Raw genomic sequence first — 455257 nt, 5'->3', positions numbered from 1 at the left:
GCGCGGCATGGCGCAAATCTCGCAGGAAATCGCCGCCGGCCAGTTCGAATGGCTGCTGGACCTGGAAGATGTCCATCTGAATATCGAAAAACGCCTGACCGAACTGGTAGGCGACGCGGGCAAGCGCCTGCACACGGGCCGTTCGCGCAACGACCAGGTGGCGACCGACATCCGCCTGTACGTGCGCTCCGCCATCGACGACATCACCACCCTGCTGGCGACGTTCCGCAGCGCGCTGACGGACCTGGCCGAGCAGCATGCCGACACCATCATGCCGGGCTTTACCCACATGCAGGTGGCCCAGCCGATCACCTTTGGCCACCACATGCTGGCGTATGTTGAAATGTTCGGCCGCGACGCCGAGCGCATGGCCGACTGCCGCAAGCGCGTCAACCGCCTGCCGCTGGGCGCCGCCGCGCTGGCCGGCACCACCTTCCCCATCGACCGCTTGCGCGTGGCAAAAACGCTGGGCTTTGACGATGTGTGCCACAACTCGCTCGACGCCGTCTCGGACCGCGATTTCGCCATCGAATTTTGCGCCGCCTCCGCCGTGCTGATGATGCACGTGTCGCGCATGGCCGAAGAACTGGTGATCTGGATGAGCCCACGCATCGGTTTCATCGACATCGCCGACCGCTTCTGCACCGGCTCGTCGATCATGCCGCAAAAGAAAAACCCGGACGTGCCGGAACTGGCGCGTGGCAAGACGGGCCGCGTGTATGGCCACCTGACCGGCCTGCTGACCCTGATGAAAGGCCAGCCGCTGGCGTACAACAAGGACAACCAGGAAGACAAGGAACCGCTGTTCGACACCGTCGATACCGTCATCGACACCCTGCGCATCTTCGCCGACATGGCCGGCGGCATCACGGTGAAGCCGGAAGCGATGCGCGCGGCAGCCCTGCAGGGCTATGCCACGGCGACCGACCTGGCCGATTACCTGGTCAAGAAAGGCTTGCCGTTCCGCGACGCCCATGAAGCGGTGGCCCTGGCCGTGCGCGCCTGCGTCGATGCGGGCTGCGACCTGGCCGACCTGTCGCTGGAGCAGCTGCGCGCCTTCTCGCCACTGACGGGCGAAGACGTGTTTGAAGTGCTGACCCTGGAAGGCTCCGTGGCCGCGCGCGACCACGTGGGCGGCACCGCGCCAAACCAGGTGCGCGCCGCGATTGCCCGCGTGCGCACGCAGCTGGAAAAATAAGCGGCTTCCATCCCGCAAACGCCCCGCTGCAGCGCTGCAGCGGGGCGTTTTTCATTGCGCGACGATCTTCGACAGCACGGAAAAGGCGGCCCCCGTCTGTGATGCTTCCAGCAGCAAGGTCAGTTCCGTGTAGGTGCAGATGATATTGATCAGATTAATGCGCTCCCAGGCCAGGCGCTTGAGGATGGCGTGATACACGCCTGGCGTATAGCAGGTCTCGGGCGCCAGGTGCAGGGTCACGGCCGTCACGCGCTCCAGGCGCGCCAGTTCCTGCTCGCCGCCGAAGACCTCTTCCACCAGCGCGTGCAGGCTGCGGCTGCAGATCACCATCACCTCGTTGACGCCGCGCGTGACCGTGATGAAGGTGCCGCGCTGGGGTGCGGCCAGCGCCAGCAACTGGCGCTGGCAGTCATAGGTCTGGTCGGAATAGCGGTAGGTAAAAATCATCAATTCACTGCGCGTGGAAAGTTCTCCCGCGCGGTGCGCCAGCACGATTTCGCCGCTTTTCTGCTGCGGCATCCGTTCGGCCAGGCGGCGCAGCGCCATCACCACGGCGGCCTGCCCCACCGGTTTCCATAAGTCGCTCTGCAATTGCGGCTGCAGCTGGCGCGCCAGTTCCGACAGGTTCAGCAAGCCGCGGCCCAATCCCTCGCTGAGAAAGGCCGATTCCATCACGATCTGTTCCACTTTGGTCGCTATCGAAAGCATAGTTCGTCGGGCCGGTGATTCCGGTGCACGCACCAGGAGCCGGCAACCCTTCCTGAAAAAAGGATGCACTGCGCCAGCGGCCGCGCCGGGCGGCGCGGTCGGACTCGCGGAAAAGAACCCCCTCGCGGGGGAAGAACCGGCTGGCGGCGGCTAGGAAGGCGGATGCAGCATGAATGCCGCTCCAGAGGGGAAATGGCTGAAACCAACAGCAGAAAACAGAACTGACGTCATGTGAAACTCCCGAATTTTTTTCCCGATGCGCTGTATCTGGACGCGGTCATTGCCGCGTGCGCTTTTTTTGTCTTCGCCTGGTCCGTTGGGGCCACGCGAATACCTAGTGTAGATCGCAACATTTAGAAAATGCAACAGTGTTTTTCCAACAGAACGCGCCATTAGGGGAAGTAGTCCAAAACAAAAGTTACAGCTTGTGGTAGATCAAACTTTGCGCTGATGTAGCACCGACAAATGTTCAATTCTTAACAAAAATTCGCGTAGTGACCCATTTCTTGAATTTTTTGACATGGCGATATCGACAAGTTTAGTGTCCCCCTACCCGGCGTCATGCCACCACAAAACGGCAGGCTATCCGCCTGTCAGGCACGCCGGGGTGGCCATCAGGCATCGCGGCCAGCTCATTCACCATTTCCTTAACCGATACCATGGAGCAGAAATGAATTTACGTTTGACGATAGTTGCCGCATCCATCGCCGCCCTGCCGCTGATGGCTACCACGGCAGACGCCGCCACGCCGCTGCCACAGACCCTGATGGCCGCCCCGGTCGCCCTGGCTTCTCCACAAGAGACCGCCAGCCTGGTCAACAAGCTGGCTGCGCAGGCGCGAAGCCGCGGCCTGAATACCGAACATGGCTTTGCCGTCGGCGCCCAGCATCCTGGCGTCAGCGGCACACGCGTGAGCCGCGTGCAGCACACCTACAAGGGTTTGCCCGTCTTCGGTTCCGAAACGGTCGTGGTCAGCAACAGCGCCGGCGACATCGTCAGCGAATCCGTGTCGGACCGCGCTTCCGGCCTCGGTAGCGGCGGTGTCAATTCCGTCACCCGCAGCGCCACCACCGATATCGACACCACGCCCGCCATCAGCGCGGCGGCAGCCATCGCCGCCGCCGTGGACAGCATCGGCGTGCGCGCCGTCGACCACGTGCCGCCGCATGCGCAACTGCTGATCTACCCCGTCATGAAAACCGTGCGCGTGGCCGGCGCCGAGAACAAATCGGAAGCCGCGTTGAACGCCCTCGACGTGCAGGACGTGGTCGACCACTACGAGCTGGCCTATCTGGTGCAGACGCGCATGATCAGCGGTAACAAGCCCGTCTACTACGACACCGTCGTCAGCGCCAAGGATGGCCGCATCCTGCGTCAATGGAAAGCCCTGAAAACCGTGGCCGGCATCGGCAACAGCCAGTACAACGGCCAGGTACCGCTCAACACGACGCTCACGGGCAGCACCTACACCATGAAGGACCCCAGCCGCGGCACGGGCGGCAGCTTCGGCGGCATGGCCATCACGAATGCCAATCACGGCACCAGCTCGGGCAGCGTGTACAGCAGCACCAGCAATACCTGGGGCGACGGCCAGCAATACATCAACGGCGGCAGCACCACCAACGCCAACGGCCAGACGGCGGCCGTGAACGCGATGTGGGGCCTGATGAACACCTACGACACGCACAAGAATGTGCTGGGCTGGTCCAGCCTGGACGGCAACAACACGGCTACCCACATCGCCGCCCACGTCAACACGGCCTATGACAACGCCTACTACGACAGCAGCTGCAAGTGCATGTACATCGGCGACGGCGGCAGCTCGTTCAACAACCTCGGTTCCATCGACGTGATCGGCCACGAAATGGGCCACGGCATCACGGACGCCACCTCGGGCCTGATCTACTCGCAAGAGTCGGGCGGCTTGAACGAATCGAGCTCGGACATCGCCGGTGAAATGGTGGAAGCGTATGCGCGCGCCGGCGGCACGGGCACCACGATCCCCAACACGGGCAACGATTGGATGACGGGCAAGGAAATCGCCAAGAATGGCCAGCCGCTGCGTTGGCTGTACAAGCCAAGCAAGGATGGCAGCAGCCCGAATGCGTGGAGCAGCACCATCAAGAACCTCGACGTCCACTACAGCAGCGGCCCGAACAACCGCATGTTCTACTTCCTGTCGCAAGGTTCGAACTCCACGTCCAGCAGCGACTACTACAGCTCCTACCTGAACAAAAGCCCGCTGGCCATGACCGGTATCGGCAGCGACAAGGCTTACCGCATCTGGTTCAAGGCCGCCACCACCAAGTTCACTTCGTCGACCAACTACGCCGACGCGCGCAACAAGGTGCTGCTGGCAGCCGAGGAACTGTATGGCGTGGGCAGCGCCGAGGCGATCGCCGTCAAGCGCGCGTATGCGGCCATCAACGTGGGCGCCGACGTCGATGAATCGACGACGGGCGGCGCGGTGACCATCACCAGCCAGCCGGCCAGCATCACCGTCGCACCGGGCGCCACCGCCTCGTTCGCAGTGGGCGCGGGCGGCGGCACTGCACCGTACACCTACAAGTGGTACCGCAACGGCGCCGTGATCAGCGGCGCCACATCGCCCGCCTACAGTTTCACGACCGTAGCGGCCGACAGCGGCGCCGTCTTCAAGGCCACGGTGACGGATTCGTCCTCGCCTGCCGTGACGGCCACGTCGAACAACGCCACGCTGACGGTGGGCACGAGCAGCGCCACCGAACGCGTGACGAACGGCGGCTTCGAGTCCGGCGCCACGGGTTGGAGCGGCACCACGGGCGCCATCGGCACCTTCACGGGCCAAACCGCGTACGAAGGCACGAAGTACGCCTGGCTGGGCGGCAACGGCGCCACGGCCAGCGAATCGCTGACGCAAAGCGTGGCCATCCCGGCTGCCGCCACCTCGGCCAGCCTGACCTTCGCGCTGCATATCGACACGGCTGAAACGGGCAATACCGTGTACGACAAGCTGGTCGTCACCGTGAAGAACAGCGCCGGCACGGTGCTGGGCACCCTGGCCTCGTACTCGAACGTGAACAAGGCTGCCGGCTACCAGATCCGCACGTTTGACCTGATCGCCTACAAGGGCCAGACCGTGCAGATCTCGTTTGCCGCGACCGAGGACGCATCGCTGCAAACCTCGTTCGTGATCGACAAGGTCAGCCTGGTCACCCAGTAAGCGGCTGAACATGCGGGCAAGCCATCAATACAAGGCTTGCCCGCACAACACGATTGATTTCCTGGCAATTCCAGTCTACCCTGAGGCAGTGATTGCAGCTTGCCTGCTGCCGGTACCCGCGACGAATTGAACTTTTTTTGGATTGTTCCTGACCGATGCCTACTTCGACCTTGTCCGCACGCGCATTCCCCTTTTCACATCACCCCATTTTGACGCCCCAGGCCCTCGCCATGCTCGCCTGAGCCGACGATGCAGTTCCACCTCCAGGTGCAGGGCCCGGCGGGCAGCCAGGCGCTGGCCATCGACGCCGCCAGCGAGGCCGAAGCGATCCGCGCGGCCGTGCGCGGCGGCTGGCGCGTGCTGGCCGTCGACGCTGGCGCTGCGCAGGAGACGGGCGTCGCGCTGCGTCCCGGCAAACAGGGCCTGCCTCTGCTGCAATTCAGCCAGGAGCTGCTGGCCCTGCTCGAAGCGGGCCTGAACCTGGGCGAAGCCATGGCCACCCTGCATAACAAGGAAACGCGGCCAAGCGCAAAGGCCACGCTGGCCGCCATCGTGCTCACCTTGCAACAGGGCCTAAGCTTTTCCGACACCCTGGCCGGTTTCCCCGACATCTTCCCCGACATTTACATCGCCACCGTGCATGCGGCCGAACGCTCGGGCAACCTGCCCGAGGCGCTGGCGCGCTTCGTCGGCTACCAGCTGCAGTTCGACGCCATCCGCAAGAAACTCATTTCCGCCGCCATCTACCCGTGCATGCTGCTCGTCGTCGGCGGCCTGGTGACCCTGTTCCTGCTCGGCTACGTGGTGCCCAAATTCAGCGTCGTCTACGAAAGCTCGGGCCGCGAGATTCCCTGGATGTCGCAAATGCTGCTCGGCTTTGGCCAGACCCTGGCCGCGCATCCGCTGCTGTGCGCCAGCGCGCTGGCCGCCGTGGTGGCCGCCGTGGTCTTCGGCATCGCCAATGCCGGCGCGCGCCAGGCCCTGGTCTTGCGCCTGCTGCGCCTGCCCGTGCTGGCGGAGAAGGCTGCCGAATTCCGCCTGGCCCGCTTCTACCGGGCTCTCAGCCTGCTGCTGCATGCCGGCATCCCCCTGCACAAGGCGCTGGCCATGGTCGCGCCCATGCTGCTGCCGGCGCAGCAGGAGCAGCTGGCGCAGGCGCGCCGCGCGGTGCAGGAAGGCATGCCGTTTTCCACCGCGCTGGAACACGCCGGCATGGCCACGCCGGTGGCGCAATCGCTGCTGAAAGTGGGCGAGAACACGGGCCGCCTGGGTGACATGCTGGAACGCTCGGCCAAATTCCACGACGAGGAATTCGCCCGCTGGGTGGACTGGGCCTCGCGCCTGCTCGAACCGCTCTTGATGACCATCATCGGCGTCGTCATCGGCGGCGTCGTGGTGCTGATGTACATGCCGATCTTTGAACTGGCCGGGAGCTTATCGTGACGGTTTTTACCATGTGGTGCCTGCCATGAACGCGCGCGACGAAGAACGGGCCGTGCTTGATGCTGCCATGCTGCGCCGGGCCCACGCCAGCGCGCTGGAACAGGGCCGCCCGCGGATGGCCGTGCTGCAGGAAATGGCGGCCCTGCCGCCCGAAGTCTTTTTGCGCCAGCTGGCCGCCCTGTTCCGCTACCCGGCCTGGACGATGGCCGAGCTGCAAGCCGCCTTGCCCGCCTTTGCCCTGCTGCCCTACACGGATTGCGCCCAGCGCGACTGCGTGCTGCTGCAGCCGGGCGTACCCGGCGCGCCGCCCGTGCTCGTCGTCGGCAACCCGTTTGCGGAAGACCTGCTGCAGTGGGCCGACTTCGCCCTGTCCACGCCCTTCACGGTGGCGCTGGCGCACCCGGACGACCTGGCCGCCTATCTGCTGCAGCAGGAAAGCGTGCAGCAGGCGATGCAGGAAATGCAGCACGGAGATGACGTGCCGGGACTCGACCAGAGTATCGAGGATATCTCGCTGATCCGCATCAGCGAAGACAGCAGCCCCGTAGTGAAACTGGTGAACTCCACCATCTACGATGCCCTGAAATTCCAGGCCAGCGACATCCACCTCGAATGCGACGTGGCCAGCCTGGTCATCAAATACCGCGTCGACGGCGTGCTGGTGCAGGCGGGCCAGGTGCAGGGACTGGCGATGGCCGAGCAGATCATCTCGCGCATCAAGGTCATGGCCGATCTCGACATCGCCGAGCGCCGCATCCCGCAGGACGGCCGCTTCAAGGTGCGCGTGAAAGGGGCGGAGATCGACTTTCGCGTCTCCATCATGCCGAATATCTTTGGCGAGGACGCCGTGCTGCGCCTGCTGGACCGGCGCGCGCTGACGGAAGCGGCGCAAGCGCTGCGCCTGGAAAGCCTGGGCCTGAACGAGGACGCCATCGAGCAGATACGCCGCCTGGCCGCCAAGCCGCACGGCATGCTGCTGGTGACCGGGCCCACGGGTTCCGGCAAGACCACCACCCTGTATGCGGCCATCACGGAAATCAATACGGGCCGCGACAAGATCGTCACCATCGAAGACCCCGTCGAATACCGCTTGCCGCGCGTGCTGCAGATACCCGTCAATGAAAAGAAGGGACTGACGTTCGCGCGCGGCCTGCGCTCCATCCTGCGCCACGATCCCGACAAGATCATGATCGGCGAAATCCGCGACGACGAGACGGCGCAGATCGCCGTGCAGGCCGCGCTCACGGGCCACCTGGTGTTTACCACCGTGCACGCGAATAACGTCTTTGATGTGGTCGGGCGCTTCCTGCACATGGGCGTGGACGCCTACAGCTTTGCGGCGGCCCTGAACGGCATCGTGGCGCAGCGCCTGCTGCGCCTCAATTGCGCCCATTGCGCCGTCGATGCCAGCGCCGAGGTGCTGGCCGATGCGCAGCAGCTGCGCGACAGCGGCCTGGCCCTGCACCAGGTGCAGGACTGGCAATTCATGGCCGGCAAGGGCTGCGGCCACTGCCGCGGCACCGGCTACAAGGGCCGCAAGGCCGTCGCCGAAGTGCTGATGCTCAGCGACGCCATGCGCGAAATGATCTGCACGCGGGCGCCCTTGAGCCAGATGAAGGAAGAAGCGGCGCGCAACGGCTTTCGCCTGGCGCGCGAAGCGGGCCTGGACCTGGTGCGGCGCGGCGAAACCACTTTAGCGGAGCTCAATCGTGTCACTTATTGAACGCCTTACCCGCGCCACCCTGTGCCTGCACCTGGCGCCGCACGGGCTGCACGGCGTGCTGCGCCGCGCCGGCCGTCCCGTGCCCGACAGCGCCTTCCACCTGCCCATTGCGAACCCCGACGCCAGCTGGGAAGTGGCGCTGGCCGCCCTGCGCGGCTGGCTCGAACAGCACAGTGAAAAAAAACTGCCGTTGGCCGTCAGCCTGGCCAGCCGCTGGTGCGCCATGCTGATGGTGCCGTGGAGCGGCGCCCTGCTCGACCGGAGCAGCGCACAGCGCTTCCTGCATAGCCAGTTCGCTGCCGTCTACGGCGATGGCGCGCGCGCCTGGCGCCTGGCTGCCGACGATGCGCCCTATGGCAAGCCACGCCTGGCCTGCGGCATCGATGCGGCCCTGCTGCACGGCGTGCAGGATGCGGCGGCCGCGAATGGACGGCGCTGCCTGTCCCTTGAACCCATCGTCGGGCCGGCCTGGCGTAGCATCGCCGGCGGCAGACCTGCCGCCTTCGCCCTGGTGGAAGCGGGACGGCTGCTGCTGGCAACGACGGGCGGCGGGCGCATCACGGGCCTGCATAGCCAGTCCTGCGGCGCCGCCTGGGGCGACGAACTGGATCGGGCGTGGCGGCGCTGGAACTTGCGCGCACCACAGCTGGACGCGATCGAACACGTGGCGCTGCTCGACTTGAGCGGCATGCCGCAGGACGAGCTGCCGGCGCGCTTCCAGTCCCTTCCCGTGGCCGGCGCCGCCCACCTGATGCGGGAGGCAGCATGGGCCTGAGCCGCCTGGAATTGCTGGCGCCCGGCGCAGTGCAGACATTCAAGGGCTGGCGCCTGGCCCTGTGCCTGGCGGGCGGCTTGCTGCTGCTGCCGGCCGCCGGGTACTGGCTGGTGCAGGCGCAGGAAACGCGGCGCCTGGAAGCGCAGCTGGCGCAGCTGCAGCCCGCGCGTCCCGTGCGCGCGCCCTTGTCCGCCAGCCAGCAGCGCGAACGCGACATCGAACTGAAACAGGTGGCTGCCGCCGTGCGCCAGCTTAACCTGCCCGTCACGCGCCTGGTCAAGACCGTGCAGGCGCCGCGCGACGTGCGCGTGGCCTTGCTGGGGCTGGACCTGAACGCGCAGCAGGGACAGGATGGCGCCAGCGTCCTGAAGATCGCCGCCGAGGCGGAAACGCCGCAGGACATGCTCAACTACCTGGCTTTCCTGAACCAGCAGCCCATGTTCAGCTCCGTGTATCTGCTCAAGCATGAAATGAACGCGAACGCCCCCGAACATCCTTATCGTTTTCAGCTGGAGGCGCAATGGCGGCAATAAAACCCGTATTCAAAGCCAGCACGCCCGTGGCCCGCGCGCGCCTGCAGCTGCGCATGCCGCCGCGCCTGGCGTGGGAAGCGCAACGGTTGGGGCGCACCCTCGGCTGGCCCAGCGCCCTCGGCGCGGCCTGCCTGGCGCTGGCCGCTTTCGCCATGCAGCAGGGCGATGCGCTGGCCGCACGCCAGCAGCAACTGGCGGCGCAACTGGCCGCTGCGGCGAAACAGTCGGCGCAGCCGCCGGTCGCCGTCGCGCTCGATGCCGATGCGGACAGCCTGGCCGCCTTTCACGCCTACCTGCCCGCGCATGACAGCATTCCCGACCAATTGAAGGCCTTGCTGGAAGTGGCGCAAAAGAGCGGCGTCACCCTGGCCAAGGCCGACTACAAGCCGCAGGAAGACGGCAACACGGCCTTCCTGCGCTACCAGATCACCCTGCCCGTCAAAGCCGAATACGCGCAGCTGCAGACCTTTATCGTCGATGCCCTGCAGGCGCTGCCCACCCTGACGCTCGACTCCGTGCTCTTCAAACGCGAGCAGATCGAGGCGGGCGAGATCGACGCGCGCATCCAGTTCATCCTGCTGGTGAAAAAGGCGGAGGTGCGCCGATGAAAAAAGCCGTACTGGGAGGCGCCGCCGTGGCGACCTTGCTGGCCGCCCTCTTCGCGCCCGAGGATGAAGGCAGCATCGTGGGACCGGCCACGGCCACCACGCGCCAGGTGGAGCGGGTGGCGCCAGCCCCCCTCGCCGCAGCCGCCGTTCCGCAAACCAATCGTGCGCTGGCCATCGAACCGCGCCGGGGACTCGATGACGACGAGGCAGCGACCCTGTTCGCCAAGCAGAGCTGGCAGCCGGAGACGCCGAAGAAGATCATGCTCGACCAGCAGGCAGCCCAGGCGGCACTACCCGCAGCCCGCGTGGATGCAAACGCGCCGCCACCGCTGCCATTTCAATTCCTGGGCCGCTTTGTCGACGAAGGCAAGGCCGCCTACTTCCTGCAGGCGGGCGAACGCAATGTGGTGGCGCGCCCCGGCGACACGCTCGAAGAGCGCTACCGCTTCGACGGCGTGGTGCAGGGTTCTCTGCAATTTACCTATCTGCCGCTCAACCTGAAACAGACACTCGCCGTAGGGGACCTCAATTGAAACGACGCGCCGCACGTATGTCTCGTACTATCCTCACCCTGCTGCCGGTGCTGTCCCTGCTGGCCGCCTGCGCCGGCAACCAGGCCTATAACGATGGCCAGGCCATGCTGGGCGCGGGCCGCACGGAACAGGGGCTGGCCCTGCTGGAACAGGCGGCGCAGGCCGAGCCGACCAACGCCAAGTACCGTATCGCCGTCACGAATGGCAGGATGCGCGCGCTGAACAAGCTGAATGGCGCTGCGGAGGCGCTGCGCCAGCAGGGCAAGCTGCCCGAAGCGCAGGCGTTGTACCAGCAGGCGCTCGCGCTGGATGCCAGCAACGACGTGGCGCATCGGGGTCTGGCCGGCGTGGCGCAGGATGAACGGCACCGCAAGCTGGTGCAGGAAGCGCAGGCCGGCTACCAGCGCGGCGGCGAAGCGAATATCGCGCAGGCGCAGGAATCCCTGCGCCAGGTGCTGCAGGAGCGCCCCGCACAGCGCGAGGCGCTGGCCCTGAAAAGCCGCATCGGCGAGGCGCAATCCAAAAGCCTGCCGGCCGGCGGCAAGCTGGCGGCCGCCTACAGGAAACCAGTCACCCTGGAATTTCGCGACGCGCCGCTGCGCTCCGTGTTCGATTTCATCAGCAAGGTGTCGGGCCTGAACTTCGTCTTCGACAAGGAAGTCGATCCCGCCCTGCGCGCCACCATTTCCGTGCGCGACACCAGCATCGAAGAGGCGATTGCCATGCTGCTGGGCGCCAACCAGCTGGAACAAAGCGTCACCAGCGACAAGTCGATCACGATCTACCCGAACACGCCGCAAAAGGTGAAGGATTACCAGCAGCTCGTGGTACGCACCTTCTTCCTCGCCAATGCCGACGTCAAGACGGTGGCGTTCTCCATCAAGACCCTGCTCAAGGCCAAGGACGTCGTCACCGACGAGCGACTGGGCATCATCATGCTGCGCGATACGCCGGAAATGGTGCGCATGGCCGAACGCATCATCAACGTGCAAGACCTGGCCGACCCGGAAGTGATGCTGGAAGTCGAGGTGCTGGAAATCAAGCGCACGCGCCTGATGGAACTGGGCGTGCGCTGGCCGGACCAGGCCAGCCTGACACTGGCCGGCGTCGCAGGCAGCACGGGAGGACTCGGCGGCCTGAAGGTGGCGGACCTGCACCGCATCAATGGCGACAATATCAACCTGGGCATCGGCGGCGTGACCCTGAACGCCAACAAGACAGACAGCGACAGCAATATCCTGGCCAACCCGCGCATCCGCGTGCGCAACAAGGAAAAGGCGAAGATCCTCATCGGCGACCGCGTGCCCGTCATTACCGTCACGACGAATAACGGCGTCAGTTCCGACAGCGTCAACTACATCGACGTGGGTTTGAAGCTCGACGTCGAACCGAACGTCTACCTGGACGACGAAGTGGCCATCAAGATCAACCTGGAAGTGTCGAACGTCGTCAAGGAAGTGATCAGCAAGACGGGCACGCAGGCTTACCAGATCGGCACGCGCAGCGCTTCCACGGTGCTGCGCCTGAAGGATGGCGAGACGCAGGTGCTGGCAGGCCTGATCAGCGATGAAGACCGGGGCACGGCCAACAAGGTGCCGGGCGTGGGCGAGCTGCCCGTGCTGAACCGCCTGTTCGGCAGCCAGAAGGACGACGCCATGCGCAGCGAGATCGTGCTGTCGATCACGCCGCGCCTGCTGCGCAGCATCCGCCGCCCGGACCTGACGACGGCCGAATTCAATTCCGGCACCGAGACATCCGTGGGCGGCCGCGCCAGCGTGGGCGGCTCCCCCGAGGCTATCGCCGCGCCAGAACAGGCCGCGCCGCGCACCGGCTCGCCCATGACGGGTGGCGACGAAGCGCCTGCCGCCGGCGACAAGGCCACGGTCAAGGGTGGCCAGTGAAACAGCGGGGCTTTACCTTCATCGAGCTGATGATCACCCTGGCCATCATGGCGACCCTGGCCACGGTGGCCGTGCCGATGGCGCAGGTGGCCTTGCAACGGGCGAAGGAACAGCAATTGCGCAGCGCTCTGATCGAGATGCGCGAAGCCATCGATGCCTACAAGCGCGCTTCGGACAATGGCCGCATCAAGCTGTCGCTGGGCGCTTCCGGCTATCCGAAAAAACTCGAGGAACTGGTCGAGGGGGTGCCCGATCAGCGCAGCGTCTCGAAGCAGAACATCTATTTTTTGCGCCGCCTGCCACGCGACCCGTTCCAGCCCAGGGAAGAAGGCAGCGCCGCCGACAGCTGGAGCAAGCGCGCCTATGCCTCGCCACCTGACAATCCCAGCGAAGGCGAGGACGTGTTCGACGTCGCCTCGCGCTCGACCAAGGTGGGCCTGAACGGCGTGCCGCTCAATCAATGGTGAACTTGATGCCCGCTTCTATCTCACGCCGCGGCTTTACTTTGGTCGAACTGCTGGTGGTGCTGGCGATCATCTCGCTGCTGCTGACGATCGCCATTCCCCGCTATTTCGGTTCGGTGGAAAAGTCGAAGGAAGTCGCCCTGAAGGAAAACCTGCAAGTGCTCAGGAGCGGCCTGGATAAATACTATGCCGACAAGGGCGAGTATCCGGCCGCCCTGGACGACCTCGTGACCCACCATTACTTCCGCAGCGTGCCGCTGGACCCCGTCACGGAGTCGGCCGCCACCTGGCAATTGATCCCTTCGCCCAATGGCGAGATCGGCGGCGTGGCCGACGTGCGCAGCGGCGCCAAGGGCAAGACGCGCGAGGGCATCCCCTTTGAGCAGCTCTGATTTTCGACGCCGCGCACGGGGCTTCGCCTACATCTGGACCCTGATGCTGGTGGCCTTCATGGGCGTGGGCCTGGTGCTGGCCAGCGAACTGTTTGCCACGGCTGCGCGGCGCGACAAGGAGCGCGAGCTGCTGTTCATCGGCCATGAATTCCGCAACGCGCTGGGCCGCTACTACGACAGCACGCCGGGCGACGGGCGGCCCCGCTATCCCTTGACCTTGCAGGAACTGCTGCGCGATCCGCGCTTTGCCAACGCCCGGCGGCACTTGCGCCGCCTGTATGCGGACCCTGTCACGGGCAAGGCGGAATGGGGTGTGCTGCGGCAGGAGGGACGCATCGTCGGCATCCATTCGCTGTCGCCACAGCTCCCCATCAAGCAGGACAATTTTCTCGACGAAGACGCCAGCCTGCGCCGCAAGCAGCGCTACGCGGATTGGCACTTCACGTATCCGCACGACCTGGTGCTGGCCCCGCCCGATGCCGCCGGCGGCGCGCCCGGACTCAAGCCGAAAGGCGCAAACTGATATCATGCCCGCATTCCATATTCAGCATCGAGCAAAGGAGCAGGCATGAGCATAGGTGGCACTTCCATCGAACAGGCATTGGCATCGCTGTCGGACATGACGGGCGGCATGGTCGCCATCGGCATGGACGAACATGCGCAACGCATCGCCAGGGCGCAGGCCTTCATGCGCAAACAGGGCATCGCCGCGGTCTACCTGAACGCGGGCGCCAATCTCACCTATTTCACTGGCACCAAATGGTATGCCAGCGAACGCATGGTGGGCGCCATCCTGCCGGCCAGCGGAGAGATCGAATACATCGCCCCCGCCTTCGAGGAAAGCACCTTGCAAGGCTTCATGCTCATCGAAGGCAAGGTCAATTGCTGGGAAGAGCATGAAAGCCCGTACCAGCTGTTCGTCGACGTACTGGCGCGCATGGGGATAGCTCAGGATGAAGCTGCGCCGCCACGCGTGGGCATCTGCGAAAGCGCCGCCTTCTTCATCTACGACGGCATCAAGCCGCTGGCTCCCGGCTACGCGCTGGAAAACGCGCGCGCCGTCACCGCGTACTGCCGCAGCCGCAAGTCACCGGCGGAAATCGCCCTGATGCAGCGCGTAATGGACATGACCCTGGCCGTGCACGTGGCCACGGCCAGCATGCTGTACGAAGGCATCACGACGGTGGAAGTGGAAGAATTCATCCAGCGCGCGCACCGCAAGGTGGGCGCGCCCCGCTCGTATTTCTGCATCGTGCTGTTCGGCGAAGCGACTGCCTACCCGCATGGCGTCAACTACGTGCAAACCTTGAAAACGGGCGACACGGTGCTGATCGATACGGGCTGCCAGGTGATGAACTACATCTCCGACATCACACGCACCTATGTGTTTGGCGCCATCAGCGAGCGCCAGCGCAGCGTATGGAACAGCGAAAAGGCAGCGCAGGCAGCTGCATTCGCGGCCGCCCGGCTGGACGTGCCCTGCGGCGACGTGGATCGCGCCGCGCGCGTCTCGCTGGAGGCAGATGGCTTCGGCCCCGGCTACAAGCTGCCCGGCCTGCCGCACCGCACGGGCCACGGCATCGGCCTCGATATCCACGAGTGGCCTTACCTGGTGGGCAATGACACGACGCCGCTGGACGTGGGCATGTGCTTCTCGAACGAGCCGATGATCTGCATCCCCGGCGAATTCGGCATCCGCCATGAAGACCATTTCTACATGACGGAAAATGGTCCGCGCTGGTTCACGCAGCCGGCGCACAGCATCGATGATCCGTTCGGCTTGCACGCGTAAGCAGATGCCCTTGGGTTGGATTACGCTGCGCTAATCCAACCTGCGCCATGCCAGGCAGGTCAAGCTGGTATCACCGCAATGCCAGGCAGGTCGGATTAGCGCCCTGCGCGTAATCCGACACAGCGCTTCCCTGCGCCAGCTTGAACACGGCCAGCGCCGTACCCAGTTGCACGGCCTGTTCCTGCAGCGATTCGGCGGCCGCCGACGCCTCTTCCACCAGCGCGGAGTTTTGCTGCGTCATCTGGTCCATGCTGCCGATGGCCACGCCGATATCGCCGATGCCGGCGCTTTGCGCCTGGCTGGCGGTACTGATTTCGGCCATGATGTCGGCCACCTTTTTCACGGAATCGACGATCTGGCCCATGGTCAGCCCCGCCTCGTCGACCAGCTTCGAACCGACATTCACCTTGGCCACCGAATCGCCGATCAATTGCTTGATTTCGCGCGCCGCTGCCGCGCTGCGCTGCGCCAGGTTGCGCACTTCGGATGCCACCACGGCAAAGCCGCGCCCCTGCTCGCCCGCGCGCGCCGCTTCCACGGCCGCATTCAAGGCCAGGATATTCGTCTGGAAGGCGATGCCGTCGATGACGCCGATGATGTCGACGATGCGTCTGGATGAATCATTGATCTCGCCCATGGTGGTGACTACCTGGCTGACCACCTGCCCGCCCTTCACGGCAACCGAAGATGCCGACACCACCAGTTCATGCGCCTGGCCCGCGTTGGCGGCATTGTCGCGCACGGTGGAGGTCAGGCTGTCCATGCTGCGCGCCGTCTGATCCAGGCTGCCCGCCTGCGATTCCGTGCGCGCGGCCAGGTCCGCATTGCCCTGGGCGATTTCGGCGCTGGCCACCTGGATGGTTTCGGCCGACGCCTTGATACCGGACACCATGCCGGCCAGCCGGCCGCGCATCTCCTTCAATGCCGCCAGCAGACTGGCCTGGTCGCCCGCCTCGGTGGCGATCTCCATCGACAGGTCGCCATCGGCCACGGCGCGCGCGATCTGGCGCGCATATTCGGGTGCGCCGCCCAGCTGCTGCCAGATGGCGCGCACGACGAAATGCGACACGGCCACCAGGCAGACGATGACGGCCAGCGCCACGGCGATGCTGGTATTGAGCGCATTGCGCACATTCGCCGCACTGCGTTCGATGCCCTGCTTGAACTGCAATTGCGCCTGTTCGTTGGTCTTTGCCAGGTCCGTGTTGAGCACCGCCAGCGCGCCCTGCATGCGCGCCACGGTCGCTTGCGGGTCGCCCTCTTCCATTTCCAGCATGATGCGCGCCGCACTCAGGGCCGGCGCATAGTAGGCATCGAATTCTTTTGCCAGGCGCAGGCCCTGCTCGCGCTGGCCAGGGATCGCCGCGAAGTCGCCCAGCCTGGCGCGCAGCTTGACTGCCTGGCCGCCGACTTGCCCGATACGTTCCTTGTCGCCTTCACTGACGGCATCGCGCAGGGCGTCGCCGACGGCGGCCACGTCCAGGGTCAGCGACTTGGCCATGTCGAGCACGGGATAGTCGGCACTTTCCGTGGCGTGGATGGAATTGAGCGTGGCCGTGGACAGGTAGGCGCTGACGGCCAGCCCCAGCCCGAAAATCACGGCCGAGACGACAGGCAGCGCCCATATCTTGCGTTTGATGCTCATTGCTGTCTCCTGATGTTATCTCGTGCAAAAGACGGCATGCGTCGCCGCATGCCGTCATGGCGGCCTTATGGCGTCGTCAGCACCACTTTGACGGTGCCGTCGACGGCACTCTTCTCGATATAGCCGATGGCTTTCGGATCGGCGGCCACGGCCTTCTTCACGTCGGCGCTATTGGCCACTTCCTTCGGCAAGGTCGCCTTGCCCGTGAAGACCAGCTTGGACCACAGGGCCTTCGCCTGCGACGGCTCCTTGTCCGTCACCTTCTTGTAGAACTCCGCGCGCACGGGGGCGCTTTCCGGCTGGTCGACCGGCGTCATGGCCGTCGATTTACCGAGGAAGAATTGCGCCACCTGTTCGTTCGTCATGGCGCCGGCGGCGCTCTTCGGATTGACCACCACGACCACTTCGGCCATGACGGGAACAGCGGTCGACAGCGCCAGCAAGGCAGCCACATTCAAGATCAATGGTTTCATGCGGCGCTCCTTAGAAAACGAAATCGATGGCGGCGGCAGCCACCGTGACGGGGCCATGGAAACCCGGCTTGGCTTGCACGAACAGGCCCGGGCCATTCTTCGGCTTGATGCGGTCGATCTGCACTTTCAGCGCGGCCGAACGGTGGAAGTCCCAGCGCACGCCGATGCTGTCCGTCGATTGCTCCAGCTGATTGCGCATGTACGCGAGGGTGTCGACGCCGGCCGACAGGGCGCGCAAGGTCGGCGTGCAGGCGGCTGGATAACCGGCAGGACAGGATGCGGGCACGGTGTTGTTCACGCGGCCATCGGCCTTCAGGCTGGCGTGGCTGTAGTACGGCAGGAAGGCGCCGATGCGGTAGCCGCCCATCACGTACCACGAGGTGCTGTCGCTGACATAGCTGTCCGTCTTGCGCTTCGCATATTCGGACTGCACCAGCACATTGTTCCAGTCCAGGCCCAGGCCCACGGACGTAAACGATGCCTTCTTGTCCTTGACTTCCAGCGCATCGGCCAGGGCGCCCAACTGGGCGATCCTGTAGCCGCTGCCGGCCGCGCGCAAGCTGCCCATCAAGGTATTCAGGCTGGGCGAATCGTTGATCGTCAGTTTGGTCTCGGCCCGGCCGAAACGCACGGTGACGGGACCATGTTCGGCCACCACGTTAAGGGCGACGATGGACTTGCCTTCCACCTGCACGGTCGAATCAGGCCCCGTGGCCAGGGTGGCCTTGGTGCGGCCCAGCGCCAGCTGCGTGGTGATGCTGGTGTCGCCCGCGCTGAACTGGTAGGTGCCATCGATGCCGTCGATGCTGTTCAGGGGAACCTGCGAATACATTTCGCCGGGCGGACGCAGCATGGTGTTGGCATAGCCGACGTTACGGTAATCGGAAATCATGAAGACAGGCAGGCCCATGCGGCCGACGCGCACGCTGAAGCTGTCCGATACCTTGGCCTTGGCAAAGGCCCACGCCAGTTCGGCGCCAAAATCGTCTTCGCCATCCTTGCGCGCCAGCCCTTGCACGGTGGCCGACAGCCAGGGATTGACGGTGACATTGGCCTGCAAGCCCAGGTTGGAATCGACGCCCGTGCGGGCGGTGCGGCCTGCGCCGGCAGCCTGGTTCGGGCGCGCGAACTGCGCGCTGTCGGTATCGGCCATGGTCATGGCGGCGGTGCCGTAACCGCTGATCTTGACCGCAGGACCAGGGGCCTCTTCGGCATAGGCATGGCTGATGGCCAGGGGCATGGCCAGCAGGAAAATCAGGACGTGTTTATTCATAGTAATTAAATACCCGTAGCGGTGAACGTTAATCGTGGAATGGGACTCGCGGTCGATGGCTCACCGGCCGTAAAAGGCCGGGTCCGTTTTTTTCGCGCCGCCATCGCCTTGGGCGTCCATGGCGGCGTGACCAGTGAGTAAAACCATGCTACAGAGAAAAGGTTTTACGTTGGAAAGTTTTCTTGAGGCAATGAGCGAATTCGCCCATTTCCATGAAAAAAGCACGCGTTCTAGAGGGGTTTATCTAAATAGCACGCCGTGCAAAACCACACTTAGAGCCTATCCCAGTAGATGAATACATCCCCCGCTGGCGCGCCTCAGAAGCGGGGACTGCGTTGATCGTCGTCGCGTGGCTCGCCACGCGTCCTCCTCACGCCTTGTCCGCGCTCCTGATCCGCTGCCAGCAGAAGACGCTCCCTACTGGGATAGGCTCTTAGCCTATATTTTTCATACACTTATGGATAATTCAAGACGAAAAGAATCCGCATAAAAAAAGCGCCGCCCGCGCGAAGATCGCGGGCGGCGCCGTTCAAACCAATCCTGCCAGAGACGCTTACTCTCGGACTTACTCGCGCTTCGACACCAGGGTCAGAATATCGTAGCTGGCCACCAGTTCCTCGTTCTGGTTCGTCACCTGCACGTCCCACGCGACCACGCCCTGGCCCACGCCAAACACGTCCTTGCGGTTGCGGTCGACCTTGCGCTTGCACGTCAGGCGGGCGCGGATGGTGTCGCCAATCGCCACCGGCGCGACGAAGCGCAGGTTGTCCAGGCCATAGTTGGCCAGCACAGGACCGACGCCTGGCGAGACGAACAGGCCGGCGGCGGCCGACAGCACAAAGTAGCCGTGGGCGATGCGCTTGCCGAACTGCGATTCCTTGGCCGCGATTTCATCGAAGTGCATGTAGAAGAAGTCGCCCGAAATGCCGCCGAAGGCGACGATGTCCGCTTCGCTGACGGTGCGGCGGTGCGTGAGCAGCGAGTCGCCCGTCTTCAAGTCCTCGAAGTGCTTGCGGAACGGGTGGATCGGGCTTTCATTGACGTCCGCGCCGCGCACGTATTCGCCGGTGATGGCCGCCAGCATGGTCGGCGAGCCTTGCACGGCCGCCCGTTGCAGGTAGTGGCGCACGGCGCGCACGCCGCCCAGCTCTTCGCCGCCGCCCGCGCGGCCAGGGCCGCCGTGCTTCAGTTGCGGCAGCGGCGAGCCATGGCCCGTCGAATCGACGGACGCCACGCGCTCGAGCACATGCACGCGGCCATGCGTGGCCGCCACTTGCGGCACCACGCGCGCGGCGATCTTCGGATCGCGCGTCACCAGGGTGCTCACCAGGCTGCCCTTGCCGCGCGCTGCCAGGGCCAGCGCTTCATCAATGTCCTTATAGCCCATCATGGTGCTGACCGGGCCGAACGCCTCCACGTCATGCACGGCATCGTTGCCGAAGGCGTCGCGGCACAGCAGCAGGGTCGGCGAGAAGAAGCTGCCGTCAAGGACACCATCGCCCAAAGGACTAAAACCGTCAGCCGCGCCGAACACCACTTCATTACCTTGCGACAGGGTGGCGACCCGTTCGGCCACGTCGTTCTGCTGTTCCTTCGACGCCAGCGCGCCCATGCGCACGCCCTCGATGGACGGATCGCCCACCACCACCTTGGCCAGGCGTTCGCGCAGGCGCGTGCCGACGGCGTCCATCAGGTGCTCGGGCACGATGATGCGGCGGATGGCCGTGCACTTCTGGCCCGATTTCCCCGTCATCTCGCGCACGACTTCCTTGACGAACAGGTCGAATTCCACGTCGTCTGGCGTGACGTCCGGCGCCAGGATGGCGCAATTGAGCGAATCGGCTTCGCCGTTGAAGGGCACGGATTGGGCGATCAGGTTCGGATTCGTGCGCAGCTTGGCGGCCGTGGCGGCCGATCCCGTGAATGTCACGAAATCCTGGCCATTCAGGCGGTCCAGCAAGTCGCCCGTGGAACCGATCACCAGCTGCAAACTGCCGGCCGGCAGCAAGCCCGATTCATGCATCATGCGCACGACGGCCTGCGTCAGGTAACTGGTCGCCGTGGCCGGCTTGGCGATGCAGGGCATGGCCGCCAGGAAGCTGGGCGCGAATTTTTCCAGCAAACCCCAGATGGGGAAATTGAAGGCGTTGATGTGCACGGCCAGGCCGCCGCGCGGCACCAGGATGTGCGTGCCGGCGAAACCGCCTTTCTTGCCCAGCGCGATGGCCGGGCCTTCGTGCAGCACGTTCGACGACGGCAACTCGTGGCTGCCCATGCTGGCGTAGGCGAACAGGGTACCCGTGCCGCCTTCAATATCGACCCAGCTGTCGGCACGCGTGGCGCCCGACAGGTGCGAAATCGCATACAGTTCTTCCTTGCGCTCGACCAGGTACAGGGCCAGCGCCTTCAGGCGCGCGGCGCGCTGCTGGAAGTCCAGCGCCATCAGGCCCGGCACGCCCGTCTTGCGGGCATACGTGACGGCTTCGTCGAAGTCGATCTTTTCCGCATGCGTGTGATAGATGACGCGGTTGTTCAAGGCGCTGTGCAAGGGCACGGCAGCGCTTTCGCCCAGCCAGCGGCCGGCGATCAGGCTTTGCAGGGTGGATATATGAGCCATGTGGTTTACTCCTATGTTGGTTTACTGCGTGCTTACTGCGCTGCTGCGTTCTTGTGCAAATGCAGCGGCAAGGCGGATTCGAAATTCAGGCGCTGGCGGCCGGCCTCGACTTCCGTCAGGGCCTCCACCTCGCGCATCGTCTGCATGGAACGCACGGCCAGTTCGTGATATTGGCCCGTGCCCGAGCTTTTCCATTTGATTTCATCGTCGGTCAGCGCGCGGATGATCTTGGCCGGCGTGCCCACCACCATGCTGCGCGGCGCGACGATCATGCCCGCCTTCACAAAACTCATGGCCGCGACGATGGATTCCTCGCCGATGACGGCGTTATCCATCACCACGGCGTTCATGCCGACGAGCGCATTGCGGCCGATGCGGCAGCCATGCAGCACGGCACCATGGCCGACATGGCCGTCGACTTCGACCACCGTGTCGCAGCCGGGGAAGCCGTGCATGACGCAGGTGTCCTGCAGGTTCGCGCCCTCCTCCAGGATCAGGCGGCCGAAGTCGCCGCGGATCGAGGCCAGCGGACCGATATAGCAGCGCGGACCGATGATCACGTCACCGATCAGCACGGCCGACGGGTGCACATAGGCGCTGGGGTGGACGACGGGGGTGACGCCGTTGATTTCGTAGACTTTGACCATACTCACTTTCCAATACACATGTTGCGCAAGCTATTTCTAAACGCAACGTAGAGCTGGGGTCAGACGGGGACGCCGGGTCCCGACGGGTCTGACCCCGGATTTTCACATGCCCAGATAGGCACTTTGCACCTGCTCGTTATGCAGCAATTCAGGCCCCGGACCGGACAGCGTGATGGCGCCCGTCTCGATCACGTAGCCCACGTCGGCGATCGACAGGGCGGCGTGCGCGTTCTGCTCGACGAGGAAGATGGTGATGCCCTGGTCGCGCAGCTCGGCCACGATGCGGAATATCTCCGCGATCAAGAGCGGCGCCAGGCCCATGCTCGGTTCATCGAGCAGCAGCAGTTGCGGACGGCCCATCAGCGCGCGCGCCATGGCCAGCATCTGCTGCTGTCCGCCCGATAACGTCCCGGCCAGCAGCAAGCGCTTTTCCTTCAGTATCGGGAACAGGCCGTACATGCGCTCCATGTCACCGGCCACGTCCTGCGGTGGGCGTGTAAAAGCCCCCAGGCGCAGGTTGTCTTCCACCGTCATGGGGCCGAACACTTGCCGCCCTTCCGGCACCTGGCAGATGCCGGCGCGCACGCGCCTGTCGGCGCTCATGCGGCTGACGTCCTGGCCGGCGAAGGCGATGCTGCCGGCGCTGATCGGCTGCACGCCGGAGATCGCCCGCAGCAGGGTTGTCTTGCCGGCGCCATTCGCGCCCACCAGCGCCACCAGCTGGCCCTGACGCACTTGCAGGTCGATGCCGTGCAAAGCCTGGATGCGGCCATAATGACTGGTCAGGCCGGCGATATCGAGCACCAGCGGAGTCTGAGGTTTTTCCATTGTCATCATGCTGCCACCCCCAGATATGCCGCCACCACGTCGGGATTGGCGCGCACTTCGGCGGCGGTCCCTTCGGCCAGCTTCTTGCCATAGTCGAGCACCAGGATATGGTCCGACAGATTCATCACCAGTTTCATGTCATGCTCGACCAGCACCACCGTCACGCCCGATTGCGCCACCTTGCGGATCAAGGTTTCGATCTCGCCCGTTTCCGTGTGATTCAGGCCAGCGGCCGGTTCATCGAGCAGCAGCACTTTCGGCTTGGCCGCCAGCGCGCGGGCAATTTCCAGGCGCTTCAAGGCGCCATACGACATCTGTCCCGCCTCGTCATCGATATGCCGGCCCACGCCGACGAATTCCATCAGGCCCGCCGCCTCGTCGCGGCAAGCCGCATCCGCGCGGCGCACGGACGGCAAACGCAGCATGGAAGCGAACAGGTTCTGGTTCAGGCGCAGATGCGCGCCCACCATCACATTGTCGATAGCCGTCATGTTCATGCACACTTGCAGGTTCTGGAAGGTGCGGCTCATGCCGCGCCGCGCCAGCGCATCGGGCGGCATGGCGGCCACGTTCTCGCCATTGAGCAGGATTTCTCCCTTGCTCGGCGTGTAGACGCCCGTGATCAGGTTGAACAGGGTCGTCTTGCCGGCGCCGTTCGGTCCGATGACGGAGTGGATATTACCCTCCTTGACGGTAAAGCTCACATCCTGCACCGCGTGCACGCCGCCGAAGCTCTTGCTCAGATTGTTAATCGTCAACATCTCATACCTCCTGCGCCGGTGGTTTTGCCGCGCCTTCGGGGGCCTTGGGCGCCTGCGGCACCCCTGCCCGTTTGCGTGATCGGCTGGCCAGGCTGGGCACGAGGCCTTTCGGCATGAAGATCATGGTGGCCATCAGGATCACGCCAAACACCACCGTTTCCCAGCCTTCAAAACTGGACAGCAGCTGCGGCAGGATCGTCAGCAGGGCCGCGCCGATGATGGAACCGAAGATCGACGCCATGCCGCCCACCACCACCATCGTCACCAGCTCGATCGAGTGGAAGAAGCCCGCCAGGTTGGGCGTGATGAAACCGATGTAATGGGCACTGATGCTGCCCGCGATGCTGGCAATGACGGCCGACAGCACGAACACGCGTACCTTGAAGCGGGTCGTATCGACGCCGACCACGCGGGCCGCCACTTCCGAACCATGGATGGCCTGCAGCGCGCGGCCGACAGGCGAATCGATCAGGTTCAGGGCCAGCCACGTCACCAGCAACAGCAGCACGGCGCACAGGATGTACCACGATTTTTCGCCGGCGATTTCCAGCCCGGCGACCGAGAAGGCGGACACGCCGATGCCGTCCGGGCCGCCCGTCCACTGCGTCTCGTTGTTGATGACGATGGAAATGATGATGCCCAGGCCCAGGGTCGCCATGGCCAGGGTGTGGCCCTTGAGTTTCAGCACGGGACGCGCCAGCAGCAGGGCCAGCAAGCCCGTGGCAACCGCTCCTGCGGCCAGCGCGGCCAGCGGCGGCCAGTTGTAGTGCGTGGTCAGCACGGCAGACGCATACGCGCCCAGGCCGTAGAAACCGGCGTGGCCCAGGCTGATCTGGCCCGTATAGCCCATCAGCAGGTTCAGGCCGATGACGACGATGGCGTTCAGGGCAATGCGAATCGCCACGTCATAATAGAACGCATTGGTGAGGAACAGGGGCAGGATGGCCAGCACCAGGGCCAGCAACAACAGGCCACCGTGGCGTGAGCGGGTAAAGAAACTCTTCATACACGCTCCGAATTTTTAGCGCCAAACAAGCCTTGCGGCAGGAAGAACAGGATCAATAAAATCAGCACGAAGGGCACCGCATCCTTGTAGGCCGAGGAGATGTAGCCGGCCGTCATGGCTTCGGCGATGCCGAGGATCAGGCCACCGGCAATCGCGCCCGCGCCGCCACCCAGGCCGCCGAGGACGGCGGCGACAAAGCCTTTCAGGCCCAGCATGATGCCCGCGTCATACGAGGTGTACGTGATAGGGGCAACGAGGATGCCGCCGGCAGCGCCCAGCAGGGCCGACAGGCCGAACGAGAACAGCAGCACCTTGCGCGTGTTGATGCCCACCAGTTGCGCGGCCAGCTTGTTGTGCGAGGTGGCCAGCATGGCCTTGCCCATCAGCGTGCGGCCGAAGAACCAGCCCAGTACCAGCACGATGACGACGGTGACGCCCAGCACCCACAGGCTTTGCGGCAGCAGGCTGGCACCCAGGAATTCGATCGGCGCGTCGCCGGAAAACGCGGGCAGCGAATGCGTGTCCTTGCCCAGCCAGATTTGCACCAGGCCGCGCAGCACGAGCGAGGCGCCAATGGTGATGATCAGGAGCGTGATGACCTGTGCATTTTGCGCCGGTTCGATCACGGTTTTTTCCATCAGCAGGCCAACGATACCGGTGGCGATGACGGCCAGGATGATGGCCAGCGGCAGCGGTACGCCGGCGGCCGACATCACGGCAGCCAGCATCCCACCCAGCATGATGAATTCGCCCTGGGCGAAATTAATCACGCCGCTGGTGTTGTAGATGATGGTGAAGCCCAGCGCCGCCAGCGCGTAGGCGGAACCGACCGTCATCCCGGAATACAGAAATTGTAGAAATTGTGCGACTTCCATGGTGTCTCCATTATGTTCGGCTATGCGCGGACCGCCTTCGAGGGCGGCCCGCGCAGGTACTTCTCGCTTACATCATTTCGACAATTGCCATTCGCCGTTCTTCACTTCGACCATGCGGAAAGCCGACAGATCCAGGCCCATGTGGTCTTTGGCCGACATATTGAACACTCCCGTGGTGCCGACAAAACCCTTGGTCGACTCCAGCGCCGCCCGCACTTTGTCGCGGTCCGTGCCGCCGGCGCGCTTGATGGCGTCGACCGACAGGTTCAGGGCGTCGAGCGCATAGCCGCCAAAGGTCGATGGGTCGATCTTGTAGCGGTCCTTATACGTCTTGTCGTAGCCGACGACGATCGCCTTTTGCGCATCGCTGTCCGGCAGCATGGCGCCGATCAGGAGGGCTGGCGTCGGCAGACGCACGCCTTCGGCGGCCTTGCCCGACAGTTTCAGGTATTCGTCAGACGCCACGCCATGCGACTGGTACAGCGGCAGCGCGGCCATGCCCAGCTGGCCATAGTTCTTGGTCACGACCGCCGGGCCCTGGCCCAGGCCGAAGACGAAGACGGCTTGCACGCCAGCAGTATTCTTGATGCGCGTGAGCTGCGCAGTGATGTCCGTGTCTTTCGGGCCGTAGGTTTCATCGGCCACCAGCGTGATGCCGTATTTCGAGGCGACGATTTGCGATTCCTTGCGGCCCGAAGCGCCAAATCCGCTCGTTTCCGACAGCAGGCCTACCTTGCTGATGCCGCGCTTCTTCATGTCCTCGAACACCTTCTCGGCCGCCATGCGATCCGTATGCGGCGTCTTGAACACCCATTTCTTGACCGGATCGATGATGACCACGGCGCCCGCCAGCGAGATGAACGGCATGCTGGCGCGCTCCACCAGCGGCGCCATCGCCATCGTCGCGCCGGTGGTGGTGCCGCCGATCAGTACATCGACCTTGTCGGACTCGATCAGGCGCTTGGTAAAACCGTTGGCCTTGGCGGCATCGCTGCCGTCATCGTAATGCACGAGTTCCAGCTTGCGTCCCAGGACGCCGCCGGCCGCGTTGATCTTCTCGATATACAGCTGCAGGGTTTTCAGTTCCGGGTCGCCCAGGAAGGCGGCAGGCCCCGTGACGGACAGCACGGAACCGATCTTGATGTTATCGGCCGCATACGCGCCCACGGCGGACATGGCCAGCACGCCGGCGATCAGGGGTTTCTTGAAGATATTGGCAATCATTGTGGTCTCCACCAGGTTGGCACTACGGTCAAATTGGGTGGTGCTATCTTGCACCTTGTTTTATATACTGCTTTTATACGCGTTCAATAACGACGGCAATACCCTGCCCCACGCCGATGCACATGGTGCACAGCGCATAGCGCCCGCCCGTTCGTTCCAGCTGGTTCAGCGCGGCCATCACCAGGCGCGCGCCCGATGCGCCCAGCGGGTGGCCGATGGCGATCGCACCGCCATTCGGATTTACGTGGGCCGCATCGTCCGCCAGCCCCAGGTCGCGCGTCACCGCCAGTGCCTGCGCCGCAAACGCTTCATTGAGTTCGATCACGTCCATCTGCTCGATGCTCAATCCCGTTTGCGCCAGCACCTTGCGCGACGCGGGCGATGGACCAAAACCCATGATGCGCGGCGCCAGGCCGGCCGTGGCCATGCCCAGTACCTTTGCGCGCGGCGTCAGTTTGTATTTGTCGACGGCGGCGGCGGACGCCAGCAGGATGGCGCAGGCGCCATCGTTCAAGCCCGAGGCATTGCCGGCCGTGACCGTGCCGTCCGGCTTGACCACGCCCTTGAGCTTTGCCAGCATGTCCAGCGAGGTGTCGGGACGCGGATGTTCATCCATCGTCACCATTTTCGGTTCGCCTTTTTTTTGCGGCACGGCGACGGGCACGATTTCGCGCTCGAACACGCCTGCCGCGTGGGCGGCCGCCCAGCGCTGCTGGCTGCGCAGGGCCAGCGCATCCTGGTCGGCACGGCTGATGCCAAATTCCACGGCCACGTTTTCCGCCGTTTCCGGCATGGTGTCGATGCCGTACTGCGCCTTCATCTTGCCGTTCACAAAACGCCAGCCCAGGGTCGTGTCTTCGATTTTCGCCGCACGCGAAAACGCGCTGTCGGCCTTGCCCATCACGAAAGGCGCGCGCGTCATGCTTTCCACGCCACCGGCGATGATCAGTTCCGCCTCGCCCGCCTTGATGGAACGGGCAGCCATGCCGACGGCATCCAGGCTGGAGCCGCACAGGCGGTTGATGGTATTGGCGGGCACTGCCGCCGGCAAGCCGGCCAGCAGCGCAGCCATGCGGCCCACGTTGCGGTTGTCCTCGCCCGCCTGATTGGCGCAGCCGTAGAACACGTCGTCGATGGCGGCCCAGTCGACGGACGGGTTGCGGGCGATCAGCGCGGCAATCGGCAACGCACCCAGGTCGTCCGCGCGCACGCTGGACAGCGCGCCGCCATAGCGGCCAAACGGGGTGCGTACGGCGTCACAGATAAAAGCGTCATTCATGTCTGGTTCCTTGTTCGGGCGGGCTATCAGGAAAAAATCTTCGGGCGCTGGTCAACCACGCGGCGGGCCTTGCCCGTCAGGGTGCGTTCGATGCCGGCGGCGGCCACGAGGCGCACGCGCGTGCTCACGCCCACGTGTGTCTTGATGCGGTGTTCCAGCTCGCGCGCCAGCGCGTCCGTTTCACTGGCCGAGATGGTGGCAGTGAGGTCGATACGCAGCTCGGCCACCACTTCCAGCTTGTCGAGGTGGCCGTCGCGCGTGACCACCAATTGATACTGTGGCGCCAGCTTCGGCATTTTGAGGATCAGCTCTTCGATCTGCGTGGGGAAGACGTTCACGCCGCGGATGATCAGCATGTCGTCCGAGCGGCCCGTGATCTTGCCGATGCGGCGCATCGAGCGCGATGTCGGCGGCAGCAAGCGGGTCAGGTCGCGCGTGCGGTAGCGGATGATGGGCAGCGCTTCCTTCGACAGCGAGGTAAACACCAGCTCGCCCTCTTCGCCGTCCGGCAGCACTTCGCCCGTTTCCGGATCGATGATTTCCGGGTAAAAATGGTCTTCCCAGATGACGGGACCGTCCTTGCTTTCGATGCATTCGGATGCCACGCCAGGGCCCATCACTTCGGACAGGCCGTAGATGTCGACGGCGTCGATGCCGGCACGCGCCTCGATTTCCGAACGCATGGCGTCCGTCCACGGCTCGGCGCCGAAGATGCCCACCTTCAGCGACGATTCGGCCGGGTCCAGACCCTGGCGCGTGAATTCCTCGATGATGTTGAGCATGTACGATGGCGTAACCATGATGATCGACGGCTTGAAATCCTGGATCAGTTGCACCTGCTTTTCCGTCTGCCCGCCGGACATCGGAATGACCGTGCAGCCCAGGCGCTCGGCGCCATAATGCGCGCCCAGGCCGCCCGTGAACAGGCCATAGCCGTAGGAGATATGCACCATGTCGCCCGCGCGGCCGCCGCCGGCGCGGATCGAGCGCGCCACCACGTTGGCCCAGGTATCGATGTCGTTCTGCGTGTAGCCGACCACCGTGGCCTTGCCCGTGGTCCCGCTGGACGCGTGGATGCGCACCACCTGCTCGCGCGGCACGGCGAACAGGCCGAACGGATAATTGTCGCGCAAGACCTTTTTATCGGTGAACGGGAATTTGGCCAGGTCGGACAGCGATTTCAGGTCGTCCGGATGCACGCCCGCTTCGTCAAAAGCGGCGCGGTAATGGGGCACGTTGTCATACGCGTGCTTGAGCGTCCATTTCATGCGTTCGAGCTGCAGCGCCTGCAGTTCATCCTTGCTGGCGCGCTCGATCGGCTCGAGGTCATTCGGTGCTGGGGTTCTCTGGACCATCTCTGTCTCCTGATTCGGTTCTATAACTATGTAATTCGTTCCGGCAGTTCAAGCCTGCTCTCGTACCTTCAATTGCTGATGACTTCACCCGCCACGCGAATCGACTTGCCACGGAAGAGCGCAATGGCGCGCCCTTCCTGGTTGCTGACCTTGACGTCGTAGACGCCGCTCTTGCCGGCCAGCGCCTGCTCGACGGCGTGCGCCGTCAGCACGTCGCCTTCGCGGCCCGGCGCCAGGTAATCGATGGTGCAGCCGGCTCCCACGGTGTTCATGTTGTAGCTGTTGCAGGCAAAGGCGAAGGCGCTGTCGGCCAGGGCAAAGATAAAACCGCCATGGCAGGTCTGGTGGCCATTGAGCATGTCTGGACGCACCGTCATCGTCATGCGCGCATGGCCGGGTCCCACTTCGGCCAGGGCGATGCCCATGGCGGCGGTGGCGTTATCGCGCGACAGCATGGAGGCAGCGGCCGCTTCGGCCAGGGCTTGTGCGGTCATGTTGTGGTCTTCATTCGGCATGGAAGCGATCTCCATTGGCAAGTTTGCGGCGCAGCAGCGGCGAGACCCGGTAGCGGTCTTCGCCATAGCCTTGCGCCAGGTGGTGCAGCACCGACACGATGTGCTGGACGCCGACGGCATCGGCCCAGGCCAGCGGTCCACGCGGATAATTGACGCCCTTCTGCATGGCGATATCGACGGCGGCCACCGTGCACACGCCCTGGTTGACGGCGTCGGCCGCCTCGTTGGCCAGCATGGCGACAGTGCGCATGACGGCCAGGCCAGGCACGTCGTCCAGGCGCGTGACGATGAAACCGGCCGCCTGGAACAGGCCGACGACGGCCGCATAGGCGGCGTCGCTGCACTGGTCGGCGCGGGCCACGGCAATGCGCCTGGCACCGGCGTAATCGAGCGCCAGGTCGAACAGCACCGTGTCCGGATGCTGGTTGTCGTGCGCGCGCTGGGTGGCGCTACGGCCATCGGTCAGGTAAATCGCGGCGCCATGGCAATGCAGGGCCGGCGCCTCGTCGTGCGCCTGGCCTTCCTGCGTCACGCGGCGGCTGACGGTGATGCCCGCCTGCTCCAGGCGCTGCACCAGGCTGTGGATGATGCCGCTGTGGCCACGGCCATCGCCACCGATGGCGGCCGACAGGGCGACGAATTCTGGCTTGGCCTGCGCGCCTTCCGCCTGCGCCACGGGGGCAACGGCACCTTCGCCATACAGGTAAAAACCACGGCCCGATTTGCGGCCGAGGAAACCGGCGTTGACCATTTCCTGCTGCAGCACGGACGGCGTGAAGCGCGGATCGTTGAAATAGGCGCCGAACACGGATTGCGTGACGGAGAAATTCACGTCGTGGCCGATCAGGTCCATCAGCTCGAATGGCCCCATGCGGAAACCGCCCGCTTCGCGCAGCACGGCATCGATGGTGGCGGCGTCACCCGCCTGTTCGTTCAGCAGGCGCCAGCCTTCCGCGTAAAACGGACGGGCGACACGGTTGACGATGAAGCCGGGCGTCGATTTTGCATGCACGGGGTTCTTGCCCCAGGCAATCGACGTGTCATACACGGTGGCGGCCACTTGCTCGCTGGTGGCCAGGCCACTGATCACTTCGACCAGCGCCATCAGGGGTACAGGATTAAAGAAATGCATGCCGACCAGGCGTTCCGGGCGGCGCAGCTTGGCGGCGATGGCCGTGACGGAAATCGACGACGTATTCGTCGCCAGGATGCAGTCGTCGCCGACCAGCGCTTCCAGTTCCGCGAACAGACCGCGCTTGACGTCGAGGTTTTCCACGATGGCTTCCACCACCAGGGATGCATCGCTCACATCGGCCAGGCTGCCGGCCGCCTGCAGGCGCGCCGTGGCGGCTGCCGCATCGTCGGCCGTCATGCGGCCCTTCTCGGCCAGCTTCGCATACATCTTGCCGATATCGGCCAGCGCCTTGCTGACGGCTTCTGCGCGCGTGTCGTACAGTTTTACGCGGTAACCGGCGGCGGCGGCCACCTGCGCGATGCCGGCGCCCATGGCGCCGCTGCCGATGACGGCGACGATACTGTTGTTGTCCAAAGCTGCCATATCAATGTCCCTTGAATTGCGGTGCGCGCTTTTCCATGAAGGCGGCAACGCCTTCGCGGTAATCGTCGCTGTTACCGAGATCGCTCATCATGCGCGCTTCCAGCGCCAGCTGCTGCGGCAAGGTATTGGCGCCGCTGGCGGCCAGTGCCTGCTTGGTGTAGGCCAGGCCCTTGGTCGGCGCCGTGGAAAAGTGCACGGCCAGCTTGCGCGTTTCTTCCGCCAGTTGGGCATCCTCGACGCATTTCCAGATCAAGCCCCAGTCTTCCGCTTTTTCCGCCGTCAGTTTTTCACCGAGCATGGCCAGGCCCATGGCGCGCGCGGAACCGATCAGGCGTGGCAGGAAGAAGGTACCGCCCGTGTCCGGGATCAGGCCCAGCTTGCAGAACACTTCGACGAAGCTGGCCGACTTGCCGGCGATGACGATGTCGCAAGCCAGCGCCAGGTTGGCGCCCGCGCCGGCGGCCACGCCGTTGACGGCGCAGATCACGGGCATCGGCAGCGCTTTCAGGGCCAGCACCAGCGGCGCATAGTTCTTTTCCACCGACTCGCCCAGGTCCACGCCCTTCGAGCCGGGTTCCACGGCGCGGTCGGACAGATCCTGGCCCGCGCAAAAGCCGCGGCCCGCGCCCGTCAGCACGAAGACGCGCACGGTACTGTCGGCATTGACTTTCGCAATCGCGTCGCGCACTTCCTCGTGCATGGCTTGCGTAAAACTATTCAGTTTGTCGGGACGGTTCAGGGTCAGCGTGGCGATACCCTGCTCGATGGTAAAGAAGATGTTTTGGTAGGTCATGGCGTCTCGCTTGTGTAATAGGTAAGGCCAGGGCCCGTGCCCTGCACCGGCTTATTCAGCCTGGTCGAAGTCGACCACGACCTTGTCTGTGAGAGGAAAACTCTGGCAACTGAGGACAAAGCCGCGCGCCACTTCGTAGTCTTCCAGCGCGTAGTTGACATCCATTTCGACTTTGCCGTCGAGGATCTTGCAGCGGCAGGTCGAACATACGCCGCCCTTGCACGAGTAGCGCATGTCGATGCCTTGGCGCAGGCCCGCGTCGAGGATGGATTCCTTGTCCTTGTCCATCGTGAAGGTGGTGTGGTTGCCATCCATGATGACGGTCACTTCCGTTTCCTGCACCACGCCCGCGTCGAGCTGCGCGCGCGGCTTGTGGGCGTTTTTCGGGATGCTGGCGGCGAACAGTTCGATCTTGATATTCTGCTTGGGCATGCCGGCAGCCTGCAGGGCAGCGGAGACACCGAGCATCATGTCTTCCGGGCCGCAGATGAAGGCATTGTCGTAGTCTTCGACTTTGATCCAGTGCTGCAGGAATTGCTCGCATTTTTCCTGCGTGATGCGGCCGTTGAACAATTCGATGTCCTGCTGCTCGCGGCTCATCACGTAGACCAGGTTCAAACGCTCCAGGTACACGTCCTTCAAGTCCGTCAATTCTTCCTTGAAGATGACGGACGACGAGGCGCGGTTACCGTAGAACAGGGTGAAGCGGCTCAGGGGTTCCGTCAGCAGGGTGGTCTTGATGATGGAGAGGATAGGCGTGATGCCGCTGCCGGCCGCAAACGCCAGGTAGTGCTTGCGGTTGACGCAGTCGAGCGGCACGTTGAAGTGGCCCATGGGCGGCATCACCTCGATGGTGGCGCCGGCTTTCAGGGTATCGTTCGCCCAGGTGGAGAACGCGCCGCCCGGCGTGCGCTTGATGGCCACGCGCAGGGTGCCGTCCTGCACCGCCGAGCAGATGGAATACGAGCGGCGCACGTCTTCCGCATTGATATTGGCGCGCAGGGTCAGGTGCTGGCCCTGCTGGAAGCGGAACTGCTGCTGCAGCTCGGCTGGCACGTCGAACGTGACGGCGATGGTGTCGCGCGTTTCGTTGCGCACGTTCGCTACGCACAGCGGATAAAATTTACTCATGCTTCATCTCCAGTTTCTTCGGAACGTGTGCCTGATTTTTTTAGTGGCACTTGAAGTAGTCAAACGGTTCGCGGCAAGCCAGGCACTTGTACAGGGCCTTGCACGGCGTGGAGCCGAACTGGCTGGTCAGTTGCGTATGCGTCGAGCCGCAGTTCGGGCAGATCACGTCCAGCTTTGGCATCGCCTGGCGCTTGACGCCACCTTTCAAGCCGCTGATGTCGATCACCTGCTGCTGCGGCGGGGCGATGCCATAGCCTTTCAGCTTGGCCTTGCCCGCTTCGCTCATCCAGTCCGTGGTCCACGCGGGCGCCAGCTGGTTCACCAGGGTCACCTTGGCCACCCCATGGCTGCGCAAGGCATCCGTGACGGCGTCGGCGATCACCTGCATGGCCGGGCAGCCCGAATACGTGGGCGTGATCGTCACGATGCATGCGTCGCCATCCGTGACTTCGACGGCGCGCACGATGCCCAGGTCCACCACCGAAATGACGGGGATTTCCGGGTCCGCGACGTCGCCGAGCCAGGCCCAGACCTGGGCGGCGTCCAGCGCCGCAGCGCCAGCGGCCGTGTTCATTACCACTCCGCCCCGGGATAGGCGCGCTGCAGGAACTGCATCTCGGCCAGGATAAAACCCAGATGCTCCGTGTGCGTGCCTTGCTTGCCGCCCTTTTGCATCCAGGCGTCGGGCGCCGGCATGACAAGCGTCGCCTCGGCGAAGATCTCGGCCACGTGCTCCAGGAAAGCCCGGCGCAGCACGTCCGATGGCGGCGCGATGCCGGCGGCAACCATGGCCTGGTCGACGGCGTCGTACTTGAACATCTCGCCCGTGTACATCCACAGCTTGTCGGCGGCAGCCTGCGTCTTGGCATGGCTGTCGGCCGTGCCGTCGCCGAGGCGCACGATCAGGTCACCGCTGCGGCGCAGGTGATAGGTCACTTCCTTGATCGACTTTTGCGCCACTTCGACGATGCGCGCATCCGTCGATTTCGTCAGTTCCAGCAGCTGGAAGTAGTGCCAGCTGTCGAAGAAGAACTGGCGCATCATGGTGTCGGCATAGTTACCGTTCGGCTGTTCGACCAGCAGGCAGTTCTTGAAATCGTGGGCGTCGCGCAGGAAGGCGATGTCGTCCTCGTCGCGGCCCGCGTTTTCCAGTTCGGCCGCGTAGCTGAACCACAAGCGCGTCTGGCCCAGCAAGTCCAGCGCCACGTTGGTCAGCGCCATGTCTTCTTCCAGCGCGGGCCCCTTGCCGCACAGCTGAGACAGCTGCTGGCTGAGGATCAGGGCGTTGTCGCCCAGGCGCAGCAAGTAGTTAACTTTGTCATCCATTGCCGGCGCTCCCATCACAGGTTCTTGACTTCTTCCGGCATCGGGAAGAAGGTGGGATGGCGGTACACCTTGCTGTTCGACGGCTCGAACAGGGCGCCCTTGTCGCCGGGGCTGCTGGCGACGATGTCGGCCGCGCGCACCACCCAGATGCTCACGCCTTCATTGCGGCGCGTGTAGACGTCGCGCGCATGGTTGACCGCCATGGTGGCGTCGGAAGCGTGCAGGCTGCCCACATGCTTGTGCGCCAGGCCGTGCTGGCTGCGGATGAAAACTTCCCACAAAGGCCATTCTTTGCTCATGTTGCTATCCCCTATCTGTCTTATGTATTTACGCTGCCGCTTTGTTAGCAGCTTGCTTGTCAGCATACGCGACCAAGGCATCGCGGAACCATTCGCCGTCTTCATACGCTTTCACGCGCGTTTGCAGGCGTTCGCGGTTGCATGGGCCATTGCCCTTCAGGACATTGTTGAACTCGGACCAGTCGATCTCGCCGAATTCATAGTGACCCGTTTCCGCATTGAATTTCAGGTCGGGATCGGGCACGGTCAGGCCCAGGTATTCGATTTGCGGCACGGTCTGGTCGACCATGCGCTGGCGCAATTCATCGTTCGAGAACAGCTTGATGCGCCATTGCGCCGATTGGGCGCTGTTGACGGAAGCGGCGTCGGACGGGCCGAACATCATCAGCGATGGCCACCACCAGCGGTTCAGCGCATCCTGCGCCATGGCTTTCTGCGCCGGCGTACCCTTGCACAGCGACATCATGATGTCGTAGCCCTGGCGCGCATGAAATGATTCTTCCTTGCAGACGCGGATCATGGCGCGCGCATACGGCCCATACGAGCAGCGGCACAGGGGAATCTGGTTGATGATGGCGGAACCGTCGACCAGCCAGCCGATGGCGCCCATGTCGGCCCACGACAGGGTCGGATAATTAAAGATGCTGGAATACTTGGCTTTGCCCGAGTGCAAGGCGGCCAGCAAGTCGTCGCGCGACACGCCCAGGGTTTCCGCGGCGCTGTACAGGTACAGGCCGTGGCCCGCTTCGTCCTGGATCTTGGCCAGCAGGATCGATTTGCGTTTCAGGGTCGGCGCGCGCGTGACCCAGTTACCTTCGGGCAATTGGCCGACGATTTCCGAGTGCGCGTGCTGCGAAATCTGGCGGATCAGGGTCTTGCGGTAGGCATCCGGCATCCAGTCCTTGGCCTCGATCTTGATGCCTTCGTCGATGCGTGCCTGGAAAGCGCGCTCTTCTTGACCCATGTCGTCGAGGGAACGGACGTTCTTGAGGCCGGTTTCAACCATTTGTGCGTACATGATCTGTCTCCCATGTCTTTGATTTTGCGCAGCAACGCGGTGCGATGAACAGATAATACGATACAAAAAACGATTTGCATACACTTGATATGAATCATTTTAAAAATTCGTATCTTGTGCAGCTTTTTTGTGCGTATGATATTGCTGATGAGAAAACACTACAGAGCGCCACCAGCGCTTCCGGCAAATTATTGCCGCGCTACCCGCGCAGCCAAGTAAACTGCTGCTTTTATTGATTCGACCGCAACACGGCCAGACCGGAACCACATGAAGAACACCCGCTGCACGGCATGGATAGCCGATTTCCTGGAAAGCGACCCACCGCGCTCGAAGTCCCTGGTGATGACCATCTTTGGCGACGCCATCGTGCCGCGCGGCGGCGCCATCTGGCTGGGCAGCCTGATCGAACTGCTGGCGCCATTCGGCGTCAACGACCGTTTATTGCGTACCAGCGTGTTCCGCCTGGCGCAGGAAGGCTGGCTCAGCTCGCAGCGCGATGGCCGCCGCAGCGCCTATACGATACGCCCGGAGGCGCTGGCCCGCTTCGAACGCGCCTATCGCCGCATTTATGCACCGCTGGTCGTGCACTGGGATGGCAGCTGGACCCTGGTGATCGGGCCGGCCGGCAGCATCGGCGCTGCCGAGCGGGGGGCGCTGCGCAAGGAATTATTGTGGGCGGGCTATGGTTTGATCTCTCCCGGCATCTTTGGCCATCCGGCCAGCAATACGGAGGCGCTGGAAGATATCCTCGTGCGCAACGAGGTGCAGGGCAAGCTGTATGTTTGCCACACAACAGAGTTGCCGGGCGTCAGCACGCGCCCCCTGCGCGACATGGTGGGCGACTGCTGGGACTTGTCGGAAGTGATGGCTGGCTACGAAAAATTCATCGCCAGCTTCCAGCCGCTGCTGACCCTGCTGCAAGAAGCGCCCGTGTTCGATGCGGAGCAAGCGTTCGTCATCCGCTCACTGCTGACGCACGCCTACCGCCGTGTGCAGTTGCACGACCCGCAATTGCCCGTCGAACTGCTGCCCGAGCCGTGGCCGGGCACGCAAGCCTATGCCCTGGCGCGCGACCTCTACCGCCTTACCTACGCGGCGGCAGAGGAACATATTCTGGCCACCCTGCGGCGCGAGGATGAGCAGACGCCGGACGTGGAGCCATGGTTTTTTGAACGTTTCGGCGGACTGACTACTTGAACGTCTGAAAAATGTTCAGGGCCAGGCGCGTGGCCGCAGGCAGTACGATGAGTACGCCCAGGCCACGCAACGCCGCCATAAGCATTTTCTCAGGCGTTCACTGCTTGGCGACGACCTGCTTGGCCCCCGCCAACAAATCCTGCCCCAGCTTTTCCAGCGCATTGGCCTGCACCAGCATGGTGTCGAGGATGGCGGCATTGAAGGTGAATTCGGCCGGCGTGGTATAGCCGGGGAAACGTATGATGCGCAGCAATTCCTGCAAGGTCGTGCCCTTGCCCAGGTGCGCCAGGGCATCGCTGAGGGCGCTGACTTTCTTTTCCAGTTCGCGTATGTGTTTGCCGTTGTCATCCATGATGCTCTCCCCGTATTGGAGCTATCACGTTAGCAAAGCGCGTCCGTCGTCGTTTGCGCCAGCACAAAGACCACCGCAAAACAGGTATCATCGCGCCATTGCACACGATGCAAAACCCATACGTTTTTATCAGGAACACACATGACCATTAAAATCAGCCAGCAATTCGATGCCGGCGCGATCGAGGTGCTGCGCGCCGACGATGCCCAATCCATCGAGCTGAACATCCGCAAGGATTCCCACGCCGACATCACGCAGTGGTTTTACTTCCGCCTGCAAGGCGCACAAGGCGAGGCATGCACGATCCGCTTCATGAATGCAGGCAAGTCAGCCTACCCGGACGGCTGGAAAGATTACCAGGCCGTGGCCAGCTACGACCGCGAAACCTGGTTCCGCGTGCCCACCAGCTTTGATGGCACCGTGATGACTATCGAACACACGCCCGAGGAAGAAAGCGTGTACTACGCCTACTTCGAGCCATACCCATGGGACCGCCACCTGGCCCTGATCGACAGCGCGCAAGCGTCGCCGCTGGTACGCTTGATCGACCTGGGCAGCACCGTGGAAGGCCGCGACATGAACCTGCTGGTGGTCGGTGACGCCGATGCAGAGAAGAAAGTCTGGATCATCGCGCGCCAGCATCCCGGTGAAACGATGGCCGAATGGTTTGTTGAAGGCATGCTCGAAGCCTTGCTGGACCAGGCCAATCCGTTTGCCCGCCAGTGCCTGCAGGACGCCGTCTTCTATGTGGTGCCGAACATGAACCCGGACGGTTCCGTGCACGGCAACCTGCGCACCAACGCGGCCGGCGCCAACCTGAACCGCGAATGGATGACGCCGACCATGGAACGCAGCCCGGAAGTGTTCCTGGTGAAACAAAAAATGCATGAAATCGGCTGCGACCTGTTCCTCGACGTGCATGGCGACGAAGGCTTGCCTTACGTCTTCGTGGCCGGCAGCGATGCGCTGGAAAATTTCACGCCGGCACAAAAGGCCGAGCAAGACCGCTTCATCGCCGACTTCAAAGTGGCCAGCCCCGACTTCCAGGATGAACACGGCTATGAAGACGGCCCGTTCACGCCGGAAGTGCTGACCATGGGTTCGCCCCATATCACCCACGCCTTCGGCTGCCTGTCGCTGACCCTGGAACTGCCGTTCAAGGACAACGCCAACGATCCCGACCCGCAAACGGGCTGGAGCGGCGCCCGCAGCGCCGCCCTGGGCGCTGCCGTATTGCAACCGATCCTGGCCACCTTGCGCGCCTAAGCCTTACCGCAGTCACGCGGCCCGACCTCGCAGGCGGGCCGCGCTTTTCTCTCAGCCCTTGGCTACCTTGCGCAAGGCTTCCACCAGCCGGTCCAGATGCGACTCGGGCGTAAAGATGCCCGGCGTCACGCGCACGCAAGCGCCGGAAGCGAGACCGTCGCGCGGCACGGCAAAGATGCCGTGTTCCTGTACCAGCTTTTTCGACAGCGCATAGCTGTCGGCCACGCTCGCCTTGCCCTTCAGGCGGAACGAAGCGATGGCGCTCGTCAGGCGCGGATCGGCTGACGCCAGCACCTCGATACCCTCGATGGCGCGCGCCGCTTCCACCCAGCGGTTGCGCAGCAGTCGCAGCCGCGCCTGCTTGTTGGCCACGCCGATCTGCGCATGCAAGTCCAGCGCCACCGGCAAACTCAGGTAGGCAGCGAAATTGACCGTGCCCGTGTGCACGCGCGTGCGGATATCGTCGCCCGCCTTTTCTCCCCGCAGTTCCCCCATGTACGGGTCGATATCGGCCACCCTGCCCCGCTTGATATACGCAGCGCCCACGCCGACGGGCGCGCCTATCCATTTATGCAGGTTGATGCCGGCAAAATCCGCCTGCAGCTCAGGAATCGTCATGTCCAGCTGGCCGAAGCCGTGCGCCGTATCGACGATCACGTCGATGCCCCGTGCGCGTGCCAGGCGGCTGATCTCTGCCACGGGCAAGACCATGCCATTGCGGTGATTGACGTGCGTGAGCAGCATCAGTTTCAGCGCCGGATGGCGTTCCATGGCAGCAACATAGGCGGCGATGACGCCATCATGCGTAAACGGTTCCGGCATGGCAATCGACACGACCTGGGCGCCGCGCCGCTGCTGCAGCCAGCGCGTGACGGTGATCATATTGTCGTAATCGATGTCCGCGTACAGCACCGTATCGCCGGGACGCAGGCGGTTATAGCCGGCGATCAGGACTTGCAGCGCTTCCGTGGCGCCCCGCGTCAGCACGATTTCATCGATGGCCACGCCCAGCGCCCTGGCCGCCGCCGCGCGCGCCGCCTCGAAGTCGGCCGGAAAGCGCATGCGCGCATACCAGGCGTTGTCGCGGTTGACCATGGCCAGCTGCTGCTCGTAGTGGCGCAGCACGGGCCTGGCCATCGAGCCCCAGAAAGCATTGTCGAGTTGCACGATGGCATCGGTCATGTCGTACTGCGCGGCCACGGCCTGCCAGTAAGCCTGGTTGCTGGCCAGGACTTCCGGCGTGGTGCCGGCCGGCACCGATGGCAAGGATGGAGGCAGGGCGGCAGATGCTGCCGCAGCCGATCCTGCGCCCGCCGCCATGGGCAGCGCTGCCGCCAGCGAACCCGCGCGCAACAGGGCGCGGCGTTGTGGATTCATCGTCATCTCCCTTAGAATTTCACTTTGTACTCGACGTACAGGTTACGCCCGTCCGTGTCGTACGGCGCATTGCGCGAATAGATCAGACCGCGGCTGGCCTGGAAGGTTGCTTCGTCAGGATACTTGTCCAGCACGTTGTCGATACCCACGCGCACGGACTGCTTGTCGCTGATCTTGTAGCTGGCCGCCAGGTCGAGGAATTGCATGGCGCCAAAACGCTGGAAGATATCGCCCGTGGCATTGCCGGAATTGTCCGTCCACGCGCCGTAATAGCGCACGCGGGCCAGGGTATTCCAGTTGCCCAGGTCATAGTTGCCGCTGATGGTGGCTTTCTGGCGCGGCAAGCGCTCCTCGAAGACCTGGCGCTGGGCCGCATTCGTCACCAGGCTGGACTTGCCGTCGTCGACTTTCGTCGTGTTGTAATTGTAGGCCAGGGTCAGGTTCAGCTTGCCGTCGCCGATACGGCTCAGGTGGCTGCCGACGATATCGATGCCGCGCGTGGTGGTGTCGAAGTCGTTCGTGAAGTAGCTGACCGAGGTGTAGCGCAGCGGATTAGCCACGCCGGCCGGCACGGCAAACGCGGCGGACGTGCTGAAGCGGTCGCTGACCTTGATGTCATACACGTCGACGGAACCGGAGAAGCCCGCCGATGTCTTCCACGTAAAGCCCAGCGACAGGTTCTTCGATTTTTCCGGCTTCAATGCCTTGGCGCCCAGCAGGATGGCCAGCGGATCGTTGTTGGCCAGGCGGCCGCTGGTAAACAGCAGCAGGGTCTTGGTGTCGAGGCCTTGATTCGTGCTGTTGGTGTTCGACTGGCCCGGCGTTGGCGCACGGAAACCTGTCGAGTAGGAACCGCGCAAGGCCATGTCTTCGCTCAAGGCATAGCGGGCCGACAACTTGCCGTTGACGGTGCTGCCGAATTCCGAGAAATGTTCATAGCGGGCCGCGCCGCCCAGGCTCAGGGCCTTCGTGACGGGCACTTCCACGTCCAGATAGGCCGCATAGCTGTCCTGGCCCCAGCTGCCCGCCTGGCGGTCGCTGAAGCCTGGCGCGCCATTCGCATTCGCGTCGAGGCCGATGGCCGCGCCCGGCCCCACCGTCCAGGACGCCACGTCGCCCGCCTTCACGCCATAGGTTTCATTGCGCGCCTCCGCGCCGAAGGCGATGTTGACCGGTTGCGGCAGGGACGCTACGGGCAATTCATAGTTGAAGTTGGCGTTGAGAATCTTTTCCACCTGCGACAATTGGCCCAGGTAAAACGATGTCGGGCTGCCCGGTCCCATCGAGGCGTTGATGGAATTGGCCAGGTTGTAATCGATGCGGTTGCGCCCCCAGGACGCGCTCACGTCCCAGCCGAAGCGGTCGTTGAAATGACCGCGCACGCCGGCCACCACCTGTACATCATCCTGCTCGTTCGAATAGCTGGGGCTGAAGCCCAGCGGATAGATGCTGCGCAAGTCCCAGCCAGGGAACAGGCTGCTGGTTTTATACGCGCCCGTGCTGGTGTCCGGGTTGCGCCAGTTGAAATCCGAGGTGCCGTCACTGCGGCTGAACAGACCGAAACCGTACAGTTCCGTCGTGTCGGACAGGGCCATGCTGGCGTTGAAGCCGATGCGCTTGCTGTCGAGTTCCGGCTGGCCCCAGCGCTGCACGGGATTCGGTACCTTCAGTTCCGGATGCGCATTCTGAAAAGCAATCGCGTCGGCCCGCTGGCGCGTGCGCGACGTGGGGTCGGACTTGGCCAGCGCGCCGAAAATCGTCGCCTTGCCCGTCTCGCCAAAGGCAAAGCCCGTCTTCAGGTTCACTTCATTGCCCTTGCCGTCGCCTTCCGAATATTGCGAATGGTGCAAGGAGACCTCCGTGCCGAGCGTATCGTCGAGAATGATGTTGATCACGCCGGCAATCGCGTCGGAGCCGTACTGGGCAGAGGCGCCGTCGCGCAGCACCTCGATGCGCTTGATGGCGGAGACGGGAATCTGCGCCAGGTCCGGCGCCTGCGCGCCACGCGCGCCGAGCAAGGCGCTGCGGTGGAAACGCTTGCCATTGACCAGCACCAGGGTCTGGTCCGGCGACAGGCCGCGCAAGGTGGCGGGACGCACGAACACTTGCCCGTCAGCCATCGGCAGACGCTGCACCACATATGAAGGCACGAGTTGCGCCAGCACATCGTTCAAGTCCGACGATTCAACGGCGCCGATATCTTCGCGGTTGAACACGTCCACGGGCGCCATGGTGTCGAACTGCGTGCGGTTGCTGCCGCGCGTGCCCGTCACGATCACGGCTTGCGGGGTGTCACTGGCGTCGCTGGCGGAAGCTGGCGCAGCGGGCGCGGCGCCATGGGCTTGGGCCGGATGGGCGAACAGGGCGTTCATGGCACACAACAGGGCCACCGCGCGGGCGATGCGGGTACGGGAGTAGGTCATGGAGAGGGTCACTATGCAGGTTGGATCAACAACAACGCGTCACGGCAAGACTCGCATCTTGCATGAAATATCACGAAGTTCGGCTTACTTACATTAAAAGCATCTAAATAGCGCAGATAACGTCAGATGGCGACATCATACGAAGGCAATATTTCATCCGTATGACGAGCTGATCACTACTACCAAGCCGCCGCATGCACACTGCCCCGGCGCCGGCGGCGACTGGCATTCCCCTGACCGCCAGTTTGCAGTCGCGCGCAGAGAGAAACATGCGGTGGCAGCGAGAGGGGAAATGGGGGCAACAACGAGACAATTCGATAGATTTCCTACAATCAACACTCCCTATAATGCGACCGCGCAACGACACGCATGCTTGTCGCTATATTAGGTTGTGAAGATGAAGAAACAAACCATACTGTGCGCGCTCGTCAGCCTGCTCACCCTCTCCGCTTGCGGCGGCGGAGGTAGCGGAGGTAGCGGCGGGAATGGCAGCAATCCGGATCCTAAACCGGTGGTGCCACCGACACCGGTGCTGGCATCCATCAATGCCGCAGATGCATTAAAGAAATTCCTGGACAGCGACCTGACCATCTCGAATCTGGCCTCCAATGATGGCTATCTGGGGTCGGCGATGTTAATCGTCAGCCAGGAATTCGGACAGCCTGCACCATTCATTACCAATGGCGTATCGCAACAAGCGGCGTCAGTCAAAGTCATTTCACTGCTGCGCAGCAATGCCAGCGGCAAGCTGCTATACCGGAACACCTGGAAACTGCATCTGGACGCAAACATGCAGCCCATCGGCATGGCACTCGGCTATGCCGATGCCGGCTACAGAGCGTGCATGTCCGTCACGGGCCACGAAGCATTGCCCGCTCTCAGCAATGCATCCGGCACGTATTTTTCGGGCGTGCAAACGTCGGCGTATGTCGAAGGTTTCAAAGCGGGGAAGTACGCGAATTACTGCGACCCCAGCGCCACCACGACCACCAATGTGGAATGGTCGGTTGCGGCAGGTTCGCCAAATCCCTATTTCTGCCTGGCCATGCCTGGCAGCATGTCCAAGACCAAGACGCGGATCTGCGTTCCAGTCGATGCGGCCGGCACGCAGAATAATTCCGCATGGGTCCGACTTTACAACGAGGACGGCAGTGTCGCGATCGACTACAAGAACACGGTCCTGAATAAACCGGTGGAACAATTAGGAACCGCCGTCGATGCCAACAACTATTGGTACGGCGCCGTATGGCGTCCGCAAGACGGCTATGTCTACCAGCGCTACCAGGATAGCAAATTTGCATCCGAGCAAGCATGCAGGGACCAGACGGCAATTAACTGGAAAGCCACCTGGGACGCCTCGAATATTGCGTGGATGTGCGTCAACGTCAAAACGACGTAGAACGGTAAGGTAGTCCCCCGGCCTGCCGGCAACCATGCCGCCGGCCGGGGTGTGTCAGGGCGGGGCTTAACCGCCCGCCACCACCATGCTCTCGATGAGGATGGAGCCGGTTTCCTTGGTGCCGCGGCGCAAGGCGTCGGCGCCCACGGCCACGATGTTGCGCAGCATGTCCTTCATGTTGCCGGCGATGGTGATTTCTTCCACCGGATACTGGATCACGCCGTTTTCCACCCAGAAACCGGAGGCGCCGCGCGAATAGTCGCCCGTCACGTAATTGGTTCCTTGTCCCATCAGTTCCGTCACCAGCAAGCCCGTGCCCAGCTTTTTCAGCATGGCACTAAAATCGTCGCTGGCTGCCGTCTGCTTCGAGGTCAGGTACAGATTGTGCGAGCCGCCCGCGTTGCCCGTCGTCTGCATTCCCAGCTTGCGGGCCGTGTAAGTCGACAGGAAATAGCCTTGCACCACGCCATCCTTGACGACGTCGCGGCTGACGGTTTTCACGCCCTCTTCATCGAACGGGGCCGAACCGACGCCGCCGATCACGTGCGGGTCTTCGAAGATCTGCACGTGCGACGGCAGCACTTGCGTGCCCAGGGAATCGTTCAGGAAAGTGGACTTGCGGTACAGGGCGCCGCCCGAGGTCGCTTGCACGTAGGTACCGAGCAAACCGGCCGCCAGCGGCGCCTCGAACAGCACGGGACAGGTGCGCGTGCCCAGCTTGCGCGCGTTCAGGCGCGACAGGGCGCGCTCGGCGGCGTAGCGGCCGATGGCTTCCGGGCTCGACATTTTGGAGGCGTCGCGCACGGACGAATACCAGTCGTCGCGCTGCATCTTGGCGCCCTTGCCGGCGATGGGCGCCACGGACAGGGTGTGGCGCGAAAACGGGTAGCCGCCGATGAAGCCGCGCGAATTGGCGGACACAAAGTGCGATTGCTGCACGTGCACACCGGCGCCTTCGCTGTTCGTGATGCGCGGATCGACGGCAAACGCGGCCGCTTCGGCCCGCTGGGCCAGCACGACGGCTTCCTCGGCGGAAATGAGCCAGGGATAGAACAGTTGCAAATCGCGGGGGGCCATTTCCAGCATGTCGGCGTCGGCCAGTCCCGCGCAATCGTCCTCGGCCGTGAAGCGGGCGATGTTGTAGGCGGCGTCCACCGTGGCGCGCAGGGCGGACGGCGAGAAATCGGAGGTGCTGGCATTGCCGCGCTTCTTGCCCACAAACACGGTCACGCCCATGCCCTTGTCCTTGTTTTGCTCGATCGTTTCGATCTTGCCTTTTCGGACAGAAACCGACAGGCCACCGCCTTCGCTGACTTCGACGGCAGCGTCGGTGCCGCCCGCTTCCCGCGCAAAAGACAACACATCACGGGCTAGTTGCTGCAATTGCTCTTGACTATGGGTAAATACGGAGTCGTTCATGCGCTGTTTTCTTCGGAAAGCCGCTAAAAAGGTTATCATAGCAGTCGTTTACAGTTTACAGGTGCGGCCTACGCGGCCAATCCCGCCTTATCATGCCAAATCCAAACCGGGGAGCTTGCGGCTTCCAATCGACCGAATTCGAACAGGAATATGAACGTCCTTCGAAGTCGGAACTCAAGCGCCAGATGACCGTCCTGCAAAAGCTGGGCGAAGAACTCGTCAATGAGGCACGTGACCGCGTCAAGCGCGTCCCGATGCCGGAAGACGTGCGCGACGCCATTCTCGAATGCCAGCAAATCAAGGACCACGAAGGCCGCCGCCGCCAGCTGCAATACGTGGGCAAGAAGATGCGTACCCTGGATGAGGAAGAAGTTGCCGCCATCCAACGCACCATCGATAGCTGGAAAGGCTTGTCGAAAGCCGACACGGCCAATATGCACGCGATGGAGCGCCGCCGCGACAAACTCTTGACGGATGACAAGGCATTAACCGTCTTGCTGTCGGAAAACCCGGAACTGGACGTGCAGCACCTGCGCACCCTGATCCGCAATGCCCGCAAGGAGCAGGCCGAGAACAAGCCACCAAAAGCTTACCGTGAAATCTTCCAGATCTTGAAAGAGATCGCCAAGAAGAACAACAGCGGCAAGAAAGATGCCGATGAAGATGACGTTGAGCAAGAAGAAGACGAATAAACCCCAGCTCCAGGGCTTGGGTTGACAAAAACCGGGATCAGCCCGGTTTTTTTACGACATAGACAGGTGCCCCATGACCACGATAGAAGACGAATTGATTATCGGCCTCGTGTCGATCTCGGACCGCGCCAGCGGCGGCGTGTATGAAGACCTGGGCATCCCGGCCCTGGAAAGCTGGCTGTCCGCCGCCATCCGCACGCCATTCCGCCTGGAAAAACGGCTGATCCCGGACGAGCGCTCGCAGATTGAAAACACCCTGATCGACATGGTCGACCTGAGTCACTGCCATCTGATCCTGACGACGGGCGGCACGGGCCCGGCGCGCCGCGATGTGACGCCGGATGCCACGCTCAGCGTCGGGACCAAGGAAATGCCCGGTTTCGGCGAACAGATGCGCCAGATCAGCCTGCGCTTCGTGCCGACGGCGATCCTCTCGCGCCAGGTGGCCGTGATCCGCGAGACGCCAGAGCGTGCCGCCCTGATCATGAACTTGCCGGGCCAGCCGAAAGCCATCAAGGAAACCCTGGAAGGCTTGAAGGATGCCGACGGCGTGCAGCTGGTCAACGGTATCTTTGCCGCCGTGCCGTATTGCATCGACCTCATCGGCGGCCCTTACATGGAAACCGACCCGGCCATCTGCAAGGCCTTCCGTCCCAAATCGGCGCTGCGTCCGGCGCAACCTTTACCTGAGGAAAATACATGAGCACCTTGCTGGAAACCATAGAACTCGACAGCGCACCGAATCCCACCGTTTCCATCATCTGGATGCATGGCCTGGGCGCGGACGGCAACGACTTCGTACCTTTGGTGAAGGAACTCGATTTGCGCGGCTGCCCCGCCATCCGCTTCATCTTCCCCAGCGCCGGCACCATGCCCGTCACAATCAACAACGGCTATGTGATGCGCGCCTGGTACGACATCCTCGTGAGCGACCTCGTGCGCCGCGAAGATGAAGGCGGCTTGCGCGCCTCGCAGGCACAGGTCGAAGCGCTGATCGCGCGCGAAAAGGTGCGCGGCATTCCCGCCAGCCGCATCATCCTGGCCGGCTTCTCGCAAGGCTGCGCCATGACCTTGCAAACGGGCTTGCGCCATGCGGAACCGCTGGCTGGCCTGATGTGCCTGTCAGGCTATCTGCCGCTGGCCGACAAGACGGCGGCCGAACGCACGCCGGCAAGCCTGCAGACGCCGATCTTCATGGCGCACGGCACGGCCGACCCCGTGGTCCCGATCGCCCGCGCGCAGCAGTCGCGCGACTTGCTCACCGACATGGGTTACAAGGTGGAATGGCACGAGTACATGATGCAGCACTCGCTGTGCCAGGAAGAGATCGACGCCATCGGTGCGTGGCTGAAAAAAGTGCTGGCATAAAACAAAACAGGCGCGGTATGCGCCGCGCCTGTTGTCTTGCCAAACGCCGGGAACGATCAGTTCGCCGGCGTTTTTTCATTCCAGATTTTCAGCATGTCGGGCGAGGCTTCCGAGCGGATGCCGTTGTCCGTCAGTATCGATTCCGTCGCTGCCAGCATGTCCTTGCGGGGCACGACGACCAATTCCGCATCGCGCTGCTGGAAACGGAACGTCAGCAACTCATCCGTCTGGTCGCGCAGCAAGGCCACCAGGTGCGCCAGGCTGCGCACGCGCACGCCATTGACGGAATCGACGACCGAGAAGAAACGGGTGCTGTAGCCATTCATCAGCTTGTGCGGGAAGAACGGCGCGGCGATCACCACCAGCTCTTCGCGCTCGCTGTCGGGCGCATCGCCGCGCCGCGTGGCCAGCGGATTGCCGGCAAACGCCATGCCGCCCAAAATCGTTGGGTTGCCATTCGGCGCCGCCATGAATTCCGTGGTGGCGCGCGAAAACACCATGGGACCGAAGATGAAATAGGATGGGTAATTGCCCTGCAGGCCGGCAATGAGCATCGGGTGCGCGGCAGAGACGGGCACCTTGATTTTCAGGGGCGCGCCCTGGCGCACCACCGTCAACGGCAGTTCGCCATCTTTCGCCAGCTGCTGCACCCGGTACTGGAAACGCACGCGGCTGTTGGCATTCAGCTTTACCATGCCTTGGTTATCGATGGGAAAATCGCCGATGTGCGTGATGACATCCCACTCCTTGAGCGGATAGGCGGCATCCTTGCTGGCCGGCGACATCACGACGGCGCCCTCGACGCCCTTGGCCAGCTTCAGGTAGGTGCGCAGCGCGGGGTTTTCCAGCGTTTGCGTCACGTCACGCATGGCTGGCTTGCCCTTGGGCGCGCCACTGTCCTGGTCGCGCAGGAACAGCTCGATTTCCTCGTTGGGGATGATGTAGCCGATGTTTTGCGCATTGAGCATGCCGGCAAAGGCCAGGCCGATCATCTTGTCTCCGGCAATCACAGGGCCGCCGCTATTGCCCGGGTTGATGGCCGCATCGATCTGGATGCGCAGGCCGGAGACAGGAAAGTTGTAGCGCACGAATTCGATGCGCGAGACGATGCCCTTGGTGATCGACAAGGACGTGCCGCCCGTCGGATAGCCATACGCCAGCACGGCATCGCGCACGTCCGGCAAGACATTGGCGCGCGGCACCGCTTTGTGGCTGGCGAAAAAACTGTCGTCGTCAATTTTCAGCAAGGCCAGGTCCATGCCGCGCGAGATGGCCAGCACGGTCGCCGGGATCTTGTCGCCCGCGCCATTCGCCTGGATCTGCACCTGGCTGGCATAGCCGACCACATGCGCATTGGTGAGGATGCGGCGGCCTTCGATGACGACGCCGGAGCCCGTCACTTCTTGCGGCGCCGCCTTGCTCCACGGTTTATACGGATCGGGCCCGCGCAGGGTGGAAAACACCTTGACGACGGAATTTTCCAGGGCGGAAGCGCTGGCGCTGGCGGCCGTCTCGGCGGCAAGCGCACGCACCGTCATCAAGGGACAAAAAGAAAGGGCCAGCGCCAGGAAGGCGCGGCCCATCAGGGTGAAGCACGGACGAGTTTTCATTGAGCTTGTTGGCAATGGAAGGGAAGTAAAATTATATATTGAATAATTGCAACTTCATTACACTTTGTCCATCTTTGCCCGAAGAACTATTCTAATCGGGCATGGGCGGCACGCCCAATGCAGGCACGGCCGTCTGCGCGCCATTCATCACCATGGCCAGGAAGGTGTAGTAGCCATTGATACCCATCAAGTCGACCACGCCGTGCTCGCCAAACAGCGCCAGCGCCCGCGCATACGCGGCATCGCTGACGCGCTTGTTCTGCTGCAACTCGACGCAAAAGTCGTGCACGGCTTGCTCATCTTCTTTCAGGGCAAGCGGCATGCGCCGCGCGGCAATGGCGTCCACGGCCGCTTGCGCGATGCCGTTTTGCACGGCCAGCGGCGCGTGGATGGCCCACTCGACTTGCTGGTCCCACTGGCGCGCCGTCACCAGAATCGCCAGTTCCGACAGCCGCGTGCCGATGGCGCTGCGGTAGCGCAAATATTCGCCCATGCGCTGCGCCGTTTCCATCAGTTCGGGACTGCGGATCAGCGGCACGAAAGGGCCGTACAGAGCACCGCGCGGACCATCGATGATGGCTTGCGCGGCCGCGCGCTGCTGGGCGTCGAGCTGGTTCAGCGGCAGCGGCGGCAAACGGTCGATATCGCTACCGGCCATCAGGCAGTCCAGGCGACCACGTCCTGTTGCTGTTCGCCGAGGCCGGCGATACCCAGGCGCATGCTGTCGCCCTTCTTCAGGAAGCGCTGCGGCTTGCGGCCCTGGCCCACGCCCGGCGGCGTGCCCGTGGCGATGACGTCGCCCGGTTCCAGGGTCATGAATTGCGACAGGTAGCTGACGATCTGCGCCACCGTGAAGATCATGGTTTGCGTATTGCCGGTCTGCATGCGCTTGCCGTTGACTTCCAGGTACAGGTCCAGATCCTGCTCATCGATGACTTCATCGCGCGTCACCAGCCACGGGCCGACGGGGCCGAAGGTGTCGCAGCCCTTGCCTTTGTCCCACTGGCCGCCCCGCTCCAGCTGGAACGAGCGCTCGGAAATGTCGTTGACGACGCAGTAACCGGCCACGTATTTCAGTGCATCCGCTTCGCTCACGTATTGCGCGCGCGTGCCGATGACGACGCCCAGCTCCACTTCCCAATCCGTCTTTTTGGAGCCTTTCGGCAGCACGACATTGTCGTCCGGGCCATTCAGGCAAGTAATGGCCTTCATGAAGACGATGGGTTCGGCCGGGATAGCCATGCCGGACTCGGCTGCGTGATCCGCGTAATTGAGGCCGATGCCGATGAACTTGCCGACTTTCGCCAGCGGCACGCCGAAGCGTGGATTGCCGCGCACCAAGGGCAGCGTCTTTTCGTCCAGCTTGGCCAGCTTGCGCAGTGCCTTGTCGGACAGTTGCGCGCCGTCAATATCGGCAATCACGCCGGACAGGTCGCGCAGTTTGCCTTCTTCATCGATCAGGCCCGGTTTTTCCTTGCCTGGACGTCCATAACGAACGAGTTTCATAGTCTTCCTTGGAGTTGATCATTGCCGCTGTGCAGGCTGCCATTTTACCGGATGGTCCGGCACGCCTGTAGCAGTGAATGAAAAACATCGCAAGTCCAGGTAGTTGCAAGGCGGCCAGCACGCCAAACGCCGCCTGGTAAGCCTGCGGCGGATACTGCTGCTGGCTGTTCAGTGGCCAGCAGCCGAGGATCAAGCCAAAGCCCGCCTGCACCAGGAAGGCGCCCGTGAAAATGAGCAAATTGAGGCAAGTGGCCGCCCTGCCCGTCAAGCTGGCCGGCATGCTTTGCGCGACGATCGCATACTCGAGCCCTGTCACCGTGCCCAGCAGGGTAAACAGCACGGATAGCAAAGGCAGGCTGGGCACCACATTGCACGCCATCGCCACTTGCACGGCGACAAACAGGACGATGCCCACGCCCGCCACCTGCATGGGTGCAATACCGCGCCGCCCGGCCCATTCCGTCAGCATGCCCATGCCGATGGCGCCGAAGATGACGGCCGCCATGCCCAGGTACAACAGATATGCCACGCTGTCATCGGACATGCCGCCCACGTCGGCCAGCCAGCGCCCCACCCACAAGCCTTGCACGCCAAAGAACACCGTGTGCGGCAACAGGATCAGCGCGATGGTGCGGCGAAACTCCGGATCACGGTAGACACTCCACACGCTGACCTTGTTCATGGCCGCGACGGACGCGGGCATGGCCGGCGACAGCAGGCGGATCAGCAAGCCGATGGCCAGCGCCGCCAGCGCCAGGCCCAGGAACACGCCACGCCAATCCGTGTAGTGCAGGGCCAGCTTGACGGGCATGGTGGCCGTGGCCGCGCCCAGGCCGCCCACGGCGATCAGGTAGCCATGCACGGAAGGCAGGCGAGCCGGTGCGATGGCGCACGAGATCGCCTTCACGGCCGCCATGAAACAGCCGCCCAGGCCCGCCCCCATCAGGGCGCGCGCCCACATCAGCTCGGTAAAGCTGTGGCCCCGGCTGAACAGCCACACGCCCAGGGCGGCCAGCGCCAGCAGCCACAGTTGCACCGTGCGGGGACCGTAGCGGTCGAGCGCCATGCCAACTGGCAATTGCACCAGCGCAAAGGCGAGAAAGAAGGCGCTGGTCAGCAGGCCCAGCTGGGCTGGCGTCAGGGCGATGGCGCCCAGTAATTCCGCCGTCAGCACGGCATTGACGCCGCGCAACAGACACGACAGGTAATGCCCGAGCGCGAACGGCAGGAATACGAGGCAAAACACGGCTACGCCGGAACGGGAAGAGCCGCCGGCGCCGTGCATGCTCAGGCGGCCTGCGCCAGGCGGATGATTTTATGCGGCACCTGCGGCACGGGTTCATCCGTTTCAAAGAAGAATTTCTCCTGGCCAAAGGCCGGCTTCAAATCGTCCATCCACGTCGCTTCCGCATCGAACTTGGCATAAAACGGCCGGCGCACCCAGTCCGGGTTGCGCGCCTGCAAAAATTGCAGGGCAAACAGTTTTTCGCCATGGATGGTGACGATGCCGTCGATGACGATCTTGCCGGGGAAGGCGCTCATGGAAGGCCCGCGCACCGTGCGCGACAGGCCCGACACCATCTGGTAGGCGGCCTGGAAAATCTCGTGCGCCTTCGCCAGGGGCAACTCGAAATAGCCGCGCGGGCCCGTGTCCCGTTCGACAAACATGTAATACGGAATTGCCCCCAGGCGCGTGCCCGTCTGCCACAACTCGGCCCAGCTTGCCGGATCTTCATTGATGTGGCGGATCAGCGGCCCCTGCATGCGCAAGGTGGCACCCGTGGAGACGATGCGTTTCACGGCTTGCTGGGCGATGTCCTGGCGCAACTCGACGGCATGGCTGTAATGGCCCATCACGGCCAGGTTCTTGCCCGCCTTGACGATGCGCTCGAACAGGCGCATCAAGTCGTCCGCATCGCGGTCCGAGACGAAGCGCTGCGGCCAATACGCCACCGCCTTGGTGCCGATGCGAATGTTCTGGATGTGTTCCAGGCCCGGCGCCAGCAGCGGCTCCAGGTAGGCGGCCAGTTGCCGCGTGTTCATGATCATCGGGTCGCCGCCCGTGATCAGCACGTCCGTCACTTCCGGATGCAGTTGCAGGTAGGCGGCCAGCTCATGCGACTCGCGCGCATCGAACTTCATGTCGTCCATGCCGACGAACTGGGGCCAGCGGAAGCAGAAGGTGCAATACGCGTGGCAGGTCTGTCCCGCGCTGGGGAAAAACAGCACCGTTTGCGCATATTTATGCTGCAAACCGCGCACGGGCGCATCGTTGACCCGGGGCACGTTGTGCGTCATCTGGCCGGCCGGATGGGGATTCATGCCCAGGCGCAAACCATGCACATAGGCGTCGATGGCGGCCTTGTCGCGCTGCACCAGCACCAGCTCGCGCAAGTGCGCGTACTGCTCGGGCGGCAGCATGTCGCGGTGGGGAAAGACGAGGCGATAGATGGGATCGTCCGGGATGTTGTTCCAGTCGATCAACTGATCGAGCACATAGGCATTGGTGCGAAATGGCAAGACGTGCGACACCACTTGCACGGCTTCGCGCTGCTCTTCCGGCAGCCATTCCCACTGCCGCGCCTGTTGAATGGTGTGCCGCGTATACGGTTTGAACTTGGGTGAAAACGGCTCGGTAATGGGTGCGGACACGATCTGCTCCTTGCCTGTAAATAGCGATAACTTTCATGAAACCAGCCCCATATCGGCCAATTCCAGCCTCTTTCTCCCCATGCCCGGCCAACTCGGCATGCTGTGAAAGTCATCATAGTTCTTGCTGCTTGGAACCAAATTGCTACATATCAACATACCGTCGATACGTTGCACGCTGCCTACAAGCAACACCTTAGTTTGTTCCATCGCAATTTGATGGAACCGCCGGCGACGTAAATTACGACTTGGCAACACATCCCTCGATATCACAAGGAGCTTTCATGAAACGCTTATTCACGGGTAGCCTGCTGTGCCTGGCATTTGCCGGCGGCAGCGTCAGCGCCGCGGTTGAACCAACGGAAAAAGACGCCATCGCCATGGCCGAACGGGGCGCCGCCTTCATGAAGGCGCATGGCAAGGAAGAAATGATGAAGAAAATCACGGCGAAAGACCCGGACTTCGTGCAGGGCTCGCTGTATGTGGACATGCGCGACATCAAGACGGGCATCGTGCTGGCCCACCCCATCAATCCTTCCATCGTGGGCAAGGATTTGACGGATGTCCCTGACGCGAATGGCAAGAAATATCGCCGTGAAATCATCGAGCTGGCGCAAAAGCAGGGCAAGGGCTGGGTCGATTACCAGTACAAGAACCCAACCAGCGGCAAGATCGAACCGAAGACCACGTACATCCTGCGCGTCAACGACGTGGTGCTGGAAGCGGGGATCTACAAGAAATAGGGCAAGGGCGGCGCGCACGAACGCCGCGCGCCGCCTGCGGTTGGAACAGCCATAGCCAGGAGTCAAGCATGCTCAATCGATTACGCATCGGACCAAAATTATTGCTGGCGCCCACCCTGGTCCTGCTGCTGCTGATACTCAGCTCGACCGGCGCCTGGTATGGCATGGTGCGGCAAAATGCCTCGCTGGAAAACATGGTACGGGTGCGCATCACGCATTTGAAGGCGGCCGCCGACGTACTAGGCGAGGCCAGGCATGTGCACGGCAATATGTACCAGTTGCTGTCGTGGACGAATGGCAGCTTCGCCAAGGCCCGCCTCGATACGCTGGAGCAACAGATCAAGGCGCGCCATGCGGCCATCGGCACCCAGCTGGGCACGCTGCGCGCCACGGCCACGGGCGCCGAACGCACCCTGGTCGATGCGGCCATCACGGCCCTGGCCGGCTATCGCAAGGCGGTGCTGGAAACCATGGAAATGGCGCAGATGGACCAATCGATCGCCACCAATTCCATGCTCAAGGCGGAAACCCAATTCGTCCAGTTCAATACGCAGCTGACACAACTGTCCGCCCTGGAAACGACGCTCAGCAGCCAGGCCCATGCGACGGCCAGCGCCGAGTTTCGCACCTTGGGCTGGAGCCTGCTGTTGACGGTGCTGCTATCGATCCTCGTCTCCATCGTGGTGACCATGCTGGTGCGGCGCGCCATGCTGGTGGAAATCCGCGGCATTGCCGACGCCGTGCAAGACTTGGCGGCGGGCAAGCTGATGGCCGGCGCCCCCAAGCAAGGCAATGACGAAATCGCCGCCACGTCGCGCGTGCTGGACCAGACCATCGCCCACCTGAACCAGACCTTGCGCACCATCATGGACGCCGTGCAATCGATCGACACGGCCTCGCGCGAAATTGCCACCGGCAATCTGGATCTGTCGGCGCGCACGGAAATGCAGGCCAGTTCGCTGGAAGAAACGTCGAGCGCCATGGAAACGCTGACGCAAGCCGTGAATGACAACGCAGACAATGCCCAGCTGGCCTGCGAGCTGGCGGGGCAAGCATCGACCCTGGCCGTGCAAGGGGGCGCGTCGATGCAGCAAGCCGTGACGACGATGGCGACGATACGGGCCAATTCGCGCCAGATCGTGGACATTATCGGCGTGATCGATGGTATTTCCTTCCAGACCAATATCCTCGCGCTGAATGCGGCGGTGGAAGCGGCGCGCGCGGGCGAACAGGGCCGCGGCTTTGCCGTGGTGGCGTCCGAAGTGCGCACCCTGGCGCAGCGCTCGGCCCAGGCGGCCAAGGAAATCAAGACCCTGATCGCCACCTCGGTCACTACCATCGATGGCGGCAGCGTAGCCGTGCAGCAGGCGGGCGACAGCATGGACGCCATCGTGGCCTCGGTGCAGCAAGTCAACGAGATCATCCAGCGCGTGAAACAGGCCAGCGCCGAGCAGGCCTCGGGCATCACGGAAGTGAATCAGGCCGTCACGCAAATGGATGACGTCACCCAGCAAAATGCGGCCCTGGTGGAGCAGGCGGCAGCGGCGGCGGCCAGTTTGCAGGACCAGGCCGTCAAGTTGTCGGCGGCCGTGGCCGTGTTCACCCTGGACGAGCGCCCGGCCGCGCCGAGCGGCCATACCGACGAAGAAGCGTTCCGGCACCCGGCCAGTGCGCAACAGGAGCGGCGCGCACTGCATAGCCCGCTACGCGGCATGCCCGGCCTACGTGCCGCCAAGGATGCATCGCGGCGCCAGCGCAGCTAGATGGCAGGCGCGCGCATCGGCTTACTCAGGTAGGGCGAACCGGCCAGCACGAAGCGCCACGGCGTCTCCATCGCCTTGGAAATGCCGATGCGCGAGCCCGCCTGCACCGTCACCTCTTCTTCGCGGGCCAGCAGCATGAACGGCGGGGCATCGAGCGCCAGCCGGTTATGCATATGCGTGACACCGAGCGCCTGGCACACCTTGCCCGGCCCCGAGCACAACAGCCGCGCATCCTCGACGCCGCGCCGCTCGCGCATGGCATCGAGTCCCGCCACGGGTTCAATCGCGCGTATCAGCACGCCCGCCCCATGCCCCGCTTCGCGGCACACGAAATTCAGGCACCAGTGGATGCCGTACGAGCGGTAGACATAGGCGTGCGCAGGCGGGCCGAACATGGCCGCATTGCGCGGCGTCATGCCGCCATACGTGTGCGAAGCGGGATCCAGCCGGTCATACGCTTCCGTTTCCACGATACGCCCGCCGACGCCGTCGACCAGCACGGTCACGCCGATCAGCTGGCGCGCCACGCTGCTGGAATCGTCCGCAAAATCGATACCCGCAAGGATTTTTTTCATCCGGCAATTGTACTGCCGCACATCCCGCCGCACGCCTTGCCCCGCCTTGAAAACAAATACAACTTGATCTTTTCATCATGAATATCAGGATGGGCAGCGTCGTAAAATGACGAAAATGGCGGCGAGTCCAGGCCAAAACGGGAATTTTTGCGACAATATATTGCAGATATGAACTATTGCCATGCATAAACAGCGATAATCGTCGGGCACTGCGCCAGACGCTCATGAAGCGGGCAGCGGCAGTGAGCGACAGAATAAGCACCGGGCACAAAAATGATGATGAAAGCGTGATGATGAGAGCGGCAGCGCAAAAGCAGGTAGTGCAGGAAGATCCGGTTGACGCCTTGATGCGTTCCATCCGCATCCCGCCGCGTCCCAGCCTGCTGGTCGACCTGCAGCGCGAACTGGCGGAGCAAGACCCGTCGCCGCGCCGCATCGCGCGCATCATCGCCGACGATGTCGGCATGTCCGGCGCCCTGCTGAAACTGGCCAACTCGCCGTTCTATGGCGCCGCGCGCAAGGCCAAGTCCGTCGAGCAAGGTATCAACTTTCTCGGCATCAACCAGTGCAGCGCCATGATGACGGGCTTGCTTGCCCGCCAGGCGCTGGAAGCGGAAGGCGTGGAACTGACCAACTTCTGGGATGTGTCGGCCAAGCGCGCGCGCGCCCTGGTGTTTACTTCGCGCAAGCTGCGCATTACCCCGCCCGACATCGCCCATACCTTCGGCCTGTTCTGCGATATCGGCGTGCCCCTGCTGATGAACCGCTTCCCCGACTACGTGAACACCTACGCGGCGGCGGCCAACGATGCGCACAATTGTTTTACGACCCTGGAAGACGCGCGTCACCAGACCAACCATGCGGCCATCGGCTGCTTGCTGGCACGCAACTGGGGCCTGTCCTCGGACGTCTCGTGGGCCATCCTGCACCACCACGACTACACGGTGCTGGCCGACCCGTCCACGGACGATGCCATCCGCTCGCTCGTCGCCCTGTCGCTGCTGGCCGAAAAGGGCATTCAGCGCTACCATGGCAACAGTACCTCGCTGGAGTGGGACAAGGGCGGAGAACTTGCCTGCCAGCATCTCGGCCTGTCGCAGGAAGAAGCTGCCGACCTGCTCGACGAGTTGCACGAGATGTTCGATACCGACCATTGATGTATCGGGCGGCCGCGGCCGCCTGTATGATCTGCTCCGGCGCCCGGCAAAGCCCTGGCGCCCGTTTCCGTTTGCCTGACCCGTATTTCTTAACCTGTTGATCGCCATGCCCAAAAATAAGCGCCCTGTCCCCCGTAAATCCGCCAACACGCCTGAAGACAAGGACGAGTCCGTCACGCGCATGCTGTGCACGATGGCCCTGAACCTGGCGGAGCAGGAAGACAGCGAATCGCAAGGCACGGTGCTGGCCGAGCAAGCCGTCGAGTTCGGCCGCCTGATCCGCAAGGCCTTGAATCAAAAGAAGGATGAAATCCTGTATGACGCCATCGAGCGCGCCAAGTACGAAGACGTGGGCGCCTACCAGTATTTGCGCAGCCATATCGAGGAAGCGGCGTCCATTTCCGTGATCCGCCGCGAAAACGCGCCGGCCATGGAAATCAACGCCTTTGTCGTGCCCCTGCTGGTGCAAAGCACGGGCGGGTTGAAGGAAGCGGACAGCTTCCAGGACCAGGACGCTTTCGAAGCCCTGGTGAAGAGTTTCCAGCAGGCAGAACTGGAAAGCGCCAAGGCCAAGGTCGTCTTGATGAGCCATGCCTACGACCTCGATGAAATCGACCGCATCACCTATAGCCATTTGCACGAGATGGTGCGCGACGCCTACGCGTCGATGACAGACAAGAAGATCGTCGCCACGCCGGGCCTGGAAAGCAGCATCGTCGGCTGGAGCGAAACGGCCTTCGGCCCGCAGGACACGGCCGTCGAGCTGCGCTTCCTGCTGGGCTTTGCCTTGAAACGCGTGGACGACCCGTTCTATGCGGAACCGAAGGACGAAGCGGCGCTCGATGCCTGGTTCGACGCGCGCATGGCCCGCTACCAGCAGTGGACGACGGAAGTGGGCGATCTGGTGAAACGCTGCCTGGCGCCGGCCGGCAACGCCCTGGAAGTGAGCTTCCTCTACCAGGATCTGTTCCACGGCGGCAAGGAACAAGGCATGAGCGAGTATGCGATGCTGCAAATGATGTCCGGCATCAACCATGCATTGGCGGAAAACAACGTCGATGCCGGCGACGTCTCGGTGGTCGTCGGCCCGGCCGATGAACACGGCGAAATGCTGTTGCGCGTCAACGTCAGCACGGCGGGCGGCGAGCTGCTGCACAGCGCCGAAAAGCCGCTGGACCTGGCCGCCGACCTGCAGGAGGAAGTCGACGACATCTGCGATGCGCTGGCCACCATCGGCGTGACCCGCTTGTCCGTGGCGCTGAAATTCGACGCCAAGGGACAGCCGTTGGAAGCGCAGCCATACGCGCCGGCGTAAGTCCCGTCGCCTCCCCGCCGCCTGCCGTCTTGGCAAACGGCAATTATCAAGATACCATCTTCGCGAGCGCGCGCCAGCCTGGCGCACCTTCCGGAGATGCGCATGCCCCAGCCGCACTTGATCAATATTGCCACCCATGTGCTGGCCGGCAGCGCCGCCATCGGCCTGGGCCTGTTCCTGCTGGCCACGGCCAAGGGCACGCCACAGCACCGTCGCCGCGGCAGGCTGTTCGCGTGGCTGACCTTGCTGGTCTGCGCCACGGCCGCCATCGGCAATCTGCTGTTTGACTATCGCCCCGTCTTTGCCGTGCTGACGGTGCTGGTGCTGTACCAGCTGCTGAGCGGCTGGCGCGCCGTGTACACGCGCGATGCCGGTCCGCAAGCCGTCGATGGCGCGATGACGGCAGCCGCGCTGGCGGCGGGCGGGATGATCCTCTTGCGCCTGCAGCACGATGCTTCCGGACAGCAAGCCATCGTCGTGCTGTCCTCGCTGGGCGGCCTGGCCACCATCCTCGTCTACGACGCCGCGCGCTGGCTCTTTCCCCGCCGCTGGCATGGCGTATTGTGGCGCTATGAACATATCTACAAGCTGCTCGCCTCGCTGTTCGCCATGCTTTCGGCCGCCGCGGGCAACCTGCTGCGCATGGGCCAGCCCTGGACGCAGCTGGCGCCATCCCTGCTGGGTTTGATCTGCATCGCCTGGTTCTGGCGGCGCCAGTACCGGCAGGAACAGGCGCAGCGCCTCATGCACAGGCTTGCCGCCTGACATGCCATCTCACCGGCGCAAAGCCAGCCACGCCTGCAATTTCTGCGCATACGCCAAGGTGTAGGCGGGGCTGCTCGACGGCAAGCTGACGATGCGGTAGCGCTGCGCGTGCTCGCCCAGCACCTTGATGCCCAGCTTGGCTGCCGTGCCGCCGTTGAAGGCGATCGTATCCAATTGCGGCAGGCTGGCGGCCAGTGCCACCAGGTCGTTGTCGTCGCGGGCGCGGATATTGCTGTCCAGGCTGCCCGTGCGCTGCGCCTGCGCCACCACGTCCCACAGGCCCACGCCGTGCGCCAGCAAGGTACTCAACCGCGCCTCATAGGGCAGGCTGGTCAGATCCACACCCAGCACCTCGCCCAGCAACCTCCAGAACTTGTTTTGCGAATGCGCATAGTATTGGCTGCGCGCCAGCGATTTTTCTCCGGGCAGGCTGCCCAGTATCAGCAAGCGCGTATCGGCATCGACGACGGGATCGAAACAGCGCTTGCGCGGGTCGGCGGCCACGTCTGGCAAGAAGGCTGGGCTATTCAAATGAGCGGTCCGGAAGGGGAAATGAAGGGCCATTTTACCCGGCCACGCGACGGTGTAGAATTCCCGGACAACCATCCCTATACAAGAGACCGCCCATGCGCACCATCGACACCCTGCTGGCCCAGTATGGCGAAAGCCACCGCAACCATGTCAATGAATGGGTGCACATCGTGTGCGTGCCGCTGATCGTTTTCAGCCTGCTGGGGCTGCTGTGGAGCATACATCCCAGCGTGGCGCTGCTCGGCAGTATTCTGGCCTTATACTATTATTACAAGCTGTCACGTCCGTTTGCTGCCGGCATGCTGGCGATGCTGGCCGCCATGCTGGGCCTGCTGCTGCTCATGCCGGCGCTGACCATCCTGCCCGTGTCGCTGGCGCTGTTCGTGCTGGCCTGGATAGGCCAGTTCATCGGCCACCAGATCGAAGGCAAGAAACCGTCGTTTCTGGACGACTTGCGCTTTTTACTGGTGGGGCCGCTGTTCGTGCTGGGATTTTTGTACCGGCGCCTGCGGCTGGCGTATTGAGCGGCAAGTGCTCATGTAGTCATGTGGTTACGCTGGGCCGGTAACAGATTTTTACTATTCGCAACTAGTTATCTGAGGCAAGTGTCCTTATGATAAGTCATCATCTGCCGGTCGACGCAATCGGCAACCAACTTTTGTCCAAGGGAGTCCCATATGAAAGCACCAATTATTGCAGTGGCATTGCTCGCCACCCTGGCCGGCTGCGCAGTACAACCGAACTCGGCAAATGTCTACAATGCGCGCCAGGCGCAGAATGAACAATCGGTTCGCATGGGCACGGTTGAATCCGTGCGCCAGGTAACCATCGACAAGGGTGAAACGGGCACGGGCGTACTGGCCGGCGCGGCGCTGGGCGGCGTGGCCGGCTCGACCGTCGGTGGCGGCAAGGGCGCCATCGCGGCCAGCATCCTCGGCGCCGTCGCGGGCGGCATGGCCGGCAAGAGCATCGAAGCGAATGCCTCGAACAAGCCCGGCCTGGAAATCACCGTGCGCCTGGACAATGGCGACATGCGCGCCATCGTGCAAGATGCCGACGAACTGTTCCGCCCGGGCGAGCGCGTGCGCCTGCTGTCCGATGGCCGCAAGACCCGCGTCACGCATTGATCTGCTTGCCGGCGCATGCGCTCAGCCGAATGCGCCGGCAGCGAGCAAGGCGGAAGGGTGCAGCCAGATGGCAAGCACAGCCGTCACGACGACATACACAAGCACGCTCCATACTTTGATCTGCAGTGAGGCTGGCATGGCGTCTCCCCTTCAAAGATGCAATTCAGAAAATATTTACTTGATATTAATGTAAATATTTTCATAAATTCAATATTTTCCAGAAGCACTGCGCTGGCTCAATCCTGGTGTCTCCTTGGGCAAGCTCGGCCGGGACTCGCCATCCCCGCGCGATATCCGTATACTTGCGCGATGTCCTCTCCTCTCCTGTTCATCATTGCCTGCCTGATCTGGGGCTCCACCTTCTGGGCCATCACCTTGCAGCTGGGCGATGTCGCCCCCGCCGTTTCCGTGGTCTACCGCTTCGGCCTCGCGTCCGCCACCCTGTTTGCCTGGTGCGCCTTGCGCGGCGACCGCTTGCGCCTGCCCTGGCGCGCGCAGCAATGGATGCTGCTGCAGGGACTGGCCTCGTTTGCCCTCAGCTATGTGTGCACGTACAGCTCGGAGCAATACCTGGTGTCGGCCCTCGTCAGCGTGCTGTTTGCGCTGATGGTGTTCTGGACGCCATTGCTCAACCGCATCGCCTTCGGCACGCCCATCACCTGGAGTACCTGCTGCGCGGCGTTTGTCGCCATCTGCGGCATCGTGCTGCTGTTTTACCAGTCCATCGGCGCGGCGCTGCACGATATTCTGGGCGGCGGGAATGGCCATTTCCTGCTCGGTTTCATGCTGGCCCTGGTGGCCACCGTGTCTAGCACGGTGGGCAATGCCCTCGTCATGAAAGTGCGCGAACATTCCGGCAACGTGATGCTGACCATGGCCTGGACCATGCTGTGGGGCACCTTGATGGTGGCCGTCTGGGCCATCGCCACGGGGCAGTCCTGGCAGTTGCCCGCGCGCCCCAGTTACTGGATGGGATTGTTGTACCTGGCCATCTTCGGCTCGGTGATCGCCTTCAGCGCCTATTTCACGTTAATCGCCCGCATCGGCACGCAAAAGACCGTGTACATCGGCGTCGTCACGCCCGTCATTTCCGTACTGCTGTCGGTGCAGTTCGAACACTACCGGCCCGCCGCCATCGAATGGGCGGGCATGGTGCTGTGCCTGTCCAGCGTGGCCTGGGCCCTGACGTCGGGCGCGCGCAAGACAAGTACCATTGCTTCCCTTTCCACCACTTCACCAACAAAGGCAACATGAGCACCTCTTCCTCCCTCGCCATCCGTCCCGCGACCGCATCCGACGTGGCTACCATCTTTGGCATGATCCATGAACTGGCCGTGTTTGAAAAACTCGAACACATGATGATCGCCAGGGAATCCATGCTGCACGACAGCCTGTTCGGTGCCCATCCCGCATGCGAAGCGCTGGTCGGCGAAGAACATGGTGAAGTGGTGACCTTCGCCCTGTTCTTCCATAATTTTTCCACCTTCCTGTGCCGCAAGGGCCTGTACCTGGAAGACCTGTATGTGAAGCAATCGGTGCGCGGCAAGGGCTATGGCAAGCAGATGCTGGTGGCGCTGGCGCAACTGGCCGTCGAACGCGATTGCGGCCGCTTCGAATGGTCAGTGCTGGACTGGAATGAAAACGCGATCAACTTCTACAAGGGCATGGGCGCGGACGTGATGCCGGACTGGCGCATCTGCCGGGTCGCTGGCGATGCCTTGACGCAATTGTCGGCAGGTACGCCAAAGCCGGCCTGATTGGAGCGGGAACTGCAAGGAAGGGGAATTGCAAGGAGGGGGAACTGTAAGGAGGGGAACTGTAGCGAGCGGATGCGATTTGTGGCCGAGAAGCGGAACTGTACGCGAGGTACAGTGAGCATCGCAGGCCGCAAGGCGCGCCGCGCAGTAAGTTCCAAAAAAATCCCCGCGGGCTAGCGGCACCGCGGGGTGAACCCATTGTCAAGTGGGAGGGGGGAGAATGCAATCAACGGTTATCAATATAAACGCTGCCGCTTGCCAACACGCCGACCTTTACATTTGCTTACCGGGCCTTACATTTGACTTAAATCTGCCAACCAAGTGTCACCGAGTGTCGCTTGAAAGACACTGATTATTTCCGTGGTTCAATCAATGTGCCGTGCAAACCGATATGTTGTTGCGCAACCCCACTGCCACCCTGCGCATTTTTATAGATTTGGTACACTGTCAAACAGGCGATGCAGCCAGCAACCACGGCAAAAATGACCATGCGACGCTCCTTGAGTATGCTTGAGGGAATCAGGGTCTGCGACGACTGATGGTGATCAGGCGAGCAGGGAAGATTCAGTGTGACATCTTAGGTCTGGGGGGCATTGTGCAATGTCAAACGCGCCAATTTGACGAGGTCATGGCATTTGATATGGCGCAAAGTGGCGGCATTCCGCTCACACAAAATGAACGCATCATTACGCACCTGGGAGCCACATCATGAATGTCTCTGCCAAACCGCTCGTCATGAAAATCTACCGCGCCTACCTGCGCTCCCGCCTGGAACGCTATACGCGCGACTTGCAAGCCATCGCCGAACAGCGCGAGAACGATTTCCAGGCTGAACGCATCCTGCACCAGGCAGTCGTCTCGGTGCGCTCCAAACTGCACTCGCTGTAACCGTGATGCCGTCAGTGCTGCCGGCCGGCCACGGCCCAGCGCTCCACCAGCTCGAACAAGCCTTGCGTCAGCAGGGCCAGCACGGCTGCGGGGATCGCGCCGGCCAGCAGCATGTCGTTGTCATTCAGCGCCAGGCCGATGGTGATGCGCTCGCCATAACCGCCGGCGCCGATGAAGGCGGCGATGGTGGCCGTGCCCACGCTCATCACCGCAGCCGTTTTCACGCCCGCCAGCATCACCGGCAAGGCCAGCGGCAAGTCCACGTGCAGCAGGCGGTCGCGCTTGTTCAAGCCCAGCGCCAGCGCCGCCATGCGCAAGCCTTGCGGCACCTGCAGGATGCCCGTGCACGTGTTGCGCACGATGGGCAGCAAGGCATACACGAATAGGGCCACCAGCGCAGGTACGGTGCCGATCATGCCCAGCACGGGGATCAATATCGCCAGCAGGGCCAGCGACGGCACCGTCTGCAGCACGCCGACGAAGGCCAGCACCGTTTGCCGCAGCGGCGCCGAAAACGCCGCCAGCACGCCCAGCGGAATGCCGATCGCGCACGCCAATGCCACCGACAGCAGTACCAGGGTCAGATGCTGGCGCGTCAGGCTCCACAAGTCGTCGCCGATGATTTTATCGAGCAGATTGCTGCGCGCGGCGGCCGGTTTGTTCGCCTGCGTGCCGGACGCCAGCCACTGCCGCGCCACGTCAGAGAAAGTCTTGCCATCGATTTCCACGGCCGCATTCATGGCAATCATGTCGCCCTCGCTGATGCGTCCCTGCAGCCGCAGCAAAGCCTGCCAGGCGGAGGGAAAACGCTGCGGCACGTCGAGCCGGTACAGGAGCATGGCGTCGTAGCGGGGAAAATACTGCTGCGTGTCGGCCAGCACGCGCAAGCCGTACTGGCGGATCTTCGCGTCCGTGGAATAAATGTCGATCACGTCCACCTGGCGCTGCGCCAGCGCTTCATAGGCAATGCCGTGATCGAGGCCGCGCGGGCGCTGCGGCAAGCCATAGCGCGCGGCCAGGCCCGGCCAGCCATCGACCCGGCCGATGAATTCATGCGACAGGCCGAATGTCAGGGCAGGATGCTGCGCCAGCTGATCCAGGCTGGCGATGGATTTTTCATCACCGCGCATGGCCAGCGCATACGTATTGTTGAAGCCCAGCGGCACGGCCACGCCCAGCCCCAGCGCCGCCAGCTCGCGCCGCATCTGCGCCAGATCGATGGCCTTGTCGTGCTTGAGGATTTCGCTGGCGATGGTGCCCATGTATTCGGCATATACGTCGATGCTGCCCGCCTGCAGCGCAGCGAGCACGATGGCCGTGTTGCCCAGGCCCTGGCGGTGCTGCGCCTTGGCGTGCGGCGCGGCGCTCTGCTGGAGGATTTCGCCGAGAATATACGATTCCGTGAAGCGCTTCGAGCCCACCTTCAAGGTGCCTCCATCCATGGCATGCGCAGGCGCGGCGGCGAAGAGGAGCGACAACAGCAGATAAAACAGCAAACAAGCAGCACGCACGCGGCGCTCCAGGACGGATGATCAATCCGGCAAGCTTACCACCGGCGCGCGCCAGACACCGCCATGCACCACGCCCGCGCACGGGTTCAGGCCCAGCGCATACGCCAGGTCGGCCGGGCGCGCGATGCGCCACAGGGCGAAATCGGCACGCTTGCCCACCACCAGGCTGCCCGTCTGGTCCTGCAAGCCCAGCGCGCGCGCCGCGTGGCAGGTAGCACCAGCCAGCGCTTCCTGCGGCGTCAGCCGCCACAGGGTGCACGCCATGTTCATCGCCAGCAGCAATGACGTCATGGGCGACGTGCCCGGATTGCAATCGGTGGACACGGCCATCGGCACGCCAGCCGCGCGCAATGCCGCAACAGGCGGCGGCTGCGTCTCGCGCAAAAAGTAGTATGCGCCAGGCAGCAGCACGGCCACCGTGCCATGTTGCGCCATGGCGGCGATACCCTCGTCCGACAGGAATTCCAGGTGGTCGGCCGACAGGCCGCCGTAGCGCGCCACCAGCGCCGCACCGCCCAGGTCCGACAGCTGCTCCGCATGCAGCTTGACGGGCAGGCCCAGTGCCCTCGCCGCGTCAAACATGCGCTGCGTTTGCGCCGGCGTAAAGCCGATGCGCTCGCAGAACGCATCGACGGCGTCGACCAGTTCATCGCCAGCCAGCTGGGGCAGCATCTGCGCGCACAGCAGCTCGATGTAGGCGTCGGCCTGGCCCGCATATTCGGGCGGCAGCGCGTGCGCGCCGAGGAAGGTGGTGCGCACGGACACGGGCAGCTGCTCCCCTATTCTGCGCGCCACGCGCAGCATCTTCGCCTCGCTGTCCGCGTCGAGACCGTAGCCGGACTTGATCTCCAGGGTGGTCACGCCCTCGGCCAGCAGCGCCAGCACGCGGGGCAGGCTTTGCCGCAGCAATTCATCGTCGCTGGCCGCGCGCGTGGCGCGCACGGTGGACATGATGCCGCCGCCGGCACGGCTGATGTCTTCATAGCTGGCGCCATTCAGGCGCGCCTCGAATTCGTCGCTGCGGTTGCCCGCGTGGACGATGTGCGTATGGCAGTCGATCAGGCCGGGCGTGAGCCAGCAGCCCTGGCCGTCGTGCAGCACGGCGCCGCTGGCCGGCAGCTCGTCGCCGGGGCCGAACCAGGCGATGCGGCCATCCTTGACGGCGATGGCCGCGTCCAGCAGCTCGCCATAGCCCTGCTCCATGGTGGCCAAATGGACGTTGTGGATGACCAGATCCCAGTCTTGCATCGCTTCCCTCCCTAGGTAAACAGGTCGACGCACAAGACGGCCGAACGCTGCAAGGCGTCGAGCCGCCATTCCTGCGCATCGTCGGCGTCCAGCAGCAGCGCGTCATGGCGGGCCAGCGCGAACTGCTGCTCGCCACCGCGCGCCAGCACGTGGCCTTCGCCGGCGATAAACAGCAGGGTCGCCGCGCTGCGCCGCGCCAGCTTGCCCGGCGCCGTGATCTTTTCCAGCTGGTGGCGGCAGCGGTCGCGCCGCGTCATCACATTGAAATCCGTCGTCGTCCCCTTGACCTGCGCAAGCACGGCCGCTTCGCCGGGAAACCACAGCATCGGTTGCGCCGCGCTCAAGGTCACCTTGCGCGTGCCATCGAGCGTCAGCTGCACGCTATCGCCATCGACCAGCATCAGGCTGCGGTCGATGCCGGGAAAGCTGGAAAACGGCCCGCTGGCCGTGATCGTCGCCAGGCTGATACGCCAGTCAAATTCCATCAGACCGGCACCGGGCGGCGAAATGGCGATTTCCATCGTGCTGCCGCCGCCGTTTTTCCACGGCGCGGCGCGCAGGCACTCCTGCGGGATGAAAGTCGCCATCAGAGCGCCCTCAGTTGCGCCAGGGTGCGCTTGTAGCCGGCCGCGATGGCGTCCTGCGCCACATGGCGCCCATCGCGCACCTGCCACTGGCCGCCGCACAGCACGTCGCGCACCAGGTTGTCGTTGCCGCAGAAAAGCACGCTGCCCAGCACATTGTCGATGGCCACGCCGCACAGGTTCACATGCGTCTCGTCGAGCACCAGCAGGTCGGCGCGGCAGCCCCGCGCCAGGGCACCGAGCTTGCGCCCGGCCGCCTGCGCGCCGCCCTGCAAGGCCGCCTGCCACAGGTAGTCGCCCACATGGCGCTGGTACGGCGTGGCGGCCACATTGCGCTGCTGGCGCTGCAAGCGCTGGCCATATTCGAGCCAGCGCAATTCCTCGACGGGCGACTGCGAGACATGGCTGTCGCTGCCAACGCCGAAACGCCCGCCGGCGGCGATGAATTCGGCCAGCGGGAACAGGCCGTCGCCCAGGTTTGCCTCCGTCGTCGGGCACAGGCCCGCCACGGCGCCGCCCGTAGCCATCAGCGCCACTTCATCGGGCTGCACATGCGTGGCATGCACGAGGCACCAGCGCGCATCGACGTCGACCTGGTCGTACAAGTACTGCACCGGACGCCGGCCGCTGTAATCGAGACTCTGGCGCACTTCGTCCTGCTGTTCGGCGATGTGGATGTGGATGGGGCGATCCGCGGGCAGCGCTTGCGCCACTTCGCGGATCTGCGCCACGCCAGCGGCCCGCAGCGAGTGCGGCGCAAAGCCCACCTCCACCTGCCCGCCGCGCTGCGGCGCCAGCGCCTCGACGATGCGCAGCACATCTTGCGCATCGGTGCGGAAGCGCACCTGCTCCGCTTTCAACGCCTGTTCGCCGAAGCCAGCATGGCTGTACAGCACGGGCAGCATGGTCAGGCCGATGCCGCTGATGCGCGCCGCGGCCAGCACCCGTTCGGCCGTTTCGGCGGGACGCGCATACAGCGCCCCGGCCATATCGCGCTGCAGGTAGTGGAATTCGCACACCGCCGTGTAGCCATGGCGCAGGCATTCGGCAAACAGCTGCGCGGCGATGCTTTCCATCTGCTCCGGCGTGATGTGGCGCGCGAAACGGTACATCAGGTCGCGCCAGGTCCAGAAACTATCCGGCCCATCCCCCGCGACTTCCGTCATGCCGCCCAGCGCCCGCTGGAAGGCATGCGAATGCAGGTTGACCATGCCGGGCAAGACATATTCGGCCACTTCGGCACCGGCAGGAGCTACGGCATTGTCCGCCACCGCCGTCAAATCGCCGGCCGCGTCCCACTCCAGCAGCACGTCGCGGCGCCAGCCTTGCGGCAGCAGCGCGTGGCGCGCGAACAGCCAGCCGCTCAACGCGCCACCCATGCCACGGCCGCTTCCATCATCTGGCGCAGCAGCGGCTGCACTTGCGCCGCCAAGTCGGGCCGGTAGCCAAATGGCGCTGCCTCATCCATGTACAGGCACTGGCACATCTCCAGCTGGATCGCATGCACGCGGCTTGCCGGCTGGCCGTAATGGCGCGTGATATGGCCGCCCTTGAAGCGGCCGTTCAGCGCCACGGTAAATGCCTCCTGCGCGCGCGCGACATCGACCACGGCGGAGGTCAGGCCCACATCGCAGCTGGCGCCATCGGCCGTGCCGAAGTTCAGGTCGGGCAGTTTGCCGTCAAAGAAGCGCGGCACGCGCGAGGCGATGGAATGGGCATCCCACAGCACCACGGCGCCATGCACGCGCAGCAGACGGTCCAGTTCCGCGCGCAGCTGCGCATGATACGGCGCCCAGTAGCGCTGCAAGCGCTGCCGCACATCCTGCGCATCGGGTTCGCGGCCAGCCAGGTACAGCGGCTCGCGGTGAAAGGTATCATTGGGCAGCAAGCCCGTCGTATCCTGGCCCGGATACAGATTCGTGTCTTCCTGCGGGCGGTTCAAGTCGATGGTGTAGCGCGACCAGCGCGCCGACAGCACGGATGCATCCATCTCCTGCAAAAAGCCATACAGCTCACGCAGATGCCAGTCCGTGTCGGCCTTGATCAAGGCCTGCGGCGTCATGCGCGCGGCGATATCGTCCGGTATGTCGGTGCCCACGTGGGGCATCGACACGAGCAGCGGGATGCTGCCTTCGTTGAAGCGAAAATCCATGCTTGTCTCCTTGCTCCCGCTCAGGCGTACAGCGGGGCGAACAAATTCTTGCACGTGCTGCTCAACTCACCCTGCAGCACCATCTGCTTGGCCGCTTCGATATCGGGCGCGAAGAAACGGTCGGCGTCGAAGAACGGCACCTTCTGGCGCAGCTGCTGGTGGACATGCTCGAGGTGCGGCGAGGTTTTCAGCGGACGGTGGAAATCGATGCCCTGCGCGGCGGCCAGCAGCTCGATGCCGACGATGACGGCCGTGTTGTGCGCCATGTCGTCCAGGCGGCGCCCGGCGAACGTGGCCATGCTCACATGGTCTTCCTGGTTGGCGGAAGTCGGCAGGCTGTCGACGCTGGCCGGATGGGCAAGCGACTTGTTTTCCGATGCCAGCGCGGCAGCCGTCACGTGGGCGATCATGAAGCCGGAATTGACGCCCGGGTCGCGTACGAGGAAGGGCGGCAGGCCGGACAAGGTGGCGTCGATCAGCAGCGCGATGCGGCGCTCGGCCAGCGCGCCGATTTCGGAAATCGCCAGCGCCAGGGTGTCGGCGGCAAAGGCCACCGGCTCGGCGTGGAAGTTCCCGCCCGAGACGATTTCCGCCTGTCCGTTGGGACCATCCTGGAAGATCAGCGGATTGTCCGTGACGGCATTGGCTTCGATCAGCAGGGTGCGGCCGACGTTGACGATCAAATCGAGGCAGGCGCCCATGACTTGCGGCTGGCAGCGCAGGCTGTAAGGGTCCTGCACGCGCTCGTCGCCTTCCAGGTGCGAGGCGCGGATCGCGCTGTGCGCCACCAGCTGGCGGTACATCTGCGCGGCCAGGATCTGGCCCGGCTGCCCGCGCACGGCGTGCACGCGCGCGTCGAACGGCGCATCGCTGCCCTTGGCCGCGTCGAGCGACAGCGCGCCCGTGACCATGGCCGCTTCCAGCAGGCGCTCGGCCATGAACAGGCCATGCAGCGCCAGCGCGTTCGACACTTGCGTGCCGTTGATCAGCGCCAGGCCCTCTTTTGCCGCCAGCACCACGGGCGCGATGCCCGCCTGCGCCAGCGCTTCGGGAGCCGCCATCAATTCACCGTTGACGCGCACGTCGCCCACGCCCAGCATGGCCAGCGTCATGTGCGACAGCGGCGCCAGGTCGCCCGAGGCGCCGACGGAACCCTTGGCGGGAATGGCCGGCATGATGCCCGCGTTGTACAGGGCGATCAGGGTATCGACGATCAGCGGGCGCACGCCGGAAAAACCACGCGCCAGGCTGCCGATCTTCATCAGCATGATCAGGCGCACGACGGCGTCCGACAGCAGTTCTCCCGTGCCGACGGAGTGCGACAGGATCAGGTTGCGCTGCAATTGCTCGAGCTTTTCATCGGGGATGCGCGTCTTGGCGAGCAGGCCGAAACCCGTGTTGATGCCATATGCCGCATCGCCCTTGGCGACGATGGCTTGCACGGCGGCGGCCGACGCTTCGATGACGGGATAGGCCTCGGCAGCGAGGGTCAATTTTGCCGGCGCGGCCCAGACGGCGCGCAGGTCGGCCAGGGTCATCGCGCCGGGTTTTAACGTCCAACTTTTGGAGTGCTGTGTCATAGTCATTCGCGTCTAAGTCTCAAGGAAGCATGGGAAGAATCAGGCCGTTGCGCTTGGCGCAGGCGGCCGCTGTTTCGTAGCCGGCATCGGCATGGCGCATCACGCCAGAACCACTGTCGTTGACCAGTACCCTGGCCAGGCGTTTCGCCGCCGCTTCGCTGCCGTCGGCCACGATGACCATGCCCGCATGCTGAGAATACCCCATTCCCACGCCGCCGCCATGGTGCAGCGAAACCCAGGTGGCGCCGCCGGCCGTGTTCAGCATGGCGTTCAGCAGCGGCCAGTCGGAAACGGCGTCCGTGCCGTCCTTCATGCTTTCCGTCTCGCGGTTCGGGCTGGCGACGGAACCCGTGTCCAGGTGGTCGCGGCCGATGACGATGGGCGCCTTCAGCTCACCCGTGCGCACCATCTCGTTGAAGGCCAGGCCGGCGATGTGGCGCTCGCCCAGTCCCAGCCAGCAGATGCGCGCCGGCAGGCCCTGGAAGGCGATGCGCTCGCGCGCCATGTCCAGCCAGTGGTGCACCTGTTTATGGTGCGGGAACAGCTCCTTGATCTTCGCATCCGTTTTGTAGATGTCTTCCGGGTCGCCCGACAGGGCAACCCAGCGGAATGGGCCGCGGCCCTCGCAGAACTGCGGGCGGATATACGCCGGCACGAAGCCGGGGAAATCAAACGCGTCCTGCACGCCCTGGTCGAACGCCACCTGGCGGATATTGTTGCCATAGTCGACGGTGTGCACGCCCATGGCGTGGAAATCGAGCATGGCTTGTACGTGGGCGGCGCAGGAATCGGCGGCGGCCACCGTCAGGCGCGCATGGCGCTGCGGGTCCTGCTGTGCCGCCTTCCAGTCCGACACGCTCCAGCCGCGCGGCAGATAGCCGTTGACCAGGTCATGCGCGGAAGTCTGGTCCGTCACCAGGTCCGGCACCAGGCCGCCCGCTTTCGCGCGGCGCACCAGTTCCGGCAGCACTTCGGCCGCGTTGCCCAGCAAGCCGATGGAGATGGCTTCCTTGCGCTCCGTATGGTACTTGACCAGTTCCAGGGCTTCGTCCAGGCTGGCCGCCTGCTTGTCCAGGTAGCGCGTGCGCAAACGGAAATCGATGCTGCTTTGCTGGCATTCGATATTGAGCGACACGGCGCCCGCCATGGTGGCGGCCAGCGGCTGCGCGCCGCCCATGCCGCCCAGGCCCGCCGTCAGGATCCAGCGCCCGCCCCAGTCGCCGCCGAAATGCTGGCGGCCCGCTTCGGCGAAGGTTTCATACGTGCCCTGCACGATGCCCTGCGTGCCGATATAGATCCAGCTGCCGGCCGTCATCTGGCCATACATGAACAGGCCCTGGCGATCGAGTTCGTTGAAGTGTTCCCAGTTGGCCCATTTCGGCACCAGGTTGGAATTGGCGATGAGTACGCGCGGCGCATCCGCGTGGGTCTGGAACACGCCCACCGGCTTGCCGGACTGGATCAGCAAGGTCTGGTCGTCTTCCAGCTCGCGCAAGGAGGCGAGGATCTGGTCGAAACAGGCCCAGTTGCGGGCGGCGCGACCGATGCCGCCATAGACGACCAGATGCTGCGGATTTTCCGCCACTTCCGGGTCCAGGTTGTTTTGCAACATGCGGTAGGCCGCCTCGGCCTGCCAACTCTTGCAAGCCATGACCGTGCCGCGCGGAGCGCGGATGGTACGGCTGGCATCAAAGCGTGGATCGGTGTCCATTGTGCTGTTCATGCTGTCTCCTCGTAGGGTGCGAGCGGGCATACTTGGCCCGCTCTGGTGCTACCAGCATAGGTTGTCTATACAACCAAGTCAACAGATTTTTGCAGGCCCAAAGTCGCTATTTTTTCTCGAACACGCGCTTGCCCGCCACCCACGTTTGCAGCACCTGCGTCTTGCCGATGGCCTTGGGTTCGACCTTGAACAGGTCCTGGTCGACGACGACGAAGTCCGCCCACTTTCCCGCTTCCAGGGTGCCGATGACCTTTTCCTGGTGCGCCGCCCAAGCCGCGTCGAGGGTGAAGCAGCGCAGTGCTTCCGTCACCGTCATGGCTTGCTGCGGGTACCAGCCACCGGCAGGGAAGCCTTCGCTATTCTGCCGCGTCACGGCCGCGTGGATGCCCTCGAACGGGTTCGGCGACTCGATGGGGAAATCGGAACCGCAGGCGATGCGCGAGCCCTGCTTGAGGAAGGTGCGCCACGCATACGCGCCCTTGATGCGCTCGTGACCCACGCGCTGCTCCGCCATGTTCTGGTCCGAGGTGGCGTGCGTCGGCTGCATCGACGGCACGATGCCCAGCGCCTTGAAACGGGGGATGTCGGACAACTGCACCACCTGAGCGTGCTCCATGCGGTGGCGCAGGCCCACGCTGCGGTATTGTGCGATCAAGGCCTGGTAGCCGTCGAGGATTTGATGGTTGCCCGCGTCACCGATGGCGTGCACATTGACCTGGTAGCCGGCGCGCATGGCTTTTTCCATCTTCGCGCGCATGGCAGCGTCAGGGTAGAACAGCAGGCCGCTGGTAGCAGGATCGTCGCTGTACGGCGCCAGCAAGGCCGCGCCGCGGCTGCCCAGGGCACCGTCGGACAGCAGTTTCACGGCGCGCAAGGCGTACATGTCGCGCGCATAGCTGTTCAGGGGGCCGTTTTTCGCCAGCGCGTCGAAGTCGTCCGTCGTATCCGCGATCATGCCGTACACGCGCACCGTCAGCTTGCCGTGGTCCGCGTAATCGCGGAACAGCCGGTCCTGCATCTGGCCGATGCCCGCATCGTGCACGCTGGTCAGGCCCGCTTGCGACAGCTGCGCCAGCGCGCCATCGAGGGCGGCGCGGTTTTCCACGTCGCCCGGCTTGGGCAGCACGGCATCCATCAAGTCCATGGCGTTGTCGACCAGCACTCCAGTGGCATTGCCGTCCGCGTCGCGTTCGATCTTGCCGCCCGCCGGATCTTGTGTGGCGCGCGTGATGCCGGCCAGCGCCAGCGCGCGGCTGTTGGCCCAGCCCGCGTGGCCATCGACCCTGCGCAGCCACACGGGCCGCGCGCTTTCGGCCGCATCGAGTTCGGCTGCCGTGGGAAAGCGCCCCAGCTTCCAGATTTCCTGGTTCCAGCCATTGCCGACGACCCAGCTGCGTTCCGGATGTGCACGGGCGAAGTCGCCCACGGCCTGCACGGCGACCGGCAGCGAGGCGGAACCGTACAGCATCACGCCGCTGGCGATCGTCCCCAGGCCGAACACGTGACCATGCGCGTCGATCAGGCCTGGCAGCACGGTTTTTCCCTGCACGTCGACATGGATGGCGCCCTTGGCCGCCTTGCGTTTCACCTGCGCGGCGCTGCCGACGGCGAGCAGCTTGCCCGCGTCGTCAAACGCCAGCGCCGTGAAACGCACCACCTTGCCGGCTGCGTTGAGCGTGTAGCCGTTGGCATTGTCGATGACGGTATCGGCATGCGCGTGGCCGAGGGCCCCCAGGCAGGCGAGCGTGAGCAGGGTGCGGCGCAGTGGCAAGGTCGGCATTTCCATCTCCAGGTCTGTTAGTCGTTAGCAAAAAGACGAGTGTATAGAAATTGGCAAAATGGTCAATCAGGCAGCGCGGGGCGCTCGTACCATCAGCCAGTAGTCGCAGCCCGTGACGGCTTCCGCGTAGCGTCCCGCCGCCACGAAGCCCAGGCGGGCATAGAACGGCAGGCTGCGCTCATTGTAAGTCTCCAGGAAGCACGCGGCGCCGGCCGCATCGACGGCCGCCAGGCCCGGCGCCAGCACGGACGCGCCCAGTCCCTGCCCTTGCGCGGCCGGGGCGATGCCGGCGATCGACAGATACCAGGCATCCTGCAAACCGTGCGGCGCCAGCGCGTGCTCCATGTTCGCGACGATGGCCGTGAAATGCGCAAAGCCCTGCTCCCCCAGCAGCGCGCGCAAGGCGGCTTCGCGCTGCCCATACGCCGCCTGACGCAGGGCCGCCGGCGTATCCGTCGTCCAGATGGCGGCGCCATTGCCCGCGTCATCCACCAGGTCGACGCGCCCCGCCTGGCGGCCTTCTTCCAGCGCCAGCGCGAAGTAGGCTTCCAGCATGGCCAGCCGCGCCGCCTCGTCGTCGCCGCACGCCACCGTGACGGTGCGGTAGAACGGATCGCCGGTCAGGGCGGCGGCCAGGCTGCGGGCGGTGCGGGAAGCTTCGGCGTGGGAAACTGCGATGCTGGACGGGCTGGACATGGTTCTCTTTCTGTTCATTGAAACGCCTGGCATCTTAACGCAAGCGCGCAGGCCTTGCGCCCGGTCAATACCCGCATGGCGGCGCGGGCCTACGCTGGCGTATTATCGCGGAGTCCCCATGGCCAGGCACCATGTCATCAGCACCACCGCGTGCGACGTGTTCTTCAAGCTCGTGGCGCACCAGAAGAACAGCCTGGGCGCGCGCTTCGACAGCATGATCGTCACCTTCAGCGCCGACGGCCAGCCTGTACGCGGCGCGGCCCTGCGCGATGCAAAAAGTGGCTGCGAACTGCACCGCCTGGCCGGCCAGCCCGACGAATGCTGGTGCTGCGGCTATGACGAGCAGCTGGAATTCGTCTCGCAAGCCAAGACGGGGACGACGGATGCGAAGGGGCGCACGGGGCGCGTCGCCAGCAAGCGGGAGGAGCAGATAACGATGGTGGAATTTTTCCCACAAGAAGATAGCCTTCCCTGCTGCTTCGCTGCACCTGTCCCGGTGGCGCCGACGGCGATCATACTGGAATTACAAGACGTAAAAACTACCGACAAGGATATCGACACATCAGTCAAACAGGTAAAAATCGATAGCATGGCTCGCCCACTTACCCAGGCTGAAATAAACATGGCATGGATGATCTTTGAAGATGCCGTCGACTATAGCAAAGTCAAAATTCACAAGAGGCCTTATCTATGGCTGCTCCAACCAAAAAACACTGCCATGACACCCAATGGGGAAATGTATTTCCATGAGTCGAGATTTCTGGACGATTTTTCCAATGCAGATAACACCGAGCGTCATTGTTTCATTCATGAAATGGTCCATATTTGGAAATATCAACTGAAATATCCGGTGGCCATGCGTGGAGCATTCAGAATAGGACTGGACTACAAGTACGTATTGTCGTCCGAAAGAAAATTAGCCGACTACAACATGGAGGCACAGGGAGACTTGTTAGCCGACTACTACGCATTGAAATACTTAAAGGATTCTTCCGCAATGCGCCAAGAGCAATATGCTAACGACCAAGCAGTTTATGAAGAGGTACTCAATGATTTTTTCATCAACAGAAAAAGTGAAAAGAATTTACCTGGCGGGAATATCGAGCGCACTCCTCTCGTCGACATACCTTGATGCGTGTGCAACATCGCGCATCGCCGATGCTGAAATCAATTCAGTCAATGGCACGCCATGCTTCACAATCTCACAAACGGAAGAGAACCGTAACGGTCAGCCACTCCTGGGGGCACTCAGTATTTCAGACCTGTCAGTAAAACCGGCCACCAAAGTATGGAGCTATGTGATGAGCGGAGGAAGAAAAATTCCGCTTTCATCAAAAAGCTGCCTGCTTTATGGCGATATTCCACAGGGCGCAAATGGCATGCCCGCTCCTGAACTGCAAACCGGGCGGGTTTACAGCATCTTCTTGAATGGACGTCCAGATGATCCTTCCGACCCTACCTATGGCTATAGAGGAAAATTCTGCATCGCTGCCACCTCCGCAGATGAACGAAAAATCATCGCCATTGGCAGCGGCACGCCAGCGTGGAAACATGACAATTGCCCAGAACATTCGCTCGTCCCATAATGCAACAATCGCCATGCCATATCGTCACACACTGCTATTCCTGCTTGCGGCGCTGACGAGTGTCGATGTCTCGGCGTGGTCGCGCATGGGCCGCGCCGCCGTCATCACGGAAGCGGGCCTTCCATGCTTCAAGATTGCCAATGAAGAGGAAAGATCAAGGGGTCCTGTCAGCCTGAAGATGCTGACGATCAGCACACCTGAGCCGAATGGCTGGAAAGATGTATGGACGGTCATGTTCCCCAATGCCTCGTTTGGCGATCCCACCTATCGGCTGCCAAACAGGGGATGCGTGCGCTACGGGAAGGCTCCCGAGGGGGCCGAGAGCAGCGATGCAACGCCACTGGTTGCGGGGAAAGTGTATGGCGTATCCTTCCTGGGAAGGCCGCCATCCGCGTCAGATCCCACTTCACGCTACTCGGCAGATTTTTGCCTGCTCATAGCGCCTTCCGGGGGATTTCACGTCGTTCAACTGACAAACGGCAAGAATACCTGTGCCCTCGAAGAACAGTTACGATAAGGCATGCAGCATCAAGGAATTGGCCAAAACACTCAAGGGGTGGGCGGAACCACCTCACTCGATTCCTCCCCCCGCTTCGCCGGCGCCCTGAACCACTGCTCCGGCGGCACCACATGCGACTCTTTCGGGTCATCGATGTAGTGCGGCGAGGTGATCTGCACGTCGAATTCGTTGAAAACGTCGATGATGTTCTGGTGCAAGCGGTTCAGTACTTCGGCGCGCTGGCGGGGGACTTCGGCGCTGGCGTAGGCGACGAGGCGGTATTGCACGTAGTAATCTTGCAGGGCCAGCTGCATCACGTACGGTTTCGGCGTGGTGGACAGCTCCGTCGTGCGCGAGGCGGCCAGTTCCAGCATGGCGTGCACTTGCCGCCATGGCGTGGCATAGCCGATGGTGACGGTGGAGTCGAGCACGAAGCCGCCGCCGGGCTGGGCGCGCGAATAGTTCTTTGTCGTTTGCGACATCACCCAGGCGTTTGGCAAGGCCACCTCTTCCCCGAGGCCCGTGCGCAGCCGCGTTTCGAACATGCCCACGTCGACCACCGTGCCTTCGCTGTCGCCCACGCGCACATATTCTCCCTTGCGCAGGGCCCGCGTGTACATCAGGATCAGGCCGCTGGCGCCCTGGCCCACGATGCTCGACGCGCCGATCGACACCATCAGGCCCACCAGCACGGACAGTCCCTGGAAGGCGGCCGTGTGCGAGCCGGGCAGATACGGATACGCCATGGCCAGCGCGAACAGCCAGATCACCACGCTGGCGATGCGGCGCGTCGGCAGGGCCGTGTCCTTGTCCAGCCAGCCGATTTGCAATTCGCCGCTTTCCACGCGCTTGAACAGCGAGGCGGCCGTGGCGGCGATCAGGCGCGCGATGGCGAAGATCACGCAGACCAGCACCAGCCCCGGCAAGGCGCCGATGATGGCGTGGAAGACGTCGGCGGCCACGTCGAACAAATAGCCGCTCAGGCTTTCGCCCCACGAACGCGTGTAAGGCAGGCGGCCCAGGACGAAGGCGGCCCACAGATACGTGGCCATCAGGCGCAAGCCCCACAGCACGGCGCTGAGCAGCTGATACGCGAAGGCGATGTAGTGTTCGGCATCGAGCACGCGCACATTCTTCAGGCGCACGTCGCGCAGGCGCGAGGCCAGCAGGATGCCGCTGCGGCGCTTGGCCCAGTGATACAGGCGCGTCAAGCCCATCCACACCAGCCAGAACACGAGGGTGGCGGCCGCGCACACGGCGGCCGCGATCGACAGGTAGCGCCAGCTGCCCTGCTCGCGATAGTCAAACACGGCCTTGCTCAACTCGCCGGCGGCCGTTTTCGCCACGCTTTCCGTCGTGTCGCCGGCCAGCTGGTTGACGTCGCCAGGCACGACGACGAACAGCTGCACGCCATCGAGCAGCACTTGCGTGCCTTCGGGAATCATCCGCGTGCTCGTCTGCAGGGGGCCATTCTTGGCCAGCACGCCTTCCAGCCGGCGCTGCGCACCCGTGGCCCGCTCATCGGGCGGATAGCCGGCCAGCGCGGCGCGGAAGACAAACACCTTGCGGTTGGCAAACATCAACGGCGCCGTCCTGGCCGCTGCGGCCTGCGACGGCACCACGACGGACGCGGCCTCCGCAACGAGCGCGGGCACGCCGTCGTCCGCATGGGCTGCGGGCAGCAGGAAAATGGTCAACAGGCACAACAGGCGGAGCAGCGCGGACATGGCAGAAATGAAAGAGTGACAAGAAGCAGCCATCATGCCATGTAATCCTGGAAACTCAAGCGCCGCTGCTACCGTTCAGCTCGCATCATGAAAAATGATGCCCAAGGTGTGGCGCAAGCCCGAACGCAGACGCGACACGCCATGGCGCATGTTGACGCGGTAACTGCCGCGCGTGCCATTGACGGGGCGTTGCGCGACAGGAAAGAGCACGGCGTCGCCCTGCGCCAGCGGCACGACCTCAAGGCGCGACTGCATGCGCGGACGCTGCTCCGTCAGCACGAACTCGCCACCAGTGAAATCCTCGTGCGGGCGCGACAGCAGCACGGCCAGTTGCAGCGGAAACACGTGCTCGCCATACAAGTCCTGGTGCAGGCAGTTGTAATCGCCCTCGCGGTAGCGCAAGAGCAAGGGTGTGGGCCGGGTTTGCCCCGCCGCATGACAGCGCGTCAGGAAATCCCCGTGCGCCACAGGAAAGCGGCTGTCGATGCCCATGCTGGCGTGCCAGCGGTTGGCAATGGCCGCCAGCGGCGGATACAAGGCAGCACGCAGTTCGGCGACCGGCTGCGGCAGCGGATAGGCCCAATACTGGTACTCGCCCTGGCCAAAACCATGGCGCTGCATCACCACCCTGTTGCGAAAACGCGCTGATTCTTCGTACTGGGCAGCCAGCGCCGCGCAGGCATCCGCGGCCAGCAGGGCCGGCACGACGACACAGCCGTATTGATTCAGCTCATCCTCGATCTGCTGCCAGTCCAGCGCCCTCACCGTTCACCCTCGCGCTCGAGCAGCGCCTGCTTGCGCTCCACGCCCCAGCGGTAGCCGGACAAGGCGCCATCGTTGCGCACCACGCGGTGGCAGGGAATGGCGACGGCCAGGGCATTCGCGGCGCAGGCACCGGCCACGGCGCGCGCGCCTTGCGGGGCGCCGATGCGGCGCGCCAGCTCGGCATAGCTGACCGTGCTGCCGGCGGGAATCTCGCGCAAGGCTTGCCACACGCGCTGCTGGAACACCGTGCCGCGCACGTCGAGCGGCAAGTCCAGGCCCAGGCCCGGCGCCTCGACCAGGCCGACGACTTGCGCCACCGTCTGCTCGTACTCGGGCTCGGCGCCGCGCAGCTCGGCGCGGGGAAAGCGGTCCTGCAAGTCGCGCAGCAGCACTTCCGGGTCGTCATCGATCAAAATCGCGCAGATGCCCTTGTCCGTGCTGGCCACGAGGATGGCGCCCAGCGAGCAGGCGCCGATGGCGAAACGGATCACGGCGCCGCTGCCGCCGTCGCGGAACGCGCCCGGCGTCATGCCCAGCAAGCCTGGCGTGGCGGCATACAGGCGGCCGCTGGAATTGAAGCCGGCCGCGTATAACGTTTCCGTGACATTGCCCGCGCCCTGCAAGCCGGCCTTCAGGCGCTCGCCGCGCCGCGCCGCCGCATAGGCTTTCGGCGTGATGCCCGTGTGCGCCTTGAAGACGCGGTGAAAGTGAAAGCGGCTCATGCCGGCGGCCCTGGCAAGGCTGTCCAGGTCGGGCAGCTCGTCGCTGGCGTCGATCAGGCGGCAGATATCGGCCACGATGGCCGCCTGGCGCTGGGCCAGCGGCGGCAAGTTGGGCTTGCAGCGCAGGCAGGGACGAAAGCCGGCCGCCTCCGCCTGCTCGCAACTGGCGTGGAAAGCCACGTTGCGGCGCAAGGCAGGGCGCGCCGCGCAAGATGGCCGGCAATACACGCCCGTCGTGCGCACCGAATAATAAAAGACGCCGTCGGCGTCGGGCGCGCGCCGCTGCAGGGCATCCCAGCGTTCATCGTCAGTCAGGTAAGCGTGTTCCATGGCAAACTCCGTGCAGGTCAATAGCAAGTCACCAGCATAGCCAGCGCCAGGGCGCGCCACACTCCGGCGCTTGCTTTTGAATTCAAAAAAAGGCTGGCGGCAGGCATCGTGCTCGGTGCTAAAATCGGCCATCGCGCCTCCAGCCGGCGGCGCGCCCTGCCCGTGCCCCGGAGAAACCGCATTGGACGACCACAATACACAAGAAAATACGCCCATTTTCCAGCGCATCAAGGATTTTCTGCTGGCCGGCATCGCTGCCGGACGCTGGAAGGAAGGCGACGTGATTCCCTCCGAGCAAGCTCTGGTGAAGCAATTCGGCGTCTCGCGCATGACGGTCAACCGCGCCGTGCGCGAACTGACCAGCGAGCAGGTGCTGACGCGGCGCCAGGGGTCCGGCACCTATGTGGCGCAGCAAAAGTACCAGGCGACCTTGTTGGAAATCAAGAGTATCGCCGATGAAGTGCGCGCGCGCGGACATATCCACCGCAGCAGCTTGCAATTGCTGGAACGCACCAAGGCGTCCGACCTGCTGGCCAAGCAATTTGGATTGCCGCCGGAACACCCGCTGTTTCATTCGCTGATCGTGCATTTTGAAAACGGCGTGCCGATCCAGGTGGAAGACCGCTGGGTCAATCCCGAGTGCGCGCCCGACTACATGACGCAGGATTTTTCCAGCATCACGCCGAACGAATACCTGATGGCCGCCGCGCCCCTGCAAGGCGCCACCTACAGCATCGAAGCGCTGTCGGCGCCGCGCGACATCGCCGAAATGCTGGCCATCGACACCAAACAGCCTTGCCTGGTACTGCGCCGCCAGACCCGCTCGGGCGGCAAAATCGCCTCGATCGCCACCATGTGGCATCCCGGACACCGCTATCAGTTCGCCGGCAGTTTTAGCTAAGGCTATCGCCTCGATTGAGTAGCACGATTTCGCGCCAACTTTCTCACGAATTCTCACCAAATCGCGAAAAAAACAGCCATTTCGGGGTGAAAAAAATCCCGTTTTGGCCGTTTCTGAACTTAAATACTCCGAGTAAATATTCGATGCTATAGTTGCCGCCAGAAAGCGCCGCAGGCGTTTATTTGAGCGCGCCTCATGTACTGCCAGCCTAGTCCAATCACGCCCCAGAAAGGGATGCATTTGTCGTATTGCAGCCACACGAGTTTCAGCGCACCACGCCCTCGGCGCCCTGCGCTGCGCCGGCTCGCTCATACGATGCTGGCGGCAGGCATGGCGCTTTCGCTGCCGGTGCAGGCGGCGGCGCCCGGCATGGCGCCGGCATTGCTGTGGCCGTATGCTGCCGCCAGTGCCACCGCCCTGGCGGGACTGGCTTGCTGGCAAGCCTGGCGCTTGCGCCAGCAGTTGCGCCGCCAGCCCCAGCCAGCGCATGCCCAGGCTGAGCAGGATGCCATGCAAGCCTTGCGCGGCGCCACCATGGCCGGCTGGACTTGGCGGCGTCAGTCCGACCGGCTGCAGTTCGCGCCCCAATACCAGGACATCCTGGGCGACAAGCATGCCCAGCTCGAGCATGCACTGGCCGACTGGCTGGCCGAAGTCCACCGCGATGACCGCGCGCGCCTGAGCCTGGCCTTTCGCCAGCATCTGGACGGCCAGACGCCCGGCACCTTCAATTGCGAATTCCGTTTGCGTCACAGCGACGGCCACTGGCGCTGGCTGCTGGCGCGCGGCGCCGTCCTGTCGCGCGCCTCGGATGGGGCCGCCACGCAGGCCAGCGGCATCGTCTGCGATATCAGCGAGCGCAAGCAGGACGAGCAATCGCGCATGCGCTCGATGCTGGAAGCGGCGCCCGAAGCCATGCTGGTGGCCGACGTCGAGGGCAAGGTGCATTATGCCAACCAGATCGGCGCGCGCTGCTTCGGCTATCCGCTGGCCGAATTGACAGGCATGTCGCTGGAGCAATTGGTACCGGAAAGCACGCCCAGCCAATCCGTGGGCGACCCGCAAGGGCGGCACAGCCTGCCGGGCCGGGTGATGATGGCGCGGCGCCGCGACGGCACGCACTTCCCCGCCAAGGTCAGCCTGTCGCCGCTGCGCATGGCCGGGCAAGTGTTTTCCATCGTCTCGCTGCGCGACATGACGCAGCGGCAACGCGCCGAGGAAGCGCTGCACGCCAGCTCGGAACGCTACCGCCTGATCGTGCAGACGGCCGCCGAAGGCATCTGGATGACGGATGCGAACGGCAAGACCACGTTCGTCAACCCGAAGATGGCGCACATGCTAGGCTACACGGTGCAGGAAATGCTGGGCCGTCCCCTGCTCGACTTCATGGACCGCGACAGCCAGTTGCTGATGCAGCGTCGCCTGGCCAGCCACGGCAGCTTCGCCAGCCAGCCGGACCAGGTCGATTTCCGCTTCTTCCGCAAGGATCAGTCCAGCCTGTGGGGCTTGTTGTCGAGTACCAGCATCCAGTCGGACAATGGCGAACCGGGCGGCACCCTGGCGATGATTACCGACATCACGGAGCGGCGCCAGGCATCGATCGCGCTGTCGAACTCGAGCCAGCGCATGGCGTCCGTGTTCGGCGCCGTGACGAATGGCCTGGTGGTGCAGGACAGCCACGGCCACATATTGGAAAGCAACGCCGCCGCCGAACGCATGCTGGCGGCCAGTCCGGCCGGCAACAGCCTGTGGCAAGCCATCCGCGAAGACGGTTCCGCCTTCGACCAGCGCAGCCATCCCGTGCACATCACCCTGTCGACGGGCGAGGCCATGCGCGACGTGCTGATGGGCGTGCAGCAGCCCGACGGCAGCCTGTCGTGGCTATCCGTGAATACCGAGGCCATCCGCGATGAATACGGCAAGGTGGGCATGGTCGTGGCCAGCCTGACGGACATCACGTATCACAAGCGCAGCGAAAGTGCCTTGCGTGAACTCAATGAACATCTGGAAGAGCGCGTGGCGCAGCGCACGGAGCAGCTGGACCAGGCCAAGCAGGTGGCCGAAGAAGCGAGCCTGGCGAAGGGACAATTCCTGGCCAACATGAGCCATGAAATCCGCACGCCGATGAATGGCGTGATCGGCATGGCGTATCTCGCCCTGAAGACGGACCTGGAACCGCGCCAGCGCGACTACCTGGAAAAAATCCGCTTCGCCGGAGAACACTTGCTGGGCATCATCGACGATATCCTCGACATCTCGAAAATCGAGGCAGGCAAGCTGGAAATCGAGCGCGTCAACTTCAGTTTCGACCATGTGGTGCAAACGCTGATGACGGTGGTCGCGCCACGCGCCGCCGGCAAGAACCTGGAACTGCTGTTCGAGATCGACCCGCAATTGCCCGCCGTGCTCGTGGGCGACCCGCTGCGCCTGGGGCAAGTGCTGATCAACTACGCCAATAACGCCATCAAGTTCAGCGAACAGGGCAGCATTACCGTGAAAGTGCGCAGGGTGGTGGCGGACGCGAAACACTGCCTCGTGCGCTTTGAAGTGTGCGACCACGGCATCGGCCTGTCGCAGGATGAAATGAGCAAGCTCTTCCAGTCCTTCCAGCAGGCCGACACCTCCACCACGCGCGAATATGGCGGCACGGGCCTGGGCCTGGCCATCTGCAAGCAGCTGGCACAGCTGATGGGTGGCGACGTGGGCGTCGACAGCCGTCCCGGCGCCGGCAGCACCTTCTGGTTCACGGCCAACCTGGGCATTTCCGATCAGGCCGCGCCCGCCATGCTCGACAGCATGGTGCAGACGGCGGCCGCCATGCGCGCCAGCGCCGACGCGGCCCTGGTGATGCGCACGCTCAAGCATGCGCGCATCCTGCTGGTGGAAGACAATACGTTCAACCAGCAAGTGGCGCTGGAATTGCTGGAGGAAGCAGGCGCCTCCGTCTGCCTGGCCAACAATGGCGAAGAGGCGCTCGACCTGCTGCGCCAGACGCAGTTCGACTGCGTGCTGATGGACGTGCAGATGCCGCTGATGGATGGCTTGCAGGCAACGCGCCACATCCGCGCCGACCCGCAGCTGGCGCACCTGCGCGTGCTGGCCATGACGGCCACGGCCACCAGCGAAGACCGCGTGCGCTGCCTGGAAGCGGGCATGGACGATTTCATTTCCAAGCCCATCCAGCCGGCCATGATGTACCAGACCATCGCCAGCTGGCTGCCGGCGCACGAAACGCCGCCGCCACCGGCGCGCAGCCGTACCGCGCCCGCCTTCAAGACCACCCTGGCCGGCGACCCGCAAGTGATCGACCTGTCCATCCTGGCCAAATTGCTGGGCTACAACCCGGAAAAGGTGCGCAAGTTCGCCTTCAAGTTCCTGCAGACCACGCAGGATGGCTTTGGCGACATCGATGCGGCCCTGGCGCGCGGCGACGTGCAGCAGGTGCGCGAACTGGGACACCGCATCAAATCGTCGGCGCGCACCGTGGGCGCCCTGGGGCTGGCCGAACTGTGCCACAACCTGGAAACCCTGGCGCCGGGCGAACCGGCCGACGAGGCGGAGCGGGCAAGGCGCATCGTCACGCGCCTGTGGCCCCTGCTGGAACAGATTACCGAACAAATCATGAATAACACCAGCTTTGCCAATGACGATTAGCTATCGCCAAATTGGATTGCGGCAAGGTATCGGCATCGACAGCGATGCATATCAACAGAAAGACATGACGATGAACACTGTATCAAACCAAGCAAGCCGGGAACACAACGAAGCAGGCCTGGCGCCATTGCGCGTGCTGCTGCTGGACGACGACGTTTTCATGCTCGACGTGCTCAGCGACATGCTCGAGCAGATGGGCCAGTTCGACATCCGCTGCGAGTCGCACAGCGATCAGGCGCTGGCCACCCTCAAGCAGCACCAGCCCGACCTGCTGATCTGCGACCTGTCCATGCCCGACATCGACGGCATCGAATTCTTGCGCATGGCGGCGGAAAACGGCTTCCGCGGCGGCGTGGTCCTGCTGTCGGGCCTGCATTCGGCCGTACGCCTGGCGGCCGAGCGCCTGGCCATGGCGAATGGCCTGCATATCCTGGGCACCTTCCGCAAGCCGATGGAAAGCGCGGAATTGCAGCTCATGGTGAACTTGCAACTGCAGCACACGGCGCGTCTGGCCAACGTACAAGCCTGATCGAGGGGCCGGCCGGGAGGGCAGGCACGGCGCTGCAGGCCAGCAGGCATGCGGCTTTGCCGCCCTGCGGGCACGCACAGGAGGGATATGCTGGCGATATGCCTCAAGTTTTTCTGCAATAATCGCCACGCTTTGAAAAAATGGGTTATTATTTCAGCCATCCCCGCCTGCATACCTCTGGTCGCACCTTCCAAGACATTGAAGTCGTGCCCATTGTCCCCATCTTCTAACTGCACTTCCGGAAGCATGGATGGCGAACCAGCGTATGGTTAATTCCAGGCATTATTGATCCCACCCTCATTTGAGGAAAATATGAGCGAAAATATCAAACACATTAGCGATGCATCTTTTGAAGCAGACGTCCTGAAATCCGAGTTGCCAGTACTGGTCGACTTCTGGGCAGAATGGTGCGGTCCCTGCAAGGCCATCGCCCCGATCCTGGAAGAAGTGGCCAAGGAATACGCCGGCCGCATCCAGATCGCCAAGATGGACGTGGACGCCAACCAGGCAGTGCCTGCCAAATTCGGCATCCGCGGCATCCCGACCCTGATCCTGTTCAAGGATGGTGTTGCAGCTGCTCAAAAAGTGGGCGCCATGGCCAAGGGCCAGTTGACCGCTTTCGTCGACAGCAACATTTAATGTATGATGGGCAGCGCTGCGCCCGCAGCGCCGCCTGACTGGAACCACCGGGAAGCGGCTTTGCCTCATTCGTGCACAGCCTTCCCGAATAATTAATCAACGCCACGCAGTCCCCTCCCCTACCTTTACATCCCGTCTCGGGACACTCAACACATATGCATTTATCCGAACTAAAGGCCCTACACGTATCCGCCCTGCTTGAGATGGCGATCGGTCTTGACATTGACAACGCAGCCCGCTTGCGCAAACAGGAGCTGATGTTCGCTATCCTGAAAAAACGCGCCAAGTCCGGCGAACAGATTTTTGGCGATGGCGCCCTGGAAGTGCTGCCTGACGGCTTCGGCTTCCTGCGCTCGCCCGACGCCAGCTACATGGCGTCCACCGACGACATTTACATCTCCCCTTCGCAAATCCGCCGCTTCAATCTGCACACCGGCGATTCGATCGAAGGCGAGGTACGGACCCCGAAAGATGGCGAACGCTATTTCGCATTGGTCAAAGTCGACAAGGTCAACGGCGAATCGCCGGAGATGTCGAAACACCGCATCCTGTTTGAAAACCTGACGCCGCTGCACCCGAACGAGCCGCTGCGCCTGGAACGTGAAATGAATGGCCAGGAAAACATCACCGGCCGCATCATCGACCTGATCGCCCCGATCGGCAAAGGCCAGCGCGGCTTGCTGGTGGCATCGCCGAAATCCGGTAAATCCGTGATCCTGCAGCACATCGCCCATGCGATCACGGCAAATCATCCGGACATCACCCTGATCGTGCTGCTGATTGACGAACGTCCGGAAGAAGTTACTGAAATGCAACGTTCGGTCCGCGGCGAAGTCGTCGCCTCGACCTTCGACGAGCCAGCCACGCGCCACGTGCAAGTGGCCGAGATGGTGCTGGAAAAAGCCAAGCGCCTGGTCGAAATGAAAAAAGACGTGGTCATCCTGCTCGACTCGATCACCCGTCTGGCACGTGCCTACAACACCGTCATCCCTGCCTCGGGCAAGGTGCTGACCGGCGGTGTCGACGCGAATGCGCTGCAACGTCCAAAACGCTTCTTCGGCGCCGCGCGCAATATCGAAGAAGGCGGCTCGCTGACCATCATCGCCACGGCGCTGATCGAAACGGGCTCGCGCATGGATGACGTGATCTTTGAAGAATTCAAGGGTACGGGCAACATGGAAGTGCATCTGGAACGCCGTCTGGCCGAGAAACGCGTCTACCCGGCAATCAACCTGAACAAATCGGGTACCCGCCGCGAAGAATTGCTGATCAAGCCGAACGAACTGCAAAAAATCTGGATTTTGCGCAAGTTGCTGTACTCGATGGACGAGATCGAGGCGATGGAGTTCATTCTCGACAAGATGAAAGCCACGAAGAACAACGCCGAGTTCTTCGACATGATGCGTAGAGGCGGCTAAAACCTACTGCGCGGCCACATTTTCGATCTCCGTTGCTCACTGTACTAAAGTACAGTTCCGCTACTCAATCGCAACTGTGGCCTGCTCGCTACGGTTTTATCTCGCCTCTCACTTAGGTGCAAGCCGCTCATTGAGCGGCTTTTTTATTGCCTGCAGCCGAAAAGCGCTATATAATCGACGGTTGCATTATTTTAAACCCTGGCAAGTGATCGGCAATCGGGTCAAGAAGCTGGACGACCGACGAAGTGCTGTTTGGCTACCAAACTAGAGAGAAGACCATGAAAGTCGATACCCATCCAGAATACCGCGAAGTTGTTTTCCACGATCTGTCGTGCGATTTCAAATTCGTTACCCGCTCGACCATCCAAACCCGCGAAAAAATCACCCACGACGGTAAAGAATACCCACTGGTGAAGATCGAGGTTTCGGCTGAATCGCACCCATTCTTCACGGGCAAGCACAAAATCGTCGATACCGCTGGTCGCGTCGAGAAGTTCCGTCAGAAGTTCGGTTCGGTTGGTTCGAAAACCGCAGTCGCAGCAGGCTAATTTTTGCCGCTCTGCGGCAAAAAAGGGCAGCTTCGGCTACCAAGAAAAAGGCAGCCACGGCTGCCTTTTTTGTCTTTGGCCGCTTTACTTTATACTCGCGCATACCCGACGCCATTCGTCGCGTCTTGCCATTTTTTTCTGATACCGACTATCGATGAAGCCAGTCCGCCTTCCCGCCGCTGCCACACTCGCGCTGCCACGATGGGCCTTGTTTGCGCTCGGCCTGCTGTACATCCTGCCTGGCCTGATCGGCCGCGAACCGTGGAAGAACGATGACGCCGCCAGTTTCGGCATCATGTGGACCATGGCGCATGGCGGCCTGAACGACTGGCTGTGGCCCAACGTGGCCGGCCTGTCGCTGCCCGACGAGGGCCCGCTGGCCTTCTGGCTGGGCGCCATCTTCATCAAGCTGTTCGGCTGGATCGACGGCGACGTCTTTGGCGCGCGCATGTCGACCATCGGCATCTTCGTCGTCAGCACCCTGTCCGTCTGGTACACCGCCTTCAACCTGGGCCGCCGCAACGATGCCCAGCCGCTGCGCCTGGCCTTCGGCGGCCAGCCCGAGCCGGACGATTTCGGCCGCACCCTGGCCGATGCGGCCGTGCTCATCTACCTGGGCTGCCTGGGACTGTTGCAGCACAGCCACGACATCACGGCCGAAGCGCTGTACGTGTCCCTGATGGCCTATTTGCTGTACCGCGCCGTGCGCTACATGGAAGGCCCGTCCGTGCGCAATGCGGCCCTGCTGGGCCTGGCGATGGGCGGCCTGACCCTCGCGCGCGGCTGGATCACGCCGGCAGCGCTGAGCATTGCCCTGCTGCTGTGCACCATCTTCCTGCGCCTGCCGCTGCTGCGCAGCGTGCGCCACCTGGCGCTGGCCATCCTGATCGGCGCCGCACTGACCCTCGTCTGGCTGCTGCCGGGCGAATGGCTGCAACCGTATGGCCACTCGCCGCTGCACGCGTGGATGGAATGGAATTGCCGCCAGTTCAGCGCCCCGAGCCTGAAAAGCCTGCAGTATTTCTTGCGTGTCGGCATCTGGTTCTTCTGGCCAGCATGGCCGTTCGCCGCCTGGGCCGTGTATGCCTGGCGCCGCCAGCACCATGTGCTGCACATCGTCGTGCCGCTGACCTTTGTCGCCATGCTGGCCATCCTGGGCCTGTGCCATCCCGATCCCGACCCGAGCCAGCTGCTGCCGCTGCTGCCGCCGCTGGCCGTGATGGCCGCGTTCGGCTTGCTGACCATGAAACGGGGCGCCATCAACGCCATCGACTGGTTCTCCGTGATGGTGCTGACCATTTGCGCCCTTGCGCTGTGGCTGTTCTGGTTCGCCATCCTGACGGGCTGGCCGCCGAAACTGTCGCATAATGCCCTGAAACTGATGCCAGGCTTCAAGCCCGAACTCGACTTGCTGGCCTTTTTCGTGGCCGCCTGCGCCAGCGCGGGCTGGGTGGCGCTGGTGCACTGGCGCATCTCGCGCCAGCCGGCCGTGCTGTGGCGCGCCGTGGTCCTGTCGTCCGGTGGCCTGATCCTGATCTGGGTGCTGATCATGACCTTGTTCCTGCCGCCGTTGAACTACAGCAAGAGCTACGCCAGCGTGGCGCACCAGATTTCCGTCCACCTGCCGCCAGGCAGCAAGTGCATCAACAGCAACGTCGGCGCCGCACAGCGCGCCTCGTTCGCCTACTTCGGCCACTTGCCGTTTGCCAGCGTGGGGCAGCAGCAATGCGATGTGTTCCTGTTGCAAGACAGCATCAAGGTGCCTGACAGCAAGGAACAACTGCCCGAGCACCATGGCGCGGACTGGATCAAGCTGTGGGAGGGGCGCCGTCCCACGGATGACGTGGAACGTTTCCGCCTGTACCAGCGCGTCAGGTAAGCAGCAAAAAACCGGGCCAGGCCCGGTTTTTTTATGTCCGCAAAACAATCACTATCGACAGGAAAAGTGTTGCTTTTAAATATAGTTAATTACCTAAATTGAACTAGAATTGTTTTTTAGATTATAATGATGGCCTGCGCGATGGCGGTGTCTTGCTTTCCCGCCCTATTCGTCCCCCAATTCACTATGAGATTGTCCATGAAATTATTTACTGCCCGTACCTTGCCGCTCATCAGCGCCGCCCTGTTCGCCTTCTCTTTCAGCGCTTCGGCCCAGGCAACCGTGATTGACCTCGGCGTCGCCAATGGCTACTCGGCCTTCATCTTCGGCAACATCGGCAGCAGCGGCGCCAGCGGCTTCACCAGCGTCGGTGGCAGCATCGCCGCCGGCGGCAATATCTATCTGGACAACTACAACGTCGGCACGAACAAAAAGCCAGGCAGCGCGGCCAACGCGATCGTTGCTGGCGGCAACCTGAACACGGGCTGGGGCACCATCGGTGGTTCCGCCGTGTATGGCGTCAGCAATCCCAACGCCACCTTGACAGCGCCACAATGGTTCCCAACCGGCAGCATCAGCAAAGGCAACGCTTCCACCCTGGACTTCGCGGGTACCAAGCAACAACTGACGACCCTGTCGGGCGACGTGGCCAAGCTGCAATCGAACGGCACCGTGCTTTCGCAAAACAATGGTTTCAAGCTGGTGGGCGACATCAACGCCGACGTGAATATTTTCAACATCGATGCGTCGAACCTGCATAACCTGACCCTGGACCTGTCCTCGCTGAAAAGCACGGCCAGCATCATCATCAATGGCACGGCCACCAACATCACCTTGAGCGGCGGCTTCGACAATTTCGGCAGCTTCGCCGACCGCACGCTGCTGAACTTCGCCAATGCCACCACCACCAGCCTGAACAACGTCGGCATCAACGGCAGCATCCTGGCGCCGAACAGCGCGTTTTCCGGTTCGGGCAGCATGAACGGCACCCTGGTCGCCAATTCGGTCAGCTCGATCAATTACGGCCACGTTTCGATGAACGGCTCCGGCTTCAACACGGTCAGCGTGTCGGCCGTGCCGGAACCAGGCACCTACGCCATGCTGCTGGCCGGCCTGGGCTTGCTCGCCTTTGTACGCCGCCGCACGCCAGCGCGCGCACCGCAAGCCGCGATGGCCTGAGCTTTACGCTGAATCAATAAAAAACACCGGGCCGCGCGAGCGTCCCGGTGTTTTTTTATGGGCTGGCGAAAGACTTAGTCCGCGCTCAGCCCCAGATCCGTCGCCACCTGCTTGCGCAACAGGTATTTCTGGATCTTGCCCGTCACCGTCATGGGGAATTCCTCGACGAAGCGCACGTAGCGGGGAATCTTGTAATAGGCGATCTGCCCATCGCAAAAGGCGCGGATGTCCTCGCTGGTGGCCTGCGTGCCCGGACGCAGGATGATGCAGGCGCACAACTCTTCACCATACTTGGCGTCCGGCACGCCCACGCACTGCACGTCGAGCACGCTAGGGTGGCGGTACAGGAACTCCTCGACTTCGCGCGGATAGATGTTTTCGCCGCCACGGATGACCATGTCCTTCGAGCGGCCGACGATGCTGCAAAAGCCGTTGTCGTCGATCACGGCCAGGTCGCCCGTGTGCATCCAGCGCGCCGCATCGATGGCCTCACTGGTTTTTTCCGGGTCGCCCCAGTAGCCCTGCATCACGGAATAGCCGCGCGTGAGCAATTCGCCCTTTTCGCCGCGCGGCACGATGCGCCCTTCCGCGTCGATGATTTTCACTTCCAGGTGCGGGTGAACCCTGCCGATGGAAGACACGCGCATTTCGCGCGGGTCTTCGATGGCCGTCTGGAAACTGACGGGCGACGTTTCCGTCATGCCATATGCAATCGTGATTTCCGCCATGTGCATCAGCTCGATGACCCGCGTCATGACTTCCATCGGGCAAGGGGAACCGGCCATGATGCCGGTGCGCAAATTCGACAGATCGTATTGCTTGAAATCAGGATGGTCGAGGATGGCGATGAACATGGTCGGCACGCCATGCAGCCCCGTGCAGCGCTCGGCCTGCACGGTTTCCAGCACGGCTTTCGGATCGAACCCCTCGCCGGGAAACACCATGGTCGCGCCATGCGTGACGCAAGCCAGGTTGCCCAGCACCATGCCGAAGCAGTGGTACAGGGGCACGGGAATGCACAAGCGGTCCTGTTGCGTCAGGCGCATGGCTTCGCCGATGAAAAAGCCGTTGTTGAGGATATTGTGGTGCGTCAAGGTGGCGCCCTTCGGCGCGCCCGTGGTGCCGGACGTGAACTGAATGTTGACGGCATCGTCAAACTGCAAGGTAGCGCTCACTTCTTCCAGGTGCGCCAGGTCGGCGTCGGCAATGCCCTCCATCAGGGCGTCGAAGTTGTGCATTCCGGGTGTCGCGGCCGTGCCCAGGCGGATCACGTGGCGCAATTGCGGCAGGCGCGACGACTGCAGGGCGCCGGCGCGCGCACGGGCGATTTCCGGCACCACGTCTTGCACGATGGCCAGATAGTCGCTGGACTTGAAGCTAGGCGACAGGATCAGCGCGCTGCATTGCACCTTGTCGAGCACGTATTCGAGTTCCGAACGCCGGTAGGCGGGGTTGATGTTGACCATGATCAAGCCGGCTTTCGCCGTGGCAAACTGGGTCAGCACCCATTCGGCGCAATTCTGCGACCAGATGCCGACCCGGTCGCCCGGCTGCAAGCCCAGCTTCAGCAAGCCGGCGGCCAGGCGGTGCACGCGCTGCTGGAATTCCAGATACGTCCAGCGCACGTTCTGGTGCGCCACGATCAGGGCATCCTGCTGGCCATGGCGGGCGGCGATGCCGTCCAGGTAGGCGCCTATCGTTTCGCCGATCAACGGCGTCTCGTGGGCGCCATGTACATAACTGATTGCTTGCATGCTGTCTCCAGGGTGTGTGGCGCGGCGCGCTCTTGTTATCGTCTTCGATGCAGAAAATTATAGCCGCAACCGCCCCCGCCCTGCGTCAGCTTGCTGTAATGTGCAGGCCAGCACATCCGACACTCACGGCACCATGACAGGCAATACGCAGCACCCGCCCGAACAGGGCTTCATCCTGACCCGCCACTGGCGCGATACCAGCGCCGGCACGGAAGTCGATTTCTGGCTGGCAACAGATGCCGGGCCCCGCCACGTGCGCCTGCCCGTGCAGACGGCCGTCGCCTTCCTTCCCATGGAGCAGCAGGAACAGGCGCAACAGCTGTTGCGTGGCGAGCGCCATGCGGAGCTGCGTCCCCTGTCGCTGTGCGATTTTCATCACCGTCCCGTGCTGGGGCTGTACTGCAAGCAATACCGGCACTTGCTGAAGCTGGAAAAGCAGCTGCGCGCGCACGGCATCGACGTGTACGAAGCCGATATCCGCCCGCCCGAACGCTACCTGATGGAGCGTTTCATTACGGCACCGGTAACGTTCAGCGGAGAAACACTGCAGGAAGTGCAGCTGAAACCGGCACCCGGCTACCGCCCCGCATTAAAACTGGTGTCGCTCGATATCGAGACGACGGCCCATGGCGAGCTGTATTCGCTGGCCCTGGAAGGCTGCGGCCAGCGCCAGGTGTACATGCTGGGGCCGCCAAACGGCGGCGATGACGCCGTGGACTTCGACCTCGAATACTGCGACAGCCGCGCACAGATACTCGAGCGCCTGAACACATGGATGGAGCGCCACGATCCGGACGCCATCATCGGCTGGAACCTGGTGCAGTTCGATTTGCGCGTGCTGCGCCAGCACGCCGAGCGCTACCAGGTGCCCCTGAAACTGGGACGCGGCGGCGCCGTGATGGAATGGCGTGAACATGGCGGCAAGCAAGAGCACTATTTTGCGGCCGCGGCGGGCCGTTTGATCATCGACGGCATCGAAGCCCTGAAGTCGGCGACGTGGAATTTTTCCTCGTTCAGCCTGGAAAACGTGGCGCAGACGCTGCTGGGCGAAGGCAAGTCCATCGACAATCCCTACCAGCGCATGGCCGAGATCGACCGGCGTTTCCGCGAAGACAAACCGGCGCTGGCCCGCTACAACCTCAAGGATTGCGAGCTGGTCACGCGCATCTTCGCCAAGACCGAGCTGCTGACCTTCCTGCTGGAACGGGCCAGCGTGACGGGCCTGGCGGCCGACCGCAGCGGTGGCTCCGTGGCCGCGTTCGAACACTTGTACTTGCCGCTGATGCACCGGCAGGGTTACGTGGCGCCCAACTTGGGCGACGTCTCCGGCGACAACAGTCCGGGCGGCTTCGTCATGGATTCCCAATCGGGGCTGTACGACTCCGTGCTGGTGCTCGACTATAAAAGCCTGTACCCGTCCATCATCCGCACTTTCCTGATCGACCCCGTGGGCCTGGTGGTGGGCACCAGCGGCGACGAGGCCGATACCGTGCTCGGCTACCGTGGCGCGCAGTTTTCAAGGGTCAAACATTGCCTGCCCGCCATCGTGCAACAGGTGTGGCAAGGGCGCGAGACGGCCAAGCGCGAGCGCAACGCGCCCCTGTCGCAAGCATTAAAAATCATCATGAACGCGTTCTATGGCGTGCTGGGCTCGAGCGGCTGCCGCTTTTTCGACCCGCGCCTGGCCTCCTCGATCACCTTGCGCGGCCACGACATCATGCACCGCACGCGCGAGCTGATCACGGAACAGGGTTATCAGGTCATCTATGGCGACACGGATTCCACCTTCGTGTGGCTGAAAACGGCGCATACGGATGAAGAAGCGGGCAAGATCGGCCGCGCCCTGGTGGCGCACGTGAATGCGTGGTGGGACCAGTATCTGCGCGAAGAGTTCGGCCTGGAGAATGCGCTGGAACTGGAATTCGAGACGCATTACCGGCGCTTCCTGATGCCCACCATCAGGGGCTCGGAAGAAGGCAGCAAGAAGCGCTATGCGGGCCTGGTGGGCAAGCCCGACGGCAGCGAACAGATGGTCTACAAGGGCCTGGAAACCGTGCGCAGCGACTGGACGCCGCTGGCGCAGCAATTCCAGCAAGCCCTGTACCTGCGCATCTTCCAGCGCGCCGCCTACCAGGATTATGTGCGCGACTACGTGGCGCGCACCGTGCGCGGCGAATTCGACGCTCTATTGGTCTACCGCAAGCGCCTGCGCCGCCCGCTCGACGACTACCAGCGCAACGTGCCGCCCCATGTGCGCGCGGCACGCACGGCCGACGCCTATAACCTGGCGCAGGGCCGGCCGCTGCAATACCAGAACGGCGGCTGGATCAGCTATGTCATCACGGTGGCCGGCCCGGAACCGCTGGAAACGCAGCGCTCGCCTATCGACTACCACCATTACCTGACGCGCCAGCTGCAGCCGGTGGCTGACGCGATCCTGCCGTTCCTGGGCGACGATTTTTCGCGCCTTGTATCGGGCCAGCAGGATTTGTTTTAAATCAATTTTACTGACCGGCATGACCAAGCTGAGGTAATATCGGCGCCTGCCGGGCTTATCTGCCCCTGTTTGCAGGCGCTGTGCGCCGCGGCAGCGTAAAATACGCCATGGCGAAAGAATAAGAGCAGTACCCAAGAAGAAGATGCCGCTCCAGACGAGAATCGTTCGCAAGAAGATTGTCGCCACTGAAAGGGCGCATAATTTATCACTATGTTGAACCAGTACGCCGGACTGCCCATCGTCCGCCGGCTAATTTTTGAATGAATTGATACCATGACCGAGATCACGTCCTTAAGAGACATCCCGCAAAAAAATATCTTCCGCAAGGGCGACACCTTTGTGCTGTTCGGCGAGCTGTTCGGCCGCGGCTATGTAAATGGCTTGCTGGACGAAGCGCGCAAGGCGGGCATGAATATCGTCGGCATGACGGTCGGCCGCCGCGATGAAAACATGGCGCTGCGTCCGTTGAACGCGGAAGAGCTGGCGGAAGCCGAAGCCAATCTGGGCGGCCGCATCATCAATGTGCCGCTGATGGCCGGTTTCGACCTCGACGCGCCAGCGGGCGAGCCGACCCCGACAGCCCTGCTGGCCGACATGACCCTGAAAAGCTGGCAAGAAGACAAGCTGGACTGGGCGCAGATCGAACGCTGCCGCGAAGCCGGCATCGCCCGCTTCAGCGCTTCCGTGGCGAAAGCCATGGCCGAGCTGGACAGCCTGATTCCTGACGGCAGCAATGTGTATTTCGCCCACACCATGGCTGGCGGCATTCCGAAAGTCAAAGTCTTCCTGGCGATTGCCAACCGCATCTACAAAGGCCGCGGCGAGCGCTTCATGTCCTCGCGCGCCCTGCTCGACAGCGACCTGGGTAAATTGATCCTGATGAACTTCGACGAAGTCACGGCCAACACCCTGCAGCACCTGATCGACGGCAGCGCTGCCATCCGCGCCCGCATCGAGCAAACGGGCGGCCAGGTGCGCTACAGCGCCTACGGCTACCACGGCACGGAGATCTTGATCGACGGCAAGTACCAGTGGCAAACCTACAGCAACTACACCCAGGGCCTGGCCAAGATGCGCCTGGAAAACGTGGCCAAGTCCGCGTGGGACAAAGGCATCAAGGCCACCGTCTTCAACTGCCCGGAAATCCGCACGAACTCGTCCGACATTTTCGTCGGCGTGGAACTGTCCCTGTTCCCCCTGCTCGACGCGCTGAAAAAAGAAGGCGGCGCAGCCTGGGCCGAAGAGCAGTGGAAAATCTGCCAGGGCTTGCTGGAAGACGGCGTCTCGCTGCAAGACTTGCTCGACCGTATCGCCGCCTACAATGGCGACGCCACCAGCGTGCAGTTCCGCAACTTCGCCGCCTGGCCGATGGACAACACGCCAGAGCTGGCCGACGTCATGATCGGCACCTCGGACGACATCACCAAGCTGCACAAGGACCGCAAGGAACTGATCACCGACCACCTGAGCTCGCTGGTCCTGGAAGGCACGGGCCCGCTGATGTTCCACGCCATGTCGGAGCCACAAGCCCCCGTCGTCTGGCTGAACCACGACATCATCGCGCGCCAGCTGAACTCCGTGCATAACTGATACCGGCCCAGCCGCTGTCCGACAACGCCGTCCCGGGCCCGCGCCCCGGACGGCGTTTTTCATGCAAAGCCAGCATCCGATTAATGGGCTAAACCGTATGCCAAGCGAAAAACTTGCCGTATCGCGATAAATCAGTGATAATGCGTCTCGCGTTGCCGGGATGGCGGAATAGGTAGACGCACGGGACTCAAAATCCCGCGCTGGAAACAGCGTGCCGGTTCGATTCCGGCTCCCGGCACCACAGAACACTTTAGTCTTACCTGATCAAACCCGCCCATCGCCAGATGCTGCGGGTTTTTTTATGTCAGCGCCCCAGCCTGCGCTCCAGCTCCGCCTTCACTCCATCCCACTCCGTATCGATCATGCTGAAACGCACGGAGTTGCGCTTGCGCCCGTCCGGCATGATGCGCTCGTGGCGCACGATGCCTTCCTGCACCGCGCCCAGGCGCACAATGGCGGCGCGCGATTTGGCGTTCAGTTCGTCGGTGGTAAATTGCACGCGCACGGCCTGCATGGCTTCGAAGGCATGCGTCAGCAACAGCAATTTCGCTTCCGTGTTCACGCCCGAACGCTGCACGGAGGCGGCCAGCCAGGTGTGGCCGATTTCCATCTTGCGGTTGATACGGTCGATCTTCCAGAAGCGCGTGCTGCCGACGATGGCACCCGTGGACTTTTGCACGATGACGAAGGGCATGACCGTGCCGGCGCGCCGGCCGTCCAGGGCCGTGGCGATGTAGGCGGCCATGGTGGCGGGGCCGGGCACCACGGTCACCGTCATGTTCCACAGTTCGCCATCGGCGGCCGCCTGCAGCAGCTGTGGCCCGTGCTCCGGTTGCAGCGGCAGCAGCTCGACCAGTTGGCCGCGCAGGGCGATGTGCTTCGTCTGTTCCATCTCCATCCGCACCTCCATCAATAGCCAAACGGCCGCACGCCAAACAGCACGCCATGCAACCAGAACGCCAGCAGCAGCCACAACACGCAACCCGCGCCGGTGGCGATCAGGGTGCCTGCCATGGTGCCGCCCTGATAGGCCACCCCGGCCGCGCGGTCGCGCTGCACGGCGGCATACAGATCAACGGATGACCAGACGAGAAAGCCGCCGAACAGCAGCACGTCGGCCACATTGCCGTTGGCCAGCAGGTGCGCGACGGCCCACAGTTGCGTGCCCAGCAGCATGGGATGGTGCACCCAGGTCTTGATATGGTTGCGCGGCACATTGGCCGCCGCCAGTAAAATCAGCGAGAACAGCATCAGCAGGGCACTGATGTGGCGCAAGCCCATGGGCGGCGTCCACAGCACCTGCGGTTGCTGGCGCGCCAGGCCATAGCCCCAGATGATCAGGCCCAGCCCGGCAAACGCCACGAGCGAATACAGGCCCTTCCAGCGCTTTTCGCCGAGGCGCGCCAACTGGGCGCTGCGCCAGTCGTCGGCGACGATGCGCACCGAATGCAAGCCCAGGAACAGCAACAAACCGAGTATCAGCACCGTCATCGTCCACTCCCCAGTCCATATCCTCTATCCAGCATACGCGGCGCCATGGCCGCTGCCTTCCGCGCAGATCAACGTTCTTCGCGATAGTAGTCGCAGCCCTCGAACGTGGTGCGCAGCGCCTGCTGGAGCTGGGCATAGCGCTCCGGCGTCAAATTGAAACGCACGTCGATCTGGCCATCGTCATCCATCTGCATGGCAGCCTCGGCATCCATCTGCACGGACAGGCGGTTCGGATGCAGGATCACGGCGTGCATGTGGCCATACCAGGCAAATTCCTGGCCGCAGTATTCGATATACGGCTCGTCCATGCCCATGGCCACGTCCTGCTCGTCATACTCGTCGGCGCGCTGCAGCATCAGGTAGACGGGCTCGCCTTTGCCGGCTGGCGCGGCCAGGGTGGTGATCAGGGCGTCGTCTTCATTGATGACGGACAACTCGGTGGCGGTAAATCCTGCGGACATGGCGTGCTTTCAACAATTCAAGGGATGCCGCCACCATAGCGCAAAAGCGGCATGGGCAACATAGCGCGCGGCGAAAAAAGCTTGCCGTCACGAAAATCCATCGCCGCCTATAATTACCGCTCCAAACCATTTCTACAGGAGACCGCCTTGACCGCAGCATCGCCCTACACCATCCGCCTGGCCATTCCCGCCAGCGCCACCTACCAGCACCTGCGCGTCGCCGCCGGCCTGAGCGCAAAAACCGCGGAGGCGGCCGCCAGGGGCTTGCCGAATTCCCTGTTTGCCGTGCAAGTGCTGCTGGGCGACGAGGTGGTGGGCATGGGCCGCATCATCGGCGATGGCGGCTGCTTCTTCCAGGTGGTCGATATCGCCGTGCTGCCGGCCCACCAGGGCAAGGGCTTGGGCAAGCTGATCATGCGCGAAATCCGCCAGTTCATCGATAGCGACGTGCCGGAAAGCGCGTATGTCAGCCTGATCGCCGATGGCCAGGCGCAAGACCTGTACGCGCAATTCGGTTTCAAGCACACGGCGCCCGCCTCCGTCGGCATGGCGCTGAAGCGCTAGGCGCCCGATGCCGGCCTGGCTCGTATGCAGCATGGCATTCGCGCTGCTGTTGAGCGCTGCCGCCTGGCAGGCCGAGCGCCTGCTGCAGCGGCGCGGCCGCACGACGCGCTGGCTGTGGCTGGCGGCCATCGCCGCGTCCGTCCTCCTGCCCCTGGCGTGGCTGCCCGGCGTGCTGGCGGCCATGCCGGCGGAACAGGCGCAGCTGAAACTGGGCTGGTTCATGCTATCGAGCGGCATGCTGCTGCTGTTGGCGCTGCGCAGCGTCTGGCTGCTGTCGCACCAGCGACGCTGGCAAAAAGCCACCTTGCTGGGCACGCCCGTCTTCCTGAGCGGCGGCATCGGTCCCTGCGTGGCGGGGCTGCTGCGGCCCCGCATCGTGATGCCCGTCTGGCTGCAACTGATTCCGCCGCCACAGCAGGCGCTGCTGCTGGCGCACGCACAATGCCGGCTGGCCGCGCGCGACCCGCTGCTGCTGGCCATGACATACGCCTTGATCGTGCTCATGCCGTGGAACCTGCCCCTGTGGTGGCAGCTGCACCGGCTGCGCTTTGCCATCGAGGTCGATTGCGACGCGCGCATGCTGGCGCACGGCCACGCGCTGCGCGACTATGCCTTCGTCCTGCGCCGGCACGGCCAGTATTATTCGGGACTGACGGGCGCCTCGCCCATCGTGCTGATCGACCCGCTAGCGCTGCGCCGACGCCGCCATCTGATGGCCAGATTTACCCGGAACCAGGCGGCGAACTTGCTATAGTAGCGGCAACGCCGCGCAATGCGCCCGCGCTCCCGGCTCCCCCATCAGAAATCAGAGAGATACCATGCTTTACCTGCTTGCCATCGTGATCGTCATCGCCCTGCTGTACTACGTCTTCAGTGGCCGCACGCCCGCCAAACCGCTGCACAAGCCGCTCATGTCGGTGCGCCAGTACGTGCCGGCGATTCCTGCGGGCGCACCCGCGCATCACTGGACCGATGAGGGGCGCTTTGCGTCGGAAGTGGAAAACGAATCGATGTACCAGCCCGCCATCGCCAAACTGGCCGGCGAGCATGGTCCCGGCAATGCGGAAGAAAAATGCCTGGCCCTGCTCGTCTGCGACGATGCCAATCCGTTCCAGGACAAGGCCATCGCCGTCTTCATCGATGGCCAGCTGGTCGGCTACCTGTCGCACAACGACGCCCTGCGCCTGCGCCGCAACCTGGGCCGCATGGACCTGGTGGGCCAGCTGACCTCGTGCGACGCCGTCATCCGCGGCGGCGGCCTGTGGAATGGCAAGCGTTTGTCGTACGCCGTCTGGCTGGACTTGCAGCCCTACAACTAAAAGCTATCCCGCGCGCGCTTGCCTGACGGCGCGCGTGGCGATAAAGCTGGGCAGATACTTTTCAATTTCAAAGCGCGGGTGGGGATGCATTTCCTCGTGGTATCCCGCCAGCACGAAGCCCGCCGCCAGCTGGCCGCCGATCTGGCTATCCAGGCCATGGCCGAAGATCAGTGCCTCGCCCCTCTCCATGCGCGCCGCCAGCGCGTCCGGCGGCATATCCTCCACATCCGAATACGGCAGCACGAAACGGGGCCGTATCAAGCCCTGTTTTGCCCATTGCGGGTCGCGGTCGCCGATGAACACGGCCGGGTTGAAAAAGCTGCTCAAGAGCACGCCGCCGTCCGCCAGCACGCGCGCGCATTCGCGCCACACGGGGGCAATGTCCGGCACGTACTGATTCGACACGGGATGGACGATGACATCGAAGCTGGCATCGGCAAAGCAGGCCAGGTCGCGCATGTCGCCCTGCACGGTGGCCAGCTGCAAGCCGTCGCGTTCGGCCACCATGCGGTCTTTCGCCAGTTGCTGCTCAGACAGGTCGAAGACGGTCACCTGCGCGCCGGCAGCCGCCAGCACGGGCGCCTGTTGCCCGCCGGCGCCGGCCAGGCACAGGATGCGCTTGCCTTGCACGGCGTCCAGCCAGCCGGCCGGCAGCGGCCCGGGCGTCAGGTGGATTTGCCACTGCCCGGCGCGTGCCGCCGCGATGGTGGCGCTGTCGACGGGCTGCGACCATGGACTGTTCTGTGCAGCCTGGGCATCCCAGGCTTGCTGATTATGCCGCAAGAAGTTGTTACCTAAAGGCATCGTCATCCTTTCAGAAAAAAGCAGGACGCGAATGTAGCATGACACCAGGCACGACGTCGCACTTTGCAAAAAAACCACATAATTCCTGATCGCAACTTCCTCGCCAGCACCACCATTCCACGGGCACGGCAAGGTGGGCGGCCTACTTTCCCGCATGGGCACATGCTTGCACGACAGGGAGAATAATTACAATTAAGATATTTGTTTCCTGAAATCTGGTAAGGTAATCCGCATCGATCACCCGCAGTGGCGGCAGGCGCACACGCCAGCGCCAAACGCGTCACCTGTTTGCCTACGATGATACCTGCCAGCGTCCAGCACCTGTTCCACGTTCCCGCCGATCCGGCCCAGCTGCATCACGGCGTGCATGCGCCGGGACTGGTGCTGCTGTCGCTGGTGATCGCCATTTTCACGTCGTGGATGGCTTTCCAGATGACGGCGTACAGCCGCGCGCAGGCGAGCATCAGCCGCCGCTTGCACCTGCTGTGCCTGCTGGCCGGCAGCCTGGCCCTGGGCTGCGGCGTGTGGGCCATGCATTTCATCGGCATGCTGGCCTTCGAGCTGGGCACCAGCGTCGCCTACGATCCGGGCCTGACCTTGCTGTCCATCGTGCCCAGCGTGGCGGCCTCGTTCGTCGCCCTGGCCACCATCAGCCGGCGCACCGTCACGGCGCCGCTGCTGCTGCGCAGCGGCTTGCTGGTGGGCCTGGGCATCGGCGCCATGCATTACACGGGCATGCACGCCATGCGCATGGGCTTGTCGCTACGCTACGAACCACTGCTGTTCGCGCTCTCGCTCGCCGTTGCCGTGGCGCTGGCCACCCTGGCCCTGTGGATACGCTTCGGCTTGCGCGGCTGGAGCAGCCGCATAGCCGCAGCGCAGCGCACGCTGATCAGCGCCTGCGTCATGGGTTGCGCGATTACCGGGATGCATTACATGGGCATGCAGGCGGCCCGCTTCGTGGGAACGATTCCCCCAGGCAATGATGCCGATGCCAACCGGCCCATGCTGGTGATCAGCGTGACCCTGCTGACCATCGCCCTGACGATCCTGGTCGCCTCGGCCGTGGGCATCTTGCGCTACCGCGAACTGTTTCGCCACCTGAACCAGAGCGAACACTGGACGCGTTCGCTGCTGACGAGCACGGTCGACGGCGTCATCACCATCGACCGCCACGGCAGCATCGTCGACTTCAACGGTGCCGCCGAGCGCATCCTCGGCTGGCGGTCGGCGGAAATCGTCGGCCGCCATGTCAGCGTGCTGGTCAGCGACGTGCGCCAGTCGGAACAGAACGGCCTGCTGTACTACCTGCGCACGGGCGAAGGCGATGCGTCCCACGCCAGCGAGGAAATCGTCTACCTGCGCAAGGATGGCGCCCCCGTGGCCGTGCAGCGTTCGATGGCCAGCGCGCGCCTGGCCGACCAGGATTTATATGTGCTGTTCATTACGGACATCAGCGAACGGCGCGCCATGCTGGCCGCCCTGCGCGAAAGCGAGCAGCAGTTGCGCTCGCTGATCGGCAATCTTCCCGGCATCGCCTTTCGCTGCACCACGGCGGAAAACCAGCCCATGCTGTTCATCAGCGATGGCGTGGAAGCCGTCACCGGCTATCCGCCCGCCGACTTTCTCGGCGCCGTGCCGCGCCGCACCATCACGGGTCTGATCGCCAGCGAAGAGCGCGCCTACGTCATCGATGTCTTCAACCACAGCGTCGCCAGCGGCGAGCCCTACCTGCTTGAATACCGGCTGCTGCATGCCGACGGCACGGCGCGCTGGCTGTGGGAGCGGGGCACCGTGGTGCACGATGCGGCAGGCGCCGTGCGCTGGGTCGACGGCGTCATCCTCGACATCAGCGAACGGCGGCAAATGGAGGAAGACTTGCGCATGGCCAAGGAAAAAGCGGAGCTGGCGGCCGCCACGCGGGCCAGCTTTGTCGCCAACATGAGCCATGAAATCCGCACGCCGATGAATTCCATCCTCGGTTTCACGGATGTGCTGCTGGACTCGCCACTGGCGCCCGAGCAGCGGCGCCACCTCGATACCGTGCGCCAGTCCGGCCGCTCACTATTGCGCCTGCTCAACGAAGTGCTCGATACGGCCAAGCTGGACAAGGGCGCCATGGCGCTGGAATTGCGCGACTACAGCCTGCTGGCGCTGGTCGATGAACTGGCATCCACGTATGGCATCCATGCACGCGCCAAGGGCTTGCGCATGGAGGTGCAGTACGACCCGCAACTGCCGGCCGTGCTGCATGGCGACGAATTACGCATGCGGCAAGTGCTGGGCAACCTGCTCGACAACGCCATCAAGTTCACGCCCGGCGGCGCCGTCAGCCTGGCGGCGCGCTTCGAGGATGGCCAGCTGCACCTGCTGGTGCAGGACAGCGGCATCGGCATCCCCGCGGAACGGCGCGACGCCATCTTTGAACCGTTCGTGCAAGCGGACGCCTCGACCACGCGGCGCTTTGGCGGCACGGGCCTGGGCACCACCATCAGCCGGCAACTGGTGACCCTGATGCAGGGGCGCATCTGGGCCGATGCCGCCTTGCCGCACGGCAGCGTGTTTCACGTCATGCTGCCCTTGCTGCCGGCACGCCAGGCGGCGCTGCCCGCCAGCGAACGCCGCAGCGTGCGCCTGCCGCCCCTGCGCGTGCTGGCCGCCGACGACGTGCCGCAAAACCTGGAACTGCTGAGCTTACTATTGGGCAAGCGCGGCCATACGGTGGTGACGGCCGGCGATGGCGCGCAAGCCTTGCAGCTGGCGCAGCGGGACGACTTCGACATTCTGCTGCTGGACTTGCAGATGCCGCGCATGGATGGGCTGGCCGCCACGCAAGCCATCCGTGCCGCCGCCCTGCGCGATGGCCGCCCGCGCGTGCCCGTGATCGCCATGACGGCCAGCGTGCTCGATGCGCACCGCAAGGCGGCGCGGGCGGCCGGCATGGACGGTTTCGCCACCAAGCCCGTCGAGTGGCAGGCGCTGTCGCAGGAAATCGCCCGCGTGCTGGGCCTGGCGGCAGAAGCGGGCGACGATGGCGACGAACCGGCGGCGCCCGCTGGCGGACGGGTGCTGCACCATGCGGGCGCCCTGCAGCGCTGGGCCGGCAACGACAGTGCCTACCACGCGGCGCTGGCCCGTTTCGCACGCGAGCATCCCCGCTTGCCGCCTGCCCTGCTGGCCGCCATCGAGGCGCGCGACCACGCGGCGCTCTTGCCGCAGAGTCACCAGTTGCGCGGCGTGGCAGCCAATCTCGGTCTGGAACAGCTGGCCGCCAGCCTGGCGGCGCTGGAGCAGTGCTGCGCCAGCCCCGGCTCCGCCACGGCACGGCAGCTCGACGAGATGCTGGGCAAGCTGCTGACGCAATGGCCGGCGGCCCTGGCCGCCATCGCCCGGCTGGCGCCGCCTGCATTGCCGGCGGCAACGGCGGCTGCCATCGATGCGCCCGCCGCCCGGCAAGCGGCCAGTTCCCTGCTGCACGCCTTGCGGCGCGGCGAACTCGATGACGCGGCGCAAGCACAGTTGCAGCACGCCATGGGCGCGCAAGCGGACGCGCTGGCGCCGCTGCGGCATGCCATCGACGATTTCGATTTCCCCCTCGCGCAGTCGCTCTTGCACGACTTGCTGCACACCTTCGCACCGGAGTCCCCATGAATGCACCCGCCAGGCCCGTGATTCTCGTCGTCGACGACGAGGCGGCCAATTTGCAATTGCTGCGCCAGATATTGCAGAACGACTACGCGCTGCTGTTCGCCAAGGATGGCGCGCGGGCACTGGAACTGGCGCAGCAGGAACGCCCGGCCCTGATCCTGCTCGACGTGATGATGCCCGGCATGAGCGGCCACGACGCCTGCCGCCAGCTGAAAGCCGCGCCACTGACGGCCGCCATTCCCGTCATTTTCGTCACGGCCCTGAATGACATGCGCGACGAACTCAGTGGTTTTGAAGCGGGCGCCGTCGATTACATCACCAAGCCGCTCAGTCCCGCCATCGTGCGCGCCCGCGTGCGCACGCACCTGTCGCTGGTGCGCATCGACGAGCTGAAGGAAACGCGGCTGCAGATCGTCCAGCGCCTGGGCCTGGCAGCCGAATACAAGGACAATGAAACGGGCTTGCACGTGATCCGCATGAGCCATTACGCGCGCCTGCTGGGCGTGGCCGTCGGCATGGACGAGGCCGCCGCTGACGACCTGCTGCACGCGGCGCCCATGCACGACGTGGGCAAGATCGGCATCCCCGATCGCATCCTGCAAAAGCCGGGCAAGCTCGACGCGGATGAATGGGCCATCATGCAGACGCACGCGCGCATCGGCGGCGACATCATCGGCGAACATGCCGAAGGCGGCATGCTGGCGCTGGCGCGCGAGATCGCCCTGTCGCACCATGAAAAATGGGATGGCAGCGGCTACCCGAACGGCTTGGCGGGCGAAGCGATTCCCCTGGCGGGGCGCATCGTCGCCGTGGCCGACGTCTTCGACGCGCTGACCTCGGTGCGCCCGTACAAGCGCGCGTGGTCGGTACTGGACGCCGTGGGCTATCTGCAAGCGCAACAAGGCAGCCATTTCGATGCGCGGCTGGTCGGGCTGTTTGTGCAGGAACTGCCCGCCATCGACGCCATCCGGCTGCGCTGGGCAGAGAAAGAGGAACACCACGCGCCCGCTTGAAGAATGAACTCCCGCCACGGCCAGCGTTGTTGCGTCACACAGGGAAGTGCCGGACAGATGGCGCCGGCGCCGATGCAGACCACTGGAAAGGCAAGGAGTTCAATGTCATTATGGCTGGCGACGGGCCAAACATTTTGATGCACATCAAATGGATCAGCATTTCCTGGCTGAGGACTTGCAGATGGCCATGGCCCGTGTTTTTTTGACCCACATCAAGCCCAGCACAAGAAAACCGCCCGCCAGCAAGGCAATGCTGGACTTGCCCGTATTGCCGTTCTAGCCTTGTTGCCATCCTGACTAGCGAATGACAACATGGCCTATAAATCCATCCTCGTCCACGCCGACCTGTCGCGCCATGCGCCGCAGCGCATCGCCATCGCGGCACGGCTGGCGCACGCGCACCAGGCGCACCTGATCGGCGCCGCCATGACGGGCCTGTCGCGTTTTTACGTGGAAAACAACCGCGGCATGCGCGGCAGCGCCGTGGCGGCGCAGATCAACGCCCTGCATGGGCAGGCGGAACAAGCCCTCGACCAGTTTGAAACGCTGGCGCGCCAGGCCGGCACCGTCTCGCTGGAACGGCGCCTGATCGAAGACGATGAGGATGGCGGCATGGCCGTCAGCGCGCGCTACAGCGACTTGACGGTGCTGAGCCAGCACGACGACAGCGAAGCGCTGCCCGGCGCCATGAGCGACCTGGTGCCCTACGTGATGCTGAACGCGGCCCGTCCCGTGCTGATCGTGCCGCGCAGCGGCAAGTTCACGCAGATCGACAACACCGTCGTGGTGGCCTGGGATGGCAGCATGGAAGCGACGCGCGCCATCGGCCACGCCCTGCCCCTCTTGCGCGCGGCGCGCCTGGTGGTGCTGGCCCTGCTGCACCCGCCGGCCGGCCATGCACAGCCGGCCCGCCATCCGGGCGCCGACATCGCCGCCTACCTGAGCCGCCATGGCGTGCCCGTCGAAGTGCGTCCGGCCATCGCCACGGGCGACATCGGCGCGGCGCTGCTGGCCATGGCCGCCGAAGTGCATGCGGACCTGCTGGTGATGGGCGGCTACGGCCACGCGCGCTTCCGCGAAATTTTACTCGGCGGCGTGACGGAAACGATCTTGCGCCAGATGACCTTGCCGGTGCTGATGGCGCACTGAAACCAAGCGCGCTCCATGTCGTTGCACGATGGGTATACTTGCCTGTTTATCCATATCAAAGCAATGTACATGAACCAACAACTCGTCAATTGGGGCAATAGCCTGGCGCCATTCGGCGGCGAACTGCTGTGGACCGCCCTGCCGTGGATGCTGCTGTGCAGCGCGGCCGGCTTCGTGCTGGCGCTCGGCATCTGCTACCAGCTGGCCAGAAAATGCCTGCTGGTGCGCCGTCCCCGCGCCTGGCATGTGGCCGCCAAGCTCAGCTATGTGCTGATCCTGCTCGCGCTGCCGCTCCTCGGTGCCGGCTTTGGCGCCGTGCACAGCGTGCACCGCGTGGTCAACCAGGCCCTCGAGCGCGACTTGCAGCCCGTGGTCGAAGCACAGATGCCGGCGCTGCGCGTCTACCTGGAACAGCAGGTCAAGCTGATCGCCCCGGGCCAGCCCATCAGCGTGCGCAGCCTGCTGGAACCATTCGTGCAAGGCATGTATTACCAGCCCACATCCAGCAGCTACTGGGAACGCAGCAAGGCGCGCTGGATCAATGAATTCATTCTGCGCCGCGGCAGCGTGCTGCTGACGCAGGTGCTGCAGGAACAGCTGATCGCCAGGGTCGGCCTGCTCGGCGAAGCGCTCAAGGGCGCCAACTTCCGTGGCCAGGCGACGGGCGAACTGGCCGCGCTGGGCACCGATCTGGCCGTGCGCCTGACCACCGACGTGGCGCGCCATGCCGACTTCAGCAAACTCGACAAGTCAGTGCCGATGATTTTCATCGACGCCATCAAACGGCAAGCCGGCGCCTATTTCAATTCGTTCAAGATCACGCTGGGCCTGTTCGCGCTGGCGGCGCTGCTGCTGGTATGGGGCGAGATCATGCTGTACCGCCATTACTACCTGCGCCGCCATCCGCCCGCCGCAGCCCTGCCCGTGCCGCCCATGTAAAAAAAGCCGCGCCTCCTTGCGGATGGCGCGGCTTTCAGGCGGCAGCTAAAAACTTAGGCTTTGCGTTGCGCTACCGCGTCAACGACGCACAGCGCCGTCATGTTGACGATGCGGCGCACGGTGGCCGATGGCGTCAGGATGTGCACGGGCTTGGCGCAACCGAGCAGGATCGGGCCCACGGCGATGCCGTTGCCGGCCGCCGTTTTCACCAGGTTGTAGGCGATGTTGGCCGATTCGATGTTCGGCATGACGAGCAGGTTGGCGTCGTTCTTCAGTGCCGAATTGGGCATGATTTTCTGACGCAGCTTGCTGTCCAGGGCCGTATCGCCGTGCATTTCGCCGTCGATTTCCAGGTCCGGCGCGCGTTCCTTGATGATGGCCAGGGCGGCGCGCATCTTTTGCGCCGAGGCGCTGTCGCTGGAGCCGAAGTTCGAGTGCGACAACAGGGCCGCGCGCGGCGACAGGCCGAAACGGGTCATCTCTTCGGCGGCCATGATGGTGATCTCGGCCAGCTGCTCGGCGTCCGGGTTTTCATTGACGTGCGTATCGACCATCACCAGCTGGCGTTCCGGCATGATCAGGACGTTCATGGCGGCATACACGTTGCTGCCGGCGCGCTTGCCCAGCACCTGGTCGATGTATTTCAGGTGCAGCTGGGTGGTGCCGAAGGTGCCGCAGATCATGCCGTCGGCGTCGCCCTTGTGGATCATCATCGAACCGATCAGGGTGTGGCGGCGGCGCATTTCCAGCTTCGCGTATTCCTCGGTGACGCCCTTGCGGCTCGTCATCGCGTAATACGTGTTCCAGTAATCGCGATAGCGCTCGTCGAAGTCCGGGTTGATGACGTCGAAGTCGACGCCCTGCTTCAGGCGCAAGCCGAACTTCTGGATGCGCGCTTCGAGCACGGGCGGACGGCCGACCAGGATAGGACGCGCCAGTTTTTCATCGACCACCACTTGCACGGCGCGCAGCACGCGCTCTTCTTCGCCTTCGGCGTAGACGATGCGTTTGAGTTCGGCCGGCGTGGATTTGGCCATCAGGAACAGCGGCTTCATGAAGGTGCCGCTGCGGTAGACGAATTGCTGCAGGCTGTCCGCGTACGCTTGCAAGTCCTTGATCGGACGCGTGGCGACGCCGGAATCCTCGGCCGCCTTGGCCACCGCTGGCGCGATCTTGATCAGCAAACGCGGATCGAACGGCATCGGGATCAGGTATTCAGGACCGAACGACAGGTTGCTGATGCCGTAGGTGGTCGCGACGATGTCCGACTGCTCGGCATGCGCCAGGTCGGCGATCGCGTGCACGACGGCGATTTCCATTTCGCGCGTGATCGTCGTCGCGCCGCAATCGAGGGCGCCGCGGAAGATGTACGGGAAGCACAGCACGTTGTTGACCTGGTTCGGATAGTCCGAACGGCCCGTGGCGATGATGGCGTCGCTGCGCACGGCCTTGACTTCTTCCGGCAGGATTTCCGGGTTCGGGTTGGCCAGCGCCAGGATCAATGGATTCGGCGCCATCTTGCGCACCATGTCCTGTTTCAGCACGCCGCCGGCGGAGACGCCGAGGAAAATGTCGGCATCCGGGATGATCTCGCCCAGGGTGCGCAGCGGCGTATCTTGCGCGAAGCGTTCCTTGTCCGGGTCCATCAGTTCCGTGCGGCCCTTGTAGACGACGCCGGCCAGGTCGGTGACGTAGATATTTTTCAGCGGGAAGCCCAGATCGACGATCAGGTCCAGGCAGGCCAGCGCCGCGGCGCCCGCGCCCGAGACGACCAGCTTGCAGTCTTCGATTTTCTTGCCGACGGCTTTCAGGCCGTTCAGGATGGCCGCGCCGACGATGATGGCGGTGCCGTGCTGGTCGTCATGGAAGACGGGAATCTTCATGCGGTCGCGCAGCTGGCGCTCGATGTAGAAGCACTCGGGGGCCTTGATGTCTTCCAGGTTCACGCCGCCGAAGGTCGGTTCCAGCGAAGCGATGATGTCGACCAGCTTGTCCGGGTCCATCTCGTTGATTTCGATGTCGAAGACGTCGATGCCGGCGAATTTCTTGAACAGCACGCCCTTGCCTTCCATCACCGGCTTGGCGGCCAGCGGGCCGATATTGCCCAGTCCCAGCACGGCCGTGCCGTTGGTGATGACGGCCACCAGGTTGCCGCGCGCCGTATATTTATAGGCATTCGCCGGATCGATGACGATTTCTTCGCACGGTGCCGCCACGCCTGGCGAGTAGGCCAGTGCCAGGTCGCGCTGATTGGTCAGTTGTTTGGTGGGCGTCACGCTGATTTTGCCGGGGCGCGGGCACTCGTGATACTCGAGTGCGGCCAAGCGCAATTGTTGACGCAATTCTTCTTTTTTATCAGATGACGAATCCATGCTGTGCTGCCTTCCTGTTTGGTCGATCGGGTGTTCCGGATTTTATCAGACCGATTCTTTCAATTAGCTAGGTATTTTCCGCTAGCCACAGTCTGATATCACGAAAACGCATAACCTAGCATTGTAAGGCCGTCCGGCGGCACAAACGTCCTGAACAGGAAAAACTATCAAATTTTATATTTCAATTAGTTTTTTCGATGGAACATCGGAGGCGCGCCACAGCGGCAGCGCGGCGACGGCGCGCTCGATATCGTCCATGTCATCCGCGCCCAGGCTGCTGTCGAACGGCGCGGACAAAATGCTGCGCATCAGCGCCAGGCGCGTCGTCGCCTGCTGCGCGTCGATGAAACGCGTCGTCTCCGCGCAATACTGCGCGCGGCGCAGGGCATCGGCGCCATCATCGTCGCCGTCGGGATAATAATGGCGGCCGATGTGATGCAGCGACTGCAGCAGGAATTCGATTTCGCGCAGGATGCGCAGCGCATCCTCGCCGGACAGCACGATGCGGCGGTTGGCGGGCAGCAGGGAGGGCGGCGTGGCTGGACTATTCAAAATTTTCTTCGATCAGGAAGGCATAGTCGTCATCGATCAGCATTTGCAGATAAGCGTCGAAGCTGTCGGCGATGACCTTGTAGTTGTCGGGGTCGTGCAGGAAGCGCACGATCTGTCCAACCTTGCCGGACGCCGTGGGCGTGAAATCGACATACAGCCGCGAAGAGCCGCCATTGTTCATGCAATGCGAAAAACACAGGCGCTGGCCCTGCTTGATGCCGGCGTCGATGCGGGCGTCGACGATGCCGGGATCCTGTTCCAGGTAATGGCCATAGATATCGGCGATGCTGCGCTGGTTCGCTAGCCCGTCCTGCAGGATCTGTTCGACGGAACTCAGGTAATACGGATACTCGAACACGTCCGAGCCCAGCATGTACACCAGCACCGTGCCGCCGGCATACTCCTGATAATAGGTGCCGTTGTACGTGCCCAGCAAGCGCAGCAGGCTGTCCGGGCACAGCGGATACGTCTGGCGCAAGCTGGCCAGTTGTGCCGCGCTGGCGCCGCTGGCCATCGCCAGGTCCACGAACGGTTCTGGTGGCAAGGCATTGAGTACGCCTTCGAGGTAGCGGTCGACGATATCCATACGTGGCTGGTTCCTGATTTGACGGGTGGGCGCAATATAGCAGCTCAGGATACGCGGCCGGCGCACGGCTGGACCAGTGTCCCGCCCGGCGCGAAGCGCACCGCGATCAGCAGCAGGAGCACGACGCCGCCGGCCATCACCATCCACGCCTGGGCCAGGCTGGACGAGTGCTGGCGGATCAGGCCGGCGATGAACGGCATGCTGCTGGCGATGATGTAGCCGCCGCCCTGCACAAAGCCCAGCAACGCGCCGGCGCCGGCCGGGTCACGCACGTGGTCCATGCTGACGATCAGCGACAGGGGAAACAGGGAGCCGATGCCGCAGCCCAGTAATATCACGGCGGGCAGCGCCAGTTGCGCGGGCGCCACGATCAGGCAAGCCAGGCCGGCCAGCACGGACAACAATACGGCCAGCAACAGGATGCGGCGGTCCGGGAAGCGGTGGATGATGCTGGAAATCACCAGCCCCGCCAGCACTTCCACCAGGGTCAGGCCGCCGAGCAGCAAGCCGCTGTCGGCCGCGCTCCAGCCCAGTTCCGTATAGAACGGTGGCAGCCAGGCCAGCACCAGGGTGTACGCACCCGTGCCGATGCCAAAGAACACCATCAGCAGCCAGGCACGGCCACTGCCCACGGGCAGGCTGGCGCCCGCGCCGCCGGACACCTCCACGCGCGCGGCCGATGCGCGGCGCCACAGCAGCGCGGCGGCCACGGCAGGCAGCGCCCACAGGGCCAGCAGCGCATTCCAGCCCCAGCTTTGCGCCAACGGTGAAGCGGACGCGGCGGCAATGGCCGCGCCGCCCATGATGCCCGTCGTATAAAAGCCCATCAGCTGGCCTGCCCGCTCGGGGAAATGGCGCTTGATGAAGGCCGGCAGCAGCGCCTGCACCAGCGCGATGCCCAGGCCGCCCAGGGCCGCCGTGGCGATCAGGCCGCCGCTGCCATGCAAGGGCCAGCGCAGCGCGCAGGCGGCAGCGATGATGGCGATGCCGAGACTGATGCCGCGCACCACGCCCAGCCGGCGCTGCAGCTGCGCACCCGCCAGCGCGCACACGCCCATGGCGAATACGGGCACGGTGGTCAGCAAGCCCGCGTCGGCATTGCTGATGCCCGTGCTGGCCTGGATACTGTCAAGCAAGGGGCCGATGGCCGCCAGGATGGGCCGCAGATTCAGGCCCAGCAGGATGATGGCGGCCACCAGCAGGGCCGAAGACATTGAAGAAAAAAGGGGAGCGGCAGGTCGTGCGGAGGGCATGGGATAGTCCTTGCCTCGCTGGGAGGCACATGGTTTAATGCGTCATCAGAATATGACTCGATAAAAAGTATCTTAACATAAAGATAGAAATCTATCTTGAGGTCGAGATAGATGGTCCCAAGATACAAGGATACCCATGACAGATGCCCCGCAAGAACACACGCGCGCACAATTTGCCGCAGCACAATGGCAGCGCGAACTGCCGCAGATGGATACCAGTGCCATGCAACTGGTGGGCCAGCTGGGCACGGTGGCGCAGCTGATGGCGCGCGACTGGCTCAATCCGCTGTTCGCCGAACACGGCTTGCAACCGGGCGAATTCGACGTGCTGGCGACCTTGCGCCGCTCGGGCGCGCCCTACAGCCTGATGCCGACGGCCCTGTACGAAGCGGCCATGCTGTCCTCGGGCGGCATGACCAACCGCATCGACCGGCTGGAAGCGGCCGGCCTGATCGAACGCCAGAAGCATCCGACGGACCGGCGCGGCGTGCTGGTGGCCCTGACACAAAGGGGATTGGAACTGATTGAAAAGCTGGTGCTGTTGCACGTGGAGAACGAGCGCGCGATGCTCTCGGCTTTGAATTCGGACGAGCAGCGCCAGCTCGACCAGTTGCTGGCCAAGCTGCTGCACGGCATGGCGCAGGCGAAGAAAGTTTAAGTTTAGGAAAGCAGACGCGCCAGCTCGCGCAGCGCCGCATGGCCGCGCCGGGCTTTGCGCTGCAATTCTTCCGGCGCACAGTGTCCATACAGAGCCTGGACGTGGCCCTCGCTGGCGGCGCGCAGGTCGAGTTCGCCCACACCGGGATCGGGCAACTGCCCCTCGACAAGGGTCAGGAAATAATGGCGGGGCGCGCCATGCAGGTTGGTCGCGAACTGCAGCACCAGGCCGCTGTCGAACAGCAGCGCACCGCTGCACGCCCCTGTCTCCAGCAGCAGGCGATACGGCGGCAAGGGCCGCCGCACCGCGCGCAGCACGCTGGCCAGGCGTACTTGATAACCGAGTTCCAATCCATTCGCATGCAAGCGGCCGCCTTGCAGATACACCTTGAACGATGTTTGCACGGCCCGGCTGGCGCGGCGGAACCAGCGCTCATCCTCATACAGGCACAGCTGGCCGCCGTCGCACAGCTCGTAAAATCCGCGCGCCAGCAGTTCCGGCGCCGTGAACGTGGCCAGGCCGACGGCCTGCGGCTCGCGCAGCCAGCCATCGTCAAGATACGACTGCAGCACGGTGTGGATATCGTGTAGGAGCATAGGAAAATGAACAAGGCTGGCAAAGACGGGCATTGTATGCCAGCCTATAATAGCCGGGCCACACCATCATTCAACGAACAGACCACGCCATGGCCCCACACGACGCGCTTTCCGAATTCGACCTGATCAAACAATATTTCGTGCGCCAGCGCCCCGGCCGCGCCACCCTGGGCATCGGCGACGATTGCGCGCTGATTACGCCCGGCGCCGGCAAGCAGATCGCCATCTCGTCGGACATGCTGGTCGAGGACCGGCACTTCTTTGCCGGCGCCGACGCACGCATGCTCGGTCACAAAAGCCTGGCCGTGAACCTGTCCGACCTGGCCGCCATGGGCGCGCGTCCCGTAGCCTTTACCCTGGCCCTGGCCCTGCCGCAAGCCGAGCGCGCCTGGCTGGCCGGCTTTGCCGAAGGCTTGTTTGCGCTGGCAGACGCATTCGGCTGCGAATTGATCGGCGGCGACACCACCAAGGGCCCTTTGAATATCTGCATCACCGTGTTTGGCGAACTGGCGCCGGGCCAGGCCCTGCGTCGCGGCGCGGCCGTGGCGGGCGACGATATCTGGGTCAGCGGCACCCTGGGCGATGCGCGCCTGGCGCTGGCCGGCTACCGCATGGAGCAGGAACTGGCGCCATCCGACCTGCTGACAGCAAGCGCGCGCATGCACACGCCGACGCCGCGCGTGGCGCTCGGTTGCGCGCTGGCCGAAGCGGGCCTCGCGCATGCGGCCATCGACATCTCGGACGGCCTGGTGGGCGACCTCGGCCACATCTTGAAAGCGTCGCAGGTGGGCGCCACCCTCGACGTCGACGCCCTGCCGGCCGGCCCCGTGCTGGCGCAACAGGCAACCATCGTGCGCCGCCGCTACACGGCCGCCGGCGGCGACGACTATGAACTGTGCTTCACGGCGCCGGCTTCCTCGCGCGACGCCATCGCCGCCCTGGCGGCAAGCTGCGGCACGCCCGTCACGCGCGTGGGCAGCATCGAGGCGCAGGCGGGCTTGCGGCTGGTGGATGCGGCTGGGCAGCCGCTCGATTTGGCGCTGAATTCTTTCGACCACTTCAGCGAATAAAAATAAGGAATCCGCCGAATCAGCGCACCGCCATCCGCGCCAGCCCCGGCTGGTTCACCATCCAGTAGTGCTGGAAGGCCAGGCGGATGTTGTCGCGCAGCTGGGTGTCGTCCCACGGTTTCGTATAGAAACGGTAGATGGCGCCCCGGTTGATCGAGTCGAGCACGGCTTCGAGGCCCGTGTAGCCGGACAGGATGATGCGGATGGTTTCCGGGTACAGCTCTTTTACTTTACTGAGGAATTCCGTGCCGCTCATGCTGGGCATGCGCTGGTCGCAGACGATCACGTGCACCCTGTGCAGGGCCAGCATTTCAAACCCTTCGGCCGGCGTGCTGGCCGTGAGAATCTGGTAGCCTTCGGGACGGAACAAACGGTGCAGGGACGACAGCACGTTGACGTCGTCGTCGACGATGAGCAGGGTTTGCGCAGGCTGCGCGGCCGGGTCGTGGCCGGGCGGCAGGCCGGCGCCGGCAACGATCATCTGCCCCAGTTCCAGCGCCGGCAGGGCGCGGCTGAAATAAAAACCCTGGATTTCATCGCAGCGGTTACGCCGCAGGTATTCCAGCTGCGGGCGCGATTCCACGCCCTCGGCCACCACGCTCAGTTTCAGGCTGTGCGCCATGCTGACGATGGCCAGCGCGATGGCCGCGTCGTTCGGATTGCTGGTGATGTTGCGCACGAAGGCGATGTCGATTTTCAGCTTGTCGATGGGGAAGCGCTGCAGATACGCGAGGCTCGAGTAACCGGTGCCGAAATCGTCGATGGCCACCTTCACGCCGATTTTCTTCAACTTGCCCAGCACGACGATGGTGCGCTCGGCGTTCGACATCAGCGCCGTTTCCGTCAGTTCCAGTTCCAGCAATTCCGGCGCCACGCCATGCTGCGCCAGCGCGCGCGTCACTTCGCCTTCCAGGTCGCCTTCGGCAAACTGGCGGCTCGACACATTCACGGCCACGTGCACGGGCCCCACTTCGCTGTCGCGCCACTCGGCGATCTGGCGGCAGGCGGCCTGGATCACCCAGGCGCCCACCCGCACGATCAGGCCCGTGTCTTCCAGCACCGGCACGAATTCGGCCGGCGCCACCAGGCCGTAGCCGGGACGGCGCCAGCGCAGCAGCGCTTCCACGCCGCTGATGCGGCCCGTGCGCAAATCCACCTTGGGCTGGTAGTACAGGATGAACTGCTCGTGTTCGAGCGCATGGCGCAGCGCCAGTTCCAGGTCCAGGCGCGCCAGCACCTGCACGTTCATGCCGGCCGTGAAAAAGCGGTAGCCGTCGCGGCCCGCCTGCTTGGCGCCGCCCATGGCCGTATTCGCGTATTTGATGAGGGTTTCCGGGTCGGTGGCGTCGTCCGGGTACATGGCGATGCCGATGCTGGCCGTCAGGGTGGCCGCGTGGCCGCGCAAGTCGAACGGCGCGCGCAAGGCTTCGCGCACCTGGTTCGCCACGGCCACGGCTTCCTGCTGGTTGCGGCTCATGGTGAGTATCAGCGCGAATTCGTCGTTGCCCAGGCGTCCCACGGTGTCGCGCAGGCGCACGCATTCGACCAGGCGGTTGCTGAACTGGCGCAGCAGTTCGTCGCCCAGCGCCGCGCCCAGGGTGTCGTTGATGCTTTTGAAGCGGTCGAGCGCGATGAACAGCACCACGATGCGCCAGCTTTTTTCCTGCGCCAGTTCGACGGCCTGGGCCAGGGTCTGGTAAAACAGGCTGCGGTTCGGCAGCCCCGTCAAGCCATCGTAATGGGCCAGGTGCTTCAGACGCTCCTGCGCCTGGCGCCGTTCGCTGATGTCGCGCGCCACGGCGATCAGCAGCAGGCCGCCCGCACCCTGCCCGCCCGCCACGGGCGCCTGCGCATACCAGTGCCAGCCCAGCTCCACCGGCACCAGGCTCAGGTCGCGCCGCACCAGTTCGCATTCCGTCACTTCCGTGGCCAGGTGGGCCGGGCCGCCCGGCAGCGCGGCCAGCGGCGGGGCCGGCGGCGACGGCAGCAAGGTGCCGGGCGCCAGCGCCAGCAGTTCGCTGCGCGCATAGCCGAGCAGGCGGCATGCGCCATCGTTGACGTCGACCAGGGTCATGCCCAGCACGTCGACGAGGAAGATGGCGTCGGTGGTGGCGTCCATGGCGCCGCGAAAGCGCTGCAGTTCCGCCGTGCGCTGGCCCACCGTGCGTTCGAGCAGGGTATTGTAGTGGCGCGCGGCGCGGTGCAGCAGCCGCACTTCGAGCATGTTGCGGATGCGCGTGAGCACTTCGAGCGCGTCAAACGGCTTGCTGATGAAATCGCGCGCCCCCGCTTCCAGCGCCGCCAGCTTGGCGTCCGGGTCGGCGGCGATCACCAGCACGGGCAAATAGCCTTCCAGTTCCAGCGGGCGCAAGGCATCCATCACGTCGTAGCCGCTCATGCCGGGCATCACCAGGTCGAGGATGATCAGGTCGAACTGGTGGCGCTGGTGCAGGCCGGCCACGGCGCGCGCGTCGAGGGTGCTGGTGATGGCCGTGTAGCCGCCGCTTTGCAGCAGATGCTCAAGCAGGCGCAGATTGACTTCCTGGTCGTCGACGATGAGAATTTTCGCCGCATAGATATCGGCCTGGCTGATCATGGCGCGCCCGTTCCCTTCTGCCGGCGCTGCTGCGCCACGTAGGCCAGGGTGCTGTTGATCGCCTCGGTAAATTCATCGAGGTTGATCGGCTTGGTCAGATAGCGGTAAAAGCCCAGCGCCATGCTGCGCTCCACGTCGCCCGGCATGGCGTTGGCCGTCAGGGCGATGACCGGGATGTGCGCCGTGCGCGGATCGGCGCGCAGCAGTTTCAGCGCATCCGTGCCATTCACGTTCGGCAGGTTGATGTCCATCAGGATCAGCTGCGGCAAATGCGTGCGCGCCATATCCACGCCCAGGCGGCCATCCGTTGCCGTCAGCAGCTGCAATTGCGGGCAGTAGCGCACGATTTCCTCGACCAGGGTCAGGTTGGCGGGGTTGTCTTCCACGTACAGCAAGGTCACGGGGGCGCTGTGTTCGAGCAGCGCCCCGGCCAGGTCCGGCCGCGGCAAGGCCGGGGGCGCGGGCGCGGGCAAGGCATCGACCACGCGCAGCTCGATCCAGAACGTGCTGCCCTCGCCGGGCGCGCTGGTCACGCCGATGCTGCCATCCATCAGCTCCACCAGGCGCTTGGTGACCACCAGGCCGATGCCGCTGCCTTCTTCCGTGCCGCCTTCCTGCCCCAGCCGGTTGAAGGGCTGGAACAGCAGCGCCACCTGTTCGCCATCGAGGCCCACGCCCGTGTCGCGCACGCTGATGCGCACCCGGCCGCCCGCCTGCGGCGCGCAATCGATGGCCACCTGCCCCTGCTCGCGGTTGTACTTGAGCGCATTCGACAGCAGGTTCAACAGAATCTGCTTGAGGCGCGTGCGGTCGGCCAGCACGTTCAGGGGGCAGGTGTCGGGAAAGGCCATGCCGATGCCGCGCTGGCTGGCCAGCGGCGCGATCATGTCGCGGCATTCCTGCAAGATGGCGTCCAGGCCCACGGGTTCGAGCGACAGGCTGACCGTGCCCGATTCCACCTTGGCCAGGTCGAGGATTTCATTGATCAAGGTCAGCAGGTGGCGCCCCGATTTCAGGATATGCCCGGCAAATTCCTTCTTTTGCTCCAGGGTCGACGGCAGGCGGTCGGAACTGAGGATTTGCGCAAAGCCCAGGATGGCGTTGAGCGGCGTGCGCAATTCATGGCTCATCGATGACAGGAACGCCGACTTGGCATAGTTGGCGCTGCGCGCCTCTTCCATCGCCATGGCCAGTTCGCCATTCGTCATTTCCAGCTGCATCGTGCGCTCGTGCACGCGCACTTCCAGTTCCTGGTTCAGGCGCATGACTTCCTGCTGCGCCTCGGTGCGCTGTTCGCCTTCGCTGGCCAGCTCGCCGTTCGAGCGCTCCAGCGCCTGCGTGCGCAATTCGATCTCGGCCAGCATCTTGTTGAAGGAATCGACCAGCTGCGCCACTTCGTCGACGCTGAGCTTGCGCGCGCGGCGCGAATAGTCGCCCGTCTCGATCACTTCGCGCGCCACGTCGGCGATATCGAGGATGGGTTGCGTGATGACGAAATCGAGGCGGCGCAGCAGCAGCAAGGCCACCAGCAGCGCCAGCACCGTCACGCTCAGGGCGATGGCCAGATAATCGGCCGTGCGGCCGGCCAGCTCGTAATCGGCGCGCAAATACACGGTGCCCAGCAGTTCCCCATTGTCGACGATAGGCTTGAACAATTCCACCGAACTGCCCTGGATGCTTTCGCCTTCCTTGCCCGCCTTCGCCGGCAGCTCGCCCACATGCTGGTTCGCGCGGTAGCTGGCAAACAGGCTGCCGTCCGCCTTGTACAGGGCGCCGGCCGTCACGCGCGGGCGGATGCGCATCAGGTTGAGGTTTTCCAGCGCCAGGCGTTCGTCGTCGAAGGCCAGCGCGGCCGAACTCATGTGCCCCAGCAGCTCGGCCTGGGTACTGATGTCGGCCACCAGGTTGCGGTGGTAGGCGCGCAAGTCGTAGACGACGATGGTGCCCAGCGAAATGACGAGCGCCACCAGGGTGGTCAGCAAGACCACCGACATCAGCTTGTGGCGGATGGAACGCAGTCGTATCATCTAGGCGCCTCCCGTCTGCACGCGGTAGGCGGCCAGCAGCATGCGCGCGCTGATGCGGATATGCGCCTGCGCCACGGGTTTCAGGGCCACGTCGAAGCGCACCTTGTCTTCGGCCATCACAAAATTGATCATGCTGCCCATCGCGTAGACCTCATCCGAATCGGATACCGTCAGCAACGCCAGGCCACGGCTGGCGGCCAGCATCTCCTGCAGCGCCGTTTTATCCAGCGCCCCCAGGTACAGCACGTGCAGCCCGGCCAGCGCTTCGCCGCGCCGCACTTTTTTCACCTGCACGGCGCGGCCGTTGACACTATGCCCGGCCACGCTCTGTTCGAGCTGCTCGGCCAGCGCATCGGCGCCCGCCACGCCGATCACCAGCGGAGAGTCGGGCCGGGCAAAGCTGCCGTCGGGCCATTCGACATAGCCGGCAAACTTGTACAGATACCCGGCCTTGACCTGGCGTTCCAGCTCCCCCGGCACCTGCGCCCGCGCCTCGATACACAGCACGCCCAGGAGCAGCAATAGCCACTCCCAGCGGAGAGGGCGGCGGCCAGCACCGCGCGCGGAGCAGCGCAGGGGGCCAGGATGACGCCACCAGGTCCAGTTCAGAATTACCATGACAACCGAGTAAAGATAATGCTATACGAAGGCGCGGCACCATGCCGCTTGCCTGTTCGAGCGATGCGCACCAGGGTGGCGCAGCGACAGAGCGCCTGCCAGCCCGAAGTGGTAGCAAATGTATAAAAGAGTGTACGCATTTTCGCTGGTACCGGGGAAAGTTTCTTTTACCGTTGGCCATGCTACAGTCTTGCCACCATTTTCACCGCATGCAGGAGTCATCCATGAGCAACGAACTCGTCCCCCTCTCCACCGCAGTCGGCCTGGCCTTGCAGGCGAAGGGCCTGCTGCTGGCCACGGCCGAATCGTGCACGGGCGGCGGCGTGGCGCAGGCCGTCACCGATATTTCAGGCTCGAGCGCCTGGTTCGAACGGGGCTTCGTCACCTATTCCAACGGGGCCAAGACCGGCATGCTGGGCGTGCCCGCCGAGCTGATCGCCGCGCACGGCGCCGTCAGCGAGGAAGTGGCGGCCGCCATGGCGCGGGGCACCCTGGCCCACAGCGAGGCCCAGGTGGCCGTCTCGACCACGGGCATCGCCGGCCCCACGGGCGGCGTGCCGGGCAAGCCCGTCGGCACCGTCTGCTTCGGCTGGGCCATGGACGGGCGCGTGCAAACACAGCGGCTGGTATTCGCGGGCGACCGCCAGGCCGTGCGCGAGCAAGCCGTGGCGCACGCCTTGCGCGAACTGCTGCGCTTTATCCAGTAGCGGCGGCGATGCAGGCGCGGTCGCGGCCCGCCTGCTTGGCCGCGTACAGGGCGCTGTCGGCGCGCATCAGCAATTCGTGACGGCCGGCGCCGTGGCGCGGATATTCGGCGATGCCGGCCGAAAAGGTGCAGCCGGACAGGCTGTGCGGCGCCTGCCGGATCAGCAACTGGCGGTAGCGCGCGGCGATATCGTCGATCTTGTGCGCCGCGATGAGGCTGTCTGCTTCGCGCAACAGCAGGCAGAATTCCTCGCCGCCATAACGGCACACCATGTCGCTGCCACGCAGCTGGCTTTCCACCAGGCGCGCAAACTGGATCAGCACTTCATCGCCAAAGTTGTGCCCGTAGGTATCGTTGACGCGCTTGAAAAAATCCAGGTCGATGATGGCGATGGCCACGGGCGCATCCGCATCGGCCTCGTGCAGGATGGCGTTGAGGCAGGTTTCAAAATGGCGGCGGTTGTACAGACCCGTCAGGTGGTCGCGCATGGCCTGTTCCTTCAGGCTGTCCTGCAGGGAATTGACATGCAGGATCTGGTGCGCCAGTTCCCGGTTCAGGTGCTCGAGCTTGACGTTTTCCGATTCGCGCGCCGCCTGCAGCTCCAGCGCCTTGTCGCGCTCGGCTTTCAGGCTGTGCATTTCCTTTTCCAGGTTGCGCATCAGGCTGCGCGAGGCGCGCGCCGACTTGCTGCTGGCCTCGTAGGCGGCCTGGTATTGCTGCAGGAAACCATACGCCGCCTGCCATTCGCCCAGCTGGGCATTGATATCGGACAAGCCGCGCAGGATCTGCTGCTGGTGAAACGGATTGCGCGTCCAGCTCAGCAGGCTGTGCGCCTGCGTCAGGGACGCCAGCGCCTGCGCCGTCTGGCCCGCGTGCAAGTCCAGCTTGCCGCGCACCAGCCACGCATGCATCTGCTCTTCCAGGTCCTGGCCCCGGCGCGCATATTCTTCGGCCCGCAACAGCAATTGCAGGGCGCTGTCGGGCTGGCGCAGCAGGATCGCGGCGTGGGCGGCGATACAGAACAAAAAGGCGCGCACGGCCAGGTCTTCTTCCGGCCACTCGTAAAACGGTTCCACCAGCGCCAGCGCCTCGGCCGGCTTGCCCGTGGCCAGCAGGCACATGGCCAGGTTGGCCGAAACGATGGTTTGCTGGTATTTGAGCTTTTGCGTGCCGATGATCTCGAGCGCCTCGACCAGCAGGGGGATGGCGTCTTCATCGTTGCCCAGGTCATGCTGCGACGACGCCAGGTTCGACAGGCTGTTGACCCGGTGCGCGGGGCTGCCGAAACGCTCGGCGATGTCGAGCGCCAGCAGGAAATTGCGCGGGCCGTCCTGCGTATCGCCACGGTTCAGGGCATCGACGCCCAGGCGCGCGTACAGCATGAACTTGTGCAGGGAGTCGGGTATCTGCGCGGCCTGGCTGCGCGCCTGCAGGAAATGCTGCTCGGCATCGGCAAAATCGCCGCGCCGGCTCGCATACGCGCCCTGCAGGGCGGCCACTTCCATGCCCCCTTCCAGGTCGCCGCTTTGCTGGAAATACGCGCCCAGACGCTCGCACGACGGTTCGGCCTCGCCCGCGTAATACGCCAGCCAGCAATGATTGAGTTCCGCATACGCGCCGCCGCGCGCATACTGTTGTCGTTGCGCCGCCGCCAGCGCCATCTGCGCCAGCCGGCGCGCCTGGCGGCGGTTGCCGACCAGGCAAGCCAGGGCTTGCTGATTCAGACGGTCAATGTCGGCTTTATCGAGACTGGAGATCGGCACTGCGTCCTCGTTCACACTCTGGGGTGCATTTTTCACACAAAACTTGCTCTGTATCAATGGTATCCTGATTAACATCATAACCAGATTCGCTGTTCCGCATGGCATATTTGCAAAGGATTGTGGTAAAAATGCCAGTCGTGGCCTGGCCGGGCGCGTGCGCCGCTGTCACGGATCTTTGATTGTCACTGACGCAACAACTTGGAGTAGTCGCAATGCAAAACACGGTACATTTCATCCTGCAGGGCAAGGGCGGCATCGGCAAGACCCTCGTCTCTACCCTGCTGGCCCAGTGGATAGGCGGCAAGGACGACACGCCTTTGCGCTGTTATGACACCGATCAGGAAAACGCCACGTTCTCGCGCTACAAGGCGATGAACGTCAAGCATGTGCCCGTGATGACGGATGCGCGCAACATCGACCCGAAACGCTTCGACGCGCTGATGATCGACATTCTCGAAACGGACGGCAACTGCGTGATCGACAATGGCGCGAACACGTTTTCGCCGCTGATGGGCTACCTGCTGGAAAACGATTGTTTTTCGCTGCTGGAAGAATCGGGCCGCAAGGTCTATATCCACACCATCGTCGGCGGCGGCGACACCCTGCACGACACGGCCACGGGTTTTGTGGCGACAGCCCAATCGACGAAGGTGCCGCTGGTGCTGTGGCAAAACGAACATTTCGGCCTGCTGCAATCGGCGTCCGGCAAGCAGTTTATCGAGTCGCAGTCGTACGCCGACAACCGCGTGCGCGTGAAAGGCAGCATTACCTTGAGCCAGCGCAATCCCGACACCTTCGGCGCGGACGTCAAGAAGATGAACACGGCGCGCCTGACGATGCAGGAAGTGCTGCAGAACGACAAGTTCAACATCATGGAAAAGCAGCGCATCAAGGTCGTCTACCGCGACATCTTCGAACAGCTCGACAAGGTGCAGTGGTAGATGGACCAGCACAAACTGCGCAGCCACGTATTCGACAAGACGGGCATCAAGATCGACGTCGATGACCCGATATTCGCCCTCGTGGCGCTGAACGAAGCCGTGCTGGCGGAAACCGTCGAGCGCCAGCTGGCCTTGCTGGACGCCGCCACGCAAGCGCTGGCGGCGCAGGCGCGCGCGGCGGGCGGCTTGCCTGCACTGCCGCCCGCCGCCCTGGCCGGCCCTGCCGATAATGCGACGGCGCCAACCGTCGGCTTCACGCCGCGCGAATGGCGCCTGCTGGGCGCCGCGGCCATCGTCTCCATTGCCAGCGCGCTGCTGGTGCTGGGCGGCGCGGCCCTGCTGTATAGACTGTAGCACCGACCGTAGCACTGAACGTAGCACCGTCGCGCTGCGCCAGCCACGAGCGAGCAGCAGCGTCTTCTCCACCTATCCCTGGAAGCATGCATGAAACCGATCAAACTGCTGGCCCTCCCCGCTCTGCTGCTGTCGCTGTACGGCGCCCCGCTCACTCTCGCCCACGCCGCCGATGCGGCCGCGACGGCGCCCCTGGGCGCGACGGCCGTGCCGCACATCGCCTATGAAAAATACACCTTGCCCAACGGCCTGGACGTCATTCTCGTGGAAGACCATAAATTGCCCGTCACGGCCGTCAATATCTGGTACCACGTGGGTCCCGCGAATGAAGCGCCGGGGCTGACGGGCTTTGCCCACCTGTTCGAGCACATGATGTTTGCCGCCACCAAGCACGTGCCGCGCGGCATGGCCGACCAGTTGCTCGAAGGCGCGGGCGCCACCGACTCGAACGGCAGCACGGATTTCGACCGCACCAATTATTTCGACACGGTACCGTCGAACCAGCTGGAACTGGCCCTGTGGACGCACTCCGACCGCATGGGCTACCTGCTTGACGTGCTCGACCAGACGGCGCTGACGAACCAGCAGGATGTGGTGCGCAACGAACGCCGCCAGAGCGTGGAAAATGCGCCCTACGGCATCGTGCAGGAAGCCCTGTACCACCAGCTGTTTCCCAAGACCCACCCGTATTACGCCAGCGTCATCGGTTCGCACGCGGATATCCAGAACGCGAAACTGGCCGACATCAAGGAATTCTTCACCAAATACTATGGCCCCAACAACGCCAGCCTGGTGATCGCCGGCGATATCGACAAGACGAAGACCAAGGAACTGGTCAACAAGTATTTTGGCAGCTTCAAGAGCGGCCCGGCCGTGCCGAAACCGAATGTGGTGACGCCGCCCATCACGCAGGAACGCCGCATCGTGGTGCAGGACCGGGTGGAATTGCCGCGCGTCTTCATGGCCTGGCTGACGCCGTCCGCCTACACCAGGGATGACGCGGAACTGTCAATGGCGGCGCACATCCTGGCCGGCGGCAAGTCCAGCCGCCTGTACAAGTCCCTCGTGTACGACAAGCAGATCGCCCAGGATGTCGGCGCCAGCCAGGGCTCGAACGCCCTCACCTCCATCTTCACCATCGACGCGACGGCGCGCCCGGGCCACAAGCCCGAGGAAATCGAACAAGCCTTGCAGGCGGAGCTGGAGCAATTGCGCGCCAAGGGCCCCACCGAGAAGGAACTGGAGCGGGCGCGCAACAGCATTGAGACCACCATGCTGAGCCAGGTGGAAAAAATGGGCGGACGCGGCGTGGCTAACTTGCTCAACGAATACAACCAGTACCTGGGCGACCCCGGCTACCTGGCCAAGGATATCGAGCGCTACCGCCAGGTGACGGCCGCCGGCGTGCAGCGCGCCGTCGACCAGTACCTGAAAAACCAGTCGCGCGTCGTCGTCTACGGCGTGCCGGGCAAGCCGGACCTGGGCGCGGAAGTGCCAACGCCGGCGCCGGGCAAGGTCAAGCCTGCGCCAGGCACGGCCATCAATGCGGACGAACCATGGCGCAATGCCGTGCCGAAGGCCGGTCCCGCACCGAAGATTGTTTTACCGCAAGGAAAATCGTTCACCCTGGCGAACGGTTTGACCGTGATCCACCATTACAACGGGGCCGTGCCGCTGGTTTCCAGCCAGCTGGTCATCAAAAGCGGCTCGGGCGCCAATCCGCTGGCGCAGCCTGGTTTGTCGAGCTTTACGGCGCAGTTGCTGCAGGAAGGCACGGCCACGCGCAGCGCACCGCAGATCGCCGACGATGTGGCGCAGCTGGGCGCCCTGCTGAGCACCGGTTCCAACACGGATGCCTCGTTTGCCCAGCTGACGTCGCTCAAAGCCACGCTCCCGCAAGCGCTGGACGTGCTGGCCGACGTGGTGCTGCACCCGCAATTCCCGCAAGCGGAAGTCGAGCGCCAGCGCGCCAGCCGCATCGGACAACTGGCGCAGCAGCGCGAAAACGCGGGAGCCGTGGCCGCCCGCGTGGAAGCGACGGCCCTGTATGGCCCGCAGCATCCCTACGGCTACATCCAGCTGGGCACGGAAGCGGCGCTGAAGGCGGCCAGCCGCGCCGACCTGCAGGGTTTCTGGCAGCAGCATTACCTGCCGAACAATGCGGCGTTGATCGTCTCGGGCGATATCGGCGAGGCGGAATTGAAGGCACTGGCCGAAGCGAAGTTCGGCAGCTGGAAGGCCGGCACGGTGGCGCAGTCCGTGGCCGCCGCGCCGCAGACGACGCAGGCAAAATTGATTATGGTCGACAAGCCGGGCGCGCCGCAAACGGCCGTGCGCCTGTCCGCCATCGCCGTGCCGCGCGCCACGCCCGATTACGCGCCGCTGCAAGTGATGAACGCGGCCCTGGGCGGCTTGTTTACCAGCCGCCTGAACACCAACTTGCGCGAAGAAAAGGGGTATACCTATGGCGTGCGCTCGCAATTCCAGTACCGCAATCAGCCTGGACCATTCTCGATTGCCGCCAGCGTGCGCACCGATGTGACGGGCCCGGCCGTATCGGAAACCGTCAAGGAAATCCGCGCCATGATCGCCAAGCCCTTGAGCAGCAAGGAACTGGCGAATGCGCGCAACTCGCAGGTGCTGTCCTTGCCGGGCCAGTTCGACACGAATGCCAGCATCAGCGCAAGCATGGCGAACGCGTATATCTACGGCCTGGGCCTCGACTATTACACGACCTTGCCGCAGCGCTTTGCCAGCGTGACGGACAAGCAGGTGCAGCAGGTGGCGAAAAAATACCTGCAGCCGGAAAAGCTGATCGTCATCGGCGTGGGCGACAAGGCGAAGATCGCCCCGCAATTGTCCAAGCTCAAACTGGCGCCGGTGGAACTGCGCGATGCTGAGGGTAACGTCAAATAAGGCTAGCGGCGCTTGAACAGCGCCGCTTTATCGACCAGCGCCGCGATCGCCACGCCCGCCGTGTAGGCGATCAGGTCGACCCAGCCGAAGGCGGAACCCAGTACCAGGTGCCCCAGAGGATGCACGCGCAGCGCGACGAGCCACGGTGCCTGGATCAGCTGGCCGAATTCCACGGCAAAGCAGATCAGCAGAGACCACAAGGCCAGTTGCCAGGTGCGCATACGCGTGGCAACGATGCCCAGCGCAAAGACAATCATCATGGCCCACAGGGCGTCGCCCGGATACTTGCCGAGCGCGGCGGGGACGAATTGGGGATAGGCGCGCGAGGCCAGGCCCAGCGCGATAACAGCCACGGTTGCGCCCACCTGCAGCAGGCGGCGGCGTTCAGGTTTTACCAGGAACATATTTCCATTCAAAGGCACAATACGGGCCGAACCATTGCGGCCCGTCCGATATTGTACTGCGCTGCCGTGTCCGCCTGTAGCCTATTGCGCCTGGACACGCTCAGCCCAGGTCGACATTCTGCGCCAGGAAATCAAGCAAGACGCGCACGCGCAGCGGCACATGCCCGCCTTGCCCCACGAACACGGCATGCACCTCTTCGCTGTCGCCGGGATTGCATTCTTCCAGCAGCGCCAGCAGACGGCCGGCCGCGATATCGGCCCGCACCTGGAAGGCAGCCAGGCGCGCCAGTCCCAAGCCCGCCAGCGCCAGTTGCCGCAAGGCTTCGCCATCGCTCGCCTGCGCATTGCCCGTGACCGGCATGACGATGTCGCCTTCAGGCAAGCGCAGCGGCCAGCCCGAGCGGGCGCGCGCGTAATTGGCATCGAGCAGATTGTGCGATGCCAGCTCGGCGGGCGTCAACGGCGTGCCGCGCCGCGCCAGGTAGGCTGGCGACGCCACGATCACCATGCGCGTCTGGCCCAGCTTGCGCGCCAGTAAGCTGGAACTTTTCAGGGGCCCGGCCCGCACGGCCACATCCGTGCGCTGCTCGAGGATATCGACCACTGCATCCGTGAGCTCGATGTCGAGCGTCACCTCCGGAAAGCGTTCCAGAAACAGCGGCGCCAGCGGCAGCAAAAAATGCTGGCCGAACGGCACGTTCGCATTGACCCTGATCTTTCCGCGCGGCACATCCTGCACACCGGCACAGCGCTCGGCCTCGTCCAGGGCCGCCAGCACGTGCCGGCCCCGTTCATACAGGCCGCAGCCCTCGGCCGTCAGTTGCAGCTGGCGCGTGGAGCGGTTCAACAGGCGCGCGCCCAGGCGCTCTTCCAGCCGCGAGACGAGCTTGCTGACGGCCGAAGGCGTCATGCCGCAGGCGCGCGCGGCGGCGGAAAAGCCGCCCAGTTCCACCACGCGCACAAACACTTCCAGCTCGCCGGAACGGTTCACTTCCAGTCTGGCCATTGTGAATTCAACTCATAAATGTTCTTCGATGAGATAGTCTAGTGCATAAATGGCTTTGCTTTCATCATGCGCACATTCCCCTTGATGAAGCGAACCGCCATGCAACGATTCTCCCTCCTCCCCGCCGCTCTGCTGAGCCTGGCACTCGGCACGAGCCCTGTCCAGGCCGCCAACACCGATACCACCTGGCTGGCCAGCTGGACGGCCAGCCCGCAAGCCGTGTGGAGCAGCGACTACCTGTTCCCCAGCAATGTGCCCGCCGTGCTGCACGGGCAAACCGTGCGCCAGGTGGCGCGCCTCAGCGTGGGCGGCCCGCGCGTGCGCATCGTGCTGTCGAATGCGTATGGCAAGGTGCCGCTGCGCATTGGCGCGGCCAGCGTGGCCCTGGCCGCGTCCGGCTCAGCCATCAAACCCGGCAGCCTGCGCACGCTCACGTTTTCCGGCCAACCCTCGGCCAGCGTGGCGCCGGGCGCGCCGATCATCAGCGACCCCGTCGACCTGTCCGTGCCGGACCTGGCCCGGCTGACGGTAAGCATCCATTTGCCGCAAGCCAGTCCCGTCTCCACGTTTCACTGGGATGGCCGCGAGACGGCGTGGATCGCCCCGCATGACCAGACGCGGGCCGCGCGCATCGATGATGCACAAGCCGGCGTGCAGACCACCACGGCCCGCCTCTTGCTCAGCGCCATCGAGGTGGAAGCGGCGCCGGGGACGCAAGCCGTGGCCATCCTTGGCGATTCGATTACCGATGGCGCCAGCGCCAGCCTGGGGATGGATGCGCGCTGGCCCGATTTCCTGGCCGAACGCCTGGCGCCGCAGGGCGTGGCCGTGATCAATGCGGGCATTTCCGGTGCGCGGCTGTTGTCCGATGGAATGGGAGTCAATGCCCTGGCGCGCTTCGAGCGCGACGTGCTGGCGCAACCGGGCGTGCGCTCGGTGGTCGTCTTGTTGGGGATCAATGACATCAGCTGGCCCGGCACGGCGTTTGCGCCACGGGAAAAACGGCCGACATTGGAGGAACTGAGCAGCGGCTACGTCCAGCTGGTGGCCCAGGCCCGCAGCCGCGGCGTGCGCGTGGTCGGCGCCACCCTGACGCCGTTCGCAGGCGCCCTGCCCGGCACGCCCCTGAGCGACTATTACCAGCCAGAAAAAGATGCGCTGCGCCAGCAACTGAATGCGTGGATACGCAACAGCGGCACGTTCGACGCCGTACTCGACTTCGATGCCTGGGCGCGCGATCCCGCGCATCCGCTGCGCCTGTTGCCCGCCTACGACTCGGGCGACCACCTGCACCCGGGCGATGCAGGCAACCGGGCGCTGGCGGAAAGGATAGCCCTGCCGCTGCTATTGAATCAGTCGCCCAGGCCTGCGTACAGAGCAGTGCTCAAGTAGCGCTCGCCGAACGACGGGATGATGGTGACGATGGTCTTGCCCGCGTTTTCCGGGCGGCGCGCCACTTGCAGGGCGGCCCACAGGGCGGCGCCCGACGAGATGCCGACCAACAAGCCTTCGTCGCTGGCGGCCAGGCGCGCCGTGGCAAACGCGTCGTCATTCTTGACGCAAATGATTTCGTCGTAGATGGCCGTGTTCAAAATCTGCGGCACGAAGCCGGCGCCGATGCCCTGGATCGGATGCGGGCCCTTGGTCCCCTTCGACAGCATCGGCGACGCTTCCGGTTCCACGGCGATCATTTGCAGGCCAGGCTTGCGTTCCTTCAACACTTCGCCGATGCCGGTGATCGTACCGCCCGTGCCCACGCCGGCGATGACGATGTCCACTTGTCCATCCGTATCGCGCCAGATTTCCTCGGCCGTCGTGGCGCGGTGGATGGCGGGATTGGCGGGATTGTTAAATTGCTGCAGCATCAGGTAGCGCGGATCGGCTGCCACCAGTTCCTCGGCCTTGCGGATGGCGCCCAGCATGCCTTCGCTGCCGGGCGTGAGCACCAGCTCGGCGCCATAGGCGCGCAGCAGGATGCGCCGCTCGCGGCTCATGGTGTCGGGCATGACGAGGGTGCAGCGGTAGCCGCGCGCGGCGCAGACCATGGCCAGCGCGATGCCCGTGTTGCCGCTGGTGGGCTCGACGATGACGGTATCGGGATGAATCTTGCCTGCGGCTTCCGCGGCGACGATCATGGACAGGCCGATGCGGTCCTTGACGCTGTGCGCGGGATTATAGAATTCGAGTTTGGCCAGGATGGTGGCCACACTGCCGGCGGCGATGCGGTTGATACGCACCAGGGGGGTGTTGCCGATCAGTTCAGTGACGTCGTTGGCGATGTTCATGGAAGGAGGCTCCGCTATTTCAAGAAACCCCAGTCTACCGCTTTTAGCGACGGCGCGAGCATGCGCCGCCGCCAAACTGAACAATTACTTAACGTCCAGCAATTCCACGTCGAAGATCAGTGCCGAGTTCGGCGGGATGTCGCCGTTACCCGCGCCGCGCGGACCATAGGCCAGTTCGCCTGGAATGATCAGGGTGCGCTTGCCGCCCACTTTCATGCCGGCCACGCCCTGGTCCCAGCCCTTGATGACCATGCCCTTGCCGAGCGGGAAGTCAAACGGGCCACGGCCCACGGAGCTGTCGAACTTCTTGCCGCGCGAATCTTTCGCCAGGGGACGGTACAGCCAGCCCGTGTAATGCACGGTGACATTACTGCCAGCGGACGCTTCCTTGCCCGTGCCGACCTTGTTGTCGATCAGAATCAATTTATCGGCGACAGGGCCGGGGCTCAGCGAGACGGCGGAGGCGGGAACAGGCGCTGGCGCCTGTGCCTGCGCCAGCGACGCGGCGACGGAGCAGATCAGGGCAAACAAAACGGAGCTACGCGTCATGATGTATTCTTTCAGTGAGTTTCGGTGAGATCCCTGCACCTACGAACCTGGCAGGGAACGCCAATAATAGCAAACCGCCGCAACGATAGGAAAAACTTGTCGCCCGATACCCATTGCCCCCGCCTGTTTTACGCCCTGTGGCCCGATGCTGCCACGCGCGCGGCGCTGGCCGCCTGGCAGGCGCGCCTGGACGGCAAGCCCGTGCGCCCGGACAAGCTGCACCTGACCCTGGCTTTCCTGGGCCAGCGCCCGGCAAGCGAGCTGCCGGCCCTGCTGGACATCCTGGCGCACTTGCCGGCGCGTCCCATGCCCTTGCTGTTCGATCACGCCAGCCACTTCCCCAAGCTGGCGCTGGCCTGGGCCGCCCTGGCGCAGCCCTCTCCCGCCCTGCTGGACGTGCGCGCGGCCTGCATGCACGGCCTGATGGAGCAGGGGCTGGCGCCGCGCTTCGAGCACGACCGCTTTACGCCGCACGTGACACTGGCGCGCCAGGCGCCGCCACCGGCCAGCCAGGACTTCGCGCCCATCGCCTGGCAAGCGGACGAGCTGGTGCTGGTGGAATCGTTCAAAAGCAGCGGCGACTACCGCATCCTGGCCAGCAGGAAATTAACCTAGGCGGCGTCCGGCACTGGCATTGGCGCTGGCACTTCAGCAACTTTGTCCTGGCGCAAGCTTTTCAGCGCATGGGCGGCCGCCACCATGCCGAAGCTGGCCGTCACCACCACGCTGGAACCGAAGCCGGCACAGTTCAGGCCCGTGACGCCGGCGGGCGCGCCATCGATGGCGCACGCTTCCGCGCTCTCGGGTGTGCTCAACGGTTCCATGGAAAACACGGCGTCGACATTGAATTTGTTTTTCACGCCACGGGGGAAACCATATTCGGTGCGCAACAGTTTTCGCACACGCTTGAGCAGCGGTTCCTGTTCCGTTTTCGACAGGTCGCGCACGGCAATCAAGGTCGGGTCCGTCTGCCCGCCCGCGCTGCCGATGGTCAGCATGGAAATGTTGCGTGCGCGGCAATACGCGATCACGGCCGCTTTCGCCTTGGCATTGTCGATAGCATCGACGAGATAGTCGAAATCGCACCCACCCAGCAACTGGTCCAGATTATCAGGGGTAATAAAATCCTCGACCTGCGTGACCTGGCAAAACGGGTTGATCAGTTCGATGCGTTCGGCCAGGGCCGTGATCTTGGCCTTGCCGATGGTGTCGCTCATAGCCTGGATCTGGCGGTTGATATTCGATTCGGCAACATTGTCCAGGTCGATCAGGGTCAGGCGGCCGACGGCGCTGCGCGCCAGCGCTTCGACGATCCAGGAACCGACGCCGCCCACGCCGATCACACACACATGCGCGGCGCGGAAGCGTGCCAACGCGGGGGCGCCGTACAGGCGGGCAATGCCGCCGAAGCGCCGCTCAAAATCGATCTCGGTCAAGTCCATGGAAATTAGTTCATTGGTGGAGGTATGCATGGCGCCATTTTAACGGACACTGCGCTGGCGGATATTCTAAAATAGCCGAATTGACACAGCGACAAGCTGCATTGTCGCCGCGCCCCCACACCGCCCACCACGAGAACACGCCATGACCTCTCCCCTGTTCGACTCCGTTCCCGGCTTTGACCAGCCCATCGCCGTGCTCAAGCATTGCCACGACAAGATCCGCAAGCAGTTGACGACCTTGCAAAACCTGCTGGGCCACCTGGGACAGAATGGCAACACGCCGGAAGCGCAGCAGGCGGCCAAGGCCGTGTTGCAATACTTTAATAAAGCCGCCCATCTGCACCATGACGATGAAGAGCAGGACTTGATGCCCATGCTGCAGGCGACGGCCACGGGCGAGGACGCCGCCTTGCTGGCCACCCTGGTGCCGGAAATCCTGGCCGACCATCAGCGCATGGACCAGGCCTGGCTGACCCTGCGCCCGGAACTGGACGCCATCGCGGCCGGCACGGACTCGCAGTTGTCGCATGATGGCGTGCGCGACTATGCCGCCGCCTACCAGGCCCACATGGCCAAGGAAGAGGGACAACTGGCGCCCATGGCCAAGCGCCTGTTCAGCGCGCAACAGATGGAACAGCTGGGCACGGCCATGCAGCGCCGCCGCGGCATCGCGCCCGATGCGCCAGAAGCCGCAGTGCCGGACGCGGCCGCCGTGCTGGCGGCCATGCGTACCGATTACGTCCAGTCCAGCCTGAACGAGACGGATGTACTGGCCGATCCCATCGCCCAGTTCCAGAAATGGTTTGCCGAGGCTGTCAACGCGCAGGTGATGGAGCCGAACGCCATGGACTTGTCCACCGTCACGCCTGATGGCAAGCCCAGCTCGCGCATCGTACTGATCAAGCAGTTCGATGAACGGGGCTTTACCTGGTATACGAATTACCACAGCGACAAAGGCCAGCAGCTCGAGCACAATCCAAACGCCGCCCTGCTGTTCTTCTGGCGCGAGCTGGAGCGGCAAGTGCGCATCGAGGGCACGGTGGTGAAAACCACGGCGGCCGAGAGCGACGAGTATTTCAATGTACGTCCCGTGCAAAGCCGGCTGTCGGCGATTGCCTCACAGCAAAGTACACCGATCGCCAGCCGCGCCGAGCTGGAAAGCCATTACGCGGCCGTGGCCGCCGCCATCGGCGACGCGCAGCCGCCGCGTCCGGCCCATTGGGGCGGCTACCGCTTGCAGCCGGAACGCATCGAGTTCTGGCAGGGACGCCGTTCGCGCTTCCACGACCGCATCGTGTTTACGCGCGGTGCTGATGGGCAATGGAGCATGCAGCGCTTGCAACCCTGAGCAGGATAAACAAGGCGGCGCAAAGCAAGCTGGTCAATATAGGTGTAGGCTATGAGGGTAGAAGTTACTAAATGACATTGTTTCTCAATTTGCGGCCCCAGCTGGGGTTGCTGCATTGGAGGCCATTTTGTTTGTACAAAACCAACTCAAGTCCTGGATCGCCAGCATCCGCAGCAAGACCGCCTTGCCGCTACGCATAGAATTGTGGAATGGCCAGCATGTCGACCTGTCCAGCGAAGCGCCCAGAGTCACCATCCGCCTGCCGACCGTCGCCTCGGCCCGCTATCTGCTGAACCCGTCGCTGGCCAACCTGGGCTCGGCCTACGTGGAAGGCAATATCGAGGTCAAGGGCACGGCGATGGACATGATTTCCATCTGCAATGCCCTGGCCCGCAATACCTTGAAGCCGGAAGGCAAGCTGGCGCGCATCGTGCGCAGCTTTACGCATGACAAGAGCAAGGATGCCGAAGCCATCCGCTACCACTACGACGTGTCGAACGCGTTCTACGAACAGTTTCTCGACCCCGCCCTCGTGTATTCCTGCGCCTATTTCGAACACGGCGATGAAACCCTGGCGCAGGCGCAAGTCAAGAAGATCGACCATATCCTGAAAAAAATCCAGTTGCAGCCGGGCCAGACCCTGCTCGACATCGGCTGCGGCTGGGGGGCCCTCGTCATTCGTGCCGCACAACAATATGGCGCCCGCTGCGTGGGCGTGACCCTGTCGGAAAACCAGTACGCGCTGGCGCGCGAGCGCGTGGCGGCGGCCGGCCTGGCCCACCTGATCGACATCCGCCTGCAGGATTACCGCGACGTGACGGGCCAGTTCGACCGCATCACCAGCGTGGGCATGTTCGAGCACGTGGGTTTGAAACACTTGCCCGACTACTTTTCCATCATCAACAAGCTGCTGGCGCCCGATGGCATGGCGATGAACCACGGCATCACCTCGACCGATCCTGACAATGGCGAAACGCCGTATGGCGGCGGGGAATTCATCGAAAAATATGTGTTTCCGCACGGCGAACTGGCGCACATCGGCAATGTGCTCAAGACCATGCAGCAAGGGGGACTGGAAGTGCTGGACGTGGAAAACCTGCGGCGCCACTATGCGCGCACCTGCGCCCTGTGGACGGAGAATTTTGAAGCCCATGCCGAGCAGATCCGCCCGCTGGCGGGCGAACGGCGCTTCCGCATCTGGCATGTCTACCTGGCCGGCTGTGCCTATGCCTTCGAGCAAGATTTGATCAGCCTGTACCAGATCGTCTGCGTCAAGGCGGGCCGGCGCTCTTCCACCCTGCCCTGGTCGCGCAACTATATGTATGCGCAGGACGCCAAGACGGCGCCCGTGCTCGCCAGCTGACAGGCACGCTGGGCATCACTTCAGGCGCCCCGCGTACATGGCGCGGAATTTCTCCACCTTGGGCACGACGACCAGGGCGCAATAGCCCTGCAAGGGATGCTGCTCGACATAATTCTGGTGGTAATCCTCGGCCGTATAAAAGGTGGCTGCCGGCGCCAGCTGCGTGACGATGGGCGCATCCCACACGCCGGCCATTTCGGCCAGTACCTTGCGCGCCACGCTTTCCTGCCCGGCCGATTGGTAATGGATGACGGAACGGTATTGCGTACCGACATCGTTGCCCTGCCGATTCAGGGTGGTGGGATCGTGCAGCGTAAAAAAGATTTCCAGCAAGTCGTGGTAAGGGATGACAGCAGGATCGAATTCCAGCCGCACCACTTCCGCGTGGCCCGTATCGCCCGTGCAAATCTGTTCATACGTGGGGTTGGGCACGCTGCCGCCCGTGTAGCCGGACTCGACGCGCGTCACGCCGCGCACTTCCGCGTACACGGCAGCGAGGCACCAAAAACAGCCACCACCCAATACCGCCACTTCCGTCTGCTCATTCATGATGCCCTCCTGCAACGCCTCTGCGACGTATCATTTCACCACTGTAACGTAAAGCGCCATGGCCTGCAGCGCCGCTTGAAACGGCGCGTGAAGCACCGCACATAGGGGCATGCTGGCCACGATTGCGCTGGCGCGGCCGATTTTTGGCATAATGTCAGCAAATAGACAGGTCACCCATGAACACACGCTCTCCCCGCGCGCCAGCGCAAGAATTCGATACGACACATTTCCGTCAGGCACTGTCGCAGTTTGCCACCGGCGTGACGGTCATTACGACGCGCCTGGCCGACGGCAATTTCCGGGGCTTGACGGCCAGTTCCTTCAATTCCGTCTCGCTGTCGCCGCCCCTGGTGCTATGGAGCCTCGGTTCCGTGGCGAACAGCATGCCCATTTTCAGCGGCAACTCGCACTACGTCATCAATGTGCTGGGCGCCGACCAGGCGGAACTGGCGCAGCGCTTTTCACGCCGCACGCCCAATCCCTTCGACGACGTGGAATACGAACTGTCGCGCACGGGCCAGCCCATCCTGAAAGGCGCATCGGCCTGGTTCGAATGCCATAACCGCAGCCGCTACCCGGAAGGCGACCACGTCATTTTCGTGGGTGAAGTGGAACAATGCGCGTTTGCCGCGCAGCCGCCCTTGATCTTCCACAATGGAAAGTTCAATACACCGCCAGCCTGAGCGGGAAAAAAAAATCCGCCGAGGCGGATTTTTTGTTTTACAGGGTAAATTTGTACCCGATGCTGACACTCACGGCAACCGGGTCGAGCTTGATATCCTGCGTCTGCCCCGTCGAGAATTTCGCCCTGGTTTTCAGGTAGGTCTTGACCACGGCCACGTCGGCAAACCAGCGCTCATTGATGGCCAAGGTGCTGCCGACCACCAGACTGCCAGCCAGCTTGTTGTCCATGCGGTAGGTCACTGGTTTTCCACCCGGATCCAGCAAGGCCGTCATCTGGCCCGAGCCTTTTTCCTTCTGGAAATATGCATACGTCAAGCCCGCGCCCACGTAAGGGCGGATCATCGCATTAGGCTGAAAGAAACGGTACTGGATGAAGGCCGTCGGCGGCAAGGCTTCCGCCGTCCCCAGCTTGCCCGTGCCCTTGATGGAACCGTCACCGATCAAGTCATGCTTGTACGGCACGCCCAGGATCATTTCAGCGGAAACATTGTCCGTGATCATGTAGGCAAAGGTCAGGATGGGCTTGGTATCCGACTTGACGTCGGCCTTGGTGCCCGGCAGTGCCGGCGCGGAAATGTCGCCACTGTCCACGTGCGGCGTGATCTTGTTGAGGCCAGCCTTGGCCATCCAGGTGCCTGCGCTTTGCGCCGAAGCGCCCGTCGCCATGGCCATCGCGGCTGCCGCGGCCAGCACGCGTACAGCGGTATTCAAACGATTCTTCATCTTGTCTCCTGATTCAATATGTGCGAAGTGTTCCGCTTTCGAGTCTTGTCGCTGCCGGCACCGGCCGCGCCTCCCAGGCACAGCCGGTGCGGCCATCCCTTACAGCCAGCCCCGCACGACCATGTCCTTGGCCACATAACGGGCCAGCAACAGGTTGTTGAACGGCGTAGGGTGCACATCGTCGGCATACGAGTAGTGGCTGACGTCGCCCGCTTTCAGGTTCGAGCCATTGCACACGAGCGAGCTGCCCAGGATATTGCCCGGCGCGCTCAGGTCGCATGCCGTCTCGCTGACGTTGGTCAATCCATACGGGCCAGGATTGGTGCCCTGGTCATGGCTGACGGCAAACACGTCGACCAGCAAGACTTTCGCATTGCCGTTCAAGCCGGCGCTCAGTTCGCCATTGAAGGCGCTGACCATGGCATTGATGAGCGCCTTGGTGTTGGCATCCTTGCTCAAGCCCGATGGCGTACCGGCCACGTCCGGCAGGTTGTTGACCACCACATAGTTGGCGCCCTTGGCAATGACCTGGTCCTTGACCAGCGCCACCAGTTCGCTACCAGCCTGTTTCATGGCGGCAACCAGCAAAGGCCCCTGAGCCGCAGCGTAATCGGCGCCAGCCTTGGCGCCGGCAGCATTGCCCGTCACCGTCGCATCGGCTTGCGCCTTGGCGACCAGCGGACCATATACGGCAGGCGAAGCGACGGCCGTATTACCGGCAATGACAGCAGCTTGCACGGCGGCACCAACGATGGTCGCCGACGTGGCGCCAGGCGCCGCGCTGGCCGTCTTGACGGCGGCGCCGATGGCAGCCGCTGCCGTGGTAGGGTTGGTGGCGCCGGCCGCCAGGGCCATGGTCAGGTTGGTGGCGAAGGCCTGCGCGCCAGCGGCCGCGCCAGCAGCCTGGCCAGCGGCAGTCGCGCCCGTTTGCAATGCGCCCAGCTGATACAGCACGTCATTGCCGCCTGCCATCACGAAAACGGCTTCCGTGCCGCTGAACTTGCCGCCGGAAACAGCCAGGTGGTTCGCGATCTGCGTCACCACGGGCACGGTCAGGGCGCCCAGCGGACTGCCCGTCGCCTTGTTATTCGGGCCAACCGGATTGGTCACGCGCGAACCACCCATGGCGTAGCCGAAACAGCCTGCATGCTTGACGCGGGCAACGGCCAAGCCCTGCGCCGCATTGCCTTCCAACCCAGTCTCGGCAGCACATGGCGCGGCCAAGCCGAATTGCGCGGCCAGGTGCTCGGTCCAGTTCTTGCCCGTCAGTTCAGGATTGATCTTGGTATTGTCGCCATTGATGGTGAACTTGCCGCCACCTTTCGCCGCCACCGTACCCACGGCATACGAGCCGACGTCGGACAGGCTGTCGCCGAACGACACCTGCGCCGTGTATTTGACTTTCAAGGTTTGATCACCGCCACTGGCACCGCCGCAACCTGCCAGGACAGCCGCAGCCAGCACGGCCAGCGCGAATTTTGTTTGATGCATTTTGTCTCCTCGGTCTTTTTTCTGGTTTCTAAACGAACGGGCGTGCTATTCGCTACCCAACTAATATGCCATCGTTCCTCAGGCTTGTATAGAAAATATGTTTTAAAAATCAACGGAATAACAACACCGCCGGTGCCCTGTCACAACCGGGCGATCCGCTGAATTATGGAGGATTTACTATGTTTCGTGGCAAGCATCTCTATTGCGCTGCATCAAGAAAAAGCCCCTTGCGGGGCTTTTTATGATGGGGACAGGAATTGCTGCAAGATACCACTTGAGCCGAACGCGGCACGCCGCAAGCGGTCATTCACGCCCAGCCACGCGGGGCCGGTGGGCGGTGCTTCGACGAGTATCAGCTCGGCACCGACCTGGTCCATCGTGCGCAGCGAGGCATACAGCGCATGTGCGTAATTTTCCGGGATCGCCGCCAGGCGTACGCTGGCGCTGGCCGGCGGCAGATCCGAGTAGTGGATCAGGGCCACGCGGCGCCCGTCATTGAGCAGGCGGTTCAAGGTAGCGCCCACGTCGTCGCTGTGTTGCATCGCAACAGGCGTGTGCGGCGCGTAGTGCGATTCCAGGGTGCCCGAGGCGCGCGGCGCAGCTGCGTCCGCCACGGCCGGTGCGCGGCCAATGACGGCAGCGATCTGCTCGCTGCTGATATGGCCGGGACGCAACAGCACGGGACCGTGTGTGGCCAGGCGCGACAGGTCGACGATGGTCGACTCGATGCCCACGTCGCTCTGCCCGCCATCGAGTACCAGGCCCAGCAAGCCGCTATCGAGTTCCGCCGCGAATTCATCGCGCACATGTTGCGCCGTGGTCGGGCTGACATTGCCGAACTTGTTCGCCGACGGCGCCGCCAGGCCGCCGTTGCCGCCCTTGAAGGTGCGTAGCAATGCGATAGCCACCGGATGCGATGGGCAGCGCAAACCCACCGTGTCCTGGCCGCCGGAAACGGCGTCGGGGATATGCGCGGCGCGCTTGACGATCAGGGTTAGCGGACCAGGCCAGAAGGCAGTCACCAGTTGCTGCGCTTCCACGGGAATGTCGTCGGACCAGTGCGCCAAGTCGGCGCCGGGCGCCACGTGTACGATCACGGGATGGTCCGATGGACGGCCCTTGGCTTCATAGATGCGTGCCACGGCGGCCGGGTTTTCCGCATCGGCGCCCAGGCCATACACCGTTTCCGTCGGGAAAGCGACGAGGCCGCCCGCCTCCAGCACGGCAGCGGCCGCTGCCAGGTCTTGTGCGGGCACGCTCACGGCGCGATTCCCAGGATCAGGCAAGCGTCATGCAGGCGCTGCTGCGCTTGCGACAAGGTGGCGGCGATCAGGGTCAGATGGCCCATCTTGCGGCCACGGCGCGGGTCATCCTTGCCATACAGGTGCAAACAGGCGCCCGGCAGCGCCAGCACCTGATCCCACGCCGGTTCGCAGGCAACATCGCTGCCGTCGGCAAACCAGGCGTCGCCGAGGATGTTGAGCATCACGGCCGGCGAATGCTGGCGCACGTCGCCCAGCGGCAGACGCGCCATGGCCCGCACCTGCTGCGCGAACTGGCTGGTGACGCAAGCGTCCATCGTGTAGTGTCCGCTGTTGTGGGGACGCGGTGCCATTTCATTGACCACCAGGCTGCCATCTTCCAGCACGAAAAATTCGATGCACAACACGCCAACGTAGCCGAGTTCGGCAACCATGGCTTGCGCCGCCCGCTGCGCCTTGGCGGCACAGTCGTCCGACACGTTCGGGCCCGGCACGGTGGTGGTAAACAGCACGCCGTCACGGTGCACGTTTTCGGCGATCGGATACACAACCGATTCGCCGTCCACGCCGCGCGCCGTCAACACGGACACTTCATACGCCAGCGGCAGCATCTTTTCCAGCAGGCAAGTTACTTGTCCCATTTCCGCGAAGGCGGCGCGCACATCGTCGCGCGTGCGCACACGGAACTGGCCCTTGCCGTCATAGCCCATGCGCACGGTTTTCAGTATGCCCGGCAGCAAGTCGTCGCCGATGGCATCGATGTCGTCCTGCGTGGCGATGACCATGTGCGGCGCCGGCAGCACGCCCGACTTGCCCGCACAGTCGACAAAGAAACGCTTTTCCGCGATGCGGTCCTGCGCCACCGACACGCCGTGGGCATCCGGCGCCACGAAGACGTGGTTGGCCAGGCGCGACAGGCTGTCGGCCGGCACGTTTTCGAATTCCGTGGTGACGGCCAGGCATTGTGCCGCCAGGGCGTCGAGACCCGCCACATCGTCATAACCGGCATGGACGAGGCGCTGCGCCACCTGCCCCGCAGGGCAGGCATCGGACGGTTCCAGTACAGCTACCTGGTAGCCCATGCTCTGGGCGGCCTGGGCAAACATGCGGCCGAGCTGGCCGCCGCCCATCACGCCCAGCCACGCCGGTGGATGAGCGGCGGGCAGCAATGGGGAAGTCGATTTACTATTCATTATTTTTCAAACACATTATTCAGGCAAGACCATGGCCTTGGCGGCGGCCGTTTGCGTGGTACGGAAGACTTCCAGCTTTTCGGCCAGGGCGTCGTCATTGGCCGCGAGCATCGCCACCGCCGTCAGCGCCGCATTTGCCGCGCCCGCTTCGCCGATGGCGAAGGTGGCTACCGGCACGCCCTTGGGCATTTGCAGGATCGACAGCATGGAATCTTCGCCACGCAAGTATTTCGATGGCACAGGCACGCCCAGTACCGGGACGATGGTCATCGCGGCCACCATGCCAGGCAGGTGGGCCGCGCCGCCGGCGCCGGCGATGATGGCGCGCAAGCCGCGCGCGCGCGCGCTTTTCGCGTACGCATACATTTCGTCGGGCATGCGGTGCGCGGAAATGACTTGCGCTTCGTACGGCACGCCGAACTGTTTCAGGATGGCAACCGCGTTCTGCATCACTTCCCAGTCCGAGGACGAACCCATGATGACGCCGACCAGCGGCTTATTTTGCTCGCTCATCTCAGGCCTTCAGCTTCTCGCCCGTCAGGCGTTCGATGGCTTCGAAATACTTGGCCTGGGTTTTTTCGATGACGTCGGCCGGCAGGGCTGGCGCCGGTGCAGTCTTGCCCCAGGTCAGGGTTTCCAGGTAGTCTCGCACGAATTGCTTGTCGAACGACGGTGGCGAAATGCCAGGCTGATACGAATCGGCAGGCCAGAAGCGCGACGAATCGGCCGTCAGCACTTCATCCATCAGATGCATGACGCCATTGTCGTCCAGGCCGAATTCAAACTTGGTGTCGGCGATGATGATGCCGCGCGTGGCAGCGTATTCGGCGGCGGTCTTGTACAGGGCAATGGCGACGTCGCGCATCTTGGCGGCCAGGTCGGCGCCGATGCGCTCTTCCATTTCAGCAAAGCTGATGTTTTCATCATGCTCGCCCAGTTCGGCCTTCGCGGCCGGGGTGAAGATCGGTTCCGGCAGTTTTTCCGCTTGCTGCAGACCGGCTGGCAAGGCGATGCCGCAGATGCTGCCCGTGTCCTGGTAATCTTTCCAGCCCGAACCGATGATGTAGCCGCGCACGACTGCCTCGACCATGATCGGTTTCAAGCGCTTGGCCACCACGGCGCGGCCCTTGACTTGCTCCACTTCCTCGGGCGCCACCACGGATTCCGGCGCCACGCCGGTCAGGTGGTTCGGCACGATATGGCCCAGTTTCTCGAACCAGAAGTCGCTCATCTGGTTGAGAACCTTGCCCTTGCCGGGGATAGGCTCGTTCATGACGACATCGAAGGCCGACAGGCGGTCCGTGGTGACGATCAAGATCTTGTCGTCGCCAACGGCGTAGTTGTCGCGGACCTTGCCGTGGCCCAGCAATGGCAGGGAGTGGATGGAAGTCTGATAGAGGCTGTTCATAGCGGGGGAATAGTTGGATGAAACGAAACCGGCAGGCAGGGGGTGCCCGCCGGTCGAGAAAATCGGGCACGGAGCATTGCATCCGGCCCGTTCCAGACAGAATTTTACTTCACAATTTGCGACAGCTCGCCGGCCTTGTAGCGCTCGGCCATTTTTTCCATCGTGATGACCTTGATTTTCGACGCCTGGCCTTCGCAGCCGAAAGCCTGCATGCGCGCGCGCACGATTTGCTCGGCGGCGGTGCGGGCTGGCTTCAGGAAGTCGCGCGGGTCGAATTTCGACGGGTTCTCGAACAGGTACTTGCGGATCGCGGCCGTCATCGCCAGGCGGATGTCGGTGTCGATGTTGATCTTGCGCACGCCGTGACGGATGCCTTCCTGGATTTCCTCGACTGGCACGCCGTAGGTTTCCTTCATGTCGCCGCCGAATTCGCGGATGATGGCCAGCAATTCCTGCGGTACCGACGAGGAACCGTGCATCACCAGGTGGGTGTTCGGGATGCGCGCGTGGATTTCCTTGATGCGGTCGATGGCCAGGATGTCGCCCGTTGGCTTGCGCGTGAATTTGTAGGCGCCATGCGAGGTGCCGATGGCGATCGCCAGGGCGTCGCACTGGGTGCGCTGCACGAAGTCGGCCGCTTGCGCCACGTCCGTCAGCAGTTGCTCGCGGGTCATGGTGCCGTCGGCGCCGTGGCCGTCTTCCTTGTCGCCCTTCATGGTTTCCAGCGAACCGAGCACGCCCAGTTCCGCTTCCACCGTCACGCCGATGGCGTGCGAGAATTTCACCACTTCACGCGACACTTCCACGTTGTATTCGTACGATGCGACCGACTTGCCGTCCGCTTCCAGCGAACCGTCCATCATGACGGACGTGAAGCCCGAACGGATGGCAGCCATGCAGACGGCCGGCGACTGGCCGTGATCCTGGTGCATGACGACAGGGATGTGCGGATACGCTTCGACGGCGGCGTCGATCAGGTGGCGCAGGAACGCTTCACCGGCGTACTTGCGCGCGCCAGCGGACGCTTGCATGATCACCGGGCTGTTGAGCGCATCGGCGGCAGCCATGATGGCTTGCACTTGCTCCAGGTTGTTGACGTTGAAAGCAGGAATGCCATAACCGTTTTCGGCGGCATGGTCCAGCAGTTGACGCATGGATACGAGAGACATGGTAATACTCCAGATAACAATAGAAACCGTTGCGGCGCTTCGCGGTGGTCAATAACCGCGCCGGCGCCTGAATTCTTGGACCTTAGTCGAATTCGCCTACCTTCACAATCTTCAAGGCATTCGTGCCGCCCACCTGGCCCATCGGCTCGCCCCAGGTGACGACGATCATGTCGCCCTTGCGGACGATGCCCTGCGCCACCAGCAGCTCTTCCGCCTGCTTCAGCACTTGCGCGCTGGGGGCGTTCTGCATCAGATGATACGCCCGAACATTGCGGTACAGCGCGGCTTTGCGCAAAGTCGTCACGCTGGGCGTGAGCGCATAGATCGGCGTATCGATACTGTGGCGGCTCATCCACAAGGCGGTGGAACCGGATTCCGTCAGCGCCACGATGGCTTTGACGCGCAAATGGTGGGCCGTAAACAGCGCACCGTAGGCGATCGACTGGTCGATGCGGGTAAATGTGACGTTGAGGAAATCGGCATCGAGCTTGTTGTATTCGGACTGTTCCGCTTCCACGCAGATGGCGGCCATCATTTCCACCGTCTCGATCGGGTACTTGCCCGAGGCCGTTTCGGCCGACGTCATGACGGCGTCCGTGCCATCGAGCACGGCATTGGCCACGTCGGACACTTCCGCGCGCGTCGGCACGGCGTTGACGATCATCGATTCCATCATCTGCGTGGCCGTGATGGCCAGCTTGTTCGACGCGCGCGCCATCTTGATCATGCGCTTCTGCAAGGCCGGCACGGCCGCATTGCCCACTTCCACGGCCAGGTCGCCCCGCGCCACCATGATGCCATCGGAGGCGTCGAGAATTTCCTGCAGCGCGGGAATGGCTTCCGCGCGCTCGATCTTGGCGATCATCATCGGCTTGTGGTGGTACGGTTCGCCGGCGATATTGGCCAGCTGGCGCGCCATTTCCATGTCGGTCGCGCATTTTGGGAAGGAAATGGCCAGATAGTCGGCCTGGAAACTCATGGCCGTCTTGATATCTTCCATATCCTTGGCCGTCAGCGCGGGCGCGGACAGGCCGCCGCCCTGGCGATTGATGCCCTTGTTGTTCGACAACTCGCCGCCGATCTTGACGGTGGTGTGGATTTCGCTGCCGTGGATGCGCTCGACGATCAGCACGATGAGGCCGTCGTTCAGCAGCAGCACGTCGCCCTTGTGCAAATCGCGCGGCAGGGCCTTGTAGTCGAGGCCGACGCGCTCCTGGTTGCCCAGTTCGCCGTTTTCGCCCCACTTGGCGTCGAGGATGAAGCGCTCTCCCGCTTCCAGCTGAATGCGCGTGTTTTCAAACTTGCCGACGCGAATCTTCGGCCCTTGCATGTCGGCCATGATGGCCACTTCGCGCCCGCACTCGGCCGCCGCCAGACGCACCAGCGCCGCGCGGTCGATATGGTCTTGCGCCTTGCCATGGGAAAAATTCAAACGCACCACGTCGACACCCGCACGTATCATCTTCACCAGGATATCGAAGTCGGTGGAGGCAGGGCCGATTGTTGCTACGATTTTTGTACCGCGTGGCATAGGAGTCCTTGTGCGCGAGCGAAGGTGAGCAAGGCCGGCTCGATGCTGCATCCGGCAAGGTAAAAGCGCAGCGGTCAGGCTGCGCTTGGTATTGCACTACAGTCAGGCTTTATCAGCCAGCACGTTGCATGAGAATTTCTACTGCGGGCAAAGTCTTGCCTTCCAGGAACTCCAGGAAAGCGCCGCCGCCCGTCGAGATATAGCTGATTTTATCGGTAATGTCATATTTGGCAATCGCCGCCAGGGTGTCGCCACCGCCAGCGATGGAGAATGCTTTCGAATCGGCGATGGCCAGGGCCAGGGTCTTGGTGCCGTTGCCGAACTGGTCGAATTCGAACACGCCGACCGGGCCGTTCCAGACAATGGTGCCGGCGGCGGCGATCTGCTGTGCCAGCAGGGCCGCCGTTTTCGGGCCGATATCGAGGATCATGTCGTCGTCCGCCACGTCGGCCACGTCCTTGACGGTGGCAACGGCCACAGGCGAGAATTCCTTGGCGCACACGACATCGACAGGAATCGGCACTTGCGCGCCGCGCTTGGCCATGATCTCGATGATGGCCTTGGCTTCCTCGACGAGTTCCGCTTCCACCAGCGACTTGCCGACATTCAAGCCGACGGCCTTCATGAAGGTGTTGGCGATGCCGCCGCCGACGATCAGGTTATCGACCTTGTCGGACAGGGCTTTCAAGATGGTCAGCTTGCTCGATACTTTCGAACCAGCAACAATGGCCAGCAGCGGGCGGGCGGGTGCGTGCAAAGCTTTCCCCAGTGCATCCAGCTCGGCGGCCAGCAGCGGGCCGGCGCAGGCGACGGGGGCGAACTTGGCGATGCCGTGCGTGGACGCTTCCGCGCGGTGGGCCGTGCCGAACGCGTCGTTGACGTAGATATCGCACAATTTCGCCATTTTTTGCGCCAGCTCATCGCTGTTTTTCTTTTCGCCCTTGTTGACGCGCACGTTTTCCAGCAGGACGACCTGGCCGGCAGCCAAGGATTCCAGGCCCGCGCCATCGACCCAATTTTGCTTCAATGCAACTTCCTGGCCCAGCAGCTCGGACAAGCGGGCGGCCACGGGCGCCAGGCTGTCGGCCGGCTTGAACTCGCCTTCCGTCGGACGGCCCAGGTGCGACGTCACCATGACGGCGGCGCCAGCGTCCAGCGCGGCGCGGATGGCCGGCACCGAGGCGCGGATGCGCGTATCTTCGGTGATCTTGCCACTGTCATCTTGCGGGACGTTCAGGTCGGCGCGGATAAACACGCGCTTGCCTTGCAGTGCATTTTGGGCGATCAAATCTTGCAGACGAATGAAGTTGAGAACAGCTGACATGGCGATCCAGATGACGAGTGGAAGGAAGTGCGCTATTTTACCGCAATGCCCAGCGCAAATCCCCGATTTGTCCTGCTTTACTGAAAAACGTGCAACAGTCGCAAGCCCGTGAAAACCAGCATGCCAAACACGATGGTTTGCAGCATATTGCGGCGGATCACAAAAAAGAGCGTGGCGGCAATACCGGATAACAGTTTCAAATTCGACAATTCAAGGTGCACTTGCTGCCCCTCCATCAGCATGTCGGGCGCGATGATGGCCGCCAGCGCGCAGGCCGGCGCATAGCGCAGCATCTCGCCCACGCGGCGCGGAATGGTGATGTGATGGCCGATCAGCCAAAAGGTGCTGCGCGTGGCGGCTGTCGCCACTACCAGCACGGCGATGGCGATCCACACGTCGGCCCTGCCCCAGTCTATGCCGTCAAACATGGCGTTTTGTCCATTTTTCTGTCAACTCTTCCACGGCCATGGCGCTGACCATGCCCACCACCACGGCCACCAGCAAGCCCAACTTATACGGCAGACTGAAGGCCAGCACGGCCACCGTGCCCGCCACCAGCACGCCGCACAGGGCGGCGCGGCTGAGGATCAGCGGCACCGTCACGCACAGGATCGCCAGGGTGCCGGCAAAGCCCAGCCCCCATTCGGCCGGCACGACGGCGCCCAGCACGATGCCGATGAAGGAACCGATTTGCCAGGCCAGCCAGTTGGGATAGATCAAGCCTTTCAGGAAAGGCAGCTTGGCCGGGTCCGGCGTTTCATGGGGGTAGCGCTGCAGGAACAGGCCCACGGTGATGTCGCCCGCCACATAGCCGAGCGCAAAGCGCTGGCGCCACGGCAGATGGGAAAAATGGGGGGCCAGCAGCACGGAAAAGATGACAAAACGCAAATTGACGACGAGGGCCGTGGCAAAGATCACCCACACGGGCGCCTGCGCGGCCAGCAGCGGCAAGGACGCGAGCTGGGCCGAACCGGCAAAGACAAACAGGGTCATGGCCCCCGCCTGCGCGACAGTCAGGCCGCTTTTCACCATGGCCACGCCCACCACCATGCCCCAGGCGGCGATGCCCAGCAGGGTGGGCGCACCCAGGTTCAGCCCGGCGCGCCAGGCGTCTTTCAGCAGGGCATCGTCGCTGGCGGCCGGGACGGCGTTCACACGATGCTCCTGCAGGCGTATTGTGGTAACTGCACAACAATGGTGCGCGGAGAAAGACTCCGCAACGGCGATACCGGCAAGGCAAATCCAGTCAGTGTGGCGCTGCAGCTGCCATATTTCCGCAAAAACCCGCGCCGCAGCCGAAGATGATCGAGCCGCCATTTTAGCCATGATTTTTGCTGTCTGCCTGAATCCGTTAAAATCGTGGTTTTGGCAGCAGCCGACTTCCTTCCATACAGCCTCACGGAGCATGACAAGATGACAAAAACCACCCAGCCAGCGGTCGAACTCGACAGTAAAGACCTGCCAGCCCACTGCCCTAACCCGGCCATGCCGCTGTGGTCGTCGCATCCGCGTGTGTTCCTGGAATTCAACAAGGACGGTATCGCCAAGTGCCCTTACTGCGGCACGGCCTACACTCTGAAGGAAGGCGCCAGCGCCGGCCATCATTAAACTGCCCAGCGGCGCGCCCCCAGCGCGCCGTTTTCATTTACACAGCTAGCTGTACCGATCAAGCCGGAGTCGTCATGAAACGTCTGAAAGAACTCAATGGCAGCGCCGCCGAAGTCGAAGCGGCGTTCTACGATGCCTTGCACCGCGCCGACCTCGAAGCGCTGATGGCGCTATGGGCCGACGATGAAGAGATCGTCTGCATCCACCCGGGCGGCGCGCGCCTGATCGGCCACGCCGCCATCCGCGCCTCGTGGGAAACCATTTTGGCCGGCGGCGGCCTGCACATCGTGCCGGCGCAGCTGCATGAAACGCACAATCTGATGAGTTCAGTGCACACGGTGATCGAAGGCGTCACCCAGGAAGAAGGCGGTCCGGCGCATCTGCTGGCCACGAATGTGTATGTAAAAACGCCGCGCGGCTGGCGCATCGTGCTGCACCACGCCTCCATCGCCCCCGGCGGCGCACCGGCCGACGCCGCGGGGACGCAGATCCTGCACTGATGTCTTTGCCTCTTATCTACAACGCCCCCTACACCGCCCCGCTCTGGCTGCCTGGCGGCCACGCGCAGACGATTTATCCGGCCGTGTGCCTCGCCAAGCCGGCCGTGGCCTTCCGCCGTGAACGCTGGCAAGCGCCCGATGGCGACTTCGTCGACGTCGACCTAGTCGATGGCCAGCCGGGCCAGCCCTTCGTGGTGCTGTTCCACGGCCTAGAAGGCTCGTCGAACAGCCATTACGCGCGCGCCCTGATGGCCGAGGTGGCGGCGCGCGGCTGGTCGGGCGCCGTGCCGCATTTTCGCGGCTGCTCAGGCGAAGCGAACCTGGCGCCACGCTTCTACCATTCGGGCGACGCACAGGAAGTGGACTGGGTCGTGCGCACGCTGCGCCCGCGCGCCACGGGAAAATTTTACGCGGCCGGCGTGTCGCTGGGCGGCAATGCCCTGCTGTGCTGGCTGGGCCAGTCGCAGCACCAGGCCGATTTCATCGATGCGGCGGCGGCCGTGTCCGCCCCGCTGGACCTGGCGCAAGGGGGCAAGGCCCTGTCCTCCGGCGCCAACCGGCTCTACACGCGCATGTTCCTGAACACGCTCAAACCGAAATGCCTGGCCAAGCTGGAACAGTATCCCGGCCTGTTCGCGCGCGACGCCATGCTGGCCGCGCGCGACTTGCACGCCTTCGACAATGTCGTCACGGCGCCTCTGCACGGCTACCGCGACGCCGACGATTACTGGCACCGCGCCAGCGCCAAGCACGTCTTGCACGACATCACCGTGCCGACCCTGGTGCTGAATGCGCAAAATGACCCCTTCCTGCCCGGGCGCTTCTTGCCGCGCAGCGCAGCGCCGCAGGTCACGCTCGAATATCCGCGCCACGGCGGCCACGTCGGCTTTGCCGCTGGCAAGTTGCCGGGAAGCACACGCTGGCTGCCGCAACGCCTGATCCATTTTTTTGAAGGCGGCAACACGGCGCCATCGGCACCGCAAACCTGTCACGCTGACGGCACGCGCACTCACACGGAAAACGCTACACATGGATGAACTCGTCAAGCAGGCCCTGGCCAAATGGCCGAACGTGCCCCACTGCTACGGCTGGCTGGGCCTGGACGCGCGCGGCCACTGGCGCATGCGCGACCAGCATGCGCAACAGCAACAACTGCCAGGCGACAAGATCGCCCACGTGGCCTTGTTGGGATTTATCAACCGCAATTACGATCATGACGAACGCGGTTGCTGGTTTTTCCAGAACGGCCCGCAGCGCGTGTATCTGAATCTGGAAGCGACGCCGTATATCGCCCGCAGCGACCCGCAGCACGGTTTTGTCTTGCAGACGGGTGCGCCGCTGGAACAGATCGAGCAAGCGTATTGGTGCGATAACGGCGCGCTGATCCTGCGCCACGGCGACATCGTCGCGCAGGTCGATGACCGCGACATGGCCCAGGTGCTGCCTGCGCTGCGCCTGGATGGGCTGGCCTTGAGCGACGAGGCCTTGCTGGCCTGGCTGGAAGATGCGCAAGGCAATTTGATGTTATTGCATAACGGCAAGGAGATTGCCGTGCAGCCGCTGGCCTATGCCAGCGTACCGCAGACCTTCGGCTTCCAGCAGGCGCCGCAAGCCGAATAAGAGTCAGCCCTTCTGGTCCTTGATCTGTTCGCGGCGCTTTTCCTGCAGCTCGCGCTCGCGCGCATCGATCACGGCCTGGTCATAAAAAGTCGCGTCCGTCGACTTGCGGGCGATCGTCAGCTGGTCCAGCGCGGCCATGGTAGCGCCCTGCAGCACGTAGGATTCGGCCAGCGCCATGTGCTGCAAGGTCATCTTGCCCTGGTCCGCATAGGCTTTCGCCAATAAATCGTAGAGTTCCGGCTCTTCCTTGTAGAGCTGCACCTGGTCGCGCAGATACAGGGTGGATTGCTCCAGCTTGCCGGCAGCCATCAGCGCTTCCGCATACTGGTGGGCAATGCCGCGCGAGAGGGGAAACTGCTGGCGCGCAGCGTCCGCCGCCTTCAGGGCCTGTTGCGCCACTTCCTTCTTTTGCGCCGGCATCAACAGCACTTCCAGCGCCATCGCCGCCAGCAGGGAATTGGGGTCCTGCGTGCCGCCCGAGGTAAACACGTTCGGCCCGGCCGGCTGGTGCAGGGCCGCATTGGCCGCATCGAGTTCCTTTTGCGCCTCCGCCGGCTTGCCCTGCTTGACGGCAACAAAGGATAAGCCATAGTGGGCGGCCGTCACCTGGAAGCGGCTTTGCTGTTCCAGCTGCGTCTTGAAGACGGCCTTGGCGTTCAACAGGCCTTGCACGCTTTCATCCTGCAGCACGCGGGCGCGGGCCCGGGCCAGGTGAAAACTCAGGCTGTCCGCACGCTGCTTGTAGGGCTGTTCGCGGATGCGCGCCTGGATGTCGGCGATGCGTTCCGTCGTCAGCGGGTGGGTCTGCAGGTAGGCGGGCATCAGGTCGCTGTACGAACGGCTGGCCGCCTGCATGCGGCCGAAGAACGCCACCATGCCGGTGGTATCGAAACCGGCCTCGCCCATGATCTGGAAGCCGATGCGGTCCGCCTCGCGTTCGGCGTCGCGGCCAAAATTGAGCTGGCGCTGGATCGCCAGGCCCTGGCCGGCGGCAAACACGCCCATCGCCACGTCGCCGCCCGCGCGCGACGCCAGCGCGGCCAGCAGCATGGCCGCCAGCGGCATCAGGGCATCCTGGCGCTGCTGGCCCAGCATGCGCGCGATATGGCGCTGCGCCACGTGGCCAATCTCGTGCGACAGCACGGAAGCGAGTTCCGCCTCCGTTTGCGCTGCCAGCACCAGGGCCGAGTGCACGCCGATGAAGCCGCCCGGCAAGGCAAACGCGTTCAACTGGGGATCGCGCACGGCAAAGAAGAAATAGTCGTAATTCGTTTCGCCGCGCACGCTGGGGCGCGCCGCCACGAGGGCGTTGCCGAAGGTATTCAGGTATTCCAGCAAGGGCGCATCATCGAGGTAGTCGCGGTCGCCGCGGATGCCGCGCATGATTTCCTCGCCGATCTTGCGCTCCATCGCCGGCGACAGGTCTTCGCGCGACGTGTCGCCCAGGTTCGGCAGGTTCGGCGCCGGCGGCACAGCCAGCGGCGTCCAGCTGCTGGCCGGCTTGGCGGACACGCTGGCAGCCGGCGCCGCTGGCGCGGAGGTATAGGTTTGCGCCAGCGCACAGGGCGCAGCGCAGCAGAGGATGGCCAGCACCGATGCGCGCCGTGAGCCGCGCAGCCATGCCGCAGCGGCGTTTTCAAGGACGATCGGAAGGGAAGTTTTTGAATTCACGGGTGCTATCATACCTTGTTCGCGGCACCCATTCCCACGCACCAAGCATGCGCCATGCCAGTGGCATGACGTCGTGGTCCGGCGTGCCGCGCCCCCACCCCTCACCTATTTTGACGCCATGACAACAGCAGACAAGCAAGCCCCCGCCGGGGAACTGACCCATTTCGACGCCACGGGCCAGGCCCATATGGTGGACGTGGGCAGCAAGGAAGACACGCGCCGCAGCGCCGTGGCCGCCGGCACCATCCGCATGCAGCCCGCCACCCTGGCATTGATTATTTCCGGCACCGCCAAGAAAGGCGACGTGCTGGGCATCGCCCGCATCGCCGCCATCATGGGCGCCAAGCGCACCAGCGACCTGATTCCCCTGTGCCACCCGCTGGCCCTCACGCGCGTCACCGTCGATTTTGAAGTGGACGAAGCGGCCAACAGCGTGCACTGCCGCGCCCAAGTCGACACGACGGGCAAGACGGGCGTGGAAATGGAAGCGCTCACTTCCGTGCAGATCGGTTTATTGACGATCTACGACATGTGCAAGGCCGTCGACCGGGGCATGGTCATGACGAATGTGCGCGTGCTGGAAAAGCATGGCGGCAAGTCGGGCGATTGGACTGCGGCCGTGTGAGTCCCAGCGGCAAGCCACGAGTTGAGTACGCAGTACCGTCAAGGCGTTAGCTTGGCGGCCAGCTGCACGCAGGCAGATGCATGGCGCTTCCCATGAAAAGAGCCAGGACCACTAACGCCATGGCGTGTATCGCCTGGCTAAGGGCACAGGGGCGCTGCCTTCATGCAGATGTCATTCAAGAGCAGCTTTCACCGAATCGAGCCACATCGACGCCATTCTTTCTTGTCCTTTTTCAGTGAAATGACAAGCATCAAACCTGTACTCATCACCCAGCAAATTAGTGTTTGGTCCGGGATAACGCTTCAAATGAGGAGCATTGCCAAATACTAATTGAGCAGACTCGATATTACGGTCATATGCCATCCCGCAACGCGAATGAACGGCAATCATCCAGCGGTTTACCTTGACTTTACTATTGACGTAGTCAATTACCTCACCCAATCGTCGCACATATAAATCCTTATCTGTACCAAAATCCGAGGAACCCTGGTGCCAAAACGCAAAATCAAATTTAATTTCTTGCGCCTGGATTAATCCGATTGCACTGTTGAGTTTTCCAAATGCCACGCCACCTGCCTGCCAATCCGACACTTTGGTTCCCCCCACGCCGATCGGCATGAAAATCACTTTAAGCGCGATACCGGCTCCAATCAGCTTTTTCCCCAGCGGCATCCACATTGATCCATTCTTACAATCGGCCCACTCAAAGGGATCGCTTGCGATTTTTATCACGCCATCTTTACCAACCTGAAATACATTATCCACAGCAGGATAAACATGTTCATTGCAATTCGACGATATCGATTGACCGATGACCAAAATTCGTAGCTCGGGCAAGGGATCAGGAATAACGGGGGTGACGGGAATGACTGGGATGATTGGTGGGACCGGGGTGACTGGGATGACCGGGGTAACCGGGATCACCGGCGTGACAGGCGTGACAGGCGGAACGGGGGTGACGGGGGTAACGGGAATAATTACAGGTGCGTCAGGCGCACTGCCAGTACCGCCGCCGCATGCGGCAATTACCAAAATACAAGATAGCCCGAGAAGATACTTAAACAAACGAAGATTTTTCATCATTGAAGTCATGTTGACATCCATAGAAAAACATCACGTCTGGCGCATACGGTGTTTGCAGGCGTCCACATTCAGGTCATCTTCCATGCAGCATGGATGAAGGGGATATTGCTCATACATCTCAGAAAGCACTAACAACACTCAATGAAATATATCGAATAAAAAAACGCTCGTTATTGAGAAAAATCGAAAGATATGTCTTATAGGAAAAAATGGCATTGCTGTCTTCACATGAATCCATGAAAAATACAAAAACAGCAATAGAATAGAAGGTGGCAAGTAATAAGCAGGAAGGGTGGGACTTGCAGACTTGCAGACTTGTTACGCACTTGATAAGCAAGGCAGCGGCTGCGAATAGCTGATAATCCACTGTATCAGCAACAACTTCAGATCACCAACAAGGCATTGACCAAAAGCCGTCATCAATACATGAATCAGTACACTTCATGAATCGGAAATCTATGGCAGGAAAACAAAAAGATGCTATATACATAGTCTGCCAAGCGTACCTGGCACTCAGTACCTTTAAGCGTCAAGGCGGATATCACAGGCAAGACGGGCGTGGAAATGGAAGCGCTCACTTCCGTGCAAATCGGCTTATTGACGATCTACGACATGTGCAAGGCCGTCGACCGGGGCATGGTCATGACGAATGTGCGCGTGCTGGAAAAGCATGGCGGCAAGTCGGGCGATTGGCACGCCGAGGTGTGATTATTTTGCCTGGCGCGCAGGATGGAGCTTGACGCGGCGCAAGTCGCGCAGCAGCCAGGCGCCACACAGCAGGCATAGCGCGATGACGGCCACGGACAGGGGCAAGTGGAATTGTTCCAGCCCCGCCAGCGCAAAGCCGGCATGGATCAGACACGTTCCCACCCCCAGCGCGGCGCATATTGCCGCATAGCGGGACGCGTGTCGGGTGTTCAGCAACACATGCCGGTAACCGGCCAGCACCACGGCAATCGCCGCCAGGTTAAACACGAGAAAACCCTGCACGCCGCCCGGCACATGAAACATCTCCCACTCTTTCCAGTAGGCAGCGTCGATTTGATGCAGGATCAGGAACAACATGGTCCAGAAGTAGCTGCGTTGCATAAGGTTTACGTTCGTCAATATTGACGCAATTGTAAAGCCTGAACCGCGTACCTGCACCTGCGCATGGCATTTTTCGATGCCAATATGAATTTCATTGATATAAATGCTTTTTCATCAAGAAATCATGCATACTGCGAGTCGTCCATATCCAGATGAGCATCGCATGACAAGCAACAAGCCCGCCGCAGAAACCAAGCTCCAGGACTTCGAATTCGAGGCCATGAATCTGCAGGTGGGAGGACGCATCCAGTTCATCACGCACCGCACCATCAAGCCCATCCAGCATTTCTCGACCGTGATCGGCTATGTGAAAGACGAGTACCTGATCGTCAAGATTCCCATGGAAAACGGCGCGTCCATCGTCCTCAACGAAGGTGACAAGCTGACCATCCGCGTATTTTCCGGCGTCACCGTCTGTTCGTTTTCCTGCAGCGTGCTGCGCATCTTTGGCCGCCCCCTCAATTATGTCCACCTGAGCTTTCCCGATGCCATCCAGGGCACCAGCCTGCGCACAGCCATGCGCGTGAAAGTGGAAATTCCGGCGCAGCTCAGCTATCGCGACGTGGCGGCCGTGCCCGTGTTCATCGTCAACCTCAGCGTCTCGGGCGCGCTGATCGAGGCGCCCAGCATGCTCACGCCCGATGACGAAGGCGTGGCACTGAGCTTTACCCTGCTGGTGCAGCCGAACAAGCACCAGATGCGCGTCAACACGCGCGCCCGCATCCAGAACGTCAGCGTGGGCAAACCGTCGAATGGCCATGCCCCCGGCGTGGCGGAAATCTATACGTATGGAGTGCAATTCATCGACCTGGAACCGACCCACTACACCCTGCTGCAAAACCTCACCTATGAAGCGCTGATCGCGGACCGGCAAAAAATCGTCTGACGCTGGCAAGGCAGACCCCACTTACAGCGTCGGCGTCACGTCGGGAATGTTGTTTTTGGTAATCGCTTCCTTCGCTGCCGGATTCGTCACGGTGGTGCTATTGAACCAGGTCAGGCTGCTCGTGCCCGGCTTCATGGTCATCGTCACGGTTTGTCCACCGATACCCGTGCCCAGGTCGGCCGCCAGGGTCAGCACGATATCGCCCTTGTCCACTGTGGCGCTGGCCACTTCGCGCGTGGCGCTGAACACGGGGATGGCGCTGGGCACGGCCTGGGTGGGCGTGCTGCAGGCGGTGGCCAGCCCGCCGTTTTCCTGCACGCACAGGGCCACGGCCGTTTTCAAGGGGGCAGCGGCCGCCAGCACATTGCTGACCTTGGCCCGCATCGTGTAGTCGCCATATTGGGGAATGGCCACGGCCGCCAGGATGCCGGCGATGGCCACCACGATCATCAGCTCTATCAGGGTAAATCCGCTTTGCGCGCGCATCGTATCCTCCCATTGTGCATTGCTCACGCCGTGCATGGTGCAAGCGCCATGCCAGCGGCGCGCCCGGGCAGCGGCGGCGCACGTGGAAAGAAAAGCGACGCATTTGGGCCGGTTCGGACCAGCACCGTCGCCCCCCGGCCGGGAATCGGCCTGTCTTGCGGACAAAAAAAAAGGAGCCGAAGCTCCTTTTTTGTACTGCTATGACCAGGCTGGAATTACAGCATGGCTTTCAGCAGACGCGCCATTTCCGACGGGTTTTTGGTCACGGTGATGCCGCAAGCTTCCATGATTTCCAGCTTGGCTTGTGCCGTATCGGCACCGCCCGAGATCAGCGCGCCGGCGTGGCCCATGCGCTTGCCTGGAGGAGCGGTTACGCCAGCGATGAAGCCGACGACCGGTTTTTTCATGTTGTCTTTGATCCAATAAGCCGCGTTGGCTTCGTCCGGACCGCCGATTTCGCCGATCATGATGACCGCGTCGGTATCTGGATCATCATTGAACATCTTCATGATGTCGATGTGCTTCAGACCGTTGATCGGGTCGCCGCCGATGCCGACTGCCGACGATTGGCCCAGGCCCAGCGCGGTCAGCTGACCCACTGCTTCATAGGTCAGGGTGCCCGAACGCGACACCACGCCGATACGGCCTTTTTTATGGATGTGGCCTGGCATGATGCCGATCTTGATTTCGTCTGGCGTGATCAAGCCTGGGCAGTTAGGGCCCAGCAGCAAGGTTTTGCTGTTGGCTTTAGCCATGCGGTCTTTCAGGGCCATCATGTCACGCACAGGAATGCCTTCGGTGATGCAAATGGCCAGATCCATTTCAGCTTCGACAGCTTCCCAGATCGCCGCTGCCGCGCCTGCTGGCGGCACGTAGATCACGGAAACGTTGGCGCCGGTTTCTTTTTTCGCTTCGGTAACGTTAGCGAAAATAGGAATGCCTTCGAAATCTTCGCCGGCTTTCTTCGGGTTCACGCCTGCCACGAAGGCAGCTTTGCCGTTCGCGTAGTCGCGGCAACCGCGGGTGTGGAACTGGCCGGTCTTGCCGGTGATCCCTTGGGTAACGACTTTGGTATCTTTATTGATCAGAATGGACATGTTGATTCCTTAATTAAGCTTGACCGGCAGCAGCGGCAACGACGCTCTTGGCTGCATCTTCCATGGTGTCGGCTGCGATGATAGGCAGACCGGAATCGGCCAGCATCTTTTTGCCCAGGTCTTCGTTGGTGCCCTTCATGCGCACGACCAGCGGTACGTTCAGCGAGACGGCTTTCACTGCGGCGATAACGCCTTCAGCGATCACGTCGCAACGCATGATGCCGCCGAAAATGTTCACCAGGATGGCTTTCAGGCCTGGGTTTTTCAGCATGATCTTGAACGCTTCGGTCACTTTTTCTGCCGTGGCGCCGCCGCCGACGTCCAGGAAGTTGGCTGGCTCGCCGCCGAACAGTTTGATCGTGTCCATGGTGGCCATGGCCAGGCCGGCGCCGTTCACCAGGCAACCGATGTTGCCGTCGAGCGAGATGTAGGCCAGGTCGAATTTCGACGCTTCGATTTCAGCTGGATCTTCTTCGTCCAGGTCGCGCAGGGCGATGATTTCCGGATGACGGAACAGGGCGTTCGGGTCAAAGTTGAACTTGGCGTCCAGAGCGATGACCTTGCCGCTGCCGGTGACGATCAGCGGATTGATTTCGGCCAGCGAGCAATCGGTTTCCCAGTATGCTTTGTACAGGCCTTGCAGGTTGACGCGGGCGTCGACGATGGAACCGGCAGGCACGCCGATTTTGGTCGCGATGTCGTCTGCCTGGGCATCGGTCAGGCCAACGCTCGGCTCGATGGTGACGTGGTGGATCTTCTCTGGGTGGCTCTCGGCCACTTCTTCGATGTCCATGCCGCCTTCGGACGATGCCATCAGGACGATTTTCTGGGTGACGCGGTCGGTGACCAGCGAAACGTACAGTTCCTGTTTGATGTCGGCGCCTTCTTCCACCAGCAGGCGGTTGACTTTCTGGCCTTCGGCGCTGGTCTGATGCGTGATCAGCTGCATGCCCATGATCTGGTCAGCGTATTCCTTGACCTGTTCCATCGATTTTGCCACTTTCACGCCGCCGCCCTTGCCGCGGCCACCTGCGTGGATCTGCGCCTTGACAACCCACACCGGGCCGCCCAGGGTTTCCGCAGCCTTGACGGCTTCTTCGACGGACATGCACGGAATACCGCGTGGTACCGTCACTCCGAATTGCCGGAGGATTTCTTTGGCTTGATACTCATGGATTTTCATGCTGGCTTCCCTTCTGATACTGATGTGTAAAAATACGGTTAGTGGTGCAAAAAAAACAGGAAAGCGCCGGGGTCACGGCTTGGCTACCCAGCGCGGGTAATACTGTGCAACTGCCCCGCCATCCGTGCGCAGGGCGTGGCATTTGTCGAGTTGAAACGGCTTTTCATGCGATAAGTCAGCATTCGCACCGTCACGGGTCGACCAGACATCGCCGGCAAATGCCTGAACCGTCGCAGTCGGCAAGACTTGCGCCAGTTCGGTCAAATGGGTACAGCCGGCGATTCCCGCCAGGCGCTGTTTCAAGTCGCGGCGGAAATTCTTCAATAAATTCAGACCGATCAGCGCCCTGTAAGCGGGGCCGATGGTATCGCAAAAACCGGGATAGGGTACGGCATCGGAGGCGGCCTCGGCCTCGACAATGGTCAGTTCGCGATCGACGGTAATACGTAAATGGAGGTCATGCAGAGGGGCGCCGGCGGGACGGGGGCCGGAGGCCAGGGTCGCGTCATAGCTTTTGATATCGGTGATATGGGCGTCAATATCCCACAGGCCGTCGTCGCGCACATACGCTTGGACGTCGATAACACGGGAGTGCCGTAGGGCGCGCCGGGATACGGGAGTTGACAGGGGCATAAGACCGATGCCGCTTGCGCGGCCATAATTTAGTAAGCAGCCATGTGCCTAAAGCACTCTGTTCGCAGCTTCTACGAACAGCAACCGCACCTGCGGCGCCGCAAAAACCCTAAAAGTGTAGCACACTGGGCGCTGGTTGCGCCGCAACATAATTTTTCATTGCTTCGATAAAAACATTTCAAAGCATAAAGAATACACATGGAAATTGACACCGTTATCACGGATGGTGATGACAGATATGGCCGATGGATGCCGCGATATACCTCAGATTGCCGCGCCGGCCCAGCCGACGGCAGCGCGGGCAAGCCCGGCCCCATGCAGCGCAACAATATGCCATCCGATTGCCAGGCGGATGGCAAGGAAAGTGAACTTACCAGTAAAACAATGATCTGGAGCGAGCTTGCCTGACAAGCAAGGTACAGGGCAGCCATGAACTGTTGCAGATCGAACACAGCGAGACCAGGGCCAGCTGGACGGTCAGCGGCGCGCACCTAGTCGTCCTCGGGCTCCAGCCCCTTCAAGGCCACCTGCACGGCGCGCTGGGAAAAACCGCGCTGCATCAGGAAGCGCATCTGCTTGTTGCGCTGCTCGGCATTCTGCGCCACCTCGCCAAATTTGCGGCGCCACACTTCGCAGGCACGCGCAACCTCCCCTTCGGCCAGGCCCGCCTTGAGTTCCTGCAGCGCCTCGCCACCGATGCCATGGCTTTGCAATTCCGCCATGATGCGGCTATTGCCGAAACGGGCCGAGCGGCGGTGGATCAGCGACTCGGAAAAACGCTCCTGCGATAGCCAGTTCGCCTGCTCCAGGCTGTCGAGCAAGGCTTCCACATCGTCGCCCTCCTGCGCATGGCGCTGCAGCTTGCGCCGCAATTCCATGCGGCTGTGTTCGCGCATCGACAGAAAACGTAGCGCCCTGCCCTTCAGGCTTAGTTGTACTGCGGCCATACATCCACCTTGTCTTTCATTCCACGGTCAAGCCATCCAAACACAATCGCCGCCCGGCGCAACAGCGCGGGACGGCGATCGTGGTCATACTATGCGGCGAGCCGCGCGTAGGTCGGATTAGGCCCCTTGGGCCGTAATCCGACAACATTGTTGGCGTCTGATCCGACAACATTGTTGACGTCTGTGGTGTTGTCGGATTACGCGCGGCTTTGCCGCGCTAATCCGACCTACTCTGCCTTGGCTTCTGCAGCCTTGGCAGCCTTGTCGGCGGCTTTATCCGCTTTTTCCGGCTTTTCAGCGGCCAGCGGTGGCAGTTCGCGCACGCCCAGCGAAGCGCGGACCTTGTTTTCGATTTCGCGGGCCAGCGCCGGACGCTCTTGCAGGAAGGCACGTGCGTTGTCCTTGCCCTGGCCGATGCGTTCGCCGTTGTAGCTGTACCACGAACCGGATTTTTCCACGATCTTGGCATCCGAGCCCAAATCCAGGATTTCGCCTTCGCGCGAGGTGCCGGCGCCGTACAGGATGTCGAAGTGCGCTTCCTTGAACGGTGGCGCGATCTTGTTCTTGACGACCTTGACCTTGGTTTCGTTGCCGATCACTTCATCGCCGGACTTGATCGAGCCGGTGCGGCGGATATCCAGGCGCACGGAGGCGTAGAATTTCAGCGCATTGCCGCCGGTGGTCGTTTCCGGGCTGCCGAACATCACGCCGATCTTCATGCGGATCTGGTTGATGAAGATGACCAGGGTATTCGTGCGGTTGATGGAGCCGGTCAGCTTGCGCAGGGCTTGCGACATCAGGCGCGCTTGCAAGCCTGGCAGGGAATCGCCCATGTCGCCTTCGATCTCGGCGCGTGGCGTCAGCGCGGCCACGGAGTCGATGACGACGAGGTCGACGCTGCCCGAACGCACGAGGGCGTCGCAGATTTCCAGTGCCTGCTCGCCCGTATCCGGTTGCGAGATCAGCAATTCATGCAGGTTCACGCCCAGCTTTTGCGCGTAACCGACATCGAGCGCGTGCTCAGCATCGATAAAGGCGCAGGTGCCGCCCAGTTTTTGCATCTCAGCGATGGTTTGCAGGGTCAGGGTGGTTTTACCCGACGATTCCGGACCGTAGATTTCCACCACGCGGCCACGCGGCAAACCGCCCACGCCCAGCGCGATATCGAGGCCGAGCGAACCGGTCGACACGACTTGCACTTCTTCGATCGCTGCGCTGGCATCCATGCGCATGACCGAACCTTTGCCAAACTGCTTCTCGATCTGCGCCAGTGCGGCGGCGAGCGCCTTGGCTTTTTCCGATGCGGGTACTACAGCTTTTTTATCGTCCATATGTTCTTTCAGCCGTTCTACAGTTGCGGATTCACGTGAATCCGGCAGCCTGCGATAGCGCCAGTGGGTTAAATTCTTTACACAGACAGTACTGTATAAAAAAACAGTGATCAATGCAAGCGGAACGTGGATTTGTTTTGAAACAGATCAATACAAGCCTGGTTTCTCACAAAAACTCGCCACCTTGCGGAAAATGAAACACAATACAAACTTCTACCGCCGCAAGCATAGGAAGTGCACCATGCGTATTTTACTTGCCGAAGATGACAGCGTGCTGGCCGATGGCCTGACCCGCTCGCTGCGCCAGTCCGGTTATGCGATCGACTACGTCAAGACGGGCCAGGAGGCCGATACGGCCCTCTCCACCCAGGAATTCGACTTGCTGATCCTCGACCTGGGCCTGCCCAAGATGTCCGGCCTGGAAGTGCTGCGCCGCCTGCGCGCGCGCGCCTCGCTGCTGCCGGTGCTGATCCTGACGGCCGCCGATTCCATCGAGCAGCGCGTGAATGGCCTCGACCTCGGTGCCGATGATTATATGGCCAAGCCGTTCGCCTTGTCGGAACTGGAGGCAAGAGTGCGCGCCCTGACGCGCCGCGGCGCCGGCGGCGGCGCCACCATCATCAAGCACGGCCCCCTCAGCTATGACCAGGTGGGGCGCAGCGCCTACATCAACGACCAGATGCTCGACTTGTCGGCGCGCGAACTGGGCTTGCTGGAAATCCTGCTGGGCCGCACGGGCCGCCTCGTCTCGAAAGAACAGCTGGTCGACCACCTGTGCGAATGGGGCGAAGAAGTGTCGAACAACGCCATCGAAGTGTATGTGCACCGCCTGCGCAAGAAGATCGAGGTGGGCGGCGTGCGCATCGCCACCGTGCGTGGCCTCGGCTATTGCCTGGAAAAATACTCGGAAGCGGCGCGCCTGAACGCCGAAGCGGGCGAATCGGCAAGCCCGGCCAGCGGACCCGCCAGCAAGTGAAGGTGCGCGAGGCGCCAGCGGACGAGGCGGATGACGACGACTGGTTCGAGCCGCCCACCACGGAGCAGGACGACACCATCGAGCATTCGCTGTTTGGCGAAATCCTCGACTGGATGCTGGCGCCCTTGCTGCTGCTGTGGCCGATGAGCATCGCCATCACCTATCTGGTGGCCAAGGGCATCGCCAATCAGCCGTTCGACCATGCGCTGGAAGACAGCGTGACCGTGCTGACGCAACAGGTCAAGCAGGCCGACGGCGCCATGCTGCGCCGCGTGCCGGAAAAGAACAGTAACAACAAGGGCCGCGACTTCCTGCGCGGCGACGATATCGACACCCTGTATTACCTGGTGGTGGGTCCGCGCGGCGAATACCTCGACGGCGACCGCGATTTGCCGCCGCCGCAGGACCCCGACAAATACCGCAGCGGCATGGTGCTGTTTCGCAACGACACCATCCATGGCACGCCCGTGCGCGTGGCGTTCAGCTATCTCGACATTCCGTCCAGCAACAACGACGAGCCGCAGCGCGCGCTGGTGCAGGTGGCGGAAACCCTGGAAAAACGTGCCCAGCTGGCCAATGAAATCATCAAGGGCGTGATCTTGCCACAGTTCATCATCCTGCCCGTGATCCTGGCCCTGGTCTGGTTTGCCCTGGCGCGCGGCCTGTCGCCGCTGGCGCAATTGCAGGAACGCATACGTGCCCGGCCACCCGACGATTTATCGCCCATCGAATCGGGCCAGGTGCCCGAGGAAATCACGCCGCTGGTCGGTTCGCTCAACGAGATGCTGGCGCGCCTGTCGTTGTCGATCGACATGCAGAAGCGCTTCATCGCCGATGCCGCGCACCAGATGAAAACGCCGCTGGCCGGCATGCGCATGCAATCCGAGCTGGCGCTGCGCCAGACCGACCACGACGAGATCCACCGCTCGCTGCTGCAACTGGCGAAAAGTTCGGAAGCGGCCACGCGCCTGGTCAACCAGCTGCTGGCCCTGGCGCGCGCGGAAAACCAGCCTCAGGCGGGCACGGCGTTCGAACCGATCGAGCTGAGCGAACTGGCGCGCGGCGTGGTGCAGGACTGGGTGCAAGCCTCGTTTGCCCAGCATATCGACCTGGGCTTCGAGCAGCCCGCCTATGCGATCATGATTTCCGGCAATGCCATGATGCTGCGCGAGCTGCTGAGCAACCTGATCGACAATGCCCTGCGCTACACGCCGTCGGGCGGCAGCGTCACGGTGCGCGTGCGCAGCACCCTGGAACTGGCCATCCTGGAAGTGGAAGATACGGGCCCCGGCATACCGCAGGCCGAGCGGGCCCACGTCTTTGAACGCTTTTACCGCATTCTCGGCAGCAATGTCGACGGTAGCGGCCTGGGCCTGGCCATCGTGCGCGAAATTGCCCAGCAGCATGGCGCCGAAGTCGATATTTTTAACAATCCGCGCGCGCACTCGCCGAAGCTGCCGGGCACCCTGCTGCGCCTGAGCATCGCCCTGCTGTTGCCGGACGCGCCAGAAGAGGATGAGGTCACGTATGGATAAGCCCAGCCCTCCCGCAGTGCCGTTGCGCACGCCCAACTCCGAGCTGCAGTCGCGCCGCGATATCCACTGGCGCAAGACGCGGCGCCTGACGGCCATCCTGCTGCTGGTCTGGCTGCTGACGGGCTTCCTGACCGTGTTTTATGCGCGCGAACTGTTGCATTTAAATCTGTTCGGCTGGCCGCTTCCCTTCTATATGGCGGCCCAGGGCGCCTCGCTGGTGTACCTGGCCATCATCGCCTTCTATGCCTGGCGCATGCAGCGCCTCGACCGGGCTTTTCATGCAGAGGAGCACGCATGAGCGACCAGCGCAGCTTCTTTGCGCGCCTGTGCCGCTACTATTTGCTGTTTACGGCCGGTTTTGCCGCCTTCCTGCTGGCCCTGTCGGTGCTGGAACAGGAAGGCATGCCGCGCGCATGGATCGGCTACCTGTTCATGCTCGTCACCATCACCCTGTACGCCACCATCGGCGTCATCAGCCGCACCTCGAACGTCACCGAATACTATGTGGCGGGACGCAAGGTACCGGCCATGTTCAACGGCATGGCTACGGCCGCCGACTGGATTTCTGCGGCCAGCTTCATCAGCCTGGCTGGCGGCCTGTACCTGAACGGCTTTGACGGCCTGGCCTTCATCATGGGCTGGACGGGCGGCTATTGCCTGGTGGCGCTATTGATCGCGCCCTACCTGCGCAAGTTCAGCCAGTACACGATTCCCGATTTCCTCGCCGCCCGCTATGGCAGCGGGACCGACAAACGGGGTGCCAGCGTGCGCGTGGTGGCCGTGGCCGCCACCATCATCGTCTCGTTTACGTATGTGGTGGCGCAGATCTACGCCGTCGGCCTGATCGCCTCGCGCTTCACGGGCGTGGATTTTTCCGTCGGCATCTTCCTGGGCCTGGCCAGCATCCTCGTCTGCTCTTTTCTTGGCGGCATGCGCGCCATCACCTGGACGCAGGTGGCGCAATACATCATCATCCTCGTCGCCTTTCTGATTCCCGCCATGTGGCTGTCGGTCAAGCATGCGGACAATCCCGTGCCGCAGATCGCCTACGGCAAGGTGTTGCCGCAACTGAGCGCGCGCGAACACGTGCTGGAAACGGACCCGAAAGAAAACGAGGTGCGTGCCATCTTCCGCCAGCGCGCCATCAGCTACCAGGCGCGCATAGACGGCTTGCCCGCCTCCTGGGAACAAGGCCGTCTGACGGCCCAGCGCCAGCTCGACAGTTTGCGCCAGCGCAATGCCTCATTGTTCGACATCCGCAATGCGGAGCGCTACCTGATCGCCTATCCGAAAAGTCCCGATGAAGCGCGCGCGCTGTGGCAAGCCGCGCAGGCGCACAACCAGAAGCGCGCCGAGCCGATCATTCCGCACGCGCAGCCATTTCCCGCCGCCGACAGGGAGCAGTCCGACATCAAGCGCAACAATTTCCTGGCCCTCGTGTTTTGCATGATGCTGGGCACGGCCGCCCTGCCGCATATCCTCATGCGATCCTACACCACGCCCTCCGTGCACGAGACGCGCGTCTCCGTCTTCTGGACCCTGTTCTTCATCTTGTTGATCTACCTCACGATTCCTGCGCTGGCCGTGCTGGTCAAATACGATATTTACTCGGCTCTCGTGGGCACGCAATACGCGAACCTGCCCACCTGGGTGTCGTACTGGGCCAACGTGGACAAGCTCAGTCCCCTGATCAGCATCATCGACGTCAACCGCGACGGCATCGTGCAACTGGCGGAAATATCCATCGATGCCGACGTGCTGGTGCTGGCCACGCCCGAGATCGCCGGCCTGCCTTACGTTATTTCCGGCCTGGTGGCGGCCGGCGGCCTGGCTGCCGCCCTGTCGACGGCCGATGGCTTGCTGCTGGCCATTTCGAATGCCCTGTCGCACGACATCTATTACAAGGTGGTCGATCCCAGCGCCTCGACGCAAAAGCGCGTGACGATTTCAAAATTGCTGCTGCTGGCCGTGGCCTTCATCGCCGCCTATGCGGCCTCGCAAAAGCCGGCGGACATTTTGTCGCTGGTGGGCGTGGCGTTTTCCCTGGCCGCCTCGACCCTGTTCCCGCCGCTGGTACTGGGCGTGTTCTGGAAACGCGCCAACTACCAGGGCGCGCTGGCCGGCATGCTGACGGGCTTTGGCGTATGCCTGTATTACATGCTGCACACCAGCACCATGTTGGGCGGTAATGCCAGCGGTCAATGGTTTCATATCGCCCCCATCTCCGCCGGCATCTTCGGCGTGCCGGCAGGCCTGGCCGCCGCCGTGCTGGTCAGCTGGCTGACACCGGCGCCGGGACGCCGCAGCACGGGGCTGGTCGAGCATATCCGGGCGCCGGAATAGCACCTTGCTGGTTGAAACGTACAAACAATGATACCTTCAAGAAATAGTGCATAAATAGATATCTTATTTACTATTTCCTGGAGGCGGAATGACACCCAGCAACCTCACTTTGGCCCACCGTGCAGCACTCGTCCGCGCCGCGATGGCCTGCCTGTTGCTGGCCATCGTATCGCCGCCGGCACCCGCCCAAACGGCAGCCGCCAGCACCTCGGCTGTCGCTCCGTCAAGCATCGGCGCCGCCGCCTTTTTCGACGAGGATCAGATCAGCAGTGTCACGCTGTCGCCCGACGGCAACGCGGTCGCCATCTTGCTGATGGGCGACAGCCGGCGCCGGCGCCTGACCGTGCTCGATGTGGCGAGCCAGTCGGCCAAGGTCGTTGCCAGCTTCAGCGACCGCGACATTGCCAATGTGGAATGGGTCAATGCCAGGCGCCTGGTATTCGATACCAGGGACTCGCAGGTGGCCGATGGCCAGCGCAAATATGCGCCGGGCATGTTCGCCGTCGACCGCGACGGCAGCAATTACCGCCAATTGGCTTCCATGGATGATACCCCGGATGATCCGCGCTTCGCGTCCAGGAAGTTGCCGTCCTCCGTGTATCTGCTGGACCAGTTCGGTACCCAGGATTCCGACGTCATCCATGTCCTGAAAGCCGTCGTGCTCAAGGAGCGCAATGAGAATACGGCGAGGGTCGGACAATTCGATTTGCTGCGCCTCGATACCACTACCCAGCAATGGGAAAAGGTGACGCCCCCCGCCAAAGGCGTGCTTCACTGGCTGCTCGACCAGCACGGCAAACCGCGCCTGGCAACGGTCGTCGAGGGCCGGCGCAAGACGTTCTACTACCTTGAACAGGACGAGCAGCGCTGGCGTGCCATCGCCAGCCAGGATGTCTACGACAACGAACCTCACGCCATTACGCCGCTGGAATTCGGTCCCGATGACACCTTGTATGTCAGCAGCCGCAACGGCGCCGACACGCGCGCCCTGTATGCCTATGACCTGGCGGCTGGCCGCGTCACGGGCAAGCCGCTGGTGACGCTGGCGGGCTATGATTTCGACGGCGGCATCCTCACGGACCAGAAACGCTTGCTGGGTGTCTACTACACCAATGATGCCACCACCACCGAATGGTTCAGCGCCGACTGGAAGGCGGTGCAGCAAGACATCGACGCGCAACTACCGGCAACCATCAACCTGATCTCGCTGAACGCCAGGGCGGACAGCCCGCAGCTCATCGTGACGGCATATTCGGACCGCCAGCCCAGCATCTTCCTGCTCTACAACAAGCAAACCCGTCAATTACAAAAGATCGGCGACGCCCGTCCCGCCATCGATGCGCGGCACATGGCGCAAACAGACTTGATGACATACCGCGCGCGCGACGGCATGGAGATTCCTGCCTGGCTGACCTTGCCCAAGGGGGGCGGCAGGAAACTGCCGATGGTGCTGTTTGTGCGCGGTGCGCCAGGCGGGAGTGGCAGCCTGTGGCAATGGAAGAGCGAGCGGCAATTTCTCGCCTCGCGCGGCTATGCCGTGCTGCAAGTCGAATTTCGCGGCAGCGGCCGCCGTGGCGACCAGTATTTGCGAGCAGGCTGGAAACAATGGGGCCTGACCATGCAGGATGACCTGGCCGACGGCGCACGCTGGGCCATCGCACAAGGCATTGCCGATCCGCAACGCATCTGCATCATCGGCGGCGGCGCCTATGGCGGGTATGCCGCCCTGATGGGCTTGATCAAGGATGGCGATCTGTTCCGTTGCGGCGTGAGCTGGGGCGGCATCACCGACTTGCCGAAAATGTTTACGCGGCACTGGAGCGTCGATCACCGGATGGGCGAGGAAGCAAGACAATACACCATGCCGCAACGCATCGGCGATCCCGTGCACGATGCGGCCCTGCTCAAGGCGAACTCCCCCATGTATCAGGCCGAAAAGTTGACGCAGCCCCTGCTGTTGGCCTACGGGGGGGCCGACAGCAAGGTCCCCGTCTATCAGGGCACGCAATTGCGCGACAAGCTCAAGCAGAACAATCCACGCGTCGACTGGCAGTTGTACGCCGACGAAGGCGACCGTTGGGGCTTGGCGGCCACGCGCGTTGATTTCTGGCAGCGCGTGGAACAATTCCTCGACAGAAATATCGGAAAAGACAGCGCCCCGGCAAAAAAGGAGTAGGCTGGAGGGCCGTTCCACTTACGAGGAAATCCCATGTCGTCTGGAAAAATTCTTGTTGCCCAGGGAGGCGGCCCCACCGCCGTCATCAACCAGTCGCTGGTGGGCGTGGTGCTCGAATCGCGGCGCTTTCAACATGTCACGCGCGTGTATGGCGCGCTGCACGGCGTGCGCGGCATCGTCAATGAAGAGTTCGTCGATCTGACGCAGGAAACCAGCCATAACCTGGAACTGGTGGCCGCCACGCCCTCGTCGGCCCTCGGCTCCACGCGCGACAAGCCGGACATTGCCTACTGCCAGCAAATCTTCGAAGTGCTGCGCGCGCACGAGATCGAACATTTCTTTTACATCGGCGGCAACGACTCGTCCGACACGGTGCGCATCGTCAGCGAGGAAGCGCACAAGGCCGGCTATCCGCTGCGCTGCATCCACATTCCGAAAACCATCGACAACGACCTGGTGGGCAGCGACCACACGCCCGGCTTTCCCTCTGCCGCGCGTTTCGTCGCGCAGGCGTTCGCCGGCGCCAACCTCGATAACGCGGCCCTGCCCGGCGTGTACGTGGGCGTCGTGATGGGCCGCCACGCGGGATTTCTGACGGCCGCCTCGGCATTGGGCAAGAAGTTTCCCGACGATGGCCCGCACCTGATCTATCTGCCCGAGCGCGTCTTCGTGCTGGAACAATTTCTTGCCGACGTGAAGGCGACCCATGAAAAACATGGCCGCTGCGTGATCGCCGTCTCGGAAGGCATCCACGACGCCTCGGGCGAACCGATCGCCAGCTTGCTGGCAAAACAGGTGGGCAATGAAGTGGAGCGCGATGCGCATGGCAACGTGCAATTGTCGGGCACAGGCGCGCTGGCCGACCTGCTGTGCGACGAGATCAAGGCGAAACTGGGCATCAAGCGCGTGCGCGGCGATACCTTCGGCTATCTGCAGCGCTCCTTCATCGGCTGCGTCTCCGACGTCGACCAGCGCGAAGCCCGCGAAGTGGGCGAGAAGGCGGTGCAGTTCGCCATGTGGGGCGACCGCGATGGTTCCGTCGCCATCAAGCGCACGGGCTTTTATTCCGTCGATTACGAGTTGCTGCCGCTCACCGAGGTAGCAGGCAAGACGCGCACCATGGAAGACGAATTCATCAGCGCCAGCGGCACGGACGTGACGGATGCGTTCCGCCTGTATCTGCGCCCGCTGCTGGGCTCGGGCATGCCCGATGCGTTCCGCCTGCGCGCGGCGAAAGTGGCCAAGGTCTTGAAACCCTAGCTGTTTTCCGCCAGCAATAGCGGCCGCAGCTTGACGGCCGCCTCCTTGAGCTGGGGCACATGCTGCATCAGCTGCTCCACGGACTTTCTCGCCACGGGCGCGTGGCAGGCGACGGCCGCCACGATGCGCCCGTCGGCCGCGCAGATGGGTACGGCCACGGCTACCATGCCGTGCACGAATTCCTCGTCGTCGATGCCGATGCCCAGGCGGGCGATGCGCACGATCTCGCGTTCCAGCAGCACGGGATCCGTGATGCTTTTCGGCGTGCGCGCCTGCAGGGTCAGCATGGCCAGCAACTCGCGCCTTTCCAGCAAATTCATATGCGCCAGGAATAGTTTCCCACTCGCCGTGCAATGCATGGGTGCGCGCGAACCCAGCACCAGGTGCAGCCGCAACGGTTCCTGCGTTTCCACGCGGTCCACATAGACGATCGCATTACCCTCGGGAATGGCCAGGTTGCACGTCTCGCCCGTGACCGCCACCAGACTGCCCAGGATGCTGCGGCTCACGCGGATCAGGGCATTGTTGCGCAGGGTGGCCAGCGCCAGGTTGGTGGAAGCGGCACCGGGCACGTAGCCGCGTCCCACGGGCGTGCGCAGCACATAGCCATGTTGTTCCAGGGTATCGAGCAGCCGCATCATGCTGGCCTTGGGCACTTGCATGCGCGCGGCCAGCTGCGACAAGGTCAATGGCTGGCTGGCGCTGGCCAGGTGCTCGATCAGGCGCAGCACGCGCAATCCCCGCGCCTCGTCGCCATGGCTGGCCGCCGTGCTGGCAGCTACCGCGCCACCCGCCGAGCTGTCTTCTTCGGCCTCGGCCTGCCGTTTTTGAAACGCATCATGCATGTTCTGTTTCACCTCTCGCGTATGCGGCTGTTTCCGCTTGTCCCGGTGCTGCACGTCTTTTATAAATGGAACCAAACGTTCCAAAAATAATCAATAAAGACCAGTGTATCGCAAAAAACGCCCATCGAGGCGGCTAGATACCGCAACGCAGGAGACAAGAGTAATGTTGCAAACACACTACGATTACATCGTGGTCGGCGCCGGTTCCGCCGGCTGCGTGCTGGCCAACCGCCTGTCGCACGACAGCAACAATCAGGTATTGCTGCTGGAAGCAGGCGGCAAGGACAACAATCCGTGGATACACGTGCCGGTCGGCTATTTCAAGACCATGCACGACCCCAGGCTGGACTGGTGCTACCGCACGGAAGCGGACGCCGGCATCGCCGGGCGCCAGCTGCAATGGCCGCGCGGCAAGGTCTTGGGCGGCTCCAGTTCGCTCAACGGCTTGCTGTACGTGCGGGGACAGAAGGAAGATTACGACCGTTGGGCCGAACTGGGCAATGCAGGCTGGAGCTATGCCGACATCTTGCCTTATTTCAAGAAATCGGAAGACCAGGAACGCGGCGCCAGCGATTACCACGGCGTGGGTGGCCCCTTGAAAGTGTCGGACTTGCGCCTGCGCCGTCCCATCGCCGAGCATTTTATTGCCGGCGCCACGGAAAGCGGCATTCCCTTCAATGCCGACTACAACGGCGCCACGCAGGAAGGCGTCGGCTATTTCCAGCAGACGGCCAGCAAGGGCTTGCGCTGGAGTACCGCCAAGGCCTTTTTGCGGCCTGCCCGCAAGCGCGCCAACCTGCGCGTGGAAGTACGGGCGCAAATCACGCGCGTGCTGTTCGAGGGCAAGCGCGCCGTCGGCATCGAATTCCGCCAGGATGGCCAGCTGCGCCAGGCGCGCGCCAGCGGCGAAGTGATACTCTGCGCGGGCGCCATCGGCTCGCCGCAGATCCTGCAATGCTCGGGCGTGGGTCCGCGCGCCCTGCTGGAAGCAGTGGGCGTGCCGCTGGTGCACGACTTGCCCGGCGTGGGACAGAACCTGCAAGACCACCTGCAAATCCGCCTCGTCTTCAAGACGCGCCTGAAAACCCTGAACGATGAAGTCAACAGCTTGTGGGGCAAGCTGTGGGTGGGCATGCAATACGTGTTTTCCCGCTCGGGGCCCTTGACCTTGGCAGCCAGCCAGGTGACGGTGTTTACCAGGTCGTCGCCCGAGGTGGAGCGGCCCGACATCCAGTTCCACATGCAGCCATTGAGCGCCGACAAGCCGGGCGAAGGCGCGCATCCGTTTTCCGCCTTCACGTCGTCCGTGTGCCAGCTGCGCCCGCACAGCCGTGGCCACGTGTCGATCAAGTCCGCCGATCCCCTCGCCTATCCGGGCATCTATCCGAATTATCTGTCCGACCCGCGCGACCAGCAGACGGCAATTGCCGCCCTGCGCGTGGCGCGAAAAATCGCCGCCGCCCCATCGCTGGCGCCGCACATCATTTCCGAGTTCGTGCCCGGCCCGCAGTTCGAGACGGATGCGGAATTGCTGGACGCGGCGCGGCGCTTCAGCCAGTCGATCTACCACCCCAGCGGCACCTGCAAGATGGGACATGACGCCATGGCCGTCGTCGATGACCGCCTGCGCGTGCACGGCATGCAGAACCTGCGCGTGGTCGATGCGTCGATCATGCCGGAAATCGTCTCGGGCAATACGAACGCGCCCACCATCATGATCGCCGAAAAAGCAGCCGACATGATCCTGGCGGACGCCGTGCGGCTGCCCAAGGCTGCCTAGTCCGCGCCCCACGCCACCTCACCCGGGAGGATGCCAGCGGCGGGCAGACGGCCCCGCCCCTCAATGACTTGGCAATCAGCCAGGCATCAAAAAAACACACATAATCGATATCGATTGGAGACTAGATATTATGGATAACAATCCGAACAATCCGAAAAAGGCCAAAGAGCTACGGAAAGTCGTGATGGCCAGCGTGATCGGCGCCACCATCGAGTGGTACGACTTCTTTTTATACGGCGTCGTCGCCGGCATCGTGTTCAGCAAGCTGTATTTCCCGGGCGGCGATCCGCTCGTCTCGACCATGCTGGCCTACGGTACCTTTGCCGTGGGCTTTCTGTCGCGCCCCATCGGCGGCGTGATCTTCGGCCACTTCGGCGACAAGATCGGCCGCAAGAGCATGCTGGTGATGACCCTGATGATCATGGGGATCTCCACTTTCCTGATCGGCGTGCTGCCCACATATGACCACATCGGCTACTGGGCGCCCGGCCTGCTGCTGTTCCTGCGCGTGCTGCAGGGTATCGGCCTCGGTGGCGAATGGGGCGGCGCCGTGCTGATGGCGTATGAATATGCGCCGCCCAAGGAGCGCGGCTTCTACGCCAGCCTGCCGCAGATCGGCCTGGCCATCGGCCTGTGCCTCGCTTCCGGCGTGGTGGCGATCCTGTCCTACAGCCTGACGGACGCGCAGTTCCTGTCCTGGGGCTGGCGCGTGGCCTTCATCCTGTCGGCGGCTCTCGTCTTCATCGGCATGTGGATACGCCTGAATGTAATGGAAACGCCGGAATTCCAGGCCGTCAAGGAGAAGAATGCGGAGACGCAGATTCCGTTTTTCGACCTGTTGAAACGCTATCCCGGCAACGTCTTGAAGGGCATGGGCGCGCGCTATATCGACGGCGTGTTCTTCAATATCTTCGGCGTGTTTTCCATCACCTATCTGACCAACACCATCAAGATAGACCGCACGGAAGCACTGATGGGCGTGATGGCGTCGGCCGTCGTGATGTGCTTCTGCATCCCATTCTTCGGCCGCCTGTCGGACCGCATCGGCCGCACCAAGGTATTTTTCTGGGGTTCATTGATCACGGGCGTGTCGTCGATTCCCGCCTTCTGGATCATGCTGCATCACGCCGACAATCCGCTGCTGCTGTGGTGTTCCGTGATCATCCCGCTGGGCGTGCTGTATTCGGCCGTGTACGGCCCGGAAGCGGCCCTGTTCTGCGACCTGTTCGACGCCAAGGTGCGCTACACGGGCATCTCCTTCGTGTACCAGTTCTCCGGCATCTTCGCCAGCGGCCTGACGCCCATCATCGCCACCTATTTGCTGAAGACGGGCAATGGCGAGCCGTGGCACATCGTCGGCTACATCCTGTTCGCCTCCCTCGTCTCGGCCGTCAGCGTGGCCATGATCGGCAGGGGCGGCTCGCAACCGGATGGCCGCATGAAGCCGGCGCACGCGCGGTAAGCGCAGGCACGTAAAAAAAGGCAGGCCTCTTGCGAGTGCCTGCCTTTTTTATGTCGATTAAGACTTAGATGACAATCGTTTGATGCTCGTCGCCCACGCGGGCGCGGATGGTGCCGATGCGCGAGACGGTTTCGCCGGCCGCTTGCAATTGCGCGATGGCGGCGTCCGCGTTTTCCTGCGAGACGATGACCGTCATGCCGATGCCGCAGTTGAAGACGCGGTGCATTTCGGCGTCAGCCACGCCGCCGTGCTGCTGCAGCCACGTGAACAGCGGCGGCATGGTCCATGCCTTCGAGTCCAGCTCGGCCACCAGGCCAGGCTGCAGCACGCGCGGGATGTTTTCCACCAGGCCGCCGCCGGTGATGTGCACCATGCCCTTGACTTCCATGGCATCCATCAGCGCCAGCAGCGGCTTGACGTAGATGCGCGTCGGCTGCATCAGCACGTCGGCCAGTTTGCGGCCGTGGAAGTCGCCTTCCAGGTCAGGTTTCGCCACTTCGATGATCTTGCGCACCAGCGAGTAACCGTTCGAGTGCACGCCGGACGAGGCCAGGCCCAGCACCACGTCGCCCGGGGCGATCTTGGTACCGTCGATGATTTTCGATTTTTCCACGGCGCCGACGGCAAAGCCTGCCAAGTCGTATTCGCCGGCCGGGTACATGCTCGGCATTTCCGCCGTTTCGCCACCGATCAGCGCGCAACCCGCTTGTTCGCAACCCTGGGCGATGCCCTTGATGACGTCGGTGGCGATCGCCACGTCCAGCTTGCCGCATGCGAAGTAGTCGAGGAAGAACAGCGGTTCGGCGCCTTGCACCAGGATGTCGTTGACGCTCATGGCGACCAGGTCGATGCCGACCGTGTCATGGCGGTTCAGTTCGAACGCCAGGCGCAATTTGGTGCCCACGCCGTCGGTGCCCGAGACGAGCACCGGTTCCTTGTACTTCTTGCTGATTTCAAACATGGCGCCAAAACCGCCCAGGCCGCCCATCACGCCTTCGCGCAGGGTGCGCTTGGCAAACGGCTTGATTGCTTCGACTAAAGCGTCGCCTGCGTCGATATCGACGCCAGCGTCACGGTAGGAAAGGGAAACATTAGAAGTCTGGTTCATGGTGTGGTGGCAGCGGAGGCGGTAAAATAGAAGGCGGATACCCGCCGGCACGCGCGCGCAAACATGTTTTTCAACATCGTGCGGCAGGACGCCAGCGGGTGAATTCGGTCGATCAAGTCGCTATTTTATCAAACTGCCCCGCCATTTCGTAATTAACTGCCTTTTTTTAACGCAACAGCACAAACTACATGCCATTCGCCATCACCGCCGAACAGAAGCAAACAGCATTTTGGATCGCGGTCTGGCTGGCATTTTTGCTGCTGCTCGTCAGCCTCGGTCCCATCCTGACGCCCTTCCTGGCCGCCGCCATCCTCGCCTACGTGCTCAATCCCGGCGTCGACCGGTTGCAGCGCCTGCATTACAAGCATTTTTACGTGCCCCGTCCGCTGGCCGTGCTGGTCGTCGTAGTGTTGTTTTTCCTCGCCATTACGGCGCTGGTGCTGATCGTCGTACCCGTGCTGCAAAAGGAAATCCCGCTGCTGCAGGCGCAAATCCCGCAATTCCTGAACAAGGCCAACGATTTCCTGGCGCCGAAGCTGCGCGACCTGGGCATCCGCGTGCGCCTCGATGGCACCGGCATCAAACGCATGCTGAGCCAGCAGATGGCCACCAGCGGCGATGAAATCTGGAGCACGGTACTCGCTTCGGCCCGTATCGGCGGCACGGCCGTGCTGGGCTGGCTGGCCACCGTGGTGCTGATTCCCGTGGTGCTGTTCTACCTGTTGTTGGATTGGCATCCGATGCTGGCGCGCATCGCCGGCGCCGTGCCGCGCCGCTGGGTCGGCCGCACGGTGGGCATGGCACAGGAAGTCGATACCCTGCTGGCGCAATATCTGCGCGGCCAGCTGCTCGTCATGCTGGTGCTGGCCACGTATTACTCGGTGGCGCTGGCCATCGCCGGTTTTGAAGTCGCATTGCCTGTGGGCATCATCACGGGCTTGCTGGTGTTCATTCCCTATCTGGGCTTCGGCCTGGGACTGATGCTAGCGCTGATCGCCGCCCTGCTGCAGTTTGCCGACTGGAGCGGCGTCATCGCCGTGGCCGTCATCTATGGCTGCGGCCAGGTCATCGAAGGCTTTTTCCTCACGCCGCGCCTGGTGGGCGAGCGCATCGGCCTGAACCCGCTGGCCGTGATCTTTGCCTTATTGGCTTTCGGACAATTGTTCGGTTTCGTCGGCGTTTTGCTCGCTTTACCCGCTTCTGCCGTCCTGATGGTCGCTTTTAAGCATCTAAGACGCCACTACCTGTCCAGCACCTTCTATAATGCGTGACAAGGTGACTGACATAAGCGACTGCGCGTCGCACTTTGCGACCGGCGATGCTCACCGTACTACAGTACGGTTGCGCTTCTCGGCCACAAATCGCTGCCGCTCGCGACGCTTCTGTCAGGCACTCGATACGACTACAATGTTAAATTAATAAAAATCCAACAACAAACGCGATGACGACGCACAAGCAGTAATGAAAAACAGGACAAGGCGTACGCCATGAAACAACTGGTGCTCGATTTAGGCACAGACCAGGCGCACAGCCTCGATACCTTCGAGGTGGGACAGAATGCCGAAGTGGCGCAGCTGATGCGCCAGTTCGCCGCGCGCACTTCGCGCGAACATTTTGCCTACCTGTGGGGCGAACTGGCCGCCGGCAAGAGCCACCTGCTCAAGGCCCTGGCCAGCACCGAGCGCGCGCGCTACATTTCGCCATTCTCGATCGAGTCCGAATTCGTGTATTCGCCTGATGTGGATTTGTACCTGCTCGACGACTGCGAAAAACTGTCGCCGCTGGCGCAGATCGATGCCTTTGCCCTGTTCAATGAAATCCGCGCCAACAAGGCCTTCATGGTGTGCAGCGGCGCCGTGCCGCCGGCCGTGCTGCCCGTGCGCGAAGACTTGCGCACGCGCATGGGCTGGGGCCTGATCTATCAAATCCACGGCTTGACGGACGATGAAAAAATCGCCGCCCTGACCCAGGCGGCCACCACCCGCGGCTTGACCTTGTCGCCCGGCGTGTTACCCTATCTGCTGTCCCATTTCCGGCGCGACATGCGTTCGCTGTCGACGATGCTGGACTCTCTCGACCTCTACTCCCTTGAAACCCAACGCCCGATCACCTTGCCATTGTTGCGCGAGTTGCTGCAGGCGGAAGCGAAAGAATGATGAATCTGGCCCTGTTTGACCTCGACCACACCCTGCTGCCCATCGACTCGGATCACGAGTGGGGCGAATTCCTGGTACGCATCGGTGCCGTGGACGCCGCCGAATTCACCCGCCGTAACGACGAATTTTTCGCGCAATACCAGGCCGGCACGCTCGATCCGGTGGAATACCTGGAATTTTCGCTCGGCACCCTGGCGCAATTCCCGCGCGAACGCCTGGAAGCGCTGCACAAGCAATTCATGGCTGAAGTGGTCATGCCGGCCATCCGCCCGGAAGTCGTGGCCCTGCTGAAACAGCACCAGGACGCGGGCGACCTGCTGGCCATCGTCACGGCCACCAACCATTTCATCACCAAACCCATCGCCGATGCGCTGGGCGTCGAGCACCTGCTGGCCGCCATGCCAGAATATGACACGCAAGGCAATGTCACGGGCAAGCTGGTCGGCACGCCGACCCTGGGCGCGGGCAAGCTGACCCACACCTATGCCTGGCTGGAAAAGATGGGCAAGGAACTGGGGCAGTTCGAGCGCAGCTATTTTTACAGCGATTCGCACAACGACATTCCCCTGCTGTCGGTCGTGACCCACCCTGTCGCGACCAACCCCAATACCGCTTTGAGCGCACACGCATCCCTCCACGGCTGGCCATCACTTCACTTATTCAATGATTAAAAAATTCATCCGCAAGATCCTCGGCGTTAAAAAAGAGGCAGCGCGCGACACCACGGCACCCATCGTGCTCGGTCCTGCGCAACACGGAATCGACCCGAAACTGGTGTCGTCGAATGCCATCCGCGTCACCAGCAGCCTGCAGGAAGCGGGCTTCGAGGCTTTTGTCGTCGGCGGCGCCGTGCGCGACCTGCTGCTGGGCGTGAAACCGAAAGACTTCGACATCGCCACCAACGCCACGCCGGAACAGGTCAAGCGCTTGTTCCGCCGCGCCTTCATCATCGGCAAGCGCTTCCAGATCGTGCACGTGATGTTCGGCCAGGATTTGCTGGAAGTGACGACCTTCCGCGGCGCCGGCGCCGACTCCGCGCCCAAGGATGAACATGGCCGCGTCCTGCGCGACAATACCTTCGGCTTGCAGCACGAAGATGCGCTGCGCCGCGACTTCACCATCAACGCCATGTACTACAACCCGGCCACGCAGGAAGTGCTGGACTACCACGGCGGCGTGGAAGACATCCGCGCCAAGACCTTGCGCATGATCGGCAAGCCGGAAGAGCGCTACCGAGAAGATCCCGTGCGCATGCTGCGCGTGGTGCGCTTTGCCGCCAAGCTGAAATTCACCATCGAGCCGCACACGGCCGCGCCGATCCCCATCATGGCGCCGCTGATCAACAACGTGCCCGCGCCGCGCGTATTCGATGAAATGCTGAAACTGCTGATGAGCGGCCACGCGTTGGCCTGCCTGCAGCAGCTGCGCAAGGAAGGCTTGCATCACGGCCTGCTGCCGCTGCTCGACGTGGTGCTGGAACAGCCGCTGGGCGCAAAATTCGTCACCCTGGCGCTGGACGCCACGGACGCCCGCATCGCCGCCGGCAAGACCGTCTCGCCGGGCTTCCTGTTCGCTTCGCTGCTGTGGCACCAGGTACTGGAAAAATGGACGGCCTACCGCGCCGCCGGCGAATCGACGATTCCCGCGCTGCACCTGGCGGCCGACGACGTGCTCGATTCGCAAACGGAAAAACTGGCCTTGCAGCGCAAGATCGGTTCCGACATGCGCGACATCTGGTCGATGCAGCCGCGCTTCGAGCGCCGGGTCGGCAAGGCGCCGTACAAGTTGCTGGAGCACCTGCGCTTCCGCGCCGGCTACGACTTCCTGCTGCTGCGCTGCGCCTCTGGCGAGATCGACATGGACATCGGCGAATGGTGGACGGCCTTTTATGAAGGCGACGAGGAAACGCGCGAAGCGCTGCTCGTCAGCGCCAATGCCGCACCGGGCGCCGTCAAGAAAAAGCGCCCGCCACGCCGCAGCACGCGCAGCAAGACCGGCGGCGGCTCGGCCACCGGCAGCAGCAGCGACGAATGATGGACGCACTTGCGCTGGTCACCGCTTACATCGGCATCGGCGCCAACCTGGGCGACGCGCGCGCGAATGTGCAGGACGCGATAGCGCGCCTGGCGCGCCTGCCAGGCGCCAGCTTGCTGGACGCCTCGGCCAGCTACCGCACGGCGCCCATCGATTCGAGCGGTGACGACTACGTCAACGCCGTGGCGCGCATCACGACCACCCTGCCGGCAGAGGAACTGCTGCTGGCCCTGCACGCCATCGAGGCAGCGCATGGACGCGAGCGGCCTTACCGCAACGCCCCGCGCACCCTGGACCTGGACTTGCTGCTGTACGGCGATGAACGGATCGCCAGCGCCACGCTGACGGTGCCCCATCCGCGCATCACCGAGCGCGCCTTCGTGCTGGTGCCGCTGCTCCAACTGGCGCCCGCCGTCATCGTGCCCGGACTCGGTCCGGCGCAGGACTACCTGGCGGCCGTGGCCGATCAGGCCATCAGTCAGCTCTGACCCCAGCCCTGACCCGTTTCGCTCCCATCCTCTACAATGCCGCTCCTGCAGCAGGCCGCATAAAGTACTACACTAGCGGCGTTGCACCCCTTTCACTCTAGAGAATACCTATGTCCGCTTATTTGCAAGGAACAGATCTGGCCGCAAAAGACAAGGCCGCCACACCGGCGCCGGCGCCATCCAAGCCTGTCGCCAACAAGGCCGTGACCATCCACACCCTGGCCACGCTGCGCGCCGCCGGCGAAAAGATCACCATGCTGACCTGCTATGACGCCAGCTTTGCGTCCCTGATGGACCGCTGCGGCGTGGAGATCCTGCTGATCGGCGATTCGCTCGGCATGGTCTGCAATGGCCACAACTCCACCCTGCCCGTCACCGTGGCCGAACTGGCCTACCACACGGCATCCGTGGCGCGCGGCAGCAAGTCGGCCATGATCATGGCCGACCTGCCATTCGGTGCGTACGGCACGCCTGAAACAGCCTATGCCAACGCCGTCATCCTGATGCAGGCTGGCGCGCACATGATCAAGATCGAAGGCGGCGCCTGGCTGGCCGAGATCGTCCGTTTCCTCACCGAACGCGGCATCCCCATCTGCGCCCACATCGGCCTGACGCCGCAATCCGTGCACCAGCTGGGCGGCTATAAAGTGCAGGGCAAGAGCACGGAAAGCGCGGCGGAACTGAAGAACGACGCGCTGACGCTGCAAAACGCGGGCGCCGCCATCGTGCTGATGGAAGCGATGCCGTCGCAGCTGGGCAAGGAAGTGACGGACATGCTGACCATCCCCACCATCGGTATCGGCGCCGGTCCCGATTGCTCGGGCCAGGTGCTCGTCATGCACGACATGCTGGGCGTCTTCCCGGGCCGCAAGGCGCGCTTCGTGCGCAACTTCATGGAAGGCGCGGCCAGCATCGACGACGCCGTCACCGGCTATGTGAAAGCCGTCAAGGATGGCAGCTTCCCGGCGCTGGAACACTGCTTCTGACGTAGTTTGTTTTAAGTCGGCTTGCGCGCTGCGCGCCAAGCCGACCTACGAGACCATCAACGCCGTAGGCCGGATAGGTCGGATTAGGCGGGGCCGCCGAGGCCGCAGGCCGTAATCCGACAACACCACAGGCGCAAACCCCTACCCCACCTGTATCCACGTCGTCTTCAGCTCCGTGTACTTGTCCAGCGCGTGCAATGACTTGTCACGCCCATTGCCCGACTGCTTGTAGCCGCCGAACGGCACGGTGATGTCGTCGCCGTCATACTGGTTGACGTGCACGGTGCCCGCGCGCAGGGCCCGCGCCGTCTGGATGGCCTTGGTGATGTCCGATGTCCATACGGCCGCCTGCAAGCCGTACGGCGTGGCATTGGCCTGTTTCACCGCCTCGCCAATATCCGTAAAACCCAGCACGGACAGCACGGGGCCGAAGATCTCTTCGCGCGCGATCGTCATGCCCGCGTCCACGCCGAAGATGGTCGGCTGCACATAGTAGCCCCCCGTTTCCGCGCGCACGGCCTCGCCACCGCCCAGCAGCTGCGCGCCTTCGCTCTTGCCGGCCGCGATATAGCCCATCACGGTTTGCATCTGCGTCGCGTCGACGATGGCGCCCATGACGGTGGCTTCGTCGAGCGGGTCGCCGGGCTGGAAGCGCGGCAGCATGGCCAATGCCTTGGCCAGGAATTCTTCCTTGATCGATTCTTCCACGAACAGACGCGATGGCGCGTTGCAGCTTTCGCCCTGGTTGAAGAAGATGGAGCCGACGGCGGCCGCCACGGCCTTGTCCAGGTCAGGGCAATCGGCGCAAACGATGTTGGCGGACTTGCCGCCCAATTCCGTCCACGCCCGTTTCAGGTTTGACTGGCCCGCCATCTGCACGATCAATTTGCCCGTGCGCGTGGAACCCGTAAAACCGATGCAATCGACATCCATGTGCAACGCCAGCGCGGCGCCGGCCTCGTTGCCGTAGCCGGGCAGCACATTGAAAACGCCGGCCGGCACGCCCGCTTCCAGCGCGATGTCGGCCAGGCGCAAGGCCGTCAATGGGGATTTTTCGGAGGGTTTGAGGATCACGCTATTGCCTGCCGCGAGGGCCGGCGCGATCTTCCAGGCAGCCATGATCATCGGGTAGTTCCACGGCACGATGGCGGCGACGACACCCACCGGTTCGCGCGTGATCAGGGCCAGGCTGTTGGCCGGAGTCGGCGCGATTTCATCGTAGACCTTGTCGATCGCCTCGCCATACCAGCGCAGGCAGTTGGCCGTGGCGCCCACGTCCACGCTCTGGCTGTACTTGATCGGTTTGCCCATGTCCAGGGTTTCCAGCAAGGCCAGCTCGGGGCCGTACTTCTGCACCAGGTCGGCGAACTTGATCAGCACGCGCTTGCGCTGCGCGGGCGATTTCCCTGCCCAGCGGCGGTCCTCGAAGGCGGCGCGCGCGGCCTGCACGGCCGCATCCACGTCCGCCCCATCGCAGCGGGCCACTTGCCCCAGGAGGCGCCCATCGATGGGCGACAAATTGTCGAAAGTCTGGCCTGACCTGGCCCCGGCGCGCTCGCCGTTGATGAAGGCACGCCCATCGATCTTGATCTCTGCGGCACGTGCGTGCCAGCTGGTGTTTTCCGTCATGGTCGTCTCCTGCAAGGTGAAAACGCCAGCTTACTCCTAGTCTGCCAAATAAGCCGCAGACATCTGCTTGCGCCGTCTCCGGTCGGCGCGCGCCAGCATCACGGCATACGCGATCACGGCAAGCGTCACCACCAGGATGGTCAGCGCGGCGATGGCATTGACGCGCGGATCGAGCCCCAGGCGCGCGCGCGAGAAGATCACCAGCGGCATCGTCGTCGAACCGGGACCGGACAAAAAGGCCGACAGCACCACGTCGTCCAGCGACAGGGTAAATGTCAGCAGCCAGGCCGACGCCAGCGCCTGCGTGATGTTCGGCAGGGTCACGAGGAAGAATACCTGGTGCGCGCGGCAGCCCAGGTCCATGGCCGCTTCGGCCAGGGATTTACTCATCTCCTGCAGGCGCGACTGCACCACCACGGCCGCATACGCCATGCCCAGCAGGGTGTGGCCGAGCCAGATGGTCAGCACGCCACGTTCGGGGAAACCGAAGACCTTTTGCATGGACACCAGCATCAGCAGCAGGGACAGGCCGATGATCACTTCCGGCATCACCAAAGGCGCGCTGACCATGGCGGAAAACACCGTGCGGCCACGGAAGCGCTGGTAGCTGGTCAAGGCGAAGGCGGCAAACGTGCCGAGGATGACGGACGATGTGGCCGACATGAAGGCGATCTTCAGGGACAAACCGAAGCCCGAGATGATTTCCGTGTCGCTCATCAACTCGCTGTACCAGCGCAGCGAAAAGCCGCTCCACACCATGTCCTGGCGCGAGCTGTTGAACGAAAAGACGATCAGCACGATGATGGGCAGGTAGAGGAACAGATAGCCGAGAGAAAGCCAGCCACGGCCGAACCAGCGCTGCAGGAAATTACGTCCGTTCATGTGCGTTCCTCCGCGTTCTGGTCCGTCTTGTATTTGTTAAAAATGGCCATCGGCACGAGGATCAGCAAGACCACCAGCACCGTCACCGACGAAGCCATGGCCCAGTCGTTGTTCGTGAAATATTCATCCCACAGCACGCGGCCGATCATCAGGGTTTCCGGGCCGCCCAGCAGCTCGGGAATCACGTATTCGCCCACGGACGGGATGAACACCAGCATGGCGCCGGCGATGATGCCCGATTTCGACAGGGGCACGGTGATGCGCCAGAACGCCTGCAAGGGCGTGGCGCCCAGGTCGGCCGCCGCTTCCAGGAAGCGCATATCCATTTTCACCAGGTTCGCGTACAGGGGCAGGATCATGAAGGGCAGATAGGCGTACACCATGCCCACCACCAGCGAAAACGAGGTGTTCATCATGTGCAGCGGTTCGCTCACCACGCCCAGCGCGATCAGCAGGTCGTTGAGCAAGCCGTGGTTGGCCAGGATACCCTTCCACGCATACACGCGCAGCAGGAAAGAGGTCCAGAACGGCAGCATCACCAGCATCATCAGCACGGGCCGGATCGATGGCTTGGCGCGCGCCATGAAGTAGGCGAACGGGTAGCCGATGAAGAGGCAGATGGCGGTCGTGATGGCCGCGTATTTCAATGAACTGAGATAGGTGAGCAGATACAGTTCATCGGCGGCGATGAACAGGTAGTTGGCGATTTTGACCTTCAGCACGACGATGCCGTCGACATACGACAGCAGGCCGCCGAAGGGGCTGCCCGCCGTGTCCATGTCGGACAGGCTGATACGCAGCACGATCAGGAAAGGCACGAGGAAGGCTGCCGCCAGGAACAGCGAGGGCACGGCGATGACGGCGCCGCGGCCAGCATTTCTTCCCGTTATCCAGCGCAAGGTGACCAGACCGCGCAGCATTTGCAAAATGGACGTCATGATGGCCTCAGCTGGTCAGCACGACGATGTCGGCGCCATCCCACCACACCCACACGCGCTGTTCGCGCTCGAGGCGCGCGGCGTCGTGGCGGGCCGCGTTGGTGCGCGAGACTTTCACCACCGTGCCGCTGTCGAGGCGCACGTGGTAGCTGGTTTCATTGCCAAAATATGCCATGGCGACGATCACGCCCTGGGCGCAGTTGTAGCCGTGTTCCTTTGGTGACGCCCGCTCTTGCAAGGCAGGTGGCTCGATCTGGATGCCGATTTTTTCGGGGCGCACGGCCACCGAAACATCCATGCCCAGGTTGCCCGTGATGCCGTGCGAAACATAGTGCTCGCCATCGGCGGTGGCGATGACCACGTGGTCGGGTTCATCTTCCGTGATGCGGCCGTCGAACAGGTTGACGCTGCCGATGAAGTCGGCCACGAAACGGCAGTTCGGCGTCTCGTAGATTTCGCCGGGAGCGCCCACCTGAAGGATGCGCCCTTCGCTCATGACGGCGATGCGCGTGGCCATGCTCATGGCCTCGTCCTGGTCGTGCGTGACCATCACGCACGTGACGCCCACCTGCTCGATGATATTGACCAGTTCCATCTGCGTGCGTTCGCGCAGTTTTTTATCCAGCGCGCCCAGCGGCTCGTCGAGCAGCAGCAATTGCGGCCGCTTGGCCAGGCTGCGCGCCAGCGCCACGCGCTGCTGCTGGCCACCCGACAGCTGGTGCGGCTTGCGCTTCGCGTATTGGCCCAGCTGCACCAGCGCCAGCATCTGCTCGACGCGCGCCGCCACTTCCGCCTTCGGCAAGCCGTCGCGGCGCAGGCCGAAGGCGATGTTGTCCCACACGGACAAATGGGGGAACAGCGCGTACGACTGGAACATCATGTTGATGGGGCGCTGGTGCGGCGGCACATCGACGATGCTGTTGCCCGCCAAAGCGATGCGCCCCGACGTCGGCGTCTCGAAACCGGCCAGCATGCGCAGCAGGGTCGACTTGCCGCAGCCTGAACTGCCGAGCAGGGCGAATATCTCGCCCTTGTTGATCGTCACGGAAATATCATTGACGGCGCGCACGCCATCGAATTCCTTGACCAGTTGATCAATCAGCAAGAAAGGCGCTGGGGCGTCGCTGGCCGACGCGGCGGGTGTTGCTATCGTCATTGTGGGTGGCTTCTGGGTAAGAGGGTGTCAAAATGAAAAACTGGCCACTACAAAGAGCGGCCAGGATGGAAGTTTAGCGGAACTGCCGCCATTGCGGTCCAAAAAATGCGCAGATGGCGGCAAAATGGGGCAAAAACCTACACCCAGCCCTTCGCTTTCACGTCCGCATGCGTCTTGTCCAGGCACACGCGTATCAAGCCCACCATTTCATCGATCTGCGCGCGCGTCATCACCAGCGGCGGGGCGACGATCATGCGTTCGCCCACGGCGCGCATGATGACGCCGTTGTCGAACATGTGGCCGCGGCAGATCATGCCCACGCCCTGGTCCTCGTCGAACAGCTCGTTGTCATGCACGGTGGCGCCCTTCTTGCGCACGAGGTTCAGGCCCGCGACCAGGCCGCAGCTGTCCGCATAGCCGACCAGCGGATGTTCGCCCAGGCTGGCGAAGCACTGCTTCAGGTACGGTCCCGTATCGTCGGCCACCTTCGCCACCAGCTGCTCTTCCTCGATGATGCGGATGTTTTCCAGCGCCGCCGCGCAGGCAACGGGGTGGCCGGAATACGTGAAACCGTGCGTGAATTCGCCGCCCTGCTCGATCAGCACCTTGGCTACCCTGTCTCCCACCAGCACGCCGCCCAGCGGCACATAGCCGGAGGTAACGCCCTTGGCAAAGGTGATCAGGTCGGGCTTTATGCCGAACAGTTCGGAGCCGAACCAGCGCCCCAGGCGGCCGAAGCCGCAGATGACTTCATCGGCGATGAGCAAAATGCCGTACTTGTCGCAGATGCGCTGGATCTCCGGCCAGTACGTCGATGGGGGGATGATGACGCCGCCGGCGCCCTGCACCGGCTCGCCGATGAAGGCGGCCACCTTGTCGGCGCCGATTTCCAGGATCTTGTCTTCCAGCCAGCCAGCCGCCTTTACACCGAATTCCTCGGGGCTCAAGCCGTGGCCCGACTCCAGGTAATTGGGCTGGCCGATATGCGCGATGCCGGGGATGGGCATGCCGCCCTGCGCATGCATGCCATCCATGCCGCCCAGCGACGCTCCCGCCACCGTGCTGCCGTGATAGGCATTGTGGCGGCTGATGATGGTATGTCTCTCCTTGTAGCCGAGGATATCCCAGTAGCGGCGCACCATGCGCAAATTCGTGTCGTTGCCTTCGGAGCCGGAACTGGTGAAGAACACGTGCTGGAACTGCGGCGGCGAGATTTGCGCCAGCTTGGCGGCCAGTTGCGCGGCCGGCACGTTGGTCGTGCCAAAGAAGCTGTTATAGAACGGCAGCGTCTCCATCTGCCGGTACACGGCTTGCGAGATCGACGTGCGGCCGTAGCCCACATTCACGCACCACAGGCCCGACATGCCGTCGACGATCTTCTTGCCCTGGCTATCCCACAGATAGACGCCGTCGCCGCGCACCATCACCCTGGCGCCCTTGCTGGCCAGGTCCTGGAAATCGGTGAATGGATGCAGGTAGTGGGCCGAGTCTATTTTCTGGATGGCGGCCGTGTCATACACCTGCGGCGCCGCGTTTTTCTGCGCCACGGAGGCGACCAGGGCGGCGCTCGGCGCCAGCGGATTGTTTGTTGTACTCATTGCGATCCTTTCTTAAACGTGGAGCAGAAGATGCTCGCGCTCCCAGGGGCTGATGACGGTCATGAACTCCTGGTGCTCCAGGTCCTTGATGGCCGCATACACGTCGATGAAACGCTCGCCCAGCACCGTGCGCAGCTTGTCTTCCGCGCGCAGCAACTGCAGGGCTTCGGGCAAGCCTTGCGGCAGTTCGAACTTCATGTCGTAGGCGCTGCCCACCATCATCGGCGTCGCTTCCAGCTGCTCCGTCATCCCGAGATAGCCGCAGGCCAGCGTGACGGCCAGGGCCAGGTAGGGATTGGCGTCGGCGCCGATGATGCGGTTTTCCACGCGCCGGTCCTGCACGCCCGACTCGGGCACGCGGAAGCCCACCGTGCGGTTGTCCAGGCCCCACTGGATGTTGATCGGCGCGGCCGTATGGCGCACGATGCGGCGGTAGGAATTCACGTAGGGCGCGACGATGGCCATGGCCGACGGCATGTAGCGCTGCAGGCCCGCGATGTAATGCTTGAAGATGGGCGCGGCCGAACCGTCCTCGTTGCTGAAGATGTTCAGGCCTGTCTTCGCATCGACGACGCTCTGGTGCACGTGCATGGCGGAACCTGGTTCACCCGCCATCGGCTTGGCCATGAAGGTGGCGTACATATCGTGTTTCAGGGCCGCTTCACGCAGGGTGCGCTTGAAGAAAAACACCTTGTCGGCCAGGCCCAGCGGATCGCCGTGCAGGAAGTTGATTTCCATCTGTCCCGCACCGATCTCGTGGATCAGCGTATCGACGTCAAGGTTCATCAATTCGCAGTAATCGTAGATATCCTCGAACAGGGGATCGAACTCGTTGACGGCGTCGATGCTGTACACCTGGCGGCTCGTCTCGGCCCTGCCGCTGCGGCCGATGGGCGGCTTCAAGGGCAAGTCCGGGTCCGTGTTTTTCGCCGTCAGGTAGAACTCCAGTTCCGGCGCCACCACCGGTTTCCAGCCCTTGTCCGCATACAGTTTCAGCACGCGCCGCAGCACGGAGCGGGGCGCGAAATCGACCAGCATGCCGTCGGCGAAATAGCAGTCGTGGATGACTTGCGCGGTGGGATCGGTTGCCCACGGCACCATGGTGATGGTGGTGGGATCGGCCTTCAAGATCATGTCGCGGTCGGTGCTGGAAATGGCGCGGTCGTAGCCCCCATCGTCGACCGGATAATTGCCCGTCACCGTCATGCCGAGTACCGCTTCCGGGATGCGCATGCCGCGCTCCTGGGTGAATTTCCCGCGCGGCAGGATCTTCCCGCGCGCCACGCCCGTCAGGTCGGGTACCAGGCATTCGATTTCCGTGACGCGCTTTTCATTGAGCCACAAATCCATATCCGTATAGGTGAAATTTTCACGTATTGCCATGTTTCCCTCTCGCTGGTCTTGATCGAACACCGCGTACTGCGTGCGGCGCGCCTGTCATCCTGTCTTTCTATGCGGCTGTTCCTGGTAATCGCGGCAAGCCTGGCCGAAGGCGCCGAACAGGTGCATGGAATGCGGATTGTCTTCCACCTGCCATTCCGGGTGCCATTGCACGGCCAGGGTAAAACCGGCGGCGCTGGCCACCGTATAGGCTTCCACCAGGCCATCGTCGGCCAGGGCTTCCACCAGCAAGCCATCGGCCAGCCGGGCGATGCCCTGGCCATGCAAGGAGTTGACCATCATTTCGCTCTCGCCACCCAGCAGGCGTGACAGCAGGCCGTCGGGCATCAACTTGATGCGGTGCGCTGGCGCGTACTGGCGCGCCAGGGGATCGAGCACGTTCTCGCGATGGTCCTGCATGCCCGGCACCGCGTGCACGGCCTGGTGCAGGCCACCGCCCAGGGCCACGTTGACTTCCTGGAAGCCGCGGCAGATGGCGAGCAGGGGCAGCTGGCATGCCAGCGCGGCGCGGATCAGGGGCAAGGTGGTGGCGTCGCGCGCGGGGTCTTGCGGCAGGTCGGGATGGAGGATATCTTCGCCATACAGGCGCGCGTCGACGTTCGAGGCCGAGCCGGTCAGCATCACGCCATCGGCGATCTGCAGCGCCGCTTCCAGATCCGCATCCGCGCCCAGGGCGGGCAGCAGCAGCGGCATGCAGCCGGCACCGCGCAGCACGGCGTGCAGGTATTTATCCTGTGCCATGTGCCAGACGTGGCTGCCAAGCTGGCGCTGGCAGGCGGGAACGAGAACGATGGGACGGCGCATGGGGCTTCCTCGCTGGCGTGACGATCCAATGACAGCACCGTGACGGCGCTGCCGCTCGCTTCACTGTACAGCAGAGCCGGTAGGGGCGGCCACACGGATGGACGTGGCCAGCGGCGGCACACATCGCCTACACTACGGCTTTGCAGTATTGTCCTTATTAAAATCATCATATGCCCGTCCGGCGCCAAACACCAGCGCCGCAGGCAAAGTCCCTTACTTTCCCATGCATCCACACCGTTTTCCAGCCATACCGACCACCTTTTCCACCCTGCGGGGGCAGCCATGAAGCACATGCCGTGGCGCGATTTCTTCGCCCTCGTCGTCAGCATCGGCGTCGTGGGCCTGGGCCTGGGCGCCACCATGCCGCTCACCGCCCTGACCCTGCACCAGCGCGGCGTGGGCACGGACATCATCGGCATGATCACGGCCGTCAGCGCCCTCGGCATCCTTGCCGCCTCGCCGTTCGTCTCGCGCTGGGTAGGGCGTTTCGGCGCGCGCGCCACCATGCTGGGCGCCGTGTGGGTGGCGTCGCTGGCGACGATCGCCATGCAGTTTACCGACCACCTGCTGGCGTGGAGCGTGCTGCGCTTCCTCTTCGGCGGCGCCATGGGCGTGCTGTTTACCATCGGCGAAGCGTGGGTGAATCGCCTGGCGCCCGATAATTCGCGCGGCCGCGTGGTCGCCATGTACACCACCAGCTTTACCTTTTTCCAGCTGATCGGCCCCGCCCTCGTGGCGCTGTTCAACGACAAGATCAGCTGGAGCTTCGCCGCCTGCGGCCTGCTGTTTTTGCTGGCCGTGCCGGGCTTGATGCTGATCTCGAACAGCGGCCCGGAACGCGAACCGGAAGAACACGGCGTGAAGTGGACCCTGATCCTGCCGCGCATGCCGATGATCGTGCTGGGCGCCGCCTTCTTCGCCCTGTTCGATACCCTGGCATTGAGCTTGCTGCCGCTGTACGCGATGGAGCACGGCATCGGCACGGACCTGGCGCTGCTGTCGGCCACCGTGGTGCTGGTGGGCGACACGGGCCTGCAATTCGCCTTGGGATGGATGGCCGACCGCTTCGGCCGCGCCAAAGTCCATGCGGGCTGCGGCGTGGCCGTCTGCCTGCTGCTGCCGCTGCTGCCGTTTGCCGTCGGCACGCCGTGGCTGTGGTGGACCCTGCTGCTGTTGCTGGGCGCGGCGGCGGGCGGCATCTACATGCTGGCGCTGGTGGCCTGCGGCGAGCGTTTCACGGGACTGTCGCTGACCAGCGCCAGCGCCATCGTCAACGCCACCTGGGGTGTCACCAGCGGCGGCGGTCCCCTGTTGACGGGCGTCCTGATGCAATCGGTGGGCGTGAACGCCCTGCCGGCAGTGATGTGGGTATGCGCCGCCATTTTCGTGGGCAGCGCCGTGTGGGAGCGCAGGAAGGGAATCGTCTAGCGTTTTTTACTTATTCTCCAGCCGCTGCCGCAATTCCTCGGCCACAGGGTAGTCGGGATAGGCTTGCCGGAACGCCGCCCATTCCTCCTGCGCCAGCGCACCTTCGCCCGCCTTCAAGAGGGCGTCAATCTTCACCAGCCATACGGAAGCGTCGAGCTTTGCGGGCGGCGGCATCGGCGCGGAGCGGGCCGCAACGGGCGCGGGCTTGGCCAGCGCCCGCTGCACCGGTGCCTGGCGCTGCATGCTGGCCTCGGCCTGCATGGCCGCTTGCTGCTCCATCGCCTGAGGCATTGCCGTGGCCGTGGCCGGGGGCGGCGGGGCCGGGGGCGGCGGGGCCGGGGGCGCTGGCGCTGGCACGGGTATTGGTACTGACACGGGTGCCGGCACTGGCTCGGCCTGCGCTGGCATCCTGGCTGCCGCCTTGGCCATGGCACGCGGTGCCGGCGGCGGTGGTGCAGACACCGTCGCGGGCGCAGCGGCCGGTTCGGACATCACCTCCTGCGTGACCGGCTCCCCGACCACGGGAAATTGCGCAGGCTTCGAGCCGAACCAGTCCACGCCGATCAGGTTCACCGTCAACAGCACAGCGGCGGCCAGCCCCAGCGGGACGCGCCAGCGCTGCAGATAGTCCGGTGATTTCTTTGCAGGCAAGGTGCGCTGCACGCCATCGGCGCTGTCGTTCGCCGCTGCCGGCTTGTGCAGGGCTTTTTCCGCGTCCGCCAGAATGGCCGCATCGAGCGCGCTGGAAGGCGCGGGCTGCGGCAGGCTGGCCAGCAGCGCGTTCAATTCTTCGTCGTGATGATCGTCATGATCGGTATCGTGCGTATTCATGCCTGTCCTCCCGCGCCAGCGGCGCTGTCCAGGCCCGCGCGCAATTTCTGCATGGCGTAGCGCAGCCGGCTCTTGACGGTTTCCGCCTCCGCCCCCGTCACCACGGCGATCTCGAGGATGCTCATGCCGCTGAACTGCTGCAGCACCAGCGCTTCCTTTTGCTCCACCGGCAGCGCGGCGATGGCGGCATGCAGCAGCGTGTGCTGCTGTTTCTGCTCCAGCGATTGCGGCGGTGATGTGCCCTCGTCCGCCAGTTCGCCCACGTCGTCGTGTTCCTGTCCTTCCCGCTGGCGCAGGATGTCGATCAGGCGGTTGCGCGCGATCTGGTACAGATAGGTGCGGAACGCCGCCTGCGGCTGGTAGCCGGCGCGCGCCGCATGCAGGCTGGCCCACGCGTCCTGCGCGATCTCGTCCACCCACGCGCGGCGTGGCGAACGCCAGGCCACGAAGCGGTACAGGCCCTGGCTATGGCGCCGGTACAGTTCGCGAAACGACGGCAGGTCGCCAGCGCTGTAGCGCAGCATCAGGTCTTCATCCGTCACGGTAATCAGGGTATCGGGCATAAGAACCAGTGTAGCCGAACTACGCGGCGGCGACAATTTCGCTACGCCGTCAGCGTGCAGCAGGCGCAATGGGTGCATAGCTGATGCGGCGCAATTCGCGGATCTGTCCATCCTTGAACGCCCCTTCCACCAATTCATAGCCGAGCAAAGCGAAGACTCTACCCTGCAGGAACAAGGGGCGCGCATTGCCGTACCAGTCCACGCAGGACGCGCGGCAGCCATCGTCCGGCGTTTGGCCGGAGCGCGCCGCCAGCGCGCCCAGTTCCGTCAATTGCAAGCCGCTGTTGCGCAGATAGAGAACGGATGCGGCTGACTTGTTGAGGCCAGGCCGCTCGTCCGCGCCCAGGATGGGCAAGCCGATCATGCCCTCGCCGGCCGCTTGCGGCTTGTAGAAAAAGCCGTGGCTGCGCGACTCGCCCTGCGCCGCATCGGCGCGGATATAGCGCGCGGCAACCGCCGCCTGCGCACCCAGGCGGATGCTGCTGAAGTGCAGATCCCGTCCCTGCGCGCCGATCACCACGGCGTCATCGCCCAGCGCCTCGATGCGCTCCACGCCGTGCGGCAACGACAAGGCTTGCACACTGCCCGCATCGGCCCAGCGCACGGCATACAGGGGCTGACGCGGCCAGGCCTGATCCGCCTGCCGGCGCCCGGAATTTCCCGGATTGCCGTACAACAGATAGGATCCGACATAACGGTTCTGCAAACCGTAGCCACCGCCACCGGGCAGCGCCTTGTAGCTGCTGGCGGGCGCGCTGTCGCGGCCATCGGAAAACGACGCCAATGGCACGCGCAGCAAAGCCATGTCGCCCCGCCCTTTTGCGCCATCCCACATGCCATCGCCCTGGCCTTCGGCACGCAGCAGGACATTCAGATGGCCGTCAACGCTTTCCAGGAACGAGAACTGGTCGACGGGGGCACCGGCCACTTTCAGGGCGCTGGGCGCGCTGCCATCGAGGGGAATGCGGAACACGCCGGAGTCGCTGCCGCGGCGCGTGGTCCACACGAACACGGATTCGCCCGACACATAAAACACGCGGCCCTGCGGTCCCATCACGGCGGTCGCCTCGCAACGCATGTCGCGCTGTGCCAGGTCGCACACGGTGACCGTATGCAGGGTCAGGCCGGCGCCCATCTCGGGCTCTTCATCGGTGCGGTAGATGCGCGTGGCCGGAGCGATGCGCTTGAAGTCGGACGGCACGGCGTCGGGGCGCCAGCGGCGCAGCGCGGGAAAACCGCTGAACGGGTCGCCACGGCGCAAGTTCAGCGACAGGGGCGAATAGAACACCAGTTTGCTGCCGACCAGGCGGCTCGCGTAATTGCGCGAGGAATAATAATCGTTGGAGCGCAAGTGATAGGTAGAGCGGTAGGCCAGCTTGCCGTCCGCGTTGACGTCGAACAGGCCGATCTCCGTACCGCCACGGCTGTAGCTGTAGCCGATCACCACCACCGTATCGCCGTCGATCAGCATCTCGTCATACCAGCTGCCCGACGGGTCGCTGCCCGGCGCGAACGCGTCGAGCGAAGACACAGGCTGCAAGGCCTTGCCGCCCACCTGCACGGTGAACAGCTTGCCGCGCCTGAGCATCACCAGGTGCTTGCCATGCAGCTTGACGATGCCGCCTTCGTCCACGCCTGCCGTCTGCACATTGGTGACCGATTCCGCCGCTTCTGCCGATGCTGCCGGCGCGGCTTTCGCCGCCATCGGCGCGGGAGGGGCCGGCGCTGATACCGCCATGGACTGCGCCGTGGCGCGCTGCAGTTTCTGCTGCTCCCTTTGCAGTGCCGCCTGGCGCGACTGCAACTGCTGCAGGTAGCTGCTCAATGCCTGCTCGCTGGCAAACGGCGCCAGGGTCTTGCGCGGCGCCGTGCCGGCGGCGTGGCTGCCTGCCGACAGCAGCAGGGACAGTATCAATGTGATCTTGAGGGCGCTGGACATCGCTTCTTCTCCGGTTGGCTGGGGTGTCCAACATGAAACGCAGCGACGGAGAAAAAGGGGTTAAACGCGCGTGAAAATATTCACGCCGCTGCCGTTACTCGAAACCGCGTATGCGGTCGCCGTTGAAATTCGGCAAGCGCCATTCGAAGTGCAAGGCCAGGAAGCGGAACAGGAAACCGGCGCCGATGGACGCCAGCTGCGCCACGGAGCTGTCGACCTTGAAGTACAGCAGGCCCACGTACAGGCTGCCCGTGAACAGGGCCACGGTGGCATACACTTCGCGCTGCAGCACGAGGGGGATCTGGTTGCACAGGATATCGCGCAGCAGGCCGCCGAAGACGCCAGTGATCATCCCTGCCAGCACGACGATGGCCGGGTGCATCTTGGCCGACATGGCGATGTCGCAGCCGATCACGCAAAACGCCACCAGGCCCAGTCCGTCGACCAGCAGGAAGATGGCACGCAGGTGGTGCAGGTAGCGCGCGACAAAGGCCGTGACGACAGCCGCGCCGATGGTAAACAACAGGTATTCGGGATGCGCGATCCAGCCCAGCGGATAGTGCCCCAGCAGCACGTCGCGCACGGTGCCGCCACCGAGCGCCGTGACGGTGCCGATCATGCAGATACCGAACAGATCCATGCCGCGCCGCATGCCCATGATGGCGCCGGACATCGCTTCGGCAACAATCGCCACCAGGTAAATCGTATATAACAACATGCTCTTACTCTTCCGAAAATGATTTGAGAATTTGTTCGCGTTCGCGCGCTTCGCTCAGGGTGCGCGCTTCGTGGCCCGTGCCGCTGGTGCCGCGCTCTTCGCCGTTGGCCAGGCGCGTATCGGCGCCCAGGCTGCCACTGCCGCAGCTGACGCTGCTGTGGATAAAGGCATGGTTATCCTTCAGGCAGTCGCCGGCCAGGTATTCCGCATACACGTAATCGCCATCGAGCAGGGACAGGCCAGGCGGTTCCGCCAGCACCTGTTCGCGGCGGCCCTGCACGGCCACCTGCATGTAGTCGCGCCAGACGGGCAGCGCCAAAGTCCCCCCGGTGGCGTTGCCCAGGCTTTTCGGCTGGTCGTAGCCGAGCCAGACGACGGAAACCAGGCCCGAGGAATAGCCGGCGAACCAGGCGTCATACGCGTTGTTCGACGTGCCCGTCTTGCCGGCCGCGTCGCCGCGTCCCAGCGCCAGCGCGCCGCGTCCCGTGCCGCTCTTGACGACGTCGCGCAGCATGCTGTCCATGACGTAGGCGTTGCGCGTGGAGATCACTTGCGTGCCCGGCGCCGGCTCGCCCTTGGCGCGTGGCGCCGCATCGCTGAACAGCACTTCGCCGCTGCGGCTGCGCACTTCCTTGATCAATTTCGGCGGCATCTGCACGCCGCCATTGGCGAAGACGGCGTACGACTGCGCCAGCTGCAGCGGCGTGACGGCGCCCGCGCCCAGCGCCAGCGGCAGGGAGACGGGATTGCGCGCGCCCTCGAAACCGAAGCGCGTGGCGTAGTGCTGCACGTAGCCGGGGCCGGCCGCCTGCATCAGGCTGACGGCGACGAGGTTTTTCGAGCGCACGAGGCCGCGCCGCACGCTGATGAAGCCTTCATAGTTGTTGCCGTAATTGCGCGGACGCCAGGGCCGCGCGCCCGTTTCCTGCGGCAGCAGCAAGCGCTGCGTATCGTCCACGGCCGTGCCGGGGAAATATCCCTTTTCCAGCGCCGCCGAATACACGAAGGGCTTGAAGCTGGAACCGGGCTGGCGGTAGGCTTGCATGGCGTGGTTGTAGTGGTTGCGGTAGAAATCGAAGCCGCCCGCCATGGCGACGATTTCGCCGCTGTGCGCCTCGACGGAAATGAGCGCGCCTTCCATCTCGGGCAACTGGCTCACCAGCCAGCGCATCTTTGCCGCGTCGTGCATCACGCGGATCACGCTGCCCTCGACGATGGCGCGCTTGCCATCCCATTGCAGCTTGCCGCCCAGGCGCGCATCCGATGCCGCCAGCACGATCTCGTCGCCATTGCGCAGCTGCGCCGTCAGCTGGCGCTTGCCGGTGGTCTCGACCTTGCGCACGAGGGCGGCGCGCAATTCTCCGCTGTCCGGATAAGGTGCCAGCTGGCGCGCCACGCTGTCTTCGGAAGCGGCCAGGCGCGCTTCCGGGCCACGGTAGCCGCGCCGCGCCTGCGCATTCAATAGTCCGTCGCGCAGCGACTTGTCGGCCGCCCGCTGCGGCGCCATGCGGATGGTGGTCGTCACGTCCAGGCCCATGCTGTAGGCGCCCTCGGGATAGCTTTGCAGGATCAGCTGGCGCGCTTCCTCGACCGCATACGCGGCCGCGTGCACGGAGCTGTTGCGGTCCTTGTTCAGGGCCAGTTTTTCCGCCACCGCCGCATCGTATTCGGCCGGCGTGATGTAACCGAGTTCGCGCATGCGCTGCAGGATGTAGTGCTGGCGCACGGTGGCGCGCTGCGGATTGGCGACGGGGTTGTAGGCCGATGGCGCCTTCGGCAAGCCGGCCAGCATGGCCGCTTCGGCGATGCTGACGTCGGCCAGCGGCTTGTCGAAATAGATATTCGAAGCGGCGGAAAAGCCATAGGAGCGCTCGCCCAGGTAAATCTGGTTCATATACAGTTCCAGCAGCTTGTCCTTGCCGTAGTGCTGTTCCAGCTTGTAGGCCAGCAGCATCTCCGTCAGCTTGCGCTGCACGGTTTTTTCACGCGACAGGAAGAAGTCGCGCGCCACCTGCATGGTGATGGTGCTGGCGCCCTGCGCGTGGTGGCCCGTGACGACGTTGGCGAGCGTGGCGCGCGTCAGACCATAAAAATCGACGGCGCCATGCTCGTAGAAACGCGCATCCTCGATGGCCAGCAAGGCCTGGCGCATGCGCAGCGGGATGTCTTTCAACGGCAGGAATTCACGGCGCTCTTCACCGTACTCGGCCAGCAGCTCGCCTTCGCTGGAGAAAATGCGCAGCGGCAGGGCGGGCTTGTACTGCGCCAGGTGCTCGACGGCGGGTAAATCCTGCCAGGCCTGGCGCAGCCACCAACCGCCCGCCAGGGTGGCGGCCATGCCCAGGCCCAGGGTCAATCCCAGGCCGAATTTCAGATTGCGCGCCAGCTTCGACTGGGGCTTGCGGGGGGTGCTGCCGTTCGCTTGTGCTTCCATGGTGGTATTCCCTTGCTGCCAGGAGGCCGCACGCTGGCGCGTGGCACTCCATCAAAGAGGTATTGTGCACTGCAACACACCCATCCTTATCAAAAGTAAGTATTATTTAGTATTGATAAATTTTTCTTATGTAAGGCAGTGACCATGGATCTCAATCCCAAGCACACGGAAGCGTTTCGCGCCGTCGTCGAAACGGGCAGCTTCGAGCAGGCGGCGCTGCGGCTGCATCTGACGTCGCCCGCCATTTCGCAAAGGGTGCGGGCGCTGGAAAGCCAGCTGGGCAATGCCTTGATCGTGCGCAGCCGTCCCGCGCGCGCCACGCGCATGGGCCAACGCCTGATGCAGTATCTGAAGCGCGCCAAGCTGCTGGAAGCGGACTTGCAGGCGGAACTGGCGGTGCAGCAGGATGCCCCGCTGACCCTGGTGCTGGCGCTGAATGCGGATTCGATGGGCACCTGGTTCTTCCCCGCCCTGTCCGAGGTGCTGATACGCGAGCGTGTGCTGCTGGACCTGACCGTGGAAGACCAGGACCACACGTATACCTTGCTGGAGACGGGCATGGCGATCGGCTGCATCAGCACGGAAGCCAAACCCATGCGCGGCTGCACGGCCGAGCCGCTGGGCGTGATGCGCTACTGGCTGGTGGCCACACCCTCGTTTCGCCAGCAGTGGTTCGCGCACGGCCTGACGCGCAAGGCGGCGCGCACGGCGCCCGTCGTCGCCTACACGCGCAAGGACACCTTGCAATCGTCGTTCCTGCAAGAAGCGCTGGGGTTGCCCGAAGGGGCTTACCCCTGCCATTACGTGCCGGGCGCCACCTCGCACTTCAACGCCATCCGCTATGGCCTCGGCTACGGCATGGTCCCCGAGCTGTTATTGAAGGCGAACACGGATGGCGAGCTGGTGGAAATGCTCACGCCCAAGACCCCGGCCGACGTGGCCCTGTACTGGCACACGTGGAAAGTGCAGTCGCCGCGCATGGAGCAACTGTCGCGGCAAATCATCGCGGCGGCGCGCAGCATGCTGAAATAGCTATCGTTGCATGCCCCAGCGTTTCAAGGTGACGCGCTCCACAGTGCGAAAGCCGATGTTTTCCACCAGCAAGCCGATGACGATGACGGCTGCCAGGCCAGCGAACACCTTGTCCGTGTACAGCTCGTTGCGGTTCTGGAAGATGTACCAGCCCAGGCCACCTTGCCCCGAGGTGGTGCCGAACACCAGCTCGGCCGCGATCAGGGTGCGCCAGGCAAACGCCCAGCCTATCTTCAGCCCCGAGACGATGGAGGGCAAGGCGCCCGGCACGAGGATGTGCAGCACCAGGCGCAAGCCGTTCAAGCCATAATTGCGGCCCGCCATGCGCAGGGTCTCAGGCACGCCCTGGAAGCCCGCATACGTGTTCAGGGCCAGCGGCCACATCACGGAATGGACGATGACAAAGATCAGGCTGGCGCGACCCAGGCCGAACCACAACAAAGCCAGCGGCAGCAGGGCGATGGCCGGCAAGGGATTCAACATGGCCGTCAGGGTTTCCAGCACGTCGCGCCCGATGCGGCTGGACACGGCCAGCAAGGTCAGCACGAAGGCGGCCAGCACGCCCACGGCATAGCCCTGCAGCAAGACGACGAGGGACGCGGCTGTGCGCGTGAGCAATTCACCACTGGCGATGCCGCCGATAAACGCCTGCGCCGTCTGCAGAAAGCTGGGCAGCAATAAATCGTTCTGCGTCCAGCGCGCCGCGCCTTCCCACAGCAGCGCCAGGCTGAGCAAAATGAACGCTTTGCGCCACAGCGCGTGCTGGCTCACACGCTGCCAGCGTGACAGCGGCTGCTCGACCGTGATGCCGGCCGGCGGCGGCGCCGCATACACGAACTCCTGGCGGATGGGCGGCTCCAGCAGCGCGCTCATACGGCCTCCCGCTGCGCAGTAACTGCTTGCGGGACAGGAGCCGCTTCCTCATCGAACAGCAAGCCGTGGATGCGGGTGCTGGCGGCCTGGAATTCCGCGCTGCCGGCGCTGTGGAGACCGAATTGATGACTGTTGAGTTCGGCGCGCACCCTGCCCGGATGCGGCGACAGCAGCAAAATGCGGTTGCCCACGACCAAGGCTTCCTCGATCGAATGCGTAACGAACACGAGGGTAAAGCGCAGCTCTTCCCAGAGGCGGCTCAACTCTTCCTGCATCTTGCGCCGGGTCAAGGCATCGAGGGCGGCAAACGGCTCGTCCATCAGCAGTACTTCCGGCTGCATGGCCAGGGCACGGGCGATGGCCACGCGCTGCTTCATGCCGCCCGACAAGGTGTGCGGATGGGCATCTTCAAAGCCGGCCAGGCCCACCTTGGCGATCCAGTGATGGGCGCGCTCGCGGGCCGCCACCTTATCCAGGCGCTTGCTGGCCAGCAAGGGGAACATGACGTTTTCCAGCACCGTTTTCCATGGCGGCAATTGGTCAAATTCCTGGAACACGACGACGCGGTCCGGTCCCGGCTTATGGATGGGCTGGCCCTGCATGGCGATGCTGCCCGCGCGCGGCGCGATGAAGCCGGCCACGGCTTTCAGCAGTGACGACTTGCCGCAGCCCGATGGCCCCAGCAGCACGAAACGGTCGCCGCGGAACACGTCAAAACTGACGTCATGCGTGGCGCGCACGGTGCGCTGCTCGGTGCGGTATTCCAGGCTGACATGCTTGACACTGAGCAAGGGCTGCAAGGTGACCGGAGGACGTACCAGGTGAAAAGCGGGCGCGTTCACATCAGCCTCCCTGCGTGATGGCGGGGTCGTCAAAAAAGTAATCGCGCCAGCTGTCGGGCAGGTTGCGGATGGCGCTCACGCGGTGCAGGAATTGCGCCAGGCCATAGGTGTTTTGCGGCGCGATCTTGAATTGCACTTGCGGGTTGGCAAAGATTTTCAGCAGCAGATTGCGGTCCACTTTGCTTTTATTCACCTTGATGTAGATGTCGGCCGCGCCTTGCGGGTTGCTGCTCGCATACTGCGCCGCTTCCGCCAGCGCGGCGATGAAGGCGCGGTAAGTCTTGGGATTGTCCTTGCGGTACTTTTCCGTCGCATACAGCAGGGTCGACGAGCTGAGTCCGCCCTGCACGTCATACGAGTTCAGGATGATGTGGGCGTTCGGGTTCTGCGCCAGTTCCTGCTCCTGGAACGGTGAATTGCCGAAGTGGCCGGTCAGCTCCGTGCCGCCGGCGATGATGGCGGCGGCCGCATCCGGGTGCGGCAGGGTTTGCGTGATTTTATCGAGGCGGGCGAATTCCTTGTCGCCCCACTGCTTTGCCACCGCCATCTGCAAGATACGCGCCTGCACGGAGACTGACACGGCCGGCAAGGCGATGCGGTCCTTGTCCGTCAAGTCCGCCAGCGTTTTCACCTTGGGATTATTGCTGACCAAGTAGTAGGGGAAATTGCCGAGCGAAGCCACGCCGCGCACGTTCTGCCGGCCTTTCGTCCGGTCCCAGATGGTCAACAGCGGACCCAGCCCAGCCCCCGCGATATCGATATTGCCCGACAACAAAGCATCATTGATGGCCGGGCCGCCAGACAGGGTGATCCACTCGACTTTCACATCGACGCCCTGCTGCTTGCCATGCTTTTCGATCAGCTTTTGTTCCTGCGCAATATTGAGCAGCAAGAAGGTGATGCCGTGCTGGCCCGCGATGCGGATCTGACCTTCGGCCCGGGCCATGGGCATGGCCATGCACAGCAGGGCGATGGTGGCGAGCAGGCGGCGGGAAAAGGTAAAGATCGGCAACATGGACACTCCTTGAGTCAGATCAACAGTCAAAAAATCAGTACGGCGCATCGCCTTCGATGGTAGTGCGGTAGAGCTTGCGGCGCTGGTCGGGCGGACAGCCCGTCGCCAGGTGCATCAGCGAACGGTTGTCCCAGAACACCAGGTCGTGCGGCTGCCAGCGGTGCACATACAGGTGCTCCGGGCGCACGCTGTGGGCAAACAGTTCGTCGAGCAGGGCGCGGCTTTCGTCGTCGGGCAAGCCGACGATGCGCGTGGTGAAGTGTTCGCTGACGAACAGGGCGCGCCGTCCCGTTTCCGGATGCACGCGCACGACGGGGTGCGTCACGGGTTTGACTTCATCGATCTGCGCCTGCGTCAGGGCGGGGCGCCATGGGTTGCGGCGGCGCAATTCTTCATACTGGCTCAGGTAGCTGTGCTCGGCACGGGCGCCGCGCACGGCGTGACGCAGCGCGGCCGGCAGGCTTTCCCAGGCCAGGTGCATGTTCGCAAACACGGTATCGCCGCCCTCGTCCGGCAACTCTTGCGCATGCAGCATGGAGCCGAGGCTGGGCACTTCCTTGTACGACAAGTCGGAATGCCAGAAATGGCCCGCGTCGCCCAGGCCGATGGGCTGGCCGTTTTCGACGATGTTCGAGATGATCAGCACTTCCGCTTGCGTGGGCAGCTGGAACTGGCGCAGCACGTGAATTTGCAAGGGGCCGAAGCGGCGGCTGAAATCGACTTGCTGCTGCGGCGTGATGCGCTGGTCGCGGAACACCAGCACGTGATGGTCGAGATGGGCATGGTGCAGGCGCTGGAAATCGCCCAGCGACAGCGGCTGCGCCAGGTCCAGCCCCAGCACTTGCGCGCCCAAGGGCGCATCGAAAGTCTCGATACGGAAGTGGCTGGTGGACTGCACGGGTTTCAGGACGGCCGACATGGGAACTCGACTAGAGTCAGGGGAAGTCCACTGTATGCCGGCCAGCCTTGCTTGCAAACGAAGCATTTACTATATGGATATGCGCGGCGCGTAGCGCCAGCTTGCAACACAGGCTGTCACGCAATGGCACAGCAGCACCGGCTTTGCCCGGAAATGGCGCTAGCACGCAACTTGCTTATCTACCAAGCTTTAACCATCGTCCAGGAAAGCCATGCCCACCTACGCCCTGCTGCTCGCCTTGCTGTTCCCTGCTTCCATCCACGCCCAGGATAGCCAGGGTGAAAGTGATCTCAGCTACAAAGCCTATGTCCACAGCGACAAGCGCATCAAGTGTTTGTACGGCTATGCGGCCGACAAGACGGGCGACCATGCGGCCGCCGTTGCCATCTTCGAAGATTGCATCCGGCGCTGGAACGATGTGTACTCGATGATTTGGCTGGCCCAGCTGTATGAAACGGGCATCGGCGTGACTAAGGACCTGGCGCAGGCGACGGCGCTGATGCGGCGCGGCGCGCATACGAATGATGACGCCGCCTATGCGCGGCTGGCGCGCTACCACTATGGCGTGGCACTGGCCGAAGGCCGGGGCACGCCGCAGGACATTCTCCAGGCCAGAACCTGGCTGCGCCAGGCGGCGCAGGAGGGCGTGCGGGAGGCGGCCGACTACCTGGGCCGCCTGGAAAGCGCGGCACCTTAGCGCCGCGCTGCTTGCTTACGCTATTGCTTCGTAGCGGGCCAGGCGGGTCGCCATGCGCGGCGCCAGCTCGTGGCCGGCCGTGACGGTCACTTCCAGGTCGTTCAGCAAGCCATCCTTCAAGCCATAGACCCAGCCATGGACGCTGAGTTCCTGGCCCCGTTCCCACGCATCTTGCACGACGGTGGTCTGGCACACGTTCAAGACTTGTTCGACCACATTCAGCTCGCACAGGCGGTCGCCACGCTGGCGGCTCGTCAGCACGTCGCCCAGGTAGCGCTCGTGTTTCTGGCCCACGTCCTGGACGTGGCGCAGCCAGTTGTCGACCAGGCCGATGCGCGTGCCCGTCATGGCCGCATGCACGCCCTTGCAGCCGTAATGGCCGACGATGATGATATGTTTGACTTTCAGCACGTCCACGGCAAATTGCAGGACGGACAGGCAATTGAGGTCGGAATGCACGACCACATTGGCGATATTACGGTGCACAAACACGTCGCCAGGCGCCATGCCCAGCAGTTCGTTGGCGGGCACGCGGCTGTCGGAACAGCCGATCCACAGGTATTCAGGCGACGTTTGCGCTTCCAGGTTCTTGAAGAAGTTCGGGTCTTTCGCCACCATCGAGTCGGCCCAGCGGCGGTTACGCTGCAGCAGTTCCGCCAGGGCCGGGCCATTTTTCTGTTCGGTCATATCGCTCCCATTGTGTGCATACGACTGAATTGGCGGCAGATCGCGCCCATAGGCCGGCGATGCGCGCACATTTCTCAGTCGTGGTGAAAAAAACGCCGGGATGTGTGAGCATCCCGGCGCATGGTATTACGTGTGCTTACTCAAAAAAATCCTTGACCTTGTCTTTCCAGGTCTTGCTTTGCGGACTGTGCTTGGCACCGCCCTCGGTCGTCGACTTTTCAAAGTCGCGCAGCAGGTCTTTCTGTTTTTCCGTCAGTTTCACCGGCGTTTCGATGGCCACATGGCAGAACAGGTCGCCCGCGTAACCGGAGCGCACGCCCTTGATACCCTTGCCTTTCAGGCGGAAGGTCTTGCCCGACTGGGTGCCTTCCGGGATCGTGAACGACACTTTGCCGTTCAGGGTAGGCACTTCGATTTCGCCGCCCAGTGCCGCCTTGGTGAACGAGATCGGCATTTCGCAATGCAGGTCGTCGCCTTCGCGCTGGAACACGGCATGCGGCTTGATGTGGATTTCCACATACAGGTCGCCCGACGGACCGCCATTCGTGCCCGGTTCGCCGTTGCCGGACGAACGGATACGCATGCCGTTGTCGATACCGACTGGAATTTTCACTTCCAGGGTCTTGTTGCGCTTGATGCGACCGGCGCCGCCGCATGGCGTGCACGGGTCGGTGATGACCTTGCCGCTGCCATGGCATTTCGGGCAGGTTTGCTGGATGCTGAAGAAACCTTGCTGCATGCGCACCTGGCCGTGGCCACCGCAGGTACCGCAGGTGGTTGGCGAGGTGCCCGGCTTGGCGCCGCTGCCGTGGCAAGTGTCGCACTTGTCCCAGCTCGGCACGCGAATGGTCGTGTCGAAGCCGTGAGCAGCTTGCTCCAGTGTAATTTCCAGGTTGTAGCGCAAGTCGGCGCCACGGTACACCTGTGGCCCCGCATTGCGGCTGCGTCCACCGCCACCGCCAAAGATGTCGCCGAAGATATCGCCGAAGCTGTCGGCAAAGCCGCCAGCACCGCCGCCGAAGCCGCCACCGCCGCCCATGTTCGGGTCCACGCCAGCGTGACCATAGCGGTCATACGCATCGCGCTTTTCCGGATTGGTCAGCATCTCGTAGGCTTCTTTGACTTCCTTAAACTTTTCTTCCGATTCCTTGCTATCCGGATTGCGGTCCGGATGGTATTTCATCGCCAGTTTACGGTAAGACTTTTTGATCTCTTCTTCCGAAGCATTTTTTGCGACACCGAGTGTCTCGTAAAAATCACGCTTTGCCATGTTGTCGGCACCTTGCAGTCTATCTACTGATGTAAAAATTACACGAAAAAGCCGAGTCGAGTGCTGCACTGGGCAACGACTCGGCTCGGCCGGTCTTCGCGGCTAATCCCGCGATGTAGCGTTCAGCCCGGCTGCCCCCAGTTCATGGGAGCGCAAGACAATTACTTGCTGTCTTTGACTTCTTTGAAGTCAGCGTCAACAACGTCGTCTTGCTTGGCGCCTGCGTCCGATGCGCCAGCAGCTTGCTGTGCACCTTCCGCGCCGCCGGCAGCTTGCTGCGCTTGCATGTCGGCATACATTTTTTCGCCCAGTTTCTGCGATGCGCTCGACAGTGCTTCCACCTTGGCGTCGATCTCAGCCTTGTCGCCCGCCTTGATGCTTGCTTCCAGGTCGGTGATCGCCGCTTCGATCTTCTCTTTCTCGCCCGCATCCAGCTTGTCGCCGTATTCGGTCAAGGATTTCCGGGTCGAGTGTACCAGAGCATCGGCCTGGTTGCGCGACTCGGCCAATTCTTTGACCTTCTTGTCTTCTTCCGCGTTCAACTCGGCGTCTTTCACCATCTTCTGGATTTCAGCCTCGGTCAAGCCGGAATTGGCCTTGATCGTGATCTTGTTTTCCTTGCCGGTGGCCTTGTCTTTCGCGCCGACATGCAAGATGCCGTTGGCGTCGATGTCGAAGGTCACTTCGATCTGTGGCGTGCCGCGCGATGCTGGCGGGATGCCTTCCAGATTGAATTCGCCCAGACCCTTGTTGCCGGCGGCGATTTCACGCTCACCCTGGAAGACCTTGATGGTCACCGCAGGCTGGTTGTCGTCGGCCGTCGAGAAGACCTGGCTGAACTTGGTCGGAATCGTCGTGTTTTTGTGGATCATCTTGGTCATCACGCCGCCCAGGGTTTCGATACCCAGGGACAGAGGAGTGACGTCCAGCAACAGCAAGTCCTTGCGTTCGCCCGACAGGACCGAACCTTGAATCGCTGCGCCCACGGCGACGGCTTCGTCCGGGTTCACGTCCTTGCGTGGATCCTTGCCGAAGAATTCCTTCACTTTTTCCTGCACCTTCGGCATACGGGTCATACCGCCGACCAGGATGATGTCATCGATGTCCGACACTTTCACGCCAGCATCTTTGATAGCGATGCGGCATGGTTCCATCGTGGCCGTGATCAACTCTTCCACCAGCGATTCCAGCTTGGCGCGGGTCATCTTCAGGTTCAAGTGGACCGGTGCGCCGTTCGCCATGGCGATGTACGGCTCGTTGATCTCGGTTTGCTGCGACGACGACAATTCGATCTTCGCGCGCTCGGCCGAAGCCTTGATGCGCTGCAGGGCGATCGGATCTTTTTTCAGGTCGATGCCGTTGATCTTCTTGAACTCGTCGATGATGTAATCGATGACGCGCTGGTCGAAGTCTTCGCCGCCCAGGAAGGTGTCGCCGTTGGTCGACAGCACTTCAAATTGTTTCTCGCCATCAACATCTGCGATTTCGATGATCGACACGTCGAACGTACCGCCACCCAAGTCATACACAGCGATTTTACGGTCGCCTTTTTCGGTCTTGTCCAGGCCGAACGCCAGCGCTGCCGCGGTTGGCTCGTTGATGATGCGCTTGACGTCCAGGCCAGCGATACGGCCGGCATCCTTGGTGGCTTGACGCTGCGAATCGTTGAAGTACGCAGGCACGGTGATAACGGCTTCGGTGACTTCTTCACCGAGGTAGTCTTCTGCCGTTTTCTTCATCTTGCGCAGCACTTCAGCCGAAATTTGCGGCGGCGCCAGTTTTTTGTCGCGTACGCCGATCCATGCATCGCCGTTGTCGGCTTTCATGATCTGATACGGCATCAGCGCGATGTCTTTTTGAACTTCTTTTTCGTCGAACTTGCGACCGATCAGACGCTTGACTGCGTACAGCGTGTTTTTCGGATTGGTCACGGCCTGGCGTTTCGCTGGCGCGCCGACGAGAATTTCGCCATCTTCTTGATAAGCAATAATCGACGGCGTCGTGCGTGCGCCTTCAGCGTTTTCGATTACCTTTGGTTGACCGTTTTCCATGATGGAAACGCAGGAATTCGTGGTTCCCAGATCGATACCGATAATTCTACCCATGATTTATTTCCTTTTATTTGCTAGATTTCAGATGGTTCTTATATGTGGCAAAGCGGCATGGTTTCAAGGCTTGCTTGATGCCGCCCTCTGATTATTTTGCTTGCGCGGTCGTGACAATGGCTGGACGCAGCAGGCGGTCCGCAATCATATAGCCCTTTTGCAGGACTGACACGATGGTATTGGCTTCCTGCTCTGCTGGCACCACGGCAACAGCCTGGTGTTTCATCGGATCGAGCTTCTCGCCCTGCACTGGCAACACTTCCACCAGGCGGTTGCGCTCGAACGCGGCGTTCAGTTGCTTCAGGGTCATCTCGACGCCTTCTTTCAGCGATTCGATGGTCGGTGCTTCCACCGTCAGCGCCGTTTCCAGGCTGTCTTTCACCGGCACCATGGCTTCGGCAAAGCTTTCCACTGCGAATTTATGCGCTTTAGCAACATCTTCCTGCGCGCGGCGGCGGATATTTTCACCATCGGCCTTGGCGCGCATGAAGGCATCGTGCATCTCTGCAAGACGCGCTTCGGTACTCGCCAGCTGCTCTTCCAAAGTAGGCTCTGCGGGAGTCGATGGGGCAGTCGCCGCGGCGTCCGCTTGCGGATTAGGTACAGCTTGGTTTTCCTGATCTTGCATCTGAAAAGCTCCTACAATCAATGACTTAAATGAGTTAGTCTAACTATCTTTACAACACTAACGGGCAGATGGGGCTATATCCTATTGTTTCAAGGGGTATCCGTGGCAAAACCAGGATTACAGCGATCCATGTTACAGCTTATTACAAAACGCTACCCATTTCGGCCAGCGATGCGTGCGCGCGCCCCTTGATTTTCCAGGCTTCCCATGGCAAAGCGGGCATTCTACCAGCCCCGCCGCGGCCATCGCCACTGGCGGTGTTGCTATTTGGAAAGCCCCTTGGCTGCGCCAGACATGACAAAGCCGCGCAAGCGCGGCTTTTAGATGACGAAAAATGCAGTTGTCAGTTGGTCGCGCCCAGCGCCAGTGCCGCCGTGCGCGCCTGCTCGCCCGCTTTCTTGTCCGCTTCACGCTGCGGTACCGTCTTCATCGTCGGCCAGCCAATCATGTGCTGTTCCGCAATTTCCGCCATGCCTGCGATCCAGGCGGGTGTTTCGTTCAAGCAAGCGATGTAATGAAACTGCTGGCCGCCGGCCGTTTCAAAATCATGCTTGGCTTCCATGGCGATCTCTTCCAGCGTTTCCAGGCAATCGCTGGTAAAGCCGGGACACAGCAGGTCGACGCGCTTGACGCCCTGTTGCGCCAGCGCCACGAGGGTGGGCGCCGTGTACGGCTGCAGCCATTCGGCTTTGCCAAAGCGCGACTGGAAAGTCACCACGTATTGCTCTTTACTTAATTTTAACTTTTCCGCCAGCAGACGCGCCGTTTTCAGGCATTGGCAGTGGTAGGGATCGCCCAGCAGCAGGGTGCGCTTGGGCACGCCATGAAAACTCATCACCAGTTTTTCCGGACGACCATGCGCTTCCCAGTGGTTCAGCACTGAGTCGCGCAAGGCGTCGATATACGTGTCGTGCTCGTGATACTGCTTGATAAAGCGCAATTCCGGCACATTGCGCACGTTGGCGTAATGGGCAAACACGGCGTCGTAGATGGAACCCGTCGTCGTACCCGAGTATTGCGGATAGGCAGGCAGGATGGCGATGCGCTCGCAGCCTTCGCTTTTCAGCCTGGCCAGCACCTCGGGCAAGGAAGGCGAACCGTAGCGCATGGCCATGGCCACCGTCACGCCATCGTGACCCCGCTCGGCCAGGGCGCCGGCCAGCAACTTGGCTTGCTTTTGCGTGTGCACTTTCAGGGGCGAACCTTCGCGCGTCCAGATCGACGCGTACTTCTTGGCCGACTGGCCGGAACGGAAGGGCAAAATGATCAGGTTCAGGATGAACCACCAGACGATGCGGGGAATCTCCACCACGCGCGGATCCGACAAAAATTGCTTCAGGTAGCGCCGCACGGCCGACGACGTCGGCGCATCGGGCGTGCCCAAGTTGACCAGCACCACGGCGCTGCGGTCGATACTGCCATGCGTGTACGGAGGTTCTGTTTGAAATGACATGAAGGCTCTTCGAAGGCGTTGGATGGATTAGCTGACCATTATAGTTACATTGCGTCAACATCGGGAAAGATGGAAAGGAACGGCATAAGGCTAACTGCCATTCTCGCCAGACCGGTTTACGCTAACAACGCCTAACAAAACCGTAGCGAACGGCAGCGAGGCTCGGCGCCCCCGTTGGCCCGAGAAGCGGAGCTGTGCGAAGCATGGGGCCGCCGAGGCAGCGAGCATCGCAGGCCGCGACCCACGACGCGCAGTAGGTTTGGTTAGGTGTACTAGATAGCCAGCAATTCGCGTGCATGCTTGCGCGTGGTGGCCGTGATTTCCAGGCCACCCAGCATGCGCGCCACTTCCTCCACCCTGGCCTTGGCGTCGAGCATGTCGATGCGCGATGCCGTCTTGCCATTGTCCAGGGTGCTTTTTGCCACCTGGAAATGCTGATTCGCCTGGCTGGCCACTTGCGGCAAGTGGGTCACGCACAGCACTTGCCGTCCCTGCCCCAGGCGTTTCAACAGGCGGCCCACCACTTCGGCGACGGCGCCGCCGATGCCGCTGTCGACCTCGTCGAAGATCAGGGTCGGCGTGGTGGTGGCGTGCGAGGTGATGACGGAGATGGCCAGCGCGATGCGCGCCAGTTCGCCGCCGGACGCGACTTTCGCCAGCGAGCGGGGCGCCGTGCCCGCATGACCGGCGACGAGAAACTCGACCTGCTCGAGCCCGTGGGCGGCCGGCTCGCACGGGTGCAGGGCGATTTCAAAGCTGCCGCCCGTCATGCTCAGTTCCTGCATGGCACGCGTGACGGCGTGCCCCAGTTCCAGGGCGGCGGCGCGGCGCGTGTCGGACAAGCGCTCGGCAACGCCGCGGTACTCGGCTTCGATCTTCGCTTCCTGGCGCAGCAAGCCTTCGATGTCGGAAGCGTCGGCCAGGTGCTGCAGCTTTTCCGACAGCTTCGCGTGTTCCTCGGGTAATTCTTCGGGCGTGACGCGGAATTTGCGGGCCGTGCTGTGCATGGCTTCCATGCGCGCGTCGAGCTGGTGCAGGCGCTCCGGGTCCAGTTCGACCCGGTCCAGGTAATTGTTCAGCGCGTACACGGATTCCTGCAACTGGATGCGCGACGATTCGATCAGGTCGACGATCGGCTGCAATTCCGCGTCGACGGAGACGAGCTTGCCCAGCTTCTGGTTCAGGGCCGACAGTTGCGACACGATCGGGTGGTCTTCCGACTCGGAAATAGTCGACAGGGCTTCCTGCGCCCCTTCCAGCAGGCTGGCCGCATGCGACAGGCGGCTGTGCTCGTTCGTGATGTCCGTCCATTCACCGGGCTTGGCGGCCAGCTTTTCCAGTTCTCCCACTTGCCATTCGAGGCGTTCGCGCTCGTACAGCACGTTGGCGGCGTTGGTTTCGAATTCTTCGCGCTGGCGCACGAGGGCGCGCCAGCGCTTGTGCAGGGCCGCCACTTGCCGCGCATCCTGTTCCGCGCCCGCTTCGCGCGCCGTCGCCTGGCCATCAAGCAAGGCGCGCTGCGCTTCGCTTTTCAGCAGGGACTGGTGCGCGTGCTGGCCGTGGATATCGACCAGCATGTCGCCCAGTTCGCGCAGCTGCGCGGCCGTGGCGGGAATGCCGTTGATATACGCCTTCGAGCGGCCCGCATTGTCGATCACGCGGCGCAACAGGGCGCCGCCATCGTCGTTGGCGAATTCATGCGCCACCAGCCAGGCCTGCGCCACTTCGCTGACGGAGAAATCGGCCGTGATGTCGGCCTTGGCCGCACCTTCGCGCACCACGCTGGCGTCGCCGCGCCCGCCCAGCGCCAGGGTCAGCGCATCGATGAGGATGGACTTGCCGGCGCCCGTCTCGCCCGTCAGCACGCTGAAGCCGGCGGAAAATTCCAGTTCAATGGTATCGACAATGACAAAATCGCGGATGGACAGTGTATGGAGCATGGCTTCTGTGGTTAGGCGGCGCACCGCGGGTTGACGTAGAGAAAACTAGTTAGCTGAGCTTGCCCTCGCCCGACGGGTACTCATTCCAGTGCAACTTTTCACGCAGGGTGTTGTAGTAACTCCACCCTTCCGGATGCAGGAAGGTAATCGTGTGCGGCGAACGGCGGATGAGGATGCGGTCTTGCTGCACCAGGCTGGCAAAGGTCTGCATGTCGAAATTGACGCTGATATCGCGCCCGCGCACGATTTCCACGACGATCTGGCTGGAGTCGGGCAGGACGATGGGACGGTTCGACAACGCATGCGGGGCGATCGGCACGAGCACGATGCCGCCCAGGGTCGGGTGCAGCAATGGGCCGCCGGCCGACAGCGAATACGCGGTCGAGCCCGTGGGCGTGGAAATGATCAAGCCATCCGAACGCTGGTTGTACATGAAGTGGCCATCGACCTCGACGCGCAATTCGGCCATGCCGGCACCGGCGCCGCGCGAGACGACGACATCGTTGACGGCCATGCCCACGTGAATCGACTCACCGTCGCGCAGCACGCTGCCTTCAAGCAAGGTACGGCGTTCGGCCTTGAAGCGGCCACCGAGAATTTGCGCCAGCACGGGCAGCATGCGCTCGAGCGGAATATCGGTCATGAAACCCAAGCGTCCTTGATTGATGCCGATCAAGGGTACGTCGAATGGCGCCAGCTGGCGCGCAATGCCCAGCATGGTGCCGTCGCCACCCATGACGATGGCGCAATCGGCGGCGGCGCCGATCTCGGCAGGTGACATGGCGCGCACGCCGGGAAACGCCAGATTCAGATGCGCGGCCGTCTCCGCCTCAAAGACCACCGTGTGGCCCAGCACTTGCAGGAAATCGACGATGCTTTTCACGGGTTCGGCAATGCCATCCGTATTCTGACGCACGACCAGGGCGATGGTCTTGGCGCCCAGGTTGAAGCGTTCGCCCGGGGCTGGCGAGGGCGCGGCTGGCTGTTCGGCGTGTGTATCGACGGGCATAAGAGTCTCGGTAGTAAATTCGGTGGCAAACCGCCCCAGGCTGTCGCGTCGCACGCCGGCATCGCATGATACTGTATATATGCACAGTATAGTGCGGCTGCCGTGTGCCCGCAAGGGGCGTTCTTGGTGTTGCACGCAGTGTAGCGCAGAAAAAGATTCGTCCATGCGTGCGCCAGCGCTCCCTGCATGGACAAATCCGCTTGCAGGCGGCCTGGCGCGGCGGGACACTGGTTTCACTTTACTGCCAGGAGGCCATATGCATACCCCACCAAGCGAACGCAAGATCAATACCGATGAAAAGGTCAAGAATGACGGCGTCGACCGCCTGCCGCACGAGCGCGACGAGTCCCCCGATGCGCAAAACGCACGCCCGCGCAAAATCATGCAACAGGCGGCCAGCGACCTGGAACAGGGCCTGGTCGATACGGATCGGCGCGCCCAGCCCGGCGTGGAAAAGGTCAAGCCGGCCGAACCGAAACAGGCCCGTCCCGACGCGCAGCTGGAACCAAAGAAGGCGCGCTGAGTCGAACTGTCGTGGGCCGCGCATGCGCCCCCTGTGTGACGCAACGAACGGAAGCGCCAAGCCCTGGCGCGCATGATGGACGCTCGAACCACGCAAGGAGTACATCATGAAAAAAACAGGATCAGCCGTCTGGAGTGGCGGCCTTAAGGATGGCAAAGGGTTTATTTCCACCCAAAGCGGCGCGCTCGACAATGTGGCATATGGCTTCAACACACGCTTCGAAGACGGTCCCGGCAGCAATCCGGAAGAACTGATCGGCGCTGCCCATGCGGCCTGCTTCACCATGGCCCTGTCCGGCCAACTGGGCGAAGCGGGCCTGCGTGCCACAGCCCTGAAAACCACGGCCGATGTCAGCCTGGAAAAAATCGATGGCAGCTATGCCATCACGGCCGTGCACCTGACCCTGGTGGCCAGCATTCCCGGCGCCACGGAAGAAGCATTCCAGGATGCGGCCCTGCGCGCCAAGCTCGGCTGCCCCGTGTCCAAGTTGCTGGCCACGGAAATCACGCTGGACGCTCATCTGGAGTAAATCCGGAGGCACGAACGTCACCGTCCGCTGCTGTCCTGTACCAGGGCAGCCGGGGCGGTCTCGGCAAGAAAGCCGTAAAACGCATAAAATCCTGCCATTCCCCTATCATCATCAAGGATTTACGATGCGTATTTTGCACACCATGTTACGGGTCGGCGACCTGCAGCGCTCCATCGATTTTTACACCAAGGTCCTGGGCATGACATTGCTGCGCACCAGCGACAACCCGGAATACCAGTACACGCTGGCCTTCGTCGGCTATGGCTCGAATCCCGACCACGCGGAACTGGAACTGACGTATAACTATGGCACCACCAGCTATGAGCTGGGCACGGCCTACGGCCACATCGCCATCTCGGCCGACGACATCGTCGCCGCGTGCGACGCGGCACGCGCAAATGGCGGCAACGTCACGCGCGAACCGGGCCCCGTGAAAGGTGGCAACACGGTCATCGCCTTCATCACCGACCCGGACGGCTACAAGATCGAATTGATCGAGCGCAAGTTCGACGGCCAGGGCGGCGGCCTGTAATACCTCAGCCTGGCTCAGCGGCCTGTGCAATGGCCGCGCGCAGCCAGGCGATGCCCGCATCGCCGTCCGTGCGGCGGTGCCGTATCACTTCAAACGCAAACGGCGCGATGGCAAATGGCGCAGCGTACAGCGCCAGCCCTTGCGCCGCGCTGCCCTGCAAGGCGCGGCGCGCCACCGTCAGGATCAAGTCCGTCCCCATCACGACGTCCGGTGCGACCGTCCAGTACGGCACACGCACGGCGATGCGGCGCGTCTGTCCCAGCTGGGCCAGGGCCGCGTCGACTTCGGCCGCCATGCCGCCTTCGCTGGACGCCACCAGCACGTGCGGGCGCGCCAGATAGGCTTCCAGGTTCAGCATTTCACCGGCCGCCAGGCTGGCCGGATCGAGCGCGCACACGAACGTTTCCTCGAATAAGGTTTCTCTATGGAGCTGCTCGGGCAGTTGCGGGAACACACCGAGCGCCAGGTCGATCTCGCCATCCTGCACGCCAGCGATCACGGCCGGGCGGCTGGCATAGCTGACGGCCATATCGATGCCGGGCGCGTCCACGCGCAAACGGCGCAACAGGCGGGGTAGGATCAACGCCGCGCCGTAATCCGACATGGCCAGGCGAAACACGCGCTGCGCCGTGGCCGCCTCGAAGACGGCACCGCCCAGCACCGAGCGCACGCTTTGCAGGGCTTCGGCCAGCGGCCGCGCCAATTCCAAAGCCCGCGCCGTCGGCTGGAAGCCGCCCTTGCCGCGCAGCAGCAGCGGATCGCCGAGCAGGTGGCGCAAGCGGGCCAGCGCATGGCTGACGGCAGGCTGGCTCATGTGCAAGCGTTCGGCTGCGCGCGACAAATGGCGCTCGCTGAGCAGCGCGTCCAGGATCACCAGCAAGTTCAAATCGACGGCGCGCAGATTATTCATTTGGTGCATAGTTGGATGACAAACTACGAATTGGATTTAATCATCACAGCATAATACGATGCCCCCATCAACTCAACTGTGGGAGTCGCACATGCATGGATGGATTACCGTATTTGCCCCGCTGGCCATGCTGGCCGGCGCCGTCGTCCCCTTCCAGGCGGGCGCGAATGCCGCGCTGGGCCGCAACCTGGGCCACCCGCTGTGGGCCACCCTCGCCTCGCTGGCCGTCAGCGCAGTGCTCGCTTCGCTCGTGATGCTGGTATGGCGGGTGCCGGCGCCCGATGTCAGCCTCGCCATGCGCGGGCCGGGCTGGTCCTGGCTGGGAGGCGCGGCCGGCGTGTTCTATATTACGGCCGCGCTGATGCTGGCGCCACGCATGGGGTCCGGCCCCTTCATGGCGGCCGTCATCGGCGGGCAAATGCTGGCCGCGCTGGCCATCGACCGCTACGGCTTGCTGGGCTTTGCCGTCAAGCACATTTCGCAGCTGCACTGGGCCGGCGCGGGGCTGGTGGTGGCCGGCGTGATCGTGACCCAAGTCGCCAATACCCGCACCGTGTGAAAGCACGTCAAGACGAAAAAAAACCAGCGCCGCTGCCGGTGCTGGTTTTATTTGAAGTTGACAGCAAGACCGCGCTTACTTGTCGAGCAAGGCATTCACCGGCATCAAGTCCGTTTCCTTCAGGGTGCCGGCTGCTGCCTTCAGGCGCAAGCCGTTCATGATGGTGTCGTAGCGGGCTTTCGACAGGTCTTTTTGTGTCGAGAACAATTGTTTCTGCGCATTCAAGACGTCGATATTGATGCGCACGCCCACTTGATAGCCGAGCTGGTTCGACTCCAGCGCCGACTTGCTCGACACTTCCGCCGCTTCCAGCGCCTTGACTTGCGCCAGGCCGCTATTAACGCCGAGGAAAGCCTGGCGCGCGCCTTGCGATGCCGTGCGGCGTGCCGTTTCCAGGTCGTTGCGGGCCTTGTTTTCCAGCGCGATCGATTCGCGCACCTTGCTGGTGACGGCAAAGCCGCTGAAGATCGGGATGCTCCACTGCACGCCGATGGCATTGTTGTTATTGCCGCTGCCATTGCCGCCACCGGAAGTGTAGCTATGGCCCGTGTTGGCGATCAGGTCCAGGGTCGGGTAGTGGCCGGCGCGGTTGCGGCCGATGTCGCGCTTGGCCGATTCCACGTTGAACTGGGCCGTGACGACGCCATAGTTCTGCTCTTCGGCGGATGATACCCACGGCTCGACGGCAGCCGGTTCCGGCGCGCTGATGACCACGCCCGTACGCATCGGCGCCAGATTCGTTGGCGCCTCGCCGATGATGGTTTGCAAGGCGCTGCGCTTGTTGGCCAGGTCATTGATGGCGGCAAACTCCTGCGCCACCACCAGATCGTAGGCCGCCTGCGCTTCGTGCGTGTCGGTAATCGTTTGCGTGCCGACTTCGAAGTTGCGCTTGGCCGATGCCAGCTGCTCCGTCGTGGCGACCTTTTGCGCCTGCGTGGCGCCCAGGTTGTCCTGCGCGCTCAGCACGTCGAAATACGCCTGCGCCACGCGGGTGATCAGGTCTTGCTGGACTTGCGCAAATTGCGCTTCAGCAATCGCTTGCGCCAGCTTGCTTTGCTGATAGGTTTCCCAGCGGTCCCAGCGGAACAGCGGCTGCGCCAGGGTCAGGTTGTAGCTGTTCGTGCGCACGTTCACGGATGGCGAAGTGATCTTGTTGCCGCCATTGTTCTGGACGATCTGTTCCTGATTGCCGCGTGTATTGCTGCCCGAGGCGGAGATTTGCGGCAGCAAGCCTGCCAGCCCCTGCGGAACCCGCTCCATCCCGGCCGACAGGGCCGCCCGCGCGCTCGCATACTGCGCGTCATTGGCCAGCGCCTGCTGGTACACCTGGATGAGATCGGCCGCCTGCGCTTGCAGCGAGTATGTCATCGAGACAAAGGCGCTGGTCATCAGCACGGCGATAAGGGGTTTCCGCATTGCATTTCTCCGTTGGAGTCGTCAAAAGTTGATGGAATCAAAAATCTGCTACCGCTTGCCTTGCGCCCGCCGGGTGAGCGGGGTACAGGCCTCCGCAGGCATGCAGGAAAACATGCCTGGGTGCATCTACTGCAAAATAACTTAGTATTTAGGCATCGCGCTATCGACTTGCAGCGCCCAGGCATGCACGCCGCCCGTCAAATTACTGATCTTGCCAAAACCATTGCGCTCCAGGAAGGCCGCCACTTGCATGCTGCGCATGCCGTGATGGCAGATGCAGACGATCTCGGCGTCTTCATCGAGGTCATCGATGCGCGCAGGAATGGAGTTCATCTGCATCAGGGTGGCACCGTCGAGGTGGCACAGGTCGAACTCCCACTGTTCCCGCACATCCAGCAAAAACGGACGCGGGCGGGAAGGGTCAGCCAGCCAGGCGGCCAGCTGCGGTGCACTCAAATGCTCCATCGAATCGGTCGCCTCAGAACTGGAAATGCGACGGTGCCACGGCTTGCAGCGGCGTGACATTGGTTTCAAACAGCTTGCGCGTGTCGTAGGCCTTGTCCGAGCTGCGCGTGATCAGGTGCGCCGACATGATCGGCGCTTCGCCGATGATGGCCAGGATGCGGCCGCCGACTTTCACTTGTTGCAACAGTGCTTCCGGCAACACGGCCAGGGCGCCGGACACGACGATCACGTCATATGGTGCGCCCTTGCTCCAGCCTTGCGCGCCGTCGCCCAGTTCCACGGTGACGTTCGTCACGCCGTTGGCGGCCAGGGTCTGTTCGGCCAGGGTTTTCAATTGGGGAACGATTTCCACGCTCGTCACATGACGCGCCTTGTGCGCCAGCAAAGCCGCCATGTAGCCGCTGCCGGTGCCGATTTCCAGTACATTTTCATGCTTTTTAACGGCTACGTCTTGCAAAATGCGCGCTTCCAGCTTCGGCGTCAACATGCATTCGCCGCCGCCCAGTGGGATTTCGGTATCGACGAAGGCCAGGTTTTTATAGGCGGCCGGCACGAAATCTTCACGCTTGACCACATTCAACAGCTCCAATACGTCGATATCCAGTACGTCCCATGGACGGATCTGCTGTTCGATCATATTGAAGCGGGCTTGTTCGATATTCATCTTTGGACTCGGTAAGTGAAGTAATAATCCGCCATTTTATCGTTGAACTGGCTGAAAGCACATGTTAACCATAAAGACGGGGAATGGAGGAAATTTGCGACGATCTGCAGATTTGAGGGGGCGAACCTTGGAAAAGGGGCAACTGAACGGTAGAGGCAAGCTCAGCATGTCAACTTTTCCCGGGCGCCTCCACCTGCAAGCTGCGCAAGCTCATGTCGATAAAGGCATCCATATAGGCGATCGGATCGATGTTCTTGACCTCGCACGGCAGGAAGGAATGCGTCCACATCATCAGCATGGTGACGGGCGCGCTGAGGATGGTACTGACCAGCACGGGATCGACCTGGCGGAATTCGCCCCGCTGCATGCCCCGTTCCAGCAGACTGACGATCAGCCCATTGCCGCGCGTAACGACTTCTTCGTTGTAAAACTGCGCCAGTTCCGGGAAATTGTTCGCTTCGGCCAGCATCAGCTTGGTCAAACCGGCCAGCTTGGTGGCGCCGAACTCTTCCCACCACTGCATCATCACCTTGCGCAACAACTCGGCACTGCTGCTGTCCGAGGCTGCCATGCTGTCTTCCGCCTCGCCGATCGACTGCACAATATTGTCGCGCACCACGGCCTTGAACAGCTCTTGCTTGTTCTCAAAGTACAGGTACAGCGTGCCTTTCGACACGCCGGCCCGCTTGGCCACATCCTCCAGGCGCGTCGATGCGAAGCCCCGTTCGACAAACAGGTCGAGGGCGGCGGCGAGCAGTTCCTGCGGGCGGGCATCCTTGCGCCGCTCCCAGCGGGGCTTGGTATCAATCGGGGCTTGCATGTGTCTTTCCAAGTAACTTACTTTTGAGTCATTAATGGTAGACCGGTCTACCGTCAAGGTCAAGCGCTGGCCGTACCACCACGCAAGACACTTGGCCAGGCTGCCAACTCCCCGTATTGTACCCTCCGCGCCAGGGTCGGCGGCACCGCCCTTTGCCGCCCTGACCTTCGGTAACGGGTGAGCCAGAATGCGTTTCAGCCCCCATTTTGCGCAGTTCATCGCATTTCCCTTCAAGCCACCGTGCCGCCTTGCTATCTTCTCATCGACAGCACGGCAGCCGCGGCGCGGCAGCCGGCTTTTTTCTTGTCCTGAACTAAAACAATCATAAAGGAAACACCATGCGTACCTTGCTGGCCCTGTGCTGTGCCGTTGTCCTCGGCGGTTGCGCCATCGTCATCAACCCCAACGACGGCGAAGTGCGCTATGCCGAATCGGGCGGCAATGCCATCCAGGGCAACGGGCAAGCAAGCCGCGACGTGCGCCAGGTCGGCAACATCACCGCGCTCGACATCGACAACATGAAGCGCATCGATATCAAGATCGACGTACGCGTCGGCCCGACGGCATCGCTGGTGATCGAAGCGGACAACAATCTGCAACCGTTGATCCACAGCGACGTAAACGGCAACACCCTGCGCATCTGGAGCGATACGAACATTCGCAGCAGCAATGGTATCCACGTCATCTATACGACGCCACAATTGAAGAAGATCAACATCTCCGGCTCGGGCCGCCTGGTGGTCAGCGGCCTGAATGGCGACGATTTCAGCCTGGAGCAGCGCGGTTCGATGAAAAGCGAACTGTCGGGTAGCGTGGGACGCTTCGACGTGGCCAACAATGGTTCCGGCAGCATCAACGCGGCGGCCCTCACCAGCGGCAATACGGACGCGGTACAGAACGCTTCGGGCAGCATCCAGGTGGGCAACGTGCGCGGCGAACGCATCAACGTGGCCGTCAATGGCTCGGGCAGCATCAGCGCCAGCGGCATCGTGCAGCGTCTCGATGCCAACGTGAATGGCTCGGGCGATATCAACCTGGCGTCGCTGCGCAGCGACGTTGCCTATCTGGCGAGCAACGGTTCCGGCGACATCGACGTCACCGTCCAGCATGAAGTCAATGCCCGTGCCAGCGGTTCCGGCCGCATCACCGTGCATGGCGATCCTGCCCGCCGCACCCTGTCGGGCAAGCGCGTCAGCATCGTGCGTTAAAAGAGTCCCCGGCAACGCATGGGAGCCGGCTTGCTATACTGTCGGCTCCTCACCCGCCCGTCTGAAATCCCATGTCACCATCTGCCACCCTGGCATGCCGCCCCTCGTGTGGCGCCTGCTGCACCGCACCGTCCATCACCAGCCCGATTCCCGGCATGCCGGATGGAAAACCGGCGGGCGTGCGCTGCATCCAGCTGGCTGACGACAACCGTTGCAATATTTTTGGCAAGCCGGAGCGGCCCGCCTTTTGCGGCGGCTTGCAGCCATCGGCAGACATGTGCGGCAGCAGCCGCGAACATGCCATCCGCTGGCTGGCCGAGCTGGAACAGGCAACAGCGCCGCACAACCGATAGAGGCATAGGCCCCCAGTAACTACGTTTTCACGCTACTCCGACCTGCATACGCGGCAAAAATGTACGGCTTTGCAGCATCCAGTTCCGCGAGCGTGCTGATGTTGATCTCCAGATTACCCGTCCCCCAATGCCCGATGGCGCTCACGTCGCGCGCTTTTGGCAAGACGTGCAAGACGGGCGCCGGGTCGATGTGCAAATAGAGCACGAGGCAATTCTTCTTGTGTATCACCACCGTCGCAAAGTTTTTCAGCCGTTTGAAAGCCAAGTACAGGCGCAGCTCCTTACGCTCAACGTCATCCCCCAACGACATCGTGTAATCCTCTAGCGAGGCCAGCAACTGACGCATGGACTCCGACAGACCTGCCAGGATTTCTACAAATGCCCTGTCTGGTCCCGTCGGCTTGGGCGTGCCCCCATCTGCGGGCCCAGCCGCCATTGTTTCCAAGCTGGCTGGCACCGATGTCTGGCGCTTGGCGGGGCCTTTCTTTGTTGCGGGATCCATGCCGGCGCTTGCGGATTCAAGAAGAAGCAGATCCTCTGCAAATCGGCGATAGCGAATAAGTTCGATCGTCCGGCCTATTTGCTGGACGGCATGGCTATCAAACTTGGTAAAGTCGGCCGCAATGCAAATCACCCGCGGCGCGCTCCAATCGATGGCCTCCGATGCCAGCTTGCCTAGCTTGTCGAGGACCAGCAGTTTAAAGTCTGCCTGATGGTCCATCAGCCAATCCAGGTAGTACAAACCTTGATTGATCACATTTTCGCCAACCGACCGTTTGTATTCAAGAATGACCGGGCAATTGTTCTCATCCAATCCAAGGGAATCGATGCGGCCAGCATGCGTCTTTCCGGTCGAATACTCGCTCGCCAGAAAACGGATGCTTAGCAAAGTATCGAGGTTTGCCTCAATCAAGGTTTGCAATGGTTTTTCCAGGTCCGATGCGCTACCTTGCAGTTCCTGGGCTTGGCCATGGGCCAACTTGAAAAGTTTAATGTCGCTCATCCGCCTGTTTCCCTTATTCCTCGGCAAGCAAACACCAAGGTGCATCACGATATCGGCGATGAGCATAAACGTAAATTTATCTTTCTTGCAAATTCATTTGTGACAGGACTGCCGTGGGCAGTCCCTGCCTGCTCCTATCCTGAGCACGATGCCTGCAGCAAGTAAACGTTGACGCACTTTGCACGTTTGCGTATATTTATGCACATTCCTGCACGTTTCAATATACCCCATGTCCGCCACCCTGCTCCTCAAACAACGCCACGCACTGATCCAGCAACAATTGCACGCCGATGGCCGCGTGCTGGCGCTGGACCTGGCGCGCCAGCTCGATGTTTCCGAAGATACGATACGGCGCGACTTGCGCGAGATGGCGGCGGCCGGCCTGTGCCAGCGCGTGTATGGCGGCGCCCTGCCGCTGGCGCCCGATGGCGGCACCTTGAGCCAGCGCAAGCAGGAAGCGCCCGAGCGCAAGGCACGCCTGGCGCAGGCCGCCGTGTCCCTCGTGCGCGCGGGACAGGTGCTGTTTCTCGATGCGGGCTCGACCAACCTGGCCATCGCCAGCGCATTGCCAGAGTTGGCGCTCACTGTCATCACCAACGCGCCAGCCATTGCCATGGCACTGATGGAACGCCCGGAAATCGAACTCATCATGGCTGGCGGCAGGGTCGACCGCCGCGCCGGCGCCAGCCTGGGGCCACAGGCCTTGCGCACCGTCGAGCGCATGCATCCCGACCTGTGTTTCCTCGGCGCTTGCGGCGCGGACGCGGACGCGGGCGTGACGGCGTTCAACTACGACGAGGCCGAGTTCAAGCGCAGCATTGCCGGCGCCAGCAAGGCGGTGGTGGTAGCCGTCACCAGCGACAAGCTGGGCACCGCCGCGCCCTTCGGCGTGCTGGCCACGGGCTTGCTGCAGCACCTGGTGCTGGAAGCCGATGCCGACGCTTCCCACGTGGCCGCCTTTGAACGGCTGGGCGTGCAAGTGCTGCGCGCCCGCGCCTGATTTTATCCACCCCGACCTTTGAAAAGTTCCATCATGCATCTCACCGGCACCCTGCAACAACGCGCCACGCGCCTGGTCTTCTTCGCCGCCGGCCTCGGCATGGCCGCCTGGGCCCCGCTGGTTCCCTACGCCAAGTCGCGCCTGGGCCTCGATGAAGCCACCCTCGGCATTTTGCTGCTGTGCCTGGGCGCCGGCTCGCTGTGCGCGATGCCGTTTACAGGCATGCTCACCAGCCGCTTTGGCTGCCGCAAGGTCATCGTCGGCGCCGGCCTGCTGCTGACCGCCGTGCTGCCCGGCCTGGCGCTGGCGGCCACGCCGCTGCAGCTGGGCCTGGTGCTGCTGGTATTCGGCGCGGCCATGGGCACGTTTGACGTGGCCATCAACATCCAGGCCGTGATCATCGAAAAAGCCAACGGGGGCGCCATGATGTCGGGCTTTCATGCCCTGTTCAGCGTGGGCGGCTTCGCCGGCGCGGCCTGCATGGCCCTGCTGCTGTGGCTGGGCCTGACACCGGCCTTGTCCTGCGTGGTGGTGATGCTGCTGCTGTGCGGCGTGCTGGGCGCGGCGCAAGGCCATCTGCTGCCGACGGCGTCCGCCTCGGGCGAAAAGACGCCGCTGTTCGTCATGCCGCATGGCGCCGTTATTTTCATCGGCTTGCTGTGCTTTATCGTCTTCCTGGCCGAAGGCGCCATCCTCGACTGGAGCGCCCTGTTCCTCACCACCACGCGCGGCGTGGAAGAAGCCAAGGGCGGCCTCGGCTACGCCGCCTTCGCCATCGCCATGACGGTGGGCCGGTTTACGGGTGACAAGGTGGTCAGCCGCTTTGGCGGCAAGCGGGTGCTTACTTTCGGCGGCCTGTGCGCAGCGGCAGGCTTCTTCCTGGCCGTGCTGGCGCCGCACGCCGGCCTGGCCATGCTCGGCTTCGTGCTGATCGGCCTGGGCGCGGCGAACATCGTCCCCATCCTGTTCACGGCGGCAGGCCAGCAGCACGCCATGCCGGCCAGCCTGGCGGTGGCGGCCATCACCACCATCGGCTATGCGGGCATCCTGGCCGGCCCGGCCGTCATCGGTTTCGTGGCGCACGCCACCAGCCTGAATATCGCCTTCGCCATGCTGGGCGCCGCCCTGCTGCTGGTGGCGGCCAGCGCGCGCCTGGTGGCGCCGGCAAAACAGGCTGCCTGAACCCTCCCCTTGCCTGGCGGGCGGCGGCAAAAAACCGCTGCCCGCCAGCGCCCAAATCGGCTCGACGGGCCTCCGGCATGGTAAGCTTCGACCCCGCGCACATTGCTGGCGCCACGCGGTCACCCCATCCTGCCACTTATACCCGTTTATACATCTATGGATCTCATTCTTGCGTTAAAAGCCATCATCATGGGGCTGGTCGAAGGTTTTACCGAATTCTTGCCGATTTCGTCCACGGGACATCTGATCCTGGCCGGCAGCCTGCTCGACTTTACCAAGGATGTATCGAAAGAAGTCATGGATGTCTTCGAGATCGCCATCCAGGCCGGCGCCATCCTGGCCGTGTGCTGGGAATACCGCCAGCGCATCGGCAACGTGCTGACCACCTTCGGCAGCGAAGCGAAGTCGCGCAAGTTCGTGCTGAACGTGGCCATCGCCTTCCTGCCCCTGGCCATCATCGGCCTGGCCATCGGCAAGATGATCAAGCACGCGCTGTTCAAGCCAGTACCGGTCGCCATGGCCTTCATCATCGGCGGCATCGTGATTTTGCTGGTGGAGCGCCGCGCGCGCACCAATCCCGTCACCGTGCGCGTCAACTCGGTCGATGAAATGACGCCGTTCGACGCCTTGAAAGTGGGCTGCGCGCAGGCGTTCGCGCTGATCCCCGGCACCAGCCGTTCCGGCTCGACCATCATCGGCGGCATGCTGCTGGGCCTGTCGCGCAAGACGGCCACCGAATTCTCGTTCTTCCTGGCCATCCCGACCCTGCTGGCGGCCACCTTCTACTCGCTGTACAAAGCGCGCGACATCCTGTCGGCCACCGACGTGCCCCTGTTCGGCCTGGGCACCGTGTCCGCCTTCATCTCCGCCTTCCTGTGCGTGCGCTGGCTGCTGCGCTATATCAGCTCGCACGACTTCACGTTTTTTGCCTGGTACCGCATTGTGTTCGGCTTGCTGGTGTTGGCCAGCGCCCACTACGGCTGGGTTGTTTGGGCAGAATAAGGCACTATGAATCAAGATCTTAATCAGCGCGCGCTGCACCTGCTGCAAACCGTTTTCGGCTACCCGGCCTTCCGCGGCCAGCAAGCCGACATCGTCGACCACGTCAGCCACGGCGGCGACGCGCTGGTACTGATGCCCACCGGCGGCGGCAAGTCGCTGTGCTACCAGATTCCCGCCCTACTGCGCGACGGCGTCGGCGTCGTCGTCTCGCCGCTGATCGCGCTGATGCAGGACCAGGTGGATGCTTTGGCCGAAGTCGGCGTGCGCGCCGCCTTCCTCAATTCCACGCAGACCTACGAAGAAGCGAGCCGCATCGAGCGCCTGGTGCGCACGGGCGGCATCGACGTCGTCTACGTAGCGCCCGAGCGCCTGATGACGCAGCGCTGCCTGGACCTGTTCCAGGCCTCGAAGATCTCCCTGTTCGCCATCGACGAGGCGCATTGCGTGGCCCAGTGGGGCCACGACTTCCGCCCCGAGTACATCAAGCTGTCGGTGCTGCACGAGCAGTTCCCGGACGTGCCGCGCATTGCGCTCACGGCCACGGCCGACCCGCAGACGCGCGCCGAAATCGCCCTGCGTTTGCAGCTGGAAGACGCGCGCCAGTTCGTCTCGTCCTTCGACCGCCCGAACATCCGCTACCAGATCGTGGAAAAGGCGAATGGCCGCAAGCAGTTGCTCGACTTCATCAACACGGAACACGCGGGTGACTGCGGCATCGTCTACTGCCTGTCGCGCAAGAAAGTCGAGGAAACGGCGGAATTTCTGAACCAGAGCGGCATCCGCGCCCTGCCCTATCATGCGGGCATGGAGTACGCCAAGCGCAGCGCCAACCAGGCGCGCTTCCTGCGCGAAGAAAATATCGTCATGGTCGCCACCATCGCCTTCGGCATGGGCATCGACAAGCCCGACGTGCGCTTCGTGGCGCATCTGGATCTGCCGAAAAGCATCGAGGGCTATTACCAGGAAACGGGGCGCGCGGGCCGCGACGGCATGGCCGCCAACGCCTGGATGGCGTACGGCTTGCAGGACGTCGTGCTGCAGCGGCGCATGATCGACGAATCGGAAGCGGACGACACCTTCAAGCGCGTGCTGGGCGTGAAACTCGACGCCATGCTGGGCCTGTGCGAAACGCTGAGCTGCCGCCGCATGCGCCTGCTCGAATACTTCGGCGAACCGGCTTCGCCGTGCGGCAATTGCGACACGTGTCTGGTGCCGCCCGTGTCCTTCGACGGCACGGTGCCTGTGCAAAAACTGCTGTCGGCCATCTACCGCGTCGACCAGCGCTTCGCCGGCGGGCACGTGATCGACGTGCTGCGCGGCGTGGAATCGGAACGCATCAAGACCTGGCACCACGATTCCCTGTCCGTCTTCGGCATCGGCTCGGACCTGGGCGAGGCGGAGTGGAAAGCTATCCTGCGCCAGGCCATTGCGCTGGGCCTCGTCTCGGTCGACCATGAACAATACAGCTCGCTGAAACTGACGGACGCCTCGCGCCCCGTGCTCAAGGGCGGCCAGAAGGTGCAGCTGCGCCAGTACCAGAAACCGGTGAAGACCAGCAAGCGCAGCACCAGCGTGGCGAAGGGTTATGTCGAGACGGACCTGTCCACCAGCGAACAGGCGATTTTCGACAAGCTGCGCTGGTGGCGCGTGGAGACGGCGCGCACGCACAACGTGCCAGCCTACGTCATTTTTGTCGATGCCACCCTGCGCGAAATCGCCAAGGCCAAGCCCACCTCGCTGGAACAGATGCGCGGCGTGAGCGGCGTGGGCGAGAAAAAACTGGCCTCGTATGGCGACGAAATCGTCGCCATGATCCTGGAGATGATTTGATGCAAGATTTGATGGAAGCACTCTCGTCCGACCTGATCTATCAGGCCGTGAAAATTCTCGGCGCCCAGCCCGACGCCGAAGACGCGGTGGAAGCGCAAGTACGGTTACTGGTGCAGGACGATCTCACCGTGCGCCGCCTGGCCGACGTGGTGCCGGAAGCCTTTGGCCTGGTGCTGGCGTCGCACCTGCCCGGCGCCGAAAACATGACCCTGCCCGATACCTTCTGCGCCCAGGACGAGGATGGCGAGTGGGTGGAGTTTCCCTTGCGCCGCGAGCCGATCTTTGTCGTCGCCGCGAATATCGCCCAGCACACCTTCCACAACGGCCCGCGCGCGCTGATACAAAACCTGGCCAGCCGCAGCTCCTTGCTGTCGGCCATCAACAAGGGCTTGAATGCGGGCGGCTCGCTCGATGGCACGACCCTGGGCCCGCCGTCCTTCTTCGGCCTGCCCGCCGCCCTCTACCAGGCGGCGGCATCGCCCGATACGCCCTGACCACCACACTTTGCCCTTGTCCTTGATAAGAGAACGCTGCCGCGATGGAAACCAAATGGCTGGAAGACTTCATCTCGCTCGCTGAAACGCATAATTTCAGCCGTTCCGCGGCCCTGCGCCACGTCACCCAGCCGGCCTTTTCGCGGCGCATCCAGTCGCTGGAAAACTGGCTCGGCATCGACCTGGTCGACCGCACGTCCTACCCGACGCGCCTGACGCCGGCCGGCGCCGTATTCTACGAGCAGGCGCTGGAAATGCTGGGGCAAATCAACGGCGTGCGCGCCCTGTTGCGCGGCAAGCGCGCGGCCACGCAGACGAGCGTCGATTTCGCGGTGCCGCATACCCTGTCGCTGACCTTCATGCCGAAATGGCTGACGGCATTGGAAGAAGGTTTTGCGCCAATCAACAGCCGCCTGATGGCGCTGAACGTGCACGACGCCGTGCTGCAACTGGTCGATGGCGGCTGCGACCTGCTGCTGTGCTATCACCATCCGCGCCAGCCGGTGCAGCTGGATCCGGGCCGCTACGACATGCTGGTAATGGGCCGCGAAACCCTGCGCGCGTATGCGCGCTGCGGCCAGGACAAGGTACCCGACTTCGTCCTGCCCGGCAGCGCCAAGGAGCCGCTGCCCTTCCTCTCCTACACCAGCAACGCCTATCTGGGACGCATGGTGGAATTGCTGGTGGCAGACGCCAAGGCCCCCCTGTTCCTGGAAACCTGCTATGAAACGGACATGGCCGAAGGCTTGAAAATGATGGCGCTGGAAGGCCGCGGCATCGCCTTCCTGCCCGAGTCGGCCGTCATGCGCGACGTCAAGTACAAGCACCTGGCGCGCGCCGACGGCGGTGCGCCAGGCTGGGAAATCGAGCTGGAAATCCGTTTGTACCGCGAACGCCCATCGAGCCTGCGTCCCGGCAAGCAGATCGTCGAAAGCCTGTGGCAATACCTGGTGCAGGCGCAGGACGGCAAGGCGCGCGGCAGCAAGCGCCGCAAACGCGCCACCGAGGCCACCCAGTCCTGACTGGCAATCCTGGCAACACAACTATGCAATAAATGCATAACCGGATGCGCACAAAGCATTGGCCGGGGCATGAGGCTATCGCCTACGATGCGGTTCCGCTGCGCGCAGCTGCATATCGGCTGTGCCTCTAACGTATTCGTATTGTCCAGGAGCTTATCAAGCATGACCAGCAAGCACGCACTTCCTTCCTACCTGAATCCTGAAGACCTTGGCCCATGGGGCGTCTACCTCGAGCAGATCGACCGCGTTACGCCGTACCTGGGCAACCTGTCGCGCTGGGTGGAAACGCTGAAACGTCCAAAGCGCATCCTGACGGTCGACGTGCCTATCGAGCGCGATGACGGCACCATTGCCCACTACGAAGGCTACCGCGTGCAGCACAATCTGTCGCGCGGTCCGGGCAAGGGCGGCGTGCGCTTCCACCAGGATGTGACCCTGTCGGAAGTGATGGCCCTGTCGGCCTGGATGACGGTCAAGAATGCAGCGGTCAACGTGCCATACGGCGGCGCCAAGGGCGGTATCCGTGTCGATCCGAAGACCCTGTCGCGCAACGAACTGCAACGCCTGACCCGCCGCTACACGAGCGAGATCAGCATGATCATCGGACCAAACAAGGATATCCCGGCGCCGGACGTCAACACGAATGAACAAGTCATGGCGTGGATGATGGACAGCTACGCCATGATCGGCGGCAATATGTCGACCGGCGTGGTGACGGGCAAGCCAATTTCGCTGGGCGGCAGCCTGGGCCGCCGCGATGCGACGGGCCGCGGCGTCTTCGTCGTCGGTTGCGATGCGGCCGCCAAGGTCGGCATGTCGCTCGAAGGCGCGAAAGTCATCGTGCAAGGTTTCGGCAACGTGGGCGGCGTCGCTGCACGCATGTTCGCTGAAGCCGGCTCGAAAGTGGTCGCGGTACAAGACCACAAGACCACCGTGGTGCATGCCGGCGGCTTGAACATCCCGCAATTGCTGGCACACGTGGCCGAAGTGGGCAGCGTCGAAGGCTTCCCGGGCGCCGAGGCATTCGTGCCGCGCGAAGATTTCTGGGGCATCGATTGCGACATCCTGATCCCGGCAGCGCTGGAACAGCAGATCACGGCTGAACGCGCACAAGTCATCCGCGCCAAGATCATCCTGGAAGGCGCCAACGGCCCGACCCTGCCGGCAGCGGACGACATCCTGACCGACCGCGGCGTGCTGATCGTGCCGGACGTACTGGCCAACGCCGGCGGCGTGACCGTCAGCTACTTCGAGTGGGCGCAGAACTTCTCGAGCTTCTTCTGGACGGAAGAAGAAATCAACAGCCGCCTGACCCGCATCATGCGCGAAGCGTTCGACGCGGTATGGCAAGTGTCGCAAGAGAAGAAAGTGTCGATGCGTACCGCCACCTTCATCCTGGCATGCACACGCGTCCTGCAAGCTCGCGAAGTACGCGGCCTGTATCCTTAATGGCTGCCTGAGAAAATGCCTGGGGCGTTGTTGCTTCGCCTAGCCCCGGGCATTTTTCAGGCGCCATTGGGTTGATGGCGCTCTAAAAAAAATCCCGCCACACTTGCGTGTGAGCGGGATTTTTTGTATCTGCCGGGCTTGTTTACGCCGCGTAGCCTTGCGGGTTCTGGTGCTGCCAGCGCCAGTGGTCGCGGCACATGTCGTCGATGTTTTTCTGCGCTTGCCAGCCCAGTAATTGCTTCGCCTTGTCAGCCGAGGCGTAGCAGCTGGCGATGTCGCCGGGGCGGCGCGGCACGATATCGTAGGGGACTTGGCGGCCGCTGGCCGCTTCGAAGGCGCGCACGGTGTCGAGCACGCTGTAGCCGTGGCCCGTGCCCAGGTTGACAGTAAAGCCTCCCTCGGTGGAAAACAAGCGGTTCAATGCGGCCACATGGCCCAGCGCCAGGTCGACCACGTGGATATAGTCGCGCACACCCGTGCCATCCGGCGTATCGTAGTCGTTGCCGAACACGGCCAGGCGCTCCCGGCGGCCCACGGCCACCTGGGCGATGAAGGGCATCAGGTTGTTCGGAATGCCGGCTGGATCTTCGCCGATCAAGCCGCTGGCATGCGCGCCGACCGGATTAAAGTAACGCAGCACGCCGACTTGCCATTGTGCATCGGCATGCACAAGATCGGCCAGGATCTGCTCGACCATCAGCTTCGAGCGGCCGTAGGGGTTGGTCACGGACAGGCGCGACGCTTCCAGGATCGGCAAGGCTTCCGGATCGCCATACACGGTGGCCGACGAGCTGAATACAAAACGCCTCACATTCGCCGCCGCCAGCACTTCCAGCAGGGCCACGGTGCCCGTTACATTGTTGTCCATATACATCAGCGGCTGCGCCACGGATTCGCCCACCGCCTTCAAGCCTGCGAAATGGATCACGGCATCGATGGCGTGCTCGCGCAGGACGGCGGCCATGGCCGCGCGGTCACGCACGTCTGCTTCATAGAAGGGCACGCTTTTGCCGGAGATGCGCTCCACGCGCGCCATCGCTTCGCGCGCGCTATTGCACAAATTATCCACTGCAACGACATCAAAACCGGCAGCCAGCAATTCGACACAGGTATGCGAACCGATGAAACCGGATGCGCCGGTCACGAGTATTTTCTTGGACATAATATCAATCAATGCAAAAAAGATAAGATTACCGTAATTCGCCCACCTTGCCTAGCCAGCGCACGATAGCGCGCGCATTAAAAAAGCCTGCGGCGTCACCGCGGCAGGCTTGTTCTTGTGCAAACGGCACAGGTGGGCAAACCGCCAGGTTATTTCTTGATGAACACCAGATCCCACACGCCATGGCCCAGCTTCAAGCCACGGTTTTCAAACTTGGTCAGGGGACGATACGCCGGTTGCGGCGCATAGCCGTCGGCGCTATTGTGCAACTGCGGCTCGGCGCCCAGCACTTCCAGCATTTGCACTGCGTAATCTTCCCAATCGGTGGCGCAATGCAGATAGCCGCCCGGCGCCAGGCGATCGGTCAATTGCTTGACGAATGGAGACTGGATCAGGCGGCGCTTGTTGTGGCGCGCCTTGTGCCATGGATCGGGGAAGAAAACGTGGATGCCGGCCAGCGAATTGGCCGGTATCATGTGCGTCAGCACTTCCACCGCATCGTGCTGCAGCAGGCGCAGATTCGTCAGCGATTCTTCGCCGATCAGCTTCAACAGGCTTCCGACACCGGGCGTATGCACTTCAACACCGATGAAATCCTTCTCCGGCATGGCTTTGGCGATATGCGCAGTCGTCGCGCCCATGCCAAAACCGATTTCCAGGATCACGGGCGCCTTGCGGCCAAACACCTGCTCGAAGTCCATCGGTTCTTTGGCGAAAGGCACGAGGAATTGCGGCCCCAGAGTCTCGAGCGCGCGCGCCTGCGCGACAGACAGCCGTCCCGCGCGGGTCACGAAACTGCGGATGCGGTGTTCGGTCGGATCGTACATCATCGGCCGCGCCGGGCCGTTTGCTGGGGTATCAGAAGACATGGGAATGGAGAAATAAGTGGCCGCGCCGCATCAAGCCAGGCGCCAGCGAAAAATGGAGCGGGTGAAGGGAATCGAACCCTCGTCGTAAGCTTGGGAAGCTCGACAAGGAACTCAACAACCATGCGGGCTTGCGGCCCGTTTCTGCTCCGCAAAGGTGACATTATAGCAGCCGCAGAAGCGGCCATCCATGCGGTGTATTTTGCGCTTGTGGAGCAAACTATTCTGGCAAACAGTACCGCCCCACGGACTGCATCGCTGATTTAACTGATAGTGCCGGACGCGCGCCGCAGTGAGCGCAGCGGTTTAATGCACAGAACAAGTATCCATAAGCCCTACACGGACAATCACTATCAATATACCTACTTTTGTACCGTCGGTTGTAAGAGCACGGTTTTTTTACATTATGTGGCATTTTGGGCTGTATGCTCGTCCTTGCCCCTCTGAGCTAGGGACGCAGGTGCAAGCTTGGGAAGCTCGACAAGGAAATCAACAACCACGCGGGCTTACGGCCCGTTTCTGCTCCGTAAAGGCAACATTATTGCAACCGTAAAGCCACTATCCATGCGGTGATTTTGTGTTTGTGGAACGAGTTAGTCAAGAATGATAGGTACGCAGTGCCCCTCCTGTGGATGTTGAACGTATGATGATGAAACAAATTAGTGTCCAGGGGAACTAAGCTCTACTCAAGTCAATTCCATTGAAAACCTTTTAAAATCAATTACTTACAAATACGACAGGCAACACCATTGAAGAAATTTTCGATCTATTAATGCAGAAAAATTGAAACAATAGAAGATATTTCATCTTCTCACCTTAAAAAACTACCAACTTATCCAAAACGGAGATACGATACTGTTTTTAATTTACCATTGGAATTAAATGTTTCGACCAGAAAAAATAAGAGAAGAACTCCTAAAGATAATTGAAGGGATAAGAAATCCTCCGTCAATCATGAACTTCATCCCTGCACTTAGATATACGCGTGCAAGATTTGATGAGCTAATAGAAAAGTGCCTAGCTCTTCATCAGAGCTTGGAGAATGTAATGCCAGGAGATGATACTTGGCTACACACTCAGGAACTTTTCAATATTGAAGCCGAATACAAAAGATTAAGAGCAAAACTGTTACTTCTTCCTTCAGTTTTACTTACGTATGTTGTGTTTATAATAATGTTTGTCACATTCAGATTTATAGATATTTCCGGATTTGTGAAAAGTGTGTTGAAGGTTGACGCACCAGAACGCCTTATTACATTTGGAATATCAGGAGCATTCTTATATCTAGCAACATATATTCTTTCAGAGCTTAATGGAGAAAATCATTCGAAAGAATCTCTTAATAAAGTTGCAGATTTTGCTGTCCGTGTATTATTGGCAATAGTTGTCCCAATTGTTCTGGTTTCTTTATTTTTCACACCTGAAGGTGGATTCAACACTGTAAGATTAACTCCGGAAATCTTAGCATTTGCGTGCGGCTATAGTGCAAAATTAGTAGTGGATTTATTCAATAAGATTGTTGAGAAATGTTCAAAAATGATCGAGGCTATTTAAAAAGGATGAATGCAGGCATTCCATTTTGAAACTGGCTAATGCACTGGACAAGTGGAATCCTGCGCAACCGAAAACCTAGTAAAAATCATGAACGCGCGGACTATTGTGCAGTACGCAGGAAATGGACGACTTAAAGGCCGCTTTTCGGACACGAGTTGATGCATTGGGAGGGGGGGATAATGCAGCGGGCCATTATGGAGCTGACTTTAACCTTCAAATATCGTCATTGGAGAGTGTTGACTACGACCGAGTAATGAGCGTTGCGCAAGGGTTTCTGAGCTACAATCGAGCGTGGGTAAAAATTCTTCGGGACGCTGCTTGGGGTGAATTTACCAATGACTATGATTATGGATAAAACTCCATACTGGACTACCAACTTAAAACTATATTTCATTGAGTTGAAATTTTCAACTTCCTGAATTAACTTCGAAAGTATCTTTCAGCATGGATCCCTCTTCCTTTTTTGATAACCTCACAAATAAGCAACGAAATCAGTTAAATGAACTGGATCGCGCAAACCACGATGTACAAGTAGAAAAATTTGAAGAAGCATATGAAAAAGGTTGCTGCTATTTGTGTGGAGAGCAATTTGATCAGATGCGGGCGGCAGCGCCTTGTTCACATTGGCTTCTGCGCAGGACAAAATTCAAGAAAAAAGACTTTCCTAAAATTTTCGCTAGATATGATTACCACGCAATCGCAGCTTTCCTACGATGGTGCGCCAACAAAGAGCAGCCTCTCAGGAATATCAATGATCTAGAAGATGAAAAATCTGACCGGAAAATATTAAGTTATTCTATTCGATGGAAAAATATCGAGTGGAGTTTTGATTGCTCAAAAACTGATTTCATGGGCCACGGTGGACGCCACTCTTCATTTCCTCACTATCACTTTCAAATGCGGATTGATAACCGTCCATTTATAGATTTTAATGAATTTCATGTCCCGTTTTCCAAACGTGACATTTTTATGCTTGAGGCGCGAGCATTACCCAATGTTCACTATGGCTTCGGTGCGGCGGGGGCAGGCATGCAGGAAGCGGTGGAAGTGGACGCCGATTGGGTGATCGAGGAAACATCAAGAACGGATCAGGAAGATGAACAAGTTTACAATTTATCGACAATAATTATGGCGGATGAGTCTCCTATCTCTGGGGAAGATTTGCAGAAAATCTTTAGCGAGGTGAAGCGAACCGGCAAAACCTTTGCGTCGGTAGCACGCAAGCGCTTGGCTGGACGGGCGTCAGTTCAAACCACTGTGAGTCCTGCCGACTCCATTCCTGATATTGCGGGACGTACTGAGCATAAGCCTCGTTAGCCGCTGTTGCGAAAGTTAACTTTCAAGCCTTATTCTCTTCCGGTAATTCCTAACTCAACTAATCGGCCGGACAGGATCATGCGAAGGAGCCAGGTTGCCCATTGCAACACCGGCTCGTGTTCATTTTTTCACACGCGGCGGAAGTGGATCAGCTACAGCGACAAGGCGTTCTGCTGGATACTGCTGGAACAAATCAGCTTCGGTCACAAGGGAACCATCGAGCCACCCGTGGTAGTGGTCCGGGTCGAGAATCATCACCATCCGTTTTTCATCATCCGGCTTGTGGAAACGCTGCATGAGCGGGTGGCCATCGGCATTTATCGTCAGCATCGAGAACGACAACAGCAAATCTTGCGGCCGGAATTCCCATATCCCGGCAATGGCGGCCGGCATGCCATCGGCGCGCTCGATGCGCCAGCGCACCGGCTTTCCAGTCTCATAGCAAGGTTCAAAGAAATTATTTGCGGGGATAATGCAGAACTGTTTGCGCTTCCACGCATTGCGGAAGGATGGCTTCTGCGCCACGGTTTCGGTGCGGGCGTTGTAGGTCTGGCGCGCCAGCTTCATATCGGCCCAATGCGGCACCATCCCGAAACATGCCGGCGCAACTTGCAGCTCACCGGGCACGTCGTGCGAGGCACGAATGATCGGCGCCATGTAGCCTGGCCAAGCTTCCGGCGGCAAGTCAAATTGAGGGGAACGGACAGCGAAATGCTGTTCGATTTGATCGCTACGGCTGGGAGTGTAGTCGGCGCACATGCAATTTATTCTACCTGCCTTCTGGCACTGGCGGCGGCTCCGTCCCGACAAAACACAGCCAGGACTGCGCATAGTCGCAAAATTGCATATCCACCTTGCTGCGTTCAAACCCTGACAGCACCATGCGCCCATCCCGATACCAGAGCAAATTCACATCGAAAAGTGTGTCAACGTACTTCCCGCTCTCGCCGTAAGTGAAGCGGGCCAACCTTACCAAACGGTGCAAGCCCTGGTCTGTAGTTTCAACGACTTCCAACGTTCCGGGCCGTGCCAAGTTGTAACGGTCATTCAGCCGTCGCTTGGGCACCTCCACCCCAGCAAGGCGCATCTTTAACATTTTAACAATCATTGTAACACCCAAGTAGAATACTGTACATGCATACAGTATATCAAGAGTTCTTGAGGTCGCAATACCCGTCAATGATGCGATGGCATGAAGATGAATGATGCCTAGAGTGGAGGCGCCCATACATAGCCCAGAACCGCGCCAGGACACGGCACAGCGCGAAAACAACACCGGCCCTACGTCGCAACACCACCCGCACGAAAAACCGCTCAAAGTGCGTCAAAATGCGTCAAATCGCATGCCCCCACTTCGCCCTGCCGCGCCAGTCCTCATGCGCCTTCGGCCATGGCGCACATTTGAGTCAAAAGAGCCCTATATAGCGGGCAGGTGTGGAGGGGGGACAACTGCGCGCGCCGGGCCGAAATGGGCCTTTTTCTTGCATCTGGAGCAACATCAATCGTCGGGGCGTGAAAAAACCGCCTCGTGGGCGGCTTGTGCGGTGGCTGGGGCGCGCTGGCGCGGCTTGGCTATCGCGGCCCCGCCCTACCGGCTATCGCAGCGTGGCGCTCATCCTGCGCGACCGGCGCGGGCCTTGGCCGCCAGCTCCTTGTCGTAGTCGTCGCGGCAGTCCGCATTGCAGAACAGCAGAGCGGGCGCCAGCGGCTCGTCGCAGTAATGGCAGCAGCCGTGCGCCACCAGGGCGGGCCGGCCGCGCACGGCGGCCAGGCCGCGCGCCACTTCGGCGAAGATGATCTTGTCGGTGTTGTCGATATGGTCGCTCATTGCGCTGTCTCCTTGCCCAGGCCCAGGTCATACGGGGCGAAGCGCACCACTTCCACGCCGACCCACTCGTTGATCGCTTCGAACTGCGCCTGCAGCGGCACCAGTTCATTGCGCGCGAAGACGCGCGCGGCCGGTTCGACGGCGCCGAAGCCGCCGGCATTGTTTGGCAAGATACCCATGAGCTGCGGCGGCACGCGGTGCGCGGCCAGCTGGTCGTCGCGCGTGACGCTCTTGATGTTGAAAAACTCGTCCTTGGCGGCCACGTCGGACACCGGCAGAATCTGGATGCCGTCCTTCTTGCCGTTCGGCGCGTACATGAACAGGTTGCGGAAGTTGCCCGGTCCCTTGCTGTCGCGCATGGCCTGGCGCAGGTTGTCCACGTCCTGGGTGTTGGCGGCGGCGTCCGTCATGTAGAACACGAAACCGGCGTGCGAGCCGTTCTTGTAATACTTGCGGCGGAACAGGGTGGCCGCCTCGTTGAGCCAGGCCGATTGCAAGGCGCTCAGGTACTGCGGCACGCCGTACAGCTCCTGGTTGACATCCGGTTCCATCAGGTGGAACACGCGACCCTTGTCGAACTGGTGTACGGCTTGGTAGCCGTTCACAAAAAAATACGTGTCCAGATCGACGCCGCGCCGCATGTACTTGGCCAGCGCATGCTGGTATGCCAGCGCCTTGCCGCTGCGGCTGGGTCGGTCTTCCAGGTAGGCATTGCCGAACGTCAGGAAGTCCAGGGCCATGCGCTTGAAGGCGTCGCGCGACAGGTACTTGCTGGGAATCAGGGTGGACGCCAGCACGTTGGCCTTGAAGTGGATGGCGCTGCTGTGGTGCACGCCCGCGTTGAACGACTTGGCCAGGCCGGCCAGGTTGACGGGCGGCTCATACCAGTGGCCGTTCTTCCAGCATTCGAAGCAATCGAGAATGTCGGCGTGCTCGAGCACGGGCGTCGGGTCGCCAAAGGAAAAAGCCTCGATGCCGGCGGCGGCCGGCGCCGTGGCCGCTGTTGATGGCGCGCCCTCGGCCTGCTGGCCGCGCGCGCGCATGTGTCGTGCTTTGCTCAAGAATAAATCTCCATGAAAGAGTGGTGGTTGTCGGTGGTGCCTTCGAAGGGCTCGTGATCGAGGGCGTGCATGCAGGCCCACGCCAGATCGGCGTGGCCGGTTTCATCGCTGCGGCCGGCGACATACGTCACGTGCCGCCCGCTGGGGGTGAGGGTCTTGTGGATGGCCATGAAGGATTGCGCGATGTCCGTCCAGCCAGCGTCAAACTCCAGCCGCCCCTTGCTGATGATGTTTTTCGCCTTCAAGACCATGCGGGTTTTGACTTCGGGCGAGTAGTTCAGGGGCGTGACGGCCGGGAAGAAGCCGCGCACGATGGGCAGCACACCGATGCCCATGCCGGTGGTGTCGATGCCGATGTATTCGACGTTGTAGCGCTGGGTCATCTGGCGGATGGCGTCGGCGTGGTCTTCGAAGCTCTGCCCGCGCCACTGGTGGCGCTCCAGGATGCGGAACTTGCCGCCGGCCGTCATCGGCGGCGCCAGCACCACGCAGCCGGCGCTGTCGCCGTTCAAGGCCGGGTCGTAGCCGATCCACACGGGCCGGTTGCCGAATGGGCGCAGGCCCAGCAAGGGCTTGTAGTCGTCCCACTCGACCCAGGAATCGACCATGCAGCGCTGCAGCTCGGCCAGCGGGAAGACCGAGGCCGAGTCGTCGATAAAATTGCACATCAGCAGGTTGTCGAACTGGTCCGGGCTGTATTCGAAGTTGCGCAGCTCGTCGATGTCGAACAGGTTGCAGCCGCCGCGCTCGGCGTCCAGGATGGTGACGATCTGGCGCCAGATCTTGTCCTCGCCCGTAAAGCCGGACGACAGGCGGCCATGGCTCACGTCGATGTTGACCTGGTCGGCCTTGGCGCGGCGCTTGTTGAACAGCTCACCCGTCCAGAACGGGTAAGCCTGGTGCGTGGTCGAGGATGGCGTGGAAAAGTAGGTCTTGCGCCATTTCTTGTGAATGGCCATGCCCGAGGCCACTTTGTTCAACTCCTGGAAATTCTGCGTCCAAAAGAATTCATCGAAGTAGAAATTGCCGTGGTAGCCCTGGGCCGTGCGCGCGTTGGTGCCCAGGAAATACAGGTGCGCGCCGTTCGGCAGCACGATCGGGTCACCCGTCAACTCGATGCCGGCCGCCTCGCGCGCGAATTGCACGATGTATTGCTTGAAGACGTGCGCCTGCGACTTCGATGCAGACAGGAAAATCTGGTTGCGGCCTGTTTCCATCGCATCGGCCAGCGCCTCGCGGGCGAAATACCAGGTAGCGCCGATCTGGCGCGACTTCAAAATGGCGCGCGTGCGCTGGTCGCCGTTGCGATACCAAACTTTCTGGTAATCGAACAGCGAATCCTGGAAGGCGTCGAGCAGCTGGATTTTCTGTTCTTCGCTGAAATCGTTGCGGGTCGGCTTCTTCTTCGGCCCCGCGTTGCGGTTCGCCAGCTTGGGGTTGAGATCGACCTCGTTGCCGCCCGGCTGCTCGTAGCGGCGCACGCGCGCCGCCTGCACGATGGCGCGCATCAGCAGATCGATTTCCTTGTAGTCGCTACCGCTCTTGACCTCTTTTTCGATCAATTTGACCAGGCGCAGCTCGGCCGCTGCCTCGACGTGCTCGATGGCCTGCGCCTTGTCCCACTCGTCGCGCGCCTTCCAGCTATTGATCGTGCTGCGCTTGATTCCCAGGTGGCGGGCGATGGACGAAATGCGCCAGCCCTTCCAGTACAGGGCGCGCGCAGCACGGCGCGGCTCGGATTCGGGCACGGCCAGTTCGGCGATTATTTCTTCGGGTTTTTGTTCAATGACTAGCATGCCGCCAGCGTAGGCCGCGCGCGCGCGGAGCGGGGAAAGGTAAAAGTCGCTATGGCCCATAGCAACCCGCAGCGCATTGAATCGCAGCGCCAAGACGTTGACCATGGCGTTATCCGATCAACCGAGACACGCCACCATGCCTAAATCCCAATTCTTCCGCGTCGCCACCGAAGGCGCCACCACGGACGGCCGCAACATCGACCGCGCCACCATCGAGCAAATCGCCGCCACCTACAACCCGAAGACCTACGGCGCGCGCATCTGGCTGGAGCACATTCGCGGCATCCTGCCCGACAGCCAGTTCAAGGCCTACGGCGACGTGATCGCCGTCAAAGCCGAGGAAGTGGACACCGACAGCGGCAAGAAACTGGCCCTGTTCGCGCAGATCGAACCCACGCCAGAACTGGTGGCCATCAACAAGGCGAAGCAAAAGCTGTACACCAGCCTCGAAATTCAACCGGACTTTGCCGACTCGTCGCAGCCCTACCTGGTCGGCCTGGGCGTCACCGACAGTCCCGCCAGCCTGGGCACCGAGGCCCTGAAATTCTCCGCCAGCCGCAAGCAGCAAAGCGCCAACCTGTTCACCTCCGCCGTCGAGGTGACGCTGGAATTTGACGAGCCGCAGGGCACCAAGCTGGCCGACGCCGTGAAAAACCTGCTGTCGCGCTTCTCCAATAAATCCGGCACCGACGCCGCGCAGTTCGCCGACATCAGCGAGGCCGTGCAGGCGCTGGCCGGCCACGTCGTCACCGTCAACGACAACTACACGGGCACCCTGGCCCGCCTGGAGAAGGCCGAAACCGCATTGAAGGCTACGCAGGACGAACTGGCCGCCTTCAAGGCACAGATGGACGAGGCGCCCGGCAACGGCCCACGCCGCCCGGCCGCCACCGGCAACGACGGCGCCGTGCAAACCGAGTTTTAAGCGCCCCTGCCCTTTCTTCCCCCCATTCAACAACGGAGCAATGATTTATGAAAAAGCAAACGCGCCAGGTATTTGGCCAGTATGAAACCCGCTTGGGCCAACTGAACGACACGGACAACGTGGCCAAGACCTTCAGCGTCACGCCCAGCGTGCAGCAAAAGCTGGAAACGAAAATGCAGGAATCGAGCGAATTCCTGTCGAAAGTGAACATCATCGGCGTGACCGAGCAGGAAGGCGAAAAGCTGGGCCTGGGCGTCTCCGGCCCGATTGCCGGCCGCACCAACACCAAGGACAAGGAACGCAAGACGCGCGACCTGTCCACCCTGGACGGCACCAAGTACCGCTGCGAGCAAACCAACTTCGACACGCATTTGAACTATGCCAAGCTGGACGCCTGGGCCAAGTTCGCCGACTTCCAGTCGCGCGTGGCCAATGCCATCCTGACGCGCCAGGCATTGGACCGCATCGTCATCGGCTTCAATGGCGTCAAAGCCATGGCAGACACCGATCTGGACGCCAACCCGCTGCTGCAGGACGTGAACAAGGGCTGGCTGCAGCACCTGCGCGAGCTGGCGCCCGAGCGCGTGCTGGGCCTGGTGGCTGCCGGCATGCCGGGCAAGGTCATCATCGGCGACGTGGACGGCGCCGACTATGCCAACCTGGACGCGGCCGTCACCGATGCCGTCAACCTGCTGGACCCGTGGTATCAGGAAGACACCAATCTGGTGGCCATCGTCGGGCGCAAGCTGTTGAACGACAAGTATTTTCCATTGGTCAACACCAAACAGGCGCCCACGGAAACCCTGGCGGCCGACATCATCATCAGCCAGAAACGCATCGGCGGCTTGCCGGCCGCGCGCGTGCCCTACTTCCCGGATAACGCCATCCTGATTACTCGCTTCGACAATCTGTCGATCTACTTTCAGGAGGGCGCGCGCCGCCGCCGCGTCGAGGACGTGCCGAAACGCGACCGCATCGAGAATTACGAGTCGTCCAACGACGCCTACGTGATCGAAGACCTGGGCCTGGCCGCGCTGGTGGAAAACATCGAGCTGAAAGACAAATAATGGCGAACCAATCCCCCGCCCTGCGCCACCGCGCGCGCATGCTGGCCGAGCGCACGGCCGGCGCCGCTGCGCCGCAAGGCGTGACCACCGGCACGGCCTACGAAATGATGCTCTACAAGCTGACCGACGACCGGCGCCGCCTGAAGGCCATCCAGTCGGTGGAACGCAAGATCGAGGTCAAGGCCACCTTGCTGGCGACCTATGCGCAGTGGATCGACGGCGTGTTGGCCGGCGGTAAGGGCGCGCAAGACGATGTCGTGGCCACCTTGCTGGTATGGCACATCGACACGGGCGAATATGACCGCGCCCTAGTCATTGCCGCCTACTGCATGGAACACAAGTTCACCTTGCCCGATGGCTATAGCCGCGACATTCCGACCATGATGCTGGACGAATTTTCCGCCGCCTACCTGCAAGGCAAGCTGGGCGACGATTCGCAGCATGCCGTGGCCGTGTTGGGCACCGTCGAGGCGATGACGGCCGCCAGCGACGCGCCCGACCAGGCGCGCGCCAAGCTGCACAAGGCCATCGGCCTGGCCATGATCGCCGTGCTGGATCAGGCCGACGACACGGACATCGCCCCGGCGCTGGTGGCGCAGGCGGAAACGGCTATGGGCCAGTTGAAACGTGCCCGCGCCCTGTCGGAGTCGTGCGGCGTCAAGAAAGATATGGAACGGCTGGAACGGCGCATCAAGCGCGCGGCCGGTTCCACGTAAAGAGCATCCCCCGCAGCACGGCGGCACGGGGGGATTCTGGCCACACCTTTGACCTGATGAACCCCGTCCACCGCCCCCTTTTGAAAGCGCCCCGTATGTCCTTCATGGCCCTGCCCCCGTCAAACCAGCCTGGCAGCACGCCCACGCCGCCAGCGCCGGCCATCGGCATCATCGAGAACGACGGCTGGTTTCCCGATATTGCGCTGACCGATATGCGCGACGCCATGCGCCTCGATGGCACCGTCACCGACGCGCGCCTGGTACAAGCCGTGGTCGATGCCATCCTGCAGGTCAACCGCGAGCTGGCCGACTGGCAGGGCAAGCACGCCGCTGCCGGCGTCCCCGCCCTGGTGGACGTGCCGGCCACGCGCATCAACCGCGAATCCCGCTTGCTGACGCAGTACCGGCGCGCCGTCTACAGCACGGCGAAAGCCGACCTGATCGAGCGCTACCGCGATTACGACAGCACGGCCACGTCCGTCAGCGACAAGAAAAGCATGGAGTGGCTGGACGAGGCACCCGGCGCGCAGCGCCGCAATGCGCAATGGGCCATCGCCGATATGGTCGGGCGCACACACCTGACCGTGGAATTAATCTGATGCAAGTGCGCACGCAGCAGCACGACACGGTAGACGCCCTGGTGTGGCGCTACCTGGGCGACGGCGCGGGATACGTCGAGCAAACCCTGGAAATGAATCCCGCGCTGGCGCGCCACGGCGCCGTGCTGCCTGCCGGCCTGATCGTCACCCTGCCCGAGCCGGTGCCCAGCACGGACCAGGTGGCCGCAGCCGATCTTGTGCAGCTATGGGATTAACGCAGCAATCCACCTTTTTACCCTCATGAGAAATCTATCTAACTTCACCCCGGAGAATCAAGCAATGTCCGCAGAATCGTTTGGTGGTTTCGCCACCCTGGTCAAACTGTACGGCTTCAAGGCGGCGCTGGGCATGGTCGGCGCGGCCATGCTGTACATCGTGCTGCCGCCCTTGAATGCTGACGGCACCTTCAACAAGGGCGAATTCGTCGCCCGCCTGGCCTGCGCGGGCGTGTTCTCGTGCCTGCTGGGCGGCACCGTGTACCAGTTGCTGTGCGCCCAGCTCCCGGCCATCGGCGCCATGGTCAACGCCAGCGCCATCGACCTGATCGTCGGCGCGCCCGGATGGTGGGTATCGCGCGCCGTGGCCCTGTGGTTCCAGCGCCGCAGCGACAAGGACATCGCCGAACTGGTCAAAGACGCAAAGGAACACTGATGGCCACTACCGAGAATCTCCAGATTGCGCGCACCATCGACGCCATCCTGCGCGCCGAAGGCGGCTATGTGAACGACCCGCAGGACAAGGGCGGCGAAACCAATTACGGCATCACCGTGGCCGTAGCGCGTGCGAACGGCTACACGGGGCCGATGCGCGATCTACCCGTGGCGGTGGCGCGCGCCATCTACACGGCCCGCTACATCACGGAACCGAAGTTCGACCAGGTGCTGGCCATCCATGCCGGCATCGGCGCCGAGCTGATCGACACGGGCGTGAACATGGGGCCGCACCGTGCGGCCGAGTTCCTGCAGCGCTGGCTAAACGGTTTCAATGACACGGGCGCCCGCTATCCCGCCCTGTTCGTCGATGGCCGCCTGGGCGCGCAATCGCTGGGCGCGCTGGCCGCCTTCCTGAAATGGCGCGGCCAGGATGGCGCCGCCGTGCTGCTGCGTGCCTTGAACGGACTGCAGGCAGCGCGTTACCTGGAAATCACCGAGGCCAACAAGACCCAGCGCCGTTTTCTGTTCGGCTGGATCAGGGAACGGGTGGCCATGTGACCACGACCACCTGGCGCCCGCTGGCCGCCTGCCTGCTGTGCGGCACCATCGCAGGCTGGACGGCGCAGGGCTGGCGCAAGGACGCCACCATCGCCGAACTGCAGCGGGCAGCGGCCACCAGCAAAACCACCGCAGCCACCGAACTGGCCCAAGCCACCGCCCGCGTGCTCACGCTGGAGCGCGCCACCGGCGCCGCCCTGGCGCAGCGCGCCGACCACCTCACCCAGGAGCAAACCCATGCGAAAACTGAACGCGACCGTTTCAATGTTAACGTGCGCAGCGGCGCTGTGCGCCTGTCAATCCCCCTCGCCAGCGGCCACTGCGCCGCAGTTACAGATACCACCGCTGCCGCAGACCATCGGCATGAAACGCGCGCCGAACTTGACTCAGCGACTGCGGCAGCTCTTGACGCCATTGCCGGCGACGGCGACGACGCCACCCGCCAGCTGAACGCGTGCATCGACGCCTACAACCTAGTACGAGACACCTACCATGTACAAACCGAATAGCCTGCGCCAGCACCTGGCCGCCGCCATCCCCGCCCTGCAGCGCGATCCCGACCGTCTGCTGGTCTTCGCCGACGAGGGCAACGTGGTGGCATCGGCCACCGCCTCCCTCTCCTTCGAATACCGCTTCAAGCTCAACCTGATCGTCACCGATTATGCGGGCGATGCCGACGCCATCATGGTGGCCCTGATCGCCTGGCTGAAAGTCCACCAGCTCGACCTGATGGCCAACGAAGAAACGCGCAAGCACGGCATCGCCTTCGAGGTGGATTTTAATAACCACGAAACGGTCGATATTTCCATCAAGCTGGACCTGACCGAGCGCGTGGCCGTCAAGACCGGCGAAGCCGGCCGCCTCGACATCAAGCACCTGGCCGAGATACAGCACATGCCCGCCTACTCGGACGAGTTCTGGAAGCTGTATGACGGCGACACCCTGCTGGCCGAATGGCGCACGCCCGAGGCAACAGCATGAGTGACAACCTGCACGCGCTGGAATCCTGGGCCGGTACCCTGCTGGCCAAGCTGCAGCCGGCACAGCGACGCGCCATCAATCACAAGGTGGCCATCGACCTGCGCCGCAGCCAGGCGCAGCGCATCAAGGCACAGCAGGGGCCGGATGGCGCGGCCTATCCGGCACGCAAGCGACGCAAGGAATTCAAGGGGAAGAACGGACGCATCAAACGGCAGAAGGCGGCCATGTTTGCCAAGATTCGTACCGCCAAACACCTGAAAGTGAAGGCGACCGGCGACGAGATAGAGGTCGGATTCTTTGGCTGGGTGGCGCGCGTTGCGCGGGTACATCAGTTTGGCCAACAAGAGCGCGTTACAAATAATGGTACATTGTACAAATATCCTGCAAGGCCACTGCTTGGACTAAATAGTGACGATTTTATAATAATATCGAATAGTTTAATCAAACAACTGGCTACTGAAAGTGGGAAATAATTGAGTGAAAGTTCCCATTTTTCGCATTGAAGGGGAAAGCTAGAAATCACATTCATTCTTAGTAGTGAGTTTACATTTTACAACAACTTGCAAAAAAAACCACACCGAACTGTTAACTTGAATACAATTGCTGTAAAGCAGTTTTAATTTCAAAAATGAACACTTCGGAGACTTTATGAATGACGTTGTTATATTAGCAAGCTCATTGAAGCATGGTGGTCGATGCCTCGCAGGGAAGTTTATTGGTACTAACCAGTGGGTGCGTATTGTGGGCGACAACACTGGAAGTGCGCTTACGGAAGCGCAGACCGAGTACACTAATAAGTTCGGCTCATTCCGTGCAAAACCGCTTAAGAAGATCACCATGTCTCTCCTAGAGCACGTCCCCTTGCCACATCAGCCTGAGAACTTCGTATATATTCCAGGTTGGGTCCAGACAGCAGGATACGGTTTTCCGATTGAAGAACTGCAATCTTATACTGACGTTCCTGATAATCTTTGGGGTCTTGAAGATAGAGTATCTGAAGAGCAAATTCGTTTAGGTCTTTTTTCAGTACAACAATCACTTTACTTAATACTGGCGGAAGAAATAACACTTCATAGAACGGCTGATAACCGCAGAAGAGTTACATTCACATATAACAGAAACGTCTATAACTTATCCTGCACAGATCCACAATATGAACAATTTGAATCCGGAAACTCAATCCCAAATGGATATCTCTGTATTAGTTTAGGTGAGGAATTTCATGGTGATCACTTTAAAATCGTTGCAACAATTTTTTAAATTATAAAAATGCAAACCTACACAATTGGCTTTACAAAAAAAAATGCTGAAACATTTTTCAAGTTTCTTAGAGCATCAAAAATAAAAACATTAATTGATGTTCGACTAAACAATGTATCGCAATTATCTGGGTTTGCAAAAAAAGATGATCTGCGATTTTTTCTAAAAGAACTATGTTCTGCAGAATATATGCATGTCCCAGAAATGGCTCCGACAAAAGAGATCTTATCGCCATATCAAGATGGAAAAATAACTTGGGCAGCGTATGAGGAAAAATTTCTAAATTTAATGGCTCAGCGCAATATCGAAAGGTTGTTAACACCTGACATATTGGACAACGGATGCTTACTTTGCAGTGAGCATGAGCCTCATATGTGCCATCGAAGACTGGTTGTTGAGTACATCAACAAAAATACAGATTTAAACATAAAAATTAAACACTTATACTGAAATGAATACTGTATTAATTCTCTACCCAGATGAATTTCAAAGCCAAAGTAAATTTGACAGAAAAATCGGAAATATAGTAAGCAAAATGGAAGAATTTTGCATAGCATATCTATCCGATAAAAATTACCTGATTGAGAACTACATAGAAAAATGCGAAAAAATAATAAAAATAATAAAGATTGAAAGATTAGAAATAAAAAACTTTACGCATGCAATAATTTTTGACGACGGGGAAGTATTCCCAAAAGAGAGGGAGATAATAGAAAAACTTAACGTGCCGCTTCGACACATAAAGATCGCAATTACAAGAGTTGTTAATATAAAAAAGGAGACCAAATACGCAGCAACAAAAAGTACCAATGAATATGAATATATAGGTCGAGGATCTTATTGGGGCAATCCATACTCTATGTTTTCCGCAGGAGAATCTAGGGAAGAAGTAATTAGAAAATTTAAATATGACTTTGATTTTGAAAAATTCGCAAAAAAAGAAAAGAATGAAGTTTATTTGCTAGCAGGGAAGAGACTCGGCTGTTTTTGCAAGCCTGATGCATGCCACGGGGATGTTTTAGCCGACTTTCTAAACAAGTGGGATGATGGCGAGTAAATTTTTACAAAGAACATTTATCTAAAAAAATAAGAATAAATTGGTGCCAAGAAAATTCAACTGACATAGCTATTAACCTTGTTATCAACCCGCTTGTAGGTGCATCCGCACGCGGACTTCGGCAACATGCACTGCATGAACGCCGACCTTTCCGACCTCCTCCGCTTGCTGCAAAACCTGATCCGCCTGGGCACCATTGCCGAGGTCAAAGGGGCCAAGGCGCGCGTGCGGCTGGGGCCGACACTCACCACCGAATGGCTGAAATGGGCCACTCGACGCGCCGGCAGCACCCGCACCTGGTCGGCACCCACCGTCGGCGAACAGGTGATCGTCTTTTCCCCAGGCGGCGACCTGACGCGCGGCATCATCGTGCCGGCGCTTTACTCGCAGGCGTTTGACGCGCCCGAAACCAGCGACAGCATCCACACCACGCATTACCCGGACGGCGCCGTGGTGCAGTACGACCACGCGGCCCATGCCCTGACGGCCGTACTGCCCGGCGGCACGGCCACCATCACCGCCGACAAGGTGACGTCGAACGCGCCCAGCACCATTTGCACGGGCGACCTGACCGTCATGAAAAACCTGATCGTCATGCAAGCGGCCACCGTCAACGGCGCCACCGCGCTGAACGGCGGCGTGAACGCCAAGGCTGGCGCCGCTGGCGGTGTGGCCATGGCCGTGCAAGGGACGGTCAAAGCCAGCGACGACGTGCTGGCCGGCGCCATCAGCTTGCTCAAGCATCCGCACGGCGGCGTCAAAGCCGGCGGCGACCAGTCGGGCGGGCCGCAAGCATGATGGGCATGCACGCCGCCACTGGGCGCAGCCTGACGGGCCTGGGCCACCTGCGCCAGTCCGTCACCGACATTCTCACCACGCCCATCGGCTCGCGCATCCGACGCCGCCGCTATGGTTCCGAAGTACCCGAGCTGATCGACCAGCCCCTGAACAGTGCCACGCAGTTGCGCATCTATGCTGCCACCGCCTTCGCCCTGCGCCGCTGGGAACCGCGTTTGCAGCTCGCCAGCGTGCAGCTCACGCGCGACACGGACGGCGCCATCGCCCTGCTGCTCGATGGCACGGCGAATGGCCAGGCCATCACCATGGCCGTGCCCGTCAAGCAAGGGGGCGTCGTATGAGCACGCCTATCGACCTGACCCAATTGCCCGCGCCCAGCGTGGTCGAGGTGCTGGACTTCGAAGCCATCCTGTCCACGCGCAAAGCCCACCTGGTGAGCCTGCTGCCGGAAGCCGAGCGCGCGGCCGTCACGGCCCTGTTAGAACTGGAATCGGAGCCGGCCACCAAGCTGCTGGAAGAAAACGCGTATCAGGAAACCATCCTGCGCAACCGCATCAACGAGGCGGGCAAGGCCGTCATGCTGGCCTTCGCCCTCGATGGCGACCTGGACCAACTGGGCGCCAACGTCAACGTGGAACGCCTGACCATCACGCCGGCCAATCCCAACGCCCTGCCGCCCGTGGCCGCCGTCATGGAAGACAACGACGCCTACCGTCTGCGCATCCAGGAAGCGCCGGATGGCCTGTCCGTGGCCGGCCCGAAGGCGTCGTATGAATTTCACGCGCGCAGCAGCGACGGCCGCGTCAAGGACGCGAGCGCCACCAGCCCCGCCCCGGCGCACGTCACCGTCACGGTGCTGGCCAACAACGACACCGGCATCGCCGACGCCGCGCTGCTGGCCACCGTGGCGCGCGCGCTCAATGCCGAGGAAGTGCGCCCCCTGGGCGACCGCTTGAGCGTGCAAGCCGCCCAGGTCATCGACTACCAGATCGAGGCCACCTTGTTTATTGGCGTCGGCCCGGAAGTGCCGATTCTGCTGGACGCCGCGCACGCCAACGCCGTGCGCGTGTCGCGGCCGCGCCGCCCGCTGGGGCACAGCATCTACCGTTCCGCCTGCAGCGCCGCCGTCCACGTCGAAGGCGTGCGCAAGGTCGTCTTGACCAGCCCAGCGGCGGACATCGAGCTGAACGCCACCCAGGCCGCGCGCTGCACGACCATCAAGCTCAATGTCGTGGTGCGCGATGAATAAGCTCGTGCCCACCCTGCCGCCCAACACCACGGCGCTGGAGCGTGCCATTGCCGTGGCCTGCGCCGAGCTGGTCAACGTGCCCGTGCCGCTGCGCGACCTGTGGAACGCCGACCGCTGCCCCGTTGCCCTACTGCCGTTTCTGGCCTGGGCCTGCTCCGTTGACCGCTGGGACGACGCCTGGCCCGAATCGACCAAGCGCGGCACCATCAAGGCGTCCTATTTCATCCACAAGCACAAGGGCACGATTGCCGCCGTGCGCCGCGTGGTGGAGTCCCTGGGCTATCTGATCCGCATTACCGAATGGTGGCAGACCACGCCGCCGGGCGTACCGGGCACGTTCCGGCTCGACGTGGGCGTGCTGGACACCGGCATCACGGACGCCATGTTTCAGGAAATGGAACGCCTGATTGCCGACGCCAAGCCCGTCAGCCGCCACATGACGGGCCTGGCCATTTATCTGGAAAGTCGCGGCAACGTCTACGCGGGCGCTTGCGCCTACCACGGCGACGCCATGACCGTGTATCCCTGGATCGCGGAAACCATCGAAGTGCGCGGCACGCTGTTGCAGGCCGGCGCATCCCATACCATCGACACTCTCACCATCTATCCATGAGCACATACTTTGCCATCCTGACCGAAGTGGGCGAGGCCAAGCTGGCCAATGCCATCGCCCTGGGTCAAACCCTGAAACTGAAAACCATGGCCGTAGGCGACGGCAACGGTAATCTGCCCATACCATCGCGCACGCAAAAGGCGCTGGTGCATGAAGTGCGCCGTGCCGGCCTGAATCAGCTGACCATCGACCCGGCCAACACCAGCCAGATCATCGTCGAACAGGTGCTGCCCGAGAACGTGGGTGGCTGGTGGATACGCGAAATCGGTATCTACGACGAGGCGGGCGACCTGTGCGCGGTGGCCAACTGCCCGCCGAGCTACAAACCTGTGATGGCCGAGGGCAGCGCGCGCACGCAAGTGGTACGCATCGTGCTGATCGTCGCCAGCACGGCCGCCATCGAGCTGAAAATCGACCCGTCCGTCATCCTGGCTACGCGCAAGTATGTCGATGATCAGGACATTACCGTGCGCGCCTACAGTGACGCGCAACTGGCCAAGCACCTGGCCGCTGCTGATCCTCACCCGCTGCTGGCCAAGGTCGCCTATGTCGATCAGCAGGACACCAGCGCACGCAGCTATGGCGATCAGCAACTGGCCAAGCACCAGGCTGCGGCCGATCCGCACCCGCTCCTGGCCAAGGTCGTCTATGTCGATCAGCAGGATGCCAGCGCACGCGCCTACGGCGACCAGCAACTGGCCAAGCACCAAGCCGCCGCCGATCCGCACCCACTGCTGGCCAAGGTCGCCTATGTCGATCAGCAGGACACCAGTGCACGCACCTACGGCGACCAGCAACTGGCAAAGCACCAGGATGCTGCCGATCCGCACTCCCAATACAGCAAGAAAGAAGTGGTGACGCCACCGAAGTTTGACGCCTCGACCAAGCTGGCCAACACCGATTTTGTCCAGCGCGCGCGCGGTGGCATGGTGGGGTTCGCTCGTGTGGATGCTGACCGTGCGCTCACCGCGGATGACGCCGGCTCTGTTCTCCTGCTTGGTATTGCCGCAACGACGCTGACCATTCCAACGCCGCAAGCCCTGAATATCCCTCACACCGCCGGGGCGTGCGTTCACTTGCATTGCACCGGCCCGTATAACGCGCAATTGGTGGCCGGTGTCGGAACGTCGCTCGTGGCCCCGGACGCCACGGCAAGCATCATCCTCAAAAAAGGGCAGTCGCTCACCTTGATGGCGACCACCAACCAGATTTGGCGAGTCATCGCTTCAACCGCCGAGCTGTGGCGCAATGCGGACTTTGCATCCAGGCTGCTGCCTGACGGCGATCTGAAACTGCCGGGCGACTTCATCATGCAATGGGGCTCCGTGACGGCAGGGCCGGCTGGCACGCGCGTGGCTTTTCAGTATGCCTTTCCAAAGCAGTGCCTGCGCGTCTTCCTCACCGTATCGAACGGCAACTATCCGGGCTATGTCAGCTCGGACTCTCCCACCATTACCGGATTTAACGCCTATGCCGCTGCAGATGCCTCCGCCAATTTCATTGCCATCGGAAAATAACATGACAATGCTCTATTCCAACAAGGTCCGTGGCTTCTTTCCGGCGGACATGCAAGCCGCGTATGAAGCGGCTGGCACCTGGCCGGCCGATGGCGTCGAGGTCACGCCCGAGGATGAAGCCATGCTGCGCGAGGCCATCAGCGCCGGTGCGACCATCCGTAAAAAATCCGGCGGCAAGTGGGACATCGCCGCGCCGCCGCCGTTGCCCTTTGCCGTGCTGGCCGCCCCATACCTGGCCAGCGTGCGCCAGACGCGCGACGCGATCCTCAACCGCCTGGCCGGCATCGGCTTTGCCGCCATGGCCGACGGCGACGCCGGCACCGTGCAAACCATCGCGGCGGCGCGCGCCTGGTTGCTCGACATCACCATCTGTCCGATGGTTGCCGCCGCGCAGGACATCGAGGCGCTGCAAGCGGCCGTCAACGCCGAATACGCGCGCGTCGCCGCCACCCTGTCCGGCGAGGCGCGGCGCGCCTTCGATGATACCGCCGGCATGGCATCCACCCAGTAACGCCCATTCACCACTCACTAGGAGAGCCACATGGCCACCGACTACCACCATGGCGTGCGCGTCATTGAAATCAACGAGGGTTCGCGCCCCATCCGCACCGTCTCCACGGCCGTGCTGGGCCTGATCGCCACGGCCGACGATGCCGACGCGGCCGCCTTCCCGCTGAATAAACCCGTGCTCGTCACCAACGTGCTGGCCGCCATGGGCAAGGCCGGCAAGAGCGGCACCCTGTACCGCGTGCTGAAAGCGATTGCCGCGCAGACCAAACCCCTGACCGTCGTGGTACGCGTGGCCGAAGGCGAGACGGAGGCCGAGACCACCAGCAACGCCGTGGGCGGCGTGTCGCCGGACGGCCAGTACCTGGGCGCCCAGGCGCTGCTGGCCGCGCAAAGCAAGCTGGGCGTGAAACCGCGCATCCTGGGCGCGCCAGGACTGGACACCCAAGCAGTGGCCAATGCCCTAGCCAGCGTGGCGCAGCGCCTGCGCGGCTTTGCCTATGCGTCGGCCTACGGCTGTGCCACCGCCACGGAAGCCATCACCTACCGTGGCCAGTTCGGCCAGCGCGAACTGATGCTCATCTGGCCGGATTTTGTGAACTGGGATACGGCCACCGACGAGGAAGCCAGCATTTCCGCTGTCGCCTACGCCATGGGGCTGCGCGCCAAGATCGACGAGGAAACGGGCTGGCACAAAACGCTGTCCAACGTGGTCGTGAATGGCCCGACCGGCATCACCAAGGACGTATTTTTCGACCTGCAAGACCCGGCCACCGATGCCGGCGTGCTCAACGCCAAGGAAGTGACCACCCTGATCAACATGGGCGGTTACCGCTTCTGGGGTTCGCGCACCTGCGAGGCGCCGGGCGGCTTCTTCTATTTCGAAAGCTATACGCGCACGGCCCAGGTGCTGGCCGACACCATCGCCGAGGCGCATTTCACCTTTGTCGATCTGCCCTTGCATCCGTCCCTGGTGCGCGACCTGCTGGAAAGCATCAATGCCAAGTTCCGCGACTTGAAACTGCAGGGCTACATCATCGACGGCCATGCCTGGTATGACGAGCAATACAACGACAAGACAGGGCTGAAAGACGGCAAGCTGGCCATCGATTACGACTACACCCCCGTGCCGCCGCTGGAAAACCTGAAATTCCAGCAGCGCATTACCGACCGCTACCTGGCCGACTTCGCCTCGCGTATCGCCGCATAAGCATCCAATGACTACCCTGCCCGCGCTAGCGCGGGCGCAACTGAACAACGGAGAACGATATGGGCCTGCCCCGCAAACTGAAAAACTTCAACCTGTTTCAAAACGGCGTGTCCTTCATGGGCATGGTGCCGGAAGTCACCTTGCCCAAACTCAGCCGCAAGATGGAAGAGTACCGCGCCGGCGGCATGAGCGGCCCCGTGTCGGTGGACTTCGGCAACGAGGCGCTGTCGCTGGAATGGAGCGGCGGCGGCCTGATCGCCGAAGCCCTGAAACAGTACGGCGCGCACACGCACGGCGCCGTGCAACTGCGCTTTGCCGGCGCTTACCAGAACGACGATGACGGCAGCGTCGCCGCCGTCGAGGTCGTCGTGCGCGGCCGCTACAAGGAAATCGACATGGGCGCAGCCAAGATGGGCGACGACACCACCCACAAATACACGATGGCTTGCAGCTACTACAAGCTGATGATCGACGGCGCCACCGTCATCGAACTGGACTTCATGAGCGGCACCGAGAACTTCGGCGGCGGCGACACGAATGCCGCCATCCGCAAGGCCAGCGGCCTGTAATCCCCTTTTTACTCACCACCCTACAAGGACAACACCATGCACAACGATACCCAAAACCAAGCCGTCATCGAACTGGACGAACCAATCAAACGCGGCGACACCTTCATCAACTCGCTGACCGTACGCAAGCCCAAGGCGGGCGCCCTGCGCGGCATTTCCCTGATCGAGCTGGCCAACCTGAACGTGTCGGCCCTGCAGATCGTGCTGCCGCGCATCACCGAACCGACCTTGACCGCACACGACATCGCCAACATGGACCCGGCCGATCTGCTGGCCGTGGGCGCCGAGGTTGCCGGTTTTTTGGCGAGCAAAGCCGATCGCCTTTCGGTATCCCCGGCGAAGTAGAAGACGCCATGGCCGACATTGCCGGCGTCTTCCACTGGACGCCGGCAGCGATGGACGGTTTTACGATTGATGAACTGATGGCCTGGCGCGAACGCGCCCGGCAGCGAAGCGGAGCGGAATAGATGGCTGGTCGGGATTTGAAGTTACAGGTGGTATTTGCGGCACTGGACAAGATCAGCGGCCCGCTGAAAAAAATCATGGGCGGTTCCAGCGATACGGCCAAGGCCTTGAAGGCCACCAGCGACCGCCTGCGCGAACTGAATGCACAGCAAAAGAACATCAGCAAATTCCGCGAGCTGCACAGTGGCCTGGATGCGACCCGCACCAAGCTGGAAGCGGCCCAGCAGAAATTGGCCAGCCTGGCCACCAAAATGAAACAGGTGGAAAACCCGACGCGCGCCATGACGCGCGAGTTTAACGCCGCCGTCAAAGCGGCCAGCGCCTTGAAGACCGCCGGCCAGCAGCAAGCCCAGCAACTGCAGGTCATGCGCGAGCGCCTGGCGGGCGCTGGCATCGGCACCAAAGACCTGGCCAACCACGAACGCACCTTGCGCCGCGAGATCGAGGCCACCAACAAAACCATGACGCTGCAGCAGCAGAAGCTGGCCAACGCGGCCGCCAAGCAGCAGCACGTCACCAATGCCACCCAGCACGCCGACAAGCTGCGCAACAAGGCGGGCAATCTGGCCATGGCCGGCGCAGGCGCAACTGCCACGGGCGCCGTGCTGGGCGCGCCCGTCGTCAAGGGGCTGAACGAGGCCAAGCACTATCAAACAGAAGTGGGCCGCGTCAACGCGCTGGGCCTGGGCGACAAGGTATCAGCCGAGGCCGTCGCCTTCGCGCGCAACATGAAGACCTACGGCACCAGCCAGCTCGACAACCTGCAGTTGATGCGCGACGGTATGAGCGCCTTTGCCGACGTGCACCACGCGGAAATGGTTGCCCCTACCCTGGCCAAGATGAAGTTTGCCAATCACGCCTTCTTTGGCGAGGCCGAAGGCGCCGACAACGAACGCAAGTTCATGGACATGCTCAAGGTGATCGAGCTGCGCGGTGGCCTGGAGAGCAAGGAAAAGTTCGAAGCCCAGGCCAATATCGTGCAGCAGGTCATCACCGCCACGGGCGGGCGCGTCGGTCCGAATGAATGGCTGAACATGATCAAGACGGGCGGCATTGCCGCCAAAGGCTTGAAAGATGACGCCTTTTACTACCAGATGGAACCGCTGGTACAGGAAATGAGCGGCAACCGCGTCGGCACGTCCCTGATGAGCGCCTACCAGAACTTGTACCAGGGCCGCACGACGAAGCGCTCAGCCAGGAAGCTGGAAGAGTTCGGCCTGATCGGCGACAAAAGCAAGGTCAAGCACGATAAGGCGGGGCAAGTTTCCTTCCTCGACCCCGGCGCGCTGCTGGGCGCGGAACTGTTCCGCGAAAACCAGTTCGAATGGCTGGAAAAGGTGCTGTTGCCGCAACTGGCCAAGAAGGGCATCACGGAAAAGAAACAGGTGCTCGACGCCATCGGTAGCATCTTTTCCAACCGCACCGCGTCGAACCTGTATTCGCAGATGTATTTGCAGCGCGTGCAGATTCACAAGAACGAAAAGCTCAACCGTGGCGCCGCCGATATCGGCAAGCTGGAAAAGCTGGGCCGCGACTCGGCCGCCGGCAAGGAACTGGAAGCGCAGTCGAAGCTGGCCAACCTCAAGCTGACCATGGGCGAAAAAATCCTGCCGCTGTATGCGCAAGGGCTGGAACTGGCCATCAGCGCCGTGCAGCGCCTGAATGGTTTCATGGAGCGCAACCCGACCGTGGCCAAGGTCATGATTACCGCCTTTGCCGTGCTGGCCGGTCTGCTGCTGGTGCTGGGGCCGCTGATGCTGGGCATTGCCGCCATGATCGGCCCGTATGCCATGTTGCACGTCATGTTCGCCAAGATGGGCGTGACCGGCGGCGTGCTCACGCCCATCCTGCGCAACCTGGGCGGTGCCTTCATGTGGGCCGGCCGCGCCGTGCTGTGGCTGGGCCGTGCCCTTCTGATGACCCCGATTGGCATTGCCATCACGGTCATTGCCGGCGCCGCCTTCCTGATCTACAAATACTGGGAGCCGATCAAGGGTTTCTTTGGCGGCCTGTGGTCAGACGTCAAGGCGGCATTTGCCGGCGGCTTTACCGGCATCAATAGCCTGATCGCCGACTGGTCACCGCTGGGTCTGTTCTATCGCGCCTTCGCGGGCGTGCTGGGCTGGTTCGGCATCGCTCTGCCGGCCAGGTTCACCGACTTTACCGCCGACATCCGGGGCCGCTTCGCCAAGGGTCTGGCGCCGCTGGCTGGCTTCTTTACCGGCATCTGGTCGCAGATCAAGACAGCCTTTGCCGGCGGCATTGGCGGCGTCAGCGCCCTGATCGCCAACTGGACACCGCTCGCCCTGTTCTATCGCGCCTTTGCGGGCGTGCTGGGCTGGTTCGGCATCACGCTGCCGGCCAAGTTCACCGACTTCGGCGCCAGCATCCTGCAGCGCATTACCGCATCCTGGGCGCCTATTTCCGCCTTCTTTGCCGATATCTGGTCGCGCCTGCGCACCGTTTGCGCGGGCGGCATGGGCAACATCACGGCCCTGATTATCAACTGGTCACCCGTCGGCGTGTTTTACCAGGCGTTCGCGGGCGTCATGAGCTGGTTCGGCATCAAGCTGCCGGCCCAGTTCACCGAGTTTGGCGCCAACATCCTGCGCGGCCTGGTCAACGGCATTACCGGCTCGATGGGCGCCGTCAAGGAGGCCATCAGCAATGCCGGTTCCAGCACTATTGCCTGGTTCAAGGAAAAGCTGGGGATCCACAGCCCGAGCCGCGTGTTTGCCCAGCTCGGCGACTACACCATGCAAGGCCTGGCCGTGGGACTGGACCGCAGCGAGGGCGCGCCGATTGCCAAGGTATCCGGCCTGGCGCAGCGCCTGACGCAACTGGGCGCCGGCATCGCCATCGGTACGGCAACCGCCCTGCCGGCCAGCGCCTTCGACACGCGCGCGCCGCTGGCACAAGGCGGGTTCGGCGCCGGTATGACCATCCAGGGCGACAAGATCGAAATCACCTTCCACGTGCAGGCCGGCACCGATCCCCAGGCCATCGCGCGCGCCGTGAGCGTGGCGCTCGATCAGCGCGACCGCGAAAAGGCGGCGCGCATCCGCTCGTCCCTGCGCGACCACGATTAAGAAAGAAACACCACCATGATGATGATTTTAGGAATGTTCGTGTTCAGCCTGCCGACCCTGGCGTATCACGAGCTGCAGCGGCAAACGGAATGGAAGCACGCCAGCACGGCCCGCGTGGGCCTGCGCGACGCGCACCAGTACGTGGGGCCGGGGGACGACACGATTACCCTGTCGGGCTGGGTGGCGCCGGAACTGACCGGCTCCCTGTACTCGCTCGATGCGCTGCGCATGATGGCCGACACGGGCAAATCGTGGATTTTGATCCAGGGCACGGGCCGCATTCTCGGCTCCTACCGCATCACCAGCATGACCGAGGGCCGCAGCATCCTGGACGGCAGCGGCGGCGCGCGCCGCGTCGAGTTCTCGATTGCGCTCAAGCGCGACGACGACGGTGTGCTGGCCATGGTCGGACTGGGCGACATCGGCGACCTGAAAAACATGCTCAGCATCGACGGCATGACCAGCAGCATCGCCGGCGCGGCCAAGAATGCCGTGGGCAGCGTCGTGGGCAATGTGATCGGCGGCATCACGTCGAAATACGGCGGCGTGGTCAGCGAAATGAAAGACAAGATCGGCGGCAGCATCAGCGGCGCCATCGGCAGCGCGGCGGACAAATTCAAATGAGCGAGCACATCCCCGCCTTCAAGGTCAGCATCGAGGACAAGGATTTGACGGCCATCGTTTCGCCGCGGCTGATTAATCTGACACTGACCCTGTGCCGTGGCGACGAGAGCGACCAGCTCGACATTTCCCTGGACGACAGCGACGGCAAGCTGGCCCTGCCGCCGCGCGGCGCGCAGATCGCCCTGGCGCTGGGCTGGCAAGCCACCGGCCTGGTGGATATGGGCAAGTTCACCGTGGACGAGGTGGAGCACAGCGGCGCGCCCGACACCATCACCCTGCGCGCCAGGTCGGCCAACCTGATCGACACGTTCAAACAGCAGCAGGAACACAGCTTTCACAAGACCACCCTGGGCGCCATCATCGAGGCGATTGCCTTCCGCAACGAGCTGGCGTCGGGCGTCTCGTCGCGCCTGCGCGATACCGCCATCGAGCATATCGACCAGACCCACGAAAGCGATGCGGCCTTCCTGCGCCGGCTGGGCAGGAAATTCGACGCCGTGGCCACCGTCAAGAACGACACCCTGCTCTTCATCCCCATCAACCAGAGCCGCACCGCCAGCGGCAAGGCCCTGCCCGTCATCCCCATCACGCGCGCCCTGGGCGACGGCCACCGCTACCACAGCGCCGAAAGCGACGCCTACACGGGCGTGCGCGCCTTCTGGCATGACGAGCGCTACGCCCGTCGCCGCAGCGTGGTGGCGGGCGTGCCAGGCAACAGCAAGCGCCTGCGCACCACCTTCGCCAACGAAACGGATGCGCGCGCGGCGGCAGTGGCCGAATGGCAGCGCATCCTGCGCGGCCTGGCCACCTTTGAAATGAGCCTGGCCCTGGGCAACCCGGCCGTGTTCCCGCAATCGCCCGTGACGGTGACAGGCTTCAAGCCCGAGATCGACGCCACCGAATGGCTATCGGTCAAGGTCACGCACAGCTTAGGCGGCAACGGCTTTACCACGCGTGTGGAATTCGAAACGAAGACGGAGGCGGTCGAGGCCGAGCGCGAGGAAGAGAAAGACCCGGACGAAGGTATCACGGGCGTGGTGGCAAGGTGGAAGGACGTGGCGGCGAAGAAGAAAAAATCGGGGCAGGAGCAGGCCGGCGCCAAAGGCCAGCTCAAGACGCTGGAGCATCTTTACAAGAGCAGGCAGGCCGCGAAGCGGGCGGTAATACACGGGTGGCAACATATACAGGAGGTGCGCGATATCATCAGAGAGAACAGCGAGGAACCTTGGACGCCTAGAAAAAACGAATCAAGTCACGCAAAAAAAACAATATGAAATTATTCACATCGAGGACAACATGAGCGGCAGCACGCAGAACAAAGATTGGGAATTAGCGGAGCAGGAGGAAGGTCAAATCCGTAACCATATTCATGACCAGATTCGTGGCGTAAGCGACCAACGACGGTCAAAGGAAATCTGGCTACGGATTCTAAGCCTGGCCAGCCAAGAGTGTATTGCCAACGCGCTAAGCGAACAGTTAAGCCACTTCAACTATCAGGAAGTCGCATACATACGCACAGGAAACTGAAACTAACATGTAATGGTTCATCAGTTTTCACTCCAAAGCGACAGTTGAGAGGCCAAAAACGGAATTTCTTCCTTGCTGTTACGCGGCGGTACTAGGCGCACACTGGAACGATTTTTTTTAGTTAAAAAATAAACAATAAACAATAAACAATAAACAATAATTATTTGCCTGGGCAGGGCGTTCTTGTGCCATCTGCATAGCGGATAAATCCATCCCAACTTACACCAATGAATACTGGACTACCCTCTTTTCGCGATATAACGAGAGCACCAGGGTGATAGAGATGCTTAAGACCATTTGTGGAGAAACGTGTAGCCAACTCTGAAATTTGGCCAGCCTCTAGCATTTTTGGTAGATCAGTATGTAACGAAACAAGAAAGGGCATGCCATGAACTGCCACGTAAGCCCCAACAAGAATCTTTCCTAGATGCGTACGCATGAATAGCGGCATGAACGATACGCTACCAGATGCACGATGCCCTGGATCTATTCCATCAACGCTGTAAAAACCAAGTCTGTCCGGAACTGGCTCAAGTCCGAAAATTGCCCGAGTGATACTCGGAGACGGCTGCCATTTTATTGGCGCGGCCCAACCTGCTGCCGCATTGTTTATGACAGTCTTTAGAAGCCATCTTTCAAGGAGTTCGCCCTTAACAAAAATGCGACCTTCAAAATTCTTGTCATTAGCTTCAGCTTGAAATCGCGCAATTCTCCCAATAGTTTCATCCAATGGGCTTAGAAGAGAATTATGATGCCTGCATAGAATATTTGACTTCTCTGCACCACGCGTAGGGGCCCCATTTTTTATACGTTTCACCCCCTCAACTATGATAGGACATGAGCAGCCGGCCTTAAATATTGCACTACTGAAAACGTGTTCGCCTGACATTCCATCACAACCGCCCAACGAATTTGCCCAGCACTTTGAGGTTGTTTTTGTATAATTTACTTTAGAGTCCAAAGCATTCAAGATTTGCCTCCTAGCGCGTTAAATATCACAAATTACCAACCAAACATGATAGGCCCTATACGTATTAAAGTTTCCGCAAGATTAACATTTAGCTCGCTTTATGCTCATTACAGTGTGCCTTGAACACCCTTTAATGCGAAGGCGAACCGGTGCTTCCTCCTCAAAGAGTAACCTGGACTATGAATTCTTTTCGATCTGCCTTTCAACTTCTTTGATCAGTGCATTTAGTTCGTTACCCATGGGCTGCGGGGCTGGCGTTTGTATCCCATTAATTCCTTTTGAATACCTCAAAGCATATGGGGAGCAGTGCGCTTCGCTAAGCACAGTGAGCCATGGTGGCGGTGTTTTGTCGATGGATAGTCCCTCTTTCGCGGCCAGACACCAAAGTGCAGCAAGATTGTGGCGTAGGTGCGGGTTTTTTGTAAGGCGTTCGTCGTCGCCACTTCGCGATAGAAACGCTTTCAGCCCGCACTCAGCAGCTTGCGCGGAAAGAAATGCAAGTGAAATGGCATTACCTGGCGTCTCATTGGAAAGAATCTTGGCACCGATCAGAAAATTTATCGCCATTCCAAGATAAGCAAATGGTACTTTTGGCGCTCCGACGACGTAGGACGGCATTGTGATTTGCCCGTTGCCGGATATGATTGGTGGCTGCATGATGGCACCTCGCATTATTATGCAGATATGACAGTCGCCTAGGAACTGATGGCGAACAATGTCCCAAAATTATACAAGCCACTTCAATTTTCAATACGTGGCATCAGTCTAATTCTAATTGCAATACAACTAGCTCCAGCCGCCACTCACCCAAGTTGGCAAAGCATCAGAAGCCGCAGAGGAGCACTCGCATTTGATACCCGGCGCCGTCTCAATCACAATGCCGACCGTGAAAGCCTTCCCATCGAAATAACATGAATTTCTAATGAACCTGTTGGCCGTTGTAGCCATCACTTCACACTTATACAAGGGCCAGCAGCAGGCAAAAGCCAGTGTGAAAAATGCGGCAATTTGCAGTCTCCCAATTCGCCTTACTAGCGAAAACTGCCTCTTCTGCCACGATTTCCGTTGGTCATTTTTTTTTACGGCCCATGTTGATCGTCTGCGGCGCAGTGATATCCCCATGGATCTGTTGGCCAACCTTACCGTGGACAATTAATTGCGTTTGCCTATCGGTGATCTTGGGCGTCGTGACTAATGGGACATCAGACATTCCCTCAACCATACCAAGCAATCGGAGCTTACCGCGCAAATCCAGGCTGCGAAATCCACGCAATAGCTCACCTTCTTCGTCGGACAAATCTGCGCCGGATGGAGTTCCATGCAATAAATAATGAGAATCGACGCCAGCACTGCAAACAGCAATTAAGTAATCGGAGTCGGGCTTACGCGCACCACTCTCATAATTTAACTGAGTGTCCTTGGTCACCCCTGCTATCGCAGCAAATTTTTCCTGACTAAGCCCCAGCCGCTTACGCTCAGCGCGCAAGCGATCCTTAAAATAAGACATATGACCACTCTTTACGTTGACATGTGGACGTTTGTCCACTATATTTACGTCATTACCATGTGACGTATACAAATCATATCCTATGACATCTACCGCTCCAGTTACGCGCCAGCCGAAGAACCCACTTTCGCAGCCAATCCCGATTCGCTTGCTCCCTCCTGAGATCGAGCGCGTGGAAAAATTCGCACAGCAAGACTCCCGCTCACGCGCATCTTTTATGCGCCTGATGCTGCTACGTGGCCTGCAATCTTACGAGGCCGAACTCGAACAATTCTCCCTTGTCCATCACGCTTAACAGCACAGGAGCAGGCCCATGTATCCCGATCCAAAACGCGTCCGTAACAACCGTGTCATGGTGCGCCTTGACGAATATGAGTATGACGTCCTGGCCGCCATCGCCAATTATCAGGGCGAGGAACTGGCGCCGTTTCTGCGGCAGCTCGCGCTTCGCCAGGCGGCAATAGTGCTTGGCGACGACAACAGTGTCACCTTACCCAGCATTGCTGCCTAAATGAAGTCACCAATCAGCAACTTTTGAGCAGCCGAAAATATGCCCGACCGTTCCGTACCTGTAGAAACATGCGATGAAGACCAAGACACGTTTGAACGTGTCCGAATACAGCAGGGCTTGGACACCATCGACCAGGCTATCGAGTGGTTGATTAAGGACAACGTACGAATCGGGATTCGCAAGATGAGCGGCCGAGGCCGTGCCCTGTATCAAGTGAAGAGAAAGAACAAATGAGAGTCATCGGCCTGCCCTGCCCGCATTGCGAATACACCGTCCGCGCCGTCAAAAGCCGCACGATGTCCGCCATGTTCAAGGAAATCACCTACATGTGCCAGAACCCCGACTGTGGGCACTCCTTCGTGGCAGGCTTGGAAGTACTGCGCACCCTCTCGCTGTCGGCCATGCCCAAGCCGGATATCCGCATCCCGATGTCCCAGCATGCGCGCACGGCAGCCACCAGCCAGCTGGCCCTGGACCTGACTGCGGGCTGCTGATGACTATCCCGATCCTCGCGCCGCCGTAGCCCGGCCGCTGTAACTCCCCTCTTTTGCTGTGACCTGCAGCGCTCCTTTATGAGCGTGCGGGATTCGTTCAACCTGAAATAAGGAAAACCGATGGAAAACACGCTGCACGCCACCAGTCATGCCGACAAATCCATGGCATCAAGCACGATCCGCCCGACCTTGCAAAATTGCATTGTCCCCGTGGCACCAACGTGTTTTTTGCTGCAAGCCAGCGCTGGCATCGGCATCGCGGCGCTGACCGCCCACATTCATGAGATTGCAAAGACCTATCACGCCTACGGGGCGACCAATCTGACCTTCATCGTCAGCGATGCGCAGGCACTGGAGCGTGACGGCTTTTTCGCGCCAGCCAAGCAACGCGCCCTGGTCGGCAAGCTGCCCATCGAGGTGAACTACATTTTCGCCACTGAAGCGGGTTCCCGGCACTGCTGCGGCGCATCGCACACGCTCCCGTACTGGGCAGAACATTTTCTCAAGGCAGGGGCACGCTGATGCTGCGCCTGGCCAAAACCTGCGGTCTCTGGCTGCTGTCGCTCCTGATCGTCATTACCCCTGACGTGCTGCGGGCCATCGGCGCCATCAAGGACTGAACCATGCCGGCGTCCCTTATCGACAATCACCTGTCCTTCCAGCCTGCGGCCGAGATTTTGGCAGCACGCGACAAGGACATGCCGACGCCACCAGGCGCCGGGCATGCGCTGGCCGCCATCGCCGAAGCCAAGGCCCAGCTACGCAGCATCAAGCCGCGCAACCTGGCGCCCTTCATGGCCCAGGCCTGGGGATTGTCGCCGCGTGGCGCGCGCCGTTCCGTGTTGATCGCCGCCGGCATGGACGCCGACCGCTGGGAATCGCCCATCCACTCATTTACCGAGGAAGAGCGCATCGAGCTGCGCGCCGCCACCTCTGCCGCTATCCGTGTGTACGAAAGACTGTTGAATGCAATCTAAACAAATCCTGCTGCCAGCCCCGCAGCGTCACGAAGCTTTTTTGCGATCCGCCCAGTTCGCGCCCGAGCTGGCCCGCATTCCGTTCAAGTGGCGCAACCGCGTCATCAACGCGGCCATGGCCAAGATGGCCTGGTCTTCCTGGTACAAAGTCTATGAGTCCGTCGCCACCGGCTTTGTGCGCGAGTTCGCCGAACAGTACGTGCCGGCCGGCGTCGACCTGTCGCAAAGCGATGCGGACATCGTGGCCACCGCTGAGCGTGCGGCCGATGGCGTCACCAAAATGCTGTGGATGGCCGTGTCCGACACGCACGCCCTGCAGATCATGGAAGACGAATGCGCCTCGTATGGCATCGAGCTGCCCGAATTCGACGCGCTGACCGACACCATCGCCCGCCTGGTAGACGCGCGATGGTGGCGCCGCCAACTGCGCAAGCGCGTCAAGCGCGCCTTTGAAGCCGGCAATATCCGACTGGGCTACGTCAACTATCGCGGCGAACCCTACGCCAGCAACGACGCCGTGCTGTCTCGCCTGGCGCAGAACCGCCGCAACGCGGCAGCGCTGGCCGCCACCCTGGTGCAGAACGAGAACGGCCAGCAATTTAGCATCGCCGAGCTGGCCGAGAAAACGACGGCGAATAAAGCCATCCGGCGCGGCGAACTGATGCTGCGCATCAACGGCTTTGAGCAGATCGCCCGCGAGTGCGGCGACCAAGGCATTTTCATCACCTGGACGTGCCCATCGCGCTTCCACGCCATGCAGCACAGCGGCAAGCCAAACGACAAGTTCGACGGCTCCACGCCACGCGAGGCCAATGCGTATTTGGGCAAGATGACATCGCTGTGCCGCTCCGCGCTGGCGCGCCGTGGTATCGGCCTGTACGGCTTTCGCATCGCCGAGCCGCACCATGACGGCTGCCCGCATTGGCATCTGCTGCTGTTCGTGCGCCCCACCGCGAAATACAAGACGACCCACCTGCAGGACGTGGCCGGCCGCGCCATCCGCATCATGAAGCGCTACGCCTGGCGCGTGGACCGTGGCGAGCCGGGTGCCTTCGCGCGCCGCCTGGACGTGAAACGCATCGACTGGGCCAAGGGCAGCGCCGCCGGCTACATCGCCAAGTACGTGGCCAAGAACATCGACGGCGTGGCCGAGCACAAGACCAAAGAAGGTTATGTCGTCACGGCCGACACCGAAGGCGATGTCGAGCTGACGCCATCGGCACGCGTCGAGTCCTGGGCCGCGTGCTGGGGCATCCGTCAATTCCAGCAATGGGGCGGTGCGCCCGTCACCGTGTGGCGCGAACTGCGCCGCATCGAGGAAAGCATGGTCAATGAAGCGCCGGCCGCCATGCGCCGCGCCTGGAATGCCGTGCAAAAGATCGACGGCGAAAAGCGCGCCTGCTGGGCCGAATACCTGCGCGCCCAGGGCGGCGCCCTGGTGCCGCGCAAGGAACTGGTCGTCACGCTGGCCAAGGACGAAAAGACCGTCATCGGCCGCTACGGCGAAACGCTGCGCACCACGCCCTACGGCGTGCGCTGCAGCGACCTGATCGGCGTGGTCTTCAAGTCCGTGCGCCATACGTGGACGCCGGTACAGGCCACAGGCGCTCGCGCGGTGGCTGTTGGGGTTGCCGTTCCTCGGACTCGTGTAAATAACTGTACGCAGACCATTCAAGTCACGCCAGAAACGCTACAGGCGCTGGCGATCCCTAACCTGCCCGACTGGGCAAAAACCGAAATTATCAACGCCTGGGCGGCAGTCGATGCCTGTCCATATCCCCGGCTGATCGTTCCCGACATCCCACCCCAGGAAGGAAATGGCACATGAGCACCTTTTCCGTGACCGTTCGCACGCAAACCGAACGCTTTGAATTTTTTGAGGTTGCCGCGTCCAGCGGCGACGTGATCGACGCCGCCATCGACCGCTTCGGCGTGTGCGGCGTTACCGCCAAACTGAAAGGAGCACCGCAATGCTGAACACCCTGACCAATTCGCCGCGGCAAATCGCCTTGGGCGACCGCGTGACATTCGATACCGATGAAGGCTACCAGGCCGGCACCGTCAACGACTTGCGCCGTGATGTGGGCAATGGCGAGTTGCACGCCTGGGTGGAACTGGACCACCAGTGGCCAGGCATGTTCCGGGCCGTGCCGCTGGCCGCCATCGAGGCGATCAAGAAGGCTGTCGCGCCTGTCGGGTGCCCAGCATGACGGCGGAACGCTCGGAACCGGCCGTGGCGGCCTTGTTCGTGCGCGCCAATTCGATCTACAAGACCATGCCGGCGGTTGACGCCTGGGACGCGGAGCGCGACGCCCGCGCCTGGCCGGGTGGCGTGCCGGTGGTGGCGCATCCGCCTTGCCGCTCCTGGGGCACGCTGCGCCACCTGGCCAAGCCGCGCCCGGACGAAAAGGAACTGGCGGTGTGGGCCGTCGCCCAGGTGCGCAAGTTCGGCGGCGTGCTTGAGCACCCGAAGCGCTCGACCCTCTGGCCACACTGCGGCTTGCCTGCGGCCGGCGAGCGGGACAAATTTGGCGGCTGGACGCTGCCGATTTTCCAAAGCTCCTTTGGTCACCGTGCAGAAAAGGCCACCCTGTTGTACATCGTCGGCTGTGCGCCGGCTCAAATACCGGCTATGCCCATCGTCCTGGGCGACGCCTCGCACGTGATCGCCGCAGCTGGCCGCAACCGCGCCGGCGAGCGGCGCCGGAAAGGTGATCCAGGCTGGCGGCCGGAATGCGGCAAGGCAGAACGCGAACACACGCCGGCCGAGCTGGCGCATTGGCTGGTGGCCCTGGCTCAACGCTGCGCTGTGCATGCATGAGGATATCCATATGAGAACTTTTCTCTCACTCGAAGAAATCTGCGCCTTGACCGGCCGAAAGATGAAAACGAAACAAATTGAGGCGCTGCGGAAGATGGGCCTCCCCTTTTGGGTCAATGCCATCGGGCGGCCGGTTGTTACGGTTGCTGCAGTAGAGGGGCGCAAGGAAGCGCCAAGGGAAAAAACATGGGTAATGCCAAGGATTAATAAAAATGGGCCGACGAAACACGCGTAACTTGAACATGCCGCCAAACATGCACCCGCGCACCCAGCGCAGCGGCAGGGTGTATTACTACATGTACACGAAAGATAAGCCACGCAAGGAAATTCCTCTTGGGCCAGACTTCATCCTGGCTCTAAAAAAATATGCTGAGCTGAACATCGTGGTAGAGCATATTGCCAACGCGACGTTCTCCGATGTGGAAACACGCTACTTGGTCGAGGCGGTCCCAAAACTCGCCGCCAGTTCTGCGCGCATGTACCGGTCAGACATCAAGCACCTGCTTGCAGCCTTTTCCGGGGCGCCGCTGGACCAGATCAAGCCAATGCACATTCGACAGTTCCTTGACGACCACGCCGACAAGCCGACCACCGCCAACCGCTGCAAACGGGTATTTTCTACCATGTGGAATCATGCGAGGGGCTGGGGCTACACGGACCTGCCGAACCCCTGCGAGGGTATCCAGGGACATTCACTGGCGAAGCGAACCGTCTACATTACGGATGCCGTGTTCTCCGCTGTACGCATGCACGGCAGCGCGCCGCTACGGGATGCGATGGACTTGGCATACTTGACTGGCCAGCGTCCGGCTGATGCGCTGCGCATGACTGAACAGGACATAATCGACGGGCACCTGATCATTACACAAGAAAAAACCAAGCAGCCGCTACGCATCACTATCACCGGTGAGCTGGCCAAGCTGATGGACCGCATCCGGGCGCGCAAGGCAACGCACAAAATCGTGACGGGCGCACTACTGACCAATATTCACGGCAAACGCCTGACCGCGCCAGCGCTTCGCACGCACTTTGATACGGCAAAAAAGCGAGCGGCCAAACATATGCCCGAGCTGGCTCAGGACATCATGGCATTTTGGTTTTACGACCTGCGCGCGAAGGCGGCCGATGATACTTCGGATGATCGTGGCGACCAAGCAGCCAGCGATCTTTTGGGACATGATAGCGTGAAGACGACACAACGCCATTACCTTCGAAGGGGAAAAATTGTGGCACCAACGAAATAGGATTAATACAGTAAACGAGTGTCCTTGGGCAAGGACACTCGATGGTCAAACTAGAACTTAAAACAGGGATGTGTTAGTTGGCTGTTGCGATGGGGCTAGTATATGGTGGCTCGCAGGGAAAGCGATCGAGCGGAAATAGTCCTCAATCTCCCCGCTAATTTGCTCCGGAGTCTCCTTCCGACACTGCAATAACGGAGCCCAGGCACGACCAGGATGTAACACATCCCATTTGGGACATAGTCCTTTGTGCCTACCACTACCAGGATTATGGTTGCCAAAACCGTCCACGAGTACATTCCACACGGGAGTAAACTTCGCAATCAATAGAGACTCACCCAGTGGAATCCAAATATCATCAACAACTAAGAAGCGACAAAAAAAGTCTTCTATACGAAGGTTGCTCGCAGCACCGATACTCTCGGCATGTTCACGTAAGCGTTTATAAAGCGCGGTGCTTCCGATCTCGCCGACTCCTCCGCCCTTCCTCGCCCCAGCCGGTACAGCCTTACCAACATAAATAGGTGCTGTGTACACTCCATCACGGTTGCGTGCAGATAAAGCCGCATACGCGGGAAAGTCTCCCATGTAATAAATTGCGTAGATACCCACGCCAACAAAAGATGTCAGTTTTGCTAAAGGAAGAGCTTGCTGTTCTAGCATTGCCTCAGCGACACTAGCGCCGAGATTTTTTTTGTCGAGGGGATTAAAAGGAATGATGTTGCCCTTACTCATGCCACGCCCTTCATCTGTACCATTTGCTCTGCCAAGTGCTTCATTTCATTACGAATCAATTTTTCTGCGACACTACGGGCAACAACGTGACCAAGAGCCACTGGCACAGCATTGCCTAATTGGCGCATCGTCTCGGACCAAGAACCGTGAAAATGAAAGCCATCGGGAAACGTTTGGATTCGAGCCGATTCACGGATGGTGAAATAACGTACGCTTCCATCAAGATTGACTAACATATTTTCACCACCAGGAACGCCATGGTCTCCTGCCTTGAGGGTCTTCGCAGGCAAATCCAACGGGCTACCAGTATGGCCAGGGTACACTTTTGCACCTGGCTGAAATTTGTGATTCGCAATCTTCTTACCTGCTGCCGTCTGTGGGTCAGGCAAACCGACAATGGCATCTCTCACTGTTCGCCAAGGGAGCGAGGCTGGTAGGTCATTTTTGGCCGCAAGTTTCTTCACCCGTGCAGCTAACGCTGCCGGCATCGTAGGACGCTTAGCGGCAGGAACATCATGCCGCTTCCAGTAATCCCCCGTAACCCATTGATCATGCAACAGCCGGTCATAGCTATGAGTCGGCCGTGGGAAGCTCCATTCAATGTTCAGGTCAGACCGAAAGCCTATGATAAAGACCCGTTCACGCTTCTGCGGGATACCGTAGTTCGCAGCGTTCACCAACGTTGCAGTGACGTTGTAGGTCAGCTTTTTTCCGCGTTGGCCGCCACTTGAACGCTGCGCTTGCAGTCTAAGAAAATGATCGAACCATTCTTCGTTCTTCCGTGAAGGAAGCTCCGGAAATTCTAGCTGAAGAAGAATATATTGATAGTAGTTTGCAAAGGTCGAGCGCGTCAGCCCCTTGACATTCTCAACAATGAACGCCTTCGGACGAAGGCGACGAATAATATCGACCGTTGCCGGAAACATGTCGCGACTATCATCATGGGCTTTGTGCTTGCCCCCCATAGAAAATGGCTGGCAAGGAGGGCCGCCTGCGACCAGATCAACCGACTCGCTAATGCCAGACCAGTCGAAGTGACGCACGTCTCCTTCGTGCAATGGCCAATCAGCGATAAGCGGATATCCACTCGCTTGGTTGTCACGCACCGTATCACAAGCCCACTTATCCCATTCAACCACTGCAAGTGGCTTAAAGCCCGCTAGACTGACGCCCATGGCAAGTCCGCCAGCGCCTGCAAAAAGCTCCACAGCCTTCATTTACCGCTCTCCGATTCCAAAAAAATTCTAATTCGCAAAGCCAGGGATCTTTGTCTCGCGCCCCCAGCTCACTAGCCCTCAGCAGAACTCTACCTTATCCGGCAGTAGGTGCCAGGTTAGGTGTGCTAGTACATTTAACACGGTTTTGTGGAGCAGCGGCGGCTTTGTGGAGCGACGAAAACAGGTTTTTCGCCGTTTTTCATTGGAGCGGGTGAAGGGAATCGAACCCTCGTCGTAAGCTTGGGAAGCTTCTGCTCTACCATTGAGCTACACCCGCGAAGCCTGCATTTTACGCGGCTTTCACCCCGGTTGGCAACGTTGCGGTCCGTGGCGATGAGGGGAAATGAAATGGGCATTTTCGCCGAACTGCGATCCAGATCGCAGTTCCCTTACACTTTTTCCCATTGACAGTACTCTGCATATAATGAGATGCAAAAAAATACCGGTACAGATTTAAATCAACAAGGTATCACTTGAAATAATAGAGTAAGGATTCCCTCTGATATTTTTCACTATCAATGTCAGCTTTTTTCATCGCTGCATACCAAAGTTTTGCCATTTCTTTTTGCCCAAGATCATTGACGCTGCATTGATCCGTACGATACTCTCCGGCAAGCGTACCAATGTCAGGACCAGGGAAACGATTAATTAAAGGTTCTTGCCGTATGGAGATTGTAGGATCACCAGCGGCTCGATGACAATGGGCACTCAGCCCAATAACCCATTTCTCCACTTTTGCACTCAGGCTTATCGATTTAACTGTGCCCTGAACTTCACGGCTGTAATTGGCGTTCGGATTATTTTCCATCAACGCTCCTTGCCATAAAGCAAAATCAAATTTTATTTTTTTAGAATTTGCCAAATCAATCGCAGACTTTAATTTTTTAGACGCCTCATCATCCATTAAATTCTCATCTGATCCTGTCGCATTGACCAGCATAAAAACAACCCGATTTGCCATACCCGTTTTAAGTATTTCTTCTCCCAATGGAAGAATATTTCCCATATTTTCACAAGTAGCTTTGGCAGATTTCATTCCGGCTGGAATCTCGTTCCCGCCTTCATCGATTTCATATATCCCCTCAACCTCGTTAAAATATTTCCCCTCACACACTGCAGAAGCATTTTCCTGGACTGCGAGTATATACATATCGCGAGCATGCGTGAATGTTGAGCAAAGCATCAAGAGTGCCGCAGTAAATGACTTAGCAACCGATAACATAGCGACTCCATTTTTTTAATATCTTCTTGAGCACAAAAACGACGGCTATAGAAACAACAACAACAACACCAACTTCAGCGAAAAATCTCAAAACCTGGTTACCAAAATCAATATCTCTTGCTCCTCTGCGAAATATGGCTTCCATGATTCCGTGGATGAAGAACAACCCGAAGCTTATCTTAGCAAAATATCCAAGAGTATTATTTTTATGCTCCATGAAACGCTCAAAGAGAAGGAAAATTGCGATCAGCAACGCCAGCTTACCCGCCATAATATAGTTAAAGGTTCCAAGACCGCTAAAGAAACTTGGTGGCAAACTTTTAAATCCAGGAAACAAAAGACCCAACACCACAAAAACAACCAAAGAAATTGCAATAATTTTTTCCTTGGTTGAATTTTTCCATCCATCAATAACAAAAGCATCTTTTGCAGCAATGATACCCAATAAGTAAACCCCAAGAAAATGCAAAAAAGACAGTAACGGATTGGTATTGTGTGTTGTTCGCGAGGAAAACATGGAAAAAATCAAAGCGCAGGCAGTAAGAACGTAGATAAGTTTCGTCTTTGATAAAATTCTAAAAATTGGTGTCATCAGGAAGAAAAGTACAATCATGGGTATAAACCACATAGGAGCGACGGCAATACCTCCCGAGAGCAATGACCAAAGCACAAATTTTATCGGTGTCAAACCGTAGAGTATGTGTTGCGAAGAGTATATCCAGAATGCTATTGGAAGAATCGATAGAATCAAATATGGCAATACAACATACATAGCCTTCTTTGACAAATAATTCATATAATTGAATTTATTTACCTCAAGATAATAAAATAAATATCCAGAAATGAAAACAAACCAATTTGTCGCATCAGCGAAAATATAATAATAGAAATCCCCAAACCTCCCCATCTGCTGAATCGAAGCGATATGAGAAAACATTACAAAAATAATTGCGACACCCCGAAAATTCTCCAAGGAATATCTGAACTTCGAATTCATTTTAAATCCAATCATCTATCTAGGAACCGCACTTACTGACTCAAGCCACATCGATGCCATTTTCTCCTGCCCCTTCTGGTTCAAATGGCAAGTATCATATCTATATTCATTACCTAATAAATTAGTATTAGGTCCTGGATAGCGATTCAGTTGTGGGGCATTACCAACTAAAATTTGAGCAGACTCAATACCGCTATCATATGTGCCAGAGCAACGAGAATGAACAGCAATCAGCCAGCGCTTGATTTTTACTTTACTGTTTACGTAGTCCAATACCGAGCGCAGACGCTCGGCATATACGGTCTTGTCCGTACCGGCGTTAGATGAGCCTTGATGCCAAAATGCAAAGTCAAAACTTAACCCTTGTGCTTGTATTAAAGTAATGGCATTTGTTAACTTGCCAAACGCGGCACCACCTACCTGCCAGTCTTCCACCCTACTTCCAGCCACCCCGATTGGCATAAATACCACCTTTCGAGCAATACCTGCTTCAATCAATTTTTTTCCAAGAGGCATCCACATCGCCCCCTTGCTGCAATCTGCCCATTCAAACGGATCGCGTGCAGCCTTCTGTGATCCATCTTTACCTATTTGAAATACGTTATCGACAGCACCATAAACATATTCGTTGCAATTCGACGATATCGATTGTCCAATGATCAAAATTTTCATCTCTTCCAATGGCACATTTACTATCGGCGTAATAGGAACGATGGGGGCAGGGTTGCCTGCTCCGCCACCACCACATGCCGTCAATATTAAAGCGGAGAAGAAAACAATAAAAATCTTCATAAATTTAGTTATCTCACAAGAATTTATTGCGATAGCGCGCAATATTATATAGGTTGAACAACATATCTGCTTTTCCTGCAGAACTAGTAGAGATATGGCCACTACTTGCCTAGCCTCCTGCGCGCCCCGTTCCCGTTGCAGCATCATAAGTCCGGCATAGCTGCGAGACTGGCAGGTACACATCAAAACAATCACTTCTGCCGACGTACATAGAAAAATGCAGCATTTCACACGAACGGCGTGGCTATGGGTCAGATTGCCATCACATATATGGGGATGCGGCCACACGGCCGAGATTCCAGACGGCAAGCAAGCGGCCTCTTCGCATGTAAGTGAGAGACAGGCACACTTCTTGATCAAACATCCTTCCGTCCACTACAGTTTTGTAAACATTGTTACTAGACACGCCTCGTCAGCGACTCTTCCGGGCTACGCTCTGCTTGCTCTTATTCGCTGATGAAATCTGCAGCTGCTGCTTGCTCTTGCCGGCCCCCGCCACGTCCGAACGAAATCATCCTCTGGATTGCTCAACCGAGCAGCTTCTTTGTTCGAAAAATGATGGGGAGTGTGGCGTCAAGGCAACTTGGTGCGAATTGTGGATCGCGTTATAACCACAACCAGGACCTAGAGGTAGTACGTGAGGAAGGCGGTAGAATTGTGTACAACGCAACAATTTTACGCCGCATGGCAAGGACTTGGCAACTTTTGAAGCAACAAGTCAATACCCCAGTTAGCCAGGACATCCATGCACAAAAAGCATCGATTCTGTTTACGCAGAACAACGCCATGAGAACTAAGAGGAAAAAAAGCTTTAATATTGGTCTAAAATACAGTGAATTCTCGGCACCGTAGACTGTACTGCGCAGACTGCCATGAAAAATGTTGTTACAATCATGTGACAGTCTAGCATTTCCGCTGTTCAACCTAAAAGGGTATCTCATGAAGAAAATTCTGATCGCTTCTGCAATCCTGTGCTTCGCTTCCGCGCAAGCAATGGCTCAATCGACACCGGCTCCTGCACCAGCAGCAGCTGCACCAGCAGCTGGCGCAGCTGCAGGCACCACCGTTGCTGGCCTGAGCGTCAGCACCATGATCGCAATCGGCGCAGCAGTTGCCGTTGTGGCCGGTGCAGCAAGCTCGGATTCGACCACCGCGCACACCACCCCAACCCACCATTAATACCTGGCTGCCCAGGCAGCGACAGGTAGGCCCATCCTGCAGCTTGATGTAGAGCCGAAAGGTGAAGGCCTGGTACCGCAATAGTTGACATACTAAAATATGTCAACTATTGCAATAAAAGCCCTTTTCATTTGAAAACGGGCTTTTTTACTTTTTATCAAACATCAAAAAGATTGGCACCAGTCTTTCTGTTGTGGACGAATGATGTCATATCGTATGGTCATGCCTGCGATCCTCATCTATTCATTGAGAGATCCGCCTTTATGTCAGTCAAATATCCCGCGCCGTTGCTTCAGTTGCCATGAAGAACCAGCCCTTCTTCAAGCGCATGGGATTTGCCCTACAAGGCATAGGCGCGGCCTTCCGCATGGAATCGAGCTTCCGCCTGCAGTGTCTGGCTGCCCTGATGGTGCTCGCCGTACTCTGTTGGTACCAACCGCCCTTGATGTGGTGGGCCCTGCTATTGCTGAATTGCGGCCTGGTCCTGGCTGCGGAATTGTTCAACACCGCACTGGAGCATCTGATTGATCACCTCCACCCATCCCTACATCCCAGCATCAAGATTGCCAAGGACTGCGCTGCAGGTGCAGTGTTGCTCCTCAGCATGACGGCCATATGCGTGTTTGTTGCTTTTTTGCTTGAAAACGTTGTGCGCTAGTAAGAATACAGGGGCGGCAAACTACAATACAAGACGAACGAAAGTGCGTGCCCAATAGAGTCGAGAGAAAATACAAAGATTCTTGTAATTTATTAAAATACTGCCCCTGCTTACAATATTGACTTTTTTTCCAGCACGTATGTCCACCTCCCTACATAAGAGTACGACAAGCCGGATGAGCCTCAAGATATGCCAACTGACCAATTATTCGACACCGTCCAATATTATATTTACATTGATGCATAAATGACTACTCCCCTCGTACCAGTGATTCTTTGCGGAGGTTCCGGCACACGCTTATGGCCGCTTTCACGCGAGGTGTTCCCAAAGCAGTTTCTGCGCTTGTCCACTCAAGGCAGCATGCTGCAACAAACTCTGCAGCGCCTGGATCGTGGTCGCGGGCACGGTCCAGATCACCAATGGCGACAAGGAATATTTGCTGACCGAAAACCAGTCCACCTATATCCCGCTCGGCGTCGTCCATTCTCTGGCCAACCCGGGCAAGCTACCACTGGAATTGATTGAAATTCAATCGGGTAGCTACCTTGGGAAGACGATATTGTCCGCGTTGAAGACCGCTACGGGCGCGCTTGACCGAGCAGATACGTCATCCCCACACATGCGGCACCGCAAGAATTCACACTGAAGTTTATAAGGTTTAGCAAGTCATCATGAAACCAATCGAAGGCATCTTTATACAAGAAGTAAAATGGTATTGCAGCAGTAGGGCAGAAAAATATTTTCTCACCTTTGCCGATGCCGTTGCCATGTTCATGGCATTCTGGTTTGCTGGCAAGTGGACGCTCGATGCCAGCGACTTGAACAGCTTCGGACTGGATAGCTCGCGCCTGCTCAGTTACAGCCTGCTATCCGTGGTAACCCTGGCGATCTTCAAGCTGAAGGGCCATCATGCCAAACGCCGTCCGTACTCGAATGAAATCAAGGAACTCCTGAAGGTTTCCATGGTCATGGGCTTGATTGATGCGGCCCTGGTCTTCCTCGACAAGCGCGACTCCTCTCGCGAGGCACTATTGGCCACCTGGCTGTTGGTGCCGTGCTGTGTCTTGCTGCTGCGCGGCATGGTCAAATACCTGCTGATGAAAGCGGGCGGATGGATACGCCCCATGGTCATCATCGGATGGGGTGACAATGCCTTGCAAACCGCGCGCGCCTTCGACGAGGAAGCGTTGATGGGCTATCGCCTGATTGCGTTCCTGATCCCCGAAGGCCAAGACCGCATGGAACATCATTATGTAAACCGCAGCAAGCAAGCGGTGCCCTTCATTTCGCTGGGCGAGAACCCGGAGCAAACGCTCAAGCTGCTGGGCAACCCGCATACGGTTGTCGCCCTGGAGCAAGGCGGCATCGATGCCTATCAGGGCATGATCCAGCAAGTCAGCCGTTGCGTTGCCAATATGCAAGTGGTACCTGCCGTACGCGGCTTGCCCCTGTACGGTATGGAGGTGAACCATTTCTTTGCACATGAAGTGCTGCTGCTGACCATGCGCAACAACCTGGCGCGGCCAGGCTTGCAACTGATTAAGCGCTGCTTTGATCTGGCGGCCTCGATCTGCGTGCTGATCGTCGGCGCCCCCATCTTGCTGTGGATCGCGGCCAAGGTCATGGCATCGGGCCGTCCCATCTTCTACGGCCACAAACGCGTGGGTCAAAATGGCAAGCATTTTCTCTGCTACAAGTTCCGCACCATGGCCGTGAACGCCGATGTCTTGCTCAAGGAGCTACTGGAGCGCGATCCTGAAGCCCGTGCCGAATGGGACCGTGATTTCAAACTGAAGAATGACCCGCGCATCACCTCGATCGGCCACTTTCTGCGCCGGACCAGCCTTGATGAATTGCCGCAGCTATGGAATGTGCTGAAAGGCGAAATGAGCCTGGTCGGGCCGCGCCCGGTTGTCGATGCGGAACTGGAACGTTATGGCCCCCAGGTAGACTATTACCTGGAAGCGAAACCCGGGGTCACGGGCCTATGGCAAGTCAGCGGCAGGAACGACGTCAGCTATGATACGCGCGTTTATCTGGACGCCTGGTATGTCAAGAACTGGTCTTTGTTCAATGACATTGTCATACTACTGAAAACGGTTAAAGTCATTTTCAAGAAAGATGGCGCATATTAGTAACGTTATTAAGATAATAGTTGCATTTAAGAATATTTAATTGCCCTCGCGCTCAAGACAATTTGTCGAGGGGGCATTGTGGCAATGTTCCAGAAAAAGGATAACAGCATGATTTTAGTGACTGGCGGCGCCGGCTTCATCGGTTCCAATTTTGTACGCGACTGGCTGGCGCTCAACGATGAGCCCGTGATCAATTTTGACAAACTGACCTATGCTGGCAATCTCAGCAATCTGGCCAGCCTGGAGCAAGACCCGCGGCATATCTTTGTACGCGGCGATATTTGCGACACCGCCCACATCTCCCGCCTGCTGGCCGAACACCAGCCACGCGCCATCGTGCATTTTGCCGCAGAGAGCCATGTCGATCGTTCGATCCATAGCCCCGGCGAATTCATTTCGACCAACGTCAACGGCACCTTCAGCCTGCTCGAAGCCGCGCGCGCCTACTGGTCAGGCCTGACAGGCGAAGCCAAGGATGGCTTCCGCTTCCTGCACGTCTCGACCGACGAGGTGTATGGCACCCTGGGACCGAATGACCCGCCATTCACGGAAACGACGCCGTATGCGCCAAACAGCCCGTATTCGGCATCGAAAGCGGCATCCGACCATCTGGTGCGTGCCTATTTCCATACCTACGGCATGCCGGTGCTCACCACCAACTGCTCGAACAACTATGGCTCCTTCCATTTCCCGGAAAAACTGATTCCGCTCATCATCAGCAATGCCCGTGCCGGCAAAGCCTTGCCTATCTATGGCGATGGCATGCAAGTGCGCGACTGGCTGTACGTGGGCGACCATTGCTCGGCGATTCGCCGCGTGCTGGAAGCGGGTCGCCTGGGCGAGGTTTATAACGTTGGCGGCTGGAATGAAATGGCCAACCTGGAAGTCGTGCACACCCTGTGCGACATCCTCGATACGCTCGATCCCAAGGCATCCGGCAGCTATCGCGAACAAATCACCTACGTACAGGATCGCCCAGGCCATGACCGCCGCTACGCCATTGATGCGCGCAAGATCGAGCGCGAACTGGGCTGGAAGCCGGCCGAAACCTTCGCTACCGGCATCCGCAAGACCGTCCAGTGGTACCTGGACAACCAGGCCTGGGTACGCGATGTCCAGTCGGGCGACTACCTGAAGTGGGTAGAGAAAAACTACGCTGCACGCGATACGGCCCAGGAGCAGCAATAATGACGACAACCACCGAACGCAAGGGCATCATCCTGGCCGGCGGTTCCGGCACGCGCCTGTATCCCGTCACCATGGCCGTATCGAAGCAACTGCTCCCGGTATATGACAAGCCGATGATCTACTATCCGCTGACTACCCTGATGCTAGCCGGCATACGCGATATCCTGATCATTTCCACACCACAAGATACGCCGCGCTTCCAGGAGTTGCTGGGCGACGGCAGCCAGTGGGGTATCAGCCTGACCTATGCCGTGCAGCCGAGCCCGGATGGCCTGGCACAGGCGTTCATCATCGGCAAAGAGTTTGTCGGCGATGCACCATCGGCGCTGATTCTGGGCGACAACATCTATTACGGTCACGACTTTGAATCGCAGTTACGCGAAGCCTCGGCACGCACCAGCGGCTCGACCGTGTTCGCCTATCACGTGCACGATCCGGAACGCTATGGCGTGGTCGATTTCGATGACCAGCGCCGTGCTGTCAGCATCGAGGAAAAACCACTCAAGCCAAAATCGAACTACGCCGTCACGGGCCTGTACTTCTACGATAGTCAAGTGTGTGGAATTGCCGCAGGTATCGCGCCCTCAGCACGCGGCGAACTGGAAATCACCGATGTGAATCGGGTTTATCTGGAGCGCGGTGAACTCAATGTGGAATTGATGGGACGTGGCATGGCCTGGCTTGATACCGGTACACATGAATCGTTGCTGGAGGCAGGACAATTTATCGCGACTATTGAAAACCGACAAGGCTTGAAGGTCGCCTGCCCAGAAGAAATCGCCTACCGCAAGGGGTATATTGATGCAGCCAAGCTGGAGCAACTGGCGCAGCCATTGAAAAAAAACGCCTATGGCCAGTATCTGCTGCGTCTCCTCGAAGAAAAAATATACTAAAGCCTGAACGGCTCATTTCATACCATGCAAATTCAAACGACAGCAATACCTGATGTTCTGATCATCGAACCAACCGTATTTGGCGATGATCGCGGTTTTTTCTATGAAAGCTTTAATCAAAAGCGCTTCGCCGAGCTGACTGGCGTCACGCGCGATTTCGTGCAGGACAACCATTCCAAGTCGGCAAAGGGTGTGTTGCGCGGCCTGCACTACCAGATCCAGCAAGCGCAAGGAAAACTCGTGCGCGTCACCGCTGGCGAAGTGTTCGACGTTGCCGTCGATTTGCGCAAAAGCTCCGCAACTTTCGGCCATTGGGTCGGCGTTACCCTGTCGGCTGCGAATAAGCGCCAACTGTGGGTTCCCGAAGGGTTTGCGCATGGCTTCGTGGTGACTAGCGACCATGCCGAGTTTCTCTACAAGACAACAGACTACTGGGCACCGGAGTTTGAGCGCAGCATCCTGTGGAATGATCCGGCGATCGGCATCGACTGGCCTCTGGATGGCGAACCGCTGCTGTCTGGCAAAGATAAAGTCGGTACCTTGCTGGCCAATGCCGACGTTTTTGCCTGACCCTTACCGACCAATCCGTCACACTGGAACAAAACTATTTCATGAGCCGTATCTTAATCACAGGAAAAACCGGCCAGGTCGGCTACGAACTGGAACGCAGCCTGCAGGGCTTGGGCGAGATCATCGCCGTTGACCGCAGTCAAATGGATCTTGCTGACCTGGACCAGGTGCGCGATGTCATCCGCCGCGTCAAGCCGACCCTGATCGTCAACCCGGCCGCCTACACCGCAGTCGACAAGGCTGAGAGCGAGCCCGAGCTGGCCATGCGCATCAATGGCGAAGCGCCAGGCGTGATGGCAGAAGAAGCAAAGAAGCTGGGCGCTGCGATGATCCATTACAGCACCGACTACGTTTTTGACGGTAGCAAGGATGGCGCGTATGTTGAAACCGATCCGACTTGCCCGGTGAATGTGTATGGCAGCAGCAAGCTGGCCGGTGAACAGGCGATCGCCGCCGCCGGCATCCCTCATCTGATCCTGCGCACCAGCTGGGTCTACAGCACGCATGGCAAAAACTTTCTGCTGACCATGCTCCGCCTGGCGCAGGAGCGCGAAGAGCTGGGCATCGTTTCCGACCAGTTCGGCGCGCCGACATGGAGCCGCACCATTGCCGACACTACCGCGCATATCGTGGCGCAAAGTCTGGCCGCAGCGGACCAGCAGACATGGTGGAATGAACGTTCAGGTTTGTATCATTTGACGGCACAGGGAAAAACTAGCTGGTTTGGCTTTACCGAGGCAATCATGGCACATCCGTCCGTCGTTAAAAAACCGAAGCTCAAACCAATACTGGCGCAAAACTACCCGGTACCCGCCAAACGTCCATCAAACTCCGTCCTGTCGTCACAGCACTTGATCGATACTTTCTGCAATTTGCCACAATGGCAAACCGCATTAAAACTCTGCCAGGAATGAATTTATTCAAGCCCCGTTAATATTTAAAAAAGCTGCCATACACGAATAGTGTACGGCAGCTTTTTTTATTCATATCAGACCGGAAGACAGTCAACACATACTACTTTTTTGAGCGCTCGATAATCTTGGAGGTTGAATACCCATCGTGAAAGTCAAGTGCAATTACCTGCCCCCCCGCTTTTGTCACGGCATCAAAACCGACAATTTCCTCAACCTCATAGTCGCCCCCCTTCACCAGGACATCCGGCAACAACTTCTTGATCAATCTCTCAGGCGTATCTTCAGAAAATTCGACAACCCAATCAACGCTTTTCAAAGCGCCCAGCACGTGCATCCGGTCCGTACCTGCATTGATAGGGCGCGTACTCCCCTTCAATCTTTTAACAGATTCATCTGAATTTACTGCCACAATCAGTAAATCTCCAAGGCGCCTTGCAGCTTCAAGATAACGCGTATGTCCGACATGAAGAATATCGAAGCAACCATTGGTAAATACGATGCGTTTTCCACCAGCCTTGGCTTCGTTGATACGTACCAGCATGGCATCCTCGGATAAAATGGGCGTTTCCATCCCTCCCACCCCATATAGGACGCGTTCCAATTCCATTAATGTGACAGGTACGGTACCAAATTTTCCAACGACCACGCCTGCCGCCATATTACCTAACCGGCACGACGTTTCAAGATCCTTACCACTTGCCAACGCCGCTCCCAGTGTAGCGATCACGGTATCACCCGCGCCGGTTACATCAAAAACCTCACGTGCCTCCGTTGGCAAGTGTACAGGTTCGGTCTGGGGCTGCAACAAAGTCATGCCATGTTCACTACGGGTCACCAGCAGAGCGTCCAGTTCCAATTCTTCGCGCAGTCTGTTTCCTTTCCGGACCATCTCAGCCTCGTCGGAACAAACGCCAACAACGGCCTCAAACTCCGCCATGTTAGGCGTAATCAAAGTCGCACCGGCATACTGGGTATAGTCCGTTCCTTTCGGATCAACGATGACTGGTTTCGCCATTCGCCGTGCTTCCTTGATCATCGGTGCAATGACAGCCAGTGTCCCCTTGCCATAATCCGATAATATGACCGTATCTACAGACTTCAGTACTGCACAGAACTTCTGATATAAAACCTCGCGGTCAAAAGCATGCTCGGCATGCATCGATGATTCGAAATCCAGCCTGATCAACTGCTGATTACGCGAAACTACACGTAATTTCGTGATTGTAGGACTGGCGGGAGCCTCGACAAAGTCCACGCGCACACCGTAGCGCTCCATTGATGTCTTTAGTAATGCAGCGGCTTCGTCTTTCCCAACAACACCTAACAAAGTAACCTGCGCTCCCAAAGAAGCAACGTTTACTGCTACGTTGGCGGCCCCCCCCGGACGCTGGTCATCTTTGCCAATATTAACTACTGGCACCGGCGCCTCCGGAGAAATACGAGCGGTAGCACCAGACCAATAGCGATCCAGCATGACATCGCCGATCACAAGTACCCGTGCACGCGCTAACTCAAGACCAAGGTTTGAATCTTTAGAAAACATATACTTTCCGCCTAATCAAGACAATCCTAGCTTTTTCTCTACTAATTCAATGATTATATGAAGCATTTTGATATGTAATTCCTGTACGCGATCAGCAAATTGTCCTGCTGGAGTACATAAACTGACATCAGCCAATTCATCCAAAGGGCTGCCAGGGCGCCCCGTCAGACCGATCACGGTAACGCCATTTTCCTGTGCGCTTTTCACAGCGTTCAAGACCGATCGACTAGTTCCGCTAGTGCTAATCGCAATAAGGCAATCGCCTGGCCTTCCATGGGCTTCCACAAAACGCGAAAAAACAAAATCATAGCCAAAATCATTCGCCACACAAGTAATATGAGCTGGATCACTGATTGATAGTGCAGACAATGCCTTACGATCCTTCCGAAAGCGGCCGGATAACTCCTCCGCAAAATGAATGGCATCACACATTGAGCCACCATTACCACAAGAAATAGCTTTGCCGTTCTTGCGCAATGAGTCCGCTATAATTTCCGCTGAGCGATCAATATTTAATAAAACGCCTTCATTTTTTATCAAATTATCCAGACCAGCCTTTGCTTCGAGCAGCGAATTTCTAATAACATCAATACTCATATATTTCTTTCATGAACGCAAAATATGCGATACCTAAAATTTAAAAATCTCAGTAATTTCCAAAAAACTGACTAGAAAATATTCAGACATACCAGGACAGCTTAGATAAAATCCTGCAGTCTTCCGGTAAATATAACCTCGCACTGCAAGGCGGGCGACGCGGACTTTTCTCGGCCAACATTTCTTGTGTGCCATAGCGCCGCACACTCTGCGCGGCCTTCAGCAAGATCACCAAAATACATCATCATTGGAAAAAGATAATTTAGTCAGTTGGTACCTTAACAATTTCCGCGACCTCGTCAGGTCTGACAGAGCGAATACAGATGAATTCCCCCAACGTTCCCTCACATTTTGGTACATTGTTACAGGGATAATGTACACAGCCACCAGAGCGAGCAATCAACTGCGTGCTGGGAGGTGTCCAGACAGCAGGATTACTACCGGCATTAATTAATATCGTGCGTATCCCTTGCAGCTGCCCCATATGTATACCAAAACTGTCCAAGCCTATTAATAAGTCCAACTCCTTCACCTTGTTGGTAAATTCAGAGAGCGAGCGCGTGTACACTTCAACCTGTGACAGGACAGGAGCAAATATCCGCTCCAGCGCTTGCCGTTCAACACCCGCACCAAAAACAGTCAAGCAATGGCCATCACGTATCAAATCTTGCGCCAATGCAAGCCAATCCTGTTCAGGCCATAGGCGACAGCGTTGTGACGCAAAGGGATGCATCCCGATCTTCAACTTTTCATTCAGAGAGGGCCTTATCTTTGACAGAATGCTTTTTTCTTTTCCAGAAGATAGGAAATCCAGCATTAGCCCATAAGAAGAATATATATTGTCACAATTCTCCGGCACTACAAAGACAGGCTTACCTCTCCCAAAAGGATTACGAATGATCAAATTAAATGGATGATTCCCAGCCCAGCCTATATGTTTATGCTTAGATGCACTGATCAACCATGCAAAAGCCCGCTCCCGAAAATCGCCAATCAGATCCATGGTGACACTTGGGTTCAATACGCGAATTTTCCATGCAGCCTTTAAAAATCCGAGTGCATTTTTCCAGCCAAAATCTTTAGTCGTCCCAACTGGAAATTGAGAACAAATAATTTTGCAATTAGGAATATCATTAAATAAAAATGCGACTTGGGGACGTACCCAGGCAATGTAATTTTCTGCGTAGTGACTATCCACCAATTTTCTCAAAAAAGCACTCTGGATGACAGCATCACCCAAATTACGTGCAACAATTAAACAAGCAAGTTTTTCCATTTTCATCAGAATAAAGTGTATGCAGGCAGCAGTAGCAGCAATACCGATCAATTACTTAAAAATCACGCAACAGCAGTTCCTAATTTTTCAAATGGAAAAATTTCATCCAGCCAACCATCCAAGCTATATTTTTGATTAATGGATCCAGGCAACTCACAGAATTCAGACATAATAAAACTTTCCGGGATAAAAATATTATCCCGATCAATTACCAGTATGTTTTCTGGCCTATAAATGTCCGTTTTTGCAGAAAATGAATTTGTTGTAATAATTTTCTTTTTTGCGCCAACCGCTTCCAGTGTCCGCATAGTTAATCCAGCCTGAATTGGACGCTCAATATCTATAATTACCTTACTACGAGCAAGAAGCGATTTCAAATCGGCCTTCCCAACCGGTTCGAATGTAAACTCTCTTTTTTTTGCCATCCAAAAAGATGGTTGAAATAAACGACGTCCCCAATAAATTAATTTCGACGGAAAATAAAGTATTTTCTTAAAAGACGCGTTACGAGGAAAATGATTACTCAGTTTTTTCAAAACTTGATAACGATCTGAGTGGATTGTTCCGAAAAAGAAAAAATCAATATCCTCATCCACCTTCGGCAACTTAGCATACTCATCCAGGTAGAAAAGCGCACGATATTCAAGCCGCCCATCATTTTCAACATCAACAGGATCAAATGACAATGCCCTGTCAAATAAGGCAACCTTATCATAACTATCACTTGACATATTTTTGTAACTATCCCAAAAATATAGGGTGAAATGTGCATGCGGCAACGCTTCACGCATGCGTCGGATTGCCGAGAGGGAAAGAGATTGCCCTTTAATAACCAGAACATGAGTGATTGGATGTTGCTTTGCCTGCTGAAAAATCGAATCGAAATAACGATCTGCTTTATCACGTTGCAGCAGTGGTGAAATCCGGTTAAGGATTTTTGTCATGGTGTCGCTGGCAGGACGGTCATCAAAACGCAAGGCGCCTACCCCACGTTTGGCAAGGCCATGCTGAATTTCTTTAGCATATCCAAAAAATTCAGGAGCTATCAGTAAAAAATTAATTGGCAACTGAGACATTTTTCTTCTTACTTAGGCTGTTGTTATTAATAGGTTTCACTTTCCGATGACTCAAGAAAGGCTTTTCGATAAAATTCCACGAAATTATTGCCATCATCAATACAAAGAACACGCCTATCACTATCGCAATAAACGGATGAAATGCAAATAATCCAAAAAATATTAGTGACTGGACAATTGGCGCATGATAAAGATAGATGCCAAATGAAAAATCTCCATATTTTCCGACGTTAAGCACATGCGGCAAACTCAGAGCAGCCCATGTAACAAACAAGGTTACCCCGATCGGAGCAATTAATTCAAAAAACCAACCAGTGGCAAAAATATAAGAAATTATTCCAGCGGCTGCCCATTTCCAAGAAAGCTGAAAGCCATCGCGTGTTTTATAATAACACCAGGCACCGCCACAAAAAAATACCATCTGGCCTGGCAACTGTTTGGCCATCTTAAAGTAAAACTCAGCATCAGTTGCCATACCACGTAGATAGAAAAATTCTCGCCAAGCCAACGATAGCAAAAAAATCGTCACTAAAGTTCTCTGGTATCCCCATCGGCGACAACCAAAAACAATTAATGGAACACAAGCGTAAAAGAGCACTTCAATCTTAATTGTCCAAAGCGATACATTGATCGCACTTTCGAATTGGTGTAAAAAAACACCAGGTAAGGACGGAGCGCTAAAATTGGCAAAAATAAGGTTATAAAATATATACCGCCAAAAATCCTTATGTGAAAAGTATTCAGAAAAAGAATATTCGGAAATAATCGACAAAATAACGGCAGCAAACACTACGACGAAGATGTATGCTGGAGCAAGCCGAGAAATTCGCTTCCTCCAATATTCTTTCATTGATCTGGATTTTTCATAACTCATTGTTACGAGATAACCACTAACAACAAAGAACGCCTGTACCGCAAATAATGAAGATATATATTGAGTCATCCAGTAGAGATTAGGGTTCTGCGAAAGAATACCCATATGAAAAAACACTACCATACTGGCGAAAATCAACCTTAGAAGATCAAAATTATTTTTATACATAAGGTTTGTTAATTATCTATTTTTCACGTAAAAATATAATTATTCAATAATCGAAAAATTAGACCGCTCTTTTCAAGCGACAATTCCCCTAGAAATATTGTTAATTTCCCTATATTTTTTTCTCTCCGCTTGAGCATGACTTATGCAGCTAATGAAATAAATTATAAGTATCCACATTGGCGGAAAACTCAGATCCGCCCCTGCGACAGCCTTGGAAACGAGCATGGTAAAGAGAGCCCAACCGGATGCCTGCACAGCCGCGGACGTAGATTTTAGTCTGGCAGCATTGTTCGCCTGCACACCCATTTTCCAAAGTACATAAGTGGTCAACAAGATTAAAAACATGCCTATAATGCCGACATTTGAGATCAAAAACGTAATAAAGCTTGATGGCCGATTACTACCCAGTCCGGCGCCAAAGTATGCTGTATTTTCCAATACCGTAAATGCATAAGCATCCGCTGCGAATCTGTGCAAAGATGATTCTGATTCGCCTTTATCAAATAAAATCATGCTTAGAATAACATCCGTGCCTGGCACAAACACATAAAATATGGCAAAAAATAATGCACAACCAGAAATAATTATAAATATTCGTTTGTTGTGTGTACTTTTATTTTTCGAGAATATAGATACCACACTGTGGCATGCAAAAAATATAAGCATGCTCAGATAACCCGTTGAAGATGCTGACAATAATAGACCTAAAAGCGCAATACATAGTGCAGATCCCCAAGCCCACAAGCGCTTCGAGTTGTCTTCGTTAAGCAAACGAATATATAACCACGAGGCAAAACTACCGACAAACATTGCATAAAAAGAAGGCTCGGTAAATGTCGAATTTATGCGTGGTAAAAATCCGAAAGTAGCATCCTGAGCAATACCATAACTGGTATTATTCAGCAGATAATCCCCTGGATATGGAATACCGGTCAATATGCTAATCAATTGATAAAACGAAAAAAATAGAACAATAATGGCGGAAATAACATATGCGCGTCCAATTATTTTAATTCTATTTTCAGATTTATTCGTCACTAAAAGAATTATGCTCAGCCAGTACAGCAATATAAAAACTGCCTGCGCTATATTTGAAGACGAAATTTGCAGTTTACCTGGTGATAAATACTGTTCGTCGATACCACCTTTCGGCACATACACATGTATTCCCTGAAAAACGAATGGAAAAACAAATGCCGACATCGCGGAAAATATTACAAACGCGGTAAACCAAAAAGTGAACCAATACCATTCTTTTGGTATTATCAAACCACGCATGCGCCAATAAACCAACGCATACAGAACTACCGCTATTTGAGCGATGAAAAATGGTGATATGCCAAGCGACTCAATACCGGGAATTACCATACCTTGAAATACTGATAGTATGGTGATCAAATAAATTATACAGTTCAAATTTCCCTCGCCGCCTAAATAGTGTAGTTCCTGATTTTACAGCTTAAATCCGTCAACTACGCCTGAAATAAATGAGGGGCGTAATCTCTTTGAAAAAAATCGCCATTTCAAAGGACGCGTAATAATATAAAAAGCCAATGCGAAGATTTTCATAAAAGGAGAAAAATTTTTCCTGATAAAATAAATCCTGTTCCGTTCACAATAATAAGTAGAGAAAGGAGAAAGTCCTCCTCCAGTACTACTGCTTACCTTGTGCAGCACTAGGCCCTTGGCCCAATAGTAGGTACGGAAACCGAATTTATTGGCCCGCCAAATAAAATCTGCATCGTCGCTATATACAAAGTACTTCTCGTCCATGATACCAATAGCATCGAAAACCCGCTTATGAATCAGCATAAAACACGTCGGCGCATAGCCAATATATCCATCTTTATCATATTGACCGTTATCAACCTCACCTTCGCCTCGATGTACTACAGTACCTTTCAAGTTACTAAATGAACCGCCCGCACACCAAATCTTGCGTGAATCGTAGAAGTATATCTTTGGAACAATTAATTTCTCATTGGAATTATCGGCAAATTGCACCAGATTACCAAATAAATCCACATCATGAAATTCGATATCGTTATTTAAAAGAAGGACATAATCACATTCCATTTTTAAAGAAAGATTAATTCCTTGATTGTTCGCAGCTGCAACGCCAACATTTTTTTGATTTTTTATCAGCGTAACATTTTTCAAACCGTACTGTTCAATTAGCTCCTGAGATTTATTATAGGAAAAATCATTGAGACTGTTATCAAGTATGAATAGCCAATAATCTGAAAATTTTTGGGTCGACAAACTTTCGAAAAAGCCAGGAAGAACATCCTCGCTATTAAATAGAACTGTGACCAATCCAACCCGGGCTTTCATTTATACAAACCCCGTTTCTTCATTTCTTCAATGCTTGTCTCATAAGTATCAATCTGCACCTCTTGCATATTGACCCAATCAGTAAACTTCTTGATGCCTTGATCAAAACTAACCTTGGGCCGGAATCCCAGCAGGCGCTCAGCCTTACTTAGATCAGCATAATTATGGCGAATATCGCCTAAACGATATGCGCCGGTAACCTTAATAGGTACCTCATTTCCATAATGTTTTACCAGTGTGTTTGCTACCGTCAAGACATCTGTGGCAACGCCGGCGCCGATGCCAAATACCTCGCCATTTGCAGCATCTCGTGTCAGTGCTGCTGTCGTTGCTGCAACAATATCGTCAATAAAAACAAAATCCCGACTTTCCTTGCCATCCTCAAAAATATTGATACCGTTATTGTTCTTGATGCGCGTGGAAAAGATAGACAGAATGCCTGTATAAGGATTGCTCAGCGATTGACCAGGGCCATATACGTTCTGGTAACGCAATGCACTGGCGCCAATACCCAGCGAGTCGCACACTGTCATTACCATTTGTTCCTGGTTTTGCTTGGTAATACCATAGACTGACGAAGGATGAATTTTCGAATCCTCATCCGTGGCAAGCAAGGTCAGCACGTTGCCTGTTTTTGGACATAACGGTTCAAAACGACCGGCCTGCATATCAATATCTTTACGGGCACCGGGATAGATAATTCCCAAGGCTTCCGAATAGTATTTTCCTTCGCCATAAATCGAGCGGGAAGAAGCCACAACAACCTTTTTAACCTGATATTGACCGTTAGCCAGCAAGTCCAGCATGATGCCGGTGCCGCCGATATTAACGTCGACATAGCGCTTGATCTCATACATGGACTGGCCTGTACCGGTCTCAGCTGCCAAGTGCACGATGGCATCCTGACCGGGAAGAACAGCCTCCCAGGCAGCGACATCAGTGACCGAACCCAAAACAAAATTAGTGGTGTCCTTGATGCTCCGATACAAAGGCGAGGTTTCAGATGGATTATCGCCATGAATCTGGGGAGATAATATATCCAGAATTGTTACCTCATGCCCTATGCTTTTCAAGTGCAATGCCAAGTTGGACCCGATAAAACCAGCACCACCAGTAATCAAAATTTTCATAATATTTCCGTATACTATTTTTTAAATATATTTCTAACCACCCCTTGCATTTTTAAATAATTAAAAATACGGTGAGGCATTACTTAATCTTTCATCATGCACTGAAAAATCTTACATCAATCATTTATAGACGCAATACATTCATCTGCGCCGAGTATAGATGAGCAGCACAAACAATGAATTTTTACCTAAAAATCATATCACCTTACTGGAAAAGCAAAGATCAAGTAGAAATCCATTCTTTTTTTTCTTGGCAGTATTTTTTAATTATTTTGGCCGGGCTACCGGCAATCATCGAAAAATCTGGAAAAGACCGAGTGACAACCGATCTCGTTCCTACAATACAATTTCTGCCAAGCGATACACCAGGCATGATCGAGACGCCATATCCGATGAATGTATTTTTTCCAATATGAATAGGGCCTTTCGATTCCAAATCTTGCTGCATGATCAAGCCGGCATCCGGATTAAACCCATGCGCAGAATCTGATAGATAGACATACTCACTTAGTACACATCCATCTTCAATGCGTATGGAGTCAATACTATACATTTGACAGTATCGACCTACATAAACATCGTTACCAAAAAATATTTTAGGGGAAAATCTTTGTTGGCCATTCATCGTTATGGGCTCCAGCACTACACCTTTACCGATCCGGCAATTCCGACCAATTTCAATCAATTCTTTATTTATTAATCTACGGGGAAGATAAACATAACTCCCCGCACCCAAACTTGCAACTTTCGGCCTAAACAATACAGCCTTAATAATTAATTTTATAAAATTCATGACTAATGCCCTCAACTTTGGCAAAGCCAAAATAACACGCCCAACGTTACCGCCGGGAAAAATATTATCCTATTAAAGAAATACAATCTTGAAATAGACAATATCTTTGTTTTATCCACAACAAAAATCAGCGCACTAACTACTCCTGCAATTGCACCAATTAATGTCCCATATACTACTCCGATGACGCCATATGAGGGAGCAAGCATCAAACTGAAGGACAAATTAACAACGCCCTCTATAATAGCTGGCATGAATGCTTTTTTATGTTCGGCAATAGAAAGCAGCAAAAGCGAATATGGGCTCAACAAATTCCTTATCGCATGAGCAAATAACATTATAGAAAGCAATGCATAGACATCATCAACATAGCTTCTATCTATCCATAACGACAGAAGAGCTTTTCCAAATAGGAAAAAAATTACGATTACAAAAACAAGAAATATGGCGCAGCCAGCACTCGATATTGCCAACAATTTTGGCAGGCGTACTTGCTTGTCTGCTTTGGCAAACGAGGCCGATCCAATAGCAACCAAAGGGCCCAGGACGGCCTGCATTACACCCACCAGAATGGATATTGCGGTTATTGCAAGTGAATAAGATGCAACTTTTTCAAAGTCATAATGTCCGACTATCACCAAGTCAATGCCATTGACAAACAGCATTGCAACACTCCACACCGCCAAACTAGAACAATAATAAAATAATTCCTTGCACCTGGCCCAATCAATGGCTCCTAAATTTTTTACAATCTCTCCGCCCAATTTCTTTGCATAGAAATAGCTTATTGGCAATATCATTACTCCGCACAATGCCAATACGACAGAAATTTCGAGAAGCGTTCCACCATTACTCAATACCAGCCAAATAAAGAATAAACTTGACATTCTAGTCAGCAGCAGTCCGCTGACCGGCACTATATTTCGATGCAATCCAATAAACATGCCTGATGGCACCAACGCAAATAACTGAAATGCCGCCGACATACCCAGTATGGCTATACAGGTTCTAAACTCACCAACCAAGTCCTCAGGAATATTCTTGAAAAATAATGGATAAAATATTGCAAGCAGCACGACTGCAAAAACCGCAAAAAAACTGAAAAATGACACCAACACCAAGCCAGCTTTTATGGTTTTTCGCTGATCATTCAAATCCGATATTTCATTTCCATGTGCAATGAATTTTGTCATTGCGGTTTGCAATCCAAAACCAAAAAGCTGCATATATATCAATATTTGCAGCGATAAGCTCCAAAGTGAAAACTCCAATTTCCCCAAATGGCGAACGACAAGTGCCGGCAGCAATAAATTGAATAATGTCGTACCTATTCCACCAATTACATTTGCAACGGCATTCTTTAAAAACAATTTACGTAATGATGCAGCTGCCATAAGTAATCAATATTTTATTTGTAATTTCTTAAAATGCCAGGCTATTTCAGTTTAAATGGCATCATGCCATGGCATTTGTTTAATTATTTTTCCAAGCGTTTGATACCGCGGCCCAGCGAGAATTATTCTTGGCATTGCGCTTAGATGACACATAGCCATCCCGTAAAATCGCGATGAAGATTGCCAGTACCCCTCCGCCAATCAGGCCGGCCAAAGTGAAGACCAGAGGTTTCGGTTTGATTTTTTTCTGAGCAGGCACTGCCAAATCCAGTTGCTGGATCATGGAAGAATCCTTGGCCTCATCAATTTTTGCCAGCTCATACTGTTTTGCCAGCAGTTCAAAAATGGTCTCGTAATATTTAACATCCCTTAATGTGCGAACATACTCGACGCCAACCTCAGGAAGCTTCCCGCTAGGGATCATGACATCACCACTCCGGCCCTGTCCACTTTGCAACTTTTCCAACTGACCCTGCAGCCCGCGCATCTCTTCCTGCAAGCGCATATATTCTGGGTTGCTGGCAGTCGCAAAACTGCGCATGGCCTGCAATTGGACTGTTTTGGCTGCGATGGTGCCTTGGAGCTGAGCCTCATTGGCAATAAGTCCCTTCACCTGCCCTTCCAATTGAAGCATGCCTGTCGTTTCTTGCATTTTCCGCATAGCAACTTCGGCGTTCGCTAACTCCTCTTTGGCAGCCTTCAATTGCTTCTCAAAAAAAACCCGGCGTCTGGCAGCTTCCGTGATTGCCAAGTTCTTGGTCAGCGCAGCCAGCTCTGTCACATAGGCATTCGCCAAATCAGCAGCAAACTTTGGGTCCCTGTCTTCGACAGAAATACCAATCAAGCCATCTTTACCGTTAGATATGCTGCGCACATTCGCCAACTTATCGCGCGTATCATCCAGAAATTCTTTGTTGAAGCGTTCTTTCAACTTATATCGTTCGATCAAGTTATCTGCAATTGTCCGGCTCTGCAGCATGCCCACATATAAATCGTTGGGATTTTTCAGGCCGGCGATACTGCCTGCGGCGCTCGCCAAACCGCCCAGTTGCCCCAACATTGCCGAAACAGAGGAGCTCTGCTGCTGCGGTGGCATGATAACAGCCGTGCTGACATACTTCGGTGTCATCAGCATGCTGGCTGTCAGCGCCAATGCACCAGTCACCAGTGGGAAAATGATGATGAGCTTTCGCTGACGTACCAAGGCAGCACACACGTCGAGCAAATGAATGCCCTCGTCTTCTGCCTGGGCTACTGGATATTGCTTATTTTGAATTTCTACATGCTCGGACATCGTTCGCTTTCAAATAAAGTGTGGTTTTATGCGTATCTGATGAGATGCCGTGTTAATCCTTCAACACTTTCAAACCAGCTGCTCCCAAACCAAACTGATAGAAAATCGCAGTCCATTCCTTCAGGCTCTGCATAAACGTGCTGCGTTCGATTTTCTCGGGCACCACTACCGTGTCACCCGGATTAAGCGCCGTGCCGCCAATACCACTGAACCAGCCGGTTCCCTGGCCACTCTGCGCCGTGCCATCGGCCCGGATCACATACATTTCGGATTTGTCCGCATTCGCAGTGATACCTCCGGCCTGCTGAACATAGTCGTTGACCGTACGTTGTGGGCGATAAACGAAGGCGTTTTGCTGGAAAACCGAACCCAGCACATCCACAGTGCCGGGACGGCGCGGAATCAGAATGGAATCGCCGTCCTGCAGCGGCAGATCGGGCAGATTTTTGACTTGCGTGTCAACACCTGGCAGATCGAGAACAATGCGGCCTTCAGCCTTGATGCTGCGCAGTTTTTGTGCGATGCGGCGTTGCTGCTCGACTTCAGCCGCAGCCTTCGCTGCGTTATCTTTGTCATTGCTGGCTGCCATGCGCTGTGTCGCGTTCGACTCCAGCTCACGTTCAAAGCGGTCAGCCACCTGGTTCAGTTTGATCTGCTGGGCGCGACGTACGGATTCACGGTTCAACTGAGTGGCGTACAGGTAACCATTTTCGTTGGCACCACCGACACGGGCGATCAGCTCGCGCAGGGTTTCACCTTTTTTCAGCAGGAAAATACCACTCTGCTTTGCTTCGCCAGCCACACGCACGTATTCATTCTGGATTTGCGCCTGGACCGGTACGGCGCCTGGTGCGAACACGCGCAGAATATCGGTAGGCTTGACGGCAATGCCGGCCAACTGACTGCCGGACACACCTTTGTCGGCTACCAGTTCCAGCACGGTTTTATATTGATTATCGATGTTCTTTTCGACCACGATCTGCTTGGTTTCAGCCGCCGAGTCAAAACCACCGGCCCAGTTCAGTACATCGGCCAGTGTCGCGGTGCCTTTCAACTCGAAAATGGCCGGTTGCTTCACGTTGCCGGTCAAGGCCACCAGCGGGCCTACCTCAGGAATATAGATCACGTCGCCGTCGCGCAAGGTGACGTCGCGGCTCTTGTCACCGCTGACCAGCATGTCATACAGGTCGAAGGTGCTGACGGTATCCTTGCCGCGCTTGAGCTGGATATTGCGCATGCTGCCGGTAGCGTCCGGACCGCCCGACGTAAACAGGGCATTGAGCAGGGTGCTCATGGAATTCAAGGTATAGGTGCCAGGACGGACGGCATGGCCGACCACGTACACTTGCACGGCGCGCGTTTGCGCGATGCTCGCTGTCAGGTCGAAATTGGTATAGATCTTGCCAATGGCTTTCTTCAGGTAGCCCTGCAAGTCCTTGTACTGCACGCCACTGACCTTGATGGAGCCGACGCGCGGGATGAAAATCGCGCCGCTGCGGTCAACCGTGGCGCTGACGTCGATGTCGACCATGCCCCAGCCGCGTACCTGCAGCTCGTCGCCCGTGCCGATCACGTATTCCTGGTTGACCTGGACACCATCGAGTGGCGCAAAGGTGGACGGCACATCGCTGAATAGATCCTTGCCGAAGATGCTCAGTTTTTTGCCTGTCACGCCATCGACATACTCTTCGAAAGCGCCCGCCTTGACTTCGGTAGCAGCCTGCTTGCTGAGATTATTGGCAGCCAGCGTTTTCTCCTGGCGCGGATCGCTGCGGCCGCTACGGATACTAGGCAAGGTACCTGCGCCCAACTCGCTTGCCTGTGCGCGAGACGGGTTCTGGCGCGGCAGGTCAGCCATGTCCAGGTCCTGCCCTGCGGCGTAGGCAGAAGTTGCGCCCAGCAGGAAAGCCGAGAAAATCACTTGTTTCACGAAAGGCGGGGGAGTACGAAGTTGCTTTTTCATGCTGGTCTTTGTCTGGATGAATGATGTTGTATGAGTAAAGGGAGCGCCATGCGCGCTTAATACTTGCCCTGCCAGGTCACGCTGATTTCTTTCGGCCCCGGATTGATCGACAGGCCCGATTTGCTCTGGTCGCGCTGCGCGTGCCACAGCCAGCTGCCCATCGCATAGCCCAGGATGCCGCCGGCGACCGTGTCGGACACCCAATGCTTGCGGCCAAAGACGCGGCCGGCGGAACCCACCGCGGCCACGCTGTACAGCCATGGCGCATCGTATTCCTTGGCAAACGGCGTCACGGCAGCAAAGCCGATGGCGGCATGCGCGGATGGAAACGAGGAATTCGAGCGGGAATTGCCGCTGCCGACGCGGCTCCACGTTCCGAGGTCTTCCTCTGGACGGGCGCGGCCAAACGCATATTTGCCGGCCACCGCCAAACCCGTTGCCGCGGCAACCGATTGCAGGGAAATGAGTCCCGTATTTTGCATACGGTCATCGCCCAGGGCGAAAGCAGCGGCAGCGGCGCCCACTGCCGCGTAGGGCATGGCCTTGCCCAGCTTGTCCCAGTTGCGGTAGACCTTGGAATCTTCATGTTTCTTGACGAAACGGTCGACAGGTTTATCGGCCAGCGCGGAAGCCACTACCACACCGCCGACCACCGCCGTCGCCTTGAGCCATTCAGGAGCACTCGGCGTCGCAGATGCGGATTGCTCCAGGCGCGCGCGCATGGCGGGCCACGGGCTGACAAACGGCCGGTCCGGCGGATTGACGGCAGGCAGATGCTGTTCATCCGGACGTTCGGCAAAGTTGCCCAGGCCATCATAGCTGTGCATGTCGGCGCGCGGGCGCTCGAACATGTCGTACAGGTCGCCTGGCGAAGCCACCATCTGCCCCACGTCGCGCGTCCATGGAGCAATGGCAAAGCCGGCCGTCGATTGCGTGTCCATCGGCAACATGCTGTTCAGCGGCACGGACAGGAAGATGCCACGGTCCTGGTACGGCTTCGACGGCGTGCCAGGGCTGGTGATATCGTTGCCATTCGTATGCGTATACCAGGCGCCGACTTCGATGCCGGACTGGAAGCGGCGCTTGAATTCCATGCGCACGCCTGTGTCTTTGGCCAGGAAGCGGCCGGCGCGCGCCGTCACGGTAATGTCATGCGGCAAGCGGTAATGCAGGGAGCCGATCGCCGTCACCGTCTTGTAGTCGCGTGAATCGAGCAAGCCCTTGTAACCACGCTGCTGCAAGGCATCGACAGCCACGTCGGCCGCCCAGCGGCTATCCTTCGGCAGATATAGCACCTGGCCGCCAACGCCACGGAACATGTCTTCATACAGGCCGGCCGACATGCGGGTATACACGCGCTCGGCGGGATTGTTGTATTTGTTCAGCAAGACGCGGCTCAACGAAAAACGCCCGCCGCGCAAGTATTCCGCCACATCCGTACGCACGTGCGGCAAGTTGCTGTTCGATGGCTGCTTGACGCCCGATACCGTTTCCAGCAACTGCAGGCTGGCGGCGCTATTCAGGTACAGGCCGTCACCCAGGCGGCGGTCATAGTTGGCCACGGCCGAAATCGAATAGCGGAAGGCGCCGCTCGGGTCATTGAAGAAGAAGCCCACCTTGGGAGCGATCTTGAAACGGTTCGCTTCCCGGTCCAGCGACTTGATCTGCACCACGTCGCCATCGACGCCAACACCGACGGCCAGCTTGCCATCGTCCTTGAGGACCTCGGCCGCCTTGGTCGGAGCGGGTGCGGAAACGGCGGGAGCCGGCGCGGTGGCGGTCGCGGGAGCCGCCGCAAGTACGGCGGCGGGAACAGGTACTGGCGCAGGTGCTGCAGCAACGACGGTTGACGGCTTGTCGAGGAATTCCTGCAGCCAGCCTTGCTGATCGTCCCGGATGACATCGCTTTTCTCCGGATAGCGCAGCAGCACGACGTCGAGGAAGGCCTTGCGGTCGATCTTGCCTGCCAAATAGTCGTTCAGTTTTGGCAAGTCAAAGAATTCGTAGGTAGCGATTGGCTGGTCCAGCTTGGTATACGTGATGCGCAAGGTCGTCACGCCCTTCGGCGTGAAGGCGACAGCCGTGCGCGCGGCACGGCCAACGGCGCGGCCCATGTTCGAGATGCGGCTGTTGGTCAGGCTCAGGCTCAGGACATTGCCTTCTTGCTCGACACGGATGTTCTTGTAGTCCTGCTTTACCAGGGCATTGACCAGGTCGGCGCCATAGACGGGGTCGCGGTGCCATGCTTCCTTGCTCGGCAGCGGTGGCGGATTCTTGTCGTCTACGAAATACGGTGGCTCATACACCTTGGGAATGAACTCGCGTTCGCCAAACGGAATGCTGATAAAGGCGTTCACGCTGAACTGGTCGCGGCTGCGTGCTGCTTGCAGGGCAAGCCAGCCCCAGCGGTACTCCAGGCCCACGGAAGCGCCCTTGCGGCGCTTGCCCGCACTCGTTTCGCTGGCGCGGAAGTCGCGCAGATAATTGGTTGTATCGTATTCCGCCACCACCGACCAGCGCGGCAGCGCAGTCGGGGTCCAGCGCGCGCCAGCAAACACGCCGTCCGGGCGCTTGTGCGCATAGCCCAGGCTCGCTTCGATATTCTTGCTGGCGCCAAATGTCTTGGTGGCAACGACATATTGCCCCTTGAACAGCTCGGTGCCGAACAGATCCGTCATGCCGACGGCGACAGATGGCATCCACTCCGTTTCTGTCCACAGGCGCAATTTACCGTCGACGACTTTATCCTTGTAGCGGCCATAGCCACTGCCATATTCACCGGGCACGTTGGTAAAACCAGGGATGCCCGTGATCGACACATAACGCCCCGTCACTTGCAGGAAAGGCAGGATATTTGCCGTGGCCCATAACTGGCCATACGGGCTGTCGTAGCTATAGCCGACGCTGAAAGTGCCGTCCGTTTCCACCACGGCGCTGGGCATATTGATATACCCGGACTGGCCTCCATGATTCGGGGTCGCGGCCATCACCGAAGGCGCGCCAAGCACCAGACAGCCACACCAGGTATATTTGATTGATTTTCTGAGTACGCTTAACAAATCCGGCTACCTAAAATATCCTGCACCTGGAATTCCTGAGAATGTATTCAGAAAATCAATGAGCTTGGGGAAACGTGAATGAAACGAAAAAAGGCCAACCGACGGGCAGGTTGCAATGCCACGCATCAGTTCGCCACTAAAGCTGGGCACTCCCGGGCAGCAGATCGTTGCTTAAGCATGCCTCAGGAATGTATGTCGCAGAATTTTAACATTGTTTTCTTGTAGCAAATGCTTAACTTGTTTCCCTTGCGCCACACCTGTCTATTCAGCGCAAACGCCACCTGGAGCCGTACGGCACGCTGGAACCATCACTTCAAACTGCCAAACACTTTGCCGATAATCTTGCTGCCATACGCAAGCGGATTGCTACGGATGGCTTTTTCTTCCTCGCCGATCATCAGGTACAGGCCGTCAAGCGCGCGGTCCGTGACATAGCCTTCCACCGTCGATTGCTGCTGCGGCACCAGTCCCGTCTTGCCAATCTGGCTCATGGTGCTGTTGTACTTGCTGGCCAGGCCGGAACGGTCGGTAACGGATTTCACGATGGGCAGGAATTTGACGGCCAGCGGTGCCGAAGTCTTCTGGCGGAAGAAATCCGTCACGGAAGTATCGCCACCGGACAGGATGTTTTTCGCATCGCTCACGCTCATCGATTTGACCGCGTCGAGCAGCAAGGGCTTGGCCATGGGCACGGCCGACTCGGCGGCACGGTTCATCGCCACCACCAGGTCGTCCAGCTGCTGGCCGCGGCCCGTCATTTTCAGCAAAGGCTTGGCTTGTTCCAGGATGCCGGGCAACTTGATCTTGACCTTGTCATTGTTCAGGAAGCCATTTTCGATGCCCAGCTTGGCAACGGCAGCGGCCGAACCGGCTTCCAGTGCCGCTTTCAAGCCATTGCTGGCATCCTGGTTGCTAAGGGCATCCAGGGGACCGGCGGCGCCTGCGCCGGACGACAGCAACGCCAGCGTACACAGGATGGCGGCCGGACGGCTAGGGAAAGGGTTCAGGCGCATGATTTTCCTTTTCTAAAGAATATACAGACCACCTTCTTCTGGAACCTTAGCACATCAAAACTGCAAATACCGCAGCAATTTTAGCGTCCAGGGGGAAACAAGGGGTGCCACAGATGGCGAAGGGAAAGGACTATACAGCACCGGCTGTTGTATCCGCGCACGCTAACGCCGGCGTTCAGCCTGCTATCGCCGCCAGCTGTTCGCGCACCCGCGCCAGATCCGTCTCGCGCATGCGCGCCGCCGTCTGGCGCAAGGATTTTTCCGCGCCCGACACGCCGGCCGCCGCCGCCATCGACAGCCAGATGTAGGCCTGCTGCAAATCGAGCGGGCCGCCCTGGCCGCTGGCCGCCATCAGGCCCAGATTCATTTGTGCCCGCGCATGGCCCTGGCGCGCGGCCAGTGCATACCAGTCCCAGGCGGCGGCATAGTCCTGCGGCACGTCCTGGCCGTTGTCATGCCGCAGCCCCAGCGCAAACTGGGCCAGGCTGTGGCCCTGCGCGGCGGCACGGCAATAACAGGCGCAGGCCAGCTGGCTGTCGGGCGCAGGACCATCGTCGCGGTCGTGCAACACGCCCTGCATGTATTGCGCCGGCGCGTAATCCTGCTCGGCGGCGCGGCGGTACCACTCCAGCGCCAGCGACAGATCCTGCGGCACGCCCTGGCCATGTTCATAACGTAAACCCAGGTCGAACTGCGCCCGCACATGCCCCTGGTCGGCCGCCTTGCGATACCAGAAGATGGCTTCCTGCGCATCGGCAGGCATGCCCTGTCCATGCTCATGCAACAGTCCCAGCTGGTACTGCGCGGCAGGAAAGCCCTGCCCTGCCGCCTGGCGGTAGAACACCTGCGCCCGGGTATAGTCCTGCGCGCCATGCTCATGGTGCAGGCCCAGGTTGTGCTGGGCCGCCGCGTGCCCCTGGCCGGCCGCCTTCACGTACCACTCGAGTGCCGCCTGCTTATCGCAGGGCACGCCCTGGCCATTGTCGTAGATCAGTCCCAGATTGAACTGCGAACTGGCGTGGCCCTGCTCGGCCGCGCGCCGGTACCAGGTGATCGCCTGCCTGCTGTCCTGCGGCAGCACGTCGCCATTTTCATAGCGCAGCGCCAGGTTGAACTGGGCCGGCGCATAGCCTTGCTCGGCCGCCTTGCGCATCCAGGCCGTCGCTTGCTGGCGGTCCTGGCGCACGCCCTGGCCATTGTCGTAGCGCAGGCCCAGGTTGAACTGCGCGCGCGCATAACCCTGGTCGGCCGCCTTGCGGTACCAGGCGATGGCTTGCACGAAGTCCTGCGGCACGCCCTTGCCATTGTCATACATCATGCCCAGATTATTCTGCGCGCCCGCGTCGCCCTGTTCCGCCGCGCGGCTGAACCACAGCATGGCTTGTCCGCTATCTTGCGCAAGCCCCTGGCCCTTGGCATACAGCCATCCCAGGTTGTATTGCGCCGCCGCGTAGCCCTGCTCGGCCGCCTGCTGGTACCAGTGCGCCGCCTGCGCAAAATCCTGCGGCACGCCCTGCCCCTTCTGGCACATCACGCCCAGATTGTATTGCGCGTGCTCGAGCCCCTGCGCGGCGGCCAGGCCATACCAGTGCAGCGCCAGCGCATAGCTTTGTTCGATCCCCTGGCCATTGAAATGCATGAAACCCAGGCTGTGCTGGGCGTTCGCATTGCCCTTCTCGGCCAGTCCTTTCAGGCGCAGGTAGTCAGCCGTGTAATGAGCAGCCGTGTAGCGGGGGTCGGCAAGCGGCACGGTCAAGCCTCGATGGCCAGCGTCTGGGACAACGCGGGGGCGGCATCAGCGATCAGGCGGTTCTGCTCCTGCAGCACGCCGATGAAACTGCCCAGCGAAATGGGCCGGTGGTACAGATAGCCCTGCATCGTGGTGCAACCCTTGTCCTGCAGGTAGCGCGCCTGTCCTTCCGTTTCCACGCCCTCGGCGATCAGGTGCAGGCCCAGGCCGCGCGCGATCGAGATGATGGCCAGGATGACGGGGTAGTGTCCGTGCTCGTCATGGATTTCCTTCACAAACGACTGGTCGATCTTGATGGTGTGAATGGGGAAGCGGTGCAGGTACGACAGCGAGGAATAGCCGGTGCCGAAATCGTCGATGGCGACCGACACGCCCAGCTGGCACAGCTTGTTCAACTGCTCGATCGCATACTGCGGGTTGCGGATGCAGATGTTTTCCGTGATTTCCACTTCGATCTTTTCCGGCGCGATGCCATAGCGCGTCAGCGCGCCGCGCATCTTCTCGAAAAAGTCGCCCCGGTCCAGGTATTGCGGCGACAAATTGAGCGACAGGCGCACGGCTTCGCCGCCGGCCGCGTTCCACTGCACCAGGTCGCGGCACAGGGCGCCCAGCATCCAGTCCGAGATCGGCAGCATCAAGCCGTTTTCCTCGGCGAACGGCAAAAATTCGCCGGCCGTCAGCAAGCCCCGCTGCGGGTGGTTCCAGCGCATCAGGCCTTCGGCGCCAACGATGCGGCCCGTCATCACGTCCACCTGCGGCTGGTAATACATCTCCAACTGGTTCAGCTCCAGCGCCTTGCGCAGGCTCTGCTCGAGGGCGATCTTCTGGTGCGACACGTCGAGCATGGACTCGTGATAAAAACTGTGGCCATTCTTGCCCAGCGCCTTGACCTGGTACATGGCGATGTCGGCGTGGCGCAGCAGCTCGTCGATGGTCTCGCCATCGCCCGGATAGATGGCGATGCCGATCGAAGCCGAGATATGCACCTGGTTGCCATCAAGGTCGAACGGCTGGTGCAGGCATTCGAGGAATTTGTCGGCGATCAGGCGCGCATCCTGGCGGTCGCGCAGTTCCGGCAGCACGATGGTGAATTCATCGCCGCCCTGGCGCGCCAGGGTATCGCCGCGGCGCAAACAATCCTTCAGGCGCAGCGCCACCTGCTGCAGCAGTTCGTCGCCCTTCACATGGCCCAGGGTATCGTTGACCAGTTTAAAACGATCAAGGTCGATGAACATCACGGCCAGTTCCGTCAGCTTGCGCCGCGCCTGGATCACGGCCAGGCCCAGGCGGTCCTTGAACAGCATGCGGTTCGGCAGGTCCGTCAGGATGTCGTGGTAGGCCTGGTAGGAGATGACTTCCTCGGCACGCTTGCGGTCGGTGATGTCGCGCGCCACGCCGTAGGTGCCGAAGTACTCCTGCTTTTTCGCTTCCTGATCGTGGCTGTGCATGCCGATCGAATTGAGCGGAATCGTCATCAGCGTGTTGTTGAAGGTACGGTCGCTGCCGCTGCCGCTATGGCACTTCAGGCGCAGTTCCACATTGCGCGAGGCCCGCTCGTCGAGGCGGCGCTCATTGAAGGCATAGCGCGCCCGCTCCTGGTCTTCATCGTGCACGAGGATGGAATAATGGCTGCCGATCAGCTCTTCGCGGCTAAAGCCCAGCAACTGGTGCACCCTGTCGTTGATGAAGGTGATGCGGCCTTCGTGGTTCAGGGTATAGATGATGTCGGGCGAGCTGTCGACCAGGTAGCGGTACATCTTTTCCGAGTTTTCCAGCTGCAGCGCGATGCGCTCGTTCTCCAGCGCCAGCTTGCGCTTTTGCAGCGCATTCTCCACCGTCTTGAGCAGCTCCTCGCGGCTGTACGGCTTGCGCAGATAATCGTAGGCGCCACGCTTCAGGGCGCCGATGGCCGCCTCGATGCCGACGTCGCCGCTCATGACGATCACGTCGCCCTCGATGCCGCGCCGGTTGATATGGTCCATGATTTCATGGCCGCTCATGTCGGGCAGGCGCAGATCGAGCAGGATCAGGTCGAAGCGCAGTTTCGACAACTGCGCCAGCGCTTCGCTGCCGCAGGTGGCCGTGTGCAGCTGGTAGCCGCGGTCCTTCAGCAGTTCGTGGAGGGAAGCGAGCAAACGGGGCTCGTCGTCGACCAGCAGGATGCGCGGGCTGTTTTCCAGGTCAAACGGAATGGCGGAGGAGTTCATGGACGTTACGAAGACAAGGCGGTATTGCCCGGCGCGGGCAGTGCGGCTACAGCGCTCGTCGGCAAGGGAATGGGCAGTAAGATTTCAAACGAGGTGCCGGACTTGCTGCTGCGGCAGCCGATCATGCCATGCAGGCGCGTGACCAGGTCATGCACGATGGACAAACCCAGGCCGTGATGCGCCCCTTCCTTGCTGCTGCGCACAGGGGAAAACAGATTGGCCAGCACGTCGGGAGACAGGCCGGCGCCATTGTCGCTGACGCACAGCTCCAGGTACAGGCGGCGGTCGCGGTTGACATGGCCACGGTTAGACACTTCGATGCGCCCGCCATCGGGCAGGGCTTCGACGGCGTTTTTCAGCAGGTTGAGCAGAATTTGCTTGAGCGTGTCGGCATCGGCCTCCACCTCGCATGGCGCGTCCTGCATGCGCGTGACCACTTCGATCTTCGACGGCAGGAAATCGGTGGCGCGGAACAGGCGCAGCACGTCGTCGACCACGCGCGCGCAATCGGTGACGCCACTGGCCGCCACCGGCTGCAGATCGGCCAGGCCGCTGATCAACTGGCCGACCCGGTCGATTTCCTCGTTCAGGATCGACATCTCGCCCGTGACTGGCTCCTGCTTCTCCAGCTTGTGATCGAGCACGCTCAGGTAATTCTTGATGATGGACAGCGGGTTATTCACTTCATGCACGACGCGGCGCGACGCGGCGCGGTATTCCTCGGCCACGTGATCGAGCTGGCGCCGCGCCAGACCGCGCGCGCTGATGGCCGTTTCCAGCGCCGTGGCGGCCTGGTTGGCATACGCGCGCAGGAAACCCTCGCGCTTCTGGCAAGCGGGAATCTGCCACGCCGCCACGCCGCCAATCAGCACGCCCAGGCTGCGCTGGCCCGCCACCAAAGGCACGCAGACCAGGCTGTCGGTACCGAGAATGCGGAACAGCTGCTCCTCGACGATCCCCAGCGCCGGCATGTCGCGTTTCAGGAACGCCAACTGGCACTCCAGCGCCGAAGCGGCCAGCGGACCGCCCTTGGCCAGCGGGATCGAGAACCCCGCCAGGCGCTGCTGATGCTCGCCCGCCGCCACGCCCACCAGCGCATGGCCGGTAGGGTTTTGCAGCAGGATGATGGTGGTGTCGAAATCGAACAGGATGCGCGCCGAGCGCGTGATGGCTTCCAGCAGGCTGCTCTCGCCCTGTTGGCGGGCGAAAGTCTGCCCCACTTCGGACACCAGCACCATGTTGCGCACTTCGTCGGACAGGCGCTGCTGCACCGGATCGACGGACGGCGGCGCATACGCGGGCGGCGTGGCGATATCATCCGCGCCGGCCAGGTCGATGCCCAGGTGCTGCGCGGCCTGCTCCACCTGGCGCGCGACGCTGCCGGCCAGGTCTTCCAGTACTTCGACATCCAGCGCGCACAGGCTTGCCGCCTGCGTGATGGACTCGGCCTCGTCCGCATCGTCGGCATGGCTGCACAGCAGGTGTGCCAGGCGCACGATGCGGATCAGGGGATGGCTCGCTTCCAGGCGCGCCAGCGGTTCATGGTGATACAGCACGCTGTCGGCCAGGAAGGAATCGAGATGCCAGCGCTCGATCAGCCAGGCGCCCGCTTCGGCATGCGTGATCTGCAAGGTGCGCTGCTCCACCGCGCACAGGGCGGCATCGTCGCGCGCCGTGAAATTGAAGGCGTATTCCTTCGGCGCCGTGGCCAGCAAGGCCAGGCGGCCCACGTTGTGCAGCAATCCTGCCAGATACGCTTCCTCGACATGCGGATAGGTCATGGCCTTGGCCAGCGCGCGCGCCATGACGGCGGCCGACAGCGAACTTTTCCAGAAGGCGCGCAAATCCGTGCTGCCGGAATGGGGGAAGCTGTTGAAGGTCTGGAAGACGGATTCGCTGATGACCAGCGTCTTGATCATGTCCGTGCCCAGCGAGACGAGCGATTGCTCCAGGCTGACGACCTTGCTCTGGCGATGATAGGCCGAGCTGTTGGCCACGCCGAGGATCTTGCTGGTCATGCCCGCATCCTTGGCGATCAGGGCGGCCAGCTCCGGCATGCCGGCATCGTCGGCCTGCAGGTGGGCGATCAGCTTGAGGAGGATCTGCGGCATGGCCGGCAGGCGGGCAATCAGCAGGCGATTGCGAATATCTTGATCAGATTGATGCATCGTATCAGGCATTGCCGGTTCGAAAAGGATGAGCGCTCAGCAGCGAAGCGCGGCCACGTTCAGAGGAATCCTCCACTCCTGTAACCAAAAAATCTATTGCCTGAGAGGATGCCGGGAAAGAACTCATCTTATCATAAGCGCCGGATATTACTTGCAATATAGAAAATTAAGTTGAAATAAATCTAGCGTTCTACAGTGGAAACTTATGCCTTGAAGGAACCTAGCAAACGGTGGCGGAAGCGCCGCGATATCAGCCACAGCGCCAGCGCCAGGCCCGTAAACGCCAGTTGGCCCGAGGCCAGCCACAGCACGGAACCGGACAGCAGCGGCGAAATCACGCCGGCCACCACGGCGCCGAGCATGGTGCTGGCAAACGACTGGCACGAGGCCACCGTGCCGCGGATATGCGGGAACAGATCGAGCGCCAGCAGGGTCGCGCCGGGTCCCACCAGCGACATGCCGAAAGTGTAGAAGAACAGGGGCAGCACCGACCAGGGCAAGGATGGCGGCAGGAACAGGTGATACACGACATTGACGCTGGCGGCGCACAGCAGGAAGGCAAAGCCGATGCCGATCTGGCGCGCGAACGTGACCTTGCCAGCGATGCGGTTGGCCGCCGCGGCGCCCATGAAGATGCCGCTCACGCAGGGAATGAACAGCCAGCCGAATTGCGATGGCCCCAGGCCCAGCTGCCTGGGCAGCATTTCCGGCGCGGCCGTGATGAACAAGAACAGGCCCGCGAAATTGAGGGCGACGATGCCGGCCTTGATGTGGAACAGGGGCGAGCGCAGGATCTGGCCATAGCTCGATGCAAGGAAACGGGGATTGAACGGCTGGCGCTTGGCCAAAGGCAGGGTTTCGGGCAGGCGCCAGTAGCAGAACGCCAGCAGCACCACCGTGTAAAAGGCGAGGAACAGGAAGATCGAGCGCCAGTCGAACCAGATGACGATCCAGCCGCCGAGAATCGGCGCCACGGCCGGGGCGATGGAAAAGATCATCGTCACCAGCGACAGCAGGCGCGCCGCCGCCGCATCGGCATACAGGTCGCGGATGATGGCGCGGCTGATCACCACGCCGGCGCCGGCCGAGACGCCCTGCATGATGCGGAAGAACCACAGATAGTGCACCGTGTGCGCCGAGGCGCAGCCGAGCGAGCCGATGGCAAACATCAGCAGGGACACGAGAATGACGTTGCGCCGGCCGAAGGTATCCGAGATCGCGCCATGCCACAGCACCATGCCGGCAAAGGCCAGCATGTAGAACGTCAGCGACTGCTGCACTTCCAGCGGCGACGCCTGCAGCGAACCCTGGATCGCCCCAAACGCGGGCAGATACGTGTCGATCGACAGGGGCCCCAGCATCGACAGCCCGGCCAGCATCATCGCCAGCGCACCGCGGCTCAGCGGCGCCATGTGGCTCGGCGTGGGAGGCGGAACAGGGGTAACCGGGTCGGGCGGCACATCGGCCGGAGGGGTGGGAAACATGGCGGGTCCAAAGTGGCGCGCGGACCAATTTCAGTCCGCGCGCGGGGTTACTGCGGGTGTCTTACGGTGAACGCTTACTGCTGTGGTTTGGGCTTGGCTTCTTCACGGCGGTTGTAGCCTGCAACCATGTCAAAGCGGAACAGACGGCATTCCAGCGCGCCATTGAAGAAAGGCGTCTTGCGCGCTTCCTTCAAACGCAGCAGCTTGGGCAGGCCCAGGTCGGCCGTGAACAGGAACACGGTCCAGCCGGCGAAACGCTGCTTCAGGGTCGTGCCCATGGCCGAATAGAAGGAAGTCGACAGTTCATCTTCCGGGATGGTGCTGTCGCCACGCACGCCGATACGCTCGCCGTACGGCGGGTTGGTCAGCATGATGCCCGGCACCTCGCTTGGCGGCTTGACTTCCTGCGCCTCGATCTGTTTCAAAGGGACGTCGAAGCGCACGCCGGCGCAGCGCAGGTTGTGGCGCGTCATGGCGACCATGTCGCCCGAGATGTCGCTGCCGAAAATGGTCGGTTCGGCTGGCAGCGGATTGACCTTGATGGCGTTTTTCATGGCATTCCACGGCGCAGGATCGAAGTCGTGGAAGTTTTCAAACGCGAACTGGCGCGAAGCGCCCGGCGGAATGCCCTGCAGCATCTGCGCCGCTTCGGCCAGGATGGTGCCGGAACCGCACATCGGGTCGAACAGCACCATGCCAGGCTTCCAGCCCGACACGCGCAGCAGGCCGGCGGCCAGGTTTTCGCGCAGCGGCGCGTCGCCCGTCTCTTCGCGCCAGCCGCGCTTGAACAAGGCTTCGCCCGAGGTGTCGAGGTAGACGGTAAACGTGTGTGCGTCGAGGAAGCCGACGATGCGCATGTCCGGCGTCTTGGTATTGACCGATGGGCGCTCGTTGAACTGGTCGCGGAAGCGGTCGCAGATCGCATCCTTGATTTTCAAGGTCGTGAATTCCAGGCTGCGCAGCGGCGATTTGACGGCCGTGACGTCGACGCGGATCGTGTGGTGCACGCCGAACCAGTCTTCCCAGGATTGCGCCAGGGTCAGGTCATAGATATCGTTTTCCGTCTTGTAGCCGGAATGGGCCATGCGCATCAGCACGCGCGAGGCGATGCGCGAATGCAGGTTGATGCGATAGGAGTCCAGCAGGTCGCCCGAGCAGTGTACGCCGCCCGGTACCTGGTTGTGGACCTTCATGGTCGAACTATCCTGGGCGATCTCGCCCAGTTCCTCGGCCAGCGCCGCTTCCATGCCGCGCGGGCATGGGCAAAAATATGAAGCCATAATTAGGATACCTTTTATCCGTTAAAAACAATTAACTAAAAATTTCAAAACCTGTCGGATTACGCGCGCAGCGCTAATCCGACCTACAACTTCTCCAGCGCCCGTTCGACAAAATCGAGGCGGTCCTGGCCCCAGTACCCTTCGCCATCGACGATGTACCACGGCGAACCGAAGACGCTGGCGGCGGTGGCCGCTTCCGTATTGGCATCGTATTCGGCCTGCACGCTGGCCGTTTCCGACGTTTTCAGCAACTGGCGGCCATCGAAACCGGCATCCAGCGCGATCTGCACCAGGGTTTCCTCGTCGCCGATGTTGCGCTCTTCAGCCCACAAGCCGCGCATGATGGCGTGCGCCAGGTTCAGCGATGCTTCCACGCCGTGCGCCAGGCGCGTGGCGATGATCAGCTTGGCAGAAGCTTCCGGCGACACGGGGAAGAACTTGGGCTGCAAGGTCAATGGCACCTGCAAAAAGGCCGACCAGCGCGCCAATTCTGCCAGGCGGTACGCCTGGCGCTGCGGTGCGCGCTTGGCCAGCGGCAGGCCGCCCGAGACGCTGAAGACCTTGCCCAGGTCAAAAGGGCGCACGTCGATCTGGGCACCAGTCTTCGCGGCAATGGCCATCAGGCGCGCATGACCCAGATAGGTCCATGGCGAGTGGGGGGCGAAGAAATACTGCACGACTTTGCTCTGACTTGCACTCATCTCGACTCCCTTAGAAAGGCTTGACCACGACCAGCACGACGACGGCCAGCAGCATCACCACCGGCACTTCATTAAACCAGCGGAACCAGGTGTGGCTGCGCTTGTTGAGACCTTTTTCAAACTTGCGCAGGATGGAACCGCAGGCATGGTGATAGCCGAGCAGCAGCACCACGAACGTCAGCTTGGCGTGCATCCAGCCCGGCATCTTCATGCGGCCCTCGCCCCCGCCGTACAGCATCCACATCAAGGCCAACCCCAGCACCATGGCCGGCAGCGCCAGCAGCGACATGAAACGGTACAGCTTGCGTGCCATCAGCAGCAGGCGCTCGGTGGCCACCGTTTCCGTCTCCATCGCCAGGTTCACGAAGATGCGCGGCAAGTAAAACAGGCCGGCAAACCAGGACATGACGAAGATGATGTGGAAGGCTTTGGTCCAGAGAAAGAGCATGGGGTTTCCAGTGTCGGAGGTGGAGAGAAACGAGAGCACGGGCCGCCTTGTGGGCAGCCCGCGAAAGAGACTATTTACGTACTTCGCCGTGGCCAAAGACCACGTACTTGAGCGAGGTCAAACCTTCCAGTCCCACCGGGCCGCGCGCATGCAGCTTGTCGTTCGAGATGCCGATCTCGGCACCCAGGCCATATTCGAAGCCGTCGGCGAAACGCGTCGACGCGTTCACCATCACTGAGGCGGAATCGACTTCGCGCAGGAAGCGCAGCGCATCGCTGTAGTCTTCCGTGATGATCGATTCCGTATGCTTGGACGAATACTGGTTGATGTGGTCCATCGCTTCGTCGATGCCGTCGACCACTTTCACCGACAGGATCGCCGCCAGGTATTCGGTGGACCAGTCTTCCTCGGTGGCGGGCACCAGGTGCGGATAAGCGGCGGCGGCCAGGATCGCATGGCTTTCCGGATCGGCGCGCAGTTCCACCTGCTTGGTCAGGTACAGTTCGGCCAGCTGCGGCAGCACGGTAGCGGCGATGGCGCGCGACACCAGCAGGGTTTCCATGGTGTTGCAGGTACCGTAACGGTGGCACTTCGCGTTGAAGCCGATATCGATCGCCTTCCTGATATCGGCCTTGGCGTCGATGTAGACGTGGCAGATGCCATCGAGGTGCTTGATCATCGGCACGGTAGCCTCGTTCATCAGGCGCGCGATCAGGCCCTTGCCGCCGCGCGGCACGATGACGTCCACGTACTGCGGCATGGTGATGAGAGCGCCGACGGCGGCGCGGTCGGTGGTGTCGATGACTTGCACGGCATCGGCCGGCAGGCCTGCTCCCTGCAAGCCCTCGGCCACCAGTTTGGCCAGCGCGCGGTTGCAGTGTATCGCTTCCGAGCCGCCGCGCAAGATCGTCGCGTTGCCGCTCTTGATGCACAGGCCGGCCGCGTCCACCGTCACGTTCGGACGGGCTTCATAGATGATGCCGATGACGCCCAGCGGCACGCGCATCTGCCCCACCTGGATGCCCGTCGGGCGGAATTTCATGTTCGAGATTTCGCCGATCGGGTCGGCCAGCGACACGATCTGCGTCAAGCCTTCGACCATGGTGGCAATGGCAGAGTCGGACAGGGTCAGGCGGTCGAGCATGGCCGGCGCCAAGCCGGCGGCGGCCGCCGCATCGAGGTCGCGCTGGTTGGCCGCGCGCAGCAGATCGGCATCGCGCACGATGGCGGCGGCGATCAGGCTCAAGGCACGGTTGCGCGTGGCGCTGTCGGCACGCGCCATGGCGCGCGAGGCGGCGCGCGCGCGCGTGCCCACGTCCTGCATATATTCTGTGATGTCCATGCTCGTATCCATATAGTAAAAAACTAGCCTCGGGCGATCTTCAGGCCCAGCTGCAGCATGGCATCCCAGGCATCGCCCGCGTAGCCCTTGGCGCGCAAGCCCTTGATCATCTTGTCCACCTGCGCCGCCTGCTGCAGCGCCGCTTCCAGCACGGGTAGCGAAATGCGCCGCAGGGCCGGTTCCATCATCCGCTCGCGCGGCCCCCAGATACGGTATTCCTTCAGCAGCGCGCCCAATGGACGCCCTTGCGCCATGCCGGCCTTCAATTTTAACAGCGTGCGGATTTCTTCGGAGACGGCCCACAAGACCAGCGGCAGCGCCTCGCCCTCGCCTTTCAAGCCTTCGAGCATGCGCACCAGGCGCGCCGGGTCGCCGGCCAGCATGGCTTCGGACAGCTTGAAGACATCGTAGCGGGCCACGTTCAGCACCGCGTCCTGCACTTGCTCGTACGTCAGCTTGCCCGCGGCATGCAGCAAGCCCAGTTTCTGAATTTCCTGGTGCGCCGCCAGCAAATTGCCTTCCACCCGTTCGGCGATGAAGTCGATGCTGGCCCGTTCGGCGCTTTGCCCCTGCGCCGCCAGGCGCTGGGATATCCAGGCAGGCAACTGCGCCCGTTCCACATTCGGAATGTCGATATACACGGCCGCCTGCTGCAGGCTGGCGACCCAGGCCGCCTTTTGCGTCGCCCAATCCAGCTTGGGCAAGGTGATCAGGGTCAGGTTGTCCGGACTGAGATTTTTCGCATAGCTTTGCAGCGCCGCTCCGCCATCCTTGCCCGGCTTGCCGGTGGGGATGCGCAGCTCGATCATTTTCTTGTCGCCGAACAGCGACAGCTCCTGGTTCGCGGCCAGCAATTCTCCCCACTTGAAGCTGCGCTCCACCGTCAGCACGTCGCGCTCGGAGTACCCCTGCGCACGCGCCGCGCGGCGGATCTTGTCGGCCGCTTCCAGCGCCAGCAAGTGTTCGTCGCTGGTGATCACATACAGCTGCGCCAGCGGCTTGGCCACATGCCCATCGAGCGCGTCTATCCGCAATTGCATGGCGTCCCCGTTACTGCTGCGGCGCGACCGGCGTCACGGGCGTCACTGGCGCCACCGACATGGCCGGCAGCACCGGCTTGATGGCTGCCAGGCGGCGCATGATCTGCTGCACCAGGTCGTTGCGCATGTCGCGGTACAGCGCCGCTTCTTCCGTTTCCTTGGCCAGTACCTGCGATTCGTCGAAGGTAATCGGGCGCACCAGGCTGATGGTCGTCGGTACCAGCAACTGGTTGCCGGCCTTGTCCACCACGCGGAAATTGATCGAGTAGCCGAGTTGGTACTCTTGCACACGGCCGTTAGGGTTCAGCGACAAAATGGTCTTGGTACGATTCCTCTCCGGGTCGTTGAGCACTTCAAGGACGGCATCGGCGCCATCCTTGGTGTTCACCACCTCCGTGCTGCCAATGGCGCGGATATAGCGTTTCAGGCTGATCGCCAGCGGCGACGTGTCGGGCAAGCCGATGTACATCGTCGCGAACGGCAGCATGAAACTGCCGTTCGAGCCGCGCAAGTGAAAGCCGCAGGCCGACAGCAGGACAGTCAGGCCCAGCGCCAGCACGGCACGGCGGCCCAACAGCGATACTTGAGAGGAAGTCGTCATGATTACACCACGATGCTGATTAACTTGCCTGGCACGACGATGATCTTCTTCGGCGTGGTCTCGACGTACTTCTGCACACTTTCGCAGGCCAGCGCGGCCGCTTCGATGCTGGCCTTGTCCGCATCCTTGGACACCGTGATCGAGCCGCGCAGCTTGCCGTTCACCTGGATCATCATCTCGATCTCGGACTGTTCCAATGCTTGCGGGTCGACCTGCGGCCAGGCGACGTTCAACAGGTCGCCGTGCACGCCAGCGTAGCCCAGTTCCTGCCACAGCACGTGGGTGATGTGCGGCGCGACGGGGTTCAGCAGGCGCAGGAAGATGGAGAAACCTTCGGCGATCAGCGCTTTCGACTGCGCGCTGTCATCGAGCTTGGCCGATTCCAGGGTGTTGAGCATCTTCATGCAGGCCGACACCACGGTGTTGTACTGGATGCGCTTCAAGTCGTAATCGGCTTGCTGCAGCAGCTTGTGCAATTCGCGGCGCAGGTTTTTCTGCGCGTCGCCCGTGGCAGGTGCGGCGCCGCCAGCCAGTGCGGCCTGGATCGTGGCCGACTGGGCGTAGCCGAAGTTCCACACGCGGCGCAGGAAGCGGTTCGCGCCTTCGACACCGCTGCCCGACCATTCCAGCGTCTGTTCCGGCGGCGAGGCGAACATGGTGAACAGGCGGGCCGTGTCGGCGCCGTACTGCTCGATCTGCGCTTGCGGGTCGATGCCGTTGTTCTTCGACTTCGACATTTTTTCCGTGCCGCCGATTTCCACCGGCTGGCCGTCGGCCACCAGGACGGCGCTTTGCGGACGGCCCTTGTCATCGAGCGACAGGCGCACGTCGTCCGGGTTGAACCAGGTAGTCTTGCCCACCGCGTCCTTGCGGAAGTAGGTTTCGTTGAGCACCATGCCCTGCGTCAGCAGGTTGACGAACGGCTCGTCGAACTTGACCAGGCCGAAGTCGCGCATGATCTTGGTCCAGAAGCGCGCGTACAGCAAGTGCATGACGGCATGTTCGATGCCGCCAATGTACTGGTCCATCGGCATCCAGTAGTCATTGCGCGCGTCGACCATGGCGTCGTTCGAGCCTGGCGAGGTATAGCGCATGTAGTACCACGACGAATCGACGAAGGTATCCATGGTGTCCGTCTCGCGGCGCGCCGGCTTGCCGCACTGCGGGCAGTCGCACTTGAGGAAAGCTTCGTATTTGTTCAGCGGGTTGCCCGTGCCGTCCGGCACGCAGTCTTCCGGCAGCACCACCGGCAGGTCTTTTTCCGGCACCGGCACCACGCCGCAATCGGCGCAATGGATCATCGGGATCGGCGTGCCCCAGTAGCGCTGGCGCGAGATGCCCCAGTCGCGCAGGCGGAACGTGGTTTTCTTTTCGCCCAGGCCCAGTTCGGCCAGGTCGGCGGCCACCGCATCGACGGCGGACGCGAAATGCAGGCCGTCGTATTTGCCGGAAGCGACGCAGACGCCATCCTTGCTGCCATACGATTCCTGCCACGCGTCCGTCGAAAATTCCTGGCCCTTGACTTCGATGACTTGCTTGATCGGCAGGTCATATTTCTTGGCAAAGCCGAAATCGCGCTCGTCGTGCGCCGGCACGCCCATCACGGCGCCATCGCCGTAGGTGATCAGCACGTAGTTGCCGACCCACACTTCCACCTGCGCGCCCGTCAGCGGATGGGTGACGAACAGGCCGGTCGGCATGCCCTTCTTCTCCATCGTTGCCATATCCGCTTCAATCACGGAACCGAGCTTGCATTCGGCATTGAACGCGGCCAGCGCAGGATTGGTTTGCGCGGCGTGGATGGCCAGCGGGTGTTCGGCGGCCACGGCGCAGAAGGTCACGCCCATGACGGTGTCCGGACGCGTGGTAAACACATACAGCTTGCCGTCGCCGATCAGGGCGCCGTTCGCGTCCTTGATGTCATGCGGGAAGGCGAAGCGCACGCCCGTCGACTTGCCGATCCAGTTGGTCTGCATGATGCGCACGCGCTCGGGCCAGCCCGGCAGCTTGTCATCCACATAGGCCAGCAACTCTTCCGCGTAATCGGTGATGCGCGCGTAGTACATGGGGATTTCGCGCTTTTCGATCAGCGCGCCGGAACGCCAGCCCTTGCCGTCGACCACTTGTTCGTTGGCCAGCACGGTCTGGTCGATCGGGTCCCAGTTCACGGTACCCGTCTTCTTGTAGATGATGCCTTTTTCCAGCATCTTGAGGAACATCCACTGGTTCCATTTGTAGTATTCGGGCTTGCAGGCGGTCATTTCGCGCGACCAGTCGATGGCCAGGCCCATCGATTCCATCTGCTGCTTCATGTGGGCGATGTTCGAGTACGTCCATTGCGCGGGCGGCACGTTGTTGGCCATGGCCGCGTTTTCCGCCGGCATGCCGAAGGCATCCCAGCCCATCGGCATGAGCACGTTGTAGCCATTCATGCGCAGGTAGCGGTACATCACGTCATTGATCGTATAGTTGCGCACGTGACCCATGTGCAGCTTGCCCGAAGGGTAAGGCAGCATCGAGCAGGCAAAATACTTGCCTTTTGGGAAACGCGGGTCGTGTTCGACGGCTTTATAGGCGTCGATCGCCTTCCAGTGCGATTGGGCGGCTTGTTCGACGTCGGCGGGACTATATTTATCTTGCATGATGTGCGGCCAATAGTGGATATGAACCGAGCATTATACTGGTTGTCGCCGCCCGATAGCGCGGCGCGCTGGCGGCCCGGTCTCGCATATTTTGACGGGCGCACAATTATGCTGTGTCGTATGCAACAATACATATGCAACAATATTCTTCTTTACCTCAAGTCCGGCCATGATCGTCTACCAGGAATATCCGCCCATCCCCGCCCTGCGGCCCTGGCTGGACTGCGTCTGGACGTGCCGCGTGCGAACGGGCGCCACGCCCCTGACGCACCAGGTCTTGCCCGACAATTGCATCGACATCCTGTGCCAGGACCAGCAGGATGCCAGCTTTGCCGTCGGCATGATGACGGCGCCGATCGCCGTCGTCAGCCAGGGCCTGGTGCAGACGGTGGCGGCCCGCTTCAAGCCGGGCGCGGCGGCGCGCTTCTTCCAGCTGCCCTTGTGCGAGCTCAGCGATGGCCGCACGGGATTGCAGCAGCTGTGGGGCCGCGAACTGGCGGCGCGCCTGGCTGACACCCTGTGGAGCGAGCCCTTGTCCAATGCGCAAAGAATTTCTATTCTGCAAGACTATCTGCTGCTGCGCCTGCGCAGCGTGCCGCCACGGCGCCAGCCCGGCGCGGCCGAACATGCCATCGCGGCCATCGAGCGCGCAGGCGGCCAGGTGCGCGTGGATGGCCTGGCGCGGCAACTGGGCGTGTCGCGCCAGCACCTGGCGCTGCAATTTCGCCAGCAAGTGGGCATCAGTCCGAAGCTGTTTGCCCGCATCTGCCGTTTTCGCGCCGCCAGCCAGGGGCTGACAAGCCTGGCGGGACAGCCGGACTGGGCGCAAGTCGCCTTGCAATTTGGCTATTTCGACCAGTCGCACCTGATCCACGACTTCCAGGATTTCGCCCGCAGCTCGCCCGAGGCGTGGCTTATGCACCGCCACCATTGAAACCTTCCATTTTTACAATCGCCACGCGCGCGCCGGTGGCATGATGGCGTTATTCTTCATTTACCAGGAGCAGAACATGATCAAGGGCTTGCGCACCGTCACCTATCCCGTCCCCGACCTGGACAAGGCCAAGGCCTGGTACAGCCAGGTATTCAATACCACGCCCTACTTCGACCAGCCGTTCTATGTCGGTTTCGCCATCGGCGGCTTCGAACTGGGCTTGCTGCCTGACGGCCAGCCAGGCACGCAGGGCAGCGTGACGTACTGGGGCGTGGATGGCATCGAGCAGGAAGTCGAGCGCATCGTGGCACTGGGCGGCAGTCTGCACCACCCGATCACGGACGTGGGCGACGGCATCCGCACGGTGGAATTGCTCGATCCGTTCGGCAACCAGATCGGCCTGATCGACAATCCCCATTTCGATACCGACAAGGTCGTTTAGGCGGCTTCACCCTGCAGCCATGCGCGCAATTGCTGCAAGGCCGTCTTTTCATGCGCCGTTTCAGGCGTGATCAGGTAATACGCCCGCTGGCCGCGCAGTGGGCGCTCGCATGCGATGCGCAATTCGCCACGCGCCAGTTCCGCCTCGACCAGCATGCGTGGCAGCAAGACCACGCCCTGCCCCTGCACGGCCGCCATGGCCAGCATGGAAAACAGTTCATAACGGGCGCCGTAGTGCGCTCCATCGCGCCCCTCTCCCTCGACCTGCATGGCGTCAAACCACTGGCGCCAGGCGCCCGGGCGCGTACTTTGTTGCAGCAAGGTCAGTTCCAGCAAATCTTGCGGCTGCCAGGCGCTGCGCGCCGCCAGCAGGCGCGGACTGGCGACGGGCACGATTTCTTCATGCATGAGCAAGGTGGCGCGCGTCCCGGGCCAGCGCGCCAATTGCTCGGGCGTGCCCGCGTACAGGGCGCCGTCGTATTCCGTATCGGCAAACATGAACGGTTTTGTGTACGCGTCGATATGCACGACGATATCCGGGTGCAGTTGCGCCAGCGAAGACAGCCGCGGCATCAGCCAGCGCGTGGCAAACGTGGGTACCGAAGCCAGCTGCAAGGCGCCGCCGCCGCCCTGGCGCGCCATGGTGTCGAGCGTGTCGCGCTCTAGGCCGTCGAGACGGGCCGCGATCTGCCGCGCATACGCGGCGCCGGCGCTGGTCAGCAACACGCCATGGCGCGTGCGCTGAAACAATTGCACGCCAAGGAAAGTTTCCAAGGATGAAATCTGCCGCGACACGGCGCTTTGCGTCAGCGACAGTTCGCGCGCCGCATGCGTGTAGCTCTGGTGCCGCGCAGCCGCCTCGAAGCAGTTCAGGGCTTGCAGCATGGGAATTTTGCGTGACATGGGAGTATCCGGCCGGTGAAAGACCCTAGTATGCCGCAAGATATGCGCAGCACGCATGTCTGGGTGCGAAAAAATCGTTTGCGCAAGGCTAGGCAAAAACCTACCATGAGCCATATTCAATCTTGCGCCGATCACCGGCGCTCACCTGCGAGGCCTGTGATGAGCAAAACCGTATTCGACTGGAATTCCCCCCTGCTGCTGGAAGAACAACTGACGGGCGACGAACGCGCCGTGCTGGAAGCGGCGCGCGACTATTGCCAGGGCAGCCTGGTGCCCAGGGTCCTCGAATCGTTCCGCCATGGCCGCACGGATGCCGCCATCTTCCGCGAAATGGGAGAGCTGGGCTTGCTGGGCACGACCATTCCCGAAGAATACGGCGGGGCCGGCCTGAACTATGTTTGCTACGGCCTGGCCGCGCGCGAAGTCGAGCGCGTCGACTCCGGCTACCGCTCGATGATGAGCGTGCAATCGTCGCTGGTGATGGTGCCGATCAACGCCTTCGGCAACGAGGAAACCAAACAAAAATACCTGCCGAAACTGGCGACGGGCGAATTCATCGGCTGCTTCGGCCTGACGGAGCCGAACCATGGTTCCGATCCCGGCAGCATGGTCACGCGCGCGCGCAAGGTACCGGGCGGCTATAGTCTCTCCGGCGCCAAGATGTGGATCACCAACAGCCCCATCGCCGATGTGTTCGTCGTCTGGGCCAAGGACGATGAAGGCGCGATCCGCGGCTTCGTGCTGGAAAAAGGCTGGAAAGGCCTGTCGGCGCCGGAAATCCACGGCAAGGTCGGCTTGCGCACCAGCATCACCGGTGAAATCGTCATGGATGAAGTGTTTTGCCCGGAAGAAAATGCCTTCCCCGACGTGCGCGGCTTGAAAGGCCCGTTCACCTGCCTGAACAGCGCCCGCTACGGCATCGCCTGGGGCGCGCTGGGCGCGGCCGAAGACTGCTACCTGAAGGCGCGCCAGTACACGATGGACCGCCAGCAATTCGGCCGCCCGTTGGCAGCGAACCAGCTGGTGCAAAAGAAACTGGCCGACATGCTGACGGAAATCACCATGGGCTTGCAAGGCTGCCTGCGCCTGGGCCGTATGAAGGATGAAGGCTCGCCCGCCGTGGAAATCACCTCCATCATGAAGCGCAACAGCTGCGGCAAGGCGCTCGATATTGCCCGCATGGCGCGCGACATGATGGGTGGCAACGGCATTTCCGACGAGTTCGGCGTCATCCGCCACCTGGTCAACCTGGAAGTGGTCAACACCTATGAGGGCACGCACGATGTGCACGCGCTGATCATCGGCCGCGCCATCACCGGCATCGCCGCGTTCAACTAATGGACGCCTTGGCTTCCACCCTGCGGCCCGCGCCGCTGACCGGCTTGCGCGTGCTGGACCTGTCGCGCGTGCTGGCCGGCCCGTGGGCCGGGCAAATGCTGGCCGACCTGGGCGCCGACGTCGTCAAGGTTGAACAGCCGGGCCGCGGCGACGACACGCGCTCCTGGGGCCCGCCATACCTGAAAGATGCAGATGGCCGCGACACCGCCGAGGCTGCCTATTTCCAGTGCGCCAACCGCAACAAACGTTCCTTGTGCATCGACCTGGCCGCGCCGGAAGGGCAAGCCCTGGTGCGCCAGCTGGCAGCCGAAGCGGACGTGCTGCTGGAAAATTTCAAGCTCGATGGTTTGAAGCAATACGGCCTCGATGCGGCCAGCTTGCTGGCACTCAACCCGCGCCTCGTTTACTGCTCCATCACGGGCTTTGGCCAGGATGGGCCGTACGCGGCGCGCGCCGGCTATGACTTCCTGATCCAGGGCATGGGCGGCTTGATGAGCATCACGGGCGTACCCGACGGCCAGCCGGGCGCGGGGCCGCAAAAAGTGGGCGTGGCGCAGACGGACATCCTGACGGGCCTGTACGCCACCATCGCCGTGCAGGCGGCGCTGGCCGAACGCGAACGCTCGGGCCTGGGCCAGCATATCGACCTGGCCTTGCTCGACGTGCAAGTGGCCGCGCTGGGCAACCAGGCGGCCAATTACCTGTGCGGCGGCAAGGTGCCGCAGCGCATGGGCAATGCCCATCCGAACATCGTGCCCTACCAGGACTTCCCCACGGCCGACGGCGACATGATTTTGGCGATCGGCAACGATGGCCAATTTTCGCGCTTTTGCGCCGTCGCCGGCCACCCGGAATGGGCGCAGGACGAACGCTTCGCCACCAATCCGCAGCGCGTGGCGCACCGGGCGATCTTGATCCCTCTGATGCGCCAGACCACGGTCATGCGCACGACGGCCGAGTGGATCAGCGCCTTCGAGGCGCAAGCCGTGCCGTGCGGTCCCGTCAACCGCATCGACCAGGTCTTTGCCGACCCGCAAGTGGTGGCGCGTGGCTTGAAAGTGGACATGCCGCATCCGACGGCGGGCACGGTGGCGCTGGTGGCCAATCCCGTACGCCTGTCCCATTCGCCGGTGCAATACCGCTTGCCGCCGCCATTGCTGGGGCAGCATACGGGCGAGGTGCTGCAGCAGTGGCTGGGCCTCGATGGCGGCCAGATTGACCGCTTGCGCGAACGCAAGGTCGTGTAAATGTTGGGTATGTCGGATTACGCGCTTGCGCGCTAATCCGACCTACTTCAATACCAGCTTCAACGCCGGCTTCTCGCCATAATCGTCATAGCGCTCATTGATGCCGGCGATACAGAACGTGATTTCTTCCAGCAAGTCCGGCACTTGCGCCTTCATTGCTTCCGCATCCTGCACAACAATGTCGAGCACTTCGTTCGGTTTCAAACGGAACTGCGTCATGTTTTCGTCATCGCGCAGATAGCTGAGGCAATCAACCCAGGCGTCCATGCTGTTGCCGTAGAACTCGGGGAAACCGAAGGCTTGCACGCATTGCGCGTGAAAGCTCGCTGCGTCGGTAATCTCTTTGCCGTTCAGTATTGCAGTGGCCATGGTCTTCCTCAGTTCTTCAGCGACAGCACATCCTGCATGTCGAACAGGCCGGTCGGCTTGTCAGCCAGGAAACGCGCGGCGCGCAAGGCGCCGTGGGCGTAGGTGACGCGGCTGCTCGACTTGTGGCTGATCTCGATGCGCTCGCCGATGCCGGCAAACAGCACCGTATGATCGCCGACGATATCGCCGCCGCGGATGGTGGCAAAGCCGATGGTCGACGGGTCGCGTTCGCCCGTCACGCCTTCGCGGCCGTACACGGCGCATTCCTTCAGGTCGCGGCCCAGGGCGCCGGCCACCACTTCACCCATTTGCAGGGCCGTGCCCGACGGCGCGTCGACCTTGAAGCGGTGATGCGCTTCGATGATTTCGATATCGTAGCCTTCGGACAGGCTTTTTGCGGCTAGTTCCAGCAGCTTCATGGTGACATTCACGCCCACGCTCATGTTCGGCGCGAACATGATGGCCGTCTTTTCGGCGGCAGCGGCAATGGCGGCCTTGCCCGCGTCATCGAAACCGGTGGTGCCGATGATCATCTTGATGCCGTGCTCGGCGCAATACGCCAGGTGCTGCAAAGTGCCTTCGGGACGCGTGAAGTCGATCAGGTAATCGGCGCCGGCCAGGCCGGTGGCCAGATCGGATGCGATCAGCACGCCGGCAGGCTTGCCGAGAAAGGCGGCGGCATCCTGGCCGACGGAAGGCGAGCCGGCGCGGTCGAGGGCGCCGGCCAGCACGGCGTCGGGCGCATTGCTGACCGCTTCGATCAGGATATGGCCCATGCGGCCGCTGGCGCCAGCGATGGCAATTTTCAGTTCAGTCATTTTATTCTCTTACAGCAACTTATTTGGTGGGTTCGGCAGCAGGTGCAGGTGCAGGCTCGGCGGCAGGTGCAGGCGTCACTTCCGGCTTACTCACGGGAATGGCGGGCGCGGCATCGGCCGGCACAGGCACGGCGCTTGGCGCCACGGGCGATGGCACGGCGGCGGCAGGCACGTCGGCCTTGGCGACCTTGGCGAACGGCGACGGTCCGGCAATACGGTCGATGTATTCTTTCTCCGTCGGCAAGTTGCCGCCTTCGAAACGTTCAACCTTGCCATCCTTGCCGAAGTACACGACCACGCGGCTGCTGGTGGTTTCGCCACTGCCCCGGGCCAGGCGGAATGGATAATCCCAGCGGTCGGCATGGAAGATATCGGTCAGCAGCGAGGTGCCGAGGACGAAACGTACCTGGTCGCGCGTCATGCCCACTTTCAACTGGGCCAGCATCTCTTCGGAGACAAAGTTGCCTTGTTGAATGTCAGGACGGTAGGGCGAGAAAAACCACATGAATTTTTGCAGTGGCGTAATGGTGGTAGTTTGTGCGCCCTGTTCGGGGACCAGTTCCTTGCCTTCTTTTTGAGCAGCCGCCGGCTTTTCGCCAAGGATGCCACGGCTGGCGCAGCCGGACATGGCCAGCGCGACACAGACCATGCCTGCCAAGACTGGTGCTCGAAATGAAATACGGTGCCAGAGAGATGGCAATACAGCCGGTGTTACGCGCATAAATGACCTCAATTGGATGAACAAAACGCCAGGAGTGACCGGCCCGCCAAAAAATGCATATTTTGGCACTCCCCGACAAAACGCTATATGATAAAGCACCTGACCCACATACGAGCAACAAACATGAGTAACAATCCTAGTGATCTCAAGGCAAGCGGCCTGAAAGCCACCCTGCCACGGCTGAAGATACTCGATATCTTCCAGAGTAGCCCGGTACGCCACCTGACCGCGGAAGACGTCTACAAGATTCTGCTGGCCGACAATATGGATGTCGGCTTGGCAACTGTCTACCGCGTCCTGACGCAATTCGAACAGGCAGGCTTGCTCAACCGCAACCATTTTGAAACCGGCAAGGCGATTTTCGAACTCAACGAAGGTTCCCACCACGACCACCTGGTGTGCCTCGACTGTGGCCGGGTCGAAGAATTCTTCGACGAAGACATCGAAGTGCGCCAGCAAAAGGTAGCCGAAGAGCGCGGCTTCAAGATCGCCGAACACGCCTTGGCCATCTATGGCAACTGCATCAAGACGGCTTGCCCGCACAAAACCGCCTGACCACAGCTGGCCGCTCCCACGGGGCGGCTGGCGCGCCAGGCAGTACGATCAATGATGGCTGAGCGCGCTTGACAGCAACTTGGCCGTGATATCGACAATCGGGATGACGCGCTCGTAGGCCATGCGCGTCGGTCCGATCACTCCCAGCGTGCCCACGATCTTGCCGTTGACTTCATACGGCGCCGTCACCACGCTCATCTCATCCATCGGCACCAGGTTCGATTCGCCGCCGATGAATATCTGCACGCCCGTCGCCTTGCTCGATACGTCGAGCAGCTGCATCAATCCCGTTTTTTGCTCGAACATGTCGAACATCTGGCGCAGCGAATGCATATTCGATGACAGATCGCTCACGCTGAGCAAGTTGCGCTCGCCGGAAATCACCATGTCATCGCTATGGTCGGTCATCGCTTCGCTGCCCGCTTCCACGGCCGCCTGCATCAGGCTGCCCATATCGTCGCGCAACTGGCGCAACTCGCCCTGCAGGCGCACGCGCACGGCATCGAATGACAGGCCGCCATAATTCTGGTTGATGTAATTGGCCGATTGCACCAGTTGCGCCGGCGTATAGTCGGCCTCCGTCAGCAATAAACGGTTCTGCACGTCGCCGCCGGGAGCGACGATGACGAGCAGGATGCGTTTTTCGGACAGGCGCAGGAATTCGATTTGCTGGAATACGGATTCGCGGCGCGGAGTGAGCACGACGCCGGCAAACTGCGACAGCGACGACAGCATCTGCGCCGCGTTGGCGATGGTTTTTTGCGGTTGCGGCGTCTGCAGGCGCATGCGCGACTCCACCAGATGCTCGTCCAGGTGCCGGACGGTCAGCAAGGTATCGACAAAGATGCGGTAGCCGCGCGGCGTGGGGATGCGTCCGGCCGAGGTGTGAGGGCTGGACACATAACCGAGCTCTTCCAGGTCGGCCATGATGTTGCGGATCGTGGCCGGCGACAGGTCCAGGCCGGAAATTTTCGACAAGGCGCGCGAACCGACCGGCAGGCCGTCGGCGATATATCGCTCGACCAGGGCTTTCAGCAGTGTTTGGGCACGTGTATCGAGTTGCATGGTGTTTTATTTAAGCAAGTATGTTGTTAAGCAAGCGGCAACGAAAGCGGCCGAACGTGCATCAACAGCGCCTATTATGCACGTTCGCCCGCCCGGCGGCGATCAATCTTCCAGTTGCCCCTGCAGCCACAGCAGCAATTCATCGAAGTTGGCGCAGATGGCGTCGGGCTGCACGCCGGCGGCCAGATGCGCGTCGCTGCCCTTGCGGTTCATCCACACGGCGCGCATGCCCGCCCCTTGCGCTCCCGTGACGTCGAAATACAAGTCGTCGCCGACATACACGGCCTCATGCGGCGCCACGCCCAGCGCGGCGCAAGCGGCCAGGAAGATGCTCGCGTCAGGCTTGGCCACACCGAAATCGCTGGCGGCGATGGAGACTTTAAAATGCTGTGCCAGGCCGATAACTTCAAGGTCCGCATTGCCATTCGAAATCGAGCCGACCAGCATGCGCTGGCCCATCCAGGCAAGGCCAGGCAAGACGTCGTCATACGGCTGGACGCGATGGCGCGCAGCCAGGAACTGCGCGATGGCGCCATCGACCAGAACAGGATCCTCGCCGGCCGCCTCGAAGGCGGCCAGCAAGCCCGCGCGGCGCAACTCGATCAGGTTGCCATGGAAATGCGGTTGTTCATGGAGCATGGCCAGGCGGTGCTGGCGCAACACCTCGATGGAAAACTGCTGCGCCACCTTGGGCGCATGCGTGGCCAGCCAGTCGTGCAGCAGGGTTTCCGCAGCGGCAATCACGGGCGCGATGGGCCACAAGGTATCGTCGAGGTCGAACAGGATGGCCTTGGGCGGCACGGCAGGTTTTACAGGGGCAAGGGACATGAGATTCACGGTGGATGCCACGCCACAGTGCGCAGCCTGCCTCTATTGTCGCATTGATCGCCGCCGCCGGCATGGCTGCGCCTCCATGAAATGGGGCCGGGCCAGCGCTTCCCGGCGAAAAATTGTTACAGGGTGATACAAGGCAAGATCATTCAGCTTGCCAGATAGACTAAAATAGGCGCCATTCCAATGCGGCGCCAGCGTCCGCGTTGCGCTACCCAACCTAATTCGTTTTGGAGAATGTATGAAAAATTTGTACCTGCGCTCGATGCTGGCGGCGGCTTGCGCCGTCACACTGGCAGCCTGCGGTGGCAGCGGCGGCAACCTGTATCTGCAAGGCCAAGTCGTCGGCCTGGCCAAAGATGGCCTGATTCTCCTGAATGACGGGGAAAGCTTGCCGATTCCTGCGGGCCAGGCCAGCTTTGTTTTCACCAAGCTGGTCAAGAACGATGACCGCTACAATATCACCATCGCACAACAGCCCAAGGGTGCCGTTTGCACCATTATCAATGGCGTCGGCAAGGCATCGAGCTACTCCGTGACTACAGCCCAGGTGAACTGCCAGACCAACGCCTACCCGCTGAGCGGCACGGTCACGGGCCTGACCACGGATGGTTTGCGCCTGGTGATGGGCCCCAACGGCACCACCCTGCTGGCTGGCGCCACCACCTACGAATTCAAAAGCGTTGATGACGGCGCCTCGTACGGCATTTCCATACTGGCTCAGCCAACGGGCCTGACGTGCCGCTTCCAGGGTTCCAGCAGTGCCGATGGCAGCGATACGGTCGGCAAGATGGGATCTGCCGCCACGACCGCAGCCACACTTGACTGCAAGCCGCAGTAATCCTTGCGATCCGTCACCTATTTTTTGGAGAAATACATGAAGTTATCCTGCTTGCGCCCTATCGCCGCACTGCTGCTGACCTTGGGACTGGCCGCTTGCGGCGGCAAGGCCTCGTATGATGTCAGCGGCACGATCTCAGGCTTGAACAATGAAGGACTGATCCTGGTCAATAGCGGCGACTCCCTGCCGGTTCCTGCGGGGAAAACAGCGTTTACCTTTGCCAAGCGCATCGACTATGGTACCGACTACAACATCACCATCCAGCAGCAACCGGCGCACATGACTTGCAGCATCAGCGGTGGTTCCGGTTCGGCTGGTCATTACCTCACTATCAGCGCCGCTGTTGCTTGCGCGCAAAACAGATATACCGTGGGTGGCACGATTTCCGGCCTGACGGTGGATGGTCTGGTGCTGATTAACGGTAGTACAACAACAACAGTGGTCAAGGACTCCACGACCTTTACCATGGCCGGCTCCGTCGCCTATGGCGATACCTATGGCGTCAGCGTCTCCGTGCAGCCGAAGGGTCTGCTGTGCGTCGTACAGCCGGGCACAGGCGGCGGCACCATGGGCGAAGCGAATGTGACATCGGTAAAGGTCGCCTGCAATCCGGCCTAAGTTGCGGCAACGGTAGCCGCCAGGCGGCTACCGGGAAGAGATATCATGAAAATCTATATTTGATATTCAAAATATAAATTGGAGTTATATGTGGCGATGCAGCATAATGCATCTGTCTCCTCCAACTCTTCCAAGAATTGGATTTAGCCCGCTTTTACCAGCGGGCTTTTTTTTGCCCAAAATTCCTCAGGCAGGCTTGTTCAAGCCCGGCTGCAGCATTTGCACGATGCTGGAGAAATCCTGCTGCGCATAACCGGCTTGCGCATGCATCTGGTACAACTGGCGCACCAGACCGCCCAAGGGCGTGGGCGCATTCGCCGACAGGGCCGACTGCTGCGCCAGGCCCAGGTCCTTCAGCATCAGCGCCGTGCCGAAGCCGCCAGTGTAATTGCGCGACGCGGGCGTACCGTCCATGACACCGGGCCACGGGTTGTACACTTCCAGGGTCCAGTTGCGGCCCGAGCTCTTGGCCATGATGTCGGACAACACTTTCGGGTCCAGGCCATGCGCCACGCCCAGGTTCAGGGCCTCGGCCGTACCGGCCATCAAAATACCCAGCAGCATGTTGTTGCAAATCTTCGCCACCTGGCCCGCACCCGCCTCGCCCGCATGGAAGATATTCTTGCCCATCTTCTCCAGCAAAGGCCGCGCCTGCTGCAAGGCCGCTTCGCTGCCACCGACGATGAAGGTCAGGGTACCGGCCGCCGCGCCCGCCGTGCCGCCCGAGACGGGCGCATCGATCATGGCAAAGCCGCGTTCGCTGGCCGCCTGCGCCACCTGACGCGCCACATCGGCGGCGATGGTGCTGCAATCGATGAACAAGGCGCCCGGCTTGGCCGAGTCCAGCACGCCACCGGCCGCCAGGTACAGCTCCTGCACGTGCTTGTTGGCCGGCAGCATGGTGATGACGGCGTCGGCCGTCTGCACGGCCGCGCTGGCGGACGCCGCCGCCGTGGCGCCCGCCTCGACCAGCGAAGCCACTGCCGCTGGCGCCAGGTCGAACACGGACACGTGGAAGCCGGCAGCCACCAGATTGCGGGCCATCGGCGCGCCCATGTTGCCCAGGCCGATAAAAGCGATATGTTGCATGGTAAAAGTCTCCAGTTATTCTTTTATTTAATGTAGATCCGCCAATGGATGCTGTGTCCACGGCGCCGCAAAATACTCGTCCAGATACGCTGCGCTGACGTCGGCCAGGCTGGCCGGCTGCCACTGCGGCGCGTTGTCCTTGTCGATCAGCAGGGCGCGCACGCCTTCGCGGAAATCGGCATGGGCGCAGCATTGCACGGCAACGATCAATTCCAGCTGGAACACTTGCGCCAGGCTCAGATGGCGTGTGCGTTCGCGCATGGCCCACACCAAAGCGGCCGAAGTGGGCGCGCCCTTGTCCAGCGAGTGGGCCGCCTTTTGCAGCCAGGCCGAATCGCCGTCATACGCGGCAATGGCGGCCACCACTTCAGGCAAGGTGGGCGCTTGCGTCAAGGCGGCGATGGCGTCGAAGTTGGCGCGCACTTCGGAGACGGGCAGCACCGTCGTTGGCGCCGACAAGCCGCGCAGCAAACGGTCCAGCTGTTCGCTGTTCGCCTGCGGGCTGGCTTGCCATTGCGCCAATGCCAGCGCGTCGAGCACCATGGCGCGCTCTTCCTGGCGCAGGAAATAGTCGCCGAGACCCGCAAACAGGGCATCGGCCGCGTTCAATGGCGCGCCCGTCAAACCCAGGAACAAGCCGCTGCGTCCCGGCATGCGGCCCAGGAACCAGCTGCCGCCCACGTCGGGAAACAGGCCAATCGTAATTTCCGGCATGGCGATGCGCGTGCTTTCCGTCACCACGCGGTGGCTGGCGCCGGCCATCAGGCCCAGGCCGCCGCCCATGACGATGCCACCGCCCCACACCAGCAGCGGCTTTGCATAGGTATGGATGCGGTGGTCGAGCCGGTATTCCTCGGCAAAGAAGGCCAGCGCCTGCGGGTTAGGCACGACGCCCGGCTGCTCGACGATGGCCGTGCGCAGGCTGCGCACGTCGCCGCCCGCGCAGAAAGCCTTGTCGGTCGACGATTGCAGCACCACGCAGGCGATGGCAGCGTCACTGGCCCAGCGCACGAGAGCGCCATCGATGGCGCGGATCATGTCCAGGGTCAATGCATGCAAGGACTTTGGCGCATCGAGGGTGATGACGCCCAGCTTCATGCCGCCGGGACAGTCGCGTTCCTCGATTTTCACAGTTTCAATCAGGGTACTTTCAGCCAAGGTTTCAGCCATTGCGCCACTCCGCCGGACGTTTTTCCAGGAACGCTTGCACGCCTTCTTTCTGGTCTTGCGTATCGAACAGGCCCAGGAACAGGGTGCGTTCATCGGGCAGGGAGTTGACCAGCGGATGGCTGCGGGCACCCTGGATCAGGGTCTTGCATGCCGTCACGCTGCTGGGGCTTTGACGGGCCACCTTGGCGGCCAGGGCCAGCGCCGTGGCGGCAGCCTTGCCGGTTGGCACGACTTCCTCGACCAGGCCGATAGCCAGCGCCTTGGCCGCATCGACCCGTTCGCCACATAAAATCATGCGCTTGGCCCAGCCTTCGCCCACCAGCCACGGCAAGTGCTGCGTGCCGCCCGCGCACGGCAGCAAGCCGACGGACGCTTCCGGCAAAGCCATCTGCGCATGTTCTTCAGCAATACGGATGTCGCAGGCCAGCGCACATTCAAGCCCGCCGCCCATGGCATAGCCATTGATGGCGGCGATGCTGACGCCGCGAAACGCGGACAACGCCTCAAAAGCTTCGCCAAACGCGGCGGCCATGGCGAACGCCGTGTCCTTGTTGCCATCAGCAAACACTTTCAGATCGGCACCGGCCGAGAAGAACTTGGCGCCGCCGCCCGTGATCACGAGAGCGTACACGTCCGGGTCGGCATTCAGGTCGGCCACCAGTTGCGTCATCGCGTTCAGGCTGGCCTGGGTCCACGTATGGGCGGGCGGGTTGTCGAGCGTCACCAGGGCCGTATGGCCATGGCGTTCCAGCAGCAAATTTGTATACACTTTGGTCATCGCAGATTCTCCGTGGCGCCGTCTTTCAAGATCGCTCGCGCGACGATCAGGCGCATGATTTCATTCGTCCCTTCCAGGATCTGATGCACCCGCGTATCGCGCACGTGGCGCTCGAGCGGATACTCGCGGATGTAGCCATAGCCGCCATGCAATTGCAGCGCATCGTTGGCAACATTAAAACCTACATCCGTGGCGAAACGTTTTGCCATGGCGCAATATGCCGTGGCGTCGGGACTTTCCTGGTCCAGTTTCCACGCCGCAAGGCGCACCATCTGGCGCGCCGCCACCAGTTCCGTCAACATGTCGGCCAGCTTGAATTGCAGCGCCTGGAATTGCGCCAGCTCGCGGCCGAACTGCGTGCGCTCCTTCATGTACGCTTGCGCCCGCGTGAGAGCCGCCTGCGCCGTGCCCACCGAGCACACGGCGATATTGATGCGCCCGCCATCGATGCCCTTCATGGCAATGGCAAAGCCTTCGCCTTCCGCTCCCAGCAAGTTCGCTGCCGGCACTTTCACCTGGTCAAAGCTGATGATGCGCGTGGGCTGGCTGTTCCAGCCCATCTTTTCTTCCTTCTTGCCATACACGATGCCGGGCAGATTGGCCGGCACGGCAAAGGCGGAAATACCGGCCGCGCCTTCGCCGCCGGTTCTCGCCATGACGATCAGCATGTCCGTCTGGCCCGCGCCCGAGATAAACGCTTTCGTGCCGTCGAGTACGTAGAAATCGCCCTCCTTCACTGCCTTGGTGCGCAAGGAGGCCGCGTCGGAACCCGACTGCGGTTCCGTCAGGCAATAGCTGGCCAGTTTCTGGCCGGCGGCCAGGGACGGCACCCATTCGTCGCACAAGGCTTCCTGCCCCCAGCGCGACAGCATCCAGGTAGCCATGTTGTGGATGGTGATATAGGCCGTGGTCGAGGTGCAGCCACCGGCCAGCTCCTCGAAGACGATGGCCGCATCCTGGCGGCTCAAGCCCAGGCCGCCCCAGCGTTGCGGCGTGTAGAGGCCGCAAAAGCCCATCTCGCCCGCCTTGGCGATGGTTTCCACGGGAAAAATCGATTCCGCGTCCCAATGGGCCGCATGCGGCGCCAGTTCGCCTTCGGCAAACGCACGCGCCGCCTGCTGGAACTCGCGCTGCTCGTCGCTCAGTTCAAAGTCCATGCCAGCTCCTTATTTGAGGCTGATGGTGGTATTGACCTTGCCCACCGAGGCCGCGTCCGTGAACCAGCGCTGGGTGATCGTTTGCGTCTGCGTGTAGAACAGCACGACTTGCTTGCCGAACGGGCCCAAATCGCCCAGTTTCGAGCCGCGCGAACCCGTAAAGCTGAACAGGGGAACGGGCACGGGGATGGGCACGTTGATGCCGACCTGGCCCACGTCGATTTCTTCCTGGAAGTAGCGCGCGGCCGCGCCGCTTTGCGTAAACAGCGCCGTGCCATTGCCGTTCGGATTTGCGTTTACCAGGGCAATCGCTTCATCGAGCGTGTCGACTTCGACGACGATCAATACGGGGCCAAAGATTTCCTGGTCATACACGACCATGCCCGGTTTCACGCCGGACAGAATCGTCGGGCCGACGAAGTTACCGTTCGGATAGCCATCGACCTTGACGTCGCGGCCATCGAGGGTCAGCACGGCGCCCTGTTCGATGCCCTTGGCGACCAGGCTGAACACGCGCTCTTTGGCCGCGCACGAGATGACGGGGCCCAGGTCCGGATTGTCCTTGCCCGCGCCCACCGTCAGGGTTTGCGCTTTGGCCGACAATTCCGGCAGCCACTCGCGCGCTTCGCCCACCAGCACGGCCACCGATGCCGCCATGCAGCGCTGGCCGGCGGCGCCGAAACCCGCACCCAGCAGCTGGTTCAGGGTCTGTTCTTTATTTGCATCCGGCAAGACGACGGCGTGGTTCTTGGCGCCCATCATGCATTGCGCGCGCTTGCCGTTCAGGCTGGCGCGCTGGTACACATGCGTGCCCACCTTACTGGAACCGACAAAGGAAATCGCCTTGATGTCCGGGTGGTCGCACAGGGCGTTGACCACATCTTCGCCGCCGTGAATGACGTTCAGCACGCCAGCCGGAATACCCGCCTGCAAGGCCAGGCGCACGAGCTTTTCCGTCACGAGCGGATCTTGCTCCGATGGTTTCAACACGAAGGTATTGCCGCAGGCAATCGCCATCGGGAACATCCACAGGGGGATCATGGCGGGGAAATTGAATGGGGTAATGCCGGCGCACACGCCCAGCGGCTGCATCACGCTGTAGGTATCGACGCCGCCGGCCACGTTTTGCGCATACTCGCCCATTTGCAGGGTGCCGATATTGGCGGCATGCTCCACCACTTCCAGGCCGCGGAAGACGTCGCCTTCCGCATCGAGCAGGGTCTTGCCCTGTTCCATCGTCAAGGTGGCGGCCAGGTCGGCCATGTTTTCGCGGATCAGCTGCTGAAGCTTGAGGAAGATGCGGGCACGCGCGCCGATCGGCGTCTTGCGCCAGGTTTTGAAGGCCCGCTGGGCCGAGGCGATGGCAGCGTTGACTTCCTCCGGCGTGGCGAACGGTACCTTGGCCAGTACTTCCTGCGTGGCCGGGTTGACGACGTCGCGCCAGACGGTGGTCTGGGATTCAACCCACTCGCCGTTGATCAAGAGGGGAACAGTTGGAATAGCGTTTTGCGTGGTCACTCGAAGTCTCCTGGTGTGGGTATAGGTCTGTTTGCATTATTCGCACAATAGCCACCACAAACAAGGCGTGAAAATGCGAGATAATGCAAAGCTGAATCTGTTAATCTGCAAATGTTGTAAATTTGCAGATTCCACAAACCGGGGAAGAGGAAACGCGATGGCAAAGGTTTTCATGGGCGTGCGCCTGCAGCGGCTGCGCGAGGAACGGCGCATGACGCAGGTGGCGCTGGCCAAGTCCCTGGGCATTTCACCCAGCTACCTGAACCAGATGGAACGCAACCAGCGTCCGCTGACGGTGCCGATTTTATTGCGCATCGGCACCGTGCTGGGCGTCGATCCGCAAATCTTTTCCGAACACGACAGCGCCAGCCTGGTGGCCGATGTGCGCGACGTGTTCGGCGAATTGCCCGATGCGCCGCCCACGTCGATGGCGGAACTCAAGATGCTGGTGGAAAACATGCCGGAGCTGGCGCGCTCGATTTTGCTCTTGCAGCGGCGCCACCGGGTCATGGCGGAACGGGCCGATACCCTGGCTGCGCGTCTCGACGATGGTAGCCGCGGCGCCAGTTCGGCGGCCCCGTCCACGGACGAGGAAGTGCGCGAATACCTGAACCGGCGGCAGAACTACATCGATGAACTGGACCGGGCGGCGGAGCTGGTGGCCGGGGAATTCGATCCCGCCCTGCGCACGCTCGATGCGCTGCAAGGCCGCTTGCTGGAGCGCCACGGCGTCAAGGTGCAACTGTCCGATGGCGACGCGGGCATGGTGCGCAAGCACCGCTACGATGCCCAGCAACAGATATTGTGGCTACCCGACACCCTGACGGGCGGCCAGCGCGCCTTCCAGATGGCGGCGCAAATCAGCTTGCTCGAGCACAGCGAGCTGATCGACGCCCTGGTGCTGGCGGCAGGATTCTCCGGTGCAGCCGCGCAAACGAGCGCGCGCCTGGCGTTTTCCAATTATTTCGCCGGCGCCCTGTTGATGCCCTACCAGCGCTTCTTGCAGGCGGCGGAAACGCGCGCCTACGATATCGAGCGCCTGGCACACCAGTTCGGCGTGGGTTTTGAAGCCGTGTGCCACCGCCTGAGCACCATGCAGCGCCCCGATGCGGCCGGGCTGCCGTTCTTCTTCGTGCGCGTCGACCGCGCCGGCAATGTCTCGAAGCGCCAGTCGGCCACGGACTTCCACTTTTCCAGGGTGGGCGGCACGTGTCCGCTATGGATCGTGTACGACGCCTTCAGCCACCCGGGCCAGGTGCTGACGCAAGTGGCCAGCATGCCGGACGGCTGCACATACTTATGGATCGCACGCCAGGTCAGCACGGCGTCGCCGGGCTTCCGCGCTCCCGGCAAGACCTTTGCCGTGGCGCTGGGCTGCGACATCTCGCAGGCTCACCGATTGATCTATTCGAAGGGACTCGATTTGCACGACCCGAGCAGCGCCACGCCGATCGGCACGGGCTGCAAGGTGTGCGAGCGGCAGGCGTGCCCGCAGCGGGCGTTTCCATCCTTGCTGCTGGCGCCGCCGCCCGTATCGGCTTAAGACTCGTCGACCACGCGGGCGCGCAGCGCGTCGAATTCGCGCGTGAATTCCGCGCGCCAGTCGCGCCGCGTGCTCTCGGCTATCCAGGCCGCATCGAGGCCATTCAGCATGAAGCCGCGCATGTCGTCCAGGCCGAAGCCGAATTCGCGCATCATCATCCAGGCGCCCGTCGGCGTCACGTGGTGCAGGGTCGGGTCGTCCGTGTTCGGGTGCAGTTTCAAGCCCAGCTTGGCCATGGCGCGGATCGGGTGATCCAATGCCCAGCGCTCGGGCGCCAGGGTGCGCAGATAGTAGGAATTGGTCGGCACCACCGTAAACACGAGGCCCTGCTCCACGCAGCGCTGCGCCAGTTCCGGATTGTCGACAATCGTGTAGCCATGGTCGACCCGGTCCACCTGCAGTTGCTCGATGGCCGTCGCCACATTCATCCACGGCATGCCGAATTCGCCCGCGTGCGCCGTACATTTGAAGCCGGCCTCGCGCGCGGCGCGGTAGGCTTCGATAAAGAGCTCGGGCGGGCGGTCGTTTTCGCGGTAGTCGATGCCGATGCCGATGACTTCCGGCGCGCGGTGCGCCTTCATCCATTCCACCATCTGCACGGCTTCCGCAGGAGCGGCTTCGCGGTCGATGCTGGGAATCAAACGGCCGATCACGCCGAAATCGCGCTGCGCATCGCGGATGGCGGCCACGATGGCGTCTTGCGCCGCGTCATAGCGGATGCCCGACACGCGCACGGTGCCGGTGGGGTTCCAGAAGAACTCCGCATAGCGCACGCCATGGCCATGCACGTCTTCCAGGTATTCGTAGGCGAGGCAATACAGGTCCGTCGGCGAGACGATCAGGTGCGCGTCGAGCGCGCGCAGCACGCGCAGCACGCCGACGGGCTTGTCGCCGCGCGTATAGAACGCGTCGATGTCCTCGGGGGTGACGACATTGCCCGTCTTGGCGGCCAGCGCGCGGAAAGTAGCCTGGCGCACCGTGCCAAACAGGTGGCAATGCAGCTCCACTTTCGGCATGGCGCGTAAAAACTGTTCAATGCTCAGGGGGGAATTAGACATGAAGCTCGTTTCGTTAAGAGGGAATCAGGCGAGAATGCCGGCCAGGCGCTGCATCAGCAGTTCAATGGCGGCCGGGCCATCGGCCAGCATCGCCACCTGCGTGTTGATGGGGGCGCGGCGCGGCACGCGGAACTCGCACACCGTCATGCCGCGCGTCAGCTCGCCCGTCAATTCGATGGCCACGTGGGCCGGCTGGAACTGGAACAGCTGCGGCGCTTCCAGGTACAGGGCCACCACCGGGTCGTACATCGGCATGGGCACGGAACCGTCGGCGCTACGGATGCGCACATACGCTTCCAGGTAGCCGGCCAGCCGCTGCGCGCGCGGCGTGCCGATGGCGCGCAGCTGCTCCACCTCCAGTTTAGTGACCAGCAGCTGGCGGCACAGGTTCAAGCCGAACATGCGCAGCGGGATGCCGGCCTGGAAGACCTGGGCGGCCGCTTCCGGGTCCGCATAGATATTGAATTCCGCCGCCGCCGTGTGGTTGCCCTGGTCGGTCGAGCCGCCCATCAGGATGATTTCAACGATTTTTTCCGCGATGTCGGGCGCGCGGCTCAAGGCCGTGGCCAGGTTGGTCATCGGCGCGATCGCCATGATGGTGATCTGGCCAGGATGGGCGCGCACGGCGGCGATCAGGGCGTCGACGGCGTGGCCGGCAGCGTCACTGGCCTCGCCGGGCGGCAGGATCTCGCCAGTGGTGGGCATGCCGCTGTCGCCGAGGATGCGCTGCGCCGTTTCGATGACGCCGGCCAGCGGCTCTTCGCAGCCGCGGTAGATGGGCACCGTCAAACCATCATGGGCCTTGATGCGCAAGGCGTTGTCGTAGGTGATGTCGACGGGCGCATTGCCCGCCACCACGCTTACGCCCAGCCACTCGATACCGGGATTGCTGCCCAGGAGCAGCATCGTCAGCCAGTCGTCGAAACCGGGATCGGTATCGAGCCAGATCTTTTTCAAGGCTTGGGTCATGATGGTTTCCATTCAGAAATCAGGCGCCCAGCCACAGGGCGCTGTCGGACGGCAGCACGAAGGACACGGCCGTGCCCTCCCGCCAGGCGGCGCCGCCGGCCGCGCAAATGCCCTTGACCTGGCCCAGCGGCGTTTGCAGCAGGTATTCGACGGTGTCGCCGAGGAAGCCGCGTGCCAGCACGGTACCCGGGTATTGACCGGCCGCGTCGTCGGCCGCGCACACGCGCACCTTGTCCGGACGCCAGCCCAGCACCGTGGTGCCGGCAGCAACGGGAGACGTGTACGGCAGGCTGGCGCCCGCGTGGTGCAGCGCGCCATCGCGGTAGTCGAACAGGTTTTCAAAGCCCATGAAGTTGGCAACGAAGCGTGTCGACGGCGTATTGAAGACGGCTTCCGGTGCGGCCAGCTGCTCGATGCGCCCGCCGTTCATGACGACGATGCGGTCGGACAGGGCCAGCGCTTCTTCCTGGTCATGCGTCACGTACAGCATGGTGATGCCCAGTTCGCGCTGGATGCGGCGCAACTCGGCGCGCATCTGCACGCGCAGCTTGGCGTCCAGGTTCGACAGCGGTTCGTCCAGCAGCAACAGGGCCGGTTCGACGACGATGGCGCGCGCCAGCGCCACGCGCTGCTGCTGACCACCGGACATCTGCGCCGGCAAGCGCGTTTCAAAGCCCGTCAGCCCGACGGCGGCGATCACGGCTTCCACCTTCGTTTTCAGCAGGGCCGGCGCCACCTTGCGCAGGCGCAAACCAAAAGCGATGTTGTCGTATACATTCAGATGCGGAAACAGCGCATACGACTGGAAGACCATGCCGATATTGCGCTTGTTCGGCGCCAGCTTGCCGATTTCGCGGCCGTCGAGCACGATGCGGCCCGACTGCAGCGGCATCAGGCCGGCGATGGCGCGCATGGTGGTGGTCTTGCCGCAACCGCTGGGGCCCAGCAGGGAAATCAGTTCGCCCTGCTCGACGTGCAGGTCCAGGTCTTTCACGGATGTCGTGTTCTTGGCGTAGCCGAGGTTCAGCTTGTGCAGTTCCAGATAACTCATGGTGTGTTGCCTCTTACATGTATTTAGAAATGCCCAGCACCTTCTCGGTCACCATCACGAAGGCCATGGTGAACAAGACCAGCAAGGTCGACAGGGCAGCGATCGACGGATCGAAACTGTTTTCCATATGGCCCAGCATCTCGATCGGCAAGGTGCTGATGCCAGGACCCGTCAGGAACAGCGAGACGGGCACCTGATTGAACGAAGTGACGAAGGCGAGGAAGAAGGCGGCGATCACGGCGTTGCGGATATTCGGCAGCACGATCATGAAGAAGGCGCGCAGGCGCGACGCACCCAGCGTAATGGCGGCATCCTCGATATCCACGCGCAAATTCACCAGGCTGGCATACACCACGCGCACCGAATAGGGAATCAGCAGCGCGATGTGGCCGATCAGCAGGCCCACATACACGGGCGCGTTGATGGTCAGCACCAGGTGGTGCAGCAAGCCCAGCCCGACGAGGATGGCGGGAATGATCAGCGGCGACGTCAGTATCTGACGGATGGCGCCGATGCCCGGCGGCGGCATGCGCGAAAACGCATACGCGACGGGTATGCCCAGCAGCAGCGCGATCACGGTGGCGATCAGGCCGATTTCCAGGCTGGTCTGGAAGGCGCGGCGGAACTCGGGCGCCGACCACACTTCGATGATCCAGCGCAGCGAGTACGACTCGGGCGGGAACGCCAGCGTCTCGCCGCCGCTAAAGCCGGCCAGCACGACGATGGCGAATGGCCCCAGCAGGAACAGGAATACCAGCCATAAAACGGCACGTGAAAACAGGCTTTCTTTCATACGGAACTCCGGCTCGAGGAAATACGTTTAAGGCCGGCATTCACCAGCAAAGTCATGCAGACGAGGATGACGGCGATGACATTCGCCGCGCCAAAATCGCTCTCCACGCTGACCTTCTGGTACAGCAGGGTTTCCAGCATCAGCACCTTGGTGCCGCCCAGCAGTGCTGGCGTCACATAGGCCGTCACGCAGCCCGTAAACACCAGGGTGCCGCCGACGACCAGGCCTTCCTGCGTCAGCGGCAGGGTGACCTTGCAAAACACTTGCCATGGATTGGCGCCCAGGGTGGCGGCAGCCGGCTCCACGTCGCGCGGCAGGTTTTCCAGCGCGCCCGCCAGGGACATCAGCATCAATGGCAGCAGCAGTTGCAGCAGGCCGACAAACACGGCGAATTCGCTGAACAGCAAACGCAGCGGCTCTTCCGTCAAGCCCATGTTGACGAGTGCCGCGTTGACGGCGCCGTTACGGCCCAGCAATACGATCCAGGCATAGGTACGCGCGATCGGCGAGACCATCAGCGGCAGAATCATCATGCCCACCACCAGCCCGCGCCACTTCGGCGACACGCGTGCCACGGCTTGCGCGGCCGGGTAGCCGAGGATGATAGCCGCCAGCGTCACCAGCGCGGCAATGCGCAGGGTGCGCCAGAAGATGGTGCGGTTGAATTCCTGCGAGAAGAATTCGATGAAGCGGTCGACGCCCCACTGCATGCCGTCGCCGACACGGAAGGCGTCGACCAGCAAGGCCAGCACGGGCAGCAGGAAGCAGACGACGATAAAGATCAGCGCCGGCAGGACCAGCAGCAGTCCCAGGCGCTTTTTTGGATCAGCAAACATGGTGTTTTCTCCTCGTCACCACTATTTGCTCATGGCCTTGTTCCACTGCGTCATCCAGTTCGTGCGCTGCTTGAGGATGGTTTCCGGCTTGACGAATTTCAGCGAATTGATCTGGTCGGCGCCATAGGTATTGAATTGCGCGGCCGCCACCGAGAGGCGCACGTCCTTGTTGACGGGCGAGTCGACCAGATTGGTGGCCAGCTGCGTCTGCACTTCCTTGGACAGCCAGAAATCCATCAGCTGGTAGGCCAGGTCCGCATTCTTCGAACCGGCGACGATGCCCATCACGTTCATGCCGGCCGCCTGGCCTTCGGCCGGGATGCTCCATTTCAGGGGCAGGCCCGTCTTGAGCATTTGCGACCAGGTAAAGCGCGCCACGGGAGCGGCCCAGATTTCATCCTGGGCGAACAGGGCCGCCAGCTGCGCGCTGTTTTTCGAGAACGTGACGACGTTGCCCTTCATGCCGACGATCTTGGCAAAGCCGGTGGCGTAGTCGTCCGTCTTGCCGCCCCAGGCCGCATCGGCCATGCGCAGCATCAGGGGACCCTGCGTGGTGCTCACGTCGGGGAAGGCCACGCGGCCCTTCAGTTCAGGGCGCCACAGGTCCTTCCAGGACGTCAGCGGGGCGATCTTGTCGCTGCGGTACACCAGGCCGACCGAGTACAGCGTATAGCCGACGGCGAAGTTGCCGCCGATCGGGTTCTTCGCCACGTCGTACAGGGCTTTGTAATTGCTCAGCTTGGAGTAATCCATGGGCTGGATCACGCCCTTTTGCGCCGCTTCCAGCATGCCGGAATCGGACAGCAGCACCAGGTCGATCACCGGGTTCTTGCTGTGCACTACCAGCTTGGCGATACGGTCCGCGTTATTCCCCGTTTCCACCTTGATATCGCAACCGCATTTGGCCTTGAACGGCTCGTACACATACTTCATGAACAAGGGCTGGGCAATCGGATAGGCCGAAATGACCAGCTCGCGTTTTTCCGCGTGGGCGGCGTTAGCCAGCAAGCCTAGGCTCAACGCCAACATGAGGTGCTTTTTCAAGATGCTTCCTTTCAGGGGACGGCGCTGGGGGACAGCGCCTGTAAAGATGAATCAGACTCAGAAATAATGTCGCATGCCAACGATCAGCACGCTTTGCGTCTTGCCGCCCGAGGCGCCGAAACCGAACACGCGGGCGAACGTCGCGTCGCCTGCCGCTTTCTGGTAGCTCCAGGTGATGGCGACATCGGTGCGCTTGGACAGGAAGTAATCGGCCTGGAAGTTGACCTGATGCCATTTCGGCGTCTTGTTGATCACGTCATATTTACCGGTGGTAAAGAAATACGACGCACCCAGGTTCAGCGCTTCCGTCAGCTTGTGGTTCACGTTCAAGTCCACGTTTTGCAAGGTCAGATTGCTTTGATCCAGGTAGTGGTAGCGCACGTTGGTGTACAACGCGCCAAACTTGGTCTTGCCCACATTATAAAAGCCTCCCGTGCCGGCGATGGCCTGGCTGTTCACGCCGGCGCCGCTGACGGCGCTCTTGTTGAAGATCAACAAGGAGCTGCCATAGTCATTGCCGATGGCGCCATTCGGCGCGTCCGGGCTGTTCGGGCGATCCATCTTGGTGTAGGCGACGGCCCAGCTGAAGGCATCGACCTTGTAGCCGGCACCCATGCTGTAGACGCGGTTGCGGTTGGCATCTTCCGGGTTTTCGCTGAAGCCGTACAAACCCGTGAACGACAGGTTGCTGATGTTCGGGCTGACATACTTGACGGCATTTTGCACGCGCAGGTTGTTGTAGCCATTATCGTTGTCGCCGATATGCACGCCATTGCTGGCAATGACGACCGGGCCCAGCAGGTCCTTGACGGCTTCGTACTGGCGCCCCAGGGTGAGCGTACCCTTGTCATTGCTGGACAAACCCACATACGACTGGCGGCCGAACAGGCGCCCGCTTTGCGACGCCGTGCCCGTCATGACGTTAAAACCGTTTTCCAGCACGAAGATGGCCTTGGTGCCGTTGCCCAGGTCTTCCTGGCCGCGAAAACCGATGCGGGGATTCTGATTCGTGCCGCTCAACGCATGCGTGCGGCTGCCCTTGCCCTCATCCGACACATAGCCGATACCGGCCGACAGCAAGCCATACACTTGCACGCTGCTTTGCGCCTGCGCCGCGCCCTGCGCCGCCAGCAAGCCACCCACTACCATCGTTCCCGTCATCCATTTGTTCATCGCCGCCACCCTAAAAAGAATAAACCCTGAGTTTTTTTGGAATTATTTTATTGATGCGTCCCTTGCATGGCGTGCTAGCGCGAGTACCGGCGCCGCCTGGCAAGCGCTTCTCTGAAGATTGTTGCCTTCAAGACAAGTAAAGACCAGTCCAGAATATGGTAAATTGCGGGATAAGAAAATTTGTTTATTTTTATAAATCCATTACTTTTTCTAATAAGCAAACCCATGCATGAGTTGAGCAAGAAGATTTCCTTACGACATTTACAAGCGTTTTCCACCTTAGCCCGGGTAAACAGCTTCAGCAAGGCTGCACAGGAATTGTGCGTGACCCAGCCAGCCCTCAGCGCCTCGATCAAGCTGCTGGAAAATCAACTGGGGAAAAAGTTGTTTAACCGCACAACCCACCAGCTGGAACTGACGCGCGAAGGCAAGCTGGCGCTCGATTACGCCACGCATTTATTGAATACGGCGAGCAATACCTTTGCCGACATCCAGCGCGCCATCGGCAGCGGCCGGCACCGCATCCGCATCGGCGCCATCCCGTCGGCCATGGCGATGACAGCCGTCGTGGTGGCGCGCTACTGCGAGCAGCATGGCGACGAAGTAGAAATCGTCCTGTCGGACATGCCCAACGACGGCTTGCTGCACGCCCTGCATTCTGGCCAGCTGGACTTTTGCGTGGGTATCGAGGTGCCCGGTTCCGTGTCGCTGGAAAGCGTGGGCCTGTTCGAAGACGAGCTGGTGCTGGTGACGGCGGGGCGCCATGCGCTGGCGCCGCTCAAGGAAGTGCGCTGGGAGCAATTGGCGGGGCAGGAAATCGTCGTGTTTACCAAGGGCAGCATCTGGGAATTCGCCTCGAGCGCGCTGCGTCAGCATGGTTTGAGCCCGTCGAGCCTGTACCAGATGATCCACAGCGAGTCGCTGTACGGCGTGGTGCGCGCCGGCATCGCCGTCGGCATCATGCCCAGCCTGTACACGACTTTCCTCAACGACGAGGACCTGCACGTGGCGCCGCTGCGCCAGCCCACCTGCAAGCGCAAGATCGCCTTGATGCGGCGCAATGAAATCAGCCGCAACCACCATGTCGACGACTGCTTTTCCGCCCTGAGACAGGATCTGCAGCAGGTCGACCAGTGGTTTTGAGTTAAACCGGGGGCTTAGGCCGGCGCCTTCAGCAAATTCGCCAAGGCCACGTATTGCTCAAGTCCCACGGTTTCCGGACGCAGGGTCGGATCGATGCCGGCCGCCTTGATCTGTTCTTCCGTAAACATCCCGGCCAGACAGTTGCGGATCACCTTGCGGCGCTGCGAGAACGCCTTCATGACGACCGCTTCCAGGGTGGCCTGGTCGCACGCCAGGCGCTCGGCCACGGGGATCATGCGCACGATGGCCGATTCCACTTTCGGCGGCGGATCGAAGGCCGTCGGCGGCACGATGAACAGCAGCGACATGTCATAGCGCCATTGCAGCATCACGGACAGGCGGCCATATGCCTTGCTGCCCGGTTCGGCCACCATGCGCTCGACGACTTCCTTTTGCAGCATGAAATGCTGGTCCTGTACCAGCGGTGCGAAGTCCGCCAGGTGGAACAGCAGCGGGCTGGAAATGTTGTACGGCAAGTTACCCACGATGCGCAGCTTCTGGCCGGCCGGTACGGGGATTTGCGCGAAATCGAATTTCAGCGCGTCGCCCGAGTGGATCGTCAGCTTGGCCGGATTGAACGTCTTTTCCAGGCGCACGATCAGGTCGCGGTCCAGTTCCACCACGTGCATCTGCTTCAAATGGCGCAGCAGCTGCTCCGTCATGGCGCCCAGGCCGGGGCCGATTTCGACCATGGCATCGTCCGGCTGCGGCCCGATGGCGGCCGTGATGTCGTCGAGGACGAAGCGGTCATGCAGGAAGTTCTGGCCAAAGCGTTTGCGGGCAACGTGTTTCATATTCTGTTTTTCTATTCTAGGGGCGGTGTAGCGGGGTAAAACCGGTGGGCGATCAGGCGCGGCTGCTGGCGCGCAGCATGTCGAGCGCCGTTTGCAGGGCTTGCTCCATGCTGTGGCAATCGGCCAGCCCCAGCCCTTGCGCGGCCAGGTCCAGCGCCGTGCCGTGGTCGACCGAGGTGCGGATCAACGGCAAGCCCAGGGTGATATTGATGCCGCGCCCGAAGGTCGCGTATTTCAGCACGGGCAGGCCCTGGTCGTGGTACATGGCCAGCACGCAATCAGCATCGGCCAGGTATTTGTGCTGGAACAAGGTGTCGGCCGGATACGGCCCGCGCGCATCGATGCCGCGCGCTTGCGCCGCGGCAATCGCCGGGGCGATGACATCGATTTCCTCGCGTCCCAGATACCCGCCCTCGCCCGCGTGCGGGTTCAGGCCGGTGACCAGGATGCGCGGCGCGGCGATGCCGAATTTCTGTTGCAGGTCGGCCTGGATGATATCCAGGGTGACGGCCAGGCTGTCCATGGTGATGGCAGCGGACACGTCCTTCAATGGCAGATGCGTGGTGGCCAGCGCCACGCGCAGGGTCGGTTCGCCATGGCCGGGTTCGCCGGCCAGCATCATCACCACTTGCGGCGTGCCGGTTTTTTCCGCCAGGTATTCCGTATGGCCGGAAAAGGCCACGCCGGCATCGTTGATCGTGCTTTTTTGCAAGGGCGCCGTGACCATGGCGCCAAACCAGCCGGCCTGGACACCTTCCACGGCCGCGTCCAGGGTCGCGAGCACGGAACGCCCGTTTTCCTTGTCGAGTACGCCAGGAATGACATTGTTAACAGTGGGAATATCGATCACGGCCAGGCGGCCAGACCCGAACTGGGGCAGGCCGCTGTTGCGCACGGCTTGCAGCGACAGCGCCGCCAGGCGGATGTCCGGATCGATCAGGCTGGCCGTCAGCGCCAGGAAGGCAGCGTCGCCCAGCAGGATGCAGTTGACTTCATTGCGCATGGCCCAGGCCGCGCGTATGGAGATTTCCGGGCCGACACCAGCCGGTTCGCCACAGGTAATGGCGATGGCAGGCCGGCGTGCAAGGGGCAAGTTACTCATGCGCAATGAATCAGCCGCATTACTGATCGTCCGCGCGGAATTCGACGTAGGCACGGTCGCGCACTTCGCGCGCCCAGTTTTCCGTCGCTTCTTCCAGCTTGCGTTCGCGCAAGGCATTGCGCGCAGCGGCGCGCTGCTTCTCTTTCGAGACGTCATCACTCTTGCGTTCCAGCACTTCGATCAGGTGGAAGCCAAAGCTCGATTCGATCGGCTCGCTCACTTCGCCCGGTTTCAGCGCATTCATCGCCGTTTCGAATTCCGGTACGGTATCGCCTGGATACAGCCAGCCCAGGTCGCCGCCCTTGGCGGCCGAACCGTCGTTCGAGAACAAGCGGGCCAGGTCTTCGAACTTGGCGGCCTTGTTATCGAGACGCTCTTTCAATTCCGACAATTTTCGCTTGGCTTCGGCCGCCGACAAGGTCGGCGTTATTTTCAGCAAGATATGGCGGGCATGCGTCTGCTGCACGGCGGCGACGGCTTGCGCCTCGGCAGCACTGCGGCGGTCCACCAGCTTGAGGATGTGGAAGCCCGTATTGCTCTTGATGATAGGCGTGATCTGGCCCGGCTTCAATTTCAGCAACTGTTCCGTGAACAGGGGCGGCACGCGGTCGCTATGGCGCCAGCCGATATCGCCGCCGCTCAGCGCATCGCTGGCGTCGGAATAGGTAGCGGCCATCTTGGCGAAATCGGCGCCCGTGCGCAGCTGGCGGCTGACTTCTTCGGCGCGCGCGCGGCGTGCGGCGATCTGTTCGGGGCTGGAATTTTCCGGAATGCGCACGAGAATCTGCGCCAGGTTCAGTTCCACCTGTTCGCTGGCGGCCGCTTTTTCCGCTTCCAGGAAGTTATCCACTTCGGAATCGGAAATCTGGATCTTGGCGTCGACTTCATGCTCGCGCAGGCGCTGCATGATGATTTCATCGCGGATTTCTTCGCGGAAGGTCGCAAACGGCGTGCCTTCTTTTTCCATCTGGTTGCGCAGCTCTTGCACCGTCATTTTTTGCTGTTCAGCAATACGGCCAATCGCGCGGTCCAGGGTCAGGTCATCCACGCGCACGCCCATTTCCTTGGCCAGCTGCATTTGTGCGCGTTCAACAATCATGCGCTCGAGCAATTGACGACGCAGGTCGGCAGGATCGGGCAAGGGCACGTTCTGCGCCTTCATGCGCTGCTCCACGCTCTTGATACGGGCCGCCACTTCATTGCGCGTAATCACCTCGTCATTGACGACGACGGCGATGGAATCGATGGTCTGGCCACTGCTCGAGGCCGGTGGCGTAAACCCCTTGACCGGCGCCGCGGCAGCGGGCTTGGCGGCAGGCGCTGGCGCAGCCTGTTGCGCCCAGACACTACTGGTCGTGGCGCCGGAAATGGCGCACAACAAGACCGTTGCAATTTTGAGTTGGTGCATACTGGCATTACGCATAATGTGTAGAGCGCTCATGAGTTCAGGTGAATAAAAAAACCGGTTTGTGCCGGCGCCGGGAACACCGGCGGCGGCAACGGTGCCTATCTTAACGGAGTGGCTGGCTCAGTGTCTGGTAACCGGGGATGGTTTTTGTAAAAGTTTCCAGGCCATTCGCGCCCAGACCCAGGCCATTCGACAAGCCCGTCAATTCCAGCTGGAAGAAGATCGGCGTCGAAACAGTCTTGGACGTCGTCACGAAACGCTGCGCGCCCATGCGGAACACCCAGCAGTCGCCCTTGTATTCCAGGCCGACCAGGCTTTCCAGCATGCTGCGATCCTTCACGGAGTAACTGATGCGGCCCACGCCATACAGGCGGTCCGTCAACGGCCATTGGGTCGATACTTCCGCATTGCGCCAACCAGCATCTCCACGCTGGAAACGGCTGCCGAAATTCAATACTTTCTTGGCACCGGGCTGATATTGCAAGGTGTAGTTGTAGTTCATCAACTGGCGGTCGCTGGGATTGTACTGCACCAGGCTATCGACGGTCCAAGTCTCGGACACGCGGCCCGTTGCCGCCAGCAGGATATCCGAACGCGACTGGTTGACGGGCGTGGTCGAATTGAGTTGCACGCGCTGGTCGGCAAAATAGAAACGCTGGCCGAAGGTCAGGCGCATGCGCTCGGTACCGTCCGACTGCAGGAAACGCGATACCAGGGCGGCCGTGACCTGGTTGGCATCGCCGATGCGGTCGCTGCCGACAAAACGGTTTTCCGTGAATATCTGCGTCAGGTTGAACGTGCCGTCGGCCGTATCGAATTTCGGAAACTGCGACTGGTCGCGGTACGGCGTGTAGACGTAGAACAGGCGCGGCTCCAGGGTTTGCGTGCCGCCCTTGGCGCCAAACAGATTCGTGTCGCGTTCAAACACCAGGCCGCTGTCGACCGAGAAGGTCGGCACGGCGCGCGTAAACGAGGTCGTCGTGAACTGCAGCGCCTTTGTCCTGGCGTCGTTATCGAGCTGATACGCGCTGGCATTGAGCATCAGCTTGGGCGTGACGAAGTAGCCCGGACGCACGATGGGGAAACTCACCTGCGGCACGGCCACGAGGCGCGACCCCTGCACCAGGGTCGGGTGGGCGAAGCGCGTCGCTTCCGCGTCAAAGGTCCAGTCGAAGCCGCCCCAGACGTCGTATTTGCCAGCGTGGAAATTCACCGCGGGCAAGCGGTCATACGGGCGCGGCACGGTCACCGTGGGATCGGGATCCTGCAGCACCTGGTAATTCTGCACGCGCGCCGTCAGGCTCCAGTCCTCGGTGCGGTAATCGGTGCGCAATTCGCGCAGCAACTGGCGCTCGGTAGCGGTGGCGACGGTTTTCGAAAAATCGTTCGGGTAATTATTGTCGGACGCCTCGCGCAGATCCCAGCTGTAACTCCAGCCCTTGGCCAGCGCCTGCTCATGCTTGGACTTGATCATGTAGCGGTTGGTCTTGGTCTGCTTGTCGTTAGGCAAGAACTCAAACGACGTTTCGCCCTGGTACAGGCCTGCATCCGTCTCGCCCATGTAGCGGCCTGCCGCACCGAGCTGGATGCCGCGCCGCTGTATGTAGCGAGGGAACAGGGTCAGGTCGCGGTTCGGCGCGATGTTCACGTAATACGGCATCAGCAGCTCGAAACCGTTCTTCGAGGCAAAGCCCGGCGTGGGCGCCAGCCAGCCCGAGCGGCGCGCACCCGACAGCGAAAACGAAATGCCAGGCGTGCCCAGAATCGGCACGTCCTTGAAATAGATGATGGTCTTGCTGCCGGTGCCCACGTCGCGGCCCGTATCGAGGTTCAAGGTGCTCGATTTCAGGTACCAGTCCGGATTCGGCCCTTCGCAGGTACTGTAAGTACCGTCGATAACAGTGGCTTCGTCGGGATTGATGAAGTCGACGCGCTCGGCCTTGCCCTGGCCGCCGCCCACTTCGAAGCGGTACGTCGGGTTGAGCAGGAAACCTTTGCCGGTCTCCATGTTCAGCTTCAAGACGTCGCCCGTGTAGTAATCGCCGAAACGCCACATCTTGATATGGCCCTCGGCGTCGAACTGATCTTCAACTTGTTTGTAACAAGCTGTATCTGCCGTCATTTTTGTGGTTTTTCCGCGTTCAATCACGACATTTTTATCGAGATTGATCTCCCTTTCGGGGCGTCCGTTCATGCTGTTCGCCGTCATGACGGTGGGCGCGTCGGGATCTTCCACATGAACCGGGCGCGGCGCTTTCTGGGCGTGGACAGGCACCGTCGTGGCGGCGACGAGCGCGCTGATGGCGAAAGCCCAGCGCTGCGAAGGGGGGGAGGCCGAAAACCAGCTCATGAATTGGAAGGGGCAAGCACCATGACAGGCGATTTTTTGATTTGAATCCCTTATTATATGGGAATCTGTGCGACACGCCTTAAAGCTCGGGTAGCTGGCCCCGGTCGCAACGTAGCAGTAACGGCTAGCAGCGCAGGAACTGCGCAGGCAAATCCCTGGTTTACCAGTGATAAAACAGTGAGGGGCTCCCCGGAGTACCCATTTTTAGCAAGACAAGACACGCTACGAGAAGGTGCCTTGTCAGTCTTATACGCCCGCCGAATCACCGGCGAGTAGCTATTCCTTTGCCTGTTTTGTTTACATAAAACATTGAAACTGTAGTTTATTTGCAAAGCTTGTGGATATTTTACATTTGCTTACAATTTTCTATATTTCAACAGCTCTCTGCAAGACTCGGTTTTCTCTCAGCTGAGTCATACCCGAGTGAAACTCTTCGATATCTTGTCATGCTTCAGTGTTGCAACTGCTGCCATGACCAGATGTACGACCATCTGTCACCTACTTGAGTGTGCGTCGCCGGTAACGGCGGGGTGCAAAGCCTCAGGGACAACGTACCCCCATTCTTTTCCGGCAGCCCGGCGTGCGAACGCCTGGCTGGAGACTGCGAGCAGCGATGCGGTCCAGGAGCTAGGTGAATGCTGCAAGGGCAATGTTATGTGAACCATCGTTTGAACCCTCGTAAATATTAATAGGCCAAAGCTGCTGGCAGGCCTAAACCAAACGGTACGTGGCTGGTTATCTCCGTGGATTCTGGGGATACGTCGTCATTCAGCCACCGGGGGAAAGATGGGCCCTAAACAGCCAGTCGCGATGTAGCTGTCGCGTCGATATCGTTGGGAACGTGGTAAGCCCGATTCCCTGCCGCTCGATCAAAGAACCGAGATAGCGGCAAGCAAACCGCAAGGCACGCCCTTGGGGGAGCGGGTAGAGGAGGATGGAGAAAGCGAATGCCGGGCTGTAATGGTCCGGATAGGGATTCAAGATTTGTCCCGGCCTGAAAAGGTGCCCACTTCCATCTGGTGTAATAGTCGTCATACGACTGTACTGGCTCCAGGCAGTCATCATTTTCAACCACCCCGAAGGGATGCAGCTCACCCTTCGGGGATGCGCTGTGTCTCGTCGGAACAACTACACGAGGTTCAGCATGAAAGTAACCGCCAGCAGTCTTGCAGGTTCTGCGTCCTCGCACGTGCCAACTGAATGGGTCGCCATCAACTGGCGGCTCGTACAACGCAACGTGAGAGCCATGCAGCATCGATTAACGAAGGCTACACAGGAAGGCGACTGGCGCAGGGCGAAAGCGCTGCAAAGGTGGCTAACCCACTCGTTCAGCGCGAAAGCGCTGGCAGTCAAACGAGTGACAGAGAATCAAGGCAAACGAACCGCAGGCGTGGACCAGCAGTTGTGGGACTCAGCAACGCAGAAGTTCGCTGCCATTGCGCAGTTGAAGAAACAAGGCTATCGGCCCCTGCCATTACGGAGGGTCTTTATTCCCAAGTCAAATGGAAAGATGCGCCCACTGGGCATCCCTACCATGCGGGACCGGGCGATGCAGGCACTTCACCTGTTGGCCTTGGATCCGGTCTTGGAAACGCTGAGTGATCCCAACTCATACGGGTTTCGCAAAAATCGCTCAACGGCCGATGCGATGTCGCAAATTTTTCTCCAGACCTGCCGGAAAGTCTCGGCAACCTGGGTGTTGGATGCGGATATCGAAGGTTTTTTCGACAATATCAACCATCAATGGCTGGTCGACAATGTCTTCATGGATAAGTTGATCCTGTCTAAATGGCTGAAATCCGGGGTAGTTGACCGGAAGCAATTGATGGCAACCACAGCTGGAACGCCACAGGGCGGCATCATCAGCCCTGCCCTTGCGAATTGGACGTTGAACGGCCTGGAGACTGAACTGATTGCGCACCTCGGTGCGAAATTCGGCAAGTCAAAGGCAGGCAAGCTCAAAGTCGGTGTCGTGCGATATGCGGACGATTTTGTCGTTACCAGTGGATCGAAGGAATTGCTGGCGACGGAAATCAAGCCTTGGATCGAAGCATTTCTTGCAGTCAGAGGATTGCGACTGTCCAGTGCCAAAACCAAGATCGTGCACATCGATGAGGGCTTCGACTTCCTGGGGTGGAACTTCCGAAAATATTCCGGGACACTGCTCATCAAGCCAAGTAAGAAGAACATGAAAGCGTTCTATGAAAAGCTGAGGAAGACGATCAGCGAAAACATCGGGGCGAAGCAGGAGAATCTCATTCGATTGCTGAACCCCATGCTGCGGGGCTGGGCGCAATATCACAGCCCTGTAGTCGCCAAAGAGGCGTTTTCGACGATGGAGTCGCTGCTGTACTGGCGGCTTCGTCGCTGGGCCATGCGCAGGCATCCGAAGAAAACCGACAGTTGGATACGCGACCGATACTGGCGCCCAACCGAGAGTGGAAATCGGATGTTTGCAGCGGACGTTGTCACAAAGAATGGCAATAAGGCCATGAAGGAACTGTACTCGTTACCAGGTACAGCGATTCTGCGTCACACGAAGATCAAGGGCGGCTATCACCCCTACGATCCGCAATGGGAACTGTACGGCGAAACCCTTCGGCAGGAACGCATGTTGAAAAACATGTCTTACCGGCGTGAGTGGGCCAAGCTCTACCTCGACCAACGTGGCTTGTGCGCTCTGTGTGGATACGAGATGAACATGGAAACCGGATGGCATGACCACCACATGGAACACCGTGTGGCAGGTGGTTCCGACGCCCTTGGAAATCGCGTATTATTGCACCCAAATTGCCATATAAATGTGCACGCAAACGATTTACACGTTGCGAAGCCGGTCCCTGCATAGGGACTTTTATTATGCTTGAGCCGTGTGCGGTGAAAGTCGCACGCACGGTTCTTAGGGGGGAGAGCTTCCAGCAATGGGGTTCTCCTACCCTCCGCACCATCAACCCGATTCCACAGGCCGCTTAATGTCATTCTCCCCCAATTCCTCCACCGCGCCGGCCTCCGCCGACGCTCGCCTGACCCTGTTGAAAGCCTGGTTGACCTCGCTTAACCTCGTCGCGCCCGAATCCGCCCGTCCCGCTTCCAGCGATGCCAGCTTCCGCCGCTACTACCGTCTCGATGTGCTGCCAGGCAATACAACATTACCAGGAAGCACACTGATTGCCATGGATGCGCCGCCCGAGCGTGAAAACGTGCCCGCCTTTGTCAAGGTGGCCGGCTTGCTGAAAGGCGCTGGCGTGTCCGTGCCCGAGATCATCGCGCAAGACCTGGAGAATGGCTTCCTGCTGCTCTCCGACCTGGGCACGACCACCTATCTCGACGCCCTGAACCACGATAACGCCAGCGTGCTGTACGCCGAAGCGCTCGAGTCGCTGATGAAAATCCAGCTGGCCAGCCAGCCCGATGTCTTGCCGGAATTCGACCGCGCCTTCATCCTGCGCGAAATGAATCTGTTCCCGGAATGGTTTATCGGCAAACACCTGGGCGCCACCTTGACGGATGTGCAACAGACCCAGCTGGACAAGGTTTTCGAAGCGATTACGGCGAATATCTTGTCGCAGCAGCAAGTGTTCATGCACCGCGACTACCATTCGCGCAATTTGATGCACATCAACGATGGTTCCATCCCCAATCCCGGCATCCTCGACTTCCAGGATGCCGTCTTCGGCCCTGTCACCTACGACATCGCCTCGCTGCTGCGCGACGCGTATATCCAGTGGGATGAAGAACTGGTGCTCGACTGGGTGATCCGCTACTGGCAGCGCGCCAAGCAGCTGGGCTTGCCAGTCAATCCCGATATCGACGCCTTCTACCGCGATTTCGAATTCACGGCCCTGCAGCGCCACCTGAAAATCCTCGGCCTGTTCGCGCGCCTGAATTACCGCGACGGCAAGGATCTGTACATGGGCGACCTGCCAACCGTGCTCGACTACGTGCGCAAGACGGCCAACCGCTATACGGAACTCAAGCCGCTGGTGCGTTTGTTGGACGCCCTCGAAAACAAGACGCCGCAGGTCGGCTATACGTTTTAGGCACTTTCCCGCTGCGCGGCATACCCGCGCAGCCGACTTACCGATACTGAAAACGAATCCCCATGAAAGCCATGATCTTTGCCGCAGGCCGCGGTGAACGGATGCGTCCGCTTACCGATACCTGTCCCAAACCGCTGCTGAAAGTACGCGGCCGTCCGCTGATCGTCTGGCATGTGCTGAACCTGGTGCGCGCCGGCATTACGGACATCGTCATCAACCATTCTCACCTGGGCCACCTGATCGAGGAAACCCTGGGCGACGGCAGCGCGTATGGCGCGCGCATCGCGTACTCGCCCGAGACCACGCCGCTGGAAACGGCGGGCGGCATCGCCCAGGCGCGCCACTTGCTGGGCGAGGAGCCATTTCTCGCCATTTCAGGCGACATCTATTGCCCCTACTTTGATTTCAAGCAAGTACTCGACGTCATGGCCGACAAGGATGTGCTGGGCACGCCGTATCCGGCCGACCAGCGCGACATCGCCTGGACTTACCTGGTGCCCAATCCCGACTTCCACCCAAAGGGCGACTTCGGCTTGACCTTGTTCGCGATCAACAATACGGACGACACCAAGTGGACCTTCGCCAATATCGGCGTGTACCGCCCTGAGATGTTCGATGGCATCGCGCCCGGCAGCCACGCCAAACTGGGCGATTTGCTGCGCCGGTACGCGGACCAGGGCCGCGTGGGCGGCGAAGTCTATACTGGCGAGTGGACGAATGTGGGCACGCCGGCGCAGCTCGACGTGCTCAATGGCGTGGCAGCGAAGGCGCCGGCGGCATGATGGCCAACTACGCGGCCCGGCGCGCGGCGCTGCTGGCGCAGATGCTGCCGGGCAGCGTGGCCATCCTCGCCACGGCGCCCGAAGTGCCGCGCAACAGCGATTGCGACTATCCGTATCGCCACGACAGCTATTTCTATTACCTGAGCGGCTTTACGGAACCCGATAGCGCCGTGGCCCTCGTGGCCGCCAGCGCCACGGCGCCGGCGCGCGCCATCCTGTTTTGCCGCGCAAAAAACACCGAACGCGAAATCTGGGACGGTTTCCGCCACGGCCCCGAGGCGGCGCGCGCCAGCTTCGGTTTTGACAGCGCCTTCCCCATCGAGGAACTCGACGTGGAAATGACGCGCCTGCTGGCCGACGTCCCCGCCATTTACTACGCGCTGGGCGGCAGCCTCGATGCGCAAGTCAAGGTCTGGCGGCACAACGTGCGGCAAAAGGCCCGCAGCGGCGTCACGGCGCCCGCCATCGCGCATGACATCAATGGCATGCTCGACGCCATGCGCCTGCTGAAAGACCCGGAAGAACAAGGCCTGATGCGCCGCGCGGCCGCCATTTCCAGCGCGGCCCACGTGCGCGCCATGCGCGCCACGCGGCCCGGCATGAACGAATACGCGCTGGAAGCGGAGCTGCTGTACGAATTCCGCCGCAGCGGCGCGCAGTTCCCCGCGTATTCATCCATCGTGGCGGGCGGCGGCAACGCCTGCATCCTGCATTACAGCGCCAACAACGCCGTGCTGCAGGACGGCCAGCTGGTACTGATCGACGCCGGCTGCGAACTCGATGGCTATGCCTCCGACATCACGCGCACCTGGCCCGTCAACGGCCGTTTCAGCGGCCCGCAGCGGGCGCTGTATGAACTGGTGCTGGCGGCGCAACAGGCGTCGCTGGACATGGTGCGCCCCGGCTTGCCGCACAGCGCCATCCACGAGGCGGCCGTGCAGGTGCTGGCGCAGGGCATGCTGGACCTGGGTTTGCTGGACCGGCAGAAAAACGGCAGCGCGCAGGACGTCATCGCCGACAAGGCGTATATGCCCTTCTACATGCACGGCACCAGCCACTGGCTGGGCATGGACGTGCACGACGTGGGTGCCTACCGCGACACGGGTGCTCCGGGCAAGCCGTGGCGTCCGCTGGAAGCGGGCATGGTGCTGACGGTGGAACCGGGCATCTATGTGCGCCCCGGCGCGGGCGTGCCGGAACAGTTCTGGCATACCGGCATCCGCATCGAAGACGATGTGCTAGTCACGCCGCAAGGCCATGAAGTCTTCAGCACGGCGCCCAAGAGCGTCGCTGAAATCGAACAACTGATGTCACAGGATTAACGCCGCCGCATGCATACACCGTCCACTTTCGATCTCGCCATCTGCGGCGCCGGCCCCGTCGGCATGGCGCTGGCCGCCCTGCTGGTGCAGCGCGGCAGCCGCGCCGCCGGCATCGCCCTGCTCGACGCCAAATCCATCGAGCAAGCCAGGCGCGACCCGCGCACCATCGCCCTGTCGCACGGCAGCCGCCAGATTCTCGAGGAAGCGGGCGCCTGGCCCGTGGAGGCGACACCGATCCACCAGATTCACGTCTCGCGCCGCGGCCAGTTCGGGCGCAGCCTGATGGACCGCAGCGAGCATGGCGTCGAGGCGCTCGGCTATGTGGCCCGTTACGGCGCCGTCGTCAGCGCGCTGGCCGACGTATGCGAGCGCCTGGGCGTGGCCAGCCTGCGCCCGGCGCTGGTGACGGGCAGCGTGGAAGACGCCGACAGCGTCAGTGTGCAGCTGGAACAGGACGGCGCGGCGTCGAGCTTGCGCGCCGGCCTGCTGGTGCAAGCCGAAGGCGGCCTGTTCGGCCAGCAGCAGGAACGCGCCGTCAGCCGCGATTATGGCCAAAGCGCCATCATCGCCCATGTGCGCACAAATGCCCCCATCGCGCACCGCGCGTATGAGCGCTTCACAGACGAAGGCCCGCTGGCCCTGTTGCCGCAGGACGACGGCTACGCGCTGGTATGGTGCGTGCCGCCCACGCGCGCCGAACAATTGCTGGCCCTGGACGACGCTACCTTCCTGGCCCGCCTGGGCGCCGCCTTCGGCAGCCGCCTGGGACGCTTTACCCACACGACGTCGCGCCTGGCCTATCCGCTGGGCCTGAACGCGCAGGGAGGCGGCACACCGCGCACGGTCGCCATCGGCAATGCGGCGCAAACCCTGCACCCGGTGGCCGGACAAGGCCTGAACCTGGGCTTGCGCGACGCCGCCGTGCTGGCCCGCGTGCTGGCGCAGGACAGCAGCCCGGCCGGACTGGAACGCTACGCCAGCCTGCGCCAGGCCGACCGGGGGCTGACCGTGCGCGTCACCGACACCATGGCGCGTATCTTCACGGGCAGCGCGCCCACGCAAGGCTTGCTGGGCCTGTCGCTGGGCTTGCTGGACGCCTTCAGCCCGGCGCGCAAGAGCCTGGCCGAGCTGATGATGTACGGCCGCCGCTAAGTCTTAGCAATAAGGAAAGGGCACGGGCGAAAAAGAAACAGGCGGGCGATCCGGCATGGAGTAAACGGCCCGCGGATGCGACAATGGCTGTCACCTGGCTTTTGGCGACCGTTCCATGACAGATGCTTTGCCCGCAGCACCGCCTGCCGCTCTTCCCGAAGTCCTCTTTTCCCGCCTGCTGGAAGACGCCCTCGACGCCGTCATCATCATCGACGAGCAGTGCCGCATCCGCTATATCAATGGCGCCATGCAGGCACTGTCGGGCTATGCCAGCGGTGAATTGCTGGGCCAGACCCTGAACGGCCTGCTGCCCGACGCCGTCGGCGCGCAGCACGACAACCACGTGATCAACTACATCCGCAGCTCGCGCACTTCCAGCGTGCTGGGCAAGATACGCGAATTCGCCATCCGCCACCGCGACACGCAAATGATTCCCATCGAAATGAAGGCGCTGGACCTGGGCGTGGTCGACGGCATGCGCTATTTCGGCGCCTTTTTGCTCGACGTGCGCGAACGGCGCGAACTGGCGGCAAAGAACGCCAGCCTGCTGGCGCAGCTGGAACAGCAGGCGCTGCACGATGCGCTGACGTCGCTGCCCAACCGGCGCGCCTATGAAGCGCAGGCCGAGCAGGCGATGGCGCGCGCGGCGCGCAGCGGCGCCGCCCTGAGCGTGGGCGTGGCCGACCTCGACCACTTCAAGAAGATCAACGACCGCTATGGCCATGCCGTGGGCGACGCCGTGCTGCGCACGGTGGCGCAGGCGCTGCGCGACACGGGACGCATCACCGACGTGGCGGCGCGCCTCGGTGGCGAGGAGTTCGGCCTGCTCTTCCCCGACGCCAGCCTGCAGCAGGCACACCAGGTGGCCGAGCGCATCCGCGCCGCCGTGGCGGCGGCGGTCACCGTGCTGCCCGACGGCGGCGCGCTGCACGTCACCATCAGCATCGGCGTGGCGCCGCTGGTGCAGGGCGCCAGCCTGGACGCGGCCATATCGGATGCCGACAAGGCCCTGTATGTCGCCAAGCACCAGGGACGCAACCAAGTCGTCGCGGCAGCGGCCAGCCAATAAAAACGGCCCGCGAAAGGCGGGCCGTAGGGTCGCTGCAAGCGGCGTTTATTCGATGGCTTTCAACATATCCTCGATCACCTTTTTCGCGTCGCCAAACACCATCATCGTGTTCGGCTGGTAGAACAGGTCGTTGTCCAGGCCCGCATAGCCGGACGCCATCGAGCGCTTGTTGACGATGATGCTCTTGGCTTTATACGCTTCCAGGATCGGCATGCCGGCGATCGGCGATTTCGGATCTTTCGCCGCCGGGTTGACCACGTCATTCGCGCCCAGCACCAGCACCACGTCCGTCTGGCCGAATTCGCCATTGATGTCTTCCATCTCGAAGACCTGGTCGTAGGGCACTTCCGCCTCGGCCAGCAGCACGTTCATGTGACCCGGCATGCGCCCCGCCACCGGGTGGATCGCATACTTGACGGTGATGCCCTTGTGCATGAGCTTCTCCACCAGTTCTTTCAGCGAGTGCTGCGCGCGCGCCACGGCCAGGCCGTAGCCTGGCACGATGATGACGGTTTCCGCATTGCCCATGATGAAGGCGGCATCGTCGGCCGAACCCGATTTCACGGGCCGCTGTTCCTGCGCGCCCGCCACGCCAGCGGCCGGCGCATCGCCGCCGAAGCCGCCGAGGATGACGTTGAAGAACGAACGGTTCATGGCCTTGCACATGATGTACGACAAGATCGCGCCCGAGGATCCCACGAGCGAACCGGCGATGATCAGCATCGAGTTATTCAGCGAAAAACCGATGCCGGCCGCGGCCCAGCCCGAGTAGCTGTTGAGCATCGACACCACCACCGGCATGTCGGCGCCGCCGATGGGGATGATGATCAGCACGCCCAGCGCAAAGGCGATGACGGCCATGACGATGAACGGCGTCCAGGCGGGCTCCACCCCGTCGGCGAAGCAGAACACCAGGCCCAGCCCTATCATCACCAGCGCCAGCGCCAGATTGAGCATGTGCTGGCCCTTGAAGCTGACGGGCGCGCCCTGGAACAGGCGGAACTTGTATTTGCCCGACAGCTTGCCGAAGGCGATCACCGAACCGGAGAACGTGATGGCGCCGACAAAGGTGCCGATGAACAGCTCGAAGCGGTTCCCGATGGGCAGCGCCTGTCCATGCTCGGCGATATTGAAGGCCCATGGTTCGGACACGGCCGCCACGGCGATGCACACGGCCGCCAGGCCGATCAGCGAATGCATGGCCGCCACCAGTTCCGGCATCTTCGTCATTTCCACGGTTTTCGCCAGGTAGGCGCCGATGGCGCCGCCCGTGACGATGCCGATGATGACGAGGGTCAGGCCCATGCCGCCCGCTTGCTGTTCCTTCAGTTTCAGGATCAGCGCCACGGTGGTGACGGCGGCAATGGCCATGCCGCTCATGCCGAAGGCATTGCCGCGGCGCGCCGTCGAGGGCGAGGACAGGCCTTTCAATGCCTGGATGAAGCACACCGAGGCGATCAGGTACATCATCGTCACCAGGTTCATGGTGACGAAGCTCATGGCATGACTCATTCTTTTGCTCCTTGCTTGGCTTTCGGTTCTTTTTTACGGAACATCTCGAGCATGCGCTGCGTGACGAGGAAGCCGCCAAACACGTTGACGGCGGCCAGCGCCACGGCCAGGGTGCCGGCCGCCTGCGCCAGCGGGCCTTGCGTCAGGCCGGCCGCCAGCATGGCGCCGACGATGATGATGGCGGAAATGGCATTGGTGACGGCCATCAGCGGCGTATGCAATGCCGGCGTGACGGTCCAGACGACGTGGTAGCCGACATAAATGGCCAGCACGAAGATGATCAGATTAATGATGGTGTGACTGATTTCCATGATGTTGTTCTCTCCGGCGCCGCGTTATTTACGTAAGATTTCACTGCCTGCACACACCAGGCTGGCCTTGATGATTTCATCCTCGCGGTCGATCAGCAATTGGTCGTCCTTGTCGATGATGAGCTTTAAGAAGTCCAGCACGTTGCGCGCATACAGGGCCGAGGCATCGGCCGCCACCAGGGTCGCCAGGTTCGGTTCGCCCACGATGTAGACGCCGTGTTTCAGCACGGTCTTGCCCAGTTCGGACAGGGGGCAGTTGCCGCCCTGCTCCACGGCCAGGTCGACGATGACGGAGCCCGGTTTCATGGCCTTTACCGTTTCTTCGGAAATGAGCACGGGCGCGGCGCGGCCGGGGATCAGCGCCGTGGTGATGATGATGTCGGCCAGTTTCGCCCGTTCGTGCACCAGTTCGGCCTGGCGCCGCATCCAGTCGGCCGGCATGGCGCGCGCATAGCCGCCCGAACCCTTGGCGATCTCTTTTTCTTCATCGGTGAGGAAAGGCACGTCGAGGAACTTGGCGCCCAGCGACTCCACTTGTTCCTTGACGGGCGGGCGCACGTCGGACGCCTCGATGACGGCGCCCAGGCGCTTGGCCGTGGCGATCGCCTGCAGCCCTGCCACGCCCACGCCCATGATCAGCACGCGGGCCGCCTTGACGGTGCCGGCTGCCGTCATCAGCATCGGCATGAAGCGCTGATAGGTATTCGCGGCCACCAGCACGGCCTTGTAGCCGGCGATATTCGCCTGCGACGACAGCACGTCCATCGACTGCGCGCGCGTGATGCGCGGCACGGCTTCCAGCGCGAAGGCGGACAGGCCGGCCGTGGCCATGGCGGCGATATTGTCCGCGTCAAACGGGTTCAACATGCCGATCAGCACCGTACCGCTGGCCATCAGGGCCCGTTCCGCGGCATCGGGCGCGCGTACCTTGAGCACGATGGCGCAGCCATAGGCTTCCTGGGCGGTGCCGATCTGCGCGCCGGCGGCGGCATACGCGTCGTCGGGAATCGAGGCTTGCAAGCCCGCTCCCGACTGCACGACGATCTGATGTTTGGCTGCCAGCTTCTTGACTGTCTCGGGCGTTGCTGCCACCCGTGTTTCACCAGGCCGTGTTTCGGCCGGTATGCCTATCCTCATGATGCCTCCGCTAATTGATAAACTGACTAGAATCTAACACGGAAAGCAGCGCGTTAAACGTTTGTGAACCAGCAACTTTTAGTCGTACGACACTAATTTGACCAGCATCCCACGATTCGTTTCACCATGCGGCGCGGCGACCATATTGTGGGAAAGGTGTGTCAATCTCACCACAGTCGAGCACGTGTGCGCGCTTGTTTTGACCACAGGGAAAGCCTATATTAGCGGGCGTTTCCTGCCATCTTGCCGCCAATGCCCCCATGCTAGTGCGCTCCCCGGGAAAGACGTAAGTACCTCCCACCGCTATTTGCTAAAACGTTGTCATTTATCAATATGTCCGCGCAACAGAAGGCCGGCTTCAAACCGCGCGCGCAGAACAAGATAAAATGTCGGCTCTTTCAAGGATGGAATCATGCCGAGAATCTGGAAACCCTCTGTCACCGTTGCCGCCATCGTCGAGCGCGACGGCCTGTTTTTACTGATTGAAGAAGAGACCAGCGAAGGCATCAAGCTCAACCAGCCGGCCGGTCATCTCGATCCGTTCGAGTCGCTGGAGCAGGCGGTGATCCGCGAAACGCTGGAAGAAGCGGCCTACGATTTCATCCCCACGGCACTGGTCGGCATGTACATGTCGCGCTATCAGTCACTGCGCACGGGCGAGGACGTGACCTATCTGCGCTTCACCTTCTGCGGCACGGCCGGCGCCGAGCATGACCGCCCGCTGGACGAAGGCATCATCCGCACCCTGTGGATGACGCGCGACGAGCTGGCGGCGTGCCAGGAACGCCACCGCAGCCCGCTGGTGCTGCAGTGCGTGGACGAATACCTGGCCGGCCGGCGCGCGCCGCTGGCCCTGCTGCACACGCATGCGTCCGTTTTCAATAGCGCATAGCAATATTATTAAAGTAACTGGAAAGCAAGATGAGCAAGAAGAAAGTCGTTATCGGCATGTCGGGCGGGGTCGATTCCTCGGTCGCGGCATGGATGCTGAAGGAACAAGGCTATGAAGTCATCGGCCTGTTCATGAAAAACTGGGAAGATGACGACGATTCGGAATACTGCTCCACGCGCCAGGACTGGATCGACGCGGCCAGCGTGGCCGACGTCATCGGCGTCGATATCGAAGCCGTCAATTTCGCCTCCGAATACAAGGACCGCGTGTTCGCCGATTTCCTGCGCGAATACCAGGCCGGCCGCACGCCGAACCCGGACGTGCTGTGCAACGCCGAAATCAAGTTCAAGGCATTCCTCGACCATGCCATGACCCTGGGCGCCGACCTGATCGCCACCGGCCACTACGCGCGCGTGCGCCAGGCGCCCACCGATGCGGGCCGCTACGAGCTGCTGAAAGCCGTCGACGCCAGCAAGGACCAAAGCTACTTCCTGCACCGCCTGAACCAGGCGCAGTTGTCGAAGACCTTGTTCCCGCTCGGTGAAATCCCGAAGACGCAAGTGCGCCAGATCGCCGAGAAACTGGCCCTGCCGAACGCGCAGAAGAAGGATTCGACGGGCATCTGTTTTATTGGCGAACGCCCATTCCGCGAATTTTTGAACCGCTACCTGTCGTACAAGCCGGGCCCGATGAAGACGGCCGATGGCAAGACCGTGGGCGAACACGTGGGACTGAGTTTCTATACCCTGGGCCAGCGCAAGGGCATCGGCATCGGCGGCGTGAAGTCGTACCAGAACGCGGACGGCAGCAGCGACGCCTGGTATGTGGCGCGCAAGGATATCGCCAACAACACCCTGTGGGTGGTGCAGGGCCATGACCACCCGTGGCTGCTGTCGCCATCCCTGACGGCCGACCAGGCCAGCTGGGTTGCCGGTGTGGCGCCGCAAGCGGGCGCCTTGAGCGCCAAGACGCGCTACCGCCAGGCCGACGTGGCTTGCCAGCTGCTGCCGGATGGGAATGAACACTTCAGCCTGGCGTTTGACCAGGCGCAATGGGCCGTCACGCCCGGCCAGTCGGCCGTGCTGTATGACGGCGACGTGTGCCTCGGTGGCGGCATCATCGCCAGCGCCACGGGCCTGAGCGGCGTCTAGGAATTGCCTTGCGCGGCGGCGGCGAGTGCCTGCTGCTTGCGCACCATGGCAATCACCGTGTTGCGCACGGTTTTCAGGACCGTGTCGGCCATGAAGGGTTTCACGATGAAACCCGACACGCCCATGGCGTGCGCCGCCTGCAGCGAAGCGGCATCGATGCCGCCCGAGACCATGAAAATGAGCGTCTTCGGATACTGGGCGCGGATGGTCTGCACCACGTTGGTCCCATCTTCCACCTGCTCGCGCGCGATGCACACGAAATGCGGGTGGTGCTTGATCAGCAGCGCCAGCCCCAGCGCGCTGGTATGCGTCTGCCCGCAGACATCGTAGCCGCCATCGGTCAGGACCGTGTTCAGCAGGCCGCGCGCCACGGCGCTGCTATCGATCAGGACTGTCTTTAACATCATGATTACTTCCCTTGCTTGATTTATTCCGTGTTCTGGCCAAAAGCGCTCTATTTTTCCCACACGAGCTTGTTCCAGGTCACGCCTAACGTGACATCCGTTTTCAGCGCCACTAACTTTCTTGAAAGATACAGTATTTCCCGCTCTTTTCGCAGGCTTTCGCCCAGCGCGCCGGGCAAAATCCCCGCGCCGGCCATCACGGCGTCGATATTGCCGTAGGCGCGCAACAGTTTCGCGCCCGTCTTCAGGCCGATCTTCGACACGCCGGGGATGCTGTCGGTGACGTCCCCCATCAGCGCCAGCAGGTCGGGCAGCAGTTCCGGCGGCACGCCGAACTTTTTCTCGACCCAGGCGTGATCGTGCCAGATGCCCTTGAAGTGATCCCATACCAGCGCGCCGTGGGCGATCAAGCCGTGCAAATCCTTGTCGGTGGTGGCGATGACGGCCGCGCCGCGCCCCTCGTGCAGCCAGCGCATGACGGCCGTGCCGATCACGTCGTCGGCTTCGACCTCGGGAATGCTGACCACGTGCATGCCGAAGCTGGCCAGCGTGGCGTAAAAGCCGGGCAAGGCGTCGCGCAGCACCTGCGGCATGGGCTGGCGCCCTTCGCGGTAACCGGCATACAGAGCGTGGCGCCAGGTCGGGCCGCCGAAGTCGAAGGCGGGCAGGATGTGCGTCGGCTCGTGGTCGTTGATGAGGGTGCGGAACGACGACAGCGCATGGCGCAGCGCGATCTCCGCCTTCAGGTCGGAGTCGGGTTCAGGACTGGCTTCGTAGACGCGGCGTACGATATTCAAGCCGTCGATAGCGAGGAGTCTGGCCATGCGGTAAGTGGATACTGGTTGAATCGGGCATTTTACCGTATGGTTCGCCGCACATCGGGCTTGAATGCCGCTTATTTGGCGAAATCGTAGGGTCCGCCACGCTCCAGCGCGCGCTGGTAGGCGGGCCGCGCATGGATGCGCTGCAGGAAGGCCGTCAGCTTCGGCAGGCGCTCGTCGAGTCCGCCGCGCATGGCCGCCGCTTCCAGCGGAAAGCTCATCTGGATGTCGGCTGCCGTGAATTCATTGCCGGCAAACCATTTGGTTTTCTCCAGCTCCGCTTCCATGTAGGCCAGCTGGCTGTTGATATTGGGCAGGATGAAGCTGCTCTTGACCTTGCCGGCGATGCCGCGCGCGATGGGTTTGACGAAAAACGGCATCGGCGACGATTCGACCTTGTCGAACACCAGCTTCATCAGCAGCGGCGGCATGGCCGAACCTTCCGCGAAATGCAGCCAGTAGGTCCAGCGCAGCTTGTCCGGCGTGCCGGCCGCCGGGATCAAGCGGCCATTGCCGTAGCGCTCGACCAGGTAGTCGATGATGGCGCCCGATTCGGCGATGGTGTTGGCGCCGTCCGTGATCACGGGCGACTTGCCCAGCGGATGCACGGCCTTCAGCGAGGCCGGCGCCAGCATGGTCTTCGGGTCGCGCTGGTAGCGCTTGACCTCATAGTCGAGGCCCAGTTCCTCGAGCAGCCAGAGCACGCGCTGCGAGCGCGAGTTGTTCAGATGGTGGACGACGATCATGGTTTTCCCGTTAGGCGATGGTTGAGTTCCAGTATAGCCGGGACGGCCGGATCGGGTCGGCACAAGCGGATCGACGAAAAAATTGCGAAAAACAGTATTTTCAATTGATAACTTTTCAATATTCCCTTATCTTGTTTTGTTTCCAATAAGTAAGGAAACCCCTGTGGATTTCGACGCAAACAACACTCCTCCCCGACAAGAAGCCATCACCTTCAGCGCCACCGGCAGCGAATACTTCCGTATCTGGATCGTCAACCTGCTGCTGAGCATCGTCACCCTGGGCATTTATTCCGCCTGGGCCAAGGTGCGCCGCAACCGCTATTTCTATTCCAGCACCCACCTGGCGGGCGGCAGCTTCGAATACCATGGCAACGCCGTGGCCATCCTGAAAGGCCGCATCGCCGCCGTGGTGCTGATCGCCGGCTACAACATCGCCTTCCAGGTCTCGCCCGTCGTCGGCTTGCTGATGTTCGTGCTGCTGGCCGCCATCCTGCCCTGGCTGGTCTGGAAAAGCCTGCAATTCAAGCTGTACAACACCAGCTACCGCGGCATCCGCTTCGGCTTTGGCGGCAGCGCCAGGGAAGCCTACAAGTACTTCCTGTGGCTGCCTATCCTGAATACCTTCACGGGCGGCCTGATGACGCCTTTCCTGCACCAGCGCCTGAAGCGCTTCCAGCACACGCAAAGCCGTTTCGGCGCCACCCATTTCAGCTTTGACGCCACGGTCGGCAGCTTCTACAAGACCTACCTGCTGTTCTTTGCGCTGCTGCTGGGCGGCTTGCTGGTGCTGATTTTCGTCGTCTTCGGCAGCGTGTTCGCCTCGTTTGCGGCCAATGCGAATGACAAGACCAAGGTTGGCAGCCTGCTGTTTGCCATCGGCGCCCTGTACCTGTGGGCATTCACCGTGCTGCCGCTGTTCCTGACCATGATCCAGAACCTGATCTGGAACCATACGCGCTTGCAGCAGCACCAGTTCCAGTCGCAGCTGACATGGGGCCGTACCACCTTCGTCATGCTGAGCAACCTGCTGGGCATCGTCGTCACCCTGGGCCTGTTTACGCCATTCGCCCATGTGCGCTGGCTGAAATACCGCCTGGAAGCGACCTCCATGCTGGTGCATGGCAGCCTGGACGAGTTTGTCGCCGCCACGGGCCAGCAAGTGTCGGCCACGGGCGAAGGCATGGTCGACCTGCTGGACTTCGACCTGTCGCTGTAGCATGACGCTCGATCACGACGCGCCGGGCGCGGCCCCCGTGCCCGCGCGCTATTTCGACGGCCAGACCTCGCGCCTGTACCACGTCACGCTCAGCGTGCGCGATGGCATGGCCGTGCTGGCCGGCGACATCGAGCGCAGCTGCCCGCTGGACGAGCTGCACGTATCTGAACGCAGCAGCCATGCCGTGCGCAAGGTCAGTTTTGCCGATGGCGCCTACCTGGAAATCGCCGACCAGGCGGCCTTCAACAGCCTGCTGCACGATACGGGCCACCGCGACGGCTGGGTGGTGCGGCTGCAGCAAAGCTGGCGCGGCGCCCTGCTGGCCACCGTGGCCACCATCGTGGCCCTGTGGCTCAGCTATCAATACCTGCTGCCGCTGGCGGCCAAGGGCATCGCGTATGCCCTGCCGCAGTCGGTCGAACGGCAGCTGGGCCAGGGCGTGCTCGATATGCTGGACCGCCATGTATTCGCGCCCAGCCAGCTCGATGGCGCGCGCCAGCAAGCCTTGCGGGCCCAGTTCGCGCGCCTGGCCACGCCCGGCGACAGCACGCCCGCGCACCGCATCGTGTTTCGCAAGAGCAAGATCGGCCCGAACGCGTTTGCCCTGCCGTCCGGCGACATCGTGCTGACGGACGAAATGATCGAACTGCTGCCGGACGACCAGGCCATCATGGGCGTGCTGGCGCACGAGCTGGGGCATCTGCAGCAGCGCCACCTGACGCGGCGCATCATCCAGACCTCGGCCGTGGGCGCCGGCGCGGCGCTGCTGTTCGGCGACGTCTCGACGGTGGTGGCCACCCTGCCGCCGCTGCTGCTGGACTTGAAGTATTCGCGCGATGTCGAACGCGACGCGGACGACTACGCGATCGCCATGCTGCGCCAGAACGGCATCCCGCTGGAACACCTGGCGCAAGTGTTTATCGCCCTGGGCAAGCTGGACCACGGCACGCCGTACCTGTCGAGCCATCCGGCCAGCACTGAACGGGTCGAGCGCATCCGCGCCGCACAACGGTGATCCTCACGCGGCGTCCACCGGGCGCCGCGTTCTTTCCCACCAGCACGTTCCGTGAATCGAAGGTAGACTCATCAGTTATCAGTCTGACTTCCCCGGAGTGCCCATGCACCTAGTACCATTTCGCTACCTGACCTTCATTGCGACGGCAGCCATCTTTGTCCTGTCCCTGTTTTACTACGATCATTACTGGCTGCCCGTGCTGGCCGGTGCGCTGACCCTGGTCGGCATCAGCGACCTGCTGCAAACCAAGCGCGCCCTGCGCCGCAACTACCCCATCCTCGCCCACTTCCGCTTCTTTTTTGAGAGCATCCGCCCCGAAATCCGCCAGTATTTCCTGGAAAGCGACAGCGAAGCGACGCCGTTCTCGCGCAGCCAGCGCAGCATCGTCTACCAGCGCGCCAAGGAGCAGACGGACAAGCGCCCGTTCGGCACCCAGCTCGACGTGTACGAAGCAGGCTATGAATGGATCAACCATTCCATCGCCCCCGCCAAGGTCACGGGCCACGACTTCCGCATCGAGATCGGCAACCATCCGGACTGCCCGCGTGCGAAACCGTATTCGGCCAGCGTCTTCAATATCTCGGCGATGAGCTTTGGCGCCCTGTCGGCCAATGCCATCCTGGCCCTGAACGGCGGCGCGCGCAGCGGCGGCTTCATGCACGACACGGGCGAAGGCAGCATCAGTCCTTATCACCGCGAAAACGGCGGCGACCTGGTATGGGAAATCGGCTCCGGCTACTTCGGCTGCCGCAACCAGGACGGCACGTTTTCGGAAGAGCGCTTCATCGCCAACGCCAGCTCGGAGCAGGTGAAAATGATCGAGCTGAAAATGTCGCAGGGCGCCAAGCCGGGCCACGGCGGCGTGCTGCCCGGGCCGAAAGTGACCATCGAGATCGCCACCACGCGCGGCGTGATGGTGGGCGAGGATTGCGTCTCGCCGGCCGCGCACAGCGCCTTTTCCACGCCGTTGGAAATGCTGCACTTCATCGACCGCCTGCGCACGCTCTCCGGCGGCAAGCCGACGGGCTTCAAGCTGGCCATCGGCCACCCGTGGGAATTTTTCGCCATCGTCAAAGCCATGCTGGAAACGGGCATCACGCCCGACTTCATCGTCGTCGATGGCAGCGAAGGCGGCACGGGCGCGGCACCCCTGGAATTCACGGACCACGTGGGCACGCCGCTGCAGGAAGCGCTGGTGCTCGTGCATAACACCCTGGTGGGCGCCAACCTGCGCGAGCGGATCAAGATCGGCTGCTCGGGCAAGATCATCACGGCCTTCGACATCGCCCGCCTGCTGGCGCTGGGCGCCGACTGGTGCAATTCGGCGCGCGGCTTCATGTTCGCACTGGGCTGCATCCAGTCGCAAAGCTGCCATACGGACCGCTGCCCGACGGGCGTGGCCACGCAAGACCCGCAGCGCCAGCGCGCACTGGTGGTATCCGACAAGATCGCCCGCGTGGCGCACTTCCACCAGAACACCATGAAGGCGCTGGCCGAGCTGATCGCCGCCGCCGGCCTCGCGCATCCGCAGGAACTGCGCCCGCACCACCTGGTGCGCCGCATCTCGCCGAACCAGGTGAAACTGGCGTCGGCCCTGCTGCCCTTCCTGGAAGCGGGCCAGCTGCTCGACCCGAGCCAGCTGCCGCAACTGCCGCCCGTATTCGGCCTGTACTGGCCCATGGCGCAATCGGCATCGTTCCAGCGCCTGGATTAAAGCCCGCATTGCGCAAGTGGAGCAATACCACTTAATAACCACTTGCGCAAAAACCCAAATCCAATACAATACCAAAATAAGTACAAAACCAAGGCAGCTTGTCCGGTGACCGCCACGATGCGCCACCACGGTGCCAGAATACGTATGCCGTCGTCACAATACATACCGGAGGAGTTGCAGCATGGAGCAGGGTTTGCGCGAGAAAGTAGGACAGTTGTTCATGGTGGGTTTCGACGCCCTGCAGGCGGACGAGCATATCAAGACCTTGATACGCGACAAGAAGGTGGGCGGCGTGATCCTGTTCCGCCGCAACGTGCACACGCCCGCGCAAGTGTCCGCCCTGTGCCGCGAGCTGCAGGAGATCAATGCGGAAGTGTCCGACATTCCGCTGCTGATCTCCATCGACCAGGAAGGCGGCATGGTCATGCGCATCGAGCAGGGCGTCACGCCGATTCCCGCCGCGATGGCCTTCCAGGCGGCCGGCTCCATCGACGACTGCGAACGCATGAACCAGATCAGCGGCGATGAAATGCGCCAGGTGGGCATCAACATGCTGCTCGCCCCCGTGCTGGACGTCAACAACAACCGCAACAACCCCGTCATCGGCGTGCGCGCGTATGGCGAGGATGCATCCACCGTCATCGACTACGGCATGGCGGCCATGCGCGGCCACCGCGCCAGCGGCGTGGCCGTCACCGCCAAGCACTTCCCCGGCCACGGCGACACGGCCATCGATACGCACTACGCCATGGCCCTCGTCCCGCACGACAAGGAACGCCTGCGCGCCGTGGAGCTGGCGCCCTTCCGCGCGGCGATTGCCGGCGGCGTCGACGCCATCATGACGGCGCACGTGGTCTTCCCCGCCTTCGAGGCCGACACCAGCGTACCAGCGACCCTGTCGAAAGGCGTGCTGACGGACCTGCTGCGCGGTGAAATGGGCTACAAGGGCGTCGTCATCACCGACTGCCTGGAAATGGCGGCCATCGCCGACGGCATCGGCATCGCCCAGGGCGCCATCGCCACCCTGCAGGCAGGCGCCGACATCGTCCTCATCTCGCACCGCGAAGCGCAGCAGACGGCCGCCATCGACGCCGTCATCGCCGCCGTGGAGCGCGGCGACATCGCGCTCTCCCGCATCGACGCGGCTTGTGCCCGCGTGGCTGAACTCAAGCGCAACCGCGCCGTGCGCGACTGGCGCACCCGCCCCGTCACGCCACCGGCGCTGATGCAGCCAGCCGCCATGGCCCTGTCGCAGCTGCTGCAAAAGGCCGCCTTGCGCGTGCAGGGCGACTACCGCCCGCTCGACGCCAGCCTGCCAGTGACCCTGCTGACGGTGGAAGTGCGCTCGCGTAGCGAAATCGACGAAGTGGCGCTGGGCCGCAACAAGGAAGCGCGCAGCTCGATGCTGCCGGCGCTGCTCGAAGCGGGCCTGGACGTGCGCGAGTACGCCTTGTCGGCCGAGGCGCTGGACGACGAAGTCAACGAGGCCATCGCCTTTGCGCAAGGCGCGCAGCAGGTCGTGCTGCAAACGTATAACGCCATGTTCGTCGGCGGCCAGCGCCGCCTGGTCGAAGCCCTGCCGCACGATAAACTGTGGCTGGTGGCGGGCCGCCTGCCCTACGACCTGGACCTGGCGCCCAAGGCGCAAGGCCGCCTGGCCGCCTTCGGCTGCCGCCCGGCCGCGCTGGTGCCCGTGGTGGAAAAACTGGCGGGCAAGGCGTAAAGCCACGCCGCCATCCTGCACATGCCGGGCCTTGCCCGGCATTTTTTATGCCGCGTCGCAATCGAAGCGCACGCCCGTCATCTGTTCGCTCAGCGTCCATAGCCGGCGCGCCTGCCCGGGATCGATGGCCCAGCGCCGCACGCCCGGCCCCATGCTGTCGTCCTCCACCAAGGGGGCGATATCGCCATCCTCGCAATACACGCCGCCAATGCCCTCAAGCTGCGCGCTGGTGGCGCACCAGACGGTGGTGGCCGCTCCCTGCGCCACATTCTTGAAACCCGACTGCGGCGACGGATTCACCTTGCCTGCGTCGTCCAGCGCGCCCACGCGGCGAAAATCGTCAATATCCAGGTGGCGCACCAGCGGCGTCAGGATGGCGCCCGGATGCAGCGAGTAGGCGCGCACGCCGTGCGCCGCGCCGCGACGGTCCAGCTCCACGGCAAACAGCGCATTGGCGCTTTTCGACTGCGCATACGCGCGCCATTTGTCGTAAGGCTGGCGCAGGAAATGCGGGTCATCCAGGTCGACGCCCGCCTGCCGGTGTCCCAGCGACGACACGCACACCACGCGCGCTCCCTGCGCCTGCCGCAAGGCGGGCCACAGGCGCGCCGTCAGCTGGAAATGCCCCAGGTGATTCGTCGCGAACTGCGCCTCGTAGCCGCGCGCATCGCGCAGCAAGGGCGTGGCCATGATGCCGGCGCCGTTCACCAGCATGTGCAGGGGGCGGCCGGTGGCAAGGAAGGCGGCCGCGAATGCATCGATCGATTGCGGATCGAGCAGGTCGAGCGCCGCGACCTCCACGCCGGCCATGCCATTCAAGGCCGCTTGCGCCTGATGCGAATCGCGCGCCGGCACCAGCACCCTGGCGCCAGCGCCAGCCAGTACGCGCACCGTTTCCAGCCCCAGGCCCGACGCGCCGCCCGTGACGATGGCCTGCACGCCGGACAGGTCGCGGCCGGCCAGCACCTCGCTGGCGGTCGTGGCCGCGCCGAAGCCGGAATGAAGGGGAATTTGCCTGTGATCGCCGTATGTCATGTCTGCCTCTGCATGTGGGTGGCCAGCGCGGGATGGCTGGCGACATGCTTATTTTGCGCGAGCCGTTCTGGACGGTGAATGGCGTAAAATCTTCAATACTATCGCCATCGTCCAGAATTGCCGCCACCATGGATTTGCTCTCCGATGTACTTTCGCTGTTTGATACGCGCAGCTCCTACTTTGCCGGCCTGAAGGCGGGCGGCGAGTGGGCCATCGACTTTCCGCCGCCGGACGGCATCAAGTTCAACGCCGTGATCAAAGGCGCTTGCTGGCTGACGGTCGCGGGCATCGACGCTCCCATGCCGCTGCAGACGGGCGACTGCTTCCTGCTGGCGCCGGGACGCGCGTTCACCCTGGCCAGCACGCCCGGCTTGCCGGCCGCGCCAGCGCTGGAAGTGTACCGGCACACGCAACAGGGCGTGGCCCGCCACGGCGCGCCGCAGCACGATTTCTTCCTCATCGGCGGACGCTTCCACTTTGGCGACGAAGCGGCCATCCTGCTCGACTGCCTGCCGCCGCTGCTGCACGTGCGCGGCGATACGGACCAGGCCAGCGTGCTGCACTGGTCCTTGCAACGGCTGGCACAGGAACTGCAGGCGACGGCGCCCGGCGCGGCGCTGATGACGCGCCACCTTGGTCACATGATGCTGTTGCAAATGCTGCGCCAGTATCTTGAAGCGCAGGCCTCGCACCCGGTGGGCTGGCTGTTCGCGCTGGCCGATCCACGGCTGCGCGCCGCCATCGAGGCCATGCACGCGCAACCGGCGCGGCGCTGGACCTTGTCGCAGCTGGCCGCCGTCGCGGGGCAGTCGCGCTCCGCCTTTGCCTTGCACTTCAAGAAGCGGGTGGGCGTGACGCCGCTCGACTACCTGCTGCGCTGGCGCATGCGCCTGGCCACGCGGCGCCTGAAGGGCGGCAGCGCACCCATCACCTTGATCGCACAGGCACTGGGCTACGATTCCGACAGCGCCTTCAGCCACGCCTTCAAGCGCGTCATGGCCTGCTCGCCGCGCCAGTACCGGCTGCGCCACGCGGGCGGGCAGGCGTAAAAAAACCCGCGCTTGCGGGTTTTAATAGTACAAGGTCAGCGCGCCGGCACGGGCGGCAAGGCTGCCACCGCCAGCAAGGCAAACGGTCCGAGGAACAGGCCGATGCCGAACCAGAGTCCCCCGTGGCGGCCGCGCCGGCTGGCCAGCAGCCAGGTGGCGACCGCAAACAAAAACATGAAGATCAACAGTATCGCCATTGCCACTCCTTGCCATGCGGAAAGCCCAGTGTAGCCCACGGGCGCGCCCATGGCTACACTGAAATACAAGCCCTAGCGCTGCACCTGCATCAGGATCACGCGCTTGCTGCTGCCGTCGGCCGGCGGCGTGGCGGACGGCGGCGGCGGGCTGTCGCAGGAACCGCAGGAACCGCAGCCGCTGCCGCAGCCCGGCGCCACCTTGAAGAAGGTCGACAGCTTCGCCTCATCGAGGCCGCAGCGCACCAGGCCGCGCACGATGGCGCGGCGCACGCCCGCCGGCAGGTACTTGGTCGAAAAATGCAACAGCGCGGCTGCGACGATCAGGGCGACGATGAGGGTTTGCCACATGGTTTTCTCCTAAGCGCCCAGCATCAGGGCGACGCGGTACGTGATGAACGAGGCGGCATACGCCAGGGCGAACATGTAGCCGGCCATCAGCAGCGGATAGCGCCAGCCGCCCGTCTCGCGTTTCACCACGGAGAGGGTCGACAGGCACTGCGGCGCAAACACATACCAGGCCAGCAAGGAAAGCGCGGTGGCCATCGACCACGAATGCGCGATCAGCGGTTCCAGCGTGGTCGCCAGCGCATCGCCCGTTTGCGACAGCGCGTACACGGTGCCCAGGGCGCCGACGGCCACTTCGCGCGCCGCCATGCCCGGCACCAGCGCGATGCAGATCTGCCAGTTGAAACCGATGGGCGCGAAGATCACTTCCAGGCCGCGGCCCAGGATGCCGGCCAGGCTGTAGTAGATCGGCGGGTGGATGGCGTTATCCGGCGGGCCGGGGAAGGTACTGAGGAACCACAGGATGATCATCAGACTCAGGATGATGGTACCGACGCGCGTCAGGAAGATCTTCGCGCGCTCCCACAGGCTGACGGCCAGGTTGCGCAAATGCGGCCAGTGATAGGCAGGCAGTTCCAGCATCAGCGGCTGGTTGCCGCGCACGCCCATGCCGCGCTTCATGACCCAGGCCACGGCCATGGCCGAGATGATGCCGGCGAAGTACAGGACAAACAGCACCAGGCCTTGCAGGCTCAGATAGCCCCACACCTGGCGCTCCGGGATGAAGGCGGCGATGATCAGCGCATACACGGGCAGGCGCGCCGAACACGTCATCAGCGGCGCGATCATGATGGTGACCAGACGGTCGCGCGGGTTCTGGATGGTGCGCGCCGCCATCACGCCGGGGATGGCGCAGGCAAAGCTCGACAGCAGAGGAATGAAGGCGCGGCCGGACAGGCCCACGCCGCCCATCAGGCGGTCCAGCAGGAACGCCGCGCGCGGCAGATAGCCGCAGTCTTCCAGCGCCAGGATGAAGAAGAACAGGATCAGAATCTGCGGCAGGAACACCAGCACGCTGCCGACGCCGCCGATGATGCCTTCCACCAGCAAGCTTTTCAGGTGGCCATCGGGCATGTTCGCCGTCAGCACGGCGCCCAGGTGGCCCACGCCATCGGTGATCATTTCCATCGGCGTGGCGGCCCAGGCAAACACGGCCTGGAAGATCAGGAACATCAGCACAGCCAGGATGATGGGGCCGACGATGGGATGCAGCACCACGTCGTCGATCTTTTCCGTCAGGTTGCCCTTGTCGCTCGTGTCATTGCTGACGGCGGCCAGGATGCGGCGCACTTCGCGCTGGGTTTCTTCGACGCTGACGGCATCGATGGCCGCCAGCGGTTTCGCTTCCACGACCGGCAGCGGCAACATGGCATCGATGGCGTTCAGCAAGGCTTTTTCGCCATCGTGCTGCACCGCCACGGTTTCCACCACGGGCATGCCCAGTTCCTGCGACAGTTTCACCGTGTCGATCAGCATGCCGCGCTTGCGCGCCACGTCCGTCATGTTCAGCGCCAGCAGCATGGGCAGGCCCAGGCGCTTGACTTCCAGCACCAGGCGCAGGTTCAGGCGCAGATTGGTGGCGTCGACGACGCAGATGATGGCGTCCGGACGCGGGTCGCCGCGGCGCAGACCGCCCACCACGTCGCGCGTGATGGCTTCATCGGGCGTGGTGGCGGACAGGCTGTAGGCGCCCGGCAGATCGAGCACGCGCACGGGTTTGCCGGCTGGCGAGGTGAAATGGCCTTCCTTGCGCTCGATGGTCACGCCGGCGTAGTTCGCCACTTTCTGGCGCGCGCCCGTCAAACGGTTGAACAGGGCCGTCTTGCCGCAGTTCGGATTGCCCAGCAAGGCAATTTGTGGCTGATGCGGCGGCTTGTGCACGCCCGCATCCACGATAGTTTCGACAGCACCCATGGTCATTCCGGTTGAAGCAGCGGTTGAATCGTAATCAGCGCCGCTTCGAAGCGGCGCAGTGCGAACGTGGCATTGCCCACCTTGATGGCCAGCGGATCGCCACCGGGAATGCCGCGCTTGAGCATGCGGATACGTTCGCCGGGAACGAATCCCAGCTCCATCAGGCGACGGGGCAGGTCGACGCCGTCCTCCGTCTGTCCTGCCGTGTGGGGCGTGATATGCAACACCGTGCCGCTCTGGCCGACTGCCAGCGCATCGAGCGTCATCATGGGTGGAACTAGAGTCATGAGCAAATTCCGTTCAAATTAAGAACACCTGATACCGGCTGCGGCGCGGGGCGCCTTGCGCTGGTGCCAGGTTTGTGAGGTAAAACGCCACTGTTGCGCATTACCGACAAGCGGCCATTCCATCTGTCCAGACGGCAACCGTCCGAGACAATACCAGCATTATAAACATGAATGCGAATAGTTTTTATTTAGCCCGGAGAGCCGCCCCCATCAAGGGCTGCGTCATGCGCGCGAATCGCATATCAAGCTGCGGCGCCAGGCTGCCAAGTGCCGCACACTTGATCAAAATCGCTTGCATTGTCCCCCACTTTGCGCGACAATGAAACGTAATGATAATGATTCTCATTAAAACACTAGCAACAATGCTTCCCAGCACTAGTGTCTGTTCATCCTCCAGCCAGAAGGTGTATCAATGATTGTATGTGTCTGCAACAACATATCTGATCGTGAAATCCGTCAAGCCGTCGATCTTGGCCTGTCCAGCATGGCCGAACTGCGCCGCGACCTGGGCGTGGCCACCTGCTGCGGCAAATGCCACACCTGCGCGCGGGAAGTGCTGAACGATCACCTGAACGCCACGGTGGCGCTGCAAGAAACCGTATTGATGCGAGCTGTACTGACAAACTAAAGAAAGCGATAAACGCCATGACGATGATGCCCCCGCCCGTAACGGTGCAGGCCGTGCAGCAATTTGCCGACTTCGACAAGAAGCGCAACAAATTCGCGCCGCTGATGGCCATCGTCGTCCTGCATCTGGCCGGGTTCTACGCGATCCAGAGCGGCTTGCTGAGCAAAGTCGTCACGGCGGCCATGCCGACCATCACCACCATCAGCATCATCGCCCCGCCGGCGCCGCCCAAGCCGCCAGCGCCATCCGTACCGAAAACCGTGGAATTGAGCGCTCCCGTGCCGCGCGCCGTGATCCCGCCGCTGCCGCTGATCGCCGTGGCACCGAGCGAGCCGACAATCACGCCGCCGCAGCCGACGCGCGCCGAAGCGGCACCCGTTGCCACCGCCGCGCCGACAGCGCCATCGACACCGTCGCCAACGCCACCAGCGCCGTCAACGCCGCGTACCGTCAGCAGCGTCGAATACATCAAGGCACCGCAACTGATCTACCCGAATCTGTCGCGCCGCCTGGGTGAAAGCGGCACCGTGGTGCTGCGCATCCTGATCAATGAAAAGGGCTTGCCCGAGCAAATCCTGATCCAGAAATCGACCGGCTACAACAACCTCGATGAAGCGGGCCGCCAGGCCGCCCAGCGGGCGCTGTTCAAGCCGATGATCGAAAACGGCAAGCCCGTACCTGTCTACGTTCTAGTACCGCTGACCTTCCAACTGAGCTAGCCTTCCGGCGGCCCTTGCGCCGCTGCCAGCCCGCAAGCACCGCACCACGTGCCCTGCTTGCTTTTTTGCGCCTTGTTTTTAGTCAAGCGATTTGCTTGTTTCAGTCTGCCAGCCTACATCCCCGGGCCAGGCAGACTTTTTTTTGCGCGCTACATCTCCGCCCACATCCGCAGCAGGTTGTGATAATGCCCCGTCAAGCCCACCGTCGCCGGTGAATCGCCGTGCTCTGCGCGCACGCTCTGGATGTTCTGATCGAGCTCGAACAGCATGCTGCGCTTCCAGTCCTCGCGCACCATGCTTTGCGTCCACAGGAAGGAGCAGATGCGCTCGCCGCTGGTGACGGGCAGCACCTGATGCACGCTGCTCGACGGATACACGATCACGTCGCCGGCCGGCAGTTTCACTTCGTGCGTGCCATACGCATCGACCACCACCAGCTCGCCGCCTTCGTACTCGTCCGGCTCGCTCAGGAAGACGGTCGACGAGACGTCGGCGCGCATCGACTGCATTCCGTTCTTCGGCGTGCGGATGGCGCCGTCGATATGCAGGCCATAGTGCTCGCCACCCGCATAGCCGTTGAAGAATGGCGGCAGGATGCGCAGCGGCAGCACGGCGGCAAAGAACAGCGGATTGGCCATCAGCGCGCGGCTGACGATCTCGCCCAGCTCCAGCGCCAGCGGCGAACCCTCGGCCAGCTGGCGGTTGCGCTTGACTTGCGCGCCTTGCGCCCCGACGCTGGCGCGCCCATCGACCCAGTCCGTCTGCGCCAGGCGCTGGCGAAACTGCGTGACCTGTTCCGGCGTCAGCACGCCGGGTATATGCAGCATCATCTTGCTATCCTTTTTCAGTAAACATCGCTGCCTGATTATCGCATCGCCGGCAGCGGCCAAGAAGACACAAAAGCAAGAACGGACCAACATTTCCCGCCTTTTCAGCGCGGCCATGCGCGCGCGCCAGCGGCAGCAAAACAGCACCGGGAACGCGAATGAGAATGGCCTTCATTTTCCTTAACAAATAAAAAACGGAAAAATGTGGCAATCCATTTGAGAATGGGTTTTATTCGCACGATATTTACGTTAAAAAGACGGAAAAATGCCGTTTACCGCCCGAAATTGCCCATATTTTGCGCTATCATGCGGGCATAGCGAAACCGGCAACCTGCGCGCCACCAGGCAGCCCGAGCCACCCGGCAGTGAACGCCAGCAGCCTCCGGTTTCATCATCGAACGCACTACAGAACAAAGGAAATCCCATGAAGGGCGATAAAGAAGTCATCCGCATGCTCAACGCACAGCTCACCAACGAACTGTCGGCCATCAACCAGTACTTCCTGCATGCGCGCATGTACAAGCACTGGGGCCTGGAAAAGTTGGGCAAGAAAGAATACGAAGAATCGATCGGCGAAATGAAACACGCCGACAAGCTGATCGACCGCATCCTGATGCTCGACGGCCTGCCGAACCTGCAAGCGCTGCACAAGCTGCTGATCGGCGAGAACACGCCGGAAATGCTGGAATGCGACTTGAAGCTGGAGCGCGCCGCGCACGCCACCGTCAAGGAAGGCATCGCCATCAGCGAAAAAGCGGGCGACTACGTCTCGCGCGACCTGTTCCTGATGATCCTGGAAGACACGGAAGAGCATATCGACTGGCTGGAAACGCAGATCGACCTGATCGCCAAGATCGGCATCCAGAATTACCTGCAAAGTCAGATGGCTGTTGAAGAGTAATGAGGACACCTGCCAAAACCTACTGCGCGTCGGCATAGGCGGCCTGCGATGCTCACCGTACTAGAGTACGGTTGCGCTTCTCGGCCACCTCTTCCTTCCGCTCGCTACGGTTTTGTCAGGTGTCGTAACATCATTGGTGGAACAAGAAAAACCGGCAGAGCCGGTTTTTTTACGTGTGCTCTCAAGTCTTTGTGGCCTGCGGCGGGCGCAGCTTGACGAACAGCACCGCCACCGCCGCGCACAGCAACAGGGCGCCGGCCAGCCGGATGACGTTCTCCGGATTGCCGCCCAGCCAGCTGCGGTAGTACAGCGGCAGGGTGAAGATCTGGATGATCATCGGGATGACGATGAACATGTTGAAGATGCCCATGTAGACGCCCGTGCGCTCGGGCGGAATGCAGCCGGCCAGCATGATGTAGGGATTGCCCATGATGCTGGCCCAGGCCAGGCCCACGCCCAGCATGGGCAGCAACAGCAGCGCCGGGCTGTGGATCAGCGGGATGCTCAGCATGCCCACGCCGGCCGCGCACAGGCACAGGCTGTGCATGCGCTTGGGGCCGAAGCGGCGCGTGAACGGCACCAGCGCAAAGGCAGCGACAAAGGCGATGAAATTATAGAAGGCACCCACCTGCCCGTTCAGCAGGCCCGCGTCGCGAAAGCCTTGCGATGCCGGATCCGTCGTGTGAAACAGGGTCGCCGCCAGCGACAGCGCAATGTACTGCCAGTAGCAGAACATGGCGTACCACTGGAACAGGTTGACGATGGCCAGCTGCTTCATCGTCGGCGGCATGTCGCGCAGGGCCGCACCGATATCGGCCAGCGTGTGGCGCCAGCCCGGCGGGCGGCTGCGGATGGCCGCCAGCTCGGCCGCCGTGAGGGGGTTTTCCGGCGTCGTCTTCAGGGTCCACAGCACCGAGGCGAGGGAAAAGACGGCGCCGATCAGGAAGGCGGCGATGACGATGTGCGGGATATGGCTGCCATTGACGGCATCCTTGTTCATGCCCAGCATGACCAGCAGCGACGGCGTCAGGTAGGCCAGCGTTTGCCCCAGTCCCGTAAACGCGCTTTGCGTGAGAAAACCCAGCGAATGCTGCTTCTTGTCGAGCTTGTCGCTGACAAAGGCGCGGTACGGCTCCATCGTCACATTGTTGGCCGCGTCGAGTATCCACAGCAGGCTGGCGGCCATCCACAGGGTGGGACTGAACGGCATGGCCAGCAGGCCCAGGCTGCACAGGATGGCGCCGATCAGGAAGTACGGCGTGCGGCGGCCCCAGCGCGTCACCGTGCGGTCGCTCATGGCGCCGATCAGCGGTTGCACGAGCAGCCCCGTCATGGGACCGGCCAGCCACAGGTACGGCAGGCTCGCTTCATCGGCGCCCAGGTATTTGTAGATGGGGCTCATGCTGCTTTGCTGCAGACCAAAGCTGAACTGGATGCCGAAAAAACCGACATTCATGTTGACGATCTGCCAGAACGACAAATGCGGACGGTGCGCGGTGGTGTCGCTCATGCTGGTTCCCTTTCCAGCCACAGCATATGCCATGGCTGCAGGCCCACGGTGCCGGCCAGCACGCTGCCATCGAGGCTGTTGCGCCACTCGCCCGCGGGCAAGGTGAAGCGCTGGCTGGCGCCGCTGAAATTGCTCAGGTTGAGAAACGCGTCGCCGCGCAGCAGCGCCAGCACGGCCGGCGTGTCGGCGGGCAGCACGCTGCGCGGCGCAGCGGCGGCCAATGCCGGCAAGCGCCCGCGCGCGTCGATCAGCTGGCGCAGCACCAGGTACAGCCGGCCGCTGGCGCTCACGCCATCGTGGCGCCATGCCAGCAAGCTGTCGTCGAACGCGGGACGCTGCAGCCAGCGGCTGTCCATCGCCCGGTCGGCGCGCTGCGTGTAGCTGTCGTCGTTGGTCATGCCCAGTTCATCGCCCATGTACAGCACCGGCAAGGCGCCAAAGCTCAATGCCAGGCCATGCAGCAGCAGCAGGCGCCGCAATGCGTATTCCTGCTCCTGCACCGTGGTGGCGCTTTGCAGGCCGGCCAGCGAGGCGGCCATGCCGTTGCTGCCATGCGCCTTGTCGGCGCTGCTGCTCTGGAAGGCGGCACCGCGTGCATAGCTGCCGGGCGCACCGGCAAAGAACTGCGCAATGCGCGCCAGGCGCGCCGGCCCGTCCGCGCCCGCTTCATTGAGCAGCACATTCCAGCCGATGTCGTCGTGGCAGCGCACATAACTGAGCCAGCTTGCGGCCGGTGGCAGCGGCGGCGTGGCGGCGATCACCTGCTGCAGCAAGTCCGTGCTTTCCTCCGCCAGCGCGCCCCAGCCGGCGGCCATCAGGCTGCTGTGATAAGCGATATGGCATTCGGGCGCGCTATCGCTGCCAAAGTAGGCGGGCAGCTTGGGTGTGGGCACGATGGCTTCGGCCTTGAGCAGCACGCCAGGCGCGGCGATGGCGGCGATGGCGCGCAAGGCTTGCAGCAGGCTGTGGGCTTCGGGCTGGTTCATGCAATCCGTGCCTTCGCGCTTCCACAGAAAGGCCGTCGAGTCGAGGCGGAACACCTCGATGCCCTTGTTGGCCAGGCCCAGCATGGCGCCGGCCATGGCCGCGAAGACGGCCGGATTGGCGTAGTTCAAGTCCCACTGATAGGGATAAAACGTGGTCCAGACCCAGCGCTGGAGCTCCGGCACGAAGGTGAAATTGCCCGGTGCCGCCTGCGGGAAGACCTGGCCAACGGTGCGCTCGTAGCGGTCCGGCTGCACGCGGTCGGGATAGGTGTGGAAAAAATCGCGCAGCAGCGGATCGCCCGCCTTGGCGCCCAGCGCCCACGCATGGTCGTCGGCAACATGGTTGAGGATGAGGTCCGAGCACAGGCTGATGCCGGCCGCGCGCAGCTGCGCCGTCAACGCCAGCAAATCGGCATTGCTACCCAGCGCAGGGTCGACTTCCTCGAAGCTGGCGACGGCAAAGCCGCCATCGCTTTCGCCGGCACGCGGCCGCAAAAACGGCAGCAAATGCAGATACGTCACGCCCAGCTCGCGCAGATGGGCAATGCGCGCGGCCACGCCCTGCAGGCTGCCGCCGAAGCGCTGCACGTAGGCGCTGTAGCCCAGCATGGACTGGCTGGCAAACCAGTCCGGCTGCGCTTCGCGCTGCGCATCCTGCCGCAGCAGCGCCGGCGCGCGCGCCGCGTACAGCCGTCCCACGCTTTCCATCAGGTCGCCCAGCCAGGGCAGGAAGTCCGGCCGCTGGCCATACAGGCTGCCCAGGCGGTCGAGCAGGACCGCCTCCTGTCGCGCATAGCGGCGCGCCGCATCGTCGCGCAAGTGCGAGGGGAGCGGCGCCAGCAGGCGCGCCAGGGGGCTACGTATCGACATCATGAATCCTATCCTTGCTTAAAATGCGTATTTCAGGCTGACCTTGACGGCGCGCCCCGTGATCGAGCGGGCCGCGTGGCCATCGCCCTCGACTTCCGTATAGCCGATCTTGTTGAGCAGATTGTTCGCCGTCAGCGCCACCTGCATCTGCGGCGTGAGCTGGTAATTGACGAAAGCGTTGAGCACCTGGTAGGCGGGCAAGGTGATCGTGTGCGCATCATCGCCCCACGACTTGCCCGTGCCGACCAGGCTGGCGCCCAGGGTGGCAGGTCCCCATTCATAGGTGGGCGCGAGCTGGTACACGACACGCGCCTGGCGCCGCGGCGTATTGCCGATCAGCGCCACGTCGGCCGCGGCCGTGCCCGTGATCTCGGCATCCGTGAACGTCAATCCGCCATTGATGCGGAAGTCGCCGGCGCTGTAGGCCGCTTCCAGTTCCACGCCCTTCGCTTCATAGCTGTTGGCCGTGCGCAGCTGCGTCGTCGCCTCGTAATTGCTTTCCTTCGTCTTGGCCTGGAACACGGTGACGAAGGTGCTCAGGGGCCCCCGCCGCCATTTCACGCCGCCTTCGAGCTGGCGCACGGTGTTGATCGCCACCGGCACGCTGCCATCCAGGGGCGTGCCGAACAGGATGCGGTCGGCATTGAAGGCCACGCCTTCGCTGACGCGGGCAAACACGGCCAGGTTGGCTTGCAGCTTGTAGTTCGCGCCCAGCGAGTACGAGGTATGGCCCAGGGTGTAGTCGACCTGCTGCACCGTCGACGGCAGATAGGCTTGCGCGCCGGTGGCCTGGTTGGCCGTGCCACTGGCGTGCTGGCGGTCGCGCCGCAAGCCGCCGTCGAGGTTCAGCGCGCCGCTTTCCCAGGCCAGGTTTACGTAGGGTGACGTCGTGCGGTACTCCATGTCGACGGCGCGCGAACAGCAGGCGCCGAAGGCCGGGCCGATGTAGCCGGGCGTGCTGCTCGCCGTTTGCAGCAGCGCCGGCTGGTCGCCCGTGGCCTGCATCAGGTATTCATTGAAATTCCAGGTCAGGCCCAGCTTTTGCTGCGACAGGTACAGGCCGGCCGTGGTGGTCAGCTTGCCGCTGTCGAGCACAAACGTCTTGGCCAGCTTGGTGTCGCTCAGGGTATTGCTGGCGTCGTCGATCGAGGTATTGAACACCACGGCGGAAAACGCGCGCCCCGTGTAGGGCTGGCCCCGGTTCGGGCCGCTGGCAAACACGTAGCTGCCGTCGCTGCCGTTATTCGACGGGAAGACGCCGATGAAGCGGCCCGAATTGTCGGCGTAGCGGAAGTTTTCGCTCACGCTCCAGCCCTGTCCCAGCTTGAACGATGCTTCCAGTCCCACGGTGTCGCTCTTGACGTGCAGACCGTCGTTGACGCGGGTGGCCACGCGCTGGTTATCCTTGTTCAGCACCATGTCGGGCACCCAGTACGGCGAATAGAAACTGGCCTTGCGCGGGTCGATGCCGGCGATTTCCCCGATGCGGCCATTGCGCACGCTGACCGGCACCGGCAGGGCCGTGGGCGACTGGTCGTCGAGGTGCTTGAACGACAGGCGCACGAAGCCGCTGTCGAATTCATGCGTGACATTGCCGCGGATCTGGCCGCCCTTTTCGCTGTTGACGCCACTGTGGCGGATGCCTTCGCCCGTGCGCCAGGAGCCGCCGATGAAGAAGCGCGTGCGCTCGGAAACCGGCGCGCCGTAATCGAAATCCACGCGCGTCTGGTCGTAGCCCAGGCCCCGGCTGAGCGCCACGCTGCCGCCCTTCTCCTTGCCATTCTTGCTGATGAAATTGATGATGCCGCCCGGCGAGTTGGTGGCCAGGGTGGAGGCCGAACCGCCGCGCACCACTTCCAGGTGGTCGAGGGTGGAATCGATCTTGACGAAGCTGTCGGGCGTGGTGAAGTTGAAGTCGCCGAACTGCAGCACCGGCAAGCCGTCTTCCTGGATCTGCACATAGCGCGCGCCGCCGGCGGAAATGGGCAGGCCGCGCACGGTGATGTTGGCATTGCCTTCGCCGCCCGAGGACTCGGCCCGCAAGCCCGGCACCGAGCGCAGGACTTCGGCGGCGCTGGTCGGCGCGTTGTGCAGGATGGTGTCGAGTTCCATGCTGCTGACGGAATTGCTCGATTTCATTTTGGACGTGCCGCCGGTGGTGCCGGTGACCACGATGCGTTCCAGGTTCAGGCCATCGGCGGGGGCGGCGCTGGCGGTGTCGCCGGCCGATTGGGCCTGGGCGGCGCCCCATTGCAGCAGGGCCAGGGCGACGGCTGCGGCCATGCAGCCGCGTTGAGCAGTACGTGTCTTCATCTTGTCTCCAGTGTTGTATGCCGATACATCGAGGTATCCGCTTGTTATGGGTCCTGGCCGCCGCATGCCATGGCGCGCTGGCTGAGCCGGTACGTCATTATTCAACGAATAAGAATTTATTGCAATCGATTGCAATCGAGCGCTGCAACATGGAATTTATGTTGCTTTTAAGGGAGCGCTACGGGCAGAAAAGAGGGAAACAGGAGAGAATCGATACGAGATCAGGGTTTTTCATGCTGCCGTGCAGCATGAAAAATAGTGGGGAATTTTGAAATTATTGCAATCGGTTGCAACCGCGCTTTACCGGCCCGAGGCGCGTACGATCAGCTCGGTTGGCAATTGCCGGGATGGCGCAGGCGCGCCATCGACCAGCGCCAGCAGCGAGGCCACCAGCGCGCGCCCGGCGGCGCGGATCGGCTGGCGCACGGTGGTCAGCGGCGGGTGGAAATACGCGGCCAGTTCGATATCGTCGTAGCCGACCACGGCCACCTGTTCCGGCACGGCCACGCCACGCGCGCGCAAGGCGCTGATGGCGCTCATGGCCAGCAAGTCGCTGCAGGCGAAGATGGCGTCGAACGGGAGCTGGCGATCCAGCAGTTCCTGCACGTCCGTCGCGCCGCCCTGCGGCAGGAAGGAGCCGGCCACGTACAGTTGCGGATCGGGTGCCAGTCCGTGCGCGGCCAGCGCCTGCGCATAGCCCTGGTGGCGCTGCGCCACTTCGGGCAGCTTGGCGTCGCCAAAGAAGGCGATGCGACGACGTCCCGCCGCCAGCAAATGCTCCGTGGCCAGCCTGCCACCGGCGACGTTGTCGCCGCCAATGGTGCAATACAGCTGCTGCGGCAATTGCGCGCCCCACACGACGATGGGCACCTGGCGCGCGGCCAGCTGGTTCAGTTGTTCATGGTGGCGCCACTGGCCGATCAGGATGATGCCGATCACGCGGCCGCTATCGAAGGACTGGGCGGCCGCATCGAGCGTTTCCGCATCCACGCGCGAAATGAGCATGTCGAAGCCCTGCTCCGTCAGCGCATCGGCCAGGCTGCCCAGCATGCTCAGAAAGAAAGGATCGGACAGGTGCTGGCGCGTGGCCGCGTCATACGGCACCACCACGCCCACCGTGCGGTTCTGTTTCAGGCGCAGGTTTTGCGCGCCGATATTGATGGAGTACTTGAGCGAACGGGCCAGCGCGATGACGCGCGCGCGCGTCTCTTCATTGACCAGCGAGCTGCCGCTCAGGGCGCGCGACACGGTGGACGTGGACACGCCGGCCAGGCGCGCGATATCGGCCATCTGCAGGCGCTGCTGCGCCTTCGAATCGGTACCGGTCATCGTACGCTCACTGCGGCACGGTGTCCTTGAACGACTGCCGCTCGGACAGTTTGTCGAACAGGCGGGCCAGCGCAGGATGGTCCGCGCGCCAGTCGATTTCCGGGAAGCGGAAGCTGAGCCAGCCCAAGGTACACCCCACGGCCACGTCGGCCAGGGTGTAGTTCTTGCCGGCGCAATACGCGCTCTCGCCCAGGCGTGCTTCCAGCGCCGCCAGACCCAGGGTGACTTTTTCCAGCTGGCGCGCGATCCAGGCCGCGCTTTGCTGCTCGGGCGGGCGCTGCGTGCGCTCCAGGCGCACCAGCACGCCAGCGTCGAGGATGCCGTCGGCCAGTGCTTCCCAATTCTTGATATCGGCCCGCTCGCGGCCATTGCCGCCGGCCGGCAGCAGCTTGCACACGGGCGTGAGCGTGTCGAGGTATTCGACGATGACTTTCGAATCGATCAGCGTGCTGCCATCTTCCATGACCAGGCAAGGCACTTTGCCCAGGGGATTGGCCTGGGCGATGCGGGTTTCCGGCACCCACACGTTTTCCAGCTCGAAGACATAGTCGAGCTTTTTTTCCGCCAGCACGATACGGGCTTTGCGGACATACGGGCTGGCGAGGGAACCGATCAGTTTCATAGGTACTTTAAGGTAAAGGAGCAGCAAGCAGTATAGCATCGGCGGCAGCGGTGTTTGGCAGCACGCGCCCGGCGCCCCCCAGTGTGTGGCAGGCACGCCGCATCGGGGCCGGATTCGGCCAAATTGCGGTGCGGCGACGGCCAACGGACGGCTGGCCAGCGGCCAGCGGTGGTAAAATCGCCCTTTACTGTGGCGCCGTCAGTGTTGCTGTATTGCAATAGCCCTGCCCTCCCCGCGCGCCACACGCCAACCGTTTCTTTAACTTGCGTCCGCTCTCATGACTTCTACTACTCCGTATTCCACGCTGTCGGCCCTGTCTCCGCTCGATGGCCGCTACGCCAGCAAGACCGATCTGCTGCGCCCGATCCTGTCCGAAGCCGGTTTCATGCACCACCGCGTGAAAGTGGAAATCTCCTGGCTGCAAGCGCTGTCGCAAGCCGGTTTCGCTGAAATCAAGCCGTTTTCGGCAGAAGCGAACGCCCTGCTCGACAAGATGGCGAGCGATTTCTCGGAAGCCGACGCGGCCCGCATCAAGGCCATCGAAGCGGTCACCAACCATGACGTGAAGGCTGTCGAATACTGGCTGAAGGAACAAGTGGCGGACGTGCCGGAACTGGTGGCGGCGTCGGAATTCATCCATTTCGCCTGCACCTCGGAAGACATCAACAACACCTCGCACGGCATGATGCTGAAAGCCGCCCGCGATGGCGTGATGCTGCCGGCATTGAACGGCCTGGTGGCCAAGCTGACGCAGATCGCGCACGACAACGCCGACGTGCCGATGCTGTCGCGCACGCACGGCCAGACGGCCAGCCCGACCACCCTGGGCAAGGAATTTGCCAACGTCGTGGCCCGCTTGCAGCGCGCCGTGAAACGCATCGAGCAAGTGGAAATCCTCGGCAAGATGAATGGTGCCGTCGGCAACTACAATGCCCACCTGTCGGCCTACCCTGGCTTCGACTGGCCGGCATTCTCGCAGGCCGTCATCGAACAGCGCCTGGGCCTGGTCTTCAATCCGTACACCATCCAGATCGAGCCGCACGACTACATGGCTGAACTGTTCGACGCCTTCGCGCGCGCCAACACGATCCTGCTGGACCTGAACCGCGACATCTGGACGTATGTGTCGCTCGGCTACTTCAAGCAAAAACTGAAAGCGGGCGAAATCGGTTCGTCGACCATGCCGCACAAGGTCAACCCGATCGACTTCGAAAACTCGGAAGGCAACCTGGGCCTGGCCAACGCCGTGCTGAAACACCTGTCGGAAAAACTGCCCGTCTCGCGCATGCAGCGCGACCTGACCGATTCGACCGTGCTGCGCAACATCGGCGTGGGCCTGGGCTACACCCTGCTGGCCTATGACAGCTGCCTGCGCGGCTTGAACAAGCTGGAAGTGAACCACGCGCGCCTGGCGCAAGACCTCGACGCGACGTGGGAAGTGCTGGCCGAGCCCGTACAAACCGTGATGCGCCGCTATGGCATCGAAAACCCGTACGAGCAGCTGAAAGAGCTGACGCGCGGCAAGGGCATCTCGAAAGAAGCGCTGCAGACCTTCGTCAATGGCCTGGCCATTCCGCAGGATGCCAAGGACGTGCTCTTGACCATGACGCCGGGTAATTACATCGGCATCGCGGCGCAATTGGCCAAAGCCATCTAAGCAGTTTCCACATGGGGATCATGCGATCCCATTCCCGCGGGGCGGCCAGCACACAAATGCTGCCCGCCCCGCGGTTTTTCCGGCAATCTTTCTTGTAGAATCTCCAGCACGCAGCGTAAATTGCTTTTCTTTGGTATATTAGGCTGAATTAGTCCTAATACGTACTACTTTCAAGAAAGCCGTCGATGCAACGCTACACCACCACCGCCATCATCCTGCACTGGCTGACCGCCCTGCTGATCATCAGCGCCTTCATCATGGGCCTGGTCATGGTCGATATTCCCGGCCTGACGCCCACCAAGCTCAAATATTTCTCGTGGCATAAATGGCTGGGCGTGACCGTGCTGGCCATCGCCGCCATCCGCCTGCTGTGGCGCAAGGCCAATGTACCGCCGCCGCACCCTGCCAGCATGGTGGCCTGGCAAAAGAAGGCGGCCGACGCCATGCATGTGCTGTTGTACATCCTGATCTTCGCCGTGCCCGTTTCCGGCTACCTGTACACGCTGGCTGCCGGCGTTCCGGTAGTCTATCTGGGCCTGTTCCAGCTGCCCGTCATCATGGCGCCGAACCCGGAACTTAAGCCACTTTTAAAAGAGATTCATTATGTTCTGAACATGACGATGGCCGCCGCCGTGGCTGCCCATGTGCTGGCGGCGCTGAAGCATCAATTTATCGACAAAGACGGCGTACTTAAACGCATGCTGCCATAACACCGACTTCACCCTTGCTCACTGAAACTCCAGGAAAAATAAGATGAAAACCACCCAACGCATCGTCCTCGCTTCCCTGCTGGGCCTGTCCGTGGCCGCCACCGCCGCCACCCTGCTGAAAGTCGATCCCGCCAAGACCAGCGTGTCGGCCGTGTTCAAGCAAATGAACGTGCCCGTGGAAGCGAAGTTCAAGAAATTCAATATCGCCATCGATTACAATCCGGCCACGCCGGACGCCTCGAAAGCCTCGGTGGAAATCGAGACGGCCAGCATCGATATCGGCGACCCGGAATACAACAAGGAAGTGGCGAAGAAAGAATGGTTTAACGCGGCCCAGTTCCCGAAAGCCACCTTCGTTTCAAGCAGCATCAAGGCCGCCGGCGCAGGCAAGCTGACGGTCAGCGGCAAGCTGAGCATCAAAGGCAAGACCACCGACGTGACGTTCCCATTGACGGTCAAAGCCGATGGCGGCAAATATGCGTTCGACGGCGCCCTGCCGATCAAGCGCCTGACCTACAACATCGGCGAAGGCGAGTGGAAAGACACGAGCATGGTTGCCGACGAGGTCACCATCAAGTTCCACGTCGCTGCGCAGTAACACCTGAGAAAACGTCCATGGCTGCGTTGCTCTTGCCTCGTCGTACTATTCGTACTGCCTTCGGCAAGGCGCCTGGCCCTGAACGTTTTTCAGGCGTTACATATCAGATCACCGCCCAAAAATCTGTTGTTTAACTTAGTTAGGAATTCAATGAAATTGAAGCACTTGATGATCGCCGTGCTGGCAGCCGCCGGCGCCGGTTCGGCCATGGCCGCTACCGACACCTACAACCTCGACCCGACGCACACTTTCCCCAGCTTTGAAGCCGATCACATGGGCATGTCCGTGTGGCGCGGCAAGTTCAACAAGACCAAGGGCACGGTCACCCTGGACCGCGCCGCCAAGACGGGTAGCCTGGACCTCGTCATCGACGCCGATTCGATCGATTTCGGCCTCGACGCCATGAACACGCACGCGAAAAAAGCGGACATGTTCAACGTCGAAAAATTCCCACAAATCACCTACAAGAGCAAATCGCTCAAGTTCGACGGCGACCAGCTGGTGGAAGTCGATGGCGAACTGACGCTGCTGGGCGTAACCAAGCCCGTCAAGCTGAACGTGAGCAAGTTCAAGTGCATCATGCATCCGCGCTACAAGCGCGAAGTGTGCGGCGCCGACGCCACGGCGGAATTCAAGCGCAGCGACTTTGGCCTGAACTATGGCATGCCGGCGTTCTCGCCGGAAGTCAAGCTGGCCATCCAGGTGGAAGCCATCAAGGCCGACTAAACACGGCCTTGCCGCATGACAAGCCCGCCTCGCTGCCCGCAGCCAGGCGGGCTTTTGCATGCACTGCGCGAATCCGCTGGACTTTTCTATCGTGCGGCATCACTATCCATTGGCATGATGTTGTTCTGACATGGCACACCCACTTATCCACCGCGCGGAGGACTACATGAATTTCATTATCTGGATCGTTATTGGCGGCGTCATCGGCTGGCTGGCCAGCATGGTCATGAAAACGAATGCGCAACAGGGCATCTTCCTCAATATCGTCGTCGGCATCGTCGGCGCCTTCCTCGGCGGCTGGCTGCTGGCCCCCCTGTTCGGCACGGGCACCATCAATAGCGACAATTTCAGCCTGGCTTCTCTGCTGGTCTCGTTCCTGGGCGCCGTGATCCTGCTGGGCATCGTGAATCTTTTGCGCCGCGGCAAAATACGCTAAGCAGACACATGGCAGCGCATCAGCAAGTGGCCGGGCCGCGCAAGCGCCCGGCCATTTTTTATTGCCGGCAAGACAATTGTATGGACAATACCACAGCCGCGGCACGAGAAAATGCCCGTTCGCAGCCCACTCCTGCCCCTGCAACGCCGAAAATAGTGCAATTTTTGCAAGCAACTACAAACATGCCCTCGGGAAAATGTGATTGACTAGTGCGAGTTCGATACGGATACTCTAGGTCGCCCGCTGAGAAAAAACACTGGGTACACGTTGGTTCCGACTTCCCTTCATGTAAAAGACTAGAACTCGAATGAAAAAATCTTTAATCGCGCTCGCCATCCTGAGCAACTTCGCACACGCCGACGAAGGCATGTGGATGCCCCAACAGCTGCCACAAGTGGCCAAGGAACTGAAAGCGGCCGGACTGAAACTCGATCCGACCAACCTGACCAAACTGACCGAGTTCCCCATGGGCGCCATCGTCAGCCTGGGCGGTTGCTCGGCTTCGTTCGTCTCCCCGCAAGGCCTGGTTGCCACCAACCACCATTGCGTCTACAACAGCGTGGCGGTCAATTCGACCAAAGAGCGCGATTTGCTGGCCAACGGTTTCCTGGCCAAGACTTTCGCTGAAGAATTGCCGGCCGCCCCAGGCAGCCGCATCTTCGTGACCTCGGCCGTAACCAATGTCAGCGACAAGATCATCACCGCCGACGTGGCCAAGCTGCAAGGCAAGGCACGCATCGACGCGATCGAGAAAAACCAGAAGAAACTGGTCGCCGAATGCGAAAAAGAAGCCGGCTTCCGCTGCACCGTGTCCGCCTACTACGGCGGCCTGGAGTTCTACCTGATCAAGCAACTGGAAATCCGCGACGTGCGCCTGGTGCACGCGCCTCCAGCAGGCGTCGGCAAGTTCGGCGGCGACACCGACAACTGGATGTGGCCACGCCACACGGGCGACTACGGTTTCTACCGCGCCTATGTCAGCAAAGACGGCAAAGCTGCCGACTTCAGCAAGGACAACGTGCCTTACCAGCCAAAACACGTGCTGAAACTGGCCAAGGATGGCTTGAAAGAAGGCGATTTCGTGATGGTCCTGGGCTACCCTGGCCGCACCAACCGTCACCGCCTGCCATCGGAAGTGGCGTACACGTTTGACTGGAACTACCCGGCCTTCGTGAAAGCGTCGGGCGAAACCCTGGCCATCATTGCACGCGAAACCAAGGACAACAAGGATGTTGCCCTGAAATACGCGGGCCAGGTTGCTGGCGTGAACAATTACTACAAGAACCGCCAAGGCATGCTCGATTCCTACGCCGGCAGCGACTTCCTGGCGCGCAAGACGACGGAACACGAGGCCCTGAAAGCATGGGTCAACGCGAATGCTGCCCGCAAGGCGGAATTTGCCGGCGACATCGAGCAAGTGGAAAAGCTGATCGCCGAGCGTGATGCCGACACCAAGCGCGATTTCTTCCTGAGCTACGCACAACCACGCCTGCTGAACACGGCACGCAGCCTGTACCGCCTGTCGAACGAAGGCACCAAGGCCGATACGGAACGCAAGTCCGGCTACCAGACGCGCGATTTGCCACGTCTGTCGTCGAGCATCACGTCGGTCGAGCGCACCTACGATGAAAAAGTCGACAAGGCGCTGGTACTGAACAGCCTGACCAAGTACGCCGCGCAACCGGCAGCACAACGCCGCGCCAGCTTCGACGCCGCCATCGGCATCAAGGACGGCATGTCGCAAGCCGACCTGTCCGCCGCCCTGGACAAACTGTATGCCGGCAGCAAGCTGGCCGACAAGGAAGAACGCGCAGCGTGGCTGAAACGCACGCCAGCCGAATTCCAGGCCAGCAAGGACAGCTTCATCCAGGCAGCCGTCGCCATGTATCCGGATTCGCTGAAAAACGAAGCGGAAGACGAAGAACTGGCAGGCAAGATCCAGCAAGCCTACGCCAACTACATGAAAGCAAAGATTGCCTTCATGAAGAGCAAAGGCCAAGCCGTCTATCCTGACGCCAACAGCACCCTGCGCGTAACGTTCGGCAAAGTAGCCGGCCGTGACCACGGCGCCGACGGCACCACCTGGTCTGCCTTCACGACCGTCAATGGCGTCGTTGCCAAAGCCACGGGCCAGGGCGAGTTCAATGCACCAGCGAATCAACTGGCCGCGATCAAAGCCAAGGACTTCGGCAAATTCGTCGATCCGAAGCTGAAAACCGTGCCGGTCGACTACCTGGCCACCCTGGACATCACCGGCGGCAACTCCGGTTCGGCTGCCCTGAACGCCAAAGGCGAATTCATCGGCCTGGCCTTCGACGGCACGCTGGACTCGATCATTTCCGATTGGGACTACAACAAGGCCAACACCCGTTCGATCCAGGTCGACCTGCGCTACATGCTGTGGAACATGAAACACATCGACCACGCAGACAACCTGCTGAAAGAAATGGGCGCTGAATAACAAGAAGCAATAACCCGCCAACGGGCGCTTTAGCCTGAGCCACTCCTGCGGGAGTGGCTTTTTTTCGCCTAACGTTTTACTTTGGTAAAACGGTAAGGTACGGCTTGCTCCTCGCCAAACACTTGCGCCCTGCCACTTCCCAACGGCAACATGACCCGCCGGCCATCCTGCAGCAGCAAGGCCAGGTCGGCGCCGGGAAAGCGCTGCGCCAGCAGCGGATAAGCTGGCCGCGCGATGCCGGCGGCGGGAACCACGATGCGGTAGTCGCCATCGCCAAAGTCCAGCAGCAGCGCGGAAAGCTCATCCGGCCCCGGCAGCGCCGTGATGCGTAGGCGCGCGCTTCCCTTGACGAGCTCGAAGGCGGACCACAGGGGCAGGTTACGCTGCGTGGAGCCTATCCGCAGCAGCGGCGCGTGGCGCGCGTGCGCCGACGTCAGCACGATGTCAGGCCGTTCTTCCGGCACGGCCCCATCGACGGCCAGCAGCCAGCCCCGGTAGCGTATCAGCGCGCCCTGCGCGGCAGCCGTGACAGACCCGCCCTGCGCCACAGGCTCCTTGCCCGCCGGCAAGCGCAACGGCGCCGCCTGCGCCGCCAGGCATATCCCCCACACCAGCGCCGCCATCGCCGACTTGCCCATGCCGCCTCCCCTCGTGCGTGAAACGTATTCATAACACAAGTACAGCAACAAGCCCCTGCGGCGCCTCAAGGCAAGAGCGCCGGTGCTACAATTGGCCCCTAGCGGGCGTACTTACCCAGCGCGCCTTCCCCCTCCCAGACTCAGACCGCTATGCCACCAGACTTGCGCACGACCTACGAACTCGGTAACCACAACCAGACCACGACCTGGCTGGAATGCATCACCTTCTATCAAGATCTTGCCGCACGCTATCCGCAAGTGCTGCACTTCGAACAGATCGGCCTGTCCGACTCGGGCGTGCCCATCCACGCTGGCGTCGTCAGCGCGGACGGCGTGTTTGACCGCGAGCAGATCAAGCGTGCAGGCCGCACGGTGTTCTTCAACAACAACGGCATCCACCCGGGCGAACCGGAAGGCATCGACGCCTGCATGGCCATCGTGCGCGACCTCTGCTCGCAGCCGGAGCGCCTGGCGGCGCTGGGCAGCACCGTCTTGCTGTTCATTCCAATCTACAACGTCGATGGCAGCCTGAACCGCGCCAATACATCGCGCGTGAATCAGGATGGCCCGGAGCAATTCGGTTTCCGCGGCAATAGCCGCCACCTGGACTTGAACCGCGACTTCATCAAGTGCGACAGCCTGAACGCGCAAGTGTTCAACCGCCTGCTGGCCAGCTGGGACCCGGATGTGATGGTCGACACGCACACGTCGAACGGCGCCGACTACCCGTACACGATGACCCTGATCCACACGCAGACGGATAAGCTGGGCAACGGCCTGGGCCCCTTCCTGCAAGACACCATGCTGCCGCACATCTTTGCGCAGATGGAAAACGCTGGCTGGCCCACCTGCCCGTACGTGAATCCCGTCAAGGACAGTCCCGACCACGGCATTGCCGAATTCCTCGAAGTGCCCCGTTTCTCGACCGGCTTTGCGGCCTTGCACCACGTCATCGGTTTCATGCCGGAAACGCACATGCTGAAACCGTTTGCCGACCGCTACGCTTCCATGCGCGCCCTGCTCGACATCACCATGGCGTTTACCATCGAACATGGCGAACAGATCAAGCAATTGCGCGCGCAGGCAAAAGCAGCTGGCCGCACGCAAGCCGAGTGGCCCATCCACTGGGCCATGAACGAAGAGCAGCCGTCGACCTTCCCCTTCAAGGGCTATGCGGCGCAATACACGCCGAGTCTGCTGGGTGACTACCAGCGCCTTTCCTACGACCGCTCGCAGCCGTGGGAACGCGATATCGCCTACTACAACCGCTTCGAGGCGGACGTCACCGTGGCTGCGCCGAAAGCCTATGTGGTACCGCAAGCGTGGCGCGAAGTGATCGAACGGCTGCGCTGGAACGGCGTCGAAATGAGCCGCATCACCACCGAACAGACGCTAACGGCCCGCTACTACCACATCGCCTCTGTCGGCACGCGCGCCACGGCCTACGAAGGCCACATGTTCCACGACCATGTAGAACTCGAAGCGCGCACGGGCCAGTTCACCGTGCAAGCGGGCGATTATGTCGTCAGCCTGGACCAGGACAACGCCCGCTACGCCGTGGAAACACTGGAGCCGCAGGCGCACGACAGCTTCTTCCGCTGGGGTTTCTTCAATAGCGTGCTGGAGAAGAAAGAAGCGTTTTCCGATTACGTGTTCGAAGACATGGCATCCGAACTGCTGCGCGATGAACCGGCGCTGGCGGCCAAGTTTGCTGACTGGAAAGCTGCCAATCCCGCCTTGCTGAGCAATCAGGAAGCCGTGCTGAACTTCATCTTTGCACACTGCCAGCGCTTTGCCGAGCCGGAATGGCGGCGCTACCCAGTGATCGCCCTGATGTAAATCCGGGCTGTAGCGACTGCAACATCCTGGCGCCGCATCGGAGACCCCGGTGCGGCGCCTCTTTCTGTGCCCTACCCACAAGGTAATCCCATGCACTACGCACTGAACCTGCGCACCTTTATTTACAGCCATTATTTTTATCTGGGCTTGCGCGTGGCCATCGGTCTCGTCGGCCTGGCCTTGCTGACCCAGGAAATCAGCGATAGCGCCACCGCCATGACGGTATGCATCGGCGCCCTGTGCACGACCCTGATGGACATGCCCAGCCCGCTGCGCCACAAGTTCAACGAAATGCTGGCCTCGGTACTGCTGTGCAGCGCCGTCACCTTATTGATCAGCCTATGCGGGCCCGTGCAGTGGCTGTTGATGACGGTGCTCGTGCTCGTCAGTTTCCTTGCCAGCATGATGGTGGTGTATGGCAAGAAATCCATGCCCTTGCAACTGGCCGCCCTGTTCATCATGACCATGTCGATGGAGCACCAGATGACGTGGCAGCAATCGTTCCACCATGCGGGCCTGTTCATGCTGGGCGGCCTCATCTATCTGGCCTACGCCATGGCCATCGCCTGGGTCTTGCGCCACCGCATCAAGCAGCAAGTGCTGGCCGAAGCCCTGTTCGAACTGGCCGCCTACATCGATATCAAGGCCGATTTCTACGATACGCGTTTCAATCTGACGGAGCAGTTCAACAAGCTGGTGCGCCATCAAAGCATTTTGGCCGACCGCCAGCAAGCGTCGCGCGACCTGATTTTGCGCAGCCACAAGAACAGCAAGGATGCCATCGTCGTGCAGGTGCATGTATGCATGCTCGATTTATATGAACTGATCCTTTCCACGCACACGGATTACGCGCTGCTGCGCCAGCACCTGGCCGACTCCGACGTGCTGAAATCCTTGCACGACCTGGCCTACAAGGCGGCGCGCGACATCGAAGCCGTAGCCTACGCCGTCACGCGCAAGCGCGCCTCGTATGCGCAGATCAGTTACGACAAGGAATGGGCCGACATCGAAGGAGAAATTGCCCGCCTGCAGGCAAAGGGAGAAAATGCGCAGGAAGCGCTGGCCACCCTGCGCGCGCAGCGCAACAAGATCCGCGCCATTCTGAAAATGATCGCGGAATTGCACCTGGCCAGCCAGAAAGTCTACGACAACGTACCGTTCTGGAGCGGCGCAGACATGGCGCCATTCTTGTCGCAGCAGAAATATGAACTGAAAACCCTGCTGTCGAATCTGCGCCTGGAGTCCCCCGTGTTCCGCTTCGCCCTGCGCGTATCGATGGCGATCTCGGTAGGCTTGCTGATCGGACACTGGCTGCCGTATGCGGCCCACAGCTACTGGATTGTGCTCACCATCGTCATCATCCTGCGCCCCACGTTCAGCATGACGCGCCAGCGCCGCGCCGACCGCATCATCGGCACCATCATCGGCTGCGTGATCACGGCCATCGTGATCCGCTTCGTACACAGCAATATCGTGCTGATGGCCATTTTGTTCCTCTCCATCGTGGCCACGCCCACCTTCATCTATTTGCGCTACCGCTACACGGCCATCGCCGTGAGCCTGATGATCCTGCTGCAAATGCACCTGGTGGCGCCCAGCAACCCGAACCTCGTCAGCGAGCGCCTGATCGATACCCTGATCGGTGCGGCTGTCGCCACCGTGTTCAGCTTTGTGCTGGCCAATTGGGAATACCAGAGCCTGCCGCGCCTGGTGCGCCAGGTGCTCAATGTAAACCTCAGCTATATGCAGGCCAGCTTCGCGCTGCTGCAGGGAAAGTGTTTCGATGATTTCGCCTACCGCATCGAGCGCAAGCGCTTGATGGACAGCCTGGCCGCGCTCAGCTCGGCCCTGGTGCGCATGCTCGACGAACCGGCCAGCAAGCAGCGGGCCGTGGAAGACATCAACCTGTTCATCGTGCAAAATTACTTGCTGGTGGCCCACGTCGCGGCCCTGCGCTCCATCCTGGGACGCCACGCCAGCCAGCTGCCTGTCGCGCCCGTCAACGCCTTGCTCAGCCACAGCCATACCCAAGTGTGTTTGACCTTGTCGCGCGCGCTGGAGCAGCTCGACAACCAGGCGACGATCAGCGCGCCGCTGGCTCCCCCTGCCGCGCCGCCCGTCAGCGACGTGGCCTGGTCCGGCTGGCCGCTGGTGCAGCGGCGTATCCGCCTGTTGCAGGCAGATGCCGACAAGATCGTGATACATAGCGCGGCGATCGTACATATTGTGACACCGCGCTAAATCCCCGGGATCTATTTCAGATAGCGCTCAAACCAGCCGATTGTACGTTTCTGCAAGTCGCGCTGGTGCTCAGGCTTGCGGAAGGAGTGCCCTTCGCCATCGTAGATGAACAGGCTGGACGGTACGCCCATGGCGCGCAAGCCGTGCCAGAATTCCAGCGACTGGGCCGCCGGCGTTTCCACGTCGCGCTCGCCCACGTAGATCAGGGTCGGCGTCTTCGCCGCCTTGATCGATTCGATGGGCGAGGCACGGCGGTAGACCTCCGGCTTGTCATAGGCGGAAGCGCCAAAGAACGGGATCATCCACTGATTGATGCCGTTCTGGCCGTAATAGCTGATCCAGTTCGACACGCCCGCACCGGCCACGGCCGCCTTGAAGCGGTCGCTGTGCGTGACGCCCCACATGGTCATGAAGCCGCCGTACGAATGGCCGATCAGGCCCAGGCGCTGGCCGTCGACGGGCGCCACTTTTTCCACCGTATCGATGCCGGCCAGGATGTCGCGCCAGTCGCCGCCGCCGAAGTCGGCCATATTGGCGCGCGTAAAGGCCTGGCCCTGGCCAAAGCTGCCGCGCGGATTGGGCAGGAAGACAAAATAGCCTTTTTGCGTCAATTCCTCGATCACGGTACGCGCTTCCACATAACGGGGCGAGGCGGCTGCACCGGGCCCGCCATGCACGTTGACAATCATCGGATACTGCTTGCCTGCTTCCGTCTTCAACGGCCCCAGCAGCCAGCCTTGCACCTTGTATTGTTCGTTGTTCCAGCCCACGTTTTGCACCGTCACCTGCGGCGCAAAACCGTCATTGTCGCGCGTGATCTTTTTCAGCTGGCCCACCGGTCCCGCCACCAGGTAAGAAGCGTGCGTAAAGTCTTCCTGTGCGGCAGCCGCATGCAAGCCGTCGGCGCTGAACGACAAACGGCCATCGCTGCCGCTGCTGCTCAGTTCTCCAAGCATCACCGGCTGGGCCGGTCCGCTTTGCGCATCGACGGGCACCAGCGCCAGCTGCGAATCGATCAGAGCCGTTGCCAGCAAACCGGCGCCGCGCCAGACGACGCCATTGAACGTGCCGCGATAGTCGGGTGTGAGATTGCGCGGCGTGCCGCCGGCCAGGGGTACCGTGTACAGGTCGCCGCCGATGGAGCCGAAATCGCTCATCAGGCCGCCGATGAAGACCACCGTCTTGCCGTCCGGCGAGACGGAAGGCAGGTTCAGCTGCATGGCCGGTGACGCGATCACGCGCAGTGCACCCGTGGCCGCATCAATATGGCTGAGCTTGGCGACCCACCAGTTGCTGTCGCCATTGCCTTGCGCGCTGGTGGCAACAAAGCCGCGGCCATCGGGCGTCCAGCTGTATTCATACACATAGGTGTCGCTTGGCGACAGCAGACGCGGCTCGCCGCCGCTGACCGGCACGACGGCGATGCGCTGGGCATCGTCTTCGCTGCCCACTTCGCCCACCTGGCGCACGCCAGCCTCCACGGCGCCGGCCAGCTTGCGCGCGCCCACCGTGGCCAGCAGGGCCAGCTGCTTGCCATCCGGCGACCAGCGCACCGTGCTGGCCACGCCCTTGATAGTAGTCAACACACGCGCCTGCGCCTGCGACAGGGTGGCCAGGTACAGCTGCGCCGTGCCCGCCTTGGCGTCGTAGCCAATGAAAGCCAGCTGCCGGCCATCGGGCGACCAGTTGGGCTTGTCGTAGGAGCACACGGTACACGGATCGAATTGCTGCACGATGGCGCCGTTGGCGGCATCGCGCACGACGATGGCCGCATGCGGGCGCTGCGGCTGCTCGCCCGCCTTGCTCGATTCGATGGCGGCGATGCGCTGGCCATTCGCGGACAGGGCCACGGCGCGGTAATCGCGCAATGCCGGCTCCGTTGCAGGGGCGGCCTGTGCCGTGTTGCCCAGAAGACTGCTTGCCAGCAAGCCGCAAGCGGCCAAATCAGTTATTTTCATCATGTAAATTCCGGTTAGAAATAAAAAAAACCGCCGGCAAGCGCGGCGGTTTTGGATGGAACAGACTGCATTAGCGGGCCTTCTTGCCCAGATGCGAATGCCGCATGCTGTACAGGAAGTAAATGGCCACCGTCACCGCCATCCACACGCTGAACACGACAAACGTCGTATGCGGCAAATCGCGCATGATGTACAGGCAAGCCAGGATGCTCAGGCCAGGAATCACGTACGGGCCGAACGGCACGCTGAAGCCTTCGATGCGGTTGGCGCCCTGCTTGTGGCGCAGCACGGGCACGGCGATCGAGACCACCATGAAGGCTGTCAGGGTACCGATGCTGACCATGTCCCACAAGTACGTGGCATCGACGGAACCGGCTACCACGGCCACCACCAGGCAAACGATGATGGTATTGCTGACCGGCACCAGGGTGCGCGGGTGGATTTTCTGGAACGATTTCGGGATCAGGCCGTCGCGGCTGACGGCAAACAGGATGCGCGTCTGGCCGTAGATCGTCACCAGGGTCACGCTGAAGACGGAAATGACGGCGCCGGCCGACAGCACCAGCGCGGGCCAGGTCTTGCCCGTGACGTTTTGCAGGATCACCGCCAGGCCCGCTTCCTGGCCTTCGAACAATTTCGCCTGCTGTGCGCCGAGGGCGGCCACGGCCACCAGCAAATAAAACACGGTAACGATGAGCAAGGCGCCGAGAATGCCGCGCGGCACGTTGCGCGTGGGATTTTTCACTTCATCACCCGCCGTCGCCACGGTATCGAGGCCGATGAAGGAGAAGAAGACAGTACCGGCCGCAGCTGTGACGCCCGTCATACCGGCAAAGCCCTTGCTGTTGTCGGCATTGAAGAAGGGGAAGAAATTGTCGGCGTTAAAGCCGGAAAACGCGATGACGATGAAAAATACGAGGATCGCCAGCTTGATGATGACCATGATGGCATTCATCAGGGCCGATTCCTTGGCGCCGCGCAGCAGCAGGAAGCCGCACATGCAGATCAAAAAGATCGGCGGCAGGTTGATGTGGCCGGCATGAAACTCCATGCCATGCGGGCCGGAAACGATCATCGGCGTGCGCAGCATCTCGGGGATGTGCCAGCCGAAAGCATTTTCCAGGAAGTTGTTCAGGTAGGACGACCAGCCGATGGCCACGGCACTGCCCGCCAATCCGTATTCGAGCAGCAGACAGGCGGCCATGATGAAGGCAAGAAACTCGCCCACGGTGGCATAGGCAAACGAATACGAGGAGCCGGAGGCGGGTATGCGGAACGACAATTCCGCATAGCACAAGGCCGTCAAGCCGGCCGTGATGGCGGCGATCAGGAAAGACAGGACGACCGATGGGCCCGCTTTGGGGACGGCTTCGACCATGGTAAAGAAAATGCCCGTGCCGATGGTGGCGCCGACGCCGATCATGGTGAGGGAAAACAGGCCGATGGATCGGCTCAAGCCACTGCTGCTGAGGCCTTCACCATATTCGACCGTGGTATCGATCGGCTTGGTGCGGCAAAGTTTCTGGACCAGGGTTTGGCTCACTAGCATTCCTTTATGAGGCATGCACTTGAACACCTGCCAAAACCTACTGCGCGTCGTGATTTGCGGCCTGCGATGCTCGCTGACTCGGCGTCCCCGTGCATTCACACAGCTGCGCTTCTCAGCCACAACGCACATTCGCTCGCTACGGTTTTGTTAAGTGTCCTTAGATACATGACGGGTAAACACAAATAAAAACGGCGCTCCGGCCCTACCTGGCAAAAAACCGGAAAGATCGCGTCCATTTTCAAAACTAAGCGATTATAGGGCTTTCATCGGCTCAGCTAAACAGAAGTTTGATGCAAGGAAACAACGCCAGGCGTGCGCCGCAAAACGCGCACTGGCGCTAGGGGAACATAGAATTGCCAATATGAAAGAAAAAGCGCGCCGCTGCTGGAGCAGGGGCGCGCTTTCGGTTCAGCTCAGCCGAGCCGGATTACTTCTTGCCCTGCGGCGCATCGGCCGGCGGCCAGCCCGCCTCGTAGCCTTGCGGCACGTCATCGCGCCGCTCTTTCGGCGCCAGGCCCAGTACGTAGTACAGCACCGTCAGCAGGATCAGCCAGGCTGGTCCGACCATCAGGGCGATGCGCGTATCGGGGAAATACGCCATCAAACCGATCACCAGCGCCAGGAAAGCCAGCGAAATCCAGGAACCGTAAGGCGCGAACGGCATGCGGAAGGCCAGGTTCTTGATTTCCAGCGGCGTCAAGGTCTTGCGGAACTGGATCTGCGTGACGAGGATCACGCCCCAGGTCCAGACGGCGCCGAAGGTGGAAATCGAGGTGACCCAGATAAACACTTTTTCCGGCACCATGTAGTTCAGCAGCACACCGATCAGCAGCGCCACGACGGACACCAGGATGGCGCGGCGCGGCACGCCGCTGGCCGTGGTTTCCGCAAACGCCTTGGGCGCCTGGCCTTGCAGCGCCAGGTTGTACAGCATGCGGCCCGTGCTGAAGATGCCGCCATTGCACGACGACAAGGCCGCCGTCAGCACGACGAAGTTGATGATGCCGGCGGCCGTCTTGATGCCCAGGCGTTCGAACGTCATCACGAAGGGGCTGCCGGTGGTGCCGATTTCATTCCATGGATAGATCGACAGGATGACGAACAGCGCGCCGACATAGAAAATCAGGATGCGCCAGAACACGGAATTGATGGCGTCGGGAATCGATTTCTTCGGGTTCGCCGCTTCGCCAGCCGTCAGGCCGATCATTTCCACGCCCAGGTAGGCAAACATCACCATCTGCAGCGACATCAGTACGCCCTGCGCGCCATTCGGGAAGAAGCCGCCATGCGTCCACAGGTTCGAGATACCGATGGCCACGCCGTCGTTGCCCAGGCCGAAGATGATCATGCCCGTGCCGCCGATGATCATCAGGATGATGGTGACCACCTTGATCAGGGCGAACCAGAACTCGAACTCGCCGTAGGCTTTCACGGCCAGCAGGTTGATGGCGCCCATGGAGCCCAAGGCCGCCAGGGCCCAGATCCAGCGCGGCACGTCGGGGAACCAGATGCCCATGTAGATGGCAACGGCGGTAATTTCCGCCACGCAGGTGACCAGCCACAGGAACCAGTAGTTCCAGCCCGTCAGATAGCCTTGCAGGGGACCCAGGTAATCCTGGGCATAGCGGCTGAAGGAGCCGGCCACGGGATTGTGCACGGCCATTTCGCCCAGCGCGCGCATGATCATGAAGATGACCGCGCCACCGATGATATACGACAGCATGATGCCGGGGCCGGCCATCTTGATGGCGTTGCCGGAACCCAAAAACAGGCCCACGCCAATCGCGGCACCCAGCGCCATCAGGCGGATCTGCCGCTCGCCCAGGCCGCGGTGCAAGCCTTGTTCACTCGTTTTCATTACGTGTCTCCGTTTTTTTCTTGAATACACCGATCCCTCCACCCCAATGGCGGTTCCGCTCTTGCTGGAAAGAAGGAAAAGGCGCGCCGGCGGCAAGCGCCGGCATGTTCAGATGATCAGGCCAGTTCGGCGATCAGCTCGATCTCGACGCAAGCGCCCAGCGGGATTTGCGCCACGCCGAAGGCGGAGCGGGCGTGCTTGCCGCTGTCGCCGAAGACTTCGACGAACAGTTCCGAGGCGCCATTCGTCACCAGGTGCTGTTCCGTGAATGTGGAAGTGGAATTGACCAGGCTCATGACCTTGACGATGCGCTTGACCTTGTTCAAGTCGCCGCCGCATGCGTCTTGCAAGGTGGCGATCAGTTCGATGGCAATGCCGCGCGCGGCGATCTTGCCTTCTTCCGTCGTGACATCCTTGCCCAACTGCCCCACCCAGACCTTGCCATCCTTCTTGGCCAGGTGGCCGGACAGGAAGACGGTGTTGCCCGTGCGGGCATGCATCACGTAGGCGGCAGCTGGTGCGGCAACGACTGGCAGTTCGATGTTGAGGGCTTTGAGTTTTTCGTAAAACGACATGCTATTTCTCCAAGAAAACAATATAAGCGAAACCAAAATTCATGCACGGCAGGGCACGGAGGATGACGCCCTGGCAGCGCGGCAGTGACCGACAACAGTGCCAGATTAAACGTCATCATATTGGTGAACCAGCAGTTTTAGTTCACAAATAGGCCCGGTTATTCAGTGGATTATACCGACAATCAAACAAAATTCAGCATCGGTTCATGAAGCATGCTCTACAGGCATCGAGCGTGACTTTTTTCATTAAATTGTCACTTGTGCAATGTCAAGCCCTCCGGGTCAAGGTTTATCGCATCCAGAAATGCCTGGTCGTGCGAAACCACAAGTAACGCGCCCTGATATTGCAGCAGCATCTGCTCCAGCGCCTGCAGGCTGGCCAGGTCCAGATGGTTGTCAGGCTCGTCAAGCAGCAACAGTTGCGGCGGCGCCTGCGCATACAGCTCGGCCGCCAGCGCCACCTTCATGCGCTCGCCGCCGCTGAGCAAACGGCTGGGCATGGTGGCGCGCGCGCCGGCAATGCCCAGCAGCGCCAGCCGCGTGCGCAGCTCGCCTTCCGGCATGCTGCTATGGCGTTCCTGCAAGCGCTGCACGGCGCTCCACTCGCCGTCCTGCAGTCCCGCATGCTGGTCCAGCCAGGCTACCCTGGCATGGCAGCGCAGTTCGCCGCTGGCGGGCGCCAGCTGTCCGGCGATCACGCGCAGCAGGGTCGACTTGCCGCTGCCATTGTCGCCCGTCACGGCCAGGCGGCGCGGCCCGTTCAGTACCAGGTTGATGGCGTGCGCCTGGCCATGCGGCAAGAGCAATTCGCGCAGCTCCAGCAGCAGCTTGCCGTTCGGCACGGCACTCTGGGGTGCCAGCAGCAACCGTTCGGCCTCGGGCGCGCAGCGGGCGCTGGCGTCCATCACCCTTTGCTGGCGCGCCTGCTGCGCCTCTTGCGCGCGCACGCGCAGCCTGCCCTGGCTATCCTGGCTTTTCTCCTTGCGCGCGTCGAGCAGGAGCTTGCTTTGATTGCCTTCGCGACCCTCGCGTTCGCCGCGCACCACCCGTTTCTGTTGCCGTTCTGCCTGCTGCTGCGCTTCGCGCTGTTCGCGTCTGGCGCCGGCCTTTTCCGCCTGCAGGGCGGCCGCAAAACCGGCCTGCTCCAGCGCGCGCTGCTGCGCATACATCGCGTAATTGCCGCCATAGCTGCGCAAGCCCTGCGGCGACAGTTCGGCGATTTCATCGACGTGCTCGAGCAAGCCGCGGTCATGGCTGACCAGCAGCAAGCCGCCAGGCCAGCGCGCCATCTGCGCCACCAGGCGGGCGCGCTGCTGCGCATCGAGATGGTTGCTCGGTTCATCGAGCACCAGCCAGTCCGCCTGCGACAGCCAGGCGCCTTGCAGGGCGATGCGCTGGAGCTCGCCGCCGCTCAGGCTGGCCGTTGGCGTATCGACATCCACATGGCGCAAATCGAGCGCATCGAGCGCCTGGCGCAGGCGCGCATGGGCATCCCAGCGTTCGCCCACGAGGGCATAATCGGCTTCGTCGATGCTGCCTTGCGCGATGCGCGCCAGCGCCGCCAGCAGGCTGGTCACGCCAGCGAGGGCCGCCACGGTGGGATAGTGCTGCGGATCAAGTTCCTGCGCCACGTAATGCACGCTGCCGTCACAGCGCGCGGCGCCGGAAGACGGCTGCGCCTGGCCCGCCAGCAGGCGCGCCAGCACGCTCTTGCCCACACCGTTATCGCCGACGAGGCCGATACGTTGCGGGGCAAAGGAAAATTGCAAATCGGAAAACAGGGTGCGGCCATCGGGCAGCACACAGGAAACACGGTCGAGTTGTAGTAATGCGGGCATGGATACTCCTTGTACGTGCAGACAGGGCTGGCGAACCCGCGCGGCGCAAGGCGCTGTGGCGGGATGGGCGAGGCCGTGCACAGCACGGCAGTATCAATGGCGCATGTCGAAGCGTCCTGGAGAAATGGAAAAGAAGCGTCAGTGTAGCAGAGACAGCCGGGTCAGCGCTGGCCCAGGGTCGTGTCGCCGAACAGGTGCTTGTACTCGCGCGGCTGCGAACGCCAGTACTGCGGTGGCGCCTGCACCTGTGCGCCCAGCTGGGCCGCCGCGTGCCATGGCCAGCGCGGGTCGAACAGGATGGCGCGCGCCAGCGCCACCATGTCGGACTGGCCGTTGGCGATGATGTCTTCCGCCTGCTGCGCTTCCGTGATCAAGCCCACGCTGATGGTGGGCAAGCCGCTGTCGCGCTTGATGCGCTCGGCAAACGCCACCTGGTAGCCGGGACTCACGGGAATTTGCTGCTGGGGCGAAATGCCACCGCTGGAGACGTGGATGAAGTCGGCGCCCAGCTGCTTGAGTTCCTGCGCGAAGCGCACGCTTTGTTCGATTTCCCAGCCGCCATCGACCCAGTCGGTGGCGGAAAGGCGCACGCCCACGGCCACGCTGTCGGGCACGGCGGCGCGCACGGCTTCATACACTTCCAGCGGAAAACGCATGCGGTTTTCCAGGCTGCCGCCATACGCGTCGGTACGGTGATTGGACAGCGGCGAGAGGAACTGGTGCAGCAGATAACCGTGCGCCGCATGCAGTTCGATGCCCTCGATGCCCAGCGCATGCACGCGCTGGGCGGCCGCGACAAAGGCGCCCTTGATTTGCAGCAAACCCATCTCGTCCAGGGCGATCGGCACGGTTTCGCCGGGTGCGTGGGCGATGGCCGACGGCGCCACCGTTTGCCAGCCGCCCTCGGCCAGGTGCACGCAGGCGCCGCCCTCCCATGGCGCGCGGCTCGACGCCTTGCGTCCCGCATGGCCCAGTTGCACCACCAGCGGAATCGGAGAGTGGCGGCGGATCGCCTGCACCACCTTGGCCAGCGCCGCCTGGTTCGCGTCCGACCACAGGCCCAGGTCTTCGGCCGAGATGCGCCCCTCGGGCGAGACGGCCGTCGCTTCCGTCATCAGCAAGCCCGCGCCGGACAGGGCCAGGTGGCCCAGGTGGATCATATGCCAGTCGGTGGCGTTGCCGTTGTCGGCCGAGTACTGGCACATGGGCGCGATGGCGATGCGGTTGGCCACCTGCAGCGGCCCCAGTGCATACGGCGTGAATAGCTGGCTCATGGCGGACTCCGGAAAAGGGGAAGCACCGATTCTACTGCGCTTTGGCGATCGGGGCCTTACACCTGCTTACGTTTGATACAGCGCACCGTCTAGCCTTGCGGCAAGGAGACCGTTAATCTGGACACATCAATAACACCCGCAGTGCCACCCCAGGAGAACACATGAACACGACGACTACCGCCAGCCGCATCCACCCCTTGATGGCCGGCGCCGCCATTTCCGTGACGGTCCTGTGCCTGGTGGGCGCAGCGTCCATCGCCGGCATCCTGCCCAATTCGCGGGCGAACGTGCCTGCCGACGTGGCCGCCATGACGCCGGCCAGCGCCGCTGCCCTGGCAGCGCCCGTGACTGCACCGGTAGCCGCGCCTGTCGTCGCGCAAGCGGCTCCGGCACCAGCTCCGGCGCCTGTCGTGCGCAAGCGCGTCGTGCACCATACGCAAGTGGCGCAATCGCGTCCTGCCTACAATGACGATGGCTACCGCGAGACAGCCTACCGCGAACCCGTGCGCCAGCCGCAGCCAGTGCCTGCGCCAGCACCGGCACAACCCAACTACGTGGGCATCGGCACGGGCGCCGTCATCGGCGGCTTGATCGGCAATCAGGTCGGTGGCGGCCGCGGCAAGGCGCTGGCGACGGTGGCCGGCGTAATCGGCGGCGGCATGCTGGGCAATGCTGTGCAGAACCAGGTCCAACAGCAGCCACAGCGATAAAAAACCTGCTGCGCGTCGCGCTTTGCGGCCTGCGATGCTCACTGTGCTTCAGCACAGTTGCGCTTCTCGGCCACAAATCATCGCCGCTCGCGACGGTTTTTCAGGCCTGTCAATCGTAAGGGCCAAGATAGTCAAGCTTGCCCACGGCCACGCCATTGTTCCTCAGAATGGCATGGACCATGGAAACGTGGAAATAGAAGTTCGGCAAGGCAAAGCTGAGCAGGTAATTGTCGCCCGAGAATGTCGTTCCCTCGTCCGTCCAGTTCAGCACGACTTCCTTCTGCGCGCTGCCCGCCATCTGGCCCGCATTCACGCTGTCGATATAGGCGATGGTGTTGGCGATGCGCTCTTGCAGCTGCTCGAACGATGCCTCGTTATCCTCGAACTTCGGCGCCGGCACACCGCTCAGGCGTTCGACCGACATCTTCGACGTATCGCTGGCGCGCTGCACCTGCGCCGTCAGGTCCAGCATGTCGGGCGCCAGCTGCGCGCCCAGTAGAATCTCGGGCACGATGCCATCTTCCTCCACATGGGCTTGCGCTTTTTCCAGCAGGGCCGAAACGACCCGCAAGCCGCGGATGAAGACGGGAATGGTTGCCTGATACATGGACACGGACATGGCGAACTCCTGATAGTGAACGATGAGCCAGTGTACCCGAGGCGCTGTTATCCGGCAGGGCGCGCATGTGCGCCGACGCACGGATCAGCTCAGTTCGTTCTACTTTTCCAGATTCACCTTGCCATCCGGCGCATGGCCGGGCTGTTCCGCAGGTTCGGCCTGCGGCGCCTGCTTTTCCTTGCGCTTGCCGCCCAAAAACTTGACGATGGCCGCGCCGCCGCCCACCAGCGCCAGCAACAGCACTTTCTTGAAGGCCAGCAGCAGCGCCAGCAGCTTGCCAAACAAGCCCAGCTTGCTGGCCACGCCGCCGGCCACCAGCGCCGCCAGGCCATATTCAGCCACCTTGTCCGTCTTGCTGTCGAAATCCGTATAGCGGTTACCGTCTGTAAATTCCGTGAACGCCGTCACTTGCTGCATCTCTTTCTTGATCGCCTCGATCTGCTGCATGCTGGCAATCGCGTTCAGGTTCAGCACGCCTTCGCGGCCCAGCACGCGCACGTTGTAGTTCAGCGAATGCTCGCCGCCATCGACCATCAAATCCTTGGCCCAGTACAGCTTGTGCGTATCCTTGGCGTAGCTGGGTTTTTCCGCCCAGCCCATCAGATGGATGCCGGGATAACCCTGCTTCTTGCGCTCCGCATTATTTTCCAGCACGGACGCCTGCATATCCTTGAGCAATTCGTCGTACTTGATGCTGTCCGCATCGTCATCCTTGATATGCCCTTCCTTTTCATACGTCACCACCACGCCCCAGCTGTCGCGCTCGAGCACGCTGGTCTTGGCCGGCACGATCATGCCCAGCGATTCCATACCTGGCGGATTACCCCAGGCATCGACCAGCACGCGCTCGGCGTCCGCCGGCGACAAATAACGGAAGCTGGCGGGCAAATCCAGGGTGGCGATGCCGCCTGGCAAGGTGATCTTGCCGCGCTGCAGGTGCAACTGGGCAAGGAATTGCTCGGCCGTCATTTCCGGTGCGGCTGCCTTCTCTTCGGCGGGGGCGGCAGCCGTCAGGCTGGAAAGGGTCAGGCACAGCAGGGCTGTCAGCAGGCGTTTCAACATGATCGGTCCAAAAAATTGCAAAGGGTAAATATTTTAAATCAACTGATTGCCTAATGGATAATTATTTCCGTGCGGCATTTTTCCCATGAAAAAGCGCCAGGCGGGTTTTCCCGGCTGGCGCCTGTGAGGCTAGACGATTACTGGACAATCAAGAGACGCGCACCACCATCAGCCCCGCGCGCAAGCCCACGCGCACGTCCGGGTTCGGAAACACCACCAGTTCTTCCGCATGCTGCACCGTGTACACCTGCTCGCCATCGCTGGCGATCACGGCATGCTGCGGCAGGGACGTGAAATTTTGCGTGCTGCGGTCAAACGCCATGCGGAACTCATCGCTGTGCTTGATGATTTCCTGCGCCACCTTGAACACGTGCGGCGCTGCCTTGACCGGTTGCGCAGGCAAGCCGCGCAGCAAGCCGTCCAGCGCCCGCGACACGTCGTCGAACAGGGACAGATCGTTCTGCCCCAGGGTTCCCACGCGGCCCAGTTCCACCGTGCTGGCGGCCGCGCCGAAATGCTCGGCCGAATAATAACTGTAGGTGCCGGCCGATTGCGGGTTCATGATGATGGCGCCGATGGACGCCTGGCCCAGCCAGGCTATCAGCTGCGCCTTGGCGTCGTCGGCCACCAGGTCGGGCACGATGGCAAACGTGGGGTACACGGAAGGCCGGATGGCCGTGTGCAAATCCAGGTGCCAGCGCACGGGACCGGCCGTTTCAAAGAACGCTGCCGTGGCGGCGATCATTTCATCGGCGCGCGCGCTTTCCGCCGCTTGCGCCAGGCTCCCCCGCACGGGGCGGAACATGCGATTCAGGTCGGCGTCGATGAAACGCTTGCCGGCCCGGATCGCATCGACATTGCCCACGCAGACAAGCAGGTCGACGGCCAGCGTCGATGCATCGCGCGACAGCGCGTCGAGCAGATGCGCCAGCACTTCGATCGGCCCCGTTTCGTCGCCATGCACGCCCACCGAGACGGCCACGCTGGCGCGCCCTTCTCCCGGCTTGACGACCTGCAGCATGCCGGGCGCCGGCAAGGCCACCGTAAAACCGGCGTTGGCGAACAACTGCGCCACGCCGCTGAAATCGGCCTGCGCCAACGCCTGCACGGCCGGCGGCAAGCCGCCAGCGCCCTGTCCAGCTTGTCGTACTTCTTGCGTCATTACACCGCCGCTTCCGCTGTGGATTTCGCCGTGATTTTATTCACGGCTTCCGACAAGGTCCACACGTCCAGCATGGCTTGCTCCAGTTCCGTCGCCGCCACATAGGCCGACAGGCCCAGCGCGCCCGTCACGGCATCGACGGCCTGGCCGGCATTGCCTTGCTCGGCGCGCGCCAGCACCTGCGTCAGCAGACGCTGTTGCGTGCGGCGCAGGGCTTGCTGCGCGTAGTTGCGCAACTGTTCCTGCGACTTGCCTTGCGCGGCCAGCTTCAGGCCACGTTCCAGGGTGTCGATGCCCGCCTGGCTGCGCAGGGCCAGGCCCACTTGCAGGAAGGCGGACAGGTCCATCGCCGCAGGACGCGGCACGGACAGGGCCGGGAACAGGAAGCCGGCGACGACTTCCAGCGCATCGACCGCATCCCACGCCTGGACGAAGGCCGGCGTCAGGCCCGGCACCAGCGCTGCTTCCGACTTGATGCCGACGGCTTTCAGCAGCTCGCGCTTCGATTCCGCACCAAACAGGCGCGTGAGTTCGGCCAGGCCGGCGCCGCGCAATTGCTCGGCCGGCACGGACAGGACACCGGCGATCATCGTTTGCTGCAGCACGCGCGTTTGCGCGTCGACCTTGATCGACACGTCGCGCGGCACCGTCAGCGCATCGGCGTCGAGCGCGTCGAACACGGGCGCCAGGTTCAGCGCCACCCAGGCCTGGCCCCAGGCCAGGATCACGCTGGACTCGTCCACGCCGTGTTCCGCCGCCAGGTTGCGGATCATCAGCGGACCGCAGCGGTTGATCACTTCATTCGCCAGCACGGTCGCCAGGATGGCGTTGGCCAGCGGGTGGTCGAGCGCCGAACGGGTTTCCACCAGCAAGGATGGGAAGTAAGGCTTGAGCACCGGCTCGGCCCACGTTTCATCCGTCAACGGCAGCGCGGACAGGATGCGCTTGAAGCGGTTCTTCACGTTGGCGATCACCACCGCCAGCTCCGGCGTGGTCAAGCCACGGTTATCGAGCTTGCGGCGAGCCAGTTCGGCCACCGACGGCAGTTGCTCCAGCTCGCGCGACAGGGCGCCCTCTTCTTCCAGGCTGGCGATCAGTGCGGCATAGCCATCCTGCACGGCGCCTTCGCTTTGCGCCTGCAACTCGCGTACCAGCAAATGCGTCTGCTGCGTGTTGTCGCGCAAGACCAGGCGTTCGACGTCGTCCGTCATCGCATACAGCTCGCGATTGCGTTCCTCTTCCGTCAGCTTGCCCGCATTGACTTCCACGTCCAGCCAGATTTTCACGTTCACTTCATGGTCCGAGCAATCCACGCCGGCCGAGTTGTCGATCGCATCGGTAAAGATGCGTCCGCCCGCCAGCGCGAATTCGATGCGGCCGGCCTGCGTCGCACCCAAATTCCCCCCTTCCGCCACGACCTTCACGCGCAGCTCATTGCCGCTGACGCGGATATGGTCATTCGCGCGGTCCTTCACTTGCGCGTGCGTCTCCGTGGAAGCCTTGATGTAGGTGCCGATGCCGCCGTTGTAGAACAGGTCCACGGGCGACTTCAGGATGCGGTGCATCAGTTCTTCCGGCGCCAGCGAGGTCTCCTGAATATCGAGCGCGGCGCGGATCTGCGGCGACAGCTCGATGGTGCGGCTTGAACGCGGATACACGCCGCCGCCTGCCGAGATCAAGTCCTTGTTGTAGTCGTCCCACGAGGAGCGCGGCAAGGCGAACAGGCGCGCGCGTTCTTCGAACGAGACGGCGACGTCCGGTGTCGGGTCGAGGAAGATGTGGCGGTGGTCGAATGCGGCCACCAGTTTCAGCTGGCGCGACAGCAGTACGCCGTTGCCGAACACGTCGCCCGACATGTCGCCCACGCCGACCATGGTGATCGGGGTGGTATTGAGGTCGTGGTCCATTTCATAGAAGTGGCGCTTCACGGCTTCGAATGCGCCCTTGGCGGTGATGCCCAGCTTCTTGTGGTCATAGCCGTTTGAGCCGCCCGAGGCGAACGCGTCGCCGAGCCAGAAGCCGCGCTGCACGGCGATGCCGTTGGCGATGTCCGAGAACGTGGCCGTGCCCTTGTCGGCAGCGACCACCAGGTATGGATCGGCTTCATCGAAGCACACGGTATCGACTGGCGGGACGATATTGCCCAGCGAGCGGTTGTCCGTCACTTCCAGCAAGCTGGAAATGAACAGGCGGTACACGGCTTCGCCTTCAGCCGCGATGGTTTCGCGCACGGCGTCCTTCGGCATCATCTTGCAGACAAAACCACCCTTCGCGCCGGCCGGCACGATGACGGCGTTTTTGACCATCTGGGCCTTGACGAGGCCCAGTACTTCGGTGCGGTAGTCTTCCATGCGGTCGGACCAGCGCAAGCCGCCACGGGCGACAGGGCCGCCGCGCAGGTGCACGCCTTCAAAGCGGCGCGAGAAGACGAAAATCTCGCGGTAAGGACGCGGTTCCGGCACCAGCGCCAGGCTGCTGGTGTCGAACTTGAAGATGATCTTGTCGCCGGCTTGATTGTTCTGGAAGTAGCTGGTGCGCAGGGTGGCGGCCATCAGGTCGGCCAGCGCGCCGAGGATTTCCTCGGTATCGGCATGGTTCACGGAGGGCAGGCCGGCCTTGATGGCGGCGATGCTTTCCAGGGCGGCCGCGTGCTGCGCGTCGGACAGCGCTGGATCGAAGCGCTGCAGGAAGGCTTCGACCAGGGCTTTGACCTGGGCCGGCTGCTTGCGCAGGCTTTCGGCAATGTAGCGCACCGAGAAGCGGCTGCCCGTCTGGCGCCAGTAGCTGGTGTAGGCGCGCACCAGTTGCACTTCGCGCGTCGACAAGCCGCCTTCGATGACGAGGCCATTCAGGCGGCCATCTTCAGCCGTGTCGTTGAACAGGGCGGCAAACAGTTCCTGCGCCACGGCGACGACGGATGGCTGCGCCAGTTTCGCCGCGCTGGCGGCATCGACCGTCAGGCTGGTGACGAAATAGCGCGTGCCGTCGGACAGCGAAACCGAATACGCCTGTTCGCGGTCGATCGCCACGCCGGCATTGTGCAAGGCCGGCAGGATGGTCGACAGCGGCGGCACCTTGTTGGCCGAGTACAAACGGATGGTGGTAACGGCGCCCGTTTCGATGCGCACGGCCACGTGCGCCGGATCGGTGTTGCGCAGGATGGTGTCGAGGTCGCGGAAGGCGACGGCCGGCGCGGTGGCGGCCACGTAATCGAGCGGCAAGGTAGCGCAGAGTTTACGCAGGCTGGTGCGCAGGGCCACGTCGGGCACGGCGTCGGCCACGGCGGCAAAGCCGTTATGCCAGCCATCGAGCACGCTCAGGAGCGGCTGTTCGATGTCCGTTTCCAGGTCCAGCGGGTAGCGCGCGGCGTGGGCGATCAGGTAGACGCGCGCCAGCGGGCCGTCGGCCACCAGGGTCTGCGTGCTCACATGCGTGGCGCCGGAACTGGCTTGCAGGGCCTTTGCCAGGCTCGATGCCACGCTGGCGCTGTAGCGCTCGCGCGGCAGGTAGACCAGCACGTTCAGGTGGCGCGCGTACACGTCGCGGCGCGCGAAGACCTTGGTGCGCGGCTGCTTGTACAGCGAGACGACGGCGCCGCACACTTGCGCCAGCCAGTCGAGGTCCGCTTCCAGCGCTTCCGTGCGCGGCAGGGATTCGAGGATTTCGCGGAATTTCTCGGCGCGGAAGCCTTGCTGGCGCACGCCGGCCAGGCTCAGTACCTTGGCCACGCGGCCGCGCGCAAACGGCAGTGCCGCCAGCGGAGTGGAATTGCCGGCGCGGGTGAACAGGCCGACGAAGCAATGCTCGCCCAGGATCGCTCCTTGCGCATCCATGTCGCGCACGCCGATGAAGTCCAGCTGCTGGTCGCGGTGCAAAGTGCCTGCCACGTCAGCCTTGACGATGGACAGCGCCGAGCCGCGCTTGGCCAGGGTGTCGAAGTCGCCCGGGATATTCGCCAGGCAGGTGCCGTAGACGGGGTGCGCCGTATCCTGCAGCACGCCGACGCGGCTCGGGATGTCGCGTTCGAGTTCGCGCACGCCCGGCTTGACGCGATAGTAGGCGTAGCCGAACACTTCAAAGCCGCCGCTGCGCGCCCATTCCAGGAAGGCGGCCACTTCCGCGCCTTCTTCGCCATGCTGGGCGGCAGTCGTGGCGACAGCGGCCAGGCGCTCGCTCATGGCGGCGCTATCGCGGCGCACCACCGCGGCGTCACGCGCGACCGTCTCCAGGGCGGCGACCAGCGCAGCCAGGGCTTCCGGCGCCAGCTCTTCGTCGAGCAGCACCAGCACATACGATTCGAGCGGGTCGCCCGGCTGGCGCACCGCTTCGACGCTGCCGTCAGCGGCGCGGCGCACGGGCAGCACGGTGTTCATCACGCCGCGCACTGCCAGGTGCTGGCGGCGCATGGCCATGACGATGGAGTCGACCAGGTAAGGCATGTCTTCGTTCAGGATCAGCAAGGCGCTCGCCATACCGCCACGGCCATCCGCATAACGCAGGGTGGCGATCTGGCAGCCGCTGCCGGTGCGCTTGGCCGCTTGCGTGAAGCCGTCGACCAGCACCGGTGCCAGGCTGTCGGGCGCGATATCGGCCAGGTCTTCGGCGTCGAGCGAGTCGAGCCATGCCTGCACCAGCTGCACGACAGGCGCTGCCGCCTTGCCTGCATTGCCAGCCGCGTTAATCAACTCCAGCGTTTGTGTACGCAAATCTTGTGGCGTGTGATTCATCTTGCATCTCCATTACGGTAATGTGAATGTCCAACGCTGTCGTTCGGGCTTGTGGCTGGGCGGCAGCGGTGTCAAGAGACGGGGGTCGCCCGTCCAATTCTGTGTTGCGGATAGTCTGTCTCGGATTTTCTGTGTGTTTTTCTATCGCCTACAAGTCGTACAATCCAGGTAAGTTGAGGATGATCGTCAATTCTTCAAGCGCCGCATGCACTTCCAGCGCCAGTTGCGGATCGGCCAGGTCGCCCGGCTCCAGATGGTCGCGGTAGTGTTTGTCCACCCACTGCACCAGCCGATGGTACAGCGTTTCCGTCATGATCACGCCCTGGTGCATGGCGCGCGCCTCGGTTTCCGTCAGGGCCACGCGCAAACGCAGGCAGGCGGGCCCGCCGCCGTTGCGCATGCTCTGGCGCAGGTCGAAATGTATCAGTTCATCGATGGGTCCACCGCTGGCCACCAGGCCTTCCAGGTAGCGCGACACGGCGCGGTTTTCCTGGCATTCCTGCGGTATCACCAGCGCCATCTTGCCGCCCTCTTTCGTCAGCAGCTGGCTGTTGAACAGATAGCTGGTCACCGCATCCTGGATCGGCACCTGGCCCGTGTCCACGCGCAGCGCATCGAGTTGCGCGCCCGTGGCGGCGACGGCGCGGCGCAGCTGCGACAGGCTTGCCTCTTCATCGGCAAACGCCTGCTCGTGATAGAACAGCACATTGCCATTGCCGACGGCGATGACGTCGTTATGGAACACGCCCTGGTCGATCACGTCCGGGTTCTGCTGCACGTACACGGCGCGTTTCGCATCGAGGCCATGCAGGCGCGCCACGGCTTGCGACGCTTCCAGGGTCTGGCGCGCCGGGTAGCGCTTCGGCGATGGCGCGGAAGGATCGAACTCCACCCGACCATACACGAACAATTCAACGGATGGCGCGCCGTGGCTTGCGCCCAAACGCGTGTGGTTGGCCGCGCCCTCGTCGCCAAAGGCCGGCGTCGACGGCAGCGCATCGTGCACGGCGAAGTGCTTGTCGTCGCTGAAAATGGCGCGCAGGCTGCGCGCCGACTGCGCGTGCTCGAAGGCGCGGTGCAGCTTGTTATTCAAGTTGGCGGCCGTGAAATGCACGCGGCCATCCTGCGTGTCCGCCGACGGGCTGACCGTGGCGGCGTTCGCCGTCCACATGGGCGAGGCGGAATACGCGCAGGCCAGGATGACGGGCGACTCCTTGTAGGCGTGCGCCAGCACTTCGGCGTCCGTGCCCGTAAAACCGATAGCGCGCAGCAGGCGGAAATTCGGCCGGTCCTGCGGCGGCAGCAAGGCTTGCGCAAAGCCGCGCGCGGCCAGGGCGCGCATCTTGGCCAGGCCCTGCAAGGCGGCCTGCTTCGGATTCGAAGCGCTTTTCACATTGCTGAACGAGGCCACGTTGCCGAACGAAAGTCCGGCATAGTTATGCGATGGCCCGACCAGGCCGTCAAAATTGTATTCGCGCGTGCTGTGCATGGAGGGCATGTCCTTAAAATTTAAAAACTCAGGCCGGGCGACAGCTTGGCCGGCATTTCCAGCGCGCTGTTCTCGATCGAAGCGACCGGGTAGGCGCAGTAATCGGCCGCGTAATAGGCGCTCGGACGGTGGTTGCCCGACTTGCCGATGCCGCCGAACGGCGCCGTGCTGGCCGCGCCCGTGGTCGGACGATTCCAGTTGATGATGCCGGCGCGCGCGCGCGTCTGGAACGTTTGCCACAGGGCCGGATCGTCCGACAGGAGCGCCGCGGCCAGGCCGAATTCGGTGGCGTTGGCAACCTTCAGGGCCGCATCGAAATCGGCCACGCGGATCACCTGCAGCAGGGGGCCGAACCATTCTTCGTCGGGGATGCCGGTAGCAGCGGTAACGTCGACGATACCTGCCGTCACAAAACCCGCCTGCGGGTTGAGCTGGCGCATCTGCAGCAAGATGGCGCCGCCCTTGGCGACCATGTCCGCCTGCGCCTGCACCAGGCGCGCGGCCACGGCACTCGATACCACGGGACCCATGAACGGCTGCGGCTGGGCGTCGGAAGCGCCGATGCCCAGTTTCGCGGCTACTTCCACCAGGCGCGCGACGAAGGCAGACCCCGCAGCATTGTCCTGCACCACCAGGCGGCGCGCGCACGTGCAGCGCTGGCCGGCCGAGACAAAGGCGGAGAAGATCGCGTGGTGCACGGCCGCGTCGACATCCTTGACGTCCCATACGACCAGGGCATTGTTGCCGCCCATTTCCAGCGCCAGCATCTTGCCCGGCTGGCCGCCGAACTGGCGGTGCAGGCTGATGCCCGTCTGGCAGGAACCCGTAAACAGCACGCCGTCGAGGTGGGGATTGGCGCCCAGCGCCACGCCCGTGTCGCGCCCGCCGTTGACGAGGTTGACCACGCCATTTGGCAAGCCGGCCTGCTGCCACAGCTGCACGGTTTTGATGGCCGTGCGCGGCGCATACTCGCTGGGCTTGAAGACGATGGTGTTACCAGCGATCAGGGCCGGCACGATATGGCCATTCGGCAGGTGGCCAGGGAAATTGTACGGGCCGAAGACGCCGAACACGCCATGCGGACGGTGGCGCAGCACGGCGTCGCCATCGGCGATCTTGCTTTGCGTGATGCCCGTGCGCGCGTTGTACGACTGCACCGAGATATCGATCTTGTTGGCCATGGTGGCCACTTCCGTGCGCGACTCCCACAACGGCTTGCCCACTTCTTCCGAGATCAGCAGCGCCAGCGCTTCCGCATGTTCCTTCAGCAGTTCGCGAAAGCGCACGCAGATGGCGATGCGTTCGTCGACGGGGGTGTCGGCCCACGCTTCAAAGGCGGCGCGGGCGGCCTGGCAAGCCTGTTCGACTTCCCGCTCCGTCGCTTCCAGGCTGGCCCAGGTCTGCTTGCCGTTCGACGGATCGATGGTGAGCAATTCGCGGCCCGTGCCTGGCAGCCAGGCGCCGTTGATGAAGTTCGATGCTGCGGTGGATGAATTAAGGTTCGACGATTTAGACATGGGGATGCTTCCTCGGGTTGAGTGACAAGGTGCGCACGGTGTCGCCGTGATGGCAGCGCAGCAGATGCAGTTCATCGTCGTCGAGCGCGATCTTGCCGCTGTGCGGATTGGCGCTGGTGACGATCATGCGGAAATCTTTCAGGTCGGTGTTCGACACCAGGTAAGGCTCGGCCTGGGCAACGTCGCCGCACACTTCAGGCGCAGCCTCGGCGTCGAGCACGGCCGGCATGCTGTCGCGCATGGCGCGCAGTTCGGACACGCGCGCCTGCAGCACGGGGCCGGCGTCGAAAATGTCGACATAGCCTTCGAAGTGCAAGCCTTCCTGTTCCAGCAGGCGGCGCGCTGGTGCCGTGCTCAGATGCACCTTGCCGATGACTTCCTGCGCCTCGTCTGGCAGGTAGGCCACGTACATGGGCTGGCGCGGCATCAGTTCGGCGATAAACGATTTTTTACCGAGGCTCGTCAAGTCGTCGACGTGGTGGAAATCCATCTTGAAGAAGTGGCGGCCCAGGCCTTCGTAGAACGGCGAACTGCCGTCCGGCGCCTGGTAGCCGCGCATTTCCGCGATCAGCTTTTCCGTGAACAGCTGCGGGAACTGGGCGATGAACAGGAAACGGCTTTTCGACAGCAGCTTGCCATTGTTGCCGCTGCGGTAGTCAGGGTGCAAAAACAGCGAGCACAGTTCCGTGCTGCCCGTCAGGTCGTTCGACAGGTACAGCGTCTCCATGCGCGTAAACACATCGAGCTCGCGGCTGGAATGGACCAGGGTGCCGATGCGGTAGTTATAGAACGGCTCTTCCAGGCCCACGGCGCCCTTGATGGCGCACACGCCGGCCAGGCGGCCCGTATCCGTATCCTCCATGACGAACATGTAGTCGCGTTTTTCGGGCGGAATGGTTTCGGCGAACGAGGCGCAGGCGATGGCCAGGCGGTCGCCCAGCATTTTCATATCCGGCTTGAGGGTGGTCATGCCGGTGCCGACCTGGCTGGCCAGGCCATACAGGGCATCGAGGTCATTGGCGTTGATGGCGCGTACTACTAGCATAAAATTAACTCCCTTAGATACGCACGCAAATGACGCTGTCGCCTTCGGCCACGGCCAGCGCCTCGAGCAGATCGGCCGGCAAGCCGATGATGTCCTGCGCTTCGAGCGCATCGCAGGCAAAGGTGACGGCGCGGAAATTGCGCTCGGCGCCGGAAGCGACCGCATAATTGACTTTCAGGCCCGTGCGGCTGGGCGTGACGCCAGCGACGACGCGGCGCGTCAGCGAGCCCGTAAACGAACGCAGCGCATGCTTGTGCGCCTGCAGGATCGGGCCGCCATCGAAGATGTCGATGTAATCGTCGGCTTCAAAACCTTCTTCCGTCAGCAAATTGAAAGCCAGTTCGCCGCTCGGGTGGATCTGGCCCATGGCCGCCTGCGCATCGCCGGGCAGCAACGGCACGTAGACAGGGTAGTGCGGCATCAGTTCGACGATCAGAGTGCGGTTGCGCGCGCCGCCGATGACTTTTTCGGCATCGAGGAAATCCATCTGGAAGAACTTGCGGCCCAGCGCATCCCAGAACGGCGACTGGCCGTTGGCGTCCGTGATGCCGGCCAGCGGCACGAAGAAGCGGTCGCCGAAGCGGTGCGGCGCCAGCACGGCGAACAGCAGCCGCGCGCGCGACAGCAGGGCCGCTTCCAGGCCCGCCTGCTCCATGTTGCGCACATAGAAGCCGGACAGCTGCGAGTACGCTGTCAACTCGGAACACAGGGTCAGCGCATGCACGCTGTGGCTGATGTTCAGGTCGCGCGAGACTTGCTGGATGACGTCGTTGCGGAAGGAAAAATAGGTGCCGTTCGAGCCGGCCGAGGCAAAGATGGCGGCCGTGCCGGCGATGCTCTTGTCGAGCAGGGATTCAAGCACGAAGAGATACGACTCTTCGCTGGGGATGTCGACATGGGCGGCAAACGAGGCGATGGAGCGCTCGACGGAGGCGGCGATTTTTTCGCGCGTCTTCGGCAGGGTATGGACACCCGGCATGGTTACCGCGGCCAGCGCTTCGAGGGCTGCAATATCCGCAATTTCTACCGGACGGACAACATACATGGGTACTCCTTCAATGCTGACGATGCTGGGGTAGAACCAAGCCGGCCCGCAGCAAAGCGGCGGGCCGGTGATCAAACAGGGAGCGAGGCTAGCCTCAGGCTTTCAGCATGCCGTCGATGGCCACGCGCAGCAGACGGCCCGCTTCGGCAATCTGCTCGTCCGAGACGATCAGGGCCGGCGCCAGGCGCACCACATCCATGCCGGCGATCAGCACCATCAAGCCTTGCGCTTCGGCCGCTTTCTGGATGTCTTTCGCGCGGCCTTTGTAGGCATCGGTGACTACCAGGCCCAGCAGCAAACCGCTGCCGCGCACGGCGGAGAACACTTGCGGATAATCCGTGATCAAGCCTTGCAGCATGGCGATGGTGTTGACGCTCGCTTCTTTCACACGCGCCAGGAACACCGGCGTGTTGATCGTTTCCAGCACGGTCAGGGCCACGGTGGCGGCCAGCGGGTTGCCGCCGTAGGTGGTGCCGTGGGTGCCGACGGCCAGGGTCTGCGCCAGTTCATTCGTGGTCAGCATCGCGCCGATCGGATAGCCGTTGCCCAGCGCCTTGGCGGCCGTCAGGATGTCCGGCGTGACGCCGTAGCCCATGTAGGCGAACAACGCGCCAGTGCGACCCATGCCGCACTGGACTTCGTCGAAAATCAACAGGGCGCCCGTCTTGTCGCACAGCGCGCGCAATTCCTTGAGGAATTCCGGATTGCCCGGCACCACGCCGCCTTCGCCTTGTACCGGCTCGACGATCACGGCGCACACGTCATCGCCGATGGCGGCGCGCGCCGCTTCGATGTCGTTGTAGGCGATATGGTCGATCGATGGAGGCAGCGGCTCGAAGCCTTCCGTGTACTTGGCCTGGCCGCCGACGGAGACCGTAAACAGGGTACGGCCGTGGAAGGAGCTGAAGCACGAGATGATGCGCGACTTGTGCGCGCCAAACTTGGTGTGGGCGTACTTGCGCGCCAGTTTCAGGGCCGCTTCGTTGGCTTCCGCACCCGAGTTGCAGAAGAAGGCGCGGTCGGCGAAGGTCGCTTCCGTCAGGGCCAGCGCCAGGCGCAGGACAGGCTCGTTGGTATAGCCGTTGCCCAAATGCCACAAATTATTGATTTGCTTGGTCAGCACGTCGACCAGGGCCGGATGGCAGTGGCCCAGGCTGTTGACGGCGATGCCGGAGGTGAAATCGAGGTAATGCTTGCCTGACTGGTCCCACAGGTCCAGTCCGGAACCGCGCACGGGTACCATGGCAGCGGGAGCGTAGGTAGGAACGAGTACCTGGTCAAAGGTTTCCCGGGTGACTGGACGAGCCGTTACGGTCGAATCAAGCTTGGCATTCATAGCATTTCCCCATCAATATGTTAGGTACTCCGCAGCTACGACAGCTACGTGTGTACTGCATTATAAAAAGCGGGATGCTAAAACTCTTTTGAATCTGCGACAAGGATTTTCACAATTCATCACCGACGGGCTTGCCTGAATCAAGCCGGAGGCATGAGCTTTCTTTGCCGCTCTTCGCGCGGGGTATTGCCAAACAGGGTGCCAAAGGCCGTGGAAAAGTGCGAGCCGGAAGAAAAGCCGCACATCAGGCCTACTTGCACGATGGAATAATGTGTATCGAGCAATAGTTGCCGTGAGCGCTGCAGGCGCAATTCCAGGTAGTAACGCGACGGCAGGCTGCCCAGGTATTGCTTGAACAGCCGCTCGAGCTGGCGCCGTGACAGGCCCACCAGGCTGGCAATGTCGTCGGTCGACAGCGGTTCCTCGATATTGGCCTCCATCAAGGTCACCGCTTCGGACAATTTCGGCTGCAGCACGCCGAAACGCGCCTGCAGGGCCACGCGCTGGCGCTCTTCCTTGCCGCGCACCTTGTCCACGCACAACGCTTCCTTGACGAGCGCCTGCACGTCGGCGCCAAAGATGGTTTCGATCAAGGTCAGCGAAAAGTCGATGCTGGCAGCGCCGCCGCAACACGTGATGTGCGGGCCGTCGATGTCGAACAGGTGCGGCGTCAGGATGGCCCGTTCCGCCTTGGCTTCCGCATCCGCGTACAGGGCCCACGGCAAGGCGATGCGCACGCCGTCCATGACGCCCGCGTCGGCCAGCCACAGCACGGCCGCGCCCACGCCGCCCCAGAATGGCGCCGAGCGGCAGCGCTCGATCACGGCCCGGCACAGCTCGGCGCGCAGCGGCGCTTCCGTCTCGTCGGCCACCAGCAGCGCGATATGCCAGTTGCCGCCCTGCGCAGCCACCTGCTCCGGCGTGCGCACCTCCAGTTGCAGGGCGTCCGGCCCCAGCGCCCGCGCGCACAGGCGCAGCGGCTGCACCAGGCCGGCCCAGGTGATCGACTCGGCATCGCCGGCATGCACCAGCAGCAAACGCAGCGGTTTGTCGAGGCCGATACGGGAAAGATTAGCGAAGGACATCGGCGAGGCGGGCCAGGGGCAAGGGCTGAGTTGCCCACATGATACCGGACTTCCGCCCCCTCCAGCCCCTCATGCAAGGACGCATCCTGACGCGGCGGAAAAAAGCGGGGCGGAAGGATATAATCACTGCCATGGGTGAACGATATTTAAAAAGTATCCGGCTGCTGGCCGAATGCATGCAAGGCTTCGAGCGGTTTTCTAGCGACTTCGTGCGCCAGTACGGCTTGACGCATGCGCAATTCGACATCATTGCCACGCTCGGCAACACCTGCGGCATGTCCTACAAGGAACTGGGCCAGAAAACCCTGATTACCAAGGGCACCTTGACGGGCGTGGTGGACCGGCTGGAACAGAAGGGGCTGGTGATACGCGAACGTTGTCCACGCGACAAGCGTTCCTATTACGTGCGCCTGAGCTCCGAGGGTGAACAGGTGTTCCATGACGTGTTCCCCAAACTGACAAGGCAGGGCCAGCGCCTGTTCGACGGCTATACCGAAGACGATTTCATGCGGCTGGAAACCACCCTGGCGGGCTTGAAACACGCCATCGCCAACGGCCACGGCTGACCATTCACCAAGCACAGACATTCAAACAAGACAAAGGAAACCAAGTTGAAAACCTCACTGCTCGAAGGCAAAAAACCCGCTCATTTCGATAAACACATCATCGGCAACCTGCTGCTCAACGCCAGCACGCCGGAACTGGTGCGCCAGGAAAAACTGATCATCGGCGTGCGCAACGAAGACGGCGAAATCTACCGCCTGATCGGCGCCACCAAGCACAACAGCTTCATGAACGCCGTCGAGGAATTGTTCGACCTGGGCTTGACGGATGAGCTGGAAGACAGCGATGAACTCGTTGAAGGCTGCGATGCCATCTTCAGCGAATCTCTGTAGTAGCACTTGACAGTACCTGCTGCGCGGTGCGCTTTGCGGCCGGCGATGCTCACCGGCTCGGCGCCCCCGTACTAAAGTACGGTTGCGCTTCTCGGCCACAAATCCCATCCGCTCGCGATGGTCCTGTCCAGCGCCGTGACGAACGCTGTCGTTAGAAAAAAGGCATGCCACCCATATAGGAGCATGCCTTTTTCCGTTTACGGGGCTTTGCTTGCCTTTTGCTCGGCTGTTTGCGAAAAGATCACGGTTAAAAAGTTCCGCACGGAAATATTGCGAGTATAATTTTTTCAATGAACAGACTCGACGCCTTTAAAAGCATCGCCGCACAAGCCGCTCGTGGCGAGCTGACCTTTCCTGCCAATGTGGACGCTTCGCTCAAGCTGCAAGAGGCGCTGGCCGATCCCGACTGCCATATCGAGGCCGCCGCCAAGCTGGTGCAGGCCGACCCGCTGCTGGCCGCGCGCACAGTGGCCATCGCCAATTCCGTGGCGTTCAACCGTTCCGGCAATGAAATCACCAGCGTGCGCAACGCCGTGCAGCGGCTCGGCGTACGCACCCTGCAGTCGGTGGTGGCATCGCTGATCGTGCGCCAGCTGGGCAGCACCATCACCGATCCCGTGCTGCAAGCGAAGGCCAACCAGCTGTGGGAACATACGGCCCACGTGGCGGCCCTGTCGCAAGTGCTGGCCCGCCGCGTCACCAGGGTGGACCCTGATACGGCCCTGTTTGCCGGCATCATGCATGAAGTGGGCGGGTTTTATCTGTTGTCGCGCGCGGCCGAATTCCCCGGCATCCTCGACGGCGAACCGGAAGACTGGGTCGAACATGGCGAACAGGCCATCGGCCATGGCGTCCTGACCAAACTGAAGGTGCCGGAAGCGGTGATGGGGGCCATCGATGCGCTGTGGGAAGGCCTGCGCGCCATCCCGCCCGAATCGCTGGGCGACACCCTGCTGCTGGCGAATGACCTGGCGCCCGTCTCTTCGCCCCTCAACGAAAGCCCGGCCGCCATCGCCGTGCGCGCCGCCCGGGCCGCCGGCAGCATCGATTGCGTGATCGGCGACGATGCGACCTTGTCGAGCATCATGGAAGAATCGGACGATGAAGTGCAGTCGCTGCTGAAGGTGCTCGTACACTAAGCTGCAGGCTTCTTGCTCGCTGGCGGAGGTGCCGCCGGATTGAGCGTATCGACGATCAGCACATGCTTGTCCATGGCCGGTGTTCCCTGCTTTTGCTGGGCGACTTGCGTGGCAACCGCCTTGGTACTCAACAGGGGTTGCGGATGGCGTGGCATGAACATGACTTACCTGCTGGCAGTGGGATAGGCCCCATATGTGCAGCAAGTATCAAATTATCAAGCCACCTTCAAACGCCGGACAAAAAAAACCCGCTCGAAAGCGGGTAAAGTCCAAAGCTAGGGATGTCCTGAAAGAGACAGCCCTATCTTATGCGCTGTGCCGCACCAGCTCCGTGCGCTGGCACACTTAGCGCGCACATTAGCCCGGCAACAGCTCCACCTCCGTTTCCTGCCAGGCGCGCAACTGCCGCACGCGGGCAAACCACGCCTGGATGTGCTGATACTGCGCCAGCGGCAGCCGCACGGCCTCGCTGTACATCAGCGGCGCGGCCACGGCAAAATCGGCCAGTGTCACATCGTCTCCGCTGACCCAGCTGCGCCCCGCCAGATGCGCGTCCAGCACCACGGCGCATTCATGCAGGTCGCGCTCGCCGCGCGCCTCTTCCAGCGGGTCCGCCGGACCATTGCCCGTCATGCCTTTCCAGGCCCGTTCCCAGGCCAGCACGCTGATGGCAGGCGCGAAATGCTGCGCGGCCCAGAACAGCCAGCGGTTGACGTCGGCACGGGCTTGCGGCGCCTGCGGATAAATCGTCTGGCCCGGCACCTGCTCGGCCAGATATTGCATGATGGCGCACGATTCCCACAGCAGGAAAGCGCCATCGGCCAGCACGGGCACCTTGCCGTTCGGGTTCAGCTCGACCAGGCGGCGGCGGTCGTCCGCATTCATCAGGTCGACTTCCGCCAGTTCCAGAGGCAAGCCGAGGTGGATCGCCGTCATCAGGGCACGGCGGGCATTCGAGGACATGGGGTGGTGGTACAGACGCATGATGGATGGCTCCGGTGAGTGAAGAAGCCTCCATCGTAGGCCCAGGCACTGACAGTTTTTGTCAGGAGCGCAAATCAGGATTCAGGATCGATATCATGCGCCTTGCGCCAGGCCTCCAGCAGCACATGGCGCCGCGTGGGATAGCGCTCCTCATGCTGCTGCACGCTGGCGATGCGGTCGATGCGGAAATGCCGGTAGTCGCCGCGCAACTCGCACCAGGCAGCCAGCAGGCGCTTGCCTTCGAAAAAGGCCAGGGCAAACGGCCACACCGTGCGCGAGGTGGCACTGCCATGCTCATCCTGATAGGCAAGCGTGAGCTTCTGTTCGTAGCGGATCGCCTCGCGCACGGGCTGCACGTAACGGTCGGCCGGCTGCGTGCCGTCGGCGGGACGCCCCAGCGGTACCCACAAGCTGGTCTCGGCCATGCTGTCGCGCAGGTCGCGCGGCGAGGCGGCCGCGATCTTGGCCAGCGCATTGCTGGCCGCCTGCGCCAGGCCCGCATCGCCCTGCCGGCGCACCCAGCGCGCGCCCAGCACCAGCGCTTCCAGCTCATCGGCGCCGAACATCAGCGGCGGCAGGAAGGCGCCGCGGCGCAGCACGTAGCCGATGCCGGCTTCGCCCTGCAAGGGCGCGCCCAGTTCGGCCAGGGTCTGGATATCGCGGTAGATCGTGCGCTCGGAAACACCCAGCTGCTGCGCCAGCTGGGCCGCCGTGACTGGCACGCGCCTGGCGCGCATGGCGTCCATCAACAGGAACAAACGGCCGCTGCGGCTCATGGACAGGCCTGCAAGCCCTGGTCGCCCATGACGAGGGCCGACAGGGCCGGCACGTACAGATAGCCGTCGGGCGCCAGGCGCGTCGCGCGCGTCCCCTCGTCCACACCGGCGATGCCGTAGCAGCGCTGCAGCCGGGCGGCGGCCGGCCACCAGTAGACGGCCGCCTCCTGGTCGGGAAAGCGCAGGCGCACGCTATCGGCCTGCATTGCCACCTGCCGGAAGTCGCGGTAAAAGGCGGGGACAATGCCCAGCTCCGCGGCAAATGCCGCCTCCAGCGCCGCCGTCTGCGCCAACTGGGCCGCCAGTGCCGCTGTTTCGCTGTCCAGGTCCTCGACCGCCACGCCCGCTTCAACCAGGCTGCGCCGCATGTTCGCCCGGTTCGCCTGCGCGCGCAGGAAGGCCGATTCCTGCAGCGCCAGTACGGCATCGGCCGGAATGTGCTTGCGGCGCGCGGCCGGGAAGACATACAGCGCGCAGCTGCCGGCGCACATGGTGTCGATGGCGATATCGAGCCGCAGCTGGCTCACCAGGCGGCCCAGCTGCATCGCCGCCAGCGGATCGCCGGCGTCGCTATTCACGCGCAACAGCGTCATACCCGGCGCGGCCAGCAGCCGCAGCTTGTCCACGTCGCCCTCGGCAATCGGGCCGCGCATGGCGATGCTGTCACTGCCACCGCGGCTGAAATCGGCGGCGCCGGCCAACGCCGTCACGCCCGCCATCACACCTGCCCAAAAAAAACGCTTCATCATCATCCGCCATAAAAAAAACGACCACCGCAAACGGTGATCGTTCTTCATTCGACCTGCAAAAAAACCTGCGCTTACACCACGGCGCCGTCGGTTTCGTCTTTTTCCTTGACCGGCTTGATCAAGTCTTCGCGCTTGACGCCCAGCCACATGGCGATCGAGGCCGCGACGAACACGGACGAGTAAATACCGAAGCAGATACCGATGGTCAGCGCCAGTGCGAAATGGTGCAGGGTCTGGCCGCCGAAGACCAGCATCGACAACACCATCATCTGGGTGGAACCGTGGGTGATGATGGTACGCGAAATGGTGCTGGTGATCGCACTGTCGATCACTTCATGCACGGTTGCCTTGCGCTGCTTGCGGAAGTTTTCGCGGATACGGTCAAAGATCACCACCGATTCGTTGACCGAGTAGCCGAGCACCGCCAGGATCGCCGCCAGTACCGTCAACGAGAATTCCCACTGGAAGAAGGCGAAGAAGCCCAGAATGATCACCACGTCATGCAAGTTGGCGATAATGGCCGAGACAGCGTATTTCCACTCGAAGCGGATGGCCAGGTAGATCATCACGCCCAGAATCACCATCACCAGCGCGTTCAAGCCGTTCTGCGCCAGTTCCTCGCCCACTTGCGGGCCGACGAATTCGACTTTCTGCAAGACGACCGCTTCGCTGCCGGCCGCGTCCATACAGGCGCTCTTGATGACGTGCTCGCCCTTTTCGGTGACGGTATCGATACCCTTGGTCGTGCCTTGCTCGGCCTTGCACAAGGCTTCAAACACGCGCTGCGACGTGTTCGCGGCGCTGACGCCATTTTCCACCGGCAGGCGGATCATCACGTCGCGCGCCGTATCGAAGCTGGTCACGCCCGGCTCTTCGTAGCCCATGCCGATCAGGGTGCCGCGTATGCCTTCGAGATTGGCCGCCTTCGGGTACTTCACCTCCATCAGGGTGCCGCCCTTGAATTCCACGGACAGGTGCAAGCCCTTGTGCACCAGGAAGAAGACGGCGGCAAGGAAGGTCACCGCCGAAATCACGTTGAAAATCAACGCATGGCGCATGAAGGGAATATCTTTTTTAATCCGGAAAAATTCCATGAAATCCTCTGAGTTCTATTCTGTGCGTCCGGCGGCTGTGCCACCGGACGCTATCGCTGTTGACGCTATTGGGTAAGGCTGGGCCGTCGCTTATTTGCTGGTGCCCGGCACCCACACCGTGCCGATCGACAAGGTCGTCAGCTTTTTCTTGCGGCCATACCAGAGGTTGACCACGCCGCGCGACACGAACACGGAGGAGAACATCGAGGTCAGAATACCCAGGCAATGCACAACAGCGAAGCCGCGCACGGGACCGCTGCCGAACGCCAGCAGTGCCAGGCCCACGATCAGGGTAGTCACGTTCGAATCGAGAATCGTGGCCCAGGCGCGGTCGAAACCGGCAGCGATCGCCGCTTGCGGCGTATTGCCGGCGCGCAGCTCTTCGCGGATACGTTCATTGATCAGCACGTTGGCGTCAATCGCCATACCCAGCGCCAGCGCGATCGCGGCGATACCTGGCAAGGTCAGGGTCACCTGGATCATCGACAGCAAAGCGATCAGCAACAGCAGGTTGGCGGCCAGGGCCAGCACGCTGAAGGCGCCGAACAGCATGTAGTAGGCGATCATGAAGATGGCGATGGCGATGAAGCCGTACAAGGTCGAGTGGAAGCCCTTGGCGATGTTTTCCGCACCCAGCTGCGGCCCGATCGTGCGTTCTTCGATGACGGTCATCGGTGCGGACAGGGCACCCGAGCGCAGCAGCAGCGCCAGTTCATTCGCGTTTTCCGCGCCGCCCATGCCGGTGATCTGGAAGCGCGAACCGAGTTCCTGCTGGATGGTGGCAACCGACAGCACTTCCGGCTTGCCCTTTTCAAACAGCACGATGGCCATGCGCTTGCCCACGCGTTCACGCGTCGCTTCGCGCATCTTGCGGCCGCCGTCGCCGTTCAGGTCGATCGACACGGCCGCCTGCTGGTTCTGGTCGAAGCTGGCCGTGGCGCTGGAGATATAGTCACCCGTCAGGATCACGTCTTTCGCCAGTACGACAGGAACACCCTTGCCAACCGTAAACAGTTCCGAGTTGAATGGAATAGCGCTCGACAGTTCGGTGCCAGGCACGATGGTTTCATCAACCAGGCGCACTTCCAGGGTCGCCGTGCGGCCGATGATGGCTTTCGCGCGGGCCACGTCCTGCACGCCAGGCAATTGCACCACGATGCGGTCAGGACCTTGCTGCTGGATCAGCGGCTCGGCTACGCCCAGCTCGTTGACGCGCTTGGACAGGGTGGAAATATTCTGTTTCACACCTTCGTCGATGGTTGCCTTCAGGGCCGCCGGCTTCAGGGTGATGTTCAGTTTCAGGTCGCTGCCTTCGCCCGCATCGGCGAACGCCAGCTCCGTCATCTGGTCGGACAATACATTCTTTGCCTTCAGGCGCGTTTCCGCGTCGCGGAAGTTGATCTGCACGCTGTCGCCCACGCGCTCGATGCCGGCGTGGCGGATATTCTTGTCGCGCAACACGCTACGCGCGGCGGACTGGACGCCCTGGACTTTCTTGTTCAGTACGGCTTTCGCATCGACCTGCATGAGGAAGTGCACGCCACCGCGCAAGTCCAGGCCCAGGAACATGGGCAAGGCATGCAATTTCTGCATCCACATCGGCGTATTGGCTTGCAGATTGACCGTCACGATGAACGCGGGATCGGTGGAATCAGGATTGAGATCCTTTTCCAGCACCAGCTTTGCCTTGAACTGGGTATCGGGATCGGCGAAACGCACGCGCACGGAGGCCAGGTTGCCGGCGCCATCCATGGTGACACCTTCCGACTTGACGTTCTCTTTCGTCAATATTTGCTCGACTTGCGTCATCAGCTCGCCCGTCACTTTGACGGTCGACTTGCCGCTGGTTACTTGTAGCGCCGGTGATTCACCGAAATAATTGGGCGCCGTATAGAGTGCGCCCAGCAATAAGGCGACGACGATGATGATGTATTTCCAGGCAGGATAGCGATTCATAGTGATTCAGCGTTCAGTGTTGAGCGTCGGAGGCGTCCCGAGGGGCGGCCGATAGCCGCCCCGGGTCTATCATTGCCGAAGCAATGACAGCGAGGAATTACAGTGCCTTCAGGGTGCCTTTAGGCAGCAAGGTGGTAATGGAGCTCTTTTGCACCGTGACTTCGGTGCCGGTCGCCACTTCGATGGTGACGTAAGCGTCCACTACCTTGACAACACGGCCCAGCATACCGCCGGCGGTGACGACTTCGTCACCCTTGGCCAGCGCGTCCATCATCGCCCGTTGTTCTTTGGCGCGTTTTTGCTGTGGGCGGATCATCAGGAAATACATGACCACGAACATCAATACCAGCGGCAGGAAGCTGGTCAGGTTGCCGCCGAGGCCCAGGGCTTCGGTTGGGGCTTGCGCATAAGCGTTGGAAATGAAAAACACGGTGACTCCAGTTCTAATCAGTTTGAAAAAATAGCGCTGTATTCTAGCATTGGCTATACGTCATAACCCGAATTGCAGCCATGGCAACTTTAAATGGGGCTAAAAAAGCATTATGCAATGCTTTATCGCCCCAGTCCAAGCACCAATACACAAAACTTCCGGCCATGCTGCCGCCAGCCATCAAGCTAAGCTTTTCTTAAGTTCCGCGTGCGCGTTCCGCATGGAATTGCAGGGTAAACGCGTGGAAACGGTCTTCGTCCAGCGCCTCGCGCATCTGGCGCATCAAGTCCAGATAATAATGCAGGTTGTGGATGGTATTGAGGCGCGCGCCGAGGATTTCCTTGGAGCGGTGCAAATGGTGCAGATACGCGCGCGAGAAATTGCGGCAGGCGTAGCAGCTGCAGGTCTCGTCGAGCGGCGCCTGGTCTTCCTTGTACTTGGCGTTCTTGATCTTGATGTCGCCAAAACGGGTGAACAGCCAGCCATTGCGGGCGTTACGTGTCGGCATGACGCAATCGAACATGTCGATGCCGTTCGACACGCCCGCCACCAGGTCTTCCGGCGTGCCCACGCCCATCAGGTAATGCGGCTTGTTGGCCGGCAGGCGCGGACCCACGTGGGCCAGCATGCGCATCATGTCTTCCTTCGGCTCGCCGACGGACAGGCCGCCGATGGCGATGCCGGGGAAATCGATCTCTTCCAGCTTGGCCAGCGACTCGTCGCGCAGCATCTCGAACATGCCGCCCTGCACGATGCCAAACAGCGCATTCGGGTTTTCACCGCGGTGGAATTCATCTTTCGAGCGCTGCGCCCAGCGCAGCGACATGCGCATGGACTTGGCCGCTTCCTCGATGGTGGCCGGGCGGCCCTGGATTTCGTACGGCGTGCATTCGTCGAACTGCATGACGATGTCGGAGTTCAGGACGCGCTGCACCTGCATCGACACTTCCGGCGAGAGGAACAGTTTATCGCCGTTGATGGGCGAATTGAAGTGCACGCCCTCTTCCGTGATCTTGCGCATGGCGCCCAGCGAAAACACCTGGAAGCCGCCCGAATCCGTCAGGATCGGCTTGTTCCAGCCCATGAAACCATGCAAGCCGCCAAATTTCTCCATGACAGTGTTGCCAGGACGCAACCACAGGTGAAACGTGTTGCCCAGGATGATCTGCGCGTCGATCTCGTTGAGTTCCAGCGGCGACATGGCTTTCACGGAGCCGTAAGTGCCCACTGGCATGAAGATCGGCGTCTGCACGACGCCATGGTTGAGTTTCAAGGTGCCGCGGCGTGCCTTGGTCAGGCCGCTCGTGTCGGTCTTGAGTAATGTAAATTCCAGCATGTCAGTCTTTCACGGGAGTATCAAGGTTCAGCGCAGCGCGCGATTGCGTGGTGAGCAGCATCGCATCGCCATAGCTGAAGAAACGGTAGTTCTGCGCGATCGCATGCGCATAGGCGCTGCGGATCGGCTCATAGCCGGCAAAGGCCGACACCAGCATCAGCAGGGTCGATTTCGGCAAATGGAAGTTGGTGATCAAACGCGTCACCGTCTTGAACGCATAGCCGGGCGTGATGAACAGGGCCGTATCGGCGCTGCCCGCCACCAACTGGCCGCTTTGCGAGGCCGACTCCAGCGCGCGCAGGCTGGTCGTGCCGACGGCGACCACGTCGCGCCCGGCAAGTTGGGCGGCGCGCACGGCGTCGACGGTTTCCTGCGGCATGGTGTACCACTCGGTATGCATCTTGTGCTCGGCCAGCACTTCCGTGCGCACGGGCTGGAAGGTGCCCGCGCCCACGTGCAAGGTCACATAGGCAAAATTGACGCCCTTGGCCTTCAATTGATCGAGCAGGGCCTGGTCGAAATGCAGGCCGGCCGTCGGCGCGGCGACAGCGCCGGGGACCTTGTTGAACACGGTCTGGTAGCGCGTCTCGTCGAATTCGTCCGCATCGTGCTCGATATACGGCGGCAGCGGCAGCCGGCCATGCGCCTCGATCAGCTCGAACACGTCGGCCTCGAAATGCAGGGTGAAGAACTCGCCGGCGCGCTGGCCCACCGTTACATCGAAGGCATCGGCCAGGCGGATACGGCAGCCGGGCGGCGGCGACTTCGACGCGCGCACCTGGGCCAGCACGGTGCGGTCATCGAGCACGCGCTCGACGAGCGCCTCGATCTTGCCGCCGCTTTCCTTGACGCCAAAGAAGCGCGCTTTGAGCACGCGCGTATCGTTCATCACCAGCAGGTCGCCCGCTTGCAACAGCCCGACGATGTCGGCGAACTGGCGGTCAGCCAGGGTATCGCCGTCCAGATGCAACAGGCGCGAAGCGCTGCGCTCGGCCAACGGAGTTTGCGCAATGTTTTCTTGCGGCAAATTAAAATCGAAATCGGAAAGCGAATACATGCGTTTTGCTTCAAAAGTACATCAAAAATGATTAGGAGTGCGCAATGGAACATCTGGCACTATACTGTGCGCCTATACAGGCATTACAATAATCCGCCGCAACAATTTACAACTGCGGTACGCACAGGGTGTGCCGGACAACCCTCTATTTTACGCTAGCGGCACAAAAATCTCCGATATGTCCGAACCCAAGCCCGATCTTCCTCCCGCAGCCAAGCCGGCCGCGAAGCCGAAAGCCGTCAAAAAAGTGGTCAGCACGGAAAGCCGGCTGGCCAAACTGGGCTTGCGCACGGATATGGACCTGGTGCTGCACCTGCCGATGCGCTACGAGGATGAAACCAAGGTCTACACGATACGCGACGCCTGCCTGCGCGGCGGCGAGTCGTGGCAAGTGGAAGGCGTCGTCACCAAGTGCGAAGTCAATTTCAAGCCGCGCAAGCAATTGCTGGTGACGATCGCCGACGAAACGGGCAATTTGCTGCTGCGCTTCATGAATTTCTACGGCAGCCAGGTCAAGCAGCTGGCCGAAGGCACGCGGGTACGCGCGCGCGCCGAACTCAAACACGGCTTCTTCGGCGCCGAGATGGTGCACCCGACGTACAAGGTGGTCAACGAGGGCGCGCCGCTGCCCACGGCCCTGACGCCCGTGTATCCGTCCGGCGAAGGCCTGTCGCAACACGTCTTGCGGCGCGAAATCGCCGACGCCATGCGCCGCATCGACTGGCAGGATACCTTGCCCGATCATTTGCTGCGCGAGATGCAGCTGTCGCCGTTCCGCGCCGCCGTGCACCTGCTGCACTATCCGCCGCAGGACATCGATGAAAGCGCGCTGATGGACCGCTCGCATCCGGCCTGGGTGCGCATGAAGTTCGATGAGCTGCTGGCGCAGCAGCTGTCGCTGAAACGCGCCCAGCGCGCGCGCCGCTCGAAAGGCGCCGCTTCCCTGCCCATCGTCGGCACGCTGTCGGATGCCTTTGGCGCCGCCCTGCCCTTCAAGCTGACGGGCGCTCAGGCCCGCGTGCTCGATGAAATCCGCGCCGACCTGCGCCAGCCGTATCCGATGCAGCGCCTGCTGCAAGGGGACGTCGGCAGCGGCAAGACGGTGGTGGCGGCGTTGTCCGCCACGCAAGCCATCGACAGCGGCTACCAGGCAGCGCTGATGGCGCCCACGGAGATTCTGGCCGAACAGCACTTCCGCAAGATCGCCGCCTGGATGGAGCCGCTGGGCGTGAAGGTGGCCTGGCTGACGGGCAGCCTGAAGAAAAAGGAAAAGACGGCGGCACTGGCCCTGATCGAATCGGGCGAAGCGCAGCTGGTGATCGGCACGCATGCGCTGATCCAGGATAACGTGCTGTTTGCCAAACTGGGCCTGGTCATCGTCGACGAGCAGCACCGCTTCGGCGTGGGCCAGCGCCTGACCCTGCGCAACAAGGGCGACAGCGCGGCCGTGCCGCACCAGCTGATGATGTCGGCCACGCCCATCCCGCGCACCCTGGCCATGACCTATTACGCCGACCTGGAAGTGTCGGTGATCGACGAGCTGCCGCCGGGACGCAGTCCCATCGTCACGCGCGCCATCGACCAGAACCGACGCGACGAAGTCATCGCCCGCGTGTATGCGGCCGCGCTGGAGGGCCGGCAGGTGTACTGGGTCTGCCCCCTGATCGAAGAATCGGAAGCACTGCAGCTGCAGACAGCCACCGACACCTACATGATGCTGGCCGAAGCCTTGCCCGCGCTGCAGGTGGGCCTCGTGCACGGACGTTTGAAACCGGCGGAAAAGCAGGAGGTGATGGACGCCTTCATTGCCGGCCATATCCACGTGCTGGTGGCCACCACCGTCATCGAAGTGGGCGTCGACGTGCCGAACGCCTCGCTGATGGTGATCGAGCACGCCGAGCGTTTTGGATTGTCGCAGCTGCACCAGCTGCGCGGCCGCGTGGGACGCGGCTCGGCGGCCAGCGTCTGCCTGCTGCTGTATCAGGGCCCCTTGGGCGGCGTGGCGCGCCAGCGCTTGATGACCATGCGCGAAACGACGGACGGTTTTGAAATCGCCCGCCGCGACCTGGAAATCCGCGGCCCCGGCGAATTTCTTGGCGCGCGCCAGTCCGGCCAGGCCATGCTGCGCTTCGCCGACCTGGAAACGGATCAATGGTTAGTAGATCAGGCGCGCGACGTGGCGCACGACCTGCTGCATGCCACCACGGCGGCTGCCGCGACCACCGTGGAAGCGCACCTGGCGCGCTGGCTAGGTGGAAAAGAGGAGTTCCTGAAGGTGTAAATCGGGTATTGTCGGATTACGCACATACGCAAACGGTAGGTCGGATTAGGCCGCAGGCCGTAATCCGACAACATTGTTGGCTTCGTTCACTCCCGCCCAACACCGGCCACGTCCACACCATCCCCGCCCCAATCCGCGGCACACCATCCCAACGCCACGTACCGGTGAAAACTGGAATGCGGCTAATCCATGACCTTGCTCACAAGCCCATGCTTGACAGGGTTGTAATGGATGTAATCGACATGCTTGGCAAAGTCTCGCGCATCGCGCAAGACGTGTTCCCAATACCGCTGCTGCCAGACATTTTCAATATCGCTGTGCTTGCTGAACCATGTCTTGATCAGCCTCCAGCGCGTCATGAAATCAGCATCACTATCTGGCAAGGTCCAGATGCAGTGCAGATGATCGGGCAGGATGACGATGGCGTCGATATTGAATGGCCGCTTATGGCGTACGGTGCGGAAAGCGTCCCGTAGAAAATCCACGGCAGTTGCCGAAGCAAAGACGGGCCGGCGGTGTGCCGTCACCACCGTGAAGAAAAAGCTGCCGCCTGGCTGGAATGCGCGTCGGTATCGCATAGTTTCATGGGTGTTGTCGGATTACGGCCTTGCGGCCTAATCGCTATGGCTTTTCCTGGTTCCCGGTGTTGTCGGATTACGGCCTTGCGGCCTAATCCGACCTACGCACATATGCGGCGGCAGGTCGGGTAGGTCGGATTAGCGTAGCGTAATCCGACTTCCAGCATAATCCGGCTTTTCACAATCTACCTTGCGCCCGCGCATCCTACATGCACATCCAGAAGCGGTTCGCCAGGTCGAGCATGAAGTCGGGCCGCAGATAGGCCAGGAAGACGATGGCAAGCAGCGCGGCGCCAGCCAGGCGCCACAGCCATGTGCGCCAGCTGCCCATTACGCGGCCACCGCCGCGCGCTTGACGGCGCGCTCGTCGATCGGCAGGTTGATCAGCGCGGCCAGCAAGCCCAGGCCGATGGTGATCATCCATACGACGTGGTAACTGCCCTGGTGCTCGTACAGATAGCCGCCCAGCCACGCACCGAGGAAACTGCCCACCTGGTGCGAGAAGAACACCATCCCGGCCAGCATCGACAAGTGCTTCACGCCGAAGATCCCGGCGATGATGCCGTTCGTCAGCGGCACGGTCGACAGCCACAGCACGCCCATGCCGGCGGCGAACAGGTACACGGACCACGCCGACAATGGCGCCAGCAGGAAGACGGTGATGACCACGGCGCGCGTCACGTAGATGGCTGACAGCAGATAGCGCTTGGCGATTTTCCCGCCGAATTTACCCGCGTAGTAGGAGCCGACGATGTTGAACAGGCCGATCAGCGCCAGCGCCGTGACGGCGATGTTCGGATTCATCAGGCCCTGATCCTTCAGGTAGGCCGGCAAGTGCACGCCGATGAAGATCAGCTGGAAACCGCAGACAAAATACCCTGCCAGCAGCAGCCAGAACGAGCGGTTGGCGATGGCTTCGCTGAAGGCGGCGCCAACGCTTTGCTGCGGGCCGCTGGCGTGCGAGACGGGCGGCTCGCGCAGATAGAAGGCCATCGGGATCATCGCCAGCAGCACCAGCGCGGCCAGCACATAAAAGGCGTTTTGCCAGCCCACGGCGGAAATCAGTTGCTGCTCGACCGGCATCATGAGGAACTGGCCGAACGAGCCGGCCGCCGACGAAATGCCGAAGGCCCATGAGCGCTGCTCGGGCGGCGCGCTGCGGCCGATGATGCCGCTGATGGCGCCAAAGGCCGTGCAGGCCAGCGCCAGGCCGATGAAGATGCCCGAGCCGACGATGAACAGGGTCGGTTGCGTCACCAGCGCCATCCACACGAGGCCCGCCATGTAGCTGATGGCACCGATGATGACGACGCGCATGGTGCCGAAACGGTCGGCCGCCATGCCGGCGAACGGGCCGAAGACGCCCCACATCAGGTTTTGCATGGCCAGCGCCAGCGAATACGTTTCGCGCGTCCAGCCATTGGCTTGCGAGATCGGCTGCATCCAGAAGCCCAGGCCGTGGCGCACGCCCATCGCCAGGGTCAGGACGACGCCGCTGGCGATGAGGACAGTTTTCAGGCTGGGACGGGATGAGTGCAATGTCATGGAGTTCCTGATGACGCCTGGTCGGCGCTGTAGACGAGACCGATCTGGCCGCGCATGGTGTCAAGGTTGTGCATCAGCGCCACGCTGTCGGCGTGCGGCATGACGGGGCTTTCCAGCAGGCCGGCGCGGATGCAGCGCATCGCTTCGATCGCCTCGTGCGCGTAGCCGTTGCCCAGGTGCGGCGCGGCGACGACGCGGCGTTCGCCATCCATCGTTTCGACGATCAGGTGATCGGGCTTGTAAAAACGGTTGGGCAGACGAATCCGTCCCAGGCTGCCGGAAATGGTCATTTCCGTGGGCGTTTGCGCGCGCAGGCTGCAGGCGCAGGACGAGGTGCCGCCGCCCGCGTGGCGCAGCGAAAACACCACCTGCTCATCGACGCCGGTGGCGCCCATTTCGGCCAGCGCCTGCACCCGCGATACGGGGCCGAGGAAGAAGGCCGCCACCGACAGCGGATAGATGCCCACGTCGAGCAGTGCGCCGCCTCCGAGTTCCGGGTTGAACATGCGGTGCTCGGGCGGGAAGTTGGCGACAAAGCCGATATCGGCCTGCACCTGCTGCAGCACGCCGATCTCGCCGCTGGCGATGATGCGCTTGGCTTCCTGCACGGCGGGCAGGAAACGGCTCCACATGGCTTCCATCAAAAACAGTTTTTTGTCGCGTGCCATATCGACCACGGCCTGCGCTTCGCGCGCGTTCATGGTGAATGGTTTTTCGCACACGACGTGCTTGCCGGCGGCCAGGCACATCAGGGCATTTTCCGCATGCAAGGTGTGCGGCGTGGCGATGTAGATCACGTCCACGTCGGGGTCAAGGGCCAGGGCCTGGTAGGAGCCGTGGCAGTGTGCGATGCCGAATTCGGCGCCAAACGCCTGTGCACCAGCCTCGCTGCGCGAGGCGACCGCCACCAGTTGCGCACCGGGCGCATCGCGCAAGCCATTGGCCATCGCGCGGGCGATCTTGCCGGTGCCGAGGATGCCCCAGCGGACGGTATTTTCCATGCTATTGGTCTCTTTCTGCGCCAGCTGCCTTGCGCTTCGGGCGGAACACCGCCGCGTCATTGTAAAAATCGTCGTCCTGGTCTTCGCACCAGCCGGGCAAACCGAGCACGGGCAGCGGCGTGAAGTCCGCCGTGGTGAGGCCTTGCTGCGCCAGATCTTGCGCCACCCGCTCGTCGAGCCAGGCGCGGCGTGCCGCATCGTCGAGCGCAAAGTAGGCGTCGCCGGCGAAGATCACGCGCGTGTGCGCCGTGATGGCCTTGCGCGGCGCCACCAGTTTTTCCATCAACGCGTGGCCGAACAGCCAGATATCGGCGTCGCCGCCAGCGCCAAACCTGTCGCGCTGCGCGATAAACGCGCTGCGCCAGTCGTGCCCGCGCAACGCCGCTTCCAGCATGCGCCCCGCATCGCTGTCGCGCAGCACCAGCAAGGCGGAATTTTCGTCAAAAATTGTCGCGCCATCGCGCGCGGGACCGCGCGATTTGCCGACGCCGGACAGGGCGATCTGCGCCGCCTGCAGCGCATTCAATTGCCGCTTGATGCGGGGGAAGGTGAGCCACACGAGCGCGTTGAAAAAGTCGTGCAGATTGTCGCGCGTGGGCACGCCGCCCGTCGCGCCGATGAACTCCTCGTAGGCCACGCCTTCGGGCAGGTCCGCTTGTGGCACGAAGGCCAGCGGCAAGCCGGAGGGATTGCGCAAGCCCAGCGCCCTCGCCCGTCCGTTCAGCGCGGCAATGACCGTGTCGCGCTGCAGGTCCAGCTGCCGTCGCGCCGGCAGCACCGTGGCAAACCAGGGGCGGGTCCAGTCTATCGATGGCAGCATGGAGTGATTACACCATTTTCCAGTTGATCTGCTCGCCCGCGTTGAGCGGAATCACGTGGCTGTCGCCCAGCGGCAGCGACGCCGGCAAGGTCCAGCTTTCGCGCTTCAGGGTGATGGTGTCCGTGTTGCGCGGCACGCCATAGAAAGCCGGGCCGTGGAAGCTGGCAAACGCTTCCAGCTTGTCGAGTGCGCCGGCCCGTTCGAACGCTTCCGCATACATTTCCATCGCATGCAGGGCCGTGTAGCAACCGGCGCAGCCGCAGGCCATTTCCTTGGCGCCTTGCGCGTGCGGCGCCGAATCGGTGCCGAGGAAGAAGCGCTCGTCGCCGCTGGCGGCGGCCGTCATCAGGGCCAGGCGGTGCTCTTCGCGCTTGAGGATGGGCAGGCAGTAGTAATGCGGGCGGATGCCGCCCTTGAAAATCTCGTTGCGGTTGTACAGCAGATGGTGCGCCGTGATGGTGGCGGCAATCGGGCCTTCCGCTTCGGCCACGTACTGCGCCGCATCCTTGGTGGTGATGTGCTCGAACACGACGGACAGGGCCGGGAAGGCGCTGCGCAGCGGACGCATCACGCGCTCGATGAAGACGGCTTCGCGGTCGAAAATGTCGATTTCCGGATCCGTCACTTCACCGTGCACGAGGAAGGGCATGCCCACTTCCTGCATCACTTCGAGCACCTTGTAGCAATTCTTCAAATCCGTCACGCCCAGGTCTGAATTCGTCGTGGCGCCAGCCGGATACAATTTGACGGCCTGCACGATGCCGCTATCTTGCGCGCGGCGGATTTCATCGGGCGAGGTGTTGTTCGTCAGGTACAGCACCATCAGCGGATCGAAGTTCACGCCCTCCGGCACGGCGGCCAGGATGCGCTCGCGGTAGGCGCTAGCATCGGCCGTGGTGGTGACGGGCGGTTTCAGGTTCGGCATGACGATGGCGCGGCCGAACTGGCGCGCGCTGTGCGGCAGCACGCTGGCCATGACGGCGCCGTCGCGCAGGTGCAAATGCCAATCGTCAGGACGGGTGATGGTGATGGAAGATGGAACGGCGGCTGGGGTGTGATCGAGTGTGGACATGGCGGCTGCTCTCAGGCGGTCATTGCGGATAGCGCCATTTTACCAGCCGCGGGGCGGCTTCGCAGTCAATGGACGCCTGCGCCTGCTGCCTGCCTGACAACAAAACGGCCGGTATCACCCGGCCGCTTGCGACATCAGAACGAAGAACATCAGGACTTGGCCGGCGCCGTCTCCTGTTTGGCCACCCAGGCGCGAATATCGGCCAGCATCCGGTCCAGCGCGGCGCGGTCGTACACGTGGCCGCGGCTGACCACCAGGCGGATCTGGCGCGTGGCGCCGATGTCCTGCAGCGGGTTCGCGTCGAGCACCAGCAGGTCGGCCGCCTTGCCGGCCGCCACGCTGCCGTAGCGATTCAGCTTGCCCAGGAAGCGGGGTCCGTTGATGACCGCCGACTGCAAGGCTTGCTGCGGCGTCAGTCCATACTGCACGTACAGGCCGATTTCATCGTGCAGGGCCTGGCCAGGATAGTCGAAGGAATTCAAGAATCCCGCATCGGTGCCGGCGATGATGCTCATGCCCTGCTGCTGCAAAATCGGCAGCAGCTTGGCCGATTGCTCGAACTGCGCATGGCGCTGGGCGATGGCTTCCGGGCCATCCTTGGCGGCGCGCTGCACGCGCCAGTCGTAGGTGGCGCGCAAGCCCTTGCCGATGTATTGCAGGGCCGGATCGTGCGTGTGGTCTTCGCGGTCCAGGTAGGCCGTCACGCGCGAACCCCACAGGGTCGGCACGATGGCCGTGCCGCGCGCAGCCAGGTAGCTGAAGGCCTTGCGCGCCGTCGGCTCGTCGTAGCTTTGCAAGCTCTCGCGCATGGCTTCCTTGCCCGTCATCGCGCCGGCGGCCACCTTGGCCGTCAGCTCCTGCTCGCGCGGCGTGGTGGCGCGCAGCAAATACGATTGATGTTCGATCGTGCCCAGGCCCGCATCGGCCATCTGCCCCAATGTCAGCTGCACGGGGATATGGCCCGAAGTGCGCATGCCCCGTTCGCGCGCCTGGCGCAGCGCTTCCAGGTACAGCTCCGGTTTCAGGGTATTTTCCGTGATCTTCACGAAGTCCACCTGCTGCGCCTGCAGGCCGTCCAGCGCGCGCGTGACTTCCTGCGGCGTGCCCACTTCAATGGTGCCCTTCCACAGCGGCTTGATGCCTTCCAGTTTCGCGCCAGAGGTAAAAATCGTCGGGCCTTGCAGCTGGCCCGCATTGATCTGCTGGCGCCACGCCAGCACCGTGTCGGGCAAGTCGCCCGAGCAATCGCGCACCGTGGTGATGCCATGCGCCAGGTACAAAGGCAGCAGCTGCTTGTTCTCGTCGATCAGCTCGGGGCCGCCGCCAAAATGCACGTGCGTGTCCCACAGGCCCGGCATCAGGTATTTGCCGGGCAGGCGGATGGTCTGCTTCGGCGCGTAGCTGCGCAGCTGCGCGTCATCGACGACGGCGACGATGCTGTCGCCCTTGAGCAGCACGGTCTTGCCGCTGATGGTGCTACCGGCGGCAACGTCGATCAGGATGGCGTCGCGCAGGGCGATGTCGACGGCGATCCTGTCTGCCGCGTGGGCATGGGCAAGCAGGCCCAGCGCCAGCATGGCGCCGGCTATTTGTTTCATGTCAGGCATTCGTACTCAACTTCAAAGTGATGGAAAATTAGTGGATGATCTTGGCGAGGAAATCGCGCGCGCGGTCCGAGCGCGTCGTGTTGAAGAAGTCATCCTTGCTGCAATCCTCGATGATCTTGCCCTGGTCCATGAAGACGATGCGGTTGGCGACTCTTTTTGCAAAGCCCATTTCATGGGTGACGACCATCATCGTCATGCCTTCCTGCGCCAGCCCCACCATCACGTCGAGCACTTCGTTGATCATCTCCGGGTCGAGCGCCGAAGTCGGCTCGTCGAACAGCATGGCGATGGGGTCCATCGACAGCGCGCGGGCGATCGCCACGCGCTGCTGCTGGCCACCGGACAGCTGGCCGGGGAACTTGTCCTGCTGCGACAGCAGGCCCACGCGGTCCAGGTATTGCAAGCCCTTGGCATTGGCTTCGTCGGCGCTGCGGCCCAGCACCTTGATCTGGCCGATGGTGAGGTTTTCGCGGATCGACAAATGCGGGAACAGCTCGAAATTCTGGAACACCATGCCGATGCGCGCGCGCAGTTTCGACAAATTCGTTTTCGGATTGTTGACGGTGATGCCATCGACGATGATCTGCCCCTGCTGGATCGGTTCGAGGCCATTGACCGTCTTGATCAGGGTCGACTTGCCGGAGCCGGACGGGCCGCAAATGACCATCACGTCGCCCTTGGTGACGTTGGTGGTGCAGTCGGTCAGTACCTGGAACTGGCCATACCATTTGCTGACGTTATTGAGTTCAATCATCTTGTTCTTTCTTTTTCGGTTAGCGAATGATGGCGACGCGTTTCTGCAGGCGTTTTACCAGGAACGACAAGGCATAGCACAGCACGAAGTACACGACGGCGACAAACACGTACATCTCCACCAGGCGGCCGTCGCGCTGGGCGATCTTCGAGGCGGCGCCGACGAAATCGGGGATCGACAGCACGTACACGAGCGACACGTCCTGGAACAGCACGATGGTTTGCGTCAGCAGCACGGGAATCATGTTGCGGAAGGCTTGCGGCAGCACGATGAAAGCCATGGTCTGCGAGTAGTTCATGCCCAGTGCCTGGCCGGCCCACACCTGGCCGCGCGGGATCGACTGTATGCCGCTGCGCATGATCTCGCAATAATAGGCCGCCTCGAACATGATGAAGGTGATGAGCGCGGAGGAAAAGGCGCCCACTTTCACGGGCTCGTTCGCGCCGATGACCCAGGCGGCGATGTACGGCACCAGGAAATAGAACCAGAAAATCACCAGCACCAGCGGGATCGAGCGTATCAGGTTGACGTAGGTCGACGCCACGCCCGAAATGAGGCGACTGCCGGACAGGCGCATCAGCGCCAGCAGGGTGCCCAGCACGATGCCGCCCACCATGGACAGCGCCGTCAATTTCAGGGTAAACACCATGCCGGTCTGGAACAGGTAGACCCACGAACGGGAGATGACATCAAAGTCGAAGTTACCGAACATATCAATGTCCTCCCGTCTTGGCGCCGGCGACGATGAAGCCCGGGATGGCGACCTTTTTTTCGATCAGGTGCATCAGCACCACCACCAGCAGGTTGACGACGACGTAGATGATGGTGGCGGCCGAAAACGCTTCGAATACCTGGAACGAGAATTCCTGGATGGCGCGCGCGCTGGCCGTCAGTTCGATCAGGCCGATGGTCAGTGCCACGGAACTGTTCTTGATGATGTTCAAAAATTCGCTGGTCAGCGGTGGCATGATGACGCGCGCGGCCATCGGCAGCAAAATGAAGCGGTAGGTTTGCGGCAGGGTCAGGCCCAGCGCCGTGCCGGCCAGTTTCTGCCCGCGCGGCAGCGCCTCGATGCCCGTTGTTACCTGCACGGCCACGCGCGAGGAAGTAAAGAATCCCAGGCACAGCACGGCCGTGACGAACGGCGCATTTGGCAGCGACTTGACCCAGGCGCCCAGGTCGGGCGGCAGCAGTTCCGGCATGACGAAATACCAGAGGAACATCTGCACCAGCAGCGGCACGTTGCGGAACAATTCGACGTAGGCATTGGCCACGCCCACCAGCCATTTGTTCGGCAGGGTGCGGACGGTGCCGATCACCAGGCCCAGGATCAAGGCCATGATCCAGGCCGTACCGGCCGTGGCCAGGGTCCAGATCAGGCCGGACCACAGGGTGTCCATATACGTGCCCACGCCATCGGGAGAAATCTCCCAGAAAATGCGCCAATTCCAGTTGTAATTCATGATCATCCTTCCCATGCAGCCCGAGGACAACGGCCAGCCGGCCGTCCGTCCCGCAAATAAATCGGGAGGCTTGCGCCCCCCGATTTGTTACGCACTCTTGTTACTTTTTCCGTTTGTCCGAAGTCTTCTGCGCTTCGGGCACGGCCGCATAGGCGGCCGGGTCACCGGAGTCGGTCGGATTGGTAAACACGGCCTTCAATTGCGGCGGCATGGGGAATTTCAGGTTGATGTTTTTCGGCGGGATGGGCGAGGTAAACCATTTCGCGTAAATGCGGTTGATGTCGTCGCTCTTGTACAGGCGGATCAGCGCATCGTCGACCACTTTCTTGAAGGCCGGATCGCCCTTGCGCAGCATGATGCCGTACGGCTCGACCGACAGCGCTTCCTTGGTGATTTCGTAGTCGTTCGGGTTTTTCGAGTTGGCCACTTGCGACGCCAGCAGGATATCGTCGTTGGCTTCGGCCACCGCGCGGCCCGTTTCCAGCATCAGGAACGATTCAGGATGATCCTTGCCGACGGCAATCGTCATGCCCAGGTTTTTTTCCTTGTTCAGGATGGTCATCTGCTTGATGGTCGACGTGCCGGCCGTGGCGACCAGCGTCTTGCCGCGCAAGTCTTCCAGCGTCTTGATGTTCGAGGATTTTTTCGACAGCACGCGGTTGCCGATGACGAACATGGTAGGGGCGAATGCCACCTGCTGCTGGCGCTCCAGGTTGTTCGTCGTCGAACCGCATTCGAGGTCGATGGTGCCGTTGGCCATCAGCGGGATGCGATTGGCCGACGTCACGGGGCTCATCACCACTTTCAATTCGCTCAGGCCCAGGTGCTTTTGCAGGGCCGTGACGACTTTCATGCACAGGTCGATCGAATAACCCTGGTATTGCTGTTTGTCATCGAGATAGGAGAAGGGAACGGAGCCGTCGCGCACACCGAGGGTGACGGAACCGGCTTTCTTGATCTTGGCCAAGGTGCCGGTCAATTCCTGAGCCTGGACTGGCGACATGCTGCTGATGACACCGACGCTGAGCAGCGTGGCGATGATTTTGGTCAATTTCATAAATTCTCCTGGGCGGACAAACCGGATGGACTCCGAACGAAACAACTGTGGTGCAGACGCCACCAATGGAATTAATTTTATTTCATTTTCAGCGCCGGACTAGCCGTTTTCTGCGATTGCCCTCAAATAGGCGCTATACGCGCGCCTGAATCAGCGCGGCTGTAGCATTTTTCCTACTGATTTCCCCTTCCCGATTTATTTTGCCGGCGCCAGCCCCGCCAACTCCTCTTCTTGCGCCTCATCGTCCATATTCGCCTGCTGGCGTTGCCACATCTGCGCATACAAGCCATTCGCGGCCAGCAATTGCGGATGCGTGCCCCGCTCGACGATGCGGCCATGGTCGAGCACCAGGATTTGCTGGGCGTCGGCCACCGTCGACAAACGGTGCGCAATGACCAGGGTGGTACGGTTCCTGGCGATGTCCTTCAGCTGCGCCTGGATGGCCTGCTCGGCCTTCGAATCAAGCGCCGAGGTGGCTTCATCGAAGATCAAAATAGCCGGGTCTTTCAGCAAGGTGCGGGCGATGGCCACGCGCTGCTTTTCGCCGCCCGATAGTTTCAAGCCCCGCTCGCCCACCATGGAGTTGTAGCCATCTGGCAAGCTTTCAATAAAATCATGGATCGATGCCGCTTTGGCAGCCGCCACGATGGCATCCTTGCTGGCACCCGGCTTGCCATAGGCGATGTTGTATTCGATGGTGTCGTTGAACAGTACCGTGTCCTGCGGCACGATGCCGATGGCCGCGCGCAGGGAATCCTGCGTGATGCCGCGCAAGTCCTGGCCATCGATGGTGATGCCCCCGCCATCGACTTCATAGAAGCGGAACAGCAAGCGCGACAGGGTCGACTTGCCCGAGCCGCTATGCCCCACCACAGCCGTGGTGGTACCGGCGGGGATCTGGAAATCCACGTCGAACAAGATTTGCCGCTTGGCTTCGTAGCTGAAATCCACATGGTCAAAACGCACGGCTGCGCCCCGCGTGACGAGCGGCTTGGCTTCCGGCATGTCGGCGATTTCGCGGTTTTCATTCAGCAAGGAAAACAGGCGTTCCATGTCGGCCAGGCTTTGCTTGATTTCGCGGTAAATGACCCCTAAAAAATTGAGGGGAATATACAGCTGGATCATGAAGGCATTCACCAGCACCAGGTCGCCCAGGGTCATCGTGCCGGCGATCACGCCCACCGTGGCGCGCCATAAAATCAAGGTGACAGCCGTGGCGATGATCAAGGACTGGCCCGTATTGAGCAGGGACAGGGAAGTCTGCGATTTCACGGCCGCCGATTCATAGCGCTGCAAGCCTTCGTCGTAGCGCTTCGCTTCGTAATCCTCGTTGCCGAAGTATTTCACGGTTTCATAGTTGATCAGCGAATCGATGGCCTTGGTATTGGCTTTTGAATCGAGGTCGTTCATGGTGCGGCGGAAATGCGTGCGCCAGTTCGTCACCAGCACGGTAAACGCGATATAGGACACCAGTGCCACGGCCGTGATGACGGTAAACCAGATGTCGTAATGCAAGACCAGGTAGCCGAGCACGAGGGTGATTTCCACCAAGGTCGGCAAGATGTTGAACAAGGTATAGGAAATGAGCGAGCCCACGCTGCGCGTGCCCCGTTCGATGTCGCGCGTCATGCCGCCCGTCTGGCGGTTCAAGTGAAAGCGCAGGGACAGCGCATGCAGGTGGCGGAACACTTGCAGCGCGATGGTGCGCACGGCCCGTTGCGTGACCCGCGCGAACAGGAATTCTCGCAATTCCGTAAACAGGGTGGTCGACAGGCGCAGCAAGCCATACGCCACCAGCAAGCCGACGGGCAGCACCAGCAGCGCCTGCGGATGGGCCGCCGTGATCGTCATGGCGTCGACGAGTTTTTTCAGGATCAGGGGCACGCCCACGTTGGCCAGCTTGGCGCCCACCAGACATAGCAGCGCCAGCAGCACCCGCCATTTGTAGACCCACAGATACGGCAGCAAGGTCTTGATGGTGGCGAAATCGCTATGGCTGGCGGAAGCTGACGAGCGGGGAGGAGGGGGAGTCTGGGAACGGCGCATGGCGAAGGTCGGCTTTTTATGGTTCAATCGGGGCAATTGTAGCCTTTCATGAGAATAAAAGATGAGCACCTCCCCCGACCGCCCCGACAACTGCCTCGCCTCCGGCCTGCCCGCCGGAAAAATGCCGGAATTGCGCATGATGCCCGCGCCGTCCGACGCCAATGTGTACGGCGACGTGTTCGGCGGCTGGATCATGGCGCAGGTCGATATCGCCGGTTCCCTGCCGGCCACGCGGCGCGCCAACGGCCGCGTCGCCACCATTGCCGTCAATTCCTTCGTCTTCAAAAACCCCGTCTTCGTCGGCGATCTGCTCTCCTTCTACGCCGACATCGTCAAGGTTGGCAATACCTCGATCACCGTCAATGTCGAGGTGTATGCCGAGCGCAACCGCCTGCAGGCATGCATCGTGAAAGTCACGGAAGCAACCCTGATCTACGTGGCGACGGACTCCGACCGCAAGCCGCGCAAGGTGCCGCCCATCGAGACCTTATTGGCGTCCTGATTGTCGTATTAATCCCACGTTTCAGACGGCATGGATAGCCAGCGCCGCATCTTCCTGCACAGCGCCGCGCGCATCGGTGCGCTGGCCGCCGCTGGCAGCGTGCTGTCCGGTTCCAGCGCGGGCGCCGCCACGCGCCTGAATGGCGCCGGCTACCCGTTTGCGCTCGGTGTCGCTTCCGGTTCGCCCTTGCCGGACGCCGTCGTGCTGTGGACACGCATCTGCTACGACCCGCTGCACGCGACCGCCACGCCCGCCTTCGCCCTGAACGTGCGCTGGGAAGTGGCTGACGATGAAGGTTTTCGCCGCATCGCCGCCAAGGGCCAGGCCACGGCCACACCCGCCCTCGCGCATAGCGTGCACGTCGACGTGGGCGGTTTGACACCCGGGCGCTGGTACTGGTACCGCTTCATGCTGGGCGACGCCGTCAGCCCCGTGGGCCGCACGCGCACGGCGCCCGCCGCCGATACCCTGCCCGCCTCGCTGAAACTGGCCGTCGCCTCGTGCCAGCACTGGGAATTCGGCGCGTATGCGGCGCACCGGCACATCGCCGCGGCCGCGCCCGACCTGGTGGCCTTCCTCGGCGATTACATCTATGAATGGGGTCCGTACCAGTTGCAGCATCCGAGCCGGGCCGTGCGCACGCATGAAAGTTTCAGCCTGGACGACTACCGCGCCCGCTACGCGCAATACAAGAGCGACCGCGATTTGCAGGGCGCGCACCTGGCCGCGCCATGGATCGTCACCTGGGACGACCATGAAGTGGCCAACGATTACGGCAATGACCGCGACGAGTTGCTCACGCCCACCTTTTTGCAGCGCCGCGCGGCCGCCTACCAGGCGTTTTATGAACACATGCCGCTACGGCTGCTGCCGCTGGGACGGCGAGGCTTCGTCGACATGCGCATCTACCAGCGCTATGACTGGGGCAGGCTGGCGCGCTTTCATGTGCTGGATGACCGGCAATACCGCGCCTATCACGCGTGCGCCAGGCCGGGTCGCGGCGGCTCCAATTCCGTCACCACGCGCAACTGCCCCGACCTGCTGAAACCGCAGCGCACCATGCTGGGCGAGGAACAGCAACGCTGGCTGCAAGCCGGCCTCGATGATTCTCCCGCGCGCTGGAACATTTTGGCCCAGCAAACCCTGATGGCGCAATCGAGCCAGGTGCCCATCCTGCGGCCCGGCGACGAACGCATCTGGACCGATGGCTGGGATGGCTATCCGCTGGCGCGCCAGCACCTGCTCGACGCCTTGCGCAGCAGCAAGGCCAGCAACCCGCTGGTGCTGTCGGGCGACGTGCACACTTTTTATGCCACGGAACTGAGCCGCAATGCCATGCGGCCCACCGGCAAGGACAATCCCGTGCTGGCCACGGAGTTTTGCGGCACCTCCATCACCTCGAGTTCCCGCCCGCAGGCGCGAACGGAGCAGTACGTGGCGATGAACCCGCACATCCGTTACGGACGCAGCGACAAGCGCGGCTATATGTTGATGGAAATCACGCCGGAGAAAACCACGACCCTGTTCCAGGGTCTGGATAACGTGCGCGACAGCACCTCTGCCATCGCGACACTGGCCAGCTTTGTCGTGCGCGACGGCAAGGCTGGCTTGCAAAGCTGAAGCCTAGGCAACCTTCTTTTCATCGCGCAATTGACGGCGCAAGATCTTGCCGACATTGGTCTTCGGCAACTCATCGCGGAACTCGATGTATTTCGGTTTCTTGTAGGCCGTCAATTCATGCTTGCAATGCTCGCGGATCTGTTCCACCGTCAGGTTTGGATCCTTGCGCACGACAAACACTTTCACGGCTTCGCCCGCGTTGGCATCCGGCACGCCGATGCATGCGCACTCGAGCACGCCCGGGCACGAAGCGACCACGTCTTCCACTTCGTTCGGATACACATTGAAGCCGGACACGATGATCATGTCTTTCTTGCGGTCCACGATCTTCACATAGCCACGCTCATCCATGACACCCACGTCGCCCGTCTTGAAGAAACCGTCGGCCGTCATCGACTTGGCCGTCTCGTCCGGACGCTGCCAGTAGCCCGCCATCACTTGCGGGCCGCGCACGGCGATCTCGCCCGGCTCGCCCAGCGGCACTTCCACGCCATCATCGTTCAGGATCGCCACTTCCGTCGAAGGGAAAGGCAAGCCGATGGTGCCCGTAAATTCCGTGATATCGACGCGGTTGCCCGTCACCACGGGTGAAGTTTCCGACATGCCATAACCTTCGATCAGCGGGCAACCCGTCAGCTTCAGCCAGCGCTCGGCCACGTTGCGCTGCAAGGCCATGCCGCCGCCATTGCACACTTTATAGCTGGAGAAATCGAGCTTGGCGAAATCGGCATTGTTCAGCAGCGCGTTGTACAGGGTATTGACGGCCGGGAAAACGACGATCTTGTGCTTGGACAATTCCTTGACGAAACCGGGGATGTCGCGCGGGTTGGGGATCAGCACGTTCAAGCCGCCCACGCGCATGCCCATCAGGGCGCTGACCGTCAGCGAATAGATGTGATACAGGGGCAAGGCGCACATGAATCCCATCGAGGTAGCACGCATTTCCTTGGTCATCACGGGTGAAATCCACGCCTCGTTTTGCAGCACGTTGGCGATCACGTTACGGTGCAACAACATCGCGCCTTTCGACACGCCCGTCGTGCCGCCCGTGTATTGCAGGAAGACGATATCGTCATGCCCCTGCTGCACCGGCGTCAGGCTCAGGCGTGCGCCTTCGGCCAGCATCTTGTTGAAGCTGATGGCGCCCGGCAAGGAAAACGCGGGCACCATTTTCTTGATCTTGCGCACGACGAAGTTAACGATGGTGCCTTTCAAGCCACCCAGCATGTCGCCCATGGTGGCGACGATCACATGCTTGACCTGGGTATGCGGCAGCACCTGCTCGACCGTGGTGGCGAAGTTTTCCAGCACGATGATCGCTTCGCTGCCCGAATCGACCAGCTGATGCTGCAATTCACGGGGCGTGTACAGCGGATTGACGTTGACCACCGTGTAGCCGGCGCGCAGGATCGCCGCCATCGCCACCGGATACTGCAGCACGTTCGGCAGCATGATCGCCACACGCGCGCCCGTCTTCAGGCCCTTGCTTTGCAGCCATGCTCCCATCTGCAGCGACAGCTTGTCGAGCTCGCGATAGGTAAGGAATTTATCCATGCACACGAAGGCGTTGCGGTCCGCATATTTCTGGAACGACTCTTCCAGCAAATGCGTGACGGAACGGTATTGCGTGCAATCAATCTCTGCGGGAACGCTGTCCGGGTACGACTTCAACCAAATCTTGTCCATCTCGCCTCATCTTTATCTGTAAAAGGGATGCGCCTCCTGGCGCATCCCACACTGTTTATGTTGCTATCTTCGTTTCGTCACGCAGGGCGCGACGCAAAATCTTGCCGACGTTGGTCTTCGGCAGCTCATCGCGGAACTCGATGTATTTCGGCCGCTTGTAGCCTGTGAATTGTTCCTTGCAATACGCGGCCAGCACTGCCTGGGTCAGGTTCGGATCCTTACGCACGACAAATACTTTCACGGCCTCGCCCGAGTGTTCGTCCGGCACGCCCACGCAGGCGCACTCGAGTACGCCCGGATGGGCCGCGATGACGGCTTCGACTTCATTCGGATACACATTGAAGCCGGAGACGAGGATCATGTCTTTCTTGCGGTCGACGATCTTCACGTAGCCGCGCTCATCCATGATGCCCACGTCACCGGATTTAAAGTATCCATCGGGCGTCATGACCTTGGCCGTTTCATCGGGACGGTTCCAGTAGCCGCTCATCACTTGCGGGCCGCGGATGGCGATTTCGCCCGTCTGCCCCAGCGGCACTTCCTTGCCGTCATCGTCGAGGATGGCGATATCGGTCGACGGAATCGGCAAGCCGATGGTGCCGGAGAACGCCGTGCTGTCGGCGCGGTTGCAGGTAGCGACAGGCGACGTTTCCGACAGGCCATAGCCTTCGATGATGGACACGCCCGTCACTTGCAGCCACTTGTCGTTGACGGCTTGCTGCACTGCCATGCCGCCGCCATTGGCGATCTTCAAGCCCGAGAAATCAAGCTTGGCGAAATCGGGGTGGTTCACCAGCGCGTTATACAGCGTATTGACCGCTGGCAGCAGGTTGAATTTGTACTTGCCCAGCTCCTTGATCAGGCCCGGGATATCGCGCGGATTCGGGATCAGGATATTCAGCGCGCCCACGCGCGTGCCCCACATGGCGCACGCCGTCAGGGCAAAGATATGGTACAGCGGCAAGGCGCAGACGATGATCAGCTGCTCCTTGCTGTTCTGGTCGAGCGCCGCGCCCGACCACGCTTCGCTCTGCAGCACGTTGGCGATCACATTGCGGTGGCTCAAGGTCGCGCCTTTCGACACGCCCGTCGTGCCGCCTGTGTATTGCAGAAAGGCAGCGTCATTGATGCTCAGCTCGACAGGCGTGAGTTTCATGCGGCTGCCCAGCGCCAGCGCCTGCTTGAAACGCATGGCGTTCGGCAAGGAGTACGCGGGCACCATCTTCTTGACGTTGCGCACGACAAAATTGACGATCATGCCCTTCAAGCCGCCCAGCATTTCGCCCATGCTGGCGACGACGATGTGCTTGACGGCCGTCTTGCCCAGCACTTGCTCTAGCGTATGGGCAAAGTTTTCCAGCACGATGATGGCTTCGCTGCCCGAATCGTTGAGCTGATGCTCGAGTTCGCGCGGCGTATATAGCGGATTGACGTTGACCACCGTGTAGCCGGCGCGCAGGACGGCGGCAATGGCCACCGGATACTGCAGTACGTTTGGCATCATCAGAGCGACACGCGCGCCCTTCTTCAAGCCACGGCTTTGCAGCCAGGCACCCAGTTGGCGCGAATAGGTGTCGAGTTCGGCATAGGTGAGAAATTTGTCCATGCAGACATAGGCATTGCGATCCGCATATTTTTGAAACGCTTCTTCCAGCAAATGTACCAGCGAACGATATTGATCAGGATTGATGTCGGCAGGTACGCCGGGCGGGTACGACTTCAGCCAAATTTTGTCCATCCTGTGCCTCTTGTCTCGAATAATCGTGGGGGAGCCGGCGCACCCTGCCGGCGCGGATCATTGCTGCGGATTCTGTCGTCCTGCAGTCAGTTTGAGCATTCTGACGAGCAATTGCTCTATGCTACTAATGCGATGCTATCGGGCGCCGGGCTTCCATGCAAGCGCTTTCAACAGTATTCGAGCGGCAACTCTAGGGGTATTTTATGCTGCAATGCAACATGCCAAATACACTGTTGCAGGATCGTTTGCCCTGACGTGCGAGACAATCTTTACGGGTCAGGGGCTGGACAATTGTTCCAGCGCCTGCCTGCGCTCAGGCTTCTTGATCTGGGCCATTGTGTGCACTGCAGCATAAAAAGCACGAAAGTTCTTTTTTTCTTCCAGCAATTTTTTGAAGGCAGGCAAAAATTCATTGTAGGTAGACACGGAAGCCAGGTGCGCATTGCTCAATGGCTGCTCGAACCAGCGGTCGTAACCGGCAAAACCACCCCAGTTTGTCTTCACGACCTGATACGCGTCTTGCAATGCCGCAAACACCTGCGCCTTGCGCGCCCGCTTGTCCGCATCGCTGGCGTCGCTCGCATACACCGACTCCAGTTCACCCCGGTATTTCAGCAGCAGGGCGAGGAAATCCTGGCGCCGCGCCGTGTACTGGGCGTACGCCGCGCGCATGGCGTCGTTGCCCTCGCGCGCCAGCCAGCGCTGCACGCCCGCCTCTTCCACGGCACTGGCAAACGACTCGTTGAAGGCCGAATCACCGGGCACGTACACCACCTGGTGCGCCAGTTCATGGAAGATCAGGCGTGCCAGCTCCGCATCGTTGTAATTGATAAAGGTCGACAGCAGGGGATCGTCGAACCAGCCCAGGGTGGAATAGGCGGGCACGCCGCCCACCTGCACGTCGTAATGCTGGGCCCGCAGTTCGTCGGCATACGCGAGCGCCTCCTCCTTGCTGTAATAGCCGCGGTAATTGACGCAGCCGGCAATGGGAAAACACCATTGCAGCGGCTGCAGCGACAGTTCCGGCGTGGCCACCACGTTCCACAGCACGAACGGGCGCCGCAGGGAGGCGTAATTCTTGTAGCTGCCATTGTCGGGCAAGTCCAGCTCGCTGACGGCAAAGCGGCGAATTTGCTGCGCCTTGGCCAGGCGCACTTTCAGGCGCGGCTCGGTGGCCGGGTCGTCGAGCCAGTCGCCGATGGGCCGAGCGCCCGACCACAAGGCATATTGCCCCTGCGCCGCTTGCGTGTAGTAGCGCAGCTGCGTGCAGCCGCCCAGCAGCAGGCACACCGTGCCGACAAGCAAGCGGGCCGGCCAGCGCGCCATGGTCAGGCAGCCTTTTCCACTTCGACCAGCGTATCGTAGAAGGTCGGCGCGCGGCCCATGTCCGTCAGGCGCTGGCTGGTCACTTCATTGGCATTCTTGCCGTCGCTGGCGAGTTTCTTCCACCACACGGACAAGCCCACGACCAGGCCCCGTCTCGCCTTGTCCGTCACCCTGGCCTTGGCCATAAAACTGCCGCGGTCATTGAAGATGCGCACCATGTCGCCGGCCGCGATGCCGCGTGCGGCGCAATCGTCAGGGTGGATATCGAGGTGCGGCTCGCCTTCGGCCGCGCGCAGGCTTTTGACGTTGACGAACGTGGAATTGAGGAAATTGCGTGCCGGCGGGGAAATCATGGCCAGCGGATAACGGGCCGCCAGTGCAGGATTGCTGGCTTGCGATTCGTGCGGTGCGATATACGCCGGCAAGGGATCGAGTCCCGCCTGCGCCATGGCGCTGGAATAGAACTCGCACTTGCCCGATGGCGTGGGGAAACCGCCCTCGGCAAATGGCGCCTCGGCCATGGCCAGCTTTTGCCAGCCCGTGCGTTTCAGCGATTCCCAGTCGAAATGCACGGCGCGCGCATCCGTCGCATCGAACGCCTTGGCCGCCAGCGCATCGTCGCTTTCCTGGAAGCACGGGTCATCAAAGCCCATGTGCTGTGCCAGCAAGCGGAAGATTTCCGTATTCGCTTTCGCTTCGCCCAGCGGCGCGACGGCCGCATTGTTCGCCATCATGTACAGGTGGCCGTAGGTGGAATGCGCATCGACGTGTTCCAGCTGCGTGGTGGCAGGCAGCACAATGTCGGCGTAATCGACGGTATCGGTCTGGAAGTGTTCGAGCACGACCGTAAACAAATCCTCGCGGGCAAATCCCTGCGCCACTTTCGAGGAATCGGGCGCCACCGCCAGCGGGTTCGAGTTGTAGACGATCACGGCTTCCACTTGCGGACCGAACGCGGGCGAACTGGCTTTCAGCAAATCATCGCCGATGGTGCTCATGTTGATGGTGCGCGGCGTGCCTTTCAATAAATCCGGGCGCTGCAGGGCCTTGCGGTTGACGGGGAAGGAACCCGAGCTCGACAGTTGCATGCCGCCGGCAGGATGGCGCCAGGCGCCCGTCAGCGCGGGCAGGCAGGCGATATTGCGCACGGCCATGCCGCCGCCATGCACGCGCTGCACGCCGTAGTTGGCACGGATGGCGGCGCCCTCGCCAGAGCGGCATGCCTCGCCGTACAGGCGCGCCAGTTCCACCACTTCAGTGGCCGTGATGCCGCACACCTCGGCCACGCGCTCGGGCGGCCATTCCATGGCGCGCTGTTTCAGTTCAGCATAGCCGATCGTGTACTGCGCGATATAGTCATGGTCGATCAGGTCTTCGGTGATCAGCACATGCATCAAGCCCAGCGCCAGGGCCGCATCGGTCCCCGGCAGCAAGGCGATATGCTGGTGGCACTTTTCGGCCGTCAGCGAACGGTAGGGGTCGATGGCGATCAAGGTGGCGCCATTGCGCTTGGCCTCTTGCGCGCGCATCCAGAAGTGCAAATTCGAGGCGATCGGGTTGCCGCCCCAGATAATGATCAATTTCGCGTTCTGGAACTGCTCCATGTCCGTGCCGATGCTGGCGCCCACCGTGTAGCGGTAACCGGTGGCACCGGCCGAGGCACAGATGGTGCGGTCCAGCAGGGAAGCGCCGAGCTGATTGAAGAAGCGCGACGACATCGATTCGCCCTGCACCAGGCCCATGGTGCCACAGTAGCTGTACGGCAAGATCGCCTGCGGATCGCGCGCGGCGATCGGTTTCAAGCGCGCCGCGATGATCTGCAATGCCTCTTCCCAGCTGATGCGCTCGAACTTGCCTTCCCCCTTCTTGCCCACGCGGCGCAGCGGATGCAGCAGCCGGTCCGCATGGTAGGTGCGCTCCGTGAAGCGCGACACCTTCGTGCACAGCACGCCAGCCGTGGTCGGATGGTCGGGATCGCCCTTGACGGCGGTGGCCACCCCATCGGTCACGGTGACCAGCAAGGCGCAGGTATCGGGGCAATCGAGCGGGCAGGCGGCGCGCACTTGGGTGGTGGTCATGGGGCAATCCGAAAACGTTGGGGGAAGGCGATACTGTAAACCATTCCGCGCGCTTGCTGTTGGCGCCGTGGCAAGCACGTCCGTGCGCTGGATTTACCCGGCAAACAAGGGCTACAATGCACTATTAGCCGCGCCTGTTTTTGATCAAACAAGCGCGGTCCGGCGCGCCATACATTGCTGCGTGCCAGCATCCACAGGAGAGTCCCATGAAACTAGTTGATCCGATCTTGGCGTTTCAATCCGAGCTGCAAGGTATCCGCCGCGACCTGCACGCGCATCCCGAGCTGTGCTACGAAGAACAGCGCACCTCGGACGTGGTCGCCGCCAGACTGACGGAATGGGGCATTCCCGTGGTACGCGGCCTGGGCCGCACTGGCGTGGTCGGTATCATCAAAAATGGTACTTCGACACGCGCCATCGGCTTGCGCGCCGATATGGATGCCTTGCCGATGCAGGAAATGAATACCTTCGAGCATGCTTCACGCCATCCGGGCAAGATGCACGCCTGCGGCCATGACGGCCACACGGCCATGCTGCTGGGCGCCGCCCATTACCTGGCGCAACACCGCCATTTCGACGGCACCGTGTATCTGGTCTTCCAGCCGGCGGAAGAAGGCGGCGCCGGCGCGCGCGAAATGATCGAAGACGGCTTGTTTACCCGCTTCCCCATGGATGCCATCTACGGCATGCACAACTGGCCGGGCGCCGAAACGGGCACCCTGAGCGTGGTAGAGGGGCCAATGATGGCGTCAAGCAATGAATTCCACGTCACCGTCAAAGGCAAGGGCGCCCATGCGGCCCAGCCCCATAAGGGTATCGACCCCGTCATGGTGGCCGTGCAAATCGCGCAAAGCTGGCAAACCGTCATCACGCGCAACAAGAGCCCGCTCGACACGGCCGTGCTGTCGATCACGCAAATCCATGCGGGCAGCGCCACCAATGTGATTCCCGATGACGCCAGCCTGGTCGGCACCGTGCGTACATTCACCACGCCCGTGCTGGACTTGATCGAAGAGCGCATGCGCGAAATCGCCGTGCACACGGCCGCCGCCTTTGGCGCGGAGGTCGACTTTCACTTCAAGCGCAACTATCCGCCGCTGGTCAACCACGCGAAAGAAACGGCGTTTGCCGTCGAAGTCATGCAAAGCGTGGTGGGCGCGGACAAGGTCAACGCGAATGTCGAGCCGACCATGGGCGCGGAAGATTTTGCTTTCTTCCTGCAAGAAAAGGCCGGCTGCTACATCTTCATCGGCAATGGCGATGGCGAGCACCGCGATGGTGGCCATGGCCTGGGTCCGTGCGTCTTGCACAATGGCAGCTACGACTTCAACGACAAGCTGCTGCCCATCGGTGCCAGTTTCTGGGTCAAGCTGGCCGAAGCGAGCCTGCCCGTCGCTTGATTTATCCCAGCTTATCCGGACCGGTGCCCAGGCGCTGCCCCGGATTCAACGCTTCCAGGGCCAGCAAGGCTGCCGCATGGTCCGCCGTCGGGTAGGTGGCGGTAATGCTTTCATAGCGCTGCGTCACCAGTTGCGTCACCGGTAAGGTGATGTGTGCAGCCTCGGCCGCCGCGAGGATATTGTGCATATCCTTGACCTGGCTCTTCACTTGGCCGCCAGCAACAAAATTGCGCTCCAGCATGCGCTGGCCATGCACCTCTAAAATCTTGCTCTCGGCAAAACCGCCACGGATCGCTGCCCGTACAGCGCTCGCATCGGCGCCGGCCGCCTGTGCCAGCAACAGCGCCTCGGCCACGATATTCAGGGTGGCACCGACGATCAGCTGATTGCACAACTTGGCGACCTGGCCACTGCCGGCCGGTCCCACCAGGGTCGGGCGCCCCATGGCCGTCAAGATATGCTCCACGCGCGCATAATCGTCGGCGCTGGCGCCAGCCATGATGGCCAGGTTGCCTGCCTGGGCCCCACCGACGCCGCCCGACACGGGCGCATCGATGAAGGCATGGCCTGCCGCGTGCAAGATGGCATGAAATTGCTGGGCTTCTGATTGCTTGGTGGAACTCATGTCTATCCATAGCGCCCCAGTTGCCAGGGCCGGCAACGCGTCCTGCAGTACCTGCGCCACGATGGGACCGGCTTCCAGCATCGAGATGACCACGTCCGCGCCATTGACCGCCTCAGCCACGGAAACGGCGGGCTGCGCGCCTGCCGCACGCAGGACTTGGGCCTTGCTGTGCGTGCGATTCCAAATTGTGACAGAATATCCAACGTGCAGCAGGCGCCGGACCATCGGATCCCCCATCAGACCGATACCGAGAAATGCGATTTTTGTAGAGAATGTCAATTGAACCCCTGAGATCAACAAGTGGCGAAAGCGGCAGGCAAAGCAAGCTTGCGTCTGCGCAAACAAGACAACAGCCTATCGGCCAATTTTACGATGAAAGCCTCTATGTTCTTCAAGAAGAATCTCCTCAAATCCATCGCCGCCGTGACCGCGCTGATGGCGGCCAATGCCGGCTTTGCCGCCGACGGCAAACTGATCGACTCCGTCTACGGCGAATATGCCAAGGGCGTGAAGGTACAAATGGTACGCGCCGGCGTGACCTCGAACTGGGATAAGGCCTGGTTCGTATCGAATGGCACGCAGCTGAGCGGTTACTGGGATGCCAGCATTGGCGGCTGGGATGCCAAGAGCTATCAGAATGTCCCTGGCCAGCATCAAAAACTGTGGGACCTGGGCTTTACCCCCGTTTTCCGTTTTGAAAATACGAATAAGCTGGGTTTTTATGCGGAAGCCGGCATCGGCGTGCACATGCTGTCGAAACTGTACAACAACGATGATGACCGCCTGTCGACCCACTTCCAGTTCGGCGACCATATTGGCGTCGGCTATGTCTTCAATAACAAATGGGAAGTCGCTGCGAAGATCCAGCATTTCTCGAACGGCGGCTACAAGAAACCGAATAGCGGCGTCAATTACATGAACGTCAAAGTCGCTTACCATTTTTAATGGTTGTGATACATGACAAAGGCAGCGCGTAGCGCTGCCTTTTTTTACGCCTGCTGAACCGAACCACCGGGGTCAGACCCTCCACACCGCCAACGCCAGATTCGACGCCAACGCGGGAGGGGGGCTGACCCCAGCCTTCGTTTGGGGTTCGCCATCACAAACCGCCAGACGAAAAAAAACCCCACCATTGCTGGCGGGGTTTTTCTCTACTGCGAATAACAAGCCTGACGATAACCTACTTTCACACTGGTTGCAGCACTATCATCGGCGCAAAGTTGTTTCACGGTCCTGTTCGGGATGGGAAGGGGTGGGACCAACTTGCTATGGTCATCAGGCATAACTTGTACTGGCGCTTGTCTCCTGTGGGACGACAAGGCCATGAATCTGGAAAAAGCAAAGATTGGGGTAATGACTGGTAGTATCAACACACACGCAACGTTGTACCGTCTTATCCTCTGCACCTGCTAAGGTTATAGGGACAAGCCGTACGGGCAATTAGTACTGGTTAGCTTAATGCATTACTGCAC

At 61.5% G+C, this 455257-nt stretch carries 424 protein-coding genes, 2 tRNA genes, 1 rRNA gene and 3 pseudogenes (1 of these 430 cut by a window edge); 190 read left to right on the top strand and 240 right to left on the bottom strand.

Going from position 1 to position 455257, the window contains the following annotated elements; all coding sequences use genetic code 11:
- On the top strand, window positions 1-1198 hold the 3' portion of the coding sequence (gene argH, locus IGS58_RS02145) for an argininosuccinate lyase (RefSeq protein WP_099389069.1). Its footprint begins 200 nt before the window's first position; only the last 1198 of its 1398 coding nucleotides appear in the window; the start codon falls outside the window, past its left edge; the stop codon is at window positions 1196-1198.
- Between the two features lie 51 nt (window positions 1199-1249).
- Here argH and IGS58_RS02140 read toward each other — a convergent pair whose 3' ends face one another.
- Window positions 1250-1906, bottom strand: a complete 657-nt coding sequence (locus tag IGS58_RS02140; protein ID WP_034780353.1) for a hypothetical protein — start codon at window positions 1904-1906, stop codon at window positions 1250-1252.
- 670 nt (window positions 1907-2576) lie between these two features.
- On the opposite strand from IGS58_RS02140, the gene IGS58_RS02135 reads away from it, so the two are divergent.
- From IGS58_RS02135 to IGS58_RS02080, 12 genes are all read left to right on the top strand, one after another.
- On the top strand, window positions 2577-5108 hold the full coding sequence (locus tag IGS58_RS02135; RefSeq protein WP_034780355.1) for a M4 family metallopeptidase: 2532 nt from the start codon (window positions 2577-2579) through the stop codon (window positions 5106-5108).
- A gap of 249 nt (window positions 5109-5357) precedes the next feature.
- On the top strand, window positions 5358-6551 hold the full coding sequence (locus tag IGS58_RS02130) for a type II secretion system F family protein (protein WP_070281608.1): 1194 nt from the start codon (window positions 5358-5360) through the stop codon (window positions 6549-6551).
- Window positions 6552-6576: 25 nt separating this feature from the next.
- A complete protein-coding gene (locus tag IGS58_RS02125) occupies window positions 6577-8274 on the top strand; it encodes a GspE/PulE family protein (RefSeq protein WP_070253776.1) in 1698 nt (565 codons plus the stop codon).
- Entirely contained in the window at window positions 8261-9049 is a 789-nt protein-coding gene (locus tag IGS58_RS02120; RefSeq protein WP_230520562.1) for a hypothetical protein, read from the top strand. The genes IGS58_RS02125 and IGS58_RS02120 overlap by 14 nt, the downstream gene beginning before the upstream one ends.
- Window positions 9040-9582: a hypothetical protein gene (locus IGS58_RS02115; protein WP_070253771.1), complete on the top strand. Its 543-nt coding sequence runs from the start codon at window positions 9040-9042 to the stop codon at window positions 9580-9582. Before IGS58_RS02120 ends, IGS58_RS02115 begins: the two co-directional genes overlap by 10 nt.
- Window positions 9570-10190 (top strand): type 4a pilus biogenesis protein PilO, encoded by a 621-nt coding sequence (gene pilO / locus IGS58_RS02110; protein WP_230520561.1) that lies wholly within the window; start codon window positions 9570-9572, stop codon window positions 10188-10190. Before IGS58_RS02115 ends, pilO begins: the two co-directional genes overlap by 13 nt.
- A complete protein-coding gene (locus IGS58_RS02105) occupies window positions 10187-10723 on the top strand; it encodes a hypothetical protein (protein ID WP_230520560.1) in 537 nt (178 codons plus the stop codon). Before pilO ends, IGS58_RS02105 begins: the two co-directional genes overlap by 4 nt.
- A gap of 17 nt (window positions 10724-10740) precedes the next feature.
- Window positions 10741-12624, top strand: a complete 1884-nt coding sequence (locus tag IGS58_RS02100; RefSeq protein WP_230520559.1) for a secretin and TonB N-terminal domain-containing protein — start codon at window positions 10741-10743, stop codon at window positions 12622-12624.
- Window positions 12621-13091, top strand: a complete 471-nt coding sequence (locus IGS58_RS02095) for a type II secretion system protein (protein ID WP_329957964.1) — start codon at window positions 12621-12623, stop codon at window positions 13089-13091. The genes IGS58_RS02100 and IGS58_RS02095 overlap by 4 nt, the downstream gene beginning before the upstream one ends.
- Window positions 13092-13096: 5 nt before the next feature.
- Window positions 13097-13480, top strand: coding sequence for a type II secretion system protein (locus IGS58_RS02090; protein WP_230520558.1), 384 nt, complete (start codon window positions 13097-13099; stop codon window positions 13478-13480).
- The gene (locus tag IGS58_RS02085) at window positions 13467-14003 is read left to right on the top strand and encodes a type II secretion system protein (protein ID WP_230520557.1); all 537 of its coding nucleotides are present in this window, start codon (window positions 13467-13469) and stop codon (window positions 14001-14003) included. Before IGS58_RS02090 ends, IGS58_RS02085 begins: the two co-directional genes overlap by 14 nt.
- A 45-nt stretch (window positions 14004-14048) precedes the next feature.
- Window positions 14049-15272, top strand: coding sequence for a M24 family metallopeptidase (locus IGS58_RS02080; RefSeq protein ID WP_230520556.1), 1224 nt, complete (start codon window positions 14049-14051; stop codon window positions 15270-15272).
- Window positions 15273-15342: 70 nt separating this feature from the next.
- Here the strand turns inward: IGS58_RS02080 and IGS58_RS02075 are convergent, their stop codons facing one another.
- The 20 genes from IGS58_RS02075 to paaA all read right to left on the bottom strand — a co-directional run bounded on the left by IGS58_RS02075 (window position 15343) and on the right by paaA (window position 35895).
- Complete coding sequence (locus IGS58_RS02075; protein WP_230520555.1) at window positions 15343-16917, bottom strand: methyl-accepting chemotaxis protein; 1575 nt, start codon at window positions 16915-16917, stop codon at window positions 15343-15345.
- Window positions 16918-16982: 65 nt separating this feature from the next.
- Window positions 16983-17390 (bottom strand): hypothetical protein, encoded by a 408-nt coding sequence (locus IGS58_RS02070; RefSeq protein ID WP_230520554.1) that lies wholly within the window; start codon window positions 17388-17390, stop codon window positions 16983-16985.
- 10 nt (window positions 17391-17400) lie between these two features.
- Window positions 17401-18663, bottom strand: coding sequence for a hypothetical protein (locus IGS58_RS02065; protein WP_092607639.1), 1263 nt, complete (start codon window positions 18661-18663; stop codon window positions 17401-17403).
- Window positions 18664-19228: 565 nt separating this feature from the next.
- Window positions 19229-21280 (bottom strand): phenylacetic acid degradation bifunctional protein PaaZ, encoded by a 2052-nt coding sequence (paaZ, locus tag IGS58_RS02060; RefSeq protein WP_230520553.1) that lies wholly within the window; start codon window positions 21278-21280, stop codon window positions 19229-19231.
- A 32-nt stretch (window positions 21281-21312) separates the two neighbouring features.
- Window positions 21313-21927 carry a phenylacetic acid degradation protein PaaY gene (gene paaY / locus IGS58_RS02055; RefSeq protein ID WP_034780378.1) on the bottom strand — a complete coding sequence of 205 codons (615 nt, stop codon included), beginning with the start codon at window positions 21925-21927 and terminating at the stop codon, window positions 21313-21315.
- 102 nt (window positions 21928-22029) lie between these two features.
- Window positions 22030-22761, bottom strand: a complete 732-nt coding sequence (locus IGS58_RS02050) for an ABC transporter ATP-binding protein (RefSeq protein WP_099389076.1) — start codon at window positions 22759-22761, stop codon at window positions 22030-22032.
- Complete coding sequence (locus IGS58_RS02045) at window positions 22761-23516, bottom strand: ABC transporter ATP-binding protein (RefSeq protein WP_034780381.1); 756 nt, start codon at window positions 23514-23516, stop codon at window positions 22761-22763. Before IGS58_RS02045 ends, IGS58_RS02050 begins: the two co-directional genes overlap by 1 nt.
- 1 nt (window position 23517) lies before the next feature.
- Window positions 23518-24522: a branched-chain amino acid ABC transporter permease gene (locus tag IGS58_RS02040; RefSeq protein WP_211548255.1), complete on the bottom strand. Its 1005-nt coding sequence runs from the start codon at window positions 24520-24522 to the stop codon at window positions 23518-23520.
- On the bottom strand, window positions 24519-25397 hold the full coding sequence (locus IGS58_RS02035; RefSeq protein WP_034780386.1) for a branched-chain amino acid ABC transporter permease: 879 nt from the start codon (window positions 25395-25397) through the stop codon (window positions 24519-24521). Before IGS58_RS02035 ends, IGS58_RS02040 begins: the two co-directional genes overlap by 4 nt.
- Window positions 25398-25469: 72 nt before the next feature.
- Window positions 25470-26621, bottom strand: a complete 1152-nt coding sequence (locus IGS58_RS02030) for an ABC transporter substrate-binding protein (protein ID WP_230520551.1) — start codon at window positions 26619-26621, stop codon at window positions 25470-25472.
- A gap of 73 nt (window positions 26622-26694) precedes the next feature.
- The gene (gene pcaF, locus IGS58_RS02025) at window positions 26695-27900 is read right to left on the bottom strand and encodes a 3-oxoadipyl-CoA thiolase (RefSeq protein WP_092607624.1); all 1206 of its coding nucleotides are present in this window, start codon (window positions 27898-27900) and stop codon (window positions 26695-26697) included.
- Window positions 27901-27926: 26 nt separating this feature from the next.
- Window positions 27927-29255, bottom strand: a complete 1329-nt coding sequence (gene paaK / locus IGS58_RS02020; RefSeq protein ID WP_070254579.1) for a phenylacetate--CoA ligase PaaK — start codon at window positions 29253-29255, stop codon at window positions 27927-27929.
- A 68-nt stretch (window positions 29256-29323) separates the two neighbouring features.
- Window positions 29324-29749 carry a hydroxyphenylacetyl-CoA thioesterase PaaI gene (gene paaI, locus IGS58_RS02015; protein ID WP_370385414.1) on the bottom strand — a complete coding sequence of 142 codons (426 nt, stop codon included), beginning with the start codon at window positions 29747-29749 and terminating at the stop codon, window positions 29324-29326.
- A 10-nt stretch (window positions 29750-29759) separates the two neighbouring features.
- Window positions 29760-31328 carry a 3-hydroxyacyl-CoA dehydrogenase PaaH gene (gene paaH, locus IGS58_RS02010; protein ID WP_230520550.1) on the bottom strand — a complete coding sequence of 523 codons (1569 nt, stop codon included), beginning with the start codon at window positions 31326-31328 and terminating at the stop codon, window positions 29760-29762.
- 1 nt (window position 31329) lies between these two features.
- Window positions 31330-32121 (bottom strand): 2-(1,2-epoxy-1,2-dihydrophenyl)acetyl-CoA isomerase PaaG, encoded by a 792-nt coding sequence (gene paaG / locus IGS58_RS02005; RefSeq protein WP_230520549.1) that lies wholly within the window; start codon window positions 32119-32121, stop codon window positions 31330-31332.
- A gap of 51 nt (window positions 32122-32172) precedes the next feature.
- A complete protein-coding gene (paaE, locus tag IGS58_RS02000; RefSeq protein ID WP_034780398.1) occupies window positions 32173-33252 on the bottom strand; it encodes a 1,2-phenylacetyl-CoA epoxidase subunit PaaE in 1080 nt (359 codons plus the stop codon).
- A 40-nt stretch (window positions 33253-33292) separates the two neighbouring features.
- On the bottom strand, window positions 33293-33826 hold the full coding sequence (gene paaD, locus IGS58_RS01995) for a 1,2-phenylacetyl-CoA epoxidase subunit PaaD (protein ID WP_070281626.1): 534 nt from the start codon (window positions 33824-33826) through the stop codon (window positions 33293-33295).
- The gene (gene paaC, locus IGS58_RS01990) at window positions 33826-34578 is read right to left on the bottom strand and encodes a 1,2-phenylacetyl-CoA epoxidase subunit PaaC (protein ID WP_151097123.1); all 753 of its coding nucleotides are present in this window, start codon (window positions 34576-34578) and stop codon (window positions 33826-33828) included. The genes paaD and paaC overlap by 1 nt, the downstream gene beginning before the upstream one ends.
- Before the next feature lie 14 nt (window positions 34579-34592).
- Entirely contained in the window at window positions 34593-34877 is a 285-nt protein-coding gene (gene paaB / locus IGS58_RS01985; protein WP_034746356.1) for a 1,2-phenylacetyl-CoA epoxidase subunit PaaB, read from the bottom strand.
- A gap of 28 nt (window positions 34878-34905) precedes the next feature.
- Window positions 34906-35895: a 1,2-phenylacetyl-CoA epoxidase subunit PaaA gene (paaA, locus tag IGS58_RS01980; RefSeq protein ID WP_034780404.1), complete on the bottom strand. Its 990-nt coding sequence runs from the start codon at window positions 35893-35895 to the stop codon at window positions 34906-34908.
- Between the two features lie 267 nt (window positions 35896-36162).
- Between paaA and paaX the strand changes: the two genes are divergently transcribed.
- Window positions 36163-37092: a phenylacetic acid degradation operon negative regulatory protein PaaX gene (paaX, locus tag IGS58_RS01975; protein WP_230520548.1), complete on the top strand. Its 930-nt coding sequence runs from the start codon at window positions 36163-36165 to the stop codon at window positions 37090-37092.
- 97 nt (window positions 37093-37189) lie between these two features.
- On the opposite strand, the gene IGS58_RS01970 is transcribed toward paaX, so the two are convergent.
- A complete protein-coding gene (locus IGS58_RS01970; RefSeq protein WP_176376543.1) occupies window positions 37190-37444 on the bottom strand; it encodes a hypothetical protein in 255 nt (84 codons plus the stop codon).
- A gap of 141 nt (window positions 37445-37585) precedes the next feature.
- Here IGS58_RS01970 and IGS58_RS01965 point away from each other — a divergent pair, with 141 nt between their 5' ends.
- Window positions 37586-38710 (top strand): M14 family metallopeptidase, encoded by a 1125-nt coding sequence (locus IGS58_RS01965; RefSeq protein WP_070254584.1) that lies wholly within the window; start codon window positions 37586-37588, stop codon window positions 38708-38710.
- Window positions 38711-38761: 51 nt separating this feature from the next.
- Here the strand turns inward: IGS58_RS01965 and IGS58_RS01960 are convergent, their stop codons facing one another.
- The gene (locus IGS58_RS01960; RefSeq protein ID WP_230520547.1) at window positions 38762-40087 is read right to left on the bottom strand and encodes an aminotransferase class V-fold PLP-dependent enzyme; all 1326 of its coding nucleotides are present in this window, start codon (window positions 40085-40087) and stop codon (window positions 38762-38764) included.
- An 11-nt stretch (window positions 40088-40098) separates the two neighbouring features.
- Window positions 40099-42510: a TonB-dependent receptor plug domain-containing protein gene (locus tag IGS58_RS01955; protein WP_230520546.1), complete on the bottom strand. Its 2412-nt coding sequence runs from the start codon at window positions 42508-42510 to the stop codon at window positions 40099-40101.
- A gap of 397 nt (window positions 42511-42907) precedes the next feature.
- Here IGS58_RS01955 and IGS58_RS01950 point away from each other — a divergent pair, with 397 nt between their 5' ends.
- Window positions 42908-43909, top strand: a complete 1002-nt coding sequence (locus tag IGS58_RS01950) for a hypothetical protein (RefSeq protein WP_230520545.1) — start codon at window positions 42908-42910, stop codon at window positions 43907-43909.
- Window positions 43910-43975: 66 nt separating this feature from the next.
- Here the strand turns inward: IGS58_RS01950 and pmbA are convergent, their stop codons facing one another.
- Window positions 43976-45328 carry a metalloprotease PmbA gene (pmbA, locus tag IGS58_RS01945; RefSeq protein ID WP_034780420.1) on the bottom strand — a complete coding sequence of 451 codons (1353 nt, stop codon included), beginning with the start codon at window positions 45326-45328 and terminating at the stop codon, window positions 43976-43978.
- Between the two features lie 92 nt (window positions 45329-45420).
- On the opposite strand from pmbA, the gene yjgA reads away from it, so the two are divergent.
- From yjgA to IGS58_RS01930, 3 genes are all read left to right on the top strand, one after another.
- Window positions 45421-46020, top strand: coding sequence for a ribosome biogenesis factor YjgA (gene yjgA, locus IGS58_RS01940; protein ID WP_070281632.1), 600 nt, complete (start codon window positions 45421-45423; stop codon window positions 46018-46020).
- A gap of 73 nt (window positions 46021-46093) precedes the next feature.
- Window positions 46094-46723 (top strand): molybdopterin adenylyltransferase, encoded by a 630-nt coding sequence (gene mog / locus IGS58_RS01935; RefSeq protein ID WP_099394915.1) that lies wholly within the window; start codon window positions 46094-46096, stop codon window positions 46721-46723.
- Window positions 46720-47388, top strand: a complete 669-nt coding sequence (locus IGS58_RS01930; RefSeq protein WP_230520544.1) for an alpha/beta hydrolase — start codon at window positions 46720-46722, stop codon at window positions 47386-47388. Before mog ends, IGS58_RS01930 begins: the two co-directional genes overlap by 4 nt.
- 56 nt (window positions 47389-47444) lie before the next feature.
- On the opposite strand, the gene IGS58_RS01925 is transcribed toward IGS58_RS01930, so the two are convergent.
- From IGS58_RS01925 to IGS58_RS01905, 5 genes are all read right to left on the bottom strand, one after another.
- The gene (locus IGS58_RS01925) at window positions 47445-48998 is read right to left on the bottom strand and encodes a S1C family serine protease (protein ID WP_225317427.1); all 1554 of its coding nucleotides are present in this window, start codon (window positions 48996-48998) and stop codon (window positions 47445-47447) included.
- A gap of 91 nt (window positions 48999-49089) precedes the next feature.
- Window positions 49090-49656 carry a carboxymuconolactone decarboxylase family protein gene (locus IGS58_RS01920; protein WP_230520543.1) on the bottom strand — a complete coding sequence of 189 codons (567 nt, stop codon included), beginning with the start codon at window positions 49654-49656 and terminating at the stop codon, window positions 49090-49092.
- Window positions 49656-50504 carry a fumarylacetoacetate hydrolase family protein gene (locus IGS58_RS01915; protein WP_230520542.1) on the bottom strand — a complete coding sequence of 283 codons (849 nt, stop codon included), beginning with the start codon at window positions 50502-50504 and terminating at the stop codon, window positions 49656-49658. The genes IGS58_RS01920 and IGS58_RS01915 overlap by 1 nt, the downstream gene beginning before the upstream one ends.
- Window positions 50449-51789, bottom strand: a complete 1341-nt coding sequence (locus IGS58_RS01910) for an MFS transporter (protein ID WP_230520541.1) — start codon at window positions 51787-51789, stop codon at window positions 50449-50451. The genes IGS58_RS01915 and IGS58_RS01910 overlap by 56 nt, the downstream gene beginning before the upstream one ends.
- Window positions 51790-51791: 2 nt before the next feature.
- Window positions 51792-53156 (bottom strand): KamA family radical SAM protein, encoded by a 1365-nt coding sequence (locus IGS58_RS01905; RefSeq protein WP_230520540.1) that lies wholly within the window; start codon window positions 53154-53156, stop codon window positions 51792-51794.
- Between the two features lie 281 nt (window positions 53157-53437).
- Here IGS58_RS01905 and IGS58_RS01900 point away from each other — a divergent pair, with 281 nt between their 5' ends.
- Together IGS58_RS01900 and IGS58_RS01895 are read left to right on the top strand one after the other, a co-directional pair.
- A complete protein-coding gene (locus IGS58_RS01900; protein WP_034780434.1) occupies window positions 53438-53896 on the top strand; it encodes a cache domain-containing protein in 459 nt (152 codons plus the stop codon).
- Window positions 53897-53964: 68 nt separating this feature from the next.
- Window positions 53965-55659: a methyl-accepting chemotaxis protein gene (locus tag IGS58_RS01895; protein ID WP_230520539.1), complete on the top strand. Its 1695-nt coding sequence runs from the start codon at window positions 53965-53967 to the stop codon at window positions 55657-55659.
- On the opposite strand, the gene IGS58_RS01890 is transcribed toward IGS58_RS01895, so the two are convergent.
- Window positions 55656-56234: a DNA-3-methyladenine glycosylase gene (locus tag IGS58_RS01890; RefSeq protein ID WP_070281638.1), complete on the bottom strand. Its 579-nt coding sequence runs from the start codon at window positions 56232-56234 to the stop codon at window positions 55656-55658. The genes IGS58_RS01895 and IGS58_RS01890 overlap by 4 nt on opposite strands.
- Window positions 56235-56524: 290 nt before the next feature.
- On the opposite strand from IGS58_RS01890, the gene IGS58_RS01885 reads away from it, so the two are divergent.
- From IGS58_RS01885 to IGS58_RS01875, 3 genes are all read left to right on the top strand, one after another.
- Window positions 56525-57391, top strand: a complete 867-nt coding sequence (locus IGS58_RS01885) for an HDOD domain-containing protein (RefSeq protein WP_230520538.1) — start codon at window positions 56525-56527, stop codon at window positions 57389-57391.
- A 106-nt stretch (window positions 57392-57497) separates the two neighbouring features.
- Window positions 57498-58706 carry a hypothetical protein gene (locus tag IGS58_RS01880; RefSeq protein WP_230520537.1) on the top strand — a complete coding sequence of 403 codons (1209 nt, stop codon included), beginning with the start codon at window positions 57498-57500 and terminating at the stop codon, window positions 58704-58706.
- Window positions 58707-58808: 102 nt separating this feature from the next.
- Window positions 58809-59471: a hypothetical protein gene (locus IGS58_RS01875; RefSeq protein ID WP_230520536.1), complete on the top strand. Its 663-nt coding sequence runs from the start codon at window positions 58809-58811 to the stop codon at window positions 59469-59471.
- 9 nt (window positions 59472-59480) lie between these two features.
- Here IGS58_RS01875 and IGS58_RS01870 read toward each other — a convergent pair whose 3' ends face one another.
- Window positions 59481-60002, bottom strand: a complete 522-nt coding sequence (locus IGS58_RS01870; RefSeq protein WP_230520535.1) for a DNA-deoxyinosine glycosylase — start codon at window positions 60000-60002, stop codon at window positions 59481-59483.
- Window positions 60003-60097: 95 nt separating this feature from the next.
- On the opposite strand from IGS58_RS01870, the gene IGS58_RS01865 reads away from it, so the two are divergent.
- The 4 genes from IGS58_RS01865 (at window position 60098) to IGS58_RS01850 (ending at window position 62886) form a co-directional block, all read left to right on the top strand.
- Window positions 60098-60526, top strand: a complete 429-nt coding sequence (locus tag IGS58_RS01865; RefSeq protein WP_034780447.1) for an Mpo1 family 2-hydroxy fatty acid dioxygenase — start codon at window positions 60098-60100, stop codon at window positions 60524-60526.
- A 153-nt stretch (window positions 60527-60679) separates the two neighbouring features.
- Window positions 60680-61129 carry a glycine zipper 2TM domain-containing protein gene (locus IGS58_RS01860; RefSeq protein WP_034780449.1) on the top strand — a complete coding sequence of 150 codons (450 nt, stop codon included), beginning with the start codon at window positions 60680-60682 and terminating at the stop codon, window positions 61127-61129.
- A 309-nt stretch (window positions 61130-61438) separates the two neighbouring features.
- The gene (locus IGS58_RS01855; protein ID WP_070254602.1) at window positions 61439-62383 is read left to right on the top strand and encodes a DMT family transporter; all 945 of its coding nucleotides are present in this window, start codon (window positions 61439-61441) and stop codon (window positions 62381-62383) included.
- Entirely contained in the window at window positions 62380-62886 is a 507-nt protein-coding gene (locus IGS58_RS01850) for a GNAT family N-acetyltransferase (protein ID WP_230520534.1), read from the top strand. Before IGS58_RS01855 ends, IGS58_RS01850 begins: the two co-directional genes overlap by 4 nt.
- A gap of 352 nt (window positions 62887-63238) precedes the next feature.
- On the opposite strand, the gene IGS58_RS01845 is transcribed toward IGS58_RS01850, so the two are convergent.
- Window positions 63239-63376, bottom strand: a complete 138-nt coding sequence (locus IGS58_RS01845; protein ID WP_157751284.1) for a hypothetical protein — start codon at window positions 63374-63376, stop codon at window positions 63239-63241.
- 218 nt (window positions 63377-63594) lie between these two features.
- Here IGS58_RS01845 and IGS58_RS01840 point away from each other — a divergent pair, with 218 nt between their 5' ends.
- Window positions 63595-63774 (top strand): hypothetical protein, encoded by a 180-nt coding sequence (locus IGS58_RS01840; protein WP_034746290.1) that lies wholly within the window; start codon window positions 63595-63597, stop codon window positions 63772-63774.
- 11 nt (window positions 63775-63785) lie between these two features.
- Here the strand turns inward: IGS58_RS01840 and IGS58_RS01835 are convergent, their stop codons facing one another.
- From IGS58_RS01835 to IGS58_RS01795, 9 genes are all read right to left on the bottom strand, one after another.
- Entirely contained in the window at window positions 63786-65216 is a 1431-nt protein-coding gene (locus IGS58_RS01835; RefSeq protein WP_230522181.1) for a glycine betaine ABC transporter substrate-binding protein, read from the bottom strand.
- 90 nt (window positions 65217-65306) lie between these two features.
- Window positions 65307-66533, bottom strand: coding sequence for an imidazolonepropionase (hutI, locus tag IGS58_RS01830; RefSeq protein ID WP_230520533.1), 1227 nt, complete (start codon window positions 66531-66533; stop codon window positions 65307-65309).
- An 11-nt stretch (window positions 66534-66544) separates the two neighbouring features.
- Window positions 66545-67120: a HutD/Ves family protein gene (locus tag IGS58_RS01825; protein ID WP_230520532.1), complete on the bottom strand. Its 576-nt coding sequence runs from the start codon at window positions 67118-67120 to the stop codon at window positions 66545-66547.
- A complete protein-coding gene (locus IGS58_RS01820) occupies window positions 67120-68496 on the bottom strand; it encodes a formimidoylglutamate deiminase (protein WP_230520531.1) in 1377 nt (458 codons plus the stop codon). The genes IGS58_RS01825 and IGS58_RS01820 overlap by 1 nt, the downstream gene beginning before the upstream one ends.
- Window positions 68481-69269: an N-formylglutamate deformylase gene (gene hutG / locus IGS58_RS01815; RefSeq protein ID WP_070254607.1), complete on the bottom strand. Its 789-nt coding sequence runs from the start codon at window positions 69267-69269 to the stop codon at window positions 68481-68483. Before hutG ends, IGS58_RS01820 begins: the two co-directional genes overlap by 16 nt.
- A gap of 20 nt (window positions 69270-69289) precedes the next feature.
- Complete coding sequence (hutH, locus tag IGS58_RS01810; RefSeq protein WP_034780488.1) at window positions 69290-70849, bottom strand: histidine ammonia-lyase; 1560 nt, start codon at window positions 70847-70849, stop codon at window positions 69290-69292.
- 19 nt (window positions 70850-70868) lie between these two features.
- Window positions 70869-72572, bottom strand: a complete 1704-nt coding sequence (hutU, locus tag IGS58_RS01805; RefSeq protein ID WP_230520530.1) for a urocanate hydratase — start codon at window positions 72570-72572, stop codon at window positions 70869-70871.
- Window positions 72573-72678: 106 nt separating this feature from the next.
- Entirely contained in the window at window positions 72679-74352 is a 1674-nt protein-coding gene (locus IGS58_RS01800; RefSeq protein WP_230520529.1) for an amidohydrolase, read from the bottom strand.
- Between the two features lie 66 nt (window positions 74353-74418).
- Window positions 74419-75048 carry a GNAT family N-acetyltransferase gene (locus IGS58_RS01795; RefSeq protein ID WP_230520528.1) on the bottom strand — a complete coding sequence of 210 codons (630 nt, stop codon included), beginning with the start codon at window positions 75046-75048 and terminating at the stop codon, window positions 74419-74421.
- Here IGS58_RS01795 and IGS58_RS01790 point away from each other — a divergent pair.
- The 3 genes from IGS58_RS01790 to IGS58_RS01780 are packed head-to-tail and all read left to right on the top strand — an operon-like array spanning window position 75029 to window position 77151.
- Window positions 75029-76180, top strand: a complete 1152-nt coding sequence (locus tag IGS58_RS01790) for a hypothetical protein (protein WP_230520527.1) — start codon at window positions 75029-75031, stop codon at window positions 76178-76180. The genes IGS58_RS01795 and IGS58_RS01790 overlap by 20 nt on opposite strands.
- Entirely contained in the window at window positions 76098-76634 is a 537-nt protein-coding gene (locus IGS58_RS01785; RefSeq protein WP_139144106.1) for a hypothetical protein, read from the top strand. The genes IGS58_RS01790 and IGS58_RS01785 overlap by 83 nt, the downstream gene beginning before the upstream one ends.
- Window positions 76600-77151 carry a hypothetical protein gene (locus tag IGS58_RS01780; RefSeq protein ID WP_230520526.1) on the top strand — a complete coding sequence of 184 codons (552 nt, stop codon included), beginning with the start codon at window positions 76600-76602 and terminating at the stop codon, window positions 77149-77151. The genes IGS58_RS01785 and IGS58_RS01780 overlap by 35 nt, the downstream gene beginning before the upstream one ends.
- Before the next feature lie 32 nt (window positions 77152-77183).
- Here the strand turns inward: IGS58_RS01780 and IGS58_RS01775 are convergent, their stop codons facing one another.
- The 3 genes from IGS58_RS01775 to ada form a co-directional block, all read right to left on the bottom strand.
- Window positions 77184-78860, bottom strand: coding sequence for a mechanosensitive ion channel family protein (locus tag IGS58_RS01775; protein WP_230520525.1), 1677 nt, complete (start codon window positions 78858-78860; stop codon window positions 77184-77186).
- Window positions 78861-78935: 75 nt separating this feature from the next.
- Window positions 78936-79625 carry a 2OG-Fe(II) oxygenase gene (locus IGS58_RS01770; RefSeq protein WP_230520524.1) on the bottom strand — a complete coding sequence of 230 codons (690 nt, stop codon included), beginning with the start codon at window positions 79623-79625 and terminating at the stop codon, window positions 78936-78938.
- Complete coding sequence (ada, locus tag IGS58_RS01765; protein ID WP_034780498.1) at window positions 79622-80677, bottom strand: bifunctional DNA-binding transcriptional regulator/O6-methylguanine-DNA methyltransferase Ada; 1056 nt, start codon at window positions 80675-80677, stop codon at window positions 79622-79624. Before ada ends, IGS58_RS01770 begins: the two co-directional genes overlap by 4 nt.
- Before the next feature lie 181 nt (window positions 80678-80858).
- On the opposite strand from ada, the gene hutC reads away from it, so the two are divergent.
- The 8 genes from hutC to IGS58_RS01725 all read left to right on the top strand — a co-directional run bounded on the left by hutC (window position 80859) and on the right by IGS58_RS01725 (window position 91424).
- Complete coding sequence (gene hutC, locus IGS58_RS01760; RefSeq protein WP_070254615.1) at window positions 80859-81578, top strand: histidine utilization repressor; 720 nt, start codon at window positions 80859-80861, stop codon at window positions 81576-81578.
- A 330-nt stretch (window positions 81579-81908) separates the two neighbouring features.
- Window positions 81909-85232 (top strand): PAS domain-containing hybrid sensor histidine kinase/response regulator, encoded by a 3324-nt coding sequence (locus tag IGS58_RS01755; protein WP_230520523.1) that lies wholly within the window; start codon window positions 81909-81911, stop codon window positions 85230-85232.
- Between the two features lie 70 nt (window positions 85233-85302).
- Window positions 85303-85761: a response regulator gene (locus IGS58_RS01750; protein ID WP_230520522.1), complete on the top strand. Its 459-nt coding sequence runs from the start codon at window positions 85303-85305 to the stop codon at window positions 85759-85761.
- A 312-nt stretch (window positions 85762-86073) separates the two neighbouring features.
- Entirely contained in the window at window positions 86074-86400 is a 327-nt protein-coding gene (trxA, locus tag IGS58_RS01745; RefSeq protein ID WP_034780502.1) for a thioredoxin TrxA, read from the top strand.
- 155 nt (window positions 86401-86555) lie between these two features.
- Window positions 86556-87818: a transcription termination factor Rho gene (rho, locus tag IGS58_RS01740; RefSeq protein WP_034746249.1), complete on the top strand. Its 1263-nt coding sequence runs from the start codon at window positions 86556-86558 to the stop codon at window positions 87816-87818.
- Window positions 87819-88096: 278 nt separating this feature from the next.
- Window positions 88097-88366 (top strand): type B 50S ribosomal protein L31, encoded by a 270-nt coding sequence (locus IGS58_RS01735; protein ID WP_034746247.1) that lies wholly within the window; start codon window positions 88097-88099, stop codon window positions 88364-88366.
- A 154-nt stretch (window positions 88367-88520) separates the two neighbouring features.
- Window positions 88521-90245, top strand: a complete 1725-nt coding sequence (locus IGS58_RS01730; protein WP_230520521.1) for an ArnT family glycosyltransferase — start codon at window positions 88521-88523, stop codon at window positions 90243-90245.
- A gap of 198 nt (window positions 90246-90443) precedes the next feature.
- Entirely contained in the window at window positions 90444-91424 is a 981-nt protein-coding gene (locus IGS58_RS01725) for a choice-of-anchor A family protein (protein WP_070281654.1), read from the top strand.
- A gap of 74 nt (window positions 91425-91498) precedes the next feature.
- Here the strand turns inward: IGS58_RS01725 and IGS58_RS01720 are convergent, their stop codons facing one another.
- A complete protein-coding gene (locus IGS58_RS01720; protein ID WP_230520520.1) occupies window positions 91499-93178 on the bottom strand; it encodes an AMP-binding protein in 1680 nt (559 codons plus the stop codon).
- A 133-nt stretch (window positions 93179-93311) separates the two neighbouring features.
- Between IGS58_RS01720 and IGS58_RS01715 the strand changes: the two genes are divergently transcribed.
- The 3 genes from IGS58_RS01715 (at window position 93312) to IGS58_RS01705 (ending at window position 97506) form a co-directional block, all read left to right on the top strand.
- Window positions 93312-95675, top strand: coding sequence for a DNA polymerase II (locus tag IGS58_RS01715; RefSeq protein ID WP_230520519.1), 2364 nt, complete (start codon window positions 93312-93314; stop codon window positions 95673-95675).
- Window positions 95676-95948: 273 nt separating this feature from the next.
- On the top strand, window positions 95949-97265 hold the full coding sequence (locus IGS58_RS01710; RefSeq protein ID WP_230520518.1) for an enoyl ACP reductase FabMG family protein: 1317 nt from the start codon (window positions 95949-95951) through the stop codon (window positions 97263-97265).
- Window positions 97266-97419: 154 nt separating this feature from the next.
- Window positions 97420-97506 (top strand) — tRNA-Leu (locus IGS58_RS01705).
- A gap of 63 nt (window positions 97507-97569) precedes the next feature.
- Here the strand turns inward: IGS58_RS01705 and IGS58_RS01700 are convergent.
- The 3 genes from IGS58_RS01700 to IGS58_RS01690 all read right to left on the bottom strand — a co-directional run bounded on the left by IGS58_RS01700 (window position 97570) and on the right by IGS58_RS01690 (window position 99217).
- A complete protein-coding gene (locus tag IGS58_RS01700; RefSeq protein ID WP_230520517.1) occupies window positions 97570-98157 on the bottom strand; it encodes a GNAT family N-acetyltransferase in 588 nt (195 codons plus the stop codon).
- Between the two features lie 17 nt (window positions 98158-98174).
- Window positions 98175-98756 carry an NnrU family protein gene (locus IGS58_RS01695; protein WP_230520516.1) on the bottom strand — a complete coding sequence of 194 codons (582 nt, stop codon included), beginning with the start codon at window positions 98754-98756 and terminating at the stop codon, window positions 98175-98177.
- A gap of 68 nt (window positions 98757-98824) precedes the next feature.
- Window positions 98825-99217 (bottom strand): Imm10 family immunity protein, encoded by a 393-nt coding sequence (locus IGS58_RS01690; protein WP_052140012.1) that lies wholly within the window; start codon window positions 99215-99217, stop codon window positions 98825-98827.
- A 147-nt stretch (window positions 99218-99364) separates the two neighbouring features.
- On the opposite strand from IGS58_RS01690, the gene IGS58_RS01685 reads away from it, so the two are divergent.
- The 3 genes from IGS58_RS01685 (at window position 99365) to IGS58_RS01675 (ending at window position 101100) form a co-directional block, all read left to right on the top strand.
- The gene (locus IGS58_RS01685; RefSeq protein WP_230520515.1) at window positions 99365-99781 is read left to right on the top strand and encodes a GNAT family N-acetyltransferase; all 417 of its coding nucleotides are present in this window, start codon (window positions 99365-99367) and stop codon (window positions 99779-99781) included.
- 31 nt (window positions 99782-99812) lie between these two features.
- Window positions 99813-100535 carry a M56 family metallopeptidase gene (locus tag IGS58_RS01680; RefSeq protein ID WP_176376561.1) on the top strand — a complete coding sequence of 241 codons (723 nt, stop codon included), beginning with the start codon at window positions 99813-99815 and terminating at the stop codon, window positions 100533-100535.
- 64 nt (window positions 100536-100599) lie between these two features.
- Entirely contained in the window at window positions 100600-101100 is a 501-nt protein-coding gene (locus IGS58_RS01675; protein WP_034780522.1) for a hypothetical protein, read from the top strand.
- A gap of 3 nt (window positions 101101-101103) precedes the next feature.
- On the opposite strand, the gene IGS58_RS01670 is transcribed toward IGS58_RS01675, so the two are convergent.
- Complete coding sequence (locus IGS58_RS01670) at window positions 101104-101910, bottom strand: class I SAM-dependent methyltransferase (protein WP_230520514.1); 807 nt, start codon at window positions 101908-101910, stop codon at window positions 101104-101106.
- 291 nt (window positions 101911-102201) lie between these two features.
- On the opposite strand from IGS58_RS01670, the gene IGS58_RS01665 reads away from it, so the two are divergent.
- From IGS58_RS01665 to IGS58_RS01650, 4 genes are all read left to right on the top strand, one after another.
- The gene (locus IGS58_RS01665) at window positions 102202-105555 is read left to right on the top strand and encodes an MHYT domain-containing protein (protein ID WP_230522180.1); all 3354 of its coding nucleotides are present in this window, start codon (window positions 102202-102204) and stop codon (window positions 105553-105555) included.
- The gene (locus IGS58_RS01660) at window positions 105552-106565 is read left to right on the top strand and encodes an HD domain-containing phosphohydrolase (RefSeq protein WP_230520513.1); all 1014 of its coding nucleotides are present in this window, start codon (window positions 105552-105554) and stop codon (window positions 106563-106565) included. The genes IGS58_RS01665 and IGS58_RS01660 overlap by 4 nt, the downstream gene beginning before the upstream one ends.
- Before the next feature lie 312 nt (window positions 106566-106877).
- A complete protein-coding gene (locus IGS58_RS01655; protein ID WP_034780539.1) occupies window positions 106878-107714 on the top strand; it encodes a universal stress protein in 837 nt (278 codons plus the stop codon).
- Between the two features lie 69 nt (window positions 107715-107783).
- On the top strand, window positions 107784-108653 hold the full coding sequence (locus IGS58_RS01650; RefSeq protein WP_230520512.1) for a hypothetical protein: 870 nt from the start codon (window positions 107784-107786) through the stop codon (window positions 108651-108653).
- Between the two features lie 53 nt (window positions 108654-108706).
- Here the strand turns inward: IGS58_RS01650 and IGS58_RS01645 are convergent, their stop codons facing one another.
- From IGS58_RS01645 to IGS58_RS01630, 4 genes are all read right to left on the bottom strand, one after another.
- The gene (locus IGS58_RS01645; RefSeq protein ID WP_034780543.1) at window positions 108707-111025 is read right to left on the bottom strand and encodes an NADP-dependent malic enzyme; all 2319 of its coding nucleotides are present in this window, start codon (window positions 111023-111025) and stop codon (window positions 108707-108709) included.
- Between the two features lie 174 nt (window positions 111026-111199).
- Window positions 111200-111577 carry a hypothetical protein gene (locus IGS58_RS01640; RefSeq protein WP_230520511.1) on the bottom strand — a complete coding sequence of 126 codons (378 nt, stop codon included), beginning with the start codon at window positions 111575-111577 and terminating at the stop codon, window positions 111200-111202.
- Complete coding sequence (locus tag IGS58_RS01635; protein WP_211548336.1) at window positions 111570-112163, bottom strand: SMI1/KNR4 family protein; 594 nt, start codon at window positions 112161-112163, stop codon at window positions 111570-111572. The genes IGS58_RS01640 and IGS58_RS01635 overlap by 8 nt, the downstream gene beginning before the upstream one ends.
- A 44-nt stretch (window positions 112164-112207) precedes the next feature.
- Window positions 112208-113416 (bottom strand): MFS transporter, encoded by a 1209-nt coding sequence (locus tag IGS58_RS01630; protein ID WP_230520510.1) that lies wholly within the window; start codon window positions 113414-113416, stop codon window positions 112208-112210.
- A 136-nt stretch (window positions 113417-113552) separates the two neighbouring features.
- Here IGS58_RS01630 and IGS58_RS01625 point away from each other — a divergent pair, with 136 nt between their 5' ends.
- The gene (locus tag IGS58_RS01625; protein WP_151097215.1) at window positions 113553-114074 is read left to right on the top strand and encodes a MarR family winged helix-turn-helix transcriptional regulator; all 522 of its coding nucleotides are present in this window, start codon (window positions 113553-113555) and stop codon (window positions 114072-114074) included.
- Between the two features lie 2 nt (window positions 114075-114076).
- Here the strand turns inward: IGS58_RS01625 and IGS58_RS01620 are convergent, their stop codons facing one another.
- Window positions 114077-114670 carry a hypothetical protein gene (locus IGS58_RS01620; protein ID WP_230520509.1) on the bottom strand — a complete coding sequence of 198 codons (594 nt, stop codon included), beginning with the start codon at window positions 114668-114670 and terminating at the stop codon, window positions 114077-114079.
- An 89-nt stretch (window positions 114671-114759) separates the two neighbouring features.
- Here IGS58_RS01620 and thiL point away from each other — a divergent pair, with 89 nt between their 5' ends.
- Window positions 114760-115740 (top strand): thiamine-phosphate kinase, encoded by a 981-nt coding sequence (gene thiL, locus IGS58_RS01615; RefSeq protein WP_070254634.1) that lies wholly within the window; start codon window positions 114760-114762, stop codon window positions 115738-115740.
- 19 nt (window positions 115741-115759) lie between these two features.
- On the opposite strand, the gene IGS58_RS01610 is transcribed toward thiL, so the two are convergent.
- Genes IGS58_RS01610 through IGS58_RS01600 form a run of 3 tightly spaced genes read right to left on the bottom strand, consistent with a single transcriptional unit; the run spans window position 115760 to window position 120885 of the window.
- Entirely contained in the window at window positions 115760-118336 is a 2577-nt protein-coding gene (locus IGS58_RS01610; RefSeq protein WP_034780557.1) for an EAL domain-containing protein, read from the bottom strand.
- Window positions 118333-120363 carry an ATP-binding protein gene (locus IGS58_RS01605; protein WP_034780560.1) on the bottom strand — a complete coding sequence of 677 codons (2031 nt, stop codon included), beginning with the start codon at window positions 120361-120363 and terminating at the stop codon, window positions 118333-118335. Before IGS58_RS01605 ends, IGS58_RS01610 begins: the two co-directional genes overlap by 4 nt.
- The gene (locus IGS58_RS01600) at window positions 120364-120885 is read right to left on the bottom strand and encodes a YfiR family protein (protein WP_034780562.1); all 522 of its coding nucleotides are present in this window, start codon (window positions 120883-120885) and stop codon (window positions 120364-120366) included.
- A gap of 320 nt (window positions 120886-121205) precedes the next feature.
- Between IGS58_RS01600 and IGS58_RS01595 the strand changes: the two genes are divergently transcribed.
- Window positions 121206-121688, top strand: coding sequence for a CinA family protein (locus tag IGS58_RS01595; protein WP_070281668.1), 483 nt, complete (start codon window positions 121206-121208; stop codon window positions 121686-121688).
- On the opposite strand, the gene IGS58_RS01590 is transcribed toward IGS58_RS01595, so the two are convergent.
- Window positions 121678-123450: a GGDEF domain-containing protein gene (locus IGS58_RS01590; RefSeq protein ID WP_034780832.1), complete on the bottom strand. Its 1773-nt coding sequence runs from the start codon at window positions 123448-123450 to the stop codon at window positions 121678-121680. The genes IGS58_RS01595 and IGS58_RS01590 overlap by 11 nt on opposite strands.
- Window positions 123451-123662: 212 nt before the next feature.
- Between IGS58_RS01590 and IGS58_RS01585 the strand changes: the two genes are divergently transcribed.
- The 3 genes from IGS58_RS01585 (at window position 123663) to IGS58_RS01575 (ending at window position 127661) form a co-directional block, all read left to right on the top strand.
- The gene (locus IGS58_RS01585) at window positions 123663-124391 is read left to right on the top strand and encodes a hypothetical protein (RefSeq protein ID WP_034780566.1); all 729 of its coding nucleotides are present in this window, start codon (window positions 123663-123665) and stop codon (window positions 124389-124391) included.
- On the top strand, window positions 124392-124745 hold the full coding sequence (locus IGS58_RS01580) for a hypothetical protein (protein ID WP_070254636.1): 354 nt from the start codon (window positions 124392-124394) through the stop codon (window positions 124743-124745).
- Window positions 124746-124835: 90 nt separating this feature from the next.
- Window positions 124836-127661, top strand: coding sequence for a M16 family metallopeptidase (locus tag IGS58_RS01575; protein ID WP_230520508.1), 2826 nt, complete (start codon window positions 124836-124838; stop codon window positions 127659-127661).
- Window positions 127662-127663: 2 nt separating this feature from the next.
- On the opposite strand, the gene IGS58_RS01570 is transcribed toward IGS58_RS01575, so the two are convergent.
- Window positions 127664-128065, bottom strand: coding sequence for a ribosomal maturation YjgA family protein (locus IGS58_RS01570; RefSeq protein ID WP_230520507.1), 402 nt, complete (start codon window positions 128063-128065; stop codon window positions 127664-127666).
- A 100-nt stretch (window positions 128066-128165) separates the two neighbouring features.
- The gene (locus IGS58_RS01565; RefSeq protein WP_230520506.1) at window positions 128166-129071 is read right to left on the bottom strand and encodes a LysR family transcriptional regulator; all 906 of its coding nucleotides are present in this window, start codon (window positions 129069-129071) and stop codon (window positions 128166-128168) included.
- A 99-nt stretch (window positions 129072-129170) separates the two neighbouring features.
- Between IGS58_RS01565 and IGS58_RS01560 the strand changes: the two genes are divergently transcribed.
- A complete protein-coding gene (locus tag IGS58_RS01560; protein ID WP_230520505.1) occupies window positions 129171-130463 on the top strand; it encodes an SGNH/GDSL hydrolase family protein in 1293 nt (430 codons plus the stop codon).
- Here IGS58_RS01560 and cysK read toward each other — a convergent pair.
- Together cysK and IGS58_RS01550 are read right to left on the bottom strand one after the other, a co-directional pair.
- Window positions 130424-131356: a cysteine synthase A gene (gene cysK / locus IGS58_RS01555; RefSeq protein WP_034780574.1), complete on the bottom strand. Its 933-nt coding sequence runs from the start codon at window positions 131354-131356 to the stop codon at window positions 130424-130426. The genes IGS58_RS01560 and cysK overlap by 40 nt on opposite strands.
- An 84-nt stretch (window positions 131357-131440) precedes the next feature.
- Window positions 131441-131905, bottom strand: coding sequence for an FKBP-type peptidyl-prolyl cis-trans isomerase (locus tag IGS58_RS01550; protein WP_034780576.1), 465 nt, complete (start codon window positions 131903-131905; stop codon window positions 131441-131443).
- A 96-nt stretch (window positions 131906-132001) separates the two neighbouring features.
- On the opposite strand from IGS58_RS01550, the gene thpR reads away from it, so the two are divergent.
- Window positions 132002-132520, top strand: coding sequence for an RNA 2',3'-cyclic phosphodiesterase (gene thpR, locus IGS58_RS01545; protein ID WP_070254640.1), 519 nt, complete (start codon window positions 132002-132004; stop codon window positions 132518-132520).
- On the opposite strand, the gene IGS58_RS01540 is transcribed toward thpR, so the two are convergent.
- A complete protein-coding gene (locus IGS58_RS01540; protein WP_070254641.1) occupies window positions 132517-133377 on the bottom strand; it encodes a tRNA threonylcarbamoyladenosine dehydratase in 861 nt (286 codons plus the stop codon). The genes thpR and IGS58_RS01540 overlap by 4 nt on opposite strands.
- Window positions 133378-133489: 112 nt before the next feature.
- On the opposite strand from IGS58_RS01540, the gene pdxH reads away from it, so the two are divergent.
- Both pdxH and IGS58_RS01530 read left to right on the top strand, forming a co-directional pair.
- A complete protein-coding gene (gene pdxH, locus IGS58_RS01535; protein ID WP_071653644.1) occupies window positions 133490-134695 on the top strand; it encodes a pyridoxamine 5'-phosphate oxidase in 1206 nt (401 codons plus the stop codon).
- A gap of 127 nt (window positions 134696-134822) precedes the next feature.
- Window positions 134823-136058 carry an SAM-dependent methyltransferase gene (locus tag IGS58_RS01530; RefSeq protein ID WP_151097234.1) on the top strand — a complete coding sequence of 412 codons (1236 nt, stop codon included), beginning with the start codon at window positions 134823-134825 and terminating at the stop codon, window positions 136056-136058.
- A gap of 15 nt (window positions 136059-136073) precedes the next feature.
- Here the strand turns inward: IGS58_RS01530 and msrA are convergent, their stop codons facing one another.
- Entirely contained in the window at window positions 136074-136607 is a 534-nt protein-coding gene (gene msrA / locus IGS58_RS01525) for a peptide-methionine (S)-S-oxide reductase MsrA (RefSeq protein WP_230520504.1), read from the bottom strand.
- Window positions 136608-136783: 176 nt separating this feature from the next.
- Here msrA and IGS58_RS01520 point away from each other — a divergent pair, with 176 nt between their 5' ends.
- A complete protein-coding gene (locus IGS58_RS01520) occupies window positions 136784-137290 on the top strand; it encodes a flavin reductase family protein (protein ID WP_230520503.1) in 507 nt (168 codons plus the stop codon).
- Between the two features lie 37 nt (window positions 137291-137327).
- On the opposite strand, the gene IGS58_RS01515 is transcribed toward IGS58_RS01520, so the two are convergent.
- From IGS58_RS01515 to IGS58_RS01465, 11 genes are all read right to left on the bottom strand, one after another.
- Window positions 137328-138014: an OmpW/AlkL family protein gene (locus tag IGS58_RS01515; RefSeq protein WP_230520502.1), complete on the bottom strand. Its 687-nt coding sequence runs from the start codon at window positions 138012-138014 to the stop codon at window positions 137328-137330.
- A gap of 99 nt (window positions 138015-138113) precedes the next feature.
- The gene (locus tag IGS58_RS01510) at window positions 138114-139505 is read right to left on the bottom strand and encodes an SGNH/GDSL hydrolase family protein (RefSeq protein WP_230520501.1); all 1392 of its coding nucleotides are present in this window, start codon (window positions 139503-139505) and stop codon (window positions 138114-138116) included.
- 239 nt (window positions 139506-139744) lie between these two features.
- A complete protein-coding gene (locus IGS58_RS01505; protein WP_230520500.1) occupies window positions 139745-140767 on the bottom strand; it encodes an L-threonylcarbamoyladenylate synthase in 1023 nt (340 codons plus the stop codon).
- Entirely contained in the window at window positions 140764-141960 is a 1197-nt protein-coding gene (locus IGS58_RS01500; protein WP_230520499.1) for a 5-(carboxyamino)imidazole ribonucleotide synthase, read from the bottom strand. The genes IGS58_RS01505 and IGS58_RS01500 overlap by 4 nt, the downstream gene beginning before the upstream one ends.
- A gap of 15 nt (window positions 141961-141975) precedes the next feature.
- Window positions 141976-142473, bottom strand: coding sequence for a 5-(carboxyamino)imidazole ribonucleotide mutase (purE, locus tag IGS58_RS01495; protein WP_070254646.1), 498 nt, complete (start codon window positions 142471-142473; stop codon window positions 141976-141978).
- A gap of 1 nt (window position 142474) precedes the next feature.
- Complete coding sequence (locus tag IGS58_RS01490) at window positions 142475-143368, bottom strand: phosphoribosylaminoimidazolesuccinocarboxamide synthase (RefSeq protein ID WP_034780603.1); 894 nt, start codon at window positions 143366-143368, stop codon at window positions 142475-142477.
- A gap of 104 nt (window positions 143369-143472) precedes the next feature.
- Window positions 143473-144537, bottom strand: coding sequence for a class II fructose-bisphosphate aldolase (fba, locus tag IGS58_RS01485; protein WP_010401625.1), 1065 nt, complete (start codon window positions 144535-144537; stop codon window positions 143473-143475).
- 82 nt (window positions 144538-144619) lie between these two features.
- Window positions 144620-146068, bottom strand: a complete 1449-nt coding sequence (gene pyk / locus IGS58_RS01480; protein WP_046684386.1) for a pyruvate kinase — start codon at window positions 146066-146068, stop codon at window positions 144620-144622.
- Between the two features lie 112 nt (window positions 146069-146180).
- Window positions 146181-147392, bottom strand: a complete 1212-nt coding sequence (locus IGS58_RS01475; protein ID WP_230520498.1) for a phosphoglycerate kinase — start codon at window positions 147390-147392, stop codon at window positions 146181-146183.
- 77 nt (window positions 147393-147469) lie between these two features.
- Window positions 147470-147820, bottom strand: a complete 351-nt coding sequence (locus IGS58_RS01470) for an AzlD domain-containing protein (protein WP_034780613.1) — start codon at window positions 147818-147820, stop codon at window positions 147470-147472.
- Window positions 147813-148547: an AzlC family ABC transporter permease gene (locus IGS58_RS01465; protein ID WP_034780616.1), complete on the bottom strand. Its 735-nt coding sequence runs from the start codon at window positions 148545-148547 to the stop codon at window positions 147813-147815. The genes IGS58_RS01470 and IGS58_RS01465 overlap by 8 nt, the downstream gene beginning before the upstream one ends.
- A gap of 258 nt (window positions 148548-148805) precedes the next feature.
- On the opposite strand from IGS58_RS01465, the gene IGS58_RS01460 reads away from it, so the two are divergent.
- The 4 genes from IGS58_RS01460 to IGS58_RS01445 all read left to right on the top strand — a co-directional run bounded on the left by IGS58_RS01460 (window position 148806) and on the right by IGS58_RS01445 (window position 151120).
- Window positions 148806-149000 carry a zinc-finger domain-containing protein gene (locus IGS58_RS01460; protein ID WP_034780619.1) on the top strand — a complete coding sequence of 65 codons (195 nt, stop codon included), beginning with the start codon at window positions 148806-148808 and terminating at the stop codon, window positions 148998-149000.
- A gap of 74 nt (window positions 149001-149074) precedes the next feature.
- Window positions 149075-149500, top strand: a complete 426-nt coding sequence (locus IGS58_RS01455) for a YybH family protein (protein ID WP_034746103.1) — start codon at window positions 149075-149077, stop codon at window positions 149498-149500.
- The gene (locus IGS58_RS01450; RefSeq protein ID WP_230520497.1) at window positions 149500-150537 is read left to right on the top strand and encodes a YheT family hydrolase; all 1038 of its coding nucleotides are present in this window, start codon (window positions 149500-149502) and stop codon (window positions 150535-150537) included. The genes IGS58_RS01455 and IGS58_RS01450 overlap by 1 nt, the downstream gene beginning before the upstream one ends.
- Entirely contained in the window at window positions 150530-151120 is a 591-nt protein-coding gene (locus IGS58_RS01445) for a DUF2946 family protein (protein WP_230520496.1), read from the top strand. The genes IGS58_RS01450 and IGS58_RS01445 overlap by 8 nt, the downstream gene beginning before the upstream one ends.
- 3 nt (window positions 151121-151123) lie before the next feature.
- On the opposite strand, the gene IGS58_RS01440 is transcribed toward IGS58_RS01445, so the two are convergent.
- Window positions 151124-152713, bottom strand: coding sequence for a beta-barrel assembly-enhancing protease (locus tag IGS58_RS01440; RefSeq protein WP_370385435.1), 1590 nt, complete (start codon window positions 152711-152713; stop codon window positions 151124-151126).
- Window positions 152714-152909: 196 nt separating this feature from the next.
- On the opposite strand from IGS58_RS01440, the gene moaC reads away from it, so the two are divergent.
- The gene (moaC, locus tag IGS58_RS01435) at window positions 152910-153416 is read left to right on the top strand and encodes a cyclic pyranopterin monophosphate synthase MoaC (RefSeq protein ID WP_034780632.1); all 507 of its coding nucleotides are present in this window, start codon (window positions 152910-152912) and stop codon (window positions 153414-153416) included.
- A 171-nt stretch (window positions 153417-153587) separates the two neighbouring features.
- On the opposite strand, the gene IGS58_RS01430 is transcribed toward moaC, so the two are convergent.
- Window positions 153588-154508 (bottom strand): sialate O-acetylesterase, encoded by a 921-nt coding sequence (locus IGS58_RS01430; RefSeq protein ID WP_230520495.1) that lies wholly within the window; start codon window positions 154506-154508, stop codon window positions 153588-153590.
- A gap of 501 nt (window positions 154509-155009) precedes the next feature.
- Between IGS58_RS01430 and IGS58_RS01425 the strand changes: the two are divergent.
- Window positions 155010-155207 (top strand): annotated as a pseudogene (locus IGS58_RS01425) (cyclic pyranopterin monophosphate synthase MoaC); the annotation flags it as partial.
- Here the strand turns inward: IGS58_RS01425 and IGS58_RS01420 are convergent.
- Window positions 155208-155588: a DUF6713 family protein gene (locus IGS58_RS01420; RefSeq protein ID WP_230520494.1), complete on the bottom strand. Its 381-nt coding sequence runs from the start codon at window positions 155586-155588 to the stop codon at window positions 155208-155210.
- Window positions 155589-155751: 163 nt separating this feature from the next.
- Between IGS58_RS01420 and IGS58_RS01415 the strand changes: the two genes are divergently transcribed.
- Window positions 155752-156474, top strand: coding sequence for a flagellar brake protein (locus tag IGS58_RS01415; RefSeq protein ID WP_230520493.1), 723 nt, complete (start codon window positions 155752-155754; stop codon window positions 156472-156474).
- Between the two features lie 21 nt (window positions 156475-156495).
- Here the strand turns inward: IGS58_RS01415 and IGS58_RS01410 are convergent, their stop codons facing one another.
- The 4 genes from IGS58_RS01410 to IGS58_RS01395 form a co-directional block, all read right to left on the bottom strand.
- The gene (locus tag IGS58_RS01410) at window positions 156496-156960 is read right to left on the bottom strand and encodes a pilin (RefSeq protein ID WP_034788806.1); all 465 of its coding nucleotides are present in this window, start codon (window positions 156958-156960) and stop codon (window positions 156496-156498) included.
- A gap of 215 nt (window positions 156961-157175) precedes the next feature.
- Window positions 157176-158057, bottom strand: a complete 882-nt coding sequence (gene sucD, locus IGS58_RS01405) for a succinate--CoA ligase subunit alpha (protein ID WP_034746085.1) — start codon at window positions 158055-158057, stop codon at window positions 157176-157178.
- Window positions 158058-158070: 13 nt separating this feature from the next.
- Window positions 158071-159240, bottom strand: coding sequence for an ADP-forming succinate--CoA ligase subunit beta (gene sucC, locus IGS58_RS01400; RefSeq protein ID WP_034788653.1), 1170 nt, complete (start codon window positions 159238-159240; stop codon window positions 158071-158073).
- Between the two features lie 72 nt (window positions 159241-159312).
- Window positions 159313-159873 (bottom strand): DUF2889 domain-containing protein, encoded by a 561-nt coding sequence (locus IGS58_RS01395; protein WP_070254657.1) that lies wholly within the window; start codon window positions 159871-159873, stop codon window positions 159313-159315.
- 198 nt (window positions 159874-160071) lie between these two features.
- Between IGS58_RS01395 and IGS58_RS01390 the strand changes: the two genes are divergently transcribed.
- Window positions 160072-160281 carry a hypothetical protein gene (locus IGS58_RS01390; protein WP_230520492.1) on the top strand — a complete coding sequence of 70 codons (210 nt, stop codon included), beginning with the start codon at window positions 160072-160074 and terminating at the stop codon, window positions 160279-160281.
- Between the two features lie 83 nt (window positions 160282-160364).
- Here the strand turns inward: IGS58_RS01390 and recX are convergent, their stop codons facing one another.
- Together recX and recA are read right to left on the bottom strand one after the other, a co-directional pair.
- Entirely contained in the window at window positions 160365-160820 is a 456-nt protein-coding gene (gene recX, locus IGS58_RS01385) for a recombination regulator RecX (RefSeq protein ID WP_230520491.1), read from the bottom strand.
- 227 nt (window positions 160821-161047) lie between these two features.
- The gene (gene recA / locus IGS58_RS01380; RefSeq protein WP_034788660.1) at window positions 161048-162151 is read right to left on the bottom strand and encodes a recombinase RecA; all 1104 of its coding nucleotides are present in this window, start codon (window positions 162149-162151) and stop codon (window positions 161048-161050) included.
- Window positions 162152-162392: 241 nt separating this feature from the next.
- Here recA and IGS58_RS01375 point away from each other — a divergent pair, with 241 nt between their 5' ends.
- The 6 genes from IGS58_RS01375 (at window position 162393) to IGS58_RS01350 (ending at window position 170441) form a co-directional block, all read left to right on the top strand.
- Window positions 162393-163127: a response regulator gene (locus IGS58_RS01375; RefSeq protein WP_034746066.1), complete on the top strand. Its 735-nt coding sequence runs from the start codon at window positions 162393-162395 to the stop codon at window positions 163125-163127.
- 2 nt (window positions 163128-163129) lie between these two features.
- Window positions 163130-164662, top strand: coding sequence for a sensor histidine kinase (locus IGS58_RS01370; RefSeq protein WP_070281687.1), 1533 nt, complete (start codon window positions 163130-163132; stop codon window positions 164660-164662).
- Window positions 164655-164960, top strand: a complete 306-nt coding sequence (locus IGS58_RS01365; RefSeq protein ID WP_099389151.1) for a DUF4212 domain-containing protein — start codon at window positions 164655-164657, stop codon at window positions 164958-164960. The genes IGS58_RS01370 and IGS58_RS01365 overlap by 8 nt, the downstream gene beginning before the upstream one ends.
- Window positions 164957-167005, top strand: a complete 2049-nt coding sequence (locus IGS58_RS01360) for a sodium:solute symporter family protein (RefSeq protein WP_230520489.1) — start codon at window positions 164957-164959, stop codon at window positions 167003-167005. Before IGS58_RS01365 ends, IGS58_RS01360 begins: the two co-directional genes overlap by 4 nt.
- An 88-nt stretch (window positions 167006-167093) precedes the next feature.
- Entirely contained in the window at window positions 167094-169181 is a 2088-nt protein-coding gene (locus tag IGS58_RS01355; protein ID WP_230520488.1) for an alpha/beta hydrolase family protein, read from the top strand.
- A gap of 33 nt (window positions 169182-169214) precedes the next feature.
- Window positions 169215-170441, top strand: coding sequence for a 6-phosphofructokinase (locus IGS58_RS01350; protein WP_230520487.1), 1227 nt, complete (start codon window positions 169215-169217; stop codon window positions 170439-170441).
- Here the strand turns inward: IGS58_RS01350 and IGS58_RS01345 are convergent.
- Window positions 170438-171286 carry an IclR family transcriptional regulator gene (locus IGS58_RS01345; RefSeq protein WP_092607425.1) on the bottom strand — a complete coding sequence of 283 codons (849 nt, stop codon included), beginning with the start codon at window positions 171284-171286 and terminating at the stop codon, window positions 170438-170440. The genes IGS58_RS01350 and IGS58_RS01345 overlap by 4 nt on opposite strands.
- 163 nt (window positions 171287-171449) lie before the next feature.
- Between IGS58_RS01345 and IGS58_RS01340 the strand changes: the two genes are divergently transcribed.
- Window positions 171450-173066: a GMC family oxidoreductase gene (locus tag IGS58_RS01340; RefSeq protein ID WP_070254662.1), complete on the top strand. Its 1617-nt coding sequence runs from the start codon at window positions 171450-171452 to the stop codon at window positions 173064-173066.
- A 130-nt stretch (window positions 173067-173196) separates the two neighbouring features.
- Window positions 173197-174528, top strand: a complete 1332-nt coding sequence (locus IGS58_RS01335) for an MFS transporter (protein ID WP_070254663.1) — start codon at window positions 173197-173199, stop codon at window positions 174526-174528.
- Window positions 174529-174592: 64 nt separating this feature from the next.
- On the opposite strand, the gene purM is transcribed toward IGS58_RS01335, so the two are convergent.
- Window positions 174593-175636, bottom strand: coding sequence for a phosphoribosylformylglycinamidine cyclo-ligase (gene purM / locus IGS58_RS01330; protein WP_034788683.1), 1044 nt, complete (start codon window positions 175634-175636; stop codon window positions 174593-174595).
- Between the two features lie 188 nt (window positions 175637-175824).
- Between purM and IGS58_RS01325 the strand changes: the two genes are divergently transcribed.
- The 6 genes from IGS58_RS01325 (at window position 175825) to panB (ending at window position 181300) form a co-directional block, all read left to right on the top strand.
- Window positions 175825-176907 (top strand): AI-2E family transporter, encoded by a 1083-nt coding sequence (locus tag IGS58_RS01325; protein WP_034788685.1) that lies wholly within the window; start codon window positions 175825-175827, stop codon window positions 176905-176907.
- Between the two features lie 216 nt (window positions 176908-177123).
- Window positions 177124-177792, top strand: a complete 669-nt coding sequence (gene hda, locus IGS58_RS01320) for a DnaA regulatory inactivator Hda (RefSeq protein WP_058048421.1) — start codon at window positions 177124-177126, stop codon at window positions 177790-177792.
- The gene (locus tag IGS58_RS01315; RefSeq protein WP_070254851.1) at window positions 177792-178463 is read left to right on the top strand and encodes an HAD family hydrolase; all 672 of its coding nucleotides are present in this window, start codon (window positions 177792-177794) and stop codon (window positions 178461-178463) included. Before hda ends, IGS58_RS01315 begins: the two co-directional genes overlap by 1 nt.
- Window positions 178456-179826, top strand: coding sequence for a polynucleotide adenylyltransferase PcnB (gene pcnB, locus IGS58_RS01310; RefSeq protein ID WP_070254664.1), 1371 nt, complete (start codon window positions 178456-178458; stop codon window positions 179824-179826). The genes IGS58_RS01315 and pcnB overlap by 8 nt, the downstream gene beginning before the upstream one ends.
- Window positions 179826-180314, top strand: coding sequence for a 2-amino-4-hydroxy-6-hydroxymethyldihydropteridine diphosphokinase (gene folK, locus IGS58_RS01305; protein WP_070254853.1), 489 nt, complete (start codon window positions 179826-179828; stop codon window positions 180312-180314). The genes pcnB and folK overlap by 1 nt, the downstream gene beginning before the upstream one ends.
- A gap of 110 nt (window positions 180315-180424) precedes the next feature.
- A complete protein-coding gene (gene panB, locus IGS58_RS01300) occupies window positions 180425-181300 on the top strand; it encodes a 3-methyl-2-oxobutanoate hydroxymethyltransferase (RefSeq protein WP_170846355.1) in 876 nt (291 codons plus the stop codon).
- Window positions 181301-181441: 141 nt separating this feature from the next.
- On the opposite strand, the gene IGS58_RS01295 is transcribed toward panB, so the two are convergent.
- The 7 genes from IGS58_RS01295 to IGS58_RS01265 form a co-directional block, all read right to left on the bottom strand.
- Window positions 181442-182929 carry an aldehyde dehydrogenase gene (locus IGS58_RS01295; protein ID WP_070254665.1) on the bottom strand — a complete coding sequence of 496 codons (1488 nt, stop codon included), beginning with the start codon at window positions 182927-182929 and terminating at the stop codon, window positions 181442-181444.
- A gap of 36 nt (window positions 182930-182965) precedes the next feature.
- Complete coding sequence (locus IGS58_RS01290) at window positions 182966-183811, bottom strand: ABC transporter permease (RefSeq protein WP_034788693.1); 846 nt, start codon at window positions 183809-183811, stop codon at window positions 182966-182968.
- A complete protein-coding gene (locus IGS58_RS01285; protein ID WP_230520486.1) occupies window positions 183808-184749 on the bottom strand; it encodes an ABC transporter permease subunit in 942 nt (313 codons plus the stop codon). The genes IGS58_RS01290 and IGS58_RS01285 overlap by 4 nt, the downstream gene beginning before the upstream one ends.
- Window positions 184750-184756: 7 nt before the next feature.
- Window positions 184757-185905 (bottom strand): ABC transporter ATP-binding protein, encoded by a 1149-nt coding sequence (locus IGS58_RS01280; RefSeq protein ID WP_230520485.1) that lies wholly within the window; start codon window positions 185903-185905, stop codon window positions 184757-184759.
- A 137-nt stretch (window positions 185906-186042) separates the two neighbouring features.
- Window positions 186043-187503 carry an aspartate aminotransferase family protein gene (locus IGS58_RS01275; protein ID WP_230520484.1) on the bottom strand — a complete coding sequence of 487 codons (1461 nt, stop codon included), beginning with the start codon at window positions 187501-187503 and terminating at the stop codon, window positions 186043-186045.
- 12 nt (window positions 187504-187515) lie between these two features.
- Window positions 187516-188886 (bottom strand): glutamine synthetase family protein, encoded by a 1371-nt coding sequence (locus IGS58_RS01270; protein WP_034788700.1) that lies wholly within the window; start codon window positions 188884-188886, stop codon window positions 187516-187518.
- 54 nt (window positions 188887-188940) lie between these two features.
- Window positions 188941-189708: a gamma-glutamyl-gamma-aminobutyrate hydrolase family protein gene (locus tag IGS58_RS01265; RefSeq protein WP_230520483.1), complete on the bottom strand. Its 768-nt coding sequence runs from the start codon at window positions 189706-189708 to the stop codon at window positions 188941-188943.
- A 39-nt stretch (window positions 189709-189747) separates the two neighbouring features.
- On the opposite strand from IGS58_RS01265, the gene IGS58_RS01260 reads away from it, so the two are divergent.
- Window positions 189748-191136 carry an MFS transporter gene (locus IGS58_RS01260; RefSeq protein WP_412101865.1) on the top strand — a complete coding sequence of 463 codons (1389 nt, stop codon included), beginning with the start codon at window positions 189748-189750 and terminating at the stop codon, window positions 191134-191136.
- A gap of 6 nt (window positions 191137-191142) precedes the next feature.
- On the opposite strand, the gene IGS58_RS01255 is transcribed toward IGS58_RS01260, so the two are convergent.
- From IGS58_RS01255 to IGS58_RS01235, 5 genes are all read right to left on the bottom strand, one after another.
- Window positions 191143-191967, bottom strand: a complete 825-nt coding sequence (locus tag IGS58_RS01255; protein WP_230520482.1) for a hypothetical protein — start codon at window positions 191965-191967, stop codon at window positions 191143-191145.
- Window positions 191964-192530 carry a sigma-70 family RNA polymerase sigma factor gene (locus IGS58_RS01250; RefSeq protein WP_070254672.1) on the bottom strand — a complete coding sequence of 189 codons (567 nt, stop codon included), beginning with the start codon at window positions 192528-192530 and terminating at the stop codon, window positions 191964-191966. The genes IGS58_RS01255 and IGS58_RS01250 overlap by 4 nt, the downstream gene beginning before the upstream one ends.
- Window positions 192531-192579: 49 nt before the next feature.
- Window positions 192580-194469 carry a beta-propeller domain-containing protein gene (locus IGS58_RS01245; protein ID WP_230520481.1) on the bottom strand — a complete coding sequence of 630 codons (1890 nt, stop codon included), beginning with the start codon at window positions 194467-194469 and terminating at the stop codon, window positions 192580-192582.
- Window positions 194470-194563: 94 nt separating this feature from the next.
- Entirely contained in the window at window positions 194564-195187 is a 624-nt protein-coding gene (locus IGS58_RS01240; protein ID WP_070254674.1) for a trimeric intracellular cation channel family protein, read from the bottom strand.
- A gap of 4 nt (window positions 195188-195191) precedes the next feature.
- Entirely contained in the window at window positions 195192-197621 is a 2430-nt protein-coding gene (locus IGS58_RS01235; RefSeq protein WP_230520480.1) for a penicillin-binding protein 1A, read from the bottom strand.
- A 138-nt stretch (window positions 197622-197759) separates the two neighbouring features.
- Here IGS58_RS01235 and IGS58_RS01230 point away from each other — a divergent pair, with 138 nt between their 5' ends.
- Entirely contained in the window at window positions 197760-198653 is an 894-nt protein-coding gene (locus IGS58_RS01230; protein ID WP_230520479.1) for an HTH-type transcriptional regulator ArgP, read from the top strand.
- Here IGS58_RS01230 and IGS58_RS01225 read toward each other — a convergent pair whose 3' ends face one another.
- Genes IGS58_RS01225 through IGS58_RS01210 form a run of 4 tightly spaced genes read right to left on the bottom strand, consistent with a single transcriptional unit; the run spans window position 198654 to window position 202302 of the window.
- Entirely contained in the window at window positions 198654-199526 is an 873-nt protein-coding gene (locus IGS58_RS01225) for an ABC transporter permease (RefSeq protein ID WP_230520478.1), read from the bottom strand. It lies immediately after the preceding gene.
- A complete protein-coding gene (locus IGS58_RS01220) occupies window positions 199523-200368 on the bottom strand; it encodes an ABC transporter ATP-binding protein (RefSeq protein ID WP_230520477.1) in 846 nt (281 codons plus the stop codon). Before IGS58_RS01220 ends, IGS58_RS01225 begins: the two co-directional genes overlap by 4 nt.
- A 1-nt stretch (window position 200369) precedes the next feature.
- Window positions 200370-201383 (bottom strand): ABC transporter substrate-binding protein, encoded by a 1014-nt coding sequence (locus IGS58_RS01215; protein WP_442908348.1) that lies wholly within the window; start codon window positions 201381-201383, stop codon window positions 200370-200372.
- Window positions 201384-201417: 34 nt separating this feature from the next.
- Window positions 201418-202302 (bottom strand): TauD/TfdA dioxygenase family protein, encoded by an 885-nt coding sequence (locus tag IGS58_RS01210; RefSeq protein ID WP_070254678.1) that lies wholly within the window; start codon window positions 202300-202302, stop codon window positions 201418-201420.
- Window positions 202303-202513: 211 nt separating this feature from the next.
- On the opposite strand from IGS58_RS01210, the gene IGS58_RS01205 reads away from it, so the two are divergent.
- Complete coding sequence (locus IGS58_RS01205) at window positions 202514-202999, top strand: tetratricopeptide repeat protein (RefSeq protein ID WP_230520476.1); 486 nt, start codon at window positions 202514-202516, stop codon at window positions 202997-202999.
- A gap of 15 nt (window positions 203000-203014) precedes the next feature.
- Here IGS58_RS01205 and can read toward each other — a convergent pair whose 3' ends face one another.
- The 7 genes from can to IGS58_RS01170 all read right to left on the bottom strand — a co-directional run bounded on the left by can (window position 203015) and on the right by IGS58_RS01170 (window position 212091).
- The gene (can, locus tag IGS58_RS01200) at window positions 203015-203686 is read right to left on the bottom strand and encodes a carbonate dehydratase (protein ID WP_034788731.1); all 672 of its coding nucleotides are present in this window, start codon (window positions 203684-203686) and stop codon (window positions 203015-203017) included.
- Between the two features lie 136 nt (window positions 203687-203822).
- Window positions 203823-204956, bottom strand: a complete 1134-nt coding sequence (dnaJ, locus tag IGS58_RS01195; RefSeq protein ID WP_034745985.1) for a molecular chaperone DnaJ — start codon at window positions 204954-204956, stop codon at window positions 203823-203825.
- Between the two features lie 161 nt (window positions 204957-205117).
- Window positions 205118-207061, bottom strand: a complete 1944-nt coding sequence (gene dnaK, locus IGS58_RS01190) for a molecular chaperone DnaK (protein WP_034745982.1) — start codon at window positions 207059-207061, stop codon at window positions 205118-205120.
- A gap of 91 nt (window positions 207062-207152) precedes the next feature.
- Window positions 207153-207689 carry a nucleotide exchange factor GrpE gene (gene grpE / locus IGS58_RS01185; protein ID WP_034788734.1) on the bottom strand — a complete coding sequence of 179 codons (537 nt, stop codon included), beginning with the start codon at window positions 207687-207689 and terminating at the stop codon, window positions 207153-207155.
- Between the two features lie 343 nt (window positions 207690-208032).
- Window positions 208033-209142 carry a ferrochelatase gene (gene hemH, locus IGS58_RS01180; protein WP_070254679.1) on the bottom strand — a complete coding sequence of 370 codons (1110 nt, stop codon included), beginning with the start codon at window positions 209140-209142 and terminating at the stop codon, window positions 208033-208035.
- A 272-nt stretch (window positions 209143-209414) separates the two neighbouring features.
- Entirely contained in the window at window positions 209415-211082 is a 1668-nt protein-coding gene (gene recN, locus IGS58_RS01175; protein ID WP_070254680.1) for a DNA repair protein RecN, read from the bottom strand.
- A 49-nt stretch (window positions 211083-211131) separates the two neighbouring features.
- Window positions 211132-212091: an NAD kinase gene (locus IGS58_RS01170; protein ID WP_230520475.1), complete on the bottom strand. Its 960-nt coding sequence runs from the start codon at window positions 212089-212091 to the stop codon at window positions 211132-211134.
- A 256-nt stretch (window positions 212092-212347) separates the two neighbouring features.
- On the opposite strand from IGS58_RS01170, the gene IGS58_RS01165 reads away from it, so the two are divergent.
- From IGS58_RS01165 to gloA, 3 genes are all read left to right on the top strand, one after another.
- The gene (locus IGS58_RS01165; protein ID WP_034788743.1) at window positions 212348-212614 is read left to right on the top strand and encodes a hypothetical protein; all 267 of its coding nucleotides are present in this window, start codon (window positions 212348-212350) and stop codon (window positions 212612-212614) included.
- A 106-nt stretch (window positions 212615-212720) separates the two neighbouring features.
- Window positions 212721-213143, top strand: coding sequence for an OsmC family protein (locus IGS58_RS01160; protein ID WP_034788746.1), 423 nt, complete (start codon window positions 212721-212723; stop codon window positions 213141-213143).
- 124 nt (window positions 213144-213267) lie between these two features.
- Window positions 213268-213675: a lactoylglutathione lyase gene (gene gloA / locus IGS58_RS01155; RefSeq protein WP_071653386.1), complete on the top strand. Its 408-nt coding sequence runs from the start codon at window positions 213268-213270 to the stop codon at window positions 213673-213675.
- A 4-nt stretch (window positions 213676-213679) separates the two neighbouring features.
- On the opposite strand, the gene IGS58_RS01150 is transcribed toward gloA, so the two are convergent.
- Entirely contained in the window at window positions 213680-214585 is a 906-nt protein-coding gene (locus IGS58_RS01150; RefSeq protein ID WP_230520474.1) for a LysR substrate-binding domain-containing protein, read from the bottom strand.
- A 58-nt stretch (window positions 214586-214643) separates the two neighbouring features.
- On the opposite strand from IGS58_RS01150, the gene IGS58_RS01145 reads away from it, so the two are divergent.
- Window positions 214644-215144: a DMT family transporter gene (locus IGS58_RS01145; protein WP_230520473.1), complete on the top strand. Its 501-nt coding sequence runs from the start codon at window positions 214644-214646 to the stop codon at window positions 215142-215144.
- Between the two features lie 75 nt (window positions 215145-215219).
- Here IGS58_RS01145 and IGS58_RS01140 read toward each other — a convergent pair whose 3' ends face one another.
- The 4 genes from IGS58_RS01140 to IGS58_RS01125 form a co-directional block, all read right to left on the bottom strand.
- Entirely contained in the window at window positions 215220-216560 is a 1341-nt protein-coding gene (locus tag IGS58_RS01140) for a TolC family outer membrane protein (RefSeq protein ID WP_070254684.1), read from the bottom strand.
- Window positions 216561-216701: 141 nt separating this feature from the next.
- Window positions 216702-217025: a rhodanese-like domain-containing protein gene (locus IGS58_RS01135; protein WP_034788759.1), complete on the bottom strand. Its 324-nt coding sequence runs from the start codon at window positions 217023-217025 to the stop codon at window positions 216702-216704.
- A 13-nt stretch (window positions 217026-217038) separates the two neighbouring features.
- Complete coding sequence (locus IGS58_RS01130) at window positions 217039-217689, bottom strand: protein-L-isoaspartate O-methyltransferase family protein (RefSeq protein ID WP_034788761.1); 651 nt, start codon at window positions 217687-217689, stop codon at window positions 217039-217041.
- Window positions 217690-217858: 169 nt separating this feature from the next.
- Entirely contained in the window at window positions 217859-218509 is a 651-nt protein-coding gene (locus IGS58_RS01125) for a TetR/AcrR family transcriptional regulator (RefSeq protein WP_034788763.1), read from the bottom strand.
- Between the two features lie 338 nt (window positions 218510-218847).
- Here IGS58_RS01125 and IGS58_RS01120 point away from each other — a divergent pair, with 338 nt between their 5' ends.
- Both IGS58_RS01120 and IGS58_RS01115 read left to right on the top strand, forming a co-directional pair.
- Complete coding sequence (locus tag IGS58_RS01120; protein ID WP_230520472.1) at window positions 218848-219717, top strand: head GIN domain-containing protein; 870 nt, start codon at window positions 218848-218850, stop codon at window positions 219715-219717.
- A 71-nt stretch (window positions 219718-219788) separates the two neighbouring features.
- Window positions 219789-220070 (top strand): YkgJ family cysteine cluster protein, encoded by a 282-nt coding sequence (locus IGS58_RS01115; RefSeq protein ID WP_070254686.1) that lies wholly within the window; start codon window positions 219789-219791, stop codon window positions 220068-220070.
- A gap of 19 nt (window positions 220071-220089) precedes the next feature.
- On the opposite strand, the gene IGS58_RS01110 is transcribed toward IGS58_RS01115, so the two are convergent.
- Complete coding sequence (locus tag IGS58_RS01110; RefSeq protein WP_230520471.1) at window positions 220090-221073, bottom strand: DUF5655 domain-containing protein; 984 nt, start codon at window positions 221071-221073, stop codon at window positions 220090-220092.
- Window positions 221074-221302: 229 nt separating this feature from the next.
- On the opposite strand from IGS58_RS01110, the gene IGS58_RS01105 reads away from it, so the two are divergent.
- The 7 genes from IGS58_RS01105 to IGS58_RS01075 all read left to right on the top strand — a co-directional run bounded on the left by IGS58_RS01105 (window position 221303) and on the right by IGS58_RS01075 (window position 229052).
- A complete protein-coding gene (locus IGS58_RS01105) occupies window positions 221303-222073 on the top strand; it encodes a DeoR/GlpR family DNA-binding transcription regulator (RefSeq protein ID WP_230520470.1) in 771 nt (256 codons plus the stop codon).
- A gap of 33 nt (window positions 222074-222106) precedes the next feature.
- Window positions 222107-223255 carry an MFS transporter gene (locus tag IGS58_RS01100; protein ID WP_230520469.1) on the top strand — a complete coding sequence of 383 codons (1149 nt, stop codon included), beginning with the start codon at window positions 222107-222109 and terminating at the stop codon, window positions 223253-223255.
- Between the two features lie 156 nt (window positions 223256-223411).
- On the top strand, window positions 223412-224257 hold the full coding sequence (locus tag IGS58_RS01095) for an undecaprenyl-diphosphate phosphatase (protein ID WP_092607358.1): 846 nt from the start codon (window positions 223412-223414) through the stop codon (window positions 224255-224257).
- Window positions 224258-224263: 6 nt separating this feature from the next.
- Window positions 224264-226087 (top strand): DNA helicase RecQ, encoded by a 1824-nt coding sequence (recQ, locus tag IGS58_RS01090; protein WP_070254690.1) that lies wholly within the window; start codon window positions 224264-224266, stop codon window positions 226085-226087.
- Window positions 226087-226581, top strand: a complete 495-nt coding sequence (locus IGS58_RS01085; RefSeq protein WP_230520468.1) for a hypothetical protein — start codon at window positions 226087-226089, stop codon at window positions 226579-226581. The genes recQ and IGS58_RS01085 overlap by 1 nt, the downstream gene beginning before the upstream one ends.
- Window positions 226582-226625: 44 nt before the next feature.
- Window positions 226626-227603: a LysR family transcriptional regulator gene (locus tag IGS58_RS01080; RefSeq protein ID WP_070254692.1), complete on the top strand. Its 978-nt coding sequence runs from the start codon at window positions 226626-226628 to the stop codon at window positions 227601-227603.
- 162 nt (window positions 227604-227765) lie between these two features.
- Window positions 227766-229052: a Glu/Leu/Phe/Val family dehydrogenase gene (locus tag IGS58_RS01075; RefSeq protein WP_034785857.1), complete on the top strand. Its 1287-nt coding sequence runs from the start codon at window positions 227766-227768 to the stop codon at window positions 229050-229052.
- Between the two features lie 142 nt (window positions 229053-229194).
- Here the strand turns inward: IGS58_RS01075 and galE are convergent, their stop codons facing one another.
- A complete protein-coding gene (gene galE, locus IGS58_RS01070) occupies window positions 229195-230214 on the bottom strand; it encodes a UDP-glucose 4-epimerase GalE (protein ID WP_230520467.1) in 1020 nt (339 codons plus the stop codon).
- 149 nt (window positions 230215-230363) lie between these two features.
- Window positions 230364-231044: a tRNA (guanosine(46)-N7)-methyltransferase TrmB gene (gene trmB / locus IGS58_RS01065; protein ID WP_070254694.1), complete on the bottom strand. Its 681-nt coding sequence runs from the start codon at window positions 231042-231044 to the stop codon at window positions 230364-230366.
- Between the two features lie 918 nt (window positions 231045-231962).
- Between trmB and IGS58_RS01060 the strand changes: the two genes are divergently transcribed.
- Together IGS58_RS01060 and IGS58_RS01055 are read left to right on the top strand one after the other, a co-directional pair.
- Window positions 231963-232634 (top strand): hypothetical protein, encoded by a 672-nt coding sequence (locus IGS58_RS01060; RefSeq protein ID WP_230520466.1) that lies wholly within the window; start codon window positions 231963-231965, stop codon window positions 232632-232634.
- Window positions 232635-233078: 444 nt separating this feature from the next.
- The gene (locus IGS58_RS01055) at window positions 233079-233951 is read left to right on the top strand and encodes a hypothetical protein (protein WP_230520465.1); all 873 of its coding nucleotides are present in this window, start codon (window positions 233079-233081) and stop codon (window positions 233949-233951) included.
- Between the two features lie 120 nt (window positions 233952-234071).
- Here IGS58_RS01055 and IGS58_RS01050 read toward each other — a convergent pair whose 3' ends face one another.
- The 5 genes from IGS58_RS01050 to IGS58_RS01030 all read right to left on the bottom strand — a co-directional run bounded on the left by IGS58_RS01050 (window position 234072) and on the right by IGS58_RS01030 (window position 238636).
- Window positions 234072-234710, bottom strand: coding sequence for an SOS response-associated peptidase (locus IGS58_RS01050; RefSeq protein WP_230520464.1), 639 nt, complete (start codon window positions 234708-234710; stop codon window positions 234072-234074).
- Between the two features lie 10 nt (window positions 234711-234720).
- A complete protein-coding gene (locus IGS58_RS01045) occupies window positions 234721-235179 on the bottom strand; it encodes a hypothetical protein (RefSeq protein ID WP_230520463.1) in 459 nt (152 codons plus the stop codon).
- A 384-nt stretch (window positions 235180-235563) separates the two neighbouring features.
- On the bottom strand, window positions 235564-235779 hold the full coding sequence (locus IGS58_RS01040) for a hypothetical protein (RefSeq protein WP_230520462.1): 216 nt from the start codon (window positions 235777-235779) through the stop codon (window positions 235564-235566).
- Window positions 235776-236840, bottom strand: a complete 1065-nt coding sequence (locus tag IGS58_RS01035) for a phage portal protein (RefSeq protein WP_442908347.1) — start codon at window positions 236838-236840, stop codon at window positions 235776-235778. The genes IGS58_RS01040 and IGS58_RS01035 overlap by 4 nt, the downstream gene beginning before the upstream one ends.
- Window positions 236837-238636, bottom strand: coding sequence for a terminase ATPase subunit family protein (locus IGS58_RS01030; protein ID WP_230520461.1), 1800 nt, complete (start codon window positions 238634-238636; stop codon window positions 236837-236839). Before IGS58_RS01030 ends, IGS58_RS01035 begins: the two co-directional genes overlap by 4 nt.
- 136 nt (window positions 238637-238772) lie before the next feature.
- Between IGS58_RS01030 and IGS58_RS01025 the strand changes: the two genes are divergently transcribed.
- From IGS58_RS01025 to IGS58_RS00895, 27 genes are all read left to right on the top strand, one after another.
- On the top strand, window positions 238773-239561 hold the full coding sequence (locus tag IGS58_RS01025) for a GPO family capsid scaffolding protein (protein WP_230520460.1): 789 nt from the start codon (window positions 238773-238775) through the stop codon (window positions 239559-239561).
- 47 nt (window positions 239562-239608) lie between these two features.
- Window positions 239609-240628 (top strand): phage major capsid protein, P2 family, encoded by a 1020-nt coding sequence (locus IGS58_RS01020; protein ID WP_230520459.1) that lies wholly within the window; start codon window positions 239609-239611, stop codon window positions 240626-240628.
- Entirely contained in the window at window positions 240628-241344 is a 717-nt protein-coding gene (gene gpM / locus IGS58_RS01015) for a phage terminase small subunit (RefSeq protein WP_230520458.1), read from the top strand. Before IGS58_RS01020 ends, gpM begins: the two co-directional genes overlap by 1 nt.
- 95 nt (window positions 241345-241439) lie before the next feature.
- Window positions 241440-241943, top strand: coding sequence for a head completion/stabilization protein (locus IGS58_RS01010; protein ID WP_230520457.1), 504 nt, complete (start codon window positions 241440-241442; stop codon window positions 241941-241943).
- Window positions 241943-242158, top strand: coding sequence for a tail protein X (locus tag IGS58_RS01005; protein ID WP_230520456.1), 216 nt, complete (start codon window positions 241943-241945; stop codon window positions 242156-242158). The genes IGS58_RS01010 and IGS58_RS01005 overlap by 1 nt, the downstream gene beginning before the upstream one ends.
- A gap of 64 nt (window positions 242159-242222) precedes the next feature.
- Complete coding sequence (locus IGS58_RS01000) at window positions 242223-242594, top strand: hypothetical protein (RefSeq protein ID WP_070224671.1); 372 nt, start codon at window positions 242223-242225, stop codon at window positions 242592-242594.
- Window positions 242594-243154, top strand: coding sequence for a glycoside hydrolase family 108 protein (locus IGS58_RS00995; protein WP_230520455.1), 561 nt, complete (start codon window positions 242594-242596; stop codon window positions 243152-243154). Before IGS58_RS01000 ends, IGS58_RS00995 begins: the two co-directional genes overlap by 1 nt.
- The gene (locus IGS58_RS00990) at window positions 243151-243663 is read left to right on the top strand and encodes a lysis system i-spanin subunit Rz (protein ID WP_230520454.1); all 513 of its coding nucleotides are present in this window, start codon (window positions 243151-243153) and stop codon (window positions 243661-243663) included. The genes IGS58_RS00995 and IGS58_RS00990 overlap by 4 nt, the downstream gene beginning before the upstream one ends.
- Entirely contained in the window at window positions 243647-244135 is a 489-nt protein-coding gene (locus IGS58_RS00985) for a phage tail protein (RefSeq protein WP_230520453.1), read from the top strand. The genes IGS58_RS00990 and IGS58_RS00985 overlap by 17 nt, the downstream gene beginning before the upstream one ends.
- Window positions 244132-244608, top strand: a complete 477-nt coding sequence (locus IGS58_RS00980; RefSeq protein WP_230520452.1) for a phage virion morphogenesis protein — start codon at window positions 244132-244134, stop codon at window positions 244606-244608. The genes IGS58_RS00985 and IGS58_RS00980 overlap by 4 nt, the downstream gene beginning before the upstream one ends.
- A 175-nt stretch (window positions 244609-244783) precedes the next feature.
- Complete coding sequence (locus IGS58_RS00975; RefSeq protein ID WP_230520451.1) at window positions 244784-245395, top strand: dual OB domain-containing protein; 612 nt, start codon at window positions 244784-244786, stop codon at window positions 245393-245395.
- A 9-nt stretch (window positions 245396-245404) separates the two neighbouring features.
- Window positions 245405-245845, top strand: coding sequence for a DUF488 domain-containing protein (locus IGS58_RS00970; protein WP_230520450.1), 441 nt, complete (start codon window positions 245405-245407; stop codon window positions 245843-245845).
- Between the two features lies 1 nt (window position 245846).
- Complete coding sequence (locus IGS58_RS00965) at window positions 245847-246452, top strand: DUF4326 domain-containing protein (RefSeq protein WP_230520449.1); 606 nt, start codon at window positions 245847-245849, stop codon at window positions 246450-246452.
- 135 nt (window positions 246453-246587) lie between these two features.
- Complete coding sequence (locus IGS58_RS00960) at window positions 246588-247250, top strand: phage baseplate assembly protein V (protein ID WP_230520448.1); 663 nt, start codon at window positions 246588-246590, stop codon at window positions 247248-247250.
- Between the two features lie 5 nt (window positions 247251-247255).
- Entirely contained in the window at window positions 247256-247591 is a 336-nt protein-coding gene (locus tag IGS58_RS00955; RefSeq protein WP_442908346.1) for a GPW/gp25 family protein, read from the top strand.
- A complete protein-coding gene (locus tag IGS58_RS00950; protein WP_230520446.1) occupies window positions 247588-248499 on the top strand; it encodes a baseplate assembly protein in 912 nt (303 codons plus the stop codon). Before IGS58_RS00955 ends, IGS58_RS00950 begins: the two co-directional genes overlap by 4 nt.
- Window positions 248492-249112 (top strand): phage tail protein I, encoded by a 621-nt coding sequence (locus tag IGS58_RS00945; protein WP_230520445.1) that lies wholly within the window; start codon window positions 248492-248494, stop codon window positions 249110-249112. The genes IGS58_RS00950 and IGS58_RS00945 overlap by 8 nt, the downstream gene beginning before the upstream one ends.
- Window positions 249109-250629: a phage tail protein gene (locus tag IGS58_RS00940; RefSeq protein WP_230520444.1), complete on the top strand. Its 1521-nt coding sequence runs from the start codon at window positions 249109-249111 to the stop codon at window positions 250627-250629. Before IGS58_RS00945 ends, IGS58_RS00940 begins: the two co-directional genes overlap by 4 nt.
- A 1-nt stretch (window position 250630) precedes the next feature.
- Entirely contained in the window at window positions 250631-251140 is a 510-nt protein-coding gene (locus IGS58_RS00935; RefSeq protein ID WP_230520443.1) for a hypothetical protein, read from the top strand.
- 30 nt (window positions 251141-251170) lie between these two features.
- Window positions 251171-252346 carry a phage tail sheath protein gene (locus IGS58_RS00930; RefSeq protein WP_230520442.1) on the top strand — a complete coding sequence of 392 codons (1176 nt, stop codon included), beginning with the start codon at window positions 251171-251173 and terminating at the stop codon, window positions 252344-252346.
- Window positions 252347-252405: 59 nt separating this feature from the next.
- On the top strand, window positions 252406-252915 hold the full coding sequence (locus IGS58_RS00925) for a phage major tail tube protein (protein WP_230520441.1): 510 nt from the start codon (window positions 252406-252408) through the stop codon (window positions 252913-252915).
- Window positions 252916-252951: 36 nt separating this feature from the next.
- Complete coding sequence (locus IGS58_RS00920) at window positions 252952-253260, top strand: phage tail assembly protein (protein ID WP_230520440.1); 309 nt, start codon at window positions 252952-252954, stop codon at window positions 253258-253260.
- 8 nt (window positions 253261-253268) lie between these two features.
- On the top strand, window positions 253269-253382 hold the full coding sequence (locus IGS58_RS00915; protein WP_071650284.1) for a GpE family phage tail protein: 114 nt from the start codon (window positions 253269-253271) through the stop codon (window positions 253380-253382).
- A complete protein-coding gene (locus IGS58_RS00910) occupies window positions 253383-256469 on the top strand; it encodes a phage tail protein (protein ID WP_230520439.1) in 3087 nt (1028 codons plus the stop codon).
- 15 nt (window positions 256470-256484) lie between these two features.
- Entirely contained in the window at window positions 256485-257093 is a 609-nt protein-coding gene (locus tag IGS58_RS00905; RefSeq protein WP_230520438.1) for a phage tail protein, read from the top strand.
- Window positions 257090-258367 carry a phage late control D family protein gene (locus IGS58_RS00900; RefSeq protein ID WP_230520437.1) on the top strand — a complete coding sequence of 426 codons (1278 nt, stop codon included), beginning with the start codon at window positions 257090-257092 and terminating at the stop codon, window positions 258365-258367. Before IGS58_RS00905 ends, IGS58_RS00900 begins: the two co-directional genes overlap by 4 nt.
- Before the next feature lie 22 nt (window positions 258368-258389).
- The gene (locus tag IGS58_RS00895) at window positions 258390-258620 is read left to right on the top strand and encodes a hypothetical protein (protein WP_230520436.1); all 231 of its coding nucleotides are present in this window, start codon (window positions 258390-258392) and stop codon (window positions 258618-258620) included.
- A gap of 160 nt (window positions 258621-258780) precedes the next feature.
- Here IGS58_RS00895 and IGS58_RS00890 read toward each other — a convergent pair whose 3' ends face one another.
- From IGS58_RS00890 to IGS58_RS00880, 3 genes are all read right to left on the bottom strand, one after another.
- Window positions 258781-259590: a hypothetical protein gene (locus IGS58_RS00890; protein ID WP_230520435.1), complete on the bottom strand. Its 810-nt coding sequence runs from the start codon at window positions 259588-259590 to the stop codon at window positions 258781-258783.
- A gap of 177 nt (window positions 259591-259767) precedes the next feature.
- Complete coding sequence (locus IGS58_RS00885; RefSeq protein WP_230520434.1) at window positions 259768-260247, bottom strand: hypothetical protein; 480 nt, start codon at window positions 260245-260247, stop codon at window positions 259768-259770.
- Between the two features lie 412 nt (window positions 260248-260659).
- Window positions 260660-261097, bottom strand: a complete 438-nt coding sequence (locus tag IGS58_RS00880) for a helix-turn-helix domain-containing protein (protein ID WP_230520433.1) — start codon at window positions 261095-261097, stop codon at window positions 260660-260662.
- Window positions 261098-261410: 313 nt separating this feature from the next.
- Between IGS58_RS00880 and IGS58_RS00875 the strand changes: the two genes are divergently transcribed.
- The 10 genes from IGS58_RS00875 (at window position 261411) to IGS58_RS00830 (ending at window position 267144) form a co-directional block, all read left to right on the top strand.
- Window positions 261411-261608 carry a hypothetical protein gene (locus IGS58_RS00875; RefSeq protein WP_034745824.1) on the top strand — a complete coding sequence of 66 codons (198 nt, stop codon included), beginning with the start codon at window positions 261411-261413 and terminating at the stop codon, window positions 261606-261608.
- Between the two features lie 230 nt (window positions 261609-261838).
- Window positions 261839-262102 (top strand): ogr/Delta-like zinc finger family protein, encoded by a 264-nt coding sequence (locus IGS58_RS00870; protein WP_071079002.1) that lies wholly within the window; start codon window positions 261839-261841, stop codon window positions 262100-262102.
- A gap of 120 nt (window positions 262103-262222) precedes the next feature.
- Window positions 262223-262624 carry a hypothetical protein gene (locus IGS58_RS00865; protein WP_230520432.1) on the top strand — a complete coding sequence of 134 codons (402 nt, stop codon included), beginning with the start codon at window positions 262223-262225 and terminating at the stop codon, window positions 262622-262624.
- Between the two features lie 101 nt (window positions 262625-262725).
- Complete coding sequence (locus IGS58_RS00860) at window positions 262726-263079, top strand: hypothetical protein (protein ID WP_034745810.1); 354 nt, start codon at window positions 262726-262728, stop codon at window positions 263077-263079.
- Complete coding sequence (locus IGS58_RS00855) at window positions 263069-264907, top strand: replication endonuclease (protein WP_230520431.1); 1839 nt, start codon at window positions 263069-263071, stop codon at window positions 264905-264907. Before IGS58_RS00860 ends, IGS58_RS00855 begins: the two co-directional genes overlap by 11 nt.
- Complete coding sequence (locus IGS58_RS00850) at window positions 264904-265056, top strand: hypothetical protein (RefSeq protein WP_230520430.1); 153 nt, start codon at window positions 264904-264906, stop codon at window positions 265054-265056. The genes IGS58_RS00855 and IGS58_RS00850 overlap by 4 nt, the downstream gene beginning before the upstream one ends.
- On the top strand, window positions 265050-265289 hold the full coding sequence (locus IGS58_RS00845; protein WP_230520429.1) for a hypothetical protein: 240 nt from the start codon (window positions 265050-265052) through the stop codon (window positions 265287-265289). The genes IGS58_RS00850 and IGS58_RS00845 overlap by 7 nt, the downstream gene beginning before the upstream one ends.
- Window positions 265286-265900 (top strand): hypothetical protein, encoded by a 615-nt coding sequence (locus IGS58_RS00840; RefSeq protein ID WP_230520428.1) that lies wholly within the window; start codon window positions 265286-265288, stop codon window positions 265898-265900. The genes IGS58_RS00845 and IGS58_RS00840 overlap by 4 nt, the downstream gene beginning before the upstream one ends.
- 10 nt (window positions 265901-265910) lie before the next feature.
- Window positions 265911-266135 carry a DUF4224 domain-containing protein gene (locus IGS58_RS00835; RefSeq protein ID WP_230520427.1) on the top strand — a complete coding sequence of 75 codons (225 nt, stop codon included), beginning with the start codon at window positions 265911-265913 and terminating at the stop codon, window positions 266133-266135.
- 19 nt (window positions 266136-266154) lie between these two features.
- Window positions 266155-267144: a tyrosine-type recombinase/integrase gene (locus IGS58_RS00830; RefSeq protein ID WP_230520426.1), complete on the top strand. Its 990-nt coding sequence runs from the start codon at window positions 266155-266157 to the stop codon at window positions 267142-267144.
- Between the two features lie 57 nt (window positions 267145-267201).
- Here the strand turns inward: IGS58_RS00830 and IGS58_RS00825 are convergent, their stop codons facing one another.
- The 6 genes from IGS58_RS00825 to IGS58_RS00800 all read right to left on the bottom strand — a co-directional run bounded on the left by IGS58_RS00825 (window position 267202) and on the right by IGS58_RS00800 (window position 272104).
- Window positions 267202-267876: an Eco29kI family restriction endonuclease gene (locus IGS58_RS00825; RefSeq protein ID WP_230520425.1), complete on the bottom strand. Its 675-nt coding sequence runs from the start codon at window positions 267874-267876 to the stop codon at window positions 267202-267204.
- Window positions 267873-269093, bottom strand: a complete 1221-nt coding sequence (locus tag IGS58_RS00820; protein ID WP_230520424.1) for a DNA cytosine methyltransferase — start codon at window positions 269091-269093, stop codon at window positions 267873-267875. The genes IGS58_RS00825 and IGS58_RS00820 overlap by 4 nt, the downstream gene beginning before the upstream one ends.
- Before the next feature lie 203 nt (window positions 269094-269296).
- Window positions 269297-269370, bottom strand: a tRNA-Gly gene (locus tag IGS58_RS00815).
- Window positions 269371-269562: 192 nt separating this feature from the next.
- Window positions 269563-270315, bottom strand: coding sequence for a hypothetical protein (locus IGS58_RS00810; protein ID WP_230520423.1), 753 nt, complete (start codon window positions 270313-270315; stop codon window positions 269563-269565).
- Entirely contained in the window at window positions 270299-271312 is a 1014-nt protein-coding gene (locus IGS58_RS00805) for an acyltransferase family protein (protein WP_230520422.1), read from the bottom strand. Before IGS58_RS00805 ends, IGS58_RS00810 begins: the two co-directional genes overlap by 17 nt.
- Window positions 271313-271327: 15 nt before the next feature.
- Window positions 271328-272104 (bottom strand): sialate O-acetylesterase, encoded by a 777-nt coding sequence (locus IGS58_RS00800; RefSeq protein WP_230520421.1) that lies wholly within the window; start codon window positions 272102-272104, stop codon window positions 271328-271330.
- Between the two features lie 939 nt (window positions 272105-273043).
- Between IGS58_RS00800 and IGS58_RS00795 the strand changes: the two genes are divergently transcribed.
- The 9 genes and pseudogenes from IGS58_RS00795 (at window position 273044) to rfbD (ending at window position 279641) form a co-directional block, all read left to right on the top strand.
- Window positions 273044-273283 (top strand): hypothetical protein, encoded by a 240-nt coding sequence (locus IGS58_RS00795; protein WP_170846353.1) that lies wholly within the window; start codon window positions 273044-273046, stop codon window positions 273281-273283.
- A 301-nt stretch (window positions 273284-273584) separates the two neighbouring features.
- Window positions 273585-273941 carry a diacylglycerol kinase gene (locus IGS58_RS00790; protein WP_070254697.1) on the top strand — a complete coding sequence of 119 codons (357 nt, stop codon included), beginning with the start codon at window positions 273585-273587 and terminating at the stop codon, window positions 273939-273941.
- 246 nt (window positions 273942-274187) lie between these two features.
- Window positions 274188-274271: pseudogene (locus IGS58_RS00785) on the top strand (sugar phosphate nucleotidyltransferase); the annotation flags it as partial.
- Window positions 274272-274326: 55 nt separating this feature from the next.
- Window positions 274327-274535, top strand: a pseudogene (locus IGS58_RS00780) (cupin domain-containing protein); the annotation flags it as partial.
- Window positions 274536-274612: 77 nt separating this feature from the next.
- Window positions 274613-276076 carry an undecaprenyl-phosphate galactose phosphotransferase WbaP gene (wbaP, locus tag IGS58_RS00775; RefSeq protein WP_081345531.1) on the top strand — a complete coding sequence of 488 codons (1464 nt, stop codon included), beginning with the start codon at window positions 274613-274615 and terminating at the stop codon, window positions 276074-276076.
- A 108-nt stretch (window positions 276077-276184) separates the two neighbouring features.
- Window positions 276185-277264, top strand: coding sequence for a dTDP-glucose 4,6-dehydratase (gene rfbB / locus IGS58_RS00770; RefSeq protein WP_092608590.1), 1080 nt, complete (start codon window positions 276185-276187; stop codon window positions 277262-277264).
- Complete coding sequence (rfbA, locus tag IGS58_RS00765) at window positions 277264-278157, top strand: glucose-1-phosphate thymidylyltransferase RfbA (protein WP_230520419.1); 894 nt, start codon at window positions 277264-277266, stop codon at window positions 278155-278157. Before rfbB ends, rfbA begins: the two co-directional genes overlap by 1 nt.
- 24 nt (window positions 278158-278181) lie before the next feature.
- The gene (gene rfbC / locus IGS58_RS00760; RefSeq protein WP_034745785.1) at window positions 278182-278727 is read left to right on the top strand and encodes a dTDP-4-dehydrorhamnose 3,5-epimerase; all 546 of its coding nucleotides are present in this window, start codon (window positions 278182-278184) and stop codon (window positions 278725-278727) included.
- Window positions 278728-278768: 41 nt separating this feature from the next.
- Window positions 278769-279641, top strand: a complete 873-nt coding sequence (rfbD, locus tag IGS58_RS00755; protein ID WP_230520418.1) for a dTDP-4-dehydrorhamnose reductase — start codon at window positions 278769-278771, stop codon at window positions 279639-279641.
- A 100-nt stretch (window positions 279642-279741) separates the two neighbouring features.
- Here the strand turns inward: rfbD and hldE are convergent, their stop codons facing one another.
- From hldE to leuS, 25 genes are all read right to left on the bottom strand, one after another.
- A complete protein-coding gene (gene hldE / locus IGS58_RS00750) occupies window positions 279742-281184 on the bottom strand; it encodes a bifunctional D-glycero-beta-D-manno-heptose-7-phosphate kinase/D-glycero-beta-D-manno-heptose 1-phosphate adenylyltransferase HldE (protein WP_230520417.1) in 1443 nt (480 codons plus the stop codon).
- A gap of 15 nt (window positions 281185-281199) precedes the next feature.
- A complete protein-coding gene (locus IGS58_RS00745) occupies window positions 281200-281781 on the bottom strand; it encodes an SIS domain-containing protein (protein ID WP_070254701.1) in 582 nt (193 codons plus the stop codon).
- A gap of 262 nt (window positions 281782-282043) precedes the next feature.
- Entirely contained in the window at window positions 282044-283063 is a 1020-nt protein-coding gene (locus tag IGS58_RS00740) for a glycosyltransferase family 9 protein (protein ID WP_230520416.1), read from the bottom strand.
- Window positions 283064-283119: 56 nt separating this feature from the next.
- Window positions 283120-284133 carry a hypothetical protein gene (locus tag IGS58_RS00735; RefSeq protein ID WP_139144112.1) on the bottom strand — a complete coding sequence of 338 codons (1014 nt, stop codon included), beginning with the start codon at window positions 284131-284133 and terminating at the stop codon, window positions 283120-283122.
- A complete protein-coding gene (locus IGS58_RS00730) occupies window positions 284114-285175 on the bottom strand; it encodes an acyltransferase family protein (protein WP_230520415.1) in 1062 nt (353 codons plus the stop codon). Before IGS58_RS00730 ends, IGS58_RS00735 begins: the two co-directional genes overlap by 20 nt.
- A 72-nt stretch (window positions 285176-285247) precedes the next feature.
- Window positions 285248-286573, bottom strand: coding sequence for a hypothetical protein (locus tag IGS58_RS00725; protein WP_230520414.1), 1326 nt, complete (start codon window positions 286571-286573; stop codon window positions 285248-285250).
- 54 nt (window positions 286574-286627) lie between these two features.
- Window positions 286628-287509, bottom strand: a complete 882-nt coding sequence (locus tag IGS58_RS00720) for a glycosyltransferase family 2 protein (protein ID WP_070254702.1) — start codon at window positions 287507-287509, stop codon at window positions 286628-286630.
- On the bottom strand, window positions 287506-288639 hold the full coding sequence (locus tag IGS58_RS00715) for an NAD-dependent epimerase/dehydratase family protein (protein ID WP_070254703.1): 1134 nt from the start codon (window positions 288637-288639) through the stop codon (window positions 287506-287508). Before IGS58_RS00715 ends, IGS58_RS00720 begins: the two co-directional genes overlap by 4 nt.
- Before the next feature lie 223 nt (window positions 288640-288862).
- Window positions 288863-289432: an acyltransferase gene (locus tag IGS58_RS00710; RefSeq protein ID WP_230520413.1), complete on the bottom strand. Its 570-nt coding sequence runs from the start codon at window positions 289430-289432 to the stop codon at window positions 288863-288865.
- 11 nt (window positions 289433-289443) lie between these two features.
- Entirely contained in the window at window positions 289444-290826 is a 1383-nt protein-coding gene (locus IGS58_RS00705) for a polysaccharide biosynthesis C-terminal domain-containing protein (RefSeq protein WP_115057593.1), read from the bottom strand.
- A gap of 79 nt (window positions 290827-290905) precedes the next feature.
- Window positions 290906-292120, bottom strand: coding sequence for a GumC family protein (locus IGS58_RS00700; protein ID WP_230520412.1), 1215 nt, complete (start codon window positions 292118-292120; stop codon window positions 290906-290908).
- 52 nt (window positions 292121-292172) lie between these two features.
- A complete protein-coding gene (locus tag IGS58_RS00695; protein WP_230520411.1) occupies window positions 292173-294083 on the bottom strand; it encodes an SLBB domain-containing protein in 1911 nt (636 codons plus the stop codon).
- A 56-nt stretch (window positions 294084-294139) separates the two neighbouring features.
- The gene (locus IGS58_RS00690) at window positions 294140-297070 is read right to left on the bottom strand and encodes a YjbH domain-containing protein (RefSeq protein ID WP_268989844.1); all 2931 of its coding nucleotides are present in this window, start codon (window positions 297068-297070) and stop codon (window positions 294140-294142) included.
- Window positions 297071-297450: 380 nt separating this feature from the next.
- Complete coding sequence (locus IGS58_RS00685; protein WP_230520409.1) at window positions 297451-298155, bottom strand: DUF4197 domain-containing protein; 705 nt, start codon at window positions 298153-298155, stop codon at window positions 297451-297453.
- Window positions 298156-298330: 175 nt separating this feature from the next.
- Window positions 298331-299905 (bottom strand): SEL1-like repeat protein, encoded by a 1575-nt coding sequence (locus IGS58_RS00680; protein ID WP_230520408.1) that lies wholly within the window; start codon window positions 299903-299905, stop codon window positions 298331-298333.
- Between the two features lie 2 nt (window positions 299906-299907).
- On the bottom strand, window positions 299908-302112 hold the full coding sequence (locus IGS58_RS00675) for an EAL domain-containing response regulator (RefSeq protein WP_034778753.1): 2205 nt from the start codon (window positions 302110-302112) through the stop codon (window positions 299908-299910).
- A 5-nt stretch (window positions 302113-302117) separates the two neighbouring features.
- Window positions 302118-304280, bottom strand: a complete 2163-nt coding sequence (locus IGS58_RS00670) for an HDOD domain-containing protein (RefSeq protein ID WP_230520407.1) — start codon at window positions 304278-304280, stop codon at window positions 302118-302120.
- 203 nt (window positions 304281-304483) lie between these two features.
- A complete protein-coding gene (locus tag IGS58_RS00665; RefSeq protein WP_205412502.1) occupies window positions 304484-305764 on the bottom strand; it encodes a multidrug effflux MFS transporter in 1281 nt (426 codons plus the stop codon).
- A gap of 74 nt (window positions 305765-305838) precedes the next feature.
- Window positions 305839-307044: a THUMP domain-containing class I SAM-dependent RNA methyltransferase gene (locus IGS58_RS00660; protein ID WP_371933489.1), complete on the bottom strand. Its 1206-nt coding sequence runs from the start codon at window positions 307042-307044 to the stop codon at window positions 305839-305841.
- An 83-nt stretch (window positions 307045-307127) separates the two neighbouring features.
- A complete protein-coding gene (locus IGS58_RS00655; protein ID WP_034778761.1) occupies window positions 307128-307745 on the bottom strand; it encodes a 2-hydroxychromene-2-carboxylate isomerase in 618 nt (205 codons plus the stop codon).
- Window positions 307746-307755: 10 nt separating this feature from the next.
- On the bottom strand, window positions 307756-308193 hold the full coding sequence (locus IGS58_RS00650; RefSeq protein WP_034745744.1) for a CopD family protein: 438 nt from the start codon (window positions 308191-308193) through the stop codon (window positions 307756-307758).
- 70 nt (window positions 308194-308263) lie between these two features.
- On the bottom strand, window positions 308264-309535 hold the full coding sequence (locus tag IGS58_RS00645; RefSeq protein ID WP_070254869.1) for a glutamate-5-semialdehyde dehydrogenase: 1272 nt from the start codon (window positions 309533-309535) through the stop codon (window positions 308264-308266).
- A gap of 23 nt (window positions 309536-309558) precedes the next feature.
- A complete protein-coding gene (holA, locus tag IGS58_RS00640) occupies window positions 309559-310575 on the bottom strand; it encodes a DNA polymerase III subunit delta (RefSeq protein WP_034778765.1) in 1017 nt (338 codons plus the stop codon).
- Between the two features lie 10 nt (window positions 310576-310585).
- Window positions 310586-311176, bottom strand: coding sequence for an LPS-assembly lipoprotein LptE (locus IGS58_RS00635; protein ID WP_070254709.1), 591 nt, complete (start codon window positions 311174-311176; stop codon window positions 310586-310588).
- A gap of 2 nt (window positions 311177-311178) precedes the next feature.
- Window positions 311179-313818 (bottom strand): leucine--tRNA ligase, encoded by a 2640-nt coding sequence (gene leuS / locus IGS58_RS00630; RefSeq protein WP_230520406.1) that lies wholly within the window; start codon window positions 313816-313818, stop codon window positions 311179-311181.
- A 169-nt stretch (window positions 313819-313987) separates the two neighbouring features.
- Between leuS and IGS58_RS00625 the strand changes: the two genes are divergently transcribed.
- Window positions 313988-314752, top strand: coding sequence for an AraC family transcriptional regulator (locus tag IGS58_RS00625; protein WP_230520405.1), 765 nt, complete (start codon window positions 313988-313990; stop codon window positions 314750-314752).
- Between the two features lie 40 nt (window positions 314753-314792).
- On the top strand, window positions 314793-315194 hold the full coding sequence (locus tag IGS58_RS00620; RefSeq protein WP_230520404.1) for a VOC family protein: 402 nt from the start codon (window positions 314793-314795) through the stop codon (window positions 315192-315194).
- Here IGS58_RS00620 and IGS58_RS00615 read toward each other — a convergent pair.
- Window positions 315191-316096 carry a LysR substrate-binding domain-containing protein gene (locus tag IGS58_RS00615; protein WP_070281770.1) on the bottom strand — a complete coding sequence of 302 codons (906 nt, stop codon included), beginning with the start codon at window positions 316094-316096 and terminating at the stop codon, window positions 315191-315193. The two genes, IGS58_RS00620 and IGS58_RS00615, sit on opposite strands and share 4 nt — an antisense overlap.
- A 159-nt stretch (window positions 316097-316255) precedes the next feature.
- Here IGS58_RS00615 and IGS58_RS00610 point away from each other — a divergent pair, with 159 nt between their 5' ends.
- Window positions 316256-317434 carry an acyl-CoA dehydrogenase gene (locus IGS58_RS00610; protein ID WP_034778773.1) on the top strand — a complete coding sequence of 393 codons (1179 nt, stop codon included), beginning with the start codon at window positions 316256-316258 and terminating at the stop codon, window positions 317432-317434.
- Window positions 317434-318681, top strand: a complete 1248-nt coding sequence (locus tag IGS58_RS00605) for a CaiB/BaiF CoA transferase family protein (RefSeq protein ID WP_230520403.1) — start codon at window positions 317434-317436, stop codon at window positions 318679-318681. Before IGS58_RS00610 ends, IGS58_RS00605 begins: the two co-directional genes overlap by 1 nt.
- A gap of 42 nt (window positions 318682-318723) precedes the next feature.
- Here IGS58_RS00605 and IGS58_RS00600 read toward each other — a convergent pair whose 3' ends face one another.
- The 3 genes from IGS58_RS00600 to IGS58_RS00590 are packed head-to-tail and all read right to left on the bottom strand — an operon-like array spanning window position 318724 to window position 320517.
- Window positions 318724-319050 (bottom strand): barstar family protein, encoded by a 327-nt coding sequence (locus IGS58_RS00600; RefSeq protein WP_034778777.1) that lies wholly within the window; start codon window positions 319048-319050, stop codon window positions 318724-318726.
- An 8-nt stretch (window positions 319051-319058) separates the two neighbouring features.
- Entirely contained in the window at window positions 319059-319868 is an 810-nt protein-coding gene (dapB, locus tag IGS58_RS00595) for a 4-hydroxy-tetrahydrodipicolinate reductase (RefSeq protein ID WP_070281773.1), read from the bottom strand.
- Between the two features lie 19 nt (window positions 319869-319887).
- Window positions 319888-320517, bottom strand: a complete 630-nt coding sequence (locus IGS58_RS00590; protein ID WP_092607288.1) for an outer membrane protein assembly factor BamE — start codon at window positions 320515-320517, stop codon at window positions 319888-319890.
- A 195-nt stretch (window positions 320518-320712) separates the two neighbouring features.
- Here IGS58_RS00590 and fur point away from each other — a divergent pair, with 195 nt between their 5' ends.
- A complete protein-coding gene (gene fur, locus IGS58_RS00585; protein ID WP_034778781.1) occupies window positions 320713-321144 on the top strand; it encodes a ferric iron uptake transcriptional regulator in 432 nt (143 codons plus the stop codon).
- 48 nt (window positions 321145-321192) lie between these two features.
- Here fur and hrcA read toward each other — a convergent pair whose 3' ends face one another.
- Complete coding sequence (gene hrcA, locus IGS58_RS00580) at window positions 321193-322209, bottom strand: heat-inducible transcriptional repressor HrcA (RefSeq protein ID WP_230520402.1); 1017 nt, start codon at window positions 322207-322209, stop codon at window positions 321193-321195.
- 102 nt (window positions 322210-322311) lie between these two features.
- Window positions 322312-323037, bottom strand: a complete 726-nt coding sequence (locus IGS58_RS00575) for an HAD family hydrolase (protein WP_230520401.1) — start codon at window positions 323035-323037, stop codon at window positions 322312-322314.
- Window positions 323038-323281: 244 nt separating this feature from the next.
- Here IGS58_RS00575 and IGS58_RS00570 point away from each other — a divergent pair, with 244 nt between their 5' ends.
- Entirely contained in the window at window positions 323282-323881 is a 600-nt protein-coding gene (locus IGS58_RS00570; protein WP_070254715.1) for a hypothetical protein, read from the top strand.
- A gap of 36 nt (window positions 323882-323917) precedes the next feature.
- Window positions 323918-324499 carry a DUF4369 domain-containing protein gene (locus tag IGS58_RS00565; RefSeq protein WP_070281775.1) on the top strand — a complete coding sequence of 194 codons (582 nt, stop codon included), beginning with the start codon at window positions 323918-323920 and terminating at the stop codon, window positions 324497-324499.
- 186 nt (window positions 324500-324685) lie between these two features.
- On the opposite strand, the gene mmsB is transcribed toward IGS58_RS00565, so the two are convergent.
- From mmsB to IGS58_RS00540, 5 genes are read right to left on the bottom strand one after another with little or no spacing between them, the layout of a single operon-like run.
- Window positions 324686-325588: a 3-hydroxyisobutyrate dehydrogenase gene (mmsB, locus tag IGS58_RS00560; RefSeq protein ID WP_034778800.1), complete on the bottom strand. Its 903-nt coding sequence runs from the start codon at window positions 325586-325588 to the stop codon at window positions 324686-324688.
- Between the two features lie 27 nt (window positions 325589-325615).
- Window positions 325616-326758: an enoyl-CoA hydratase/isomerase family protein gene (locus IGS58_RS00555; protein WP_230520400.1), complete on the bottom strand. Its 1143-nt coding sequence runs from the start codon at window positions 326756-326758 to the stop codon at window positions 325616-325618.
- A complete protein-coding gene (locus IGS58_RS00550) occupies window positions 326751-327536 on the bottom strand; it encodes an enoyl-CoA hydratase (protein ID WP_230520399.1) in 786 nt (261 codons plus the stop codon). Before IGS58_RS00550 ends, IGS58_RS00555 begins: the two co-directional genes overlap by 8 nt.
- A complete protein-coding gene (locus tag IGS58_RS00545) occupies window positions 327533-328693 on the bottom strand; it encodes an acyl-CoA dehydrogenase family protein (RefSeq protein WP_070254718.1) in 1161 nt (386 codons plus the stop codon). Before IGS58_RS00545 ends, IGS58_RS00550 begins: the two co-directional genes overlap by 4 nt.
- 9 nt (window positions 328694-328702) lie before the next feature.
- Window positions 328703-330211, bottom strand: coding sequence for a CoA-acylating methylmalonate-semialdehyde dehydrogenase (locus IGS58_RS00540; RefSeq protein ID WP_034778805.1), 1509 nt, complete (start codon window positions 330209-330211; stop codon window positions 328703-328705).
- Window positions 330212-330368: 157 nt separating this feature from the next.
- Between IGS58_RS00540 and IGS58_RS00535 the strand changes: the two genes are divergently transcribed.
- Entirely contained in the window at window positions 330369-331754 is a 1386-nt protein-coding gene (locus tag IGS58_RS00535; RefSeq protein ID WP_230520398.1) for a short-chain fatty acyl-CoA regulator family protein, read from the top strand.
- Here IGS58_RS00535 and IGS58_RS00530 read toward each other — a convergent pair.
- Genes IGS58_RS00530 through IGS58_RS00500 form a run of 7 tightly spaced genes read right to left on the bottom strand, consistent with a single transcriptional unit; the run spans window position 331751 to window position 338678 of the window.
- Window positions 331751-332812 (bottom strand): adenosine deaminase family protein, encoded by a 1062-nt coding sequence (locus IGS58_RS00530; RefSeq protein WP_230520397.1) that lies wholly within the window; start codon window positions 332810-332812, stop codon window positions 331751-331753. The two genes, IGS58_RS00535 and IGS58_RS00530, sit on opposite strands and share 4 nt — an antisense overlap.
- 24 nt (window positions 332813-332836) lie before the next feature.
- A complete protein-coding gene (locus IGS58_RS00525; RefSeq protein ID WP_230520396.1) occupies window positions 332837-333781 on the bottom strand; it encodes a nucleoside hydrolase in 945 nt (314 codons plus the stop codon).
- Between the two features lie 19 nt (window positions 333782-333800).
- Window positions 333801-334832, bottom strand: a complete 1032-nt coding sequence (locus IGS58_RS00520) for an ABC transporter ATP-binding protein (protein ID WP_034778812.1) — start codon at window positions 334830-334832, stop codon at window positions 333801-333803.
- Window positions 334833-334845: 13 nt separating this feature from the next.
- On the bottom strand, window positions 334846-335625 hold the full coding sequence (locus tag IGS58_RS00515; protein WP_034778814.1) for an ABC transporter permease: 780 nt from the start codon (window positions 335623-335625) through the stop codon (window positions 334846-334848).
- Window positions 335622-336461, bottom strand: coding sequence for an ABC transporter permease (locus tag IGS58_RS00510; RefSeq protein ID WP_070254722.1), 840 nt, complete (start codon window positions 336459-336461; stop codon window positions 335622-335624). The genes IGS58_RS00515 and IGS58_RS00510 overlap by 4 nt, the downstream gene beginning before the upstream one ends.
- A gap of 21 nt (window positions 336462-336482) precedes the next feature.
- The gene (locus IGS58_RS00505; RefSeq protein ID WP_034778817.1) at window positions 336483-337505 is read right to left on the bottom strand and encodes an ABC transporter substrate-binding protein; all 1023 of its coding nucleotides are present in this window, start codon (window positions 337503-337505) and stop codon (window positions 336483-336485) included.
- A gap of 57 nt (window positions 337506-337562) precedes the next feature.
- Window positions 337563-338678: a porin gene (locus tag IGS58_RS00500; protein WP_230520395.1), complete on the bottom strand. Its 1116-nt coding sequence runs from the start codon at window positions 338676-338678 to the stop codon at window positions 337563-337565.
- A gap of 225 nt (window positions 338679-338903) precedes the next feature.
- On the opposite strand from IGS58_RS00500, the gene IGS58_RS00495 reads away from it, so the two are divergent.
- Window positions 338904-339821 (top strand): LysR family transcriptional regulator, encoded by a 918-nt coding sequence (locus tag IGS58_RS00495; RefSeq protein ID WP_070281784.1) that lies wholly within the window; start codon window positions 338904-338906, stop codon window positions 339819-339821.
- 14 nt (window positions 339822-339835) lie between these two features.
- On the opposite strand, the gene rsmA is transcribed toward IGS58_RS00495, so the two are convergent.
- From rsmA to IGS58_RS00475, 4 genes are all read right to left on the bottom strand, one after another.
- The gene (rsmA, locus tag IGS58_RS00490; RefSeq protein WP_034778823.1) at window positions 339836-340615 is read right to left on the bottom strand and encodes a 16S rRNA (adenine(1518)-N(6)/adenine(1519)-N(6))-dimethyltransferase RsmA; all 780 of its coding nucleotides are present in this window, start codon (window positions 340613-340615) and stop codon (window positions 339836-339838) included.
- Between the two features lie 52 nt (window positions 340616-340667).
- On the bottom strand, window positions 340668-341717 hold the full coding sequence (pdxA, locus tag IGS58_RS00485; protein ID WP_034778825.1) for a 4-hydroxythreonine-4-phosphate dehydrogenase PdxA: 1050 nt from the start codon (window positions 341715-341717) through the stop codon (window positions 340668-340670).
- 19 nt (window positions 341718-341736) lie between these two features.
- On the bottom strand, window positions 341737-343125 hold the full coding sequence (locus IGS58_RS00480) for a peptidylprolyl isomerase (protein ID WP_230520394.1): 1389 nt from the start codon (window positions 343123-343125) through the stop codon (window positions 341737-341739).
- Between the two features lie 103 nt (window positions 343126-343228).
- Window positions 343229-345181 carry an LPS-assembly protein LptD gene (locus IGS58_RS00475; RefSeq protein ID WP_230520393.1) on the bottom strand — a complete coding sequence of 651 codons (1953 nt, stop codon included), beginning with the start codon at window positions 345179-345181 and terminating at the stop codon, window positions 343229-343231.
- Between the two features lie 6 nt (window positions 345182-345187).
- On the opposite strand from IGS58_RS00475, the gene IGS58_RS00470 reads away from it, so the two are divergent.
- The 7 genes from IGS58_RS00470 (at window position 345188) to IGS58_RS00440 (ending at window position 353840) form a co-directional block, all read left to right on the top strand.
- Window positions 345188-345520: a hypothetical protein gene (locus tag IGS58_RS00470; protein WP_230520392.1), complete on the top strand. Its 333-nt coding sequence runs from the start codon at window positions 345188-345190 to the stop codon at window positions 345518-345520.
- A 1099-nt stretch (window positions 345521-346619) separates the two neighbouring features.
- Window positions 346620-348323 carry a group II intron reverse transcriptase/maturase gene (gene ltrA / locus IGS58_RS00465; RefSeq protein ID WP_230520391.1) on the top strand — a complete coding sequence of 568 codons (1704 nt, stop codon included), beginning with the start codon at window positions 346620-346622 and terminating at the stop codon, window positions 348321-348323.
- Between the two features lie 124 nt (window positions 348324-348447).
- Window positions 348448-349515, top strand: a complete 1068-nt coding sequence (locus IGS58_RS00460) for an aminoglycoside phosphotransferase family protein (RefSeq protein ID WP_230520390.1) — start codon at window positions 348448-348450, stop codon at window positions 349513-349515.
- 62 nt (window positions 349516-349577) lie between these two features.
- Window positions 349578-350297 (top strand): N-acetylmuramate alpha-1-phosphate uridylyltransferase MurU, encoded by a 720-nt coding sequence (gene murU, locus IGS58_RS00455; protein WP_230520389.1) that lies wholly within the window; start codon window positions 349578-349580, stop codon window positions 350295-350297.
- On the top strand, window positions 350297-351619 hold the full coding sequence (locus IGS58_RS00450; protein WP_070254885.1) for an aminopeptidase P N-terminal domain-containing protein: 1323 nt from the start codon (window positions 350297-350299) through the stop codon (window positions 351617-351619). The genes murU and IGS58_RS00450 overlap by 1 nt, the downstream gene beginning before the upstream one ends.
- Before the next feature lie 9 nt (window positions 351620-351628).
- Window positions 351629-352771 (top strand): FAD-dependent monooxygenase, encoded by a 1143-nt coding sequence (locus IGS58_RS00445; RefSeq protein ID WP_230520388.1) that lies wholly within the window; start codon window positions 351629-351631, stop codon window positions 352769-352771.
- A gap of 115 nt (window positions 352772-352886) precedes the next feature.
- Window positions 352887-353840 carry a GGDEF domain-containing protein gene (locus tag IGS58_RS00440; RefSeq protein WP_034778836.1) on the top strand — a complete coding sequence of 318 codons (954 nt, stop codon included), beginning with the start codon at window positions 352887-352889 and terminating at the stop codon, window positions 353838-353840.
- A gap of 45 nt (window positions 353841-353885) precedes the next feature.
- On the opposite strand, the gene IGS58_RS00435 is transcribed toward IGS58_RS00440, so the two are convergent.
- From IGS58_RS00435 to IGS58_RS00425, 3 genes are read right to left on the bottom strand one after another with little or no spacing between them, the layout of a single operon-like run.
- Window positions 353886-355340: an NAD(P)(+) transhydrogenase (Re/Si-specific) subunit beta gene (locus IGS58_RS00435; protein WP_230522176.1), complete on the bottom strand. Its 1455-nt coding sequence runs from the start codon at window positions 355338-355340 to the stop codon at window positions 353886-353888.
- An 8-nt stretch (window positions 355341-355348) separates the two neighbouring features.
- Window positions 355349-355663: an NAD(P) transhydrogenase subunit alpha gene (locus IGS58_RS00430; RefSeq protein ID WP_034778841.1), complete on the bottom strand. Its 315-nt coding sequence runs from the start codon at window positions 355661-355663 to the stop codon at window positions 355349-355351.
- 24 nt (window positions 355664-355687) lie between these two features.
- Entirely contained in the window at window positions 355688-356800 is a 1113-nt protein-coding gene (locus IGS58_RS00425; protein ID WP_034778843.1) for a Re/Si-specific NAD(P)(+) transhydrogenase subunit alpha, read from the bottom strand.
- A 412-nt stretch (window positions 356801-357212) separates the two neighbouring features.
- Here IGS58_RS00425 and IGS58_RS00420 point away from each other — a divergent pair, with 412 nt between their 5' ends.
- On the top strand, window positions 357213-357692 hold the full coding sequence (locus tag IGS58_RS00420; RefSeq protein WP_010401817.1) for an NUDIX hydrolase: 480 nt from the start codon (window positions 357213-357215) through the stop codon (window positions 357690-357692).
- Window positions 357693-357721: 29 nt separating this feature from the next.
- Window positions 357722-358843 (top strand): tRNA 2-thiouridine(34) synthase MnmA, encoded by a 1122-nt coding sequence (mnmA, locus tag IGS58_RS00415; RefSeq protein WP_070281793.1) that lies wholly within the window; start codon window positions 357722-357724, stop codon window positions 358841-358843.
- On the opposite strand, the gene IGS58_RS00410 is transcribed toward mnmA, so the two are convergent.
- From IGS58_RS00410 to IGS58_RS00400, 3 genes are all read right to left on the bottom strand, one after another.
- Window positions 358840-359247: a response regulator gene (locus IGS58_RS00410; protein ID WP_230522175.1), complete on the bottom strand. Its 408-nt coding sequence runs from the start codon at window positions 359245-359247 to the stop codon at window positions 358840-358842. The two genes, mnmA and IGS58_RS00410, sit on opposite strands and share 4 nt — an antisense overlap.
- A gap of 50 nt (window positions 359248-359297) precedes the next feature.
- Window positions 359298-360071 (bottom strand): 5'-3' exonuclease, encoded by a 774-nt coding sequence (locus IGS58_RS00405; RefSeq protein WP_077408804.1) that lies wholly within the window; start codon window positions 360069-360071, stop codon window positions 359298-359300.
- A gap of 71 nt (window positions 360072-360142) precedes the next feature.
- A complete protein-coding gene (locus IGS58_RS00400) occupies window positions 360143-360814 on the bottom strand; it encodes a glutathione S-transferase (RefSeq protein WP_070254729.1) in 672 nt (223 codons plus the stop codon).
- Window positions 360815-360977: 163 nt separating this feature from the next.
- Here IGS58_RS00400 and IGS58_RS00395 point away from each other — a divergent pair, with 163 nt between their 5' ends.
- From IGS58_RS00395 to nagZ, 4 genes are all read left to right on the top strand, one after another.
- Window positions 360978-362030 carry a YjgN family protein gene (locus tag IGS58_RS00395; protein ID WP_230520387.1) on the top strand — a complete coding sequence of 351 codons (1053 nt, stop codon included), beginning with the start codon at window positions 360978-360980 and terminating at the stop codon, window positions 362028-362030.
- Window position 362031: 1 nt separating this feature from the next.
- Complete coding sequence (locus tag IGS58_RS00390; protein ID WP_230520386.1) at window positions 362032-363045, top strand: M48 family metallopeptidase; 1014 nt, start codon at window positions 362032-362034, stop codon at window positions 363043-363045.
- Window positions 363046-363148: 103 nt separating this feature from the next.
- Window positions 363149-364759, top strand: coding sequence for an FMN-binding glutamate synthase family protein (locus IGS58_RS00385; RefSeq protein ID WP_070254731.1), 1611 nt, complete (start codon window positions 363149-363151; stop codon window positions 364757-364759).
- A gap of 181 nt (window positions 364760-364940) precedes the next feature.
- Complete coding sequence (gene nagZ, locus IGS58_RS00380) at window positions 364941-366482, top strand: beta-N-acetylhexosaminidase (RefSeq protein ID WP_230520385.1); 1542 nt, start codon at window positions 364941-364943, stop codon at window positions 366480-366482.
- A gap of 45 nt (window positions 366483-366527) precedes the next feature.
- Here nagZ and IGS58_RS00375 read toward each other — a convergent pair whose 3' ends face one another.
- A complete protein-coding gene (locus tag IGS58_RS00375; RefSeq protein WP_230520384.1) occupies window positions 366528-367517 on the bottom strand; it encodes an oxidoreductase in 990 nt (329 codons plus the stop codon).
- 128 nt (window positions 367518-367645) lie between these two features.
- On the opposite strand from IGS58_RS00375, the gene IGS58_RS00370 reads away from it, so the two are divergent.
- Entirely contained in the window at window positions 367646-368566 is a 921-nt protein-coding gene (locus IGS58_RS00370) for an AraC family transcriptional regulator (RefSeq protein WP_230520383.1), read from the top strand.
- Window positions 368567-368601: 35 nt separating this feature from the next.
- Here the strand turns inward: IGS58_RS00370 and IGS58_RS00365 are convergent, their stop codons facing one another.
- From IGS58_RS00365 to IGS58_RS00350, 4 genes are all read right to left on the bottom strand, one after another.
- Complete coding sequence (locus tag IGS58_RS00365) at window positions 368602-368763, bottom strand: hypothetical protein (RefSeq protein WP_161784184.1); 162 nt, start codon at window positions 368761-368763, stop codon at window positions 368602-368604.
- Between the two features lie 72 nt (window positions 368764-368835).
- Complete coding sequence (locus IGS58_RS00360) at window positions 368836-369111, bottom strand: hypothetical protein (RefSeq protein WP_070254735.1); 276 nt, start codon at window positions 369109-369111, stop codon at window positions 368836-368838.
- A 9-nt stretch (window positions 369112-369120) separates the two neighbouring features.
- Window positions 369121-371022 (bottom strand): ferrous iron transporter B, encoded by a 1902-nt coding sequence (feoB, locus tag IGS58_RS00355; protein ID WP_070254889.1) that lies wholly within the window; start codon window positions 371020-371022, stop codon window positions 369121-369123.
- Between the two features lie 2 nt (window positions 371023-371024).
- Window positions 371025-371309: a FeoA family protein gene (locus tag IGS58_RS00350; protein ID WP_034778868.1), complete on the bottom strand. Its 285-nt coding sequence runs from the start codon at window positions 371307-371309 to the stop codon at window positions 371025-371027.
- Between the two features lie 412 nt (window positions 371310-371721).
- Here IGS58_RS00350 and IGS58_RS00345 point away from each other — a divergent pair, with 412 nt between their 5' ends.
- Both IGS58_RS00345 and IGS58_RS00340 read left to right on the top strand, forming a co-directional pair.
- Window positions 371722-371937 carry a (2Fe-2S)-binding protein gene (locus tag IGS58_RS00345; protein ID WP_034745611.1) on the top strand — a complete coding sequence of 72 codons (216 nt, stop codon included), beginning with the start codon at window positions 371722-371724 and terminating at the stop codon, window positions 371935-371937.
- Window positions 371938-371954: 17 nt separating this feature from the next.
- Window positions 371955-372656, top strand: coding sequence for an energy transducer TonB (locus tag IGS58_RS00340; protein WP_052139928.1), 702 nt, complete (start codon window positions 371955-371957; stop codon window positions 372654-372656).
- Between the two features lie 149 nt (window positions 372657-372805).
- Here the strand turns inward: IGS58_RS00340 and IGS58_RS00335 are convergent, their stop codons facing one another.
- Window positions 372806-373486: a Fe2+-dependent dioxygenase gene (locus tag IGS58_RS00335; RefSeq protein ID WP_230520382.1), complete on the bottom strand. Its 681-nt coding sequence runs from the start codon at window positions 373484-373486 to the stop codon at window positions 372806-372808.
- Window positions 373487-373907: 421 nt separating this feature from the next.
- Here IGS58_RS00335 and bfr point away from each other — a divergent pair, with 421 nt between their 5' ends.
- Entirely contained in the window at window positions 373908-374384 is a 477-nt protein-coding gene (gene bfr / locus IGS58_RS00330; RefSeq protein WP_034778875.1) for a bacterioferritin, read from the top strand.
- A 181-nt stretch (window positions 374385-374565) separates the two neighbouring features.
- On the opposite strand, the gene IGS58_RS00325 is transcribed toward bfr, so the two are convergent.
- From IGS58_RS00325 to IGS58_RS00305, 5 genes are all read right to left on the bottom strand, one after another.
- Entirely contained in the window at window positions 374566-375894 is a 1329-nt protein-coding gene (locus IGS58_RS00325) for an MFS transporter (RefSeq protein ID WP_070254740.1), read from the bottom strand.
- Window positions 375891-377753, bottom strand: coding sequence for an alpha-amylase family glycosyl hydrolase (locus IGS58_RS00320; protein ID WP_230520381.1), 1863 nt, complete (start codon window positions 377751-377753; stop codon window positions 375891-375893). Before IGS58_RS00320 ends, IGS58_RS00325 begins: the two co-directional genes overlap by 4 nt.
- Window positions 377754-377768: 15 nt before the next feature.
- Window positions 377769-380063, bottom strand: a complete 2295-nt coding sequence (locus tag IGS58_RS00315; protein WP_230520380.1) for a TonB-dependent receptor — start codon at window positions 380061-380063, stop codon at window positions 377769-377771.
- A gap of 300 nt (window positions 380064-380363) precedes the next feature.
- Window positions 380364-381392: a LacI family DNA-binding transcriptional regulator gene (locus IGS58_RS00310; protein ID WP_230520379.1), complete on the bottom strand. Its 1029-nt coding sequence runs from the start codon at window positions 381390-381392 to the stop codon at window positions 380364-380366.
- A gap of 7 nt (window positions 381393-381399) precedes the next feature.
- Window positions 381400-382014: a glutathione S-transferase N-terminal domain-containing protein gene (locus IGS58_RS00305; protein WP_070281805.1), complete on the bottom strand. Its 615-nt coding sequence runs from the start codon at window positions 382012-382014 to the stop codon at window positions 381400-381402.
- A 277-nt stretch (window positions 382015-382291) separates the two neighbouring features.
- On the opposite strand from IGS58_RS00305, the gene purB reads away from it, so the two are divergent.
- The 6 genes from purB to IGS58_RS00275 all read left to right on the top strand — a co-directional run bounded on the left by purB (window position 382292) and on the right by IGS58_RS00275 (window position 388602).
- Window positions 382292-383671 carry an adenylosuccinate lyase gene (gene purB, locus IGS58_RS00300; protein WP_070254746.1) on the top strand — a complete coding sequence of 460 codons (1380 nt, stop codon included), beginning with the start codon at window positions 382292-382294 and terminating at the stop codon, window positions 383669-383671.
- Between the two features lie 185 nt (window positions 383672-383856).
- Complete coding sequence (locus IGS58_RS00295; protein ID WP_070254748.1) at window positions 383857-384381, top strand: cytochrome b; 525 nt, start codon at window positions 383857-383859, stop codon at window positions 384379-384381.
- Between the two features lie 43 nt (window positions 384382-384424).
- Entirely contained in the window at window positions 384425-384979 is a 555-nt protein-coding gene (locus IGS58_RS00290) for a YceI family protein (RefSeq protein WP_034778891.1), read from the top strand.
- Window positions 384980-385129: 150 nt separating this feature from the next.
- Complete coding sequence (locus IGS58_RS00285; protein WP_070281807.1) at window positions 385130-385705, top strand: YceI family protein; 576 nt, start codon at window positions 385130-385132, stop codon at window positions 385703-385705.
- A gap of 166 nt (window positions 385706-385871) precedes the next feature.
- On the top strand, window positions 385872-386141 hold the full coding sequence (locus IGS58_RS00280; RefSeq protein WP_034778894.1) for a GlsB/YeaQ/YmgE family stress response membrane protein: 270 nt from the start codon (window positions 385872-385874) through the stop codon (window positions 386139-386141).
- Window positions 386142-386448: 307 nt separating this feature from the next.
- On the top strand, window positions 386449-388602 hold the full coding sequence (locus tag IGS58_RS00275) for a S46 family peptidase (protein WP_230520378.1): 2154 nt from the start codon (window positions 386449-386451) through the stop codon (window positions 388600-388602).
- A 68-nt stretch (window positions 388603-388670) separates the two neighbouring features.
- Here the strand turns inward: IGS58_RS00275 and IGS58_RS00270 are convergent, their stop codons facing one another.
- Window positions 388671-389240, bottom strand: a complete 570-nt coding sequence (locus IGS58_RS00270; RefSeq protein ID WP_230520377.1) for a hypothetical protein — start codon at window positions 389238-389240, stop codon at window positions 388671-388673.
- A 150-nt stretch (window positions 389241-389390) separates the two neighbouring features.
- Here IGS58_RS00270 and IGS58_RS00265 point away from each other — a divergent pair, with 150 nt between their 5' ends.
- Window positions 389391-391079, top strand: a complete 1689-nt coding sequence (locus IGS58_RS00265; protein ID WP_230520376.1) for a M14 family zinc carboxypeptidase — start codon at window positions 389391-389393, stop codon at window positions 391077-391079.
- Window positions 391080-391169: 90 nt separating this feature from the next.
- The gene (locus IGS58_RS00260; RefSeq protein ID WP_070254758.1) at window positions 391170-393320 is read left to right on the top strand and encodes an FUSC family protein; all 2151 of its coding nucleotides are present in this window, start codon (window positions 391170-391172) and stop codon (window positions 393318-393320) included.
- An 11-nt stretch (window positions 393321-393331) separates the two neighbouring features.
- Here the strand turns inward: IGS58_RS00260 and IGS58_RS00255 are convergent, their stop codons facing one another.
- The 6 genes from IGS58_RS00255 to IGS58_RS00230 all read right to left on the bottom strand — a co-directional run bounded on the left by IGS58_RS00255 (window position 393332) and on the right by IGS58_RS00230 (window position 402372).
- Window positions 393332-395281 (bottom strand): S9 family peptidase, encoded by a 1950-nt coding sequence (locus IGS58_RS00255; RefSeq protein ID WP_230520375.1) that lies wholly within the window; start codon window positions 395279-395281, stop codon window positions 393332-393334.
- Window positions 395282-395348: 67 nt separating this feature from the next.
- Entirely contained in the window at window positions 395349-396821 is a 1473-nt protein-coding gene (locus IGS58_RS00250) for an amino acid permease (protein ID WP_080753216.1), read from the bottom strand.
- Between the two features lie 433 nt (window positions 396822-397254).
- Window positions 397255-398685 carry an amino acid permease gene (locus IGS58_RS00245; protein WP_034778907.1) on the bottom strand — a complete coding sequence of 477 codons (1431 nt, stop codon included), beginning with the start codon at window positions 398683-398685 and terminating at the stop codon, window positions 397255-397257.
- A 116-nt stretch (window positions 398686-398801) separates the two neighbouring features.
- On the bottom strand, window positions 398802-399260 hold the full coding sequence (locus IGS58_RS00240) for a RidA family protein (protein ID WP_070254760.1): 459 nt from the start codon (window positions 399258-399260) through the stop codon (window positions 398802-398804).
- A gap of 254 nt (window positions 399261-399514) precedes the next feature.
- Window positions 399515-401098: an ATP-binding cassette domain-containing protein gene (locus tag IGS58_RS00235; RefSeq protein WP_230520374.1), complete on the bottom strand. Its 1584-nt coding sequence runs from the start codon at window positions 401096-401098 to the stop codon at window positions 399515-399517.
- A 161-nt stretch (window positions 401099-401259) separates the two neighbouring features.
- Window positions 401260-402372, bottom strand: a complete 1113-nt coding sequence (locus IGS58_RS00230; RefSeq protein WP_230520373.1) for an NADH:flavin oxidoreductase/NADH oxidase — start codon at window positions 402370-402372, stop codon at window positions 401260-401262.
- 161 nt (window positions 402373-402533) lie between these two features.
- Here IGS58_RS00230 and IGS58_RS00225 point away from each other — a divergent pair, with 161 nt between their 5' ends.
- On the top strand, window positions 402534-403082 hold the full coding sequence (locus IGS58_RS00225; RefSeq protein ID WP_230520372.1) for a glycine zipper 2TM domain-containing protein: 549 nt from the start codon (window positions 402534-402536) through the stop codon (window positions 403080-403082).
- Between the two features lie 109 nt (window positions 403083-403191).
- Here the strand turns inward: IGS58_RS00225 and IGS58_RS00220 are convergent, their stop codons facing one another.
- The 10 genes from IGS58_RS00220 to IGS58_RS00175 form a co-directional block, all read right to left on the bottom strand.
- Window positions 403192-403701, bottom strand: a complete 510-nt coding sequence (locus tag IGS58_RS00220; protein ID WP_070254768.1) for a DUF1993 domain-containing protein — start codon at window positions 403699-403701, stop codon at window positions 403192-403194.
- A gap of 99 nt (window positions 403702-403800) precedes the next feature.
- On the bottom strand, window positions 403801-404763 hold the full coding sequence (locus IGS58_RS00215; protein ID WP_099389328.1) for a DUF2167 domain-containing protein: 963 nt from the start codon (window positions 404761-404763) through the stop codon (window positions 403801-403803).
- A 148-nt stretch (window positions 404764-404911) separates the two neighbouring features.
- Window positions 404912-405925 carry a succinylglutamate desuccinylase gene (locus IGS58_RS00210; RefSeq protein ID WP_070254770.1) on the bottom strand — a complete coding sequence of 338 codons (1014 nt, stop codon included), beginning with the start codon at window positions 405923-405925 and terminating at the stop codon, window positions 404912-404914.
- Window positions 405925-410652, bottom strand: coding sequence for an NAD-glutamate dehydrogenase domain-containing protein (locus IGS58_RS00205; RefSeq protein WP_230520371.1), 4728 nt, complete (start codon window positions 410650-410652; stop codon window positions 405925-405927). The genes IGS58_RS00210 and IGS58_RS00205 overlap by 1 nt, the downstream gene beginning before the upstream one ends.
- A gap of 148 nt (window positions 410653-410800) precedes the next feature.
- Window positions 410801-412141, bottom strand: coding sequence for an N-succinylarginine dihydrolase (gene astB, locus IGS58_RS00200; RefSeq protein WP_230520370.1), 1341 nt, complete (start codon window positions 412139-412141; stop codon window positions 410801-410803).
- Window positions 412142-412161: 20 nt separating this feature from the next.
- A complete protein-coding gene (gene astD / locus IGS58_RS00195; RefSeq protein WP_230520369.1) occupies window positions 412162-413658 on the bottom strand; it encodes a succinylglutamate-semialdehyde dehydrogenase in 1497 nt (498 codons plus the stop codon).
- Window positions 413651-414703 carry an arginine N-succinyltransferase gene (gene astA, locus IGS58_RS00190; protein ID WP_070254776.1) on the bottom strand — a complete coding sequence of 351 codons (1053 nt, stop codon included), beginning with the start codon at window positions 414701-414703 and terminating at the stop codon, window positions 413651-413653. Before astA ends, astD begins: the two co-directional genes overlap by 8 nt.
- 13 nt (window positions 414704-414716) lie before the next feature.
- Window positions 414717-415748 carry an arginine N-succinyltransferase gene (locus tag IGS58_RS00185; protein WP_230520368.1) on the bottom strand — a complete coding sequence of 344 codons (1032 nt, stop codon included), beginning with the start codon at window positions 415746-415748 and terminating at the stop codon, window positions 414717-414719.
- A gap of 94 nt (window positions 415749-415842) precedes the next feature.
- Window positions 415843-417084, bottom strand: a complete 1242-nt coding sequence (gene astC, locus IGS58_RS00180) for an acetylornithine/succinylornithine family transaminase (RefSeq protein WP_230520367.1) — start codon at window positions 417082-417084, stop codon at window positions 415843-415845.
- A gap of 140 nt (window positions 417085-417224) precedes the next feature.
- Window positions 417225-418169 carry a GlxA family transcriptional regulator gene (locus tag IGS58_RS00175; protein WP_070281819.1) on the bottom strand — a complete coding sequence of 315 codons (945 nt, stop codon included), beginning with the start codon at window positions 418167-418169 and terminating at the stop codon, window positions 417225-417227.
- Window positions 418170-418300: 131 nt separating this feature from the next.
- Here IGS58_RS00175 and IGS58_RS00170 point away from each other — a divergent pair, with 131 nt between their 5' ends.
- The 3 genes from IGS58_RS00170 (at window position 418301) to IGS58_RS00160 (ending at window position 420204) form a co-directional block, all read left to right on the top strand.
- Entirely contained in the window at window positions 418301-418735 is a 435-nt protein-coding gene (locus tag IGS58_RS00170; RefSeq protein ID WP_070254780.1) for a MarR family transcriptional regulator, read from the top strand.
- A gap of 45 nt (window positions 418736-418780) precedes the next feature.
- Entirely contained in the window at window positions 418781-419065 is a 285-nt protein-coding gene (locus tag IGS58_RS00165) for a hypothetical protein (protein ID WP_034778933.1), read from the top strand.
- Between the two features lie 290 nt (window positions 419066-419355).
- Window positions 419356-420204: an HDOD domain-containing protein gene (locus tag IGS58_RS00160; RefSeq protein WP_070254782.1), complete on the top strand. Its 849-nt coding sequence runs from the start codon at window positions 419356-419358 to the stop codon at window positions 420202-420204.
- Here IGS58_RS00160 and IGS58_RS00155 read toward each other — a convergent pair.
- The 9 genes from IGS58_RS00155 to queA all read right to left on the bottom strand — a co-directional run bounded on the left by IGS58_RS00155 (window position 420201) and on the right by queA (window position 428586).
- On the bottom strand, window positions 420201-420365 hold the full coding sequence (locus tag IGS58_RS00155; protein ID WP_230520366.1) for a hypothetical protein: 165 nt from the start codon (window positions 420363-420365) through the stop codon (window positions 420201-420203). The genes IGS58_RS00160 and IGS58_RS00155 overlap by 4 nt on opposite strands.
- A 196-nt stretch (window positions 420366-420561) precedes the next feature.
- On the bottom strand, window positions 420562-421188 hold the full coding sequence (locus tag IGS58_RS00150; protein ID WP_230520365.1) for a glutathione S-transferase family protein: 627 nt from the start codon (window positions 421186-421188) through the stop codon (window positions 420562-420564).
- 74 nt (window positions 421189-421262) lie between these two features.
- Window positions 421263-421964 carry a helix-turn-helix transcriptional regulator gene (locus IGS58_RS00145; RefSeq protein ID WP_070254786.1) on the bottom strand — a complete coding sequence of 234 codons (702 nt, stop codon included), beginning with the start codon at window positions 421962-421964 and terminating at the stop codon, window positions 421263-421265.
- On the bottom strand, window positions 421961-422710 hold the full coding sequence (locus tag IGS58_RS00140; RefSeq protein ID WP_230520364.1) for a hypothetical protein: 750 nt from the start codon (window positions 422708-422710) through the stop codon (window positions 421961-421963). Before IGS58_RS00140 ends, IGS58_RS00145 begins: the two co-directional genes overlap by 4 nt.
- 74 nt (window positions 422711-422784) lie before the next feature.
- Entirely contained in the window at window positions 422785-423807 is a 1023-nt protein-coding gene (gene secF / locus IGS58_RS00135) for a protein translocase subunit SecF (protein ID WP_034778943.1), read from the bottom strand.
- Between the two features lie 90 nt (window positions 423808-423897).
- Window positions 423898-425763 (bottom strand): protein translocase subunit SecD, encoded by a 1866-nt coding sequence (secD, locus tag IGS58_RS00130; protein ID WP_176385835.1) that lies wholly within the window; start codon window positions 425761-425763, stop codon window positions 423898-423900.
- Between the two features lie 97 nt (window positions 425764-425860).
- Window positions 425861-426193 carry a preprotein translocase subunit YajC gene (gene yajC, locus IGS58_RS00125; RefSeq protein ID WP_034778948.1) on the bottom strand — a complete coding sequence of 111 codons (333 nt, stop codon included), beginning with the start codon at window positions 426191-426193 and terminating at the stop codon, window positions 425861-425863.
- Window positions 426194-426389: 196 nt separating this feature from the next.
- Complete coding sequence (gene tgt, locus IGS58_RS00120) at window positions 426390-427529, bottom strand: tRNA guanosine(34) transglycosylase Tgt (RefSeq protein ID WP_034745502.1); 1140 nt, start codon at window positions 427527-427529, stop codon at window positions 426390-426392.
- 1 nt (window position 427530) lies between these two features.
- Window positions 427531-428586, bottom strand: coding sequence for a tRNA preQ1(34) S-adenosylmethionine ribosyltransferase-isomerase QueA (gene queA, locus IGS58_RS00115; protein ID WP_070254793.1), 1056 nt, complete (start codon window positions 428584-428586; stop codon window positions 427531-427533).
- A 178-nt stretch (window positions 428587-428764) separates the two neighbouring features.
- On the opposite strand from queA, the gene recG reads away from it, so the two are divergent.
- The gene (gene recG / locus IGS58_RS00110) at window positions 428765-430867 is read left to right on the top strand and encodes an ATP-dependent DNA helicase RecG (protein ID WP_115057596.1); all 2103 of its coding nucleotides are present in this window, start codon (window positions 428765-428767) and stop codon (window positions 430865-430867) included.
- 182 nt (window positions 430868-431049) lie between these two features.
- Here recG and IGS58_RS00105 read toward each other — a convergent pair whose 3' ends face one another.
- The 12 genes from IGS58_RS00105 to IGS58_RS00055 form a co-directional block, all read right to left on the bottom strand.
- A complete protein-coding gene (locus tag IGS58_RS00105) occupies window positions 431050-431445 on the bottom strand; it encodes an REP-associated tyrosine transposase (protein WP_230520363.1) in 396 nt (131 codons plus the stop codon).
- Window positions 431446-431650: 205 nt separating this feature from the next.
- Window positions 431651-431776: a hypothetical protein gene (locus IGS58_RS29000; RefSeq protein ID WP_256608852.1), complete on the bottom strand. Its 126-nt coding sequence runs from the start codon at window positions 431774-431776 to the stop codon at window positions 431651-431653.
- The gene (locus IGS58_RS00100) at window positions 431776-432990 is read right to left on the bottom strand and encodes an MFS transporter (RefSeq protein WP_230520362.1); all 1215 of its coding nucleotides are present in this window, start codon (window positions 432988-432990) and stop codon (window positions 431776-431778) included. The genes IGS58_RS29000 and IGS58_RS00100 overlap by 1 nt, the downstream gene beginning before the upstream one ends.
- Window positions 432987-433991, bottom strand: a complete 1005-nt coding sequence (locus IGS58_RS00095) for a Gfo/Idh/MocA family protein (protein ID WP_230520361.1) — start codon at window positions 433989-433991, stop codon at window positions 432987-432989. The genes IGS58_RS00100 and IGS58_RS00095 overlap by 4 nt, the downstream gene beginning before the upstream one ends.
- Before the next feature lies 1 nt (window position 433992).
- Window positions 433993-434811: a DUF3025 domain-containing protein gene (locus IGS58_RS00090; protein WP_230520360.1), complete on the bottom strand. Its 819-nt coding sequence runs from the start codon at window positions 434809-434811 to the stop codon at window positions 433993-433995.
- Window positions 434812-434818: 7 nt separating this feature from the next.
- Window positions 434819-435883, bottom strand: a complete 1065-nt coding sequence (pyrC, locus tag IGS58_RS00085) for a dihydroorotase (RefSeq protein WP_034778959.1) — start codon at window positions 435881-435883, stop codon at window positions 434819-434821.
- Window positions 435884-436032: 149 nt separating this feature from the next.
- The gene (locus IGS58_RS00080; RefSeq protein WP_230520359.1) at window positions 436033-437481 is read right to left on the bottom strand and encodes an amidohydrolase family protein; all 1449 of its coding nucleotides are present in this window, start codon (window positions 437479-437481) and stop codon (window positions 436033-436035) included.
- Window positions 437482-437518: 37 nt separating this feature from the next.
- Window positions 437519-438244: an amino acid ABC transporter ATP-binding protein gene (locus IGS58_RS00075; RefSeq protein ID WP_070254805.1), complete on the bottom strand. Its 726-nt coding sequence runs from the start codon at window positions 438242-438244 to the stop codon at window positions 437519-437521.
- A gap of 19 nt (window positions 438245-438263) precedes the next feature.
- Entirely contained in the window at window positions 438264-438956 is a 693-nt protein-coding gene (locus IGS58_RS00070; protein WP_034778970.1) for an amino acid ABC transporter permease, read from the bottom strand.
- Window position 438957: 1 nt separating this feature from the next.
- Window positions 438958-439707: an amino acid ABC transporter permease gene (locus IGS58_RS00065; RefSeq protein ID WP_034779060.1), complete on the bottom strand. Its 750-nt coding sequence runs from the start codon at window positions 439705-439707 to the stop codon at window positions 438958-438960.
- 100 nt (window positions 439708-439807) lie between these two features.
- Entirely contained in the window at window positions 439808-440764 is a 957-nt protein-coding gene (locus IGS58_RS00060) for an amino acid ABC transporter substrate-binding protein (protein WP_034778971.1), read from the bottom strand.
- A gap of 195 nt (window positions 440765-440959) precedes the next feature.
- The gene (locus IGS58_RS00055; RefSeq protein ID WP_230520358.1) at window positions 440960-442810 is read right to left on the bottom strand and encodes an ABCB family ABC transporter ATP-binding protein/permease; all 1851 of its coding nucleotides are present in this window, start codon (window positions 442808-442810) and stop codon (window positions 440960-440962) included.
- A gap of 136 nt (window positions 442811-442946) precedes the next feature.
- Between IGS58_RS00055 and IGS58_RS00050 the strand changes: the two genes are divergently transcribed.
- Together IGS58_RS00050 and IGS58_RS00045 are read left to right on the top strand one after the other, a co-directional pair.
- Window positions 442947-443312: an acyl-CoA thioesterase gene (locus IGS58_RS00050; RefSeq protein WP_226939493.1), complete on the top strand. Its 366-nt coding sequence runs from the start codon at window positions 442947-442949 to the stop codon at window positions 443310-443312.
- A gap of 30 nt (window positions 443313-443342) precedes the next feature.
- Window positions 443343-444932 (top strand): alkaline phosphatase D family protein, encoded by a 1590-nt coding sequence (locus IGS58_RS00045; RefSeq protein WP_230520357.1) that lies wholly within the window; start codon window positions 443343-443345, stop codon window positions 444930-444932.
- A gap of 3 nt (window positions 444933-444935) precedes the next feature.
- On the opposite strand, the gene IGS58_RS00040 is transcribed toward IGS58_RS00045, so the two are convergent.
- The 4 genes from IGS58_RS00040 to IGS58_RS00025 form a co-directional block, all read right to left on the bottom strand.
- On the bottom strand, window positions 444936-446618 hold the full coding sequence (locus IGS58_RS00040) for a long-chain-fatty-acid--CoA ligase (RefSeq protein WP_070254812.1): 1683 nt from the start codon (window positions 446616-446618) through the stop codon (window positions 444936-444938).
- 55 nt (window positions 446619-446673) lie between these two features.
- Entirely contained in the window at window positions 446674-448356 is a 1683-nt protein-coding gene (locus tag IGS58_RS00035; protein ID WP_070254814.1) for a long-chain fatty acid--CoA ligase, read from the bottom strand.
- A gap of 276 nt (window positions 448357-448632) precedes the next feature.
- A complete protein-coding gene (locus tag IGS58_RS00030; RefSeq protein WP_070254816.1) occupies window positions 448633-449682 on the bottom strand; it encodes an aminopeptidase in 1050 nt (349 codons plus the stop codon).
- 2 nt (window positions 449683-449684) lie between these two features.
- On the bottom strand, window positions 449685-451760 hold the full coding sequence (locus IGS58_RS00025; protein ID WP_230520356.1) for a molybdopterin-containing oxidoreductase family protein: 2076 nt from the start codon (window positions 451758-451760) through the stop codon (window positions 449685-449687).
- Window positions 451761-451966: 206 nt separating this feature from the next.
- On the opposite strand from IGS58_RS00025, the gene IGS58_RS00020 reads away from it, so the two are divergent.
- Window positions 451967-453160 carry a M20 aminoacylase family protein gene (locus IGS58_RS00020; RefSeq protein ID WP_070281832.1) on the top strand — a complete coding sequence of 398 codons (1194 nt, stop codon included), beginning with the start codon at window positions 451967-451969 and terminating at the stop codon, window positions 453158-453160.
- A 1-nt stretch (window position 453161) separates the two neighbouring features.
- On the opposite strand, the gene IGS58_RS00015 is transcribed toward IGS58_RS00020, so the two are convergent.
- Window positions 453162-454064, bottom strand: a complete 903-nt coding sequence (locus IGS58_RS00015) for an NAD(P)-dependent oxidoreductase (protein ID WP_268989805.1) — start codon at window positions 454062-454064, stop codon at window positions 453162-453164.
- A 93-nt stretch (window positions 454065-454157) separates the two neighbouring features.
- On the opposite strand from IGS58_RS00015, the gene IGS58_RS00010 reads away from it, so the two are divergent.
- On the top strand, window positions 454158-454730 hold the full coding sequence (locus IGS58_RS00010; RefSeq protein WP_230520355.1) for an acyloxyacyl hydrolase: 573 nt from the start codon (window positions 454158-454160) through the stop codon (window positions 454728-454730).
- A gap of 222 nt (window positions 454731-454952) precedes the next feature.
- On the opposite strand, the gene rrf is transcribed toward IGS58_RS00010, so the two are convergent.
- Window positions 454953-455065 (bottom strand): 5S ribosomal RNA (rrf, locus tag IGS58_RS00005).
- Window positions 455066-455257: the final 192 nt, after the last annotated feature.

This window comes from Janthinobacterium sp. EB271-G4-7A, from assembly GCF_020858075.1.
Lineage (GTDB): Bacteria > Pseudomonadota > Gammaproteobacteria > Burkholderiales > Burkholderiaceae_D > Janthinobacterium > Janthinobacterium lividum.
The sequence above is the reverse complement of the archived record's forward strand: the minus strand, read 5'-3'. Positions and strand labels throughout refer to the sequence as shown.

What these genes read in the sequence shown, in the direction of transcription:
- IGS58_RS02140 (WP_034780353.1), bottom strand. Translation starts at nt 1,906, where the DNA reads ATGCTTTCGATAGCGACCAAAGTGGAACAGATCGTGATGGAATCGGCC.
- IGS58_RS02135 (WP_034780355.1), top strand. Translation starts at nt 2,577, where the DNA reads ATGAATTTACGTTTGACGATAGTTGCCGCATCCATCGCCGCCCTGCCG.
- IGS58_RS02130 (WP_070281608.1), top strand. Translation starts at nt 5,358, where the DNA reads ATGCAGTTCCACCTCCAGGTGCAGGGCCCGGCGGGCAGCCAGGCGCTG.
- IGS58_RS02125 (WP_070253776.1), top strand. Translation starts at nt 6,577, where the DNA reads ATGAACGCGCGCGACGAAGAACGGGCCGTGCTTGATGCTGCCATGCTG.
- IGS58_RS02115 (WP_070253771.1), top strand. Translation starts at nt 9,040, where the DNA reads ATGGGCCTGAGCCGCCTGGAATTGCTGGCGCCCGGCGCAGTGCAGACA.
- pilO (WP_230520561.1), top strand. Translation starts at nt 9,570, where the DNA reads ATGGCGGCAATAAAACCCGTATTCAAAGCCAGCACGCCCGTGGCCCGC.
- IGS58_RS02105 (WP_230520560.1), top strand. Translation starts at nt 10,187, where the DNA reads ATGAAAAAAGCCGTACTGGGAGGCGCCGCCGTGGCGACCTTGCTGGCC.
- IGS58_RS02100 (WP_230520559.1), top strand. Translation starts at nt 10,741, where the DNA reads ATGTCTCGTACTATCCTCACCCTGCTGCCGGTGCTGTCCCTGCTGGCC.
- IGS58_RS02090 (WP_230520558.1), top strand. Translation starts at nt 13,097, where the DNA reads ATGCCCGCTTCTATCTCACGCCGCGGCTTTACTTTGGTCGAACTGCTG.
- IGS58_RS02080 (WP_230520556.1), top strand. Translation starts at nt 14,049, where the DNA reads ATGAGCATAGGTGGCACTTCCATCGAACAGGCATTGGCATCGCTGTCG.
- IGS58_RS02075 (WP_230520555.1), bottom strand. Translation starts at nt 16,917, where the DNA reads ATGAGCATCAAACGCAAGATATGGGCGCTGCCTGTCGTCTCGGCCGTG.
- IGS58_RS02070 (WP_230520554.1), bottom strand. Translation starts at nt 17,390, where the DNA reads ATGAAACCATTGATCTTGAATGTGGCTGCCTTGCTGGCGCTGTCGACC.
- IGS58_RS02065 (WP_092607639.1), bottom strand. Translation starts at nt 18,663, where the DNA reads ATGAATAAACACGTCCTGATTTTCCTGCTGGCCATGCCCCTGGCCATC.
- paaZ (WP_230520553.1), bottom strand. Translation starts at nt 21,280, where the DNA reads ATGGCTCATATATCCACCCTGCAAAGCCTGATCGCCGGCCGCTGGCTG.
- paaY (WP_034780378.1), bottom strand. Translation starts at nt 21,927, where the DNA reads ATGGTCAAAGTCTACGAAATCAACGGCGTCACCCCCGTCGTCCACCCC.
- IGS58_RS02050 (WP_099389076.1), bottom strand. Translation starts at nt 22,761, where the DNA reads ATGACAATGGAAAAACCTCAGACTCCGCTGGTGCTCGATATCGCCGGC.
- IGS58_RS02045 (WP_034780381.1), bottom strand. Translation starts at nt 23,516, where the DNA reads ATGTTGACGATTAACAATCTGAGCAAGAGCTTCGGCGGCGTGCACGCG.
- IGS58_RS02040 (WP_211548255.1), bottom strand. Translation starts at nt 24,522, where the DNA reads ATGAAGAGTTTCTTTACCCGCTCACGCCACGGTGGCCTGTTGTTGCTG.
- IGS58_RS02035 (WP_034780386.1), bottom strand. Translation starts at nt 25,397, where the DNA reads ATGGAAGTCGCACAATTTCTACAATTTCTGTATTCCGGGATGACGGTC.
- IGS58_RS02030 (WP_230520551.1), bottom strand. Translation starts at nt 26,621, where the DNA reads ATGATTGCCAATATCTTCAAGAAACCCCTGATCGCCGGCGTGCTGGCC.
- pcaF (WP_092607624.1), bottom strand. Translation starts at nt 27,900, where the DNA reads ATGAATGACGCTTTTATCTGTGACGCCGTACGCACCCCGTTTGGCCGC.
- paaK (WP_070254579.1), bottom strand. Translation starts at nt 29,255, where the DNA reads ATGGTCCAGAGAACCCCAGCACCGAATGACCTCGAGCCGATCGAGCGC.
- paaI (WP_370385414.1), bottom strand. Translation starts at nt 29,749, where the DNA reads ATGACCGCACAAGCCCTGGCCGAAGCGGCCGCTGCCTCCATGCTGTCG.
- paaH (WP_230520550.1), bottom strand. Translation starts at nt 31,328, where the DNA reads ATGGCAGCTTTGGACAACAACAGTATCGTCGCCGTCATCGGCAGCGGC.
- paaG (WP_230520549.1), bottom strand. Translation starts at nt 32,121, where the DNA reads ATGACCTACCAAAACATCTTCTTTACCATCGAGCAGGGTATCGCCACG.
- paaE (WP_034780398.1), bottom strand. Translation starts at nt 33,252, where the DNA reads ATGAGTAAATTTTATCCGCTGTGCGTAGCGAACGTGCGCAACGAAACG.
- paaD (WP_070281626.1), bottom strand. Translation starts at nt 33,826, where the DNA reads ATGAACACGGCCGCTGGCGCTGCGGCGCTGGACGCCGCCCAGGTCTGG.
- paaC (WP_151097123.1), bottom strand. Translation starts at nt 34,578, where the DNA reads ATGGATGACAAAGTTAACTACTTGCTGCGCCTGGGCGACAACGCCCTG.
- paaB (WP_034746356.1), bottom strand. Translation starts at nt 34,877, where the DNA reads ATGAGCAAAGAATGGCCTTTGTGGGAAGTTTTCATCCGCAGCCAGCAC.
- paaA (WP_034780404.1), bottom strand. Translation starts at nt 35,895, where the DNA reads ATGTACGCACAAATGGTTGAAACCGGCCTCAAGAACGTCCGTTCCCTC.
- paaX (WP_230520548.1), top strand. Translation starts at nt 36,163, where the DNA reads ATGAAGAACACCCGCTGCACGGCATGGATAGCCGATTTCCTGGAAAGC.
- IGS58_RS01970 (WP_176376543.1), bottom strand. Translation starts at nt 37,444, where the DNA reads ATGGATGACAACGGCAAACACATACGCGAACTGGAAAAGAAAGTCAGC.
- IGS58_RS01965 (WP_070254584.1), top strand. Translation starts at nt 37,586, where the DNA reads ATGACCATTAAAATCAGCCAGCAATTCGATGCCGGCGCGATCGAGGTG.
- IGS58_RS01960 (WP_230520547.1), bottom strand. Translation starts at nt 40,087, where the DNA reads ATGAATCCACAACGCCGCGCCCTGTTGCGCGCGGGTTCGCTGGCGGCA.
- IGS58_RS01955 (WP_230520546.1), bottom strand. Translation starts at nt 42,510, where the DNA reads ATGACCTACTCCCGTACCCGCATCGCCCGCGCGGTGGCCCTGTTGTGT.
- IGS58_RS01950 (WP_230520545.1), top strand. Translation starts at nt 42,908, where the DNA reads ATGAAGAAACAAACCATACTGTGCGCGCTCGTCAGCCTGCTCACCCTC.
- pmbA (WP_034780420.1), bottom strand. Translation starts at nt 45,328, where the DNA reads ATGAACGACTCCGTATTTACCCATAGTCAAGAGCAATTGCAGCAACTA.
- yjgA (WP_070281632.1), top strand. Translation starts at nt 45,421, where the DNA reads ATGCCAAATCCAAACCGGGGAGCTTGCGGCTTCCAATCGACCGAATTC.
- mog (WP_099394915.1), top strand. Translation starts at nt 46,094, where the DNA reads ATGACCACGATAGAAGACGAATTGATTATCGGCCTCGTGTCGATCTCG.
- IGS58_RS01930 (WP_230520544.1), top strand. Translation starts at nt 46,720, where the DNA reads ATGAGCACCTTGCTGGAAACCATAGAACTCGACAGCGCACCGAATCCC.
- IGS58_RS01925 (WP_225317427.1), bottom strand. Translation starts at nt 48,998, where the DNA reads ATGAAAACTCGTCCGTGCTTCACCCTGATGGGCCGCGCCTTCCTGGCG.
- IGS58_RS01920 (WP_230520543.1), bottom strand. Translation starts at nt 49,656, where the DNA reads ATGGCCGGTAGCGATATCGACCGTTTGCCGCCGCTGCCGCTGAACCAG.
- IGS58_RS01915 (WP_230520542.1), bottom strand. Translation starts at nt 50,504, where the DNA reads ATGAAACTCGTTCGTTATGGACGTCCAGGCAAGGAAAAACCGGGCCTG.
- IGS58_RS01910 (WP_230520541.1), bottom strand. Translation starts at nt 51,789, where the DNA reads ATGCACGGCGCCGGCGGCTCTTCCCGTTCCGGCGTAGCCGTGTTTTGC.
- IGS58_RS01900 (WP_034780434.1), top strand. Translation starts at nt 53,438, where the DNA reads ATGAAACGCTTATTCACGGGTAGCCTGCTGTGCCTGGCATTTGCCGGC.
- IGS58_RS01895 (WP_230520539.1), top strand. Translation starts at nt 53,965, where the DNA reads ATGCTCAATCGATTACGCATCGGACCAAAATTATTGCTGGCGCCCACC.
- IGS58_RS01890 (WP_070281638.1), bottom strand. Translation starts at nt 56,234, where the DNA reads ATGAAAAAAATCCTTGCGGGTATCGATTTTGCGGACGATTCCAGCAGC.
- IGS58_RS01885 (WP_230520538.1), top strand. Translation starts at nt 56,525, where the DNA reads ATGATGAGAGCGGCAGCGCAAAAGCAGGTAGTGCAGGAAGATCCGGTT.
- IGS58_RS01880 (WP_230520537.1), top strand. Translation starts at nt 57,498, where the DNA reads ATGCCCAAAAATAAGCGCCCTGTCCCCCGTAAATCCGCCAACACGCCT.
- IGS58_RS01875 (WP_230520536.1), top strand. Translation starts at nt 58,809, where the DNA reads ATGCCCCAGCCGCACTTGATCAATATTGCCACCCATGTGCTGGCCGGC.
- IGS58_RS01865 (WP_034780447.1), top strand. Translation starts at nt 60,098, where the DNA reads ATGCGCACCATCGACACCCTGCTGGCCCAGTATGGCGAAAGCCACCGC.
- IGS58_RS01860 (WP_034780449.1), top strand. Translation starts at nt 60,680, where the DNA reads ATGAAAGCACCAATTATTGCAGTGGCATTGCTCGCCACCCTGGCCGGC.
- IGS58_RS01855 (WP_070254602.1), top strand. Translation starts at nt 61,439, where the DNA reads ATGTCCTCTCCTCTCCTGTTCATCATTGCCTGCCTGATCTGGGGCTCC.
- IGS58_RS01850 (WP_230520534.1), top strand. Translation starts at nt 62,380, where the DNA reads ATGAGCACCTCTTCCTCCCTCGCCATCCGTCCCGCGACCGCATCCGAC.
- IGS58_RS01845 (WP_157751284.1), bottom strand. Translation starts at nt 63,376, where the DNA reads ATGGTCATTTTTGCCGTGGTTGCTGGCTGCATCGCCTGTTTGACAGTG.
- IGS58_RS01840 (WP_034746290.1), top strand. Translation starts at nt 63,595, where the DNA reads ATGAATGTCTCTGCCAAACCGCTCGTCATGAAAATCTACCGCGCCTAC.
- IGS58_RS01835 (WP_230522181.1), bottom strand. Translation starts at nt 65,216, where the DNA reads ATGGATGGAGGCACCTTGAAGGTGGGCTCGAAGCGCTTCACGGAATCG.
- hutI (WP_230520533.1), bottom strand. Translation starts at nt 66,533, where the DNA reads ATGCAAGACTGGGATCTGGTCATCCACAACGTCCATTTGGCCACCATG.
- IGS58_RS01825 (WP_230520532.1), bottom strand. Translation starts at nt 67,120, where the DNA reads ATGGCGACTTTCATCCCGCAGGAGTGCCTGCGCGCCGCGCCGTGGAAA.
- IGS58_RS01820 (WP_230520531.1), bottom strand. Translation starts at nt 68,496, where the DNA reads ATGGGTGGCGCGTTGAGCGGCTGGCTGTTCGCGCGCCACGCGCTGCTG.
- hutG (WP_070254607.1), bottom strand. Translation starts at nt 69,269, where the DNA reads ATGGATTTTCGCTTCAACGAAGGCAGCATCCCGCTGCTCGTGTCGATG.
- hutH (WP_034780488.1), bottom strand. Translation starts at nt 70,849, where the DNA reads ATGACACAGCACTCCAAAAGTTGGACGTTAAAACCCGGCGCGATGACC.
- hutU (WP_230520530.1), bottom strand. Translation starts at nt 72,572, where the DNA reads ATGAACAGCACAATGGACACCGATCCACGCTTTGATGCCAGCCGTACC.
- IGS58_RS01800 (WP_230520529.1), bottom strand. Translation starts at nt 74,352, where the DNA reads ATGCCGACCTTGCCACTGCGCCGCACCCTGCTCACGCTCGCCTGCCTG.
- IGS58_RS01790 (WP_230520527.1), top strand. Translation starts at nt 75,029, where the DNA reads ATGCTGGACGGGCTGGACATGGTTCTCTTTCTGTTCATTGAAACGCCT.
- IGS58_RS01795 (WP_230520528.1), bottom strand. Translation starts at nt 75,048, where the DNA reads ATGTCCAGCCCGTCCAGCATCGCAGTTTCCCACGCCGAAGCTTCCCGC.
- IGS58_RS01785 (WP_139144106.1), top strand. Translation starts at nt 76,098, where the DNA reads ATGATTTTTTCATCAACAGAAAAAGTGAAAAGAATTTACCTGGCGGGA.
- IGS58_RS01780 (WP_230520526.1), top strand. Translation starts at nt 76,600, where the DNA reads ATGACAATTGCCCAGAACATTCGCTCGTCCCATAATGCAACAATCGCC.
- IGS58_RS01775 (WP_230520525.1), bottom strand. Translation starts at nt 78,860, where the DNA reads ATGTCCGCGCTGCTCCGCCTGTTGTGCCTGTTGACCATTTTCCTGCTG.
- ada (WP_034780498.1), bottom strand. Translation starts at nt 80,677, where the DNA reads ATGGAACACGCTTACCTGACTGACGATGAACGCTGGGATGCCCTGCAG.
- IGS58_RS01755 (WP_230520523.1), top strand. Translation starts at nt 81,909, where the DNA reads ATGGCGCTTTCGCTGCCGGTGCAGGCGGCGGCGCCCGGCATGGCGCCG.
- IGS58_RS01750 (WP_230520522.1), top strand. Translation starts at nt 85,303, where the DNA reads ATGAACACTGTATCAAACCAAGCAAGCCGGGAACACAACGAAGCAGGC.
- trxA (WP_034780502.1), top strand. Translation starts at nt 86,074, where the DNA reads ATGAGCGAAAATATCAAACACATTAGCGATGCATCTTTTGAAGCAGAC.
- rho (WP_034746249.1), top strand. Translation starts at nt 86,556, where the DNA reads ATGCATTTATCCGAACTAAAGGCCCTACACGTATCCGCCCTGCTTGAG.
- IGS58_RS01735 (WP_034746247.1), top strand. Translation starts at nt 88,097, where the DNA reads ATGAAAGTCGATACCCATCCAGAATACCGCGAAGTTGTTTTCCACGAT.
- IGS58_RS01730 (WP_230520521.1), top strand. Translation starts at nt 88,521, where the DNA reads ATGAAGCCAGTCCGCCTTCCCGCCGCTGCCACACTCGCGCTGCCACGA.
- IGS58_RS01725 (WP_070281654.1), top strand. Translation starts at nt 90,444, where the DNA reads ATGAAATTATTTACTGCCCGTACCTTGCCGCTCATCAGCGCCGCCCTG.
- IGS58_RS01720 (WP_230520520.1), bottom strand. Translation starts at nt 93,178, where the DNA reads ATGCAAGCAATCAGTTATGTACATGGCGCCCACGAGACGCCGTTGATC.
- IGS58_RS01715 (WP_230520519.1), top strand. Translation starts at nt 93,312, where the DNA reads ATGACAGGCAATACGCAGCACCCGCCCGAACAGGGCTTCATCCTGACC.
- IGS58_RS01710 (WP_230520518.1), top strand. Translation starts at nt 95,949, where the DNA reads ATGACCGAGATCACGTCCTTAAGAGACATCCCGCAAAAAAATATCTTC.
- IGS58_RS01700 (WP_230520517.1), bottom strand. Translation starts at nt 98,157, where the DNA reads ATGGAACAGACGAAGCACATCGCCCTGCGCGGCCAACTGGTCGAGCTG.
- IGS58_RS01695 (WP_230520516.1), bottom strand. Translation starts at nt 98,756, where the DNA reads ATGACGGTGCTGATACTCGGTTTGTTGCTGTTCCTGGGCTTGCATTCG.
- IGS58_RS01690 (WP_052140012.1), bottom strand. Translation starts at nt 99,217, where the DNA reads ATGTCCGCAGGATTTACCGCCACCGAGTTGTCCGTCATCAATGAAGAC.
- IGS58_RS01680 (WP_176376561.1), top strand. Translation starts at nt 99,813, where the DNA reads ATGGCATTCGCGCTGCTGTTGAGCGCTGCCGCCTGGCAGGCCGAGCGC.
- IGS58_RS01675 (WP_034780522.1), top strand. Translation starts at nt 100,600, where the DNA reads ATGCTTTACCTGCTTGCCATCGTGATCGTCATCGCCCTGCTGTACTAC.
- IGS58_RS01670 (WP_230520514.1), bottom strand. Translation starts at nt 101,910, where the DNA reads ATGACGATGCCTTTAGGTAACAACTTCTTGCGGCATAATCAGCAAGCC.
- IGS58_RS01665 (WP_230522180.1), top strand. Translation starts at nt 102,202, where the DNA reads ATGATACCTGCCAGCGTCCAGCACCTGTTCCACGTTCCCGCCGATCCG.
- IGS58_RS01660 (WP_230520513.1), top strand. Translation starts at nt 105,552, where the DNA reads ATGAATGCACCCGCCAGGCCCGTGATTCTCGTCGTCGACGACGAGGCG.
- IGS58_RS01655 (WP_034780539.1), top strand. Translation starts at nt 106,878, where the DNA reads ATGGCCTATAAATCCATCCTCGTCCACGCCGACCTGTCGCGCCATGCG.
- IGS58_RS01650 (WP_230520512.1), top strand. Translation starts at nt 107,784, where the DNA reads ATGAACCAACAACTCGTCAATTGGGGCAATAGCCTGGCGCCATTCGGC.
- IGS58_RS01645 (WP_034780543.1), bottom strand. Translation starts at nt 111,025, where the DNA reads ATGGATTCGTCATCTGATAAAAAAGAAGAATTGCGTCAACAATTGCGC.
- IGS58_RS01635 (WP_211548336.1), bottom strand. Translation starts at nt 112,163, where the DNA reads ATGGATATCGTCGACCGCTACCTCGAAGGCGTACTCAATGCCTTGCCA.
- IGS58_RS01630 (WP_230520510.1), bottom strand. Translation starts at nt 113,416, where the DNA reads ATGCCCTCCGCACGACCTGCCGCTCCCCTTTTTTCTTCAATGTCTTCG.
- IGS58_RS01625 (WP_151097215.1), top strand. Translation starts at nt 113,553, where the DNA reads ATGACAGATGCCCCGCAAGAACACACGCGCGCACAATTTGCCGCAGCA.
- IGS58_RS01620 (WP_230520509.1), bottom strand. Translation starts at nt 114,670, where the DNA reads ATGCTCCTACACGATATCCACACCGTGCTGCAGTCGTATCTTGACGAT.
- thiL (WP_070254634.1), top strand. Translation starts at nt 114,760, where the DNA reads ATGGCCCCACACGACGCGCTTTCCGAATTCGACCTGATCAAACAATAT.
- IGS58_RS01610 (WP_034780557.1), bottom strand. Translation starts at nt 118,336, where the DNA reads ATGATCAGCCAGGCCGATATCTATGCGGCGAAAATTCTCATCGTCGAC.
- IGS58_RS01605 (WP_034780560.1), bottom strand. Translation starts at nt 120,363, where the DNA reads ATGATACGACTGCGTTCCATCCGCCACAAGCTGATGTCGGTGGTCTTG.
- IGS58_RS01595 (WP_070281668.1), top strand. Translation starts at nt 121,206, where the DNA reads ATGAGCAACGAACTCGTCCCCCTCTCCACCGCAGTCGGCCTGGCCTTG.
- IGS58_RS01585 (WP_034780566.1), top strand. Translation starts at nt 123,663, where the DNA reads ATGCAAAACACGGTACATTTCATCCTGCAGGGCAAGGGCGGCATCGGC.
- IGS58_RS01580 (WP_070254636.1), top strand. Translation starts at nt 124,392, where the DNA reads ATGGACCAGCACAAACTGCGCAGCCACGTATTCGACAAGACGGGCATC.
- IGS58_RS01575 (WP_230520508.1), top strand. Translation starts at nt 124,836, where the DNA reads ATGAAACCGATCAAACTGCTGGCCCTCCCCGCTCTGCTGCTGTCGCTG.
- IGS58_RS01570 (WP_230520507.1), bottom strand. Translation starts at nt 128,065, where the DNA reads ATGTTCCTGGTAAAACCTGAACGCCGCCGCCTGCTGCAGGTGGGCGCA.
- IGS58_RS01565 (WP_230520506.1), bottom strand. Translation starts at nt 129,071, where the DNA reads ATGGCCAGACTGGAAGTGAACCGTTCCGGCGAGCTGGAAGTGTTTGTG.
- IGS58_RS01560 (WP_230520505.1), top strand. Translation starts at nt 129,171, where the DNA reads ATGCAACGATTCTCCCTCCTCCCCGCCGCTCTGCTGAGCCTGGCACTC.
- cysK (WP_034780574.1), bottom strand. Translation starts at nt 131,356, where the DNA reads ATGAACATCGCCAACGACGTCACTGAACTGATCGGCAACACCCCCCTG.
- IGS58_RS01550 (WP_034780576.1), bottom strand. Translation starts at nt 131,905, where the DNA reads ATGACGCGTAGCTCCGTTTTGTTTGCCCTGATCTGCTCCGTCGCCGCG.
- IGS58_RS01540 (WP_070254641.1), bottom strand. Translation starts at nt 133,377, where the DNA reads ATGCATACCTCCACCAATGAACTAATTTCCATGGACTTGACCGAGATC.
- pdxH (WP_071653644.1), top strand. Translation starts at nt 133,490, where the DNA reads ATGACCTCTCCCCTGTTCGACTCCGTTCCCGGCTTTGACCAGCCCATC.
- msrA (WP_230520504.1), bottom strand. Translation starts at nt 136,607, where the DNA reads ATGAATGAGCAGACGGAAGTGGCGGTATTGGGTGGTGGCTGTTTTTGG.
- IGS58_RS01520 (WP_230520503.1), top strand. Translation starts at nt 136,784, where the DNA reads ATGAACACACGCTCTCCCCGCGCGCCAGCGCAAGAATTCGATACGACA.
- IGS58_RS01515 (WP_230520502.1), bottom strand. Translation starts at nt 138,014, where the DNA reads ATGAAGAATCGTTTGAATACCGCTGTACGCGTGCTGGCCGCGGCAGCC.
- IGS58_RS01510 (WP_230520501.1), bottom strand. Translation starts at nt 139,505, where the DNA reads ATGCATCAAACAAAATTCGCGCTGGCCGTGCTGGCTGCGGCTGTCCTG.
- IGS58_RS01500 (WP_230520499.1), bottom strand. Translation starts at nt 141,960, where the DNA reads ATGAATAGTAAATCGACTTCCCCATTGCTGCCCGCCGCTCATCCACCG.
- purE (WP_070254646.1), bottom strand. Translation starts at nt 142,473, where the DNA reads ATGAGCGAGCAAAATAAGCCGCTGGTCGGCGTCATCATGGGTTCGTCC.
- IGS58_RS01490 (WP_034780603.1), bottom strand. Translation starts at nt 143,368, where the DNA reads ATGAACAGCCTCTATCAGACTTCCATCCACTCCCTGCCATTGCTGGGC.
- fba (WP_010401625.1), bottom strand. Translation starts at nt 144,537, where the DNA reads ATGTCTCTCGTATCCATGCGTCAACTGCTGGACCATGCCGCCGAAAAC.
- pyk (WP_046684386.1), bottom strand. Translation starts at nt 146,068, where the DNA reads ATGCCACGCGGTACAAAAATCGTAGCAACAATCGGCCCTGCCTCCACC.
- IGS58_RS01475 (WP_230520498.1), bottom strand. Translation starts at nt 147,392, where the DNA reads ATGTCAGCTGTTCTCAACTTCATTCGTCTGCAAGATTTGATCGCCCAA.
- IGS58_RS01470 (WP_034780613.1), bottom strand. Translation starts at nt 147,820, where the DNA reads ATGTTTGACGGCATAGACTGGGGCAGGGCCGACGTGTGGATCGCCATC.
- IGS58_RS01460 (WP_034780619.1), top strand. Translation starts at nt 148,806, where the DNA reads ATGACAAAAACCACCCAGCCAGCGGTCGAACTCGACAGTAAAGACCTG.
- IGS58_RS01455 (WP_034746103.1), top strand. Translation starts at nt 149,075, where the DNA reads ATGAAACGTCTGAAAGAACTCAATGGCAGCGCCGCCGAAGTCGAAGCG.
- IGS58_RS01450 (WP_230520497.1), top strand. Translation starts at nt 149,500, where the DNA reads ATGTCTTTGCCTCTTATCTACAACGCCCCCTACACCGCCCCGCTCTGG.
- IGS58_RS01445 (WP_230520496.1), top strand. Translation starts at nt 150,530, where the DNA reads ATGGATGAACTCGTCAAGCAGGCCCTGGCCAAATGGCCGAACGTGCCC.
- moaC (WP_034780632.1), top strand. Translation starts at nt 152,910, where the DNA reads ATGACAACAGCAGACAAGCAAGCCCCCGCCGGGGAACTGACCCATTTC.
- IGS58_RS01430 (WP_230520495.1), bottom strand. Translation starts at nt 154,508, where the DNA reads ATGACTTCAATGATGAAAAATCTTCGTTTGTTTAAGTATCTTCTCGGG.
- IGS58_RS01420 (WP_230520494.1), bottom strand. Translation starts at nt 155,588, where the DNA reads ATGCAACGCAGCTACTTCTGGACCATGTTGTTCCTGATCCTGCATCAA.
- IGS58_RS01415 (WP_230520493.1), top strand. Translation starts at nt 155,752, where the DNA reads ATGACAAGCAACAAGCCCGCCGCAGAAACCAAGCTCCAGGACTTCGAA.
- IGS58_RS01410 (WP_034788806.1), bottom strand. Translation starts at nt 156,960, where the DNA reads ATGCGCGCGCAAAGCGGATTTACCCTGATAGAGCTGATGATCGTGGTG.
- sucD (WP_034746085.1), bottom strand. Translation starts at nt 158,057, where the DNA reads ATGTCCATTCTGATCAATAAAGATACCAAAGTCGTTACCCAAGGGATC.
- sucC (WP_034788653.1), bottom strand. Translation starts at nt 159,240, where the DNA reads ATGAAAATCCATGAGTATCAAGCCAAAGAAATCCTCCGGCAATTCGGA.
- IGS58_RS01395 (WP_070254657.1), bottom strand. Translation starts at nt 159,873, where the DNA reads ATGCCCCTGTCAACTCCCGTATCCCGGCGCGCCCTACGGCACTCCCGT.
- IGS58_RS01390 (WP_230520492.1), top strand. Translation starts at nt 160,072, where the DNA reads ATGGAAATTGACACCGTTATCACGGATGGTGATGACAGATATGGCCGA.
- recX (WP_230520491.1), bottom strand. Translation starts at nt 160,820, where the DNA reads ATGGCCGCAGTACAACTAAGCCTGAAGGGCAGGGCGCTACGTTTTCTG.
- recA (WP_034788660.1), bottom strand. Translation starts at nt 162,151, where the DNA reads ATGGACGATAAAAAAGCTGTAGTACCCGCATCGGAAAAAGCCAAGGCG.
- IGS58_RS01375 (WP_034746066.1), top strand. Translation starts at nt 162,393, where the DNA reads ATGCGTATTTTACTTGCCGAAGATGACAGCGTGCTGGCCGATGGCCTG.
- IGS58_RS01365 (WP_099389151.1), top strand. Translation starts at nt 164,655, where the DNA reads ATGGATAAGCCCAGCCCTCCCGCAGTGCCGTTGCGCACGCCCAACTCC.
- IGS58_RS01360 (WP_230520489.1), top strand. Translation starts at nt 164,957, where the DNA reads ATGAGCGACCAGCGCAGCTTCTTTGCGCGCCTGTGCCGCTACTATTTG.
- IGS58_RS01355 (WP_230520488.1), top strand. Translation starts at nt 167,094, where the DNA reads ATGACACCCAGCAACCTCACTTTGGCCCACCGTGCAGCACTCGTCCGC.
- IGS58_RS01350 (WP_230520487.1), top strand. Translation starts at nt 169,215, where the DNA reads ATGTCGTCTGGAAAAATTCTTGTTGCCCAGGGAGGCGGCCCCACCGCC.
- IGS58_RS01345 (WP_092607425.1), bottom strand. Translation starts at nt 171,286, where the DNA reads ATGCATGATGCGTTTCAAAAACGGCAGGCCGAGGCCGAAGAAGACAGC.
- IGS58_RS01340 (WP_070254662.1), top strand. Translation starts at nt 171,450, where the DNA reads ATGTTGCAAACACACTACGATTACATCGTGGTCGGCGCCGGTTCCGCC.
- IGS58_RS01335 (WP_070254663.1), top strand. Translation starts at nt 173,197, where the DNA reads ATGGATAACAATCCGAACAATCCGAAAAAGGCCAAAGAGCTACGGAAA.
- purM (WP_034788683.1), bottom strand. Translation starts at nt 175,636, where the DNA reads ATGAACCAGACTTCTAATGTTTCCCTTTCCTACCGTGACGCTGGCGTC.
- IGS58_RS01325 (WP_034788685.1), top strand. Translation starts at nt 175,825, where the DNA reads ATGCCATTCGCCATCACCGCCGAACAGAAGCAAACAGCATTTTGGATC.
- hda (WP_058048421.1), top strand. Translation starts at nt 177,124, where the DNA reads ATGAAACAACTGGTGCTCGATTTAGGCACAGACCAGGCGCACAGCCTC.
- IGS58_RS01315 (WP_070254851.1), top strand. Translation starts at nt 177,792, where the DNA reads ATGAATCTGGCCCTGTTTGACCTCGACCACACCCTGCTGCCCATCGAC.
- pcnB (WP_070254664.1), top strand. Translation starts at nt 178,456, where the DNA reads ATGATTAAAAAATTCATCCGCAAGATCCTCGGCGTTAAAAAAGAGGCA.
- folK (WP_070254853.1), top strand. Translation starts at nt 179,826, where the DNA reads ATGGACGCACTTGCGCTGGTCACCGCTTACATCGGCATCGGCGCCAAC.
- panB (WP_170846355.1), top strand. Translation starts at nt 180,425, where the DNA reads ATGTCCGCTTATTTGCAAGGAACAGATCTGGCCGCAAAAGACAAGGCC.
- IGS58_RS01295 (WP_070254665.1), bottom strand. Translation starts at nt 182,929, where the DNA reads ATGACGGAAAACACCAGCTGGCACGCACGTGCCGCAGAGATCAAGATC.
- IGS58_RS01290 (WP_034788693.1), bottom strand. Translation starts at nt 183,811, where the DNA reads ATGAACGGACGTAATTTCCTGCAGCGCTGGTTCGGCCGTGGCTGGCTT.
- IGS58_RS01285 (WP_230520486.1), bottom strand. Translation starts at nt 184,749, where the DNA reads ATGACGTCCATTTTGCAAATGCTGCGCGGTCTGGTCACCTTGCGCTGG.
- IGS58_RS01280 (WP_230520485.1), bottom strand. Translation starts at nt 185,905, where the DNA reads ATGACGATAGCAACACCCGCCGCGTCGGCCAGCGACGCCCCAGCGCCT.
- IGS58_RS01275 (WP_230520484.1), bottom strand. Translation starts at nt 187,503, where the DNA reads ATGAGTACAACAAACAATCCGCTGGCGCCGAGCGCCGCCCTGGTCGCC.
- IGS58_RS01270 (WP_034788700.1), bottom strand. Translation starts at nt 188,886, where the DNA reads ATGGCAATACGTGAAAATTTCACCTATACGGATATGGATTTGTGGCTC.
- IGS58_RS01265 (WP_230520483.1), bottom strand. Translation starts at nt 189,708, where the DNA reads ATGCGCCGTCCCATCGTTCTCGTTCCCGCCTGCCAGCGCCAGCTTGGC.
- IGS58_RS01255 (WP_230520482.1), bottom strand. Translation starts at nt 191,967, where the DNA reads ATGAATACGCACGATACCGATCATGACGATCATCACGACGAAGAATTG.
- IGS58_RS01250 (WP_070254672.1), bottom strand. Translation starts at nt 192,530, where the DNA reads ATGCCCGATACCCTGATTACCGTGACGGATGAAGACCTGATGCTGCGC.
- IGS58_RS01245 (WP_230520481.1), bottom strand. Translation starts at nt 194,469, where the DNA reads ATGTCCAGCGCCCTCAAGATCACATTGATACTGTCCCTGCTGCTGTCG.
- IGS58_RS01240 (WP_070254674.1), bottom strand. Translation starts at nt 195,187, where the DNA reads ATGTTGTTATATACGATTTACCTGGTGGCGATTGTTGCCGAAGCGATG.
- IGS58_RS01235 (WP_230520480.1), bottom strand. Translation starts at nt 197,621, where the DNA reads ATGGAAGCACAAGCGAACGGCAGCACCCCCCGCAAGCCCCAGTCGAAG.
- IGS58_RS01225 (WP_230520478.1), bottom strand. Translation starts at nt 199,526, where the DNA reads ATGAGCGCGCTGCTGGAGCCGCCCATCCGCCAGGAGTTCGTGTATGCG.
- IGS58_RS01215 (WP_442908348.1), bottom strand. Translation starts at nt 201,383, where the DNA reads ATGTTGCCGATCTTTACCTTTTCCCGCCGCCTGCTCGCCACCATCGCC.
- IGS58_RS01210 (WP_070254678.1), bottom strand. Translation starts at nt 202,302, where the DNA reads ATGTCGGCCGTCCTGAAACCCGTGCAGTCCACCAGCCACTTCCGTATC.
- IGS58_RS01205 (WP_230520476.1), top strand. Translation starts at nt 202,514, where the DNA reads ATGCCCACCTACGCCCTGCTGCTCGCCTTGCTGTTCCCTGCTTCCATC.
- can (WP_034788731.1), bottom strand. Translation starts at nt 203,686, where the DNA reads ATGACCGAACAGAAAAATGGCCCGGCCCTGGCGGAACTGCTGCAGCGT.
- dnaJ (WP_034745985.1), bottom strand. Translation starts at nt 204,956, where the DNA reads ATGGCAAAGCGTGATTTTTACGAGACACTCGGTGTCGCAAAAAATGCT.
- dnaK (WP_034745982.1), bottom strand. Translation starts at nt 207,061, where the DNA reads ATGGGTAGAATTATCGGTATCGATCTGGGAACCACGAATTCCTGCGTT.
- grpE (WP_034788734.1), bottom strand. Translation starts at nt 207,689, where the DNA reads ATGCAAGATCAGGAAAACCAAGCTGTACCTAATCCGCAAGCGGACGCC.
- hemH (WP_070254679.1), bottom strand. Translation starts at nt 209,142, where the DNA reads ATGTCATTTCAAACAGAACCTCCGTACACGCATGGCAGTATCGACCGC.
- recN (WP_070254680.1), bottom strand. Translation starts at nt 211,082, where the DNA reads ATGCTCCATACACTGTCCATCCGCGATTTTGTCATTGTCGATACCATT.
- IGS58_RS01170 (WP_230520475.1), bottom strand. Translation starts at nt 212,091, where the DNA reads ATGCCCGTCGATACACACGCCGAACAGCCAGCCGCGCCCTCGCCAGCC.
- IGS58_RS01165 (WP_034788743.1), top strand. Translation starts at nt 212,348, where the DNA reads ATGCATACCCCACCAAGCGAACGCAAGATCAATACCGATGAAAAGGTC.
- IGS58_RS01160 (WP_034788746.1), top strand. Translation starts at nt 212,721, where the DNA reads ATGAAAAAAACAGGATCAGCCGTCTGGAGTGGCGGCCTTAAGGATGGC.
- gloA (WP_071653386.1), top strand. Translation starts at nt 213,268, where the DNA reads ATGCGTATTTTGCACACCATGTTACGGGTCGGCGACCTGCAGCGCTCC.
- IGS58_RS01150 (WP_230520474.1), bottom strand. Translation starts at nt 214,585, where the DNA reads ATGAATAATCTGCGCGCCGTCGATTTGAACTTGCTGGTGATCCTGGAC.
- IGS58_RS01145 (WP_230520473.1), top strand. Translation starts at nt 214,644, where the DNA reads ATGCCCCCATCAACTCAACTGTGGGAGTCGCACATGCATGGATGGATT.
- IGS58_RS01140 (WP_070254684.1), bottom strand. Translation starts at nt 216,560, where the DNA reads ATGCGGAAACCCCTTATCGCCGTGCTGATGACCAGCGCCTTTGTCTCG.
- IGS58_RS01135 (WP_034788759.1), bottom strand. Translation starts at nt 217,025, where the DNA reads ATGGAGCATTTGAGTGCACCGCAGCTGGCCGCCTGGCTGGCTGACCCT.
- IGS58_RS01130 (WP_034788761.1), bottom strand. Translation starts at nt 217,689, where the DNA reads ATGAATATCGAACAAGCCCGCTTCAATATGATCGAACAGCAGATCCGT.
- IGS58_RS01125 (WP_034788763.1), bottom strand. Translation starts at nt 218,509, where the DNA reads ATGCAAGCCCCGATTGATACCAAGCCCCGCTGGGAGCGGCGCAAGGAT.
- IGS58_RS01120 (WP_230520472.1), top strand. Translation starts at nt 218,848, where the DNA reads ATGCGTACCTTGCTGGCCCTGTGCTGTGCCGTTGTCCTCGGCGGTTGC.
- IGS58_RS01115 (WP_070254686.1), top strand. Translation starts at nt 219,789, where the DNA reads ATGTCACCATCTGCCACCCTGGCATGCCGCCCCTCGTGTGGCGCCTGC.
- IGS58_RS01110 (WP_230520471.1), bottom strand. Translation starts at nt 221,073, where the DNA reads ATGAGCGACATTAAACTTTTCAAGTTGGCCCATGGCCAAGCCCAGGAA.
- IGS58_RS01105 (WP_230520470.1), top strand. Translation starts at nt 221,303, where the DNA reads ATGTCCGCCACCCTGCTCCTCAAACAACGCCACGCACTGATCCAGCAA.
- IGS58_RS01100 (WP_230520469.1), top strand. Translation starts at nt 222,107, where the DNA reads ATGCATCTCACCGGCACCCTGCAACAACGCGCCACGCGCCTGGTCTTC.
- IGS58_RS01095 (WP_092607358.1), top strand. Translation starts at nt 223,412, where the DNA reads ATGGATCTCATTCTTGCGTTAAAAGCCATCATCATGGGGCTGGTCGAA.
- recQ (WP_070254690.1), top strand. Translation starts at nt 224,264, where the DNA reads ATGAATCAAGATCTTAATCAGCGCGCGCTGCACCTGCTGCAAACCGTT.
- IGS58_RS01085 (WP_230520468.1), top strand. Translation starts at nt 226,087, where the DNA reads ATGCAAGATTTGATGGAAGCACTCTCGTCCGACCTGATCTATCAGGCC.
- IGS58_RS01080 (WP_070254692.1), top strand. Translation starts at nt 226,626, where the DNA reads ATGGAAACCAAATGGCTGGAAGACTTCATCTCGCTCGCTGAAACGCAT.
- IGS58_RS01075 (WP_034785857.1), top strand. Translation starts at nt 227,766, where the DNA reads ATGACCAGCAAGCACGCACTTCCTTCCTACCTGAATCCTGAAGACCTT.
- galE (WP_230520467.1), bottom strand. Translation starts at nt 230,214, where the DNA reads ATGTCCAAGAAAATACTCGTGACCGGCGCATCCGGTTTCATCGGTTCG.
- trmB (WP_070254694.1), bottom strand. Translation starts at nt 231,044, where the DNA reads ATGATGTACGATCCGACCGAACACCGCATCCGCAGTTTCGTGACCCGC.
- IGS58_RS01060 (WP_230520466.1), top strand. Translation starts at nt 231,963, where the DNA reads ATGTTTCGACCAGAAAAAATAAGAGAAGAACTCCTAAAGATAATTGAA.
- IGS58_RS01055 (WP_230520465.1), top strand. Translation starts at nt 233,079, where the DNA reads ATGGATCCCTCTTCCTTTTTTGATAACCTCACAAATAAGCAACGAAAT.
- IGS58_RS01050 (WP_230520464.1), bottom strand. Translation starts at nt 234,710, where the DNA reads ATGTGCGCCGACTACACTCCCAGCCGTAGCGATCAAATCGAACAGCAT.
- IGS58_RS01045 (WP_230520463.1), bottom strand. Translation starts at nt 235,179, where the DNA reads ATGGGCGCCTCCACTCTAGGCATCATTCATCTTCATGCCATCGCATCA.
- IGS58_RS01040 (WP_230520462.1), bottom strand. Translation starts at nt 235,779, where the DNA reads ATGAGCGACCATATCGACAACACCGACAAGATCATCTTCGCCGAAGTG.
- IGS58_RS01030 (WP_230520461.1), bottom strand. Translation starts at nt 238,636, where the DNA reads ATGCTAGTCATTGAACAAAAACCCGAAGAAATAATCGCCGAACTGGCC.
- IGS58_RS01025 (WP_230520460.1), top strand. Translation starts at nt 238,773, where the DNA reads ATGCCTAAATCCCAATTCTTCCGCGTCGCCACCGAAGGCGCCACCACG.
- IGS58_RS01020 (WP_230520459.1), top strand. Translation starts at nt 239,609, where the DNA reads ATGAAAAAGCAAACGCGCCAGGTATTTGGCCAGTATGAAACCCGCTTG.
- gpM (WP_230520458.1), top strand. Translation starts at nt 240,628, where the DNA reads ATGGCGAACCAATCCCCCGCCCTGCGCCACCGCGCGCGCATGCTGGCC.
- IGS58_RS01010 (WP_230520457.1), top strand. Translation starts at nt 241,440, where the DNA reads ATGTCCTTCATGGCCCTGCCCCCGTCAAACCAGCCTGGCAGCACGCCC.
- IGS58_RS01005 (WP_230520456.1), top strand. Translation starts at nt 241,943, where the DNA reads ATGCAAGTGCGCACGCAGCAGCACGACACGGTAGACGCCCTGGTGTGG.
- IGS58_RS01000 (WP_070224671.1), top strand. Translation starts at nt 242,223, where the DNA reads ATGTCCGCAGAATCGTTTGGTGGTTTCGCCACCCTGGTCAAACTGTAC.
- IGS58_RS00995 (WP_230520455.1), top strand. Translation starts at nt 242,594, where the DNA reads ATGGCCACTACCGAGAATCTCCAGATTGCGCGCACCATCGACGCCATC.
- IGS58_RS00985 (WP_230520453.1), top strand. Translation starts at nt 243,647, where the DNA reads ATGTACAAACCGAATAGCCTGCGCCAGCACCTGGCCGCCGCCATCCCC.
- IGS58_RS00980 (WP_230520452.1), top strand. Translation starts at nt 244,132, where the DNA reads ATGAGTGACAACCTGCACGCGCTGGAATCCTGGGCCGGTACCCTGCTG.
- IGS58_RS00975 (WP_230520451.1), top strand. Translation starts at nt 244,784, where the DNA reads ATGAATGACGTTGTTATATTAGCAAGCTCATTGAAGCATGGTGGTCGA.
- IGS58_RS00970 (WP_230520450.1), top strand. Translation starts at nt 245,405, where the DNA reads ATGCAAACCTACACAATTGGCTTTACAAAAAAAAATGCTGAAACATTT.
- IGS58_RS00965 (WP_230520449.1), top strand. Translation starts at nt 245,847, where the DNA reads ATGAATACTGTATTAATTCTCTACCCAGATGAATTTCAAAGCCAAAGT.
- IGS58_RS00960 (WP_230520448.1), top strand. Translation starts at nt 246,588, where the DNA reads ATGAACGCCGACCTTTCCGACCTCCTCCGCTTGCTGCAAAACCTGATC.
- IGS58_RS00955 (WP_442908346.1), top strand. Translation starts at nt 247,256, where the DNA reads ATGCACGCCGCCACTGGGCGCAGCCTGACGGGCCTGGGCCACCTGCGC.
- IGS58_RS00950 (WP_230520446.1), top strand. Translation starts at nt 247,588, where the DNA reads ATGAGCACGCCTATCGACCTGACCCAATTGCCCGCGCCCAGCGTGGTC.
- IGS58_RS00945 (WP_230520445.1), top strand. Translation starts at nt 248,492, where the DNA reads ATGAATAAGCTCGTGCCCACCCTGCCGCCCAACACCACGGCGCTGGAG.
- IGS58_RS00940 (WP_230520444.1), top strand. Translation starts at nt 249,109, where the DNA reads ATGAGCACATACTTTGCCATCCTGACCGAAGTGGGCGAGGCCAAGCTG.
- IGS58_RS00935 (WP_230520443.1), top strand. Translation starts at nt 250,631, where the DNA reads ATGACAATGCTCTATTCCAACAAGGTCCGTGGCTTCTTTCCGGCGGAC.
- IGS58_RS00930 (WP_230520442.1), top strand. Translation starts at nt 251,171, where the DNA reads ATGGCCACCGACTACCACCATGGCGTGCGCGTCATTGAAATCAACGAG.
- IGS58_RS00925 (WP_230520441.1), top strand. Translation starts at nt 252,406, where the DNA reads ATGGGCCTGCCCCGCAAACTGAAAAACTTCAACCTGTTTCAAAACGGC.
- IGS58_RS00920 (WP_230520440.1), top strand. Translation starts at nt 252,952, where the DNA reads ATGCACAACGATACCCAAAACCAAGCCGTCATCGAACTGGACGAACCA.
- IGS58_RS00915 (WP_071650284.1), top strand. Translation starts at nt 253,269, where the DNA reads ATGGCCGACATTGCCGGCGTCTTCCACTGGACGCCGGCAGCGATGGAC.
- IGS58_RS00910 (WP_230520439.1), top strand. Translation starts at nt 253,383, where the DNA reads ATGGCTGGTCGGGATTTGAAGTTACAGGTGGTATTTGCGGCACTGGAC.
- IGS58_RS00905 (WP_230520438.1), top strand. Translation starts at nt 256,485, where the DNA reads ATGATGATGATTTTAGGAATGTTCGTGTTCAGCCTGCCGACCCTGGCG.
- IGS58_RS00900 (WP_230520437.1), top strand. Translation starts at nt 257,090, where the DNA reads ATGAGCGAGCACATCCCCGCCTTCAAGGTCAGCATCGAGGACAAGGAT.
- IGS58_RS00895 (WP_230520436.1), top strand. Translation starts at nt 258,390, where the DNA reads ATGAGCGGCAGCACGCAGAACAAAGATTGGGAATTAGCGGAGCAGGAG.
- IGS58_RS00885 (WP_230520434.1), bottom strand. Translation starts at nt 260,247, where the DNA reads ATGCAGCCACCAATCATATCCGGCAACGGGCAAATCACAATGCCGTCC.
- IGS58_RS00880 (WP_230520433.1), bottom strand. Translation starts at nt 261,097, where the DNA reads ATGTCTTATTTTAAGGATCGCTTGCGCGCTGAGCGTAAGCGGCTGGGG.
- IGS58_RS00875 (WP_034745824.1), top strand. Translation starts at nt 261,411, where the DNA reads ATGTATCCCGATCCAAAACGCGTCCGTAACAACCGTGTCATGGTGCGC.
- IGS58_RS00870 (WP_071079002.1), top strand. Translation starts at nt 261,839, where the DNA reads ATGAGAGTCATCGGCCTGCCCTGCCCGCATTGCGAATACACCGTCCGC.
- IGS58_RS00865 (WP_230520432.1), top strand. Translation starts at nt 262,223, where the DNA reads ATGGAAAACACGCTGCACGCCACCAGTCATGCCGACAAATCCATGGCA.
- IGS58_RS00860 (WP_034745810.1), top strand. Translation starts at nt 262,726, where the DNA reads ATGCCGGCGTCCCTTATCGACAATCACCTGTCCTTCCAGCCTGCGGCC.
- IGS58_RS00855 (WP_230520431.1), top strand. Translation starts at nt 263,069, where the DNA reads ATGCAATCTAAACAAATCCTGCTGCCAGCCCCGCAGCGTCACGAAGCT.
- IGS58_RS00850 (WP_230520430.1), top strand. Translation starts at nt 264,904, where the DNA reads ATGAGCACCTTTTCCGTGACCGTTCGCACGCAAACCGAACGCTTTGAA.
- IGS58_RS00845 (WP_230520429.1), top strand. Translation starts at nt 265,050, where the DNA reads ATGCTGAACACCCTGACCAATTCGCCGCGGCAAATCGCCTTGGGCGAC.
- IGS58_RS00840 (WP_230520428.1), top strand. Translation starts at nt 265,286, where the DNA reads ATGACGGCGGAACGCTCGGAACCGGCCGTGGCGGCCTTGTTCGTGCGC.
- IGS58_RS00835 (WP_230520427.1), top strand. Translation starts at nt 265,911, where the DNA reads ATGAGAACTTTTCTCTCACTCGAAGAAATCTGCGCCTTGACCGGCCGA.
- IGS58_RS00830 (WP_230520426.1), top strand. Translation starts at nt 266,155, where the DNA reads ATGCACCCGCGCACCCAGCGCAGCGGCAGGGTGTATTACTACATGTAC.
- IGS58_RS00825 (WP_230520425.1), bottom strand. Translation starts at nt 267,876, where the DNA reads ATGAGTAAGGGCAACATCATTCCTTTTAATCCCCTCGACAAAAAAAAT.
- IGS58_RS00820 (WP_230520424.1), bottom strand. Translation starts at nt 269,093, where the DNA reads ATGAAGGCTGTGGAGCTTTTTGCAGGCGCTGGCGGACTTGCCATGGGC.
- IGS58_RS00810 (WP_230520423.1), bottom strand. Translation starts at nt 270,315, where the DNA reads ATGTTATCGGTTGCTAAGTCATTTACTGCGGCACTCTTGATGCTTTGC.
- IGS58_RS00805 (WP_230520422.1), bottom strand. Translation starts at nt 271,312, where the DNA reads ATGAATTCGAAGTTCAGATATTCCTTGGAGAATTTTCGGGGTGTCGCA.
- IGS58_RS00800 (WP_230520421.1), bottom strand. Translation starts at nt 272,104, where the DNA reads ATGAAGATTTTTATTGTTTTCTTCTCCGCTTTAATATTGACGGCATGT.
- IGS58_RS00795 (WP_170846353.1), top strand. Translation starts at nt 273,044, where the DNA reads ATGAAGAAAATTCTGATCGCTTCTGCAATCCTGTGCTTCGCTTCCGCG.
- IGS58_RS00790 (WP_070254697.1), top strand. Translation starts at nt 273,585, where the DNA reads ATGAAGAACCAGCCCTTCTTCAAGCGCATGGGATTTGCCCTACAAGGC.
- wbaP (WP_081345531.1), top strand. Translation starts at nt 274,613, where the DNA reads ATGAAACCAATCGAAGGCATCTTTATACAAGAAGTAAAATGGTATTGC.
- rfbB (WP_092608590.1), top strand. Translation starts at nt 276,185, where the DNA reads ATGATTTTAGTGACTGGCGGCGCCGGCTTCATCGGTTCCAATTTTGTA.
- rfbA (WP_230520419.1), top strand. Translation starts at nt 277,264, where the DNA reads ATGACGACAACCACCGAACGCAAGGGCATCATCCTGGCCGGCGGTTCC.
- rfbC (WP_034745785.1), top strand. Translation starts at nt 278,182, where the DNA reads ATGCAAATTCAAACGACAGCAATACCTGATGTTCTGATCATCGAACCA.
- rfbD (WP_230520418.1), top strand. Translation starts at nt 278,769, where the DNA reads ATGAGCCGTATCTTAATCACAGGAAAAACCGGCCAGGTCGGCTACGAA.
- hldE (WP_230520417.1), bottom strand. Translation starts at nt 281,184, where the DNA reads ATGTTTTCTAAAGATTCAAACCTTGGTCTTGAGTTAGCGCGTGCACGG.
- IGS58_RS00745 (WP_070254701.1), bottom strand. Translation starts at nt 281,781, where the DNA reads ATGAGTATTGATGTTATTAGAAATTCGCTGCTCGAAGCAAAGGCTGGT.
- IGS58_RS00740 (WP_230520416.1), bottom strand. Translation starts at nt 283,063, where the DNA reads ATGAAAATGGAAAAACTTGCTTGTTTAATTGTTGCACGTAATTTGGGT.
- IGS58_RS00735 (WP_139144112.1), bottom strand. Translation starts at nt 284,133, where the DNA reads ATGTCTCAGTTGCCAATTAATTTTTTACTGATAGCTCCTGAATTTTTT.
- IGS58_RS00730 (WP_230520415.1), bottom strand. Translation starts at nt 285,175, where the DNA reads ATGTATAAAAATAATTTTGATCTTCTAAGGTTGATTTTCGCCAGTATG.
- IGS58_RS00720 (WP_070254702.1), bottom strand. Translation starts at nt 287,509, where the DNA reads ATGAAAGCCCGGGTTGGATTGGTCACAGTTCTATTTAATAGCGAGGAT.
- IGS58_RS00715 (WP_070254703.1), bottom strand. Translation starts at nt 288,639, where the DNA reads ATGAAAATTTTGATTACTGGTGGTGCTGGTTTTATCGGGTCCAACTTG.
- IGS58_RS00710 (WP_230520413.1), bottom strand. Translation starts at nt 289,432, where the DNA reads ATGAATTTTATAAAATTAATTATTAAGGCTGTATTGTTTAGGCCGAAA.
- IGS58_RS00705 (WP_115057593.1), bottom strand. Translation starts at nt 290,826, where the DNA reads ATGGCAGCTGCATCATTACGTAAATTGTTTTTAAAGAATGCCGTTGCA.
- IGS58_RS00700 (WP_230520412.1), bottom strand. Translation starts at nt 292,120, where the DNA reads ATGTCCGAGCATGTAGAAATTCAAAATAAGCAATATCCAGTAGCCCAG.
- IGS58_RS00695 (WP_230520411.1), bottom strand. Translation starts at nt 294,083, where the DNA reads ATGAAAAAGCAACTTCGTACTCCCCCGCCTTTCGTGAAACAAGTGATT.
- IGS58_RS00690 (WP_268989844.1), bottom strand. Translation starts at nt 297,070, where the DNA reads ATGGCCGCGACCCCGAATCATGGAGGCCAGTCCGGGTATATCAATATG.
- IGS58_RS00685 (WP_230520409.1), bottom strand. Translation starts at nt 298,155, where the DNA reads ATGCGCCTGAACCCTTTCCCTAGCCGTCCGGCCGCCATCCTGTGTACG.
- IGS58_RS00675 (WP_034778753.1), bottom strand. Translation starts at nt 302,112, where the DNA reads ATGAACTCCTCCGCCATTCCGTTTGACCTGGAAAACAGCCCGCGCATC.
- IGS58_RS00670 (WP_230520407.1), bottom strand. Translation starts at nt 304,280, where the DNA reads ATGCATCAATCTGATCAAGATATTCGCAATCGCCTGCTGATTGCCCGC.
- IGS58_RS00665 (WP_205412502.1), bottom strand. Translation starts at nt 305,764, where the DNA reads ATGTTTCCCACCCCTCCGGCCGATGTGCCGCCCGACCCGGTTACCCCT.
- IGS58_RS00660 (WP_371933489.1), bottom strand. Translation starts at nt 307,044, where the DNA reads ATGGCTTCATATTTTTGCCCATGCCCGCGCGGCATGGAAGCGGCGCTG.
- IGS58_RS00655 (WP_034778761.1), bottom strand. Translation starts at nt 307,745, where the DNA reads ATGAGTGCAAGTCAGAGCAAAGTCGTGCAGTATTTCTTCGCCCCCCAC.
- IGS58_RS00650 (WP_034745744.1), bottom strand. Translation starts at nt 308,193, where the DNA reads ATGCTCTTTCTCTGGACCAAAGCCTTCCACATCATCTTCGTCATGTCC.
- IGS58_RS00645 (WP_070254869.1), bottom strand. Translation starts at nt 309,535, where the DNA reads ATGGACATCACAGAATATATGCAGGACGTGGGCACGCGCGCGCGCGCC.
- holA (WP_034778765.1), bottom strand. Translation starts at nt 310,575, where the DNA reads ATGCAATTGCGGATAGACGCGCTCGATGGGCATGTGGCCAAGCCGCTG.
- IGS58_RS00635 (WP_070254709.1), bottom strand. Translation starts at nt 311,176, where the DNA reads ATGACGACTTCCTCTCAAGTATCGCTGTTGGGCCGCCGTGCCGTGCTG.
- leuS (WP_230520406.1), bottom strand. Translation starts at nt 313,818, where the DNA reads ATGCAAGATAAATATAGTCCCGCCGACGTCGAACAAGCCGCCCAATCG.
- IGS58_RS00625 (WP_230520405.1), top strand. Translation starts at nt 313,988, where the DNA reads ATGATCGTCTACCAGGAATATCCGCCCATCCCCGCCCTGCGGCCCTGG.
- IGS58_RS00620 (WP_230520404.1), top strand. Translation starts at nt 314,793, where the DNA reads ATGATGGCGTTATTCTTCATTTACCAGGAGCAGAACATGATCAAGGGC.
- IGS58_RS00615 (WP_070281770.1), bottom strand. Translation starts at nt 316,096, where the DNA reads ATGTCACGCAAAATTCCCATGCTGCAAGCCCTGAACTGCTTCGAGGCG.
- IGS58_RS00610 (WP_034778773.1), top strand. Translation starts at nt 316,256, where the DNA reads ATGAGCAAAACCGTATTCGACTGGAATTCCCCCCTGCTGCTGGAAGAA.
- IGS58_RS00605 (WP_230520403.1), top strand. Translation starts at nt 317,434, where the DNA reads ATGGACGCCTTGGCTTCCACCCTGCGGCCCGCGCCGCTGACCGGCTTG.
- IGS58_RS00600 (WP_034778777.1), bottom strand. Translation starts at nt 319,050, where the DNA reads ATGGCCACTGCAATACTGAACGGCAAAGAGATTACCGACGCAGCGAGC.
- dapB (WP_070281773.1), bottom strand. Translation starts at nt 319,868, where the DNA reads ATGACTGAACTGAAAATTGCCATCGCTGGCGCCAGCGGCCGCATGGGC.
- IGS58_RS00590 (WP_092607288.1), bottom strand. Translation starts at nt 320,517, where the DNA reads ATGGTCTGTGTCGCGCTGGCCATGTCCGGCTGCGCCAGCCGTGGCATC.
- fur (WP_034778781.1), top strand. Translation starts at nt 320,713, where the DNA reads ATGAGTAACAATCCTAGTGATCTCAAGGCAAGCGGCCTGAAAGCCACC.
- hrcA (WP_230520402.1), bottom strand. Translation starts at nt 322,209, where the DNA reads ATGCAACTCGATACACGTGCCCAAACACTGCTGAAAGCCCTGGTCGAG.
- IGS58_RS00575 (WP_230520401.1), bottom strand. Translation starts at nt 323,037, where the DNA reads ATGTCCCTTGCCCCTGTAAAACCTGCCGTGCCGCCCAAGGCCATCCTG.
- IGS58_RS00570 (WP_070254715.1), top strand. Translation starts at nt 323,282, where the DNA reads ATGAAAAATTTGTACCTGCGCTCGATGCTGGCGGCGGCTTGCGCCGTC.
- IGS58_RS00565 (WP_070281775.1), top strand. Translation starts at nt 323,918, where the DNA reads ATGAAGTTATCCTGCTTGCGCCCTATCGCCGCACTGCTGCTGACCTTG.
- mmsB (WP_034778800.1), bottom strand. Translation starts at nt 325,588, where the DNA reads ATGCAACATATCGCTTTTATCGGCCTGGGCAACATGGGCGCGCCGATG.
- IGS58_RS00555 (WP_230520400.1), bottom strand. Translation starts at nt 326,758, where the DNA reads ATGGCTGAAACCTTGGCTGAAAGTACCCTGATTGAAACTGTGAAAATC.
- IGS58_RS00550 (WP_230520399.1), bottom strand. Translation starts at nt 327,536, where the DNA reads ATGACCAAAGTGTATACAAATTTGCTGCTGGAACGCCATGGCCATACG.
- IGS58_RS00545 (WP_070254718.1), bottom strand. Translation starts at nt 328,693, where the DNA reads ATGGACTTTGAACTGAGCGACGAGCAGCGCGAGTTCCAGCAGGCGGCG.
- IGS58_RS00535 (WP_230520398.1), top strand. Translation starts at nt 330,369, where the DNA reads ATGGCAAAGGTTTTCATGGGCGTGCGCCTGCAGCGGCTGCGCGAGGAA.
- IGS58_RS00530 (WP_230520397.1), bottom strand. Translation starts at nt 332,812, where the DNA reads ATGTCTAATTCCCCCCTGAGCATTGAACAGTTTTTACGCGCCATGCCG.
- IGS58_RS00525 (WP_230520396.1), bottom strand. Translation starts at nt 333,781, where the DNA reads ATGACCCAAGCCTTGAAAAAGATCTGGCTCGATACCGATCCCGGTTTC.
- IGS58_RS00520 (WP_034778812.1), bottom strand. Translation starts at nt 334,832, where the DNA reads ATGAGTTATCTGGAACTGCACAAGCTGAACCTCGGCTACGCCAAGAAC.
- IGS58_RS00515 (WP_034778814.1), bottom strand. Translation starts at nt 335,625, where the DNA reads ATGAAAGAAAGCCTGTTTTCACGTGCCGTTTTATGGCTGGTATTCCTG.
- IGS58_RS00510 (WP_070254722.1), bottom strand. Translation starts at nt 336,461, where the DNA reads ATGTTTGCTGATCCAAAAAAGCGCCTGGGACTGCTGCTGGTCCTGCCG.
- IGS58_RS00500 (WP_230520395.1), bottom strand. Translation starts at nt 338,678, where the DNA reads ATGAACAAATGGATGACGGGAACGATGGTAGTGGGTGGCTTGCTGGCG.
- IGS58_RS00495 (WP_070281784.1), top strand. Translation starts at nt 338,904, where the DNA reads ATGCATGAGTTGAGCAAGAAGATTTCCTTACGACATTTACAAGCGTTT.
- rsmA (WP_034778823.1), bottom strand. Translation starts at nt 340,615, where the DNA reads ATGAAACACGTTGCCCGCAAACGCTTTGGCCAGAACTTCCTGCATGAC.
- pdxA (WP_034778825.1), bottom strand. Translation starts at nt 341,717, where the DNA reads ATGAGTAACTTGCCCCTTGCACGCCGGCCTGCCATCGCCATTACCTGT.
- IGS58_RS00480 (WP_230520394.1), bottom strand. Translation starts at nt 343,125, where the DNA reads ATGCACCAACTCAAAATTGCAACGGTCTTGTTGTGCGCCATTTCCGGC.
- IGS58_RS00475 (WP_230520393.1), bottom strand. Translation starts at nt 345,181, where the DNA reads ATGTGGCGTTTCGGCGATTACTACACGGGCGACGTCTTGAAGCTGAAC.
- IGS58_RS00470 (WP_230520392.1), top strand. Translation starts at nt 345,188, where the DNA reads ATGGCCCTCGGCGTCGAACTGATCTTCAACTTGTTTGTAACAAGCTGT.
- ltrA (WP_230520391.1), top strand. Translation starts at nt 346,620, where the DNA reads ATGAAAGTAACCGCCAGCAGTCTTGCAGGTTCTGCGTCCTCGCACGTG.
- IGS58_RS00460 (WP_230520390.1), top strand. Translation starts at nt 348,448, where the DNA reads ATGTCATTCTCCCCCAATTCCTCCACCGCGCCGGCCTCCGCCGACGCT.
- murU (WP_230520389.1), top strand. Translation starts at nt 349,578, where the DNA reads ATGAAAGCCATGATCTTTGCCGCAGGCCGCGGTGAACGGATGCGTCCG.
- IGS58_RS00450 (WP_070254885.1), top strand. Translation starts at nt 350,297, where the DNA reads ATGGCCAACTACGCGGCCCGGCGCGCGGCGCTGCTGGCGCAGATGCTG.
- IGS58_RS00445 (WP_230520388.1), top strand. Translation starts at nt 351,629, where the DNA reads ATGCATACACCGTCCACTTTCGATCTCGCCATCTGCGGCGCCGGCCCC.
- IGS58_RS00440 (WP_034778836.1), top strand. Translation starts at nt 352,887, where the DNA reads ATGACAGATGCTTTGCCCGCAGCACCGCCTGCCGCTCTTCCCGAAGTC.
- IGS58_RS00435 (WP_230522176.1), bottom strand. Translation starts at nt 355,340, where the DNA reads ATGAGCTTCGTCACCATGAACCTGGTGACGATGATGTACCTGATCGCC.
- IGS58_RS00430 (WP_034778841.1), bottom strand. Translation starts at nt 355,663, where the DNA reads ATGGAAATCAGTCACACCATCATTAATCTGATCATCTTCGTGCTGGCC.
- IGS58_RS00425 (WP_034778843.1), bottom strand. Translation starts at nt 356,800, where the DNA reads ATGAGGATAGGCATACCGGCCGAAACACGGCCTGGTGAAACACGGGTG.
- IGS58_RS00420 (WP_010401817.1), top strand. Translation starts at nt 357,213, where the DNA reads ATGCCGAGAATCTGGAAACCCTCTGTCACCGTTGCCGCCATCGTCGAG.
- mnmA (WP_070281793.1), top strand. Translation starts at nt 357,722, where the DNA reads ATGAGCAAGAAGAAAGTCGTTATCGGCATGTCGGGCGGGGTCGATTCC.
- IGS58_RS00410 (WP_230522175.1), bottom strand. Translation starts at nt 359,247, where the DNA reads ATGTTAAAGACAGTCCTGATCGATAGCAGCGCCGTGGCGCGCGGCCTG.
- IGS58_RS00405 (WP_077408804.1), bottom strand. Translation starts at nt 360,071, where the DNA reads ATGGCCAGACTCCTCGCTATCGACGGCTTGAATATCGTACGCCGCGTC.
- IGS58_RS00400 (WP_070254729.1), bottom strand. Translation starts at nt 360,814, where the DNA reads ATGATCGTCGTCCACCATCTGAACAACTCGCGCTCGCAGCGCGTGCTC.
- IGS58_RS00390 (WP_230520386.1), top strand. Translation starts at nt 362,032, where the DNA reads ATGACGCTCGATCACGACGCGCCGGGCGCGGCCCCCGTGCCCGCGCGC.
- IGS58_RS00385 (WP_070254731.1), top strand. Translation starts at nt 363,149, where the DNA reads ATGCACCTAGTACCATTTCGCTACCTGACCTTCATTGCGACGGCAGCC.
- nagZ (WP_230520385.1), top strand. Translation starts at nt 364,941, where the DNA reads ATGGAGCAGGGTTTGCGCGAGAAAGTAGGACAGTTGTTCATGGTGGGT.
- IGS58_RS00375 (WP_230520384.1), bottom strand. Translation starts at nt 367,517, where the DNA reads ATGACATACGGCGATCACAGGCAAATTCCCCTTCATTCCGGCTTCGGC.
- IGS58_RS00370 (WP_230520383.1), top strand. Translation starts at nt 367,646, where the DNA reads ATGGATTTGCTCTCCGATGTACTTTCGCTGTTTGATACGCGCAGCTCC.
- IGS58_RS00365 (WP_161784184.1), bottom strand. Translation starts at nt 368,763, where the DNA reads ATGGCGATACTGTTGATCTTCATGTTTTTGTTTGCGGTCGCCACCTGG.
- IGS58_RS00360 (WP_070254735.1), bottom strand. Translation starts at nt 369,111, where the DNA reads ATGTGGCAAACCCTCATCGTCGCCCTGATCGTCGCAGCCGCGCTGTTG.
- feoB (WP_070254889.1), bottom strand. Translation starts at nt 371,022, where the DNA reads ATGGGTGCTGTCGAAACTATCGTGGATGCGGGCGTGCACAAGCCGCCG.
- IGS58_RS00350 (WP_034778868.1), bottom strand. Translation starts at nt 371,309, where the DNA reads ATGACTCTAGTTCCACCCATGATGACGCTCGATGCGCTGGCAGTCGGC.
- IGS58_RS00345 (WP_034745611.1), top strand. Translation starts at nt 371,722, where the DNA reads ATGATTGTATGTGTCTGCAACAACATATCTGATCGTGAAATCCGTCAA.
- IGS58_RS00340 (WP_052139928.1), top strand. Translation starts at nt 371,955, where the DNA reads ATGACGATGATGCCCCCGCCCGTAACGGTGCAGGCCGTGCAGCAATTT.
- IGS58_RS00335 (WP_230520382.1), bottom strand. Translation starts at nt 373,486, where the DNA reads ATGATGCTGCATATACCCGGCGTGCTGACGCCGGAACAGGTCACGCAG.
- bfr (WP_034778875.1), top strand. Translation starts at nt 373,908, where the DNA reads ATGAAGGGCGATAAAGAAGTCATCCGCATGCTCAACGCACAGCTCACC.
- IGS58_RS00325 (WP_070254740.1), bottom strand. Translation starts at nt 375,894, where the DNA reads ATGAGCGACACCACCGCGCACCGTCCGCATTTGTCGTTCTGGCAGATC.
- IGS58_RS00320 (WP_230520381.1), bottom strand. Translation starts at nt 377,753, where the DNA reads ATGATGTCGATACGTAGCCCCCTGGCGCGCCTGCTGGCGCCGCTCCCC.
- IGS58_RS00315 (WP_230520380.1), bottom strand. Translation starts at nt 380,063, where the DNA reads ATGAAGACACGTACTGCTCAACGCGGCTGCATGGCCGCAGCCGTCGCC.
- IGS58_RS00310 (WP_230520379.1), bottom strand. Translation starts at nt 381,392, where the DNA reads ATGACCGGTACCGATTCGAAGGCGCAGCAGCGCCTGCAGATGGCCGAT.
- IGS58_RS00305 (WP_070281805.1), bottom strand. Translation starts at nt 382,014, where the DNA reads ATGAAACTGATCGGTTCCCTCGCCAGCCCGTATGTCCGCAAAGCCCGT.
- purB (WP_070254746.1), top strand. Translation starts at nt 382,292, where the DNA reads ATGACTTCTACTACTCCGTATTCCACGCTGTCGGCCCTGTCTCCGCTC.
- IGS58_RS00295 (WP_070254748.1), top strand. Translation starts at nt 383,857, where the DNA reads ATGCAACGCTACACCACCACCGCCATCATCCTGCACTGGCTGACCGCC.
- IGS58_RS00290 (WP_034778891.1), top strand. Translation starts at nt 384,425, where the DNA reads ATGAAAACCACCCAACGCATCGTCCTCGCTTCCCTGCTGGGCCTGTCC.
- IGS58_RS00285 (WP_070281807.1), top strand. Translation starts at nt 385,130, where the DNA reads ATGAAATTGAAGCACTTGATGATCGCCGTGCTGGCAGCCGCCGGCGCC.
- IGS58_RS00280 (WP_034778894.1), top strand. Translation starts at nt 385,872, where the DNA reads ATGAATTTCATTATCTGGATCGTTATTGGCGGCGTCATCGGCTGGCTG.
- IGS58_RS00275 (WP_230520378.1), top strand. Translation starts at nt 386,449, where the DNA reads ATGAAAAAATCTTTAATCGCGCTCGCCATCCTGAGCAACTTCGCACAC.
- IGS58_RS00270 (WP_230520377.1), bottom strand. Translation starts at nt 389,240, where the DNA reads ATGGGCAAGTCGGCGATGGCGGCGCTGGTGTGGGGGATATGCCTGGCG.
- IGS58_RS00265 (WP_230520376.1), top strand. Translation starts at nt 389,391, where the DNA reads ATGCCACCAGACTTGCGCACGACCTACGAACTCGGTAACCACAACCAG.
- IGS58_RS00260 (WP_070254758.1), top strand. Translation starts at nt 391,170, where the DNA reads ATGCACTACGCACTGAACCTGCGCACCTTTATTTACAGCCATTATTTT.
- IGS58_RS00255 (WP_230520375.1), bottom strand. Translation starts at nt 395,281, where the DNA reads ATGATGAAAATAACTGATTTGGCCGCTTGCGGCTTGCTGGCAAGCAGT.
- IGS58_RS00245 (WP_034778907.1), bottom strand. Translation starts at nt 398,685, where the DNA reads ATGAAAACGAGTGAACAAGGCTTGCACCGCGGCCTGGGCGAGCGGCAG.
- IGS58_RS00240 (WP_070254760.1), bottom strand. Translation starts at nt 399,260, where the DNA reads ATGTCGTTTTACGAAAAACTCAAAGCCCTCAACATCGAACTGCCAGTC.
- IGS58_RS00235 (WP_230520374.1), bottom strand. Translation starts at nt 401,098, where the DNA reads ATGCCCGCATTACTACAACTCGACCGTGTTTCCTGTGTGCTGCCCGAT.
- IGS58_RS00230 (WP_230520373.1), bottom strand. Translation starts at nt 402,372, where the DNA reads ATGAGCCAGCTATTCACGCCGTATGCACTGGGGCCGCTGCAGGTGGCC.
- IGS58_RS00225 (WP_230520372.1), top strand. Translation starts at nt 402,534, where the DNA reads ATGAACACGACGACTACCGCCAGCCGCATCCACCCCTTGATGGCCGGC.
- IGS58_RS00220 (WP_070254768.1), bottom strand. Translation starts at nt 403,701, where the DNA reads ATGTCCGTGTCCATGTATCAGGCAACCATTCCCGTCTTCATCCGCGGC.
- IGS58_RS00215 (WP_099389328.1), bottom strand. Translation starts at nt 404,763, where the DNA reads ATGTTGAAACGCCTGCTGACAGCCCTGCTGTGCCTGACCCTTTCCAGC.
- IGS58_RS00210 (WP_070254770.1), bottom strand. Translation starts at nt 405,925, where the DNA reads ATGACGCAAGAAGTACGACAAGCTGGACAGGGCGCTGGCGGCTTGCCG.
- IGS58_RS00205 (WP_230520371.1), bottom strand. Translation starts at nt 410,652, where the DNA reads ATGAATCACACGCCACAAGATTTGCGTACACAAACGCTGGAGTTGATT.
- astB (WP_230520370.1), bottom strand. Translation starts at nt 412,141, where the DNA reads ATGCACAGCACGCGCGAATACAATTTTGACGGCCTGGTCGGGCCATCG.
- astD (WP_230520369.1), bottom strand. Translation starts at nt 413,658, where the DNA reads ATGTCTAAATCGTCGAACCTTAATTCATCCACCGCAGCATCGAACTTC.
- astA (WP_070254776.1), bottom strand. Translation starts at nt 414,703, where the DNA reads ATGCTAGTAGTACGCGCCATCAACGCCAATGACCTCGATGCCCTGTAT.
- IGS58_RS00185 (WP_230520368.1), bottom strand. Translation starts at nt 415,748, where the DNA reads ATGTATGTTGTCCGTCCGGTAGAAATTGCGGATATTGCAGCCCTCGAA.
- astC (WP_230520367.1), bottom strand. Translation starts at nt 417,084, where the DNA reads ATGAATGCCAAGCTTGATTCGACCGTAACGGCTCGTCCAGTCACCCGG.
- IGS58_RS00175 (WP_070281819.1), bottom strand. Translation starts at nt 418,169, where the DNA reads ATGTCCTTCGCTAATCTTTCCCGTATCGGCCTCGACAAACCGCTGCGT.
- IGS58_RS00170 (WP_070254780.1), top strand. Translation starts at nt 418,301, where the DNA reads ATGGGTGAACGATATTTAAAAAGTATCCGGCTGCTGGCCGAATGCATG.
- IGS58_RS00160 (WP_070254782.1), top strand. Translation starts at nt 419,356, where the DNA reads ATGAACAGACTCGACGCCTTTAAAAGCATCGCCGCACAAGCCGCTCGT.
- IGS58_RS00155 (WP_230520366.1), bottom strand. Translation starts at nt 420,365, where the DNA reads ATGTTCATGCCACGCCATCCGCAACCCCTGTTGAGTACCAAGGCGGTT.
- IGS58_RS00150 (WP_230520365.1), bottom strand. Translation starts at nt 421,188, where the DNA reads ATGCGTCTGTACCACCACCCCATGTCCTCGAATGCCCGCCGTGCCCTG.
- IGS58_RS00145 (WP_070254786.1), bottom strand. Translation starts at nt 421,964, where the DNA reads ATGAGCCGCAGCGGCCGTTTGTTCCTGTTGATGGACGCCATGCGCGCC.
- IGS58_RS00140 (WP_230520364.1), bottom strand. Translation starts at nt 422,710, where the DNA reads ATGAAGCGTTTTTTTTGGGCAGGTGTGATGGCGGGCGTGACGGCGTTG.
- secF (WP_034778943.1), bottom strand. Translation starts at nt 423,807, where the DNA reads ATGGAATTTTTCCGGATTAAAAAAGATATTCCCTTCATGCGCCATGCG.
- secD (WP_176385835.1), bottom strand. Translation starts at nt 425,763, where the DNA reads ATGAATCGCTATCCTGCCTGGAAATACATCATCATCGTCGTCGCCTTA.
- tgt (WP_034745502.1), bottom strand. Translation starts at nt 427,529, where the DNA reads ATGCTGGAATTTACATTACTCAAGACCGACACGAGCGGCCTGACCAAG.
- queA (WP_070254793.1), bottom strand. Translation starts at nt 428,586, where the DNA reads ATGTATTCGCTTTCCGATTTCGATTTTAATTTGCCGCAAGAAAACATT.
- recG (WP_115057596.1), top strand. Translation starts at nt 428,765, where the DNA reads ATGTCCGAACCCAAGCCCGATCTTCCTCCCGCAGCCAAGCCGGCCGCG.
- IGS58_RS00105 (WP_230520363.1), bottom strand. Translation starts at nt 431,445, where the DNA reads ATGCGATACCGACGCGCATTCCAGCCAGGCGGCAGCTTTTTCTTCACG.
- IGS58_RS29000 (WP_256608852.1), bottom strand. Translation starts at nt 431,776, where the DNA reads ATGGGCAGCTGGCGCACATGGCTGTGGCGCCTGGCTGGCGCCGCGCTG.
- IGS58_RS00100 (WP_230520362.1), bottom strand. Translation starts at nt 432,990, where the DNA reads ATGACATTGCACTCATCCCGTCCCAGCCTGAAAACTGTCCTCATCGCC.
- IGS58_RS00095 (WP_230520361.1), bottom strand. Translation starts at nt 433,991, where the DNA reads ATGGAAAATACCGTCCGCTGGGGCATCCTCGGCACCGGCAAGATCGCC.
- IGS58_RS00090 (WP_230520360.1), bottom strand. Translation starts at nt 434,811, where the DNA reads ATGCTGCCATCGATAGACTGGACCCGCCCCTGGTTTGCCACGGTGCTG.
- pyrC (WP_034778959.1), bottom strand. Translation starts at nt 435,883, where the DNA reads ATGTCCACACTCGATCACACCCCAGCCGCCGTTCCATCTTCCATCACC.
- IGS58_RS00080 (WP_230520359.1), bottom strand. Translation starts at nt 437,481, where the DNA reads ATGAAACAAATAGCCGGCGCCATGCTGGCGCTGGGCCTGCTTGCCCAT.
- IGS58_RS00075 (WP_070254805.1), bottom strand. Translation starts at nt 438,244, where the DNA reads ATGATTGAACTCAATAACGTCAGCAAATGGTATGGCCAGTTCCAGGTA.
- IGS58_RS00070 (WP_034778970.1), bottom strand. Translation starts at nt 438,956, where the DNA reads ATGTTCGGTAACTTCGACTTTGATGTCATCTCCCGTTCGTGGGTCTAC.
- IGS58_RS00065 (WP_034779060.1), bottom strand. Translation starts at nt 439,707, where the DNA reads ATGAATTACAACTGGAATTGGCGCATTTTCTGGGAGATTTCTCCCGAT.
- IGS58_RS00060 (WP_034778971.1), bottom strand. Translation starts at nt 440,764, where the DNA reads ATGAAATTGACCAAAATCATCGCCACGCTGCTCAGCGTCGGTGTCATC.
- IGS58_RS00055 (WP_230520358.1), bottom strand. Translation starts at nt 442,810, where the DNA reads ATGCGCCGTTCCCAGACTCCCCCTCCTCCCCGCTCGTCAGCTTCCGCC.
- IGS58_RS00050 (WP_226939493.1), top strand. Translation starts at nt 442,947, where the DNA reads ATGATGCCCGCGCCGTCCGACGCCAATGTGTACGGCGACGTGTTCGGC.
- IGS58_RS00045 (WP_230520357.1), top strand. Translation starts at nt 443,343, where the DNA reads ATGGATAGCCAGCGCCGCATCTTCCTGCACAGCGCCGCGCGCATCGGT.
- IGS58_RS00040 (WP_070254812.1), bottom strand. Translation starts at nt 446,618, where the DNA reads ATGGACAAGATTTGGTTGAAGTCGTACCCGGACAGCGTTCCCGCAGAG.
- IGS58_RS00035 (WP_070254814.1), bottom strand. Translation starts at nt 448,356, where the DNA reads ATGGACAAAATTTGGCTGAAGTCGTACCCGCCCGGCGTACCTGCCGAC.
- IGS58_RS00030 (WP_070254816.1), bottom strand. Translation starts at nt 449,682, where the DNA reads ATGGCGCGCTGGCCGGCCCGCTTGCTTGTCGGCACGGTGTGCCTGCTG.
- IGS58_RS00025 (WP_230520356.1), bottom strand. Translation starts at nt 451,760, where the DNA reads ATGACCACCACCCAAGTGCGCGCCGCCTGCCCGCTCGATTGCCCCGAT.
- IGS58_RS00020 (WP_070281832.1), top strand. Translation starts at nt 451,967, where the DNA reads ATGAAACTAGTTGATCCGATCTTGGCGTTTCAATCCGAGCTGCAAGGT.
- IGS58_RS00010 (WP_230520355.1), top strand. Translation starts at nt 454,158, where the DNA reads ATGAAAGCCTCTATGTTCTTCAAGAAGAATCTCCTCAAATCCATCGCC.